The organism is Lentzea sp. NPDC058436 (assembly GCF_042721515.1).
Lineage (GTDB): Bacteria > Actinomycetota > Actinomycetes > Mycobacteriales > Pseudonocardiaceae > Lentzea.
On sequence record NZ_JBHXLF010000005.1, the window covers coordinates 1 to 453,187 of the forward strand.

Annotated in this window: 436 protein-coding genes and 2 pseudogenes (1 of these 438 cut by a window edge); 199 read left to right on the top strand and 239 right to left on the bottom strand. The window is 70.5% G+C overall.

Annotation, left to right across the window (positions count from 1 at the left end):
• Nucleotides 1-187: 187 nt before the first annotated feature.
• Nucleotides 188-889 (bottom strand): BTAD domain-containing putative transcriptional regulator, encoded by a 702-nt coding sequence (locus tag ACFWN2_RS21135; protein WP_382429676.1) that lies wholly within the window; start codon nt 887-889, stop codon nt 188-190.
• Nucleotides 890-1,030: 141 nt separating this feature from the next.
• Between ACFWN2_RS21135 and ACFWN2_RS21140 the strand changes: the two genes are divergently transcribed.
• The 3 genes from ACFWN2_RS21140 (at nt 1,031) to ACFWN2_RS21150 (ending at nt 7,028) form a co-directional block, all read left to right on the top strand.
• The gene (locus tag ACFWN2_RS21140) at nt 1,031-3,400 is read left to right on the top strand and encodes a glycoside hydrolase family 3 C-terminal domain-containing protein (protein WP_382429678.1); all 2,370 of its coding nucleotides are present in this window, start codon (nt 1,031-1,033) and stop codon (nt 3,398-3,400) included.
• A 9-nt stretch (nt 3,401-3,409) separates the two neighbouring features.
• On the top strand, nt 3,410-4,033 hold the full coding sequence (locus ACFWN2_RS21145; RefSeq protein WP_382429680.1) for a TetR/AcrR family transcriptional regulator: 624 nt from the start codon (nt 3,410-3,412) through the stop codon (nt 4,031-4,033).
• Nucleotides 4,034-4,343: 310 nt separating this feature from the next.
• Nucleotides 4,344-7,028, top strand: coding sequence for a BTAD domain-containing putative transcriptional regulator (locus ACFWN2_RS21150; RefSeq protein WP_382429682.1), 2,685 nt, complete (start codon nt 4,344-4,346; stop codon nt 7,026-7,028).
• Nucleotides 7,029-7,032: 4 nt separating this feature from the next.
• Here ACFWN2_RS21150 and ACFWN2_RS21155 read toward each other — a convergent pair whose 3' ends face one another.
• From ACFWN2_RS21155 to ACFWN2_RS21180, 6 genes are all read right to left on the bottom strand, one after another.
• The gene (locus ACFWN2_RS21155; RefSeq protein ID WP_382429684.1) at nt 7,033-8,019 is read right to left on the bottom strand and encodes an acyl-CoA dehydrogenase family protein; all 987 of its coding nucleotides are present in this window, start codon (nt 8,017-8,019) and stop codon (nt 7,033-7,035) included.
• Nucleotides 8,016-9,557, bottom strand: a complete 1,542-nt coding sequence (locus ACFWN2_RS21160; protein ID WP_382429686.1) for an aldehyde dehydrogenase family protein — start codon at nt 9,555-9,557, stop codon at nt 8,016-8,018. The genes ACFWN2_RS21155 and ACFWN2_RS21160 overlap by 4 nt, the downstream gene beginning before the upstream one ends.
• A 41-nt stretch (nt 9,558-9,598) precedes the next feature.
• A complete protein-coding gene (locus tag ACFWN2_RS21165) occupies nt 9,599-10,522 on the bottom strand; it encodes a 2Fe-2S iron-sulfur cluster-binding protein (RefSeq protein WP_382429688.1) in 924 nt (307 codons plus the stop codon).
• The gene (locus ACFWN2_RS21170) at nt 10,519-12,288 is read right to left on the bottom strand and encodes an NAD(P)H-dependent oxidoreductase subunit E (RefSeq protein ID WP_382429690.1); all 1,770 of its coding nucleotides are present in this window, start codon (nt 12,286-12,288) and stop codon (nt 10,519-10,521) included. Before ACFWN2_RS21170 ends, ACFWN2_RS21165 begins: the two co-directional genes overlap by 4 nt.
• Nucleotides 12,289-14,214 carry a molybdopterin oxidoreductase family protein gene (locus tag ACFWN2_RS21175; RefSeq protein ID WP_382429692.1) on the bottom strand — a complete coding sequence of 642 codons (1,926 nt, stop codon included), beginning with the start codon at nt 14,212-14,214 and terminating at the stop codon, nt 12,289-12,291.
• Nucleotides 14,215-14,351: 137 nt separating this feature from the next.
• Nucleotides 14,352-14,930: a TetR/AcrR family transcriptional regulator gene (locus ACFWN2_RS21180; RefSeq protein WP_382429694.1), complete on the bottom strand. Its 579-nt coding sequence runs from the start codon at nt 14,928-14,930 to the stop codon at nt 14,352-14,354.
• A 93-nt stretch (nt 14,931-15,023) separates the two neighbouring features.
• On the opposite strand from ACFWN2_RS21180, the gene ACFWN2_RS21185 reads away from it, so the two are divergent.
• Nucleotides 15,024-15,857, top strand: coding sequence for an alpha/beta fold hydrolase (locus ACFWN2_RS21185; RefSeq protein ID WP_382429696.1), 834 nt, complete (start codon nt 15,024-15,026; stop codon nt 15,855-15,857).
• Between the two features lie 3 nt (nt 15,858-15,860).
• Here ACFWN2_RS21185 and ACFWN2_RS21190 read toward each other — a convergent pair whose 3' ends face one another.
• Genes ACFWN2_RS21190 through ACFWN2_RS21200 form a run of 3 tightly spaced genes read right to left on the bottom strand, consistent with a single transcriptional unit; the run spans nt 15,861 to nt 18,097 of the window.
• A complete protein-coding gene (locus ACFWN2_RS21190; protein ID WP_382429698.1) occupies nt 15,861-16,172 on the bottom strand; it encodes a hypothetical protein in 312 nt (103 codons plus the stop codon).
• Nucleotides 16,173-16,200: 28 nt separating this feature from the next.
• Entirely contained in the window at nt 16,201-17,118 is a 918-nt protein-coding gene (locus ACFWN2_RS21195) for a LysR family transcriptional regulator (protein ID WP_382429700.1), read from the bottom strand.
• 1 nt (nt 17,119) lies between these two features.
• Nucleotides 17,120-18,097, bottom strand: a complete 978-nt coding sequence (locus ACFWN2_RS21200; RefSeq protein ID WP_382429702.1) for a 2-dehydropantoate 2-reductase — start codon at nt 18,095-18,097, stop codon at nt 17,120-17,122.
• 110 nt (nt 18,098-18,207) lie between these two features.
• Here ACFWN2_RS21200 and ACFWN2_RS21205 point away from each other — a divergent pair, with 110 nt between their 5' ends.
• Together ACFWN2_RS21205 and ACFWN2_RS21210 are read left to right on the top strand one after the other, a co-directional pair.
• Nucleotides 18,208-18,933: a GntR family transcriptional regulator gene (locus ACFWN2_RS21205; protein ID WP_382429704.1), complete on the top strand. Its 726-nt coding sequence runs from the start codon at nt 18,208-18,210 to the stop codon at nt 18,931-18,933.
• A gap of 272 nt (nt 18,934-19,205) precedes the next feature.
• Complete coding sequence (locus tag ACFWN2_RS21210) at nt 19,206-19,391, top strand: hypothetical protein (RefSeq protein ID WP_382429706.1); 186 nt, start codon at nt 19,206-19,208, stop codon at nt 19,389-19,391.
• Here ACFWN2_RS21210 and ACFWN2_RS21215 read toward each other — a convergent pair.
• From ACFWN2_RS21215 to ACFWN2_RS21240, 6 genes are all read right to left on the bottom strand, one after another.
• Complete coding sequence (locus ACFWN2_RS21215; RefSeq protein ID WP_382430573.1) at nt 19,382-20,398, bottom strand: TerC family protein; 1,017 nt, start codon at nt 20,396-20,398, stop codon at nt 19,382-19,384. The two genes, ACFWN2_RS21210 and ACFWN2_RS21215, sit on opposite strands and share 10 nt — an antisense overlap.
• 30 nt (nt 20,399-20,428) lie before the next feature.
• Nucleotides 20,429-20,866 carry a hypothetical protein gene (locus ACFWN2_RS21220; RefSeq protein ID WP_382429708.1) on the bottom strand — a complete coding sequence of 146 codons (438 nt, stop codon included), beginning with the start codon at nt 20,864-20,866 and terminating at the stop codon, nt 20,429-20,431.
• Nucleotides 20,866-22,377, bottom strand: coding sequence for an Nramp family divalent metal transporter (locus ACFWN2_RS21225; RefSeq protein ID WP_382429710.1), 1,512 nt, complete (start codon nt 22,375-22,377; stop codon nt 20,866-20,868). The genes ACFWN2_RS21220 and ACFWN2_RS21225 overlap by 1 nt, the downstream gene beginning before the upstream one ends.
• Before the next feature lie 155 nt (nt 22,378-22,532).
• A complete protein-coding gene (locus tag ACFWN2_RS21230; protein ID WP_382429712.1) occupies nt 22,533-24,680 on the bottom strand; it encodes an acetate--CoA ligase family protein in 2,148 nt (715 codons plus the stop codon).
• Between the two features lie 21 nt (nt 24,681-24,701).
• Entirely contained in the window at nt 24,702-25,931 is a 1,230-nt protein-coding gene (gene frc, locus ACFWN2_RS21235) for a formyl-CoA transferase (protein ID WP_382429714.1), read from the bottom strand.
• A 10-nt stretch (nt 25,932-25,941) separates the two neighbouring features.
• Nucleotides 25,942-27,627: a thiamine pyrophosphate-binding protein gene (locus tag ACFWN2_RS21240; RefSeq protein ID WP_382429716.1), complete on the bottom strand. Its 1,686-nt coding sequence runs from the start codon at nt 27,625-27,627 to the stop codon at nt 25,942-25,944.
• Nucleotides 27,628-27,754: 127 nt separating this feature from the next.
• Here ACFWN2_RS21240 and sucC point away from each other — a divergent pair, with 127 nt between their 5' ends.
• On the top strand, nt 27,755-28,855 hold the full coding sequence (sucC, locus tag ACFWN2_RS21245) for an ADP-forming succinate--CoA ligase subunit beta (RefSeq protein ID WP_382429718.1): 1,101 nt from the start codon (nt 27,755-27,757) through the stop codon (nt 28,853-28,855).
• Nucleotides 28,855-29,733 carry a succinate--CoA ligase subunit alpha gene (gene sucD / locus ACFWN2_RS21250; RefSeq protein ID WP_382429720.1) on the top strand — a complete coding sequence of 293 codons (879 nt, stop codon included), beginning with the start codon at nt 28,855-28,857 and terminating at the stop codon, nt 29,731-29,733. The genes sucC and sucD overlap by 1 nt, the downstream gene beginning before the upstream one ends.
• Here the strand turns inward: sucD and ACFWN2_RS21255 are convergent.
• The 7 genes from ACFWN2_RS21255 to ACFWN2_RS21285 form a co-directional block, all read right to left on the bottom strand.
• A complete protein-coding gene (locus ACFWN2_RS21255; RefSeq protein WP_382429722.1) occupies nt 29,730-30,533 on the bottom strand; it encodes a hypothetical protein in 804 nt (267 codons plus the stop codon). The two genes, sucD and ACFWN2_RS21255, sit on opposite strands and share 4 nt — an antisense overlap.
• Nucleotides 30,530-30,823: a type VII secretion target gene (locus tag ACFWN2_RS21260; RefSeq protein ID WP_382429724.1), complete on the bottom strand. Its 294-nt coding sequence runs from the start codon at nt 30,821-30,823 to the stop codon at nt 30,530-30,532. The genes ACFWN2_RS21255 and ACFWN2_RS21260 overlap by 4 nt, the downstream gene beginning before the upstream one ends.
• On the bottom strand, nt 30,820-31,164 hold the full coding sequence (locus ACFWN2_RS21265; protein WP_382429726.1) for a YbaB/EbfC family nucleoid-associated protein: 345 nt from the start codon (nt 31,162-31,164) through the stop codon (nt 30,820-30,822). Before ACFWN2_RS21265 ends, ACFWN2_RS21260 begins: the two co-directional genes overlap by 4 nt.
• Nucleotides 31,165-31,178: 14 nt before the next feature.
• Complete coding sequence (locus tag ACFWN2_RS21270; RefSeq protein ID WP_382429728.1) at nt 31,179-31,796, bottom strand: ESX secretion-associated protein EspG; 618 nt, start codon at nt 31,794-31,796, stop codon at nt 31,179-31,181.
• Nucleotides 31,793-32,095, bottom strand: coding sequence for a hypothetical protein (locus tag ACFWN2_RS21275; protein ID WP_382429730.1), 303 nt, complete (start codon nt 32,093-32,095; stop codon nt 31,793-31,795). Before ACFWN2_RS21275 ends, ACFWN2_RS21270 begins: the two co-directional genes overlap by 4 nt.
• Nucleotides 32,092-33,546 carry a hypothetical protein gene (locus ACFWN2_RS21280; protein WP_382429732.1) on the bottom strand — a complete coding sequence of 485 codons (1,455 nt, stop codon included), beginning with the start codon at nt 33,544-33,546 and terminating at the stop codon, nt 32,092-32,094. The genes ACFWN2_RS21275 and ACFWN2_RS21280 overlap by 4 nt, the downstream gene beginning before the upstream one ends.
• Nucleotides 33,547-33,642: 96 nt before the next feature.
• Nucleotides 33,643-35,748, bottom strand: a complete 2,106-nt coding sequence (locus tag ACFWN2_RS21285) for a helix-turn-helix domain-containing protein (RefSeq protein ID WP_382429734.1) — start codon at nt 35,746-35,748, stop codon at nt 33,643-33,645.
• Nucleotides 35,749-35,849: 101 nt separating this feature from the next.
• Here ACFWN2_RS21285 and ACFWN2_RS21290 point away from each other — a divergent pair, with 101 nt between their 5' ends.
• The gene (locus ACFWN2_RS21290; protein WP_382429736.1) at nt 35,850-36,449 is read left to right on the top strand and encodes a DedA family protein; all 600 of its coding nucleotides are present in this window, start codon (nt 35,850-35,852) and stop codon (nt 36,447-36,449) included.
• Here ACFWN2_RS21290 and ACFWN2_RS21295 read toward each other — a convergent pair.
• Nucleotides 36,412-37,131 (bottom strand): SDR family NAD(P)-dependent oxidoreductase, encoded by a 720-nt coding sequence (locus tag ACFWN2_RS21295; protein WP_382429738.1) that lies wholly within the window; start codon nt 37,129-37,131, stop codon nt 36,412-36,414. The two genes, ACFWN2_RS21290 and ACFWN2_RS21295, sit on opposite strands and share 38 nt — an antisense overlap.
• 109 nt (nt 37,132-37,240) lie before the next feature.
• Between ACFWN2_RS21295 and ACFWN2_RS21300 the strand changes: the two genes are divergently transcribed.
• Nucleotides 37,241-38,080 (top strand): alpha/beta fold hydrolase, encoded by an 840-nt coding sequence (locus tag ACFWN2_RS21300; RefSeq protein WP_382429740.1) that lies wholly within the window; start codon nt 37,241-37,243, stop codon nt 38,078-38,080.
• 124 nt (nt 38,081-38,204) lie between these two features.
• Here the strand turns inward: ACFWN2_RS21300 and ACFWN2_RS21305 are convergent, their stop codons facing one another.
• From ACFWN2_RS21305 to ACFWN2_RS21320, 4 genes are read right to left on the bottom strand one after another with little or no spacing between them, the layout of a single operon-like run.
• Nucleotides 38,205-39,302 carry a nucleotide disphospho-sugar-binding domain-containing protein gene (locus tag ACFWN2_RS21305; RefSeq protein WP_382429742.1) on the bottom strand — a complete coding sequence of 366 codons (1,098 nt, stop codon included), beginning with the start codon at nt 39,300-39,302 and terminating at the stop codon, nt 38,205-38,207.
• Between the two features lie 31 nt (nt 39,303-39,333).
• Complete coding sequence (locus ACFWN2_RS21310; protein ID WP_382429744.1) at nt 39,334-40,245, bottom strand: Gfo/Idh/MocA family protein; 912 nt, start codon at nt 40,243-40,245, stop codon at nt 39,334-39,336.
• 4 nt (nt 40,246-40,249) lie between these two features.
• A complete protein-coding gene (locus ACFWN2_RS21315) occupies nt 40,250-41,317 on the bottom strand; it encodes an ABC transporter permease (RefSeq protein ID WP_382429746.1) in 1,068 nt (355 codons plus the stop codon).
• Between the two features lies 1 nt (nt 41,318).
• Complete coding sequence (locus ACFWN2_RS21320) at nt 41,319-42,188, bottom strand: ABC transporter ATP-binding protein (RefSeq protein WP_382429748.1); 870 nt, start codon at nt 42,186-42,188, stop codon at nt 41,319-41,321.
• 89 nt (nt 42,189-42,277) lie between these two features.
• On the opposite strand from ACFWN2_RS21320, the gene ACFWN2_RS21325 reads away from it, so the two are divergent.
• Complete coding sequence (locus ACFWN2_RS21325; protein WP_382429750.1) at nt 42,278-42,751, top strand: NUDIX hydrolase; 474 nt, start codon at nt 42,278-42,280, stop codon at nt 42,749-42,751.
• Here ACFWN2_RS21325 and fdhD read toward each other — a convergent pair.
• The 3 genes from fdhD to ACFWN2_RS21340 are packed head-to-tail and all read right to left on the bottom strand — an operon-like array spanning nt 42,748 to nt 45,219.
• Entirely contained in the window at nt 42,748-43,548 is an 801-nt protein-coding gene (gene fdhD, locus ACFWN2_RS21330; protein ID WP_382429752.1) for a formate dehydrogenase accessory sulfurtransferase FdhD, read from the bottom strand. The genes ACFWN2_RS21325 and fdhD overlap by 4 nt on opposite strands.
• The gene (locus ACFWN2_RS21335; RefSeq protein ID WP_382429754.1) at nt 43,442-43,972 is read right to left on the bottom strand and encodes a hypothetical protein; all 531 of its coding nucleotides are present in this window, start codon (nt 43,970-43,972) and stop codon (nt 43,442-43,444) included. Before ACFWN2_RS21335 ends, fdhD begins: the two co-directional genes overlap by 107 nt.
• 5 nt (nt 43,973-43,977) lie before the next feature.
• Entirely contained in the window at nt 43,978-45,219 is a 1,242-nt protein-coding gene (locus ACFWN2_RS21340) for an MFS transporter (protein ID WP_382429756.1), read from the bottom strand.
• A 62-nt stretch (nt 45,220-45,281) separates the two neighbouring features.
• Here ACFWN2_RS21340 and ACFWN2_RS21345 point away from each other — a divergent pair, with 62 nt between their 5' ends.
• Nucleotides 45,282-46,421, top strand: a complete 1,140-nt coding sequence (locus tag ACFWN2_RS21345) for a molybdopterin molybdotransferase MoeA (protein WP_382429758.1) — start codon at nt 45,282-45,284, stop codon at nt 46,419-46,421.
• A gap of 3 nt (nt 46,422-46,424) precedes the next feature.
• Here the strand turns inward: ACFWN2_RS21345 and ACFWN2_RS21350 are convergent, their stop codons facing one another.
• The 6 genes from ACFWN2_RS21350 to ACFWN2_RS21375 form a co-directional block, all read right to left on the bottom strand.
• On the bottom strand, nt 46,425-47,594 hold the full coding sequence (locus ACFWN2_RS21350) for a 4-hydroxybenzoate 3-monooxygenase (protein ID WP_382429760.1): 1,170 nt from the start codon (nt 47,592-47,594) through the stop codon (nt 46,425-46,427).
• 26 nt (nt 47,595-47,620) lie between these two features.
• On the bottom strand, nt 47,621-47,980 hold the full coding sequence (gene pcaC / locus ACFWN2_RS21355; protein ID WP_382429762.1) for a 4-carboxymuconolactone decarboxylase: 360 nt from the start codon (nt 47,978-47,980) through the stop codon (nt 47,621-47,623).
• A gap of 9 nt (nt 47,981-47,989) precedes the next feature.
• Nucleotides 47,990-49,111, bottom strand: coding sequence for a lyase family protein (locus tag ACFWN2_RS21360; protein ID WP_382429764.1), 1,122 nt, complete (start codon nt 49,109-49,111; stop codon nt 47,990-47,992).
• Complete coding sequence (locus tag ACFWN2_RS21365) at nt 49,108-49,602, bottom strand: protocatechuate 3,4-dioxygenase subunit alpha (protein WP_382429766.1); 495 nt, start codon at nt 49,600-49,602, stop codon at nt 49,108-49,110. Before ACFWN2_RS21365 ends, ACFWN2_RS21360 begins: the two co-directional genes overlap by 4 nt.
• Nucleotides 49,595-50,332 carry a protocatechuate 3,4-dioxygenase subunit beta gene (pcaH, locus tag ACFWN2_RS21370; protein WP_382429768.1) on the bottom strand — a complete coding sequence of 246 codons (738 nt, stop codon included), beginning with the start codon at nt 50,330-50,332 and terminating at the stop codon, nt 49,595-49,597. The genes ACFWN2_RS21365 and pcaH overlap by 8 nt, the downstream gene beginning before the upstream one ends.
• Nucleotides 50,333-50,394: 62 nt before the next feature.
• Complete coding sequence (locus ACFWN2_RS21375; RefSeq protein WP_382429770.1) at nt 50,395-51,198, bottom strand: cellulose binding domain-containing protein; 804 nt, start codon at nt 51,196-51,198, stop codon at nt 50,395-50,397.
• Here ACFWN2_RS21375 and ACFWN2_RS21380 point away from each other — a divergent pair.
• Both ACFWN2_RS21380 and ACFWN2_RS21385 read left to right on the top strand, forming a co-directional pair.
• A complete protein-coding gene (locus ACFWN2_RS21380) occupies nt 51,189-51,419 on the top strand; it encodes a hypothetical protein (protein WP_382429772.1) in 231 nt (76 codons plus the stop codon). The genes ACFWN2_RS21375 and ACFWN2_RS21380 overlap by 10 nt on opposite strands.
• Nucleotide 51,420: 1 nt before the next feature.
• Entirely contained in the window at nt 51,421-51,834 is a 414-nt protein-coding gene (locus ACFWN2_RS21385) for a ribonuclease domain-containing protein (protein WP_382429774.1), read from the top strand.
• Between the two features lie 3 nt (nt 51,835-51,837).
• On the opposite strand, the gene ACFWN2_RS21390 is transcribed toward ACFWN2_RS21385, so the two are convergent.
• Complete coding sequence (locus ACFWN2_RS21390; protein WP_382429776.1) at nt 51,838-52,959, bottom strand: PucR family transcriptional regulator; 1,122 nt, start codon at nt 52,957-52,959, stop codon at nt 51,838-51,840.
• A 172-nt stretch (nt 52,960-53,131) separates the two neighbouring features.
• Between ACFWN2_RS21390 and ACFWN2_RS21395 the strand changes: the two genes are divergently transcribed.
• Complete coding sequence (locus ACFWN2_RS21395; RefSeq protein WP_382429778.1) at nt 53,132-54,913, top strand: FAD-binding dehydrogenase; 1,782 nt, start codon at nt 53,132-53,134, stop codon at nt 54,911-54,913.
• 56 nt (nt 54,914-54,969) lie between these two features.
• On the opposite strand, the gene ACFWN2_RS21400 is transcribed toward ACFWN2_RS21395, so the two are convergent.
• Nucleotides 54,970-56,904 (bottom strand): potassium transporter Kup, encoded by a 1,935-nt coding sequence (locus ACFWN2_RS21400; RefSeq protein ID WP_382429780.1) that lies wholly within the window; start codon nt 56,902-56,904, stop codon nt 54,970-54,972.
• An 808-nt stretch (nt 56,905-57,712) separates the two neighbouring features.
• Between ACFWN2_RS21400 and ACFWN2_RS21405 the strand changes: the two genes are divergently transcribed.
• The 5 genes from ACFWN2_RS21405 (at nt 57,713) to ACFWN2_RS21425 (ending at nt 62,151) form a co-directional block, all read left to right on the top strand.
• Nucleotides 57,713-57,994: a metal-sensitive transcriptional regulator gene (locus tag ACFWN2_RS21405; RefSeq protein WP_382429782.1), complete on the top strand. Its 282-nt coding sequence runs from the start codon at nt 57,713-57,715 to the stop codon at nt 57,992-57,994.
• 18 nt (nt 57,995-58,012) lie between these two features.
• Complete coding sequence (locus tag ACFWN2_RS21410; protein ID WP_382429784.1) at nt 58,013-58,222, top strand: heavy-metal-associated domain-containing protein; 210 nt, start codon at nt 58,013-58,015, stop codon at nt 58,220-58,222.
• Nucleotides 58,219-59,061 (top strand): hypothetical protein, encoded by an 843-nt coding sequence (locus ACFWN2_RS21415; protein ID WP_382429786.1) that lies wholly within the window; start codon nt 58,219-58,221, stop codon nt 59,059-59,061. Before ACFWN2_RS21410 ends, ACFWN2_RS21415 begins: the two co-directional genes overlap by 4 nt.
• On the top strand, nt 59,051-61,243 hold the full coding sequence (locus tag ACFWN2_RS21420; RefSeq protein ID WP_382429788.1) for a heavy metal translocating P-type ATPase: 2,193 nt from the start codon (nt 59,051-59,053) through the stop codon (nt 61,241-61,243). Before ACFWN2_RS21415 ends, ACFWN2_RS21420 begins: the two co-directional genes overlap by 11 nt.
• A gap of 62 nt (nt 61,244-61,305) precedes the next feature.
• Nucleotides 61,306-62,151, top strand: a complete 846-nt coding sequence (locus ACFWN2_RS21425) for a GDSL-type esterase/lipase family protein (protein ID WP_382429790.1) — start codon at nt 61,306-61,308, stop codon at nt 62,149-62,151.
• Here ACFWN2_RS21425 and ACFWN2_RS21430 read toward each other — a convergent pair.
• From ACFWN2_RS21430 to ACFWN2_RS21440, 3 genes are read right to left on the bottom strand one after another with little or no spacing between them, the layout of a single operon-like run.
• Nucleotides 62,132-63,706, bottom strand: a complete 1,575-nt coding sequence (locus ACFWN2_RS21430; protein WP_382429792.1) for a sensor histidine kinase — start codon at nt 63,704-63,706, stop codon at nt 62,132-62,134. The genes ACFWN2_RS21425 and ACFWN2_RS21430 overlap by 20 nt on opposite strands.
• Entirely contained in the window at nt 63,703-64,347 is a 645-nt protein-coding gene (locus tag ACFWN2_RS21435; protein ID WP_382429794.1) for a response regulator, read from the bottom strand. Before ACFWN2_RS21435 ends, ACFWN2_RS21430 begins: the two co-directional genes overlap by 4 nt.
• Nucleotides 64,328-64,852: a hypothetical protein gene (locus tag ACFWN2_RS21440; RefSeq protein WP_382429796.1), complete on the bottom strand. Its 525-nt coding sequence runs from the start codon at nt 64,850-64,852 to the stop codon at nt 64,328-64,330. Before ACFWN2_RS21440 ends, ACFWN2_RS21435 begins: the two co-directional genes overlap by 20 nt.
• 171 nt (nt 64,853-65,023) lie before the next feature.
• Here ACFWN2_RS21440 and ACFWN2_RS21445 point away from each other — a divergent pair, with 171 nt between their 5' ends.
• Nucleotides 65,024-65,974, top strand: a complete 951-nt coding sequence (locus ACFWN2_RS21445; protein ID WP_382429797.1) for a class I SAM-dependent methyltransferase — start codon at nt 65,024-65,026, stop codon at nt 65,972-65,974.
• Here ACFWN2_RS21445 and ACFWN2_RS21450 read toward each other — a convergent pair.
• Entirely contained in the window at nt 65,918-66,481 is a 564-nt protein-coding gene (locus tag ACFWN2_RS21450) for a DUF4386 domain-containing protein (protein ID WP_382429798.1), read from the bottom strand. The two genes, ACFWN2_RS21445 and ACFWN2_RS21450, sit on opposite strands and share 57 nt — an antisense overlap.
• A 64-nt stretch (nt 66,482-66,545) precedes the next feature.
• Between ACFWN2_RS21450 and ACFWN2_RS21455 the strand changes: the two genes are divergently transcribed.
• The gene (locus ACFWN2_RS21455; RefSeq protein WP_382429799.1) at nt 66,546-69,107 is read left to right on the top strand and encodes a BTAD domain-containing putative transcriptional regulator; all 2,562 of its coding nucleotides are present in this window, start codon (nt 66,546-66,548) and stop codon (nt 69,105-69,107) included.
• On the opposite strand, the gene ACFWN2_RS21460 is transcribed toward ACFWN2_RS21455, so the two are convergent.
• A complete protein-coding gene (locus ACFWN2_RS21460; protein ID WP_382429800.1) occupies nt 69,052-69,663 on the bottom strand; it encodes a TetR/AcrR family transcriptional regulator in 612 nt (203 codons plus the stop codon). The genes ACFWN2_RS21455 and ACFWN2_RS21460 overlap by 56 nt on opposite strands.
• 71 nt (nt 69,664-69,734) lie before the next feature.
• Here ACFWN2_RS21460 and ACFWN2_RS21465 point away from each other — a divergent pair, with 71 nt between their 5' ends.
• The 3 genes from ACFWN2_RS21465 to ACFWN2_RS21475 are packed head-to-tail and all read left to right on the top strand — an operon-like array spanning nt 69,735 to nt 73,137.
• A complete protein-coding gene (locus tag ACFWN2_RS21465) occupies nt 69,735-70,592 on the top strand; it encodes a metal-dependent hydrolase (protein ID WP_382429802.1) in 858 nt (285 codons plus the stop codon).
• On the top strand, nt 70,592-71,521 hold the full coding sequence (locus ACFWN2_RS21470) for a PDR/VanB family oxidoreductase (protein WP_382429804.1): 930 nt from the start codon (nt 70,592-70,594) through the stop codon (nt 71,519-71,521). The genes ACFWN2_RS21465 and ACFWN2_RS21470 overlap by 1 nt, the downstream gene beginning before the upstream one ends.
• Nucleotides 71,522-71,523: 2 nt before the next feature.
• Complete coding sequence (locus tag ACFWN2_RS21475) at nt 71,524-73,137, top strand: SDR family oxidoreductase (RefSeq protein ID WP_382429805.1); 1,614 nt, start codon at nt 71,524-71,526, stop codon at nt 73,135-73,137.
• 62 nt (nt 73,138-73,199) lie between these two features.
• Here the strand turns inward: ACFWN2_RS21475 and ACFWN2_RS21480 are convergent, their stop codons facing one another.
• From ACFWN2_RS21480 to ACFWN2_RS21510, 7 genes are read right to left on the bottom strand one after another with little or no spacing between them, the layout of a single operon-like run.
• Nucleotides 73,200-73,640: a tetratricopeptide repeat protein gene (locus tag ACFWN2_RS21480; protein WP_382429807.1), complete on the bottom strand. Its 441-nt coding sequence runs from the start codon at nt 73,638-73,640 to the stop codon at nt 73,200-73,202.
• Nucleotides 73,637-75,109 carry a carboxylesterase/lipase family protein gene (locus ACFWN2_RS21485; protein ID WP_382429809.1) on the bottom strand — a complete coding sequence of 491 codons (1,473 nt, stop codon included), beginning with the start codon at nt 75,107-75,109 and terminating at the stop codon, nt 73,637-73,639. Before ACFWN2_RS21485 ends, ACFWN2_RS21480 begins: the two co-directional genes overlap by 4 nt.
• Before the next feature lie 51 nt (nt 75,110-75,160).
• Entirely contained in the window at nt 75,161-75,667 is a 507-nt protein-coding gene (locus ACFWN2_RS21490) for a DUF4231 domain-containing protein (protein WP_382429811.1), read from the bottom strand.
• Between the two features lie 51 nt (nt 75,668-75,718).
• On the bottom strand, nt 75,719-76,687 hold the full coding sequence (locus ACFWN2_RS21495) for an NAD(P)-dependent alcohol dehydrogenase (protein ID WP_382429813.1): 969 nt from the start codon (nt 76,685-76,687) through the stop codon (nt 75,719-75,721).
• A 54-nt stretch (nt 76,688-76,741) separates the two neighbouring features.
• The gene (locus ACFWN2_RS21500) at nt 76,742-78,745 is read right to left on the bottom strand and encodes a hypothetical protein (protein WP_382429815.1); all 2,004 of its coding nucleotides are present in this window, start codon (nt 78,743-78,745) and stop codon (nt 76,742-76,744) included.
• Nucleotides 78,746-78,755: 10 nt separating this feature from the next.
• Entirely contained in the window at nt 78,756-79,349 is a 594-nt protein-coding gene (locus tag ACFWN2_RS21505; RefSeq protein ID WP_382429817.1) for a VOC family protein, read from the bottom strand.
• A 29-nt stretch (nt 79,350-79,378) separates the two neighbouring features.
• On the bottom strand, nt 79,379-79,825 hold the full coding sequence (locus ACFWN2_RS21510) for a VOC family protein (protein ID WP_382429819.1): 447 nt from the start codon (nt 79,823-79,825) through the stop codon (nt 79,379-79,381).
• A gap of 107 nt (nt 79,826-79,932) precedes the next feature.
• Here ACFWN2_RS21510 and ACFWN2_RS21515 point away from each other — a divergent pair, with 107 nt between their 5' ends.
• Complete coding sequence (locus ACFWN2_RS21515) at nt 79,933-82,599, top strand: AAA family ATPase (RefSeq protein WP_382429821.1); 2,667 nt, start codon at nt 79,933-79,935, stop codon at nt 82,597-82,599.
• 7 nt (nt 82,600-82,606) lie between these two features.
• On the opposite strand, the gene ACFWN2_RS21520 is transcribed toward ACFWN2_RS21515, so the two are convergent.
• The 5 genes from ACFWN2_RS21520 to ACFWN2_RS21540 all read right to left on the bottom strand — a co-directional run bounded on the left by ACFWN2_RS21520 (nt 82,607) and on the right by ACFWN2_RS21540 (nt 87,519).
• A complete protein-coding gene (locus ACFWN2_RS21520) occupies nt 82,607-83,599 on the bottom strand; it encodes a hypothetical protein (protein ID WP_382429823.1) in 993 nt (330 codons plus the stop codon).
• An 81-nt stretch (nt 83,600-83,680) separates the two neighbouring features.
• Nucleotides 83,681-84,637 carry a hypothetical protein gene (locus tag ACFWN2_RS21525; RefSeq protein ID WP_382429825.1) on the bottom strand — a complete coding sequence of 319 codons (957 nt, stop codon included), beginning with the start codon at nt 84,635-84,637 and terminating at the stop codon, nt 83,681-83,683.
• Nucleotides 84,638-84,784: 147 nt separating this feature from the next.
• Nucleotides 84,785-85,531 (bottom strand): SDR family oxidoreductase, encoded by a 747-nt coding sequence (locus ACFWN2_RS21530; RefSeq protein ID WP_382429827.1) that lies wholly within the window; start codon nt 85,529-85,531, stop codon nt 84,785-84,787.
• 76 nt (nt 85,532-85,607) lie between these two features.
• Nucleotides 85,608-86,474, bottom strand: a complete 867-nt coding sequence (locus ACFWN2_RS21535) for an RNA polymerase sigma-70 factor (RefSeq protein WP_382429829.1) — start codon at nt 86,472-86,474, stop codon at nt 85,608-85,610.
• 64 nt (nt 86,475-86,538) lie between these two features.
• The gene (locus ACFWN2_RS21540) at nt 86,539-87,519 is read right to left on the bottom strand and encodes a hypothetical protein (protein ID WP_382429831.1); all 981 of its coding nucleotides are present in this window, start codon (nt 87,517-87,519) and stop codon (nt 86,539-86,541) included.
• Nucleotides 87,520-87,623: 104 nt separating this feature from the next.
• On the opposite strand from ACFWN2_RS21540, the gene ACFWN2_RS21545 reads away from it, so the two are divergent.
• A complete protein-coding gene (locus ACFWN2_RS21545; protein WP_382429833.1) occupies nt 87,624-88,130 on the top strand; it encodes a DinB family protein in 507 nt (168 codons plus the stop codon).
• Here ACFWN2_RS21545 and ACFWN2_RS21550 read toward each other — a convergent pair.
• Together ACFWN2_RS21550 and ACFWN2_RS21555 are read right to left on the bottom strand one after the other, a co-directional pair.
• Complete coding sequence (locus ACFWN2_RS21550; RefSeq protein ID WP_382429834.1) at nt 88,117-89,430, bottom strand: NAD(P)/FAD-dependent oxidoreductase; 1,314 nt, start codon at nt 89,428-89,430, stop codon at nt 88,117-88,119. The two genes, ACFWN2_RS21545 and ACFWN2_RS21550, sit on opposite strands and share 14 nt — an antisense overlap.
• A gap of 20 nt (nt 89,431-89,450) precedes the next feature.
• Complete coding sequence (locus tag ACFWN2_RS21555; protein WP_382429836.1) at nt 89,451-90,248, bottom strand: IclR family transcriptional regulator C-terminal domain-containing protein; 798 nt, start codon at nt 90,246-90,248, stop codon at nt 89,451-89,453.
• A 110-nt stretch (nt 90,249-90,358) separates the two neighbouring features.
• Between ACFWN2_RS21555 and ACFWN2_RS21560 the strand changes: the two genes are divergently transcribed.
• Genes ACFWN2_RS21560 through ACFWN2_RS21590 form a run of 7 tightly spaced genes read left to right on the top strand, consistent with a single transcriptional unit; the run spans nt 90,359 to nt 96,082 of the window.
• Nucleotides 90,359-90,925: a flavin reductase family protein gene (locus ACFWN2_RS21560; RefSeq protein WP_382429838.1), complete on the top strand. Its 567-nt coding sequence runs from the start codon at nt 90,359-90,361 to the stop codon at nt 90,923-90,925.
• Between the two features lie 2 nt (nt 90,926-90,927).
• A complete protein-coding gene (locus ACFWN2_RS21565; RefSeq protein ID WP_382429840.1) occupies nt 90,928-92,472 on the top strand; it encodes a 4-hydroxyphenylacetate 3-hydroxylase family protein in 1,545 nt (514 codons plus the stop codon).
• 7 nt (nt 92,473-92,479) lie between these two features.
• Nucleotides 92,480-93,307, top strand: coding sequence for a catechol 1,2-dioxygenase (gene catA / locus ACFWN2_RS21570; RefSeq protein WP_382429842.1), 828 nt, complete (start codon nt 92,480-92,482; stop codon nt 93,305-93,307).
• Nucleotides 93,304-94,422: a muconate/chloromuconate family cycloisomerase gene (locus ACFWN2_RS21575; protein ID WP_382429844.1), complete on the top strand. Its 1,119-nt coding sequence runs from the start codon at nt 93,304-93,306 to the stop codon at nt 94,420-94,422. Before catA ends, ACFWN2_RS21575 begins: the two co-directional genes overlap by 4 nt.
• A gap of 2 nt (nt 94,423-94,424) precedes the next feature.
• The gene (gene catC, locus ACFWN2_RS21580; RefSeq protein ID WP_382429846.1) at nt 94,425-94,712 is read left to right on the top strand and encodes a muconolactone Delta-isomerase; all 288 of its coding nucleotides are present in this window, start codon (nt 94,425-94,427) and stop codon (nt 94,710-94,712) included.
• Between the two features lie 55 nt (nt 94,713-94,767).
• Entirely contained in the window at nt 94,768-95,181 is a 414-nt protein-coding gene (locus ACFWN2_RS21585) for a hypothetical protein (RefSeq protein WP_382429848.1), read from the top strand.
• Nucleotides 95,182-95,200: 19 nt separating this feature from the next.
• Nucleotides 95,201-96,082 carry an LLM class flavin-dependent oxidoreductase gene (locus ACFWN2_RS21590; protein ID WP_382429850.1) on the top strand — a complete coding sequence of 294 codons (882 nt, stop codon included), beginning with the start codon at nt 95,201-95,203 and terminating at the stop codon, nt 96,080-96,082.
• Between the two features lie 30 nt (nt 96,083-96,112).
• Here the strand turns inward: ACFWN2_RS21590 and ACFWN2_RS21595 are convergent, their stop codons facing one another.
• Complete coding sequence (locus ACFWN2_RS21595) at nt 96,113-97,021, bottom strand: trypsin-like serine peptidase (RefSeq protein ID WP_382429852.1); 909 nt, start codon at nt 97,019-97,021, stop codon at nt 96,113-96,115.
• A 97-nt stretch (nt 97,022-97,118) separates the two neighbouring features.
• On the opposite strand from ACFWN2_RS21595, the gene ACFWN2_RS21600 reads away from it, so the two are divergent.
• The 10 genes from ACFWN2_RS21600 to ACFWN2_RS21645 all read left to right on the top strand — a co-directional run bounded on the left by ACFWN2_RS21600 (nt 97,119) and on the right by ACFWN2_RS21645 (nt 105,573).
• Nucleotides 97,119-97,799: a response regulator transcription factor gene (locus ACFWN2_RS21600; protein ID WP_382430575.1), complete on the top strand. Its 681-nt coding sequence runs from the start codon at nt 97,119-97,121 to the stop codon at nt 97,797-97,799.
• Nucleotides 97,792-99,471, top strand: coding sequence for a sensor histidine kinase (locus ACFWN2_RS21605; protein WP_382429854.1), 1,680 nt, complete (start codon nt 97,792-97,794; stop codon nt 99,469-99,471). The genes ACFWN2_RS21600 and ACFWN2_RS21605 overlap by 8 nt, the downstream gene beginning before the upstream one ends.
• 40 nt (nt 99,472-99,511) lie before the next feature.
• A complete protein-coding gene (locus tag ACFWN2_RS21610; RefSeq protein WP_382429856.1) occupies nt 99,512-100,045 on the top strand; it encodes a hypothetical protein in 534 nt (177 codons plus the stop codon).
• Nucleotides 100,042-101,067 (top strand): peptidoglycan-binding protein, encoded by a 1,026-nt coding sequence (locus ACFWN2_RS21615; protein ID WP_382429858.1) that lies wholly within the window; start codon nt 100,042-100,044, stop codon nt 101,065-101,067. Before ACFWN2_RS21610 ends, ACFWN2_RS21615 begins: the two co-directional genes overlap by 4 nt.
• The gene (locus tag ACFWN2_RS21620; protein ID WP_382429861.1) at nt 101,064-101,738 is read left to right on the top strand and encodes an ABC transporter ATP-binding protein; all 675 of its coding nucleotides are present in this window, start codon (nt 101,064-101,066) and stop codon (nt 101,736-101,738) included. The genes ACFWN2_RS21615 and ACFWN2_RS21620 overlap by 4 nt, the downstream gene beginning before the upstream one ends.
• 44 nt (nt 101,739-101,782) lie before the next feature.
• Nucleotides 101,783-103,003 (top strand): ABC transporter permease, encoded by a 1,221-nt coding sequence (locus tag ACFWN2_RS21625; RefSeq protein ID WP_382429863.1) that lies wholly within the window; start codon nt 101,783-101,785, stop codon nt 103,001-103,003.
• Nucleotides 103,004-103,075: 72 nt separating this feature from the next.
• Entirely contained in the window at nt 103,076-103,447 is a 372-nt protein-coding gene (locus ACFWN2_RS21630; protein WP_382429865.1) for a YciI family protein, read from the top strand.
• A gap of 53 nt (nt 103,448-103,500) precedes the next feature.
• Nucleotides 103,501-104,646: an RNA polymerase sigma factor gene (locus ACFWN2_RS21635; protein ID WP_382430577.1), complete on the top strand. Its 1,146-nt coding sequence runs from the start codon at nt 103,501-103,503 to the stop codon at nt 104,644-104,646.
• Nucleotides 104,647-104,712: 66 nt separating this feature from the next.
• Entirely contained in the window at nt 104,713-105,048 is a 336-nt protein-coding gene (locus ACFWN2_RS21640) for a VOC family protein (RefSeq protein WP_382429867.1), read from the top strand.
• 111 nt (nt 105,049-105,159) lie between these two features.
• Nucleotides 105,160-105,573 carry a MarR family winged helix-turn-helix transcriptional regulator gene (locus ACFWN2_RS21645; RefSeq protein WP_382429869.1) on the top strand — a complete coding sequence of 138 codons (414 nt, stop codon included), beginning with the start codon at nt 105,160-105,162 and terminating at the stop codon, nt 105,571-105,573.
• Here the strand turns inward: ACFWN2_RS21645 and ACFWN2_RS21650 are convergent.
• Complete coding sequence (locus ACFWN2_RS21650; protein ID WP_382429871.1) at nt 105,570-106,502, bottom strand: NmrA/HSCARG family protein; 933 nt, start codon at nt 106,500-106,502, stop codon at nt 105,570-105,572. The two genes, ACFWN2_RS21645 and ACFWN2_RS21650, sit on opposite strands and share 4 nt — an antisense overlap.
• 110 nt (nt 106,503-106,612) lie before the next feature.
• Here ACFWN2_RS21650 and ACFWN2_RS21655 point away from each other — a divergent pair, with 110 nt between their 5' ends.
• Complete coding sequence (locus ACFWN2_RS21655) at nt 106,613-107,029, top strand: hypothetical protein (RefSeq protein ID WP_382429873.1); 417 nt, start codon at nt 106,613-106,615, stop codon at nt 107,027-107,029.
• On the opposite strand, the gene ACFWN2_RS21660 is transcribed toward ACFWN2_RS21655, so the two are convergent.
• Nucleotides 107,026-107,457: a hypothetical protein gene (locus tag ACFWN2_RS21660; protein ID WP_382429875.1), complete on the bottom strand. Its 432-nt coding sequence runs from the start codon at nt 107,455-107,457 to the stop codon at nt 107,026-107,028. The genes ACFWN2_RS21655 and ACFWN2_RS21660 overlap by 4 nt on opposite strands.
• Entirely contained in the window at nt 107,454-107,819 is a 366-nt protein-coding gene (locus ACFWN2_RS21665) for a hypothetical protein (RefSeq protein WP_382429877.1), read from the bottom strand. The genes ACFWN2_RS21660 and ACFWN2_RS21665 overlap by 4 nt, the downstream gene beginning before the upstream one ends.
• Before the next feature lie 160 nt (nt 107,820-107,979).
• Between ACFWN2_RS21665 and ACFWN2_RS21670 the strand changes: the two genes are divergently transcribed.
• The gene (locus ACFWN2_RS21670; RefSeq protein ID WP_382429879.1) at nt 107,980-109,011 is read left to right on the top strand and encodes an FAD-dependent oxidoreductase; all 1,032 of its coding nucleotides are present in this window, start codon (nt 107,980-107,982) and stop codon (nt 109,009-109,011) included.
• On the opposite strand, the gene ACFWN2_RS21675 is transcribed toward ACFWN2_RS21670, so the two are convergent.
• The 8 genes from ACFWN2_RS21675 to ACFWN2_RS21710 form a co-directional block, all read right to left on the bottom strand.
• A complete protein-coding gene (locus tag ACFWN2_RS21675; RefSeq protein WP_382429881.1) occupies nt 109,004-109,429 on the bottom strand; it encodes a hypothetical protein in 426 nt (141 codons plus the stop codon). The two genes, ACFWN2_RS21670 and ACFWN2_RS21675, sit on opposite strands and share 8 nt — an antisense overlap.
• Nucleotides 109,430-109,531: 102 nt before the next feature.
• Entirely contained in the window at nt 109,532-110,173 is a 642-nt protein-coding gene (locus tag ACFWN2_RS21680; RefSeq protein ID WP_382429883.1) for a DedA family protein, read from the bottom strand.
• Between the two features lie 199 nt (nt 110,174-110,372).
• On the bottom strand, nt 110,373-111,446 hold the full coding sequence (locus tag ACFWN2_RS21685; protein WP_382429885.1) for a S1 family peptidase: 1,074 nt from the start codon (nt 111,444-111,446) through the stop codon (nt 110,373-110,375).
• A gap of 8 nt (nt 111,447-111,454) precedes the next feature.
• Entirely contained in the window at nt 111,455-114,169 is a 2,715-nt protein-coding gene (locus tag ACFWN2_RS21690; RefSeq protein WP_382429887.1) for an AbfB domain-containing protein, read from the bottom strand.
• A gap of 7 nt (nt 114,170-114,176) precedes the next feature.
• A complete protein-coding gene (locus ACFWN2_RS21695) occupies nt 114,177-115,145 on the bottom strand; it encodes an ABC transporter permease (protein ID WP_382429889.1) in 969 nt (322 codons plus the stop codon).
• Entirely contained in the window at nt 115,142-116,113 is a 972-nt protein-coding gene (locus tag ACFWN2_RS21700) for an ABC transporter permease (protein ID WP_382429891.1), read from the bottom strand. The genes ACFWN2_RS21695 and ACFWN2_RS21700 overlap by 4 nt, the downstream gene beginning before the upstream one ends.
• On the bottom strand, nt 116,070-117,584 hold the full coding sequence (locus ACFWN2_RS21705) for a sugar ABC transporter ATP-binding protein (protein WP_382429893.1): 1,515 nt from the start codon (nt 117,582-117,584) through the stop codon (nt 116,070-116,072). The genes ACFWN2_RS21700 and ACFWN2_RS21705 overlap by 44 nt, the downstream gene beginning before the upstream one ends.
• Before the next feature lies 1 nt (nt 117,585).
• Entirely contained in the window at nt 117,586-118,626 is a 1,041-nt protein-coding gene (locus ACFWN2_RS21710; RefSeq protein ID WP_382429895.1) for an ABC transporter substrate-binding protein, read from the bottom strand.
• A 125-nt stretch (nt 118,627-118,751) separates the two neighbouring features.
• Between ACFWN2_RS21710 and ACFWN2_RS21715 the strand changes: the two genes are divergently transcribed.
• Nucleotides 118,752-119,741, top strand: a complete 990-nt coding sequence (locus tag ACFWN2_RS21715) for a LacI family DNA-binding transcriptional regulator (protein WP_382430579.1) — start codon at nt 118,752-118,754, stop codon at nt 119,739-119,741.
• Nucleotides 119,738-120,292 (top strand): hypothetical protein, encoded by a 555-nt coding sequence (locus tag ACFWN2_RS21720; RefSeq protein WP_382429897.1) that lies wholly within the window; start codon nt 119,738-119,740, stop codon nt 120,290-120,292. The genes ACFWN2_RS21715 and ACFWN2_RS21720 overlap by 4 nt, the downstream gene beginning before the upstream one ends.
• Here the strand turns inward: ACFWN2_RS21720 and ACFWN2_RS21725 are convergent.
• From ACFWN2_RS21725 to ACFWN2_RS21745, 5 genes are all read right to left on the bottom strand, one after another.
• Nucleotides 120,268-120,774, bottom strand: coding sequence for an O-acetyl-ADP-ribose deacetylase (locus ACFWN2_RS21725; RefSeq protein ID WP_382430581.1), 507 nt, complete (start codon nt 120,772-120,774; stop codon nt 120,268-120,270). The two genes, ACFWN2_RS21720 and ACFWN2_RS21725, sit on opposite strands and share 25 nt — an antisense overlap.
• A gap of 4 nt (nt 120,775-120,778) precedes the next feature.
• The gene (locus ACFWN2_RS21730; protein WP_382429899.1) at nt 120,779-122,044 is read right to left on the bottom strand and encodes a prolyl oligopeptidase family serine peptidase; all 1,266 of its coding nucleotides are present in this window, start codon (nt 122,042-122,044) and stop codon (nt 120,779-120,781) included.
• 11 nt (nt 122,045-122,055) lie between these two features.
• Nucleotides 122,056-122,424, bottom strand: coding sequence for an STAS domain-containing protein (locus ACFWN2_RS21735; RefSeq protein WP_382429901.1), 369 nt, complete (start codon nt 122,422-122,424; stop codon nt 122,056-122,058).
• A gap of 69 nt (nt 122,425-122,493) precedes the next feature.
• The gene (locus ACFWN2_RS21740) at nt 122,494-123,300 is read right to left on the bottom strand and encodes a helix-turn-helix transcriptional regulator (RefSeq protein ID WP_382429903.1); all 807 of its coding nucleotides are present in this window, start codon (nt 123,298-123,300) and stop codon (nt 122,494-122,496) included.
• Between the two features lie 295 nt (nt 123,301-123,595).
• Nucleotides 123,596-123,718, bottom strand: a complete 123-nt coding sequence (locus ACFWN2_RS21745; RefSeq protein WP_382429905.1) for a hypothetical protein — start codon at nt 123,716-123,718, stop codon at nt 123,596-123,598.
• Nucleotides 123,719-123,790: 72 nt separating this feature from the next.
• Here ACFWN2_RS21745 and ACFWN2_RS21750 point away from each other — a divergent pair, with 72 nt between their 5' ends.
• Together ACFWN2_RS21750 and ACFWN2_RS21755 are read left to right on the top strand one after the other, a co-directional pair.
• Complete coding sequence (locus ACFWN2_RS21750) at nt 123,791-124,273, top strand: nucleotidyltransferase domain-containing protein (protein ID WP_382429907.1); 483 nt, start codon at nt 123,791-123,793, stop codon at nt 124,271-124,273.
• A gap of 10 nt (nt 124,274-124,283) precedes the next feature.
• Nucleotides 124,284-125,006: a class I SAM-dependent DNA methyltransferase gene (locus ACFWN2_RS21755; RefSeq protein ID WP_382429909.1), complete on the top strand. Its 723-nt coding sequence runs from the start codon at nt 124,284-124,286 to the stop codon at nt 125,004-125,006.
• Here the strand turns inward: ACFWN2_RS21755 and ACFWN2_RS21760 are convergent.
• Nucleotides 124,996-125,391, bottom strand: coding sequence for a nuclear transport factor 2 family protein (locus ACFWN2_RS21760; RefSeq protein WP_382429911.1), 396 nt, complete (start codon nt 125,389-125,391; stop codon nt 124,996-124,998). The genes ACFWN2_RS21755 and ACFWN2_RS21760 overlap by 11 nt on opposite strands.
• Before the next feature lie 57 nt (nt 125,392-125,448).
• On the opposite strand from ACFWN2_RS21760, the gene ACFWN2_RS21765 reads away from it, so the two are divergent.
• On the top strand, nt 125,449-126,021 hold the full coding sequence (locus tag ACFWN2_RS21765; protein ID WP_382429913.1) for a PadR family transcriptional regulator: 573 nt from the start codon (nt 125,449-125,451) through the stop codon (nt 126,019-126,021).
• A gap of 15 nt (nt 126,022-126,036) precedes the next feature.
• Nucleotides 126,037-126,345 carry a hypothetical protein gene (locus ACFWN2_RS21770; RefSeq protein ID WP_382429915.1) on the top strand — a complete coding sequence of 103 codons (309 nt, stop codon included), beginning with the start codon at nt 126,037-126,039 and terminating at the stop codon, nt 126,343-126,345.
• Here ACFWN2_RS21770 and ACFWN2_RS21775 read toward each other — a convergent pair.
• Complete coding sequence (locus tag ACFWN2_RS21775; protein ID WP_382429917.1) at nt 126,342-126,734, bottom strand: GNAT family N-acetyltransferase; 393 nt, start codon at nt 126,732-126,734, stop codon at nt 126,342-126,344. The two genes, ACFWN2_RS21770 and ACFWN2_RS21775, sit on opposite strands and share 4 nt — an antisense overlap.
• Nucleotides 126,735-126,949: 215 nt before the next feature.
• On the opposite strand from ACFWN2_RS21775, the gene ACFWN2_RS21780 reads away from it, so the two are divergent.
• Both ACFWN2_RS21780 and ACFWN2_RS21785 read left to right on the top strand, forming a co-directional pair.
• A complete protein-coding gene (locus ACFWN2_RS21780) occupies nt 126,950-127,969 on the top strand; it encodes a YbaB/EbfC family nucleoid-associated protein (RefSeq protein WP_382429919.1) in 1,020 nt (339 codons plus the stop codon).
• A 53-nt stretch (nt 127,970-128,022) separates the two neighbouring features.
• Entirely contained in the window at nt 128,023-129,354 is a 1,332-nt protein-coding gene (locus ACFWN2_RS21785; protein WP_382429921.1) for a M28 family peptidase, read from the top strand.
• A gap of 31 nt (nt 129,355-129,385) precedes the next feature.
• Here the strand turns inward: ACFWN2_RS21785 and ACFWN2_RS21790 are convergent, their stop codons facing one another.
• On the bottom strand, nt 129,386-131,350 hold the full coding sequence (locus tag ACFWN2_RS21790) for a putative bifunctional diguanylate cyclase/phosphodiesterase (RefSeq protein WP_382429923.1): 1,965 nt from the start codon (nt 131,348-131,350) through the stop codon (nt 129,386-129,388).
• Between the two features lie 194 nt (nt 131,351-131,544).
• Here ACFWN2_RS21790 and ACFWN2_RS21795 point away from each other — a divergent pair, with 194 nt between their 5' ends.
• Entirely contained in the window at nt 131,545-132,546 is a 1,002-nt protein-coding gene (locus ACFWN2_RS21795; protein ID WP_382429925.1) for a sugar ABC transporter substrate-binding protein, read from the top strand.
• A 39-nt stretch (nt 132,547-132,585) separates the two neighbouring features.
• Entirely contained in the window at nt 132,586-134,007 is a 1,422-nt protein-coding gene (locus ACFWN2_RS21800; protein ID WP_382429927.1) for an amidohydrolase family protein, read from the top strand.
• Here ACFWN2_RS21800 and ACFWN2_RS21805 read toward each other — a convergent pair.
• From ACFWN2_RS21805 to ACFWN2_RS21815, 3 genes are all read right to left on the bottom strand, one after another.
• A complete protein-coding gene (locus ACFWN2_RS21805) occupies nt 133,991-134,974 on the bottom strand; it encodes an alpha/beta fold hydrolase (protein WP_382429929.1) in 984 nt (327 codons plus the stop codon). The two genes, ACFWN2_RS21800 and ACFWN2_RS21805, sit on opposite strands and share 17 nt — an antisense overlap.
• Before the next feature lie 153 nt (nt 134,975-135,127).
• Complete coding sequence (locus tag ACFWN2_RS21810) at nt 135,128-137,686, bottom strand: LuxR C-terminal-related transcriptional regulator (RefSeq protein WP_382429931.1); 2,559 nt, start codon at nt 137,684-137,686, stop codon at nt 135,128-135,130.
• Between the two features lie 30 nt (nt 137,687-137,716).
• Nucleotides 137,717-138,601 (bottom strand): DUF5829 family protein, encoded by an 885-nt coding sequence (locus ACFWN2_RS21815; protein WP_382429933.1) that lies wholly within the window; start codon nt 138,599-138,601, stop codon nt 137,717-137,719.
• 58 nt (nt 138,602-138,659) lie between these two features.
• Between ACFWN2_RS21815 and ACFWN2_RS21820 the strand changes: the two genes are divergently transcribed.
• Nucleotides 138,660-139,724, top strand: coding sequence for a class I SAM-dependent methyltransferase (locus ACFWN2_RS21820; RefSeq protein WP_382429935.1), 1,065 nt, complete (start codon nt 138,660-138,662; stop codon nt 139,722-139,724).
• On the opposite strand, the gene ACFWN2_RS21825 is transcribed toward ACFWN2_RS21820, so the two are convergent.
• The 4 genes from ACFWN2_RS21825 to ACFWN2_RS21840 form a co-directional block, all read right to left on the bottom strand.
• On the bottom strand, nt 139,718-140,410 hold the full coding sequence (locus tag ACFWN2_RS21825; RefSeq protein ID WP_382429937.1) for a MerR family transcriptional regulator: 693 nt from the start codon (nt 140,408-140,410) through the stop codon (nt 139,718-139,720). The genes ACFWN2_RS21820 and ACFWN2_RS21825 overlap by 7 nt on opposite strands.
• A 7-nt stretch (nt 140,411-140,417) precedes the next feature.
• Nucleotides 140,418-141,713: a serine hydrolase domain-containing protein gene (locus tag ACFWN2_RS21830; RefSeq protein ID WP_382429939.1), complete on the bottom strand. Its 1,296-nt coding sequence runs from the start codon at nt 141,711-141,713 to the stop codon at nt 140,418-140,420.
• Between the two features lie 51 nt (nt 141,714-141,764).
• On the bottom strand, nt 141,765-143,441 hold the full coding sequence (locus ACFWN2_RS21835; protein WP_382429941.1) for a glycosyl hydrolase family 8: 1,677 nt from the start codon (nt 143,439-143,441) through the stop codon (nt 141,765-141,767).
• A 164-nt stretch (nt 143,442-143,605) separates the two neighbouring features.
• Nucleotides 143,606-144,436 carry a patatin-like phospholipase family protein gene (locus ACFWN2_RS21840; protein ID WP_382429943.1) on the bottom strand — a complete coding sequence of 277 codons (831 nt, stop codon included), beginning with the start codon at nt 144,434-144,436 and terminating at the stop codon, nt 143,606-143,608.
• A gap of 159 nt (nt 144,437-144,595) precedes the next feature.
• Between ACFWN2_RS21840 and metH the strand changes: the two genes are divergently transcribed.
• The 3 genes from metH (at nt 144,596) to ACFWN2_RS21855 (ending at nt 151,251) form a co-directional block, all read left to right on the top strand.
• The gene (metH, locus tag ACFWN2_RS21845; protein WP_382429945.1) at nt 144,596-148,171 is read left to right on the top strand and encodes a methionine synthase; all 3,576 of its coding nucleotides are present in this window, start codon (nt 144,596-144,598) and stop codon (nt 148,169-148,171) included.
• A gap of 126 nt (nt 148,172-148,297) precedes the next feature.
• Nucleotides 148,298-149,332: a sugar ABC transporter substrate-binding protein gene (locus ACFWN2_RS21850; RefSeq protein WP_382429947.1), complete on the top strand. Its 1,035-nt coding sequence runs from the start codon at nt 148,298-148,300 to the stop codon at nt 149,330-149,332.
• Complete coding sequence (locus ACFWN2_RS21855; RefSeq protein WP_382429949.1) at nt 149,329-151,251, top strand: putative bifunctional diguanylate cyclase/phosphodiesterase; 1,923 nt, start codon at nt 149,329-149,331, stop codon at nt 151,249-151,251. The genes ACFWN2_RS21850 and ACFWN2_RS21855 overlap by 4 nt, the downstream gene beginning before the upstream one ends.
• Here the strand turns inward: ACFWN2_RS21855 and ACFWN2_RS21860 are convergent.
• A complete protein-coding gene (locus ACFWN2_RS21860) occupies nt 151,242-152,177 on the bottom strand; it encodes a phosphotransferase family protein (RefSeq protein WP_382429951.1) in 936 nt (311 codons plus the stop codon). The two genes, ACFWN2_RS21855 and ACFWN2_RS21860, sit on opposite strands and share 10 nt — an antisense overlap.
• Before the next feature lie 54 nt (nt 152,178-152,231).
• Between ACFWN2_RS21860 and ACFWN2_RS21865 the strand changes: the two genes are divergently transcribed.
• Nucleotides 152,232-152,693, top strand: a complete 462-nt coding sequence (locus ACFWN2_RS21865) for an NUDIX domain-containing protein (RefSeq protein ID WP_382429953.1) — start codon at nt 152,232-152,234, stop codon at nt 152,691-152,693.
• Here the strand turns inward: ACFWN2_RS21865 and ACFWN2_RS21870 are convergent.
• Nucleotides 152,647-153,228, bottom strand: a complete 582-nt coding sequence (locus tag ACFWN2_RS21870) for a TetR/AcrR family transcriptional regulator (RefSeq protein WP_382429955.1) — start codon at nt 153,226-153,228, stop codon at nt 152,647-152,649. The genes ACFWN2_RS21865 and ACFWN2_RS21870 overlap by 47 nt on opposite strands.
• Nucleotides 153,229-153,298: 70 nt before the next feature.
• Between ACFWN2_RS21870 and ACFWN2_RS21875 the strand changes: the two genes are divergently transcribed.
• From ACFWN2_RS21875 to ACFWN2_RS21895, 5 genes are all read left to right on the top strand, one after another.
• Nucleotides 153,299-154,240 (top strand): ketopantoate reductase family protein, encoded by a 942-nt coding sequence (locus ACFWN2_RS21875; protein ID WP_382429957.1) that lies wholly within the window; start codon nt 153,299-153,301, stop codon nt 154,238-154,240.
• A 20-nt stretch (nt 154,241-154,260) separates the two neighbouring features.
• Nucleotides 154,261-155,148 (top strand): AraC family transcriptional regulator, encoded by an 888-nt coding sequence (locus ACFWN2_RS21880; RefSeq protein ID WP_382429958.1) that lies wholly within the window; start codon nt 154,261-154,263, stop codon nt 155,146-155,148.
• Between the two features lie 71 nt (nt 155,149-155,219).
• Nucleotides 155,220-156,980: an FAD-dependent oxidoreductase gene (locus tag ACFWN2_RS21885; RefSeq protein WP_382429960.1), complete on the top strand. Its 1,761-nt coding sequence runs from the start codon at nt 155,220-155,222 to the stop codon at nt 156,978-156,980.
• The gene (locus ACFWN2_RS21890; protein WP_382429962.1) at nt 156,977-157,981 is read left to right on the top strand and encodes a maleylacetate reductase; all 1,005 of its coding nucleotides are present in this window, start codon (nt 156,977-156,979) and stop codon (nt 157,979-157,981) included. The genes ACFWN2_RS21885 and ACFWN2_RS21890 overlap by 4 nt, the downstream gene beginning before the upstream one ends.
• Nucleotides 157,978-158,856, top strand: coding sequence for a dioxygenase (locus ACFWN2_RS21895; protein WP_382429964.1), 879 nt, complete (start codon nt 157,978-157,980; stop codon nt 158,854-158,856). Before ACFWN2_RS21890 ends, ACFWN2_RS21895 begins: the two co-directional genes overlap by 4 nt.
• Here the strand turns inward: ACFWN2_RS21895 and ACFWN2_RS21900 are convergent.
• From ACFWN2_RS21900 to ACFWN2_RS21910, 3 genes are all read right to left on the bottom strand, one after another.
• Nucleotides 158,850-161,861 (bottom strand): amidohydrolase family protein, encoded by a 3,012-nt coding sequence (locus tag ACFWN2_RS21900; RefSeq protein ID WP_382429966.1) that lies wholly within the window; start codon nt 161,859-161,861, stop codon nt 158,850-158,852. The two genes, ACFWN2_RS21895 and ACFWN2_RS21900, sit on opposite strands and share 7 nt — an antisense overlap.
• 108 nt (nt 161,862-161,969) lie before the next feature.
• Nucleotides 161,970-163,205: a PIN-like domain-containing protein gene (locus ACFWN2_RS21905; RefSeq protein WP_382429968.1), complete on the bottom strand. Its 1,236-nt coding sequence runs from the start codon at nt 163,203-163,205 to the stop codon at nt 161,970-161,972.
• A 73-nt stretch (nt 163,206-163,278) separates the two neighbouring features.
• Entirely contained in the window at nt 163,279-163,668 is a 390-nt protein-coding gene (locus ACFWN2_RS21910) for a hypothetical protein (RefSeq protein WP_382429970.1), read from the bottom strand.
• A 191-nt stretch (nt 163,669-163,859) separates the two neighbouring features.
• On the opposite strand from ACFWN2_RS21910, the gene ACFWN2_RS21915 reads away from it, so the two are divergent.
• Nucleotides 163,860-165,014 carry a metallophosphoesterase gene (locus ACFWN2_RS21915; protein ID WP_382429972.1) on the top strand — a complete coding sequence of 385 codons (1,155 nt, stop codon included), beginning with the start codon at nt 163,860-163,862 and terminating at the stop codon, nt 165,012-165,014.
• On the opposite strand, the gene ACFWN2_RS21920 is transcribed toward ACFWN2_RS21915, so the two are convergent.
• Both ACFWN2_RS21920 and ACFWN2_RS21925 read right to left on the bottom strand, forming a co-directional pair.
• Complete coding sequence (locus tag ACFWN2_RS21920) at nt 165,001-165,528, bottom strand: histidine phosphatase family protein (RefSeq protein ID WP_382429974.1); 528 nt, start codon at nt 165,526-165,528, stop codon at nt 165,001-165,003. The genes ACFWN2_RS21915 and ACFWN2_RS21920 overlap by 14 nt on opposite strands.
• Nucleotides 165,525-166,436: a hypothetical protein gene (locus ACFWN2_RS21925; protein WP_382429976.1), complete on the bottom strand. Its 912-nt coding sequence runs from the start codon at nt 166,434-166,436 to the stop codon at nt 165,525-165,527. The genes ACFWN2_RS21920 and ACFWN2_RS21925 overlap by 4 nt, the downstream gene beginning before the upstream one ends.
• 340 nt (nt 166,437-166,776) lie before the next feature.
• Between ACFWN2_RS21925 and ACFWN2_RS21930 the strand changes: the two genes are divergently transcribed.
• On the top strand, nt 166,777-167,859 hold the full coding sequence (locus ACFWN2_RS21930) for a hypothetical protein (protein ID WP_382429978.1): 1,083 nt from the start codon (nt 166,777-166,779) through the stop codon (nt 167,857-167,859).
• Here the strand turns inward: ACFWN2_RS21930 and ACFWN2_RS21935 are convergent.
• The 7 genes from ACFWN2_RS21935 to ACFWN2_RS21965 form a co-directional block, all read right to left on the bottom strand.
• A complete protein-coding gene (locus ACFWN2_RS21935; protein WP_382429980.1) occupies nt 167,837-169,018 on the bottom strand; it encodes an MFS transporter in 1,182 nt (393 codons plus the stop codon). The two genes, ACFWN2_RS21930 and ACFWN2_RS21935, sit on opposite strands and share 23 nt — an antisense overlap.
• A gap of 64 nt (nt 169,019-169,082) precedes the next feature.
• Nucleotides 169,083-170,435, bottom strand: coding sequence for a gamma-glutamyltransferase (locus ACFWN2_RS21940; protein WP_382429982.1), 1,353 nt, complete (start codon nt 170,433-170,435; stop codon nt 169,083-169,085).
• A 214-nt stretch (nt 170,436-170,649) separates the two neighbouring features.
• A complete protein-coding gene (locus ACFWN2_RS21945) occupies nt 170,650-171,276 on the bottom strand; it encodes a response regulator (protein WP_382429984.1) in 627 nt (208 codons plus the stop codon).
• Nucleotides 171,273-172,073, bottom strand: coding sequence for a sensor histidine kinase (locus ACFWN2_RS21950; RefSeq protein ID WP_382429986.1), 801 nt, complete (start codon nt 172,071-172,073; stop codon nt 171,273-171,275). Before ACFWN2_RS21950 ends, ACFWN2_RS21945 begins: the two co-directional genes overlap by 4 nt.
• Entirely contained in the window at nt 172,007-172,318 is a 312-nt protein-coding gene (locus ACFWN2_RS21955; protein WP_382429988.1) for a hypothetical protein, read from the bottom strand. The genes ACFWN2_RS21950 and ACFWN2_RS21955 overlap by 67 nt, the downstream gene beginning before the upstream one ends.
• A complete protein-coding gene (locus ACFWN2_RS21960; protein WP_382429990.1) occupies nt 172,315-172,845 on the bottom strand; it encodes a DUF1453 domain-containing protein in 531 nt (176 codons plus the stop codon). Before ACFWN2_RS21960 ends, ACFWN2_RS21955 begins: the two co-directional genes overlap by 4 nt.
• 27 nt (nt 172,846-172,872) lie before the next feature.
• Nucleotides 172,873-173,724 (bottom strand): helix-turn-helix domain-containing protein, encoded by an 852-nt coding sequence (locus tag ACFWN2_RS21965; protein ID WP_382429992.1) that lies wholly within the window; start codon nt 173,722-173,724, stop codon nt 172,873-172,875.
• 101 nt (nt 173,725-173,825) lie between these two features.
• Between ACFWN2_RS21965 and ACFWN2_RS21970 the strand changes: the two genes are divergently transcribed.
• Nucleotides 173,826-174,440 carry an NAD(P)-dependent oxidoreductase gene (locus tag ACFWN2_RS21970; RefSeq protein ID WP_382429994.1) on the top strand — a complete coding sequence of 205 codons (615 nt, stop codon included), beginning with the start codon at nt 173,826-173,828 and terminating at the stop codon, nt 174,438-174,440.
• A 47-nt stretch (nt 174,441-174,487) separates the two neighbouring features.
• A complete protein-coding gene (locus ACFWN2_RS21975) occupies nt 174,488-175,081 on the top strand; it encodes a DedA family protein (protein ID WP_382429996.1) in 594 nt (197 codons plus the stop codon).
• On the opposite strand, the gene ACFWN2_RS21980 is transcribed toward ACFWN2_RS21975, so the two are convergent.
• The 3 genes from ACFWN2_RS21980 to ACFWN2_RS21990 form a co-directional block, all read right to left on the bottom strand.
• Nucleotides 174,988-176,214, bottom strand: a complete 1,227-nt coding sequence (locus ACFWN2_RS21980) for an MFS transporter (RefSeq protein ID WP_382429998.1) — start codon at nt 176,212-176,214, stop codon at nt 174,988-174,990. The two genes, ACFWN2_RS21975 and ACFWN2_RS21980, sit on opposite strands and share 94 nt — an antisense overlap.
• A gap of 29 nt (nt 176,215-176,243) precedes the next feature.
• Complete coding sequence (locus ACFWN2_RS21985) at nt 176,244-177,455, bottom strand: MFS transporter (protein ID WP_382430000.1); 1,212 nt, start codon at nt 177,453-177,455, stop codon at nt 176,244-176,246.
• A 160-nt stretch (nt 177,456-177,615) separates the two neighbouring features.
• A complete protein-coding gene (locus ACFWN2_RS21990) occupies nt 177,616-178,350 on the bottom strand; it encodes a carbonic anhydrase family protein (RefSeq protein ID WP_382430002.1) in 735 nt (244 codons plus the stop codon).
• 336 nt (nt 178,351-178,686) lie between these two features.
• Between ACFWN2_RS21990 and ACFWN2_RS21995 the strand changes: the two genes are divergently transcribed.
• Complete coding sequence (locus ACFWN2_RS21995) at nt 178,687-179,037, top strand: MmcQ/YjbR family DNA-binding protein (protein ID WP_382430004.1); 351 nt, start codon at nt 178,687-178,689, stop codon at nt 179,035-179,037.
• A 12-nt stretch (nt 179,038-179,049) separates the two neighbouring features.
• On the opposite strand, the gene ACFWN2_RS22000 is transcribed toward ACFWN2_RS21995, so the two are convergent.
• Nucleotides 179,050-179,928 carry an MBL fold metallo-hydrolase gene (locus ACFWN2_RS22000; RefSeq protein WP_382430006.1) on the bottom strand — a complete coding sequence of 293 codons (879 nt, stop codon included), beginning with the start codon at nt 179,926-179,928 and terminating at the stop codon, nt 179,050-179,052.
• Between the two features lie 82 nt (nt 179,929-180,010).
• Here ACFWN2_RS22000 and ACFWN2_RS22005 point away from each other — a divergent pair, with 82 nt between their 5' ends.
• Nucleotides 180,011-180,841, top strand: a complete 831-nt coding sequence (locus ACFWN2_RS22005; protein ID WP_382430008.1) for a LysR family transcriptional regulator — start codon at nt 180,011-180,013, stop codon at nt 180,839-180,841.
• Here ACFWN2_RS22005 and ACFWN2_RS22010 read toward each other — a convergent pair.
• Nucleotides 180,811-181,344 carry a class I SAM-dependent methyltransferase gene (locus ACFWN2_RS22010; protein ID WP_382430010.1) on the bottom strand — a complete coding sequence of 178 codons (534 nt, stop codon included), beginning with the start codon at nt 181,342-181,344 and terminating at the stop codon, nt 180,811-180,813. The genes ACFWN2_RS22005 and ACFWN2_RS22010 overlap by 31 nt on opposite strands.
• Nucleotides 181,345-181,411: 67 nt before the next feature.
• Here ACFWN2_RS22010 and ACFWN2_RS22015 point away from each other — a divergent pair, with 67 nt between their 5' ends.
• A complete protein-coding gene (locus ACFWN2_RS22015) occupies nt 181,412-182,587 on the top strand; it encodes an SGNH/GDSL hydrolase family protein (RefSeq protein ID WP_382430012.1) in 1,176 nt (391 codons plus the stop codon).
• 88 nt (nt 182,588-182,675) lie between these two features.
• Nucleotides 182,676-183,254: a DUF4232 domain-containing protein gene (locus ACFWN2_RS22020; protein ID WP_382430014.1), complete on the top strand. Its 579-nt coding sequence runs from the start codon at nt 182,676-182,678 to the stop codon at nt 183,252-183,254.
• Here ACFWN2_RS22020 and ACFWN2_RS22025 read toward each other — a convergent pair.
• The 11 genes from ACFWN2_RS22025 to pdxY form a co-directional block, all read right to left on the bottom strand.
• A complete protein-coding gene (locus tag ACFWN2_RS22025; protein ID WP_382430016.1) occupies nt 183,251-184,165 on the bottom strand; it encodes a LamG-like jellyroll fold domain-containing protein in 915 nt (304 codons plus the stop codon). The genes ACFWN2_RS22020 and ACFWN2_RS22025 overlap by 4 nt on opposite strands.
• Nucleotides 184,162-186,159 (bottom strand): PQQ-dependent sugar dehydrogenase, encoded by a 1,998-nt coding sequence (locus ACFWN2_RS22030; protein ID WP_382430018.1) that lies wholly within the window; start codon nt 186,157-186,159, stop codon nt 184,162-184,164. Before ACFWN2_RS22030 ends, ACFWN2_RS22025 begins: the two co-directional genes overlap by 4 nt.
• A gap of 482 nt (nt 186,160-186,641) precedes the next feature.
• A complete protein-coding gene (locus ACFWN2_RS22035) occupies nt 186,642-187,430 on the bottom strand; it encodes an ABC transporter ATP-binding protein (RefSeq protein WP_382430020.1) in 789 nt (262 codons plus the stop codon).
• Entirely contained in the window at nt 187,427-188,434 is a 1,008-nt protein-coding gene (locus ACFWN2_RS22040) for an ABC transporter substrate-binding protein (protein WP_382430022.1), read from the bottom strand. The genes ACFWN2_RS22035 and ACFWN2_RS22040 overlap by 4 nt, the downstream gene beginning before the upstream one ends.
• Nucleotides 188,435-188,437: 3 nt before the next feature.
• Nucleotides 188,438-189,253 carry an ABC transporter permease gene (locus ACFWN2_RS22045; protein ID WP_382430024.1) on the bottom strand — a complete coding sequence of 272 codons (816 nt, stop codon included), beginning with the start codon at nt 189,251-189,253 and terminating at the stop codon, nt 188,438-188,440.
• A 124-nt stretch (nt 189,254-189,377) separates the two neighbouring features.
• Complete coding sequence (locus ACFWN2_RS22050) at nt 189,378-190,067, bottom strand: phytanoyl-CoA dioxygenase family protein (RefSeq protein ID WP_382430026.1); 690 nt, start codon at nt 190,065-190,067, stop codon at nt 189,378-189,380.
• 2 nt (nt 190,068-190,069) lie between these two features.
• Nucleotides 190,070-191,053: an ABC transporter ATP-binding protein gene (locus ACFWN2_RS22055; RefSeq protein WP_382430028.1), complete on the bottom strand. Its 984-nt coding sequence runs from the start codon at nt 191,051-191,053 to the stop codon at nt 190,070-190,072.
• The gene (locus ACFWN2_RS22060) at nt 191,053-191,874 is read right to left on the bottom strand and encodes an ABC transporter permease subunit (RefSeq protein WP_382430030.1); all 822 of its coding nucleotides are present in this window, start codon (nt 191,872-191,874) and stop codon (nt 191,053-191,055) included. The genes ACFWN2_RS22055 and ACFWN2_RS22060 overlap by 1 nt, the downstream gene beginning before the upstream one ends.
• Entirely contained in the window at nt 191,871-192,737 is an 867-nt protein-coding gene (locus ACFWN2_RS22065; protein WP_382430032.1) for a carbohydrate ABC transporter permease, read from the bottom strand. Before ACFWN2_RS22065 ends, ACFWN2_RS22060 begins: the two co-directional genes overlap by 4 nt.
• On the bottom strand, nt 192,730-194,109 hold the full coding sequence (locus ACFWN2_RS22070; protein ID WP_382430034.1) for an extracellular solute-binding protein: 1,380 nt from the start codon (nt 194,107-194,109) through the stop codon (nt 192,730-192,732). The genes ACFWN2_RS22065 and ACFWN2_RS22070 overlap by 8 nt, the downstream gene beginning before the upstream one ends.
• Before the next feature lie 73 nt (nt 194,110-194,182).
• Nucleotides 194,183-195,034: a pyridoxal kinase PdxY gene (gene pdxY / locus ACFWN2_RS22075; protein ID WP_382430036.1), complete on the bottom strand. Its 852-nt coding sequence runs from the start codon at nt 195,032-195,034 to the stop codon at nt 194,183-194,185.
• Between the two features lie 25 nt (nt 195,035-195,059).
• Between pdxY and bla the strand changes: the two genes are divergently transcribed.
• Nucleotides 195,060-195,956, top strand: coding sequence for a class A beta-lactamase (bla, locus tag ACFWN2_RS22080; protein WP_382430038.1), 897 nt, complete (start codon nt 195,060-195,062; stop codon nt 195,954-195,956).
• On the opposite strand, the gene ACFWN2_RS22085 is transcribed toward bla, so the two are convergent.
• Together ACFWN2_RS22085 and ACFWN2_RS22090 are read right to left on the bottom strand one after the other, a co-directional pair.
• The gene (locus tag ACFWN2_RS22085) at nt 195,949-196,350 is read right to left on the bottom strand and encodes an ATP-binding protein (RefSeq protein ID WP_382430040.1); all 402 of its coding nucleotides are present in this window, start codon (nt 196,348-196,350) and stop codon (nt 195,949-195,951) included. The genes bla and ACFWN2_RS22085 overlap by 8 nt on opposite strands.
• 82 nt (nt 196,351-196,432) lie before the next feature.
• Entirely contained in the window at nt 196,433-196,828 is a 396-nt protein-coding gene (locus tag ACFWN2_RS22090; protein ID WP_382430042.1) for an ATP-binding protein, read from the bottom strand.
• Nucleotides 196,829-196,952: 124 nt separating this feature from the next.
• Between ACFWN2_RS22090 and ACFWN2_RS22095 the strand changes: the two genes are divergently transcribed.
• Together ACFWN2_RS22095 and ACFWN2_RS22100 are read left to right on the top strand one after the other, a co-directional pair.
• Nucleotides 196,953-198,131 (top strand): MFS transporter, encoded by a 1,179-nt coding sequence (locus ACFWN2_RS22095; RefSeq protein ID WP_382430044.1) that lies wholly within the window; start codon nt 196,953-196,955, stop codon nt 198,129-198,131.
• Between the two features lie 25 nt (nt 198,132-198,156).
• On the top strand, nt 198,157-198,714 hold the full coding sequence (locus ACFWN2_RS22100) for a copper resistance protein CopC (protein ID WP_382430046.1): 558 nt from the start codon (nt 198,157-198,159) through the stop codon (nt 198,712-198,714).
• Here ACFWN2_RS22100 and ACFWN2_RS22105 read toward each other — a convergent pair.
• From ACFWN2_RS22105 to ACFWN2_RS22125, 5 genes are all read right to left on the bottom strand, one after another.
• Nucleotides 198,613-199,851, bottom strand: coding sequence for an RNA polymerase sigma factor (locus ACFWN2_RS22105; protein WP_382430048.1), 1,239 nt, complete (start codon nt 199,849-199,851; stop codon nt 198,613-198,615). The two genes, ACFWN2_RS22100 and ACFWN2_RS22105, sit on opposite strands and share 102 nt — an antisense overlap.
• Entirely contained in the window at nt 199,851-200,198 is a 348-nt protein-coding gene (locus tag ACFWN2_RS22110; protein ID WP_382430050.1) for a YciI family protein, read from the bottom strand. The genes ACFWN2_RS22105 and ACFWN2_RS22110 overlap by 1 nt, the downstream gene beginning before the upstream one ends.
• 152 nt (nt 200,199-200,350) lie before the next feature.
• Nucleotides 200,351-200,641: an HPF/RaiA family ribosome-associated protein gene (locus ACFWN2_RS22115; protein ID WP_382430052.1), complete on the bottom strand. Its 291-nt coding sequence runs from the start codon at nt 200,639-200,641 to the stop codon at nt 200,351-200,353.
• Nucleotides 200,642-200,758: 117 nt separating this feature from the next.
• Nucleotides 200,759-201,232 (bottom strand): redoxin domain-containing protein, encoded by a 474-nt coding sequence (locus tag ACFWN2_RS22120; RefSeq protein WP_382430054.1) that lies wholly within the window; start codon nt 201,230-201,232, stop codon nt 200,759-200,761.
• A 6-nt stretch (nt 201,233-201,238) separates the two neighbouring features.
• Nucleotides 201,239-202,027, bottom strand: coding sequence for a cytochrome c biogenesis CcdA family protein (locus ACFWN2_RS22125; protein WP_382430056.1), 789 nt, complete (start codon nt 202,025-202,027; stop codon nt 201,239-201,241).
• A gap of 23 nt (nt 202,028-202,050) precedes the next feature.
• Here ACFWN2_RS22125 and ACFWN2_RS22130 point away from each other — a divergent pair, with 23 nt between their 5' ends.
• Both ACFWN2_RS22130 and ACFWN2_RS22135 read left to right on the top strand, forming a co-directional pair.
• Nucleotides 202,051-202,704, top strand: coding sequence for a DedA family protein (locus tag ACFWN2_RS22130; RefSeq protein WP_382430058.1), 654 nt, complete (start codon nt 202,051-202,053; stop codon nt 202,702-202,704).
• A 302-nt stretch (nt 202,705-203,006) separates the two neighbouring features.
• Complete coding sequence (locus ACFWN2_RS22135; protein ID WP_382430060.1) at nt 203,007-203,525, top strand: lytic polysaccharide monooxygenase auxiliary activity family 9 protein; 519 nt, start codon at nt 203,007-203,009, stop codon at nt 203,523-203,525.
• Here the strand turns inward: ACFWN2_RS22135 and ACFWN2_RS22140 are convergent, their stop codons facing one another.
• Complete coding sequence (locus tag ACFWN2_RS22140) at nt 203,526-203,933, bottom strand: DUF1992 domain-containing protein (protein ID WP_382430062.1); 408 nt, start codon at nt 203,931-203,933, stop codon at nt 203,526-203,528.
• Entirely contained in the window at nt 203,930-204,847 is a 918-nt protein-coding gene (gene pip, locus ACFWN2_RS22145; RefSeq protein ID WP_382430064.1) for a prolyl aminopeptidase, read from the bottom strand. Before pip ends, ACFWN2_RS22140 begins: the two co-directional genes overlap by 4 nt.
• 69 nt (nt 204,848-204,916) lie before the next feature.
• Between pip and ACFWN2_RS22150 the strand changes: the two genes are divergently transcribed.
• Nucleotides 204,917-205,570, top strand: a complete 654-nt coding sequence (locus tag ACFWN2_RS22150; RefSeq protein WP_382430066.1) for a TetR/AcrR family transcriptional regulator — start codon at nt 204,917-204,919, stop codon at nt 205,568-205,570.
• 19 nt (nt 205,571-205,589) lie between these two features.
• On the opposite strand, the gene ACFWN2_RS22155 is transcribed toward ACFWN2_RS22150, so the two are convergent.
• Complete coding sequence (locus ACFWN2_RS22155; protein WP_382430068.1) at nt 205,590-207,308, bottom strand: DUF885 domain-containing protein; 1,719 nt, start codon at nt 207,306-207,308, stop codon at nt 205,590-205,592.
• 20 nt (nt 207,309-207,328) lie between these two features.
• Entirely contained in the window at nt 207,329-207,775 is a 447-nt protein-coding gene (locus tag ACFWN2_RS22160) for a hypothetical protein (protein WP_382430070.1), read from the bottom strand.
• Nucleotides 207,776-207,826: 51 nt separating this feature from the next.
• Between ACFWN2_RS22160 and ACFWN2_RS22165 the strand changes: the two genes are divergently transcribed.
• Together ACFWN2_RS22165 and ACFWN2_RS22170 are read left to right on the top strand one after the other, a co-directional pair.
• The gene (locus ACFWN2_RS22165; protein ID WP_382430072.1) at nt 207,827-210,034 is read left to right on the top strand and encodes a DPP IV N-terminal domain-containing protein; all 2,208 of its coding nucleotides are present in this window, start codon (nt 207,827-207,829) and stop codon (nt 210,032-210,034) included.
• A gap of 4 nt (nt 210,035-210,038) precedes the next feature.
• The gene (locus ACFWN2_RS22170) at nt 210,039-211,427 is read left to right on the top strand and encodes an MFS transporter (protein ID WP_382430074.1); all 1,389 of its coding nucleotides are present in this window, start codon (nt 210,039-210,041) and stop codon (nt 211,425-211,427) included.
• A 37-nt stretch (nt 211,428-211,464) separates the two neighbouring features.
• Here the strand turns inward: ACFWN2_RS22170 and ACFWN2_RS22175 are convergent, their stop codons facing one another.
• A complete protein-coding gene (locus ACFWN2_RS22175; protein WP_382430076.1) occupies nt 211,465-212,463 on the bottom strand; it encodes an ABC transporter substrate-binding protein in 999 nt (332 codons plus the stop codon).
• 78 nt (nt 212,464-212,541) lie between these two features.
• Here ACFWN2_RS22175 and ACFWN2_RS22180 point away from each other — a divergent pair, with 78 nt between their 5' ends.
• The 8 genes from ACFWN2_RS22180 (at nt 212,542) to ACFWN2_RS22215 (ending at nt 218,691) form a co-directional block, all read left to right on the top strand.
• Nucleotides 212,542-212,889, top strand: coding sequence for a hypothetical protein (locus ACFWN2_RS22180; protein ID WP_382430078.1), 348 nt, complete (start codon nt 212,542-212,544; stop codon nt 212,887-212,889).
• 52 nt (nt 212,890-212,941) lie between these two features.
• Nucleotides 212,942-213,985 (top strand): PLP-dependent cysteine synthase family protein, encoded by a 1,044-nt coding sequence (locus tag ACFWN2_RS22185; protein WP_382430080.1) that lies wholly within the window; start codon nt 212,942-212,944, stop codon nt 213,983-213,985.
• Nucleotides 213,982-215,166, top strand: coding sequence for an MFS transporter (locus ACFWN2_RS22190; protein WP_382430082.1), 1,185 nt, complete (start codon nt 213,982-213,984; stop codon nt 215,164-215,166). Before ACFWN2_RS22185 ends, ACFWN2_RS22190 begins: the two co-directional genes overlap by 4 nt.
• A gap of 32 nt (nt 215,167-215,198) precedes the next feature.
• Nucleotides 215,199-215,516 (top strand): hypothetical protein, encoded by a 318-nt coding sequence (locus ACFWN2_RS22195; RefSeq protein WP_382430084.1) that lies wholly within the window; start codon nt 215,199-215,201, stop codon nt 215,514-215,516.
• A 50-nt stretch (nt 215,517-215,566) separates the two neighbouring features.
• Nucleotides 215,567-215,719 carry a hypothetical protein gene (locus ACFWN2_RS22200; protein ID WP_382430086.1) on the top strand — a complete coding sequence of 51 codons (153 nt, stop codon included), beginning with the start codon at nt 215,567-215,569 and terminating at the stop codon, nt 215,717-215,719.
• A 63-nt stretch (nt 215,720-215,782) separates the two neighbouring features.
• Complete coding sequence (locus tag ACFWN2_RS22205) at nt 215,783-216,754, top strand: C40 family peptidase (RefSeq protein WP_382430088.1); 972 nt, start codon at nt 215,783-215,785, stop codon at nt 216,752-216,754.
• A 262-nt stretch (nt 216,755-217,016) separates the two neighbouring features.
• Nucleotides 217,017-217,961: an NlpC/P60 family protein gene (locus tag ACFWN2_RS22210; RefSeq protein WP_382430090.1), complete on the top strand. Its 945-nt coding sequence runs from the start codon at nt 217,017-217,019 to the stop codon at nt 217,959-217,961.
• Between the two features lie 166 nt (nt 217,962-218,127).
• Complete coding sequence (locus ACFWN2_RS22215; RefSeq protein ID WP_382430092.1) at nt 218,128-218,691, top strand: LysM peptidoglycan-binding domain-containing protein; 564 nt, start codon at nt 218,128-218,130, stop codon at nt 218,689-218,691.
• 120 nt (nt 218,692-218,811) lie between these two features.
• Here the strand turns inward: ACFWN2_RS22215 and ACFWN2_RS22220 are convergent, their stop codons facing one another.
• Nucleotides 218,812-219,129, bottom strand: a complete 318-nt coding sequence (locus ACFWN2_RS22220; protein WP_382430094.1) for an iron-sulfur cluster biosynthesis protein — start codon at nt 219,127-219,129, stop codon at nt 218,812-218,814.
• Nucleotides 219,130-219,703: 574 nt separating this feature from the next.
• Nucleotides 219,704-220,348, bottom strand: a complete 645-nt coding sequence (locus ACFWN2_RS22225; protein ID WP_382430096.1) for a hypothetical protein — start codon at nt 220,346-220,348, stop codon at nt 219,704-219,706.
• A gap of 177 nt (nt 220,349-220,525) precedes the next feature.
• Between ACFWN2_RS22225 and ACFWN2_RS22230 the strand changes: the two genes are divergently transcribed.
• From ACFWN2_RS22230 to ACFWN2_RS22245, 4 genes are read left to right on the top strand one after another with little or no spacing between them, the layout of a single operon-like run.
• Nucleotides 220,526-221,227: a VIT family protein gene (locus tag ACFWN2_RS22230; protein ID WP_382430098.1), complete on the top strand. Its 702-nt coding sequence runs from the start codon at nt 220,526-220,528 to the stop codon at nt 221,225-221,227.
• A 25-nt stretch (nt 221,228-221,252) separates the two neighbouring features.
• Nucleotides 221,253-221,477 (top strand): hypothetical protein, encoded by a 225-nt coding sequence (locus tag ACFWN2_RS22235; RefSeq protein WP_382430100.1) that lies wholly within the window; start codon nt 221,253-221,255, stop codon nt 221,475-221,477.
• 7 nt (nt 221,478-221,484) lie between these two features.
• Nucleotides 221,485-222,162 carry an HAD family hydrolase gene (locus ACFWN2_RS22240; protein ID WP_382430102.1) on the top strand — a complete coding sequence of 226 codons (678 nt, stop codon included), beginning with the start codon at nt 221,485-221,487 and terminating at the stop codon, nt 222,160-222,162.
• Entirely contained in the window at nt 222,159-224,492 is a 2,334-nt protein-coding gene (locus ACFWN2_RS22245; RefSeq protein ID WP_382430104.1) for a glycoside hydrolase family 65 protein, read from the top strand. The genes ACFWN2_RS22240 and ACFWN2_RS22245 overlap by 4 nt, the downstream gene beginning before the upstream one ends.
• On the opposite strand, the gene ACFWN2_RS22250 is transcribed toward ACFWN2_RS22245, so the two are convergent.
• The 3 genes from ACFWN2_RS22250 to ACFWN2_RS22260 all read right to left on the bottom strand — a co-directional run bounded on the left by ACFWN2_RS22250 (nt 224,489) and on the right by ACFWN2_RS22260 (nt 226,548).
• A complete protein-coding gene (locus tag ACFWN2_RS22250) occupies nt 224,489-224,824 on the bottom strand; it encodes a YybH family protein (protein WP_382430106.1) in 336 nt (111 codons plus the stop codon). The genes ACFWN2_RS22245 and ACFWN2_RS22250 overlap by 4 nt on opposite strands.
• Nucleotide 224,825: 1 nt before the next feature.
• On the bottom strand, nt 224,826-225,524 hold the full coding sequence (locus tag ACFWN2_RS22255; protein ID WP_382430108.1) for an SDR family NAD(P)-dependent oxidoreductase: 699 nt from the start codon (nt 225,522-225,524) through the stop codon (nt 224,826-224,828).
• Nucleotides 225,525-225,639: 115 nt separating this feature from the next.
• Complete coding sequence (locus ACFWN2_RS22260; protein ID WP_382430110.1) at nt 225,640-226,548, bottom strand: LysR family transcriptional regulator; 909 nt, start codon at nt 226,546-226,548, stop codon at nt 225,640-225,642.
• A 158-nt stretch (nt 226,549-226,706) separates the two neighbouring features.
• On the opposite strand from ACFWN2_RS22260, the pseudogene ACFWN2_RS22265 reads away from it, so the two are divergent.
• Nucleotides 226,707-226,913, top strand: a pseudogene (locus ACFWN2_RS22265) (muconolactone Delta-isomerase family protein); the annotation flags it as partial.
• Nucleotides 226,910-227,974 carry a YbfB/YjiJ family MFS transporter gene (locus tag ACFWN2_RS22270; RefSeq protein WP_382430112.1) on the top strand — a complete coding sequence of 355 codons (1,065 nt, stop codon included), beginning with the start codon at nt 226,910-226,912 and terminating at the stop codon, nt 227,972-227,974. The pseudogene ACFWN2_RS22265 and the gene ACFWN2_RS22270, both read left to right, overlap by 4 nt.
• Here ACFWN2_RS22270 and ACFWN2_RS22275 read toward each other — a convergent pair.
• Nucleotides 227,892-228,863, bottom strand: a complete 972-nt coding sequence (locus ACFWN2_RS22275; protein WP_382430114.1) for an alcohol dehydrogenase catalytic domain-containing protein — start codon at nt 228,861-228,863, stop codon at nt 227,892-227,894. The genes ACFWN2_RS22270 and ACFWN2_RS22275 overlap by 83 nt on opposite strands.
• Before the next feature lie 84 nt (nt 228,864-228,947).
• On the opposite strand from ACFWN2_RS22275, the gene ACFWN2_RS22280 reads away from it, so the two are divergent.
• From ACFWN2_RS22280 to ACFWN2_RS22295, 4 genes are all read left to right on the top strand, one after another.
• Nucleotides 228,948-230,114, top strand: a complete 1,167-nt coding sequence (locus ACFWN2_RS22280) for a beta-1,3-glucanase family protein (protein ID WP_382430116.1) — start codon at nt 228,948-228,950, stop codon at nt 230,112-230,114.
• An 81-nt stretch (nt 230,115-230,195) separates the two neighbouring features.
• Nucleotides 230,196-230,867, top strand: a complete 672-nt coding sequence (locus ACFWN2_RS22285) for a response regulator (RefSeq protein ID WP_382430118.1) — start codon at nt 230,196-230,198, stop codon at nt 230,865-230,867.
• A complete protein-coding gene (locus ACFWN2_RS22290) occupies nt 230,864-232,186 on the top strand; it encodes an ATP-binding protein (RefSeq protein ID WP_382430120.1) in 1,323 nt (440 codons plus the stop codon). Before ACFWN2_RS22285 ends, ACFWN2_RS22290 begins: the two co-directional genes overlap by 4 nt.
• A gap of 46 nt (nt 232,187-232,232) precedes the next feature.
• Nucleotides 232,233-233,273, top strand: a complete 1,041-nt coding sequence (locus ACFWN2_RS22295; protein ID WP_382430122.1) for an NAD-dependent epimerase/dehydratase family protein — start codon at nt 232,233-232,235, stop codon at nt 233,271-233,273.
• Here the strand turns inward: ACFWN2_RS22295 and ACFWN2_RS22300 are convergent.
• Nucleotides 233,260-234,420, bottom strand: coding sequence for a hypothetical protein (locus ACFWN2_RS22300; RefSeq protein WP_382430583.1), 1,161 nt, complete (start codon nt 234,418-234,420; stop codon nt 233,260-233,262). The genes ACFWN2_RS22295 and ACFWN2_RS22300 overlap by 14 nt on opposite strands.
• 127 nt (nt 234,421-234,547) lie before the next feature.
• Here ACFWN2_RS22300 and ACFWN2_RS22305 point away from each other — a divergent pair, with 127 nt between their 5' ends.
• From ACFWN2_RS22305 to ACFWN2_RS22325, 5 genes are read left to right on the top strand one after another with little or no spacing between them, the layout of a single operon-like run.
• Nucleotides 234,548-235,186, top strand: coding sequence for a glycosyltransferase family 2 protein (locus ACFWN2_RS22305; protein WP_382430124.1), 639 nt, complete (start codon nt 234,548-234,550; stop codon nt 235,184-235,186).
• The gene (locus ACFWN2_RS22310) at nt 235,183-235,875 is read left to right on the top strand and encodes a DUF2064 domain-containing protein (RefSeq protein ID WP_382430126.1); all 693 of its coding nucleotides are present in this window, start codon (nt 235,183-235,185) and stop codon (nt 235,873-235,875) included. The genes ACFWN2_RS22305 and ACFWN2_RS22310 overlap by 4 nt, the downstream gene beginning before the upstream one ends.
• Nucleotides 235,872-236,471 (top strand): methyltransferase, encoded by a 600-nt coding sequence (locus ACFWN2_RS22315; RefSeq protein ID WP_382430128.1) that lies wholly within the window; start codon nt 235,872-235,874, stop codon nt 236,469-236,471. Before ACFWN2_RS22310 ends, ACFWN2_RS22315 begins: the two co-directional genes overlap by 4 nt.
• Complete coding sequence (locus ACFWN2_RS22320) at nt 236,468-237,505, top strand: molybdopterin-dependent oxidoreductase (protein ID WP_382430130.1); 1,038 nt, start codon at nt 236,468-236,470, stop codon at nt 237,503-237,505. Before ACFWN2_RS22315 ends, ACFWN2_RS22320 begins: the two co-directional genes overlap by 4 nt.
• On the top strand, nt 237,502-237,939 hold the full coding sequence (locus tag ACFWN2_RS22325; RefSeq protein ID WP_382430132.1) for a hypothetical protein: 438 nt from the start codon (nt 237,502-237,504) through the stop codon (nt 237,937-237,939). Before ACFWN2_RS22320 ends, ACFWN2_RS22325 begins: the two co-directional genes overlap by 4 nt.
• On the opposite strand, the gene ACFWN2_RS22330 is transcribed toward ACFWN2_RS22325, so the two are convergent.
• A complete protein-coding gene (locus ACFWN2_RS22330) occupies nt 237,871-238,686 on the bottom strand; it encodes an ABC transporter permease (protein ID WP_382430134.1) in 816 nt (271 codons plus the stop codon). The two genes, ACFWN2_RS22325 and ACFWN2_RS22330, sit on opposite strands and share 69 nt — an antisense overlap.
• Nucleotides 238,686-239,546: an ABC transporter ATP-binding protein gene (locus ACFWN2_RS22335; RefSeq protein WP_382430136.1), complete on the bottom strand. Its 861-nt coding sequence runs from the start codon at nt 239,544-239,546 to the stop codon at nt 238,686-238,688. Before ACFWN2_RS22335 ends, ACFWN2_RS22330 begins: the two co-directional genes overlap by 1 nt.
• A 99-nt stretch (nt 239,547-239,645) precedes the next feature.
• Here ACFWN2_RS22335 and ACFWN2_RS22340 point away from each other — a divergent pair, with 99 nt between their 5' ends.
• Complete coding sequence (locus ACFWN2_RS22340; RefSeq protein WP_382430138.1) at nt 239,646-240,695, top strand: sensor histidine kinase; 1,050 nt, start codon at nt 239,646-239,648, stop codon at nt 240,693-240,695.
• Nucleotides 240,692-241,336 carry a response regulator gene (locus ACFWN2_RS22345; protein WP_382430140.1) on the top strand — a complete coding sequence of 215 codons (645 nt, stop codon included), beginning with the start codon at nt 240,692-240,694 and terminating at the stop codon, nt 241,334-241,336. The genes ACFWN2_RS22340 and ACFWN2_RS22345 overlap by 4 nt, the downstream gene beginning before the upstream one ends.
• On the opposite strand, the gene ACFWN2_RS22350 is transcribed toward ACFWN2_RS22345, so the two are convergent.
• Together ACFWN2_RS22350 and ACFWN2_RS22355 are read right to left on the bottom strand one after the other, a co-directional pair.
• The gene (locus ACFWN2_RS22350; RefSeq protein ID WP_382430142.1) at nt 241,322-241,942 is read right to left on the bottom strand and encodes a DJ-1/PfpI family protein; all 621 of its coding nucleotides are present in this window, start codon (nt 241,940-241,942) and stop codon (nt 241,322-241,324) included. The genes ACFWN2_RS22345 and ACFWN2_RS22350 overlap by 15 nt on opposite strands.
• Complete coding sequence (locus tag ACFWN2_RS22355) at nt 241,942-242,880, bottom strand: GlxA family transcriptional regulator (RefSeq protein WP_382430144.1); 939 nt, start codon at nt 242,878-242,880, stop codon at nt 241,942-241,944. Before ACFWN2_RS22355 ends, ACFWN2_RS22350 begins: the two co-directional genes overlap by 1 nt.
• 105 nt (nt 242,881-242,985) lie before the next feature.
• Here ACFWN2_RS22355 and ACFWN2_RS22360 point away from each other — a divergent pair, with 105 nt between their 5' ends.
• Nucleotides 242,986-243,990 carry a GDSL-type esterase/lipase family protein gene (locus tag ACFWN2_RS22360; protein ID WP_382430146.1) on the top strand — a complete coding sequence of 335 codons (1,005 nt, stop codon included), beginning with the start codon at nt 242,986-242,988 and terminating at the stop codon, nt 243,988-243,990.
• Here ACFWN2_RS22360 and ACFWN2_RS22365 read toward each other — a convergent pair.
• The 4 genes from ACFWN2_RS22365 to ACFWN2_RS22380 form a co-directional block, all read right to left on the bottom strand.
• Nucleotides 243,987-244,775, bottom strand: a complete 789-nt coding sequence (locus ACFWN2_RS22365; RefSeq protein WP_382430148.1) for a carboxylesterase family protein — start codon at nt 244,773-244,775, stop codon at nt 243,987-243,989. The two genes, ACFWN2_RS22360 and ACFWN2_RS22365, sit on opposite strands and share 4 nt — an antisense overlap.
• Nucleotides 244,776-244,831: 56 nt before the next feature.
• The gene (locus ACFWN2_RS22370) at nt 244,832-247,279 is read right to left on the bottom strand and encodes a hypothetical protein (RefSeq protein WP_382430150.1); all 2,448 of its coding nucleotides are present in this window, start codon (nt 247,277-247,279) and stop codon (nt 244,832-244,834) included.
• 104 nt (nt 247,280-247,383) lie between these two features.
• Nucleotides 247,384-248,061 carry a hypothetical protein gene (locus ACFWN2_RS22375; RefSeq protein ID WP_382430152.1) on the bottom strand — a complete coding sequence of 226 codons (678 nt, stop codon included), beginning with the start codon at nt 248,059-248,061 and terminating at the stop codon, nt 247,384-247,386.
• A complete protein-coding gene (locus ACFWN2_RS22380) occupies nt 248,058-248,426 on the bottom strand; it encodes a YchJ family protein (protein WP_382430154.1) in 369 nt (122 codons plus the stop codon). The genes ACFWN2_RS22375 and ACFWN2_RS22380 overlap by 4 nt, the downstream gene beginning before the upstream one ends.
• Nucleotides 248,427-248,521: 95 nt before the next feature.
• On the opposite strand from ACFWN2_RS22380, the gene ACFWN2_RS22385 reads away from it, so the two are divergent.
• The gene (locus tag ACFWN2_RS22385; protein WP_382430156.1) at nt 248,522-249,073 is read left to right on the top strand and encodes a DivIVA domain-containing protein; all 552 of its coding nucleotides are present in this window, start codon (nt 248,522-248,524) and stop codon (nt 249,071-249,073) included.
• A gap of 54 nt (nt 249,074-249,127) precedes the next feature.
• Here ACFWN2_RS22385 and ACFWN2_RS22390 read toward each other — a convergent pair whose 3' ends face one another.
• From ACFWN2_RS22390 to ACFWN2_RS22430, 9 genes are all read right to left on the bottom strand, one after another.
• Nucleotides 249,128-250,144 carry an SDR family oxidoreductase gene (locus ACFWN2_RS22390; RefSeq protein ID WP_382430158.1) on the bottom strand — a complete coding sequence of 339 codons (1,017 nt, stop codon included), beginning with the start codon at nt 250,142-250,144 and terminating at the stop codon, nt 249,128-249,130.
• A 32-nt stretch (nt 250,145-250,176) separates the two neighbouring features.
• Nucleotides 250,177-250,572 carry a TIGR03618 family F420-dependent PPOX class oxidoreductase gene (locus tag ACFWN2_RS22395; RefSeq protein WP_382430160.1) on the bottom strand — a complete coding sequence of 132 codons (396 nt, stop codon included), beginning with the start codon at nt 250,570-250,572 and terminating at the stop codon, nt 250,177-250,179.
• Nucleotides 250,573-250,580: 8 nt separating this feature from the next.
• Nucleotides 250,581-251,210, bottom strand: coding sequence for a TetR/AcrR family transcriptional regulator (locus ACFWN2_RS22400; protein ID WP_382430162.1), 630 nt, complete (start codon nt 251,208-251,210; stop codon nt 250,581-250,583).
• A 54-nt stretch (nt 251,211-251,264) separates the two neighbouring features.
• Nucleotides 251,265-252,134: an SAM-dependent methyltransferase gene (locus ACFWN2_RS22405; protein ID WP_382430164.1), complete on the bottom strand. Its 870-nt coding sequence runs from the start codon at nt 252,132-252,134 to the stop codon at nt 251,265-251,267.
• 22 nt (nt 252,135-252,156) lie between these two features.
• On the bottom strand, nt 252,157-253,026 hold the full coding sequence (locus tag ACFWN2_RS22410; protein ID WP_382430166.1) for an alpha/beta fold hydrolase: 870 nt from the start codon (nt 253,024-253,026) through the stop codon (nt 252,157-252,159).
• A 203-nt stretch (nt 253,027-253,229) separates the two neighbouring features.
• Entirely contained in the window at nt 253,230-255,443 is a 2,214-nt protein-coding gene (locus ACFWN2_RS22415) for an alpha-N-acetylglucosaminidase TIM-barrel domain-containing protein (RefSeq protein WP_382430168.1), read from the bottom strand.
• Nucleotides 255,440-256,702, bottom strand: a complete 1,263-nt coding sequence (locus ACFWN2_RS22420) for an MFS transporter (RefSeq protein ID WP_382430170.1) — start codon at nt 256,700-256,702, stop codon at nt 255,440-255,442. The genes ACFWN2_RS22415 and ACFWN2_RS22420 overlap by 4 nt, the downstream gene beginning before the upstream one ends.
• A complete protein-coding gene (locus tag ACFWN2_RS22425; RefSeq protein WP_382430172.1) occupies nt 256,702-257,094 on the bottom strand; it encodes a PaaI family thioesterase in 393 nt (130 codons plus the stop codon). The genes ACFWN2_RS22420 and ACFWN2_RS22425 overlap by 1 nt, the downstream gene beginning before the upstream one ends.
• Nucleotides 257,095-257,212: 118 nt before the next feature.
• Complete coding sequence (locus ACFWN2_RS22430; protein WP_382430174.1) at nt 257,213-258,271, bottom strand: LacI family DNA-binding transcriptional regulator; 1,059 nt, start codon at nt 258,269-258,271, stop codon at nt 257,213-257,215.
• Between the two features lie 223 nt (nt 258,272-258,494).
• On the opposite strand from ACFWN2_RS22430, the gene ACFWN2_RS22435 reads away from it, so the two are divergent.
• The 6 genes from ACFWN2_RS22435 to ACFWN2_RS22460 all read left to right on the top strand — a co-directional run bounded on the left by ACFWN2_RS22435 (nt 258,495) and on the right by ACFWN2_RS22460 (nt 265,890).
• Nucleotides 258,495-259,475 carry a nucleoside hydrolase gene (locus tag ACFWN2_RS22435; RefSeq protein WP_382430176.1) on the top strand — a complete coding sequence of 327 codons (981 nt, stop codon included), beginning with the start codon at nt 258,495-258,497 and terminating at the stop codon, nt 259,473-259,475.
• On the top strand, nt 259,472-260,503 hold the full coding sequence (locus ACFWN2_RS22440; RefSeq protein ID WP_382430178.1) for a BMP family protein: 1,032 nt from the start codon (nt 259,472-259,474) through the stop codon (nt 260,501-260,503). The genes ACFWN2_RS22435 and ACFWN2_RS22440 overlap by 4 nt, the downstream gene beginning before the upstream one ends.
• A 65-nt stretch (nt 260,504-260,568) precedes the next feature.
• Complete coding sequence (locus ACFWN2_RS22445; RefSeq protein ID WP_382430180.1) at nt 260,569-263,343, top strand: ATP-binding cassette domain-containing protein; 2,775 nt, start codon at nt 260,569-260,571, stop codon at nt 263,341-263,343.
• Nucleotides 263,340-264,284, top strand: coding sequence for an ABC transporter permease (locus ACFWN2_RS22450; protein ID WP_382430182.1), 945 nt, complete (start codon nt 263,340-263,342; stop codon nt 264,282-264,284). The genes ACFWN2_RS22445 and ACFWN2_RS22450 overlap by 4 nt, the downstream gene beginning before the upstream one ends.
• A 44-nt stretch (nt 264,285-264,328) precedes the next feature.
• Complete coding sequence (locus tag ACFWN2_RS22455; RefSeq protein WP_382430184.1) at nt 264,329-265,255, top strand: zinc-binding alcohol dehydrogenase family protein; 927 nt, start codon at nt 264,329-264,331, stop codon at nt 265,253-265,255.
• A 23-nt stretch (nt 265,256-265,278) separates the two neighbouring features.
• Nucleotides 265,279-265,890 carry a TetR/AcrR family transcriptional regulator gene (locus ACFWN2_RS22460; protein WP_382430186.1) on the top strand — a complete coding sequence of 204 codons (612 nt, stop codon included), beginning with the start codon at nt 265,279-265,281 and terminating at the stop codon, nt 265,888-265,890.
• Here the strand turns inward: ACFWN2_RS22460 and ACFWN2_RS22465 are convergent.
• From ACFWN2_RS22465 to ACFWN2_RS22485, 5 genes are read right to left on the bottom strand one after another with little or no spacing between them, the layout of a single operon-like run.
• The gene (locus ACFWN2_RS22465; protein WP_382430188.1) at nt 265,870-266,871 is read right to left on the bottom strand and encodes an LLM class flavin-dependent oxidoreductase; all 1,002 of its coding nucleotides are present in this window, start codon (nt 266,869-266,871) and stop codon (nt 265,870-265,872) included. The genes ACFWN2_RS22460 and ACFWN2_RS22465 overlap by 21 nt on opposite strands.
• A complete protein-coding gene (locus tag ACFWN2_RS22470) occupies nt 266,868-269,219 on the bottom strand; it encodes a xanthine dehydrogenase family protein molybdopterin-binding subunit (protein WP_382430190.1) in 2,352 nt (783 codons plus the stop codon). Before ACFWN2_RS22470 ends, ACFWN2_RS22465 begins: the two co-directional genes overlap by 4 nt.
• Nucleotides 269,212-269,736: a (2Fe-2S)-binding protein gene (locus ACFWN2_RS22475; protein WP_382430192.1), complete on the bottom strand. Its 525-nt coding sequence runs from the start codon at nt 269,734-269,736 to the stop codon at nt 269,212-269,214. The genes ACFWN2_RS22470 and ACFWN2_RS22475 overlap by 8 nt, the downstream gene beginning before the upstream one ends.
• Nucleotides 269,733-270,620, bottom strand: a complete 888-nt coding sequence (locus ACFWN2_RS22480) for an FAD binding domain-containing protein (protein ID WP_382430194.1) — start codon at nt 270,618-270,620, stop codon at nt 269,733-269,735. The genes ACFWN2_RS22475 and ACFWN2_RS22480 overlap by 4 nt, the downstream gene beginning before the upstream one ends.
• 6 nt (nt 270,621-270,626) lie before the next feature.
• Entirely contained in the window at nt 270,627-272,624 is a 1,998-nt protein-coding gene (locus ACFWN2_RS22485; protein ID WP_382430196.1) for an SCP2 sterol-binding domain-containing protein, read from the bottom strand.
• Between the two features lie 276 nt (nt 272,625-272,900).
• Between ACFWN2_RS22485 and ACFWN2_RS22490 the strand changes: the two genes are divergently transcribed.
• The 5 genes from ACFWN2_RS22490 (at nt 272,901) to ACFWN2_RS22510 (ending at nt 279,175) form a co-directional block, all read left to right on the top strand.
• Nucleotides 272,901-273,575 (top strand): GntR family transcriptional regulator, encoded by a 675-nt coding sequence (locus ACFWN2_RS22490; RefSeq protein ID WP_382430198.1) that lies wholly within the window; start codon nt 272,901-272,903, stop codon nt 273,573-273,575.
• Between the two features lie 30 nt (nt 273,576-273,605).
• The gene (locus ACFWN2_RS22495) at nt 273,606-274,682 is read left to right on the top strand and encodes a LacI family DNA-binding transcriptional regulator (RefSeq protein ID WP_382430200.1); all 1,077 of its coding nucleotides are present in this window, start codon (nt 273,606-273,608) and stop codon (nt 274,680-274,682) included.
• Nucleotides 274,683-274,982: 300 nt separating this feature from the next.
• Entirely contained in the window at nt 274,983-276,491 is a 1,509-nt protein-coding gene (locus ACFWN2_RS22500) for an NCS1 family nucleobase:cation symporter-1 (RefSeq protein WP_382430202.1), read from the top strand.
• A 14-nt stretch (nt 276,492-276,505) separates the two neighbouring features.
• Nucleotides 276,506-277,885, top strand: coding sequence for a dihydropyrimidinase (gene hydA, locus ACFWN2_RS22505; RefSeq protein WP_382430204.1), 1,380 nt, complete (start codon nt 276,506-276,508; stop codon nt 277,883-277,885).
• A gap of 18 nt (nt 277,886-277,903) precedes the next feature.
• Nucleotides 277,904-279,175 (top strand): M20 family metallo-hydrolase, encoded by a 1,272-nt coding sequence (locus ACFWN2_RS22510; protein WP_382430206.1) that lies wholly within the window; start codon nt 277,904-277,906, stop codon nt 279,173-279,175.
• A 46-nt stretch (nt 279,176-279,221) separates the two neighbouring features.
• Here ACFWN2_RS22510 and ACFWN2_RS22515 read toward each other — a convergent pair whose 3' ends face one another.
• Nucleotides 279,222-281,342, bottom strand: coding sequence for a discoidin domain-containing protein (locus ACFWN2_RS22515; protein WP_382430208.1), 2,121 nt, complete (start codon nt 281,340-281,342; stop codon nt 279,222-279,224).
• A 186-nt stretch (nt 281,343-281,528) separates the two neighbouring features.
• Between ACFWN2_RS22515 and ACFWN2_RS22520 the strand changes: the two genes are divergently transcribed.
• Nucleotides 281,529-282,437 carry a DUF1996 domain-containing protein gene (locus ACFWN2_RS22520; RefSeq protein ID WP_382430210.1) on the top strand — a complete coding sequence of 303 codons (909 nt, stop codon included), beginning with the start codon at nt 281,529-281,531 and terminating at the stop codon, nt 282,435-282,437.
• Between the two features lie 58 nt (nt 282,438-282,495).
• On the opposite strand, the gene ACFWN2_RS22525 is transcribed toward ACFWN2_RS22520, so the two are convergent.
• The 6 genes from ACFWN2_RS22525 to ACFWN2_RS22550 all read right to left on the bottom strand — a co-directional run bounded on the left by ACFWN2_RS22525 (nt 282,496) and on the right by ACFWN2_RS22550 (nt 290,957).
• Nucleotides 282,496-283,047 (bottom strand): malectin domain-containing carbohydrate-binding protein, encoded by a 552-nt coding sequence (locus tag ACFWN2_RS22525; RefSeq protein WP_382430212.1) that lies wholly within the window; start codon nt 283,045-283,047, stop codon nt 282,496-282,498.
• A gap of 28 nt (nt 283,048-283,075) precedes the next feature.
• Nucleotides 283,076-283,837, bottom strand: coding sequence for a substrate-binding domain-containing protein (locus ACFWN2_RS22530; protein WP_382430214.1), 762 nt, complete (start codon nt 283,835-283,837; stop codon nt 283,076-283,078).
• On the bottom strand, nt 283,834-286,029 hold the full coding sequence (locus ACFWN2_RS22535; RefSeq protein WP_382430216.1) for a discoidin domain-containing protein: 2,196 nt from the start codon (nt 286,027-286,029) through the stop codon (nt 283,834-283,836). Before ACFWN2_RS22535 ends, ACFWN2_RS22530 begins: the two co-directional genes overlap by 4 nt.
• A gap of 109 nt (nt 286,030-286,138) precedes the next feature.
• Nucleotides 286,139-287,152, bottom strand: coding sequence for a LacI family DNA-binding transcriptional regulator (locus ACFWN2_RS22540; protein ID WP_382430218.1), 1,014 nt, complete (start codon nt 287,150-287,152; stop codon nt 286,139-286,141).
• An 8-nt stretch (nt 287,153-287,160) separates the two neighbouring features.
• Entirely contained in the window at nt 287,161-289,596 is a 2,436-nt protein-coding gene (locus ACFWN2_RS22545) for a glycoside hydrolase family 3 C-terminal domain-containing protein (protein ID WP_382430220.1), read from the bottom strand.
• Nucleotides 289,597-289,745: 149 nt separating this feature from the next.
• Nucleotides 289,746-290,957 carry an ROK family protein gene (locus ACFWN2_RS22550; RefSeq protein WP_382430222.1) on the bottom strand — a complete coding sequence of 404 codons (1,212 nt, stop codon included), beginning with the start codon at nt 290,955-290,957 and terminating at the stop codon, nt 289,746-289,748.
• A gap of 203 nt (nt 290,958-291,160) precedes the next feature.
• Here ACFWN2_RS22550 and ACFWN2_RS22555 point away from each other — a divergent pair, with 203 nt between their 5' ends.
• The 5 genes from ACFWN2_RS22555 to ACFWN2_RS22575 are packed head-to-tail and all read left to right on the top strand — an operon-like array spanning nt 291,161 to nt 296,685.
• Nucleotides 291,161-292,813 carry an ABC transporter substrate-binding protein gene (locus tag ACFWN2_RS22555; protein ID WP_382430224.1) on the top strand — a complete coding sequence of 551 codons (1,653 nt, stop codon included), beginning with the start codon at nt 291,161-291,163 and terminating at the stop codon, nt 292,811-292,813.
• Complete coding sequence (locus ACFWN2_RS22560) at nt 292,810-293,841, top strand: ABC transporter ATP-binding protein (protein ID WP_382430226.1); 1,032 nt, start codon at nt 292,810-292,812, stop codon at nt 293,839-293,841. The genes ACFWN2_RS22555 and ACFWN2_RS22560 overlap by 4 nt, the downstream gene beginning before the upstream one ends.
• Nucleotides 293,838-294,818 carry an ABC transporter permease gene (locus ACFWN2_RS22565; RefSeq protein ID WP_382430228.1) on the top strand — a complete coding sequence of 327 codons (981 nt, stop codon included), beginning with the start codon at nt 293,838-293,840 and terminating at the stop codon, nt 294,816-294,818. Before ACFWN2_RS22560 ends, ACFWN2_RS22565 begins: the two co-directional genes overlap by 4 nt.
• Nucleotides 294,818-295,699 (top strand): ABC transporter permease, encoded by an 882-nt coding sequence (locus ACFWN2_RS22570; protein ID WP_382430230.1) that lies wholly within the window; start codon nt 294,818-294,820, stop codon nt 295,697-295,699. The genes ACFWN2_RS22565 and ACFWN2_RS22570 overlap by 1 nt, the downstream gene beginning before the upstream one ends.
• Entirely contained in the window at nt 295,696-296,685 is a 990-nt protein-coding gene (locus ACFWN2_RS22575; protein ID WP_382430232.1) for an ABC transporter ATP-binding protein, read from the top strand. Before ACFWN2_RS22570 ends, ACFWN2_RS22575 begins: the two co-directional genes overlap by 4 nt.
• A gap of 2 nt (nt 296,686-296,687) precedes the next feature.
• On the opposite strand, the gene ACFWN2_RS22580 is transcribed toward ACFWN2_RS22575, so the two are convergent.
• Nucleotides 296,688-297,461, bottom strand: coding sequence for a helix-turn-helix transcriptional regulator (locus ACFWN2_RS22580; RefSeq protein ID WP_382430234.1), 774 nt, complete (start codon nt 297,459-297,461; stop codon nt 296,688-296,690).
• A gap of 67 nt (nt 297,462-297,528) precedes the next feature.
• Between ACFWN2_RS22580 and ACFWN2_RS22585 the strand changes: the two genes are divergently transcribed.
• On the top strand, nt 297,529-298,230 hold the full coding sequence (locus ACFWN2_RS22585; RefSeq protein WP_382430236.1) for an SDR family oxidoreductase: 702 nt from the start codon (nt 297,529-297,531) through the stop codon (nt 298,228-298,230).
• On the opposite strand, the gene ACFWN2_RS22590 is transcribed toward ACFWN2_RS22585, so the two are convergent.
• Complete coding sequence (locus tag ACFWN2_RS22590) at nt 298,168-298,785, bottom strand: TetR/AcrR family transcriptional regulator (protein ID WP_382430238.1); 618 nt, start codon at nt 298,783-298,785, stop codon at nt 298,168-298,170. The two genes, ACFWN2_RS22585 and ACFWN2_RS22590, sit on opposite strands and share 63 nt — an antisense overlap.
• Nucleotides 298,786-298,848: 63 nt before the next feature.
• On the opposite strand from ACFWN2_RS22590, the gene ACFWN2_RS22595 reads away from it, so the two are divergent.
• Entirely contained in the window at nt 298,849-299,721 is an 873-nt protein-coding gene (locus ACFWN2_RS22595; protein WP_382430240.1) for a DMT family transporter, read from the top strand.
• On the opposite strand, the gene ACFWN2_RS22600 is transcribed toward ACFWN2_RS22595, so the two are convergent.
• Nucleotides 299,701-300,315 (bottom strand): TetR/AcrR family transcriptional regulator, encoded by a 615-nt coding sequence (locus tag ACFWN2_RS22600; RefSeq protein WP_382430242.1) that lies wholly within the window; start codon nt 300,313-300,315, stop codon nt 299,701-299,703. The two genes, ACFWN2_RS22595 and ACFWN2_RS22600, sit on opposite strands and share 21 nt — an antisense overlap.
• A gap of 26 nt (nt 300,316-300,341) precedes the next feature.
• Nucleotides 300,342-301,106, bottom strand: a complete 765-nt coding sequence (locus ACFWN2_RS22605; protein WP_382430244.1) for an SDR family NAD(P)-dependent oxidoreductase — start codon at nt 301,104-301,106, stop codon at nt 300,342-300,344.
• A 78-nt stretch (nt 301,107-301,184) separates the two neighbouring features.
• Here ACFWN2_RS22605 and ACFWN2_RS22610 point away from each other — a divergent pair, with 78 nt between their 5' ends.
• Complete coding sequence (locus ACFWN2_RS22610; RefSeq protein ID WP_382430246.1) at nt 301,185-301,781, top strand: TetR/AcrR family transcriptional regulator; 597 nt, start codon at nt 301,185-301,187, stop codon at nt 301,779-301,781.
• 184 nt (nt 301,782-301,965) lie between these two features.
• Here ACFWN2_RS22610 and paaI read toward each other — a convergent pair whose 3' ends face one another.
• Genes paaI through paaA form a run of 9 tightly spaced genes read right to left on the bottom strand, consistent with a single transcriptional unit; the run spans nt 301,966 to nt 308,701 of the window.
• Nucleotides 301,966-302,364 carry a hydroxyphenylacetyl-CoA thioesterase PaaI gene (gene paaI, locus ACFWN2_RS22615; protein ID WP_382430248.1) on the bottom strand — a complete coding sequence of 133 codons (399 nt, stop codon included), beginning with the start codon at nt 302,362-302,364 and terminating at the stop codon, nt 301,966-301,968.
• Nucleotides 302,361-303,182 carry a 3-hydroxyacyl-CoA dehydrogenase family protein gene (locus ACFWN2_RS22620; protein ID WP_382430250.1) on the bottom strand — a complete coding sequence of 274 codons (822 nt, stop codon included), beginning with the start codon at nt 303,180-303,182 and terminating at the stop codon, nt 302,361-302,363. Before ACFWN2_RS22620 ends, paaI begins: the two co-directional genes overlap by 4 nt.
• Complete coding sequence (locus ACFWN2_RS22625) at nt 303,179-303,916, bottom strand: enoyl-CoA hydratase/isomerase family protein (RefSeq protein ID WP_382430252.1); 738 nt, start codon at nt 303,914-303,916, stop codon at nt 303,179-303,181. Before ACFWN2_RS22625 ends, ACFWN2_RS22620 begins: the two co-directional genes overlap by 4 nt.
• Nucleotides 303,913-305,079 carry a thiolase family protein gene (locus ACFWN2_RS22630; protein WP_382430254.1) on the bottom strand — a complete coding sequence of 389 codons (1,167 nt, stop codon included), beginning with the start codon at nt 305,077-305,079 and terminating at the stop codon, nt 303,913-303,915. Before ACFWN2_RS22630 ends, ACFWN2_RS22625 begins: the two co-directional genes overlap by 4 nt.
• A 16-nt stretch (nt 305,080-305,095) precedes the next feature.
• Complete coding sequence (gene paaE, locus ACFWN2_RS22635; RefSeq protein WP_382430256.1) at nt 305,096-306,145, bottom strand: 1,2-phenylacetyl-CoA epoxidase subunit PaaE; 1,050 nt, start codon at nt 306,143-306,145, stop codon at nt 305,096-305,098.
• Between the two features lies 1 nt (nt 306,146).
• Complete coding sequence (paaD, locus tag ACFWN2_RS22640; protein WP_382430258.1) at nt 306,147-306,668, bottom strand: 1,2-phenylacetyl-CoA epoxidase subunit PaaD; 522 nt, start codon at nt 306,666-306,668, stop codon at nt 306,147-306,149.
• Nucleotides 306,665-307,492 (bottom strand): 1,2-phenylacetyl-CoA epoxidase subunit PaaC, encoded by an 828-nt coding sequence (paaC, locus tag ACFWN2_RS22645; RefSeq protein ID WP_382430260.1) that lies wholly within the window; start codon nt 307,490-307,492, stop codon nt 306,665-306,667. The genes paaD and paaC overlap by 4 nt, the downstream gene beginning before the upstream one ends.
• A 7-nt stretch (nt 307,493-307,499) precedes the next feature.
• Nucleotides 307,500-307,781 carry a 1,2-phenylacetyl-CoA epoxidase subunit PaaB gene (paaB, locus tag ACFWN2_RS22650; RefSeq protein ID WP_089916069.1) on the bottom strand — a complete coding sequence of 94 codons (282 nt, stop codon included), beginning with the start codon at nt 307,779-307,781 and terminating at the stop codon, nt 307,500-307,502.
• A complete protein-coding gene (paaA, locus tag ACFWN2_RS22655) occupies nt 307,778-308,701 on the bottom strand; it encodes a 1,2-phenylacetyl-CoA epoxidase subunit PaaA (RefSeq protein WP_382430263.1) in 924 nt (307 codons plus the stop codon). The genes paaB and paaA overlap by 4 nt, the downstream gene beginning before the upstream one ends.
• A gap of 95 nt (nt 308,702-308,796) precedes the next feature.
• Between paaA and paaZ the strand changes: the two genes are divergently transcribed.
• Entirely contained in the window at nt 308,797-310,824 is a 2,028-nt protein-coding gene (gene paaZ / locus ACFWN2_RS22660) for a phenylacetic acid degradation bifunctional protein PaaZ (protein WP_382430265.1), read from the top strand.
• Here paaZ and ACFWN2_RS22665 read toward each other — a convergent pair.
• Entirely contained in the window at nt 310,807-312,306 is a 1,500-nt protein-coding gene (locus tag ACFWN2_RS22665; protein WP_382430267.1) for a GMC family oxidoreductase, read from the bottom strand. The two genes, paaZ and ACFWN2_RS22665, sit on opposite strands and share 18 nt — an antisense overlap.
• A 133-nt stretch (nt 312,307-312,439) precedes the next feature.
• Here ACFWN2_RS22665 and ACFWN2_RS22670 point away from each other — a divergent pair, with 133 nt between their 5' ends.
• Complete coding sequence (locus ACFWN2_RS22670; protein ID WP_382430269.1) at nt 312,440-313,036, top strand: TetR/AcrR family transcriptional regulator; 597 nt, start codon at nt 312,440-312,442, stop codon at nt 313,034-313,036.
• Here the strand turns inward: ACFWN2_RS22670 and ACFWN2_RS22675 are convergent.
• Genes ACFWN2_RS22675 through ACFWN2_RS22685 form a run of 3 tightly spaced genes read right to left on the bottom strand, consistent with a single transcriptional unit; the run spans nt 313,033 to nt 314,743 of the window.
• Nucleotides 313,033-313,464 (bottom strand): heme-binding protein, encoded by a 432-nt coding sequence (locus ACFWN2_RS22675; RefSeq protein WP_382430271.1) that lies wholly within the window; start codon nt 313,462-313,464, stop codon nt 313,033-313,035. The two genes, ACFWN2_RS22670 and ACFWN2_RS22675, sit on opposite strands and share 4 nt — an antisense overlap.
• Nucleotides 313,461-313,781 (bottom strand): NIPSNAP family protein, encoded by a 321-nt coding sequence (locus ACFWN2_RS22680; RefSeq protein WP_382430273.1) that lies wholly within the window; start codon nt 313,779-313,781, stop codon nt 313,461-313,463. Before ACFWN2_RS22680 ends, ACFWN2_RS22675 begins: the two co-directional genes overlap by 4 nt.
• 17 nt (nt 313,782-313,798) lie before the next feature.
• Entirely contained in the window at nt 313,799-314,743 is a 945-nt protein-coding gene (locus ACFWN2_RS22685; RefSeq protein WP_382430585.1) for an NADP-dependent oxidoreductase, read from the bottom strand.
• Nucleotides 314,744-314,898: 155 nt separating this feature from the next.
• Between ACFWN2_RS22685 and ACFWN2_RS22690 the strand changes: the two genes are divergently transcribed.
• The 3 genes from ACFWN2_RS22690 (at nt 314,899) to ACFWN2_RS22700 (ending at nt 316,460) form a co-directional block, all read left to right on the top strand.
• Nucleotides 314,899-315,291, top strand: a complete 393-nt coding sequence (locus ACFWN2_RS22690) for a winged helix-turn-helix transcriptional regulator (RefSeq protein ID WP_382430275.1) — start codon at nt 314,899-314,901, stop codon at nt 315,289-315,291.
• Nucleotides 315,292-315,528: 237 nt separating this feature from the next.
• Entirely contained in the window at nt 315,529-315,753 is a 225-nt protein-coding gene (locus ACFWN2_RS22695; protein WP_382430277.1) for a hypothetical protein, read from the top strand.
• On the top strand, nt 315,750-316,460 hold the full coding sequence (locus ACFWN2_RS22700) for a hypothetical protein (protein ID WP_382430279.1): 711 nt from the start codon (nt 315,750-315,752) through the stop codon (nt 316,458-316,460). Before ACFWN2_RS22695 ends, ACFWN2_RS22700 begins: the two co-directional genes overlap by 4 nt.
• 104 nt (nt 316,461-316,564) lie before the next feature.
• Here the strand turns inward: ACFWN2_RS22700 and ACFWN2_RS22705 are convergent, their stop codons facing one another.
• Nucleotides 316,565-316,726, bottom strand: coding sequence for a hypothetical protein (locus ACFWN2_RS22705; protein WP_382430281.1), 162 nt, complete (start codon nt 316,724-316,726; stop codon nt 316,565-316,567).
• A gap of 77 nt (nt 316,727-316,803) precedes the next feature.
• Nucleotides 316,804-318,102 carry a phenylacetate--CoA ligase PaaK gene (paaK, locus tag ACFWN2_RS22710; RefSeq protein WP_382430283.1) on the bottom strand — a complete coding sequence of 433 codons (1,299 nt, stop codon included), beginning with the start codon at nt 318,100-318,102 and terminating at the stop codon, nt 316,804-316,806.
• 101 nt (nt 318,103-318,203) lie between these two features.
• Here paaK and ACFWN2_RS22715 point away from each other — a divergent pair, with 101 nt between their 5' ends.
• A complete protein-coding gene (locus ACFWN2_RS22715) occupies nt 318,204-319,124 on the top strand; it encodes a helix-turn-helix domain-containing protein (protein ID WP_382430285.1) in 921 nt (306 codons plus the stop codon).
• On the opposite strand, the gene styD is transcribed toward ACFWN2_RS22715, so the two are convergent.
• Nucleotides 319,121-320,587 (bottom strand): phenylacetaldehyde dehydrogenase StyD, encoded by a 1,467-nt coding sequence (gene styD, locus ACFWN2_RS22720; RefSeq protein ID WP_382430287.1) that lies wholly within the window; start codon nt 320,585-320,587, stop codon nt 319,121-319,123. The genes ACFWN2_RS22715 and styD overlap by 4 nt on opposite strands.
• 86 nt (nt 320,588-320,673) lie before the next feature.
• Nucleotides 320,674-321,369: a TetR/AcrR family transcriptional regulator gene (locus tag ACFWN2_RS22725; protein ID WP_382430289.1), complete on the bottom strand. Its 696-nt coding sequence runs from the start codon at nt 321,367-321,369 to the stop codon at nt 320,674-320,676.
• Between the two features lie 87 nt (nt 321,370-321,456).
• Between ACFWN2_RS22725 and ACFWN2_RS22730 the strand changes: the two genes are divergently transcribed.
• A complete protein-coding gene (locus ACFWN2_RS22730; protein ID WP_382430291.1) occupies nt 321,457-322,377 on the top strand; it encodes an aldo/keto reductase in 921 nt (306 codons plus the stop codon).
• A gap of 60 nt (nt 322,378-322,437) precedes the next feature.
• Here the strand turns inward: ACFWN2_RS22730 and ACFWN2_RS22735 are convergent, their stop codons facing one another.
• Genes ACFWN2_RS22735 through pdhA form a run of 3 tightly spaced genes read right to left on the bottom strand, consistent with a single transcriptional unit; the run spans nt 322,438 to nt 325,744 of the window.
• Nucleotides 322,438-323,682, bottom strand: coding sequence for a dihydrolipoamide acetyltransferase family protein (locus ACFWN2_RS22735; protein WP_382430293.1), 1,245 nt, complete (start codon nt 323,680-323,682; stop codon nt 322,438-322,440).
• The gene (locus tag ACFWN2_RS22740; protein ID WP_382430295.1) at nt 323,679-324,668 is read right to left on the bottom strand and encodes an alpha-ketoacid dehydrogenase subunit beta; all 990 of its coding nucleotides are present in this window, start codon (nt 324,666-324,668) and stop codon (nt 323,679-323,681) included. The genes ACFWN2_RS22735 and ACFWN2_RS22740 overlap by 4 nt, the downstream gene beginning before the upstream one ends.
• Nucleotides 324,668-325,744 (bottom strand): pyruvate dehydrogenase (acetyl-transferring) E1 component subunit alpha, encoded by a 1,077-nt coding sequence (pdhA, locus tag ACFWN2_RS22745; protein ID WP_382430297.1) that lies wholly within the window; start codon nt 325,742-325,744, stop codon nt 324,668-324,670. Before pdhA ends, ACFWN2_RS22740 begins: the two co-directional genes overlap by 1 nt.
• 160 nt (nt 325,745-325,904) lie before the next feature.
• Here pdhA and ACFWN2_RS22750 point away from each other — a divergent pair, with 160 nt between their 5' ends.
• Nucleotides 325,905-326,342 (top strand): Lrp/AsnC family transcriptional regulator, encoded by a 438-nt coding sequence (locus tag ACFWN2_RS22750; protein WP_382430299.1) that lies wholly within the window; start codon nt 325,905-325,907, stop codon nt 326,340-326,342.
• A gap of 90 nt (nt 326,343-326,432) precedes the next feature.
• Nucleotides 326,433-327,350, top strand: a complete 918-nt coding sequence (locus tag ACFWN2_RS22755; RefSeq protein ID WP_382430301.1) for an NADP-dependent oxidoreductase — start codon at nt 326,433-326,435, stop codon at nt 327,348-327,350.
• Between the two features lie 6 nt (nt 327,351-327,356).
• On the opposite strand, the gene ACFWN2_RS22760 is transcribed toward ACFWN2_RS22755, so the two are convergent.
• Genes ACFWN2_RS22760 through ACFWN2_RS22770 form a run of 3 tightly spaced genes read right to left on the bottom strand, consistent with a single transcriptional unit; the run spans nt 327,357 to nt 329,808 of the window.
• Nucleotides 327,357-327,746, bottom strand: a complete 390-nt coding sequence (locus tag ACFWN2_RS22760) for a MerR family transcriptional regulator (RefSeq protein WP_382430303.1) — start codon at nt 327,744-327,746, stop codon at nt 327,357-327,359.
• A 54-nt stretch (nt 327,747-327,800) separates the two neighbouring features.
• Nucleotides 327,801-329,237 (bottom strand): dihydrolipoyl dehydrogenase family protein, encoded by a 1,437-nt coding sequence (locus ACFWN2_RS22765; RefSeq protein ID WP_382430305.1) that lies wholly within the window; start codon nt 329,235-329,237, stop codon nt 327,801-327,803.
• 1 nt (nt 329,238) lies between these two features.
• Nucleotides 329,239-329,808, bottom strand: a complete 570-nt coding sequence (locus tag ACFWN2_RS22770; RefSeq protein ID WP_382430307.1) for a hypothetical protein — start codon at nt 329,806-329,808, stop codon at nt 329,239-329,241.
• A 110-nt stretch (nt 329,809-329,918) separates the two neighbouring features.
• On the opposite strand from ACFWN2_RS22770, the gene ACFWN2_RS22775 reads away from it, so the two are divergent.
• Nucleotides 329,919-330,524, top strand: a complete 606-nt coding sequence (locus ACFWN2_RS22775; protein WP_382430309.1) for a TetR/AcrR family transcriptional regulator — start codon at nt 329,919-329,921, stop codon at nt 330,522-330,524.
• Nucleotides 330,525-330,573: 49 nt separating this feature from the next.
• Here ACFWN2_RS22775 and ACFWN2_RS22780 read toward each other — a convergent pair whose 3' ends face one another.
• Complete coding sequence (locus ACFWN2_RS22780) at nt 330,574-332,016, bottom strand: aldehyde dehydrogenase (RefSeq protein WP_382430311.1); 1,443 nt, start codon at nt 332,014-332,016, stop codon at nt 330,574-330,576.
• Between the two features lie 151 nt (nt 332,017-332,167).
• Entirely contained in the window at nt 332,168-333,049 is an 882-nt protein-coding gene (locus tag ACFWN2_RS22785; RefSeq protein ID WP_382430313.1) for an alpha/beta hydrolase family esterase, read from the bottom strand.
• Nucleotides 333,050-333,345: 296 nt separating this feature from the next.
• On the opposite strand from ACFWN2_RS22785, the gene ACFWN2_RS22790 reads away from it, so the two are divergent.
• On the top strand, nt 333,346-334,026 hold the full coding sequence (locus tag ACFWN2_RS22790) for an SDR family NAD(P)-dependent oxidoreductase (RefSeq protein WP_382430315.1): 681 nt from the start codon (nt 333,346-333,348) through the stop codon (nt 334,024-334,026).
• A 96-nt stretch (nt 334,027-334,122) separates the two neighbouring features.
• On the opposite strand, the gene ACFWN2_RS22795 is transcribed toward ACFWN2_RS22790, so the two are convergent.
• Entirely contained in the window at nt 334,123-335,064 is a 942-nt protein-coding gene (locus ACFWN2_RS22795; RefSeq protein WP_382430317.1) for a ketopantoate reductase family protein, read from the bottom strand.
• Between the two features lie 31 nt (nt 335,065-335,095).
• Entirely contained in the window at nt 335,096-336,277 is a 1,182-nt protein-coding gene (locus ACFWN2_RS22800; RefSeq protein ID WP_382430319.1) for a cytochrome P450, read from the bottom strand.
• A 179-nt stretch (nt 336,278-336,456) separates the two neighbouring features.
• Between ACFWN2_RS22800 and ACFWN2_RS22805 the strand changes: the two genes are divergently transcribed.
• Nucleotides 336,457-337,089, top strand: a complete 633-nt coding sequence (locus tag ACFWN2_RS22805; protein WP_382430321.1) for a TetR/AcrR family transcriptional regulator — start codon at nt 336,457-336,459, stop codon at nt 337,087-337,089.
• A gap of 6 nt (nt 337,090-337,095) precedes the next feature.
• On the opposite strand, the gene ACFWN2_RS22810 is transcribed toward ACFWN2_RS22805, so the two are convergent.
• From ACFWN2_RS22810 to ACFWN2_RS22835, 6 genes are all read right to left on the bottom strand, one after another.
• Nucleotides 337,096-339,405 carry a hydantoinase B/oxoprolinase family protein gene (locus tag ACFWN2_RS22810; RefSeq protein WP_382430323.1) on the bottom strand — a complete coding sequence of 770 codons (2,310 nt, stop codon included), beginning with the start codon at nt 339,403-339,405 and terminating at the stop codon, nt 337,096-337,098.
• Nucleotides 339,402-341,519 carry a hydantoinase/oxoprolinase family protein gene (locus ACFWN2_RS22815; protein WP_382430325.1) on the bottom strand — a complete coding sequence of 706 codons (2,118 nt, stop codon included), beginning with the start codon at nt 341,517-341,519 and terminating at the stop codon, nt 339,402-339,404. Before ACFWN2_RS22815 ends, ACFWN2_RS22810 begins: the two co-directional genes overlap by 4 nt.
• Before the next feature lie 20 nt (nt 341,520-341,539).
• Nucleotides 341,540-343,180, bottom strand: coding sequence for an FAD-dependent monooxygenase (locus ACFWN2_RS22820; RefSeq protein ID WP_382430327.1), 1,641 nt, complete (start codon nt 343,178-343,180; stop codon nt 341,540-341,542).
• Nucleotides 343,177-343,920, bottom strand: coding sequence for an alpha/beta fold hydrolase (locus ACFWN2_RS22825; protein WP_382430329.1), 744 nt, complete (start codon nt 343,918-343,920; stop codon nt 343,177-343,179). Before ACFWN2_RS22825 ends, ACFWN2_RS22820 begins: the two co-directional genes overlap by 4 nt.
• A gap of 66 nt (nt 343,921-343,986) precedes the next feature.
• Nucleotides 343,987-345,294 (bottom strand): MFS transporter, encoded by a 1,308-nt coding sequence (locus tag ACFWN2_RS22830; protein ID WP_382430331.1) that lies wholly within the window; start codon nt 345,292-345,294, stop codon nt 343,987-343,989.
• Nucleotides 345,295-345,681: 387 nt separating this feature from the next.
• Nucleotides 345,682-346,239 (bottom strand): hypothetical protein, encoded by a 558-nt coding sequence (locus tag ACFWN2_RS22835; protein WP_382430333.1) that lies wholly within the window; start codon nt 346,237-346,239, stop codon nt 345,682-345,684.
• Between the two features lie 552 nt (nt 346,240-346,791).
• On the opposite strand from ACFWN2_RS22835, the gene ACFWN2_RS22840 reads away from it, so the two are divergent.
• The gene (locus tag ACFWN2_RS22840; RefSeq protein WP_382430335.1) at nt 346,792-348,174 is read left to right on the top strand and encodes an FAD-binding oxidoreductase; all 1,383 of its coding nucleotides are present in this window, start codon (nt 346,792-346,794) and stop codon (nt 348,172-348,174) included.
• Nucleotides 348,175-348,180: 6 nt separating this feature from the next.
• Here the strand turns inward: ACFWN2_RS22840 and ACFWN2_RS22845 are convergent, their stop codons facing one another.
• The 3 genes from ACFWN2_RS22845 to ACFWN2_RS22855 form a co-directional block, all read right to left on the bottom strand.
• Complete coding sequence (locus ACFWN2_RS22845) at nt 348,181-348,930, bottom strand: 3-hydroxybutyrate dehydrogenase (RefSeq protein ID WP_382430337.1); 750 nt, start codon at nt 348,928-348,930, stop codon at nt 348,181-348,183.
• Complete coding sequence (locus tag ACFWN2_RS22850; RefSeq protein WP_382430339.1) at nt 348,927-349,793, bottom strand: VOC family protein; 867 nt, start codon at nt 349,791-349,793, stop codon at nt 348,927-348,929. Before ACFWN2_RS22850 ends, ACFWN2_RS22845 begins: the two co-directional genes overlap by 4 nt.
• 134 nt (nt 349,794-349,927) lie before the next feature.
• On the bottom strand, nt 349,928-350,356 hold the full coding sequence (locus ACFWN2_RS22855; protein WP_382430341.1) for an organic hydroperoxide resistance protein: 429 nt from the start codon (nt 350,354-350,356) through the stop codon (nt 349,928-349,930).
• A gap of 155 nt (nt 350,357-350,511) precedes the next feature.
• Between ACFWN2_RS22855 and ACFWN2_RS22860 the strand changes: the two genes are divergently transcribed.
• Both ACFWN2_RS22860 and ACFWN2_RS22865 read left to right on the top strand, forming a co-directional pair.
• On the top strand, nt 350,512-351,468 hold the full coding sequence (locus ACFWN2_RS22860) for an oxidoreductase (RefSeq protein ID WP_382430343.1): 957 nt from the start codon (nt 350,512-350,514) through the stop codon (nt 351,466-351,468).
• Nucleotides 351,465-352,091, top strand: coding sequence for a chorismate mutase (locus ACFWN2_RS22865; RefSeq protein ID WP_382430345.1), 627 nt, complete (start codon nt 351,465-351,467; stop codon nt 352,089-352,091). The genes ACFWN2_RS22860 and ACFWN2_RS22865 overlap by 4 nt, the downstream gene beginning before the upstream one ends.
• A gap of 12 nt (nt 352,092-352,103) precedes the next feature.
• On the opposite strand, the gene ACFWN2_RS22870 is transcribed toward ACFWN2_RS22865, so the two are convergent.
• Nucleotides 352,104-352,937: an SDR family NAD(P)-dependent oxidoreductase gene (locus ACFWN2_RS22870; protein ID WP_382430347.1), complete on the bottom strand. Its 834-nt coding sequence runs from the start codon at nt 352,935-352,937 to the stop codon at nt 352,104-352,106.
• 63 nt (nt 352,938-353,000) lie between these two features.
• Here ACFWN2_RS22870 and ACFWN2_RS22875 point away from each other — a divergent pair, with 63 nt between their 5' ends.
• The 4 genes from ACFWN2_RS22875 (at nt 353,001) to ACFWN2_RS22890 (ending at nt 356,033) form a co-directional block, all read left to right on the top strand.
• Nucleotides 353,001-353,423 (top strand): MarR family winged helix-turn-helix transcriptional regulator, encoded by a 423-nt coding sequence (locus ACFWN2_RS22875; RefSeq protein ID WP_382430349.1) that lies wholly within the window; start codon nt 353,001-353,003, stop codon nt 353,421-353,423.
• An 80-nt stretch (nt 353,424-353,503) separates the two neighbouring features.
• Nucleotides 353,504-354,370, top strand: coding sequence for a helix-turn-helix transcriptional regulator (locus ACFWN2_RS22880; protein WP_382430351.1), 867 nt, complete (start codon nt 353,504-353,506; stop codon nt 354,368-354,370).
• A complete protein-coding gene (locus tag ACFWN2_RS22885) occupies nt 354,367-355,239 on the top strand; it encodes an aldo/keto reductase (protein WP_382430353.1) in 873 nt (290 codons plus the stop codon). The genes ACFWN2_RS22880 and ACFWN2_RS22885 overlap by 4 nt, the downstream gene beginning before the upstream one ends.
• Nucleotides 355,240-355,244: 5 nt before the next feature.
• Nucleotides 355,245-356,033 carry an alpha/beta fold hydrolase gene (locus tag ACFWN2_RS22890; protein ID WP_382430587.1) on the top strand — a complete coding sequence of 263 codons (789 nt, stop codon included), beginning with the start codon at nt 355,245-355,247 and terminating at the stop codon, nt 356,031-356,033.
• Here ACFWN2_RS22890 and ACFWN2_RS22895 read toward each other — a convergent pair.
• Genes ACFWN2_RS22895 through ACFWN2_RS22910 form a run of 4 tightly spaced genes read right to left on the bottom strand, consistent with a single transcriptional unit; the run spans nt 356,003 to nt 360,366 of the window.
• Nucleotides 356,003-357,160 carry an LLM class flavin-dependent oxidoreductase gene (locus ACFWN2_RS22895; RefSeq protein ID WP_382430354.1) on the bottom strand — a complete coding sequence of 386 codons (1,158 nt, stop codon included), beginning with the start codon at nt 357,158-357,160 and terminating at the stop codon, nt 356,003-356,005. The two genes, ACFWN2_RS22890 and ACFWN2_RS22895, sit on opposite strands and share 31 nt — an antisense overlap.
• The gene (locus ACFWN2_RS22900) at nt 357,157-358,236 is read right to left on the bottom strand and encodes a Rieske 2Fe-2S domain-containing protein (protein WP_382430356.1); all 1,080 of its coding nucleotides are present in this window, start codon (nt 358,234-358,236) and stop codon (nt 357,157-357,159) included. Before ACFWN2_RS22900 ends, ACFWN2_RS22895 begins: the two co-directional genes overlap by 4 nt.
• Nucleotides 358,237-358,274: 38 nt before the next feature.
• Complete coding sequence (locus ACFWN2_RS22905) at nt 358,275-359,315, bottom strand: hypothetical protein (RefSeq protein ID WP_382430358.1); 1,041 nt, start codon at nt 359,313-359,315, stop codon at nt 358,275-358,277.
• Complete coding sequence (locus ACFWN2_RS22910) at nt 359,302-360,366, bottom strand: Rieske 2Fe-2S domain-containing protein (protein ID WP_382430360.1); 1,065 nt, start codon at nt 360,364-360,366, stop codon at nt 359,302-359,304. Before ACFWN2_RS22910 ends, ACFWN2_RS22905 begins: the two co-directional genes overlap by 14 nt.
• A 364-nt stretch (nt 360,367-360,730) precedes the next feature.
• Here ACFWN2_RS22910 and ACFWN2_RS22915 point away from each other — a divergent pair, with 364 nt between their 5' ends.
• Nucleotides 360,731-361,756, top strand: coding sequence for a polyprenyl synthetase family protein (locus ACFWN2_RS22915; RefSeq protein WP_382430362.1), 1,026 nt, complete (start codon nt 360,731-360,733; stop codon nt 361,754-361,756).
• A gap of 344 nt (nt 361,757-362,100) precedes the next feature.
• A complete protein-coding gene (locus tag ACFWN2_RS22920; protein ID WP_382430364.1) occupies nt 362,101-363,075 on the top strand; it encodes a LysR substrate-binding domain-containing protein in 975 nt (324 codons plus the stop codon).
• A gap of 20 nt (nt 363,076-363,095) precedes the next feature.
• Here ACFWN2_RS22920 and ACFWN2_RS22925 read toward each other — a convergent pair whose 3' ends face one another.
• A complete protein-coding gene (locus tag ACFWN2_RS22925; RefSeq protein ID WP_382430366.1) occupies nt 363,096-364,136 on the bottom strand; it encodes an aldo/keto reductase in 1,041 nt (346 codons plus the stop codon).
• Nucleotides 364,137-364,208: 72 nt separating this feature from the next.
• Here ACFWN2_RS22925 and ACFWN2_RS22930 point away from each other — a divergent pair, with 72 nt between their 5' ends.
• The gene (locus ACFWN2_RS22930; protein ID WP_382430368.1) at nt 364,209-364,745 is read left to right on the top strand and encodes a TetR/AcrR family transcriptional regulator; all 537 of its coding nucleotides are present in this window, start codon (nt 364,209-364,211) and stop codon (nt 364,743-364,745) included.
• A gap of 51 nt (nt 364,746-364,796) precedes the next feature.
• Entirely contained in the window at nt 364,797-365,417 is a 621-nt protein-coding gene (locus tag ACFWN2_RS22935) for a TIGR03086 family metal-binding protein (protein WP_382430370.1), read from the top strand.
• On the opposite strand, the gene ACFWN2_RS22940 is transcribed toward ACFWN2_RS22935, so the two are convergent.
• Nucleotides 365,378-365,998, bottom strand: a complete 621-nt coding sequence (locus ACFWN2_RS22940) for a TetR/AcrR family transcriptional regulator (RefSeq protein ID WP_382430372.1) — start codon at nt 365,996-365,998, stop codon at nt 365,378-365,380. The genes ACFWN2_RS22935 and ACFWN2_RS22940 overlap by 40 nt on opposite strands.
• A 52-nt stretch (nt 365,999-366,050) precedes the next feature.
• Nucleotides 366,051-366,908, bottom strand: a complete 858-nt coding sequence (locus ACFWN2_RS22945) for an oxidoreductase (protein ID WP_382430374.1) — start codon at nt 366,906-366,908, stop codon at nt 366,051-366,053.
• Nucleotides 366,909-367,037: 129 nt separating this feature from the next.
• Here ACFWN2_RS22945 and trpM point away from each other — a divergent pair, with 129 nt between their 5' ends.
• The 3 genes from trpM to trpA are packed head-to-tail and all read left to right on the top strand — an operon-like array spanning nt 367,038 to nt 369,285.
• On the top strand, nt 367,038-367,202 hold the full coding sequence (trpM, locus tag ACFWN2_RS22950; protein ID WP_382430376.1) for a tryptophan biosynthesis modulator TrpM: 165 nt from the start codon (nt 367,038-367,040) through the stop codon (nt 367,200-367,202).
• A 59-nt stretch (nt 367,203-367,261) separates the two neighbouring features.
• The gene (gene trpB, locus ACFWN2_RS22955) at nt 367,262-368,488 is read left to right on the top strand and encodes a tryptophan synthase subunit beta (protein WP_382430378.1); all 1,227 of its coding nucleotides are present in this window, start codon (nt 367,262-367,264) and stop codon (nt 368,486-368,488) included.
• An 8-nt stretch (nt 368,489-368,496) separates the two neighbouring features.
• The gene (gene trpA / locus ACFWN2_RS22960) at nt 368,497-369,285 is read left to right on the top strand and encodes a tryptophan synthase subunit alpha (protein WP_382430589.1); all 789 of its coding nucleotides are present in this window, start codon (nt 368,497-368,499) and stop codon (nt 369,283-369,285) included.
• 4 nt (nt 369,286-369,289) lie between these two features.
• Here trpA and ACFWN2_RS22965 read toward each other — a convergent pair whose 3' ends face one another.
• Complete coding sequence (locus tag ACFWN2_RS22965; protein WP_382430380.1) at nt 369,290-370,324, bottom strand: acyl-CoA dehydrogenase family protein; 1,035 nt, start codon at nt 370,322-370,324, stop codon at nt 369,290-369,292.
• A gap of 81 nt (nt 370,325-370,405) precedes the next feature.
• Here ACFWN2_RS22965 and ACFWN2_RS22970 point away from each other — a divergent pair, with 81 nt between their 5' ends.
• Both ACFWN2_RS22970 and ACFWN2_RS22975 read left to right on the top strand, forming a co-directional pair.
• Nucleotides 370,406-371,314: an AraC family transcriptional regulator gene (locus ACFWN2_RS22970; protein WP_382430382.1), complete on the top strand. Its 909-nt coding sequence runs from the start codon at nt 370,406-370,408 to the stop codon at nt 371,312-371,314.
• Between the two features lie 257 nt (nt 371,315-371,571).
• Complete coding sequence (locus tag ACFWN2_RS22975; protein ID WP_382430384.1) at nt 371,572-372,504, top strand: nucleoside hydrolase; 933 nt, start codon at nt 371,572-371,574, stop codon at nt 372,502-372,504.
• On the opposite strand, the gene ACFWN2_RS22980 is transcribed toward ACFWN2_RS22975, so the two are convergent.
• Nucleotides 372,497-373,507: a LacI family DNA-binding transcriptional regulator gene (locus ACFWN2_RS22980; RefSeq protein WP_382430386.1), complete on the bottom strand. Its 1,011-nt coding sequence runs from the start codon at nt 373,505-373,507 to the stop codon at nt 372,497-372,499. The genes ACFWN2_RS22975 and ACFWN2_RS22980 overlap by 8 nt on opposite strands.
• 78 nt (nt 373,508-373,585) lie before the next feature.
• Here ACFWN2_RS22980 and ACFWN2_RS22985 point away from each other — a divergent pair, with 78 nt between their 5' ends.
• From ACFWN2_RS22985 to ACFWN2_RS23000, 4 genes are read left to right on the top strand one after another with little or no spacing between them, the layout of a single operon-like run.
• Nucleotides 373,586-375,019: an MFS transporter gene (locus tag ACFWN2_RS22985; RefSeq protein WP_382430388.1), complete on the top strand. Its 1,434-nt coding sequence runs from the start codon at nt 373,586-373,588 to the stop codon at nt 375,017-375,019.
• A complete protein-coding gene (locus ACFWN2_RS22990) occupies nt 375,016-375,966 on the top strand; it encodes a ribokinase (RefSeq protein WP_382430390.1) in 951 nt (316 codons plus the stop codon). Before ACFWN2_RS22985 ends, ACFWN2_RS22990 begins: the two co-directional genes overlap by 4 nt.
• 30 nt (nt 375,967-375,996) lie before the next feature.
• Nucleotides 375,997-376,581 carry a TetR/AcrR family transcriptional regulator gene (locus ACFWN2_RS22995; protein ID WP_382430392.1) on the top strand — a complete coding sequence of 195 codons (585 nt, stop codon included), beginning with the start codon at nt 375,997-375,999 and terminating at the stop codon, nt 376,579-376,581.
• Nucleotides 376,578-377,726 (top strand): GDSL-type esterase/lipase family protein, encoded by a 1,149-nt coding sequence (locus ACFWN2_RS23000; RefSeq protein WP_382430394.1) that lies wholly within the window; start codon nt 376,578-376,580, stop codon nt 377,724-377,726. Before ACFWN2_RS22995 ends, ACFWN2_RS23000 begins: the two co-directional genes overlap by 4 nt.
• Here the strand turns inward: ACFWN2_RS23000 and ACFWN2_RS23005 are convergent.
• Both ACFWN2_RS23005 and ACFWN2_RS23010 read right to left on the bottom strand, forming a co-directional pair.
• Nucleotides 377,723-378,310, bottom strand: coding sequence for a TetR/AcrR family transcriptional regulator (locus tag ACFWN2_RS23005; protein WP_382430396.1), 588 nt, complete (start codon nt 378,308-378,310; stop codon nt 377,723-377,725). The genes ACFWN2_RS23000 and ACFWN2_RS23005 overlap by 4 nt on opposite strands.
• 129 nt (nt 378,311-378,439) lie before the next feature.
• Nucleotides 378,440-379,165, bottom strand: a complete 726-nt coding sequence (locus ACFWN2_RS23010) for an IclR family transcriptional regulator (protein ID WP_382430398.1) — start codon at nt 379,163-379,165, stop codon at nt 378,440-378,442.
• 586 nt (nt 379,166-379,751) lie between these two features.
• Here ACFWN2_RS23010 and ACFWN2_RS23015 point away from each other — a divergent pair.
• From ACFWN2_RS23015 to ACFWN2_RS23025, 3 genes are all read left to right on the top strand, one after another.
• Nucleotides 379,752-379,985 (top strand): hypothetical protein, encoded by a 234-nt coding sequence (locus tag ACFWN2_RS23015; protein WP_382430400.1) that lies wholly within the window; start codon nt 379,752-379,754, stop codon nt 379,983-379,985.
• Between the two features lie 153 nt (nt 379,986-380,138).
• Complete coding sequence (locus tag ACFWN2_RS23020; RefSeq protein WP_382430402.1) at nt 380,139-381,176, top strand: polyprenyl synthetase family protein; 1,038 nt, start codon at nt 380,139-380,141, stop codon at nt 381,174-381,176.
• Between the two features lie 26 nt (nt 381,177-381,202).
• A complete protein-coding gene (locus ACFWN2_RS23025; RefSeq protein ID WP_382430404.1) occupies nt 381,203-382,276 on the top strand; it encodes a hypothetical protein in 1,074 nt (357 codons plus the stop codon).
• Between the two features lie 290 nt (nt 382,277-382,566).
• Here ACFWN2_RS23025 and ACFWN2_RS23030 read toward each other — a convergent pair whose 3' ends face one another.
• Complete coding sequence (locus ACFWN2_RS23030) at nt 382,567-383,202, bottom strand: TetR/AcrR family transcriptional regulator (protein ID WP_382430406.1); 636 nt, start codon at nt 383,200-383,202, stop codon at nt 382,567-382,569.
• Nucleotides 383,203-383,443: 241 nt separating this feature from the next.
• Here ACFWN2_RS23030 and ACFWN2_RS23035 point away from each other — a divergent pair, with 241 nt between their 5' ends.
• The 3 genes from ACFWN2_RS23035 to ACFWN2_RS23045 all read left to right on the top strand — a co-directional run bounded on the left by ACFWN2_RS23035 (nt 383,444) and on the right by ACFWN2_RS23045 (nt 387,878).
• Entirely contained in the window at nt 383,444-384,259 is an 816-nt protein-coding gene (locus ACFWN2_RS23035; protein WP_382430408.1) for an alpha/beta fold hydrolase, read from the top strand.
• A gap of 4 nt (nt 384,260-384,263) precedes the next feature.
• Complete coding sequence (locus tag ACFWN2_RS23040; protein WP_382430410.1) at nt 384,264-385,130, top strand: VOC family protein; 867 nt, start codon at nt 384,264-384,266, stop codon at nt 385,128-385,130.
• A 90-nt stretch (nt 385,131-385,220) separates the two neighbouring features.
• Nucleotides 385,221-387,878: a LuxR C-terminal-related transcriptional regulator gene (locus tag ACFWN2_RS23045; protein WP_382430412.1), complete on the top strand. Its 2,658-nt coding sequence runs from the start codon at nt 385,221-385,223 to the stop codon at nt 387,876-387,878.
• Between the two features lie 32 nt (nt 387,879-387,910).
• On the opposite strand, the gene ACFWN2_RS23050 is transcribed toward ACFWN2_RS23045, so the two are convergent.
• On the bottom strand, nt 387,911-388,273 hold the full coding sequence (locus tag ACFWN2_RS23050) for a MerR family transcriptional regulator (RefSeq protein ID WP_382430414.1): 363 nt from the start codon (nt 388,271-388,273) through the stop codon (nt 387,911-387,913).
• A gap of 93 nt (nt 388,274-388,366) precedes the next feature.
• Here ACFWN2_RS23050 and ACFWN2_RS23055 point away from each other — a divergent pair, with 93 nt between their 5' ends.
• A complete protein-coding gene (locus ACFWN2_RS23055; protein ID WP_382430415.1) occupies nt 388,367-388,702 on the top strand; it encodes an EthD domain-containing protein in 336 nt (111 codons plus the stop codon).
• Between the two features lie 39 nt (nt 388,703-388,741).
• On the opposite strand, the gene ACFWN2_RS23060 is transcribed toward ACFWN2_RS23055, so the two are convergent.
• The gene (locus ACFWN2_RS23060; RefSeq protein WP_382430417.1) at nt 388,742-389,998 is read right to left on the bottom strand and encodes an NAD(P)/FAD-dependent oxidoreductase; all 1,257 of its coding nucleotides are present in this window, start codon (nt 389,996-389,998) and stop codon (nt 388,742-388,744) included.
• A gap of 36 nt (nt 389,999-390,034) precedes the next feature.
• On the bottom strand, nt 390,035-391,441 hold the full coding sequence (locus ACFWN2_RS23065) for an MFS transporter (RefSeq protein WP_382430419.1): 1,407 nt from the start codon (nt 391,439-391,441) through the stop codon (nt 390,035-390,037).
• Nucleotides 391,442-391,732: 291 nt separating this feature from the next.
• On the opposite strand from ACFWN2_RS23065, the gene ACFWN2_RS23070 reads away from it, so the two are divergent.
• A complete protein-coding gene (locus ACFWN2_RS23070) occupies nt 391,733-393,697 on the top strand; it encodes a prolyl oligopeptidase family serine peptidase (protein ID WP_382430421.1) in 1,965 nt (654 codons plus the stop codon).
• A gap of 3 nt (nt 393,698-393,700) precedes the next feature.
• Here the strand turns inward: ACFWN2_RS23070 and ACFWN2_RS23075 are convergent, their stop codons facing one another.
• The 3 genes from ACFWN2_RS23075 to ACFWN2_RS23085 form a co-directional block, all read right to left on the bottom strand.
• Nucleotides 393,701-394,984: an NAD(P)/FAD-dependent oxidoreductase gene (locus ACFWN2_RS23075; RefSeq protein ID WP_382430423.1), complete on the bottom strand. Its 1,284-nt coding sequence runs from the start codon at nt 394,982-394,984 to the stop codon at nt 393,701-393,703.
• A 125-nt stretch (nt 394,985-395,109) separates the two neighbouring features.
• On the bottom strand, nt 395,110-395,943 hold the full coding sequence (locus tag ACFWN2_RS23080; protein WP_382430425.1) for an alpha/beta fold hydrolase: 834 nt from the start codon (nt 395,941-395,943) through the stop codon (nt 395,110-395,112).
• 29 nt (nt 395,944-395,972) lie between these two features.
• Nucleotides 395,973-396,671 carry an SDR family oxidoreductase gene (locus tag ACFWN2_RS23085; RefSeq protein ID WP_382430427.1) on the bottom strand — a complete coding sequence of 233 codons (699 nt, stop codon included), beginning with the start codon at nt 396,669-396,671 and terminating at the stop codon, nt 395,973-395,975.
• A gap of 105 nt (nt 396,672-396,776) precedes the next feature.
• Here ACFWN2_RS23085 and ACFWN2_RS23090 point away from each other — a divergent pair, with 105 nt between their 5' ends.
• Complete coding sequence (locus tag ACFWN2_RS23090; protein ID WP_382430429.1) at nt 396,777-397,169, top strand: MerR family transcriptional regulator; 393 nt, start codon at nt 396,777-396,779, stop codon at nt 397,167-397,169.
• A gap of 15 nt (nt 397,170-397,184) precedes the next feature.
• Here ACFWN2_RS23090 and ACFWN2_RS23095 read toward each other — a convergent pair whose 3' ends face one another.
• On the bottom strand, nt 397,185-397,910 hold the full coding sequence (locus ACFWN2_RS23095; RefSeq protein WP_382430431.1) for an AraC family transcriptional regulator: 726 nt from the start codon (nt 397,908-397,910) through the stop codon (nt 397,185-397,187).
• A gap of 54 nt (nt 397,911-397,964) precedes the next feature.
• Here ACFWN2_RS23095 and ACFWN2_RS23100 point away from each other — a divergent pair, with 54 nt between their 5' ends.
• The gene (locus ACFWN2_RS23100; RefSeq protein ID WP_382430433.1) at nt 397,965-399,203 is read left to right on the top strand and encodes an MFS transporter; all 1,239 of its coding nucleotides are present in this window, start codon (nt 397,965-397,967) and stop codon (nt 399,201-399,203) included.
• Between the two features lie 4 nt (nt 399,204-399,207).
• Here the strand turns inward: ACFWN2_RS23100 and ACFWN2_RS23105 are convergent, their stop codons facing one another.
• Both ACFWN2_RS23105 and ACFWN2_RS23110 read right to left on the bottom strand, forming a co-directional pair.
• Nucleotides 399,208-399,864, bottom strand: a complete 657-nt coding sequence (locus ACFWN2_RS23105; protein ID WP_382430435.1) for a GntR family transcriptional regulator — start codon at nt 399,862-399,864, stop codon at nt 399,208-399,210.
• A 134-nt stretch (nt 399,865-399,998) separates the two neighbouring features.
• Entirely contained in the window at nt 399,999-401,330 is a 1,332-nt protein-coding gene (locus tag ACFWN2_RS23110; RefSeq protein WP_382430437.1) for an amidase, read from the bottom strand.
• 47 nt (nt 401,331-401,377) lie between these two features.
• On the opposite strand from ACFWN2_RS23110, the gene ACFWN2_RS23115 reads away from it, so the two are divergent.
• The 9 genes from ACFWN2_RS23115 (at nt 401,378) to otnC (ending at nt 408,383) form a co-directional block, all read left to right on the top strand.
• Nucleotides 401,378-401,989, top strand: coding sequence for an HD domain-containing protein (locus ACFWN2_RS23115; protein ID WP_382430439.1), 612 nt, complete (start codon nt 401,378-401,380; stop codon nt 401,987-401,989).
• 65 nt (nt 401,990-402,054) lie between these two features.
• A complete protein-coding gene (locus ACFWN2_RS23120; protein WP_382430441.1) occupies nt 402,055-402,441 on the top strand; it encodes a RidA family protein in 387 nt (128 codons plus the stop codon).
• A gap of 2 nt (nt 402,442-402,443) precedes the next feature.
• Nucleotides 402,444-403,322, top strand: coding sequence for an alpha/beta fold hydrolase (locus tag ACFWN2_RS23125; RefSeq protein ID WP_382430443.1), 879 nt, complete (start codon nt 402,444-402,446; stop codon nt 403,320-403,322).
• Nucleotides 403,323-403,343: 21 nt separating this feature from the next.
• The gene (locus ACFWN2_RS23130; RefSeq protein WP_382430445.1) at nt 403,344-404,372 is read left to right on the top strand and encodes a phosphoglycerate dehydrogenase; all 1,029 of its coding nucleotides are present in this window, start codon (nt 403,344-403,346) and stop codon (nt 404,370-404,372) included.
• A 44-nt stretch (nt 404,373-404,416) separates the two neighbouring features.
• Nucleotides 404,417-405,079 carry a substrate-binding domain-containing protein gene (locus tag ACFWN2_RS23135; protein WP_382430447.1) on the top strand — a complete coding sequence of 221 codons (663 nt, stop codon included), beginning with the start codon at nt 404,417-404,419 and terminating at the stop codon, nt 405,077-405,079.
• A gap of 10 nt (nt 405,080-405,089) precedes the next feature.
• Complete coding sequence (locus tag ACFWN2_RS23140; RefSeq protein WP_382430449.1) at nt 405,090-405,878, top strand: hydroxypyruvate isomerase family protein; 789 nt, start codon at nt 405,090-405,092, stop codon at nt 405,876-405,878.
• The gene (locus ACFWN2_RS23145; protein ID WP_382430451.1) at nt 405,875-406,549 is read left to right on the top strand and encodes a hypothetical protein; all 675 of its coding nucleotides are present in this window, start codon (nt 405,875-405,877) and stop codon (nt 406,547-406,549) included. Before ACFWN2_RS23140 ends, ACFWN2_RS23145 begins: the two co-directional genes overlap by 4 nt.
• The gene (gene otnK / locus ACFWN2_RS23150; protein WP_382430453.1) at nt 406,546-407,778 is read left to right on the top strand and encodes a 3-oxo-tetronate kinase; all 1,233 of its coding nucleotides are present in this window, start codon (nt 406,546-406,548) and stop codon (nt 407,776-407,778) included. Before ACFWN2_RS23145 ends, otnK begins: the two co-directional genes overlap by 4 nt.
• The gene (otnC, locus tag ACFWN2_RS23155) at nt 407,775-408,383 is read left to right on the top strand and encodes a 3-oxo-tetronate 4-phosphate decarboxylase (RefSeq protein ID WP_382430455.1); all 609 of its coding nucleotides are present in this window, start codon (nt 407,775-407,777) and stop codon (nt 408,381-408,383) included. The genes otnK and otnC overlap by 4 nt, the downstream gene beginning before the upstream one ends.
• 69 nt (nt 408,384-408,452) lie before the next feature.
• Here the strand turns inward: otnC and ACFWN2_RS23160 are convergent, their stop codons facing one another.
• Together ACFWN2_RS23160 and ACFWN2_RS23165 are read right to left on the bottom strand one after the other, a co-directional pair.
• Entirely contained in the window at nt 408,453-409,769 is a 1,317-nt protein-coding gene (locus ACFWN2_RS23160) for an MFS transporter (RefSeq protein ID WP_382430457.1), read from the bottom strand.
• Nucleotides 409,770-410,320: 551 nt separating this feature from the next.
• Nucleotides 410,321-411,178, bottom strand: a complete 858-nt coding sequence (locus ACFWN2_RS23165) for a helix-turn-helix transcriptional regulator (RefSeq protein WP_382430459.1) — start codon at nt 411,176-411,178, stop codon at nt 410,321-410,323.
• Nucleotides 411,179-411,651: 473 nt separating this feature from the next.
• Here ACFWN2_RS23165 and mvk point away from each other — a divergent pair, with 473 nt between their 5' ends.
• The 8 genes from mvk to ACFWN2_RS23205 all read left to right on the top strand — a co-directional run bounded on the left by mvk (nt 411,652) and on the right by ACFWN2_RS23205 (nt 426,377).
• Nucleotides 411,652-412,617 carry a mevalonate kinase gene (mvk, locus tag ACFWN2_RS23170; protein WP_382430461.1) on the top strand — a complete coding sequence of 322 codons (966 nt, stop codon included), beginning with the start codon at nt 411,652-411,654 and terminating at the stop codon, nt 412,615-412,617.
• Nucleotides 412,607-413,590 (top strand): diphosphomevalonate decarboxylase, encoded by a 984-nt coding sequence (gene mvaD / locus ACFWN2_RS23175; protein WP_382430463.1) that lies wholly within the window; start codon nt 412,607-412,609, stop codon nt 413,588-413,590. The genes mvk and mvaD overlap by 11 nt, the downstream gene beginning before the upstream one ends.
• The gene (locus ACFWN2_RS23180; protein ID WP_382430465.1) at nt 413,587-414,675 is read left to right on the top strand and encodes a phosphomevalonate kinase; all 1,089 of its coding nucleotides are present in this window, start codon (nt 413,587-413,589) and stop codon (nt 414,673-414,675) included. Before mvaD ends, ACFWN2_RS23180 begins: the two co-directional genes overlap by 4 nt.
• On the top strand, nt 414,665-415,723 hold the full coding sequence (fni, locus tag ACFWN2_RS23185) for a type 2 isopentenyl-diphosphate Delta-isomerase (protein ID WP_382430467.1): 1,059 nt from the start codon (nt 414,665-414,667) through the stop codon (nt 415,721-415,723). The genes ACFWN2_RS23180 and fni overlap by 11 nt, the downstream gene beginning before the upstream one ends.
• 19 nt (nt 415,724-415,742) lie before the next feature.
• Nucleotides 415,743-416,804 (top strand): hypothetical protein, encoded by a 1,062-nt coding sequence (locus tag ACFWN2_RS23190; RefSeq protein ID WP_382430469.1) that lies wholly within the window; start codon nt 415,743-415,745, stop codon nt 416,802-416,804.
• Nucleotides 416,801-417,964 (top strand): hydroxymethylglutaryl-CoA synthase, encoded by a 1,164-nt coding sequence (locus tag ACFWN2_RS23195; protein ID WP_382430471.1) that lies wholly within the window; start codon nt 416,801-416,803, stop codon nt 417,962-417,964. The genes ACFWN2_RS23190 and ACFWN2_RS23195 overlap by 4 nt, the downstream gene beginning before the upstream one ends.
• A gap of 26 nt (nt 417,965-417,990) precedes the next feature.
• Nucleotides 417,991-419,034 (top strand): 3-oxoacyl-ACP synthase III family protein, encoded by a 1,044-nt coding sequence (locus ACFWN2_RS23200; RefSeq protein ID WP_382430473.1) that lies wholly within the window; start codon nt 417,991-417,993, stop codon nt 419,032-419,034.
• Nucleotides 419,035-419,111: 77 nt separating this feature from the next.
• Nucleotides 419,112-426,377: an SDR family NAD(P)-dependent oxidoreductase gene (locus ACFWN2_RS23205; protein ID WP_382430475.1), complete on the top strand. Its 7,266-nt coding sequence runs from the start codon at nt 419,112-419,114 to the stop codon at nt 426,375-426,377.
• Nucleotides 426,378-426,429: 52 nt separating this feature from the next.
• Here ACFWN2_RS23205 and ACFWN2_RS23210 read toward each other — a convergent pair whose 3' ends face one another.
• The 5 genes from ACFWN2_RS23210 to ACFWN2_RS23230 form a co-directional block, all read right to left on the bottom strand.
• On the bottom strand, nt 426,430-427,437 hold the full coding sequence (locus tag ACFWN2_RS23210) for a methyltransferase (protein WP_382430479.1): 1,008 nt from the start codon (nt 427,435-427,437) through the stop codon (nt 426,430-426,432).
• Complete coding sequence (locus ACFWN2_RS23215) at nt 427,434-430,097, bottom strand: alpha/beta fold hydrolase (RefSeq protein WP_382430481.1); 2,664 nt, start codon at nt 430,095-430,097, stop codon at nt 427,434-427,436. The genes ACFWN2_RS23210 and ACFWN2_RS23215 overlap by 4 nt, the downstream gene beginning before the upstream one ends.
• Nucleotides 430,094-431,050: a zinc-binding alcohol dehydrogenase family protein gene (locus tag ACFWN2_RS23220; protein ID WP_382430483.1), complete on the bottom strand. Its 957-nt coding sequence runs from the start codon at nt 431,048-431,050 to the stop codon at nt 430,094-430,096. Before ACFWN2_RS23220 ends, ACFWN2_RS23215 begins: the two co-directional genes overlap by 4 nt.
• A 117-nt stretch (nt 431,051-431,167) precedes the next feature.
• On the bottom strand, nt 431,168-432,385 hold the full coding sequence (locus ACFWN2_RS23225) for an MFS transporter (RefSeq protein WP_382430485.1): 1,218 nt from the start codon (nt 432,383-432,385) through the stop codon (nt 431,168-431,170).
• Between the two features lie 124 nt (nt 432,386-432,509).
• Nucleotides 432,510-433,058 (bottom strand): TetR/AcrR family transcriptional regulator, encoded by a 549-nt coding sequence (locus tag ACFWN2_RS23230; RefSeq protein WP_382430487.1) that lies wholly within the window; start codon nt 433,056-433,058, stop codon nt 432,510-432,512.
• 78 nt (nt 433,059-433,136) lie between these two features.
• Here ACFWN2_RS23230 and ACFWN2_RS23235 point away from each other — a divergent pair, with 78 nt between their 5' ends.
• From ACFWN2_RS23235 to ACFWN2_RS23250, 4 genes and pseudogenes are all read left to right on the top strand, one after another.
• Entirely contained in the window at nt 433,137-433,832 is a 696-nt protein-coding gene (locus ACFWN2_RS23235) for an SDR family NAD(P)-dependent oxidoreductase (protein WP_382430489.1), read from the top strand.
• Between the two features lie 91 nt (nt 433,833-433,923).
• Entirely contained in the window at nt 433,924-434,574 is a 651-nt protein-coding gene (locus ACFWN2_RS23240) for a transcriptional regulator (protein ID WP_382430491.1), read from the top strand.
• Nucleotides 434,571-435,362: pseudogene (locus ACFWN2_RS23245) on the top strand (ornithine cyclodeaminase family protein); the annotation flags it as partial. The gene ACFWN2_RS23240 and the pseudogene ACFWN2_RS23245, both read left to right, overlap by 4 nt.
• A gap of 139 nt (nt 435,363-435,501) precedes the next feature.
• The gene (locus ACFWN2_RS23250) at nt 435,502-436,617 is read left to right on the top strand and encodes a DSD1 family PLP-dependent enzyme (protein WP_382430493.1); all 1,116 of its coding nucleotides are present in this window, start codon (nt 435,502-435,504) and stop codon (nt 436,615-436,617) included.
• A 4-nt stretch (nt 436,618-436,621) separates the two neighbouring features.
• Here ACFWN2_RS23250 and ACFWN2_RS23255 read toward each other — a convergent pair whose 3' ends face one another.
• A complete protein-coding gene (locus tag ACFWN2_RS23255) occupies nt 436,622-437,221 on the bottom strand; it encodes a TetR/AcrR family transcriptional regulator (RefSeq protein ID WP_382430495.1) in 600 nt (199 codons plus the stop codon).
• Between the two features lie 92 nt (nt 437,222-437,313).
• Between ACFWN2_RS23255 and ACFWN2_RS23260 the strand changes: the two genes are divergently transcribed.
• Nucleotides 437,314-438,063, top strand: coding sequence for an SDR family NAD(P)-dependent oxidoreductase (locus tag ACFWN2_RS23260; protein ID WP_382430497.1), 750 nt, complete (start codon nt 437,314-437,316; stop codon nt 438,061-438,063).
• Here ACFWN2_RS23260 and ACFWN2_RS23265 read toward each other — a convergent pair whose 3' ends face one another.
• On the bottom strand, nt 438,064-438,921 hold the full coding sequence (locus ACFWN2_RS23265; RefSeq protein WP_382430499.1) for a LysR family transcriptional regulator: 858 nt from the start codon (nt 438,919-438,921) through the stop codon (nt 438,064-438,066). It lies immediately after the preceding gene.
• A 98-nt stretch (nt 438,922-439,019) separates the two neighbouring features.
• Here ACFWN2_RS23265 and ACFWN2_RS23270 point away from each other — a divergent pair, with 98 nt between their 5' ends.
• The gene (locus ACFWN2_RS23270; RefSeq protein ID WP_382430501.1) at nt 439,020-439,754 is read left to right on the top strand and encodes an NADPH-dependent F420 reductase; all 735 of its coding nucleotides are present in this window, start codon (nt 439,020-439,022) and stop codon (nt 439,752-439,754) included.
• Here ACFWN2_RS23270 and ACFWN2_RS23275 read toward each other — a convergent pair.
• Both ACFWN2_RS23275 and ACFWN2_RS23280 read right to left on the bottom strand, forming a co-directional pair.
• Nucleotides 439,751-440,707 carry an amidohydrolase family protein gene (locus ACFWN2_RS23275; RefSeq protein ID WP_382430503.1) on the bottom strand — a complete coding sequence of 319 codons (957 nt, stop codon included), beginning with the start codon at nt 440,705-440,707 and terminating at the stop codon, nt 439,751-439,753. The two genes, ACFWN2_RS23270 and ACFWN2_RS23275, sit on opposite strands and share 4 nt — an antisense overlap.
• 10 nt (nt 440,708-440,717) lie before the next feature.
• Complete coding sequence (locus ACFWN2_RS23280) at nt 440,718-441,941, bottom strand: multidrug effflux MFS transporter (protein WP_382430505.1); 1,224 nt, start codon at nt 441,939-441,941, stop codon at nt 440,718-440,720.
• A 54-nt stretch (nt 441,942-441,995) separates the two neighbouring features.
• Here ACFWN2_RS23280 and ACFWN2_RS23285 point away from each other — a divergent pair, with 54 nt between their 5' ends.
• The 3 genes from ACFWN2_RS23285 to ACFWN2_RS23295 are packed head-to-tail and all read left to right on the top strand — an operon-like array spanning nt 441,996 to nt 443,894.
• The gene (locus tag ACFWN2_RS23285; RefSeq protein WP_382430507.1) at nt 441,996-442,472 is read left to right on the top strand and encodes a MarR family winged helix-turn-helix transcriptional regulator; all 477 of its coding nucleotides are present in this window, start codon (nt 441,996-441,998) and stop codon (nt 442,470-442,472) included.
• A 34-nt stretch (nt 442,473-442,506) separates the two neighbouring features.
• Nucleotides 442,507-443,496: an esterase/lipase family protein gene (locus tag ACFWN2_RS23290; RefSeq protein WP_382430509.1), complete on the top strand. Its 990-nt coding sequence runs from the start codon at nt 442,507-442,509 to the stop codon at nt 443,494-443,496.
• A 29-nt stretch (nt 443,497-443,525) separates the two neighbouring features.
• A complete protein-coding gene (locus ACFWN2_RS23295; protein ID WP_382430511.1) occupies nt 443,526-443,894 on the top strand; it encodes a MerR family transcriptional regulator in 369 nt (122 codons plus the stop codon).
• 63 nt (nt 443,895-443,957) lie between these two features.
• Here ACFWN2_RS23295 and ACFWN2_RS23300 read toward each other — a convergent pair whose 3' ends face one another.
• From ACFWN2_RS23300 to ACFWN2_RS23310, 3 genes are read right to left on the bottom strand one after another with little or no spacing between them, the layout of a single operon-like run.
• Nucleotides 443,958-444,359: an MmcQ/YjbR family DNA-binding protein gene (locus ACFWN2_RS23300; protein WP_382430513.1), complete on the bottom strand. Its 402-nt coding sequence runs from the start codon at nt 444,357-444,359 to the stop codon at nt 443,958-443,960.
• A gap of 56 nt (nt 444,360-444,415) precedes the next feature.
• Entirely contained in the window at nt 444,416-448,183 is a 3,768-nt protein-coding gene (locus ACFWN2_RS23305) for a DNA gyrase subunit A (protein ID WP_382430515.1), read from the bottom strand.
• A 31-nt stretch (nt 448,184-448,214) separates the two neighbouring features.
• On the bottom strand, nt 448,215-450,266 hold the full coding sequence (locus ACFWN2_RS23310; RefSeq protein ID WP_382430517.1) for a type IIA DNA topoisomerase subunit B: 2,052 nt from the start codon (nt 450,264-450,266) through the stop codon (nt 448,215-448,217).
• A 432-nt stretch (nt 450,267-450,698) separates the two neighbouring features.
• On the opposite strand from ACFWN2_RS23310, the gene ACFWN2_RS23315 reads away from it, so the two are divergent.
• Together ACFWN2_RS23315 and ACFWN2_RS23320 are read left to right on the top strand one after the other, a co-directional pair.
• Complete coding sequence (locus tag ACFWN2_RS23315) at nt 450,699-451,874, top strand: pyridoxal phosphate-dependent aminotransferase (RefSeq protein WP_382430519.1); 1,176 nt, start codon at nt 450,699-450,701, stop codon at nt 451,872-451,874.
• A gap of 37 nt (nt 451,875-451,911) precedes the next feature.
• A protein-coding gene (locus ACFWN2_RS23320) for a DUF4331 domain-containing protein (protein ID WP_382430521.1) crosses the window boundary here: on the top strand, nt 451,912-453,187 show its 5' portion. The gene runs 323 nt beyond the window's last position; only the first 1,276 of its 1,599 coding nucleotides appear in the window; it begins with the start codon at nt 451,912-451,914; the stop codon falls past the right edge of the window.

Here is a 453,187-nt window from a genome sequence, read left to right on the forward strand (position 1 = left end):
TTTTTCTAACCCCCGGTGTTTTTTTTCCCCCCCCCCCCCCCCCGCCGGCCGCCCCGGTGGGGGGGGGGGGGCGCCCCCCCCCCCCGGGGCCCCCCCCCGCTCCACCCCAGGCCGGTGCCCGTGAGGGGGAGCACCGGCCGCAAGCTGGAGTGCTGTGGCTCGCACCCCCGACACGAGCCACAGCACCTCAGCCGGCCAGCACGGCCGCCTCCCTGCGGCGCAACGCCGAACCGGGCTCCAGCCCGAACTCCTCGACGAGCAGCGCGCGCACGCGCCGGTACGTCCGCAGCGCGTCACCGGCTCTGCCCGCGCGGTGCTGGGCCTCCATCAGCAGGTCCCACAACGACTCCCGCAGCGGGTAGAGCGCGACGAGCCGTTCGAGCTGCGCGATCGCCTCGGCGTACCGGCCGTCCAGGCACAGCGCCGCCGCGTGGCTCTCCTCCGCGAACGCCAGGGCCTCCCGCAGCCGCACGATCTCCGCGTCCGCCCAGCCCTCGACCGGGCAGTCCGCCAGCGGATCTCCGCGGTGCAGGGCGATCGCCTCCGCGTACCGGCCGCGGCGCAGGTGCTCGTCGAACTCCTCGACGTCGACGACGACCTGCGTGACGTCGAGCAGGTAGCCCGGTTCGCGCGTCAGCACGACACCGTCGGCCCCCGCCAGCTCCAGCGCCCTGCGGACCTTGGCCACGTGCCCCTGCAACGTCTTCGTGCCCGTCGGCGGCACGTACTCGCCCCACAGGCCGTCGACCAGCGCCGATCTCGACACCAGACGGCCGGTCCGCAACGCCAGCAACGCGAACACGGCCCGCCGCCGCGCCCCGGTGAAGCGCACCGGCCCGTTCGGTCCGCGCACTTCCAGCGGCCCGAGCAGCCGCACCTCGATCTTCATCACCATTCCCCTCCCCTTGGACACAAGAAGAGGCGTGCCACGCGTGTGCCGCGTCGCGTCACATCACCGCGAGATAACTGAGCGATAACAGCAACATATACCGACCGACTACACGGTCGGTGCTTCTGGTGTGCTCGGAGCATGGACATCGAGAAGGCGATCGAGCGCCTGGACCTGGCTCGCAAGGTCCGGCTGCTGACCGGCTCCGCACTCTTCGCCCTGCACGACGAGCCGGAGATCGGGCTGGCGTCGCTGAAGCTGTCCGACGGCCCGACCGGTGTCCGAGGCGCCGAACTGCGCGGTGGCACGATCGCCTGCGTGCTGCCGAACGCCACGTTGCTCGCGCAGCACTGGGACACGGCGCTGGCCCGCGAGGTCGGCGAGGTGCTGGCCGACGAGGCGGCGGCCCAGCAGGTGCACGTCGTGCTCGGCCCGACGATCAACCTGCACCGCACGGCCCTGGGCGGCCGCCTGTTCGAGGCCTACAGCGAAGATCCCCTGCTCACGGCCGCGATCGCCGCCGCGTACGTGCGCGGCCTGCAGGACAAGGGCATCGCCGCGACGCCCAAGCACTACGTGGCGAACGAGTCCGAGACCGAGCGCCGCACGGCGAGCATGGTGCTGGACGAGAAGACCCTGCGCGAGGTCTACCTGCTGCCGTTCGAGATCGTGGTCGAGGATGCGGCACCGTGGGCGATCATGGCCGCCTACAACAACGTCAACGGCGTCCCCGCGACCGAGCACACCGAGCTCGTCGAGGGCGTGCTGAGGGGCGAGTGGGGGTTCGACGGCCTGGTCATGTCCGACTGGTTCGCCACGAAGTCCACGGCGGCGAGCGCGAACGGCGGCCTCGACCTGGCCATGCCCGGCCCCGGCGGGCCGTGGGAGGACAAGCTGGTCGCGGCCGTGGAGGCGGGCGAGGTCGCGGAGTCGACCATCAACGACCACCTGGCCCGGTTGCTGCTCCTCGCCTCGCGGACCGGCGCGTTCGGCGAGCAGCGCTCGTGGCCGCAGGACCTGCCCGCGCCCGACAGCCCGCTGCGCCGTGAGCAGCTGCGCAGGTTCGCCGCCGGTGGCATGACCGTGCTGAAGAACTCCGGCGTGCTGCCGTTGCAGGACAACAGCGTTGCGCTGATCGGCCGCCACGCGATCGACACGGTGGCGCAGGGCGGCGGCTCGGCCGGCGTGCGACCGCCGCACGTGATCAGCATCGCGGACGGCCTGACCTCGCAGCTCGGCGACGCGGTGTCCGTTGTGGACGGTGTGGAGGTCAGGCTCCGCTACGCCGCGCCCGGCGCCGGGGTGCTGAAGGACATCCGCGCCACGACGTACGACGCGGACGGCGAGGTGCTCGCGACGCGCGACATGGAGATCGCCGAACTGGCCGCGTACGGCGGCTGGGCGCAGGGCGCCGCGTCGATCGAGGTGTCCGGCGAGGTCGTGCTGGACGAGCCGACACGCCTGCTGATCGGCGTGCGCGGCTTCGGCGACTGGACGATCGACGTCGGCGGACGGCAGTACGCCACGCTCCTGGCCTGGGCGAACGGCATCGTCGAGGAGGCGCTGCTCAAGCCGCCGCACTGGACGACCGAGGTCCTGCTGTCGCCCGGCGACCGGATCACGGCCCGCGTCCGCGAGGCCAGCGCGCTGGTCGGCCTGATCACCCAGCCCGTCCCCCGCTCCCCCGCCGACGCGATCGGCGCCGCGGTGCGGTCCGCGCGCGAGGCGGACGTGGCGGTCGTGGTCGTCGGCCTCACCGAGGAGCAGGAGACCGAGGGCTTCGACAAGACCACGCTCGCGCTGCCCGGCGAGCAGGACGCGCTGGTCGCGGCGGTGGCGGCGGCCGCCCGGCGCACGGTCGTCGTGGTGAACGCCGCGACGCCGGTGCTCATGCCGTGGCTCGCGGAGGTCGACGCCGTGCTGTGGGCAGGGCTGCCCGGCCAGGAGGCCGGTGACGCCGTGGCCGCGGCGTTGCTGGGCCACATCGAACCGGCGGGGCGGCTGGTCACGACGTTCCCGCGGGCCGACGCCGACGCGTTGGACCTGGTGCCGGTCAACGGTGAGCTGGTCTATTCGGAGGGGACCGCGTTCGGCTATCGGGGTGCGACGGACCCGTTGTTCTGGTTCGGGCACGGGCTCGGGTACACGACCTGGGAGTACGGGGCCGCGGAGCTGTCCGTTGTGGAGGGAGCCGTCGGCTCGGTGTCGGTCGAGCTCACCAACACCGGCGAGCGGGCGGGCCGCGAGGTCGTGCAGGTCTACCTGCGCCCGCGAGACGAGACGGTCCGTCTCGTTGACGACACCCAACCACAACGAGACGAGACGGTCCGTCTCGTCGGCTTCGCCACCGCCGACGTCGCCCCAGGCGAGACCGTGCGCGTCGAAGTCCCCTGCGACCCGCGCGCCCAACGCGTCTGGCACGACGGCTGGCACCCGCTGACCGGCGGCGACGTGCTGATCGCCCGCGGGCTCGGCGACGTTCGCGTTACCCTGCCCGCTGATCAGGAGTGAGGTGACGCCGTGTCGGTCCCGCCCCGGTACCGGGCCAAGTCGCGGGTGGACTTCTCCGGTGAGGAGTCCAGGGCCAAGGCGGTGGCCGTCGCGACCGAGCTGTTCGCGCTGACGGGCTTCAAGGGCACGTCGGTCGCGGCGGTGGCGGCGAAGACCGGGCTCTCGCAGTCCGGTCTGCTGCACCACTTCCCCAGCAAGGCCGCGCTGCTGACGGCCGTGCTGGAGGAACGCGACCGGCAGGACGGCGACTTCCTCGCCGGGAGCGCGGGGCCGCCGCTGGGCTGGGCGGCGTTCGACGCGCTGGGTGCCCTGGTGGCGCGCAACTCGACGCGGCCGCACCTGGTCGGGTTGTTCGTGCGGCTGGCCGCCGAGGCGACCGAACCCGCCCACCCGGCGCACTCGTGGGTGCGCGAGCACTACAGCGGGTTGCGGCGGTGGCTGACCGACGCGGTGCGTTCAGGTCAGGAACAGGGCGAGATCGCGGAGGACGCGCCGGTCGGCTCGATCGTGCGCACGACGATCGCGGTGATCGACGGGTTGCAGCAGCAGTGGTTGCTCCACCCGGACGAGATGTCGATGACGGCCGAATTCGAGGGTTTCGCCGCGACCCTGCGCGCCCGCTGGGGGCGCTGACTCTCCCCAACCGCAAGGTGGTGGCCCGGTTCAGTCTGGGGGACCCGCCCGGGCCACCGGTCTTGCGGTAGGTGGCCGACGTGCGCGGTGACTTTCACACGCCGGCCGGGTTCTGGGGGAACCGGACCCGGCAACTGCGCCGACCCCCACTCCCAGGAGCTTTCGGGCCCGGCGGCGCAGGTACCGGATCTGGACACAAAGATGACAGGGGGCGTGCACAGATTTCGCCCAGGCCGCGCACAGACCGCCGCGAAGTGCGCGAGGATGGTCTTGCACCCCAATGCCTGGATCATCGAGGAGCGATCTACCTGTGGAGTTCCTGTTGCTCGGCTCGCTCGCGGTACGGCGGTCGGGCACGCTGCTGGAGCTGGGCGGACCCAGGCAGCGCGCGGTGCTCACCATGCTGTTGCTGCACTCGAACGAGGCGGTCAGCGTCGCACAGCTGACGGAGGCGGTCTGGGACTCACCGCCGGTGTCGCCCGAGTCGAACCTGCGCACGTACGTCGCAGGGTTGCGCAAGGTGCTCGGGGATCGCCTGATCACCCGGCCCGGCCACGGCTACCAGCTCGCGGTCGAACCGGGCGAGCTGGACCTCGACGCGTTCGACCAGCTGGTGCGCGACGGTGAGAACGCTCTCACGGACAGCGACGCGGAAGCTGCGGCCGAACTCTTCGGCCAGGCGCTGGCCCGCTGGCACGGCATTCCGACCGCCGAGCTGAACGCGGGGCCGTTGCTGCGCGCCGAGTTCACGCGCATCCAGGAACGCAGGCTGACGGCCGTCGAGAAGTACGCCAGGACGTCCATCGAGCTCGGCCGGTTCGACGACGTGATCGACCGGCTGCGGCGGGAGTCGGCGCTGCACCCGTTGCGCGAGGAGCTGTGGGCGCAGCTGATGCTGGCGCTGGACCGCTCCGGTCGTCGCGGCGAGGCGCTGGAGGCCTTCGCGACGGCGCGCAAGCACGTGGTCGAACAGGTCGGCGTCGAACCGGGCACGCGGTTGCGCCAGTTGCAGCAGGTGATCCTCGAAAGCCGGGTGCCCTCGCCCGCGGCTTTGAACGCGCACCGCCAGCTGCCGATGGACATCGCCGAGTTCACCGGCCGCGAGGCCGAGCTGCGGCGGCTGTGCGAGCCAGGACCGCAGACCACGGTCGTGATCTCCGCGATCGAGGGCATGGCCGGGGTCGGCAAGACGAAGCTGGCCGTCCGCGCGGCCCACCGGCTCGTTCAGCGTTTCCCGGACGTGCAACTGTGGGCCGACCTGCACGGGTTCGACGCCGACGAGCTGCCCGCGGAACCGTCCGCCGTGCTGGAGAGCTTCCTGCGTCTGCTGGGCGTGCCCGGCGCGCAGATCCCCGAGTCGCTGGAGGAACGGGCCGCGCTCTACCGCGACCGGCTGACGGGCAAGCGGGCGTTGGTGCTGCTGGACAACGCCGCCGGTGAGGACCAGGTGCGGCCGTTGCTGCCGGGCAGCTCCAGCTGCACGGTGCTGATCACCAGCCGCCGCACGCTGCTCCAGCTGGACGGCGTGAGGTCGGTCTTCCTCGACGTCTTCACGCCCGGCGAGGCCCTGGCCCTGCTGTCCAGGATCGCCGGCGAGGACCGGGTGCGGGCCGACCGCGAGGCCGCGGACCGGATCGCGGAGCTGTGCGGACACCTGCCGATCGCCGTCGCGCTGGCGGCCAAGAGGCTCGCTCGTCGTCCACAGTGGACGTTGCAGGACCTCGTGGCCCAGCTGGAACGGGGAGGCGGTCTCGGTGTGCGGGGCGTGTTCGACCTCTCGTACCAGGCGTTGCCCGACCACCAGAGGCGTCTGTTTCGCCTCCTCGGACTCCACCCAGGCGAGGACGTCACCGCCGAGTCCGCCGCCGCCCTCGCCGGGCTGACCGCGCACGAGGCGAGCGACCTGCTGGAGACGTTGCTCGACGAACACCTGCTGCAGCAGCACACTCCCGGCCGCTACGGCCTGCACGACCTGCTGCGCTCGTACGCCGTCGAGCAGGTCATGGCCGCCGAACCGCCGCCGGCCCGCGCGCTGGCCCGGCGCCGCGTGCTCGACTGGTACGTCCACACGTCGTGGCAGAGCACCCGGCAGCTGAACCCGCAGCGCAAACTGGAGATCGTGCGGCCCGACCCGGCCGTGCACCCGCGCACGTTCGCCGACAGGGACGCCGCACTGCTGTGGTGCGACACCGAACGCGCGAACCTCGTCGCGGCGGTGCGCGAGGCCGCCGAGCACGACCTGCCGGAACACTCGTGGAGCCTCGCCCAGTGTCTGTGGGACTTCTTCAACCTGCGCAAGCACTGGACGGACTGGATCGACACGCACGGCGTCGCACTGGCCGCCGCACGCTCGATCGGCGACCGCGACGCCGAGGGCCGAATGCTGATCACGCTCGGCATCGCGCTGCGCGAGGTCCGGCGCCACGACGAGGCGATCGAGTGCGCCCAGCAGGCGCTCGCGATCTTCCGCGCGCTCGGCGACAGGGCACGGCAGGAGCCCGCGCTCAACAACCTCGGCATCGTGTACATGGTGCAGGGCAGGGTCGACGAGGCCCTGGCGTGCTACGAGCAGTCCGCCGAGATCGCCCGCGAGCTGGGCAACGCGCACACCGAAGCCGTGCTGCTCAACAACATCGGCCTCCTGCACGCCGACGCGGGCCGGTTCGACGTCGCGCTGGCGCGGTACCTGCGGGCGCTGGAGATCCGGCAGGAGATCAAGGACCCGTACAGCGAGGCCATCCTGCTCAACAACATCGGTGAGGTCCACCGGGGCCTGCTCGACTTCCCCGAGGCCGTGTCCTACGTGGACAGAGCGCTGGAGACGTTCCGGGCGATCGGCGACCTCTACGGGCAGGCGGAGTCGCTCGACAACCTGGGGCTGGCGCTGGACGGGCTCGGTGACCGCCGCGGCGCGGAGAAGTGCTGGCTGGAGTCGGTGACGTTGTTCGAGGAACTGGGCGAGCCCAAGGCCGACGAGGTCCGCGCGCGCCTGTGACCGGTCAGATCTCCACCGACTCCAGCAGCACGTCCACGGTCGGCTCGATCGCCGCGGCCGCACGCGCGTCCCGGAACCGGCGCTCGATCCCCAGGTCCCGCCGGAACGCCGCGTCCCCGCACACCTTCATCGCCAGGTCCGTCACCGCGACGGCCGCCTCGGTCGCGGTGACCGCCAGCAGCCGCACGCGGTCCAGCGACCGTTCCGGATGCCACGTCACCGCGGACAGCGTGTCGTTGTAGAGGACCCTGACGGCATCGGTCCGCAACCGCATCCGCGCCAGGTCGGACCTCGTCCGCGGATCACCGCCGCCGAGGTGCCCGATCGCGGCCGCCAGCGATCCCTCCATCAGTCCCAGCGAGACGGCGGCCCCGAGCACCATGAACCACGGGAACGCGAGTTCCTCCGACCACAGCCGGTTCGACGCGGGCACCCGCACCGGATCCGCCTCCACGCACGTGGCGACCGTCCCCCGCAGGCCCATCCCTGCGTGGTCGGCCGGCACCAGCAGGCCCGGCGCCTCGGCGGGCACGAGCCACAACGACGAGCCGCACGACCAGACGTAGCTGTCCGCCTCACCCGCCGCGATCACCCAGCTCTTGCGCGCCCGCACCTGCACCACGTCGCCGTGCGTCGACATCTCGCCGGCCGAACCGAAGGCCGCCAGCGTCGACAGGTGCCGGCCCGCCGCGATCTCGGCACGCAACCAGTGCGGACCGGACCGGTCGAGCACGGCGGCCGCGGAGTAGTGCGAACGGAGCACGGAGGCCGTTGCGCCGCAGACCCCCGCGACCTGCTCGACGACGCGTCCGGCGGATCTGACGTCCTGTCCTCCGCCGCCGACCGTGCGGGAGATCGTCATGCCGAGCAGGCCCCGCGCGCCCAACGCGTTGAGGGCGGCGCGCGGGAACCGGGAGTTCTGGTCGATGTCGGCGGCGTTGGGCGCCACCACGTTCTGCACGATGCGGAGCAGGTCCGCCCGGTACGTCACGTGGGCGGGTAGAGCGAGTAGGAGGGGAAGTTGCCGTACGGCCGTTCGTCGGGCGAACCCTCCGTCACGGCGTGGACCAGCAGCGAACCGCCCACGAACGCACCGCGCCACGAGGCCCCGCGGCCGCCGAACACCTCCTCGCGGTCACCCCGCGAGCGCGGCTTGTTGATGCCGACCTTGAACGCCTGGAGGTCCGCGCTCAGCCGTCGGGCCGTGGCCTCGTCGTCGCAGGCGAGCGACGCGACCAGAGCACCGTTGGAGGCGTTCATCGCCGCCAGCAGTTCGGCCTCCGTGTCGACCAGGACGATCGTGTCGACCGGCCCGAACGGTTCGGCGTGGTGCAGCACGGACGAGCGCGGCGGGTCGAGGATCGCGACCGGCGCCAGGTAGGCGGCGGTCTGCTGGCCGGGCAGGAACCGGCCGGAGTCCGCCGTCCCCCGGTACAGCGGCACACCACCGGCCCTGATCGCCTCGTCCACGACGTCGCCGAGCTCCTTGGCCTTCGCGTCGTTGATCAACGGCCCGAAGTCCAGCTCCGGCAGGTCGTCCTCCGGCGACTCGACGGCGAGCGGGTGACCGAACCTCACCTCGCGCACCGCGGGCAGGTAGACGCTCAGGAACCTGTCGAACAACGACCTCTGCACGACGTACCTCGGATAGGCGGTGCAGCGCTGCTTGCCGTAGTCGAACGCCTTGCGGATCTGCGTGCCGAGCATCTCCCAGGAGTCGGTCTCCCAGACGCCCCAGCAGTTCAGGCCCTCCTGCTCCAGGACGTGCCTGCGGTTCGAGTCGACGAGGCGCGTCGCGATGGAACTGCCGACGTCGCGACCGCCCACAAAGGACACACACCCCAGGAACGACGACCCGACCAGCACCGGCGCGAGCTCCGACCCGCTTCCCGACACCAGCGTCAACGGCAGCCCCGACCGCACGGCCAGCGCGGTCGCGAGTGTCAGGCAGCTCACGCCGCCGTCCGTCGGTGCCTTGGCGATGACGGCGTTGCCCGCCAGCGCCTGCACCAGCATCGCGTGCATCAGTACGCTCATCGGGTAGTTCCACGAGGCGATGTTGCTGACCGGGCCGCTCAGCGGCGCACGGCCGGCCAGCATCGAGTCGATCTCCTCGACGTACCAGCGCACGCCCTCGATGCAGCGGTCGACGTCGGCCATCGCGAGCCGCCACGGCTTGCCGATCTCCCACACCAGCAGCAACGACAACAGGTCGCGGTGCTCGGTCAGCGCGTCCAGGGCCTCCGAGACGCGGGCCTTGCGTTCCGCGAGAGGCACGTTGCCCCACTCGATGTGCTGGTCGACGGCCGCGACCACCGCCCGTCCCGCGACGTCGAAGTCGAGGAAGGGCGGGCCCGCGATGGTGGTGCCGTCGACCGGCGTGGTGGCGGGCACGGGTTCGCCGGAGCGACTCCACTCGCCGCCGAAGTGGTTGAGCAGCCGATCTTCGTGGAACGCCTCGGGTGCGATCCGAACGCACCGCGAATAGACCTCGTCCCACGAGGTACCCGGCTTGAGGATCAACGACATCGGAGCGCCCTCCCTGTCGGAACGGAATTGGCCGCGCGTGGTCAGCGGTTCTGCACGTGCTGCCAGCCGAACCGGCCCTTGATGCACAGGTTTCCGTGCGTGACCGTGCTTTCGTGCGGTGAGGTGACCTTCACGATCTCGTTGTCCTGCACGTGCAGGGTGAGGTTGCACCCGACGCCGCAGAACGTGCAGATGGTCGTGGTCTGCGTCTGGGCCTCTTCGTCCCAGGTGCCGTCTTCCCGCTTGTCGTGCTCGCGCTTGAAGCTCAACGCGCCGGTCGGACAGACCTCGATGCAGTTGCCGCAGTACACGCAAGCGCTTTCGGGCAACGGCGTGGAGAACTCCGTGGAGATCCGCGAGTCGAAGCCGCGGCCGGCCACCGAGATCGCGAAGGTGTTCTGCCACTGGTCACCGCAGGCGTCGACGCATTTGTAACACAGGATGCACTTGCTCAGATCGCGGACGTACAGCGGATTGTCCACTTTGGTCGGCTGCCGCACGGTGGCGGCGGCCTGGCCGTCCGGTTCGTCGTGCTCGCCTGGGTGGCGGTCGTCCCGGTCGTCCGACGGCGGTGCCGGCGGGCCGAAGCGGGAGGGGTCGGCGCCGCACGCCGACATCCACTCGTCCACGTGCGGCGTGGTGGAGAGGTCCGTGGCGGACCCGAGAAGTTCCAGCACCAGCTTGCGGCTGTGCTTCGTGCGTTCGGAGTCGGTGTGCACGACCATGCCCGGCTCGGCCTTGCGCGAGCACGACGGCACGAGCGTGCGGGAGCCCTCGACCTCGACCATGCAGACGCGGCAAGCGTTTGCGGGCTTGAGCGTGTCGCCGTAGCACAGCGTCGGGATGGATTTCCCTTGTGCTGTACAGGCGTCCAGGATGGTGGCGCCTTCCGGAACGCGCACCGGTTCGCCGTCCAAGGTCAACTCGACCAATCGTTTCGGAAGGCCGATCTCGACGATCGTCACGATGCCGCCTCCTCCGCGTAGCCGAGCCGGTACAGGGCTGATTCGATGGCGTTCCAGGCGGTCTGGCCCAGACCGCAGATCGAGGAGTCGCGCATGACCTGCCCGACCTCCTTCAACAGCTGGAGATCGTCGGCCGAAGTGCTCAGCGGGCGTTTGCCCACCAGCCGGGCCATGGCCTCCTCCTGGCGCACGGTGCCGATCCGGCACGGCACGCACTGCCCGCACGACTCGTCACGGAAGAACGCGGCGATGCGCAACAGGAAGCTGCCCAGGTCGGCCGTGTCGTCCAGCACGAGCACCACACCGGAGCCGAGCGTGGTGTTCGCGGCGCGCGCGTCCTCCATGGTGAGCGGCAGGTCGAGCTCGTCCGGGCGGACGAACCCGCCTGCCGCCCCGCCGAGCAGTACCGCTCGCAGCTCCCGGCCTGGCGGCACGCCACCCGCCAGATCGAGGAGTTCTCCGAGCGTGGTGCCGAACGGCACCTCGTACACGCCCGGACGACTGACGTTGCCCGACAGGCAGAAAAGCTTCGGACCGGTCGAGCCGGAGGTGCCGATGCGGGTGTAGGCGTCGCATCCCTCCGTGAGGATCACCGGCACGTTGACCAGCGTCTCCACGTTGTTGACCACGGTCGGTTTGCCGAAGAGCCCCGACTCCACCGGAAACGGCGGCTTGGAGCGCGGCTCACCGCGGAAGCCCTCGATGGAGTTGAAGATCGCCGTTTCCTCGCCGCAGATGTACGCGCCCGCGCCGCGGCGGATCTCGATGTCGAACGAGAAACCCTCGTGTCCCATGATGTCGTCGCCGAGGAAGTTCCGCTCCTTGGCGCGAGCGATGGCGTTGCGCAGCAGGTGCAGCGCCCGCGGGTACTCGCCACGCAGGTAGAGGTAACCGCGTGAGCAGCCGGCCGCGAACCCGGCGATCGTCATCGACTCGATCACCGCGTACGGGTCGCCCTCCATCAGCAACCGGTCCTTGAACGTGCCGGGCTCGCTCTCGTCCGCGTTGCAGACGAGGTAGTGCGGTCGCACGGGTTGGCGGGCGGTCGCGTCCCACTTGCGTCCTGTCGGGAACGCCGCGCCGCCGCGGCCCATCAGCTTCGCGTCGGTGACCTCGCGAATCACCCCGGACGGTCCCAGGTGCAGAGCCGTCCGCAACGCCGCGTAGCCGCCCGTCGCCCGGTAGTCGTCGAGCGACTCCGGGTCGACGACGCCAACCCGTTTCAGCAGCCGCAGGCCGGCCGCACCTGCCTGCGGCACCTCCGCGCGCTCACCGTCCACATGAGAGGGACCGGCGGCCGCCACCGCGATCACCTCGCCGGCGGTGGTGGGCGCCAGGAGCTGCTCCTTCGCCACCTCCCCCGCCTCGAACGCGAGCGCGGCAGGAGCCTTCTCGCACACCCCGAGACACGGGCTGCGCAACCACCCGCTCTTCGCTCCAGCCGGTCCGAGCTCGCTGGTCAGCCTGTCGCACAACGACTTCGCGCCGTTGACCTGGCAGGCCAGGTCGACGCAGACGTGCACGACCTTCGCCGGCCTCTCGGACAACGAGAACAGCGAGTAGAAGCTCGCCACCCCGTAGGCCTCGGCCGGAGGGATGTGCAGGACGCGGCAGATGTGGTTCAGCGCGCCCTGGCTGATCCAGCCGACCCTGTCGTTGACCGCGTGCAGGGCGGGCAACAGCTGGTCCCGTCCCATGCCCGTGAACAGGTCCACGACGACGCGTTCGGCCTCGGACGGCTCGACGTCGAGCAGTTTGAGATCCACTCAGCCCACCTTCACCGGAAGCTTGTCGATGCGAATGGCAGCGGCCTTGTACTCAGCTGTGCCGGCGATGGGGCAGGTCGCCTCGATCGTGAGCACGTTGACGTCGATCTCGTCGGGGAAGTGGAACGTCATGAACACCAGGCCCGGCGTCAGTCCGTCGTCGATCCGCACCGGCGCCTGGATCTGCCCGCGCCGGCTCGTGATCGACACCTCCTCACCCGCCTGGACCCCGAGCATCAGAGCGTCCTCCGGGCACAGGTCGAGCGTCTCTCCGATCCGCAGCGGCGACTCGAAGCCGTTCGACTGCACCCCGGTGTTGTAGGAGTCGAGCCGCCGCCCGGTGGTGAGCCGGAACGGGAACTCGTCGGTCAGCTCGTCGACGGGCGGGCTGTGCGGCACCGGCGAGAACGTGGCGGGCATGCCGCGCTTGACCGGGTCCTCCTCCCAGAGCCTGCCGTGCAGGAAGCTGGGTTCGAGGGAGTCCTCGCTCGGGCACGGCCACTGGATGCCGCCGAGCGCCTCCAGCCGGTCGTAGGTCATGCCGGTGTGGATCGGCGACAGGCCGCGCAGCTCGTCCCACACGTCCTGACCGGTCTTGTGCTGCCAGTCCGCACCGAGCCGCGTCGCGATCTCCCCCATGATCTCGATGTCGTCGCGCGCGCCTTCCGGTGGCGTCAAAGCCTTCCTGACCCGCTGCACGCGGCGCTCGCTGTTCGTGAACGTCCCGTCGGTCTCGCACCACGCCGCGGCGGCGGGCAGCACGACGTGTGCGAGCTGCGCGGTCTTGGTGAGGAAGATGTCCTGCACCACCACATGGTCCAAGTTGGACAGTCGCTTGATCGTGTGCTCGCAGTCGGCCTCGGACTGCACCGGGTTCTCGCCGATGATGTACACGGTGGTCATGTCACCGCGTTCCATCGCCTCCAGCATCTGGGTGAGGTTCCAGCCCTTGGCGGCCTTGAAGTTCGAGCCCCACGCGTCGTTGAACTTCTTGGCGACGTCCGGGTCGGTGATGTCCTGGAAGCCCGGCAGCCGGTCGGGGATGGCGCCCATGTCGCCGCCGCCCTGCACGTTGTTCTGCCCGCGCAACGGGTTCAGCCCCGCCCCGTACCGCCCGACCTGCCCGGTCAGCAGCGACAGGTTGATGAGGCTCAGCACGTTGTTCGTGCCGTTGTGGTGCTCGGTGATGCCGAGCGTCCAGCTGAGCTGACCGCGATCGGCCTTGGCGTAGGCGTGCGCGAGCTCGCGGATCAGCTCGGCCGGCACCCCGGTCTCCAGTTCGGCGACCGGCAACGTCCACGGTTCGACGGCCTTCACGAACTCCTGGAAACCCTCGGTCGCGCGCTCGACGAACGACATGTTCGTGAGGTTCGACGCGATGATCTCCCGCGCGATGGCGTGCGCCAGCGGGATGTCCGTGCCGACCTTGAGCCGCAACCACTTGTGCGCCCACTTGCCGGTGCTCGTCAGCCGCGGGTCGACCACGTACAGCTTCGCACCCTTGTTGACGGCCTTCAGCACGTGCTGGAAGAAGATCGGGTGCGCCTCCCGCGCGTTCGACCCCCAGAGAACGATCAGGTCGGCGTCCTCGATCTCCTGGTAGGAGGAGGTGCCGCCGCCACTGCCGAACACCTTGGCAAGCCCCGCCACGCTCGGCGCGTGACAGGTGCGGTTGCAGCTGTCGACGTTGTTCGTCCCGATCACGGCCCTGGTGAACTTCTGGGCCATGTAGTTCATCTCGTTGGTGGCCCGCGCACAGGAGAACATGCCGAACGCGTCCGGGCCGCCGGCGGCCACGTTCCTGCGGAAGCCCTCTGCGGCCTTGTCCAGCGCCTCGTCCCAGGTGGCCGGTCGCAGGACTCCCGCGTCACGCACCAACGGCTGGGTCAGCCGCACGTAGGGCTCGGTCTTCTTCCGCCTGCTCATCGTCTGCACCTCCTACCCACATACTGTATGCAATCTTCTGTACGCGCTAGCCCCTGTTGCGGTTTCTTGACGAGGAACCGCGTTGAGAGAAAGGGACTATCGCGCCATAGATCGCATCTATGAGGGTGACGAGTGCGTCAGGCCCGCGTGATCAGGTCCTCGGCAGACCGCAGCGTGGACTGGAGAACGGCGTCGCGGTGCACCCCGGCCGGCAACGCCCGCGCGACGGACACCGCACCGATGATGGCCGCCACGAGCGCCCAGGCGCGCTGCCGCTGTTCCTCGAAGTCGCCGGGCATGGCCGGCAGGACGAGCGCGACCATCTTGGAGATCTGCAACTGGTAGACCTCCCGCACCGAGTCGCTCGCCCTGGACACGTCCGCCGTGAGCGCCGCCAGCACGCAGCCGTCGGCGACACCCTCGCAGTGCTCCTCGCTGAGGTAGCTGTAGACGAGCTCGACGAGCATGCGGCGCCGTTCAGCCTGGTCGTCCACGCTCAGCGCCTCGAACTCCGGGCTGACGTAGCCGCGGATCACCTGCTCCAGGAAGCCTTCCTTGCTGCCGAAGTGGGAGTAGATCGCGCCGGACGTGACCTCGGCCGCGGCGGCGAGGCCGTCGACACCGACGCCGTGGAAGCCCTTCTCCTTCAGCCGGCGTGACGCCGAGGCCAGAATCGCCGCCCTGGCCTGCTCCTTGTGGTCCTTCGTGTACCGCACGCCGAACTCCCGACTTGACTTCCGGTGGGGTCGTGATCATACGATAACGCTCGTTATATAGCGATCGTTATTCTATGAATCCGTGAGGGGACCATGTCCGCCAACACCGCTGTCACGCGCACCGTCGACGTCGACGGGACGCCGTTCGCCTACCGCGAGATCGGACTCGCCGAAGGGGTGCCCCTGGTGCTGTTGCAGCACTTCACGGCAGTCCTCGACGACTGGGACCCGGCCGTGGTCGACGGGCTGGCCGAACGGCATCGCGTCGTCCTGGTCGACCTGCGCGGCGTGGGCGGCTCCGGTGGCACCACACCGGACACCATGGAGGCCATGGCCACCGACCTCGCCGCGTTCGTCAGGGCACTGGGTTTCGGCCAGGTCGACCTGCTCGGCGTGTCGATGGGCGGCATGATCGCCCAGGCGCTCGCCCAGCAGGAACCCGGCCTGGTGCGCAGGATGGTCCTCGCCGGCACCTCACCCGCCGGTGACGCGGGCCCCGCCAACGCGATGGCGTTGCTGCAGGGCGCTTTGCACGAGTCGGCGGCGGTGGGCAAGCACCCGAAGCACGTGCTGTTCTTCTCCCCCACCGCCACGAGCCAGGGAGCCGCCGACGCGTTCCTCGCGCGGTTGAACGAGCGGACTCAGGACCGCGACGCCGAGGTCACGAACGAGACCATCGGCGCGCAGGCGACCGCGCTGGCCAATTGGGAGCTCAAGAGCTCACCCGACGGCCTCGCGACGGTCAGCCAGCCGGTGCTGGTCGTCAACGGGGACAACGACGTCATGACCCCGACGATCAGCTCGTTCAACCTCGCGCAGCACCTGCCCAACGCCCGGTTGAGCATCTACCCCGACTCGGGGCACGGCGCGTTGTTCCAGCACCACGAGCTGTTCGTGCGGCAGACGCTGGAGTTCCTCAGCGCGTGAGGCTCATGCCTTGACGAACGTCTCGGCGAAGATGGGCAGCACGGACGCAAGCTGAGCCGCCGAGGCCTCCTGGCCCGGATCGACGTTCGCCTCGCAGTGCACGTAGAAGTCGCCCACACCGTCCGGCTTGGCGAGCGGGAGGTCCGCCTTCCGCTGGTCCGCCGGGCGGCACTGGGCGCAGGTGACGACCTGGCCGTCCGCACCGAGGTCAGCGTCGAACGCTCCGGTCGACGGCCGCCTTAGCGCGCTGGTCCGGCTCTGCCGGTGTCGGCAACGACGGCGAGGGCGCCGACGGCGGCGGGGCGGCGGGTTCACCGGCGCATCCCGTCATGAACCAGACCTGTCACAGGTCCCTGCGGTCGAGGTGCTTGTGCAGCAGCCGGTCCAGCTCCCCGCGCACGTCCAGCCCGCGGGTGAGCCCCAGCATCGCCCGAGCCAGCATCGACGGCTGCTCCCCCACCACGAGCCCGATCTGGGGCACCCGCTGGGGATCCTCGATCCGCACCACCCGCATCCCCTCCGGAGTGCCGAACATCTGCAACCACGCGTGCGCGATGACGCTCGACCACTTCCGCGTCGCCACGTGCGCCCACAGCGTCGCCACCGTGTCGGCCTCGATCACCGGCACGGGCTGCACCCCGGCGTCGGCGAAGACGCCGTCGAGGATCCGGCGGTTGCGCATCTTGGACGTCAGCAGGCACAACGGCAGTGCGGCCACGTCCGCCCAGCGCGCCACCGGACGTGAGGCGATCTCCTCGTCTGCGGGGGTCAGCAGGACGTACCGCTCCTCGTACAACGGCATCGCGCGCACCGAACTGTCCACATAGGTCATCGCGAGATCGAGTTCGTACTCCTCCAGCCCGCGCGTGATCTCGACCGAGGACAGGGACTCCAGCGTCACGCGCACGTGCGGGTAGCGCTCGCAGAACGGCGCGGTGAGCAGGGGTGCGGTCGGGAGCGCCGTCGGGATGGCCCCGATCCGGAGGACTCCCGACAGCGACTCCCTCATGCGGGACAGGTCCTGCCGCAGCGCGTCGCGGTCGGCGAGCATGCGGTGCGCCCACAACAGGACCCGTTCCCCCTCCGGCGTCAGCGCCTCGAACCGGCGGCCGCGGGACACGATCGGCACGCCCAGTTCGCGTTCCAGTTTGCTGATCGCCGCCGACAGCGACGGCTGGGACACGTGGCAGGCCTCCGCGGCGCGCGCGAAGTGGCGTTCACGGGCCAGGGCGACCAGGTACTCCAGCTGTCGCAGCAACAACTCAGGACACCAGCGACGTGCGCGAGAGTAGGTCGATCGCCGCGTAGACGTGCCGCAGCGTCGGTGCCGGCACGCGGGTCAGTTCGGCGATCTCCACCACCGCGGCGATGATCGCGTCGATCTCCAGCCTCTTGCCCGCCTCCAGGTCCTGCAGCATCGACGTCTTGTGGTGCCCGACGCGGCGGGCGCCGTCGATGCGCTTGTCGATCGAGATCTGCGGGTCGCAGCCCGCTGCCCGCGCGATGGTCAGGGTCTCCGCCATCATCTGGGCCACCAGGTCGCGGCTGTCGTCGTGGTCGCAGATCTCCACCATCGTCGCGCGGGTCAGCGCGCTCAGCGGGTTGAACGCCACGTTGCCCATGAGCTTGATCCAGATGTCCTCGCGGACGTCCTTCTCCACCGGGCACTTCAGCCCGCCCGCGATCATCGCCTCGCTCAGCGCGACGCATCGTGACGAGATCGACCGATCCGGCTCGCCGATCGAGAACCGCGTGCCCTCCAGGTGCCGGATCACGCCGGGCGACTCGATCTCCGTCGAGCAGTAGACGACGCAGCCGATCGCCCGTTCCATCGGCAGCACCGCGGTGACGGACCCGCCGGGGTCCACGGCCTCGATCCGTTGTCCCTCAAGGGGATGTCCGGTCATGCCGTGGAAGTACCACCACGGGATCCCGTTCTGCGCCGCGATCACGGCGGTGTCCGGTCCCATCAGCGGCGCCAGCAGATCGCCCGACGACGCGTACGAGTACGCCTTCAGACCGAGGAAGACGTAGTCGACCTCCCCCACCTCGGCGGGATCGGAGGTCGCGTGCGGACGCGCGGTGAAGTCACCACGAGGGCTCAGCACCCGCACGCCGTGCTCGCGCATGGCGGCGAGATGGGCTCCGCGCGCGATCAGATGTACTTCCACGCCCGCACGATGCAACGCCGCACCGACGTAGGCACCGATCGCTCCGGCTCCGAGAACAGCGATCTTCATAGCACGCCCCGCTCTGCCAGCTCACCGGCAAGATTGCATACAGTATACGGACAACACGCCCAGTTCTCTAGAAGTGCTTTTTGCATACGAAAAGCTGTATTCTGTCGGACATGACCTCTTTGCCCAGTGGCCGCCGGGCGCCCCGCGGCTCGCTCAGCGCCGCGGCGACCCGCAGGGTCGAACGCCCCGCACCGCTGCGACAGGCCGTCTACGACGCTCTGCTCGAACTCATCGTCAACCGGACCCTCGCCCCCGGCCAGCACCTGGTCGAGGCCGAACTGGCCGAGTACCTGGGCGTGAGCAGGCAGCCGGTGCGCGAGGCCCTGCAACGGCTCCAGACCGACGGCTGGGTCGACCTGCGTCCCGCTCAGGGCGCCTTCGTGCACACCCCGACCGAGGAGGAGGCCGACCAGCTGCTCGCCGTGCGCAGCGTGCTGGAGACCTACTCCGCCAAGCTCGCGGCGGAGCACGCCACCGCGGCCGACGTGAAGCTTCTCAGGAAGCTGCAGAAGGCCGGCGAGGAGGCCCTCGTCACCGCGAACGTCGAGCGCCTGGTCAAGGCGAACGCCGACCTGCACGCGGCCGTCGCGACGATCGGCCGCAACAAGGTCCTGTCCGAGATGATCGGCCTGGTCGACCGCCGGGTGCGCTGGTACTACACCCCGATCGCCCGCCCGCGCAGCCGCGACTCGTGGAACGAGCACGCCGAACTGGTCGCGGCCATCGCCGACGGCGACGTCGAGCGGGCCGGCGAGGTCATGCACGACCACGCGGAGCAGACCCGCCAGACGTACCACGACCGCAAGACGCCCGAAAGTTCCACCGAGAGCGACTGATCCATCACGCTCAGATCACCCAATTCGGTCATTTGATACCGTACGGGTGATCCGCGACACGATGGCGGCGGATTGCATACAAAACGCAGTATGCTGAATCGCGTCAGGGACGGGGTCATCGGAGACCCGCAAGAGGACTCCCGCTGGATGCCCGGGAAACGGGTACCCGGCGGAGACGGCCCCGGCCGCAGCCCTGACCTTCCCGTGCCGCAGCGCCTGTCGGGCCGCTGCGCGCGTCGGGAGCCACCATCGAGGTCGAAAGAAGGAAAGCCATGTCCCGCTTCAAGGACTTCGCGCGCTCGCTGACCCAGCCGCGTGAGGGTTTCTCCGCAGACGGCCGCGCGCTGGGCCTCGGACTGTCCACCGCGCTGACGGAACAGCGCAAGGACGCCGAGGCCCAGGCGGCCGTGGCCAGGACGCTCCGCAAGGACGCCGAAGGCCACACGATTCACGGCTGAGAGTCCTTCACAGGAGCGCTTTCCTCGCTCCTGCGCGCACTCTCGGCATCCTCCAGCGCGGACCGTGCGGCCCGCCGGGAGGTGTGCAGGCTCCACACCGTCGTGACGGCGAGCGTCACGACGATGACCCCGAGGGACACCACGATCGGGATCTCCGGAGCCCACGAGACGCCGTGGTGGTGCATCGCTTCGAAGATGAGCTTGAACCCGATGAACGCGAGCACCACCGCGAGGCCCTTGCTCAGGTGCACCAGGCGGTCCAGGAGACCGCCCACCAGGAAGAAGAGCTGGCGCAGGCCCATCAACGCGAACGCGTTGGCGGTCAGCACCAGGTACGGCTCCTTGGTGAGCCCGAAGATCGCCGGGATGGAGTCGACGGCGAACAACAGGTCCGTGGTGCCGACCGCGACCATGACGATCAGCATCGGCGTCACGACCCGCTTGCCGTCGATCCGCGTCGTCAGCGAGGCACCGTGGTAGACCGTCGTCGCCGGCAGGAACCTCTTCACCGCGCGCAACGCGGCGTTCTCCTTGACGTCGGCCTCCTCGGACTCGTCCTGCTTCAACAGCTTCCACGCGGTGAAGATCAGGAAGGCGCCGAAGAAGTAGAACAGCCAGTCGAACCGCGCGATCGCCTGTGCTCCCAGCGCGATGAACACGGCTCGCAGCAACAGGGCCAGGATGATGCCGACGACGAGCACCTTCTGCCGGTACTCGCGCGGCACCGCGAACCTGGCCATGATGATCACGAACACGAACAGGTTGTCGACGCTCAGCGAGTACTCGGTGATCCAGCCGGCGAAGAACTCACCGCCGTGGCCGGGCCCGGCGAGCACCGTGACGCCGAGTCCGAACAGGACGGCCAGGCCGACGTAGAAGAGCACCCAGTAAAGGGATTCGCGGAACGACGGCTCGTGCGGCCTGCGGACGACCAGGTAGAGGTCGAACGCGATGATGGCGGCGATCCCGCCCATCGTCGCGACCCACACCCAGACAGGTAGATCCAGCATCCTTGGCTCCTTCGGCGGAAGGGGAGGTCAGCGGGAGGCGGTGGCCCGGACGCGCAGTCGCAGTGCGATGCGTTCGTGCAGCCACAGGAAACCGATGGCCCAGCCGAGGCTCACGATCCCTTGGTAGGCGAGGAAACCCGCCAGATCCGCGGGCATGCGGAACTGACCTGCGAGCACGAGGCTCACGGTGATCTCGTGGATCAGCCTGGCCAGCGGGAACGCCGCGAGCCAGAACAGGGCCACCGGGGCGAACCGGCCGGCGGGAAGCCGTCCCGCCGCCACCAGCAGGCTGAAGAGGCCACCGAACGCGCCCAGCGGCAGGCCGAGCGCCACGGTCGTGACCAGCGCCCACCCGAGCGGCTGGCCGACGAGCGCGGCCAGCCCTCCCGCGACGAGCCCCGCGGCCAGCCCGACGAACGCGCCGGGCACGGCCTCCCTGAGAAAGCCTTCGCGGATCGGCGTCATCAGCCCACCACCACGCCGAACTTGAAGAGGCTGAAGAACAGCATGCCCAGGTAGAACACCGCGCCGAAGCCGATGATCAGGTTGGTGACCAGCTTGGGCCGGATGGGTTTGGGCAGCATCCGGTTGTTCACCAGCAGGAGCACCACGCAGTAGGCGCCCATGGCGAACGTCGACAGGAACGCGAGCACGTCGAGGATCGCGCCCGGTCCGTCGGCCGGTCCGAACAGCAGGATCAGGATGCCGAACGTGATGACACCCCAGAGGAATCCCGCGTAGAGGTGCGACATGCGGAACTTCTTCGCGCCGGGCACGAAGTGGTACGTCATGTCCGCCTGGCCGCGGGAGAACGAGTCGAACAGACCCAGCGTGGCGTTGAGGCCGATCAGCGCGATGAAGCCGAGGAACACCCCGCCGAGCAGCGGTCCGCCCGCCGACGCGAACGCGTCCGACATGGCGTTCAGAGCGGCCTCGCGTTCACCGGACTCGATGAGCGCCTTGACGTCCGGGCTGGTGCGGCTGGCCGACTGCGCGAGGACCGTGAAAGAGACCGTGACGAGCATCGTGATGCCCCAGAAGAGGAGCAGCGCGTCGAACGTGACCCAGCGCCGCCAGCCCTTCCACTTGGCGAGCTCCGCCTTGTCGTCGGTGTCGAACATGAAGCCCCGGCTGGGCATCTTCTCCTCTTCGCCCGCGTGCCGCAGCCCGCGGACCTTCGGGATGTGCGCGCCCATGCCGGCGCCGCTGTCGCGCAGGTGCAGCGTGTACCACATCTGCTGCATGCCGGACGGGCCGGCGAACGCGATCGAGCCGACGATGATCGGGAACCACTCCGGCGACATGGCCTGGGCCGGGAAGTACCCGAACTGGAACATGCCGGTCACCGTGCTGGTCAGGTCACCCCACGTGCCGACCATCGCCGCCACCACCGCGGTGCTGACGACGAGCAGTCCGATGAGGATGGACAGCAGGTTCTCGAGCAGGTTGTAGATGACCTTGGCGAGACTGAACAGCACCCCGACGAGGATCAGGCCCACGCAGGCCGACACCGTCCAGGGTATGCCGGTGATCTTCTCCAGCGCCGCCGCGCCGGCCGACAGGTGACCCGGCCAGATGTAGACGAGCACCGCCACCACGAAGAAGAACCACATGATCGGTTTGAACACGCGTGCGGCGCCGAAGAAGATGCTCTCCCCCGTCGCCATCGCGTACCGCGCCATCTCCAGCATGACGACGGCCTGCAGCGTCACGCCGATGAGGAAGAGCCACCTGATGTCCGGTCCGAAGACCAGCACCAGCCGGGGCCACATGTACGACTCGCCCATGCCCACGCCAAGAGCCACCAGGAACACCGTGGGACCGAGCAGGTGGATCGACGGTGGTGCGTCGGGGAGTTTCCTGATGGGCATCGCTTCCAGCTTGCCCGCGGGCCAGACGCGTTCCTCGCCGGACGCCTTGGCACCGTCGGGGGGCGAACTGGTCTCCGTGCGAGCTGCCAGATTTGGATCATCCACGGTTAACAACCTCCAGAGGACCGGCTGTCTTCGTTGACCTCTCTGGCGGGTTCGCGACCATGGGCGTGTCAGGGTCGCGGACGGGCCATCTCTCCTTGCAACGCCGCAAAATGGTCGTTGGTCTCCCGCGAGACCAACGACCACTCACGACTCAACTACAGCAAGCCGGCAGCACGGGCCCACCGGTACTTGGCACCCAGTACTGCGACAGGCTTCTCCGTCGTGTACGGATACGCAACCACTCCGTTGCGGTACAGGTACTCGCTGGCCTCCTCGACCTGGACGTCACCCGCGAGGGAGGCGACGACGGGCTTGTGGATCCCGTTCGCCCGGTACTCCTCCACGACGTCGACGACGAGCTTCGCGAACACCATCGGCGGTGTGACGATGGTGTGCCAGTAGCCGAGGATCAGCGAGTGGATCCGCTCGTCCGCGAGGCCGAGCGCGATCGTGTTCCGGTACGTCGAGGGCGGTTCCCCGCCGGTGATGTCGACCGGGTTGCCCGCCGCGCCGAACGGCGGGATGAACTTCCGGAACGCCGCGTCCAGGTCGTCCGGGATGCTCATGAGCGACAACCCGTTGTCCACGCAGGCGTCCGAGAGCAGCACGCCCGAACCACCCGCGCCGGTGATGATGACGACGTTCTCGCCCTTCGGCGTGGCCAGCAACGGGATTCCGCGCGCGTACTCCAGCAGGTCGTTCAGGCCGGGTGCGCGGATCACGCCGCTCTGCTTCAGGATGTCGTCGTAGACCCGGTCGTTGCCCGCGAGTGCGCCGGTGTGCGAGCTCGCGGCCTTGGCTCCCTGGTCGGTCCGTCCGGCCTTGAGCACCACGACCGGTTTCTTCTCCGAGACCCGTTTCGCGGTTTCCGCGAAGGAACGACCGTCCTTGAGGTCCTCCAGGTGCATCGCGACGAGCTGCGTGTTCGGGTCGGACTCGAAGAACGTCAGCAGGTCGTCCTCGTCGATGTCGGCCTTGTTGCCCACACCGACGATGGACGAGACGCCCATGCCCGCGGAACGGCTGAACCCGAGGATCGCCATGCCGATTCCGCCGCTCTGCGACGTGAGGGCGACGCCGCCCTTGACGTCGTACGGCGTGCAGAACGTCGCGCTCAGGTTCTCGGGCGTGTAGTAGTAGCCGTAGATGTTCGGGCCGAGTATGCGGACTCCGTGCTTGCGCGCGATCGCCACGATCTCGTTCTGCAGCTCGATGTTGCCCGTCTCGCCGAAGCCGGACGGGATCATGATCGCGCCGCCGACGCCCTTCTTGCCGACCTCCTCCAACGCCGCCGGCACGAACTTGGCCGGGATGGCGAACACAGCCACGTCGATGTCTCCTGGGACATCGGCGATGCTCGCGAACGCCTTGCGGTCGAGGATCTCGTCCGCCTTGGGGTTGATGGGGTGGATCTCGCCCTGGAAGCCGCCGTTGACGAGGTTCTTCATCACCGAGTTGCCGATCTTGCCCTCTTCGTTCGAGGCACCGATCACGGCGACGGCGTTCGGCCGCATGATCCGGTTCATCGAGGCGAGAATCTCGTCCTGCGTGAACCGGACCGGTTCCTTGGCGGCGTCCTCGTCCACCAGGATGCGGACGTCGACCGCGGTGGCCCCCTGTGGTGTCGCCAGCACGGGGTTGAGGTCGACCTCGGCGAACTGCGGGAAGTCCGTGACGAGGTCCGACACGCGGTGGATCAGGTCGGCGAGCTTCCCCGCGTCGACGCCCTCGGCGCCGCGGACGCCTTTCAGGATCTCGGCGGCCGCGATGCCGTTGACCATCGACAGCGCTTCCTCGGCGCTGGTGGGCGCCAGCCGGAACGTGACGTCCTTGAGCACCTCGACCAGGATGCCGCCGAGGCCGAACGCGACGATCTTGCCGAACGTCTCGTCGGTGGTGGCGCCCACGATGACCTCGTGGACCGCTTTCCCGGTCGGCAGCTGCTGCTGGACCTGGACCCCGGTCACGTCCGCGTCCGCCTTGTAGTTCTTGGCGTTGTGGATGATCGTGCGGTAGCCCTCGGCGACCTCGGAGGCGTTGCGCAGCCCCACGAGCACGCCGCCGGCCTCGGTCTTGTGCAGGATGTCCGGCGAGACGATCTTGAGCACGACCGGGTAGCCGATCTCCTCGGCGAACGCGACCGCGCCCTCCGACGACTTCGCCAGCGCCTCGGCGGGGGTCGCGATCCCGTAGGCGTCGCACACCCTCTTGCCCTCCGGTGCGGTGAGCGACGACCGCCCCTCGGCCCGCACCTTCGCGAGTACGTTCTCGACCGCGGCGCGGTCGTAGCCGTTGTCCGGCATGGGTTTCTTCTCCCTAAAGGATTAGATGACGCCGGCGGCACGCAGTCCCGCGAGGCGGTCCGCGCTGTAGCCGAGTGCTCCGAGAACCTCGTCGTTGTGCTCACCGAGCAGCGGCGGCCGCTGCACCTCGACCTGCGAGTCGGAGAGCTTGAGGGGGTTGCCGACCGTCTTGAACGTGCCGCGCTCGGGGTGCTCGACCTCGACCACGGTGCCGAGCGCGGCCAGCGTCTCGTCCTCGATGATCTCCTTGGTGGACAGGATGGGTCCGCACGGGATGTTGTGGGCGTTGAGCTTGTCCATCACCTCCCACTTGGTGTGCTTCTCCGTCCACTCCTCGATCAGCGCGAACGCCTTGTCCAGCTTGGAGAGCCGCACCTCTGGCGTGGCCCAGGCCGGGTCCTCGGCCAGTTCGGGCCTGCCGATCAGCTCGGTCAGCGGCGCCCAGCCGACGGGCTGGATGATCACGTAGATGTAGTCGTTGGGGCCGCCGGGGGCACAGCGCACCGCCCAGCCGGGCTGGCCACCACCGGATGCGTTGCCGGAACGGGGCACCTCGTCCCCGAACTGCTCGTTCGGGTACTCCCCCAGCGGCCCGTGGGTGAGGCGTTGCTGATCGCGCAGCTTCACCCGGCACAGGTTCAGGACGGCGTCCTGCATCGCGACCTGGACGCGCTGCCCGCGCCCGGTGTTGGTCCGTTGGTACAGCGCGGCCAGGATCGCGGCCACCAGGTGGATTCCGGTACCGGAGTCGCCGATCTGCGCGCCGGTGGCGAGCGGCGGACCCTCCTCGAACCCGGTGGTGCTCATCGAGCCGCCCATCGCCTGCGCGATCACCTCGTACGCCTTGAAGTCGGCGTAGCGGCCGGGCCCGAAGCCCTTGATCGACGCGTAGACGAGCCTGCTGTTGAGCTCCTGCAGCTTCTCCCACGGGTAGCCGAAGCGTTCGACGACACCGGGGCCGAAGTTCTCGACGAGGACGTCGACGTCTCCGATCAGTTTCTCGAAGACCTCCTTGCCCTCGGGAGACTTCATGTTGAGGGTGATGCTCCGCTTGTTGCAGTTGAGCATCGTGAAGTAGAGACTGTCCACTTTGGGCAGATCACGCAGCTGACCGCGCGTGATGTCGCCCTTGCCGGGGGTCTCCAGCTTGATGACGTCCGCACCCAGCCAGGCGAGCAGCTGGGTCGACGACGGTCCGGACTGCACGTGCGTCATGTCGAGGACTTTGACGCCCTCCAGGGCCTTGGCCATCTCAGCTCACCTACTTGTACATCGTCTGGTTCATGGTTCCGGGCGCGTACACGTCGGGGTCGATCCACACGTTGATCAGCGAGGGCTTGCCGGACTCGCGGGCGCGTTGCAACGCAGGCCCGATGTCCTTGGGATCGCGCACTTCCTCGCCGTAGCCGCCGAGCATCTTGGCGAACTGGTCGTAGCGGACGTCGCCGAGCGTGTTGCCGACGCGTTCGCGCTCCAGCCCGTACTTGGCCGCCTGGCCGTAGCGGATCTGGTTCATCGAGGAGTTGTTGCCGACGATGCCGACGAACGGCAGGTTGTAGCGGACCAGCGTCTCGAAGTCCCAGCCGGTGAGGGAGAACGCGCCGTCGCCGAACAGGGCCACGACCTCCTTGTCCGGCCTGGCCAGTTTCGCGGCCAGCACGAACGGGACGCCGACGCCGAGCGTCCCGAGTGGACCGGGGTCCATCCAGTGGCCCGGTGACTTCGGCTGCACGACCTGGCCGGAGAACGTGACCACGTCGCCACCGTCGCCGATGTAGATCGAGTCCTCGGTGAGGAAGTCGTTGATCTCGCTCACCAGGCGGTACGGGTGGATCGGCATGTCCTCGGAACGCAGGTGCTCCAGGCGCTTCTGCCGGGCCTTCTCCTCGACCGCCTGCAGCTCCTCCAGCCACACCTTGCGGCCCATTGCGCCGTTGTCCTCGCGGCCGGAGGCGGCCTGCGTGACGGCGGACAGGACCAGGTCGGCGTCACCGACGATGCCGAGGTCGACGTCGCGGTTCTTGCCGACCGTGCGGTAGTCGAGGTCGATCTGGACGACCGTCGCGTTCGCGGAGAGCCTGCGCCCGTAGCCCATCCGGAAGTCGAACGGGGTGCCGACGATCACGATCACGTCGGCGTTGTCGAAGGCGTAGCGGCGCGACAGCTGGAAGTGGTGCGAGTCGCCGGGCGGGAGGGTGCCGCGCCCCGCGCCGTTCATGTAGGCCGGGATGTTGAGGGTGCGGACGAGGTCGATCGCGGAGTCCGTGGCCCGCGTCGTCCACACCTGGCTACCGAGCAGGATCGCGGGCTTGCGGGCGTTGACGAGCAGGTCCGCGAGCTTCTCGATGTCCGCCGGGTCACCGAGGGCGCGAGTGGAGGCGCGGTAGTGGCCCGCCTCCGGTACTCGCGCGGTGCTCACCGGCACCTTGGCGTCGAGCACGTCGCGCGGGATTTCGAGGAACGACGGGCCCGGCGCGCCGGCGTTCGCCTCGCGGAACGCCATCGACACCATGTCCGCGATGCGGGCGGTGTGCGGGACGTTCGCCGCGAACTTCGTGATCGGCGTCATCATGTCGACGTGCGGGAGGTCCTGCAGTGAGCCCATCTTGTGCTGGCTCAGCGCACCCTGGCCGCCGATCAGCAGCATCGGGCTCTCCGCGCGGAACGCGTTGGCGACACCGGTGACGGCGTCGGTGGTGCCGGGGCCCGCCGTGACGACGGCGCAGCCGGGCTTGCCGGTGATGCGGGCGTAACCGTCGGCCGCGTGCGCCGCGACCTGCTCGTGCCGGACGTCGATGACGGCGATGCCCTCGTCCACGCAGCCGTCGTAGATGTCGATGATGTGCCCGCCGCACAGCGTGAAGATGGTGTCGACGCCCTCGGCTTTGAGCGCCTTGGCCACCAGGTGGCCTCCAGAAATCGACTCCGGCTCCGCGGAACTCGTCATCGGCGATCAGCTCCCCTTTGGCGCTTCGACTGTAGATTGCATACCGTATGAGGTAGGCATATCGTTACTCCGCTACCAACCGGATGTCCATAGATGGCCGCAAGTTTTCGGCGAGAGGACGTAGACGGTGGATCTTTTCGAACACGAGGCGCGGGACCTCTTCGAGCGGTACGGGGTGCCCGTTCCGCGTGGTTTCGTGGCGGACACTCCTGAGTCCGCGCGCGAGGCAGCCACGAAGCTCGGCGGCACGGTCGTCGTGAAGGCTCAGGTGAAGACAGGCGGGCGCGGCAAGGCCGGCGGCATCAAACTCGCTTCGTCGCCCGACGAAGCTCTCACCGCGGCCACCGCCATCCTGGGGATGGACATCAAGGGCCACACCGTGCACAGGGTGCTGGTCACCGAGGCGAGCGAGATCGCGGAGGAGTACTACCTGTCGTTCCTGCTCGACCGTGCCAACAGGACGTTCATCGGCATGGCGTCAGCCACCGGCGGCATGGAGATCGAGGAGATGGCGGACTCCATCACCCGGATGCCGGCTTCGTCCTTCGACGCATCAGCGGTGTTCCCGCCGGAGATCGCCGCCGAGGTCAACGAGGTCGCTTCCGCCCTGTGGAAGGTCTTCGTCTCCGAGGACGCGACGCTGGTCGAGGTGAACCCGTTGGCACGCACCAAAGACGGTCGGATCGTCGCGTTGGACGGCAAGGTGACGCTGGACGACAACGCGTCGTTCCGGCACTCTCGACCAACGGACGACGCTTCGGGCGACCCGCTGGAGGTGCGGGCCGCCGAGAAGGGGCTGAACTACGTCAAGCTCGACGGCACCGTCGGTGTCATCGGCAACGGCGCCGGCCTCGTCATGTCCACATTGGACGTCGTGGCGCTGGCCGGTGCCGCGCCCGCGAACTTCCTCGACATCGGCGGTGGCGCCTCGGCCCAGGTCATGGCCGACGGCCTCGACGTCATCCTGTCGGACCCGTCGGTCCGCAGCGTGTTCGTGAACGTGTTCGGCGGCATCACCGCGTGCGACGCGGTGGCCAACGGAATCGTGCAGGCCCTGGGGATCCTGGGCGACCGCGCCGACAAGCCGCTGGTCGTCCGGCTCGACGGCAACAGCGCCGACGCGGGCCACCGGATCCTCGACGAGGCACGACACCCGCTGATCACCGTGGCGCACACGATGGACGACGCGGCGGGCCGTGCCGCCGCTCTCGCTGGCAAGGAGTCCTGATGGCGATCTTCCTCGACGAGCACAGCCGCGTGATCGTGCAGGGCATGACGGGCTCGGAGGGTGTCAAGCACACCCGCCGGATGCTCGCGGCCGGCACGCAGGTCGTCGGCGGTGTGAACGCGCGCAAGGCCGGCACGTCCGTCGCCTTCGACGACATGACGCTGCCGGTGTTCGGCACGGTCGCCCAGGCGATGGCGGAGACCGGAGCGAACGTGTCGGTGCTCTTCGTCCCGCCCGCCTTCACCGGTGACGCGGTGATCGAGGCGATCGACGCGGAGATCGGCCTGGCCGTGGTGATCACCGAGGGCGTCCCGGTCCACGACACGGCGCGGTTCTGGGCCCACGCGCAGGGCCGTTCCACCCGGATCATCGGGCCGAACTGCCCCGGCATCATCAGTCCCGGCAAGTCCAACGCGGGCATCATCCCCGCGGACATCACCAAACCGGGCTCGATCGGACTGGTGTCGAAGTCGGGAACGCTGACCTACCAGCTGATGCACGAGCTGAAGGACTTCGGCTTCACCACGTGCGTCGGCATCGGCGGCGACCCGATCGTCGGCACCACGCACATCGACGCCATCGCGGCGTTCGAGGCCGACCCGGAGACCGAGCTGATCGTGATGATCGGTGAGATCGGTGGTGACGCGGAGGAACGGGCGGCGGAGTTCGTGCGGGACAACGTGTCCAAGCCGTTGGTCGGCTACGTCGCCGGCTTCACCGCGCCCGAGGGCAAGACGATGGGCCACGCGGGCGCCATCGTCTCGGGGTCCTCGGGCACGGCGGAGGCCAAGAAGCTGGCCATGGAGGCCGTCGGGATCAAGGTCGGCAAGACGCCGTCCGAGACCGCGGCACTGGCCAGGGCGATCCTGACCAGCTAGGCGGTCGTCAGCTGCCCGTCTCGGCTCGTGTCCGCGCGAGCCGAGGCGGTCGGCAGTTCCGCGGCCCCTCCCTCCGCCTTGTCGCCGATCACCGACATCGTCTGCTTCACGATCTTCAGCACGGCGGACGCGCCCTCGACGAGCTTGATCAGGTCCTCGCCGCTGGCCAGCAGTTCGCCGAGCTTCGCGGCGATCTGACCCCCGCACTCGACGGCGATCTGCACGCACTGCGGGATCGCCGCGGCGATGCTCTGCCCGAAAGTCGCGGCCGCCGCGGCGATCGCCTGGGTCATGATCGGCACGATCCTGCCCACGGCCTCGGTGATCAGCCGCGTGACCTCGGCGACGACCTGCGCGACCACCTCACCCGCCTTGATCAGCGCGCTGGCGTTGGTCAGCGCGGTCTCGGCGACGGACAGCACACCGTCGACGAGTTCCTTGCCGGTCTTGGCGTACTCGGCCGCGCTGTCGCCGGTCCAGCCGCTGGTCTCGCTGCCGGCCTTGGCGCCGTACTCGCCGGCCATCGCGGTCGCGGCCCTGCCCGCGTCCTCGAACTCGCCCGCGCCCTTCTGGACGCCGTCCGGATCGCCCTTGAGCTGCCCCAGCGGCTCTTCCAGGAACGAGATCATCGGCGTGAGGAAGCCGACGCCCGCGCTGTCCAGTGCCTGCAACGGTTTCCCGTTCGAGCCGAGCTCGCTCAGCGGTGCCTTCGGGGTCTGCGCCAGGTCCTGCGACAGCCACTCGCCGTTGGTGATGGCGTTCGTGGTGGCGCGCAGTTCGTCGAGCAGCGCGGCGGTCATCGGCCTGCTCCCGTGATGTCCTCTGCGTTGCGCTCGTCGGTGCGCTGGTAGTTCTCGGCGGTCCTGCGCATGCCCTCGCCAACCTTGTCCATTGTGGACGACAGCTGCGCGAACGCACCCGTCGTCTCCGCCATCGGCCCGCTCAGCCCCGTGGTGAGGAACTCGGCGAACGAGCCGAGCGACTCCTGGCCGAGCCGATCGGGCGGCCGGATGCCGGCCAGCCGGTCGGCGTACCCGGTCAGGCTCTTGGCGTGACCGCGCAACTGCTCGTGATCGGCGGTGAAGCTCATCGAACGGCCTCCGGCAGGTGCCTCGTGATCTGGTGCAGCGCGTCGCTCTCGCCGAGGTAGTCGGCCATCACCTCGGTCATCCGCGCGCTCGCCAGCCGTTGCGCCTCCCGCGCCGTGCTGACGATCAGCACCGCCAAGGTGTCGACGTCGAGCTTGCGCGCCGCCGGCGTCAGCGCGACGTCGCCGAGCACGCCACCCGCGTTGACCGTCACGGTCACCTCGCCACGCGGCGATGTCGCCGTGGCGCCCACCTCCGCGAGACTCGCGCTCGCCGACCGCGCGCTGTACGCGACGCGCTCCAGTCGTTCCTGGTAGTCCGCCAGCCACTGTGCTGGATCCACTTCTCCCCCTCTGCCTAGGCTCGCGCGACGGCGGCGAGCTCACCGATGACGCGGACCAGGTCGTGGTGCCGCATCGGGTTGACGCTCACCCAGCCGTCCGCGCCGACGTCGACCCTGACCCGTCCCGCCGCACTGTCCAACCAGGACACTTCTGTTCGTTGCCCGCCCCTGACCACACCCGCCTGGCCCTGCCCGGTGACCTCCAGGTCGAGTCCGGCGCCGGGCGGCAGCGTGATCGGCATGTGCTGCGCGGGTTTGAGCCTGGGCACGAGTTCCACGAGCTCGTCGCCCACTGTCTCGGCCTCGACGTGCGCCACCCGGACCGTGCTCCCGGTCTGCGTGCACACGAGCGCGTCGCCGCCGTGAACCAGCGCCACCGCCCCCGTGCCCGGCACGACGAGGTCGACGACGGCGGTGTGCTCGTGCAGCGCGGTAACGAGTGCGGCGGCCATGCCGATCGGCCCGTGCGACGCCGCCAGCCCACGCGCCGCCAGCCCGTGCCCCGCCTCGGCGAGGAGGCCCGCGCGTTCGTCCGCCAGCCTGCCGAACGACGGCACCCGCAACGGGAACGGCCAGCGCACCCCGGCGTGCGTGGCGAGCAGGTCCATCTCGACCAGGTCGAAGGCGATCACAGCGCCGCCCTCCGCGCCTGCTCGACGTCGGTCTCGGTGTAGGTGGCCTTGATCTCCGCGAGCACCTGCCGGAACTCCCGCACCTCGCGTTCGGCCGCCCCCACCTCGTTCCCGAGCCCAGATGCCGCCTGCCTGAGCGTGCGTGAGAGGTCCTGGGCGGGCGGCGCCGTCCCGAGCAACGGCTGCCGCTCGGCCAGCCTGCCCGCCGTCGCCACCAGATCAGCGGTCAGCTCGGCCAGCCTCGTCAACGTCCGCACCCTGTCGCCGAGTTGGTCGGGCGCGACCTCGTAGCCGTTCACTGCTCCTCCCCGATCACGGCCGGAGACACCCGCTCGGTCACCGCGAACAGGTCGTGGTCGAGCGTCGGCATCTGGTTCTCGTGCTGCTGGTCCTCGTCCTTGCGCGCCCCAGCCGCCGGGGGTGCGCCCATCGCGTTGTTCTGGGCGGATGGGCGGGCATCGGCGGTGAGGACGCCGGTGGCGGCGATCCCGCCGGGTTGGATCGGGATCACGCTGGCGCGCATGCCTGGGGTGAGCTGCTGGGCGACCGGGGTCGCGGGGCTTGCGGACCTGGGTGCGGTCGTGGAACCGCCGACGAGCTGTTGCCACGGGACGCCGCCCGAGCTGGGTGTGTGCACGGGTGTCGCGGCGGGGCGGGGTGTGGCGGCGGCCTGCGGAACGGTGCCGCGGGCGTCGTCGACGAGGCGGCCGCTGCCGTTGAGGCTGGACTCGTAGGTCTGCATGGCCCGGACCGCCTGGGCCTTCTGGTCGTCGGCGGTGGCGGCACCGAAGTAGAAGTAGAACCCGGTGGTGCCCGCGGGCATGGTCGGCGCGCTGGGCAGCGCGAACGACGCCGGGGCGGACGGCAGCGTGAACGGCGCGGGCGCGGTAGGCAACGCGAACGGCGCCGGCGCAGTGGGCAGGCTGAACGTCGCAGGCGCGGTAGGCAACGCGAACGGCGCAGGCCCGGCAGGCAGGCTGAACGTCGCAGGCGCGGTGGGCAGGCTGAACGTCGCAGGCGCGGTGGGCAGGCTGAACGTCGCAGGCGCGGTGGGCAAGGCAAATGGCGACGGCGTGCTCGGCAACGCCACCGGCGCAGGCGCGTTCGGCAAGCCGAGCGGGCGAGGCGTCGCCGGCTCCCCCACCAACGCAGCCATCGTCGCCGTCGGGTCCCCTGCCAACGCCGCCCGGTCTCCCGGCACCACCGCTCTCGTCGCGGCCGGCACTCCTGCCAACGCCGCCGCCGGGTCCCCCGATACCCCCGCCATCGTCGCCGCCGACACGCCAGCCAACGCCGCCGCCGGGTCCCCCGATACCCCCGCCATCGTCGCCGCCGGCACCCCCGCCAACGCTCCCGTCGGTACCCCAGCCCCCGTCGGCACCCCCGCGAACGCCGCCGTCGTAGTCCTCGCCGCCACCCCCGGTGGCGGCGGCATCGCCGCACGGGCCGCGGCCAGCGCGTCCGCCGACTCCTGCGCCGCCTGCCGCCCCGCCTCCGCGAACCCGCTGATCCTCTCGACCCGCTCCGCCAGCGCCCCCAGTCGCGCCGCCGCCTCCTCCGCCGCGGCCCCGCTCCACCCGTCCAGCAACGCCGCCCGCTGCTCCCGCAGCACCTCGGCGTGCGCGGCCAGTGCGGCGCGGTGGCGCGTCCACTCGTCGGCGACCGTGCTCACGTCCGCTACGTCGGCGTCCTGCCACAGCATGCGGTGGAGCTCTTCATGGCTGTACGCCTCCCAGTTGATGCCTGACACCCCTGGAATCCCCTCCCTCGTCCCCGCCGAACGATCACAGCGGGGCCGGGTGAGGGACAGGCCAGACGACCGGCCACTTGTGGCCGGTCGGTCTGATCAGCGCGAACGGGCCAGGTGCTCCTGCAGGCGGGCGTGCCGGAACTGGTAGACCGCGCCCGCCCGCCGCAGCACGCCGCGCCGGTACGCGTCGTCGAGGAACGCCGGCAGGGCCCACGGCAGCCGTCCGGTCAGCGGCAGCCAGACGCGCGCGAACACCACCCACTGTCCCCACGCGGTCAGGCTCAGCACGTACGCCACGCCTCCCCCGATGCCGCCGACGAGACCGAGCGCCAGTGCCGTCGTCGGGCTCCACAGCACCTCGAACCGCAGCGCGGTCAGGCCGCTCGCGACGACGCCGGTGGCTCCCATGACGAACACCGCGAACACCGGCACCATCACCCCGACGAGGCCGAGCACCGCGCGCCGGTTCGTCTCCAGCAGGCCGTCGGGGCTGCCCGCCGACCGCACGTCCAGCGGTGCCTCCAGCGCGGCGACCACGGCGAACACGAGGCCGGCGCCGAGCCCGAACACCAGGCCGAACACGCCGACGTCGACCGCCACGCCCGCCGTCATCACGGCGCCGGGTGTGGCCCACCAGAACGCCAGCGCGCGCACCAGGCCGTACGCAGCCCCGACCGCACCGCCGAACGCCAGCCCGATCAGTCCCCGCGACCACACCCGCCGATCGGCACGGCCTCGCAGCCGCAGCCGGGTCCGCACCGGTTCGAGCGGTGTCCTGTGCACCACGAATCGGTGCGCCAGCCCGAACAGCAGCCCGGTGACCAGGCCGATCATCACCGCGAACAGCAGTCCCCTGGCGGTCAGCGCACCGACCAGCGCGGTCTCCAGCACGAAGTCGGCGAACCCGACCGCAACGCCCACGGCCGCCCCCGTCACGACGGACGACGTGCCGAACCGCCACCACGCCACGTCGTGCGTCCCGAGCCTGGTCAGATGGTCCGCGAGATGCTCCAACCACGGCTGTACGCGTTCGGTGTCCGACCTGTATACAGCTGGTATGAAGCTGCTGAGCAGGTGTCGCTCGATCTCGTCGGGCCCCAGCGACAGCAGCGCGACCGGATCGTGGTCGGGGGTGTCGCTGTAGATCCGCCGGGCGAGCGCCACCATCAGCGGCGTCTTCAGCACGTCGGCGAGCGGGCCGCCCAGGCGCACCTCGTCCAGCACGGGCTTCCAGACGTTGCCGCCCGGCCCGGTCTTGCGGGTGGTGCGCGGCAGGTAGTCCGCCAGGTCGTCGCACGTCAGGTCGGCGAGCACGACCGCGGCGGCCGACGTCAGCACGTCCGTGCCCTCGACCGCGTCGCGGTACTCGTCCACACGGCTCGTGAGCAGCAACGGCAGAGTGGTGGTGTTCAACGCGTTGAGCGCCGGCCGGTGCAGCCCGGCCGCGATCTCGTCGAAGCCGTCCAGCACGGGCAGCACCCGCTGCGAGTCGACCAGCGCCGCCGCCAGCGTCCCGCCGCTGGGCCCCGGCGCCGCGAGGAACGGGTGGTCGCGCACCAGCTGTTCAGCGAGCCAGTCGCGCAGTCCGACGCGCCCCGGATGCCACGCTCCCAGGCCGAAGATCACCGGCACGGGATCGGCCGGGTCGTGCGCGCCGAGCAGGTCCAGCACGAACCGCGTGGTCAGGACCGTCTTGCCGGCCCCTGCGCGCCCGAGCACGACCAGCCGCCGCGACCCGACCCTGCGGTACACCTCCACGACCTGGTCCAGCCGCCCGTCGAGCGCGGCCTCGCCCCCGATGTTGAGCGTGCTGTCGGTCAGCTCCGCGGGCGCCGCCTCCCACCGCACGGGCAACGGCACCGGGTCGTGGACCTGCCGCTGCTCCTCCTCGCGCCGCCACCGGGCCTCGATCGCGACCTTCAGGGTCTCGACGGCCTCGTGCAACGGGTCGAAACGGACGGTCTCGGCGACAACGGGTTCATCGCGCCCCGCGGCGGAGAACAACGACGAGCGCTCGGCCCCGGTGAGTTCCAGAGCGTCGGCCAACGCGCGCACGGTGCCCATGCGCGGATCGGTCCGTTCGCCGGTCTCCAGCCCACGCACCGTGCGAATGCCCACGGCAGCGCGATGAGCGAGCGCTTCCTGGCTCAAGCCGGCCCGTTGCCGCCACTGACGCAGCAGTGAGCCGAACTGGCTCGCCACAACCGCCCCCTCGCCCGGATGACCAGCCCGATGATCGATCACACTACCGAGACGACCGTGTCTCGTGGCCGATCCCATCCACTTGGAGGAAGATCGCCACTGTGCTGACCGAGTGGCTCCACGCCGTTCCACCACTCCTGGTCTACGTCGTCGTAGGCCTGGTGGTCGGCGTCGAGAGCATGGGGATCCCGCTGCCGGGCGAGGTCGTGCTCGTCGCGGCGGCGCTCATGGCCTCGCACCACGACGGCGTCTCACCGCTGTGGGTCGGCATCGCGGCGTCCGCGGGAGCGATCATCGGCGACAGCGCCGGCTACGCGCTGGGCAAGCGGTTCGGGCCGCGGATCTTCGGCTGGGCTGGTGAGAAGTTCCCCCGCCACTTCAGCCAGGACAAGGTGGGCCGCGCCCAGGCGCTGTTCGAGAAGTACGGCGCCTGGGCGGTCTTCTTCGGCCGGTTCGTGGCGCTGCTGCGGATCCTGTCCGGGCCGCTCGCCGCCACGATGGGCATGCACTACGGGAAGTTCCTGCTGGCCAACGCGGCTGGCGGCATCGCGTGGGCCGGCGGCACGACGGCGGCCGTCTACTTCGTCGGAGAGGCCGCCGAGCACTACCTCGCGGAGTTCTCGTGGGTAGCGCTCGTCGTCGTGCTGGTGGCGGTGATCGGGTTCAGCGTCCGAGCCCGGCTCCGCCGTTCACACCGATGACCTGCGCGGTGATGTGCCCCGCCTCGGGCGAGGCCAGGAACGCGATGGTCGCGGCGACGTCCGCCGGGGTGCCGGAACGCCCGTTCGCCGTGGTGCCGACGAGCACCTTGCGCCTCTCCTCGCTCAGGGTGCCGCCGAAGAACTCCGTGTCGTCGGTGACGCCCGGCGACACCACGTTGACCGTGATCCCCCTGCCTCCCAACGTGAACGCGAGGTCCGCCGTCCACGCCTCGACCGCCGCCTTGGCAGCGCCGTAGGAACCGGACCCCCGCCGTCCCGCGATCGACCCGAGCGTCACCACGCGGGCGTTGTCGGCCAGGCGCGGCTCCAGCGCGGTCGTGACGAGCACCGCGCTCACCACGTTCGTCTCGTAGCTCGCGACCCAGAGATCCCGCACGTCCGCCAGGTTCTCCGGCGCCGGACGACGCCGGGCCACGTTGCCACCCGCGTTGTTCACCAGAACGTCCACTTGGGACGGCAGATCGTTCAGCGCCTCCTGCACCGCCTCCGGATCGGTCGCGTCGAACGCCACCGCCCGCGCGCCGATCTCCTCGGCCGCCGCCTTCAGGACGTCCTCCCGGCGCCCCGTGATCACCACGTCCAGACCCTGTCCCACGAGCCGGGCCGCCACCGCCCTGCCGATGCCCGTGCCGCCGCCGGTCACCACTGCTGTTCGCGTCATGCAGGCCTTGATATCAGCAGGAAACACGCAGGTCGATCGGTTTGTCGGGCCGCCGTGGTTCACGTTTGTGACTAGGCTGCTCAGACCCGACTCCACTGGGGAGAAACCCATGAATTCCCACGTTCTGGACACCGGCGACGCCGCCATCGCGTACGACGTGAGCGGCGAGGGCCGCCCGTTGATGATGATCGGCCAGCCCATGGACGCCAGCGGCTTCACGGCCCTGCGCGCGCAGTTCCCCGACCGCAAGGTGATCACCTACGACCCGCGCGGCATAGGCAGAAGCACGCGGTCGGACGGCCGCACCGACAACACGCCCGAGATCCAGGCCGCCGACGTGCACGCGGTGATCCAGGCCGTGGGCGGCCCGGTCGACCTGTTCGCGTCGAGCGGCGGCGCGGTCACGGCCCTCGAACTCGTGGCCGCCTACCCCGGCGACGTGCTCACGCTCGTGGCGCACGAACCGCCGATCATCGACGTGCTGCCCGACGCGGCCGCGGCCCGCAAGGCCCGTGACGCGTTCATGGACACCTACCAGACCAAGGGCTGGGGTGCGGGCATGGCGGCGTTCATGCACATGAGCTCGCACCAGGGCGAGTACACCGACGAGTACTTCGAGCAGCCGGTGCCGGACCCGGCGCAGTTCGGGATGCCGTCCGAGGACGACGGCAAGCGCGACGACCCGCTGCTCGGCACCGCGTCGCTCGCGATCACCGACTACTACCCGCGGGTGCAGGACCTCGTGGCCGCGCCCGCCCGCATCGTGATCGCCGTGGGCGAGGAGACGGGCGACGCGTTCACCGCGCGCACGGCCGTCCACACGGCACGCCTGCTCGGGCAGGAGGCTGTGGTGTTCCCCAGTCACCACGGTGGGTTCATCGGTGGGGAGTTCGGGTACGCGGGCAAGCCGGAGGAGTTCGCGGTCCGGCTTCGTGAGGTGCTCGGCTGAGGGTGGTGTCGGCAGGTTTCGCGGTCAGGCTCCGCGAGGTGCTCGGCCGCGGGAGATGCCTGCGGCCCTAGCGGTCGCTCGCCGCGAGATGCCCGCCGAGCACGACGCCGGCGGCCTTCCGCAGTCAGACGATCCGCCTGAGAATCACCTCGGCGGCCTCCGCAGCGCCTCCACCACCGCTGATGGCGGCACGCATCCGGTCCAGGTTGCGCCGGATCGTGCCGCAGGCCACCACGCGGTCGACGGCCGCACGCAGGTCCGCGTGGTCGTCGACCCGTTCCCCCAGGCCGAGTTCGGCCACCCGGTCGGCGTTCGCCGCCTGCTCTGGCGTCTGCGACACGACCACCAGCGGCACGCCCTGGTGCAGCGCCTCCATCGTGGAGTTCATGCCGCCGTGGCTGATGAACGCCTTGGCGTGCCTCAACACCGCGGGCTGCGGGACGTCCAGGGCACGCACGTCGACGACATCCGTGCCCTGGACGTCCCGCGCGGTCATCGTCACCTGCCAGGCACCGTCGGCGAACTGGTCCAGGCACGCCTCGTAGAAGCCGGCGTCGCTCATCACCGACCCCAGCGACATGAAGAGCAACGGCAGGTCGGTCCGGCGTGGTGACCACTGCTCGTCGAGACGGTCGCCCAGCACCGGGCCGACGAAGTGGAACGTCTCGTCGAAGGTCTCGGCACGCGGCTGGAACTCACGCGGCACGAACACGATGCTGCACGCCTCCGGCGCCTCGATCGTGCCGGGGATGTCGAGGTCAACGTCGTACCGAGCGCGGAACTCCGCTAGGTCGTCGGCGATGAACCGCGCCACGTGAGCGTCCATGAGGTTGTAATGCGCGTTGCACGCAGTGTGCGGCACTGTGCGTACAGCCGGTATACCGAGTGTGTGCGCAACGATCCGCGCAGGCCAGTTCGTCGAGTCGTAGCAGATCAGGTCGGGACGGGCGGCACGGCAGCGGTCGAGCAGGACCGGGTAGGTCGCGGCCATCGACCTGAAGTAGTGCGGGAACCACTCGTCGATCGGGTTGCCGGTGACGGGCCGGAAGTCGGGCAACGCGGGGAGCTTCACCCACCGCGCGCCCGCTCCGGTCACCGCCTCGGCGTGCTCGGCGCCGGTCGCGTAGTCGACGGCGGCACCTCGTCCGGCCAGTTCCGCGACGACCGCGAGGGTCGGCGTGACGTGGCCGTGGCCTGCGAGCGTGACGAACAGGATCCCCATGGCCTGATCCTGTCGAACGCGCGCAAGCGGATTACCGCAGGAAGGCCTCGACCACCTCGGCCACCCGCAGTCCGCTGGCGAAGTCCGCGAGGTCACGCGGGTGCTCGCCGCGCACGGCCTGCGCGAACAGCGTCAGACGCGAGTAGTCGGACCCGGTCTGCTCCAGGGGCACGCGTTCCCAGGGGCCGCCGTCCGAAGTGGACAGCAACGCCCACTGGTCGAGGCGCAGCGACCGCTCGGTGCCCCAGGCGGTCCACTCGTAGACCTCGGGGCCGACCACTCCGGAGAACGCCGACACGTGCACCGGCACGCCATTGCCCCGTAGCACACCCCGGGCCGCGACCTCGGCGGCGCCGGGCGAGGGGAAGTCCGACGAGACCGACTCGACGGTGAGCGGCCCGAGCATCCTGTCGGTGAGGTAGACGAAGTGCGACAACACCTCGCGGACAAAACCGCCCTGCTCGGACCGCGCCAGCCAGGTCGCCTCCGCCTGGAACGCCCTGGGCCAGCGGGGGAACTGCAGCCGGATCTCCACGCCCCGCAGCTCGCCCAGCGAGGCCAGCCGCCGTTCGACCTCCAGAGTCGCGACCATGTCCGACAACGCGAAGTTGACCGCGTTCGGGCGTCCGTCAGCGGCTTCGGCCATCTCACGGGCCTCGTCGAGGTCGACGGCCAGCGGCTTCTCGCAGAACACCGCCTTGCCCGCCGCGAACGCCTTCAGCACGAGCCCGGCGTGCGACGCGGGTGGCGTCGAGACGTACACGGCGTCCACATCGGACAGCACGTCGTCGAGCGAGGTGACGACCGGGACGTCGAGCGTGCGGGGTACGACGTCGACACCCGCGACCACGGTGAAGCCGGGATGTGACCGCGCCGCCGTCAGCATCCGGGTGCCCATGGCTCCCAGGCCGACGACGGCGAGGCGAATCGGATCAGCGATCATGCGCCTATTCTGCAGGTGCCCAGGCCTTCGACAGCTTCACCCGTGCGCCGGTCTGCAGCAACGAGCCGGTGTAGAGCCGCGACGCGACCAGCAGGATCACCACGACGGTCGCCGCGAGGATGGCCATCGAGAGCAGTGCCTCCCACGCCTGAGCCTGCTCGGCGAACAACCGCACGGGCATCGCGACGCCGGCCGTGAACGGCACGAACGACATCCACTTGAGCACCACGGGGTTCTCGTAGAAGAACTGCACGCCGAAGTACGGGCCCATCACCGCGAGCATGACCAGGCCCATCGTCGAGCCGAGGTCCTCCTGGCGGCTGACCAGCGCGCCGGCGACCGCCCACAGCGACGAGATCAGCACGAACCCGAGCATCAGGAACGGGATGAACCAGCCCAGCGCGGGCGCGACCACCCCCAGCAGCTCGCCGAGTCCCGCCACCCGCAACGCGATCGGTGCCACGAGCGCCAGCACGACCACCTGGCCGAGCGTCAGGATCGTGTGCCCGAGGATCTTGCCCGCGAGCAATGCCCGCACCGGCACCGTCGACACGAGGATCTCCACGATCCGCGTCTGCTTCTCGGTCACGGTGCTCTGCGCGATGGCCGCGCCGCCCATGCCGAACATGAGGAACACCAACCCGAACACGATCACCGTGACGGACCGCTGGCCGGACGTCACCACCGAGCCCTCCAGCAGCTCCACCGGTGGCGACTCGACGAGCTGGCGGATCACGCTGTTGGGCGGGCTGTTGAGCGCGAGGACCTTGATCCCGGCGCCCTCCGGCACGATCGCCGCCTCGACGTCGTCGGCCCTGACCAGGTCGGCGGCCTCCTGCACGCTGCCGACCTCGCGCACGTCGAGCGCCTTGCCCTGCACCACCTGCGAGGCCGAACCGACCACGGCGACCTTCGGGTCGTCGCCGCCGAACACCGTCGGCAGCACGGTGAGCGCGAACAACCCGACGATCGTGAAGAGGAAGCCGATCCAGAAACCCTTGGTGCCGACGAGGGTCTTCATCTCGCGTTCGGCGACGAGCCACGTCGCCTGGCTGAAGGACGCGCGGGCCATGTCAGATCACTTCCTTGAAGATCTCGTCCAGCGTGGGCACGACGGGCGTGAACGAGCGGACCTCACCGCGGTCCAGCGCCGCCCTGAGCACCTCCTGGGGTGCCGCCTCGAACACGGCCCGCGGCCCGTCGAGCTCCAGGATCGTCACGCCCGACACGTCGCGGACCCAGCCCGCGTCCTGTCCGACGACGATCTCGTACCGCTCCCCCGCGTGCTTGGCGCGCAGCTCCTCGCGCGACCCGTTCGCCGCGATCCGTCCCTTTGAGATGATCACGACGTCGTCGCAGAGCCGTTCGACGATCGCCAGCTGGTGGCTGGAGAACAGCACGGGAACCCCGGCGGCGGCGCGCTTGCGCAGCACGTCCAGCACGGTCTCGACGGCGATCGGGTCGAGGCCGGAGAACGGCTCGTCGAGGATCAGCACGTCCGGGTCGTGCACCAGCGCGGCCGCGATCTGCACGCGCTGCTGGTTGCCGAGCGACAGCTCCTCCAGCCGGTCACCGGCCCGCCCGGTCAGCTCCAGGTCCTCCAGCAGCTCGTCGGTGTTGCGCTGCGCGGTCTCCCGGTCGACGCCGTGCAGCCGCGCGAGCCACGTGATCTGGTCGCGCACCTTCATCTTCGGGTAGAGGCCGCGTTCCTCCGGCATGTAACCGAAGTCCGGCCGGTTGTCCGACCGGACCTCGGTTCCCTTCCAGCTCACCGTGCCCCCGTGCGCGGCGAGCACCCCCAGAACGATGCGCATCGTGGTCGTCTTGCCCGACCCGTTGGCGCCCAGGAAGCCCGTCATGCGGCCGGGCCGGACGTCGAAGCTCACCTCGTCGAGCACCTTGTGATCGCCGAAGCTCCGGCTGATCCCCCTGACAGTCAACATGGGAGGAACACTAGGACGGCGCGTTCAAGATCGCGTCCGCCGCGCGGCATCATCCTCGCGGAGGACCCCTTACGGGCTAACGTGCCCGCATGACGACCTTCCGGCTGGGCGCCTACGCCGTGGCCATCGAGAACGACCGGGTGCTGCTCGTGCGTGCTTCCTCACCGTTCGGTGAAGGCCACTGGTTGCTGCCCGGTGGCGCGGTCGAGCACGGTGAGGACCCGTTCGACGCGGTGGTGCGGGAGGTCGCCGAGGAGACCGGCTGTTCCGGTGTCGTCGAACGACTGCTGGGCGTGGACTCGCGCTTCGTCCCGGCGGCCGAACGCCACATGCCGGAGAAGGGGCCGCACCAGAACATCGGAATCTTCTACCAGGTCCGGGTCACCGGTGAGCCGCGACCGGAGCCGAACGGGGCGACCGCCGATCCTGTGTGGACACCGCTCGCCGACGTACCGGGCCTGCGCCGGGCGGCACTGGTCGACGTCGGGCTCGCGCTGGCGGCGGGAAGGCCGCCGACCGGGCATGTCGCTGCGGTCCCGGTCGGCGGCCTGGTCATCCACTAGCGGGCGGCGGCGGTGAGCCCCAGCCGGTGCGCGCCGGTGTAGACGTTCATCGTGGAGCCGCGCAGGAACCCGACCAGCGTCACGCCCATCTCCTCGGCGAGGTCGGCGGCCAGCGACGACGGCGCGGACACCGCGGTCAGCACGGGAATCCCGGCCATGACCGCCTTCTGCACCAGTTCGAACGACGCCCTGCCGCTCACCATCAGCACGGTGCTCGTGAGCGGCAGCCGTCCGCCCCTGGTGGCCCAGCCGACGACCTTGTCGACCGCGTTGTGCCTGCCGACGTCCTCGCGCAGGCACAGCAGGTTGCCGTGAGCGTCGAACAACCCGGCCGCGTGCAGGCCGCCGGTGCGGTCGAAGACCCGTTGCGCGGCACGGAGTTTCGTCGGGAAGTCGGTGATCGTCCTCGGGTCGAGGCGGATCGGGTCGTTCGCCACCTGCCAGGACGCCGTGGTGCGCACGGCGTCGAGACTCGCCTTGCCGCACAGGCCGCACGACGAGGTGGTGTAGAAGTTGCGCTCGATCGACGGGTCCGGCGGCGCGACACCGTCGGCGAGCCCGACGTCGAGCACGTTGTAGGTGTTGCCACCGTCGGCCGTGGCGCCCGCGCAGTAGCGGATCGACGCGATGTCGGACGGCGCGCGCACGACACCTTCGCTGACCAGGAATCCCGCGGCGAGGTCGAAGTCGTCACCCGGCGTGCGCATGGTCACGGCGAGGGACTTGCCGCGCACGCGGATCTCCAGCGGTTCCTCGACCGCCAGCGTGTCCGGCCGCGCGGTGACCGCGTCGTCCACCAGCCGCACCACGCGCCGCCTGCTCGTCACCCGTCCCATGACCACCCTCCCCGCAGATCGCGACGCACTCGTCGAGCAGCCGCCGCAACACCTCGTCCCCGGACATCGCCCTGACCGCCTTCGCCACGACCCAGTTGCGCGGCCACCACCTCGGCGCGTTGATCCCCGCCCTGCGCGTGCAGAGCTCGACCAGGCGCTCGGCGTGTGCCTTCCGCGTGCCGATCACCCTGGTGGCGAACGGCAGCAGCCGCCGCCGTCCCTCCTCTGTGGACTGGTCGTTGACGCACCGCGCCACGCAGGCCAGCACCGGGTGCACGCACGCCGGCCGGTCCGACCACACCTCGCCCGCGAGCAGGGACGTCAGCTCCATCAGGCAGCAGCCGTCCGCCGGCGTCTGGTGCCAGCCCCTCGTGAGGCGCGGCACGCGGCTCACAGACGTGGCCTTCCCGGCTGTGACAGGTGCGCCGTGAGCACCGCGCCCGCCAGCCCGAGCACGCCCGCCGCGACGAAGGCGAACGCGGGCCCTTGCGAGGCAAGGACAACAGCGGCCAGCAACGCGCCCGCGGCCTTGGCCGTGTAGAGGACGCCGAAGTTCTGCGCGCCGTTCGTCTCGCCGAAGTACTCCCGCGTGACCCCGACCAGCAGCGAGTAGCAGCAGCCGGTGCCGAGACCCGCGAGCGTGGCGCCGACGAGCAGCCCCGCGACGTTCTGGGAGTACAGCAGCACGAACTGCGCCAGCCCGCCGGTCGCCAACGTCCAGACCAGCGCCTTCCGCCGACCGACGCGGTCGGAGATCCACCCGACCAGCACCCGCCCGGTCCCGGTCGCTGCCGCCAGCGTGGCGAGCGCGACGACCCCGAGCACCTTGTCACCGACGAACAACGGCAGGTACGCCAGGTCGTAGAGCGACACCGCCGCCGCGAACGCCACACCGCCGTACAGCCACCAGAAAGTGCCGCACCGCATGGCCTCCTGCGTCCGGAACTCCTTGAGCGCCGACCGGTTCGGCACCCGCGCCCGGTCGAGCGCCCACTCGCGCGGCGGGATGTGCGGCGGCCACCAGTGCTCGGGCGGGTCCTTCAGCAACGACCCCGCCACCGCGACCACCCCGGCGATCGCGATCCCCGCGTACGCCAGGAAACCGCCGCCGAAGAAGAACCCGGCCGCCAGCACGAACGGCACCGACCCGTACGCGAACGCGCCGCTGACGAACGCGACCTTCCGCGTGACGCGTTCCGGATACCAGCGCACGACCACACCGAGACACGTCGCGTAGACCAGGCCCGCGCCGATGCCACCGAGGACCGCATACCCGACGAGCTGGTCCTGCCCCAGCGTGATGAGCCCGGCGCCGCAGAGCGCCGCGCCGATCCACATCGCGCCGGCGGACGTGAGGCGCTTCCGTTCTCTCAGCCAGGCCGCCGGAAACGCCGTGCCCGCCTGGCAGACGGTCCACAACGCCAGTGCCCAGAACAACTCCGGCACACTCCACCGGTCCTGCAACTGCGGGATCAGCGCCCCGAACCCGTACTGCCCGATGCCGGCCGCGAGCATCGCCGCCCATGCGGCCCACAGCACCGTGCGACGCGAACGCCCCGACGCCTCGACGTCGGTCTCCCCCACCCGGTAGAGCCTGCCGACGTGATCACGTACGTAAGTCGCGACTGGCATGCCCTTCACCCCGTCCCGAGGATTGCATACAGTATTCGGTAGGCTATACCACGGGAGCGCCGATGAACATGCCCTGGAAGCTGGCCCGCCAGACAGCGCGGGAGGCGACCAAGCCGCTGGACGCGGTCGAACTGCCCCTGCCCGCCGCGCTGGGCCTCGCCCTCGCGTCCGGGGTGCGGGCGCTGGCGAGCCAGCCGACCTGCGACACCTCGGCGATGGACGGGTACGCGGTGGCCGGGCCCGGGCCGTGGACGGTGGTGGGCCGGGTGGCGGCCGGAGACCCGGTGCCCGGAGTGGTTCTGCGAGCCGGGGAGGCGTTCGGGGTGGCGACGGGGGCGCCGGTACCGATCGGGTCGGAGGCGGTCGTTCCGGTGGAGGTCTGTTCGGTGGCCGGAGAACGGCTGATGCCCGGCGGTGCCCACCGGGGGAACCCCGGCAAGCACATCCGCCGCCGCGGCGAGGACTGGTCCGCCGGCGACGAACTGGTGCCCGCCGGCACCCGCGTCTCCCCCGCCGTCCTGGGTCTCGCCGCCGCGGCCGGCCACGACACCCTCCTGGCCCACCGCCGCCCGAGAGTCGCCGTGATCGTCACCGGCGACGAACTCCTGCACACCGGTCCACCGCGCCCCGGCCGGGTCCGCGACGCCATCGGCCCGATGCTGCCCGGCCTGCTGACCGGCGCGGACCTGCTCGGCACCACCCACCTGCGCGACGACCCGTCCGCTCTCACCGACGCGCTGACGTTCGACGCGGCCGACGTCCTCGTCACGTGCGGCGCCACGTCCGTGGGCCGCGCCGACCACCTGCGCCGCGTGCTCGCGGACCTGCAGGCCGAGGTGCTGGTGAGCGGCGTCGCGTGCCGTCCCGGTCACCCGATGCTGCTCGCCGTGCTGCCCGACGGGCGGTGCGTCGTGGGCCTGCCGGGCAACCCGTTCGCCGCGTACGCCGCCGTGCTGACGCTCCTCCAGCCGCTGCTCGACACCCTCGGCGGCCACACCGCCCGTCCGCCGGTCACCGCCTGGCTGCCCGACGTCGGCGCTCACCGCACGGACACGCGGCTCGTGCCGGTCACGCGGTCGGGCGGCCTGGCCGCGCCCGTGGGGCACGACCGTCCGGGGTCGCTGTGGGGTGCGGCGCTGGCCGACGTGCTCGCGGTCGTGCCGCCCGGTCACCGCGGCGGCGAGGTGGAGTTGCTCGGGTGAGCCTCAGGCCGGCCAGCAGCCGGTGTAGCCCTCCGCCAGGAACCGCGACCCCGCCTCCGACCCCACGACCGACCGCAGCTCACCGAGCTGCCGCCGCACGTCGAAGTCCGTCGCGGCGGGCAGCGCGTGCAGCATCGTGGTCATCCAGTACGAGAAGTGCTGCGCCTTCCACACCCGGTCCAGCGCGCGGGGGCCGTACTCGTCCAACGCGTCGTCGTCGTTCTTGACCAGCGCGCGTTCGATGACCTCGGCGAGCACCCGGACGTCCTGCAACGCGAGGTTCAGGCCCTTCGCGCCGGTCGGCGGAACGGTGTGGGCCGCGTCGCCCGCCAGCAGCAACTTGCCGTGGCGCATGGGTTCCGCGACGAACGAGCGGAAGCGCAGCACGGTCTTCTCGGTGATCGGGCCCTCGTTCAGGGTGAAGCCGTCCGGGCCCGCGACCCTGGACTGCAGCTCCTCCCAGATCCGGTCGTCCGTCCACTGGGCGGCGTTCGTCTCCGGCGCGCACTGGAAGTACATGCGCTGATGGGTTTCAGTCCGCTGGCTGATCAGGGCGAACCCGCGCGGCGAGTGCGCGTAGACCAGTTCCGGGGCGCTGCGCGGGGCCTCGGTGATGATGCCGAACCAGGCGAACGGGTACTCGCGATAGCTGTGCGTGCGCAAGGCTTCCGGCACCTCGGCGCGACAGATCGAACGGGAGCCGTCCGCGCCGACGAGCAGGTCGCAGCGCACCTCCTGCCGCACGCCCTCGCTGTCCACGAACCGGATCGCGGGAGCGCTCACGTCGACGGACGTGTCGCTGACGCCGAACCGGACGTCACCGCCGTCGCGGTCGCGCGCGTTCGCCAGGTCCGTGAAGACGTCGGTCTGCGGGTAGAGCCAGACGGACTCGCCCACCAGGGCGCGGAAGTCGACGCGGTGGCTCTCGCCGCCGAACCTCAGGTCGATGCCCTCGTGCGGGTGCCCGTCGCGCAGCACCCGGTCCGACACCCCGGTGTCGACCAGCAACCGGGCGCTGTCGGCCTCCAGGATGCCGGCGCGGACCGTGTTCTCGATCTCCAGCCGCGTCCTGTTGTCGATCACGACGCTGTCGATCCCGTTGAGGGACAACAGGTGCGAGAGCATCAGCCCGGCCGGGCCCGCGCCGACGATGCCGACCTGGGTGCGCGTCATGGCAGCTCCTCCAGTCGTGTGAGCGCTCACACGTCCTCCTTCAAGACTTGCCGCGCGACCGCGAACGCGTGGTTGGCCGCCGGGACGCCGCAGTAGATCGCGCTCTGCATGATCACCTCGGCGATCTCGTCCTGGCTCAGCCCGTTGCGCAGCGCCGCCGCGACGTGCATCTTCAGCTCGTCCCAGTGCCCCATCGCGATCAACGCCGTGAGCGTCATCGCGCTGCGCGTCCGCCGGTCGAGCCCCGGCCGCGTCCAGATCTCGCCCCACGCGTACTTCGTGATGAACTCCTGGAAGTCTCGCGTGAACTCGTCCGGTGCCGCCCGGTCCACGTGCGCGTCCCCGAGCACCTCGCGCCGAACCTTCATGCCGTCGTCGTACGACACAGCACCTCCTCAACGGTCATCGCGCCACTTCCACCTCTTCAGCGCCTCGTCCACGAACAGCTCGGCCGCCCCGAGGTACGAGGCCGGGTCGTCACCGCCGCCGCGCTCCGCCAGCAGGTCCGATGCGGCCTCACGGGCCCGGCGCGCCATCACGTCCGCGTGCACCTCAAGCCCTTCCACCAGTTCCGCGGCCTGCGAAGCCGCCACCACGGCTAGTTCCAGCAACGCCCGCAACGCCGGCCACTCCGCGTGCCAGGCGCCGTCCGGCCGTTCGTCCACCGCCCGCGCCGCGCACAGGTGCAGCTGCGCCCCGAGTCCTGGAGCCCGCAGGGCCGCGCTGTTGACGAGCACCGACAGCACCGGGTTCCGCTTGTGCGGCATGGTCGACGACCCGCCCCGCCCGGCCACGAACCCCTCGCTGACCTCACCGATCTCCGGCCGCCCCAGCGTCAGCACGTCACCGGCCAGCACACCCAGCACGTCGCAGGCGCGCACCACCGCGTCGCCGATCCGGGTGACCGGCGCCCGGTGCGTGTGCCAGGGCAACCCCGGCCACACCAGCCCCAGGTACCCGGCCAGCGCCGACGCCGACGCGACCGGGTCCTCGACGCGCGACAGCGTTCCCGCCGCTCCCCCGCACTGCACCGGCAGGTTCCGCACGACGAACTCCAGCTCGTCCACCGCGTCCAGCACGCCCACCAGCCACCGGGCGGCCTTGAGCCCGAACGTGATCGGCACGGCGTGCTGCGTCAGCGTCCGGCCGGCCATCACGCTGGACCGGTGCTCGTCGGCGAGCCGGACCAGCGCGCCGGCGACCCGTCCGAGATCCGCCGAGACGCGTTCCAGCGCGCCGCGTGCCAGCAGCACCAGGGCGGTGTCGAGCACGTCCTGACTGGTCAGTCCGGTGTGGACGGCGACGGAGACCTTGGCGCGCAACGCGGACACCAGCGGCAGCACGGGATTGCCCGCCGCCTCGACCTCGACGGGGTCCAGCGACGGCACCCAGTCGCCCAGGTCCACCGAGGACCCGAGCACCCGCGCCCAGGCGACCTCGACCTCCAGCATCGCGCGCACCAGCGCGGCGTCGTCGACGAGGCCGGCGGCGCGATGGGAACCAGGAAGCACGATCACGTCCGCGGGAACTTGAAGAACGCCGTCTCCGACGGCCCCTGCAGGTGGATGTCGAACCGCAGCCGGCCGTCGTCCTCGCGCGAGGAGACCAGTCCGTCCACGGCCTCCGCGGCACCGGGCAGGTAGATGCGCGTGAACAACCGGTCGAGCAGTCCGCGCGCGAACACCGTCACGGCGAAGAACGGCAGCCCCGGCTCGACGGTGCTGAACCAGTAGTGCCCGGCGCCGTCGGTGCATGAACGGCCCCAGCCGGTGAACCCGGCACCGCGCCGCCGCAGCGACCCGCCCGCCCGCGGCACCACCCCGTAGGCGTCGGCCTGGCGGATCTCGATCATCGCGTCCGGCACCGGCTCACCGGCGCCGTCGTAGACGTACCCGTGCAGCACCACGGATCCGGCCGAGCCGAACGGCACCAGCTCGGAGTCGCCGGGGAACGCCAGCGCGTGGTGGAAGAACGGCCCGACGGTCTGGCCGGGCGTCGCTTCAGTCATCGGACGGCTCCAGGTAGGTGGCGTGGCTGCCGGTCAACACGATGTCCCACCGGTAGCCGAGCAGCCACTCGTGCTCGGACCTCGCGTGGTCGTAGGAGGCGATGAGCCGGTCCAGCGCGGCCGGGTCGGTGATCGACTGGGCGATCGGGTCCAGCGCCAGCAGCTGGTCGCCGGGGAAGTACATCTGCGTGATCAGCCGCTGGGTGAAGTCCGTGCCGAACAACGAGAAGTGGATGTGAGCGGGCCGCCAGGCGTTGTGGTGGTTGCGCCACGGGTACGGGCCGGGCTTGATCGAGGTGAACGAGTACCGGCCGTCGTCGTCGGTCAGGCAGCGGCCGACGCCGGTGAAGTGCGGGTCGAGCGGCGCCGGGTGCTGGTCGCCCTGGTGCGAGTAGCGACCGGCGGCGTTGGCCTGCCAGATCTCGACCAGCTGCCGGCGCACCGGGCGGCCGTCACCGTCGAGCACCCTGCCGTGCACGCGGATGCGTTCACCGATCGGCTCGCCCCCGCGCTGCAGGGTGAGGTCCGACTCGACGGCGTCGACGTCGGAGTGGCCGAAGACGGGCGCGAGCAGCTCCGCGCCCTCGGGGTCGACGTGCAGCGGCTCCTTGGTCGGGTGGCGCAACGTCGTGCTGCGGTACGGCGCGAAGTCCAGCAGCGGCGCACCTCCCGGTGAGTCTGCCTGGATCTTCGCGATCTCGTCGCTGATCTCGTGCTGGCTGGTCGTCACGTGATCAGACGCTAGGCAACGCGCCGTCCGGAGTCGACCGCTGCTTTCCACTGGGTGGAAGCCTAACCCGTGGTGCAGGCGTTCCCGTTCAGGCTGAACGAGGCCGGCGGCGAGCTGGGTGCCGTGGCGGAGCCGTTGAAGCCGAACGACACCGAGCCGTCGGCGACGATCAGCGCGTTGTAGTCGGCGTTGGTCACGCTCACGTTCACGCCGGACTGCGACGCCGTGCCGTTCCACAGCTGCGTCACGCTCTCGCCCTCGGCGAACCGCCACCGCACGGTCCAGCCCTCGACCAGCGCGCCGCTGACGTTGCGCACGGTCACCTCGGCCTGGAACGCGCCGGACCACTGGCCGGTGATCCGGTAGACGACGACGCAGGACGGTGGTGGCGGCGGGGTGGACGAGGTCGGCGCGGAACAGTCGCCCTGGCCCCAAAGGCCGAGTTTCGCCTGCGACGCCTTGCTTTCCGCCTCGACCAGCGGTCCGCCGTCGACACCGGCGACGCGCAGGGCGCCGCTGCTCACGGCGAGCAGCGCGTAGTCGGTACCGTCCGGCAGCTCCAGCGACACCTCGCCGGGCGTGATGCTGCGCACGCGAACTTCCTTGTCCAGCAACGTCTTCGTGGCGAACTCGACGGCAGCCGCCGCAGCGCACGACGTCGGTTCGGCCAGCAGAGCGACGCGGGCCCTCGTGCCGTCGGCGAGCTCGACCGTGCGGGCGTCCACCACGCCGCGCACCTTTGTGGACGGCTCTTTCTCCGCTGTGGACGAGGATTGTGTTGCGGGGAGCGGCCTGCCGTCCTGCGAGGCCGTGCACCCGGCCACCAACAAGGTCAACAGCACCACAAGATGCTTCCGTGCTGCCATTGGACAAATCTATCGCCGGAGGCAGCGTCCGCAATCCGCTGTTCGGCGTTGATCAACTCGGGCTTTCGGAGTCGTCAGGCGATCAAGCCGCGCGCGACGCCACCGGGTGTGCGAGCGTGGGAAGGCCACAGTTGCGCGGATGGTTCCCTGCCGTTCATCAGCTCGTGGTGATCAACAGAAAAGATCACGACGTACCTCGTTCCCTGCCGATGGAGGTCTGAAGTGCACACCCTGCAACCGCACCGGACACGTCGCCTGTTCGCCGCTCTCGCCGTCGTCGCGTCGGTGCTCGGCGTGACCACGGCCGTCGCACCCGCCGCCGACGCGGCCGTCTACCAGTCCTGCACGCAGTCGCGGTGTTCCGCGGCCCGTTCCGCCAACTCCACCTGGTCGTCCAAGGGCTACCCGAGCACGCGCGGCTGGGTGAGCGGGTGGCCGAACGGCCAGTGCAACTACGCCGGTGGCGTGCACCAGAACCGCGAGGGCCAGCTGCCCGCCGGTCACCGCTACCTGGAGTTCGACGTCTACCCGCGTGCCTGCAACGCTTCCCGGGACGCGTACCGGATCATCGTCGACCGCACCGACGGCACGGTCTACTTCTCGCCTGACCACTACGCGAACTTCTACAAGCTCTAAGCGCTACCTGGTGCTGCGGTCGGTCCACGACCGCAGCGCCCACCAGGTGTGCAGCGTCGTCAGCACGTGCGACCGTCCCGCGGCCGGGTTGTCGCCCAGGTCGGCGCCGGTCAGCTCCACCAGCCGGTCGAGCCGGTACCGCACGGTGTTCGCGTGGATGTGCAACGCCGCGGCCGTGGCACTGAGCCGGCCGCCGTTGTCCAGGTAGCACAACGCCGTCACCACCATCTCGTGGTGGAACGAGCTCTTCGGGTCGAGCTGGCCGAGCAGTGCGTCGGCGAGCGTCTCCGCCAGCATCGGGAACGCCGTGAGAGCGGTCTCACCGGCGAGGTCGACGAGGAGCCGCACACCGCAGGTCGCCCCAGCGGCCACCAGGGCCAGCGTGCACATCGAGTACGTGCCCCGCAACGACTTCAGCGCGGTCGCGGGCGACACCACGAGCAGGTCGTCCGACCACGACGGCGGCACGTGCGTGAGCCCCGCGAGCCGTCCCTCGACCAGCCCGTACACACCGCCGGACGTGTGCAGCCGCTGCTCCAGCGTCCGCGCGTGGCTCGGGTCGGTCACCCCGGACACCACGCAGTGGTAGCGGCCGTCGGGGCGCAGGCCTGCGCGGGCCAGTTCGGAGGCGTCCGGGAAGTCGCCCGAGACCAGCAGCCTCCGCAGCACCTGCGCGTTCAGGTCGCGTGCCGTGCGGGACAGCTGGAGCTCTGCGGTGTGGTAGCCGCTGATGATGTGCCGTTCGACCGCGCCGACGTAGTGGTCGAGGTTGATCATGAAGTCCAGGATCGTGCCGTCGTCGACACCCAGTGACCGCGCGAGCTCCACGGCCGCCCTGATCAGCTCGGTGCGCCCGGCGTGCACACCGCGCAGCAGGCCCGCCATCGACACGCCCTGCGCGGCGCGGTCCGCGCCCAGCGCGAGCGCGGCGGAGAAGTCGCCGTCGTCGGGCGTGCCACCGCGTTCGAGGTGCGCGATCCCCTCGGACAGCAGGAACGCGATGTGCCGGCGGTTCTCCTCCGCGGGCAACCGGGCGACCTCCGGCGAGTTGCCGCGGGCGGCGTCGACGACCCGTTCGACCACCTTGTCGTCCGCGGCGACGGCTTCGAGCACCTGGCGGATCATCGCGGACATCCCCGGCACAGCGCCTCCGCAAACCTCACGTTGTGTGACGGCCACAACACAGCCGTCGCCGTTTGGTGACGGGACCCTATGCCCCGCTCTCCGGTTGCTGGTTAGTTGCTTTACGCGAGAGTAATTCGCGTTGGCACCACCCTTCAACGAGGAAGGCCCTGGGATGTCAGACCGGAACATCAGCCGTCGCAACCTGCTGGCCGCGAGCGGCGCGATCGGTGCGATCGCCGCGAGCGGGACCCTGGGGCAGGCGGTCGCCGGAGCGGCGCCGCGCGTCGACGCGGACGTGATCGTCATCGGGCACGGGCTCGCCGGTCTCGTGGCCACCTCCGAACTGGCAGCGGCGGGCCGCAAGGTCCTGCTGCTGGACCAGGAACCCGAGGCCAGCCTGGGTGGGCAGGCGTTCTGGTCGCTCGGCGGCCTGTTCTTCGTCAACTCGCAGGAGCAGCGCACCGCAGGCATCAAGGACTCGCTCGAACTGGCGCGCGCGGACTGGTTCAACACCGCCGGGTTCGACCGCGGCGTGAACGATCCCCTGGGCGAGGACTACTGGGCCGCCAAATGGGCCGAGGCGTACCTGAACTTCGCCGCCGGCGAGAAGCGCGAGTGGCTCTACGGCCTCGGCGTGCGCTGGGTGCCGATCGTCGGCTGGGCCGAGCGCGGCGGGCAGCTCGCCGACGGCCCCGGCAACTCCGTGCCGCGTTTCCACATGACGCTCGGCACCGGCCCCGGCGTGATGGAGCCGTTCGAGAAGAAGGTGCGCGACGCCGTCCGCGACAACAAGGTCACGTTCAAGTTCCGGCACCAGGTCGACGGCCTGATCACGTCGAACGGCGCCGTCACCGGCGTGCGCGGCACCGTCCTGGAGCCGAGCAGCGCCGCGCGGGGCACCCCCAGCTCCCGCACGAAGGTCGGCGACTTCGAGCTGTACGCGCCGATGGTGGTCGTCACCTCGGGCGGCATCGGCGCCAACAAGGACCTGGTGCGCCGCAACTGGCCCGCCCGCCTCGGCCCGGCGCCGCAACGGCTCGTCACCGGCGTGCCCGCGCACGTCGACGGCCGGATGTTGGCGATCACAGAGTTGGCCGGTGGACGCCTGGTCAACCGCGACCGCATGTGGCACTACACCGAGGGCATGATCAACCACACGCCGATCTGGCCGGACCACGGCATCCGCGTGCTGGCCGCCCCGTCGTCGCTGTGGCTCGACGCGCGCGGCAAGCGGTTCCCGAACCCCGGCATCCCGTCGCTGGACACGCTCGGCACGCTGGAGCTGATCGGCAAGTCGGGCTACGACTACTCGTGGTTCGTGCTCAACAAGAAGATCATCGACAAGGAGTTCGTGCTCTCCGGTTCCGAGCAGAACCCGGAGATCACCGCCAAGAACCTCATCGCCTACCTCGCGATGCGGCTGCTGAACAGCACGCCGCCGCCGGTGAAGGCGTTCATGGACAAGGGCGTGGACTTCGTCATCAAGAACAACCTGCCGGACCTCGTGGCCGGGATGAACGCGCTGACCGGCCAGAACCTGATCAACCTCGACGACCTGCGCCGGCAGATCACCATCCGCGACCAGCAGGTCGACAACCCGTTCTCCAAGGACGTGCAGGTCATGGGGATCCGCAACTCCCTGGCCTACAGCGGCGACAGCCTCGCCCGCACCGCCGGACTGCACAAGCTGCTCGACTCCGGCTCCGGCCCGTTGATCGCGATCAGGATGAACATCCTGACCCGCAAGACGCTGGGCGGCCTGCAGACCGACCTCACCGGCCGCGTCCTCGGCTCGAACGGCCAGCCGATACGCGGCCTGTACGCGGCGGGCGAGGTGGCCGGGTTCGGCGGTGGCGGCGTGCACGGCTACCGCGCGCTGGAGGGCACGTTCCTCGGCGGCTGCCTGTTCTCCGGACGCGCGGCCGGCCGAGGCGCCGCGGCGGAAAGCGCCTAGCGGCCCATGATCCCGGGGTCTGCGGTCTCCCCTGTTGACCGCAGGCCCCGCACCACCTAGACGTCGATGTGCGCGCCCATGATCACCGTTCGCTCCCGGGGCAGTCCGAAGTGCTCGGCCGCGTCCGCCGTGATGTAGGACGTGGCCACGAACAACCGCTTCCGCCAGCCCGCCATCGTCCGGCTCCGCCCGCGCTGCAGCTCGATCTTCGACAGGAAGTACCGCGCCTCAGCCAGGTTCAGCCCGCCCTCGGTCTTCCCGGGATCCAGCAACGCGAGCGCGGCGGGCACGTCCGGCGTCTCCATGTACCCGAACCGCGCGCTCACGTGGATGATGCCGTCGTCGCCGTACCCGAGCTCGTCGACCTCGATCCGCCGCTCGTCCGGCACCCGCGGCACCGGCTCGGTCTCGATCGACACGATCACCACCCGCTCGTGCAGCACGTGGTTGTGCTCGACGTTGGCGCGCATCGCCAGCGGCGCGGTCTCCTTGCCGCGGTTGAGGAACACCGCACACCCGGGAACCCGCGTCAGCCGCTGCTCGTGCAGTTCCTCGATGAACGCCCGCAACGACCCCTCAGCCTCCCGCCGAGCCTTCGTGACGATCGCCCGCCCCCGTTGCCACGTGGTCATCACCGTGAACGCGGTCAGCCCGATCAACAACGGCAACCAGGCCCCGTGCAACAACTTCGTCAGGTTCGCGGCGAGGAACAGCAGGTCAACACCCAGCAACACCACGCACCCGAGCCCGATGGCCCAGGCGGGCGCCCCGAACTTCCACCGCGCGATGAACAGGAACAACGTCGTGGTGATCGTGATCGTCCCGGTGACCGCCATCCCGAACGCGAACGCGAGGGCGGCAGACGTCCGGAACGCGAACACCAGCGTCAACACGGACACCATCAACACCCAGTTGATCCACGGCACGTAGATCTGCCCGATGGCGGACTCGGACGTGTGCGCGATCCGCAACCGCGGCAGATACCCGAGCTGCGCGGCCTGGGAGGCCACCGAGTAGGCCCCGGTGATCACCGCCTGCGACGCGATCACGGTGGCCGCCGTGGCGATCACCACCAGGGGCCACCGCCCCCACTCGGGCACCAGCAGGAAGAACGGCCCGCTGACGTTCGCCGGATCGTCCAGAACCAGCGCCCCCTGCCCCATGTAACTGAGCACGCAGGCGGGAAACACCAGGAACAACCACCCCCGAGCGATCGCGGGCCGCCCGAAGTGCCCCATGTCCGCGTACAGGGCCTCAGCACCGGTGACCGACAACACCACAGCGGCCAACGCGAAGAACGCGATGTCGAAGTGCCCGAACAAGAACCCGACCGCATAGGTGGGCGACAACGCCCGCAGGATCTCCGGATGGCCGACGATCCCACCGATCCCGGCCACCCCGATGACCACGAACCACAGGATCATCACGGGCCCGAAGAACCGCCCGACAACCCCACTCCCCCGCCGCTGCACCAGGAACAACCCAACGATGATCACGGCCGTGATAGGCACGACGAACCGCTCCAACTCCGGCTCGACGACCTTCAACCCCTCCACGGCCGACAGAACCGAGATCGCAGGCGTGATCATGCTGTCGCCGAAGAACAAAGCCGCCCCGAACACCCCCAGCGCAGCCAACGTGGCCGCAGCCTTACGCCCCTGCTTGGCCTTCCACCGCCGCAGCAACGTGATGAGGGCCATGATCCCGCCCTCACCGTCGTTGTTGACCCGCATCGCCAACAACACGTACGTCACCGTCACCACAAGCATCACCGACCAGAAGATCAGCGACACAACGCCATAGACGTTGTCCACGCTCACCGGCACCGGATGCGGATCAGCGGGGTTGAACACCGTCTGAATCGTATAAATGGGACTGGTACCGATATCCCCGAACACGACACCAAGGGCGCCGACGATCACGGCCAGCCGAACGGTGTCGCGCGCGAGCTTCTGCCGAGACGGCGCCTCGGAAACCTGCTGATCAGCCACAAGCACTCCCTAGGCCACCGATGCCCGCAAGATAACCGCGCCCCCGCCCCTTCGCAGAGCACTACCGGGTGATCTTTACGGTTTCCTGACGCAGGTCGCAGGCAGCTCATGACAGGTGCGACGCCGAAGGCGAGCCGCACAATCGGTGCGATGCCGCAGGCGAGCCGTCTTTAGCAAGATGGCCGGGCGGTGGGGTCCCATCACGAGTCGCGCCACAGCTCTTGCTGCACCTGAGGGGGTATGTCAAACGGCCACGCTCTTCGGCCGTTTGACATACCCCCTCAGGTGTGGCCAGCTCCTGGTGCGGCTCGTGATGGGACCCCACCGCCACCGCAACCTCATAAGCAACAGGCAGCCGCTCTACGCAACAGGCGTGCCATCAGCCTGCTCACGGCGCTACCCCCTGATCAGATTGCCGGGGTCTGGGGCAGAGCCCCAGGGGAAGCACGCAAGGCAACCAGGCCGCACGCAAACCAGCCACCCGCAGAAGCCGCGACTCGCAGGGCGACAGGCCGCACGCAAAACGACCACCCGTAGAAGTGGCGACTCGCAGGGCGACAGGCCGCAAGCAAGCCGACCGCCCACAAGAGCGGCGACTCGCAAAACAATCTGGCCGCAACCAAGGCGCCCACCCAGGGTCGCGACAGACCACGCGACAGACGACCCGACAGACCACACGACAGCCGACACAACCCCTCACCTTTGACATACCCATACCCCCCTAGGGTATAAAAGACCGCAGAAGCCCACCGCACCCCCGAGACGAACCACCCGGCCGCGCGGCCCAGGGCAGGAGAAGGAGCGAGACATGCACGGCTACGCCCCCACGAAGGACGCCCACCTGCGCCGCCTCCGCAGAATCGAAGGCCAGGTCCGCGGCTTGCAGCGGATGATCACCGAGGACGAGTACTGCATCGACGTGCTCACCCAGATCTCCGCTGCCACCAAGGCGTTGCAGGCGGTCTCACTGGGGTTGCTCGACGAGCACCTCAAGCACTGCGTGAGCCAGGCCATCACCGAGGGCGGCGCCACGGCCGACGCGAAGATCGCGGAGGCCAGTGACGCCATCGCCCGCCTGGTCCGCTCCTAACCCGCGAGGAGAAGACCCATGAGCGAGTCCGTCCACACCGTCATCGGCATGACCTGCGGCCATTGCGCCGGCAGCGTGACCGAGGAGCTCTCCAGGCTCAGCGGCGTGACCGGCACGACCGTGGACCTGCCCACCGGCACGGTCACGATCACCAGCACGACCCCGATCCCCCTGGACGACGTCCGCGCCGCGATCACCGAGGCCGGCTACGAACTGGCCGGCCGATGAGGACCGGCTACAAGGTCGCGCTCTACGCCACCGCCCTCGCCGTGATCTTCGGCGGCACGTGGGCAGCAGGCGCCGCAACAGGACCGGCCCCCGAACCACCAGCCCACACCGGCGAAACCCACGGAGGCCACGACTCCACCGAGTCCGCGCAGTCCAAGCTCCCACCAGGACTGTCCGTTTCGGACAACGGCTACACCCTGCGCATCACCAAGTCCGAGCCACTCACCTTCACCATCGAGGGCCAGGACGGCGCCCCGATCACAAAGTTCGCCGTGGAGCACGAAAAACGCCTGCACCTCATCGCGGTCCGCCGCGACGGCTCACACTTCCAGCACGTCCACCCGCAGATGGCGACCGACGGCACCTGGTCGACACCCCTGGCACTCCCGAACGCCGGCGCCTACCGGATCTTCGCCGACTTCAGGCCGGAGAACGGCCCCAAGACCGTCCTGGGCGCGGACGTCCACACGCCGGGCGACTACCGGCCGCAGAACCACATCGACAGCCGCACGTTCACGGTCGACGGCTACGAGGTATCCCTGCACGGTGAGCTGAACGTGAACAAGGCGTCGACCGTGACCATCAGCATCAGCAAGGACGGCAGGCCGGTCACGGACCTGCAGGACTACCTGGGCGCCAAGGGACACCTGGTCGCGCTGCGGTCGGACGACCTGGCGTACCTGCACGTGCATCCCGAGGAGAGCGCGCAGGTGAAGTTCGCGGTGGAGGTGCCGACAGCCGGGAAGTACCGGCTGTTCCTGGACTTCCAGCACGCCGACGTGGTGCGCACCGCGGAGTTCACGCTCACGACGCACGAGGAGGGCGGTCATGGCCACTGACACCATCGAACTCTCGATCGGCGGCATGACCTGCGCCTCGTGCGCGGCGCGGATCGAGCGCAAGCTCAACAAGCTGGACGGCGTGGAGGCCTCGGTCAACTACGCCACCGAGAAGGCCAGGGTCAGCTACGCGGGCGACCTCACCCCCGCCGACCTGGTGAAGGTCGTCGAGGACACCGGCTACACGGCCGCACTCCCCGCCGCCGCACCGGCAGAAGAGACCCCGGACCCGACGGCGGCGCTCCGGCAGCGGCTGATCACCTCGACGGTCCTCTCGGTCCCGGTGGTCGCGCTCGCGATGGTTCCGGCGCTGCAGTTCACCTACTGGCAGTGGCTGTCGCTCGCGCTCGCCGGGCCGGTCGTCACGTATGCCGCGTGGCCGTTCCACAAGGCGGCGTGGACGAACCTGAGGCACGGCGCCGCCACGATGGACACGCTGATCTCGCTCGGCGTCGGGTCGGCGTTCCTGTGGTCGCTCTACGCGCTGTTCCTGGGGACGGCGGGCACTCCCGGCATGACGCACGGGTTCACGTTCACCGTCGAGCGGATGGCCGGCACCGGCAACATCTACCTCGAGGTCGCGGCCGGCGTCACGACGTTCATCCTGGCCGGGCGGTACTTCGAGGCGCGGTCCAAGCGCCGTGCGGGAGCCGCGCTCCAGGCGTTGCTCGAACTCGGCGCCAAGGACGTGGCGGTCCTCCGCGACGGCCGTGAGGTCCGCGTCCCGACCGGCGAGCTGGAGGTCGGCGACAGGTTCGTCGTGCGGCCCGGCGAGAAGGTCGCCACGGACGGCGTCGTCGAGGAGGGCGGCTCCGCGATCGACGCGAGCATGCTCACCGGCGAGTCCGTGCCGGTCGAGGTGCGGCCCGGTGACGCGGTGGCCGGCGCGACGGTCAACGCCGGTGGGCGGCTCGTCGTCAGGGCGACCCGGATCGGGTCGGACACGCAGCTCGCGCGGATGGCGACGCTGGTCGAGGAGGCGCAGAACGGCAAGGCCGAGGCGCAGCGCCTGGCGGACCGGATCTCCGCCGTGTTCGTGCCGATCGTGATCGCGCTCGCCGTGGGCACGCTGGGCTTCTGGCTCGGCACGGGCGGTGGCGCGGGAGCGGCGTTCACGGCCGCGGTGGCGGTGCTGATCATCGCCTGCCCGTGCGCGCTGGGCCTGGCGACGCCGACCGCGTTGCTCGTCGGCACGGGCCGGGGCGCCCAGCTCGGCATCCTGATCAAGGGGCCGGAGGTGCTGGAGTCCACCCGCCGCGTCGACACCGTGGTGCTCGACAAGACCGGTACCGTGACGACCGGTCGGATGAGTCTGGTGAGCGTTCACATCGCCGACGGCGAGGTCGAGGAGCAGGTCCTGCAGCTCGCCGGGGCGCTGGAGAACGCGTCGGAGCACCCGATCGCCAGGGCCATCGCCAAGGCGGCGGGTGACGTGCCCCCGGTCGAGGACTTCCGGAACGTCGAGGGCCTCGGCGTGCAGGGCGTGGTGAACGCTCACGCCGTGCTCGTCGGCCGGGAACGCCTGCTCAGCGACTGGAGCGTCCAGCTCGACGCGAAGCTGGCCGAGGCCAAGGAGGCGGCGGAACGGCAGGGCCGCACGGCGGTGCTGGTCGCGTGGGACGGCAAGGCGCGGGGCGTGCTGGTCGTCGCCGACGCGGTGAAGCCCACGTCGAAGGAGGCGGTCGACGGTCTCCGCGGGCTCGGGCTGCGTCCCGTGCTGCTGACCGGCGACAACAGGGCGGCGGCCGAGGCGGTGGCGGCCGAGGTCGGCATCAGCGAGGTCATCGCCGAGGTGCTGCCCGCCGACAAGGTCGACGTCGTGAAACGCCTGCAGGACGAGGGACGCGTCGTGGCGATGGTCGGCGACGGCGTGAACGACGCCGCCGCGCTCGCCCAGGCCGACCTGGGCCTGGCCATGGGCACCGGCACGGACGCCGCGATCGAGGCGAGCGACCTCACGCTGGTGCGCGGTGACCTACGGGCCGCCGTGGACGCGATCAGGCTGGCCAGGCGCACGCTCACCACGATCAAGGGCAACCTGTTCTGGGCGTTCGCGTACAACGTCGCCGCACTGCCGCTGGCCGCGCTCGGCCTGCTCAACCCGATGATCGCGGGCGCGGCGATGGCGTTCTCGTCGGTGTTCGTCGTGAGCAACAGCCTGCGGTTGCGCGCCTTCCGCTGACACGACCCTCACGGCCGGTTTCGTAGCCTCGGCACATCAGCACCCGGAGAAGTGGAGTGGATGTGCCGAGGTTCGCCCTGGTCATGGCCGCGGCGGTCACGCTGCTGACCGCGTGCACCTCGACGCCGCCCGCACAGGTCCCGGCGCCCGCGCAGAGCAGCAGCACCCCGCCGCCGGCCGAGCAGGTCTACGTGTCGATCGGCGACTCCTACGCGACGGGCTACGGCCCGAGCGGCTCCACGGAGAGCTTCGCGCAGATCGTGGCGAAGGAGTCCGGGCTCAAGCTGATCAACCTGGCCTGCAACGGCGCCACGTCCGCCGACCTGGCCACCAAGCCCGCGTGCGGTCCCGACGCGGGCGGCAAGACCCAGCTCGACGCCGCCTTGGAGGCGTTGCGCGGCAAGAAGGCGGCCCTGGTCACGGTGGTGATCGGTGGCAACGACCTGACGCCGTGCGCGCTGGTGCCGGACCCCCTGGACTGCGCGACCAGGACCGTCGCCGGCATCCAGACCAACGTCGCGGGCACGCTCACCGAGCTGCGGGAGGTCGCGCCGGACGTGAAGATCGTCGGCCTGACCTACCCGGACGTGTTCCTCGGCGCGTGGGTCAACCCGTCGTTCCCCAACGGCAAGAACCTCGCCCAGGTGTCGGTCACGATGTTCCAGGACTTCAACACGAAGATCGCGGCCCAGTACGGCAGGTTCGGCGCGAAGTTCGCCGACGTCACGGACTCGACCGGCGGCTACGGCGCGTTGAGCGAGCTGACCCAGGACCCGAAGTACGGCCAGATCCCGGCCTCGGTGGCCAAGGTGTGCGCGCTCACCTACTTCTGCGACCGCACCGACGTGCACCCGACGCCCGCCGGTCACCAGGCGATCGCCGAAGCCGTCACGGCCGCGAGTCGCTGAATTCCGCCCGCACCGTCGTCCCCTCCCCCTCCACCGACCGCACGGTCAGCCGCCCGCCGACCGCCGCCACGCGGTCGTCCAGCCCGCGCAGGCCGGAACCGGCGACGTCTGCGCCACCGACGCCGTTATCGCTCACATCGACCGTGACCAGCCCGTCCACGCACCCGACCTCGACCAGGACCTCACCGGCCCGTGCGTGCTTGGCGGCGTTCGTCAGCGCCTCCGCGACCACGAAGTAGCAGGTGCGTTCCGCGACCGGAGACAACCGCTCGTCGGGCACACCACCCAGCACGACCGGCACCGCGGACCGTTCGGCCAGCGACAGCAGCGCGGGCCCCAGTCCGGCATCGGTGAGCAGCACCGGGTAGATGCCTCGGGCCAGCTCGCGCAGCTCGTCCAACGCCCTGGCCAGCTCTTCACGTGCCGCGGTGAGCAGCTCGGGCGAGTTCTCGGCCAGCCGCAACGTGAGCAGCACCGACACCAGCCGCTGCTGCGCGCCGTCGTGCAGGTCGCGTTCCACCTGGCGGCGGGCCTCGTCGGCGGCCTCGACGATGCGCCGCGCCCGCAGTTCGTTCTGCACCGCCAGAGCCGCGCTCGCCGCGACGGCCCGCACGAACGACGGGTCCAGCGCCGGGTCGTGCACGAGTGCGCACAGCCGCGTGCCGCCCGCTTCCAGGTAGGTGACGCCGGGCGCGGCCGGCACGTCGCCGTGGACGAGCTGCAGCGACGGATCGTGCAGCGTGCGCGCCAGCACCGACCGCAGGTCACCGGGCAGCCCGGCGCCGAGCGAGACCGCCAGCTCCCCCACCGCCGACTGGTCGAGACGTGCCCGCACCAGCCCGTACAGCAGCGCCAGCGGCCACCCGACCAGCACGACCTCGGTCGACCACTGCAACGGCACCTGCACCGCGGCCGGCAACCCGAGCAACGCCGCCGCGTACGTGACGACGAGCGTGAGCACGATCGCCGCGCCGCCCCACACCACCGGCGCGAGGTCGCGCCGGGCCACGCTCCCCGACCGCAGCCAGCGCGTGATCATGCGCGCCAGCAACGCCACGAGCAGCGCGATGCCCGCGACCAGCACGACCACGGCGACCACCGGAACGCGGGACGCGGGGACCTCGCGGATCACCACGATGTTCTGCGGCCCGTCGAACGGCGTGAGCAGCAGGTAGCCGACGTTCACCGGCACCGTCAGCAGGTAGGCGACACCCACGACCACGCGCTGCCACCGACTGGCGATCCGCCCGGTCGGATACGTGACCAGCAGGTGCCCGAGCATCGCCAGGTAGAGGGTCTTCGTCGCGACCCCCACCGCGTAGGCCCAGTCCGCCTCGACGGCGCCGGTGAGCCGCACGAACCACGCCAGCCCGACCGCGATCATCAGCTGCCCGGAGGAGCTGTCCGGGCGCCGGTCAGCCGCCTCGATCCCGGCGCCGATGAACGCGAGCCCCACCGCGAGGTTCAGCACCACGGCCGGCACGGAGACCTCGTAGCCGCCCCACACCAGCGCGGCCAGGGCGAGGAACCCGGTGCCCAGCCAGAGGATCCTCATCGGCGCAGGTAGGTGAGCACGGCCAGCACCCGCCGGTTGTCGTCGGGTCCCTGGTGCAGCCCGAGCTTCGTGAACACCGACCGCACGTACGCCTCGACCGTCTTGGGGCTCAGGAACAACCGTTCGCAGATCCCCTGGTTCGACCGCCCCTCGGCCATCACGGCGAGCACTTCGCGTTCCCGTTCCGACAACGACTCCAGCGGATCGCCGACCCGCCGGCGCCCGACCAGCGTCGCCACCACGCCGGGATCGATCACCAGTCCGCCCGCCGCCACGCGCCGCACCGCGTCGGCCAGTTCCGCGAGGTCGGCGACGCGGTCCTTGAGCAGGTAGCCGGCACCGCGGGCGTCGGAGTCGAGCAGCCGCAACGCGTAGTGCGGCTCGACGTGCGCGGACAGGACCAGGACGCCGATCTCCGGGTGCGCCGCGCGGATCTCCTGAGCGGCGTCGAGGCCCTCGGTGGTGAAGCCGGGCGGCATCCGGATGTCCACGACCACGACGTCCGGCGGGTCGGCGTGCACCCGAGCCAGCAGCTCGGCGGCGTCGCCGACCTTCGCCACCACCTCGAACCCCGCGTCCGTGAGCAACCGTGCCACGCCCTCGCGGAACAACGCTGCGTCGTCAGCTACTACTACGCGCATGCGCTGATGCAACCACGTGCCTGCGGCGCCACACGACCACCAGAACCGCGTTCACCACGGTCAACCCGGCCACGGCGGGCCAAAGGTGCTGCATCGCGCCCGTCGTGTCGCTCACGACGAACGTCCACGCGATCTTGAACAGCCCGCCGCCGTTGATCGCGACCAGCGCCCACGGCAGCGAACGCAGCCACAGCGCCGCGGCCAGGCCACCGAACGTCAGCGGCACGAGCAGCCCGGCCGCGAGCTTCGCGGGCGTCCACTCCCCCAGCAGGTACTCGCGTTCGGCGGCGAGCATCTCGATCGCCCCTGCCGTCGGGTGTTCGGGCGCGGGGAACCACGCCATGCTCGTCGCGAGCGCCACCAGCGTCGCCGCCAGACCCCACCCGCTGCGCCGGTAGCTGAAGTAGGCGAACGGCAGCAGGAACAGCGGCCGGACGTACCAGCTCAGCTCGTTGTGGTGCCGCGCCCACGCCCACGCGGCGAGCTCGTTGAGCCACTCGGTCATCGTCGATCTCCTTCCGGTGGCTAACAGGGTTCGCGCTCGGATCGATCATCACCACGAGGCTGACCCGCGAACCGGAGCAGGGTTTTCCCCGTATTACCCGAAAGACCCTGTTGATCAGCTCGCGCCTCTGACAGGCTCTGGATCCGTTGCCGCGACGAGGAAGAGTGCTTGATGACCGTGCTCCCCCACACGACCGACGCCCTGCACCGGATCAGCGACGCCGTGGACGGCCTGTTACGCGCCGACAGGGAGCTCAACCTCGCTGACCCGGCCGCGCACATGCAGGTCGGTGGCCGGCTGCACGCGCTCGGCGTGCAGATCCACGGCGGCGTGCTCGCGGGCATCCCGGAGGAGGACATCGCCGCGATCGTCCAGCCGGCGCGGTCGGCGTGTGCGCGTTCACCCTTCATGCGCGACGAGAACGAGTGGGCGCGCGGCTACCCCAGCGACTTCCGGCTGGTCGAGCACGTCCTCTCGAAGGCGAACAAGGCGACGCCGAACACCCTCGGCTGGCACGTCGAGACGCACCTGCAGGGGGTCGCGATCACCCACCAGCTGCGCAACCGGGTGATGCACCAGACCCGGTTGATCGGCGACACCCTGACGGCCCAGCGCAACGGCCCGCGCTCGGTGCTGGTGATCGCCGCCGGCACCGCACCGGACCTGCGGCAGATCCCGCCCGGCATCGTGCGGCCCGGCGACAGGTTCGTGCTCACCGACGTCGACCCGGACGCGCTGGAACTCGCGCAGCAGCGCCTCGGGCCGCTCAACGAGTTCACGACGGCGGTCAGCGGCAACGTGTTCCGCGCCATCCCGAAGCTCGCCGAGCTCGGGCCGTACGACCTCGTGCTCGTCAACGGCCTCTACGAGTACCTCAACGACCGCGCGGCCGCACGGCTGACCGAGGCCGTGCTGACGAGGCTCTGCCGTCCCGGCGGCCTGTTCCACTTCTCCACCCTGACCGGCGGGAACCCGTTCCGGTGGACGCTGGAGTACCTGATGGAGTGGCAGGTGATCGAACGCGACGAGGCCGCCGTGCGCGCGTTGCTGCCGGGCTGCGACGTGTCAGTGGGCTTCGACCAGACCGGGCTGGCCCTGCTCGCGCACGTCCGCACCAGGTGACGCCGTCCCGCGCGTGATCAGCCAGACGGCCAGCACCATCTCGTTGATCGCCAACGGCACGAAGAGCGCCCCTGCCTGCGTCGGTGCGAGCACGTCCAGCAGCACGAGCACCGCACCGGCCAGGTAGGGCACCACGGCGACGAGCGCCCACACCGAGATCCACCTCGGAACGAGCCTCGACCGGAACAGCAGGGTGTTGAGGAGCACGACGCTCACGCAGAAGTAGATCGCACTGGCGTGACCCCAGACGTCGTCGACCTGAACGTGCGCGATCGGTGCGATGGCGGACATCAGGAACACGACCTCCAGCGTTCTGGCGACGACGTACCCCGTCGCCATGCCTTCGCCGTGCTGTCTGAGGACCGGGTGCAGGGTCGGCGCGATGAACGCGATGGCCAGGGCCATGACGAACACCATCACGCCCCTGGTGGTGCCTTGGGTGGCCGCGCTGACCACTCCGGCGACCGTCGCGGTGATGAAGAGGGAACCAACCACACGTGCTGTCATGGCGCCGAGGCTGGCCGGTCGCGGTGTGCGGCCGGTGTGCGCGTGGTGTGTGAGAATTCGCCGCGTGCGGATCGGGGTGCTCGGTGGTGTTCGCGCCATCACCGGCGACGGCGAGCCGGTCGACGTCGGTTCGCCCAGGTCGCAGATCGTGCTGGCGGCTCTGGCGCTCTCGCCGGGCGTGCCGCTGCCGGTGCCGCGGCTGATCGACCTCGTGTGGGGTGACGAGCCGCCGGCCACCGCTCCCAAGGCTCTGCAGTGGCACGTCGCGCAGCTGCGCAAGGTCCTCGGCGCTGACGCGATCGCACGCGTTGGCGCGGCTTATCGGCTCGACGTGCCCACTGACGTGTCGGAGTTCTTGGGATTTGTGCGGTCCGGGGATCCTTCCGCGGCCGTTGCGGCGTGGGGTGGCGTGCCGCTGGCCGGGCTGGACGCGCCGGGGTTGGCCGCGGCGGTCGCCGGGCTGGTCGAGGAGTGGCTGGGTGCGGTCGAGAAGGACTTCTCACGGCGTGTGTCGGCCGAGCCTGCGGCTGTCGTGGGTGAGCTGTCGTCGTTCGTGGCTTCTCATCCCACTCGTGAGGGGCTCGCGGCGCTGTTGATGACGGCGCTCTACCGGACCGGCCGGCAGGCCGACGCTCTCGCTGTGTACCAACGGGTTCGGCAGGTGTTGATCTCCGAGCTCGGCGTGGAGCCGGGGCCGGAACTGCGTGCCGCCGAGCAGCAGGTGCTGGCGCACGCACCGGTTCCGACGCCCGTGCTGATCGGCAGGGAGGCCGAACTCGCCGCCGTCGCGGAGGCTTTGCGGCTCGCGCCGGTCGTGACGCTGGTAGGGCCGGGCGGGATCGGCAAGACGCGGCTGGCCTCGACGGTGGGCGGGACGTTCGTGTCGCTGGCGGAGATCACGTCCTCCGCTGACGTGCCGCGGGCCGTTGCGGACGCGCTGGGGATCGTGGAACGGCCCGGTGTGTCCGTGGTGCGGGCGGTGATCGCGGCGCGCCCGTCGTTGCTGGTCCTGGACAACTGCGAGCACGTGCTGGAGGGAGCCGCGGCGTTCGCTTCTGCTGTGTGTTCGTCGGTGCAGGTGCTCGCGACTTCTCGTGAACGTCTTACGGTGGCAGATGAACGTGTCGTCGTCGTCGAGCCGTTGGACGCGGCGGCGAGCGTTGAGCTGTTCGACGTCCGCGCGCGTGCTGCTGACCCCTCGTACTCGGGCGATGCCGCTGTTGTCGAGCTGTGCCAACGGCTTGACGGGATTCCACTGGCGATCGAACTGGCGGCGGCGCGCGTGCGGAGCCATCGGCCCGCCGAGTTGCTGACCCGGCTGGACATCGGCGTCCGGCGCACCGGGGCGGAGCGGCACCGGACCGTGCGCGCGGCGATCCAGTGGTCCTACGACCTGTTGTCGGCGGCGGAGCAGGAGTTGTTCTGCCGGCTGTCGGTGTTCGCGGCGCCGTTCGACCTCAGTGCGGTGTCGGAGGACGACCTGCTCGGCGACCTGGTCGAGCGGTCGGTGCTCACCGTCCACGACGGACGGTTCGGGCGGCGGTTCCGGATGCTGGAGCCGTTGCGGCAGTTCGCTTTGTCGTTGTTGAGCGATCGCACCGCCGCGATGTCCGCGCACGCGTCGTGGTGTCTGCGGCAGGTCTCCCGGATCGGCGAGCTGGTGGGCGGGCACGACGAAGCGGAGGGCGTGGGGCGGCTCGCGGAGCTGTGGCCGAACCTGCGGGTGGCGGTGACGTGGGCACTGGAGTCCGGGGACGTGCGGCTGGCCGAGACGCTGGTGCGGCCGGTGGTCACCGAACTGCCGTTGCGGGGGCGGCGGGAGATCGGCGACTGGGCCGAACAGCTCGCCCACAACGGTTTCTGGCTCATCTGGGTCGCGGAACGCGACATCCAGAGCTCGAACCCGGCTGGGCTGCCCGCCGTTCCCGACGATCCGCTGAGCCGGTACGCGCGGGCCTACGCGTCCGGGGACGGTCCGGGGCTGGCGGCCCGCCTGCCCGAGGCGGTGGCGTCAGTCGAGGAGCCGCACCTGCGGGCGTTCCTGGAGATGATGCCGTCGGGCACGTTGCTCGGGGCCGGGCGGTTCGGGCTCGTCGACAGGACGGTCACGGGGCTGGCCGCGCGGTACCGCGCGTGCGGGCCGCCCACGTTGCTGCACTGGGCGTTGCAGACGCTCGGCTACAGCGCAATGTTCCAGGGCCGTGAGCCGGACGTGTTCTTCGACGAGGCGGCGGACGTCGAGGTGCCGCCGGGAACGTTGTCCGCCAACAAGACCACCGAGGCGCGGCGGGCGTTCCGCCGGGGCGACCTGGACGCGGCGTTCGAGTCGCTCCGGGCGCACGTCGAGGAGCTGCTGGAGACCGGCAACGTGGTGGCGGCGAGCGTGGTGGCGGTGGAGTTCATCGCGATCACCAGGGGCAGCCTGCCGGACGAGGCGGCGCGGGTGCTCGGGTATCTGAAGCACGCCAACGACTTCGGGGCGATGGCCGCGGAGAGACTGGTCAAGGGGCTCACCTCGGACGCACCAGGCATGGACGACCGGGAGGCGTTGCTGCACATGCGGTCCGTGCTCAGCGCAGGCCGTGCGCGATCCGGGTCACGAAGGCCGCCAACCGATCCGGCGTGAACCTCTCCGGGTCGGTGAGCACGAGCCGGCCGGACATCTCCGCCAGCGCGAGCATCGCGTGGCCGAGCAGGGCGGAGTCGAGGTCGTCGAGGCGGCCGAGTTCCTTCAGGCCGAGCGCGGCCAGCTCCTCGATCTGCGCCAGGACTCCGGCGCGGACGAGTTCGACCTGGGCGCGGAACTCGGCGGGCGTGCCCTCGGGTGGCAGCAGCACGAGGCGCCAGCGATCGGGGGCCGTCACCACGGCGTTCACGAAGACGCGGACGGCGTCGGCGAAGGCGTCGTCCGGTGACCGGGTCGCGAAGTCGGTGGGCAGGGCGGCGACGACCTGTTCGGTGGCCCGGCCGGCCTCGCGTTCGAGCAGGGCGCTGATGAGCTCGCCCCGGTTCGCGAACAGGTCGTAGAGCACGGGCTTGGTGACCTGGGCCTCCTTGGCGACGGACTCCATCGTCACGGTGTCGAAGCCGGCCGGGATGAGGCTCAGGGCGGCGTCCAGCAACTGCTCGCGGCGCTGCTCCGGCGGCAGGCGGCGGGCGTACTTGCGACGCGTTGTGTTCACGGGACCATATTGCTACGGTGGCGTAGCTTTCACAAAGCTACGGGCGCGTAGTAATTGGCGGAGGTACTGCGATGGAGCCGGACAACCTCGTTCTGCAGCCGCGTGACGTGCAGTTCGACTGGTCGACCCTGCCGATGCACTGGGTCCCGGACGAACCGGTGGCCACGCACGTCATGAACGTCCTGCACCTGCTGCTGCCCGAGGGCGAGCGGTGGTTCGTGCGCACGTTCCAGCAGGCCGTGCCGCTGATCTCCGACGACACGCTGCGCGAGGACGTGCTCGGGTTCATCGGGCAGGAGGCGATGCACGCCGAGGCGCACAGCGAGGTGCTCGACCACCTGCTCGCCAACGGGCTGGACCCGCGGCCGTTCACGCGGCAGATGGAGCACGTGTTCCAGCGGATCCTCGGGCCGGGGACGGGGCTGAGCCCCGAGCAGGCGCGCGAGCGGCTGATCGAACGGGTCGCGATCGTCGCCGCGGTCGAGCACTTCACGGCGTACCTCGGCGACTGGATGCTGAACGCGGACGCCCTGGACCGGGCCGGCATCCACCCGGTGATGCTGGACCTGTTGCGCTGGCACGCGGCCGAGGAGGTCGAGCACCGCAGCGTCGCGTACGACCTGATGTGCCACCTCGACCGCCGGTACGTGCGGCGTGCACGCACGATGCTGCTGGTCGCGCCGGTGCTGTTCTGGCTGTGGGTGCGCGGCGCGCGGTTCATGGTGCACGCAGACAAGACGACGAAGACGCGGCTGACGTGGCGCGAGGCGATGCGGGCGGGCCGGCGCGGGCTGCTGCCGAGGCTGTCGGAGATCTTCCGTGCGTTCCTGCGGTACTTCCACCCCGCGTACCACCCGAAGCAGGAGGGGTCGACGTCGCAGGCGATCGCGTACCTGGCGTCCTCGCCGGCGGCCCGGGAGGCGCACTGATGCGCGGCGGCGCTGCCCGGAGAGGCGGTTCGACGCTGAGCGGCCTCACCCGGTTCGGCACCCTCTACGACGCCGCGGTCGCCCGCTTCGGCGGCCGGGCTCGACCCGGTGTCGCGCGGGATGCCTTGTGGCTCACCGTTGTCGAACGCTCACACGTCGCGGACGGCGTGGTGAGCCTCCGGTTCGGCGGCACGGCACTGCCCGCCTGGCAGCCGGGCTGTCACGTCGACCTGCACCTGCCGTCCGGGCTGCACCGCCAGTACTCGCTGTGCGGCGACCCGTCCGAGGACACCTACCGGATCGCGGTCCGCGAGGTCGGGGCCGGCTCACGCGAGGTGCAGGCGTTGCGGGTCGGCGACCGGATCCAGGTGCGCGGGCCGCGCAACGCCTTCCCGTTCGCCGGCATCGGGCCGATCGTGTTCGTGGCGGGCGGCATCGGGATCACCGCGATCCTGCCGATGGTGCACGCGGCCGCGCGGCGAGGTCTCGACTGGCGGCTCGTGTACCGCGGGCGGTCGACGACCACCATGCCGTTTCTGGACGAGCTGCCCGCCGGCCGCGTGGACGTGCGGATCGGCAGGGGCCCGGAGCTGCTCGCGGACGCCTCGCCCGGCGGCGCGGTGTACTGCTGCGGGCCGACGACGATGCTCGACCAGGTGCGGGCCGAGTTCGCCTCGCGCTGGCTGCACTTCGAGCGCTTCAGCCCGCCGCCGATCGTGGACGGACGCCCGTTCGCGGTCGAACTGCGTCGCAGCGGGGTAACCCTCGACGTACCCGCCGACCGGTCGGCGCTGGACGTGATCAGGGACTTCCGGCCGTCGGTCGCCTACTCGTGCCGGCAGGGGTTCTGCGGCACGTGCGACGTCGGCGGCGTGCGGATCTGCGTGGACAGGCCCACCGGTGATCGACTGGTCTTGGAGGAGCTGTGAAGGTGCGTTCCGGCGAAGTCGAACTGGCCGTGCGGGTGCGCGGCACGTCCGGGCCGACGGTGGTGCTGGTGCACGGGTATCCGGACACGCACGAGGTCTGGGACCGCGTGGCCGCGTTGCTGGAGAAGGACTTCCGCGTCGTCACCTACGACGTGCGCGGGGCGGGCGAGTCGACCGCGCCGTCCACTGAGGACGGCTATCGGCTGGAACACCTGGCAGCCGACCTGTTCGCGGTGATCGACGCGGTCAGCCCTGACGAGCCGGTGCACCTGGTCGGGCACGACTGGGGCTCGATCCAGTCGTGGGAGGCCGTGACCACGCCCGGCGCGCGGATCGCCACGTTCACGTCGATCTCCGGGCCGTGCCTCGACCACATGGGCCACTGGTCGCGCAAGGGCCTGTCGCTCGCGCACCTCAGGCAGTTCCTCCGCTCCTGGTACATCGCCGCGTTCCACCTGCCGGTGCTGGCGCCGTTGTTCTGGCGGCTCTACCTCGGACCCCGCTGGGCAGGCGTGCTGCAGCGCCTGGAGGGCGTGAAGGTCAAGCCCGCGCGCACGCTCACGTCGGACGCGGTGCGCGGGATCTCGTTGTACCGGGCCAACATCCGGCAGGTCATGCGCTCACCGCGGCAACGGCTCGCGCCCATGCCCGTGCAGGTGATCCAGCCGACGCGCGACCGCTACATCCGCACCGAACCGCTCGACCTCGAACGCTGGGTGCCCTCCCTCACCCGGCGCCGGATCGCGGCGGGCCACTGGGCACCGCTGAGCCACCCGGAACCGCTCGCCAGGATGATCAGCGAGTTCGTCACGGACTCCAGGCCCGAACGCGAGCTCGTCGTGATCACGGGCGGTGGCAGCGGCATCGGCCGGGCGACCGCGCTGGCGTTCGCCAAGGCGGGCTCACGGGTCGTGGTGTCCGATGTGGACTTCGCGGCGGCAAAGGAGACAGCGGACCTGACGGGCGGCCACGCCTACGAGGTCGACGTGCGCTCCGAGGAGGCGGTGCGATCCTGGGCGCGGCAGGTCGCGGACGAGCACGGCGTACCCGACGTGGTCGTGAACAACGCCGGCATCGGCCACTCCGGCTCGTTCCTGTCGACGACCACCGAGCAGTGGCAGAAGGTGCTGGACGTCAACCTGTGGGGCGTCGTGCACGGCTGCCGGGCGTTCGGCGAGCTGATGGTCGACCGCGGCGAGGGCGGCCACATCGTGAACCTGTCCTCGGCGGCGGCCTACCTGCCGTCGAAGATCCTCTCCGCGTACGCCACCAGCAAGGCGGCGGTGTTCATGCTGTCCGACTGCCTGCGGGCCGAGCTGGCACCGCACGCCATCGGCGTCAGCGCGATCTGCCCGGGGATCGTGAACACGAACATCACGGCGACCACGACGTTCTCCGGTGTCAGCTCCGAGGAGCAGCGGCGCAAGCAGGACCGCGCGTCCCGGCTCTACGCGCGGCGCGGCTTCGGGCCGGAGGGCGTGGCTCGGGAGATCGTGCGGGCGGTGCGGGCCAACCGGGCGGTCGTGCCGGTGACGGTGGAGGCCAAGGCGGCCCGGCTCGCCGGGCGGGTGGCGCCAGGGCTGTTGCGCACGTTCGCCAAGTTCGACGTGGGCTAGGACGCTCCCGAACACGCAGGTGCCGGCCGACCCGAACTCAGGGTCGGCCGGCACTCACACGACTAGACGTCCGCCAGCTCCCCGCCGAACGCGGCCGCCAGCCGCAGCCACGGCGCGGCCTCCCCGGCCCGCCCCTGCCGCTCCAGCGTCCGCCCGAGCAGCAGGTGGGCGTAGTGCTCGACCGGGTCGCGGTCCACGATCTCGCGGAGCTGCGTCTCGGCCCTGCCCAGCTGCGCCGAGTGGTAGTAGGCGCGGGCCAGCAGCAGGCGGAGGTCCGTCTGGAACGGCACCTCGCCGGCGACGTCGGCCAGCAGCTCGGCGGCCCTGATGTAGTCGCCGGACTCGAACACCAGCTGCGCGCGCTCCCACTTCTCGGCGGGAGTCTCGACGTGGTCCTCGTCGAACAGGTGCCTGACGGTCACCCATCGATCTGCCGCCACCTCACCGTTGGGCCGGTAGGCGTGGAAACCGGTGCTGTCGTGCACCGCGAATTCGTTGTTCATCGAACCTCCCTTCCGGCCCGTACAACGCTGTCCAGGGACAGGTATTCCCACGTGTGGTTCTGCCAGATCCGCCGCGACCGCTCCTCCGGGTACGCGGTCACGGTGTCCTCGACGTCGAAGACGCGCGTCAGGCGGTCGGCGGAGTAGGCGGGCCAGCCCGGATCCCCGGACACCGCGAACGCCGTCCAGGCCGCCCGCATCCGGGCGGACACCTGTTCCGCGTCGGGCGTGAGCTCGCCGAGCACGGTGGACGACTGGCCTCGGTCGATGTTGCCGAACACCAGCGGGACGTCGATGCCGTGACACGCGCGGAAGATCTCCGTCGGCGACCAGGCCACCACGTAGACGTGCGCGCGGCCGCCGCCGGCCACCTGCGCTTCGGCGAGGTGCAGCGACGGCATGCGGAACAGCCAGTCCGAGCAGACCAGTTCGAACAGCTCCTCCGGTTCCAGGTCCGGATAGGAGAGGCCGGGCGCGAACACCTCCAGCGCCGCCGAGGCCTGTTCCGACGTGACGTTGCCGACCAGGCCCTCCAGCACGGACAGCAGGCGTTGCTCGTCAAGCGTGTGCCCGCAGACCAGATCGACGTCACGCGCCGCGCCCGATCTCAGCGCTTCCCAAGGCATCACAGGCAGAACGTCGCCGTCGACCACCGCTGCGAACGGGATCCGCTTGTGCGCGGCCTGACCCCACCGCGACACCTCGGTCATCCTGGCCATGACCTCGTCCCCCGCCGCCGGCAGGAGCTCGGGTTCCACAGTGGACAGATCCTCGACGGTGGGCAGCAGGCCGAGTTCGGCTGCGCAGGCGGCGGTGATGTCCTCGGCCAGTTCCGGCGCGAAGAACACGCCCGGCACGCTGCTCGCGATCGCCCGGTGGAACAGGCCCTTGGCGCGCGGCATCGCGAGCAACGCCGCGACCGACCCCCCGCCCGCCGACTGCCCGAAGATCGTCACGCGGCCCGGATCCCCGCCGAACGCGCGGATGTTCGCGCGCACCCACTCCAGCGCCGCGACCTGGTCCAGCAGGCCCCGGTTCGCCGGAGCGCCGGCGATCTGCCCGAAGCCCTCGATGCCGACGCGGTAGTTGAACGTCACCACCACGACCCCGCCGGACGTGAGCCGCGTGCCGTCGTACTCGGGCAGTCCGGACATGCCGACCGTGTAGGCACCGCCCTGGATCCACACCATCACCGGAAGATCGCCGGCCAGGTCGGGCGACCAGACGTTCAGCGTCAGCCAGTCGTGGCCGGCGGCACCGAGGGCGTCCATGCCGAACACACCGGCCTGTGGTGGTGGCGGCCCGAACTCCAGCGCGTCCCGCACGCCGTCCCACGCCTCCACCGGTTGCGGTGCCGCGAAACGACGAGGCCCGACCGGTGGCGCGGCGAACGGGACGCCGCGGAACACCGCCGTCCCCGACTCGGTGGTGCCGCGAACAGTTCCCCCGGTGACCCGAACCTCGACCATGCGCGGATCGTGGCCCGATCGCCCGCGGAAAGCGAGGGAATTACCGCGGGGTCAGGTCTTGGCGCCGTTCAGGTCCGGAAACGCGACGTCCTTGAAGTACGTCGTCGCCTCCTGCTTCCTCAGCTCACCGAGCTTGTCGATGAACGCGCACGCGGCCTTCTCCTGCACCAGCCGCTGTTCCGCGTCCTCGCTGACGGGGAAGTTGCCCGGCGCCGTCTTCCACTCCAGGTAGGCGGCGGTGACGGCCATCTCGCTGTTGCGCAGCAGGATCCACGACTGGTCCCACCGGTAGAACGCGCGCAGCCCGGTGAGCCCGGCGACGACGACGCCGGCAAGCGAGATCACCAGCTCCTTGCCCGTGTAGTCGAGGCTCGTCAGCACCGGCAGCGAGGCGCCGACGAGGATGACCAGCATCCCGCTGATCCGGTAGAACCGCCGGTGCCAGCGCGCCCGGACGTCGTAGAACGTCCGCAGCCACATGGCGTACGCGTCCGCCGTGGCGACCACGCCGTCGTTCATCTCCGCGATGCGCCTGGGAAAGATCGGGATGGTCCTCATCTGGCCCCCTCGCCCGGAACTGACTCCCCGGTGCAAAGGCTAGGGCAAGAGTCAGGCCGTGACGACGACTTTCGCGCGGGCGTGCTCCGATTCCACGTGACGGATCGCGTCCGGGACGTCGGTCAGCGGGTAGGTCCGCTCGATCACCGGCACCAGCCGCCCCGACTCGGCCAGTTCCCGCAGCGCGGCGAGGTTCTCCTTGCAGGGCTTGGCCTCCAGCACGACGAGCCGCTGCCGGGTGAACGACGACAGCACCCTGCCCAGCAGGATCAGCCGGTACGGACCCAGCACCACGCCGCCGGTGAAGCTGCCACCACCCGACAGCACCAGCGTGCCGTCCGGCGTGAGCAACGACCGCAGCGCGCTCATCGACCTGTTCCCCACCAGGTCGAAGACGACGTCGTAGACCTGCCCGGTGCGGGTGAAGTCCGTTGTCCGGTAGTCGACAACGTGGTCGGCACCGACCGCACGGACCTGCTCGACGTTGCGCGTGCTGCACACCCCGGTCACGACCGCCTTGCGCGCCTTGGCGATCTGCACCGCCATCAGCCCGACCCCGCCGGACGCGCCGTTGATCAGCACCTTCTGCCCCGCCTGCAGGTCCCGCAGACCCATCCACGCGGTGTTGCCCGCCAGCGGAAGCGTCGCCGTCTGCTCGAACGTGAGGTTGGACGGCTTGTGCGCCACCAGGTGCGCGGGCACCCGGACGTACTCGGCGAAGGACCCCTCGACCTCGCCGAACACCTCGTCCCCGACCTGCACCATGCCCCCGACGCCGGGCCCGAGCTCCTCGACCACCCCCGCGAAGTCCATCCCCCTGATCCGCGCCTTCGGCCCCTTGAGCCCCAGGAACAGCCGGGCGAAGTACGGGTCACCACGCATGATGTGCCAGTCGGCCGCGTTCACCGACGACGCCCGCACCCGCACCAGCACCTCGCCGGCCGCGGGCACCGGGCGGTCGACCTCCCGGAGTTCCAGCACGTCCGCGGAGCCGTATCTGTCCTGGACGATGGCCTTCATCGTGTCCCTCCCTCTCTTGCGAAGGAAGGTAAGGCGCGGCAACGCCCTGACACATCAGGGACGTTCCCTAGGGTGGTCACCCGTTCTCATCCGGTCGGCGAACTCGCGCGCGTCGGCGAGGTCTTTCGCGTACTCGGCCAGGCGCTCGGCGCGGAAGTCCTCCGTCGGCGGGTCCGGGTCGTCGTCCTCGTCCTCGAAGGGCCTGACGTGGGTCAGGAACGCGACGAGCTCGGGCCGTCCGGAGCCGATCAGCTCCTCGTGCAGGCCGGGAGGGAACCCGCAGGACGGGCGCGAGCCGTGGTAGCCGTCGATCACGCCGAGGAACATCGAGTCCAGGTTCGGGAACGACTCCCGGTCCACCACCTCGGCCGGGAGCGGAACGCTGTCGCGGCGGTGGTGCGCGGTCCACACGTCCTGTTCGAGGTCCAGCTCCAAAACCCGTTGTGCCGCACGGGATCGGGCCAGGTCGACCAGGCCGTCGTCACCGATCACGTTGTCGTGCAGGTTCAGTTCCCACAGCCGCGGCAGCACCGGCCACGCGGCGAGCGTTCGCGCGCCGTCGGAGTCGATGTTGTTGTGCGCCAGCGAGATGCTGTCGAGGTTCGGCGCCTCCGGTGGCAACGTCGTCAGGTCGCGCAGCGCGCAGTCGTCCAGGTTCAGCACGCGCAACGTGCGCCAAGCCGATCCGTCGGGCAGGCCGCCCAGCGGGTTGCCCGACACGTCGAGGGATTCCAGCGGAAGCTCCAGCACCGCGCTCAGGCCGGCGGAGGTGAGACCCGTGGCCGAGAGGTTCACCGACTTCAGACCCTGGACCTGTGCGACGGCACAAGCACCCGCGTCACCGATCGGTTGCACGGCAGCTCGGCCGTAGTGCGGCGACCCACCCGCTTCCCCGCTGAGGTCGAGGTGCCCGAGTGCGGGCATGCGTGCGGTGAGCAGTGTGCGCACACCGTCCGGGCCGAGGTGGTTCTTGTGCAGGTCGAGGTGCCGCAGCCGCGGGTACTCCGCGGCGAACGCGGCCGCCGTCCGGTCGGTGGCGACGAGGTCGGTCAGCACGATCTTCTCGACGATCGCGGAGTCCACGGCTCCCAGCACACGGGCGATCGTGTCGTCGCCGACGGGCAGCGACGCGAGGGTCAGGCCGGTGAGCTGCCCGAGCACACCGCTGTCCGCGATCGCTTCCACCCCTCTCGCGCCGAGCCCTTCACGGCCCATGCCCATGGTTGAACCCTGCACGACGAGGTCACGCAGGTTCGTGAGTTTCGCGCGGGAGAAGAACTCCTCACACGCGATGTCGTCCGCCTCGATGACGTTGCCGAAGAACTGTTCCCACAGCGGTTGCCTGCCGTCCTTGCCGCAGCGGAACCCGATCGCGAGCCGGTCCAGTGTGGAGAGTTCCTCGCACGCGGCCAGGTCGCGTGCCTCGTTGGCATCGCGCACGAGCACCTGGGCGGACCTCAGCTCCGGCGCGAAACCGTTGCGCAGCAGGTGGACCAGGTCGGGCGCGAGCATTCCGGCGTGCCGCAGCCGGGTCGGCCGGTCGAACCGGATCGGTGGTGGCTGGAAGTTCCACAGGTCCTCGGTCACGTGCGCGAGCACCAGCGACTCGAGCCGGGTGGCGGTGCCGGTCGCCGCGAACCGGGCGATCGCCTTCGCGTCGAACTTCGACAGCCGGGTGAAGTCGACGGACTTCAACGACTCCCACTGGTCGGCGCTCTCCGCGAGCGCCGCGACCTGCCGGCTGTTGAGGTACGCGAGCTTCAGGTGGGTGACGGCCCGGTGTTCACGAGGATCCGGCAACGCGAGGTCCCGCATCCCGGCACGGGCACTGGACAGGTCGAGCGAACGGACGAGCGGCCAGGCCCGTCTGACGAAGCCCGATTCCAGTGCGGCGAGCCAGGAGTACGGCGCCTGACGGGTCTCGTCCGGCCAGGAGTGCAGCTGTTCTTCGCACCACGCAAGAAGATCCTCTTCGGTTCTCTCCACCTCGGCACAGAGCGCGCGGAACGTCACCGTGCCCGGCGTTCCGCGCAGCGCTCTCGCGATTTCCTCGTTCACCCGCCCGAACCTACTGCGGCAGCGGCTCGCCCGTCTGCTCCTTGACCAAGTACTCGGCGTACCAGTCGGGCCAGTTCTCGTCGTACTCGCCGCCGTTGCGCTTCTCGTGCTCGCCGTGGGCGATCGCGGCCCTGCGCAACGCGGCGGACAGGTCGGTGATCGAGGCGTAGGACGTGGAGCCGGACTCCACGCGACCGGGCAGGCGGGTCGTGACCTCCTGAAGGATCCACGTGTTGCCGTCCGGGTCGGCGAAGTCGGCGCGGGTGACGTAGCTGCGTCGCTCGGGATCGGCGCCCTCGACGACGCCGTCGGGGGTCGGGTGGTAGAGCGGCCCGACCTCAATTCCCGCCGCCAGCAGGGCCACGTGCGTCTCGACGACGTCCGCGACGATCAGGAAGTGCCTGCCGGAACCGGGTTCCGCGGTCGTGACGCCCTCACCGAAGTGGATGGACGCGTGGGAACCGCGCGGGGTGTACTGGACGACCCACGGCGGTGTGACGTCCTGGCGCCAGCCGAGCCTGGAGTAGAACTCCTTGGCGCGCTCCACGTCCGTCACCGGGATGACGGTGACTTCGAGCTTCATGTCGATCTGGTCGAGCTTCACTTCGCTGCTTCCTTCGTGGTCGTCGGTCATCACACACGTCCGGGGAGGCGCGTCGTGACCTCCTGGAGCACCCAGCCGTTGCCGTCCGGGTCGCTGAACGAGGCGAACGAGCCGTAGCTGGTGCGGGCGGGGTCGGGGCCCGTGACCCGGCCGGCGGTGCCGGCGTGGTGGAAGACGCCCGTCTTGTCGTGGAAGATCTCGCTGACCTGCACGCCGCGGCCGATCAGGTCCTCGCGGGCCGCCTCGACGTCGGCGACGATCAGGTGCATGCCCTCGGCGCTGCCCGGCTCGGCGTTCGAGACGCCGGTGCCGAAGATGATCGAGGCGGGCGAGCCGGGCGGCGTGAACTGGACCAGGCGGTAGCCCTCGTCGTCGGCGAACTCGGCGTCGAAGCGCCAGCCGAGCGCCCGGTAGAAGTGCACGGCCCTGTCGATGTCGCTGACCGGGATGACGGTCACCTCGAACCTGTAGTCCATCGGGGTTCATCTCCTTCGTTCGTCGATGACACGAGACTGCTCCCGCACGGGCCCCCTTCGAACCCGTCGAACACCCTGGTGAGTCCCTGGCCCGTAGGCTCGGACCCGTGTCGGAGGAAGGTCTGCTCGGCAGACGCGCAGAGGGCGAGACGCTCGACCGGTTGCTCGTGCAGGCGCGCTCCGGCACTGGTCAGGTGCTCGTGCTGCGCGGCGAGGCAGGGATCGGCAAGACGGCGCTGCTCGACCGGGTGTCGACGCGGGCCTCCGGCTTCCGGGTCGCGCGGGCCGCGGGCGTCGAGGCCGAGAGCGCGTTCCCGTACGCGGGGCTGCACCAGCTGTGCGCGCCGTTCCTCGACCGGCTGGACCGGCTGCCCGAGCCCCAGCGCGAGGCGCTCGGCACCGCGTTCGGGATGGCCTCCGGGCCCCGGCCGACGCGGTTCCTGGTCGGGCTGGCGGTGCTGACGCTGCTCGCCGAGGTCGCCGACGAGCAGCCGCTGGTGTGCCTGGTGGACGACGCGCAGTGGCTCGACTCGATGTCGTCGGCGGTGCTCGGGTTCGTCGCCCGCAGGCTGCTCGCCGAACGGATCGCGCTGGTCTTCGTGCTGCGCGAGACCAACGACCACCTCGACGGACTGCCGGAGCTGTTCGTGCGCGGCCTGGACGACGCCGACGCCCGCGCGTTGCTCGGGTCCGTGATCAAGGGGCCGGTGGACGGCAGGGTGCGCGACCGGATCGTCGCCGAGGCACGCGGCAACCCGCTGGCGTTGCTGGAGCTGCCCCGCGCGTGGACGGCCGCCGAACTCGCTGACGGACTGGACGCCGAACCGCTGACCAGCCGCATCGAGGCCGGGTTCGCCCGGCAGCTCGCGCCGCTCCCCGCCGGCACCCGGCTGCTGATGCTGACCGCGGCCGCCGAACCCCTGGGCGACGCGCCCCTGCTGTGGCAGGCCGCCGGACTGCTCGGGCTGGGCGCCGACCCCGCCGCGGCCGCGCTGGGCACCGGGTTGATCGAGTTCGGTGCCCGTGTCCGGTTCCGGCACCCACTGGTCAGGTCAGCCGTGTACCGGTCAGCGTCCGTTGTGGACCGTCTGCGCGTGCACCAGGCGCTCGCCGACGTGACGGATCCGGCGATCGACCCGGACCGGCGCGCGTGGCACCGGGCGCAGGGCACCGCCGCGCCGGACGAGGAGGTCGCGGCCGCACTGGAGAACACCGCGGGTCGTGCGCAGGCGCGTGGCGGGCTGCTGGCCGCGGCCGCGTTCCTCGAACAGGCCGCCGTGCTCACCCCGGAACCCGGCCGCAGGGCCGCCCGTGAGCTCGCCGCCGCGCGGGCCAAGCGCGACGCGGGCGCGTTGGACGCGTCGCTGCGGCTGCTGTCCGCTGTGGAGGCAGGCCCGCCGGACGAGCTGCGCGGTGCCCAGGTCGAGCACCTGCGCGGGCACATCGCGTTCGACCAGCGACGGGTCGCCGACGCCGCTCCCCTGCTGTTCAGCGCGGCCCGCAGGCTCACGCCGTTCGACCAGGACCTGGCCCGCGAGACGCACCTGGAGGCGCTGTCCGCCGCGATCTGGGCCGGTGCGCCACTGGCCGACGCCGCCCGCACCGCTCCCCCGGCGCGCACTCCCGCGTGTGCGCTGGACCTGGTGCTCGACGCGTTGACGACCCGCATCACCGAGGGCTACGCGGAGGCCGTGCCGTTGATGACGCGCGCGCTGGACGAGCTGCGCGCGTTGAAGGTCGGCACGGACGACGTGAGCCGCGCGCCGTGGCTGTTCGGCAACCGCGCGGGCGGGATCGTCGCGACGGAGCTGTGGGACTTCGACACGCGCCGCGCGTTCGCCCGGCAGCAGGTCGGCCTGTCCCGTGACGCGGGCGCGCTCGTGCAGCTGCAGTTCGCGCTGAACTTCCTGGCGGACAACGAACTCCTCGCCGGCGAACCCGCGGCGGCACAGGCGTTGATCGAGGAGGACCGGCGCGTCTCTGAGGTGACCGGCACCCCGCCGGTCGGCTACGCGGTGCTGCTGCAGGCCGCCTACCGGGGCGAGGACCTGGCCACCGCGGCCAGGGAGGAAGCGCTGTCCGCGGGCCAGGGCCGGCTGGCCGTGATCGCCGACTGGACCGCCGCGATCCTCCACAACGGACTGGGCCGCCACGACCTCGCCCGCGACGCCGCGCTGCGCGTGCCCGACACTCTCGTCTACAGCTGCATGGTCACGTCCGAACTGGCCGAGGCCGCCTCCCGCACCGGCGACACGGCGCTGGTTTCCGAGGCCCTGCACCGCTCTTCGGACTGGGTGGACACGCACTGGTCGTCGGGGATCAGGGCCAGGCTGCGCGCCTTGAACGGCGACGCGGAGGCGTTCGCCGAGTCGATCGTCCACTTCGAACAGACGGCTCTGCGCGGCGAACTGGGCCGCTCCCACCTGCTCTACGGCGAGTGGCTGCGGCGCGAAGGCCGGCGCGTCGAGGCCCGCGAACACCTCCGCAAGGCACACGAGACCCTTGTCGCGTCAGGGATGCCGACGTTCGCCGACCGCGCGTCCCGCGAGCTGCAGGCGACCGGGGAGACGGCCCGCAAGCGCACCGCCGAACCCACCGACGAGCTGACGGCGCAGGAGTACCAGATCGCGCGCCTGGCCAGGGAGGGGTACTCGAACCCGGAGATCGGCACGCGGTTGTTCCTCAGCCCGCGCACCGTGGAATGGCACCTGCGCAAGGTGTTCGGGAAGGTGGGGGTGACCTCGCGCCGGCAGTTGCGCGACGCGAGGTTCTGAGCTCAGCTCAGCTGACGACCCACTTGCAGGCGTGCAGGCCGCCTCCGACGATCACGCCGTCGTTGTTGATGTCCTGCACGTTCGCCATCACGGTGCCGGCGGGGAAGCCCAGGTCGAGTTCCTCGCCGTCATTGCTCCAGCGGTACGGGATCTGCTGGCTGGGGGTCGAGCCCGTCCCAACTGCCACACCGTGGTCGTTGATCGCCGTCGGATAGAGGTTCGGGCCGTACTTCGTCATCGACCCGTCCGCGTTCCAGCGCACGCCGAACGAGCCCTCGTTCCAGAACTCGGCGGTTCCGACCACGTCACCGTTCCGGTTGACCGCCTTGGCCTCGGATTCGGCGCCGTCCTCCAGCCTTTGCAGCGAGGTGACGGTGCCGTCGGGATTCCACCGCACCGCCAGGCGGTTCAGCCACGGCCCGGAGCCGGGCCCGGAGATCGGCCCGGAGACCATGCCGGTCACGTACCCGTTCGACGACGCGTTCGTCACCCGGCCCCAGGTGGCCCCCTCCGGCATCTTCAAGGTGGTCACAATGCCGTTCGACCTCCACCGCACGGGGATCTGAAGATCGTTGTTGCGGCCTGCCGCAACCCCGTAGACGTTGCCGAAGTCGTCGATCGCCTCCGCGGCCGTGGACCAGTATCCGAACGGCACGGCCAGCACCGAGTACGTCCCGTCCGCGGCGAAGCGGAGGGCCCTGCCGGGGAGGTCCGGGTTCGAAGCGGTGGCGGTGCCCACGGAGACACCTCGGTTGTTGATCGCTTGCAGCTGGGTGTGCCTGTCGGGCGGTCCCACGAGCTCGGTCACGCCTGCGCTGTCGTACTTCACCGGCCTGTTGAGACTGCCGCCCCCGCCGGACGTTCCCACCGCGACGCCCGAGTCGTTGATCGCGTAGGCCGAGCTGCTGGTGTGGCCGGGCAGGCGGCCGAGCTCCGTGATCGTCGTGGCCGCGTGAGCCTGCGGCGTGACGACGACCGCGGCCAGAATTGCTGTGGACACAGCAAAGGAGAGTCTTCGACTCATTTCAGTCCCCCATGGTTCGTGAGCCGTGCGGTCGCCACGATATACGCCTGCCCCAAGTCAGTTGACGGTCCACTTGTACGCGGCGTTCCCCGCCGATCCCACGATCACACCGTCGTTGTTGATGGCCAGCCGGTAGACGGTGTCGGTGCCTTCGGGCAGACCGAGCTCGGTCTTCTCGCCGTCGTCGTTCCAGCGGAATGGCAGCTGCCTGCCCTCGTGGTGGGCCCAGCCGACGGTCACGCCGTGGTCGTTGATGTCCTTCGGTTCCACCCCGGCCGCGAGCTTGGTGATCGAACCATCGGTGTGCCACCGCACGCCGAACGACCGCTCGCCGTCGAAGGCGGTGCCGACCACGTCACCGTTGCGGTTCACGGCCTGAGCGGTGGTCGTGCCGTTCGCCACGAGCCTGGGAAGCGTGGTGACGCTGCCGTCGGGGTTCCAGCGGACCGCGGTGAAGTCGGCACCGGAGCCGTTGACGTAGCCCGCCACGTACCCGTTCGGCGAGGCGGTCGTCACGTACGCCCAGGTGGCGCCCGCGGGCATCTTCATCGAGGTGATCACACCGTTCGGCCGCCAGCGCACCGGGATTTGCCCACCGGTCACGTGGTCACCGACGAGCCCGAAGACCGTTCCGGAGTCGTCGATCGCCCGCGCGACGGCGTTGACGTAGCCGAACGGCACGCTCAGCACCTGGTAGGTCCCGTCCGCGGCGAACCGGATCGCCTTGTTGCCGTCGACGGTCGTGATGCCGGCGGCGACACCGTTGTTGTTGACCGCTACGAGGTCGGTGCTCGCCCCGGCCGGGCCGACCAGTTCGGAGGCGCCCCCGCCGTCGAACCGCACCGCGCGGTTGATGCGACCGCCGCTGTTGGAGCCCCCGACCGCGACACCGGAGTCGTTGATCGCGTCCACCCAGTTCATCGTGGAGCCCGGCAGGCCACCGAGATCGGTGATCACCGGTTCCGCGTGGGCAGGGGCCGCTGCCACCACGGTCGCCAGAAGTGCGCAGGACAAAGCAAAAGAGAGTCTTCGACTCATGTGTTCCCCCGGAGTTCGTGAGCCAAGCGGCGCCCACGCTACCCAGAGGCCGAGCGAACCTGCCACTCCTTCGCGCAGGTGCCGTGAGGATGCGGCCGTTCAGCCGCATCCCCGAGATCCGGGTCAGTTCCCGGCGTCGAGCCACGCCTGGAGGCTGGTCGGCTGCAGCTGCGCGCCGGCGTTCGGCACGAGTTGCTTGCCCGTCAGGAACGTGCCGAAGTACTTGGCCTCCGGGTCGCCCACGACCTCGCGCTCGTCCTTGCGGTGCGCCAGAACCGTGCGGATCCAACCGTCCATTGTGAACTCCTCCGGCCCGCCGATCTCCAGCACGCCGCCGACCGGTGCGGTGGCGGCGGTCCTGCCGACCACGGCCGCGACGTCGGAGGCCGCGATCGGCTGGACGCCGCCGTGCGGGAGGTGCACGGCGCCGTCGTGCTCCGCGGAGTTCGCGATGGCACCCGCGAACTCGAAGAACTGGGTGGCGCGGATGATCGAGTACGTGAGTCCGGACGCCTCGATCAGCTTCTCCTGCGCCACCTTCGCGCGCAGGTAACCGGACTCGGGCAGCTCGTCCGTGCCGACGATCGACAGCGCGACGTAGTGGCCCACGCCCGCCGCGGCGGCGGCCTTGGTCAGGTTCGTGGTGGCCGTCGTGAAGAAGTTCATGACGTCGTCGTCGGCGAACGACGGCGAGTTCGACACGTCGACGAGCACGTCGGCGCCCTGCAGCACCTCCTCGACGCCCTCTCCGGTCAGCGTGTTCACGCCGCTGTTCGGGGACGCGGGCACGGCGTCGTGGCCGTGCTCACCGAGCCGCTGCACGACCTGGCTGCCGATCAACCCGGTGCCACCGATGACAACGATCCTCATGGGTCCATCCCTCTCGTGTTCCCTGTGCGGGGTGTTCACGAGCTAAGACAGGACAGGCCGCGAAGTTGTGACAGCCCTACTGGAACGCTCCCAGCTTCGCCGGGTTGACCAGCCACAACACCTGGTCGATGCCTTCGGAGGAGGCGGAGATGGTGATCACCGCGTAGGTGCCGTCCTCCTTGCGCAGCCGCACGGCGCTGAGCCCGTTCGCCTCGACGAACGTCGCCTCCGCGCCGGCCCAGAACGACGGCGCCCAGCCCGAGAAGATCCTCGCCAGGGTGGCCGCGCCGAACAGCGGGCGACCGGCCGCCCGGATCGCGCCGTTGCTGTCGGACCAGCTCACGACGTCCTGCGCGAACAGCTTCTCCAGCGCCGCCAGGTCACCGGCCTGCGCCGCCGCGACGAACGCCTCCAGCAGCCTGCGCTGGTCCGCGCGTTCGACGGGCACGCGTCGTTCGTCGGCGAGGTGCTTGCGGGCCCGGCTGACGAGCTGCCGCGTCGCGACCTCGCTGGTCCGCACGATCTCGGCGATCTCGCGGTACGGGTAGTCGAACGCCTCCCGCAGCACGTACGCGGCCCGTTCGGTCGGGGTGAGCTTCTCCAGCAGCATCAGCACCGCGAGCTCCAGCACCGCGCCCTGCTCGGCCCCGACCTGCGGGTCGGCGGACGTGTCGACCGGTTCGGGCAGCCACGGCCCGACGTAGGTCTCGCGGCGGGCCCGCGCGGTCTGCGACTCGTTGATCGCGAGCCGGGTGACGGCGGTGGCCAGGTACGCCTCGGGGTTGCGCACGGCCGCGCGGTCCGCGGCCTGCCAGCGCAGCCACACCTCCTGCACCAGGTCCTCGGCGTCGGCCACGCTGCCGGTCATGCGGTAGGCGATGCCGAACAGCCTCGGCCGGGCCGCCGCGAACGCCGACTCGGCCTCTTCGAGCTGTTGCGTCATCAGCCACCTCTCTCCTCACGGCCACCGTAGCGCCGAGAGGAGAGAAGCGTGCTGTGACAAGGGACTAGTCGCAGCTCCAGCGCAGCGGACCGGAGCCCGACTTGCTGAAGAGGCTGTCGTCGTCGCCCACCACGAACAACTCCGACACGCCGGAAACACCGTTCGGCAGCGGCAGCTCGGTCTTGAACCTCGTGTCGCGCCAGATCGCCGCCTTGCCCGTCAGCGAACCGCGCTGACCGGTGACCAGGCCGCCGCCGTTGATCGCGTAGGCGGACGCGGCACCCGCGATGCGATTGATCGCGCCGTTGCCGTCCCACAGCAGGCCTTGCGGGCCGGAGAACTCGTGCTCGAACTGGAAGCCGACGACCTTGCCGCCCCGGATCGCCTGGACGTACTGGCGCTTGCCCTCGTGCGCGAGCTCCGTCACGACACCGTCGCGCCACAGGCGTCCGCCGTTGCCGCTCGGGTGGCGCAGCAGCACCGTGCCGTCGTCGTCCAGGTCCTGGGGCAGGCCCGCAGCCCGCTCGATCACCTGCGGCACGCCACCGGTCGCCCGCCACAGGAGCCCCACGGAGTCGCCGTCGGACGCCCGCGTCGCGTTGCCGAGCACGTCACCGCGTTCGTTGATCGCCGTGGCCGGGTTGATCTGGTAGCCCTCCAGCCCGGGAAGCTCGACGACCCTGCCGGACGCCTCGTGCGCGTCCTTGTAGACCAACGTCGCCGTGCGGTCCGGGAAACGGCCGTACAGCAGCACGGTTCCCGACCGGTTCTCGCCGAACACCTGCAGCTCGGTCAGGTCGCTGCCCGGCACCTGGAGCACTCGCGGCTGCCCACCGGTCCAGATCACCGCGTCGAACGTGAAGCCCGTGCCTTCCCGCCGCGCGCTACCCGAGTAGTTGCCGTTGCTGTCGGTTCCTCTGACGGTCGTGAACTTCGGGTCGTGCCCGGACGGCACCGGCACGTCCGACACGACCCAGTCGCAGGCGGACGCCTCGGCCGCCGCCGTCGTAAAAGTGGTGCACACCAAGCAGATGGCAGCAGCCATCGCGAATCCACGCATCGTTGATTCCCCCAGAACCACGTAGACGACGCACTACACCTACACCAAATCCGCGTGCGGAAGACCCGTTTCGTGAGCAAACTGACGCGATGATCACCGAACGTCCCAGCCCGCCGTTGCGGGCGGGCGAACGCGAGACCCTGCGCGCGTTCCTCGACTTCCACCGCGCCACCCTCGCGATGAAGTGCGACGGCCTGAGCGACGAGGACCTGCGCCGCCGCTCGATGCCGCCGTCCACGCTGACGCTGCTCGGCCTCGTCCGGCACATGGCCGAGGTGGAGCGCACGTGGTTCCGCAAGGTCATCAACGGCGAGGACCTGCCGCTGGTGTGGTCCGACGCCAACGACTACCAGGTCGCCTACGACGCCTCGGAGTCCACGCGGTCCGAGGCGTTCGAGGCGTGGCAGGCGGAGGTGGAGCACTCGCGCCGGATCGAACGCGAGGCCGAATCCCTTGACGTCACGGGCTTTCAGCCGCGCTGGGGTGAGGAGGTGTCGTTGCGGCTGGTCCTGAACCACCTCTGCCACGAGTACGCGCGGCACAACGGCCACGCGGACTTCCTGCGCGAGGGCGTCGACGGCGTCACGGGGGCGTGACGCCGGCCGCCGCGGGTGGCAGGTCGGCCTGCGCCAGCGTGATCCCGCGGTCCGGCACCACGCCGAAGTGCGTGATCTGCCGGCCCGCGCCGAGTTCGGTGATCCAGTTCGCCGCCGTCCGCACCCGCCCGTACGGCAGGTCCATCAGGTGGTAGCCGCGGGTCACGGCCTTGGCGGGCAGGCTCGTCAGCGGCACGCCCAGCGGGTTCGCGACGGCCTGCCAGCCGCCGAGGTCGACCACGAACCCCAGGTCCCTGTGCCGGTACTCGCGGGCGGTGCCGTGCCCGAGCGACGCCGCGATGTTGGCCGCCGCGGTCCTGCCCTGGCGTTCGGCGTGCTGGGCGGTCATAGCCGTGATCTCGCCCGGCCGCACCAGGTCCGGCACGGCGGCCGCGTCCCCTGCGGCCCACACGTCCTCGCAGACCTTCAGGTGCGTGTCCGTGTTGAGGCGGCCGTTGGTCGCGGGCATGTTCAACGTGCTGACGAGCGGATCGGGCCGCACGCCGACACACCACACCACGGTCCGTGTCGGGATCTCGGTGCCGTCGGAGAGCCGCGCGCACGTGGCGGTCATCTCCTTGAGACTGGTCTCCAGCTTGACCTCGGCACCGCGTTTGAGCAGCACTTTCTTCGTCGGACCGGACAGCCTGGGGTCAAGACCGGGCAGCACGCGCGGCGCGATGTCGACGAGGATCCAGCGCGGCCGGACGTCCTTCAACCCCGGCAGGTGGCGCCACGCGTCCTGGGTCAGCAGCTGCGTCTGCGCGAGCACCTCCGTGCCCGTGTAGCCGGCACCCACCACCACGAACGTGCACCGCGCACGCCGTTCCTCGGGGTCGTCGGACTGGTCGGCCAGCTCCAGCTGCCGCAGCACGTGGTCGCGCAGGTGGATGGCCTCGGCGATCGTCCGGAAGCCCTTCGCGTGCTCGGCCACACCGGGGATCGAGAGCAACCGCGTGACGCTGCCGGACGTGATCAGCAGCCTGTCGTACGGCATCGAGGACGACCGGCCCTCGACGTCCGTGACGTGGACGCACTTCTCGGCCAGCGAGATGCCGGTCGCGGCGCCCAGCACCAGTTTCGTGCGCTTGAGCTTGTTGCGCAGCGGCACGGCGACGCGGCGCGGGTCGAGCACCCCGCCGGCGACCTCGGGCAGCAGCGGGATGTAGAGCATGTAGTCGACGGGGTTGATCGCGACCAGGTCGGCCGCGTCCTCGGGCAGCGCGCGCTCCAGCCTGCGCAGACAGTGGAATCCGGCGAACCCGGTACCGATCACCAGGACCCGCGGCCGAGCGGACATGCGTCCTCCTCGTACAACCGTCAGTAGAAGCCCTCACGCCTCGTGGAGCTCTTGTGCCCCAGGTCGGCGCTGATGCGTTCCGCGGCGTCGAGCAGCAACGGCACCACCTCGCCGCGGATCTCCTCCGCAGATGATCGCCCCACGGAGGTGGAGGACGCGAGCGCGGCGACCACCTCACCGGTGCGGTCGCGGACGGGCGCGGACACCGAGAGCAGGCCGATCTCCAGTTCCTCCGCGACGATCGACCACCCGTCCGAGCGAACCTGGCGCAGCGTGGCCCGGAACGCGTCGCCTCCGGTGATCGTGTGCCTGGTCAGCGCGGGCAGTCCGGCCGCGACGACGTCGTCGACCACGGGGTCCGGCGCCCACGCCAGCAGCACGCGACCCATCGACGTCGCGAACGCCGGGATCCGGGTACCGACCGAGACGTTGATGCTCATGATCCGCCGCACCGGCACGCGGGCGACGTAGACGACGTCCCGTCCGTCGAGAGCGGCGAGCGACGCCGACTCGCCGGTCTTCGCGGACAGCTCCAGCAGGTGCGGCTGCGCGATCTCGATCATGGCGTGCGACGCCGAGTAGTGCTGGCCGATGCTCAGCACGCGTGGCGTCAGCGTCCAGCGCGTGCCCTCGTTGCGCACGTACCCGAGGCGTTGCAGCGTAAGGAGAATCCGGCGGACGGCCGGCCTGGACAACCCGGTGGCCGCGGCGAGCTCGGCCAGGGTCGGGGCGGCCCGTTCCTCGTCGAACGCGAGCAGCACGGCGAACCCGCGCTCGATGCTCTGGATGAAGTCGCGCTCGTCCGGCCCGCTGGTCATCGCCCCATCCTCCCGCACCACCGGCCGTTGACAGAGCCGCAACGTCGGTGCACCCTCATGTAACCGCAAAGCGTACAAGTTGTACGCATAGCGTACAGGAGGAGCGGGAGATGACCTTGGATCACCGCACAATCCGCACCGGGTTCGGCAGGTTCGCCACCGGAGTCACGGTCGTGACCTGCCGCAACGACGACGGTGAGCCGCACGGCGCGACCGTCAACGCCTTCACGGCCGTCTCGCTCGAACCGGCGCTGTGCCAGGTCACGCTCACCCGCGAGTCCAAGGCCTGCCGGTTCCTCGACGGCAGGCCGTTCGCCGTCAACGTCCTCGCCGCCGACCAGATCGACGCGGCCTGGACGTTCGCGGGCCGTCCCCAGGGACGCCCCGCACCCCGCTGGGCCGACGGGCCGACCGCCCCCGTCCTGCTCGGCACCGCCGCGACGATCTCGTGCCTGCCCTGGCGCACGTACGACGGCGGCGACCACCTGATCGTCATCGGGGAGGTCGCGGACCTGCACACCAGCGACGCCGATCCGTTGCTGTTCTTCGGTGGTGCGTTCCGCGAGATCGCGGCGCGCACCGCGGACCACTGGATGAGCTCGGTCGACTGCCCCGACCTCGGGTGGTTCGGTTCCGGCTTCGCCCCACTGCGAACCACTTCAACGCTGAAGGGTTAGGCATGACCACGCAGCAGCAGCAACGCACGACCCGGCCGATGACCGGCGAGGAGTACGTCGAGTCCATTCGCGACGGTCGCGAGATCTTCCTCGGTGGCGAGAAGATCACCGACGTCACCACGCACCCGGCGTTCCGCAACTCCGTCCGGATGACGGCGCGGTTGTACGACGCGTTGCACGACCCGGACAGGCAGGCCGTGCTGACCGCGCCGACCGACACCGGCAGCAGCGGCTTCACGCACCCGTTCTTCCGCACGCCCCGCAGCACCGCCGACCTCTACGCCGACCGCGCCGCCATCGCGGAGTGGGCGCGCATGACCTACGGCTGGATGGGCCGCAGCCCCGACTACAAGGCCGCGTTCCTCGGCACCCTCGGCGCCAACGCGAACTTCTACGAGCCGTTCGCGGACAACGCCCGCCGCTGGTACCGGGAGTCGCAGGAGAAGGTCCTGTACTGGAACCACGCGATCATCAACCCGCCGGTCGACCGCGACCGCAACCCCGACGAGGTCAGCGACGTGTTCATGCAAGTCGAGGAGGAGCGCGACGACGGCCTGATCGTGTCCGGCGCCAAGGTCGTCGCCACCGGTTCGGCGATCACGAACTACAACTTCATCGCCCACTACGGCCTGCCGATCAAGAAGCGCGAGTTCGCGCTGGTGTGCACGGTGCCGATGGGCGCGCCGGGCATGAAGCTGATCTGCCGCAACTCCTACGCCTACAACGTCGACCGCACCACCGGGCCGTTCGACTACCCGCTGTCGTCGCGGTTCGACGAGAACGACACGATCTTCGTGCTGGACCGCGTGAAGATCCCGTGGGAGAACGTCTTCATCTACGGCGACGCGGAGAAGGCCAGCACGTTCTTCCCCGGATCCGGCTTCCTGCACCGCTTCACGTTCCACGGCGTCACGCGGTTGTCGGTCAAGCTCGACTTCATCGCCGGGCTGCTGCTGAAGGGCGTGGAAGCGACCGGCGTCAAGGACTTCCGCGGCATCCAGACCCGCGTCGGCGAGGTCATCGGGTGGCGCAACCTGTTCCACGCGCTCTCCGAGGCGATGTGCGCGCGGGCCGACGAGTGGATCGACGGCGCCGTGTTGCCGCACCTGGACTTCGGCCTGGCCTACCGGTGGTTCATGACGGTCGGCTACCCGCGGATCCGCGAGATCATCATGCAGGACATGGGTTCCGCGCTGATCTACCTGCCGTCGTCCGCGAAGGACTTCATGTCCGACGAGACGCGGCCGTACCTCGACAAGTACGTGCGCGGCTCGAACGGCATGGACGCCGTCGAGCGCGTGAAGCTCATGAAGCTGATCTGGGACTCGATCGGCAGCGAGTTCGGCGGCCGGCACGAGCTGTACGAGCGCAACTACTCCGGCAACCACGAGGGCGTGCGCGCCGAGATGTTGTTCGCCGCGCAGCAGTCCGGCACGGCTGATTCCATGAAGGGGTTCGCCGAGCAGTGCATGGCCGAGTACGACCTGAACGGCTGGACCGTTCCCGACCTGTTCAACCCCGGCGCGACCTCGCTGAGCGGAAGGTGACCTCCCGATGACTGCCGTGCACTCCCCCACCGCAGCGGACTCCGGCGCGTCCGCGAGTGCGAACTTCCGTTCCACCGCACGCTCTTCTGTCGACGTCTCGCCCGAGCGGGTGTCCACTGTGGCCACCGCCGTGCTCCAGTCCGTGCACGCGGTGATCCGCTCGCACGACGTCACGTATCCCGAGTTCCAGGCCGCGAAGCAGTGGCTGATGGACCTCGGTGAGGGCGGCGAGTGGCCGTTGTTCCTGGACGTGTTCGTGGAGCACGTCGTCGAGGAGGTCGCCGCGCGCACCCAGGACGGCACCAAGGGCAGCATCCTCGGGCCGTACTACCTGCCCGGCCAGGTCGTGCTGCCGTCCGTGACGACGCTGCCGATGCGGGACGACGAGCAGGGCGACCCGCTGACGTTCGCGGGCCGTGTCACCGACCTCGCCGGTCAGCCGGTGGCGGGGGCCGAACTGGACATCTGGCACGCCGACTCCGAGGGCTACTACTCGGGGTTCGCGCCGGGCATCCCCGACGGGAACCTGCGCGGCGTGGTCGTGACGGACGGCCAGGGCCGGTTCGAGATCACGACCGTGCAGCCCGCGCCGTACCAGATCCCGACCGACGGCCCGACCGGACGGCTGATCGACGCGGCGGGCTGGCACCCGTGGCGACCAGCGCACCTGCACCTCGTCGTGCGCGCTCCCGGGCACCGGCCGATCACGACGCAGCTCTACTTCGCGGGCGGCGAGTACGTCGACAGCGACGTCGCCGAGGCCGTGAAGCCCGAGCTCGTGCTGACGCCCGCCGACCAGCGCGTCTCGTACGACTTCGTGCTCGAGCCGGCATGAGGGACCTGATCGTCGACGGCGTGGACACCGTTCTGCTCGACGTCCCGCTCGTCCGGCCGCACCGCTTCGCCCGCACCGGGATGGACGCGCAGCCCGTGCTGCTCGTCCACGTCCGGACCGCGGGCGGGGTGGTGGGCGTCGGCGAGGGCGTCGTGCCGGGCGGGCCGTGGTGGGGCGGTGAGTCCGTCGAGACCATGAAGGTGGTCGTCGACCGGTACATCGCTCCGCTGCTGCTGGGCCGCCGGGTCGACGACATCGCGGGCATCTTCCAGGCCGTGAACGACGTGGTGAACGCCAACCTGTACGCCAAAGCCGCGGTCGAGGTCGCGCTGCACGACGCGTGGGCCCGCTCTCTGGGCGTTCCGGTGCACACGTTGCTCGGCGGGCTCGCGCGCACGTCGATCCCGGTGACGTGGGCGCTGGGCACCGAGCCGGCGGACGTCGTGATCGAGGAGGCGATGGCCAAGCTCGACGCCGGGCACCGGAGCTTCAAGCTCAAGATGGGCGCGCAGGAACCGGCCGACGACGTGCGGCGCGTGTGCGCGATCGCGGAGAAGCTGCAGGGCGTGGCGGGCGTGCGGGTCGACCTGAACGCGCGCTGGGACCGCCTGACGTCGTTGCGGTACCTGCCCGCGCTGGCCGACGCGGGCGTGGAACTGGTCGAGCAGCCGGTGCCGGGCGCCGAGGTCGAGTGGCTCGCGGAGATCAACCGCGCGCTGCCGATCCCGGTGATGGCGGACGAGTCGCTGCGCACGCCGTCCGATGCGTTGCGGCTGGCGGGTTTGCGGGCCGCGGACGTGTTCTCGCTGAAGACGACGAAGTCCGGCGGACTGCGCGCGACCGCCGCGATGGCATCGATCGCCGCCGCGGCGGGTATTCCCTGTCACGGTGGCACCTCGATCGAGAGTCCGGTCGGCACGGCGGCGTCGCTGCACCTCGCCTGCGCCTCTCCGGCGGTGACGTGGGGCAGCGAGCTGTTCGGGCCGCTGCTCATGCGCGAGGAGCTGCTGGCCACGCCGCTGCGCTACGACGGCGGTGACCTGCACCTGCCGGTCGGCCCGGGGCTAGGCGTTGAGCTGGACCCCGCGGCCGTCGCGGCCTTCACCAGGAGGTGACCGTGCTCTTCCACGTGCGGATGGACGTTTCCCTGCCCCACGACATGGACCCGCAGCGACGTGCCGAGTTGGTGCGCGCGGAGAAGGAGCGGGCGTTGGAGCTGCAGAAGATGGGCGTCTGGCCGCACCTGTGGCGGGTCGTCGGGCAGTACAGCAACATCAGCGTCTTCGACGTGCCGACCCACGACGAGCTGCACGCGTTCCTGTCGTCGCTGCCGCTGTGGGAGTTCATGCGGGTCGAGGTGACGCCGCTGGCGACCCATCCGTCCGACCTGGCCGCTCAACCGTGACGGCCCTGGTGAGCCGGTTTACCGCCGACTAACCGGCCCGCGTCACCGTGGGGACATGCGCAAAGTCATGTTGGTCCTGCCCGCAGTGGCGCTGGCCGCCCTGGCCGGTGTCGGCACGGCCAAGGCCGAGTCCGCGCCGGGATGCGCCGGCACCGTGCAGATCGGCTCCACCGGGTACGTGAAGAAGAACGGCACGATCATCGCCTCGGTGAAGCAGTTCAAGGGCTGCGGCAAGAACTGGGCCTACACCTACGTCTGGGACTCGCACGCCGCGCAGCCCGGCGGTTTCAGCTCCAGCGCCGCGATGGTCGTCAACGGCTCCCGCGACTACAGCAGCAACGTCAACGGCCGCAACAAGCAGGACGTCTGGTCCAAGGGCACCAACACGCTCTCCCAGTGCACCCGCGCGTACGGCGAGGTGTGGGGCGACGGCAACGTCTACTGGGGACAGACCGACGAACGCTGCTAGGCGGTCGTAGCCTCCCTTCATGAGGTTGTCGGTGCTCGACACGTCGCCGATCGTGCAGGGGTCGACGCCGCGCGAGGCGTTGCGCGACACGGCGGATCTCGCGGAGCTGGCGGAAGAGCTGGGGTTTCACCGGTACTGGGTACCGGAGCACCACGGCATGCGAGGGGTCGCCAGCTCCGCACCGGCCGTGCTCGTCGCACACCTCGCGTCCATCACGTCCCGTCTGCGCGTCGGCTCCGGCGGCGTCCTGCTCCCCAACCACCCGCCACTCGTGGTGGCCGAGCAGTTCGGCACGCTCGCGGCCCTGCACCCCGGCCGGATCGACCTCGGCGTCGGCCGCGCTCCGGGCGGCGCACCGTCCGTGGTGTCCGCGCTGCGCCGCTCCGACCAGCCCTATCGCGCGCAACTCCTGGAGCTCCAGTCGCTGCTGACCCCGGCCTCCACCGTCGCCGTGCCGGTGATGGACGTGCCGGACCTGTGGTTGCTCGGCTCGTCCCCCGGCACATCGGCGCTGGCCTCCGAACTGGGCGTGCCGTTAGCGTTCGCCCGGCACCTCAACCCCGGGGTGAGCTGTGCGGCCGACCTGGTCAGCGTCGCGGTGATCTGCGCGGAGGACGACGAGCGCGCCGAGTGGCTCGCCGGACCGATCAGGACGAAGGTGCGCAGCCGCCGGGAGGGCACCCGGATCCTGTTGCCGCCACCGAACGGGCTGGAACCGTTGCCCGACGACGGCCGTGTGCTGGTCGGCGGCCCTGCTGCGATCACGCAGAAGCTGCAGGCGGTGCTGGAAGAGACCGGCACGTCCGAGTTGATGATCACCTCGCCGATCTACCACCACGCGGACCGGCGGCGCAGCTACGAGCTGGTGGCCGGGATCGCGGGCGAGCTCAGGGCCGGTTGAGGGGCCGCGAAGACATCGCGGCCCTGCCGCCTAACTCCGCTGTGCCCGCTCGTACAGCGGCCCCGTCACCTTCCCCGAGAACTGCGCCCCTCCCAGGTGCCGCACGCACTCACCGATCGGGCACCACCGTCCGTCGGCGTCCACGTTGAAGCTCTGGATGTTCACGCCCACAACGGCGCCACCGCTGATCCGAGGCCCGCCACTGGATCCGCCACCCATGTCGCACGGCACGCCCCACACGTTCTCCGGCCCCAGCTCGGGATGGCCGGGGTTGAGCACCGGCTTCCCCCAGCACTGCGCGAGCCGCTGCCCCGTGAACTCCGGCCGGCCCTGGTGACCGGGCTGCCCGGCCGCGCGGGGATAGCCGTACTCCCGCGCGAACCGGTCCGCGGGCCTGTCGAACGCGATGTTCTCGCCATCGGGAGACGGCCTGTCGAGCACCACGAAGGCCTGGTCGAACTCGGTCCGCTGGTCGTCGGCGATCCAGGTCTTGTGCACCACCGCCCTGCGCACCACGAACTCGCCGAACGGCCGGGCGCCGTCGCGGAACCCCGGCACGAAGAGCATCTTGGTGTGCCAACGAGGGTCCTGGCCGATCAGGTTCGCCGTGTGGACGCAATGGCCACCGGTCACCGCCGTGCTCCTGTTGGCGCTCACCACGACGGTCGCCGTGCAGCTCGAGTCCTCGCCGTCGCGGTCGACGAAGAACAGGCGGCCGATCGTGCGACTCGCGGGTCCGGGGGCGCCGGTCGCGTCGTCCACGGGTGGCGTACCGGGTGGTGGGGTCGGGCCGGTCGGCATCGCGGCGATGCGCTCGGGCGTCCAGTAGGCCGCCACGCCGTTCGTGTCGAGGTCGTGGACGACCACGTCCTGGGGAGAGGCCGCCGCCACGCCCGGCACGCCGAGCAGCAGCAACGCGGCCACGCTGTTCATTCGCATGCGGTCGACCGTGGCAGCGAGTTGTGCGGATCCTGTGCGGATGGAGTCCTCATCCCGTGCGGCGGCCGCGCCAGTGACTATGTTGCGACGCATGGGCATGTGCGTGCTGGTGGCCGAGGACAACGTGATGCAGGCCGACATGCTCGGCAGGTACCTGCGTCAGGAGGGCTACCGGGTGCGGATCGTCCACGACGGATCCGCCGCGCTCGACGAGATCCGCCGCGAGCCGCCCGATCTGCTGGTCCTCGACGTGATGATGCCGGAGGTCGACGGGCTGGAAGTCGTGCGCACGTTGCGCAACGAGTCCGACATCCCCGTCCTGATGCTCACCGCGAAGTCCACAGAGGACGATCTGCTGCACGGCCTCGACCTCGGCGCCGACGACTACGTCACGAAGCCCTACAGCCCGCGCGAACTGGTGGCGCGCGTGCGCACGTTGCTCAGGCGGGTGCAGCGGTCTGCCACCAACGAGATCGTGCTCGGCGACCTCGCCGTGGACCCCGACCGTCACGAGGTGCGGGTGCGCGGCGACGTGGCCGAGTGCACCGCGTCGGAGTTCCGGATCCTGCACACGATGGCGGCGAGCCCCGGCCGGGTGTTCAGCCGCGCGCAGCTGCTCAGCGCGGTGCACGGGCTGGACGGGTACATCACCGCCCGCACCATCGACGCGCACGTCATGAACCTGCGCAAGAAGATCGAGTCGCAGCCCCGCAGGCCCTCCTACCTGCTGACCGTGCACGGCGTCGGCTACAAGCTGGTGGACGGGTCCGGTGCATAGCGTCCTGGCGCGGCTGCTGGCCGCGTCCGTGCTCGTCGCCTTGTGCTCGATCACCGCGACCGCGTGGCTCGCCGCGCAGAGCACCTCGACGTCGATCAGGCAGGAGCTCGGCGCCGCGCTCGCCGGTGACGCCGCCACGTACCGGGACCTGGTCGCGTTCGCCGTCGAGCACCGCGACTGGAACGGCGTCGCGCTGCCGCGGGGCCGCAGCCGCCTGATCCTCACCACGACGGACCGCAAGGTCATCGCGGACACCGGCACGAACCTCGACACCGCGCAGCTGCCCGCCGTCCCGTCCGCGGTGGTCAACCCGCTGGAGCTCGACCTCTCCCAGGCCCAGGACGCGCCAGCCGACCGGATCGACGCGCGGATCACCGGCCCGTTCCGGCTGACCGACCGCGAGAAGGCGAGCCTGACGCAGGACGCGGAGCTCTACGTCCAGCGCTGTCAGCGCCCCGCGGAGGCCGCCCAGCTGCAGCAGACGGCGTGGGGCCGCCCGATCGTGACGATCGACAGGACCAGACCGGAGCCGAGCACGCCCGCCTGCGCGGACGCGGAACAGCGGTTGAGCACGCTCACACTGGGCGAGTCCGCCGCGTTCAACGAGCTCGGACTCCTCGTCGACGACTGCCTGCGGCAGCGCGGCCTGCCCGCCGAGAAGATCACGATGAACGCGCTCTGGCAGCCCGTCGCGTCCAACGCCGAGTGCCTCGCGACCGCGCGCCGCGCCCAGCTCCAGCCCTACGTGGCGCCGCCCGCGTACCTGTTCGTCACCGACGCCGCCGGCAGGACCACGCAGGCGACCGTCGTGCGGTTCGACGTGGGCCGGGTCGCACTGGTCGCCGCGATCGTGCTGGTCCTGACCGTCGGGGTGAGCGTGGTCGTGGCGCTGCGGATGACCAGGCCGTTGCGCACGCTCACAGCCGCCGCCGAGCGGTTGCGGCACGGCGACGACGCGCAGGTCGACATCCGGTCGCGCAGCGAGATCGGCCAGCTCGCGCGGGCGTTCAACGACATGGCGGCGCACCGTGCCCGCACCGACGCCCAGCGCAAGGCCATGACCAGCGACATCTCGCACGAGCTGCGCAACCCGCTCGGCACGATCCGCAGCTGGCTGGAGGGCGCGCGCGACAGCGTGGTCGAGCTGGACCGCCCGACGCTCACGTCGTTGCTCGACGAGGCGATGGTGCTGCAACACCTGATCGACGACCTCCAGGACCTCGCCCAGGCCGATGCCGGTGAGCTGCGCCTGCACCCCGAGCCCGTCGACCTGCGGGACCTGTTCGACCAGCTCGCGACCGCCCATCCCGGCCTGGTCGTGGAGGGCGGCGGCGTGGTGGTCGCCGACCCGGTGCGGCTGCGGCAGGTCCTGACGAACCTCGTCACGAACGCCTTCCGCTACACCCCCTCCAACGAGACGGTCCGTCTCGTCTCGTTGGGCAACGGCCGGATCCAGGTGATCGACACGGGCTCCGGCATCGCCGCCGACGACCTGCCGCACGTGTTCGACCGCTTCTGGCGCGCGGACCGCTCCCGCACCCGCGACACGGGCGGCAGCGGGCTCGGCCTCGCGATCGTCCACGCGATTGTGAGCGCTCACAGCGGCACGGTCACCGTGGAGAGCGAGGTAGGGCGAGGAACGACGTTCACGATCACGCTCCCGGCACGCTGAGCGCACATCTTCCGCACATCCGCCCGGCAGCATCGCCGCCATGAACCTCAGGCTGGTGATCGGCGCCTCCGTGCTGCTGCTTTCGGCGTGCAGCCAGGCCGCGCCCCCGCCCTCGAACGTCGCGTCCCTGCAGTCCTCCGAGGTTGCCGCGCCCTCCACCGCGGTGTCCCCTTCGGACGGTGACCAGCCGCGGCTGCGCATGGACATGACCGACGAGGAGAAACAACGCTTGTACAACGCTCACACCGCGTGCCTCGCCGAGAACGACCCGAACGCCACGGGCACCGGCCCCGGTCCCGGCGGCACCCTCCGGCCCGCCCAGTACAGCGACGAGGCGTGGAAGGCGTGCGCGAAGAAGTGGCCGCTGCCGCCGTGGGAGATGGACTCGCGCAACCCGACGTTCAAGGACAACTGGCACAAGAACGTCCAGTGCCTCAACAGCCGCGGCATGAAGGTCATCGAGACCGAGCCCGGCAGCTGGACCTACGACGGCGAGCAGACCCTGCCGCACGAGCAGCGCGCGCAGATCGAGAAGGACTGCGAGCAGGAGGTCTTCGGCGGAGGACGCAGGTGAGGCGGTGGATCCTCGTCGGCGTGGTGGCTGCTGTGCTGGCAGGCGGGGTGTTAGCGCTCACTCTCACGCGCCGCGCCCCCGCCCAGCCGCCACAACCACCGGCACCGAAGACGGTCGCGGTGGTGAAGACCGACCTGACCGACGTCCGGGAGTTCAAGGCCACCCTCGGTTTCGGCGCCTCGCAGGAGGTGACGGGCCGCCGGCCGGGCACGCTCACCTGGCTCCCGGCACCCGGCACGGCCGTCGGCCGCGGTGCCGCCGTGTACAAAGTGGACAACCGTCCGGTGTGGTTGTTCTTCGGCGACACCCCGTTGTGGCGCAAGCTCGACAAGGCCGGCACCAGGGGCCCGGACGTGAAGATCGTGAAGGACAACCTCGGCGCGCTGGGCTACAAGCTCGGTGGCCCGGCGGACGAGCTGACGCAGGCGACGATCGACGCCGTCAAGCGGTGGCAGAAGGCCGAGAAGGTCGAGGAGAGCGGCGCCGTCGAACCCGGTGACGTCGTCGTGCTGCCCGGCGAGGTGCGCGTCGAGTCGGTGACCGCGAAGCTGTCGGCGTCCGGGGAGGGCCCGCTGATGAGCGTGACCGCGACCGGAAAGGCCGTCGACGCGTCGATCGACGCACGGCAGGCGGAGGTGTTCACCAAGGACCTGAAGGTCACCGTCGTGCTGCCCAACGGCGCCGAGACCTCCGGCACGGTGCGGTCGGTCAGCACCGAGGCCAAGTCCGAGAAGGGCGGCAACGGCGAGGAGACCCCGGTGATCGCCGTGGACATCGGCCTAGACACCGAGGTCGGCGGGTTCGACTCGGGCCCGGTGCGGATCCGCCTGACGAGCACCGCACGCGCGGGCGTCCTGGCCGTGCCGGTGACCGCGCTGCTGGCGTTGCGCGAAGGCGGTTACGCGGTGCAGACCGCGCAGGGCGGCCTCGTCGCGGTGAAGACCGGCCTGTTCGCCGGCGGACTCGTCGAGATCAGCGGTGGCGGCGTCACCGAGGGCCTGCAGGTGGTGACGACGTCATGACACCGGTGCTGCAGATCGTGGACGCCGTGAAGGAGTACGCGGGCGGCGTGCGCGCCCTGGACGACGTCTCCCTGACGTTGCGCGCGGGCGAGGCGGTCGCGATCGTGGGTCCGTCGGGCTCGGGCAAGTCGACGCTGCTCAACCTGCTCGGCACGCTCGACCGCCCGTCGAGCGGCACGGTGCTGCTCGACGGGCACGACATCTCCGCGCTGTCCGACCGCCGCCTGTCGGCGTTGCGGGGGCGGCGGATCGGGTTCGTGTTCCAGCAGTTCCACCTCGCCGACGGCCTCTCCGCCATCGACAACGTGGCGACGGGCCTGCTCTACGCGGGCACCGCGCGCAAGTGGCGCACCGCCATGGCGACCGAGGCGTTGACCCGCGTGGGCCTGGGCCACCGGTTGAGGCACCGCCCGCACGAACTGTCCGGCGGCGAACGCCAGCGCGTGGCCATTGCGCGTGCCGTGGTGAACCGCCCCGCCCTGGTGCTGGCCGACGAACCGACCGGCGCCCTCGACACGACGACGGGCCGCGCGGTGCTGGACCTGCTGCTCGACCTGAACCGCGAGGGCACGACGCTCGCGGTGATCACGCACGACCGGGAGGTGGCGGCGCGGCTGCCGCGGCAGGTGGAGATCAGGGATGGCCGGATCCAGGCGGAGGTGACGGCATGAGCGCAACGGCTGACCGCGCCGCGCCCCCACGTCGAGGTGACGGCGTGACCACCGCTCCCCGGATCAAGCCCGCCGATCCCCGCGACGTCAAACCCACCCGCCTCACCCCCACCGACCTCCTCCTGCTGGGTCTCTCCCCACTGCGCACCAGGCCGATGCGCGCCGTCCTGTCCGCACTCGGCATCTCCATCGGCATCGCCACGCTGGTCGTCGTCACCGGCATCCCGGCGTCCAGCCGGGCCGCGCTGATGGAGGAGTTCGCCGCCCTGGGCACCAACCTGCTGCGCGCGGAGGCCGCCACCGGCGCCAACGGCGAGGCCGCCTCGCTGCCACCGGACTCCGTCGCCATGGTCGGGCGCATCGGACCGGCCGGTGACGTCAGCGCGGTCGCGAACACGCACGCCGTGATCCGCCGTTCCGACCGGATCCCGGACTCCGAGACCTCCGGGCTGACCGTGCTGGCGACCAAGCTGAACCTCCTGGACACGATCAACGGGCGCGTGCGGTCCGGTGTGTTCCTCAACGAGGCCACCGAGCGGTTCCCGGCCGTCGTGCTGGGGGACGTGGCCGCGGCCAGGCTCGGCATCACCGCGCCGGACGCGCAGGTCAGGATCAACGACACGTGGTTCACGGTGATCGGGATCCTCGCTCCCCTGCCGCTCGCGCCGGAGGTCGAACGGGCGGCGCTGGTCGGCTGGGAGTCGGCGAAGGAACTCGGGTTCGACGCGCGGCCCACCGTGCTCTACCTCAGGGCGGACGAGCCGGCGATCGACGACGTGCGGGCCGTGCTGCCGCAGACGGTGTACCCGGAGCAGCCCTCGCAGGTGCGGGTCAGCCGGCCGTCGGACGCGCTGACCGCCAAGCGGCTGACCGAGAACACCTTCTCGGCGCTGATGCTGGGGCTGGCGGGGGTGGCGTTGCTGGTCGGCGGCATCGGGGTCGCGAACACGATGGTGATCTCCGTGCTCGAACGCAAGCGCGAGATCGGGCTGCGCCGGGCGCTCGGTGCCCATCGCGGTCAGATCAGGACGCAGTTCCTCACCGAGTCGGTCGTGTTGTGCCTGCTCGGGGGCGTCGCCGGGGTGTTGCTGGGGCTGTTGGGGACCGCCGGGTACGCCTACGCGCACAACTGGCCGGCGGTGATCCCGGTGGAGATGGTGCTGGCGGGGCTCGGCGCGGCCGTCGTGACCGGGGTGGTCGCGGGGGTCTACCCGGCTGTGCGGGCGTCGCGGCTCACGCCGACGGAGGCGCTCGCCGCGCCGTGAGAAACGCCGCGTGCTCGAATGTCGACTTCCCGGGATCTCGTTCGTCCTCGGAACGACGACTGGAGGGCACGCATGCACTACATGTTCCTGATCTACAACTGCGAGAACCGGCCGCACCCCGGCGATCCCGCCTTCGAGGAGATCCTCACGAGGGTCAACGCGTTCGCCGACGAGTGCCGGCGCCGGGGTGTGTACGTGGCCGGTGACCCGCTGAAACCCGTCACCACCGCGACCACGGTGCGGGTGCGCGACGGCAAGGCGCTGCTCACCGACGGGCCGTTCGCCGAGACGCACGAACACCTCGGCGGCTACTACCTGCTGAACTGCCGCGACCTCGACGAGGCGCTGGAACTGGCGGAGATGATCCCGCAGGCGCACTTCGGCGCGACGATCGAGGTGCGTCCGGTCGACCACATCCCCGGCCTGAACCACGGGGTCGAGTGAGCGACCTCGCGTCCGCCGCCGTCGAACGCGTGTACCGCGAGCACCGGACCAGGATGCTCGCGGCGCTGGTGCGGGCGCTGGGCGACTTCGAGCTGGCCGAGGACGCGTTGCAGGAGGCGTGCTCGCGGGCGTTGCGGACCTGGCCGCGCGCACAGGTGCCGGACGACCCGTTCGCGTGGCTGCTCAGCGTCGCCCGCAACCACGCCCTGGACCGGCTCCGGCACGCGCGCATGGCCCGCACGAAGCTCCCGGCCCCTCCTCCCGAGGAGACGACGATGAGCGAGAAGCAGCTCGTCGACCTCGGTGACGAACGCCTGAGCCTGATCTTCACCTGCTGCCACCCTGCGCTCGCGGAGGACGCGCGAACAGCGCTCACGCTCCAGGCGGTGGCGGGCTTGACGGCGGCGCAGATCGCCAGGACGTTCCTGGTCGCCGAGTCCGCGCTGGCCCAGCGGCTGGTCAGGGCCAAGCGCAAGATCCGCGACGCCGGGATCACGTTCGAGGTGCCCGCCGACCACCTGCTGCCCGAACGGTTGCAGGGCGTGCTCGGGGTGCTCTACCTGATCTTCACGCGCGGCTACACCACGGCGGACGCCTCGCTGCGACTCGAAGCGCTGCGGCTGGGCAAGCTCGTGGCCGCGCTGATGCCCGACGAACCCGAGGCGCACGGCCTGGTCGCGTTGATGCTGCTGCACGACTCCCGCAGCGCCGCGCGTCTCACGGCGGAAGGCGACGTCGTGCTGTTCGAGGACCAGGACCGCACGCTCTGGAACGCCGACGAGATCTCCGAGGGCATGGCGCTGCTCGACCGCGCGCTGCGGTTCGGCTCGCCGGGCCCGTACGTGCTGCACGCCGTGATCGCCGCCCTGCACGTGCAGCACCCGGTCGACTGGACCCGCATCACCTCGGTCTACGCCGAACTCCTCGTCGTGGCACCGACTCCGGTGGTCCAGCTGAACCACGCCGTCGCCGTGGCGATGGCCGACGGACCCGCGTCCGGGCTGGCGCTGATCGACAGGATCAGTGGACTCGACTCCTACCACCTGCTGCACTCCGCCCGCGCCGACCTGCTGCTCAGGCTCGACCGGCGCACCGAAGCCGTTGCGGCGTACCGGCTCGCGCACGAGCTGGCCGTCACGCCCGCCGACCGCCGTTTCCTCGCCGGACGCCTGCGTTCCCTGGAACTTTCCGGCGAGTGATGTCGAATTCCGCACCGCCCGCTCGTCCTTCGCTCGTCAAGCACGGCAACCGAAGGAGCGATCGAGATGTCCGGACAGGTCAACTGGTTCGAGCTGCCCGCCGACGACACGGCGAAGGCACGAGCGTTCTACGCGGGGGTGTTCGGCTGGGAGACCAGCCCGATGGGCGAGGATTACCACTTCGTCACGAACGGCGCGGCCGGCGCCATCGCACTGAGGGACGCCCAGCTCACCCAGCCGCGGATCTACTTCCACACCACGGACATCGACGCGTCCGTGCGCAAGGTCGCCGAGCTCGGCGGCAAGAGCGACGACGTGCAGACCGTGCCGGACGTCGGCCGCATCGCCCACTGCTCGGACGACCAGGGCACGCCGTTCAGCCTGTACGAACCGCAGGCCTGATCGCGGGAGGCCCGTCTCCCCGGCGGGCCTCCCGAAGATGCCGTGCACAGCCCGAATCTCGCCACCTCTGTCCTCTTCGGACCGGCCGGTCGCCGGGTTAGCATCTTCCCCATGCCCGACGTCGGCGTCCTTTCCGCACACCTGCTCTCGGGGTTCCAGAAGGAGCTCTTCTCCCGGCTGGCCGAGGCGGGCCACGACCAGCTGCGCCCGCGCCACGGCGCCGTCATGGCCCACATCGCCACCGGCGGCACGCGCGCGAGCGAGCTGTCCGAACGCTCCGGCCAGCACAAGCAGGTCGTCGGCACGCTGATCGACGAGCTCGAACACCTCGGCTACGTGACGCGCCGGCCCGACCCGGCGGACCGGCGGGCGAAGCTGGTCGTGCCCACCGACCTGGGCCGCGACCAGATGGCGCAGGCCAAGCGGATCGTCGCCGACATCGAGCACCGGCTGGCCGAGCTCGTCGGCCGCGAGCGGTTCGCGGAGTTCAAGGCCGTGTTCGAGGAAGTCGCGCGCTCCTACTAACCGATCACGATCTCCTCGCGGTGCGCGGCGAGGAACTCCCCGAGCGTCAGCCACCCCGGCACGAGCTCGCGGGTCCGCACGGTGTCACGACGCGGCAGGATGTGCGACGCGAACTCCGTGTAGTACTGGAACATGTTGCCGAGATCCTCCGCCGACGGGAAGCCGAGCGCGCGGAAGTCGTTGTGGGACATCGGTTCGTACGCCACCGGCTCGCCGAGCACGTCGCTGAACGCCTTGGCCACCTCCTCGCCGGTGAGGTGCTCGGCGCCGAGCCCGATCGTCTGACCGATGGTCGACGGGTCCTTGAGAACGCTCACCACCGCCTTGCCGATGTCCTCGGCGGCGATACCGGAGATCTTGCTCTCCCCCATGGCCAGCGACAGGACCAGCGACCCGTCCGCACGCCGGTTCGGGCCCGAGCTCAGCAGGTTGTTCCAGTAGAACGAGTTCCGGATGTACGTCGTCGGCAGTCCCGCCTCGGCGAACAACGGGTCCGCCTCGCCGCCCTTCACGTCGAAGTGCGGCACCTTGTACTTGCCTTCGAGGGTCGGCATCCGGTCGTCGTCGAGGGAGATCGCCTCGCGGGTGTCCTCCAGCGTCGACCACACGACGTGCTCAAGGCCTTCCGCGGCGGCCACGAGGTTGCGGACCTCCTCGACCTCCTTGGCCGGCGACATGTGGGTGAAGTACGGCGTGACCAGGTACGCCCCGTACGCGCCGCCGAACGCCTTCCGCAGGCTGTCCACGTCGTACAGGTCGGCCGCGACGACCTCCGCACCGAGCTCGGCGAGCTTGCGCGCCGCACCCGACTCGGGGTTGCGGGCGAGCGCGCGCACCGCGAACTCCCCGTCGGCCAGCAGCGCCCTCGCGACCGACCCGCCCTGCTCACCGGTCGCGCCCACCACGGCAATGATCTTCTTCTCGCTCATACTCTCACCATATAGTCACTTATTCTGACTATCAAGTCGAGTGACTACCGGATTTACCGGGGGCTAACCGGCGCGGCGCAGGCTCCAGGCGAACCGAGGAGGAACAGCGAATGCGCAAGATCCTTGCCGCGGGAGCCGTGGCGGCGGCCGTCCTGAGCACGACCACCGGCACCGCACAGGCCGAGTCCAACCCGTCGTGCGGCAGCGTCACCCAGATCGGCTCGACGGCGTACGTGAAGAACGGCGGCACGACCGTCGCGTCGGTGAAGCAGTTCAAGGGGTGTGGGAAGAACTACTCCTACATCTACGTGTGGGACCAGTGGATCTCCAGCCAAGGCAGGGACTTCACGCTGCGCACGCACATCCAGACGCCGCCGAACCTGACGCACGGCTACAAGACGGGTGCGCGGGGGCAGCGGGAGCTGTGGTCGGGCGGGGCGGACACGCTCGACAAGTGCACGCGTGCGCACGGTGAGGTCGACGGGAGCAGCTACTTCCTGTTCGCCAAGACCAGCGAGCGCTGCTAGACCGAGCGGAACTCCGCCAGACCGTCGACGACAGCGACGGTGACGGTGGTGCGCCCGGCCGGACTGTGCCGGTCGGGCCCGTGCTCCGGCAGCCGCGTCTTGTCCACGCGAACACTCGTGTCGTAGGCCCGCACGTGCTGGGGGCACTCGCACTCGCCCGCAAGCCTCAGCTCACACGCGAAACCCGTGCGCAGCAGGTCGACGTCGGAGGCGCAGAGGATCGAGGACCAGACCATGACCTCGTCCTCCTCGCCGAACACCACGAAGCCGTCGTAGCTGAACGACCGCAGCTCACCGATCCCGCACGTCCGACAGAACAGCACGCGCGTGTAGTCGTGGCTGCGCTCGTACGGGCCTGCCTCGTGAACGTTCACCACGAACTCCTGCTGCCCCGCGCAGATCAGGCAGAGGTCCGACCAGGTGTTCATCGCCGCATGCTGATCAGGAGCGCCAGCCCTGCCGACAGGGCGATGAGAGCGCCCACAACTAGCTGGTTGAGCCACACGAGGGCGGTGCCGCCGTCCGCACGCAGCAGGGCCACCACGATCAGCCACAGCGCCAGCCCGATCGTCACGTGCCGGATGAACGGCACGTCGAGCGGGGCCATCGCCCGCACCATGCCGAGCAGCATGATCACGACGGCCAGGCCCATGGACACCCAGTAGGGCCGGAAGGCGTGCGACGACGCGGCGAAGTGCAGGACCGGCGGTGCGGCGATCAGCCACACGCCCGCCAGGAAGGCGGTGACACCGGCCCTGCTCTCGACAGTTCGTCCGTGTACATCCCCCACACGGGTAATTCTGGCCTCCGGACGCCCGTCTGGGAACACCCTCGGCCAGTTCCGGAACGCGATCGGGCAATCCGGCGCATGTGGAGATGTCGTGCAGATCCGGTGAAGGTGTTTCCGGGAAACGGAAAACGCCCGGGTATCGGCCCTAGCGTCGGACGGCATGGACACCGTGGACGTGCTCGTCGTCGGCGCGGGGCTGGCCGGCCTCACCACCGCCCGCCTGCTCGCGGAGGCGGGCCTCGACGTGGCCGTGTGCGAACGCAGGACCAGCCTCGGGACGGGCATCCGCACGACGGGCATCTTCGTCCGCCGCACCCTCGACGACTACGAACTGCCCCACCTGGGTCCGGCGGTGCGGCGCGTGCTGCTCTACCCGCCGTCGCACCGCGACCCGGTGGAGCTCACCAGCACGCGCGACGAGTTCCGCGTCGGCGACATGGAGGGCATCTACGCCGCGGCGGTCGAGGGCGCCGAACGGGCGGGCGCGCGGGTCAGCCTCAACGCCACTTACCCGGCGAAGTCCACGAGGGCCAGGTTCACCATCGGCGCGGACGGCGCGAGGTCGACCGTCGCGAAGAACCTCGGCCTCGACGTCAACCGGCGGCTGATCACCGGGATCGAGGAGGTCTACCCGGTCAGGACCGGCTCGACGCCGACGTTCCACTGCGTGGTCGACCCGCGGCTCGCACCCGGTTACATCGCGTGGGTCATCGACGACGGCGAGCACGCGCACGTCGGACTGGCGGGACGCCCGGACCGGTTCACCGCACCGCTCCCCCAGCTGCTGCAACGCTTCCGCGACAGCTTCCCCACACCGGAGCCGGCAGGACCGGTCAAGAGGCGCGGTGGACCAATCCCGGTCGGCGGCTTGCTGCGCAGGATCGTGTCGCCACAAGGGCTTCTGGTCGGCGACGCGGCGGGCGCGGTCTCGCCGCTCACGGCGGGTGGGCTCGACCCGTGCATGCGGATGTCCGAACTCGCGGCCGAGGTCACGTTCGACTACCTGCGCAGCGGCAACAGGTACGTGCTGGAGCACTACGACGGCGCGGCGATGCGACGGCGGTACCTGCTGCGGTCGCAGTTGCGGCGCGGCCTGTCGCTCGTCCGCGGACCGGGCCTCGCCGAGATGGCGTTCGCGTTGCTGCGCACGCCACCCGGCAAGGCCGCGGCCGAGCGGATCCTGTTCAACTGACCGTCAGGGTTCCCCTTCGCCCGGCGGCGACGAACGCGTGCCCGAAAGCCAGCACGGCCACCGCGAACAGGACGATCGGCGGAGACGGCAGGAACACCACCGCCACCGCGAGCAGCACCAGCGACGCGGCGAACCCGAGCCCGGCGAGCGCACGCGGCACCGGCACCTCCTTCGCCACGACCAGACAGGCCAGACCACCGAAGACGAGGGCGATCGACATCACGAGGTTGATCCCCAGGTTGACCTCGTGGAGCGTGCGCTGGATTCCCCCCAGCGCGAACGCGACCCCCTTCGCCGCCTCGGCCGCGCGGTCACCGGCCGGGTCCGCGTCGCCGAGCGCCATGACCCCCATGATCGTCAGATGGCCGATACCGGTCGCGATCCAAGCCCACGAGCCGATCCGAAACGAACGTGGCATCGCCACTCCCCCTTCCACGAACGGAACATACGCAACCGTATGTTCCGCACGCGGCGCGAGCCCGTCAACTTCCGCTGACGGGAGAGCGCTTTCCCCTCAGGCTCAGGCGACTTCCTCCAGCTCGGCCGTCTTCACCGCGGCCTGCCTGCGGCGACGCAGCACCACGACCACACCGACCGTCAACGCGATGCCCAGCAGGACCCACATCGCTCCGCTGAAGACCGACTCGATGTACTTGGCCGAGGCCCCGGCGGTGGCGCCGATGCCGATGTGCAGCGCCGACCAGCACGTCGCGCCGGCGATCGAGGCGGGCAGGAACCGCCGGTACTCCAGCTTCGACGCACCCGCCGACGCCGGGACCAGGGTCCGCACGACGGGCATGAACCGGGCGGCGAACACAGCCCACGCGCCGCGGCGTCGCAACAACTCGCCCGCCTTGTCCCAGTGCTGCCGCCCCACCTTGCGGACGATCCTGCTGTCGCGCAACCGATCGCCGTACCGACGGCCGAGGTAGTAGCCGATGCTGTCACCGGCAATCGCGCACACCGTGACCACGAGCCACATGACCAGGAACCGGGGCAGGGTCGTCACCGTCGTCGAGGCCAGCAGCAGGGCGCTCTCGCCCGGCGCCAGGAAGCCGACACCGAGCGTGCACTCCGCCAGCGTCAAAGCACCCGTCACCGCCAGCACGGCGGGCTGCGGAAGACCCGCGAGCCCTTCGAGGGCATCGGTCAGGAAGGACATGAACTCTCCCCGGAGGAACGTCAGAACGTCCGGGACAGTTCACAAGGACGGGCTCTACGCACGCATCGGCCCGTGGTCTGACCTGACAGCAGACCTCAGACGTAGGGGAAGACCCCCACACGTAGGTGACTTCCCCGTCAGGTGGCCGGAGGTTCCGCCGCGACGCGGAGACACACCCGCGTCGCGGCGGAAACCCGGATCAGGCGGTGAGGAGCGTCAACCCGTACGTGCGAAGGATCTCGTTGACGGGCTGGAACCAGGTGCGGCCACCGCTGGAGCAGTTGCCGTAGCCGCCGGACGTCACGCCCTGCGCCTGGTCACCGGTGATGAACGAACCGCCGGAGTCGCCGCCCTCGGCGCACACCGACGTGCCGACCATCTCGTAGACCGCGCCCTGCTGGTAGTTCACGGTCTCGTTGCGGCCCTGGATCACGCCGCAGTGCCAGTGCGTGGTCGAGCCCGAACGGCACACCGAGGTGCCGGGCGGGGCCTCCCACGAACCGCGCACCAGGGAGTCGCTCGTCTGGCCCCAGCCGAGCACGACCGGCACGTTCCACCAGCCGCCGCCGGTGCGCACCCAGCCGTAGTCGTTGGTGGGGAACGAGGATCCGACGAACTCGCCCTGCCACGACCGGTCCCAGCCGTACACGTTCCAGGCACCGACGTTGCAGTGGCCGGCGGTCACGTAACCGCCGTGCACCGAGAAACCGATCGAGCAGCGGACGTTGCCCGTGTAGAACGGGTCGCCGCCCACGGTGCCGGCCGCGAACGTCTGCGGCCGCTGCACGCCCGCGGTGTTCACGACGACGTCCTTCGGCAGAGCCGACAGGTCGGCTCCCGGCAGGGCGTCGACCACGACGGCGCCGCGCTCGACGTCGACCCGCCACCCGGCGACGTCCTTCGACACCGAACCGGCCTTCGACAGTCCGTCCAAACCGGACTTCACCGCGTTCAGCGACGCGAGTGTCTTCGTGCGGAGCACCGGCTGGGCGCCCGCGGCCTTGACCGCGTCGACCTTCGCCGGGTCGGTCACCGCCACCTTCAGCTGACCGTCGGCGTACCAGCTGCCGCCGAACGCGTCGGCGGCGGCCTGCTCGGCGGCCGGCGCGATCTTCAGGGCGACCTTCTCGGAGCGGATGCGGTTCAGCGCTTCGGACTTCGTGATGCCGAAGTCGCGGCTCATCGCGTCGACGACCTCGGCAGAGGCCGTCGCGGCAGGGATGGTGATCGTGCTCAGCACGATCGCGGACACGGAAACCATTCGTAGCAGCATGTTCTCTCCTACGGGGTCCAGGGTGAGCTCACGGCCCAGCTCACGTCCTGGTTGTACGAGGCAGGGTTGTCGTACGTGTGCGCGCCGCCGTTCGAGGCGACCCAGACCTCCTCCGAGTAGTGCCGGATGTTGGTGCCGAGCTCGTTGATCGACTCCAGCCGCACACCACCGGTGCCCTGCTGGGCGCAGAAGGTCGCGTCCCGGCGGAACAGGTCGGTGTTGTCGTTGGTGCCGAGCCGGACCCGGAAGTCCGAGTGCCGCAGGAACTGCCCGGCGATGTTGCGGGACTCCAGCGAGTAGCAGGTCGGGTCGGCGAGACCCCTGCGCACCACGAAGGTCGCGTCGGCCTTCGTGAGGGCGTCACTCGTGCTCGTCACGACGTCCGTGCGCGCCAACGACTCCCGGTGCCGCAGGTAGCGGTCCGTGAAGCCGGGTGAGGTGACGCGGAACGACCGGGCCTGGTCGAGCGGCAGGTCCGCGCCGCTGCGCCACAGGCCGGTGCCGACCGCCCAGGTGGTGTCCGCCGCGAAGGAGTTCGCGGTGTCCCAGGGGTTCGTGCCACCGGAGCGTGCCAGGTACACGCCCTCGTTGTAGTGCCGGATGAACGAACCGCGCACGTTGAACGACTCCAGCGCGGTGCCGCCCGATCCCTCCCGCGCGCAGAACGTCGCATCGCCCGCGATCGTGCCGTTGTTCGTGTCGATGCGGACGACTCCGTTGCTGTGCCTGAGGAACTGGCCGGGGAAGTTCCGCGACTCGAACGACAGGCAGGCAGCGTCGGCGAGTCCGGGACGCAGGTTGAACGTGGCGTCCAGCTTGGCCAGGTCCGTGCTGATCACGTCCGTGCGGGCCACCGACGACTGGTGGCGCAGGTACCGGTTGGTGTAGCCGGTCGTGGTGACGCGCAACGACACCACGTCGTCAGGGCTGACGGACGTGCCGCGAGCCACCGCGAGCACCCCGAGGTTGACGGCCCGCACGCGCGACTCCGTCATCTTCAGCACCTGCCGGTCGTAGGTGTAGAAGCCGTTGACCTCGTTCTCGACGTCGTACGGTTCGGTGTACACCATCGCGGACAGACCACGGGTGTGGATCAGCCGCTGGACCTGCTTGATGACCTCCTCGTAGCGCTTGGTCAGCGACGCCTCGTCCGGGTACAGCGCGCCGTAGGCGAATCCGGCGCCGGGCTGGTACTCGTGGCCGACGACCCTGCGGCCCAGACCGCCGAACTCACCGAGCATCGCGACCCTGTTGGCGTCGGGCTGCCTGGTGTTGGCGGAGATCTGGTAGTGGTGGTCGTCGATCACGTCGCCGTTGCCGGGATCGGGGTCCGAGACGCAGCAGTTGGACCCCGAGTTGTGGTTGATCAGGCGGGTGTTGTCGATCGAGCGGATCAGGTTCACGATGCGGCCGGCGTCGTACTCGCCCCAGCCCTCGTTGAACGGCACCCACTGCACGATCGACGTGATGCCCTTGAGCTGGTCGATGATCCGGCGCAGCTCCGACTCGTAGTTGGCGTGCGAGTTCGGCGCCTCGTCGATCGAGTCGACGGACGGCATGTCCTGCCAGACCATCAGACCCAGCCGGTCCGCGTGGTAGAACCAGCGCGCCGGTTCGACCTTGATGTGCTTGCGGACCATGTTGAACCCCAGCGCCTTCTGGCGTTCGAGGTCGAAGCGCAGGGCCTCGTCGGTCGGCGCGGTGTAGATGCCGTCCGGCCAGTAGCCCTGGTCCAGGGTGCCGCTCTGGAAGACGAACTTCCCGTTCAGCATCGGCCGCATGACGCCGCCGATCATCGCCTTGCCGAGCGAGCGCATGCCGAAGTAGCCGACGACGGAGTCACCGCCGCCCAGCGTCACGCGCAGGTCGTAGAGGAACGGGTCGTCCGGCGACCACAGCCGGGCGTTCGGCACGGGCACCCGCAGCGAGGTGCCGGTGGTGCCGGTCTGCCGGCCGACCACCTGCCCGCCGCTGAGCACCTCGGCCGTGACCGACTGGCCCGCGGTGCCCTGCACGACGAGGTCGAGCGCGCCGGCACCCAGGTTCGGCGTGGTGTCGAGGCGCGTGATGTTCGCCGCCCGCACGGGTTCCAGCCACACCGTCTGCCAGATGCCGGACGCGGCGGTGTAGAAGATCCCGCTCGGGTTCCTGCGCTGCTTGCCGATCGGGTAGCGGCTGCCGTCGATCGTCGAGGTGACGCCGACGACGATCTCGTTGGCGCCGGAGATCAGCGCCGAGGTGATGTCGAACGAGAACGCGTCGAAGCCGCCGGTGTGCGTGCCGACCTGCCTGCCGTTGACCCAGACCCTCGTCTCCCAGGTCACCGCGCCGAAGTTCAGCTTGACCTGGCGACCGTTCCAGGAGGACGGAACGGTGAAGGTGCGGCGGTAGAACATGTTGTCCTCGTGCCGCTTGATCCCCGACAGAGCGGACTCGATCGGGTACGGCACGAGGACGCCTTCGGCCAGTGGCCTGCCGATCGGCGGGTTGTTCAGGTTGGCCGCTCCCGCGAACTCCCAGACGCCGTTGAGGTTCTGCCATTCAGGGCGCTGGAGCTGCGGACGCGGGTACTCGGGCAACGCGTTGGACGGCGACACCTGGGAGGTCCAGGGTGTCGCGAGCGGAGGGGTCTTGGGGACCCACTCCGCCGCGTGCGCTGTCGGTGTCAGGAAGGTTGCTGTGATGAGGATCGAGACCAATACGCCCAGGACGCGTCTGGTCATGGCTCTCCTATCTTCGCAATATCCGTTGTAGGACAACGACGATGAGAAGGAACACGCCGCTGACCACTGACTGGTAGTTGCTGTCGAGCGTGCCGATCTGGTTGATGACGTTCTGGATGACCTTGATCAGGCCAACACCGATCACGGTGCCGAGGACGGTTCCCATGCCACCGGTCAGCAGGGTTCCGCCGATGACGACGACCGCGATGGCGTCCAGTTCGAGACCGACGCCGATGACCGTGACGCCCGACTGCAGATAAGCGGCGGTCAGGGCGCCGGCGAGACCCGCCAGCGTGCCGCTCATCGTGTAGACGAGAACCTTGGTCCTGGCGACGGGAACCCCCAGGAGGACCGCCGACTGCTCGGCGCCTCCGGTGGCGAACACGTTCTGGCCGAAGTTGGTGCGGTTGAGGAGCATTCCGCCCACGAGGGCCAGCACGGCGGCGATGAAGATCGGGTAACCGAAGCCGAACACCGTGCCGCGGCCCAGTTCGACGAACGCGCTGTCCGCCGGGATCTTGTAGGTGGTCGCGCCCTCGTCGGTGATCACCAGCAGCAGGCCGCGGGCGAACAGCAACGAGGCCAGGGTGACGATGAACGGCGCCATGTTCGTGCGGGCGATCAGCAGGCCGTTGATCAGCCCGATGAGCCCGCAGACCACGAGCGGCAGCGCCAGCGCCACCAGGAACCCGTACTGCGAGCCCCAGGCCGCGAGCACGCCTCCCAGCGCGTAGACCGAACCGACCGACAGGTCGATGCCGCCCGTGATGATCACGAACGTCATGCCGATCGCGATCACCGCGAGGAACGAGCCCTGCAGGGCGAGGTCGCGCAGGTTGTCGAGGCTGCCGAAGCGCGGGAACACCAGCCACGACACCGCGACCATCAGCACGAGCGCGACGGCGGCACCCTGGCGTTGCAGGACCTTCGTCCTGGCGGCCATGGTCGGCGTCGTCTTGGTCAGGGTGGCGGTCATCGGCGCTCCCGGGCCACGTACACGGCGGCGACGATGATCGCGGCCTGGATCATCTGCGCGATCGAGTCCGGCAGGTTGTGCTTGATCAGCGTGGCCCTGACGAGCTGCATGAGGATCACGCCGAACACCGTGCCGAGCACCCGGACCTTGCCGCCGGTCAACGGGGTTCCGCCGACGACCACCGCGGTGATCGCGGACAGTTCCATCAGCAGGCCCATGTCGGCCGGGTCGCTCGCGGCGAGCCGCGAGGTGGCGAGGACGCCGGCGATCGCCGCGAGCACACCGGTGATCGCGTAGACGCCGATCAGCACCCGGTTCACCGGAAGTCCCGCGAGCGTGGCCGCCTTGCGGTTGCCACCGATCGCGACGAGCTGACGGCCGAACGTGGTGCGGTTCGTGATGCCCGCGATGACGAGCGCCAGCACACCGGCGATCAGCACGCTGATCGGGATGCCGAGCACGTCGTCGGTGCCGAGCGACAGGAACGTCGGGTCCTGCAGCTGGACGAGCTGGCCGTTCGCGATGACCAGCGCCAGGCCACGTCCACCCACCAGCAACGCGAGGGTGGCGACGATCGGCTGGATGCCGACCTTGGCGACGAGGAAACCGTTGAACGCTCCCGCGAGCACTCCGACGACCAGCGCCATCGTGATCGCGGTGAGCCAGCCGGCGCCCAGGTAGAGCGGGATGATCGCGGCGGCCAGCGCCATCACCGCGCCGACGCTCAGGTCGACGCCTTCCGTGCCGATCACCAGTGCCATGCCGAGCGCGACGATGAGCACCGGCGCGGCCTGGATCAGCTGGGTGGTGAAGTTGCCCAGCGTCAGGAAGTTGGCCGTGAACACGGCGTTGAACAGCAGCAGCACGGCAACGGCGACGTAGACACCGTTGTCCTGAAGCCACCGCCTCCTCGCCGCCGCGGTGCTAGCGGCTGTTCTGGTGGGCGTCTGCGTGGTCGCCTGAGTCATCCGTCACCTCCGCCGCGATCGCCTTGAGCACGTGCTCACGGGTGAGCTGGTCTCCTTCCAACTCGCCGGCGACGGACCCGTCGCGCAGCACGACGAGCCGATCGGCGCCGTCGAGCAGTTCGTCCAGTTCGGAGCTGATCAGCAGCACCGCCAGGCCTTCCCGCGCGAGTTCGTCGATCAGCGCCTGCACCTCGGCCTTCGCGCCGACGTCGATACCGCGCGTCGGCTCGTCGAGGAGCAGGATCTTCGGTTCGGTGCAGAGCCACCTGGCCAGCAACACCTTCTGCTGGTTGCCGCCGGACAGCTCCGCGACCTTCTGCTCCGGGCTGGACACCTTGATGCGCAGCCGTTTGACGAACGTGTCCACGATGCGGTCCTGTTTGGACCTGCTGGTCACGCCGAACCTGCTCAGCCTCGGCAGCGCGGCCAGCACGATGTTCTCGCGCACGGACAGGTTCGGGATGATGCCCTCGGTCTTGCGGTCCTCGGCGAGCATGCTGATGCCCGCCCTGGTCGCCGCCTTCACGTTGCGCGGCACCGGAGTGCCGGCGACGAGCACCGTGCCGCCGTCGATCGGGAGCGCGCCGATGATCGCTTTCGCGGTCTCGGTGCGGCCCGACCCGAGCAGGCCGGCGAGGCCGACGACCTCGCCGGGCCGGATCTTGACGCTGACGTCGCTGATGCGCGGCTTGCTCGTGAGACCGGTCGCTTCGAGCACCGGTTCGGCGTCGGTGTGGTGTTCCTCGCCGAACGCCGTGGTGCCGTGGTTCTCGATCTCCTTGACCGACCTGCCGAGCATCAGCGAGACGAGCTCGATGCGCGGAAGTTCCTTCAGGGGACCGCTGTGCACGTTCACACCGTCCCGCAGCACCGTGACGGTGTCGCAGATCCGGTAGAGCTCGTCCATCCGGTGACTGACGTAGATGATCGCGATGCCCTGTTCGTGCAGCTTCTGCACGACACCGAGCAGCGTCTCGACCTCGCGCGGCTCCAGCGACGACGTGGGCTCGTCCATGATCACGACGTCCGCGTTCGCGTCGACTGCCCGCGCGAGCGCGACCATCTGCTGCTCACCGACCGCGAGAGTCCCGAGTGGACTGCTCACGTCCGCCGTGATGCCGTAGCCGCGCAACAGCTCCGCGGCGCCGGCGTCCCGGCGGGCCCTGTCGATGAGCCCGAACCTGTTGCGCGGCTCGCGGCCGAGGAACAGGTTCGCGGACACGCTCATCAGCGGAACGAGGTTCACCTCCTGGTAGATCGTGGAGATGTTCCCGTTGCGGGTGACCTGACCGGCATCCGTGGAGTGGATGCCGGTCAGCACCTTGATCAGCGTCGACTTGCCGGCGCCGTTCTCCCCCACCAGCGCGTGGATCTCCCCGCGCTGGAGGGTGAAGTCGACGTCGCTGAGGGCGCGGACGCCGGCGAACGTCTTGGTGACGCCGGCGACCTCGATCACCGGACCAGCAGGCATGTCAGTAGGCATTGGCGAGCTTCTGCGCGGCGTTCGTCGAGTCGTACTCGTCGTCGGAGATCACGATGGTGTTCGGGATCTCGTCGCCCTTGCCGAACTTCTCCAGCGTGTCGAACGCGAGCGGGCCGAAGCGCGGGTTGGACTCGACGACGGCGGTGTAGCTGCCGTCCGCGACGAGCTGCACGGCGTTGCGGGTGCCGTCGACGGACACGATCTTGATGTCCTTGCCCGGCTGCTTGTTCGCGGCCTTGAGGGCGGTGACGGCGCCGAGACCCATCTCGTCGTTCTCGGCGTAGACGGCGGTGATGTCGGGGTTGCTCTGGATGAGCTGCTCCATCACGGCCTGGCCCTTGGACCTGTCGAACTCGCCGGTCTGCTCCGCGACGACGGTGAGGCCGGGCGTGCCGGCGATCCCGTCCTTGAAGCCCTTGGTGCGGTCGACCGTGACGTTGTTGCCCGACGCGCCGAGCAGGATCGCAACCTTCCCGTTACCTCCGGTGGCCTTGATCATCTGCTGGGCGGCCCGCTTGCCCTGCTCCACGAAGTCGGAGCCGATGAACGTCAGGTAGTCCGTGCACGGCTGCGACGTCACCTTGCGGTCGATCGTCACCACCGGCACCTGCTTGGCCTTGGCCGCGTCGAACGCGGGCTGCAGGCCGTCCGAGTTCAGCGGGGCCACGACCAGCAGCTTCGCGCCGCGGTCGAGCAGCGACTTGATGTCGCTGATCTGCTTGTTCAGATCGCTCTGCGCGTTCGTGACCAGCAGCTCGGCGCCTCGCTTGGCCGCCTCGTCCTTGATCGACTGGGTCTCCGCGATGCGGAACGGGTTCGCCTCCTTCTCCGACTGGGAGAAGCCGACGACCGCTCCCTTCAGGTCGACCTGGGGGTACCCGGTCTTGCTCCGAGCACAGCCGGGACCAGCACTTTGGCTCTGCGCGGCAGACGCGGCAGGACCTTCGCTGGACGCGGTGGTCGGGGTTTCTCTGCTGGTGCATCCCGTCACGAGCAAGGCTGCGACGGCGATGAGCAGGATGCGAGACATCGTTGGCTCCTACACACGGGGCTGTACGTGGACGCGCTCTCTGGCGTTAGATTTGCATCGTTGTTCCAACGATGTAAAGACCCGAGACCGTCCCGGTATGTTTCCCGGTACTTTTTCTGGAGGCTCTGTTGGCCACGCTCAAGGACGTCGCCCGGCTCGCGGGCGTGTCGGTCAAGACCGTGTCGAACGTGGTCAACGGCTACTCGTTCGTGAAACCGGACAACCGCCGCCGCGTCGAGGAGGCCCTCGAAGCGACCGGTTACCGGCCGAACCTGGGAGCCCGAAACCTGCGGCGCGGGCGGACCGGCTTCATCGCCCTGGTCCTGCCCGAGCTGTCCATCCCCTACTTCGCGGAGCTCGCGAGCCTCGTCATCGCCGCCGCCCAGGAGCACGAGTGGAACGTGCTCATCGAGCAGACGTTCGGCACCCTGGCCGGCGAGCGTTCGGCGCTGGCCTCACTGGGCCCGCACTTGGTCGACGCGGCGATCCTCAGCCCTGAAGCGCTCCAGGTGGACGACTTCCAGCTGTCCGTCCCCTCCGTCCTGCTCGGCGAGCACGCCGTCGACGTCCCGATCTCCCGAGTCGGCATCGACAACGTGGCCGCCGCCCAGGCCGCCGTCCGGCACCTGATCTCGTTGGGCCACAAACGCATCGCCGCCATCGGCGCCCACCCCCACCGAGGCACGGCCGCGCTCCGCCTGGAGGGCTACCGCCGCGCGCTGACCGAGGCCTCACTCCCGTTCGTGGACGACCTCGTCGTGCCGGCCCTGAACTACCACCGCGCGGACGGCGCCGCCGCCATGAGGTCGCTGCTCGACCTGCCCACCCCACCGGACGCCGTGTTCTGCTTCAACGACCTCCTCGCCATCGGCGCCATGCGAGCCGCGGCCGAACGCCTCGTGCGCGTGCCGGCCGACCTCGCCGTCGTGGGCTTCGACAACAACGAGGAAAGCGTTTACAGCTCACCGTCCCTGACCTCCATCGCCCCCGACAAGGCCGCCATCGCCCACGCCGCCGTCGACCTGCTGCACCACCGCGTCGAGTCCGGCGACCTCCTCGACGACGTCGAGACCCCCTTCTCCTTGCAGGTCAGGGAAAGCACCGTGGCTCGGTGACGGTGACGTTCGGCCCCGACCACATCGTCTTCACGACCTACGAGTTCCCGTGGGCCGGCGTGCACCCGCACGGCCTGCTGCCCGCGTCCGCCGTGCGCGACGTTTCCGTCTCCGGTCAGCCTGAGATCCGCACCTTGTCCGGCGAGACTTTGTTCCTGTCGCGGGACGATGCTGTTGGCCTCACTTCGTTCTGTTCGCGGCACCGGATCGCCGACGTCGTTCGGTTCGACGTGTGGGGCAACCTGTTGGAACCGTTCCTGGACACGTCTTTCAGCGTTGAGGCGGCTGCCGCCACTTGTGCTCGCCTGCACTCCGTTGGGCTGTCGCAGGATTCGATCGACTCGATCCGTGCGCGGGTGGCGCCGTTGATGCGTGCCTACAACTTCGACAGCATGTTGTGGGAGTGGGCCGATCTCGGGTTGTACGACCTGTTGAACGCTTTGAACGGCAGGCTGGTGCCGGCCTCGTTGCCCGCTTCTCTCGGGGATCTTGGTGAGGTGTACCAGTGGGCGATGGAGATCGCTGACTACGGGCGGGCGAAGGCCTCGTAGGTCCGCTGGTCGAACAGGACGAACCTGACCAGGTCGACCGGGGCGTTCTTCGTTGCCTCGCGGGCGATCCTGGCGGCGTCCTCCACCGGCCAGCGGTAGATGCCGGTGGAGATCGCGGGGAACGCGATGGAGCCGGCGCCCAGTTCGGCCGCCAGTCGCAGCGCGTTGTGGTGGCAGTCGGCCAGGAGGGCGGAGCGGTCCTCGGTGGCCGACCAGACGGGGCCGACCGTGTGCACCACCCAACGCGCACGGAGCCTGCCCGCTGTCGTCGCCACGGCCTGGCCGGTCTTGAGGCCGCCGCCGTAGTGGCCCGCCCGCAGTGCGCGGCATTCGGCCAGGATGTCGGGCCCGCCCTTGCGGTGGATCGCACCGTCCACCCCTCCCCCGCCCAGGAGGGAGGAGTTGGCGGCGTTCACGATCACGTCGACTTCCTGCTCGGTGATGTCGCCGACGACGTACTCGATGGTTGCCACACCCTCGATTGGATCACGCCAGCGGGCAGGTCGACACGTCGGCAGGCCGTCCCAAAGTGGCCGACCGGGGCGGCTCGACCCCGTCCAACCACCGCTCCAAAGCCACGAACGCCGCCCGGTGGCAGGGCGCGAGGGGCCGCAACCGATCCGGATGCGCGTCCACCAGCCCGTCCACGTGCGTCCCCTGCTCCACCCGGTAGTACCGGTGCAACCGATCGGGCGTCATCGCCGCGTACACGTCCGAGTCCTGGCTGATCGGCAGCAACACGTCGTACGTCCCGTGCACGGTCAGCAGCGGCCGCTTCACCTTGCCGGTCAACGAAACCCGCGACACCGCAGGTCCGGCGACGCGGCGGCGGGCGGCGTAGGAGTAGTCCGCATCGCACGAGGGTGTGCCGGAGGCGCAGAACGGGATGCCGGCGTCGAGCGGGCCGTCGAACGACGGGTCGAACTCCTCGCGGTAGATGCGCTGGGTGAGGTCCCAGTAGTAGCGGTAGTGGTAGTCCCACAGGAACTCCGTGCCGGCCGGGAAGCCCGCCGCGACCATCTCCTCGTGCGCGCCCGGCTCGCCCGCCAGGTACCGCGGGTAGGCGCGGAGGACCGGCGGGAGGAACGTCAGCGGGTTCGGGCCCGCCACGGTCCAGAGGGTGCCTTCCCAGTCGACGCCGCCGTCGTAGAGGTGCGGGCGGTTCTCCAGCTGCCAGCGGACGAGGTAGCCGCCGTTGGAGATGCCGGTGGCGATGGTGCGGCGTGGAGCGCGGCCGTAGCGTTGGGAGACAACGGACTTCGCCGCGAAGGTCAGTTGTGTGAAGCGGCGGTTCCACTCCTCCATCGCGCGGCCGTCGCGGTAGAACTGCGCTCCGGTGTTGCCCTTGTCGGTCGCGGCGAAGGCGTAGCCGCGGGACAGGACCCAGTCGGAGATGGCTCTGTCGTTGGCGTACTGCTCGCGCACTCCTGGGGAGCCGGTGACGACGAGGCCGCCGTTCCAGCGGTCAGGAAGTCTGACGACGAACTGGGAGTCGTGCCAGCCGTGGTTGGTGTTGGTGCGCGAGGTGTCCGGGAAGTAGCCGTCGATCTGGATTCCCGGGACGGCGGCGGGGACGGGCAGCGCGGCGCTCGTGAGGCCCGCCCAGTCGGCCGGGTCGGTGTGACCGGTGGCGACGAGGCCTGTCGTGGTGAGGTCGGCCAATCGGGCGACCTCGTGGTGTTCCGCGCCGGGGACCGTCGTGGCGGACGTCGGCGGGGTCAGCGCGAGCACCAGCACCAGCGGTAGCAACATAGCTGGTCAAGCTAGTTGCGGTGGCCCTCCGGCGACATGGTTGCCTCCCACACAAGGCTCGCCTTGAACGTGGTGAAGCCGAACAGGTCGAGCACCCTGCGGACCTGCGGCTGGGTGTCGTGCACGGAGAACGACTTCCCGTTGTGGTGGGCGGCGCAGAGCAGGACCAGCAGGCTGCGCAGGCCGCCCGCGGACAGGAAGCTCACCTCGGCCATGTCGATCGAGACGCGGTCGGTGCCGGTGTCGGTGATGCCGGACAGCGCGGCCGCGAAGAACTGGTCGCAGGTCGTCATGTCCATCTCGCCGCTGCACACGACGACGAAGCGGGTGCCGTGGCGTTGCGTCCGCACGGCGAACGGGCTGGTCTCACAGGCGGTCATGAACCACCTCACCGCACGCCGGACACGACCGATAGCAGCGGAAGCGAAGGGGCGACCGGGAAAACGAAGTCAGCGCGACCGCAGGGTCCTGGACGGGGTGACGCCGTAGGCGGCGCGGTACTGGGCGGCGAAGACGCTCGGGCGAGCATAACCCCATCGGGCCGCGATCGAGGTGACGGAACCCTTGCCCGCCTTCAGGTCTTCGTGGGCGCACGAGAGCCGCTCGGCCCGCAGGTGGGCCATGGGTGTCGTGCCGAGGTGGCGGCGGAAGGCGAGTTGCAACGCGCGGATGGACACGCGGGCCGCGCGGGCGATGTCTGCGGCGGAGACGTCCGTCGCGGCGTTGGCCTCGATGAACGCGATCGCGCGGCGCAGGCTTCCCGGATGCGCGTCACGCCGGTCGGCCGACGACGGCGGGGCGAGCGTGGTGTTGGGGAAGGTGGCGAGCGTGGTGGACACCAGCAGGTGGGTCGCGTTCGCCACCACCAGCGGGTTGTCGCCGAACTGGGGCAGCACCTCGTCGCGCAGGTGCACGCACGTCGACCACCACACCGCCCCCGCTTCCGGTGACACGGGCCGGAAACCGGCGAAACCCGCGTCGCCGGCCACCTCCTCGATCACCGACCGGGTCAGCGTGACCGTCGACAGTCTCGGGTCGCGGATAGCGCCGACGAAGGGACTGTCGGGAGGAGCGCTCAGGAAAGCCTCACCGGGCAACCAGAAGCGGTCCTCCCCGCCGGAGCCGTAGTAGACCATTCCGGCGCCCGCGTGGCCGAACACGTAGTTGCGCATGGGATCGACGGCGACCTCCAGGCCGATGCGCCCGCTCAGCTCGTCGAACCGGACCTGGCCGTGGACCTGTGACGACATCCTCATGCATGGGTGTTTTATGCCTCCGTTGAGGCGCATCGGGCCATAAGCCGCGTTCAACACCTCGCTGGCGGCGTCCAAGTCCTTCACCTCGACGACCTGCTCCACGTGCTGCACGATCCACGCCCGTCCGGCCGATGTCCACCACCCAAACGACTGGTTCCGCCGGTCAGACGACTCGCTGGATCTCCTCCGGCAACGACGGCGCCACCGCCAGGTACTCGCCTTCGAGCGTGGTGCCGAAGAACGACGTTCGACGTGGGACACACCTCCAGTGGAATCCCCTTCAGCGCCAGATGTTTCACCAGTGCGGGACGCTGTACAGGCCCGCTTCCCTTGCGGCGTCGAAGAAAGGCGCGAGCTGGGCGAGGCCGACGCCTGCCTCGGTGTCGAGGCCGGCCGAGCCGACGACGTGGACGTGCAACTCGACCTTGGGCAGCTAGCAGCGCGCGAAACGCGGTGGCGGCTTTTCCGGTTCCCCTGCAGGCTGTGCGGTGTGACCGGTGAGGACGTGCTGGAGATCTTGGCTGCACTTGAACGCTTCGACGTCTGCATCGGCGGCGGCTGGGGTGTGGACGCCTTGGTGGGCACGCAGACCCGTCCGCACGGCGATCTCGACCTCATGCACCGCGAGGAGCAGGAAACGCAGGTCCTCGCGGCGCTCGCCGCGCTCGGGTTCGCCGAGACGCTCTCGTGGCGCCCGGTCCGGTTCGTGGTCACCGATCCCGGCGGACGCGAGATCGACCTGCACCCGTTGCGCCACAACGAGGACGGCAGCGCCGAGCAGGCCTCGCTGACGCCCGGCGAGCCGTTCCGCTACCCCGCCTCGTGCTTCGTCACCGGCACGATCCTGGGCACGGAGGTGCGGTGCCTGTCGGTCGAGCAGCAGCTCTACTTCCACCAGGGCTACGAGCCTCGTGAGCAGGATCTTCACGACCTGGCGCTGCTGCGCGAAAAACTCGCTGGCCACGAGGTCTAGCGTCGGAGTCGTGAAGGGATTCAACCCGAGTTTCAGTCCCGAAACGGCCAAGACCTACGACAACCACCCCCGCGGCGACGAGGACGAGACAGTCCGCTTCCTCGCGTCGTTCGGCGACAAGGCACTGGAGTTCGCGATCGGCACGGGCCGGATCGCGTTGCCACTGCGGGAAAGCGGCGTCGCGGTCGACGGCATCGAGCTGTCACCGCACATGGTCGCCCGCCTGCGCGAGAAACCCGGTGGCGCGGACGTCGACGTGACCATCGGCGACATGTCGCAGACCGGCACCGGCCGCACGTACGACCTCGTGTACCTGGTCTACAACACGATCTCGAACCTGCTCACCCAGGACGACCAGGTCCGCTGCTTCGAGAACGCGGCACGCCACCTCACCCCGGACGGCGCGTTCGTGGTCGAGTGCGGCCTGCCGAGCTGGGCGGCCCGGCAGCGGTACGACTTCGTCGACGTGGAGGCCGTCGAGGTCGACCACGTCCGGCTCGACGTCAACCGCTACGACCCGGTGACGCAGATGCTCGACGAGAACCACGTCTACATCGGCGCGGACGGCATCCGGTTCGGCCCGATCCGGCAGCGGCTGAGCTACCCGTCCGAGTTCGACCTGATGGCGCGGATCGCGGGGCTGCGGCTGCGCGCCCGGTACGGCGGGTGGGAGGGCGAGCCGTTCACTGCGGACAGCAGACGGCACGTGAGCGTGTACGAGCTCAGGAGCTGAGCTCCTCCAGCGCCTCGGCCTTGATCTGCTCGAACTGGGCGGCCATCGCCTCGGACAGGGCCTGGGCGCCGGACAGCGGCCGCACCATGACCGTGAACTCGTCGATCAGCCCGTTCTCGTCGAGGTGCAGGAAGTCGCAGCCCTGGATCTCCTTGCCGTTGACCTCGGTGCGGAACACCAGCGCGTGGTTCGGGCCGTCGATGATCTCGCGCTCGTAGCGGAAGTTCTCGAACACCCGCATGACGCCGCGCAGGATCGCCGCGGTGAGCGGCTTGCCGGGGTACGGGGCGAAGGCGACGGGGCTGGTGAACACGACGTCGTCAGCCAGGCACGCCGCCATCGCCTCGGTGTCCCGCGCCTCGACTGCCTTGCGGAATGCGTTCACGGCACGCCCTCACATACTCAACTTGTTGACTAGGTGATGGCACCGTAACCTGCTGCTATGTCGCTGCGCAACGCCGTGATGGCCGCTCTGCTCGACGGGGAGTCCTCCGGCTACGACCTGACCAAGGTGTTCGACGCGTCCGTGGCGAACTTCTGGATCTGCACGCCGCAGCAGCTCTACCGGGAGCTCGACCGCATGGAGTCGGACGGCCTGATCACCGCGCGGACGGTCGAGCAGGAGCGCCGGCCGACCAAGCGGCTGTTCTCCCTGACCGAGGAAGGCCTGGAGGAGCTGACGAGGTTCACGGCCGCGCAGCACAAGCCCACCGCGATCCGGGACGAGCTGCTGGTCGCGGTGCTGGCGGTGGACTCCGGCGACGCCGAGGCGGTGAAGGCGTCGATCCGGGAGCGCAAGCGGTGGGCGGAGGCGAAGGTCGAGCGCTACGAACGCCTGCGGGCCAGGTTCCTCGACGGCAGGACGGAAGAGGAGTTCCTCGCCACCGCCGAACGGGTCGGGCCGTACCTGACGTTGTTGCGCGGCCTGTCGTTCGAGCGGGACAACGTCCGGTGGTGTGCGCGGAGCCTCACCGTGCTGGAGCGGCGTGGTGCGCGACTCGACGCGGCCGAGTGAGGTTGAATCGGGTCCATGAACGGCATCTCGGTCTTGCAGGAGGCACTGAGCGCGCCCGCGGCGGAAGCGCGCAACCGGTTCGCCGGGCGGCTCAACGGGTACATCGACGGGTCCGACGTCGTGCACGCCGTGCGGATGCAGGGCTGGCTCGGGCTGGAGGTGCCCGGCCCCGGCTGCCACGTCGGCACGGGCAGCTGGGACTTCACCCGGTTCAAGGCGACGACCTCACCGGTGACGTGCGGGCGGTGCCGTTCCGCCGGGCTGCTCACGAGCTCGTTCACGGGCGGCCCGCACCAGCAGACGCTGGACCTCGAAGGGATCTAGATCGCGTCGCGGTTGCGCAGTCCCATCCCGGTCAGCGCGGACATGCCGAGACGTTCGTAGTACGGCCGCAGCGCGTCGTCACACGTGAGGTCGACCGAGTACAGATGCGCCGCCTCGGCCACGATCCGGCGCATCAGCTCGGTGCCGATGCCCTGCCCCTGGAACGACGGCCGCACCTCCAGCCACGGGACGAACGCCGTCAGCACGCCGTCGCTGATCATGTTCACGAAGCCCGCGACCTCGTCCCGCGAGCGCGCGATCACCACGCGGTAGCTCCCGCGCAGCACGGCGAGGTGCTGGGCGGGTGACGGCGGCCTGGGCCAGTCCACGAAGAACCCGGCGAGATCGGCCTCGGTCAGGCCGCTGAGATCGGTGCTGTACGAGATCACCCGCGCATTGAACCAATTTTCCGGAACGCGCGCGAAAGCATTTCGGCACAACGGATCGGCGTTCCCCCGAGACTCGCACCAGCACCGTCCACAGTGGACAAGGCTTGCTTGATCTGGACATTTACGGCATATTTACGGGCAGGTGAGCCGGGAAGTCTGGTCGGCCCGTCGTCACAACCAGGTGATGGCGGAGAGCTGACGAGGGGTGCCCGAAAATGACGCTCATCCCCCACGCCGTCCCCCTGACCAACGACCCCCAGGTCGTGCTGGCACTCGCCGCCCGTTGGCGCCGCACGAGGACGTTGCTGTTGCTCTCCGCCGGCGTGCTGCCCGTCGCGATCGGCATCGTCTGCGTCGTGCTCGCCGGGATGACCTCGGCAGGGCAGGCCGTCATGCCGTGGTGGTCGGCGATTCCGGCCGTCGCCGCGGCCGCGTGCGCGTGGGCGTTGCTGACCTGGTTGCGCCGCAACGGGTTGAGCGACCCGCACTCGTGGTTGCCCGCCACCACCCTGATGACCGGCGCCCAGCTCGTGCTCGGCGTGCTGCCGGGTTCGGGCATCGCGTTGCGGCTCAGTCCCGGCGCGGCGATCGCGGTGAAGGCGTTGTGCGCGGCCGGAGTGCTGGGCGCGGGGTCCGCGAGCGCGCTCGCCCGGCTGGCCCACCGCTCGCTGCTCTCCTCGCCCGTCCTCGAACTCGGCTCGACGGCGTTCCCGCTGGTGCTGGCGGACAACGGCACACGTCTGGTGATCGGCACCGACCGCGTCGACTGGACCACGCGGCAGGGATCCCGGGTCGACGCCGGGGTCTCGTTCGCGCGCATCCTTCGGGTCACGGCCCACGCGCACGCGATAGCGCTGCACACGGCGTCCGGTTCGTGGACGGTTCCCGTGTCCGACCCCGCGGCCACGCAGGCGTTGCTGCGCCGCCGGATCGCGTGGTGGGAGGAGCGCAGGGACGCGGCCGCCGAACGCGAGCAGCGCCGTTACCTCGACCTGGTCTCGCTCCTCGCGGCGGTCAGCGGTGAGGCCACGCGCGGCGGCATCAGCGTCACGGTCGACTCGAACGGCCTCACGACCGGCATCACCCTGAGCCCCGAGGTCCGCGAGCTCGAACCGGAAGTGCTCGCGGCCCAACTGATGGCGTGCGTGCAGAAGGCGCGGTCGCACGCGCGCAAACAGGTGCAGGACCTCGTCATCGAGCACTCCGACGACCACATGGTGAAAGCCAGCCACTAGTCGGTTGTCGCGCGCCCGCCGCCCTGCCTACGTTCGCCTCAGGACTTCGGGAGATGGGGGACGACTTGCGCAGACGTGACTTCTTCGCGGCGGCGGCCGGAGTGGCCGCCGTGGTGGCCAACCCGGCGAGCGCGCTCGCGGCCGGCGAGCAACGGCCAGGCGCCTCGCACCTGCCGGACCTCGACCTCGGCGACTTCCCCGTCGTGGCAAGGGTTCGGGCCCGCAAGGCGCTCGAACACCTCAGGGTTCTGAGCGACCAGATCGGGCCGCGCATCGGCGGCACCGCGTCCGAGCACCGGGCGCGCGACTTCCTCGTCCGCGAGCTCAGGGCGCTGCGGTACCAGGTGACGACGCAGCCGTTCACCGTGCCGGACAAGTACCTCGCCGACGTCAACGGGAAGTGGCAGGCCGGCGCGTCCCGGTTCGGCAAGCTCGGCATCACCGTCAAGGCCCCGTTCGTCGAGGTCGTCGACGGCCAGCTGCCGGACCTGACCGGCAAGATCGCGTTCTACGTCAACGCCCCTGCCGGTTCCGCGCCCACCCACGCGGCGATCGAACGCGGTGCGGTGGCCGTCGTCCTGGGCCGGATCTCCGCCACCGCGAGCAAGTCGAGCGCGTTCTCCCCCACGCTCGACCGCGACGTCGCCGTGCCGGTGATCGGCCTGGCCCAGGTGCACACCGAGAAGCTGCGCACCCAGGGCACGGGCGAGCTGACGATCAGCACCGTCCACCACCCGAACCTGACGTCCTACAACGTGATCGCGGACCGGCCGGCGACGTTCCCGTGGCGGGACAACGGGGTCGTGATGGTCACCGCGCACTACGACACCGTGCCGGGCTCGCCGGGCGCCAACGACGACGGCAGCGGCACGGTGCTGGCGCTGGAACTGGCCCGCGTCCTGCGGTACCTGCCCACCCACAAGGCGTTGCGGTTCGCGCTGTGGGGTTCCGAGGAGCAGGGCTTGCTCGGGTCGCGGCACTACGTCTCGCAGCTCCCGCCGGAGGAGATCGCGCGGATCAAGGGCGTGTTCCAGAACGACATGGTCGCCACCAGCCACGACCCGGCGACGGCCTACTGGCTGCTGTCCGTGGACGGCGCCGACAACGCGACGACGGCCGGCGTCCGTGCCGCCGCGCAACGGCTCGGCTACGACCCGAGGGTGCACGGCCCGGTGGCGCGCGGGTCGAGCGACCACGTGCCGTTCCACGAGAAGGGCATGGCGTCGGCGAACTTCAGCTGGCGCGGTGAGGGCGGCCCTGCCCAGTTGGAGCCGATCTACCACACGCCGGAGGACACGATCCGCGACAACATCAGCCTGGAGCGCTTGCAGGTGTCGCTGGAGCTGATCGGAGCGGCGGCGTACCGGCTCGCCAGTCAGCGGTAGACGACGGCGGGGGCCCTTCCCGAGCCGCCGCTCAGGGAGCCGCCGCCCCCAGCTCGTTCAGCATGCGGTCCCGCAGCCACGTGGCGAACTCGTCCGCCGGCAACGGCCTGCTCAGGCAGTACCCCTGCACGATGTCGCAGCCCAGGGCGGCGAGGACGCCCCACGTCTCCTCGTCCTCGACGCCCTCGGCCACGACCTCCAGCTCCAGGTTGTGCGCGAGCCCCAGCAACGAGCGGGTGATCGCGCCGCTGGACGAGTCCGTCCGCATGTTCGTGGTGAAAGAACGGTCGATCTTCATCTCGTGCACCGGCATCGAGCGCAGGTAGGCGATGGACGAGTAGCCGGTGCCGAAGTCGTCGATCGACAGCCGCACGCCCAGGTCCCGCAGCCGCGTCAGGACGTCGCACGCGCGGTGCGGGTCGGCGATGATGGCGCTCTCGGTGATCTCCAGCGTCAGCACGTCCGGCGGGCGCCCGTGGTGCTTCAGCAGCGCGGCGACCTGGTCGGGGAACGACCTGTCGTGCAGGCACTGGGCGCCGACGTTGACCGAGACCGGCACGTCCCAGCCGGTGAGGTGCCAGGCGTGGCACTGGGCGAGCGCGCGGTCGAGCACGTACTGCGTGAGCGGCTCGATCAGGCCGGTCTCCTCCGCGGCCGGGATGAACCGGTCGGGTCCCAGCAGGCCGTGGCGCGGGTGCTGCCAGCGGCACAGGACCTCGGCGCCGCAGACCGAGCCGGTGCGCAGGTCGGCTTTCGGCTGGTAGTGCAGGACGAGCTCGGACTGGTCGAGGGCGCGGCGCAGGTCGCTGATCACGGTGAGCTGGGCGGCGCTGTGCTGGTCGAGGACCGCCTCGTAGACGGACGTGCCCAGGCGTGCGCGCTTGGCCGCGTACATGGCGAGGTCGGCGTGTTTGAGCAGTTCGTGCGCGTCGGCCGAGTCGGTCGGGTACAGCGCGACGCCGATGCTGCAGCCGACGTCGACCGAGAGCCCGTCCAGGTCGACGGCTTCGGCCAGCGCGTGGTGCACTCGTTCGGCGACGACCAGGGCGTTCGCGGACGTGCTCACCGAGGGCAGCAGGACCGCGAACTCGTCGCCGCCGAGCCGCGCCACCGTGTCGATCTCGCGGACGGCGCCCGTCAGGCGGTTGGCGACGAGTTGCAGCAGCCTGTCGCCGAACGCGTGGCCGAGGGTGTCGTTGATCGGCTTGAAGCGGTTGAGGTCGATCAGGAACAGGCCGAGCGGGTCGCCCGTCTGGTTGCTGCGGCGGATGGCCTGCTCGGTGTGCTGGGTGAGCAGCGTGCGGTTGGCGAGGCCGGTCAGCGCGTCGTGCATCGCCTCGTGCTCGCTCTTGGCGGCCTGGCGGAGGATCTTGCGGCGGTGGCCGAGCAGGACGACGCCGCACACCCCGACCAGTCCCAGGTCGACGGCGAACGCGACGAGGGCGGCGAGGCGGAGGTTGCCGTTGCGCACCTCCGCGGCACGCAGGTAGTCGGTCGTCTCCAGGCGTTTGAGCTGCACGACCATCGACAGCTGTTTGCGCAACGACACCAGCGTGAGCTCGGCCTGGTACGCCTTCTGCAACGCCGCCGCGGGGTCGGCCCGCTCGTCGGCCGCGACCGTCTCGCGCAGCAGACCGCTGTAGTCGCGGTAGAGGTCGCTCACGATGGTGGCGGCGCGGACGTCGGCGGGACCTCCGTTGTCGCGCAACCAGCGCAGGCTCTCGTCGGCGGCACCGGTGGCGTTCGCGACGGGCTCGCGCATCACCTTCGTCCCGGACCTGACGTAGTCGGTGAGGGCGTGGTCGGCCACGTCGACGTTCTGAACGACGAGACCCCAGCGGTCGCTCATCTCGTTGAGCTCGTGCAGGTGCGTCGCGGCTTGCTGCATGCTGAGGCTCGTCCACAGCGCGAGGCCGGCCAGCGCGGCGAGGCCGACCGTCAGGCTGATGACGGTCGTCTGCACGGTGGTCCGAGCTTCGACCCAGTTGGACAGCATCTATCGGCGCCTCACGTGGACATCGCTTTCCGACGAAGGTGCTATTGGTACGCAGCCAAAGGATTTCGCGCAAGCCGACACCACGGTCCGATGTGCACTAGCCTTGGCCGCTTTCCACGACCAACTGATGGGGCTCGTTCATGGTCCGCGTCGTCCGTGCTGTCCTTCCTGCGGTTTTGCTCGCGGTGACGGGGGTGACCGGATGCGGGACCGCGCAGACGTCCGATGACCCGCCCACAATCGGGTTCCTCGCGCAGAACAACAGCCGCGACTTCTCCAAGGAGATGAGCGAGGGCTTCCGCGTGGGCGCGGCGATCGCGGGCGGTGTCCGGACGGAGGTCACCGGGCCGGACACGCACGACGGCCTCAAGCAGGTCGAGATGCTGAACGACCTCGCCACGCGGGCCAAGGGCGGCATCGGGGTGTCCGCGGTCGCGCCGGAGATCGTGGCCGAGCCGATGGCGCAGGTGATCGGGCAGGGCATCCCGGTGATGGCGGTCGCGGGCGGTCTGGTCGCGCCGGGCAGCGGCGTCAAGCTCATGATCGAGAACGACGGATTCGAGCTGGGCACGATGCTCGCCGACGCGACGGCCGACCGGTTGCCGCCGGACGCCACGGGCAAGATCGTGATCGGCAGCAACTCCCCCGCCATGCCCGCGCTCGACCAGCGGGTGCTGGGGATGCGGGCCCGTCTCGCCGAACGGCTGCCGAAGCTGCAGGTGATCGGCCCGCTCGACACCGGGCGCGACCAGACGACGAACCTCGCGACGTGGCAGCGGCTGGCCGACGCGAACCCGGACGCGCTCGCGCTGCTGGGCGCCGGTGACGTCGACGCGATCAACCTCGCGGCCGTGCACGCGGAGAAGAACGCGAAGTGGCTGGCCGCGGCGTTCAGCATCGACGCGAAGGCGTTGCAGGGCGTCAAGGACGGGCACCTGGTCGCGACGATCTCCGCCGAGCACTTCCTCAAGGGCGCGGTGGCGGGGTGGATGCTCGCGCAGCACGCCAAGAGCGGCAGGAGCCTGCCGGAGGGCTGGTTCGTCGCGCCGGGACTGCTGGTGCAGGCGTCCAACGTGGACGAGATCATCCGGCGCCAGGCGACCGAGGCCTCCCGGCTGGAGGCGGCACGCCCGCAGATGGAGGCGCTCACCGCGAACACGATGAAGTACCTGCGGCCACTGGACCAGGCGCGCTGAGGCGGGTGAGCATGGCGGCACCCCTGTCTAGGAGGCCGCATGATCAACCGACGGACTCTCACCAAATCCCTTGGCGTGGCACTGGCCGCGACCGCTGGTGTCGCGAGTGCGGACACCGGCTCCGACGTGCGCCGCAACCGGTACCTGATCCGCAACGGCGCCGTGGTCACCGTGGACCCGGCACTCGGGGTCTTACCGCGCGCGGACGTCCTGATCGACAACGGTTCCATCGTTGCTGTCGGGCGCGACCTGAACGCACGGGGCGCTCAGGTCGTCGACGCGTCGGACATGATCGTCATGCCCGGTTTCGTCAACACCCACTTCCACATGTGGAGCGCGCTGGGCCGCAACTTCGTGGCCGACGGGTTCCCCTACTTCGCCGCGAAACGCGCTACTTCCACGCTGTACGAAGCTTCCGACGTCTACCGCTCCGTGTTGCTGGGGCTCGCGGAACTGGCGAACGCGGGCGTCACGACCGTGCACAACTGGTCGAACAACACCCGTTCCCCCGCGCACGCCGACGCCGAACTGCGTGCGCACCGCGACGGTCTGCTGCGCGCACGGTTCTCCTACGGCCACGTCGACCAGATGCCGCGGGACGCGCCGATGGACTTCACGGACGTGGATCGCGTGCGGCAGCGGTACTTCGCGGGCGGCACGGCGTTCGGCGGGCTGGTGCACCTGGGTGTGTGCGTGCGCGGGTTGTCGCAGAGCGACGAGCCGGCGTTCTTCGCGGACATGGACGCCGTGTTGGCCCGCGGCCTGCCGGTCGCGATCCACGCGGGCCAGTCGCCACCGCGGATCGTGGACGCGGCCGACTACGAGCGCCGCGGCTGGCTAGGGCCCAGAACCCTGCTGTGCCACTACGTCACGGCGTTGGACTCCGACATGGAGATCATGGCCAGGACCGGAACCGCCTTCTCGTGGTCGCCGCACTCGGAGTTCCGGCTGGGCAACGCGGGTGATCCGCGGGACGCGTTGCTGCGGTTCCGCAGGGCGGGCGTGCCGGTGTCGCTGTCGTCGGACGCCACCTCGATCGCGCCGTCCGACATGTTCGAGGCGATGAGGCTCGTCTGGAACACCGGAATCCCCTGGGCGGGAACACCTTCCGCCGGTCTGCCCGAGGTCGGGTTCGCCGACGTGCTGAAGATGGCGACGCTGAACGGCGCCCGCGCACTCGGCCTGGGCGACGTCACGGGGTCGATCACCGTCGGCAAGCGCGCGGACGTCCTCCTGGTGCGCGCCAACGACATCAACCTCGCGCCGGGCGGCCTGTTCGAGACGACGCTGGTGCAGGCGGCGACCGCGGCCAACGTCGACACGGTGTTCGCGGACGGCCGGATCCTGAAGCGCGGCGGCCGTCTCGTGGCCTACGACGTGGACCGGATCGTGCGGGACGCGCGGACTTCCTCGCTGCGCATCCGCACGGCCGCCGGCGGAATCCTCACGCCCCCTTCGTGACGTCGAGGACGGCCTCGGTGAACGCCGCCGGGGCCTCCTGCGGCACGTTGTGCCCGATGCCGTCGAGGATCCGGTGCTCGTAACGGCCGCTGAACCGCCCCCGGTACGCCGCACCGTCCTTGGTCGGCCCGTCGAAGTCGCTGGCGACGGTGATCGTCGGCACGCCGATCACAGGCCTGGCCTGCAGCCTGCGCTCGAGCCCGTCGTAGCGGTGCTCGCCCTGCGCGAGCTGCAGGCGCCAGCGGTAGTTGTGGACGACGATCGCGACGTGGTCGGGGTTCTTCCAGGCCGTGGCGCTGCGGGCGTACGTGGCCTCGTCGAAGTTCCACTGCGGCGAGGCGAGCTTCCAGATGAGCTTGTTGAACTCGTAGGAGTTCTGCTCGTAGCCCTTCACTCCTCGCTCCGTCGCGAAGTAGTACTGGTACCACCAGCCGAGTTCGGCCTGCGGGGACAGCGGTTCCTGGTTCTGCTGGAGGTTGACGACCAGGTAGCCGCTGACCGACACGAGCGCCGTGACCCGTTCCGGCCACAGCGCCGCCATGATGCACGCCGTCCGCGCGCCCCAGTCGAACCCGGCCACGGTCGCCTTGCGGATCTTCAGGGCGTCCATGAAGGCGATGACGTCGGACGCGATGGCGGACTGCTGGCCGTTGCGCTTGGTGTGGGCGTGCAGGAACCGGGTCGGGCCGTAGCCCCTGAGGTACGGGATGAGGACGCGGTGGCCTTGGGCGGCCAGGGCCGGTGCCACGTCGGCGAAGCTGTGGATGTCGTACGGCCAGCCGTGCAGGAGGATCGTCGCGGGGCCGTTCGCCGGGCCCATCTCCGCGTAGGCGATGTCGAGCAGGCCTGCCCGGATCTGCTTCGTCGGGCCCCAGGACGGTTCGGCGGCGTGGGCGGTCGCGGTGGTTGCCGCGGTTGCGAGGCCTGCCACGGCCAGTGCCTGGGAGAACTGTCGCCTGCTGATCATGTCGGCGACGGTAGGGGTGGGGTGGTGGGGGTCGCGAGCGTCAGGTGACGGTGGCTCGGTACGTCACGGTGGGGCGGGAGGGTTCCGGGGATGGCCGCAGCTCCACCCTCGCCCACAGCCCCGCCAGCGCCTCCCGCAGCTCCGCGCGAGCCTTCAGCCCCGCGTCCCGCCTTCCTCCAGCGCCTGCCGCAGCTCCGCCCGAGCCGTCACCCCCAGCTTCGGGAAGATCCGGTGCAGGTGCGTGCTCACCGTCCGGTGCGACAGGTGCAGCCGCTCCCCGATCTCCTTGTTCGTCAGCCCGTCCGCCGCCATCCGCGCGATGGTCAGCTCGTGCTCGGTCAGCTCGCCGTTGCCGCCCCGCGACTCGCCCGACGCCCGCAGCTCCTCGCGCGCCCGCTCCGCCCAGTCCCTCGTGCCGAACGCCTCGAACGCCTCCGCGGCCGCCTTCAGGTGCGGCCTCGCCCGCGTCGCCCGGCGCTGCCTGCGCAGCCACGCCCCGAACGCCAGCTGCACGCGCGCCCGGTCCCACGGCGAGTCGGGGGCGTCGAGGGCCGCCTCGAACAGGGCCTCGGCCTCATCGTCGGCCGCGAGCAGTGCCCGCGCGTACCGCAGGCCGGACGCCAGGGCGGGTGAGCTGGTGGCGGTGTCCAGCTCCTCGACGAGCTTGCGGGCCTCGTCGGCGTTGCCGCTGCGGGTGGCGGCCTCGACCAGTTCGGGCAGCACGTACCGGCGCAGCGCCAGCTGGTAGGCGGGGTCCACGGGGTCGTGGACGCGGCGGACGGCGGCGAACGCGTCGGCGTAGCGGCCCTCGCCCAGGGCTGCCAGGCTCCTGGCCAGCTGCACGGTGGCGAGGACGGGGCGGGCGCCTGCCGCGAGGCCGATCCGTTCGGCGAGGGCTGCTTTCTCGGCGGACTGCTCGTGGTCGCCTTGCAGGGCGGCGATCTCGGCCTGGACGGCCACCGCCAGGCCGTGCATGTACGGCTGGCCGGTCTCCTCGGCCAGGAGGGCGGCCTCGGCGGCGACGGGTTCGGCAGCGGTGATGTCGCCGAGGCGGGTGCGGCTCCAGGCCTCGACGGCGAGGGCTCTGGCGAGGAGTCCGAACTGGCCCTGGGCTCGGAAGCCGTGCTGGGCGGCGTGGGAGAACCTGACGGAGTCGGCGAACGCGCCTACCTGCAGGGCCGCGCTGCCGAGCAGGCGGAGGGTCGCGGGATCGTCGGGCGACGGAGAGGGGCGAAGCGCAGCCGGGTCGGCCGGGCCCGGAGCCGCAGGCGGGCAAACCCTGGCCGAGCCACCACCCGCCGCGCGCAGGCCCGCCACCACCGCGTCCCCCTGCTGCACCGGGCACACGTACGCCATCATCGCCAGCATCCGCGGGTCACCGGCCTCGATCGGCAACCGCCGCGCCACCGCCGCGATCCGCTCCCGCACGGCCGCCCCCGGCTCCACCCAGAAGCACCGCATCGCGACGCTCCAGAAGATCCGCAGCCCGAGCTCGACGTCGCCGCCCGCCACCACGGACTCGGCGAGCCCGACCAGTTCGCCCGCCCCTGCCACGCCCACGCCGTCGTCGAACGCCGTGGGCAGCCACGTCACGAGCGCGCGCTCCCGCGCCGTCAGGTCGAGGCCGCGCACGGACAGCAGGATCCGCTCCACGTCGTCGCGGCGGCCCGCCTCGCAGGCCAGTTCGGCCGCCCGCAGCAGGCGCCGGGCGCGTTCGCCGGCGTCGCCGAGGGCCGCCGACCGTTCCAGCGCGCTCACCGCCGCCGAGGCGCCACCGCGTCGCAGGGCGCGGTCGGCCGTGTTCTCCAGCAGGCGGGCGACGTTCTCGTCGGGGCCGGTCGCGGCCTCGGCCAGGTGCCACGCGCGGCGGTCGGGGTGGTCCGTCACGAAGGCGAGGCGGCGGTGGGTCTCCTGGCGTTGCACTGCACTCGCCGCGCCCGCGATCGCCGACCTGATCAACGGGTGCCGGAACGCGCCGTCCCGGTCGACCAGCCCGGCCTCGACGGCAGGCGCGAGAGCTTCAGAAGGCACACCGCCGAGAGCCAGCACGAGCAGCGCCGACCGCGCGGACGCGGGCAGCGCCGAGGCTCGCGCGGCGAAGGTCTCCTCCAGGGTGTTGCCGCCGAACGGGAGCTCCACCAGCGCCAACGGGTTCCCGGCTGCCTGGGCCAGCACCCACGAGCGGCGTTCGGGATCCAGGCCCGGTGCGGCCGAGTCGAGCACCTCGACAGCCTCACCGACCGCCAAAGGCTCCAGCGACAACGTCGGCACGCCGGAGAACACAGGCGTCCGGGCCGTCACCACCAGAGCGCCGTCACGCAGCCGTCGTGCCACGAACCCCAGGACGTCCTGGCTCTCGCGGTCCAGCCAGTGCGCGTCGTCGACCAGCACGACGGCCCGCGCCTCGGTCAGCACCTCCAGCGCGGCGAGCCCCACCAGGTGCATCGGGGGCACGGGGCCGTCGGCGAGGCCGAAGGCGACGTCCAGAACCGGTCGCGCACGGGACAGGTACGGGTGCAGCACATGGTGCAGTCCGGCGTGGGGCAGGTGCTGCTCGGCCTCGACGCCGACGACCCGGTGGCCGTCGAGGCAGGACAGCAGCGCCGACTTGCCGACGCCCGGCTCGCCGACGACCTGCAGCGCCCCGCCCGACTCCGCGAGCGCGGTCAGCCGTGCGCGTTCCCGATCCCGCCCGACCAGCGACACCGACACCCCGTTCGTTGATCCGTTCGGACCAGGGTGTCAGAAAGTCCAGACCGCGTGCTTGCCCGGGCCCACGACCAGCGTGGACGTGCCCAGCCGTTCGACGTGGAGCGCGGCGGGGCGGTTCAGCGCGAACTCCGCGCGCTTGAGCCCGATGTCCTCGACCGGTGCCTCGTCGATCCTCATCGTGGTGCCGCCGCACGTCGCCACGACCGTGCGGCCCTCGGTCCGCACCGCGAACCCTCCTGCCCGCAGCAGCGGCACGGTGTGCGTCATGTCGGCCGCGGTGATCGCGAGGTGCAGGTAGGTGACGTCGCGCATCAGCTTGTCCTTGTACGCGTCCGGCATGTACCGCTCGCGCGTGACGTCGCCGGGGAACTTCGCGGGTCCCACCTTGCCGCGCGGGTCGTTGAGGTACTCGTCGCGGTACTCCATCGCCCAGGCGCCGAACCGCTGGTACTTCTCGGCCAGGTACACCGAGTCGAACCACGGCACGGGCTTGCCGTCGCCGAAGTCGCGGGTCTGCGTGAAGTCGATCGGGTTCGAGCCCGCGCCGCGCAACCGGGTCTTGAGCTTCTCGATGTCGCCGTCGTGCTCGGTCGAGAGCCCGAGACCGGCGGAACCGGGTTCGCCGTCCGAGCCCGGCACGTCCCCGAGCCCGAAGATCTCCAGGTACGTCTCGCGGCCGCGCAGGTAGCGCCCCGTCCAGACCTTGCCGTCCGCACCCGTGGTGGTGCGCACCTCCAGATCGGCGAAGTCCTTGACGTAACGGGAGTGCTCGACGGCGTCCGCCGTGGCTCTGTCGAGCGTGCCCCAGGCGTGGTTGTAGTACAACAACTGCCGCCCTCCCGCCCGTGCCGCGGTCGCACCCGACAAAACCAGGACCAACGCCGAGATCATGCACGCCACCGGTCGGATCCGCATGACCCCGACCCTACGACGGACCGCTCAAGCGAGACTCAAGTCAGACGAAGGGGACCTAGTGTTCGACACCGCCCGGTGGACGGTTCCAGCTCCGCTCCTGCAGGCCGCCACCGCCGGCCGCGACCTCCTCGACGACACGATCCGCAGGCTCACCCCGGCCGCCGTCACCGCCGAGGTCCTGCGTGAAATCGGTGACCACGACGTCCGTCTCGACCTGCGGTTCGACGGTCACGTCACCGGCCACCTGCGCACCGACGCCGACGTCGTGGTCACCCTCGACCTGGCCGACGCCGTCCGCGGCCTCTACGGCGACGACGAACGCCCGTGGCCGAGCCTCGCCGTCACCACGCCGAACCCCGACCTGGACGAACGCGGTGTCGCCGGGTGGTTCCACAGCCGCAAGGGCCTCGCGCAGTCCGTCCAGGAGCTGCTGACCGCGCTGCGACCGGCCCGGCGGGACCTCGGCGAGCTGGCCGTGGAGTTCGGCACGGACAAGTGGGGCGACCTGCACTGGTACGCGCAGCACTACGAACGCCACTTCGCGCGCCTGCGCACCGCCCCGGTGAAGGTGCTGGAGATCGGCATCGGCGGCTACGGCGACCCGAACAGCGGCGGCGGCTCGTTGCGCATGTGGCAGCGCTACTTCCGGCGCGGCCTGATCCACGGCCTCGACATCGCCCGCAAGACGGTCACCGGCCCGCGGATCATGGCGATCCAGGGCGACCAGTCCGACCCCGTCTTCCTCGACCGGCTGGGCCGCGAGCTCGGCCCGTTCGACGTGGTCGTCGACGACGGCAGCCACCTCAACGACCACGTGCGGATCTCGTTCGACGCCCTGTTCCCGCACGTCCGCAACGGCGGCCTCTACGTCGTGGAGGACCTGCAGACCGCCTACTGGCCGAGCTGGGGCGGGCATCCCGAGACTCCCCCGCACACCTCGATGGGCATGCTCAAGTCCTTTGTGGACGGGTTGAACCGGGCCGAGGTGGGCGATCCGCGCGGAGAACGTTCGTACCTGGAGCGCAACATCAGCGGAATCTCGTTCCACCACAACATCGCGTTCGTGGAGAAGGGACTGAACGCCGAGGAGGGCGGACCGGCGTTCCTGCGCACGTTCTACTGACGCAGCGCGTCCCAGGCCGGCGAGGACGCGCCGGCCGCCTCCAGGGCCAGCGCGCTGATCTCCGGATCCGCCGCCGGCACCGCCGGACGTCCCGCGAGCCACGTGGCCGCCCGCTCCGCCAGAGTGGGCAGCCGCGGGTCGTCCGGCGCGAAGCCGAACGCCTCGTCGTGGTCGAGGTAGAGCCGCCGGAACTCGGGGTCGGCGAGCGAGTCGACCTTGTCCGCGAGCCACACCGCGGCCTCGTCGGGGGCGACGGTCTGCATGAGGACCCAGACCTCGCGTTCCATCCGCACCCCTCGCTCGCTGACCCCCACGTCCCGCAACAGGTCCAGCATGGACGCGACCTCGGACGTCACGAACAGCGCGTTCCCCGCCCTCAGCCGCACCACCCGTTCCCGGGCGAGCCGGATCTCCTCCTCGCGGCGGCGCAACGCCTCGTCGATCTCGGTGATGGCCGCGGCGAACTCCTCCTCGCCCGCGCCGAGCAGTTCCTTCACGCGGGCGAGCGGCACCCCGGCCTCCGCGAGCGTGCGGATCTTGACCAGGTCGACCGCGTCCTGGGCGCGGTAGCGGCGATAGCCGGAGTGGTCGCGTTCGGGCTCCGCGAGCAGCCCCACCTTGTGGTAGTGCCGCACCGCTTTGATCGTCACCCCTGCGTACCGGGCGAGCTGACCGATCGTGATCACAGCGGCATCATCGCACCCGGCCGAACATCCGTCCGGCGAGATCAACACTGACGACCGCGCCGGACGCGTCCCGCGTGAAGAACCCGCGCTGCCCGCTGAAGGCGCCGGAGGTGATCACGTACTCGTCGCGCGGCAGCAGCCCCATCGGGAACGGCGCGTGGTCGGCCGGCAGGTCCACCTCCGCGGACTCGCGGATCTCCGGCCGGATCAGCACCTCCAGCACCAGCCCGGACCCGGTGTCGTCGACGGTCATCACCATGGCGTCGTTGTCGTACCCGCCCGCGACCTCCGCGGCGGCGGAAGCGTTGTACGGCAACGGCTCCGGATCGCGGTCCACCACACCGAGGAAGCTCTTCAACGCCTGCCGCACCACCGCCTGGTTGAACGGGATCCCGTCCGGCCCCTGGTTCGCGACGGACACCACCGCGAAGTTCCGCGACGGCACGATCAGCAGCTCCGCGAACTGGCCGTTGGACGAGCCGCCGTGCCCGATGGCCTGCACGCCGTCGATCTCGCGCAGGAACCAGCCCACCCCGATCGCGTCGCCGAGGTTGCTGCCGCGCAACACCGCCGTGGGCCGCCGCATCTCCTCAAGACCGTTGTCGCCCAGGTGGAACCGCGCCCACCGCAGCAGATCCGCGACCGACGCCGCAAGGCCACCGCCCGGGTTGTTGGCGCGCCAGTGCCGCCACGGCCGCGCGACCTCGCCCTTCTCGTGCCCGACGGCGAACCGGCGCGTCATCACGGCGTCCCGGTCGAAGTGCGTGTCGCGCAGGCCGAGCGGCTCCAGCAGCAACGTCGTCATCGCCTGCTCGTAGGTCTGCCCGGTGACGTTCTCGATGACCCGGCCCGCCAGGTTGAAGCCCGACTGGCTGTACGACGGGCGTTCGCCGACCCCGCCGACCAGCGTGAGGGTCGCGAGCTCGGCGACGTGCCTGCGCAGGGCGTCGTCGCCCTCACCGGTGTCGACGAGCGTGCCCCAGTCGAGACCGGACGTGTGGTTGAGCAACTGGCGGACGGTGAACTCGCGGCCGTCAGCCAGCCGCAGCTCCGGCACGTACTCGCGCACGGGGGCGTCCAGCGACACCCGTCCGTCGGCGACCAGGCGCATGATCGCCGTGGCGGTGTAGGTCTTGGTGACCGAGCCGATCAGGAACAGCGTGTGCTCGTCGACCGGCAACGGGTTCTCGAGACTGGTGACGCCGTGGGAGAAAAAGTGTTCCTCGCCTTCGTGGAAGACGCCGACGGCGGCACCGGGGACGGCGAAGCGGGCTGTGGTCGTGGCGACGAAGTCGTTGTCCATGACCACAGCCTCGAACCTTGCCCTTAGGTCAAGGTCAACCCCGAGCTTCGGCTACGGCACCCAGTGGTTGCCGGTCACCGTGATCATCACCTGGAGCTGGATGCTCGCGGAGAAGTAGCTGCTGCCGTCGACCGGCGTCTGCAGCATCTTGTTCCACAACGCGTCCAGCCACGCCTGACTGCCCGGATCGGTCGCGGCCACGACCGCGAACGGCGCGAAGAACGCGGCGGCGTTGCCACCGGAGAGCTGCGTGCCGTTGAGCTGATAACCGATCGCGATGTTGTTCGGGTTGCCGCCGGTCTTCGACTTCACCCACGTGTTGAGCTTGCGGGCGGCGTTCAGCGACGACGAGTCACTGCTGGTCACCGCGTCGGCGCCGATGCGCCACGGCACGCGGCAGGCGTTCCAGTAGTACTTGCCGTCGTTCACGCTCTCCAGCACCTGCCCGGCGGGCGGGCGCGGTGAGGAGTTCGTGTTCTCCACGAAGTCCGGCAGCAGACCGGTGCTCGGCGCGAAGTTCTGCTGCAGCGTGGAGATCAGGTTCTGGTGCGCGGTGCGGATCGTGTCCCACGCGCCGTCGCCCGTCGCCTTCCGGAACGCCCGGAAGTGGTCGACCATCCAGTCCGACGACCGCGAGAGGTAGTAGTACTGGTCGCCCGCGCTGGACCAGTCGCCCAGCTTGAGCAGGTTGGTCTGCGGGTTGACCTCGCTGGCCTTGATCGCGTTGATGTGCCGGACCGCGAGCTGCTTGTAGTTGTACGTGCCGGTGCTGCCCCACTGGCGGTCGGCGAGCAGCAGCCCGTAGGCCACGTCCATGTCGCCGTCGGTAGCGCCGTCACCGCCGTTGACGCTGCGGCAGTTCACGTCCTGCTCGGCCGCGAGCAGGTCCGGGTTGATCGAAGACGGGTGGTCGATCTTCCACTTCACCAGGCCGTCGAAGATCCGTTTCGCGTCCGCGTCGGCACCCGCCATCGTGGCCACGACGACCATGCCGTACCCCTGCGCCTCGGCGACGTACGGGTGGTCGGCGTCCGGCGAGATCACCTGCGACCAGCCGTTGCCGCAGTTCTGGCGCACGAACGCGGACTTCCAGCGCTGGTAGTAGTCCACCACCTGCGCGTCCAAAGTGGACGTGCTCCCGGACGGGCGCAGAACACCCGACGCGTACGGCGTCTTGCGGCTGCCGAACGCGTACCCGAGCCCGTTCGACGGCGGCGTGGTCGTCGTCGTGGTCGGCGGGGTGCCGCCTGCGACGCCGTAGACCTCCAGCTCCCACAGGGAGTAGCCCCACGCGGTGCCGCGGGCCGTGCCGAGCACGCGCACGTACCGGCCGGAGCCCGAGACCGTGAGGTCGTCGACGCCACCGTCACCGGTGCTCGTCGAGAACACGTCAGTCCACGCCGAGTCGTCGGCCGAGGTCTGCACGCGGTAGGCCTTGCCGTACGCGGCCTCCCAGTTGAGGCGCACCCTGCTGACGGAGTGCGCCGCGCCGAGGTCGACGCGGATCCACTCCTGGTCACGTCCCTCCAGCGACGCCCACCGGGTCGTCGTGCTGCCGTCGACGGCCTTCGCCGCCTCCAGCCCGGCACCCTCGACGGAGGACGCCGTCACCGCTTTGCCCTGCGAGACCAGGGGGTCCGCGGCCGTCGCGCTGGTCGTCCCCGCCACCAGGAGACCCGCCACGAGTCCGGCCGCGCTCACCGCGGCCCACACCGATCGTCTGTCCACAACCACCTCCACCCAATTGGTTAACAAACCTGCCTAAAAGGCTGGATGGCGGCGACCCTAGGCGTGCGGTCACGTTGGGACAAGAGGTGTGGACCGGTCATCTCGGCCGGAACCGGTTACGGCATCGGTGACCGGCAACGGACCTGGCCGGGCGGGTCACGAACCTACGACCACACCTCCCGCACGGCCTCCACCACCGAAGCCGCCTGCACCCGCCCAGCCTCCGCGGCGGGCTTGCGCCGCGCCGGGTCCAGCAGGTTCGTGCCGATGGCGGCCAGCGCGGTGCTGTCCGGGCTGATCACGATCGACGGCACCCCGAGCTTCGCCGCCTGCGCGCCGGGAGTCGCCGCGGGGCTCGCCGAGCGGGTCAGCGGCGCGACCACCACCACCCGCGAGTACCCGGCCGCGAGGTCGACGTTCGCCACGGACCGCATCCCACCGTCCATGTACCTGTTGCCGTTGATGCTCACCGGCGGCCACACCAGCGGCACCGCGCAGCTCGACGCCACCGCGCTCACCAGCGGCACGCCGCTGTCCCGGTCGAACGCCACGAACTTCCCGTCCACCACGTCCACGGCCGTGACCTTGAGCGGGCGCTCCGGCCAGTCCTTGGTGGACAGCCGGCTGTCGAAGACGGCCAGCCGCGACTCCTCGGACGGGGTGCGGGCCTTCAGCGCCGCGCGGCCGAGTCGCGCTCGCTTCGCCGCCGGAGTTCCCGGCATCACGTAGGAAAGCGCGTACCTGACGAGCATCCACGGGGTGAGGCGGGCCGGGATCTCCCCGTCCGGTGGCAGCAGCTGTCCCGCGTAGAGGTCGGCGAGCCGCGCTCCTCCGGCCAGTTCCGTCGCCACGACCGATCCGGCGGACGTGCCGACGAACAGGTCGGCGTCCGAGAGATCGACGCCCTGTTCGGCCAGTCCGTGCAGAATTCCGGTCTCCCAGGCGATTCCGGTGACACCACCGCCACCCAGCACCAACGCGCGTTGTCCGGTCACGGGGACCATCCTATGGAGTGGGACGGGTTCCTGGTCCATGGTCGTAGTTGGTAGCCTTGTGGTCGAAACCGAGAAGCGCTGCAACGGGCTCGCACGCCTGCCACGCTCGGATTCGTTCCACCACGAACAAAGGGCGCTTCCGACTATTCGGGAGCGCGCGTGAGTGGACTCAAGTCCCTGCTGGACCAGCGGATCGTCGTGCTGGACGGTGCATGGGGCACGATGTTCCAGCAGGCCAAGCTCTCCCCAGCCGACTACTACGGCGACGAGTACGAGGGTCACGAGCCCGATGTGGCGGGTGACCCGGACCTGCTCAACCTCACCCGTCCCGACCTGGTGCTGGACGTGCACCGGCAGTACCTCGCGGCGGGCGCGGACATCACGACCACCAACACGTTCACCGCCACGTCGATCGGCCAGGCCGACTACGGGCTGGAGAGCCGCGTCCGCGAGATGAACATCGCGGGCGCCCGCCTCGCCCGGCAGGCGGCCGACGAGTTCGGCGGCCGGTTCGTCGCCGGTTCGGTCGGCCCGCTCAACGTCACGCTCTCCCTGTCGCCCAAGGTCGAGGACCCTGCGTTCCGCGCTGTCACGTTCGAGCAGGTCAAGGCCTCCTACGCGGAGCAGATCTCCGCGCTGCACGAGGGTGGCGTCGACCTGCTGCTGATCGAGACGATCTTCGACACGCTGAACTGCAAGGCCGCCATCGCCGCGGCCCGCGAGGTCGCTCCCGACCTGCCGCTGTGGATCTCGGTGACGATCGTCGACCTGTCCGGCCGCACGCTGTCGGGCCAGACCGTCGAGGCGTTCTGGGACTCGATCGCGCACGCCGAGCCGCTGGTCGTCGGCGTGAACTGCTCGCTGGGCGCCGAGGAGATGCGCCCGCACGTCACGGACCTGGCGCGGCTGGCGGACACCTACGTCGCCTGCCACCCCAACGCCGGCCTTCCCAACGCGTTCGGCGGCTACGACCAGACCCCCGACGAGACCGCCGCCCTGCTGAAGGACTTCGCGGACAAGGGCATCGTCAACGTCGTCGGCGGCTGCTGCGGCACGTCCCCCGCGCACGTCAAGGCCATCGCCGACGCGGTGAAGGGCGAGACCACGCGGAACGTGGTCAGGCCGCGCCACACCACCCGCTACAGCGGCCTGGAGACGTTCGAGATCGGCCCCGACACCGGGTTCGTGATGATCGGCGAGCGCACCAACGTCACGGGCTCCGCGAAGTTCCGCAGGCTGATCGAGGGCGACGACCACAACGCCGCGCTCACCGTGGCACTCGACCAGGTGCGCGGCGGCGCGAACCTGCTCGACGTCAACATGGACGCCGACCTGCTCGACGGCGAGCAGGCCATGACGACGTTCCTGAACCTCATCGCCACGGAACCCGAGATCGCCCGCATCCCGGTGATGATCGACAGCTCCCGCTGGACCGTGCTGGAGGCCGGTCTGCGGTGCGTGCAGGGCAAGGGCGTGGTCAACTCGATCAGCCTGAAGGAGGGCGAGGAGCCCTTCCTGCGGCAGGCCCGCACGATCCGCGACTACGGCGCCGGTGTCGTCGTGATGGCGTTCGACGAGACGGGCCAGGCCGACACGGCCGACCGCAAGGTCGACATCTGCGCCCGCGCCTACGACCTGCTCACGCAGCAGGCCGGGTTCCCCGCAGAGGACATCATCTTCGACCCGAACGTGCTCGCGGTCGCCACCGGCATCGAGGAGCACAACGGCTATGCCAAGGCGTTCATCGACGCCCTGCCGCGGATCAAGGAGCGATGTCCGGGTGTCCGCATCAGCGGCGGCATCTCGAACCTCTCGTTCTCCTTCCGCGGCAACGACGTCGTCCGCGAGGCCATGCACTCGGCGTTCCTGTTCCACGCCGTCAAGGCCGGGCTGGACATGGGCATCGTCAACGCCGGCCAGCTCGTCGTCTACCAGGACATCAAGGCCGACCTGCTCGAACTGGTCGAGGACGTCATCTTCGACCGGCGCGAGGACGCGACGGACCGGCTCGTCGCGCACGCGGAGACCGTCAAGGGCCCCGGCCAGAAGCGCGTGGTCGACCTGTCGTGGCGCGAGGCCACGGTCGCCAAGCGGCTGGAGCACGCGATCCTGCACGGCGTCGTCGACTTCATCGAGGACGACACCGAGGAGGCCCGGCAGAGCGCGGCACGCCCGCTGGACGTCATCGAGGGCCCGCTGATGGACGGCATGAAGGTCGTCGGCGACCTGTTCGGCGCGGGCAAGATGTTCCTGCCCCAGGTCGTGAAGAGCGCGCGCGTGATGAAGCGCGCGGTCGCGTACCTGGAGCCGTTCATGGACGCCGAGCCGAAGGCAACGGCGGGCGGCAACGGCAAGGTCGTGCTGGCCACGGTCAAGGGCGACGTCCACGACATCGGCAAGAACATCGTCGGCGTCGTGCTGGGCTGCAACAACTACGAGGTGATCGACCTCGGTGTGATGGTGCCGGCCGCGAAGATCCTCGACACCGCGATCAAGGAGCACGCCGACGTCATCGGCCTGTCCGGGCTGATCACGCCGTCCCTGGACGAGATGGTCTCGGTCGCCGAGGAGATGCAGCGGCGCGGCATGAAGCTGCCGCTTCTGATCGGCGGGGCGACGACGTCGCGGCAGCACACGGCGGTGAAGATCGCCCCGGTCTTCGACGAGCCGGTCCTGCACGTCCTCGACGCGTCCCGGGTCGTCGGCGTGGTGTCCGACCTGCTCGACAACCGCCGCGGCCACGAGCTGGACCGCACGAACCGCGTCGAGCAGGCCCGGTTGCGCGAACAGCACGAAAACCGCAAGTCGGTGCCGTTGCTCAAGCTCGACGACGCCCGCGCGAATTCCGAGAAGGTCGATTTCTCCGAACTGCCGACTCCCGCATTCACCGGCATTCGCGTGCTCACGCCTTCCCTGAGCGAACTGCGCGAGTTCATCGACTGGACTTTCCTGTTCCTCGCGTGGGAACTGAAAGGCAAGTTCCCGGCGATCCTGGACCAGCCGGTGGCGCGCGAACTCTACGACGACGCGACGACGTTGCTCGACGAAATCATCGCGGGTGACCTGTTCGAGGCGAAGGGCGTGCACGGCTACTGGCCCGCGCATTCCGACGGCGACGACATCCTGCTCGACAACGGCGTGCGGATTCCGATGCTGCGCCAGCAGACGCAGAAGCCGCTGTCGCGCCCGAACCGCTGCCTCTCCGACTACGTGGCCCCCGAGGGCGACCACATCGGCGGGTTCGCGGTGACGATCCTCGGCGCCGAGAAGCTGGCCGCGAAGTACGAGGCCCTCAACGACGACTACCGCGCCATCATGGTGAAGGCGCTGGCCGACAGGCTCGCCGAGGCGTTCGCCGAGTGGATCCACCTGCGGGCGCGGCGCGACTGGTTCGAGCCGGACGCCCAGCCGGAGCTGGCCGACCTGCACGCCGAGAAGTTCCGCGGCATCCGGCCGGCGCTCGGTTACCCGGCCTGCCCGGACCACACCGTGAAGCGCGAACTGTTCGACCTGCTGAACGCGGAAGAGGAAATCGGGATCGGGCTCACTGAATCGTTCGCGATGAACCCGGCCGCGAGCGTCAGCGGCCTGATCTTCCAGCACCCCTCGGCGAAGTACTTCACCGTGGGGCGACTGGGTCGCGACCAGGTGGAGGACTACGCGAACCGGTACGGCAAGCCGCTCGCGGAAGTCGAGCAGTGGCTGCGCCCGAACCTCGGTTACGAACCCGCCTGACACCTCCCGCTTCGTGAAAGCGCTTGCCGCAACGGTGGCCCTCATCCCCGTTTGGCACCGCGCGATGTAGCATCGGCCGCTCTGGAGATCAATCACCCGCAGGTCGAAACGAGCCCGAGGTCATCGATGCGAGCCGCGGCACTGGTGCTGGGTCTGGTGCTGCTGGCAGGCTGTGGTGGTGCGGCTCGATCCGTTGCACTGCCGCACGTCGGTTTCGTGGTCAAGCGCACTGGTGGTTCCTTCGCACAGGAGATGACCAGTGGCTTCCACGAGGGCGTCGGCCGCATCGGCGGGGTCAGCGCGACGGTGACGGGCCCGCCGGGCCAGGACGGGCACAAGGAAGTCGAGTTGTTCCGGGATTTGACGCTGGCCGCGAAGGGCGGAATCGCCGTGGCGACCTCCGAGCCTGCTCTGATGGCGCCGTCCATCGGTGAGGCGCTCTCGCAGCACGTCGCCGTCATCGGGGTGGACATGCGGCTCACCGCGAGTTCCGGGGTGAAACTGCACATCGGTAACGACAACTACGAACTCGGCGAAAAGCTGGCTGACGAGTTGATGCGCCGATTGCCCCCGGACGCGACCGGAACGGTGGTGTTGGGAAACACAGTTCCGGGACTCGCCGGGTTCGACGACCGGGCCGACGGAATCCGGGGTCGATTCGCCGAAAAGCTACCGGGGGTAGTGGTGCTGGGGCCGTTCGACACGCAACGTGACGACGCCGCGAATCGTGCCGCGTGGAAACGACTCGTGGCGGCGAATCCGAACGCCCTCGCGTTCGTTGGTACGGGCGACTGCGACGGGGTCAACCTCGCCGCGCTGAAGACCGAGAAGTCGGCGAGGTGGCTGGTGGGCGGGTTCGGGGTCGACCCGAGAACGTTGCAGGCGGTGCGGGACGGCGCGATGGTCGCGACGATCTCGCCGGAGCACTACCTCAAGGGCGCCGTGGCGGGCTGGCTGCTCGCACGGCACGCGAGGGGCGGCGCGGCGCTGCCGGAGGGCTGGGTCGAGACGCCGGGGCTCACGGTGACCACCGGGAACCTGGACGCGATCCTGCACCGGCAGGAGTCGGAGAAGGCCCGCAGGGACTTCTTCCAGCCTCAGATCGACAGCTTCGTCGAAGATCCGGCGAGCTGGGTGCGACCGTTGGAGCAGGCACGGTGAAGTTCGGGGAGGGCCGCGCCACCGCACGGGTGGCGACGGCAGGTCTGACGGCCGGGCTGCTGGTCCTGGCGGGGCTGGCGCTGTGGAACAGCGTCAACGCCGCGGCCACGACCGCGCACGTGCGTCAGGTGAACGACACCAGCGAGCGGTGGTCCCGCGTGCTGGAGCACATCAACGTCTCCGACAACGCCCTGCGCGACCTCCAGGTCGCGCGGACGGAGCAGACCGTCGAGCCGCTGGAGAACTCCCTCGGCTCCGCGCGCGACGAGCTCGAGTGGCTCCGCACGAGGGCGACGCCGGCCGACGCCGCGGTGGCCTCGCGGCTGCTGCCGCTCTACGACCAGACCACGGACATCCTGCGCCAGGTGGTCGCCGGCACCGACCCGCTGCAGGCGGACCAGGCGGGGCTCGCGCACTCGTCGCTGCGCCGTCAGATCACCTCGGCGATCGGGGCGAAGCGCCTCGACAACAACGAGTACCTGCGCGCGGCCGACGAGAGCAACGCACGGCTGCGGATCGCGCAGATCGTGGTGTTCGTGCTGGACGCGGCCCTCGTGGTGCTGTTCGGCATGGTGCTGCTCGGCCAGCGCCGCATGATCCTGCGCCAGGCCGCCAAGAACGAGCACGAGGCGCACCACGACGCCCTGACCGGCCTCGCGAACCGGACGCTGCTCGCGCGGCGGATGGAGATCGCCGTCGACAAGGCGCGCAAGAAGGACGAGCCGCTGGCGTTGCTGATCGTGGACCTCGACAGGTTCAAGGAGGTCAACGACTCCCTCGGCCACCACACCGGCGACCTGCTGCTGCGCCAGGTGGCGAACCGCCTGTCGTGGGCCGTGCGCGACACGGACCTGGTGGCGCGCCTCGGCGGCGACGAGTTCGCCGTGCTGCTGCCCGGCGTCGGCTCGGCGGAGAACGCGACCATGGTCGCGGAGAAGATCCTCCAGGCCCTGGCGATGCCGGTGACGCTGGAGGGCCTGGAGCTGGAGATAGCGGGCAGCGTCGGCGTGGCGCTGTGCCCGTCGGACTCGGGTGACGGCCACGAGCTGCTGCGGCACGCGGACATCGCGATGTACGCGGCCAAGCGCGAGAAGTCCGGCGTGGCCGTGTACGACGCGCGCCTGCACGAACGGGGCGCCGCGCACCTGACGGCCGTGACCGAGCTGCGGCACGCGATCGACCGCGGCGAGCTGTTCCTGCAGTACCAGCCCAAGGCGCTGGCCGACACGGGCGCGGTGTGCGGCGTGGAGGCACTGGCCCGCTGGCAGCACCCGACGCGCGGTCTCGTCCGTCCCGACGAGTTCATCCCGATCGCCGAGGAGAACGGGCTCATCGAGCCGCTGACCCGGTACGTGATCGACGCGGCGCTGCGGCAGTGCCGCACGTGGTCGGACGCGGGCTGGGAGGTGCCGGTGTCGGTGAACGTGGGCGCGGCCTGCCTGCACCACACCGAGTTCCCCGGCGACGTGGCCGACCTGATCAAGCGGCACGGCCTGCCTGCGCGGCTGCTGACGCTGGAGATCACCGAGTCCGCGATCATCTCGGACCCGGAACGCGCCGTGGAGGTGCTGCGCGGCCTGACCGACCTGGGCGTGCGGCTGTCGATCGACGACTTCGGCACCGGCTACTCGTCGATCTCGTACCTGCGCAGCATGCGGGTGCACGAGATGAAGCTCGACCGGTCGTTCGTCACGCACATGTGCACGGACGCGGGCGATTCGGCGATCGTGCACGCGTTGGTCGCGCTGGCCCGCAACTTCGGGCTGCAGGCCGTCGCGGAGGGCGTGGAGGACCAGGACACCTGGACGGCGCTGGCCGAGGCCGGGTGCGACGTGGTGCAGGGGTACTTCCTCAGCGAGCCGTTGCCCGCCGAGGAAGTCGTGTCCTGGCTCGGGGATCGAGCGGCCGCTCACGCGTAGGAATCGGTGTCCCGCCATTGGTTGATGAACGGCTTCATGAACTCGACCATGGCGGGCAACTGGTCCGCGCAGGACAGGTAGGCGATCACCCGGATCGCGCCGACCGCGTTGACGAACCGGAGCACCTCCTTGTCGAGCTCGCGCAGGCCGTTGGCCCGCGCACCCCGGTTGTAGGTGGCTTCGTACTCCAGGCCGAGGCCGCCGAGGTCCCACTCGACCGGACCGTAGGTGATCAGCTCGAAGTCGGAGAACAGCGGGCCGTCGGTGCTCGCGAAGATGTTCGCGGGCGGTGAGTCGCCGTGGATGGGCTGCAGGTCCACGCCGGGGAACTGCGCGCGGAACGCGGCCTCGGAGCTGACGAGCGGCTCCAGGACCTCCCACTCGGCCCGCGCCCGCCGCAGGTCCTCTGGCGTCACGAGGTCGAGGCCCTCCAGTCTGTCCAGGCCCTCCCGCACGAACAGCGGTTCCGCCGACGACAGGAAGTCCAGCTCGCCGGGGTAGTCGCGCAGCGCCTTGTGCAGGTCGGCCGAGAGCTCGGAGTTCTTGACGTAGTCGGGTTCCTTCGACTTGTCCTCGTCGGTGAACGGCCAGAACGTGATCGAGAAACCGTCCCGCTGCACGGGTTCGCGCGGCACGAGGGAGCTGGGCGGGATCACCGGGGTGCCCTGGTCGTGCAGCCACTGCGCGACGTCGAGCTCCTGCTGCTGGCGCCGGGCCAGGGATTCGAGGGTCGTGGTGTGCGGCAGGACGGTCGGGACGCGGGCCACGACCGGTGACGGCGCGAGATGCACGACGACGGAGAACAGTTCGTAGAGGACCTTGCCCTCGGTGATCTCCAGGCCGAGTTCGCGACCCGCTGCCACGGCGGCCCGGGCGGCCGCTTCGGTGCGGTGGGCGATGTCTTCAGGGGTCGCGAAGGCTGTCATGGCAAGATCGTGTCACGACGGCTGGCGCGCTCGCAGATCATTTACGGTGGGGTCATGGCCGACCGCCACCTGATCGACGTCCACGTGCTGCTCGTCCGCGACGGCGAGGTGTTGCTGAGCCGGCGCAGGGACTCCGATCCCCGGTTCGACGGCCGGTGGCACCTGCCGTCCGGCAAGCTCGACGCCGGTGAGTCGGTGCTGGACGCCGCCGCGCGCGAGGCCCTCGAAGAGATCGGCGTGGTGATCGAGCACGGCGACCTGCGGCACGTGCACACGGTGCACGCCAACGGGTCCGGCGTGGAACCGCGGCTCGGGCTGTACTTCGAGGTCACGCGCTGGAGCGGTGAGCCGGAGAACCGCGAGCCGGAGAAGTGTTCCGAGCTCGGGTGGTTCGGGCTGCGGGCGCTGCCCGAGGACATGATCTCCTACTCGGCAGCCGGGATCACCGGACACGTGGCCGGCTCGTCGTTCAGTGTGCTCGGCTGGGAACCGAGAGCCCGTCCAGCACGAGGGTGATGACACCGTCGGCCTCGGCCCTCCAGTCCGGACGGCCGTGGGCCGCGCCGATGCCGTGCAGCGCCATCATGACGGCGCCGACGCCCACGTCGGCCCGCACTGCACCATCGCGCACAGCGGCGGCCACGAGGTCGGTGACGGCCTGCTCCAACGCGATGCTGCCCTCGGCCTGCGCGTCCGACCCCGCGGCCATGAGCGTGGCCAGCGTCCGGGCTCTCCCCTGGTGGTCGTGCAGGTAGTCGACGAAGCCGCGGAGGAACGTCGCCAGGGCCTCCAGCGCGGGCACGGCGGTCTGCAGCTCGCGCGCCCGGTCGCACAGTGCGGCGACCTCCTCGCGGTAGAGCGCCTCGGCCAGCGCCTCCCTGGTCGGGAAGTGCCGGTACAGCGTGCCCACCCCCACCCCGGCGAGCCGCGCGAAGTCGTCGAAGCGCAGGTCGAAGAACTCCCCCGCGTCCAGGACCTCCCTGGCCTTGACCAGCAGGGCCTGGCGGTTGCGCAGGGCGTCCGCGCGCAGCGGCTTGGGACTCGTTGACAAACGGAATCCACCTCCATATTTTCGTAAGTGGAGATTGCCTCCACTTGCATCCTAACCCACGAGGTGGACCGTGAAGATCCTCATGTTCGGCCGTGGCGTGATCGCCACCGCGTACGGCTGGGCGCTGGAACGGGCAGGGCACGACGTCGAGTTCTACGTCCGGCCCGGCCGCGCGGCGGAGTACGGCGGCACGACGAGCCTCGACATGGTCGATGCGCGGAGACGTCCGTGGGGCCGGCGCGTCGTCGAGCAGTGGCCGGTGCGCCTGCGCGAGGAGCTGCCGCCGGACCACGACTTCGACCTGATCGTGCTGAGCGTGTCGCACCACCGCCTGACGGAGGCGGTGTCCTTCCTGGCGTCGCGCGTCGGCAACGCGACGGTGCTGGTGTTCGGCAACATCTGGTCCGAGCCGCTGGACGCGATCGGCGCACTTCCCGTGGACCGGGTCGCGTGGGGCTTTCCCCAGACGGGAGGCGGTTTCGGCGACGACGGCGTGCTGCGCGCGACGATGATGGGGTCGGTCCTCTTCGGCACCGTCGGGCCTCAGTCCGACCGGGAGCGTGCCGTGCGCCGGGTGTTCGGTGAGGCGGGGTTCCGGATCAGGGAGGAGCCGGACTTCCGGGGCTGGCTGCTGACCCACTTCGTGTCGGACGCCGGCCTGCACTCGCAGGGCCTGAAGCTGGGTTCGCTGGCCGATCTGGCCGGGCGGAGAGGCGACTGGCGCGAGGCGTTGCTGACCGGACGGGAGCTCCTGCCGCTGCTCGAAGCCCGCGGCGTCGACCTGCGGCGCCGTGCGCTGCTGTTCCGCGCGCCGATCTGGCTGACAGCTGCCGTGATGGCCTGGGTGACCGCTCATTTCCCGCCCGCGCGCAAGAACTTCGCGGCGCACTCCGATCCGACGGCCGAGGAACCGCGGGCGATCTGCCGGGACACCCTGGCGGAAGCACGCCGGCTGGGCGTTCCGGTACCGCGGCTGGAGGCGGCCGAACCGAGCTTCGCGACGCACGGCTGACCCCGAGTTATCTTGGACGGATGGCGCTCGTGCACCCGCCCGGCCTGACCAGGTTCCGGACGCACGACCTGCCCGGCGCCCGCAGGCTGGCCGGGTGGGAGGAGCACAACGCCCGCGCCCTGGTGGGGCTGCGGGTCGAGACCGACAGGCCGTTCGAGGGCACCGAGGTGAACCTGGCGCTCCCCCGCCTGCGGGTGGCGCGCGTGAGCGGCTCTCCGCACGTCGTCGAAAGGGACGTCCGGCAGATCGCCGAGCACCCGGCGGACGGCGTGGTCGTCTACTTCTCGCTGGCCGGCGAGAGCAGGTTGGAGCACCGGGGCGGCAGTGAGCTGGTCCTGCCCGGCCAGGCCCTCGTGCTGGACGGCGACCGGTCGTTCCGCCGCGAGTTCTCGGACGGCCTGACCGAGCTGGTGCTGAAGGCGCCGCGCCGTGGTCCCGTGCGGCCGCAGGTGTTCAGCTTCGAGGACAACGTGCACGCACGAACGTTGGTGAGCGCGCTGTCCGGTGCGTTGCGCGGGCCCGCCGACTGGGACGGGCTCGAACGCATCGCCACCGACCTGCTCGACGCGTTGCTGGGCACCCGCTCCCCCACTGCGGACCTGGCCGCCGCGCATGCGTTCATCGCCGCGCACCTGCACGAACAGGAGCTGTGCGCGCAACGGATCGCCGCCGCCATCGGGTACTCGGAACGCCATCTCTCGCGGCTGTTCGCGAAGTCGGGCCAGAGCGTGCCGCAAGCGATCCTGAACGCCCGGCTCGACGCGGCACGGCGCCTGCTGGGCGAGCCGATTCCGCTGGCCGAGGTCGGCGTGCGCACGGGGTTCGTGTCGCAGGCGCACTTCTCCCGCACGTACCGGGCGCGGTTCGGCACGACACCCCGGCAGGACCGCGCGGCGCTGCGGTCCTGAGTTTTTGCCTGTTTCCGCCACGTGCGGGCAGCGCGGCCTCGCGCAGGGCGGCCGGCTGTCAGCGTTGCACCATGGTGACGATCGTCGAGACCGATGTGGTGATCATCGGGTCGGGCCCGGCCGGGGCCTCCGCAGCGCTGTTCCTGTCCACCCTGGGCGTTCCGAACATCATGATCACCAAGTACCGGTGGACCGCGAACACCCCTCGCGCGCACATCACCAACCAGCGCACGATGGAGATCCTCCGCGACGTCGGTGTCGAGGACCAGGTGCTCGCCGAGGCCACGCCCCACCACCTGATCGGCGACACGGTGTTCTGCACGTCGATCACCGGCGAGGAGATCGGCCGGATCCTCACCTGGGGCAACCACCCCGCCCGGCACGCGGACCACGTGCTCGCCTCGCCGTCGCTCAACTGCGACATCCCGCAGACCTACCTGGAGCCGATCCTCGTCCGCAACGCCACCGAGCGCGGCACGCGGACCCAGTTCAGCACCGAGTACCTGGGCCACGAGCAGGACTCCGACGGCGTGACCGTGCGGGTGGCCGACCGGGTCACCGGGTCCGAGTACGAGATCCGGGCGAGGTACCTGATCGGCGCGGACGGCGCGCGGTCCGCGGTGGCCGCCGACGTCGGGCTGCCGTACGAGGGGCGGATGGACGTCGCCGGGTCCATGAACATCACCTTCAAGGCCGACCTCTCCGAGCTCACCCGGCACCGCCCTTCGGTGCTGTACTGGGTGATCCAGCCCGGTGCGAACGTCGGCGGGATCGGCGCCGGTCTCGTGCGGATGGTCCGGCCGTGGAACGAGTGGCTGATCGTGTGGGGCTTCGACCTCTCCCAGGGCGTGCCCGAGGTGAGCGAGGACGACGCGCTGGAGATCGTCCGCAACCTCGTCGGCGACCCGGCTCTCGACGCCGAGATCACCGGGATCTCGTTGTGGGGCAACAACGAGATGTACGCGACTCGGCTGCACCGCGGGCGCGTGTTCTGCGCAGGGGACGCCGTGCACAGGCACCCGCCGAGCAACGGGCTCGGCTCCAACACGTCGATCCAGGACTCCTACAACCTGGCGTGGAAGCTCGCTCTGGTCCTCAACGGACAGGCCGGGCCGGAGCTGTTGGAGACCTACTCCGACGAACGTGCTCCGGTGGCGCGGCAGATCGTGACGCGGGCCAACAGGTCCGCTCGGGAGTTCGGCGCGCTGTTCGAGGCGCTCGGGCTCGACGCGTCCCAGTCCGCCGCCGAGATGGACGCGCGGATCGAGGAGCGCAAGGACAGCAGCCTCGCGGGCGCGGCGAAGCGCGCGGCCGTGCGGGAGGCCATGGAGCTGAAGAACTACGAGTTCAACGCGCACGGCGTGGAGATGGGCCAGTCGTACGCGTCCAGCGCCGTGGTGCCGGACGGGAGCGCGCGCCCCGACCCGTCGCGGGATCCCGAGCTGTACTACGAGCCGTCGACCTGGCCGGGGGCACGGCTGCCGCACGCGTGGGTCGGGGACAGCAGGAGCAAGGTGTCGACGCACGACCTGGTGCGGTACGGGCAGTTCACGCTGCTGACGGGGATCACCGGCGAGGCGTGGGCGGACGCGGCGCAGAAGGCGGCCGACCGGCTCGGCGTGCCGCTGCGGACGGTCGTCATCGGGCCCGGACGCGAGGTGACCGACCTCTACTTCGACTGGTCGCGACTGTCCGGTGTGGACGAGGATGGCGCGGTGCTGGTGCGGCCGGACAAGCACGTCGCGTGGCGAAGCGCCAGCCTGGCAGACGATCCGGAGGCAGAGCTGATGTCCGTCCTGACCACCGTTCTGAGCCGGGAGGAGAGCGCGTGACCTGGCAGTTCGAGCACGTCACGCTCGGCCAGCGGGTGCGGTTCGGCACCGGCACGGCGGCCGGCGACCTGGCCGCGGAGGTCGAACGCCTCGGCTCGCGACGAGTGCTGCTGATCTCCGGCAAACCCACCGAGGTGACGGCGAAGATCACCGTGGCCGCGCACTGCACCGACGTCGCCCCGCACGTGCCGGTCGAGAACGCCGAACGGGCCCGCGCGCTGGCCGTCGAGTCCGGCGCGGACCTGCTCGTGAGCGTCGGAGGCGGCTCCACGACCGGGCTCGCGAAGGCGGTCGCGCTGATCACCGGCCTGCCGATCGTCGCCGTGCCCACCACGTACGCGGGCTCGGAGGCGACCAACGTGTGGGGCCTGACCGAGGCGTCCCGCAAGACCACCGGGGTCGACGACCGGGTGCTGCCGGTGACCGTCGTCTACGACACCGCGCTCATGGCGTCGATGCCACCGGACCTGGCGATCGCCTCCGGCTGCAACGCGCTGGCGCACTGCGTGGACTCGCTGTGGGCACCGCGCGCCGACCCGATCAACCAGGCGCTGGCGCTGGAAGGCGTTCGCGCGCTGAGCCGCGGCCTTCGGCGGATCAACGACGTCGAGGGCCGGGAGTCGATGCTTTGTGGCGCCTACCTGGCCGCCGTGGCGTTCGCGTCGGCGGGTTCCGGGCTGCACCACAAGATCTGCCACGTACTGGGCGGCGCCTACAACCTCCCGCACGCGCAGACGCACACCGCGATCCTGCCGCACGTGCTGGCGTTCAACGCCCCCGCGGTGCCCGAGGCGGCCTTGAGGATCACGGAGGCTTTGGGCGGCGGACTCATCGACCTGTACGACGAGATCGGTGCCTCGCACCAACTTCGTGGCGTGCCGGACGTTCGCGAGGCCGCCCGCCTCGTGCTGCCTTCAGTGCCCCCGTCGAACCCCCGCCCCGTCACCGAGGACGACCTGATCGCCCTGCTCACCGCTGCCCAGAAGGGTCTCGACGCATGACCGCCCAGCACCGCATCGAGGAACAGCTCACCGACGAGGTCGTCGCGTCGTTCGCGCGCACCCCGGACCCGCGGCTCAGGGAGCTGATGGAGGCGCTCACCCGGCACGTGCACGCGTTCATCCGCGAGACCCGCCTGACCGAGGCCGAGTGGACGCGCGCGATCGAGTTCCTGACGGCCGTCGGCCACATCACCGACGACCGCCGGCAGGAGTTCATCCTGCTGTCCGACGTGCTGGGCGCGTCGATGCAGACCATCGCGGTCAACAACGAGGCCTACGAGAACGCCACGGAGGCAACGGTCTTCGGCCCGTTCTTCGTCGAGGAGTCACCGCTGGTGGGCATCGGCGGCGACATCGCGGGCGGCGCGTCCGGAACCCCTTGCTGGGTCGAGGGAACCGTCCGCGACACGGCGGGAAACCCCGTGCCGGGCGCGCGGATCGAGGTGTGGGAGGCCGACGAGGACGGCTTCTACGACGTGCAGTACGCCGACGCGCGGGTGGCGGGCCGCGGCCACCTGTTCTCCGGCGAGAACGGTGAGTTCTCCTTCTGGTGCACGACCCCGACGCCGTACCCGATCCCGCACGACGGCCCGGTCGGCGCGTTGCTGGACGCCGTGGACCGCTCCCCCGTGCGCGCCGCCCATCTGCACTTCATGGTGTCCGCGCAGGACTTCCGCACGCTCGTGACGCACATCTTCGTGGAGGGTGATCCTCAGCTGGAGATCGGCGACTCGGTGTTCGGGGTGAAGGAGTCGCTCGTCAAGCGGTTCGAGGAGCAGCCTGGTGGTGCGGCCACGCCGGACGGGAGGGCCCTCGGTGACAAGCCGTGGGCGCGCTCCCGTTTCGACATCGTGCTGGCGCCGGGGCGTCAGTGATCGCAGCAGACGCGCTCGGCCCACTCCGGCTCGTGCCACCAGTGCTGGTTCTCCGCTGACGCCGCAGCCGGAAGCTGCGCGGTGTGGGCGGAGAGCGTCTGCTGGTTCCGGTACGGCGCGAGGAGGTCCGGGATCGAGTGGACCTGTCCGCCGACCGCGACCAGTTCGACGTTCGCCGCCGCCTTGATGTCGGCTAGCGGGTTGCCGCGCACGAACGCGATGTCGGCCGGTGCGCCCGGCTTGATCGCGCCGAGCGGCAGGCCGAGCCACTTCGCCGGGTTGCGGGTCGCGGTGATGAGTGCTTCCCGTGGGGTGAAGCCGAACTCGACCAGCGCGCGGAGGTTGGTGTGGGTGGCGGTGGCCGGGCTGTCGAGCGGTGCGTCGGTGCCGGTGATGACGAACCCGCCGCCCCGGTGGACCTTCAGCGCGAACTCGACCCAGTTGCGCAGGACCTCCAGCGACGAGGTGCCGGCCGGGGTGCCCTGGTTGTTGGCATCGGTGACGAAGCGCTCGTACTCCCACGGCGGGTAGAGCACGCGGGTGCGTTCGTCGGTGACGATCGACTTGTCCTTGGCGTACAGGGCGCGTGACTGGAAGAGCGTGGGCGTGATGGACATCCCGGACGCGGTGAAGAGCGCGATCACGTCCTGGTAGGCGCGGCCGACGCGGGTGACGGTGTGGGAGTAGCCGAGGCGGTTGGTGGCGCCGACGTGCTCCATGCCGTCCATGCCGAGGTTCGCCGCCGGGTACAGGTAGTGCGACGACAGCGGCACCTGGGACCGTTGCACGGCGGCGCGTTGCAGCTCGACGGGCAGGCGCACGTAGGTCTTGATCAGGTCGTAGTCCAGCTCGTGTGCCCGGCGCAGTTCGAGGTCGAGCTGGGCCTTGCTGAGCGTGGGGCGCATGAAGTTGTAGTAGACGCGCGAGCCGTCCACCGCCTCGCCGGTGGCGTAGAAACGCGGCCCCACCAGGGTTCCGGCCGCGAGCGCCTCGCGGGTCTCGACCATCTGGTAGACCGGGTCGCCGGGCGAGCGGACGGTCGTGATCCCGTACGCGAGCCACGCGAGGCCCTGCCGCGCGCCCCACTGACGGCCGCGCAGGTGCCAGTGGTTGTGCGCGTCGATCAGACCGGGGATGGCGGTCAACGCGCCGGCGTCGACGTCGGCTTTCCCTCGCTGCGGGCGGATCTCCTTGACCTTGCCGTCTTCCAGCACGAGGTCGACGTCGCGCTTGAGCTCGTGCGCCTCGCCGTCCCAGTAGGCGCCGACTCGGATCACCTTGCGGTCCGGCGCCTTCGGCCTGCGCCAGGTCAGGTCGTGCCGGATCGTCGTGACGCGTCCGTCCAGTGTGGACTTCCGGATGCGGCCGTTGTTCAGGTACACCAACGAGTCGTTGCTGCTCCACGCCAACGAGTCGGTGACCTCGCGGGTGATCTGGCGCGGTTCGGCGAGGAACTTGCCCTTCGCGTCGACCGGAACGACGAAGGCGACGCTCTCCACCACGAACGCGATGTTCTTGCCGTCCGGCGACCACACCGGGCCGTCGTCGCCGCGCGTCGCGATCGACCGGAACGGCAGCGGTTCGGTGTAGGTGAGCGTGCCGCCGACGAGGTCGACGAACAGCAGCTGGCTCGTGCCTTCGCGGAACCGGCGCGAGAACGGCTTCACCGCGGCCAGTGCGACGGTGTTGCCGTCCTTCGACCAGGTCGGCCTGCCCGGCTGGAACAACGTCGGCGTGACCTGGCGCAGGCCGGCGGGTTCGGCGATCCAGACCTGTCCGTCGTGGTCGAGGTAGGCGACCTTCGTGCCGTCAGGGGAGAACCTCGGCGTGGTCTGCGCGTGCGGTGCGGGCGCGAAGGGCTTCTCGGTGCCGGTGGTCAGGTCGCGGACCCACAGCTGCGCGATGCCGCTGCGGTCGCTGGTGTAGAGGAGTTTCGTGCCGTCCGGCGAGAAGTCCGGGTCGGAGTCGAAGTAGGCGTTGTCCGTCAGCTTCACCGCTTTCCCGCCGCTCAGCACGTAGACGGCGTTGAGCGCGCGGAACGCGATCTTCGTACCGTCCGGTGACACGACGGGGCTCGCGATGCCCTTCACGGCGCCGCCGGTGAGGTTCTTCGTGCGGTGCGGCCGCCGGTTCGAGCGGACCGGGACCGTGGCCTCGAACGGGATGTCCTTGACAGCACTGCCCGTGCGCGACCGGAGCTTGCCGTCCGCCGTGTAGAGGACGGTGTCACCGCTCCAGAGCGGCGCGAACCCGAACACGTCCTCGTTGGCCGTGATGGCGGTCGTGCCGAGGACCAGTTCGGCCTGGCCGGGCTTGATCCGCGTGTAGCTGGGCTGGTCACCGGGCCCGAACGAGGCGCCGAAGAACTGCGTGCCCGCAGGCGCCGTGACGAGCCGTTCGCGCTTGCCGTCCAACGAGACCACGTCCACCGCGGCGTTGCCGACGGTGAAGATGATCCGCTTGCCGTCACTCGACCACTGCGGCGCCGCGGCCTCGTCCGGCACGCCGGTCAGTTGCGTGATCTTGCCGGTGACCAGTTCCAGCACGTGCACGCCGTAACTGCCGGCCCGGTCGCTGACGAACGCGATGTGCTTGCCGTCCGGCGAGAACGCGGGCTCCCGGTGGTCGTACCTGCCCGACGTCAGCTGCCTCAGCCCGCGCCCGTCGAGCCCGATCACGTAGAGGTGGTAGTTGCCGTCCCGATAGGACTGGAACGCGATCCGGTCGCCAGGCCCGAACGACGGCAGCGTGGCGTCCTGCAGTTCGTCGGTGAGCTTGCGCGCTTCCCCACCGCTCGACGGTAACACCCAGATCGCGGTGACGAGGTCGATGGCCAGCCACCTGCCGTCCCGCGACCGGGACACCGAGATGTTGGTGCCCTGCGTCAGCTTCACGCGCTCGCCGGACCCCGCCTCGGCGGTGCCGATCGTGAGCCTGGACGCGGCGGTGGCGACGGCGGCGGCCTGGCCGGTGCGGGTCAGCAGTTCGCGGCGCGACAGTTCCATGTGGCGGCACACTCCCCAGTGTCGATCCCCTAGGAGATCCACCCTGGCACCAGGAAATCCGCGCACATCCGCCATTCGGCCCACCACCCACCTGGTGGGACGGCTGTCTCAGGATCGTGCGAGCGCGTCCAGCAGCGGCGGCACTTCGTCGGGCACGCTGAAGTAGGAGCCCTCGGGTCCGCGGCGGAGGGCGAAAATGGCCGGAGAAAATGGCGCGATGAGCCCCTCGTTCTCCAACACCACCGTCAGGTGGCGGTACGCGCGATTGAAGCGGAAGATCCCTTCCTCGTCATCCGAGTAGTCGCCCAGCACGCGCACCTCGTCGAAACTGACCCGGCCACCCCGATCGGAGGTGGCGAGCCGGAGCACTTCAGCGTGGGTCGGTGCCTGCCTGTCGAGCAGTTCGAGGAGCCGGGCCACCGCGGCAAGCGTCCACTTGGCTGGCGGCTCGTCTTCGACGACGCGGTCCGCATCAGCAGGCGATGCCTCGTCGACGTCCACCTCCAGCACGGAGGCACGCGCCAGCAGGTCGGTCGGCCGCATGAGGAACAACCGCCGCCCGGTCAGACCGCCGTACTCCAGCGCCAGTTCGGGCCGAGGGCCGATGAACTCCGCGCCCTGGCGCCACCACCAGTCCTCCTTCTCGTCACGGGTGACGATCAGCAGGTCGCGTCCCTGCTCCTGCGCGTACCGGGTGGCCTGGTACCAGACGAGGTAGTCGCCGGCGCCGCCGTCGGCCGAGTCGTCCTCCTGCTTGCCCGCGTCCTTGTAGCCCGGCGGGATCTCGGCGGTGATGCGCCGGTTGGCCTCGGCGACGCAGTCCGCGTGCTCCTCGGCGGGCAGCGGCGAGGTGACGCGGCCACGCAGGAGTTCCTCCAGCTGGTCGAGGATCGGGTCCCCGGTGCGGTCCGCGTCGGCGGTCGCGAGCACCTGCTGGAGCTTCTGCTGGAGTCCGTTGACGAGGTCGTCGACCTGGGTCGTGAGCGTCGACAGCTCACTGGTGCTGACGCCGACGGCCTTGGCCCAGGTGGTCAGGTTGTCGGTCATCGAACGGCCCGACTTGGCCAGGGCGTCGGTGGCGGTCTTCGTGGCGCCGCGCGGGCTTCCCTGCGCGCGCTGCCGGTGCCGCCAGAACTCGCGCAACGCCTGGTGCGGCACGACGAGCCGGTCGCCGAGGCCGGTGAAGGTCTTGATCAGGTCGTTCGACGTCTGCGGGCTGAACCTGTACAGGTCGAGCAGGACGTTCGCGTCGACGGCGACGACCGCCTCCCGCAACGCGCTGTCGACCTCCTCCGGCGAGGCGATCTTGTAACCGGCGAACTCACCGTCGTACAAGCCGTTCATGCCGGAATGATCGTGCCCGCCGCAGAAGCGCGTTAGCGGTACGTGGGCCGTTCATTCGAACGGCCCACTCTGACTACAGCGCGAGCGCGCCCTCGATGCGGGCGACCATGGCGTCCTCGGCGTCGACCACGACACCGTCGGCCTCGGCCACCTCGCGGCAGATCGCCAGCACGGCGCGCGGGAAGTCCTTGGCGTCCTCCGGCGACTTCGCCGTGAGGGCCTTCATCGAGGAGCGCAGCGCCTCCAGGACGACGGGCTCGATCTCCTCGTCGGTGCCGGCGGGCACGGACGGGCGGGCGGCGCCCAGGACACCGCGCAGGTCGGGCGACAGGTGCGTGAGCGCGCGCAGGCCGGCGAAGCGTTCCTCCAGCACGGGGCCGGGGTCTGCGTGGGAGACCAGCAGCATCGCGCCGTACACGGCGGTGCGCAGCGTGCGGCTCTCCTCGTCGGTGTAGAAGATCATGTGGCCCACTCTAGGTCGTCGGGTCAGGCGGCTGTTCCGGTGTTGATTAGAGGACTCCCCAGCGCTCGCGCGGTTGCCTCTCAACTGGGAAAACGCCTGTGACGGAGGTCTAATGCCGCGGAAGCGAACAAACTGGATGGTTTGTGCGTTGAGATGGATTGAGACTTCTCGGCCCACAGGAGGATGCAGGCATGACGACCACCGCTACCCGGCCCCGCGTCACGGTTCGGCGGGTGGTGTTCACGCTCGTCCTCTTCACCGTGACGACGCTGCTGTTCTGGGTGCCGTTCGAAGGGCTCTTCGCGGCCAGCGCGGAGTGGCCCGACCCGGTGCGCCCGGTCGCCGCGATCGTGTTCGTGGCCGCGGCCATCACGATGATCGTGCTGTTCACCCAGCGCGGCAGTGACCGCGCCGCGCGGATCTCCCAGTTCCTGCTCGGCTTCGTGTGGATCGCGTTCGTGTGGACGCTGATCTCCGACGTCGTGCGGCTCGGCATGGCGCTCGCGGGCGTCGAGAACCCGTTCCGCTCCCGTTTCATCGCCGTGCTGCTCGCGGTCCTCATCGTCACCGTGACGGTCTACGGCGTGTACGAGGCCATGCGCGTGCCGCGGATCAAGCGCCAGGACGTCACCATCCCGAGGCTCGACCCCGCGTTCGACGGCCTGACGGTCGCGGTCATCACCGACACGCACTACGGCGCCATCAACCGCGCCAAGTGGTCGCGCGGCATGGTCGACGCCGTCAACGGGCTCAACGCCGACGTCGCCGTGCACGTCGGTGACATCGCGGACGGCACCGCCGAGCAGCGCCTGGAGCAGGCCACCCCGCTCGGCGACGTCAACACCCCGCACCGCTTCTACATCACCGGCAACCACGAGTACTACTCGAACGGCCAGGGCTGGGTCGACCTCATGACCCGCCTCGGCTGGAAGGCGCTGCGCAACGAGCACGAGACGCTCGAACGCGGTGGCGCCAAGCTCGTGTTCGCCGGCACCGACGACGTCACCGCGAGCCACTCGGGCGAAACGGGCCACGCCGCCGACCTCGGTCTCGCCCTGCGCGGCGCCGACTCCACCGCGCCGGTCGTGCTGCTCGCGCACCAGCCGTCGGAGATCAAGAAGGCGGTCGAGGCGGGCGTGGACCTGCAGCTGTCCGGGCACACGCACGGCGGGCAGATCTGGCCGTTCCACTACCTGGTGCGGCTGCAGCAGCCGGTGGTCGCGGGCCTGTCGAGGCACAGCGACCGCACGCAGCTCTACACGAGCCGCGGTTCCGGCTTCTGGGGCCCGCCGATGCGCGTCTTCGCGCCGAGCGAGATCAGTCTGCTGACGCTCAAAGCGAGCTGAGGTGCCCTGAGTCGTTGAACCTGACCAGTCGGGGTGACTTGCCGGTCGTGTAGCGGATGACCGTCAGCGCCGCGTTGTCGTGGTTCAGCGTCAGCCAGCTCTCGGGCGGGGCGTCCAGCGCGTCCCGCACGAGCCAGCTGATCAGGAACGCGTGCGTCACGACCAGCACCGGGCCGTCGCCGGGCCGGGCGAACCGGGTCTCGGCCTCGTGCGCGAGTGCGGGGCCGCGCGTGCGTTCCGACTCGGGGAACCGGTCGAAGAACTCGTCGTGGTCGGGGACGAAGTGCGGCACGAAGTCGTCCGCCGCCGCCTCGACCCGGCAGGGCACGCGCAGCACGCCGGCGATGATCGACGCGGTTTCGGCGGCGCGGGGCGCGGGCCCGTGGTGCACGGCCGCGAAACCCTTGTCCCGCAACCGTTCCGCGAGCGCTTCGCTCTGCTTGCGGCCGAGCGCCGTCAGCCGGGACTCGTCCTTCGTCGCTTCGCCGTGCCGGACCAGATGCAGATCTCTCACGCCGTGCAGTCTGCCTTGACGGCCGAAGCGGCGTGATGGGCGTAGGTAGGTCCGGAGCTGTTCCAGTCCTGACCTCGGCTGAGCAGCTGCACGGTGAGGTTTCCGCTGGCCTTGAACTTCCCCGCGCTGACCCACTGGCCGCGCTTGTCGACCTGCTTGATCGCGAACGACGCCATCGGGGTGCCGCCGACGCCGTTGCGGTCGAACACGTAGTACACGGTCGGGTTACCCCCGACCTCCTCCAGGCTGCCGTTCGGGATGTGCACGGAGACCTCGCACGTGCCGGTGACCGCGAACGTCCACATGCCGTAGGCGGAGGAGTCGTCACGGCGGGAGTCGCCGGACATCGGGATCGACACGAACGACGAGCCGCACCTGCCGTCACCCCGGTCGACCCAGCCCTTGCGGCCGTCGCGGTAGGAGCCGACGCTGGTGTAGCCGCCGCAGCCGGGGCCCGTCGTGAACGACTTGGCGCCGCCGGGGGCCCTGCCCGTGTCACCGGCTGGCGGGGGCACGGCGTTCTGCGTGCTCGTGGGCATCAGGCCCAGCGCGGACGAGGCCAGCGACGGGTTCTGGCTGGTCGACGACTCCTCCGGCAGTTCCTCCGGCGGGGTGATCAGGCCGGGGATGTAGCTGTGCGAGGGCTGCGCGACGTCCGTGGTGCCGGTGCCGGAACCGCCGTTGAACGTCACGACCGCGATCGTCGCCAGCACCATCAACGCGCCGATCGCGGCGATGGCGGCGGTGCGCGGCCGGAACGGACCGCCCGGCGGCTTCTCCTCCGGCGCACGCTGCTCGCCGGCCGCGGCCCAGCGGGCGGCTCCCCTGGCGCGGGCAGCCTCCATCAACGCCGGGTCAGGCGCCAGGTGGCGCTCGGTCGGTGGCTCGTCGGGGAACTGGGTCGACACGGAGCGCAGTGTGCCAGGGGCACAGGGCCACCCGAACGTGTGGTTCTTTCACGATCGGGTTGTTTGCGTTCAATGGACCGCACGCCGTGATCGTCGTTAGGCCATTTCGTCGACGCATCGTCACATCGACTGGGCCGGACGGACTCCGATAACTGACTCGTGAGTCAGGCTAAGCACCGTCCCGCACCTGCGGGCACCTCTCGTGAGAGCGCGAACAACCGGATCTTGTTCCGGTCCGGCGTGTCACGAGGAGGAAACGCCTGCAGAACGCCTTGATCTCGCTGCCTTTTCGAGCGGACGGTGGTGGCCAAGCCACCCTCCCGCACCTAGGGTGCCCGCCATGCCCTCCGCCAGACAGGCCGTCGTGCTGCTCGCCGCCCTCGTGGCGGGCTGCGGCACGGCGATCCCCGGTTCTCCCGTCGCCGCACCGCGATTACCGGTGACCTCGACGTCCCAGACCGTCACCGTCGTGACGAGTCCGCCGCCGAGCAGCAGCGTCGCTCCCCCGCCGGTCGCGAAGTTCGGCAACCCGGCCGGCACCGCCGCGGTCCCGGCAGAGGCCGCCGCCGAGGACACCTCGAAGCCCACCCGCGTGGTCGGCACCGGCACGCCCGCGAGCTGCACGTCGCAGGCCGTGGTCGACGCGGTCGCCGCGGGCGGGGTCGTCACCTTCGACTGCGGGCCGCGGCCGCACACGATCCCGTTGGCCGCGACCGCGAAGGTCCGCACCAGGACGGTCCTCGACGGCGGTGGCCGGATCACGTTGAGCGGTCAGGGAAAGCGCCGCGTGCTCGACCAGGGCGGGCCGCGCCTGGTGGTCCAGAACATCACCCTCGCCGACGGTGACTCGACCGGCGACAAGGCCGACGGAGGCGGTGGCGGCGCGATCATCGTGCGGCGCGGCCAGCTCAAGGTCGTGAACTCCCGCTTCACCGGCAACACCTGCGACGCGGACGGTCCCGACCTCGGCGGTGCCGCGATCCGCGTGGCACCGGCGGCCGACGACGGGCCCGTCTTCGTCACCGGCAGCACGTTCGAGGGCGGCGTGTGCTCCAACGGCGGGGCGCTGAGCAGCATCGGCGCGTCCTGGGTCGTGCTCAACAGCCTGATGAGGAACAACAAGGCCGTCGGCCGCGGCGCCAACCCGGCTCGCGGTGGGACGCCGGGCGGCGGCAGCGGTGGCGCGATCTACAACGACGGCAACAGGTTCACGTTGCGGCTCGCCGGCACGCTCGTCGAGGACAACCAGGCCAACGAGGGCGGCGGCGCGGTGTTCTTCGTCAGCAACGACAGGTCGGGCTCGATGTCGGTCGAGGGCTCCACGTTGCGCCGCAACCCCAGCCTCGGCTTCGAGACCGTCAAGGGGATCTTCTACCTCGGCACCGGCGAGAAGCCGAAGATCACCGCCTCGACGGTGCAGTGAGCCTGCCCGCGACCAGGAGCAGCACCAGCCCGCACACGCACATGGCGAGGCTGAAGCCGTAGACCCAGCGGAAACCCAGCCCCTGGGAGACACCGAGCAACGCGCCCGCGACCATGCTGCCGACGATCTGGGTGTTGCTGAACATCGTCGTGGCGTGGCCGGGCCGGGCGGGGTCGAGGCTCTGGAAGTACGTGATGCCGACGCCCATGATCAACGAGATCACCGTGGCGTGCAGGACCTGCGCGGCCATCACGTGCCACACGGAGTCGGTGAACAGCATCAACCCGTGGTAGCTCAACGAGATCGCCGCGCCGATGACCACCAGCCGGTGCTGCGACATCCGGTTCGCGAGCGACCCGAACCACAGCATCATCGGGATCTCCAGCGCCGCGCACAGCCCCATCGCGAGCCCGGCGTCACCGGCCGTGCCCCGCAGTTCGGTCGTGATGAACAGCGGCAGGCCGCTCACCGCGAGCGCCACGGCCCCTTGCAGGAACAGGAAAGCCGCGGAGACGACCACCATGTTGCCGCGCGCGGGCCCTGCGGCTTCTTCCTCCTCGGCCTGCTCTTCGGTCTGGGCGGGCGGCACCGGGAGCGCGAGGGCGAGTGCCGCGACGCCGAGCTGGAGGATCGCGGTGGAGGCGAAGAGGCCGACCCAGCCGGTCTTCGCGACGAGCAGCGCGGCCACCGGCGGTCCGGCGACCCACGCGACCGACAGCAGCGTGCGCAGGACGCTGACGACCATCGACGGCCCTTGTGAGACCTGACGGCCGTACGCGAAGAGCTGCGGCAGAAGCGCGCCCGTGAGCGCGATGAACACCACGGACGTGCCGAGCAGGAACCAGTAGTCGCGCAGCACGGCGAACAGGCCGTACCCGACCGCGCCGGCGACACCGCCCGCGGCGAGCAGGTACCGGCGCTGCACCCGGCCGTCCGACAGCCTGCCCATGACCGTGCTCGCCACGACCTGCGCGACCGGGCTCACGATCAGGAAGAAGCCGAGCTGGAACGGCGAGACCTTGATCTCTTCGGTGAGGAACAGCGAGCCGAACGGCAGCGCGAACGCCATCGACACGCCCGACACGACGCTGATGACGGAGAGTTGGAGGAAAGTACGGGACAGGAGCGGCGAGGATCTTCTCTCGCTGAGTGCCGTCACCCGTTCATCGTGCTCGTTGATCCGCGAATCAGGAAACTCGATATCCCATTATGCGGGCAACATCTCACACGACGACGACAGCGCCGTCGCGACGGTGATCTGCACCACCCCTGAGCAGCCCCGATCCGGTCATTTCGACCACCTGGCAGCCACCGAAGAACATGTTCGGCGCGCGGAACCGCGTGACCGGCAATTCACTTTCCGGTCGAATTCCCGGCTCGACGTGGAGGTGGTCCCCGCTCAGGTGCATGCGGGGCGCGTCGACGGCGTCCTGCGCGGGCATGCCGCGGTCGAGGACGTTCACGAGCACCTGCAGGATCGCGCCGCAGATCCGGCTCGACCCGGCGCTGCCGAGCACGAGCGCCGCCTGGCCGTCGTTCGTCACGACGGTCGGCGCCATCATCGACGGCAACCGGTCACCGGGCGCGTGGCTGAAGAACCCGTCGGGCGACAGGTCCTCCTCCCCCATCATGTTGTTGAGGTGCACCCCGGCGATCGAGATCCCGGAGCCGGCGCCGTTCGTGGTCGTGACGCTGCACGCCGTGCCGTCCGCGTCGAGCACGGAGATGTGTGTGGTGGAGCCGAGCCGGTTGAGGTGCGTCTTCGGCGTGGCCAGCGCCCGGATCAGGTCCTGCTGCGAGGGGTCGTCCGGCAACGCCTCCAGCATCTGCGTCAGCAACGCCCCGCCCGCCGCGGGTGGCGGGTTCGTGTGGACGTCCCGGTTCCGGTGCCGGACGTGCAGGGGTTCCCTGGCCGCGGCTTCGTAGGCTTCGAGGTCGTGCCGCGTGAGGTCGCCGCCCCTGCTTCCGATCCAGTCGGTGACCGCCGTCGCGATGTCGCCCCGGTAGAACGGCTCCGCGCCGTCTTCGCCGAGCCGTTCGAGGGCTTCGGCGACCTCGGGCTGGACGAGGAGTTCGCCTTCTTCGAGGGCGTTGAGACCTGCGCTCTGGGCGAGCGGCAGCAGCAACGACGTCACGTATGCCTGATACCGGTTCACCCGATGGCCTTCACGCGCGTGCTTCACCGCCGTGGCCACGAGTTCGTGCAACGGCGCCCGCCCGTAGGCGGCGGCTTTCGCGGCGCCGGCGGGCATCCCGTACGCGGCGACGGAGGACGGTCCCACGTGGAACTCCTGCTCCGCGTCACCGAAGTGGACGGTGATGGGGTCGAGCGGAGCCCGGTCGCCGCTGCGGCCACGCCCCGGCGCCACGGCCGAGAAGTCCAGCAGCACAGGGGTTTCGCCCGCCGGCGCGATCATCATGTACCCGGCGGACCCGAGCCCGGTCAGCAACGGCTCGGTGACGCACGACGTGAGCATCGCCGCGACGGCCGCGTCCACGGCGTTGCCCCCGGCGCGCAGCATCGCCGCGCCCGCCTGTGCGGTGAGCGGGTGGCCCGCCGCGATCGCGCCTCGCACCGTCGACCTCCATGAAGGGAAGGCGAACAACGGTAGACCCGTGCGGGAGGGGGCGGCCACCCGGCCCGCGCACCACGCCGGTGAGGGCGAGGCGGGCGGCGGCGAACCCAGGCGGCGGGTGCGAGGCAAGTTGCGGCCGCGCAGCGGTTGCAAGCGCACCTGCCGGCCACCGGCCCTGCCCGCAAGCCTCGCGGCACCGGCCCCCAGCTCCCGCTCACCCCCTCAAAGCCAGCGCCAGCCTCACCGCGTCCGCTCGCGTGTGCAGCCCCGCCTTCGCGAACAGGTTGTTGATGTGCGTCTTCACCGTCGCCTCGCTGATGAACAGCCGCCGCGCGATCTCCCCGTTGCGCAGCCCCTCCCCGATCAGGTCGAGCACCTCGCGCTCGCGCGACGTGAGGTCCACTCCTGGCGGCGAGACGGGCCGCCGGCTCGCGAGGTCCAGCAGGCGTGACTGCACAGCGGGGTCGAGGATCGCGTTGCCCGCGTGGGCCCCGCGCACCGCCTGGATGATCGTGGCCCGGTCGGCGTCCTTGGTCAGGTAGCCGCGGGCGCCGGCGCGCAGGGCGGCGAGGATCGACTCGTCGTCGTCGAACGTCGTCAGCACCACCACGGGCAGGTCCGGGTGCGAGGCGCGCAGGACGCCGGTGGCCTCGGCGCCGCCCATGACGGGCATGTTGAGGTCCATCAGCACTACCTCGGGGGTCAGGTCTTCCACCGCCGCAACAGCTTCCTGGCCGTTGGAGGCGGTGCCGACGACCGTGATGTCCGGGTCGAGGTCCAGCATCACGGCGAGCCCGTCGCGCACGGCGGCCTGGTCGTCCACGATCAGCAGTCTGATCATCGGGGCAACTCCATCCTGACCGTCCACCCTGGACCGTCCGGTCCGGCGAACAGCGTTCCTCCCAGTAGAGCAGCCCGCTCGCGCATGCCGGCGAGCCCCATCCCGTCGCCCTCCGCATGCCGCGTCCCGTTGTCGGTCACGGTCAGCCTGACCACCGAAGCCTCGTGCTCCAGCAGCACGTCCACGTCGGCGCCCGGTGCGTGCTTGTGGGCGTTGGTCAGGGCCTCCTGCGCGGCGCGGATGACGGTCTGCGCGATCTCGACGCTCACCGGTCCCCCGCCCGACACCCGGTAGCGGGCGCCGTGCGACTCCGCTAGCCGTGCGACCGATTCCGACAACGGCAAGGTGCTCTCTCGCAACGCGTGCACGGCGCGTCGGGTCTCCTTCAGGCCGGAGACGGCCAACGCTCGTGCGCGCAGCACGGCTTCGTTGGCCTCAGGAGCCTTGCCCGCCGCGTGCAGGGCGTCGGCCATGTCCAGTTGCACGGCGATGCCGGACAGCGAGTGCCCGACCACGTCGTGGATCTCGCGCGCGATCCGGCCGCGTTCCTCCAGGACCGCGGTGTACTCGGCGGCGGCCTGGGCTGCGGCGCGTTCGCGGCGGACCAGGCCGAAGTACACCGGCAGACCGGTGGTGAGGCCCAGCCACCACGGCGGGATCTCGGCGGCGCCCAGGGCTTCGGCCGCCCACGTCGAGATCGTCGCGAGCGCCGAACCCGCGATCGCCAGCGCTACAGAGACGTGCCGCGACTCCAGCTGACGCCCGGCCGTGCTGGTCGCGAGGAAGACGAACGCCACCCCGGCGGTGGACGGGGCCAACGCGAACAGAGGGCGCTGGACAGCACGAACGTTCCGGCCACCGCGATCTGGCCGCGCTCCGGCAGCCGGTCGAGCACGAACACCGACGCGACCGCCGAGGCGATCACCACGGCGGTCAGGGCCCACGTCAGCGCGGCCGACGGCCGGGTGGCCAGCTGGAACACCGTCACCGCGGACAGCACCAGCGTCGCCAGCGGCCTGAGCATCTCGTCGGTGAGCTTCATCGGGACGAATCATGCCGCGTTCCGCGCACCTTCTCCTGCCAGGAGTCGAGGAACGCCGACGTGCGGTGCGGTTCGCCGTTGCGGCCCTTCGACCACACGACCTGCCCGCGCACCCGCACGGCCTTCGACATCACGACGAGCCCCTCGGCGAGCAGGCCGGCGCCGACCACGAGCATCAGCCCGTTGCCCGCAGCGGCCGGGGCCAGCACGAACCCGAGGGCGAACCGCGCGGCGATGCTCGCCACCCACAGCACGACGGTCATGGCCGTGTAGCGCAGCATGACGAGGCCGTCGCGCTCGTAGGTGCGGATCGTGAGCCCGCGCAGCACGCCGAACGCCACGCTCAGCACCACGCTGACCAGCAGGAACACCAGCGAGTCCGGTACGACCTGGGTCAGGCCGATCACCCCGAGGATCGCCGGGAGCAGCAGCAGGCGTTTGCCGACGGCGGGTTCACCGATGAGCCTGCGGGCCATCACGAAGACGATGGCGGCGGCGATGAGGACGATCTCGACGGTTGCGTTCATGCCGTCAACGCTAGGAATTCGCGCAGGTCAGCGCGTGGACCCCGCGCTGTAGCCAGGGTGGAGATCCGTCTCCACCCGCGGGTCGAGCAGGGCCGCGAGACGGTCGGCGGAGCCCTCGGAGGCGGTGAAGACGATCGCGCGCAGGTCGTTCTCCCGCAGGCCCACCACATCGCTGTCGATCTCGATCGGCCCGAGCGCCGGGTCGTCCAGCACGACGCGGCCGGTGGCGGGACCAGGTGCGGAGGCCGTCGCCCACATCGCGTCGAACACCTCGCTCGCCGAACGCAGGTCCGCGACGAGCGCGGCCAGGCCGTCGTCGCGCGGGTACCGCAGGGAGGCCCCGCGCAGGTCGTCGACGAGCAGCCGGCGGAACTCCGTCTCCTCCTCTGCCGTGCGCAGGAGGCGGCCCTGCGTGCCGGTGAAGATCTGCCGGGCGACGTTGCGGCCCGCCGGGTCGGTCTCCGAAGCGTTGTGGCACATGGCCCGCCACGCGGGTGTCCACGCGACGATCGTCCACGTCGCGTCGACCAGGCACAGCGCGGTGCCGCCCATCCGCCGCAGGAAGCGTTCGCCGCTCGGGCCCACCTCTCGGGGCACGGTGCCCGCCGTCGGCGCGAACCCGGCGAGCGCGCACAGGCGTTCGTAGTCCGCCGCCGGCAACCGCAGCGCGCGGGCCAGGGCGTTCACGACGTCCGCTGACGGGTGGCGGCGGCCCTGCTCGACGCGCTTGAGGTAGTCCTCCGACACGCCGGCCAGCTCGGCGAGCTCCTCCCGCCGCAACCCCGGCGCACGCCTGACGCCGTGATCGCGCAGGCCGACGTCACCGGGCGCGGTCCTCTCCCGGAACTCGCGGACCGCGGCGCCGAGGAGGAGGTCCATTCTCCCAGTATGCCGCGACCTCCACGGGGGACAGCCTGGCCCAGGCACGCGTCCACGACGGCAGGAAGCATCGGTGGTGACCACCGAACCGGGAGAACCAGATGCACCTGACCGTCCTCGCCGCCTCCGGCCCGACGGGCCTCGCCCTGACCAGGCAGGCCCTCGACCGCGGGCACACCGTCAGGGCCGTCGCCCGCGATCCCGGCCGCATCACCGTGCCGGACTCGCCGTTGCTGACCAGGGTCGCCGCGGACGTGTTCGACGACGAACGGATCGCGGCGGCGCTCAAGGGCAGTGAGACCGTCCTTTCCGGACTGGGCGTGCCGAAGGGGCACAAGCCGGGCGTGCTCGTCGCCGGGGCACGGGCCGCCGTGGCGACGGGTGCCAGGGTCATCTGGCTGGGCGCCTACGGAACGGGCCCGTCGGCGCCGGTCGCCAGTTCCCTCAACCGCCTGGTGCTGAAGGGGCTCGGCGAGGAGATCGCCGACAAGGTGGCGTCCGACGCGACCGTGCTGGAAGTGGGAGGCACGGTCTTCCACGCCGGCCCGCTGGCCAGGAAACCGCTCAGCCCGGACAGGCGCACGGTCGGGCTGGACGCGTCCCCGAAGAGCCTCCTGCGACTGCTCGTGAGCCGGGAGACCGTGGCCGCCGCGATGCTCGACGAGGCGGAGCACCCGCGGTTCGCCGGTGCGGTCGCCGTTCCCCTCACCCGCTGAGACGGCCAGATGAGTGCGTGACGGGCAAAACGGGTAATTCGACAACCATGGAATGGATCACGAAGCTCATGGAGGCGCTGGGATCACCCGGCGCCGGACTGGCGGTCGCACTGGAGAACGTGTTCCCGCCGGTCCCGAGCGAGGTGATCCTCCCCCTGGCCGGGTTCACGGCCGGCCAGGGCAAGATCTCGCTGATCGCCGCGATCCTCTGGACCACGGCCGGGTCCGTCGTCGGCGCCCTCGTGCTGTACGGACTGGGCGCGTGGCTCGGGCTGGAGCGGCTGCGCAAGGTCGCGGACAGGATCCCGTTCGTCACCGCGTCCGATGTGGACAAGTCCGACGCGTGGTTCGACAAGCACGGCAACAAGGCCGTGTTCATCGGCCGGATGGTGCCGGTCGTGCGGAGCCTGATCTCCATCCCGGCCGGGGTGTCCGGGATGCCGATCGTGAAGTTCACGCTCTACACGGCGGCGGGCAGCCTGGTGTGGAACACCGCGCTGATCCTCGCCGGGTACGCGCTCGGCGACAACTACGAGCTCGTCGACCGCTACCTGGGCTGGGTCTCGACGGTGGTGCTGGCCGCGCTGGCCATCGCCATCGTCTGGTTCGTGGTCTCCCGCGTCAAAGCACGCCGTTCGTAGAGCACCGACGCCACCGCGATCGCCAGACCGGCCAGCGACAGCGCCACGCCGACCCACGCCGTCGAGGTGTAACCCCAGCCCGCCGCGATCGCGAGACCGCCGAGCCACGCGCCCGCGCCGTTCGCGACGTTGAGCGACGAGTGGTTGGACGAGGCCGCGAGCGACGGCGCGTCAGGCGAGGCGTCCATCAGCCTGATCTGCAGCGCGGCCGCGAGGATCTGGATGGTGAAGCCCAGCAGGAACAGGAAGACGAAGAGGAACACCGGGATGCTCGCGGTCAGCCCGAAGAGCACCAGGATCACGCAGACCGCGATCAGGCCGCCGAACACCGAGCCTGTCACCGACCGGTCCACGAACCGGCCGCCGAACGTCGCGCCGAGCGTCATGCCGAGCCCGAACACCGCGAGGATCCACGGCACCGCGCTCTGCGACAGCCCGGCGACCTCGGTCGTCAGCGGGGCGACGTAGGAGTAGACGGCGAACATGCCGCCGAAGCCGATCATGCCGGTGAAGATCGCGAACCAGACCGTCGGACGCCCGAACGCGCGGACCTCGCCCTTCATCGACGCGCCCTCCACCTTCGGCACCCTCGGCACCCAGGCTGCGATGGCCAGCGCGGTGATCACGGCGATCACCGCGACCGCCAGGTACGCCGTGCGCCAGCCGATCTGCTGCCCCGCCGCCGTCGCGAGAGGCACGCCCACGAGGTTCGCCACGGTCAGACCGACCATCACGCGCGCAACGGCCGTGCCGCGCCGTTCAGGAGCAACGAGCGTGGCGGCGACCACGGCCGCGATGCCGAAGAACGCGCCGTGCGGCAGTCCGGCGACGAACCGTGCGAGGAGCAGCAACGTCTTGTCCTGGGCCGCGGCCGACAGGCCGTTGCCCAGGGCCACCGCGAGCATCAGGCCGATCAGCATGCCCTTGCGCGGCAGCTTGGCGCCGAGCACGGCGATCAGCGGCGCGCCGACGACGACACCGGCCGCGTAGAGGCTGATCGCGTGTCCGGCCTCGTAGTCGGGGATGCCGAAGGTCTCGGCGATCTGGGGCAGCAGGCCCATCGTCGCGAACTCGGTCGTACCGATGCCGAACCCGCCGAGCGCGAGAGCGGTCATGGCGCGGGTGGTGTTCAAGGCTTCCCCATGGCTGTAGTAGCGGCGGACTAGTTAGCTACTGGAACCACTTTACGGTCTTTCTGACGCGCTTCAGAAGACCCGCGACCGGTGCCGATGCTCACACGCCGGTCGAGGAATACCGACACGCCCGCCACCACCAGACCGCCGACCGCGAGCAGCGCTCCGATCCAGTTCGGCGAGGTGTAGCCGAGACCGCGCTCGATCGCGAGACCGCCGAGCCACGCGCCGGCGGCGTTGCCGAGGTTGAACGCCGCGATGTTCGCCGCGCTCGCCAGCGCGGGCGCGCCCTCCGCGGTCTGCATGACCCGCATCTGCAACGGCGGCACGGTCGCGAACCCGGCCGCGCCGAACAGCACGATCGTGATGGCGGCGAGCACCGGCGAGTGCGCGGTGAACACGAACGCCGTCAGCACGGCGGCCAGCGAGATCAGGATGACGACGATGCTCTTCATCACCGACCGGTCCGCCGCCCGGCCGCCGAGCAGGTTGCCCGCGAACAGGCCGACGCCGAACAGCACCAGCAGCCACGTCACGGCACCGGAAGAGAAGCCCGCGACCTCGGTCATCATCGGCGCGATGTAGGTGAACGACGCGAAGACGCCCGCGAAGCCGAACGCGGTCATCAGCAGTGCGAGCCGCACCTGCGGGTTGCGGAACACGGCGAGTTCGCTGCGCAAGTTGCTCTGCTGCGCTTCCTGCTTCGGCACCAGGAAGACGATGCCGAGCAGGCCGATCACGCCGAGCGCGGTCACCGCCCAGAACGTCGAGCGCCAGCCCAGCGCCTGGCCGAGCGCCGTGCCCATCGGCACGCCCAGAACGTTCGCCACGGTCAGACCGGTGAACATCAACGCGATGGCGCTCGCCCTGCGTTGCGGCGCAACGAGGTCAGCGGCGACGACCGAGCCGATGCCGAAGAACGCGCCGTGCGCGAGCGCCGCGATCACGCGCCCGCTCATGAGCACGCCGTAGGTGTCCGCGAGCGCCGAGACGAGGTTGCCCGCGATGAACAGCACCATCAGTCCGAGCAGCATCTTCTTGCGCGGCAGGCGTCCCCCGAGCACGGTCAGCAACGGCGCGCCGATCACCACGCCGAGCGCGTAGCCGGAGATCAGCAGACCCGCGCTCGGGATCGAGACGCCGAGGTCGGTCGCCACCTCGGGCAGCAGCCCCATGATCACGAACTCGGTCGTGCCGATGGCGAAGGCGCTGATCGCGAGGGCGAGCAGAGCGACAGGCATGTCACACAGTCCTTGAAGTCGTAGGTTGTCGGCGTGGGCAATAGTTGCACACGCGGGCAATTGCATGCGACTCGTGAATCGGTGAAGCGCGTCACGCGGCCCTCGGACGCGAAGAAGGCCGGTCCCAGCGCCGGGACCGGCCTTCGCTTCGGTGACGACCTCAGATGCGCGGGACGTCCACCAGCGTGCGCCCGTTGAGCGGCTGCGTCGCACGGGCGTTGCCCGCCGTGAACAGGCCCTTGAAGCGCGCGATGGTCGCGGCCGTCACGTGCTGCTCACCGGTGAGGTACCACTCGACGCCCTCGGTGAACGGCGCCGTCGTGAGCGAGCCGGTGTAGTGCAGCGTGTGGTGACCCGACGGCAGCAGCCGGTTGAGGTCGATCGGCGAGATGTCGACCGGCGCCCCGCACTCCGGCGAGAGCCTGGCCAGCACGTCGTCCACGACCGAGTGCGAGCCGACGACCAGCGGAACGCCGACGACGAGTAACTTGCCGGCGGCGCTGCGGTGCACGAGGTGCATCTCGAGCGGCGTGGTGCGGCCGCCGAACTGGTGCTCGGACGGCGTGTGGAAGTGGAACTGGACCAGGTCGTATCTCGTGCCGGCGACCGTGACGTGACCCGCGCCCGGTTCGACCTCGGCTTCCTCGGTCTCCTCGTGGTTGCGGATCGTGCAGCCGTTGTCGTCGGCCGTGTCCTTGCGGATGTACTTCAGCTCCAGCGCGGAGTGCCCGTAGGAGACGTCGAGCTTCGGCGCGTGCGGGTCGAACCGGATCGCGTTCGGCGTGACGTTGACGGGGCTTTGCTTCGGCGTCGCCGACTCGGCAGGACCACCCGCGAAGAAGGCCGCGGTGAGCACGAGCGGAAGAACAGCCGGAAGTGACCGCTTGATGTTCATGAAGTTACTTTTCACCCGATCGGGTGAAATGGGGAAGTGGAGTGTGGCCGCGCTCTCATCGGCCAGAAATATTCCCGCCGAACCATTCGGGACGCCACCGGGCCGACTCCGCGCCCGGAAGGGCGTACACGCAGGTCAAGCAGCTGCCAACTACTGGCGAAAAGCGGTCTTCAGGCCCCTTTCGTTGACCACGCAAATTCGAATTGAGACGCAACCGCCGTGACGAAATGATTGAAGAACGAAAGCGTTCTTGATCACTATTGTCCGATTCACGGCGGTTTGCCGAATTTGCCTGAAGTAACTCCTTTCACCGGTCGCGTGCGGCAGGATGGTCCGATGGTGACCGTCGCCGACATCCGCGCCGTGGCCCAGACGCTGCCGCGCACCACCGAGCACCTCATCCGGGACCGCGTGAAGTTCCGCGTGGGCCAGATCGTCTACGCGGCCCTGTCCCGCGACGAGACGGTGCTGGGCCTCGGCTACCCGCGCGAGGAACGGGAGGCGCTCGTCGCGAGCGACCCGGTCAAGTTCGCGTTCCCGAGCCAGTCCGACATGCGCTTCCAGTGGGTGCACGCCTCGATGGCCGAGCTCGACGTCGAGGAGATGACCGAGCTCGTCATCGGGGCGTGGGTCATGTGCGTGCCCAAGAAGGTCATCCGCGAGCGCCTCGGTGACGACTATCTTTAGTCAACACTGAAGTTATCGAGCGGGTTGCTCTGCGCAGAGGCAGCTCACGCCGGGCTCGATCCACTCCTGCCCGGTCCACTCCGGATGCCGCCCGACCAGCACCGCCCGCACCTCGGCGACGATCTCGTCCAGGCCCGTCGCGGAGTCGCGCCGCCGCCACGTCTCGTCCCGCAGCTCCCCCAGGTAGTCCCGAACTCCTTGCAACACCCCCACGCCGCCCACCGACCCGTGCCCCGGCACCACGATCCGGGGTCCGGACGCGATCAACCCGTCCAGCACCGCGATCCACGCGAGGCCGGAGACGTCGGTGTCGTGCGGCGGGAACCACGGGAAGATCGCGAACTGCCCGGTCTCGGCCAGGTCGCCGGTGAACAGCACGCCCGCGTCCGGCACCTCGACGACCTGGTCGCCCAGCGTGTGCCCGCGCCCGGTAGGCCGCAGCAGCACCGTCCGGCCGCCCAGGTCGAGCACGTGGACGCCGTCGACCACCTCGTCCGGCACCGGCACCTCGACGTCGGCCAGCCGTTGCGCGACCGCCCCTCCGAAGCCGCGGAACATCTCCAGGTAGCCGGATCCCTTGCGGCGCAGGTCTTCCGCCTGCGCGCGGTTCACCACGTAGTTCTCGAACGCGGACGCGCCGAACGCGTGCTCGGGGTGGAAGTGCGTCGTCGTCAGGTGGATCCGCCGGCCGCGCGCCACCTCCTCGGCGAACGCGCGCACGTCCGACGCGTTGGTGCGGCCGAGTCCCGTGTCCACCACGAGGACGGCCTCGGTGCCGCCGATGATCCCGATGTTGGGCACCAGGCCGACGTGCTCGTTGGGGATGACCAGGACGTCCGGGGCGACTTCGACGGCGCCTGAGGTGTGGACCACGGGGTCGGGGAGGTTCATGTCCCCACTCCACCGCCGAGGCGTGCCGTGCGTCCAAGACCAAGTGCGCACACCCGATACCGCGCGAGTATCGTGCCTGATCATGGAGCTGCGGACCCTGCGCTACTTCGTCGCGGTCGCCGAGGAGCTGCACTTCGGCCGCGCCGCACGCCGGTTGCACCTGAGCCAGCCGCCGCTCAGCCGGGCGATCAAGCACCTTGAAAACGACCTCGGCACCACGCTGCTGCACCGCTCCCCCGCCGGCGTCGCGCTGACCGACGCGGGCCACGTCCTGCTGGCCGAGGCGAAGGCGCTGCTGGAGCACGCCGACCGCATCCGCGCCAAGCTCGCGCGCACCACGATCACCGTCGGCATGCTCGGCGACCACGCCGCCGGACTCGCCGCAGCGTTCCGGCTCAGGCACCCGGACGTCGAGATCCGCGTGCGGGAGACCGACCTGACCGACCCCACGTGCGGCCTGCGCACCGGCCAGGTCGACGTCGCGCTGACGCGCGGACCGTTCGACGACAGCGGCCTGAAAACCCTTGTCCTGCACCGGGATCCGGTCGGCGCGGTGCTGCGGCCGGACGACCCGCTCGCCGCCCGCGGGCAGATCACCACCGACGACCTGGACGGCCGCGACTGGTTCCAGTTCCCGGACGGCACCGACGAGGTGTGGCGGAACTACTGGAACGGCGGCAAACCCCGCAGCGGCCCGACCGTCCGCGCGGTGCAGGAGTGCGTGCAGTCCGTGCTGTGGAACGGTTCCGTGGGCCTGGCCCCGCTCGGCCACGACCTGGACGGGCTCGTGGTGGTGCCGCTGACCGACATGGCGCCCAGCCCCGTCGTGATCGCGTGGACGCGCGACGACCCGCTCACCCGCGACTTCGTCGAGGCGGCGGCTCAGGCGTACCGGCTCACCGTGACCGCGTAGTCGCCGCCCTCGAACGGTTTGCGGTCCCAGGTCGCGAACCGCTCGACCAGCGTGAGCCCGGCCTGGGCGCAGTGCTCGTCGTAGTCCTCGACGGTGTAGCCGCGATCGAGGCTGAACCCGGCGATCAGGACGTTCCCGACGTGCCTCGCGACGCCCGCGACGAGCGCGGCCTGCGTGCCGGGCGGGGTGAACAGCGGCACGTTGCCCGCCATCACGACGACGTCGAACGTGCGCCCCAGATCCAGTTCGGCCAGATCGGACCGCACCCACGTGATGTCCGGCGCCTGCTTGCGCGCGTAGGCGAGCATCGACTCGTCGAGGTCTGCCCCGACCACCTCGATGCCGTGCCTCGCGAGCTCGATCCCGACCCTGCCCGTGCCACACCCGGCGTCCAGCACGGACGAGGGCGCGAACGCGCGCACGAACGTCGCCTCCCCGTGCACGTCCATCCCGGACTCGGCGAGAGAGTCGAACCTGCGCTGGTACTCGGCCCCGTTCCACACGCACGCCAGCATAGAACCGAAGATCGGCGGATACCGGACGTGTGGGAGCGCTGCCAAGGTCGAGGACATGACGCGCTTTCTGCTGGCAGTGGCGTTGCTCGTGGCCGCGGCCTCCCCCGCACAGGCCGCACCTCCCAGATGGGTCGGCACGTGGGCGGCCGCACCGTCCTCGGCCGTGCCCGGCACCGACAACGGTTATGTGAACTTCACGATCCGCAACATCGTGCACGTCAGCGCGGGCGGCAAGGAGATCCGCGTCCGGCTCTCCAACGCGTTCGGCCGCACTCCCGTGCTGTTCAGCCAGGTCACGGTCGCCCGCGCGGCCGGCCCGGACACACCCCTGGCGCTACCCGGCACCGTGCGCACCCTGACGTTCGGCGGCTCGCAGGCCATCACCGCCCCGCCCGGCGCCGACGTGGTCAGCGACGGCGTGGCCCTCACCGTCCCGGCCGACTCGGACCTGCTGGTGAGCGTCTACACGCCCGAGCCCGGCGGCCCGGTCACCTATCACAACCTGACCATGCAGAACTCGTACTTCACCCGCGACGGCAACCACACGACCGACGAGTCCGCCCTCGCGTTCCGCGAACGCACCACGAACTGGCACTACGTCTCGGGCGTCGACGTTCGGTCGTCGACGTTGCAGGGCAGCGTGGTGGCGCTCGGTGACTCGATCACCGACGGCGCGAACTCCACGTTCGGCGCGAACCTGCGCTGGCCCGACCAGCTCGCCGACCGCGTCAACAAGCGCCTGGGCGTGCTGAACGCCGGTATCAGCGGCAACCGGCTCCTGCTCGACGGCGGCGGTGCCGGCGTCAACGCCCTGGCCAGGCTGAACCGAGACGTGCTCACCCAGTCCGGCGTCCGCACGGTGATCGTGTTCGAGGGCATCAACGACATCCAGCAGACCCCGCACCAGACCGACCCGGCCAAGATCATCGCGGCGCTCAAGCAGATCGCCTCTCGGTCCCACGACCGCGGCCTGCGGGTCGTCGGCGCGACGATCACGCCGTTCAAGGGCTGGAACAGCTACACCGAGGAGCTGGAGCAGGTCCGCCAGACCGTCAACGCGTTCATCCGGACCAGCCGCGACTTCGACGCCGTGGTCGACTTCGACCAGGTCATCCGCGACCCGGCGGACCCGCAGCGGATCAGGCCGGACTACGACGAGGGCGACCACCTGCACCCCGGTGACAAGGGGTTCGAGGCGATGGCCAAGGCGGTGAGGCTCGCCACTCTCTGACACACGATCGAGCGGTGCTGGTTTGCGGGACCCCTGCACCTGGCTATTCGATGGAGATCAACACGATCCACCGGTAAGGGGTCCACGCATGCGTCTCACGATCCTCGCCGCCGTTCTCGCGGTCGGCGCCACGGCCTGCGGAACGTCGAGCTCCGCGCCCCAGGGTCAGGCTGCGTCCACAACCGGCTCGGCCACACCCACGTCCGCCGCCTCCGCTTCCTCTGCTTCTTCAGGCGACAAGCAGCAGGCCGCGGTGAAGGCCGAGCTGACCATGCAGGGCAAGCCCGGCCTGGGCCTGCTCACCGCGACGAACCAGAGCGGCGCGCCGATCACGTTCCAGGGCTGGCCGAAGCTCGCCTTCACCAACCCCGCGAACGAGCCCGCCGCCATCCCGGTCGAGCAGAAGCTCGTGCCGGGAGAGGGCCCGTCGATCACGCTGCAGCCGGGCCAGACGGCGTTCGCCGGCGTGCTGCTCGACGTGGAGAACGACGCGAACTCGTTCGCCATCAACGAGATGACGGCCGAACTGCCGGGGATGACGCCGGTGAAGGTGACGTTCATCGGGACGGACGGCCAGCCGATCGCCGACCTGACCAAGCTCAAGGTGAGCGAGGCCAAGGTCGGGACGATGCAGCCGGCCGCCCAGGGCGTGACGGTGTTCGACTAGCTCGACCAGCGGTACTGGAGGTTCACCTCCCGCGGATGGACAGCCCGGTCCAGGAACATCAGGCTGTCCATCCGGCAGTTGCAGGGGTTGTTCTCGCGGGTGTTCTGCGGGTAGCTGCCGCCGATCTTGTAGCCGCGCGGGTCCGTGGCCGACGCGAGGTCGGGTTCCGGTTCACCTTCGAGCTTCCACGGGTCACCGGCGGTGACGTAGCTGCCGTCGAGCGGCCTTCCGTTGCGGTACAACGCCATCGCGCCGGTGTCGAAGTCGAACGTCGCCGCGAGGTGCACCCATTCGTTCTGCGGCAACAGCTCCTGCCACGGTTCGGTGGCGGCGAACGTCTGCGAGTCACCGCCGTCGATCCTTCGCGCGAGTGCCACCAGCTTCAGTTCGCCACCGACCTGGATCAGCTCCAGCAGCGCACGGACCGCGTGGCCGTTGGAGTCGCCGGTCAGGACGCCGGCCAGGCCGATCGCGTTGTAGAGGTCCGCCGGGTCGGCGGTGTTCGAGTTCGGGGCCGGGTTCTGGCCCGTCATCTTCACCCAGCCCAGGATCGACGCCTGGCGCGTGCCGTTGAACGCTCTCAGCGAGGGCACGCCGGTTTCGCTGTACAGACCGGCCTTCCAGTCGTCGTTGCCTGCTGTGGCGGGGTTGATCTGGCCCAGCTGCACCGAAGTCCGGCTGGACACCCCGTCGCGCACGCGCATGTCCGCGCCGCCGTTGATCAGTCGCAGCGGCGTACCCGAGCGGCCCCTGTCCTGTTCCAGGGCCTTGTCGCCGCGCACCGGGTGTTCGAAGTCGTAGTACGACACCAGGTTGCGGGACAGCGATGGCAGCACCGGGCCGAACGCCTGAGCAGGCGCGGCCAGTCCCAGGAGAAGAGCCGCGGTGACTCCGAGAACGGCCGCCCTCATCGGATGCCCTTGCCCTGCACGCGCAGGTCGCGGAGCCTGCCGACGTTGTCGAACGAGCCGAAGCCGACACGACCCGAGGCGAACGTCTTGTCCGCGGCGGTCATCTGCGGGTACGGCGAGCCGTCCACGTAGACGGCGATCTCCCCGCTGTCCGCACAATGCTTGACCCGCACGCGATGCCACGCCGTGTCGGTGACGGCAGGAGGTGCCCCGACCGAGCGCACGGCGTCCCACTGGTGGTCGAGGCGCAGGCGGTCGGCGTTGTTGACGACGAAGATGCCGTTGTGCGGGTAGATCTTGTTGTCCGACGAGAGGTGCGCGTAGTAGAACTCGGTGTCGGAGCGGTGGCCGAACACGATGATCACGTCCCGGTTGGACTCCGCGACGGGCGTGTCCAGCCGCACCGAGGCGTCGACCTGGACCGAGCCGAACGCCGGTCCCTTCGACAGCACCGCGTACTCGAACGGGCGGCGCGGGCCGGGACGCGCGACACCGGGTTCGGCCAGCACGACCTCACGTCCGGGGAACTGCCACAGCGCCGGCGTCACCGGCTGCCACGAACTCGCCTGAGTCGCTCCCAGGACGAAGTCGTGACCGGCGCGGCAGGAGGCGAAGGCGCGGGCGCCCGTCACCTTCCAGATCTTGCCGTTCGCCTTGGCCAGCACGTAGAGCTCACCGGCGGCGTCCTGACCGAAGCGCAGGTCGACGCGGTTCGGGTCACCGACCAACGCCTTCATCGTCGTGAGCTGCCCGTTCGCGTAGACCATCAGCTCGCGCGAGACGGCCATCGGCCGACCGGCGCGCATCTCGCGTTCGTCGGCGACGTAGAGCAGCCCCTTGACGCCCTCGCCGTAGATGTACTTGCCGCGCAACGAAGGGATCTTCGAACCGCGGTAGACGAAGCCGCCCATCAACGCGTTCCCGCTGTCCGCGCACGGCCGTTGGGCGGAGGTGCGGTTGTGGTCGAACGCCGTCACCGGGTAGGTGAAGCCGTACTTCGCGTCGTCCGCGGGCAGCGGGAACACCCCGCACGACGGGTCGCCGCGCCGGTACTCCCAGATGCCCTCGCGTTCGCTCCAGCCCAGGTTGGCACCCTTGCGGACCTCGTACACCGAGTCCACGGCCTTCTCGCCGATGTGCCCCATGAACATCCGGCGCGTCACCGGGTCCCAGCTGAAGCGGTACGGGTCGCGCATGCCGTACGCGTAGATCTCCCCCAGCGCGTCGTCGTTGACGAACGGGTTCGAGCGCGGCACGCCGTACTGGCCATTGACGCCGTTCGTGCCGGCGGGGTCGATGCGCAGGATCTTGCCCTGCGGCAGCTTCAGGTCCTGCGGCAAGGTCGTCGAATAGCCGATGCCACCGTCACCGGACGCGATGTAGAGCAGGTGGTGGTCCTCGTCCCACGGCCGCGCCGTCGGGTTGAAGCCGATCTCCTGGAACCCGTGGATGAACGACGCGAACCCGACCCGCAGTAGTTCGCGCCGCGTGCCGGCAAACACGTCCGCGCGCGGGTCCGAGGCCGTCCACTCGGTGATCACGCCGTGCACCTCGTCGGCGCTGGGCGAGGGCAGGTCCGGCTTCTTGGTGGTCAGCGCGGACCCGGTCTCGGTGTGCACGGTGTAGAACTTGCCGTTGCGCCGGAAGTCCGGGTGGAACGCGGCGAACCCGAACCCGCTGCCCAGACCCCTGTGGGTGTGGAAGTCCGGGCCGACCGCCGCCCCGAGGTCGAGGAACGCGTGCTGGACCCCGTTGTCCAGCAGGTAGAGCTTGCCGTTCATGTCGGGCACGAACAGCCGGCCCGACCCGTCCGGCACCTCGCCGAGGTAGTTGATCCTGTTGTACCGCACCAGCCTGGTGTCGGTCGGTGGCGGCACGGGCTGCGACTTCGGCAGCTGCGCGACCTCGGTCAGCTCCAGGCCGATGCCGGACGGGCCCGGTGTCGGCAGCGGGTCGGCGATCGGCACGTCCTGCTGCGCTGCCGCTGTGGGCACGAACAGCGTGGAGAGCACTAATGTTGTTATGGCCAAACGGGACAAGCGTCGGTACATCCCCACCACCCTGTGGGCCAGGCCGTGCCCCGGCACGGCGACGGAAAGCGCTTTCCAACGCGGCGGAACTCGGACGCTACCCAGCTAATAGAGGTGTTACAACCCCCGTTGGGGGTGGCGCGGGCAATGGTGTGGGGTGCTGCGGGCAGGGGCATGCGGCACTTGGGCAGCGGCGTGAGGTGCTGGGGGCAACGGCGGGGGCCGCTTCGGGCAACGGCGTGAGCGTTGCGGGCAAACGGCGCGGGGCGTTGCGGGCAACCCCGTTGGGGGCGGGGCGGGCACCGGCGTGGCGTGCTGCGTACACCCCCTGCTGGTGGCGCTGGGTGCACCAGCAGGGGTGCTGCGGGCAGCGGCGTGGTGGCGCTGCGGGCAGGGCCGCCAGGCCTGTCCCGAACCCGACAGCCGCACCACCCCTGCCGCGCCCCTCACTCCCGCCCTGTCGCCGCCCCCAACAGGTCCCGAATCCGAGCCGTCGCCGAAGCGAACTCCGGCCGAGCCATCGTCGCCGTGTACTCCCGACTCCCAGGCAGGTCCACCTCGATCACCTCGTGCACCACCGCAGGCCGCTGCGTCAGCACGATCACCCGGTTGGCGAGGTACACCGACTCGGCGATCGAGTGCGTCACCAGCAGCACGGTCGTGCCGGTCTCTCGCCACACCCGGTGCAGCTCGACGTTCATCTGCTCGCGCGTCAACGCGTCCAGCGCGCCGAACGGTTCGTCCATCAGCAGCACGCGCGGCTGGTGCAGCAGCGCACGGCACAACGCCACGCGCTGCTGCATGCCGCCGGACAGTTCGTGCGGCAGGGCGTTCTCGAAGCCGGACAGGCCCGTCATCTCGATGAGCTCGTCGGCGCGTCTGCCCGCCTCGGCCGCGTTCATGCCGCGCATCTCGGCCTGCAGCAGGATGTTGCGGCGTGCCGAACGCCATTCCAGCAAGGCGGCTCGCTGGAACACGAAGCCGATGTCGTGGCGCGGGCCGTTCACCTGGGAGCCCAGCAGCGTCACGGTGCCCGACGACGGCTTCAGCAGGCCGGACACCAATTTGAGCAGCGTCGACTTGCCGCAGCCTGAGGGGCCGACGATGGACACGAACTCGCCCGGTGCGACGTCCAGTGAGACCTGCTGGATCGCGGTCACCTCCGCGCGCTTCGACTGGAAGCGCACGGATACGTCGTCGATCGAGACGGCGGGAGTCGTCAAGGTGCCGGTCATCCCTTGGGTGCCACGCTTTCTTCCCAGTACGCGGACGGTTCGGACGCTTCCTTGATGATGCCGGTCTTCTGGAAGGTGTCGATGGTCTTCTTCCAGTCGTCCACCGAGTTGACGCCCGGCGCCTTGCCCTTGGTGGCGTCGGTGTGCAGAAGAGTCAGCGTCGTCTTGAACTGCTCCAGCACGACGGTCGGTGACGGCAGCTGCTCGGCGGCGCCCTTCATCGACTCGGCTGCGGCCTCCGGTGACTTCTCGGCCTCCGCCCAGGCTTCTTGCGTGGCCGCGACCATCTTGCGAACGAGCTCGGGGTCCTTCTGCAGCATCGACTTCGACGTCAGCAGGCCGTTGCTGAAGTAGTTGAGGCCGAACTCGGAGAACCGCAGGTAGCCGACGTCCTTGCCCGCCTTCTCCTTGATGGTCGGGCCCTGGTCGGACGCGAACCCGAGCAGCACGTCGGTGCGGTTCGAGATGACCGCGGCCATCTTGCCCGCCGGGTCGATGTTCTGGATCGAGACGTCGGACTCCTGCATGCCGTTCTGCTTCAGGAACGCCGGGAACGTCTTCGTCAGCGCGTCGCCCGCGGTGGTGGCGACAGACTTGCCCTTCAGGTCCGAGGGCGACTTGATGTTCTTGTCGGTGAAGAACTGCACGGAGGCCGGGGTGGTCTGCAGGAACACGCCGATGCTCTTGGCCGGCACGCCCTGTTCGACGGCCGTGGCGAGCGCGGACGTGTCGGCCCAGCCGAAGTCGGTCTGGCCGGCGCCGGTGGCTGTCACGGTCTTGCCGGAGCCCTGGCCCGCCTGGATCTTCAGCTTGATGCCGTGCTTGTCGTAGATGCCCTGCTTGACCCCGTAGTAGAACGGCGCGTGCTCGCCGTACGGGTACCAGTTGAGGGTCAGCGTGACCTCACGGGCCTCACCGCCGGACCCGGACGTCGTGCCGCCGCCCCCACCGCAGGCGGTGATCGCCAGTAGTGCGGGGAGCAGACCTGCGAGCAGCTTCCTCATCGATCAGCCTTTCGCGAGAAGGGTGGTGACGGCGGCGCCGCGCCGGCTGGCGTGCCACGGCAGCAGCAGCTTTTCGGCGAGGTCGAGCAGCAGGAAGAGCAGGACGCCCACGACGGAGATGACGATCAGGCCCGCGAACAGCATCGGGGTGTCCATGTTGCCGTTGGCCTGCAGGATCACGTAGCCGAGGCCCTCGTTGGAGCCGACGAACTCGCCGACCACGGCACCGGTGACGGCGAGCGTGACCGCGACCTTCAGGCCCGCGAACAGGTGCGGCAGCGCGGCCGGGAAGCGGATCTTCACGAAAGTCTTGACGGGGCCGCCGCCCATCGTCGCCGCGAGGTCGAGCATCTCGGTGTCGACGGACTTCAGGCCGGTGACCGTGGAGATCACGACCGGGAAGAACGCCATCAGCACGGCCACGATCACCTTCGGCTCGAAGCCGAAACCCAGCCACACCACGAACAGCGGCGCGATGGCGATCTTCGGGATGACCTGCGCGAACAGCAGGATCGGGTAGGCCGTGCTCTCGATCGTCCGCGAGTAGACCATCGCGACGGCCATCAGCACGCCGAGGACGCCCGCGACGAGGAACCCGAGGACCGTCTCGTAGGTGGTCACCCAGGTGTGGCCCCAGAGGTACGACCACCTGTCCACGAGCAGGCCGAAGGTCTTCGCCGGTGACGGCACGAGGTAGGCCTCGACCAGGCCGGTGACGGTGATGAGGTGCCAGATCGCGAGGCACGCGGCGAGCAGTGCGGCAGGGCGCCACGTCCGCTCCACGACGCCCCGCCACCGGTCGGCCTGAACCTTGTCCATCGGGCTCCCTGAGGTCGGAAAGCGCTTTCCAGTACGCTATGTCCGGTCCTCACAGCGGTCAAGGTGAAGGATCGCAAGAGACGACTGAATCGATTTTTCGATTAGCGGCCATTAGTTTCGGCGGTCAGGTCCCGATGGGGCTGTAGGTGTTGCCCGCGTGGTCACGGCCGCGCGCGAGGTAGATCCTGTGGTCGCCGGCCTTCAGGAACCGGACCGTCGTCGGCATGTACCGCATGGTGTAGCCGCAGCGACGCAGTCCACTGCGGTTCGGCGGCGAGCCGTGCACGAGCATGGCGGAGTGCACGCTGCACGCCCCGCGCTCCAGTTCCACGTCGACGGCACGCGACTCGTCGACCGCCGTCTCCTGGTTGAAGAACGAGTCCTCGGTGCCGGTGTGCTCGACGGCCGCGAGGTGGCTGCCGGGGATCACCCGCAGGCAGCCGTTCTCGACGGTCGACGGGTCGATGGCGAGCCACACGGTGATCGCGTCCGAGGCGGGCGAGATGCTGTCGCGCCAGAAGTGCGCGTCCTGGTGCCACGGCACGGGTTTGCCGTCGCCGGCGGGCTTGCAGATGAAGTGCGACGAGAACAGCGCGATGTCCGGGCCGATCAGCGACTCGACCAGGTCCAGCACGCCGGGGTCCAGCAGCCACTCGAACAGCGCCGGGTCGGTCAGGTGCGGCACGTCCATGTGCTCTGGCCGCTGCCCCTCCGGCAGGGCCGCCAGCTTCGCTTCGAAGTGCGCGGCCAGCGCCTCGAACTTCGCCGGGGCCAGCACACCGGAGTGCGTCTCGTAGCCGTCGGTCTGGAACATCGTCACCTCACGAGTAGGCCGGTCTCCTTGTCGTAACGCAGAACCCGCGCGGGCGGGGCGTCCACGGTCACTGTCGTGCCGACAGCGGGCTCGTCGTCCTCGGGCACGACGTACCCGATCTGGTCGTCACCGCAGTCGAGCGTCACCAGCGACGTCACCCCGAGGTTCTCCACAATGGACACCGAACCCGTGAACAACCCTTCGGCGGCAGGCGAAAGGTACTCAGGCCGCACGCCGACGATCTCCGAGCCGCGCGGCACCAGGTTCATGGGCGTCGACCCGATGAAGTTCGCGACGAACGTGTCGGCGGGCCGCTGGAACACCTCGCGCGGCGTGCCGATCTGCCGGATCCGGCCCGCGTCCATCACCGCGATCCGGTCGGCCAGCGCCAGTGCCTCGGCCTGGTCGTGCGTGACGAACACCGTCGTCAACGCCAGTTCCCGTTGCAGCTTCTTCAGGAATGTCCGCGCTTCCAACCTCAATCGCGCGTCCAGGTTGGACAGTGGCTCGTCCAACAGCAGCACCTCGGCCGACGCCGCGACCGCACGGGCGAGCGCCGCCCGTTGCTGCTGGCCGCCCGACAGCTGACCGGGGCGCCGCTCCAGCAACTCCCCCAGGCTCAGCCCGGCGGCGGTCCGCGCGGCCGTCTCCTGCTGCACGGACTTCGCGGCGCCCCGCACCCGCAGCGGGTAGGCGATGTTCTCCGCGACCGTCATGTGCGGGAACAACGCGTAGTCCTGGAACACCATCGCCACCCGCCGCTCACCGGGCTGCAGCCGCGTCACCTCGCGCGAGCCGATGTACACCGCGCCGTCAGAAGCACCTTCCAGGCCTGCGATCGTGCGCAGCAACGTGGTCTTGCCGCACCCGGACGGGCCGAGCAGGGCGAACAGCTCGCCGTCGGCGATCTCCAGGTCCAGCTCGTCCACCGCCCGCACCCCGTTGGGGTACACGGTGGACAGACCCTCGACAGTGATGCCCGCCATCAGCTCTTGATGCCTCCGTGGAATCGGAACCCGTACCGCTTGTTCACGAACAGGTACAGCACGACCACCGGGATCGAGTACAGCAGCGAGAACACCGGGATCACCGTCAGGTTGGCGCTGCCGCCCTCGTCGTAGAGGGTGCGCAGGAGCACCGCGGCCGGCTGCTGGCCGACATCGCGCAGCAGCAGGAACGGCAGCAGGAAGTTGCCCCACGCGTTGACGAACGCCCACACGAAGATCGTCGCGACACCGGGCCGCGCGACCGGCAGCACGACATGCGACAGCACCTGCCGGGGCGAGGCTCCGAACACCCGCGCCGACTCCTCGTACGAGCGCGGCACGGCGTCCATGAAGTCCTTCAGGATGAAGATGGCCGCGGGCAGCATGCCGCCCGCGATCACCAGCGCCGTGCCGAACTGCGAGTTGATCAGCCCGAGCTGCAGCATCATCACGAAGATCGGCACCATCGCGGCCGTGCCGGTGACCACCGACGACAGCAGCAACAGCAGGTACAGCAACAGATCCCGGCCGGGAATCCGCACCCGTGACAACGCGTACGCCGCCAGAGCTGCCAGCACCGTCGTCACCACGGTCGCGATCACGCACAGCACCAGCGAGTTCACCAACGACGTCAGCGCGTACGGGTGCTCGAAGGTCGCCACGACGTTCCGCAACGTCCAGTCCGGCCAGCGCAGCCCCAGTCCTGGCTTCGAGTCGAACGGCGCCGACGCGAGCCACAGCATCGGCACCGCGAAGAACGCCAACACCAGCGTGACCAGCACGTAGAACCCGATCCGCCGGACGATCCACAGAGGACTCATGCCCGCCTCCGCAGGAGCCTCAGGTACACCAGGGCGATGGCGAGGTTGCCCACCAGCAACAGCATCGACATCGCGGACGCGTACCCGAGCTGACCACCCTCCAGTGCCTGCCGGTAGATCAGCACCGGCAGCACCTCGGACTGGTGGTTCGGGCCGCCGGCGGTCAGCAGGAACGGCGTGAAGTCGTTGGCCGTCCACAGGCTGATCAGCAGCGTGTTCGTGAGCACGTGGCCGCGGATGTGCGGGAACACCACGTCCCGCACGGTCTGCCACCCGGAGGCGCCCATCAGCCGCGCGGTCTCCAACTGCGACGGCGGCACGGCGGCCAGCGCCGAGGTGTAGAGCAGCATCGAGAACGCCGTGCCGCGCCAGACGTTGAAGATGATCAGGCTCGTCATCGGGTACTGCACGAGCCACGCCGTCTGCGGGGAGCCGAGCAGCATGCCCAGCGTGCCGGTGTCGCGGCTCAGCACCGCGAACCACAGGTACGCCACCACCGTGCCCGGCAGGATCCACGAGAGCAGCACGAGCCCCTCGACGGTCCGCCGCAGGCCTGGCCGCACCGTCCGCAGCAGCCACGCCAGCGCGAACCCGAGCAGGTTCTGCCCGATCACCGCCGACCCGAGCACGAACAACGCCGTGAGCCACAACGAGTTCGTGAACAACGGGTCGCGCACGGCCTCCACGACGTTGTCCAGCCCGACGACCTGCGGGTTGGCCGCCGCGGGCCCGGTGAGCTGGTAGTTCGTGATGCCGATGTAGAGCGTCCAGAGCGCGGGGAAGACGAGGAACACCCCGATGAGCACGAGCGCGGGCGCGACGAACCCGACCGCGCGCCGCACGCCCAGCCCGGAGCTATCCAACGTTGCCCTCGCCGACGGCCTTCACCAGCGCCGTGCGATAAGCCGTGGCCACCTCGTCCGGACTCTTGCCCGCCACCACGTCCGCCGTCGCCTGCTGCAGCGCCGCCGAGACCTTCGGGTAGTCGGCGAGCCCCGGCCGGTACCGGGTGATCGGCAGGACCTTCTCGGCGATGAACGTCAGCATCGGGTCGCCCTTGAGGACCTCGTCGTTGACGTCCTGCCGTTGTGTGAGCTGCGCCGTGCCCGCCAGCGACTCCTTGACGGCCTCGGCGGAGTTGAGGAACTGCAGGAACTCCCAGGCCTGCCTGGGGTACTGCGTGTTCGGGTTGATCACCCGCACGCCACCGCCGGACATGCTGACGAAGTCCTGCCCGCCCACACCGGATCCGGACTGCTTCGCCGGGACCAGCGCCCACCCGACGGCGGTGTCGCGGTCGGCCATCTTCGCCACGCCGTTCTTGGGCTCCACCACGGAACGCCAGAAGTAGTCGCTCTCCAGCAGGATGCCGATCCTGTTCTCGCTGAACAGCTGGAACGACCGGTCGCGGCCCTTGGCCTCCTGCTGCAGCACCGGATCGCCGAGCCCGCCGCCGTAGACCTTCTGGTACAGCCCCAGAACGTCCTTCAGCTGGGCGGAATCCCCTTGCCACTTCCCGTTGTCGTAGATGGGTTTGCCCGTGCCGACCAACGCGGGCAGCACGCCCTGCATGGTCGTGGCCTCGCCCATCGCGGCGCCGGCGTTGAGCTGGATCGGTGTGACACCGGGCAGCGCCTTGAGCTTCGCGCCCGCGTCGAGCACGTCCTGCCAGCTCCGGGGCTGCCAGTCCGCGGGCAACCCGGCCTGCGCGAACAGCTTCCTGTTGAAGAACAGCACACGCCCGTCCGTGCCCATCGGCACGCCGTACCGCTTGCCGTCGAACTCGCCAAGTCCCTGCACGGCCTTGGGGATCTGGTCCCAGCCGTCCCAGTCGGTGTTCCCGACGACGTCCGCGAGCGGCTTGATCTGCCCCGCCTGCGCGAACTCGCCGAGCCAGATGCCGTCGATCTCGATGACGTCGCCGCCACCGCCGGTCTTCAGGTCGAGCGCGACCTTGGTCTTGAAGTCCTCGTCACCGGCGCCGTTCTGCTCGAACTTGACGGTCGCGGTGACGCCCTTGGCCTTCTGCAGCTCGGTGAACCTCGGGATCACCCAGCTCTGGATCCAGTTCGCGCCGCGCGCGTTCTTCCCGCCGACCGCCGAGTTGGCGACGATCGTCAGGGTGATCTCCTTGGCGTCGGCGTTGCGCGCCTGATCACCGCTCTGCGTCTGCCCCAGACATCCCGCCAGCAGACCGCACGCCGCCAGCAGACCGAACACCGTTGTTCGCCGCATCCACCCAACCTGGCACTGGATCACGGCGGCCACAAGGTCTGGCCGATCGACACGGCCAGACCCGGCGGCGGCGTCAGCGCACCTGTTCGGCCTTGAACTGCATCCGCGGCGCGGCGTAGAACTCCTGGGCCTGCACGAGCCGCAGCTCGCGCTCACCGGAGCGGTAGGTCAGGTCGATCAGGTCGAAGACGCTCGACGCCGTGCGCTCCAACGCCAGCGCCGCGTCCTTCGTCTGCACGTAGTGGGCGGTGAACAGCGCCGCCGTGACGTCGCCGGACCCGTTCGCCTTGAACGGCAGGTGCGGGGTGCTCACCAGCCACGCCCCGGCGTCGGCCACGACGAGCATCTCGATCGTGCCCTCCTCGCGGTCCGGCCGTTCGACGCTCGTGACCAGCACGGTCGACGGGCCCATCGCGCGGGCGAGGTCGGCGGAGGCGAGCGTGGACTCGACGCTCGCGGGCTCGGTGCCGGTGAGGAACCCGAGCTCGAACTGGTTCGGCGTGATGATGTCGGCGACCGGCACGACCTTGTCGCGCAGCAGCACCGGGATCTCGGGAGCGACGAAGCAGCCGGACTTGGCGTTGCCCATGACCGGGTCGCAGGCGTAGACCGCCGCCGGGTTCGCGTCCTTCACCCGGCGCACGGCGTCGATGATCACGTCGGCGATGCCCGCTCCGCCCTGGTAGCCGGACAGCACGGCGTCGACCTGCGGGAAGACCCCGCGCTCCTCCACCCCGAGCAGGATCTCGGCCACGTCCGACGGCGGCAGCAGCGGGCCCCGCCAGGCGCCGTAGCCGGTGTGGTTGGAGAACGCCACGGTGGGGATCGGGACGACCTCGACCCCGATGCGCTGCAGCGGGAAAACGGCCGCGGAGTTCCCGACGTGACCGTGGGCGACGACGGACTGGATGGACAGAACCTTCATCCCGCCAGCCTAATAGGCTGAACGGGTGGCCGACCGACGTGCTGTCCTGAAGACCCTCGCCCTGCTCCCGCTCGCCGGCTGCGCCACACCTCCGGTGACCGAACCGGTCCGCACCAGCGCGCCGACGACGACCAGTGCCGCGCCCACCAGGCACGACGCGTTGTTCGAGCTGGAGAGGAAGTTCGACGCACGCCTGGGCGTCTACGCGCTGAGCGACAACGGCACGACCATCGAGCACCGGGCCGACGAGCGGTTCGCGTTCTGCTCGACGTTCAAGGGCCTGGCCGCGGCCGCCGTCCTGCAGCGCAACCCGATGGCGCACCTGGACACCGTCGTCACCTACACCGAGGCCGAGCTGATGAAGAGCTCGGCGATCACCCGGCAGAACGTCCGCACGGGCATGAAGCTGCGCGACCTGTGCGACGCCGCCGTCCGGTACAGCGACGGCACGGCGGGCAACCTGCTGCTCAAGAGCGTCGGCGGCCCCGCGGAACTGACGAAGTACCTGCGCGAGCTCGGCGACACCGAGACCAGGATGGACCGGATCGAGCCGGACATCACCTCGGCCACGCCCGGCGACCCGAGGGACACCGCGACCCCGCGCTCGCTCGGCACGGACTACCGGCGGCTCGTGCTCGGTGACGCGCTCGAACCGGCGAAGCGCGACTTCCTGAACGACCTGCTGGAGCGCTCGGTGACCGGGGCGAAGCGCGTCCGGGCGGGGGTGCCGGAGGGCAGCAGGGTCGCGAGCAAGACCGGCACCGGCTCGTACGGCACGGTCAACGACATCGCGGTGGTGTGGCCGCCGAACCGGCAGCCGCTCCTCGTCGCGGTCATGTCGAGCAAAGCGTCCGCGGACGCCGAATACGACGAGGCTCTCGTCGCCGAAGCCGCCGCCTACGTCGTCAAGACCCTCACCTGACGGACGACACGTCCGCCCACACGGTCTTGGAGTCGGGGAACCGGTTGTGCCCCCACACCTGCGCCAAACCGTTGACCAGCAACAGACCGCGCTGCCGGCGCCCTAGGAACCCGATCCGCCCGAGCTGGGGGAAACGGCCGGGCGTCCCGTCGTCGACCTCGACCCGCACGACCTCCCGTTCAGGCAGGCGGAAGATGCGGGCGGCACGCTGCGGGGCGGCGTGGTGGTACGCGTTGCTCACCAGTTCCGTCGCCACGACCATCACGTCGACCACGACGTTCTCGTGCAGTCCTCTCAGCAGGCGGCGCACCTCCGCCCGCACGTCGGCGAGCGGCAGCACACCTTCCGGTAGGACGAGGTCCACTCGTTCGCTGGACCGTCCTGCAATTCCCATCAGCATCTCCCGGCGCCCTGTTCGTTCAAGGCAGGGGGATCCATACCCCAGGGCGCGCACGTCGAAACCCTACGAACTTCCCTCACGGCGTCCTCGGCAGATCTGCCCAGACCACGGTCCCTCCGTGAGCCCTGTCCACTCCCCAGCGATCGGACAGCCGGGCCACCAGGACCAGGCCGTACCCACGCTGCGGACGGGACACCTTGCGCAACGGCGGATGGGCGCGGGCGTCGTGCGCGATCTCGACGCGGATCTTCTTGAGCTCCACGACGACGCGCAGGAACGACGGTTCCGACGTGTACCGGTACGCGTTGCTGACCAGTTCGTTGACCACCAGCAACACGTCGGCCACCGCGTCGGCGTTCTCGCCCGCCAGTTCCAGGCGCACCCACCGCCGGACGGATGCGAGTGACGGCCTGTGCCTGCCCAGTGGCAGGTCCGCCGCCTCGCCCGTCCTCGCTGCCTGGTCGCGAGCCAAACCGCTCCTCGGTCAGTTGATCAGTTCGGGCGGCGGATACCCGGGTGCATCGAGATCCAAACCAACCCGTTCGTTCATCAACCTCATCTACCCTCACGGCTCCGCCGCAACTCCAGGGGGACGCGTGCCCAGATCCTTGCCGCCGCTGCTGGCCGCCGTGCTGGTCGTCTACTCGGTGCACCAGGTCCTGACCTCGGTCATCGCGCCCGTCGTCGGCGTGCTGTCCCTCACCCCGACCCAGCTGGGGCTGGTGTTCTCGATCGCGTCCGTGACGATCACGCTGGCGAGCCCGGTCTGGGGGTTGCTGATCGACGCCGTCGGGCTGCGCCCCGTGCTGCTCGTCGGTCTCGGCCTGTGCGTCGTGGGCACGGCCGGGTACGCGGCCTCGGTGACGTTCGGCCTCGACGAGACGCTGACGGGCGACGTGGCGTTCGCGTTCGTGCTGGTCTTCCGCAGCGTGCTGTTCTCCGCCGGGCTCGCCTCGGTGCTCGTCTCCGCGCTCGCCGTGGCGGGCCTGTCGACCCGCGGCGAGACGGCGCGCACCCGTGCCGTCGGCTTCGTCGGCGCGGCCCAGGGACTCGCCGTGCTGGTCGGACCGGTCCTCGGTGGCGCGCTCGCGGTCGCGTCGCTGTCGCTGCCGCTGTACGTGGCGCCGGTGCTCGTGCTGCTGGTCGCGTTCCTGGTCTTCACCACGCTGACGCCTCCCGCCGAGCAGCACGAACCGGTGCGCGTCCAGCCGTTGCTGCTGTTGCCCGCGTTCGGCGCCGGGTTCTTCCTGTACCTGTCGCTCGCGCTGGTGCAGACGTCCGTCGTGTACCTGGCCGCCGACCGGCTGGACACGCGCGTGGGCTCCGGCTCGATCGAGGGCCTGCTGTTCGCGTCCGGCATCGGGCTCCTCGTCGCGCAGGGTCTGCTCGTGCCGTTGCTGAGGTGGTCTCCCGCCCGGCTGCTGGTGATCGGCGCGCCGGTCGCACTGGCCGGCTACGCGATCGTGGCGGTCGCGCCGTCGTCCGCGTTGATGGCGCTGGGGTTCCTGGTGTCGTCGCTGGGTGTCGGCCTCGCGATCACCGGGTTCGGCGCGACGGCCTCGCTCGGCGTGGGAGCGCGGCACCAGGGCGTGATGGCGGGCCTGGTCACGGCCGTGAGCGGGCTGACGTTCCTCGGCGGTCCGATGCTGAGCACGCTGCTCTACGAGGTGGCCCCGCTCGCGCCGGTGCTCGCCGCCGGGGTGGCCGCGCTGGTCGCGGCCGGGCTGGCGTTCGTCCCCGCCCTGAACCGGTCCGAACCGAGTCTGCCGAACTGATCGACAGAGCCATTACGCTGCGCACGTGACGCGTTACTTCAGCGCGCTCGTGCTGGCCCTGCTGACCGCGACGGCCTTCGTCGTCCCCGCGCAGGCCCACGCCGAGCTCAAGAGCAGCAACCCCGCCTCCGGCGCGACCCTGGAGGCCCCGCCCAAGACGATCGAGCTCGTGTTCAGCGAGTCGATCAGCCTGCCGGACGGTGACGCGATCACCATCACCGGAGCGGACGGCGCCAAGGTGCCCGTCACCCAGGCGAACGCCGTCGACTCCACCATCACGGCGACGCTCGACACCTCCGCGGCGAAGTCCGGCGTGCACACGGTCGACTGGTCGGCCAAGTCCGCGGACGGCGACACCGTGACGGGCAAGTTCACGTTCACGATGACCGTCCCGGCACCGACCAGTTCGGCCGCCGCTCCGACGACGACCACGACCAGCGCGCCGGCGTCGACCACTCCCCCGTCGGCCGCGCCGGACGAGTCAGGTGGCGTGCCGATCTGGGTGTGGCTGCTGATCGCGCTCGTGGTGGTCGTCGGCGTGATCCTGCTGGTCCGCCGCCGCAAGCCCGCCGAGACCCCGTAGCCGTTTGCGCAGGAGGTCGCGTTCCGCCGGGTGTTCGGCCCGGTCGAGCGCGGCCTCCAGCGCTGTCCTCGGGTCTTCTCCCAGCCGTTGCAGCAGGTCCGCCCGGACGGCGTGGAACAGGTGGTAGCGGTCGAGGTCGAGCGCGTCGACCTCGCGCAGGGCCGCTCGTGGTCCCTCGGTCTCGGCGATCGCGACGGCGCGGTGCAGTGCCACGACCGGGCTCGGCGTGAGCGCCATCAGCTGGTCGTAGAGGGCGACGACCTGGTGCCAGTCGGTCGGCGGGTCGCTGTGCACGGCGTTGATCGCGGCCTGGACCTGGTACGGACCCGGCCGGTTCCAGCGCAGGCAGCGGCGGACGAGGTCCTGGCCCTCCCGGACGAGCTCGGCGTTCCACAACTCCCTGTCCTGGTCCCGCAGCAGCACGATCTCGCCGTCGCGCAGCCGTGCCTCCCGCCGTGACGCGACGAGCAGCATCAACGCGAGCAGGCCCCACACCTCGGGCTCGTCCGGCATGAGCTCCGCCAGCACGCGGCCCAGGCGGATCGCCTCGTCCGCGAGATCGGTCCTGTCGAGCCAGCCCTCGTTGAAGATCAGGTAGACGACGGCGAGCACGGCCTTCAGCCGGTCAGGCAGGTCGGCGTCGCGCGGCACCCGGTACGGGATGCGGGCCGCGCGGATCTTGCCCTTCGCGCGCACGATCCGTTGCGCCATCGTGGGTTCCGGCACCAGGAACGCCCTGGCGATCTCCGCCGTGCTCAGGCCGCCGAGCAGTTTCAGCGTCAGCGCGACCCTGGCCTGCGGCGCGAGTGACGGGTGGCAGCAGGTGAAGATCAGCCGCAGCTGGTCGTCGGCCACGTCCCCCACCTCCCGCACTTCCGGTTCGTGGCGCAGCAGTTCGGCCTGCGCGTGCTTCTCGTGGCCCTTGGCCTCGCGGCGCAGCCTGTCGATGGCGCGGTTGCGGGCGGTGGTGATGATCCAGCCCGCGGGCGCAGGCGGAACGCCTTCGACGGGCCAGCGCTGTGCGGCCGTGGTGAAGGCGTCCTGCACCGCCTCCTCGGCGAGGTCGATGTCCCCGAGGACGCGGGTCAGGACGGACACCGCACGGCCGTACTCGGCCCGGAAGACCTCCTCGATCATCAGTACGCGATCGGCCTGACCTCGATCGACAGCGGACTGAGCACGCCCGCGAGCCGTCGGCCCCATTCGAGCGCCTCGTCGAGGTCCTCCGCCTGGACGACCGTGAAGCCGCCGATGTGCTCCTTGCCCTCGGCGAACGGCCCGTCGGTCATCAGCACGTCGTCGTCCTTCGCACTGAGGACGGTCGCGGTCGACGGCGGGTGCAGGCCGACGGCGAACACCCACGCGCCCTTCGCCTGCATCTCCTCGTTCAGCGCGGCGAGGTTCGTCATGATCGGGTCGAGCACCTCGGGCGGCGGGGCCTCGCCGTCGGGCTGGTAGATGCTGAGCAGGTACTTCTGGGTCATCGTGGTCTCCTCTCGCCCCTTGTACGAACGCGGTCGGCGCGTTTCGACAACCACGACGACATGATCCCGTTGATCCTCCCGCGGGACCGTGACGAGGGTGCGGTGAACCCACCACCCGTCCGCCGCCGAGTGGTGGGTCCGGTTCTCCGCGGTCAGTTGGGCACGAGGGCGTTCTGCATCGACACGAGCTGACGCCGCATGCGTTCCCGCACCAGGTCGATCACCTCGGTGACCGTCTGGCCCTCCGCGTACGCCTGCACCTCGACCCATTTGAGGTCGAGCCGTGCGTGGGCGTGGATCACGGACTTGTCCGAGGTCAGGTTGACCCACGCGAAGTCGACGCGGTCCGGCGCGTACCGGTCCAGCGACCCGATCCGCGCGGACGCGTAGTCCCTGGCCTGCTCGGGAATGGCCTCCGCGAGCGTGACCTGGATGTAGTCCATCGGGGTTTGCCTCCTCAAGGCCACGCGGCAGCGCCACGCGGCCTCTCGAAGGTACGGTTCCGGCCACATCGCCGAACCAGGCGTTGGTCCCGACAGTTCAGGGACTTTGTCCCGGCGTCAGTTCTTGGGCACCAGCGCGGAAACCCGTTCGTCGAGCTGCTCCTCGGTCGGTGCGCCGATCAGCAGTTCCACGGAGCCGTCGGTGCGCACGAACGCGAACGTCGGCTGCGCGGTCACACCGAACCGCTTCCACACCGAGCCGTCGAGGTCCGCGAGGTGCGGGAACCCGGTCATCCGGTGGTCGCTCACGAACTTCTTCATCGCGTCGAGCTGGTCCTCCGCCGCGACGCCGACGAACTGCACCTTCTCGTGCTTCCCCGCGACCTCAGCGACCGTCTTGGCCTCCGCGTTGCAGGACGGGCACCACGGCGTCCAGAACCAGAGCACGGCGGGCTGCCCGACGAGCTTGTCGCCGCGGAACTCCGCGCCGTCCAGCGTCTTGGCCGTGAACTGAAACTTCTCCGGCGTCGGCGCCTGCTCCGCGCAGCCGGCGAGCAGCAGGATCCCCAGCAGCAGTCCGAGGACGCGCATCGGCCCTCACCTCCTGCCAGGACGTACGGCCTTGCGCCGCCTCCGGTTCAGCCACCAGCCAGCGAGTACGAGCACCACGACGAACGGCCACGGTCCTGTCGCCGCGACGATCTGCACGAGCGCGTTCTGGAACCGCCCGGCCGCCTGCACGACCGGGTCGGCCGCGCTGCCGTCCGCCAGGAACAACCGCAGCTCGTAGACGCCGTAGTACGTCACGTACGCGCCCACGGCGATGAGGACGGCGCCACCGATACGGCCGACGTGCGGAAGCACTTTCCTGAGGCGCGGCGCGAGAGAGGCGCCTGCGACCGCCAGCACGGTGACCACGAGTCCCATGCCGAGTGCGTACGCGAGGAACGCCATGACTCCCGTCTGCAGCGATGCACCCACCACGGCGAGGAACGGGCCGACCGCGCACGAGAGAGAGGCGATGGCGAACGCCACGCCGTAGCCGTACATGGACCAGAGGCTCTTCGGTGCCGCACTCAGCTTCGGCAGCCGGACGTAGAGGTCTTTGCCCAGCACGAGGAGCACGCCGACGACGACCATCACGAGCCCGATCACGACCGTCACAAAGGGCAGATAGCGCTTGAGAGTGGCGGCCACGGGCGCGACGAGAATGCCGAAGGCGCCGAAGAAGGTGACGAATCCGGCCGTCATGACTAAACCGGACATAAAGGCTCTTGCTGGGCTGTCACGTGCCACGAGTGCCAAATAGGCGGGCAGCATCGCGAATCCGCACGGGTTGACCGTGGCCACCATTCCCGCGACGACCGCGAGCGCGAGCTCGTTCACGACGCTGAGGCTAGAGTTGCGACGTGCCGGTCGAACAGTGGCTCGAAGCCATTCCACCTCTGCTCGTGTACGTGATCGTCGGACTGGTGATCGGCTTCGAGTCGCTCGGCATCCCGTTGCCGGGCGAGATCGTGCTGGTCACGGCATCCCTGCTGGCGTCACAGCACGACGAGCTGAGCCCGTTGTGGATCGGCGTGTGGGCGACCGCGGGCGCCATCATCGGCGACAACTTCGGCTACCTCATCGGCAGGCGCGGCGGACCGCGGCTGTTCGCGTGGATGGGCAGGAAATTCCCCAAGCACTTCGGCGAAACGCAGCTCGACCACGCACGCCGCGTGTTCCAGAAACGCGGTGCGTGGGCCGTGTTCTTCGGCCGTTTCGTGGCACTGCTGCGCATTCTCGCCGGGCCGCTCGCGGGGTCGTTGCACATGAACTACGGCAAGTTCCTGGTGGCGAACGCATTGGGCGGCGTCGTGTGGGCGGGCGGCACGACGGCGGCCGTCTACTACCTCGGCGTGGTGGCCGAGAAGTGGTTGAAGGGCTTCTCGTACGCGGGGCTGGCGATCGCCGTGGTGTTCGGAATCGCCGGAGTGTTCGTCGTGAAGCGGCGGCTCGCGAAGGCGGCGGAGAAGGCCGAGGAGCCGACCGAGGACGAGGCCGCGCCCGTCCAGTCCTGACGGCCGCCGCTCACCCTCCGCTCACGGACCACCGGGATTCCGGTCGACATCCCGGTCCACGCCCAACCCCCACGACCGAACGCGCCGTCACCGCGGATCGACCGCCGAAGTCCACACAACCCAACGACTTCGAGCACCGAGGACCCCCACTTCGGTGTTGTACAAAGCTGTCCGCGCGTCGCTTACCTGCCCGATCTATCAACACGTCTTGTGGCGTTGTGATTACGCGCGGTATGGTCTAGACCTTCAATCGCCGCCGCGATGTAACGGGAGTACGCACACATCAAGGCAAAGGAACTCACATGAAGATTGGACGCAGGGTTGCGGCCGCCATGGCCGGCGTTCTCGCTGCACCGGTGATCGTCGTGGCTCTCCCGACCGGCACGGCGTTCGCACACGGGTACATCTCCTCACCTCCCAGCCGCCAGGCGCAGTGCGCCAACGGCACGGTGAAGGACTGCGGCGCGATCCAGTGGGAGCCGCAGTCGGTCGAGGGCCCGAAGGGCCTGCAGAGCTGTCACGCCAACCTGTCGCACTTCTCCGTGCTGAGCAACGACAGCAAGGGCTGGCGGGTCACCGGCACCGGCAGGACGGTGACGTTCAACTGGGTGTTCACCGCACGGCACCGCACGGCTGACTACGTCTACTACGTGGACGGCCGCAAGGTCGCGACGTTCAGCGGCAACAACCAGCAGCCGCCGGCCACCGTGCAGCACAGCGTCAACGTCGGCTCCGCAGGCAAGCACAAGGTCCTGGCCGTGTGGAACATCGGCGACACCGCCAACGCGTTCTACTCCTGCATCGACATCAACGCGAGCTGATCACTGACCGCGTGAGGTCCCCTTCCTCTCACGCAGCAGTTGCTCGACGTCGAACGGCATCAGGTTCACCGGCGGGCCGGACAACGGTTTCCGCAGCGCGTCGAGGATCTTCGCGTTCATCGCACCGATGATCGCGCGCGCCTCCTCGTCGGTCGTGGCCGCCAGGGCAGCCGCTCTGGCGGTCTCGGCCTGCTTGCGCAGCACCAGGGAAGGGGGCAACCCTGCCGTGCCCTCTTCCTCCCTGACCTTCCGCTTGATCCACCAGTCCTCTTCGAGCGGCTCGCCCGCGCCGGGCAGCGGTTTGCCGGCGCTCGGCAGGCCGTCGAACTCACCTCGTTCCTGGGCCTCGCGGATCTGCCTGTCGATCCACGACTCGAACCCCATTCCCGCCGGTTTCCGTTGTGTCACGGGGAAAACCTCCTGACCGCGGTCCTGATCGCCTCCGTGAAGGCGGGGCTGCCCTTGTGGCCACTGTCGTCCACGAGGGTCAGTTCGGCGTCCGGCCAGTCCCGCGCGAGGGCGTAGGCCGTGTCCGCCGGGCAGCTCAGATCGCGACGGCCGTGGACGAGCGCCGCCGGGATGCCGGCGAGTTTGCCCACGCCGCCCAGCAGGTCGTCCACGAAACCGTGGTTCGCGTAGTAGTGCGCGATGATCCGCACGAGCGCGATCACGTCGGCGGACGCCCGGTCCGAGAACACGGCGGTGCCGCCGAAGTTCTCCAGCGACAGCACCGTGTCCTCCCAGCGGCACCATTCGAGCGCCGCCTGCTCGCGCACGGCCGGGTCCGGGCTCTCCATCAGTTCCGCGTACGCCCGCACGACGTCCGGCGCGTCGCCCGCGTGCGCGCTGAACCGGGCCCAGGCCTCCGGGAAGAACCGGGACACGCCGCGGTAGAGCCAGTCCACCTCGCGCGGCGAGGAGAGCGTGACCGCGATCAGGATCATCTCCGAGACGCGCTCCGGATGCCGTTGCGCGTAGGCGACCGCGAGCGTCGTGCCCCAGGAACCGCCGTACAGCAACCACTTCTCGACGCCGAGGTGCTCGCGGAGCTTCTCCATGTCGGCGATCAGGTGCTCGGTCGTGTTGACGGACATGTCCGCGGCCGGGTCGCTCGCGTGCGGTGTGCTCAGCCCGCAGCCGCGCTGGTGGAAGATCACGATGCGGAACCTCTCCGCGTCGAGCGACTTCCGCGCGCCCTTGGACGGGCTGCCGGGACCGCCGTGCAGGAACACCGCCGGTTTGCCCTCGGGGTTGCCGACGACCTCCCAGTAGACCTGGTTGCCGTCCCCGACGTCGAGCATGCCGTGTTCCAAGGGCTCCATGGGATCGAGCCTACCCAGCCCTGTTCGAACGGCTGTGTATCATACAGTCATGCCTGAAATGGGTCGCGAATGACACCGGAGCGGATCTCGACCCGGCGGCAGAAGCGCGATCTGGTCATCCCGAAGCCGCCCCGCAACGGCAACATCAAGGTGACCCGGGAAGGCTGGGTCAACAGCGCGCGCGTCGCCCTGATCGAGGACGGCATCGACGGCGTGAAGGTCGACCGCCTCGCCCGGCGGGCGAACGTCACGCGAGGCGGTTTCTACCACCACTTCAAGAGCCACCAGGAAGTGCTCGACGCGCTGCTCGACAACTGGCGCACGACGAACCGGTTCACCCCGGCGGAGGTCGATGTCTCGAACGCCGTGGCCGCGAACGCCGCGCTGGACCACATCGTCGACGACCTCCTCCACGAGACCTCGTTCGACCCGCAGTTCGACATGGCGGTCCGCGAGTGGGCACGCATCTCACAGCCGGTCGCCGACGTCGTCCACGAGGTCGACGAGCAGCGGATCACGGTGCTGTCCCGCATCTTCAAGGGCATGGGGCACCCGCCCAAGGAGGCGCTGATCCGCGCCCGCGTCTTCTACTGGCACCAGATCGGCTACTACGCCGTCGGGGTGCAGGAGACGCTCGCCGAACGCGAGGGCAACGTCTCGGCCTACGTGAAGGTCCTGGCCGGCGAGCGGTACAGCGGGAAGTTCTCGAAGCGCCGGACGTGACGGCGGCCGGCACCGCGGTTCACGACGAACCATCCCCGGTGAACACCCTCTCCAGATGCCATTCGAGTGCCGGCAGCGGCAGCGCGCCGACGTCGAGGATCGCGGCGTGGAAGTCGCGTTCGTCGAACCGGCTGCCCATCCGTTCGCGAACCCCGTCCCGCATGCGCAGGACGGCCTCGTCGCCGAGCTTGTAGGCCAGCGACTGCGCGGGAATTCCGCAGGAGTAGCGCAAGGTGTCGGACTCGATCTCCGCCTTGGCGCACAACGTGTGCTCGCGCAGGTAGTCCTTCGCCTCGGCCCAGGTCCAGCCCAGCGCGTTCATGCCGGTGTCGACGACCAGCCGCGAGGTGAGGAAGGCGTCCATGCACAGGCGGCCGTAACGGTCGTAGGGGTCGTCGTAGAGCCCCATCTCACCGGCCAGTGTTGCGGCGTACTCGGCCCACGCCTCGTTGAACGCGTTGACGGACGCGTTGCGCCGCAACGGAGGAAGGGTCTTGCTGTCGGTCTGCAGCGTCAGGTGCAGGTGATGCCCCGGCAGCAACTCGTGGAACACCAGGGACGCGGCGGCGATGACGGAGAGGCTGTCCATCTTGCCGCCGTTGTAGTGGTAGATCCCGCGCTTCTCCGCACGGGTGGGCGGCTCGTAGTAGCCCCAGGTCATGCTGTCCTCAAGAGCCGGCGCGAGTCGCGCGACGTCGTAACCCGCGCTGGGACGCCGGTGGAAGAACTCGTCGAACCGGCTCTCCACGCGATCCCGGTGCCGGCGCATGCGCTCACCGATGTCGTCGGCCGACGCGGCCCTCGCGCGGGGATGCTGTCCCAGGTGCAGGGCGAACTCCACGGGTGAGCCGTTGAAGCCGAGTTCGCGGCGCACGTCCGCCATCTCCGCCTCGATCCGCGCCATCCGCGCACGACCGGCGGTGTGCACCTCCTCGGCCGTCAGGTCGCGCGTCGTGTGCAGCTTCAGCAACCAGGCGTAGGTCTTCTCGCCGCCGGGCAGCTCGTTCATCCCCACGCCGTCGGGCGCCTGCGACTCGTAGTCCGCGTCCAGCTGGTCGATCAGCGGCACGAACCCGTCGGCCACCAACCGCACCACGCGGCGCCGGATCTCGGCGGACACCGCGTCCGCCTCGCTGATCCCCGTCAGACGGGAGACCGCGACGGGGTAGGTGCTCAGCGCCGTGGCTTTCAGCTGCCCGAGCATGGCGCGGGCCGCGGGCAGTTGCGGCTTGTGCATGCGAATCCCGCGCTGCGCCTGGCCGTTGGTGCGCTCGCGGATCTGACGCAGCATCCGCGTGATGTCGGTCAGCAGCACCAGGTACCGGTCGACGTCGCCGTCGTCGTTGAACTCGTAGGCGGAGAGGAGCGAGTTGACCGAGCCCATCAGGTAACCGAGCGCGTACGGGGTCTGGGCGAACGGCGCGTAGAACATCGAACCCGTGGGATCGATCGCCAGCCAGTAGTGCTCCTCCTCCAGGCTCCAGCTCTCCGCGTAGTGGCGCAACAGCTTGCTCGTCAGGGCCCAGTCGTGCGGCAGTCGCTCGTCATCGACGGTGTCCAGCAGTTCCAGGACGCGCTTGCCCATCAGAGTGCGACCCCGTGCGCCTTCGAGGCTCAGGTCCGGGATGAGGCGGTCCAGCGAGTCGTCCGTCCTGCGGAGGTGGTTCGCCGCCAGGTCCGCGGCCCGGCTCACGGCGCTCAACGCGTGCTCGATGTCCGTCAGTCGATAGCGCGACACGGTGTTCTCCGTCCCGTGGTTCAGAAATCCGGAAACTCGCTGGGAATCGTCGCCGCCCGGCGCGCGGCCGCGAAGGCGGGCGCGATCGTCGTCAGGACTTCGGGGTCACCGTGCGTGGTGACGGGCGGCGCGTCTCCACCGCCTTCCCGCTTGCCCTGCCGTGTCGCCTCCACGACGGCCCGGTGGTCACCGCGGTACAGCAGAGCGGGCGCGTCGGCCGGCGGCGGTCGCAGTCCGAACCGGACGCCGCGGCCGGGATCGAACTCGACGGTCCACCAGACGACTCGATCCCCGTCCTCCAGCTCGTAGACCATCCAGTGGGCGCGGTCCAGCTTCGCGCACTCCGCCCTGCTCTCCTCGTCCGCGGCGAGGATCTCGTTCATCAGGTCCACGTGCTGCTGCGACATGAACACGGGCTTCGCCACGTTCTCCCCTTTCCCGTCACGGCCGACTGCGTCGTGGGTCACATGATGTAACATACAGAACTGTATTGTTCGCGCCAACCCTGGGAGCCCTGGATGAGCGCCACCGTGCACGCGGCGTACAGCGACCTGCCGAAGCTGGTTCGTGATGCCGGCCTGCTGCCTGCATGGAGCCTCGACGGCAAGACGCTGGGGTTCGTCTCGGGCTCTCCTGACGACCGTCAGGCGTGGAGCGTCGACCTCGCCACCGGCAACACGAGTCCCCTCCTGGACGTGGAACGCCTCCGCGCCGCACTCAAGGCCGCGACCGGTGTGACGCCCGCCGGAACAGGGGTGCCGTTCGAGGCCTTCGGCTTCGCCGGGCCGCACCTGATCGCGTTCATGATCGGCGCCGACTCGTTCGTCGTGGACCTGGAGACCTACTCCGTGATCCGTCCACCGCAGCCGAGCCCGATCGACACCATGTTCGGGCTCTCGGCCGAGTCCCGCAGCACTCCTCGCCAGTACAAGCGCTCACTTCCCATGGTGGGACAGGTCGACGCGTATGAGGTGATGTCACCCGACGGCCGCCATCTTCTGTCCACTCAGGACTACAACGTGTCGGTGCGCTCCACCTACGACGGACGTTCCCGCCTGCTCACCACCGACGGCACGCGCGAGGTCGAGTGGACCGTCGACTGGTCCTTCCCCGGCACGCCACCGGTGACGAACTGGTCACCGCGCGGCGATCGCGTCGCGGCGTACCGGGTCGACCACCGCTCGGTGCCGGAGGTGACCACCGTCCACCAGCTGTCGGGCTTCGAGGACACGACCCGGCACCACTTCCCGAGGCCGGGCGGTGTCCTTGAGCAGTACCGGCTCTTCCTGCTGGACCTCGAAGGAAGGCCCCCGGTCGAGATCCAGCTCGGCGACACCCGCGACACCTACCCCGTCTTCGCCGGCTGGCTCCCGGACGGCTCGGAGGTCGTCGTGCTGCGGATGAGCAGGGACTGCCGGCACGTCACCGTCTTCGCGGCCGACGCGACGACCGGCGCGGTGCGCGAGCTGTTCAGCGAGACCGGCGAGACCTTCGTCCGCATCCACCACGACATCTACTTCAACCGCAAGCTCGGCTGCGGACTGACCCCGGACGGCGGCCACGTCCTGTGGCTGTCCGAACGCGACGGATGGGCGCACCTGTACCAGTACGACCTCCAGGGCGAGCTCGTCGCACGACTGACGTCCGGCGAGTGGCCGGTGGACGCGGTGGAGCGGGTCGACGGCGAGCACGTCTACTTCACCGCGCACCACGACCAGGCGCGTCCGTACGACGTCCACCTCTGCCGGGTCCCGCTCGGCGGCGGCGCGGTCGAGCGCCTGACCGAGGGTGAAGGGGTCCACCGCGTCACCTTCGCGCCGAACGGCGAGACGTTCCTCGACACGTACTCGTCGGTGCGCACCCCGCCCGTGACCGCGTTGCGCCGCAACGACGGCGCCGTCCTGAACGCCGAGCTGCTCGCCGCCGACATCACGCCGTTGCAGGTGGTCGGCTACACCGACGCCGAGGAGTTCCGCGTCAAGGCCGCGGACGGCGAGACCGACCTGTGGGGCGTGATGTACAAGCCGCACGACTTCGACCCCGGCAAGAAGTACCCCGTCATCGAGTGGATCTACGGCGGCCCGCAGATGGCCGTCGCCGACCACGCGTTCCCGGCGCTGCCCGGCCGTGCCGGCATCGCCCTGCGGCTCGCCCAGCTCGGCTGCATCGCGATCGTGCTCGACGCCCGCGGCACACCCGGCCGCAGCAAGGCGTTCCACGACACCGCCGCCCAGGACTTCTTCGGCGTGGTGGCGGAGGACCACGCCGCGGCGATCCGCGAACTCGCCGTGCGGCACCCGTTCATCGACGTGGACCGCGTCGGAGTGACGGGCGGGAGCTGGGGCGCCTACTTCGGCTTCCGCTGCCTCGTCGACGAGCCGGACATCTACAAGGCGGCGGCCGTCTTCGCACCGGCCTTCGACCCCACGTCCTGCATCCTCTACGAGCCCTACCTCGGAACGCCCCAGGCCAACCCCGACGGCTACCGCAGGGCCGACATCCTCGTGAAGGCGCCGGCGCTGACGGGTGCGCTGCTGATCGCCGGCGGCACCTCGGACCACGCCACCTGGCCGGACGCCATCAAGATGACCGAGGCGCTGATCCGGGCCGGCAAGGACCACGAGTTCGTCCCGCTGCCGGAGCAGAGCCACGGCTTCGGATCGGTGCACGACGAGTACCTCGTCCGCAAGCAGGCGGACTTCTTCCGCCGCCACCTGGGTTTCTGAGATCGTGGCGACCGCGACGACGCGATCGGACCCCCGCCTGAAGCGGAGCCTGCTGACGGCGTTCACGTTGCCGACACTCGTGCTCTTCGTCATGCACGGACCCGAAGGCCAGATCCAGTCGATCTACGCCAAGCACGCGGGTCTGTCGTTGACGTCGCTCGCCGCCGCCGTGCTGGTGATCAAGATCTTCGACGCCGTGACCTATCCGCTCATCGGCCACCTCTCCGACCGCACCCACGCGCGCAGGGGCTCGCGCAAGGCCTGGATCGTCGCCGGCACGGTCGTCTCCGTGCTGGGCGTCTGGATGCTGTTACGACCGCCGGAGGGCGTCGGCGTCGTCTACTTCAGCATCTGGATGGCCACGACGTACGTGGGCTGGAAGCTGATGGAGATCCCGCTCCAGGCCTGGAGCTACGGCCTGTCCGCCGACTACGCGCAACGCAGCCGCGTCCAGGCCTGGCGCGCGTCGGCCCAGGTCGGCGGGCAGTTCCTGTTCTTCGCCATTCCGCTGCTGGCCGTCGGGCTGGGAATCTCGGACAGCACCGAACTGGACTTCCGCTCGCTGGGGCTGGCCGCGATCATCTGCGCCGTCGCACTCCCCCTCGCCACCACGTGCGCGGTCGTCTTCGTGCACGGCGGTACCGCGCCCCCTGCCTCGGCCGAACGCCAGAAGCTGTCCGAGCTGTTCACCGCGGTCAGGAGCAACCCGCCCCTGCTGCGCCTGCTCGCGGCGTTCCTGCCGGCGAACCTGCTCTCCGGGATGTCCGCGGGCGTGGCCTACCTGTACATCGACACCTATCTGGGGCTGAGCAGGCAGTTCCCCGCCATCATGGCGACGGCGCTGCTGGCGAGCATCGCCGGGATCCCGGTGTGGAGCGCGTTGGCGGCGCGCTTCGAACGCCACCGCGTCTTCGCGGTGTCGATGATCGCCGGTGGCATCGCCTGCGCCGGCATGGCCCTGATCCCGCCAGGACCGTTGGCGCTGCCGCTGGTCTTCGTGCTGTACCCGGTGCTGACCTTCACGCTCATCGGCCTGGTCGTCGTCTACGCCATGTCGGCGGACATCGTCGACTACGGCCGCCTGGTCACCGGGCACGACCACGCCGGTCTGTACGGCTCGTTGTTCACGTTCCTGCAGAAGTCGCTGGCGGGCGTGTCCGCCGCGGCGGGGCTCGCCATCACCGGCTGGCTCGGTTTCGACGCCACCGCCGCCTCGCAGACGGCCGGCGGGATCCTCGGCGTCAAGCTCACCGCCGCCGTGCTGCCCGCGGTGGGCATGTTCTGCGCCGCGGCCGTGATCTGGACGTACCCGCTGAACCGCGCACGCGTCGAGGAGATCCAGACGGAGCTCGACCGGCGACGGCTTGTGGTCGAACGACCCGTGCGAGGCTGAGCGCACGGGTCGTTCTCACGAAGTCAGCAGCTGGAGGCTACTTCGCCAACGCCTGGTCCAGGTCGTCGGCCAGCTTGTTCATGATCTTGGAGTAGGAGGCGTAGCTCAGCGGGGCGACCGCGTTCCACGCCACGAACCTGTTGGCCTGCACCGCGGGCAGTCCCTGGAAGACCGGGTGGCCCTCCTTCATCTTCTCCGGGTCGAGCCACGCCGCGCGGGCGTCCCACATGATCACGTGTTCCTTGTACGTGCCGGCGTTCTCCCACGACAACGACTGGAAGTAGCCGCCGCCCTCGGTGTCGGGCTTGTCCGGCGTGAGCATCGGCAGGCCGAGCTCCTTGGTGTACCAGTCGAGGTCCGGGTTGCGACCCGGCACGGCCACGTAGAAGAGCTTCGGGTCTCCGGCGACGACCTGGATCTTCTGGTTCGCGGCGGTCATCTTCTTGCCGATGGCCTTGAGGCGGTCCGCAGCCTTGGTGAACGCGTCCTCCTCGGCCTTCACCGCGGCCGAGTCGACGTCGGCGCCGAGGGACTTCGCGAGCTCCTTGTAGCGCTTGATGCCGTCGGGGAGCTGGATCTTCGACTGGCCGATGCCGACCGTCGGAGCGATCTTGGCGACCTTCTCCTCGAACTCGGCCGTGAGGTGCCAGAGGCCGGTGACCTCCGGGTAGTAGCCGGCGACGACCAGGTCGGCGTCCAGTGCGGCGAACTTCTCGAAGTCGATCTCGCCGTAGCCGGGTCCGGTGATGTCCGTGACCTTGCTCGGGTCGATGCTGCCGGCCTCGGGGTCGGTCGAGCCGTCGGCGCGCTTGAGCGGGCCGAACGTGCCGACGACGTTGATGCCGTAGTCCTTCAGGGCACCCGCGGCGGACACCTGCGCGACGACGCGCTCGGGTCGCTTCTCCGCAGTGACCTCCTTACCGCGATCGTCCTTGAAGGACCACTGGCCACTTCCCTGTCCCTGCTCCGTGGGAGCGTTTCCACCGCACCCGGCCACAAGGCCGAGCAGCAGAACCGCGGCGACTGTCCTGCGCACCTGTCCACCTCCTGATTTAGGCTTGCCTAACCTACCAAGTGGCACCCGGAACCGCGCATTTGCGGTACGGTGATCACCGTGCGGAACCGAGTGACGACAGGGCGTCGCCATGCTGTCGTTCTCGCACTCCTGTTGCTCGCGGTCTTCGTGCTGCACCCGGCCTGCCCGCCGGAGCCCGCCCACCACGGCGCGTTCACGCCCGGCATCTCCGGGGAGCTGTGCCACCACGGCGACACCCACCACGCCACGGCCGCCGCGCCCGCTCAGGCGGCGGTGCAGGTCAGCGCGTTCGCCTTCACCGCGCCGGACGTGGACGGCGAGCCCGTCGCGCGTCCTGCCACTAGAGCGCGCTCCTGTCCGTGGCGCTCCGAGCACGTCAGCTCGGGGCGCACCTTGCTGCTCGACCTCGGGATCTCTCGGACCTAGACCGGCCCCCGCCCCCTTCACCGGTCTGTCACCACACTTTTCGAGGAATCCCATGTCTGTTCCCGTGCTGCACGGAAGCACGCCCGTGCTCTGGATCGACGAGCTGTCGCGCACGTCCCCCGCCGGCTTCTGGGCGAAGCTGGAGAGCGCCAACCCCGGCGGCGGCATGAAGGACCGCGCCGCCCTGCACATGGTCGGACGCGCGCTGGAACGCGGTGATCTCCTGCCCGGCGGTCACATCGTCGAGTCGACCAGCGGCACGCTCGGGCTCGGTCTCGCGCTCGCCGGGATCGTGCACGGCATCCCGGTCACCCTGGTCACCGACCCCGGACTGGAGCCGATCATCCAGCGGATGCTGCGCGCGTACGGCGCGACGGTGGACGCCGTCGACCGTCCACATCCGACCGGCGGCTGGCAGGAGGCCCGGCGCGAGCGCGTGGCGGCGCTGCTGGAGTCGTTGCCCGGCGCGTACTGCCCCGACCAGTACAACAACCCGGACAACGTGGCGGGGTACGCCCCACTCGCCCACGAGCTGGCCGACCAGCTGGGGCACGTGGACGTGCTCGTGTGCGCCGTGGGCACGGGCGGGCACAGCGCGGGCGTGTCCTCCGTGCTGCGCACGCACTTCCCGTCGTTGCGCCTGGTCGGGGTCGACACGATCGGGTCGACGATCTTCGGCCAGCCCGCCAGGCCGAGGCTGATGCGCGGGCTCGGGTCGAGCATCTACCCGCGCAACGTCGACTACCCGGCGTTCGACCAGGTGCACTGGGTGAACCCGGCGGAGGCCGTGTGGGCGTGCCGGACGCTCGCCGCGCGGCACTACGCGAGCGGCGGCTGGAGCGTCGGCGCGGTGGCGCTGGTGGCGTCCTGGGTGGCGCGGACCTCCCCGCCCGGCACCCGGATCGCCGCCGTGTTCCCGGACGGGCCGCAGCGGTACTTCGACACGGTGTTCAACGACGAGTACTGCGCCGCCAACGGGTTGCTGGGCGCGGTGCCCGCGGCGGACCCGCTGGAGGTGACGTCGCCGGACGAACGCGAGATCACGTCGTGGACGAGGTGCGAGTCCGTTGTGGACCCTCTGGCGGTGACGGCGTGATCACCCGGTTCCGCTCGTTCGACCGAAGCGTGCAGTTGTTGCTGCTCAACCAGTTCAGCATCAACGTGGGCTTCTACATGCTGATGCCGTACCTCGCCTCGCACCTGTCGGTGACGCTCGCGCTGGCCGGGTGGGCCGTCGGACTCGTCCTGGGGGTGCGGAACTTCGCGCAGCAGGGCATGTTCCTGATCGGCGGCACGCTCGCGGATCGCCTGGGGTACAAGCCGTTGATCGTGGCGGGCTGCGCGTTGCGGACCGGCGGGTTCGCGTTGCTGGGGCTCGTGGACGGCGTGCCGGCGCTCGTGATCGCGTCGGCGGCCACGGGCTTCGCCGGAGCGTTGTTCAACCCCGCCGTGCGCGCGTACGTGGCCGCTGATGCCGGGCCGCGGCGTGTGGAGGCGTTCGCGCTGTTCAACGTCTTCTACCAGACCGGGATCCTGGTGGGGCCGTTGATCGGCCTGGCGCTGACGGCCGTGGACTTCCGGCTGACGTGCCTGGTGGCGGCGTTCGTGTTCCTGGTGCTGACGGTGCTGCAGTGGCGGTCGCTGCCCGCGCGGGCCGGTGCGCCGTCGGGGAACTCGGTGCTGGCGGACTGGCGGCTGATCTTCTCCAACCGGCGGTTCGTGCTGTTCGCGCTCGCGATGACCGGGTCGTACGTGTTGTCGTTCCAGGTCTACCTGGCGCTGCCGCTCGCCTCGGGCTCGACGGTGCTGACGGCCGTGCTGTTCGCCGTGTCGGGCGTGCTGGCGATCGTAGGCCAGCTGCGGGTGACGGCGTGGGCGCGCTCCCGCCTCGGGCCGGACCGGTCGCTGGTGGCCGGGATGGCGGTGCTGGGCCTGGCGTTCCTGCCGGCCGTCCACGGTGGACCGGCCGGGCTGGTGCTGTGCGCGGCGTTGCTCGCGCTGGGGACGATGGTGGTGTTCCCGTTCGAGATGGACAAGATCGTCTCGCTGTCGGGCGACCGGCTCGTGGCGACGCACTACGGCCTCTACAACACGGTCGTGGGCGTCGGGATCCTGCTCGGCAACCTGCTGACCGGTGTCGGTTTCGACGCCGCCGCGCGGGCCGGCGTGCCCTGGGTGCCGTGGCTGGTGCTGACGGCCTTGGGGCTCGGGTGCGCATGGGCGTTGAAGAAGCTGGCGTCGCGTGTCGATTCGGCGGTCGCCGGTTCGACGTCCTAGCAGGAGGCAGTTTCGGAGACCGGAGGGTCGCCATGATCGCCACGCTCATCGCCACACTGGTCGAGGAGGACCACGCGGAGGACGACGGCGTCCTGGCGCCCGACGACCGCCTGACCTGCCACGTGCACGGCCGGTGGATCCACCAGTGCGTCTCGTCGCCCGTGCACGTCAACCCGGTCACGCGCCACCGCTGGTGCCGCGGCTGCGACTCCGCGCTGGGCGTCGTGGTCGACGAGCTCGGCGGTGACGTGGCGATGCGCTGCCCCCGCTGTGGGCGCGGGGACAGCGCCGCCACCACCCGCCTGATCGCCGCGTGCCGTGCCTCGATCGAGGCACACCGGGCCGCCTGATCGGGTGAGTTGGCCCGGTTCGCCGTTTCTGTCCGGATAAGTTGCTCTGCGTGTCCCTTTCTTCACGCATCGCAACCGTTCTGGCCACCACCGCGGGAATCGCGCTGGTCTCCGCGTCGCCCGCGCTCGCCGGCGAGCTGGTGGAGGTCGAGTTCGACGAGCCCGTCGTCGTGGTGGAGGGACCGCTCGTCGACCTCGACTGAACCCCTGCGGCCGATCGGCCGTACGCCTCCTCAGAAGCCGATTCCGACTCCTGAGGAGGCCGCGTGCCCGGCCGACGTGCTGCCAGAACGACCGCGTTCGCCGCTGTGATCGCCGCGACGGTGGTGTCGATGCCCACGGCGCATGCACAGCCCGCCGACGACGCGCTGAAGGTCTACACCGACCTCACGCGGGAGGCCGAGAAGCTCAGCCAGGACCACCTCAAGGCGCAGGACGAGCTGGCGAAGGCGAACCAGACCGCGGTCACCGCCACCGAGGCGGAGAAGAAGGCGCTGGCCGAGTCGGAGCAGTTCCGCGGCCAGGTCGACGTGCTGACCGAGGCGACCTTCGAGGGCGCGCGGTTCAACAACATCTCGGCGCTGCTGACCTCGACGTCGCAGCAGGACTTCCTGGAGCGGATGCAGGCGATGAACATCATCGCCACCGACCAGAACGAGGCGGTGGCACGCCTGGACGCCACGCTGAGCGCCGCGACCAAGGCGCGGTCCGACGCCGCCGCGGCCGCGTCCGAGGCGGAGAAGTTCGCCGCCGACGTCTCCACCCGCAAGGGAGCCATGGACCAGCAGGTGTCCACGGCGCGGGCGAAGTACCAGTCGTTGTCCGCCCCGCAGAAGCAGACTCTCGCGGCTCCCACGCCCAAGATCACCGTGAACGCGCCGGCGGGCGCGGCCGGCACCGCGCTCAACTTCGCGCTGAGCCAGCAGGGCAAGCCGTACGTCTTCGGCTCGAACGGTCCCAACTCCTGGGACTGCTCGTCGCTGATGCAGGCCTCCTACCGCGCCGCCGGGGTGACCATCCCACGCGTCACCTACGACCAGGCGAAGGTCGGCCGGGGCGTGAGTCGCGGCGAGGTCGCGGCAGGCGACCTCATCATCTACTACGCAGGTCAGTCGCACGTGGCGATGGCCGTGGACGGCACCCGCGCGGTGCACGCGTCCACCGAGGGCGTGCCGGTGAAGATCGCGAACATCGACTCCATCGGACCCATTTCGGTGATTCGCCGGGTTGTCGGGTGACGCGCGTCTCGACCCCGCGATAAAGCGACGTAGACGACTGTGAGAGCGTGCTGACCGGTGAACCGCTGGCATTCGGTGCTGGACGAGGACAAGGTCATTCCGTAACCTGTCCGAGACCTTCGGCCCAGCAGTTAACCCACTCGGGGCACATGCCAAGGTTGTCGCCTCACGCGGAGTAGTTCTCGCGGAGCGACTGCCAGGAAAAAGGAGGACCCGCGACGTGGTGTCGCAACCCTCACGCCGCATCGTGCGTGGAGCACTCGTGGCGACGGCTGCCGTCGTCGCGGCAGCACTCCCCACGGCTCCGGCCACCGCACAGCCCAACGCCGCGGACGCGCTCAAGAAGTACAACGAGCTGCAGGAACAGGCGTCCAAGCTCAACCAGGACCACCTCAAGGCCCAGGACGACCTGAAGGCCAAGCAGGGTGAGCTGGACAAGGCCAAGGGCGACCTGGCCACCGCGCAGAAGGCGGAAGAAGAGCTCCGCGGGCAGGTCGACCTCCTCACCGAGGCCACCAACTCCGGCGCGAACTTCAGCCAGATCTCCGCGCTGCTGGTGAGCGACTCGCAGCAGGACTTCCTCAACCGCATGTCGGCCATCAACATCCTCGCGGCCGACAACGCGGACGCGCTGCAGAAGCTGACCGACGCCGTCAACGCCGCCGACAACGCCACGAAGTCGGCGAACGAGGCGACCGAGACGTCGAAGAAGCTCCTGGCCGAGATGGACCAGAAGAAGGCCGACCTCGACAAGCAGCTCGCGGACGCCAAGAAGGTCTACGACGGCCTGAGCAACACGGTCAAGAACCAGATGTTGCAGAACGGCGACATGTCGAACATCTCGGTGCCGGCCGGCGCCGCGGGTGCGGCACTGTCGTTCGCGCTCGCGCAGCGCGGCAAGCCGTACGTGTACGGCTCGAACGGCCCGAACTCCTGGGACTGCTCCTCGCTGATCCAGGCCGCGTACCGCTCGGCCGGCGTCTCCATCGGCCGCACCAGCTACGCGCAGGCCGCGGCGGGTCGTTCCGTCTCCCGCAGCCAGGTCCAGGCCGGCGACATCATCGTCTACTACTCCAGCCAGTCCCACGTGGCGATGGCGGTGGACGGCATCCGTGCCGTGCACGCCTCGACCGAGGGCGTGCCGGTGAAGATCGCCGACATCGACTCGATCGGTCCGATCTCCGTGATCCGTCGCATCGAGGGCTGACAGCTCTTCGCTTTGACGAGCGCCTCCTGCCTCCGGGCAGGGGGCGCTTTTCACTCCCTCGGGTGCACGTGCCTCTTTGACCCGGCGGGACCCGCGCGCCGTGACTAGTTTGCGCTTCGGGCGCCGCCGTTTCGGGCGGTCGTCATCGTCCGAAGTGGAGTTTTGAGTGGACACCTTGCAAGCCGGCCAGGAGCTCACCCGCGGTCAGCAGCTGACCAGCGCCAACGGCTACATGCTGACGCTGCAGTCCGACGGGAACCTGGTGCTCTCGGAGAACACCGGCACCGTCTGGGCCAGCGGCACCGACGGCAAGGGCGCGGTGCGCGCCACGCTGCAGGCCGACGGCAACTTCGTGCTCTACACGAGCGACGAGAACGCCGTGTGGTCCACCGGCACCCAGGGCAACGAGGGTTCGCGCCTCGTCCTGCAGGACGACAGGAACCTGGTCGTGTTCGCCGTCGACGGCAGCGCCAAGTGGGCGTCGAACACCAACACGGACTCGCCGCAGGCCGCCCCGGCCGCCGCCGCTCCGGAACCCGCTCCCGTTGAGGAGGCCCCGGCCCCGGCCGCGCCCGAGGTGCGGACCCACTCCGTCGAGAGCGGCGAGTCGCTCTGGGTGATCGCCGAGCGCTACTACGGCGACGGCAACCGGTACGGCGAGATCGCGTCCGCCAACGGAATCTCGAACCCGGACCTCATCCACCCCGGTCAGGTGCTGACCATTCCCTGATCTCGGGGTCTCACGAGACGGGCCGGACCCCCACTGTCCTGGGGTCCGGCCCGTCTCGCATGTCAGGTCTCACACGTCAGGTGGAGTCGCCGTTGATCCCAGCCGACTCGTGTTCCGGGATCAGCCCGGCAGGTTCTGCCCCGGCACGTCCTGGCGCGCGATCGCGAACGCCGGGTTGCCCTCGTCGTCCTGGCGCACGTCGAGGACCTTGTCGTCCAGGTACTGCGCGGCCGCCGGCTCCATGATGACCTTGGCGCCCGCGGGGGCCGCCACCACCTCGTCGCCGTCGACGGCCTCGGCGAGCGACAGCTCCAGCGCGGCCTGGCTGTTCTGCTCGGTGGCCAGGGCGAAACGCAGGCCGATGTCGTCGGTGGTGCCCTCTGACTGCGTGGTCAACTCGTTGATGACCTCGGCAGCCATCGGCGTCACTTCCAGCATGTCGGCCCCTTACATCGGAAACAAGAAACTCGTCCGGTGTTCCCGGCTTGGGCCGCGTTCAACCAGGATTCGCCGAAGTCGCAGGTAGAAGGGCCGTGCCGGACCGGTTCGCGTCTCCGGGCCGGGCACGGGCGGTGTTCGGAGGCGGGCACGTCACCGCGCTGCAGCCTGGCGGCCGGTAGGCGGCGAGGCGGGCCTGCCACGGCACCTCACGCCCCAGCCGCACGCAGCCAGACCGCGCCCAGCGCACCCGGTCAGGGGGCGAAGCGCGCCTGCCACGGCACCGCAGCACCGGCCCACGCGACGCGGTATCCCTCGCGGCGCCCGGCGTCAGCCAACTCGCCACCCGCTCAGGCGACTGGGCCCGCCCTTACGGCGCCAGCCTCGTCTCCGGCCGGCTCGCCACCCCGGCGGGCGACCTGCTCGCCGCTCACGCCACCCGGTGTGCCGGCCGCGCCGCTGCCCGCTCACGCGACGTGGCGCGCCTGCCGTGGCACTGCTCAGGCCACGCGGTGCGCCGGGCATGCCGCTGCCCATTCAAGCCACGCGGTGCGCCCGCCGCGCCACTGCCTGCTCACGCCACCCGGTGCGCCGGCCGCGCCACCTCGTTCCGCACGTGCCCGCAAGCCGAGCACACCCGAGGCACCGGCACCAGCTCCGCGACCAGCTTCCACGAGTCGGCGAACGACGGCACCTCCTGTCCCGGCACGAGCAGGCCGTCGAGCACCTCCTGGCGGCGGCGGCCCTTCTCGCGGCTGCGCGCCACCGGGTCGCGGCGGTGGGCGAGGGCTCGGGTCTCCGCCCGTGCCTGCTGGCCCTCCGCGGTCAGGCCGGTGCGGCGGCGTGGGGCGTGCAGGGCGGCGTTGCGGCGGTTCACGCGGTACCACTCGCCCAGGGTGACGCCCTTGAGCGGTGGGCTGGCTAGGCCCGCGCCGTCCGCCGTCCAGGTGCGCAGGCGGGCGCGCAGGAACTCGTGGGCCACCTGCGCGCGGGAACGGGGGCGGCCCTGGCGGGTGCCGTCCGGCCTGGTGTCGATGGCGACGAGCAGGGCGTCGACGCTCCAGCCCGCCTTGAACCACGGTTCGAGCAGGCGCCGGACCCAGCGGCGGTCGGCGTCCGGCCACGAGGCGCGTTCGCACAGGGACTCGACGGCGACGGTGACGTCGGCATCGGTGGACGGCACCACGCGGCCTGGCCAGCGACTGGGTTCGATCTGCATCGGGAACTGACCTCCTCTAGCTCGCACACGAACACCTGTTCGACATGCTGCCACGGGGGTCTGACAAAAAATGAACCTCCAACGTCTGACCAGGCAAAACTCACCCGTTCAGCAGAACGTCGCGCAGTCACCCGTACGTCGCGCGCACAGCCCGCACCACCCCGCTAACCTGCGGAAATGACGCACCACGAGCCTCACGACGAGGTCACCGGCGATCGGATGAACTGGCTCCGCGCGGGCGTCCTCGGCGCGAACGACGGCATCGTGTCGACCGCCAGCCTCGTGGTGGGTGTCGCGGGGGCCACGACGGACAGGGCCCAGATCCTCGTCGCGGGGCTGGCGGGGCTCTTCGCGGGCGCGATGTCGATGGCGAGCGGCGAGTACGTGTCCGTCAGCAGCCAGCGCGACGCCGAACGCGCCCTCCTCGCCCAAGAACGCCGCGAGCTGCGGGACACGCCCGAGGAGGAGCTCGAAGAGCTCAAGGAGATCTACGAGGACAAGGGCCTCGACGCCGAGACGGCGGAGGAGGTCGCCAAGCAGCTCACGAAGCACGACGCGCTCGCGGCCCACGCCGACGCCGAGCTCCACATCGACCCGGACGAGCTGACGAACCCGTGGGGCGCCGCGATCGCGAGCTTCGTGTCGTTCACGATCGGCGCGCTCCTCCCCCTCGCCGCGATCGCCCTCACGCCCGTCAGCCTGCGCGTGCCGGTCACGGTCGCCGCCGCCGTCCTCACCCTCGCCCTCACCGGCTTCGTCAGCGCGCGGCTCAGCGGCGCCGGCAAGCGCAGGGCGGTCGTCCGCAACGTCGCGGGCGGCCTGATCGCGATGGGTGTCACCTACGCGATCGGTTCGCTGGTGGGTCAAAGCATCGGATAGCGCCGAAGTGGGTATTGCCGTGGACATGAGTGAAGAACGCGGCGCCTACGTCTCCCAGGACACCGACGGCTTCGAGGGCCTGGACGAGGACAACCTCCAGAAGGACCCGCTGGAGGAGGCCATGGACCCGCCGGAGGACTGGGCGGAGTCCACGAAGTACGGGATGACCGAGTACGAGCAGGCCCACCCGCGGCCGCTTGACGAACGTCTCGCGGAGGAACGAAGCGACAACAACGAGACGGGTGCATGATCGACCTATGAGCCTCGGCATCCCGGAGAAGATCACCGCGTTGCTGTTCGACCTCGACGGCGTGCTCACGAGCACCGCCGTGCTGCACCGGCAGGCGTGGCGGCAGACGTTCGAAGCCATGGGCCAGCCGTTCAGCGAGCAGGACTACCTCGCGTACGTGGACGGAAAGCCGCGCTACGACGGTGTTCGCAGCTTCCTCACGTCACGCGGCCTCACGCCGTCGGAGGACGAGGTCCGCAGCATCGGCGACCAGAAGAACGACCTCGTCAACACGATCATCGACGAGCAGGGCATCACGCCGTACGCCGGTTCGGTGCGCTACCTGCAGGCCGCGCGCGAGGCGGGACTGCCGATCGGTGTCGTCACGTCGTCGGCCAACGCCATGCGCGTGCTGCGCTCGGGCAACCTCCTCGACTACGTCGACGCGCTGGTGGACGGCAACGTCATCGTCGCGTCGGACCTGCGGGGCAAACCCGCGCCCGACTCGTTCGTCGAGGGCGCGAGAAGACTCAAGACCGCGCCGGAGCACGCGGCGGTCTACGAGGACGCGCTCGCGGGCGTGCAGGCCGGCCACGACGGCGGGTTCGGGTTCGTCGTCGGCGTCGACCGCGGCCACCAGCGGGACGCGCTCAAGGCGGGCGGCGCCGACGTGGTCGTCGACGAGCTCGACGAGCTCCTGTCATGAGCTACGCCGTCGAACCCTGGCAGCTGCGCTGGCAGGGCCTCTCCGTGGACCACCTGCACCAGACCGAGTCGACGTTCGCGCTGTCCAACGGCCACATCGGCATGCGCGGCACGCTGGACGAGGGCGAGCCGCGCGGCCTGCCCGGCACGTACCTCAACGGCTTCTACGAGGAGCACCAGCTGCCGTACGGCGAGGGCGGCTACGGCTACCCCGAGGCCGGGCAGACCGTCGTCAACGTCACCGACGGCAAGATCATCCGGCTGCTGGTCGAGGACGAGCCGCTGGACATGCGCTACGGCGAGGCGATCGAGCACGAACGCACGCTCGACTTCCGCACCGGCACGTTGCGCCGCCGCACGGTCTGGGAGTCGCCGACGGGGCGCCGTGTGACCGTGCGCAGCGAACGGCTCGTGTCGTTCTCGCAGCGCGCCGTCGCGGCGATCCGCTACGAGGTGGAGCCCGAGGACGACCTGCAGCTCGTCGTCCAGTCGGACCTGCTCGCGAACGAGCCGACCAAGAGCCGCAGCAACGACCCCCGCGTCGCCGCCGCGCTGGACTCCCCTCTGGTCAACGACTTCACGATGGCCGAGAAGTCGCGGGCCGTGCTGTGCCACCACACCAAGGTGTCCGGGCTGCGCATGGCCGCCGCGATGGACCACGAGGTCTCGGTCACGCCCTCGTCGAACGAACTGCACGACGAGCCGCGCACGGAGATCCGCGCGGAGGACGACCTCGCCCGGTTCACCGCCGCGGTCGACGTGCCGGCGGGCGGATGCCTGCGGCTGACCAAGTACATCGCGTACGGCTGGTCGGGCCAGCGTTCGACACCGGCGCTGCGGGCCCAGGTCGAGGCCGCGCTCGCGGGTGCCTGCCAGACCGGCTGGGACGGGCTCGTGAAGGAGCAGAAGGCGTTCCTGGACGACTTCTGGGAGGTCGCCGACATCGAGATCGAGGGCGACGACGAGCTGCAGCAGGCGATCCGGTTCGCGTTGTTCCACGTCCTGCAGGCCGGGGCACGCGGGGAGACCCGCGCGATCCCGGGCAAGGGCCTCACCGGACCCGGCTACGACGGCCACGCGTTCTGGGACACCGAGATGTTCGTGCTGCCGGTGCTCACCTACACGGTGCCCGACGCGGCCCGCGACGCGCTGCGGTGGCGTCACTCCACTTTGGACAAGGCTCGCGAACGCGCGAAGGTGCTGGGGCTCAAGGGAGCCGCGTTCCCGTGGCGTTCGATCAACGGCGCCGAGTGCAGCGCGTACTGGCCCGCGGGCACGGCGGCGTTCCACGTCTCCGGCGACGTGGCGTACGCCGTCCAGCAGTACCTCAACGCCACGAACGACGAGGACTTCGAGCGAGACGAGGCCACCGAGATCCTGGTGGAGACCGCACGGTTGTGGGCCTCACTGGGCCACCACGACCCGCACGACGGGTTCCGCATCGACGGCGTGACGGGCCCGGACGAGTACTCGGCGATCGTCGACAACAACGTCTACACCAACCTGATCGCCCAGCAGAACCTGTGGGCCGCCGCGGACGCCGCGGAACGAAACCCCTGTGACGTCAGCGAAGAGGAGATCGCGCGGTGGCGCAGGGCTGCCGACGCGATGTCGATCCCGTACGACGAGATGCTGCAGGTGCACCCGCAGGCGGACAACTTCACCAAGCACGCGGAGTGGGACTTCGAGAACACACCGGAGGAGAAGTACCCGCTGCTGCTGCACTTCCCGTACTTCGACCTCTACCGCAAGCAGGTCATCAAGCAGGCGGACCTGGTGCTCGCGATGCACGTGCGCGGTGACGCGTTCACCGACGAGGAGAAGGCCCGCAACTTCGCCTACTACGAGGCCCGCACCGTGCGCGACTCGTCGTTGTCGGCGGGCACGCAGGCGGTGCTGGCGGCCGAGGTCGGGCACCTCGGGCTGGCGTTCGACTACCTCGTCGAGGCGGCGTTCACCGATCTGCACGACCTGCACGACAACGTCACGAACGGCCTGCACATGGCGTCGCTGGCCGGCGCGTGGACGGCGCTGGTGGCCGGGTTCGGGGGCATGCGCGACCACGGCGGCGAGCTCACGTTCGCGCCGCGGCTGCCGGAGCAGCTGACCCGGTTCTCGTTCCGGATGTCGTTCCGGGGCACGAGGATCGCGGTGGACGTGTGCGAGGGCGAGGCCACCTACCGGATCGTGGACGGCACGGAGCTCGCCACGCGCCACCACGGTGAGCCGATCACGATCACCTCGGAGAACCCGGTGACCATGGCCATCCCGAAGGCTCCCGACCTCGAACGACCGAAGTCGCCGTTCGGCCGGGAGCCGCGCAGGCACTAGTCGAGTGCGGAGACCTGGTAGTGCGCGATCAGGTCTCCCCTCACCAGCACGCTCAGGTAGACGTTGCGAGTCGGCCGGTCGGTGAACGAGAAATCGACGTTCAGGTAACCGAGAACCAGGTTTTCGGCCAGCCGACGCGTTTCCAGCACCTCGTACTCGGCTCTCAGGCCGACGGGCTGGGAATCGTAGTACTCGGCCACCGCCGCTTTTCCGACTCCGTATTGCTTGAGCCCCTGAAAAATGGCGTCCTCGGTGAAGTTCGCGGCCACGCCCTCGGGGTCGTGGGCGTCCACGGCGGCCTTCCACCGGTCCATGACGTCTTCGAGCACCATGTCAGTGCCCCGCGCTCTGGCCGCCGTCGACGTGCAGGACCTCGCCCGTGACGAACCCGGCCTGTTCGAGGAACGTGATCGCGTCGACCACCTCGGAGATCTCGCCGATGCGGCCGACGGGGTGCAGCCCGGCGAGCGCCTCGTGGGTCTCCGGGGCGTGCATCGGCGTCTTGATGATGCCGAGCGCGACCGTGTTGAAGCGGATGCCCCTGGCCGCGTACTCGACCGCGAGCGACTTCGTGACGGCGTTCAGACCGCCCTTGGTCAGCGACGCGAGGGCCGACGGCACGGCTGACAGCGCGTGCTCGACCAGGGTCGTGGACACGTTCACGACGTGGCCGGCCTCGCCCATGGCGGTGACGGCGCCGCGGGTGATGTCGAAGAACCCGACTAGGTTGGTGCCCACGACGTTCGCGAAGTCCTCGTCGGTGTACTCGGTGAACGGCTTGGCGACGAAGACGCCGGCGTTGTTCACGAGCGAGTCGACCCGGCCGAACCGCGCCAGCGTCTCCTCGACGACCCGCGCGCCCTCCCCCGGCCTGCTGAGGTCGGCGCGGATCGCGAGGACCTCCGGGTCGTCGGAGGGCTCGACGGAACGCGAGACCGCGACAACCGAATAGCCGAGCTTGCGATAGGCGGGAACGAGTGCCGCACCGATTCCCTGCGACGCTCCCGTGACGATTGCCACCTTGCTGGTCATTGTCCTGCTCGCTTTCGAAGTGAGGAAGTGGAACTGACCCTCACAACGGCGGGCGCCCGCGCTTTCATTTCGCGGAATTGCGACCCGTTTCCTCCTGGGTGGGAGGCTCAGCCTCTCAGCGGTGCGGGTCGTCCGCGGGCAGCCAGCCGTCACCGAGTCCGCCGACGTCCCGCGCGATGGCCTCGGCGGCGGCGATGACGTCCGCGCGCTCCTCGTCCTGACGGCGCACCAGCGACCACGTCCACAGCACCTCGGGGTCGATCACCGGCCGTGCCACCAGGTCCGGCGGCAACGGCGTGGTCTGGCCCTTGGGCGAGTTGAGCACCGGCGTCGTGCACACCCGCACGTGGTCGAAGAACGCCGGCCCGGTGATCGCGCCGTTGTGGATGCGCCGGACGACGCAGCCGGTGTCTCGCGCAAACTCCTCGGCGAAGTCGTTCCAGGACTGCCACGACGTGACGTCGTCGTCCACCAGCACCGCGATGTCCTCGGCCCGCACGGGACTCGTGTCGGTGCCCACCGCCACCGCGTAGAGCCGGTCGGCGCCGAGCAGGTCCGCCCGGAGCCCGAGCTGCGCCGCGTCGGCCTTGCGGATCCAGCACACGGCGAGGTCGAGGCTGCCGTCCGCCACCCGCGCCGCCTGCTGGTGCGACGGCACGACCCACGCGTCCACGTAGAGCTGCGCGACCCCGGCCGTGCGGGCGGTGAGGTCCGGCGGCAGCCAGTTGACGTACCCGATCCGCACCGGCCGTGACCCGGACAGCTGCCGCGCGTGCCGTTGCAGCTCATCGGCCCGTTCGAGCAACGCCCGCACCTCAGGAACCAGCGCGGCACCGGCCGACGTGAGCGCGACGGTGCGGCGGTCGCGCGCGAACAGCGGCACGCCGAGGTCCCGTTCGAGCGCCTTGATCTGCTGCGACAACGACGGCCCCGCGATCAGCAGACGCGCCGCCGCCCGACCGAAGTGCAGCTCTTCGGCGACGGCGAGGAAGTACCGGAGTTGACGCAGTTCCACGTCCCGCATCCTAGGAGGCCCAGCCTCCCACGCAGGAGAAAGCCGGTCGTGGCGTTCGGTGCGCGCCGCTCGCACGATGGGGTCATGAGAGAGTTCATCGTCGAGATCACCACCACGATCCCGGACGGCACACCCCGTCCGAAGTGGACTAGCGCCGCGCGGCCGAAGCGGTGCGGGCCAAGGAACTGGTGGCGAGCGGCCACCTCGTCCGGCTGTGGCGACCCATCGGCGAGATGCGCAGCATCGGCCTGTGGCGCGCTTCCGACGAGGCCGATCTGCGCGCAGAAGTCCTCGGCACACTCCCGCTGGCGCCGTGGATGACGTTCGCCGTCACGGCCGTGCAGCCTCACCCGAACGATCCCGGCCGCTCGTGAGCGTGCGTGCCGCGGCGGCACTCGCGGCGGCGATGGGGATCGGCCGGTTCGTCTACACGCCGATCCTGCCGCTGATGACCGTGCAGGCGGGTCTGTCGTCCGCTGCCGCCGCGTCGCTGGCCACCGCGAACTACCTCGGCTACTTCGTCGGTGCGCTGGTCACGGTCGTGCGGGCGCCGTCCCGGGTGGTGAACCGCATGGCGCTCGTACTGCTCGTGGTGACGCTGGCCGGGATGCCGCTGGCGCACGGGATGGTGGCGTGGTTCGTGTTGCGGCTGGTGGCCGGGGTGGCGAGCGCGGTGGTGTTCGTGGCGGCCGTGAACGCGCGTCCTGGGTGGGGGATGAGCGGGATCGGGGCGGGGATCGCGCTGTCCGGACTGGTGGTGCTCGGGTTCGGGCAGTGGCAGACGGCCTGGTGGGTGGCCGCGGGGGTGGCGGCGGTGCTGACGGCGGCGGCCTGGGGCCTTCGTCCTGAACCACCGAAGCCGCAGGTCGTCGCCACGGGACAACGCGGGTCCGCCAAGCGAACCTTCGCTGCCCTCTTCGCCTCCTACACCCTCGAAGGCGTCGGCTACGTCATCGCCGCCACCTTCCTCGTGGCCGCGATCAGCGGCCCGCTCGGCAGCAGCGCCTGGATCCTCGTCGGCCTCTCCGCGGCCCTCTCCCCCGTCCTGGTCACGCCGCGCCGCCACGCCCTCCGCATCGCGCTGGCCGTCCAGGCGGTGGGCATCGCCCTGCCGGCCCTGGTCGACGGGTCGGCGCTCCTGGCCACGATCCTGTTCGGCGGCACGTTCATCGGCGTCGCGGCGACCGCGCTGAAGCAGGGCACCGACCTCGGCTTCCCCAAGGCGGCCGCCACTCTCACGGCCGGCTACTCGGCGGGCCAGATCATCGGCCCGCTCGTCGCCACCCCGTTGCTGCACAACGGCTACGACCACGCCCTGCTGCTGGCCGCGGGCGTCGTCGCGCTGGCCGCCCTCACAGCTCCAGCACCACCTTCACGTCGTCGGGCCGGGTCTCGAACGCCTCCGCGTACGACTCCAGCGGCACGCGCCGGGTGATCAGGGCCGACAGCCACGCGTCGTCCGCGCGGTCGAGCACGGCGGAGGCCTCCCGGTAGTGCCGCACGTTGGAGTTGACCGTCCCGAACACGATCCCGTTGCGCAGCACCAGGTCCCGGTTGATCTGCCCGACGTCGGCCGGGAGCACCTCGGTGGACGGCACGCCGGTCAGGCACACCAGGTCCCTGCCGAGCAGTCGCGCGACCAGGGACGGGGCGCCGGTCGCCTCGATCACGACCGGGCAGTCGGGCAGCGTCCGGTGGTAGGTGGCGCCGAGCGACTCGACCAGGTCCGGCTTGGGACCGGACGAGGCCAGGTCGAACACGTGCACGTCCAGGCCGCGCTGCACCCCGATCAGCGCCGCCAGCAGGCCGATCGGGCCCGCGCCGGTCACCAGCACGCTCTCGAACGGGTACAGGGCCATCCGGTCGAGGCGCTCCCACGCCTTCACGACCACGGACGTGGGCTCGACCAGGACGCCCGTCTCCGAGCTGACCCCGACGGCGTAGGAGGCGGGCACCGTCCACCGCGTCGCGCCGTAGCCGTCGAGGCCGGTGATCCCGCGCTCGGTGTACTGGCCGTTGCGGCAGTTGTCGAACTCGCCGGCCGCGCACGCCACGCACGGCACCGGGTCCGGTCTGCGGACGACGCCGGCCACCAGCGAGCCGGGTTCGAAGCCCGGACCGCTGATCACCCGTCCGAGCGACTCGTGGCCGATCACCAGGACGCCGCCGACGCCGAACTCCCCGCGCACGATCTCGCGGTCCGTCCCGCAGATGCCGATCGCCACCCCCTCGACCAGCAGATCGCCTGGTCCGGGCACCGGATCGGGAAGATCGGCCAACGACAGGGACCCGGCACGGGCGAGATCAACGGTCAGTGCGCGCATGAAGACCATTCTTGACACATCAACACGTCCACGCTGACTATGAGAGCGCTCTCACGACTCCCTGTCTCAGTGAGGAGATAGTCGATGCGCAAGCTCCTGCTGCTCGCGACATCGGCCCTGCTAGGGCTGACAACGATGTCCGCACCGGTGCAAGCGGCTCCCCCGAGCCAGCTCCCGCTCACCGTCACCAACAACTCGGGGCGCGGCGACGCGGTCCACCTCTACATCACCGGGATCTACAACGGCCGGCTCGGGTACGTGAACGGCAACGGCCAGTTCACGGCGTGGTCCGGTGGAGCGATCCCGCCCGTCCCGGCGCCCGACTTCTCGATCCCCGGCCCTGCCAACGGGGCGAGCAAGACCGTGCAGATCCCGCTCAACCTGGCCGGTGGCCGGATCTACATGGCGTTCCGGGACAAGCTGAAGTTCAGCCTCGTGCCCGGTGGCCTCGTGCAGCCGGCGCCGTGGGCGGGCGGCGACCCGAACCGCGACATCCTGTTCGACTGGAGCGAGTTCAGCTACGACGGCGGCGGTCTGTGGCTCAACAGCTCCCAGGTCGACATGTTCGCGGTCCCGCACGCGGTCGAGGCGACGTCCCAGGGCGGCGCCACGAAGAAGGCCGGTCAGCTCGTCGCGAACGGGCGCAACCGGATCTTCGACCAGCACCAGCAGCTCGGCGGTGACTGGGCGAGGCTCGCGTACAGCCGTCCCGACGGCACCCGGCTGCGCGTGCTGAACCCGAGCAAGGGCCTCGACGCGGGCCTGTTCTCCAGCTCGTACTTCCAGAGCTACGTCAACACCGTCTGGTCGACCTACCAGAGCACCCCTCTCACCGTCGTGCCCTACCAGGCGGAGCCGAACCGCAAGTTCACCGGTCGCGTCAGCGGTGGGGTCATGCGGTTCACGAACACCTCCGGCCAGCAGGTCGCGGAGTTCCAGCAGCCGTCCACCCGCGACGTGCTGAACTGCGACGGGCGGCTCGCGGCGCCGAACAACGAGCTCGGCGCGATCTCGCGGTCGCTGTGCGCGGCGCTCAACCGGTCGACGCTCGGCTTCATCCACACCCAGCCGACGTACAACGCGAGCCAGTTCTACACCCGCGCGACCACGAACCACTTCTCCAAGATCGTGCACGCCAACATGACCGACGGGCGCGCCTACGGGTTCGCCTTCGACGACGTCGGCGGCTTCGAGTCACTTGTCCACGAACCGAACCCGCGTTCCGCAAAAATCACGCTGACCGGATTCTAGACCGAAACAATCTTGCTTTTGATCGACTTTCACTCCACTGTGTGAGGGCCGTCGCCGCGGCTCTCACACAGTGGAGTCTTTGTGTGCGTACGGGTCCTGCTGGTCGACGACGACGAGCGAATCCGGCAGGCGTTGTGCCTCGCCCTGTCCGACGAGGGTTTCACCGTTGACGGGGCGGGTTCGGGTGAAGAGGCGTTGCCACGTCTGGAAGCGGAACCGTTCGACGTGGTTCTGGTCGATCTCACGTTGCCGGGAATGGACGGACTGGACGTCGTGCGGACCCTGCGAGGACGCGGTGACCTGCCGATAATCGTGGTGACGGCACGCACGGAGGCCCGCGACGTGATCGCCGGACTGGAGGCGGGAGCCGACGACTACGTCACGAAACCGTTCATGGCAAGCGTTCTCGCGGCCCGTGTCCGCGCGTTGTTGCGCCGGCGTGGACCGGGTGACGAAGCCGTTCGGGTGGGAACGCTGGAAATCCGTCCGCAGGAAGGCCTCGTGCACCGTGCGGGCGAACGCGTTCACCTCACCAGAACGGAATTCCGGCTGTTGCTGGAACTCGCTGGTGCGGCCGGGCGAATCGTCACCAGGGAACAGTTGCTGCAGAAGGTTTGGGGATATGACTACTTTGGTGACACCCGCCTGCTGGACGTGCACATAAGAAGGCTGCGCCGCAAGATCGAGGCGAACCCGGACGATCCGGAACTGCTGCTCACCGTGCGCGGCACCGGCTATCGGATCCGCTCGTGAAACTCACCCTGCGCTGCCGGGTCGCGCTGTCGTTCGGCCTGGGCCTGCTGGTCGTCACGAGCGTGCTGGCGGTCGCGACCTGGAACCTCGCCTCCGGCTCCATGCTGCGGCAGCGGGAGGCGAGCGCCACGCGGCAGGCCGAGGTGAACGTGCGGCTGGTGGAGAGGTCGCTGGGCTCACCGGGTCTCGGCGACCTGCTGAACGGCCTCACCGCCGGGCCCGACTCGTCGATCCTCGTGCTGGGCCCTGCGGGTCCGGTGACGGCGGGCCGCGCGGTCGACCCGTCGCGGCTGCCCGGCGGGCTCGTGGGGCACCCGCCCGGCACCGAGCGGATCACCGTAGACGGGCTGCCGGTGCTCGCCGTCGCGCGGCCCCTGGCGGGCGGCTCCGTCTACGTCGAGCTGTCCGGGACGCGGCAGCTCGAAGGGACGCTGGCGTTGCTGGGCGCGGTGCTGGTCGCCGGGACGATCGGGGCCGCGCTGCTCGGGGCGGCGCTGGGGTCGTGGGCGTCGAGACGGGCGCTGAAACCGCTGGCGGAGCTGAGTTCCGCGGCGGGCAGGATCGCCGGTGGTGACCTCCACGCCCGGTTGCCCGTCCAGGACGACCCGGATCTCGCCGCGCTGGCGGCGAAGTTCAACTCGACGGCGCAGGCACTGGAGCGCAGAGCGTTGCGGGACGCCCGGTTCGCGTCGGACGTGTCGCACGAGCTGCGGTCGCCGCTGACGACGATGGTGAACGCGGGGGCGGTGCTGCGCCGGCGTGGTGAGCACCTGCCCGGCACGGCGGGAACGGCGTTGGAGCTGCTGACCACGGAGGTGGACAGGTTCGCGCGGATGGTCACCGACCTGCTGGAGATCTCCCGCGCCGACCAGACCGACGACCCGCGACCGGAGGAGATCGCGCTGGACGCGTTGGTGCGCAACGTGATCGCGACCCGCGCGCCGGTACCGCTGGCGCTGGAGCCCGCCGTCGTGCTGGGCGACCGCAGGCGGCTCGACCGGGTGGTGACGAACCTGCTGGACAACGCCGAGCGGCACGCGGGCGGCGCGGTGCTGGTGTCGGTGCGGGTCCTCGGTCCCCGCGTGCGGCTGGAGGTGGAGGACGCCGGTCCAGGGGTGCCGGAACGGCTGCGGGAGGAGATCTTCGAACGGTTCGCGCGCGGAACGGCGGACCGGGGTGACGACACGGGCAGCGGGCTGGGGCTCGCGCTGGTCCGCGAGCACGTGCACCGGCTGGGCGGCGCGGTGTGGGTGGAGGACCGCTCACCCCGTGGCGCGCGGTTCGTGGTGGAAATGGTCTTACGGAGTTCTGACGGCTAGTCGTCCTGCCGCGCCCGGCACCGCGCACGGCCCTACGGTCGGGTTCATGCGAGTACTGATCACCGGCGGAGCCGGGTTCATCGGGTCGCACGTCGCGGACGAGCTGACCTCCCAGGGCCACGAGTGCGTGGTGCTCGACGCCCTTCTTCCCGAGGCGCACGGCGCCATCCCCCAGCTGGACCACGAGCTCGTCGTCGGCGACGTGACAGATCCCGCGGTGTTGCGCCCCTTGTTGTCCACAGTGGACGCCGTGTGTCATCAGGCGGCGATGGTCGGGCACGGCGTGGATCCGTTCGACGCGCCTTCCTACGCGCGCCACAACGACCTGGGCACGGCGGTGCTGCTGGCCGAGATGCACCGGGCGGGGGTGTCGCGGCTGGTGCTCGCGTCGTCGATGGTCGTCTACGGCGAGGGCCGGTACCGGTGCCTCTCGCACGGGATCGTGCGGGCCGAGCGGGCGGCCGTCGACGTCGAGTGCGGCCTGTACGAACCGCGTTGCTTCTGCGGTGACTTCGTGGTGTCCGAGCTCGTGCCCGAGGACGCGCCGCTGGAGCCGCGCAGCACCTACGCGGCCACGAAGCTCGCCCAGGAGCACCTGGCGGTGGCGTGGGCGCGGCAGACCGGCGGAAGCGTGTGGGCGTTGCGGTACCACAACGTCTACGGCCCGAGGATGCCGCGCGACACCCCGTACGCCGGTGTGGCGTCGATCTTCCGGTCGGCGCTGCAGAACGGTGTCGCGCCCCGCGTGATGGAGGACGGGCGGCAGCGGCGCGACTTCGTGCACGTCGCGGACGTCGCGCGGGCGAACGTGCTGGCGCTCGCCTCACCTCGTCCCGGCTTCGAGGCGGTGAACGTCTGCTCCGGCACGCCGCACACGATCGGCGACCTGGCTTTCGCGCTCGCCGACGCCTGTGACGGGCCCACGCCGGAGATCGTCGGCGGTGCCCGGCCAGGCGACGTCCGGCACGTCGTGGCCTCGCCCGCGAAGGCGTTGGAGGTACTGGGTTTCGAGGCCAGGGTCGGCTTCGAGGACGGTGTGCGGGAGTTCGCCTCCGCCGAGCAGCGGGAACCCGTCACCAGTTCGTGAGCACGAGGTGGTTCACCGCCAGGGCCGTGAGCGCCTGGGCGGTGAGCCACCTCTTGTGGTGGTCCAGTTTCGCGGCGCCGACGACGAGCCAGATCGCGAACGGCAGCCAGATCCGCTCGGTCTCGGCCTTGCTCAGGCCGGACAGGTCGGCCGCCAGGATCGCGATGCCGGCCGCGAGCACCCACTTGTTCCGATGTAGCCCCTGAACGCCGGCAGGGCCGATGACGAGCACGAGCGCGGCCAGGTTCGCCCACACCCAGTACCAGTACGGCCTGGTGTCGCCGATGCCCTGGTAGTAGCGGAGTTTCACGAGCTCGTAGCCGTCGAGCCACCAGAACCCGCTGATCGCGAACGCCGCGACGACCGCGAGCGCGCCCGCGACGGCCCAGCCGATCCGCCTGCCGACGGCCACGAGCGCGAGCGGGGCGAGCAGCACCAGGCCGTAGGACAGGAACAGGCACCAGCCCAGCACGATGCCGCCCAGCAGCGGTTTCCTGGTGAGCAGGTAGATCCCGACGGCGGCGACGCCCATGAACATGCCGTCCGCCGACGCCCCGACCCACACCGCGCCCGGAAACAGCACCAGGAACGGCAGCAGCGCGTTGTTCTTGACGGCCAGGGGAATCGCGACGACGGCGAGCGAGCCGACCAGGACGCAGAAGATCGACGCCGCCGCTCCCCCGCCCAGGCCGACGCGGTCGAGGGCGACGGACGTGAGCAGCGCGCCCGGCGGGTGGCCGGAGACGTGCGTGGTCCACGAGTCGGGCTGGAAGTCGGGGATGCGCGCGGCGAAGCCCCGGAGCATCGCGGGGATGTCGGTGACGCCGGGAACCTCGTGCAGGTACTCGTCGTCGGTGGTGAGCCTGGTGACGAACCGGTTCCAGCCGTCGACCATCGCGAGCGAGAAGGTGAAGGCCACCGATGTCGCGTAGGCGATCGGCAGCGCGAACCTGTGCCGCGCCAGCTCCGGTCCCTTGGCGACGACGAGGAACGCGATCAGGACCGCGGCCGGCGTGCCAGGACCCAGATGTGGTTGCCAGTCACCGAAGAGCGGTGCGGCGGCGGCGAAGAGGACGCCGGGATCGTTGTGGTTGACGATGATCCCGGTGATGATGGCGGCAGTGACGAGCAGACCCGCGATGACCAGACGCACCGCGCCCAACCTAGGGGGTCCGCCGGACGTCCGCAGGTCGCGCAAGACAATCGTAAGAACTCTTTCGTGCGTCACAATTCCGTAAGCACCACAACACTTTCCGATGGTCCAGGGTGGATCCATGGATGTCGTGTTGCCCTGCCTGGACGAGGCCGCCGCGCTGCCCGCGGTGCTCGCCTCCCTGCCTCCCGGTCACCGCGCGATCGTCGTGGACAACGGGTCCGCGGACGGATCGCCCGAAGTGGCGGCTTCTTGTGGTGCCCTTGTCGTGCACGAACCCCGGCGCGGCTACGGCGCCGCCGTGCACACCGGGCTGCTCGCGGCCACGTCGGACCTCGTGGCGTTCGCCGACGCCGACGGCTCGCTCGATCTGGCGGAACTTCCTGCCATGGCGGAGCTTCTCGCCGACGCCGATCTCGTGGTGGGACGGCGACGGCCCGTTCACGCGGGTGTCTGGCCGTGGCACGCGCGGGCCGGCAACGCCGTGATCGCGGGTCTGTTGCGGCGCAGGGGTCTGGACGTGCACGACATCGCGCCGCTGCGGGTGTGCCGGCGGGAGGCGTTGCTGGCGCTGGACGTGCGGGACCGGGCGTTCGGCTATCCGCTGGAACTGCTGGTGCGCGCGGCTTCGGCCGGCTGGCGGGTGCGGGAGGTCGACGTGTCCTACGGGCCACGTGCGGCCGGCACCCGTTCCAAGGTGTCGGGTTCGGTGCGCGGCACGCTGCGGGCGGCGCGGGACATGGCGGGGGTGCTGCGATGAGGTTCTGCCTTCTGGTCATGGCCAAGTCGCCGGTACCGGGTCACGTGAAGACGCGCCTGTGCCCGCCGTTGAGCCCGGAGGAAGCCGCGGACGTCGCGGCAGCCGCGTTGCTCGACACCCTGGCGGCCGCCCTGGAGACCCCCGGCGCGGTGCCCGTGGTGGCGCTGGCCGGGGTGGTGCGGCGCGAGGACGTGCGGGACGCGCTGGCGGAGTGCGTGGTGATCCCGCAGCGAGGCGTTTCCTTCGGCGACCGCCTGGCGAACGCGCACGCCGACGTGGCGCGGTTTCGGATGCCGGTGCTGCAGATCGGGATGGACACGCCCCAGGTGACGCCGGAGCTGCTGGAGTCGTGCGCCGAGTTCGAGGAGACGGCGCTCGGGCTGGCGCTGGACGGCGGGTGGTGGGCGCTCGGGTTGCGCGACCCGCTGCGAGCCGCAGTGCTGCGGGACGTGCCGATGTCACGCGCGGACACGGGAGCGTTGACGCTGGAGGCGTTGCGGGGCGGGCGATCGAGGGCGGACTCCGGAACGCGGGTGCCCCCTGCCCGAGCCGGAGTCGTTCCCGCGGTGCGCATGCTGCCGACGCTGTCCGATGTGGACACCATCGCGGACGCCCACGCCGTGGCCGCCCAGATCCCTCACAGCCGGTTCGCGGCAGCCCTGGCTTCGGTCGCGGCGGTGACGCGATGATGTTCGACCAGGCCCTGCGGGGCCGCCCCAGCTGGCTCGACCTGCCGGGAACCACCCCGCGCGAACTCTCCGTCGCCCGCTGGCACGCCGACGCCGCCGGCGGCGACTCCGTCCTCCTGGACGCCTGCACCGGCCCGACCCTCGACGTCGGCTGCGGCCCCGGCCGTCTCGTGGCCGCGCTCCTGGCCCGCGAGGTCGAGGCGCTCGGCGTCGACGTGTCACCGGAGGCCGTCCGGCGCACCACCGAACGCGGCGGCATCGCGATCCGCCGCGACGTCTTCGACCTGCTGCCCGGCGAAGGCCTGTGGCAGCACGTCCTGCTCGCCGACGGCAACATCGGCATCGGCGGCGACCCGGCGGCGTTGCTGCGGCGCGTGCGTCAGCTGCTCAGGCCCAGCGGAACCGTCGTCGTCGAGGTCGAGCCGCCGGGGTCCGGACTCGCGGTCGGCCAGGCGCGCGTGCGGACCGACGGCTCAGCGGGTCAGTGGTTCCCGTGGGCCTGGAGCGACGCGGACTCGCTGGTGGCCGACGGGATGTTCCTGCTGTGGCAGCGCGAACGTGCCGGCCGCTGGTTCGCGTGCTGGGAGAAGCTGTGAAGTTCAAGGCACCCGCGCACCACGTGGGCGTGACGAGCCGGATCGGCACGTGGCTCGGCATCACGTTCGGGCTGTGCTTCGTCACCGGACTGCTGAGCCACGGCGTGCAGCACGACTGGCCGTGGCCGACGCGTCCGGTCGACCTCTACCGCGTCACGCAGGGCGTGCACGTGATCTCCGGCGTGGCGTCGATCCCGTTGCTGCTGGCCAAGTTGTGGACCGTCTACCCGAAGCTCTTCGAGCGGCCGCTGGTGAAGTCCGTGCCGCACGCCCTGGAGCGCGGCTCGATCCTCGTGCTGGTCGCGGCGTCGTTCTTCGAGCTGGTCACCGGTCTCTTCAACGCGGCGCAGAACTACCCGTGGTCGTTCTACTTCCCGACCGCCCACTACGCGGTGGCGTGGATCGTGACCGGCGCGCTGCTCGTGCACATCGCGGTGAAGATCCCGCTGATCCGCCGCTCCCTCGAACCCGCGTCCACCGAGAAGACGGTCTTGTCCCGCAGGGCTTTCCTGCGCACCACCGCGCTGACCACGGGTGTCGCCGTCGTCGCGACGGCCGGCGTCACGGTGCCGTGGCTGCGCAAGGTCTCGGTGCTGGCGTGGCGTTCGGGCGGCGCCCTCCCGGTCAACCGGACCGCCCGGGCCGCACAGGTCGTGGTGCCGCCGGACTGGCGCCTGCGCGTGGGCTCCGCGAGCTACTCCCTGGCCGAGCTCCAGGCCATGCCGCAGACCACCGTCGAGCTGCCGATCGCGTGCGTCGAGGGGTGGAGCCAGAACGCGACGTGGACCGGGGTGCGGGTGTCGGAGCTGGTGGGGCGCGGGGACGTGCGGGTCGAGTCACTGGAGAAGTCCGGGCTGTACCGGGCGTCGACGCTGCCCGAGGCGTTCGCGCAGGACCCGCTGACGCTGCTGGCGTTGCGGCTCGACGGGGAGGAGCTCAGTCCGGACCACGGGTACCCGTGCCGGCTGATCGCACCGAACCGGCCTGGGGTGCTGCAGACGAAGTGGGTCACGTCGCTGGAGGTGCGGGGATGAGGGGCCGTGATGGGAACGTGAGCGCGGGCCTCGTGGCCAGGTTCGCCCTCGGCGCCGCCGGTGTGGCCGTCGGCGCCTGGGGCGCCTGGCTCCTCCTCCCCCAGGTCACCCTCGAACTCCTGGTCTGGCTCGGCGGCGGAGTCGTCCTGCACGACTTCCTGATCGCCCCACTCGTGGGCATCACCGGCCTGGTCGTCCGGCGCCCGTCCATCGGCATCGGTCTGACCGTCTCAGGCGTCATCACCCTGATCGCGATCCCGCTGCTCTGGCGCGAGCACAGCGGCCTGGTCAACCCAGGCCTGCACGACCGCGACTACCCCACCGGAGTCGCGGTCGCACTGGCCCTGACGTGGGCCGCGGTGGCCCTATACGAGGTCGCGGCGCACCTTCAGAAGCGTCGCCGCGCCGACGAAGACCACCACGTAGCCGGCTAGGAACAGGGCCGCCGTGGTGCCGCTCAGGTCCGTGAGCACGCCCGGCGCGCCCGCCCCACCGACGGCTCCGGCGAGGTTGCCGGCGGAGCCGCCCGGCAGGACCTTCGTCAGCGACTCGACCGGGCCGAGCAGGGAACCCACGCCGCGCAGCAGGTTCTCCGTCACGATCGCCCACATCAGGCCCAGACCGACGGCCAGGGCCGGGCCCCTGGTGACGACGCCGAGGAACACGCCGAAACCCGTCCACATCAAGGCGATCAGCAGGGCCGCGACCAGGGCCTTCAGCGCCTCGAAGCCCGGCAGGCTCCAGTCCCAGCCTTCCAGGGAGGCGACCGTGATGGCCGCGCTGAGGTCCACCACGAACGTCAGGGCGACCAGGACCAGCACGATGATCGCCAACGCGCCCAGGGTGCCCGCCATCGCGGAGATGCGGCGCGGGCCCGCGGTCAGGGTCGTCTTCCAGGTGCCCCAGCCGTAGCCGCTGCCGACGGCCAGCGCCGCGAGCACGAGGATGATCGCCCCGCCGAACATCGGCAGGCCGCGCACCACGGCCGCGCCCACGTTCTCCGGCTGCATCGAGCTGATGAGTTGCTGCTGCGAGAGGTCCGCCCTGTTGGTGCCGCCGTTGAGCGCCAGGTAGTTGAACACATAGCCGAACGTCAGCGTCATCACCAGCCACACGCCGATCAGCACCCAGGTCGCCGGCCACTTCCACAGCCTCAGCAGCTCCGCCTTCACGCTGCCCATCACGCCGCTCCCGTCATCTCGAAGAAGACCTCTTCCAGCGTCCGGCGCAGCGGCCGGACCTCCTGCACGTCCACGTCCGCGGCCACCAGGGTCCGCACCAGGGCGCCCGCGTCCGTTTCGCGCACGTGCAGCACGTCGCCGTGCAGCGTGCTGCCCTCGATCAGCACGTGCGCCTTCTCCAGCGGGTCGGCGCGGATCAGCAGCACGGTGTCGCCCCGCAGCTGCTCGACCGTGCTCTCGGCGACCAGCCGGCCCTGCGAGATCACGCCCACCCGGTCGCAGATCTCCTCGACCTCGCCGAGCAGGTGGCTCGACAACAGCACCGTCTGGCCCTGGGCGGCGAGGGCGCGCACCAGGTCGCGCATGTCGGCCATGCCCGCCGGGTCGAGGCCGTTGGTCGGTTCGTCGAGGATCAGGAGCTCCGGGCGGCCGAGCAACGCCGCGGCGACGCCAAGCCGTTGCTTCATGCCGAGCGAGTACCGGCGGAACTTCTCCCCTGCGGCGCCCACGAGGTCGACCTGTTCCAGCGCGGCCTCGACCTGCGTCCTGCCGACGCCACGGCGGTGCGCGTGCACGCGCAGGTTGTCGCGGCCGGACAGGTACGGGTAGAAACCGGGTCCCTCGATCAGCGAACCGACCCTGAGCAACGCCTTGGGGCTGCCGGGGGCCTCACCGAGCACCTCGGCAGATCCGCTGGTCGGCTTCACGAGCCCGAGCAGCATGCGGATCGTGGTCGTCTTGCCCGCGCCGTTCGGACCGAGGAACCCGTAGACCTCGCCCCGCCGCACGGACAGACTGACCTCGTCCACCACGGCGCGGTCGCCGTAGCGCTTCGTCAGCTTCTCCGTCGTCACGATCATGCGACCAATCGTGTTCCCACCAGAACGCGCGGGCGTCCGCTCCGGAGCGTCATGAAGATACGCACATCTGCGTACGCCCGCGGTCGTATGGTCGGCACCATGCGGATCAAATGGCAGGACGTCGCCCTCACGGCGGCCCTGCTCGTCTTCGGTCTCGGCGGAACGAGGTTCGCCGCACGCCTGCAGGGCGCGGAGAACCTCGACGTGCTCGCGTACGTGCTCATCACGCTGGCGGCCGCCGGTCTGCTGCTCCGCTCTGTCCGTCCGCTGTGGACGGTCGGGATCACGGTCGTCGCCATCAGCACCTACCTGGCACAGGGTTATCCGTTCGGGCCGATCCTGATCAGCGGTGTCGCGGCGGTGTACGCGGTGGCCGTCTACGCGCGCATCGAGATCGCGGCCGCGAGCGCCGTCGTCTACGCCCTGGCGATCCTGCCGTGGTGGAACGACTCGGTCACCTCGTGGATCACCTGGTCCGCGGGCTGGATCCTGCTGCCGGCCGCGGCGGGCGTGCTGATGAGACTGCGCAGGAAGTCCGCTGTGGACGTTCGCGAACGGGCCGTGATCTCCGAACGGCTCAGGCTCGCCCAGGAGGTCCACGACGTCGTCGGCCACGGCCTGAGCGTGATCGCCATGCAGGCCGGGGTCGCGTTGTACGTGCTGGACAAGGATCCCGCGAAGGCCAGGGCGTCGCTCGAAGCCATCCGCGACACGTCGAAGGAGGCGCTGGACGGCCTGCGGTCCGAACTGGACACCCTGCGCGGCACGGCTCCCCTGACCCCGACGATCACGCTCGCGGACCTCCCGGCGCTGGCGTCGCGGATGCGCGAGGCGGGGCTGGAGGTGTCGGTCGAGGTGGAGGAGGTCGACCTGCCCGGCGGCCACGAGCTGGCCGTCTACCGGATCGTGCAGGAGTCGCTGACCAACGTCCTGCGCCACTCCTCCCCCGGCGTCACGGCGGCCGTCAAGGTCTACACCGTGCGCGGCGAACTCGTCGTGCACGTCAGCGACACCGGCACGCCCGGCCCGTTCACCGAGGGCCACGGCATCACCGGCATGCGGTCACGGGCGGAGGCGCTCGGCGGCACCCTCGAAGCCGACGGATCGCACGGCTTCTCGGTGATCGCCCGGATACCGTTGCCGTCATGATTCGCGTGGTGGTGGCGGACGACCAGCCGCTGGTCCGGATGGGACTGCGGACGCTGATCGAGACCGAGGACGGCGTGCAGCTCGCCGGAGAGGCCGCCGACGGCCGCGAGGCCCTGTCGCTGATCCAGGCCACGAAACCGGACGTCGTGTTCCTCGACATCCGCATGCCGCTGATGGACGGCCTGGAGGTCCTCCGCCGGGTCAGCGCGGACCCCGCGTGCGCCGAAGTCAGGATCGTCATGCTCACGACGTTCGACCTCGACGAGTACGTGTTCGAGGCGCTGCGCACCGGCGCGTCAGGGTTCCTGGTCAAGGACTCCGACCCGACCGACCTGCTGCGCGCCGTGCACGTGGTGGCCGACGGCGGTTCGCTGCTCTCGCCGTCCGTCACGCGCCGGGTGATCGACCGGTTCGCGTCCGGCGCGTCGGCGAGGCCGGTGCCGCACCTCGACAAGCTGACCGAGCGTGAACGGGAGATCATGCGGCACGTGGCGTCCGGCGCGTCCAACGACGAGATCGCGGCGGTGCTGGTGATCTCGCCCGCGACGGTGCGCACGCACGTGTCGCGGGCGATGGTGAAGCTGGGCGCACGGGACCGCGCCCAGCTCGTCGTGTTCGCCGTGCAGTCAGGCCTGACTTGATTCGAAGGCGGCCTTGAGACCGGCCGCCACCTCGGGCGGGATCGAGTCGTAGGCGCGCGGCGGCTGCGGGTCGTACTCGATGCCGACCTGCACGGCCTGCGCGACCAGTTCGCCGAACTCGGCCTCGACGAGCCGCAACGCCATGTCGATGCCCGCCGACACGCCCGCGCCGCTCACGACCTTGCCGTCGAACACGACCCTGTCGGTCGAGACCTCGACGCCCCGCACGTCCAGGTCCTCCCGCGCGGCCCAGTGCGTCGTCGCCTTCGAGACCAGCCCGGCCTCGGCGAGCAGCGTCGACCCCGTGCAGACCGACGTCGTCCACTTCGTCGTCGGGTGCACCTCGCGCAGCCACTCGACGACGCCACCGGAGTCCTTGAGCAGCTCCTTCCAGTGCCCGGACCCCGGCACCACGACGATGTCCGTCGACTTCAGCGACGCGAACGTGTCGGTCGGCACGACGGTGAGCCCGTTGTCCGACTTCACCGGGTCGAGCGTCGCGGCGACGAACCGCGTCGAGACGATCGGCACGGCGCCGAGCACCTCGTACGGGCCGACGAAGTCGAGCGCGGTCATGTTCGGGTAGAGCACGAACGTGGCTTCCATCAGGCAACCCCAGTGGTCCGGAAACGGGCGCGGTAGCTGCCCGGCGACACGCCGAGCACGCGCAGGAAGGCCCTCCGCAGGGTCTCGGCCGAGCCGAACCCCGACTGGCGGGCGACGAGGTCGAGCGAGTCACCCGTGCTCGCCAGCCGGTCGGCGGCGGCCTCGACACGGGCTCGTTCGACGTACTGAGCGGGCGAGATGCCCATGCTGCGCGAGAAGACGCGGGCGAAGTGCCGCACGCTCATCATCGCCTTGCGCGCCATGACCGGCACCGTCCACTCGCGCGTCGGGTCGGCGTGGATGTCGTCCAGCAACGCGCGCAACGAGCCGTCCGACACCGGTTTCGCGCGGGTGTGGACGCTGAACTGCGACTGGCCGCCCGACCGCTGCAGGAAGACGACCAGGTACTGCGCGATCTTGCGGGCGAGCGCCGGGCCGTGGTCCTGCTCCACCATGGCCAGCGCCAGGTCGATGCCCGCCGTGACCCCTGCCGACGTGGACACCTCGCCGTCGCAGACGAAGATGGCGTCCGGTTCGACGTCGACACCGCGGTTCTCCAGCTCGCCGGTGAACGCCCAGTGCGTCGTCGCCTTCTTGCCCCGCAACAACCCCGCGCTCGCCAGCACCACGGACCCGGTGCAGACACCGGCGACACGGCGGGATCTGAGCGCGAGTCTGCGCAGGTTCGTCATCAGCACCGCGTCGGACGCGGCCTCGTCGTAACCCCAGCCGCCGACGACGAGCAGCGTGTCGATCGGACGGTCGAGCGTGCGCAGGTCGGCCCCTGCCTCGATGCGCACCCCCGCCGTCGCGGTGAACGGGCCTCCCCCGAGCGTGGCGACCGTGACCTCGTACCGCGGCTCGCTGTAGTTGGCCGCCTGGAACACCTCGATAGGTCCCGCCAGGTCCAGCAACGCGGTGCGGTCGTAGCCGACCACGACTATCTCCCTCGTATTCCCCACACCTCCACTTTCCTCACGCCCGCCGGGGGCGGCAACGCCATATCCCCCTCGGATTCGGCCACCCCGGTAAACTGGGACGCGATGCGCAAAGTGCTCTTCCTCGCGGCGATCGGCCTGCTCACGATCCTGCTGGTCGTGAGCGACCACGTGTTCCCGCCTCCCTCGGCTCCGGACAGGGAGACCAGAACGGCGTTCGTCGCGCTCGGCGACAGCACGATGTCCGGTGAGGGCGCCGGCAGCTACGAGCCGGGCACCGACGGCGAGGACGGCGGCAACTGGTGCCACCGCTCGCGCGAGGCCGAGATCATGAAGACCTCGTTCGAGGCCGACCTGAAGATCAACCTGGCGTGCTCGGGCGCGAACTCCGACAAGCTGCGCAACGAGCAGCTGCCCCGGCTGCGCGAGATCGCCGGGCAGAACCAGGTCACCGCGATCGTCGTGGCCATCGGCGCGAACGACGACCCGCGCTTCTCCGAGATCCTCAACAAGTGCTTCGAGGCGTGGGGCAAGCGCAGCGACTGCACGTCGTCGGTGGCGCCGGAGTGGTCCAAGCGCGTGCGGCGGATGGTGCCGAAGGTCGAGAACACGCTGAACGCCATCCGCCAGACCATGCGCGACTCCGGCTACCTCGACTCGTCGTACCAGCTCGTCGTGCAGTCGTACGCGGCGCCGGTCTCGCCGAAGATGCCGCAGTCGCTGCAGAACCTGTCCGGCTGCCCGCTGCGCAGCGGCGACCTGGAGTGGGTCGTCGAGGAGGCCGTGCCGGAGCTGTCGAACGGCCTGCGCTCCGCCGCCGGGAAGGTCAACGCCCGGTTCCTCGACCTCGCGCGGGCCGGTGAGGGCCACGAGGCGTGCGTGGGAGGCGACGACCCGTCCACGGAGTGGTTCACGCGGCTCTCGGTCGACTGGGACGGCCTGAGCGACCAGAGGCGCGCCTCGCACGCGTTGCAGGAGTCGTTCCACCCCAACGAGCGCGGGCACGAGCAGATCGGCCGGTGCCTGGCGGAGTTCCTGGCATCGTCGAAGCGGGACGGGGCGTGCGTGCCGCGGCTCGACGGCACGCTCGGGCTGACGACGGAGAGCTAGACCCAGCGCCGGAGTTCGTGCCGCGGCCAGCCCGGGTCACCGGTGCGCGCGAACTCGGCCCACGCCTGCGCGATGTCACCGCGGAACATGTCCGGCACGTCCGCGCCGTGATGTGCCGGCTGCCGGGCGTAGATCGACCGGAACGCGCGCCCGTGCTCGTCCGCCAGCCTCATCGTCGGCTCCTGGAACAGCTCCGCGTCCTCGTCTACCGTGTGGCAGACCAGCAGGTCGACGTCGTACGGGCCTTCCAGGGGACTGCGCGGCAGCGACTCGCCGTCCACGATCGGTTGGTACAGCACGACTTCCGGGTCCGCGACCCGCTGGACCTCGACCGCCTCCTCCGGCGTGAAGAACCGCCCGGCGAGGCTGTGGACGATCGCCCGGTGGAACAGTCCCCGCGCGGCGGGCATGACCATCAGGCTCGCGACGGTCTGCGCGCCGGACGACTGCCCGGCGACCGTCACGTTCGACGGGTCCCCGCCGTAGCGGGCGATGTTGCGCCGGATCCAGCGCAACGCCGACACGACGTCCAAGATCCCGCGGTTGTGCGGCAAGCCTTCCAGCGCACCGTATCCGTCGAGCGCGAGCCGGTAGTTGCAGCTGACGAAGACGACGCCGAGCGAGGCCAGGTGATCACCCGCGTACTCCGGTTGTGCCGAGGAGCCGACGGTGTTCGCGCCGCCGTGCACCCACAGGACCACCGGCGCGGGACCGTCCGTTGTGGACCAGACGTTCAGCGTGTGGGCGTCACCGAAAACGCCCGCCGGCTCGCCGTCGCGGTCCACCGGAGGGTGGAGCCGCAACGGGCCGACGGGCGGTTCCGCGTAACGGATGCCGAGGTTCAGGCCGTCACCTGGTGCGAGACCGGCAGCACCCGGAGGTTCGCCGCCGCCCGTTCCAGCTGGGACAGCACGCTCGGCCGCAGGCCCGCGATCTCCTGGTCCGACGCGGGTCCGGCGATCTCCTGCAGCAGCACCTGCTGCGGGTGGTCACCCTCGGCGTCGGCGACGGCCAGCACGCGGAACGGCGTGCCGGGCGCGAAGAGCACGCGTTCCTCGGTGGCCACGGCGACCCGGTCCGCCACCTCGACCCTGCGGCCGGTGACCGACCAGATCAGGTACTCGGTGACGCCCTCGATGCGCTGCGACGGGTTCGCGACGGCGTCGAGCAGGCCGTGGTCGACCAGGACGTCCCCGCTGCGGTAGCGGCGCGGGCCGGTCGGGCCGTTGACGCCCCACACGGCCGTCACGCCGCTGTGCACGGGCAGGCGGTTCAGGCCCGAGACGATGCACGCGACGTACGGGCGCAACCGGCCCAGACGTCCCTGGCGGAGCGTCTCCACGACCATGTCCTCGTCCTGCGACACGCACGCCAGCAACGCCGTGAGGTCGGTGACCATGGCCTCGAACGCGGCCGGGTCCTCCTCCGCGTCCGGGCGCTGCGAGAGCAGACGGACAACCGTCGCCGCGTGTGCGCCGTAGCGCTCACCGAGCGCCCGGCGGACCGTGTCACGTTCCGCGTCCGAACTGCTGTGGTCCCGGGAGACCGTCTCACGCTCGCCGTTGTCCTCCGGCGGGACCTCCCACATCGCCAGCGGCTGCAACGGCAGCGGGCCGTCGACGCGGAACCTGATCGGGGTGGAGTCCGGGTCGTCCGACGGGAACGCGGCCTCGTCCGGGTCGTCCAGCGCGTGCGACGTCACGGCCGCCATCGCCGGACCGGCGCTCATGCTCGCGTACGCGGGCCGTTCCGCTTCGGGCTCAACGGGCGTGGCGGGGGTGAAGAAACCCGTGCCGTTGTCCGCCGTGTCGCGCCGCGCGTGCGCGGCCCCGCCCAGAGCCGCGGCGATCTGCGCCGAGGGGACCGGCGCGGGTTCGGCCACGGGAGCGGGCGGAGGCGGCGGCGGTGCCGTGACCTTGGAGTCGCAGAACACCAGCCGCAGCAGCTTGCGCACCTCGGGCTCAAGGCGTTCCACGAGAGCAGCGCCGTGCACCGCGACCGCGCCGGGCGTCGTGCGCCCAGGCGTGCCCACGGTCAGACGTGCCCACTCCGGGTCCAACGGCTGTGTGCGCACCTCGGCCGCGTTGTACGGCTCGTCCTGCTCGCGCACCCACAGGCCGGAGGGCACGACTTCGAGCACGACGCCGTCGCCGAGCGCGAACACACCGGGCGAGACCTCGGTCAGACCCTGGACCGGCGTGCGGTAGCCCGACACGAGCGGCACGGACTCGTTCGGCAGGCACATGACCTCGGTGACGAACGGGCGCCACGTCTGCTGCCCGCGCGGGTCGACCGCGATGACCGCGGGACCGCCGCCGCGCACGTTGCCCACCGGCAGGCCGGTGAACATCGCGATCGGCTCGCCGATCTGGTCGGCGACGCGGCTGACGATGCCGGCGTCCACGCCGTACGGCACGAGCCGCACGCGTGACCGGGCCGCCTGGGGCAGCGCCGTGAGCAGGCGGCACACCTCGTCGATCGGGATCGACGACTGGCCGGGTCCGCCGACGACGACCGTCAGCACGTTGTCGCGGCACGGCAGCGCCACGATCGGCCGCGAGTCCTGGGCCGCCGGGTCGAACGGCGGGTTCTGCGCGCGCAGCCAGAGCCCGCTCGGGATCGGCTCGGAGATGCCGATCTCGCCGGTGGGCCACGGGGAGTTCGGGTCCATCGCCTCCCACTGCGGCACCGGGAAGCGGCGGCCGAACGGCATCGGGGACGCGTTCGGCTGGAACTTCACCCAGCTGCCATAGCCCTGCGTGCCGACGACGAACGCGGCACCGGGCACCGTGGTCAGCACGCCGTCCGGCGCGACGACCTCGGCCTGCAGCTGCTCGGCGAGCCACTGCGCGGGAGCGGTCGGCCGCATCGACCCGGCGTGCGAGACCGCGAGCCGGACGGGCCCGCGGCCGTGCAGCGCTGTGACGACGTGCGGCCAGAAGGTGCTCTGGTCCCCGGCGGGGAAGTCGACCACGACCACTGTCCTGCCGACGTCGGCGGGCAGCGCGCGGGCGAGTCCCTGGGCGCCCTGGCTGGGGCCCTCGGGTGCGGAGACGACGAGCGTGGCCCCCACGAGGTTCGCCGCGAACGGCGTCCTCTGGGGCACGGGCTCCGGCTGCGGAACCGCGGCCGGGGGCTGCTCGACGGCGTACGGATCGCTGTACGGATCCAGGTCCTGGTCGGTGCTCGTGATGGTCTGAACTCCGAAACTGCTCTGGCCAGAACTCTGGATCTGTTGTTGTTGGTCGCCTTGGGCGGCGGCACGTCGGCCCAGCAAGCGCCTGATCACCTCCGTGCCATCCCGGTCACTCGCCCTTTCGGCTTAATCGGGCAACGGTGGTGCACGCTATCAAGACGCACCGCACACCTGTCACCCAGTCGGGTTATTTGATCTCATCCGATCGAGACCCACACCGCCCGCGCCCGTCCGCACACTCCGTGAGGCCCGATGATCGCGGACGCGGAGTAGGCCTTGCGTCCCTCCTTGCCAAGCTCCCACGCCAGGAGCACGTGGTCCACGCCCAGTTCCACGGGTTGCTCCACCTGAGCGACAAACGTGCCGAGCACGAACGCCGGGCCGCCGTCCGGCGCGACCGGTTGCGCGGACGGGCAGTCGAGCGCGGCCCAGACGACCTCCGGCAGGACGTTCACGCCGTCGTGGGGCAGGACGTCACCCGGACGCCACACCCCCGCCCACTCGTCGCGGCCGTCGAGCGGCCCGAGCAGCGCCGCGATGCCGTCGTCGCGGCCGGGCCCGCAGCCGAAGCACGTCGGGAACGGGTGCCTGTCGCGCCACGGCATCTTCGCCGAGGCCTTCAGCGCCTCCTCCAGCGTCGGAGCGGCGGGAACGTCGAGGTCGAGCGTCGCCGGCTCGGCCGAGGCGATCACCGTCTCACCGTCGAGCAGCTGCCCGTCGACAACCTGCAGCTCCCGGTCCAGCGGCACCGGCTTGCGCAGCCGCACGCTCACGGTCCGCGCGTCGACCTGCGCAGAGAGCAGGCCAGCCGAATATCCGCCGTTGCCCGTGCCCGGAGGCCCGTTGAACCTGCTCGCGACCGTCACGGTGCTCATTCCAGGCCCTCCGCGTACACCCACTGGCCGTTCTCCCTGACGAACTTGCTCCGCTCGTGCACCACGCCCCCGACGTAGTGCGCGCGGAACTCCACGACGCCCTCGTTCTGGAACATCCCGCCGTTCTCGGTCGCCAGGACCTCCAGCTTCAGCCACCGGTCGGTCGAGTCGATTCCCGCGCTCGACGGGCGGTGCCGCGAGGCCCACGTGCGCAGCAGGTAGTCCTCATCGGACACCGCGAAAGCGCTGTAACGGGACCGCATCAGCTGCTCGGCCGTCGCCGCCTTGCGGGCTCCGGAGTGCAGCGCACCACAACAGTCCACATAGGACTGGCCGGTGCCGCAGGGGCACAGTTTGTTGTTCACGTCCACATTGTGCCTGGTGAACCCGTTAGAACCGATGCCCCGCCCCGTACGTACACCTTGACAAGACTGACTCGCGGGAGGCAGAGGAGACGGCAGTGAGTGTCGACAGCAGGACCGAGCTCGTACCGCTACGCACCTGGTTCGGGCTCCGATGGCGCGGCTACGACCGCGACGAGGTGGACGACTACGTGGCCGAACTGGAGGCCGAGCTGCGCCTGGTCACGGCCGACCGCAACGCCTCCGAGGCCCGCGCGGACGCCCTGGCCAGCAGAATGACGTCGGTCCAGGAGGAGAACGCCGCCCTGCAGGACGGCCTGCACCGCATCTGCCTCACCCCGATCGACCCGAAGGGCCTGCCGGAACGCCTGGCCCGCATGGTCGCCCTGGCGGAGGAGGAACGCCGCGACGTCGTCAGGGACGCCCAGCTCAAGGCGCTGATGATCGTGGGCGAGGCCGAGCAGCGCGCCCGTCAGCTCGACGAGGAGGCGGCCGCGAAGCGCGAGGGGATCCGCGAGGACTTCCGCCTGGCGATGTCGGCTCGCCGCGCCGAGGCGATGCGGGCGCTGGCCGAGCTGCGCAACGTCGCCCGTGACGAGGCGGAACGCATCGTGGCGGAGGCGAAGATCCAGAACCTGCACATCGAGTAGACGCTGCGCGTGCAGGGGCGGGCGGGGAGGCTCCCCGCCCGCCCCTGCACGCGGTCACGCCCGTCCCGCGGGGACCCGTGGCGTGAGGAAGCCCTCCTCGATCAGGCTGTCCGCCGTGTCCACGATCGTCTGCCGCGGCGGCCGCGTCTCCCACCCCAGCTCGGCCCGCGCCTTGGCCGAGGTGACGAGCTCCCGGCGGTCCAGCAGGCCCAGCACCACCCGCTGCGACGGCGCGAAGCGCACCAGGAACCGCACCACCCAGCTGGGGATCGTGGTCGTGGACACGCGGAAGCCCCTGCCGTTGTACTCGTCGGCGAGGACGCGGGCGAGGTCCGGCATCCAGGTCTCCTCGCCGGCGAGGATGTAGCGCTGCCCGGCGGCGCGGGGTGACTCCAGGGCGAGGAGGTGGCCCGCGGCGAGGTCGCGGACGTCGACGAACGCCTGGGCCACGTGCAGCGGCGCGGGGATGGCGCGGCTCATCAGGCGGCGGACGATCTCCACCGTCGTGCCGGGCGAGGCGCCTTCCAGCGGGCCGATCACCGAGCCCGGGTTGACCACGACCAGCTCGAACCGTTGTGCCGGCGGCAACTCCTCCACGAACTTCCACGCGGCACGCTCCGCGAGGGTCTTGCTCTTGGCGTAGGCCCCGCAGTGGTCCACGTCGGACCAGTCCGCCTCCGTGTGCACCCTCGGGTCGTGCCGGTCCGCGCGCATGCGGATAGCCGAGATCGACGACGTCAGCACCACGCGTTTCACCGTGCCCGCCGCGGCGGCGGCGCGCAGCACCCTTAGCGTGCCGTCGACGGCGGGGCGGATCAGGTCGTTCTCGTCAGCGGGTTCAGTGGAGGGGAACGGCGACGCCACGTGCATCACGTGGTCGCAGCCGGCGACCGCCTCCGCCCAGCCGTCGTCCGACTCGAGGTCGGCCCTGACCACCTCGACGCCCTCGGCGAGTGCCGCGGCGGAGGAACGGACGGTCGCCCGCACCGAGTAGCCGCGGGCCAGCAGTTCCCTGGTGACGTGGCGGGCGATGAAGCCGGTGCCACCCGTGACGAGGACGCGTTGGGACATTCTGGTGCTCCAGCGTTAGGGCACCCGCCGGGTCAGGGCGTGTGCAGTTTGTCGACCTTCACGGTGAGCAGCACGCGCTGCTGCACCTCGCTGCCGCCGAACCCGGGATAGGGGCGGCCGATGTACTTCTGGGACAGCTCGTCGATGTGCTCGCGCGCGCCGACGGTCGTCATGGCCACGACGGTGCCGCGCAGCCCCCAGTACCGCGACGGTGCGGCGGGGTCGGCGATGCCGAGCGCGATGCGCGGGTCGCGCCGGAGGTTGCGGGCCTTCTGGTGCGTGTCCACGGTGTTGATGAGGACGTGTTCGCCGTCCGTGCCCGCCCAGGTCTGGGAGATCTGCGGCGATCCGTCGGGCATGAGCGTGGTCACGAAGCACAACGCCTTGGCGTTGAGGACGGTGATCAGGTCTTCTGGCAGAGCAGTCATGGAGGTCTTCATCTCGTCTGGTCGTTGTAGAGGTGGTCGATGACCGTCTCGTCGGGCGGGTCGCCGGACAGGTCCGCGTGACGCAGGCCCGCCAGGGCCACCCTCAGGGCGCGGCGCCACAGCCCCGGTGCGTAGGCGCGGGAGGCGTCCAGGACGCCGCCCACCATCACGTGCGCCGCGGCGAAGTCGGCGGGTGTCGCCCCCGCCGGGAGCTGACCCGCTTCGACGGACCTGCTGATGAGGCCGGCCACCAGCGGGGTCATCCGCTCGTGCGCCCGCGTCACCAGAGCCGTGGCCTGGTGGCGGCCGCGCAGCAGCTCCCCCAGCCCCCGGCTCTGCGCCTCGACCTCGAGTTGCCGTTCCAGGAACCAGGCGAGCCCGGCCCAGGCGTCCTCGTGGCGCGAGGCCTCCTCCGCGAACCCGATCACCTTGTCGACGTGCTCGCTGAACAGGGCGTCCAGCAGGTCCTGCCGATCGGGGAAGCGGCGGTAGACCGTGCCCATCCCGGTGCCGGCGGCCCGCGCGATGTCCTCGTACGGGACGTCCAGGCCTCGCACCGCCATCAGCTCGTACGCGGTGCGCAGCAGCAGTTGGCGGTTGCGTTCGGCGTCGCGACGCAGTGGAGCGGAGTCGGTCACCAGCCGAAGACTAGACAAGTGGAATACTTATTCCAAGTTGAAGACCTCTTCCGTTTATCGGGTCTTGCGGCCCAGCGCCCAGCGGGACATCCGGATCGGATCGTCGACGGAGGGGTCGGGGCCACGGCCGTAGCGCGCGGTGTGGTCGGCGACCGGTCGTTCGTCGATCTCCCATCCCAACGTCCTCAGCGCGCCCGCCGAGTCGGGGCGGGCACTGTCGTCGAGCAGGCTCGGCAGGTGCGAGCCGATGGCCTCGCCGGTGCCCGAGTACAGCTCGTGGTCGCGGAACTCGGACGTCTCCTGCCCGAGCACGACCTCGTAGCCGATGTGGCTGCCGGGCGCGGACAACTTGTCGACCTGGCCGAGCACCCGCTCCTCCACCGCGCGGGGCAGGTACGGCAGCACCCCCTCCGCGATCCAGGTCGTCGGCAGGTCCACCGAGAAACCGGCGTCGAGCAGCGCGACGTCCCACGCATCGGCGAGGTCGACGACCAACCGGTCCACCCGCACGTCCGCCTTCGCGCCGACGGACACGAGGACCTCGGCCTTGAACGCCAGCACGTCCGCGCGGTCGATCTCGAAGACCCGCACCGACTCCGGCAGGCCGAGCCGCAGGGCGCGGGTGTCCATCCCTGCCCCGAGCAGCACGACCTGCGGGGTCGCGGACGCCAGCACGGCGTCGTCGAAAACCCTTGTGCGCAAGGAGCAGTAGGCACCCAGACGACCCCACACCGGGTGCGCGTCGCCGCCCTCGACGTTCTCGATGCGGGTGGGCATCGCGACCCCGGAACGCGCGTGGCGGACGAAGTGCTCGGCGTAGGGGTCCCGGACGAGGCCGTCCGGGCGGTGGGTCTCGATCGCCCTCATGGCGGTGATCATGAGGGCGGTGGTGCTCACGCCCTCGGACAGCACGGTGTCGTTCACAACGGTTCCTCCAGCAGGAAGTTCAGGCCCTGGCGGCGTTCGCCACGACGGCGTCGACGATCCGTTCCCACGCGAACTCGGGCAGGTCGTGTCCCATGCCGGGGATCACCGTCAGCTCCGCACCGGGGACAGCGGCCGCCACGGCACGCCCTCCGCTCACGTTCACCAGGGGGTCGTCCTCGCCGTGGATGACGGCCGTGGGGACCCGCACCGTGCGCAACGCCTCGGTGCGGTCGGGCGCGGTCGCGTTGGCGGCGAGCTGGCGGAACATGCCCGCCGGGTGGTGGGCGCGGTCGTGGGCGACGGTGGCGCGGCGGGTCAGTTCCTCGTCGCTCGTCTCACCGCCGGGCGACCCGATGACGCGGTGCAGGCGTGCCTCCGCGGCGATCGCCGTGGCGCGGTCGGCACCGGGCGGGACGGCGAGGGCGGCGGGGTCTTCGAGGGTGGACTGGCCGACCGAGCGGTCGCTCGTCGTCGACATGATCGACGCGAGGCTGCGGACGAGTTCCGGGCTGTCGACGGCGAGCTGCTGGGAGATGCCGGCGCCCATCGACGCCCCGACGAGGTGCACCGGTGCCAGCCCGAGGGCGCCGATCAGGCCGGCGAGGTCGTCGACCATGTCGGAGAGCCGGTAGCGGACGGTGGAGAGGTCGCCGCTCATGAGGCCGGGCAGGTCGACGTCGCCGAGGTCGTCGAGCCACTGCGACAGGCCGACGTCGCGGTTGTCGAAGCGGATGACGTGGAAGCCGCGTCCGGCGAGGAGCTCGCAGAACTCCTCCGGCCACCCGAGGAGCTGCGCCCCCAGCCCCATGACCATCACCATCGGCGGAGCGTCGGGGTCGCCGAACGAGTCGTGGTAGAGCCTGATCCCGTTGGACTGGACGAAGGGCACACCGGCCCCTTTCTGTTGAAGATGACGGGGTTCGGTGCTCTAGGGCCTGTGTCGAAGTCCGGTCCGCGACAGCCGGGCCCGAGGCGGCCCCTGGCGGCACGGCCGGAACGACCACGTACAACACCGGTACGCGGCCGTCCCGGCCGCACCACCAGGAACCACCTCAAGCGCGACTCTCATCGAACCGGACTTCGACACAGGCCCTAGATCTTCTGCACGGTGCGCACCGCGAGGTCGAGCACGACGGCCGCCGCGTGCCTGGAGTCACCGCCCGGCCGGTCGGGGTAGGTGGTGCCCGCCCGGTTCCACCGGTCGGCGTGGGCGTACCAGTCGACGGGGGTCGTCGTGCCCCCGGTCAGCGTCAGCCGCACCTCACCGAGCCAGAGCACCCAGCGGGAGCGGTAGTAGTCGCCCACCAGGCCGGCCCACGAGCGGGTCGCGTACTCGGTCAGGACGGTCGTGTCCTCGTAGCCCCACGACGTCAGCAGGCGCTTGGCCTCCTCGGCTAGGTAGTCGCGCTCGTCGTCGTCCCCGCCCCACGCGCGGGCGTCGGCGAGCCACCGGCCGAGCAGGAAGTGCTCGTTCGTGGCGAGGACGGCGTCCTGCGCGTCGATCAGGTCGAGCAGCTGCTGCGCGGCGGCGTCGTAGGCCTCGACGTCACGAGCCCGCGCGGCGGCGGCGATCTTGCGCAGCGCGGTGCGGGCCGCGTCGTCCGCGACCTGACGGGCGAGGTCGACGAGGTCGTGGGACAGGCCGGGCGAGTCCAGCCGTCCGGCGGCGTCGAGCAACGCCCGCAGCGCCGGGATCAGGGCACCACCGGGGTAGCCGAGCGCACGCGGGCCCATCAGGCTCGCCTGGTTCGCGTCGAGGCTCGGCACGGACGCGATCACCGAGTCGGTGACGGCGTAGGGCGACGAGTTCTCGGACATCGCGGTCTCCAGCGCGCCGAGCGACGCCGCGAGCTCCGGCACGCCCCGCACCTCCGCCGCGTCGACCGGGAGTCCGGCGAGCGCCTGCACGGTCTCGGCGGGCAGACCGCCCTTCCCGTCGTGCCGCCACGGCCCGTAGGCCGTGCGCAGGAGGATCCGCCACGCCTCGTGGGCCCGGTCGTCCGCGGCGCCGTACCGCGACACCGTCCACTCCCGGAGCCACGCGCCGAGGTCGACAGGCGCGCCGGCCCAGGTGAGGTCGTGGAAGAGGTCCCACAGCACGGGGTTGTTCGCGACGCCCTCGGCCATGTCGGTGATGCGGGAGAGTCCGGGCAGCCGGTGCTCGCCCTGCCAGCGGCGCGGCAGCGAGGCCACGTGCGCGAGATCGCCGTAGAGGGCGGTCCGGCCGCCGTAGTTGGGCAGGATCCCGAGCACCCACTCGGGACCGCCGAACCCGTCCTCGCGGTGGTCCTCGCCGGTGAGGTCGAGGACGACGACGCGGCCGGTGTCGACCGCCCCGACCAGTTCGCGGCGGGGGTTCCCGGCCCAGGCCTGCATGACCCAGGTGGAGTCGGGGTCCGCCGCCGTCATGGCCTTCTGGACACCCCTGGCCGCCTCGCCGAGGTCGGTGCCCCCGGTGTCGCCACCCTCGTGGACCAGGTCCACGGCCCACAGCCCGGTCATGCCGAACGCGGCCCGTTGCTCGGCGTAGAACATCTCCGCCACGGCCGCGTAGGCGTCGGTGGTGGTGTCGAGCCAGTCCGGCCGCACGGGACCGACGACGTCCTTGAACCAGCGCCCCTGCGGGACCGTGCGGGCGTCGGGCCGGTGGCCGGTGAAACCGGGCGGGACCGTGCCGCTGAACCCCGGCAGGATCGGGACGACGTCCAGCTCCCGCATCCGTTCAATGACCCTGCGGGCCAGCGCCGCGCGGTCGTCGACGAGGTTCCTGCTGGTGCCGCGACCGAAGTTCTGGATGTTGTTGAGCCACAGCCACGGCTGGTGCGACGGCGGCCCCAGCCACCGCAGGAGCTCCTCCTCGCCGTACCCGCAGCGCAGGAAGGTGGTGAGGTGGACGAGTTCCTGGCCGAGGGTGAGGTGCGCGGCGGTCACCCCGCTCGCCGCCAGCAGGTCGATCTCGTGCTCCCACCGCGCCCAGTCGTAGAACGGGGTCGTGTACCCGGCGACGGTGAGGTTGTAGGCGACCCGGCGGCCGATGGTCGCGTCGCCGGAGACCTCCGCGCCCTCCGGCAGGGCGCGGTCGACCGGCCGGGTGCCGATGCGCGAGACGTGGCCGACGCCCGTCCTGCGGGCGAACGCGGCGTACCCGGCGACGGCCGCGCCGGCACCGGACGCCGTGACGGTCAGGACTCCCCCGGCGGACCGCGCCCGGAAGCCGTCCTCGACGTCCGCCGTGAGATCGACCCGGACGGCGCCGCCCGGCAACCCGCTGAGCCGGCGGATCGCGGCCTCGGCGTGCTCGTTCACTCGCTCTCCCAACGGGTCTGGTGCTCGGACACGGCCTGCGGGCGCACGCGCAGCACCGCGAAGGAACCGATCAGCGCGATGGCGCCGCCGACGAGGAACAGCGCCGGATACCCGCCGAGCGTCGTCACCGCGAGCGACGCGACGAACGGGGCGATGACCTGGGGTGCGGTCAGCGCGATGTGGAACACGCCGAGGTCGCGTCCGGCGTCACCGGCCTTCGGCAGCACGAGCGTCGCCAGGGCCAGGTCCACCCCGAGGTAGAGGCCGAGCGCGAACCCGCCGAGCGCGGTGCTGACCAGGAACGCGGACCACGTCGGCCACAGCAGCGGCACGAACAGCGCGGCGGAGAGCAGGACCGACGACACGAACACGAACCCGCGATGCCGTCCGAGGCGGTCGACCAGAGGCCCGGCGACCGCGGTGCCCACCGTCACGAACACCAGGCTGAGCGTCAGCGAGGTGGCGACACCGTCCGCGGCCGTCGTGCCGGCAGGGGGTTCGATGAAGTCCTGCAACAGGTACAGCGTGAACCCGTTGATCATGTTGTAGCCGAGGTAGAGCACGGCACGGGAGACGAAGACCCAGCGGTAGTCGCGGAAGCGCAGGCTGCCGAACATCCGCCGCAGCTCCCCCGCGACGTCGCGCTCGCCCGGAGCGTGTTGTCGTGCCTCCCGCACGAGCCACGCCGAGAGCGCGGAGGCGAGCGCGAAGGCCGCGGCCAGCACCGCGTACCCGAGCAGCGCGGAGTCCACGAAGAGCGCGCCGAGCTGCACACCGACGACGCTGCCGACGGGCAGCCCCAGGCCCTGCACGGTGCTGGCGAGGCCGTGCCGGTGCGGCGGGATCCGGTCGGGGATCGTCGCCAGCACCACGTTGAGCCCGACGTTCACGGTGCCCTGGACCAGGAACCAGCCGGCGAGCAGCCCGGCGACCGACCCGGACGCGCCGAGCACCAGCAGCGAGGCGGCCGTGGCGAGCCCGCCGAACAGGATCCACGGCGTCCGCCGCCCCCACCTGCTCCGGGTGCGGTCGGACAGCAGCCCCACCACGGGCGGCACGGCGAGGGAGGCGATCGCGCTGACGCCCGTCACCAGGGCCAGCGCCGAAGGTGCGGCATCCCCGGCGGCGAGCCGGACCTGCGTCGGCAGCAAAACGGACAGCACACCACCGATGGCCGCGTAGCCGGCGACGTTGATCAGGAACATCGACGCCAGCACCGGCCAGACGCGGCGCGTCCCCGCGTGGACCAGGCCGCGCATCAGCGCGACTCGACCACGGCCTGCGTCTGCACGACGTGCAGGCAAAGCGCGCCGTCCGCGTCGGTCACGTCGACCACGACGACGACCAACCGCCGCCCGACCCGCAACGGACGTGCGGTGGCACGGGCCGTGCCGGTGAGCGGGCGGAGGAAGTGCGAGGTCGCGTCCGCCGTCGTGGTCACCGAGCCGGCGTTCAGGACCGAGCAGACCGTCGCGGTCATGTCCGCGAGCGCCATCAGCGCGCCGCCGTGCATCCCGCCGCCGATGGTCGAGACGGCGTGACCGCCCTCCAGCTCCGCGACCGTCTCGTGCGGTTCCAGTCGCACGAACTTCACGCCCAGCGTTTTCACGTAGGGCGCCATGCCCTCGACCATCTCTTGGGTGACGTCCATGTGCCACAACCCATCCAGCGTCAAGACCGAACGTTCTATCGCTCGACGATAGCAGGTGTTGTAGCGAACGCTACAGAGGGATCGTCAGGGGCCGGCCGCCACCGCCGAACCCCCAGCCTCACGACACCGCAGCCGCCTCCCCGGCAGCCGCCTCCCCGGCAGCCGCCCTCTCCCCCGCCCGCCGCGAAGACGTCCCCAACTCCAGCGTGGGCGCGAGCCGGTTCCGCCGCACGGCCCCACCGCCCCCGTCGATCCGCCCGAGCAGGAACCCCACCGCCTCCGCCGCGATCGACGACACCGGCTGCACCACGGTCGTGATGCTCGGCCAGAACACCCGAGCCAGCTCGCTCCCGTCGAACCCGGTCACCAGAACGTCCCGAGGCACGTCATGACCGAGCTCGCGCAGCTTCGAGATGACCCCGACCGCGATCTGGTCCGAGCCGCAGACGATCGCGTCGGGCAGCGGCCCGGAACGGACGATGTGCTCGGCGGACGCCGCGCCGCACGGGATGCTGAACTCGCCGCGATAAGTCGCGCGCACGTCCATGCCGTGCCTGCGGGCCAGGCCGTGGAAGCCCTCCCACCGCTCGACGCCGTCGCTCGTGGTGTCGTCCGAGCCGGCGAACGCCACGCTGCTGACACCTTGGGCGGCGAGGTGCTCGAAGACGAGTTCCATGCCCACCGCGTTGTCGACGCCGACGAAGTCCGCCACCGGGCGGTCGGTGGCCCGGTCGATCTCGACGATCGGGAGTCCTTCCGGGACGTTCGCGAACGACTGGGCGGTGGCCGCGCGGTCGGAGGCGATGATGAAGATGCCGTCGACCCTGCGTTCGCTGAACACCCTGAGGCGGCGGACTTCCTCCTCCACGAAACCGTGCGAGTCGGCGAGCAGCAGTTCGAACCCGGCGCGGTTGAGCTCCTCCTCGACGGCGTCGACCAGCTGGGCGAAGAACGGGATGCCGATCACCGGCACGATCATCCCGACGAGCCTGGACGAGCCCTGGCGCAGCGCGCGGGCCACCGGGTCGACGCGGTAGCCCATCTCCTCGGCGACCACGCGGACGCGTTCCATCGCCTCCCGCGAGACGCGCGGCTTGCCCGCCAGTGCCCGTGAGGCGGTCGCGATCGACACGCCGGCCCGCGCCGCGACGTCGGCCAGCGTGACCGTGGCCTTCATAGGTGGCCCCTTTCGTCCCGGCTCACGTTAGTTGCACCGGCGCGGCCGCCGCACCAGCACCGGCAGGCCGCATAACGACTCGGCAACACCCTTGACAGCGCCTTCACCTGCGGGTTCTATGTTCCAAAATCTGTGGAATCGATTCCACTTCTCTTCCACAGCTTCCACGGACAGCTGGGCACCACCCAGCTCGACACCGACGTCGCGCCGAAGGGCAGACACCGTGAAGAAGATCATTTTGGATTGCGACCCCGGGCACGACGACGCGATCGCGATCCTGCTGGCGGCCGGCAGTCCGGACGTCGAACTGCTCGGCATCACGACGGTCGCGGGCAACCACACGATCGACAACGTCACCCGCAACGCCCTGTCGGTGTGCGCGGCGTACGGCATCGAGGTGCCCGTCGCACGGGGCGCCGCGTGGCCCCTCGTCGGCCCCCAGGTGCTGGCCAAGGAGGTCCACGGCGAGACGGGGCTGGACGGCCCGCCGCTGCCGGAGGCCGCGTTCGACCTCGACGAACGGCACGCCGTCGACTTCATCATCGACACCGTCATGGCCCACGAGCCCGGCACCGTGACGCTCGTGCCGGTCGGCCCGTTCACCAACATCGCGCTGGCGCTGCGCAAGGAACCGCGCATCGCCGAGCGGGTGGAGTCCGTGGTCGTGATGGGCGGGAGCTTCACGCGCGGCAACGTGACCCCGACCTCCGAGTTCAACGTCTACGCCGATCCCGAGGCCGCCGAGGTCGTGTTCCGGGCTCCCTGGAACGTCACGATGGTCGGCCTCGACCTCACGCACCAGGCGCTGGCCACCCGCGAACTGCAGGACCGGGTGCGCGCGGTCGGCGGTCCCATCAGCGAGTTCGTGCTCGGTGTGTGGGAGTGGGTGGCGACGCGGTTCGAGAGCCTCCAGCAGATCGAGGCACCGGTCGTGCACGACGCCTGCTGCGTCGCCGCCGTCATCGACCCCACCGTCTTCACCGTCGAGAAGGCCGACGTGCGGGTCGAGCTCACCGGGACGTGGACCAGGGGCATGACCGTCGCCAACTTCGAGTCCGCGCCCGGCAAGAACCACTTCGGCTCCGCGACCGAGCAGGGCGACTACCGCACGGACGTCGCGATGACGCTCGACTGGCCCCGGTTCGCGGACCTGATCACCGACGCGCTCCAGCACCTCACCAGAGTCCGGAAAGGACAGTCATGAACAGCAAGCGATGCCGCCACATCGCCCTGACCGCCGTTCTCGCCGTCGGCCTCGCCGCGTGCGGCGGCGGTACCGGCGCCCAGAGCGGTGGCACGGACGGGAAGTCGATCGCGAACGTCGTCCCCGGCGCTCTCGGCGACCAGAGCTTCTACGACGACGCGGAAAGCGGCGTCACGACCCTCAAGTCGTCCGGCTACAAGACGAGCACGCTGCAGGCCGACGCGAGCAATCCCGCGCAGTGGAAGGCGAACCTGCAGTCCGTCTCGACAGGACAGTTCGGACTCGTCGTGATGGGCAGCTCGACCGCCGCCGACACGATGACCGAGACGGCGCCGAAGTTCCCCGACCAGAAGTACGTCTTCTACGACGGTGAGATCAAGGCGCCGAACGTCGCGTCCCTCACCTACAAGCAGAACGAGGGATCGTTCCTCGCCGGTGTCCTGGCCGCTCTGGTCACCACGGAGAACAAGGACTTCCCGCTCGCGTCCGGCAGCAAGACCATCGGGCTCGTGGGCGGCATGGACATCCCGGTGATCCACGACTTCGCCGAGGGCTTCAAGGCCGGCGCCAAGGCCGTGTCCCCGGACGTCAAGGTGCTCACCAGCTTCGTCGGGTCCTTCTCGGACTCCGCCAAGGGCTACGACCAGGCCAAGGCGATGTTCGACCAGAAGGCGGACGTCGTCTACCAGGTCGCCGGCGGCGCCGGGGTCGGCGTGCTGCAGGCCGCGAAGGACGCCGGCAAGTACGCGATCGGCGTCGACAGCAACCAGAACGAGGTGCAGGCGGGGCACGTCCTCGCGTCGATGCTGAAGCACGTCGGCGCCTCGATCGTCCAGGTGGCCAAGGAGAACGAGAAGGGCGCGCTACCCGTCGGGAAGACCACGTCGTTCGGCCTCGCCAACGACGGTGTGGGCCTCACCTACGACGACAACGGCGGCATCGTGCCGCAGGCCGTGATCGCCAAGGTCGACGAGTACAAGCAGAAGGTCGTCAGCGGCGAGATCAAGGTCCCGACCGTGCTGGGCTGATCCGGGGCGTGGCGGTGGAGGTGACCCCTCCACCGCCTGCTCCGCCGTTCGTGAGGAAGAGGCCAATGGATCACCCACTGCTCGAGTTCCGCGGCATCACCAAGACGTTCGGGCCGAAGGTCGCCAACGACGACATCTCGCTCTCCATCGGGCGGGGCACGATCCACGCGATCGTCGGGGAGAACGGCGCCGGCAAGTCCACCCTGATGAACATGCTCTCCGGGAACCTCCAGCCCGACTCCGGGGAGATCCTCGTCGAGGGCGCGCCCGTGGTGGTCGGCAGTCCGAAGAAGGCGGACTCGCTGGGCATCGGCATGGTGCACCAGCACTTCAAGCTCGTGCCGTCGCTGACCGTCGCGGCGAACATCTTCCTGGGCAGGGAGACGACGACCGGCTTCGGCGCGCTCGACCGGCGCGCGATGGAGGACAGGGTCCGCGCGCTGTCCGCGGAGTTCGGCCTCCCGGTCGACCCGCGGGACAGGGTCGGGGACCTGTCCGTCGGCGAACGGCAGCGGGTCGAGATCGTCAAGGCGCTCTCCCACGACACGCGCCTGCTGATCCTCGACGAGCCGACCGCCGTGCTCACATCGGCCGAGACAGACGAGCTGTTCGTCGTGCTGCGCCGGCTCGCCGCGCAGGGCTGTTCGGTCGTCTTCATCTCCCACAAGCTCGGCGAGGTGCTCGCGGTCGCCGACGAGATCACCGTCATCCGCGACGGCAGGGTGATCGACAGCCGGCCGGCGCAGGGGCTCACGCAGACCGACATCGCGTCGATGATGGTCGGGCGCGACGTGCTGCTCCGGATCCAGCACACGCCGGCGCGGCCGACGGAAGAGGTGTTGCGCGTCGACGGGCTCTACGCCGTCGACCAGCGCGGGGCGATCGCCGTCAACGACCTGAGCCTGCGCGTCCGCCGGGGTGAGATCGTCGGCGTCGCCGGGGTCGAGGGCAACGGCCAGGCCGAGCTCGCGGCCGCCATCGCCGGCATGAGCCTGCCGCCGCGCGGAACCGTGACGATCGCCGGTCACGACGTGACCAGGGCACCGGTCGCGGACCGCCGCGCACGCGGGCTCGCCTACATCCCCGAGGACCGGCACGAGGAGGGCGCCGCGCCCTCGCTCAGCATCGCCGAGAACATCGCCGCCGGGCACCTGACGCCACCGATCGCACGCCGTGGCTGGCTCTCGGCCACGGCGATCCACCGCTACGCCCGCGAGCTGATCGCGAAGTTCGACATCCGCGGCGCCGCACCGGACACCACGATCGGCTCGCTGTCCGGCGGCAACATGCAGAAGGTCGTCATCGCGCGGGAGTTCGAGTCGGGGCCCGACCTGCTGATGGTGTCGCAGCCGACCCGCGGCGTGGACGTGGGCGCGATGGAGTTCGTCCACAACTCCCTCGTCCGCATCAGGGACGAGGGCGCGGGCGTCCTGCTCTTCTCCGCCGATCTCAACGAGGTGATGAGCCTCTCCGACCGCCTGCTGGTGCTCTACCGCGGCACGGTCGTCGCCGAGTTCACCCAGGCGACCATGTCCGAGCTCGCGGTCGGTCTCGCGATGGCCGGTGTCACGCCGACCGCGGAGGCGCTCGCCGAGGCGGAGGCCGAGCACGCGCGCGTCGCCGCCGAACTGGAGGCGAGCGGCACGCGCGTGGAGGACGGGTCCGCCCAGGTCGAAGTGGTCGACACGGCACCGGAACCGCTCCCCCGCGCGGAGGTCACCGAGCCCGCGGGCCGGGAGTGGCGGGCGGGACTGGCGGAGTTCGCCGGCCGGGCGCTGACGAGTGCCGTGCAGCCTCTCGTCGCCGTGCTCATCGCGCTGGTGGTCGGCGCCGTGATCATCCTCGCGATCGGCCAGAACCCGGTCACCGCGTACGTCGAGCTCTTCGCGTCGCCGTGGCGCACGCCGTTCGGCATCGCCAGCGTCATCGCGATGTTCGTCCCGCTGACGATCATGGCCGGGGGAACGATCATCTCCTTCCGGGCCGGGTTCTTCAACGTCGGCGGCGAGGGTCAGCTCTACCTGGGCGCGTTCTTCGGCGCCTTCGCCGGGTTCACGTTCCACGGCCTGCCGCCGCTGGTCCACATAGGACTGGTCCTGCTGGCCGGGACGCTCGCCGGCGGGCTGTGGGGGCTCGTCCCCGGCGCCCTCACCGCGTTCCTGCGCGTCGACATCGTCGTGGTGACGCTGCTGATGTCCCAGGTGGCACTGCTGATCACGAACTTCTTCGTCACCGGTCCGTTCCGCGATCCCCGCGCGACCGTGGCCGGCTCGCCCAGGATCGACGCGTCCGCGGTGCTGCCCGTGTTCGACCCCGCCCACGGTCTCGGTCCCGACCTCGTCATCGCGCTGGTGATCGCGATCGCGCTGGGGCTCGTGCTCACCAGAACGTCGTGGGGCCTGCGGGTCAGGGAGATGGGCGAGCTCAACCGGTTCGCCGACTACGTCGGCACGTCCACGAAGAGCATGGCGATGCAGGTGATGGCGCTCAGCGGCGCGGTCGCCGGGTTCGCAGGGGCGCTGTTCGTGATCGGCCCGAACGGCGGCCGGTTCCTGCAGCAGTTCTCCCCCGGCCTCGGTTTCCTCGCGATCACCGTCGCGCTGCTCGCGCGGCTCAACCCGTGGGCGTCGCTGGTGGCGGCCCTCTTCTACGCGACGATGATGGCCGGTGGCACCGGGATCCAGGCCGTCGGCGTGCCGTTCCCGATGATCAGCGTCCTGCAGGGGCTCATCGTCATCGCGATCACCGCCACGTTCTTCCTCAACCGGCGCAGGAGGAAGAGGAAGTCCACAGTGGACGCCAATCCCGATTCGGCCCTCCCCAAGGCGGTGTCAGCGTGAACGCGATCCTCCAGCAGATCCTGACGGCCGGGACGCTCGCCGTCGTCCTCGCCAAGAGCACTCCCATCCTGCTCGCCGCGATCGGCGGTGGCTTCACGCAGGTCGGCGGCATCCTCAACATCGGCCTCGAAGGCATGATGCTGATGAGCGCGTTCACCGGGATCGCCGTCGGCGCCGTCACGAACCCGTTCCTCGGCGTGATCGCCGCGGTCGGCGGCGCGGTGCTCCTCGCGCTCGTGTACGCGGTCGCGAACCTGGTGTTCAAGGCGGACAACATCGTCGTCGGCATCGGGATCAACCTGCTCGCCGCCGGGATCACGGTCCTGTTCCTCACCGTGCTGTACGGCAACGCGGGCGCGACGCCCGGCGATGTGAAGTCGATCCTGCCGCCGATCGACCTCGGTCTCGTCGGTGACCTGCCGGTCGTCGGCGCGCTGCTGAACCGCCAGACCGCGTTGGTGTGGCTCGCGTTGCTGCTCGTGCCGGTGTACTGGTTCGTGCTGTACCGCACCCGCTACGGCGTCCACCTGCGCGCGGTCGGCGAGGACGAACCAGCGGCGCTCGCGGCCGGTGTCCCCGTGCTCAGGGTCAAGTTCGTCTCGATCATCGCCTCCGGCGCGCTGTGCGGCTTGGCCGGCGCGCAGCTCGCGATGGCGTCGGTCGGCTCGTTCACCGCGAACATGACGTCGGGGCGCGGTTTCATCGCCGTCGCGGCGATCATCTTCGCCCGCGGCCGTCCGGTGCCCACCCTGATCGCCTGTCTCGTCTTCGGCGCCGCGGACGCGATCGCCGACCGGCTGGCGCTCGGGGGCGTGAACTCTTCGCTGTCGTTGCTGACGCCGTACGTCATCACGATCGTCGCGCTGACCATCGCGGCGTACCGGGTGCTGGCGGCGGCGAGGACGCGCACGAGGAAGGGGTTGCAGCAGGCAGGAGCCTGAGTATAACGTTCCGTTCCGTATCGGAACGTTATTGGGAGGTTGTCGTGCTCGCTGCGGTCGTGCGGGAGTCGGGGAAGCTGGAGACCGTCGAGGTGCCGGATCCCGTGCCGGGACCTGGTCAGGTGCTCGTGGACGTCGAGGCGATCGGCGCTGGCTACGTCGACGTGATGATCAGCCGGGGCCAGTACCCGGGAGCCACCGGCGGCGCGGGCACGGTGCCGGGGGTGGAGGTCGTCGGCAGGGTCCGGGACGGCGACCTCGCGGGCCGGCGCGTGCTGGCGTTCGCCGGCGACGGCGGGTACGCGGAGCAGTTCGTCACCGGCGCGAGCGCGGTCCTGCCGGTGCCGGAGGACGCCGACGCCACCGAGGTGGCCGCGCTGGGGATGAACGCCCTGGTCGCGCACCTGGCGTTGCGCCGGGCCTCGGCGGCGGCAGGCGACAGCGTGCTCATCCGCGGCGCCGGCGGTGGGATCGGTGTGCTGACGACACAACTCGCGCGTGCCATCGGAGCGGACGTCACCGCGGTCACCTCCTCGCAGGCCCGCGGTGAGCGTCTGCGGGAGCTGGGTGCCTCGCGCATCTTCGACCGCACGACCGCGGAGGTCCCCGCCGAGTCGTACGACGTGGTGATCGACACCGTCGCCGGGCCGGGCACCGCGAGCTACCTGGGGCTTCTGGGCGGCAACGGGCGGTACGTGCTCGCCGGCGCGGCCGGTGGCATGCCGTCCGACGACGTCGTCGCGACCCTGCTGCGCGACTTCCACCGGTCGCCGTCGCTGTTCGCGTTCAGCCTGAACTCGGTGGCCGCGCCGGACCTGCTGCGGGCGTGGGAGGAGGTCACCGCGCTGTGGCAGCGGGGTGAGCTGACACCGGTGATCCACGACCGGCTGAAGCTCGGCGAGGCCGCGCACGCCATCGAGCTGGTGGAACGCGGTACGCCGTTCGGCAAGGTGGTTCTGCTGCCTCGTTAAGCTGGGCGGGACCAGGAGGTGCAATGGCACGCCGACGCGACGAGCGCATCGACCACGCCGTGCTGGACGCGGTCTCCGCGCTCGTGCGCGAGGTGGGCTACCCGGCGCTGACGATGGAGGCCATCGCCGCCAGGGCGGGCACCACCAAGCCCGCCATCCGCCGCCGCTGGCAGAGCCGTCAGCAACTGGTCGTCGCGGCCATGGCGCGCGACCGCGTCGGCCTGACGGAGATCGACACCGGCTGCCTGCACTGCGACATCACCGGACATCTGGAGGCCCTGCGCGCCGGCATGGAGGACGCCGCGCTCGGTCCCGTGATCCCGGCGCTGCTGGCCGATCTCGCCGGCGATCCCGGACTGCACGAGGAGTTCCTCGACGTGCTTTGGGAACCCCGGCGGCAGGCGTGCGTGGCCACCCTCCGCAAGGCGCAGGAGCGGGGAGAGCTGGAGCAGACCGCCGACGTCGACCTCGTGCTGGACCTGTTCGCCGCTCCGATCGTCTTCCGCGCGTTGTTCCGGCACGCGGCGATGGGACCCGACTTCGCGGAACTGGTCACCTGTGCGGTGCTCGCCGGTGTGGGCGGTGCCGCGGGACGCGAGTGCGCCCGTGCGGCGTCAGCGTCCGGCCGCCGCTGACGCCGGCATCGCGTTCCTGACGCGCGGCACCACTTCCCGGGCGAACAGGGCCATCGCCCGGTCCGCCTCCGCCGCGGGGAGACCGGGCACCTGGAACGACACGTCGAGCGCGTCGAGCCGGCAGTCCTCCGCGTAGGCGGCGAGCGTGCGGGCGACCGCGTCGGGGCCGCCCACGACCCAGCCGAGCTGCGCGCAGATGTCCTCCACGCGCCATTCCCCCTGTCTGGCACGCACTTTCTCGCGCCAACCAGGAGACGGCGGGGTGAAGTGGGCCCAGAAGTACCGCGCGACGGCCTCCATCCGTTGATGCGCGGTCCTGTCGTCGTCGGCGACGAACACGAGACGGGCGGCGCGAACGGGACCGCGACCACCGTGCTCGCGGAAGTCCTGTGTCAGCAGGGGATGTCGTTGCCCGCCGAACATGCCGACGAAGTACCCGAGCCCCTCCCGCGCGGCGAACGCCCTCGACTGATCGTCGGCGGACGCCACGAGAACGCGCGCCGACAGGTCGCGGACGCTCAGACCGGACTCGTGACCGCCCGCACCGCGCAGGATCCCGAGCAGGTCGCGCGCCCGTTCCCGGAACGCGGCCCGGCGACGCGCGCGCCCGGTCTGCCCGAGCGCCGGATCACCCTGTCCCGCACCGATTCCGTACCAGGCGCGGCCGGCGGTCAGCAGGTCCAGCGTCGTCAGTTCCTCGGCGAGCTGCCGCGGGTCCGCCTCGGTGATCAACCGGACCGCCGTGCCGAGCCCGATGCGGTCCGTCTCCCCCGCCAGTCGCGCGACGAGCAGCTGGGGAGCCGCGATCCTGCCCGAGATCCCACCGAACATCGGGGCGTGCTGCTCGGTGAACCACGCGACGTCGAACCCGAGCCGGTCCGCGAGCACCGCGGACCGGCAGGCGTCGCGCAGCACCGCCGCGTCGTCCCGTTCCGCGGTCGCCCAGCCGTGGAACAGCACGCCGAACCGCGGCGGCGTCACAACTTCCCGAGCGCTCGGAGGACCCTCTCCGGGGTGAGCGGCAGGTCGAGGATGTGCACGCCGATCGCGTTGGCGACCGCGTTCACGACCGCGCTGGCGCCGTCGTTGTTCGCGGACTCGCCGATGCCCTTCGCCCCGAACGGGCCGGTGTCCTCGAACGTGTCCGCGAAGAACACGTCGAAGTCGCGGCAGGCGTCCCGCGAGGTGAAGATCTTGTAGTTCAGGTAGTCGGGGTTGAGCGTCCGCCCGGTCTCCCGGTCGACCTGGATCTCCTCCAGCAGCGCGTACCCGAACGCCTGCGCGGCGCCGCCGTGGATCTGGCCCTCGACCAGCACCGGGTTGATCACCTGGCCCACGTCGGACCCGGCGACGACCCTGTCGATCGTCACGTGCCCGGTCTCGGTGTCCACGGACACCTCGACGAACTTGCACGTGAAGTGGGACGCCGTCGTCACCGCGCGCTTGCTCTCCTCGGCCATGATCGTGCCCCACTGGCGCATCTGGGCGGTCCGCGCGACCTCCTCGATCGTCACGGAGGCACCGGAGCCGTCCAGGACGCTGGCGCGGCCACCGCCGAGGACGACGTTCTCCGGTTCCGTCTCCAGGACCCTGGCCGCCATCCCGATCAGGATGTCGCGCACCTTCTCCGCCGCGAGCTTGGCGACCATGCCGGACACGTAGGTGCTGCGGCTCGCGTGGGTGACCACGTCGTAGGGCGAGGAGTCGGTGTCGGTGTTGGTGACGACCACGTCCTCGGCGCGCAGGCCGAGGACCTCGGCCACGATCTGGGCGTGTCCCATCAGGTTGCCGGTGCCCATGTCGATGAGCGCGGTCGTGAGGCTCGCGGTGCCGTCCTCGTTGATCTTCACGATGCTGCCCGCGTACTCGAGGATGTCCGAGACCTCGTTCGCCTGGCCGCAGCCCGACGTGTGGAACGCGCGGCCGAGCCCGATGCCCTTGCGGATCTTCTTGTCGCCCTGCCGCGCGAACTCCGCCCTGCGCTCCCAGCCGATCCGCTTCGCGCCGGAGGTGAGGATCTCCTCGACGCCGCAGCTCTTGACGTGGTCGATCACGTTGGGGCCCTGGGCGTAGTAGACGTCGCCCTCGCGGATGTAGTTGCGCAGCCGCAGGTCCACCGCGTCCATACCCAGCTTCTCGGCGAGGATGTCCATGTGGCTCTCCACCGGCACGTTCGCCTGGGGGTTGCCGAAACCGCGGAAACCCGCGGCGGGCGGGGTGTTGGTGTAGATCACGTGACCGGTGAACTTCTGGTTCGGCACGCGGTACATGGACATGAACCAGCCGCCCATGCACTTGGTGACCCACTCGCCGGAGCAGGCGTAGGCGCCGGTGTCGACGTGCGCCTCCATCTGGTGCGCCACCAGGGTTCCGTCCCGCTTCACCCCCGTCTTGAGCCGCACCGTCGCCGGGTGCCTGCTCGTCGACATCATGTCCTCCTCGCGGGTGAGCTGGAGCCTCACCGGCTGACGCGCCTTCATCGCCAGCAGCGCCGCGATCGGTTCGTCGACGTTCATGTCGAGACGGGCGCCGAAGGCACCGCCGAGGAAGGTCTGGTGGACGTTGATGCGGTTGTAGGGGATGCCCAGCGCGCGGGCGAGGTTGTGGCGCAGTCCGTGGATCGACTGCGTCGTGCACCAGACCTCCAGCCGGCCGTCCGGCAGCGGGTCCACGACGATGCAACGCCGTTCCATGGGGCTCTGCTGCTGTTTCGGGACGGTGAAGGTGTTCTCGATGACGATGTCGGCCTCGGCGAAGCCCTTTCCGACGTCGCCCACCTCCATCTCGATGGTGCGCAGGACGTTGCCGGTGAGGTGGTCCGCCTCCTCGCCCCACAGCACGGTGTCGTGGATCTGAGCGGCGTTCGGCTTGATGGCGGAGAACGGGTCGAGTGACGCCGGGAGCTTCTCGTACTCCACCTCGATCGCGGCGACGGCCTGTGCCGCGACGTCCGCCGAGGTGGCCGCCACCGCCGCCACCACGTCACCCACGTACCGCGCCTTGTCCGGGATGACGAAGTTGTCGCGGGGCATGTACTCGGGCGGCAGCGCGAACTCCCGGCCGTAGGGGTGCGACGGCGCGTCCTCGTGCGTGATGATCGCCTTGACGCCGGGGATCGCCAGCGCCTTCGAGGTGTCGATCCTGGTGATCCTCGCGTGCGGGTGCGGGCTGCGGAGGATCTTGATCTCCAGCATCCGCGGCAGCTTCCGGTCCCCCACGAACTCGAGGTGCCCGGTCACCTTGTGGACCGCGTCGAACTTGGGGACCCTCCTGCCGATGTTGCGGTACTCGTCGGACACACCGGGCGACTCCCGCAGCGCCTCAGACATCGCGTTCTCCCCGGATCTCGGTGCGGGCGGAGGCCACAGCCTCGATCAGCTTGACGTAACCGGTGCAGCGGCAGAGGTTCCCGGCGAGCTCCTCCGCCAGGTCGTCGGCCGTCGCGTCGGGGTTCTCCGCGTAGATCGCGAGGGTCGCCATCACGACACCGGGCGTGCAGTATCCACATTGGACACCGCCGCCGTCGACGAGCGCCTTCTGCACGGGGTGGAGCTCACCGCCGCGCGACACGCCCTCGATGGTGGACACGGTCCTGCCCTCCGCGCGCAACGCGGGGTACATGCAGGAGTAGACCGCCTGCCCGTCGACCTGGACCGTGCAGGTGCCGCACCCGCCCGTGTCGCAGCCGCGCTTCGTGCCGGTCAGGCCGAGCCGCTCGCGCAGCACCGCGTTGAGGCTCTCGTAGGCGCCGACCGCGACGGTCGTCGGATCTCCGTTCACCTCCAGGTTCAGGATCCTGCTGCTGGTGGCCGGCGATCCGGCTGCGGGGTTGGTACCGCGGGTCATGGGGCGGCCCTCCTGGTCGCCTGCGTGAGGCATCGGGTGAGGTAGACCTTGAGAAGGTGGTTGCGGAAGTCCGCGGAGCCGCGGAAGTCGCTGAAGGCGCGGACGTCCTCGGTGACGTGCCGGGCGGCCCGCTCGATCTCGTCGGTGGTGGCCGGCCGTCCGAGCAGGGCCTGCTCCGCGGTGACCGCGCGGGTGACCTTGCGGCCGATGCCACCGCCGAGCGCGATCCGGACGCCGGTGAACCGGTCGCCCCTCACCTCGACCTGGACGCCGATGCTGATCAGCGCCCAGTCGACCGAGTTCGACTCGAACTTCTGGAACGAGCCGCCCGTGCCGGGTCCCGGCACCGGGAACTCGACCTCGGTGAGCACCTCGCCGAACTTCAGGTCGGGCAGGAAGAAGTCCCAGAAGAAGTCCTCGATCGGCCGTGTCCTGGCCGCCGTGCCCACGCCGCGGGTCGTCACCGACGCGCCCAGCGCCACGAACGCGGCGGGCAGGTCGAAGAAGGGCAGACTGGAGCAGATGCTGCCGCCGACGGTGCCCATGTTGCGGATCTGCATGGGGCGGATGCCCGCGATCGCGTCCGTGATCACCGCCAGCCGGCGTGGCGCGGTGTTGCGGGCGTACGCGGCCAGTTCCGTGAACGTCACGGTGGCTCCGACGCGGAGGTCCCCGTCGTGCTGGGAGATCCGTCCCCAGGGGAGTCTGGTCACGTCCACCAGGGTGCGCACGTCGCCCATCCCCTTGCGGTAGGCGAGCTCGTGGATCGTCGTGCCGCCGGCGATGATCTGGGCCGTGTCACCGTGCCGGTCGAGGATTTCGAGGAGTTCGTCGACTGTGGACGGGAACAGGTAGTCCTTGGGGCGGAACAGGAGTACGGGCACTCGACCTCACCTCGCCAGAACGATCTTCGCGGACTTCTTCAGGACGCCGAAGAAACGGGGGTGGTGGTCCTGCACCCGTTCGCCCAGCACCCGGAACCTGGTCGCGTCCGGCGGCGGTCCGTGCACCTCGTACTTCTTGTTCACGTACGCCTGGTCGGCGAGCGCCGGGTCGAGCATCATCCGCAGGAACAGCGCAGCGGGTGCCTCGAAGACGACGTCCGGGTTCCTCGCCGGCTCACCGGCGACGCGGGCCCTGCCGTTCTCGAACACCAGGTGGAACGGCCGTTCGCCCTCCAGGCGGAACTCGAACGTCCGGTCCCAGCGGTCGAGCATGTCCCGCAGCTGCGGGGTCCTGTTCAGGAAGTGGGCGAAGACCCTGATCGCGAGCTGGCATTTCACAGTGGTTCTTCCTCGGGTCGAACGGATCGCTTCGTGGCGGGCGGCGGCGAGGAACGAGGGGCTGGCGGCGGCGCACTCGCAGCAGATCGGGTGGTGCCCGGTGGACGGGTCGCGGTCCATCTCCTGGGCCACGTAGGACAGTCCGCAGGTGTGGCAGCGGATGCGCGACTCCCACGCGTCGGCCACCTCGCCCCGCGGGTCGTGGGGGCGGGACAGCACGTGCCCGCTGCGTGCCACGAGAAGAGCGCCCAGGTAGACGAAGAACGAGATCAGGAACGTGGCCGGGGCGTTCCAGGTGGACCCGAAGGAGTTGCCGAGGTTGAGCAGCACGACCCCGGCGACCGTTCCGGTGGTCCAGGCGACGACGCCGGGCCAGTTCACCGGCGGCACCCTGCCGGGGCGGTACTCGACGTGCTCGGGGCTGATCCCCATCACCTTGGCCCACAGCATGTAGGCCAGCACGACCCCGACCCACGCCACCGTGATGATGGCGCTGTACTCCAGGGCGATCTGCAGCTTGCTGATCACGTTCTGCAGCATCAGCACGTACACGATCACGCCGACCGCGACGACCCAGAACCAGCGCGGGATGCTCCGGCGCACCAGCCGTCCCGCGAGGTTCGCGAAGTTGCTGGAGGCGACGTAGTAGTTGGCCGTGTTGATCCGCGTCTGCGTGACCCAGATGAACACCACGGCCCAGCCGCCCATCAACGCGATCATGCCGTCCACGGCGGAGAGTTCGGTGAGCTGACCCTGGACGAGGTGCTCGGCCAGGAAGATGCCGACCAGCGCGTTCACGAACAGGGTGAGGCCGTGGAACACCGGGCCGAACGTGAACCACCGGTGGAAGCGCATGTCCTCGACCCTGGCGTGGCGCGCCATGTCCCCGGTGAACATCATCAGGACCCACACGCCCATGTAGAGCGTGAAGGAGTAGAGCCAGCCGGGGCCGGCGACGTCCGCCGTCCCGCCGCCCGCGCGGAGCCAGTCGGCCTGGTAGCCCTTGTCGGCGACCGTCCACACGACGGCGACGGCCATGCCGATGATGTAGACGGGCAGCAGGAAGCCGTTGAACTTGTCGAGGAAGGCGCGGACACCGCCGATGGCCAGCGGCACGCTGTAGGCCACGACGACCAGGTACCAGAACCAGAGCGGCGGGCCGTCGGTGGTGAGGTCGAAGGCGTGGGCGACGACCGAGCCCTCGAAGGTGGCGTAGAAGGTCGCGATGAGGAACAGCACGAGCGTCGCGATGGAGCCGCCGCGCAGGCCGAACAGCATGCGGGAGAACAGGTTGATGCTCGTTCCGGTGCGTGCCGCGTAGTTCGCCATCGCGGCGCAGAACACGCTGTAGGCGATCACCGACAGCCCCGCGCCGACGAGCGCGTTCAGCGGTCCGACCGCGACCGCGGCCACTCCGGCCGTGATCAGCCAGGCCATCGCGCTGGCCAGCGCGTACCAGGCCATGGCCATCGACCACCGGCTGCTGCGCGCGGACTTGGGCACCACGTGGGCGGCGTAGTCCTCGGTCGCCGCACGCCGGACGACCCGCGGATCGTCCTGTGTGGACTCTTCGAGCGGCGGTAACGCCATCGCTGTGTTCGTCATTCGAAACCCCTTCGCTGCAAGGGAATTCAGGGGAGAACGCACCCGGAGGCGCTGGTGTCCCGACTGCGTGACGGCTTACGCGAACGATTGCGCAACATCGTGCGACCGGACGCGGCCCGATGTCAACGGTTTGGGCGCCCAAACTTGGTTGGTTGGTGACACATCTTCGCGAATACGGGTTTCTGGCCGCGTTGGAATCGCAGATGCGGATGGCTTCGGTTCGCTTGCGGGTGAGTTGACCGGCTTGTAACAATCGATCGAGGTCGTGGTTGATCGATGAGGATGGGTCTGGTGGGAAGTGTCACCGGGATGCCGGCGGAGCCGAAGGCCTTCGCCGCCGTCCGCGACGATGCCGTCGACGGCATCCGCGAGATGATCATCGACGGCCGGTTGCGCCCCGGTGACCGGATCGTCGAACGGGATCTCGCCGACCGGCTGGAGGTGTCCAGGTACTCGGTGCGCGAGGCGGTCAGGGCCCTGAAGTACGAGGGCTTCCTGGTGGCCGAGTCGCCCCGGCGGATCGTCGTCCGCCGTCTGTCCAAACGCGACGTCGAGGAGCTGTTCGACGTCCGCGAGGGACTGGAGATGCTGGCGACGGGACTGGCAGCGCGCCAGGCGAGCCCCGCCGACGTCGCCCGCCTGGAGAAGCTGCTCGCGGACACCGAGGCCGCGACCGACGACGCGACGCTGCACACCCTCAACGCCGACTTCCACCTGATCATGACGGAGATCGCCGGGAACAGCCTGCTGCGCGCGATGGCGTTCCCGCTGGAAGGCCGCCTGCGCTGGCTCTACCAGCACAACAGCGACTGGGACCGGCTCCTGCACGACCACCGCGCCCTCCTGCGGGCGGTCATCGCCGGCGACGAGGACCGCGCCCGCGCCCTGGCCGTCGACCACGCCCGCACCAGCCGGGAACACACCCTCGCGAGCCTGTTCCCCGAAGAGTGAGATCCGCGCGCGATCAGGCAAACTGCCTCCATGGCGGCACGACGCAGCGGTGAAGGCAAGTCCCGGGTGACCCTCGAACAGCTCGCGCGCGAGGCCGGCGTGCACGTGTCCACGGCGTCGCGCGCGCTCAACCCCGACCCGGTGGGCGTCGGACCCGAGATGGTCACCCGCATCCGCGAGCTCGCCGCCCAGCTCGGCTACCGCCGCGACTCCGCGGCACACGCGCTGCGCACCGGTCACAGCAGGACCATCGGCGTCCTGGTCCCCCGGCTCACCGACGTCGCGATGGCGACGATCTTCGACGGCATCGACGAGACCGCCAGGAGCAGGGGCTACGAGACCGTCGTCGCCAACACCCACGACGACCCCCAGGAGCGGCGCAGCAGGATCGAGTCGATGCTGTCGATGCGCGTGGCCGGCCTGATCCTCGCGGACTCGCGCTCCGGCACCGACGTCCTGACGCAGCTCCGCCACGCCTCCGTCCCGTACGTGCTGGTGATGCGCAGGCTGCCCAAGCAGGTCTCGGTGACCACGGACGACGGCCTCGGCGGCCGCCTGGCAGCCGAACACCTGCTGGAACGAGGACACCGGCGGGTAGCCGTCGTAGCGGGCGACCAGGCCACCAGCACGGGCGCCGAACGCACCCGCGGCTTCTGCGACGCCTTCGCCCAGGCCGGCCACCCCGTACCTGCGGACCACGTGGTGGCGTCGGGCTTCGGCGTCGCCGACGGCCGCCGCGCCGCGGAACAGATCCTCGACCTGCCACACCGCCCGACGGCGATCTTCGCGGCCAACGACTTCACCGCCCTGGGCGCGATGGGGGCGATCCGCGACGCGGGCCTGCGCGTCGGCCAGGACGTCTCGCTGGTCGGGTACAACGACCTGGACCTGGCGGCCGAACTGCCGGTCCCGCTGACGTCGGTCCGCTCACCGCTGGCCGAGATGGGGCGGGTCAGCGCCCAGAAGCTGCTCGACCTGCTGGAGGGGCGGCGGATCGTGTCGAAGCGGTTCGTTCCGACGTTGAGCGTCCGGGAGTCGAGCCTGGGGGACGTGGGTTCCGGGGTGGGTTCTGGTTCTGCAGCGGGCAGGGCGTCGCGCCGGAAATGATGCCGCTCCGGGGCCGGTTGGCAGGCGAGCCACACGCCAGGCTGACGGCACCTCCGTGCACGTGCCTGCGTCCGAAGACGGCGGCGTGACGGTTCTGTTCCAGCGCCGAAACGCGCGCTCCTGCGGCCTGGCCCGGCCGGAAACCGTTGTCTTGACTTTGCGCAAACGTTAGTTCAGGCTCCAACGCAAACGTTTGAGCAACCTCGGGTCCGCCCCGAGGGACACGCTCGCCGCGTCAGAGCCGACGTCGAGGTGACTCCGCTCGTGCCCTCGCCGAACCCTCACCCCGGGAGGCGCCCCATGTCCACATCGGACCCGCTCGCCACCGCAACTCTCCCGCCCGCCGGGTCCTCGCCCACCCCCGGCACAGCACCGGACCCGCTGACCACCGCACACCTCAGCCCCCGCCTCTACAACGAGGACCTGGCCCCACGCCGCCCCTCCACCATCTGGCGCACCTGGGACCTGTTCTGCGTCTGGATGTCGGCCGTCCACAGCCTGGGCGGGTACACCTTCGCCGTAGGCCTGCTGGTCCTGGGCCTGAACGGCTGGCAGATGGTGCTCGCCATGGTCGGCGGCGTAGCGATCGTCCACCTGGGCTGCAACCTGATGGGCGTCGCCGGTCAGCGGCTCGGGGTGCCGTTCCCCGTGTTCGCCCGCGTGAGCTTCGGCGTGTTCGGGGCCAACGTGCCCGCTCTGCTGCGGGCTGTGGTCGCGATCTTCTGGTACGCGATCCAGACCTACCTCGCGTCGGCCGCCGTGATGATCCTGGTGCTGAAGCTGGTTCCCGCCGCCGCGGACTGGACGCGCTCGTCGTTCCTCGGGCTGTCCGGTCTGGGGTGGCTGTGCTTCCTCGGGCTGTGGCTGGTCCAGCTCGTCGTGCTGCACCGCGGCATGGAGACCGTGCGCAGGCTGTCCGACCTGGCGGGGCCGGTGATCTGGGTCGCGATGCTGGCGCTCGCGGTCTGGGTGCTGGCGCGGGCCGGCTGGCACCTCGACTGGGGTTACCACGAGGGCACCGGTATGACGACGGGGAACGTCGTGGTGGCGGTGCTGAGCGGGATCTTCCTGACCGTCTCCTACTTCGCGGGGCCGATGCTCAACTACGCCGACTTCGCGAGGTTCGCGCCCGACGAGCGCACGGTGTTGCGGGGCAACCGGTTGGGCCTCCCGCTCAACGCGTCGGCGTTCTGCCTGGTGTCGGTGATCATCGCGCTCGGGACGGTCCAGTTGTACGGCAAGGCGATCAGCGATCCCGTGCAGCTCGTCGCCGAGGTGGACAGCACCGCGGTGCTGTTGCTGGGCACCGTCGCGTTCGCGCTGGCGACCGTGGGTGTGAACATCGTCCTGAACTTCGTCTCGCCCGCCTACGACCTGGCGAACACGTTCCCGAAGCGGATCAGCTTCAAGACCGGCGGGTTGATCACCGCGTTGCTGGCGCTCGTGGTGCTGCCGTGGCAGATCTACTCGAACCCCGTCGCCGTCAACTACTTCCTCGGCGGGGTCGGCGCGTTGATGGGGCCGCTCTTCGGCATCCTGCTGGCCGACTACTACCTGGTCCGCAGGGCGAAGGTCGACGTCGCGCAGCTCTACACCGACGCCGCGTCTGGGGCCTACCACTACCGCCGGGGCACGAACCTGCGCGCGGTGGCGGCGCTCGCCGCGTCGGGCTCGGTCACGCTGGTCGTCGCGCTCGTCCCCGCACTAACGCACCTCGCGCCGTACGCGTGGCCCATCGGGGTCGCGCTGGGCGTGGTGTCCTGCCTGGCCTTCCACAGTGGACGGACCGCGTCCGTCGTGAACAGCTGACCTGAGGAGTTCGCATGTCCTACCTGCTGCTGACCGGTGGCCGGGTCGTCAACAGCTCCGGCACCGTCGACGCCGACGTCCTCGTGAAGGACGGCCGCGTCGAGGCGATCGGCCGGCTCGGCGACCTCCCGATCGCGGAGGCCGAGCGCGTGGACGTGTCCGGCAGGCTGCTCCTGCCGGGCGGCGTCGACGTCCACACCCACATCGACTCGCCGATGATGGGCACCACGACGTCCGACGACTTCGAGACCGGCACCCGTGCCGCGGCGTGCGGCGGGACGACGACGCTGGTCGACTTCGCCATGCAGCCGCCGGGGCAGTCGCTGACGAAGGCGCTGGCGGACCACCACGCCAAGGCCGACGGCAAGGCCGTCATCGACTACGGCTTCCACATGTGCGTCACCGACCTGTACCAGGGCGCGACCGGCGAGTTCGCCGAGATCGTCCAGTCCGGTGTCAGCAGCTTCAAGGTCTTCATGGCCTACCGCGGCAGCATCATGCTGCACGACGGCGACCTCTTCGAGGTGTTGCGCACGGCGGGCGGGCTCGGCGGGCAGGTGTGCGTGCACGCGGAGAACGGCGACGTGATCGACCGGCTCAGCGCGGACCTGGTCGCGGCGGGCAGGACGGGGCCCGGTTCGCACGAGATCTCCCGGCCGCCCTCCACTGAGGTCGAGGCGGTGCAGCGGGCCATCAAGATCGCCCGCATGGCCGACTCACCGCTGTACTTCGTGCACCTGTCCACCGAGGGTGCCGTCGAGGCCGTGGCCGAGGCGCGGTCGAAGGAGTGGGCCGTCGCCGGCGAGACCTGCACCCACTACCTGACCCTGGACCGCGCGCTCTACGACGCGCCCGGCTTCGAGGCGGCGAAGGTCGTGCTGACACCGCCGTTGCGCACGCAGGAGCACCGCGACGCGCTGTGGCGCGGGTTGCGCGCGGGCACGCTCGGCGTGGTGAGCTCGGACCACTGCCCGTTCTGCCTGGAGGAGAAGCGGCGCCTGGGCGAGGCGGACTTCCGGGCGATCCCCAACGGCGGTCCGGGCGTGGAGCACCGGTTCATCGTGATGTACGCCGAGGGCGTGCGGCAGGGGCGGCTCTCGCTGGAGAAGTTCGTCGACCTCGTCGCCACGGCTCCCGCGCGCCAGTTCGGCCTGCCGTCCAAGGGCGTGATCGCGACCGGTGCGGACGCCGACATCGTCGTGCTCGATCCCGGCGGCACCACGACGATCACCGCCGCCACGCAGAACCAGCGGATGGACTACACGCCCTACGAGGGGTGGGTGCTGCCCGGTGCGATCGAGTCGGTCTACTCCCGCGGCGAACTCGTCGCGAGCGGCGGCCGGTACGTCGGTGCCGCCGGTCGCGGCCGCTTCCTGCCCCGCGCCACGCAGTAGCTTCGGGACGGAGAGCAGATGACCGACATCAAGACGCTGGACCCGGTGGCCGAACGCGTCCAGCAGGACCTGGACTCGCTGGCAGAGATCCGTGATCCGGGCGCCGCGGGCTGGACCCGCACGGTGTTCTCGGAGCCCTACCGGGCTTCCCGGGACTGGGTGCGGCGGCGGATGACCGAGGCCGGCCTGACCGTGCACGCCGACGGCGCGGGAAACCTGGTCGGCGTGCTGCCGGGGCGCAACCCGTCGGCACCGGCGCTGGTCACCGGTTCGCACACCGACACCGTCGAGGGCGGCGGCCGGTTCGACGGCATCGTGGGCGTTCTCGGCTCGCTGGAGGTCGTCCGTCAGCTGCGCGAACACGACCTCGGCCTCAACCGGGACCTCCTCGTCGTGGACTTCCTCGGCGAGGAGTCCAACGACTACGGCCTCAGCTGTCTCGGCAGCCGTTCCCTGGCAGGCGAACTGACCACTGAGGACCTCGACCGGCGTGACCTGCGCGGGGTGAGCCTGGCCGAGCGCTACCTCGGTTTCGGGCTCGACCCCTCGGAGGTGCTCGCCTCCGCCGCCCGCTTCGCGCGACGCGACCTGCACCGGTACGTGGAGCTGCACGTCGAGCAGGGACCGGTGCTGGAGGAACGCGGCGCCGCCATCGGCGTGGTCACGGCGATCGCGGCGATCCGCAGGCTGGTGGCGACCTTCACCGGACGACCGGACCACGCGGGCACCAGGCCGATGGGAGACCGGCACGACGCACTGGTCGCCGCGGCCGAGGCGGTGCTCGCCGTCCGCCAGGAAGGTTGCGGCGCGCCGGTGCACGGCGTCGCCACGACGTCGCGGATCGACTCCGATCCCGGCTCCCCCAACGTGGTGCCCGGCCTGGTGCGGATGTACGCGGAGATGCGCAGCGTCGACACCGGCTGGCTCACCGACGCGCAGCGGCGGCTCGCCACCGAGATCGAACGCAAGGCGGCCGGCCACGGCGTGGACGTGGACCTGACGTGGTCGCTGGACAACGAGAGGGTCGGCACGAGCCAGAGCGTGCACGAGGTCGTCGGGCACGCCGCCGACGCGATCGGCGCCACGTGGGAACCGGTGCCCAGCGGCGCCACCCACGACGCGGTGCACATCGCCCGGCTGTGCCCGATGGGGATGATCTTCGTGCCGTCCAGGGACGGGCGGAGCCACTGCCCGGAGGAGTGGACCGACATCGCCGACGTCGTGACGGGGATCCAGGTCCACGCCGCGACGCTGATCGCGCTGGACCGCCTGCCGGACGACGCCGCCTGACCCGGTGACGAGGAACGGCCGGACGTCCCGGCCGTTCCTCCTGGTGTCACCGGCGGTAGACGCCGAGCTCGTAGAGCGAGTACCCCCAGCCGGTTCCGCGCTGGGTGGCGTGCAACCGCACGTAGCGGCCGGTCGCGGTCACGTCGATCGAGTCCACCCCGCCGTTGCCGGTCGTGGTGCCGTAGACGGAACGCCAGTTGTTGCCGTCGTCGGACACCTGGATCTCGTACGCGCGGCCGTAAGCGCCCTCCCACACCAGTTGCACGTGCTGGAAGGTCGTCACCGCGCCGAGGTCGACCCGGAGCCACTGCGGGTCCGCCCAGTCGGTGGCCCAGCGGGAGCCGGCGTTGCCGTCCACCGCGTTGGACGGCGGGTACGGCGCGCCGTCACCGACCTGCTGGTACGACGACGCCGTGGTGGGCTTGTTCAGCGCCACGTTCGTACCGGCCGGCTGCGGAGCCACGACCCGCACCGACTTCGTCTCGATGCCGATGTTGCCGCGGCCGTCCTCGGCCATCACGTACACCTTCCACACACCGAGCCGGTCGGGTGCGGTGACGGTGAGCCGGTTCCCGTTGACCTGCACGGGAGCGTTGGCGAGCCCGCCGCTGTTGTCGATGTACTTGCTGTTGAACGCCGCCGACCACGCGATGGCGTCACCGTTCGGATCGGACGCGGCCACGTCGATGTTCAACTGGGCGCCCGCCGCGATCGTCTGCGGCAGGTTCATCGCGGTGATCACCGGCGGCGTGTTGGCCGGGGTGGCGCCGCCGAACGCCCGCTGCACCGAGTAGAACGACAGCCGCTTCTTGCCCGCGGGCGTCAGGTTGAACCAGACAGCGCCGAAGTCGTACTCGGTGCCGTAGTGGAACAACGTGCCGCCGAAGGACACCCCGCGGTGGCCGACGATGCAGTTCCAGGCCTGGGTGTAGCCGTCGCGCTTCTGCACGTCCGTGGGCTCGTTCGGCACACCGTTGGCGTCGTTGGGAACCTCCCACTCACCGGCGGGTCCGGCCTCGGTCAGGATGTACGGCTTGGTGTAGCCGCCGTCGATCCAGTCCTGGCGCACCTTGCAGACGTTGCCGTACGAGTTGACCGAGTACAGGTCGAGGTCGGGCGTGTGGGCCTTGAGGTACACCCACGCACCGGTCCACGCGTCGGTGTTGGTCACCGGGTGGTTCGTGTCGATCGCGTGGATCGCCTGCGCCGCCTCGTTGATGTACTTCGCGTACGCCACGCGCTGGTTCTCCAGCTCCGTGCCGGAGTAGCAGTTCTGCAGGCCGAGGATGGACTCGTTGCCGACGTTCCACATCAGCACGCCGGGGTGGTCCTTGTAGGTCGTGACCCACTGGCGGATCTGCCCGAGCATGTCGGCCTTGTAGGCGCCGTCCGTCACGTAGTTCACGCAACCGCCGGAACCGGGACCACCGCCGGGCTGCAACCAGAACCCGTTGATCACCCGCAGTCCGTTCGCCGCGGCGGCGTCGAGCAGCGGCCGCGTGGAGGCGTCCGTGCCCCAGGTGCGCAACGTGTTGACGCCCATGGACTTCAGCTCGGGCATGTACCGCGCCGCGTCGGCGGCGGGCGGACCCCAGGTGAGGCCCTTGACGGTCCACGGCTGGCCGTCGACGGTGAGCTGCCAGTTGCCCTGGGAGCCCGTGACGCGCACGCCGGTGCCGGGCTGCGGGTTCGAGCCGCCCTGCTCGCCGTAGACGCGGAACTCCCACAGCGAGATGCCGTAGCCGTTGGCGCGCTGGGTCGAGTGGACGCGGACGTACCGGCCGGTGCCGGTGACGTCGAAGCCCTGCCGGCCGCCGGTGCCCCCGGTGATGGAGCGGATCGACGTCCAGCTGTCGCCGTTGCCCGAGACCTGGATCTCGAACGCCGTGGCGTAGGCGGACTCCCAGTCGAGTTCGACGCGGGTCACGGTCGAGGTGGCGCCGAGGTCGACCCGCAGCCACTGCGGGTCGCTCCACGTGCTGGACCACCGGGTGCCGGCGTCGCCGTCGACCGCGGCCGAGGCGGGGGTGCCCGCGCCCTCGGTGGACGACGCTGTAGCGGGTTTGCCTTGGGAGAGCAGCGAGGGCGCGGCGCTGACCGTGCCCGGTACCACTGCTAGTCCCACGAGCACGGCGAGCACCGTGCCGACGGAGCGGAGGCGGAACATTGCGTCTCCTGCAGGGTCGAGTGAGGGGTGAAATGCGGGAGAGCGCTCTCACAACCCTGGCGGCGAATGTTACGAACACACCACGCTCATGTCAACGAACCCCTTGACATCGTCCCGACACGAGCGGGACATTACTTGGGAGAGCGCTCTCCCAGCCGGTTTCCCCACGTCGGCAGGAGGACACAGTTGTCCCGAAAACTCAGCGCGCTGGCCCTGGCGGCCGGCCTGGTCGCGGCGGTGCTCGCGGTGGTCACGAGCTCGGCGCAGGCCGATGACTACGTGAGCCACCACGAGTTCCAGGCGAACTGCGCGTTCACCGCGGACCGCCCGGACGACCCGATCGTCTTCCCCGGCCTGCCCGGCGCGTCGCACCTGCACACGTTCATCGGCAACCACTCGACCAACGCGAACAGCACCAACGACTCCCTCAAGCAGGCCACCACGAACTGCGTCACGCCGGACGACAAGTCGGCGTACTGGTTCCCGTCCGTGCTGAACGGCGACCAGGTCGTGCGGCCGGACGGCAACCAGGTCGTCTACTACAAGTCCGGCATCCTGAGGTACCAGGACGTCGTGCCGTTCCCGGCCGGCATGCGGTTCGTGGTGGGCAGCCCGACCGCGACGCAGGACGAGTTCCGCAACTCCCCCGGCGCCATCGAGGGCTGGGAGTGCGGCGACAGCTACAAGAACTGGGACATCCCGTCCTGGTGCATGCCCGGCAGCCAGCTCACCGTCCGCTTCCAGGCGCCGAGCTGCTGGAACGGCCGCGATCTCGACTCGGCGGACCACAAGGCGCACATGGCCTACCCGGACCGCGCGACGCTGGTCTGCCCGCCGTCGCACCCGGTCGCGGTGCCGATGATCGAGTTCAAGATGGCGTTCCCGGTGTCCGGGGACATGTCCCGCGTCAGGCTTTCCAGTGGTCGCGGGTACACGTGGCACTACGACTTCATGAACGCCTGGGACGCACCGACCCAGGCCGCGCTCGTGAAGCACTGCGTCAACGGCGGGCTGCAGTGCGACCCGCGCGGGTACGACCAGTACAAGCCGCATCGAGGCGCCGCGCTCGGACCGGACTACCGGTTGCCGCGCTAGAGACACGACATCCCAGGGCGCGTGTGTGCGCCCTGGGATGTCGTGCGTTCCGGACCGGTTACGCGGCAGGCACCAGCACGATGGCATTGATCTGCGGCTGGTCCGCCGCACCGCGCACCAGGTCGACGCGCACCTCACCGTTCGCGTCGGCGGTGACGGCGAGGTCCTTCTCCACGCCGAACGCGGTGAGAGGGGCGTCCGCGCCCGCGGCGACGGCGGTCCCGATGATGTCGAAGTCGCTCAGCACGCGCTGACCGTTCACGTCGACGTCGAAGATCCGCTGGCCGGGGCGGGTGAAGTACCAGTCGAGGAAGTACAGCCGCAGCTCGTACGACGCTCCCGCGGTCAGGCCGGTGAGCGCGTAGGACGACTCCAGGTACCGCGAGGTGTTCCAGAGCGCGCTGTCGATCCGGTTCGTGACGGTGCGGCTGAAGACCACGTTCGACCGCTTGTCCGCGGGCTTGGTGTCCGTCAGCCCGCCGACGCCGATGTCACCGGCACCTCCCGCGTCCACCACGACCGGGTCGGCCGCCAGCGAGACCTGCGCCGTGCCGAGCAGGAGGGCGGCCGCCGCCGCGGTCGCCGTGATCACTCGAATGAATTTGCGCATGCGTGTAGAACACCACCTTGTTCATTGTTCAACGGGAATGCGAACTCGACGCGGGTGCCGCCAAGGTCGTGCCTTCCACGAACTCGCACGCCAGCAGCACCTGGGAACGCTTCTGCGGCAGCCGCGCCAGCAGGTGCACGGCACGCCGGCCGGTCTCCCACCGCGGCACGCGCAGGCCGGTGAGACCCAGCAGGTCCTGCTCGGACAGGTCGAGCGCCAGCACGGAGAGATCTCCCGGCACGGACAGGTTCCGGCGGCGTGCCGCGCGGACGAGCGCCGCCGCGTCGTCGGAGTGTTCCGCGATCACCGCCGTCACGCCGATGCGCAGCAACTGGTCGAGCCACACCGCCGGCGCGTGCGTCCCCTTGATGCCGAAAGCGCTTGCGGCGGCGCGGAACTCCTGCCGGCGTTCGACCGAGGTGGCGCCGCTCGGCAGTCCGATGTAGACGACGTGACGATGGCCGAGAGCCGCGGTGCGCGCGACCAGGTCGCGCACGCCCGCGGCGTGGTCCACGTCGACGTAGGGGATCTCTCCGACAGCGCTGTCCCGTCTGCCTATCGAGACGAACGGGATCGCGTGGTCGGCCAGGCGGGACAGGTCTCGGTCGTCGGCCGTGCGGTCGAGCAGGACGCAGCCGCTGAGGGCCACGTCCCTGGTGTCGACGAAGTCGAGATCGGCGCACAGGAGCAGGCCGCAGCCCGTCCTGTGCGCCGCGTGCCCGATGCCCGCCAGAGCGGGCGTGCTCTCACCGGGAAGGGTGTCCCGGGAGAGCACGCCGATCAGACTCACGGATAGTTCACCAGGTAACGGACCTGGTTGGCGGTGTTCGCGACACCGCCGATGCCGTTGATCACGTTGGCAATTGTGCCCACCCCGCCGAGCGACACGGTGACCAGGTGCCGGAAACGCACACCGGACCTGTTGGGCGCCTCGAAGCCGTTGTCGGTGACGATGCTCGGGTCGGCCTGGTTGAAGGCGTAGACACCGACACCGAACGCGTCGTGCGTGGTGACGTTGTCGGCGACCTTGTAGCCGGCCCAGCCCCGCTTGGACCCGTTCATCCAGGCTGCCTGGTTGGGCGGGTCGTACGGCAGCTCGTTCTGGTACAGGTACACCTTGCCGCCGTTGCCGTTCCACACCAGGTTGTGCTGCTGGTAGTGCTCGACGAACAACCCGTACGCGATCACGTTGTCGCCGTTGACGACCACGCCGTTCTGACCGGGGTTCGCGGTCCAGCTCACGCCCTCGCCGTGGTCGGCGCGCCACACCCAGGTGTGGTCGATGATCGTGTTGCGGCTGTTCACCCGCATGCTGACCGTCGCCTTGCCGGCCTGGGAGCCACCGACGCGCAGGTACACGTCGTGCAGCGAGGTCGGGTTCGCCGAGTGGTCAGCGGTGCTGGAGTTGCCGATCTCCAGCAGCACCGGGGAGTTCTGCACACCCGCGTCGACCAGGAACCCGGCCAGCTTCACACCGTCCACATCGGACGTCGTGAGCGCGGCCTTGCCCGTGGTCGGCGTCAACGTCGCCAGACCGAGGCCCAGCACCACCGTGTTCGGACGGGTGATCCGGATCGTGTCGTCGAGCTGGTGGATGCCCGGCGTGAGCAGCAGGTGCTTGCCCTGCGTCAGCGCCGCGTTGATCGTCGCGGCCGGCGTGCCCGGCTTGACGATGAAGAAGTCCGCCAGCGACACCGACGAACCGGGGTTGCCGTTCTCCCAGCTCGTGCCGCGCGAGTTCTGCCGCAGCGCGGGCAGGAAGACGCGGTACTCACCGGAGTTGTCGAAGTACAGGTACGGCTTCTCCCGCGTCACGGGCGAGGTGTCGACGGTCGTGTGCGACGGGTTCGGGAAGTTGTCCACGGGTGCGCCCTGCGTGCCGGCGAACACCATGTTCCACACCGAGCCGGACCAGCCGCCCGCCAGGTTGCTGTTGCGGGTGAGGAACTGCTGCTGCGACCCGGAGATGACCGTTCCGTCGATCTTGCTGTCGACGATCAGACCACCGCTGGCCCAGCCGTCGTACCCGTTCCACAGGTGCGCCTGCCCGCGCAGGTGCATCCGCCGGTACGCGGTGGCCTGGGAGACGGCCCAGCGCTCGATCTGGTTGGCGGGAAGGGTGACCGACAGGTTCTCCGCGCCACGCCAGAAGTTCTGCGTCGCGTTGCCCAGGTTGTTCGGGTCGTTGCCCTGCTGCAACCAGTCCGCCTCGACCCGGATGTGCCCGTTGATGTTCACGTCGTCCGGGTGCAGGCCCAGGCCCGCCACCTGCGTGTAGAACCGCAGGTTCACGTCCGCGTTGTAGGTGCCCGGCTTGAACAGCACGGCATGCCGCTGCGGGCCGAACTGGTTCGTCTTCATCTGCGCCGAGATCGAGTCGAGCCTCGACTGCATCTCCGACTGAGACGAACCCGGACCGTAGACGTACACGTTCGGCCCGAAGTCCGGGTTCCGCGGATCCGTCGGGGTCACACCCGGCGTGTCCGGCGTGGTCGCGTAAACACCCAGCTCCCACAACGAATAGCCGTAGCCGGTACCGCGCTGGGTGCCGTACACCCGCAGGTAGCGGCCGGATCCGGAGACGGTGAGCGACTGGTTGCCGCCCGTGCTCGTGGTGGTCGAGTAGACGTCACGCCAGGAGTTCGCGGCCGCGGTGTCGGACACCTGGACCTGGAACGCCTTGCCGTACGCGCCCTCCCAGTTGAGGGAGACGCGGCAGACCTCCTGCGTGGAGCCGAGGTCGACCTGCAGCCACTGCGGGTCGGAGAACTGCGACGACCACCGCGTACCGGCGTTGCCGTCCACGGCGGCGGAAGCAGGGGTCCCACCGTTCTCCGTCGACGACGCGGTCGCAGGGCGGTTGAGAGCGACGTTGGAGGTACCGCACGCGGCGGCACCGGCTTGGGAGGTAACGCTGACGGTTGTCACGAGGCACAGGACGGAGGCCGCGAAGGCAGCCGCCCTGGTCAGGGGAGAGCTCATGATCCTGCCTGACACCTTGGGGCGCGTGAGCCCAGACGATGACGTCCGTGGCACCGGACATCGGGAGAGCGCTCTCCCGTAGATTAACCCGTGGTGACGGACAGGTCAATCAAGCAGACGCCCGAATGACGAGTTCCGGTTCGAAGATGACGGACGTGGGGCGCTGTTCCGGGTCTTCGAGGCTCGTGATCAGCACTTCCGCCATCTTCGCGGCCATCGCCTCGACCGGCTGGCGCACGGTGGTGAGCTGCGGGCGGCACGCCAGTGCGGGCGCGCTGTCGTCGAACCCGACCACCGCGACGTCCCGCGGAACGCGCAGTCCGTGCTCCAGCAACACGTCCACGGCCCCCTGCGCCATCAGGTCGTTCGCCGCGAACACCCCGTCGACCTCCGGGTGCTCGACGAGCAGGCGTCCCATCGCGGCGTGCCCGCTGGCCGCGGTGAAGCCGCCCTCGACGACCGGGACGTACGGGAAACCGTTGCGCGCCATGGCTTCGCGGAACCCCGTGAGCCGGTCCTGGCTGGCGAGCACGTCCAGCGGCCCCGAGATCGCGCCGACGGTCGTGCAGCCGAGCTCCATGAGCCTCGCCGCCGCGAGCCTGCCGCCGGCCTGGTGGTCGAGGTCGACGTAGCTGACCGGCAACGGGCGGCCCGGCCGCGCGTACAGCACGGTGGGCACACCGGCCGCCAGCAGCCTCTCCGGCAACGACTCCGCGGCGTGCGTGGTCACCAGCAACGCGCCGTCCGCGCTCCCCTGCCGCAGGAACTCGACGACGTCGGCCCTGGTGCGGTCCGTGTCCGCGAGCATCAGCACCGGATGCACGCCGCGGGTGCGCAGGAAGTCGACGACACCGGCGGTCACCCGGCCGAAGAAGGGGTCCACGAAGACGTCGGACCCGCCGCCCGCGCCGGAGATGACCAGCGCGACGGTCCCGGTGCGGCGGGTGACGAGCGAGCGAGCGGCGTGGTTGGGCGTGTACCCGGTCTGCTCGATCGCGTTGCGCACCGTCTCCTGGAGGTTCGGGTCGACGTTGCGCGTGCCGTTCACGACGCGGGAGACGGTCGCGCGGGACACGCCCGCGAGCTTCGCGACGTCCTCGAGCGTCGGGCCGACCTTGGTCATGATCCGTTTTACCACGGCAGGAGAGCGTTCTCCCGCTCAAGGCGCAGTGGTGTGTGCCCGGCGTTCGGGCCGGTCAGGACGGTGAACGCACCGGGTTCGACCACCCACTCCCCAGCCCAGTGACTGATGGCCCGCCGCGAGATCCCGACCACCGCCTCCACGCTCTCCCCCGGCCCGGCGGTGACGGCCGCGAAGCCCGCCAGCCACCGCCGCGGTCTGGCGACGGCGCTGTCCGGGCGGGACAGGTAGACCTGCACGACCTCACGCCCGGCCCGTTCGCCGGTGTTGCGCACCCGCACCCTCACCACGTCGCGCTCGACCCGTGCTTCCTCGTAGTGCCAAGTGGTGTAGCCGAGTCCGTGCCCGAACCAGTACGCGGGCGCCACGTCGTTCTTGGCCCACGCCCGGTAGCCGATGTCGAGATCTTCGTCGTACGGCAGCGTTCCCGCGACCGGCAGGTAGTCCTTCACCGGCACGTCGGTCTCCTCGCCGGGCCAGGTCGTCGGCAGCCGCCCGCCGGGTTCGCGGTCGCCGAACAGGACGTCCGCGAGCCCGTTCCCGCACTCCTGCCCGGGAAACCAGGTCAGCAGCACGGCGGCGGCCTGCCCGCGCCACGGCAACAGCACCGGCCCGCCGGAGTTGACCACGACGACGGTGTTCGGGTTCACCGCGCACACGGCGCGGACCAGCGCGTCCTGCTCCCCCGGCAACGCCAGGGTGTGCCGGTCGCGCCCCTCGCTCTCGATGGCGTCGGTGGTGCTGACCACGACCACCGCGACGTCACAGCTCCTCGCCGCCTCGACCGCTTCCGCTTCCCCGTGAACGGCCGGCGGCGGATCGGCGGCCAGCATCGACGCCATGCCGCTGTCCTCCCCCAGCTCCCGCCGCGCGACCACCTCGACCTCGGCCCCTTCCGCGAGCGACACCTCCACGTCGTGGTGCGGCGGCCGAAGGTGCTTCACGGCGGGGTCGTCTGTGTCGAGCGGCTGCACGACGTCCAGCACCCGCACGCCGTCGACGTCGAGGGTCAGCCGCCCGTACCCCGCCACCGCGAGCCGCCACGGCCCGGACTTCGTGACGTGCAGGGCGGTGCTGATCTCCAGAACCTCGGCTCCCGGCACCTCCCGCGTCTCCAGGATGCGGCCGGTCAGCCGGTGCTCGCGGAACAGCACCTCGTCGTCCGCGCCGAGCACGCGCACCAGCACCGGCGCGTTGACCGGGGTCGGCCTGTCGTCGATGCGGGGGCCGGGGGCGTGCACCGTCTCGGTGCGTTGGGTCAGGGCGTCGAGCAGGTTGTTCTCGGCGGACGGGTAGAGGCCTGAGCTGCCGCCGCCCTGCACGCGTGCGGCGGTGGCGCCGGGGCCGATCACCGCGATGCGGAGGCCGGGTGCGAGGGGCAGGATGCCGTTGTTGCGCAACAGGACCGTGCTAGCGGACACCGCCTCGCGCAGCAGGCGCGCATCGCAGTTGGGGTCCGCGTCGGAGCTGGAGTCCGCGTCGGTGTCTGGCCACGCGACGGAACTGGTCCCCTCCACGGCGTCAGGCAACTCCGCGGAGCTTGCCTCCCCCGCCAGGCTCGCCCCCTCCAGCGCCCCCACCCGCGCGGCCAGGCGCAGCAGCCGCAGCACCTTGTCGTCGACCGCGGCCTCCGGCACCTCCCCCGCCTCGACCGCCGCGACCAGCCGCTCACCCCACGGCCCCCACGGTCCCGGCATCGACAGGTCCTGCCCGGACACCGCCGACGCCACGGTCGTCCGCACCGCGCCCCAGTCCGACACGACCGGACCGTCGAAGCCCCACTCGTCCTTCAACGGGCTGGTGAGCAGCGGACTCTCCGACATCGAGTGGCCGTTCACCTGGTTGTAGGCCGACATCACGGCCCACGCGCCCGCCTCAACCACCGCCGTCTCGAACGGCGCCAGGTACAGCTCGCGCAGGGCTCGCTCGCCGACCCGCACGTCGTGGGTGAGGCGGTCGGTCTCGGTCTCGTTGGCGACGAAGTGCTTCGGGGTGGCCGCCACGCCGCCGGCCTGCACACCGCGCACGTACGCGACGCCGAGGCGTGCCGTGAGCAGCGGGTCTTCGGAGAAGCACTCGAAGTGGCGTCCGCCGTAGGGCGTGCGGTGCAGGTTCAGCACCGGTGCGAGCAGCACGTCCACGTCCTTGCGCCGGGCCTCGGCCGCCAGCAGTCCGCCGAGTCGCGCCACGAGATCCTCGTCCCAGGTGGCGCCTAGGGCCGACGGTGACGGGAGGGCCAGTGACGTGCGGCGTTCGTCCCAGCCCGGGCCGCGCACGCCTGCCGGGCCGTCGGAGAACGTCATCGCGCGCAGTCCGATCAGCGGCTCGGCGCAGCTGTGCCAGACCGATCCGCCCGCCAGCAGCCGCACCTTGGCGGGCAGGTCGAGCTTGCCGACCAGGCGGACCAGCTCGTGGTCGTCGTGCACCGGGAAACCTCCTTGGAGAGCGCTCTCCAAAGCGTCGGGGTGCGGGACGCCGCTGTCAATGCGTCGGAAGGCGTCTTCTGGGCGACGGGACGCCGGGCCGCACCCGGTCGAGCGGGGTCCCCTCGCACGAAACACGAGGTCACGCGACGTCAGACCCCGAGGCCCCGCACGGAACGCGGGTCGACCCCCGTCTCCAGCAACGACGCGACCGGCAGCGTCGCCGCACCGACCGCCACCGCGTCCGGACCGGTCCGCCCGAGCTCGATCCGCACCTGCCCGTACGGGTGGCGCAACGCGTGGTCGGCCGTGGCGGCGACGATCTCGTCCAGCTTCCGCGCTCCGAGCGCCAGGCCCGCCCACCCGCCGAGCACGACGCGCTCCGGGTTGAACAGGTTCACGAGGTTGGCGATGCCGGCACCCAGATAGCCCACCGACTCGTCCACCACCCGGCGGGCCACCACCGACCGGGACGAGAGCAGGTCCTCCAGCGCGGCCTGCTGGTCGACGGCGGAGTCCTTGCGGCGCAACGCCTCCCGGTACCGGCCGAGCATGGCCTCCGCCCCCGCGTACGCCTCCAGGCAGCCGCGCACGCCGCACCGGCAGCGCCGCCCGCCGTAGACGATCGTGGTGTGGCCCCACTCCCCCGCGTTGCTGGTCGCGCCCCTGTGCACCACCCCGTCGGTCACCACCGCCACCCCGACACCGGACCCGACCAGCACGATCACCGCGTGCCCCGCCCCGCGGCCGGCGCCGAACCACATCTCCGCCTGACCCTGGGTCTTCGCGCCGTTCTCGACGAACAGGGGCGGCTCGACGCCCGCCTCGCGGATCATCTTCTCCAGCGGGACGGCGTCCCAGCCGATGGTCTGCGCGTGCACGACCGCCGAGGTCCCGCGCTCGACCGTGCCGGGCACGCCGACACCGACGCCGAGCACCGAACCCGGAGTCACGCCCGTCGCGGCCAGGACCTCGCTGACGCCCGAAGCGATCAACTCGCTGACGGCGAACGGCTCCACGAGACCCAGCGGTTGGTCCACTGTGGACAGGCGGGTCATGGCGAGGTCGAACAGCTCCACCTTGATCCCCGTCTCGCCGACGTCGACCCCGATGACGTGCCCGAACGCCGGGTTGACGCGCAGCAGGACGCGCGGCCTGCCGCCGTCCGACTCGACCGAGCCCGCCTCGACCAGCAGGCCCTCGTCCAGCAGTTCTCCGGTGATCGTGCTGGCGGTCGCCGCGCTCAGTCCGGTGCTCGCGCTGAGCTGCTGGCGGCTCAGCGGGCCGTCGAGGAAGAGTGCCGTGAGGAGCACCGAGCGGTTCTGCCTGCGGAGGTCCCGGACGGTCGCCCGTGTACGCACCATGAGCGCCGAGGTTACTTCGAGCCTAAAAATAAGCCTCGGTTCGTGACCTCTTCGTTATTGACTTGCCCTCGATGACAGGCGTCTACTCTACGGCGACCAGAGGGCCTCAACGGCCTCACCCGCGATGGCACGCGCGGTCAACCTCTCCCAGCGCTCACTTGATTCTTCTCGCTTTCGTTGGAGAACAAGGAGTTTCCATGAGAATGAGGCGTGTTTGCGCTGCCGTCGCCGCGACCGCCCTGGCGTTCACCGGCGCCTGTTCGGCGACCAACCCGGGCTCGGGCGGCAACTCCGCCGGGGTGCTCAACGTGGGTATGCCGAACGGTCCGCAAACGGAGAACAACAACCCCTTCCTCAACTCGTCGGCGTCCTCGTCGCTCGGCTACCGCCGGTTGCTCTTCGAACCGCTGGCGATGGTCAACGAGGTCAAGGTGACCGATCAGCCGAAGCCTTGGCTGGCAACGAAGTTCACCTGGTCGGACAACTTCCACAAGCTGTCGCTCACGATTCGTGACGGCGTGACGTGGTCCGACGGCAAGCCGCTGACGGCCGAGGACGTGGCGTACACCTTCGAGCTGCTCAAGAACAACCCAGGGCTGAACATCGAAGGCGTGCCGTACCAGGACATCTCGTTCTCCGGCAGCGAGGTCACCGTCGGCTTCCCGAAGTCGCAGTTCGTCAACCAGAAGAAGATCCTCGAACAGTTCGTGGTGCCCAAGCACCAGTGGTCGACGTTCGCCAACCCGTCGACCGAGACGCTGAAGAGCCCGATCGGCAGCGGCCCGTACACGCTGAAGTCGTTCACGCCGCAGACGGTGACGCTGTCGATCCGGGACAAGTACTGGCAGGAGCTCCCGAAGGTCAAGGAGCTGCGCTACACCTCCTACAGCGACAACAACGCGCAGACCAACGCGCTCGCCACCGGTGCCGCCGAGTGGAGCTTCACGTTCATCCCCAACTACCAGGCCGCGTACACCAGCAAGGACCCGCAGAACCACAAGCTGTGGTTCCCGCCGGTGCTCGGCGTGCACGGTTTGTGGTTCAACACCAAGGCGAAGCCGTGGGACGACCCCGCCCTGCGCCGCGCCGCGAACATGGTGGTGAACCGCGACGACATCTTCATGCAGGGCGAGGCGGGCTACTTCTACCCGAAGGTCGACAACATCACCGGCATCCCGACGCCGGCCGGTGAGTCGTTCATCGCCCCGCAGTTCAAGGACAAGAAGGTGACCGTCGACGTCGAGGGCGCGAAGAAGGCGCTGACCGAGGCCGGCTACACCTTCGACGGGAACACCTTGAAGGGCAAGGACGGCGCGCCCGTCACGATCGTCCTCACCGTGCCGTCCGGCTGGTCGGACTACGTCACCGACCTGGAGATCATCAAGGACAACTTCTCCAAGATCGGCATCGCCGCGACGGTGAACCTGCAGAACGCCGACGCGTGGACCAAGGCACTCGACACCGGTGACTTCGGTGCCGCCATGCACTGGACCAACAACGGCCTGACGCTGTACGACATCTACCAGTCCATCATGGACGGTGCGCTGTACAAGCCGATCGGCCAGGCCGGCGTCAACGGCAACTACGGTCGCTTCGAGAGCCCGGCCGCGACCAAGGCGCTGGACGACTTCGCGAACGCGCCCGACGAGTCGGTGCGCAACGCGGCCCTGCAGGAGCTGCAGAAGATCTTCGTGCAGGAGATGCCGGTCATCATCACCTCCGCCGCGAACGGCGGCGGTCAGTACAGCACGAAGAACTGGACGGGCTGGCCGAGTGAGCAGGACCAGTACGCGCCCGTGCAGCCCACCCTCGAAAACGCCCTCGACATCGTCATGAAGCTGAGGCCTGCCTCGTGACGGCCGAGGTAGTGCCGGCGGTCTCCGGGGCGGTCTCGACAGAGATCGTCCTGGAGGCCGACGGCCTCACCAAGCACTTCCCGATCAGCAGGCCGTTCGCGCGCGACAGGAAGGCCGTGCGCGCGGTCGAGGGCGTGTCACTCCAGCTGCGCAGGGGCAGCGTCACCGCGCTCGTCGGCGAGTCGGGCTCCGGCAAGTCGACGGTCGCGCGGCTGCTCGCGCAGCTGTACCCGCTGACGTCCGGCGAGATCCGGTTGCACGGCGAGAACGTCGCCGTGCAACGAGGTTGGGCACGCGGGCGCAAGTTCCGCGCGTACTGCCGCAAGGTCCAGATGATCTTCCAGGACCCGTTCGCGTCGCTCAACCCCGTGCACACCATCCGCTACCACCTCACCAGGGCGCTCACCATCCACGGCAACCGCGGCGACGACCTGGAGACGTCGCTCGCGGAGCTGCTGACCCGCGTGCACCTGACGCCCGCGGAGCGGTACCTCGACAGGTACCCGCACGAGCTCTCCGGCGGGCAACGGCAGCGCGTGGCGATCGCACGGGCGCTGGCGGCGAGCCCGGAGGTGCTGCTGGCAGACGAACCGGTGTCCATGCTGGACGTGTCCATCCGACTCGGCGTGCTGAACCTGTTGCGAGACCTGAAAGAGCGCCTTCGCCTGTCCATTCTGTACATCACGCACGACATCGCGTCCGCACGCTACTTCGCGGACGAGACGGTCGTGATGTACGCGGGGCAGGTGGTCGAGGGCGGCGACAGCGAGACCGTCACGCAGAAGCCCGCGCACCCGTACACGCAGCTGCTGATCGAGTCCGCACCAGACCCCGACCGCCCGGCTGTGGAGGAGAAGGACGGTGGGGCCGGCGAACCCCCCTCCCTGATCGAACCACCGCCGGGCTGTCGGTTCCACCCGCGCTGCCCGTTCGCGATGGACGTCTGCCGCACGGACGTCCCCGCGCGCTTCGAGCTCGGCGACGGGCACTTCGCGGCGTGCTGGCTGTACCGGGAGGAGGCGTCGTGAGCTACCTCCTCAAGCGCCTCGGCTTCTACCTGCTCACGGTCTGGGCCGCGGTCACGATCAACTTCTTCGTGCCGCGGATGATCCCCGGCGACCCGGTGCAGGCGCTGATCACCAAGCAGCGCGGGCAGATGACGAGCGAGGCAGTCCGGTCGCTGTACGTCCTCTTCGGACTGGACAAGGACGAGAGCCTGGCGAGCCAGTACTTCTCCTACCTGGGCCAGCTCCTGCGCGGTGACCTCGGGATGTCGTTCACGTTCTTCCCGAGCCCCGTCGCGGACGTGATCGGCGACGGCCTGCCGTGGACCGTCGGGCTGGTCGGCATCACGACGGTGATCGGGTTCTTCCTCGGCACCGCCGCGGGCGCCGTCGTGGGCTGGCGGCGCGGCACGTGGGCGGACTCGCTGATCCCGGTCACCACGTTCGTCTCGTCGATCCCGTACTTCTGGCTGGGACTGGTGGCGATCGCGCTGCTCACCGGCCCTGGCAGCTTCTTCCCCGCGTCCGGCGCCTACGAGATCGGCCTGGTGCCGAACTGGGACTGGCAGTTCATCGGCAGCACCGTGCAGCACGGCCTGCTGCCGGGCTTCACGATCCTGGTGTCCTCGGTCAGCGGCTGGATCCTCAGCATGCGCAACATGATGGTGACGGTGTCCTCGGACGACTACGTCACCGTCGCGCACGCCAAGGGCCTGCCCGAACGCCGGGTGATGCTCGCCTACGCCGCCCGCAACGCGTTGCTGCCGAACGTGTCCGGCTTCGCGCTGGCACTCGGGTTCATCGTCGGCGGCACCCTGCTGGTGGAGATCGTGTTCTCCTACCCCGGCCTCGGCCTGCAGCTGTTCCAGGCGGTCGGCGCCAAGGACTACCCGCTGCTGCAGGGCATCTTCCTCATCATCACGCTGTCCGTGCTGCTGGCGAACCTCCTCGCGGACGTCGCCTACCTCGCGCTGGACCCCCGCACCCGCAGGGAGGGCTGATGCGCAACAACCCCAAGGCGCTCACCGGTCTCTTCGCGCTCGGCTTCTTCGCCCTGATGGCCGTCGTCGGTCCGTGGCTCGCGCCGTACGAACCGTCCTCGCGCAGCAACGACCTGTTGCAGCCGCCGTCGTCCGCGCACTGGTTCGGCACCACCCACCTCGGCCAGGACATCTTCAGCCAGGTGCTCGCCGGCACCCGCAGCGTCGTGTTCGTCGGCGCGGTGGCGGGGATCGTGGCGACCGTGCTGTCGGTGCTGGTCGGTGTCACGGCCGGCTACCTCAGCGGATCCGCGGGTGAAGGGCTTTCCGCGCTGTCCAACGTGTTCCTGGTGATCCCGGCGCTGCCGTTGATCGTCATCATCACGTCCTCGCTGCCCGAGACGAGCAACCTCACGATCGCGCTGGTGATCGGCCTGACGTCGTGGGCGTGGAACGCGCGGGTGCTGCGCGCGCAGACGTTGTCGTTGCGCCGCAGGGACTACGTGGAGGCGGCGCGTGCGAACGGCGAGTCGACCTGGCGGATCATCCTGTTCGAGATCATGCCGAACCTGACCGCGGTCATCGCGTCCGGTTTCGTCGGCACCGTGCTGTTCGCGGTGATCTCGGAGATCACGCTGGCGTTCATCGGCGTGTCCGACGCGGGCGGCTGGAACTGGGGCACGGTCCTGTACTGGGCCCAGTCGCAGCAGGCCCTCACCCAGGGCGCGTGGTGGTGGTTCGTCCCCGCCGGTCTCGCGATCGCGTTGCTCGGCACGGCGCTGTCGCTGGTCAACTTCGGCATCGACGAGTACGTCAACCCGCGCCTGCGCACCCGTTCCTCGGCGCGGGGCGTGCGGATGCGCGTCGGCTTCACCCCCGTGCTCGCCAAGGAGTCGTCATGAAGGAACGCATTCTCGAGGTGCGCGGGCTGAACGTCGACTACGGGCTCGGTCCCGAGTCCGTCCGCGCCGTCCGCGACGTCGACCTGACCCTGCACCGCGGCGAGGTCCTAGGCCTGGCAGGGGAATCGGGCAGCGGGAAGTCCACTTTGGCCTACGGCATGACCAGGCTGCTGCCCCCGCCCGGGGTCGTGGCGGGCGGTGAGGTGATCTACCACCTCGACGACGGCTCGACCGTCGACCTGCTGCGGATCCGCGACGCGGACCTGCGGCGGCTGCGCTGGTCCGAGATCGCCATCGTGTTCCAGGGCGCGATCAACTCGCTCAACCCGGTGCAGCGGATCTCGACGCAACTGGCGGACGTGCTCAAGGCGCACTCGGCCCGGTCGACGCCGAAGGCCCGCCAGGACCGCGCCCGCGAGCTGCTGGGTCTGGTCGGCATCGCCGCGGACCGGCTGAACAGCTACCCGCACCAGCTCTCCGGCGGCATGCGGCAGCGCGTGATGATCGCGATGGCGCTCGCGCTGGAACCCCGCGTGGTGATCATGGACGAACCGACCACCGCGCTGGACGTGGTGGTGCAGCGCCAGATCCTGCGCACGCTCGTCGACCTGCGCGAACGCCTCGGGTTCTCGGTCGTGTTCATCACGCACGACCTGTCGCTGCTGGTCGAGTTCTCGGACCGGATCGCGATCATGTACGCGGGCCAGGTCGTCGAGGAGGCGACGTCGGCCGACCTGTACCGCACTCCCCTGCACCCCTACAGCGACGGGTTGCTGCACTCGTTCCCGGCGTTGAAGGGCCCGCGGCGCGAGCTGTCGGGCATCGCCGGGTCGCCGCCGGACCTGCGGTCGATGCCGGACGGGTGCCCGTTCCACCCGCGGTGCGGCCGCGCCATGGACGTCTGCGGGACCCAGGTCCCCGTGCTGGGGCAGAGCAAGGCCGGTCGTTCGGTGGCCTGCTGGCTGCACCCGGTGTCGGTGGGCTGAGCTCAGGCCAGCCGGCTCAGTGCCCGCGCGGACGCCGATCCGGGGTCGGCGGTGATCAGGACCACCTCCTGGTCGTCCTCCGGCACGAGCAGGACGTCGCAGTTCAGGTGCAGGGTGCCGGCCTCCGGGTGCCGCACGGTCTTGGTGCGGTGGCCCGGAGCGTGCACCGGCCGCGTCCGCCAGATCCGCCGGAACTCCTCGCTACCGGCGTGCAGGTCGGCGATCAGGGACGTCAGCCGCGCGTCGTGCGGGTAGCGGTCGGCGGCGCGGCGCAGCCGGGCGACCACGACGTGCCCGAACTCCTCGGCGCTGGTGCTCTCGTACCGGTGCCCCTCGCCGAGGAACCGCCGCCGGGCGAGGTTCGTCCCGACGCCGAGCAACGCCTCGGCCAGCGGGTTCCAGGCGACGACGTCGTACGCGGCGTCCGTGACGATCGCGCCGGTCTGCGGCAGGCGCTCCAGCATCGCGGCCACGTGCGGGCGGACGTTCCGCGTCACGCTGCTGCCGGGCGGCGCGAGCGCTCCGGCCAGGCGGAACAGGTGGCTGCGCTCGGCCGGCGCGAGCCCGAACGCCTGGGACAGGCCCTCCAGGATCGTGGGCGACGGTCGCGGACCCCGCGCCTGCTCCAGCCGCGTGTAGTAGTCGACCGACATGTGCGCCAGCTCCGCCACTTCCTCGCGGCGCAGTCCCGGCGTGCGGCGATCGGCACCCTTCTCCGGCGGGCGCAGCGCGGTGCGGCGGTCCCGCAGGAAACGGGCCAGTTCGTGCCTCGGCATGCCACCTCCCCTGACTGGTACAGGTTATCCCTGGCAGCACCGCGGGACAGCGCGCGACGGTGGTGTCATGAACGAACGCACCGCCCTGGTCACCGGCGCCAACAAGGGCATCGGCAAGCACATCGCCCGGCTCCTCGTCGCCGAGGGCTTCACCGTCCACGTGGGATCCCGCGACCCGGAACGCGGGCGGCTGGCCGCCGAGGAGATCGGCGGCCTCCCGCTCGTCCTCGACGTCACGGACCACGCCGGCATCACCCGTGCCGCGGCGCGGATCGACCGCCTCGACGTGCTGGTCAACAACGCCGGGATCGCGCAGTCGCTCGCGCCGCCCGAGGACACCGACGCCGATGAGCTCCGGCGCACGTTCGAGACCAACGTGTTCGGGGTGGTGGCCGTGACGAACGCCTTCCTGCCGGCCCTGCGCCGCTCGCCGCACCCGCGCGTCGTCAACGTCTCCAGCGGCACGTCGTCGCTGGTCTGGAGCACGAACCCCAACCCGCAGTTCGCGCACGGCCACGGCAGCGGAGCCGCCTACCGGTCGTCGAAGGCGGCGCTCAACGCGCTGACCGTCTTCTACGCCCAGACGCTGCCCGGCTTCAGGGTCAACGCGCTGGCCCCCGGCCTGCGCGCGACCGACCTCACCGCGCGCGCCGCGGCCGGTGGTGACCCGGCGGAGGCCGCGGAGGGCGCCGTCCGCCTCGCCCTGCTACCGGACGACGGCCCCACCGGAGGGTTCTTCTCCTGGGACGGCACGACCGTGCCGTGGTGAGGCCGCGAGGAGGGCCTCCGCCTGGTCGCGAGCGTGCCCGATGGGGTCGGGGAAGGTGCCGAAACCGTTGGCCACCAAGGCACCCTCGTGCAGCAGCAGGAGCGTCCGCCCCAACTGGACGGCGTTCGGCACGACGTCCCGGACCAGGTCGGTGAACAGGGCGAGCATCCACTCCTTCTGCCCGATGATGATCGGGTGCGCGGGGTGGGAGGCGTCGCTGATCTCCGCGTGGGCGTTGACCATGCTGCACCCCTTGGGGCTGAACTCGCCCGCCCACGCTCGGGACGCGTCGAAGACGGCCAGCACACGGGGTTCGGGAGCGGCGTCCAGGTAGTCGGCCAGGAACGCCCGCCAGCGTTCGTCGCGGTCGGCCAGGTACTCCACGACGATCTGCTCCTTGGAGCCGAACCGGTCGTAGAGCGTCTTCTTCGTCACCCCGGCCTCGGCGGCGATCAGGTCGACGCCCACGGCGTGGATGCCGTGCTCGTAGAACAACCGTCCGGCGGCCTCCAGGGCGCGCGAGGCGGCCGGGGTCATCGTGATCCGTCGCAGCACCTCCCCAGTATACCGATCTGTATAGTCGTTGGGTATACAGATCGGTATAGGGAGGTGTGGTGGGTGAACTTCCTGCTCTCGGCCGCGTTCGTGCTCTGCTGGAGCTCCGGGTTCATCGGGGCCAAGCTCGGGGCGGGGAGCGCGTCCGCCGTCACGGTCCTGATGTGGCGCTTTCTGCCGCTCGCACTCGTGCTCGTGGCCTTCGCCGCGCTCCGGAAGTCGTGGCGGGGGCTGGCCGCGCGGGACGTGGGCCGGCAGGCGTTGATCGGAGTGCTGTCGCAGAGCGGCTACCTGCTGACCGTCTACTACGCGATCCAGCTCGGCGTCTCCAGCGGCACCACGGCGCTGATCGACGGGGTCCAGCCGCTCGTAGCCGGGGCGTTGGCCGGGCCGCTGCTGCACCAGTACGTGTCGCGCCGGCAGTGGCTCGGTCTGTGCCTGGGCGTGGGCGGCGTCGTCATCGTCACCGGGGCCGATGCCGCGGCGAGTTCCGGAGTGGAGTGGTGGGCCTACCTCATCCCGTTCCTGGGCATGTTGTCGTTGGTGGCGGCCACTTTTCTCGAAGGCCGGTCACGGACTCAGGTGGCGCCCTCGGTCGCGATGACCACGCACTGCCTCACGAGTGCCGTCGTGTTCACCGCGCTCGCCGTGGGCACCGGCAACGCCGTTCCGCCCGCCGAACCCGCGTTCTGGGGCACGATCGCCTGGCTCGTCGTCCTGTCGACGTTCGGCGGGTACGGGCTCTACTGGATCATCCTGAGGCGCTCCGGGGTCACCCACGTGAACACGCTTATGTTCCTCATGGCGCCGGTCACGGCCGTGTGGGGAGCGTGGATGTTCGGCGAGCACTTCGGGATTCAGACCGCTTTCGGTCTTGCTCTCGGCCTGGCGGCCGTGGTGGTCGTCCAGCGCCGGTCAGTCCCCGCGCACGCGTAGACCGTCGAACGCCACGGTGGCCACCATGTCCGCGAGGTCGGCGGCGCTGAGCCCGCCCTGCGGCCGGTACCACTCGATCACCGAGTTGACCATGCCGAACAGCAGCCTGGTCGTCATCGCGGGGTTGATGTCCTGACGGAGGTCGCCCTCGGCCGCCGCGTCGGCCACCAGCGCCGTGACGATCTGGTCGAACTCGCGCCGGCGGGCCAGCGCCTCGCGTTCGGTCTCGCTGTTGCCGCGCACGCGCAGCAGGAGCGTCACGAACGGCAGTTGCTCGACCAGGACCGTGACGCTGCCGCGGACCAGGTGCGCGAGCCGGTCGACCGCGCGGCCCTCGACCGCGCCGAGCTTGGTCACCTCCGCGAACAGGCCGTCCAGCGCGCGGTCGACGGCCAGCCGCAGCAGGGCCTCCTTGCCGGGAACGTGGTGGTAGATGGCGGACTTCGTGACACCCAGGCGGTTGGCCAGGTCCTGGATGCTGGTGCCGTCGTAGCCGCGTTCGTAGAACAGCTCCGCGGCGGCCGTCAGCAGCGTCTCCAGGTCGTAGCCCGGGCGGCCGCGGCGCCTCGTCCCGCCGTTCTCCGTCGTGGTCATGCCGTGCAGTCTCCCAAACGACGCCACTACGCGACCGGTTCGGCTTCCATCAGCCGCAACGCCGTCCTCGTCGGCAACGCCTTCAGCACGCGCTTGACCCAGCGGTTCTGCGCGCCGGAGATGACGCTGACGGGCGGGTTCTTCTTGTCCAGCGCGGCGAAGGCCGTGTCGACGACCTGGGCGGCGGTCTGGAACCGCACGCCGTTCTCGTGCGTGCCCGACGTGGCGTAGAACTCCGTGCGGGTCGGCCCCGGCGACAGCGCCAGCACGGTGAGCCCCGACCCGCGCAGCTCGTGCGCGAGCGCCTCGGTGAAGTGGACGACGAACGCCTTCGCCGCCGAGTACGCGGCCAGTCCGGGGACGGGCAGGTGCGCGGTCAGGCTGGCGACGTTGACCAGAGCGCCCTGCCCGGACGCCTTCAGCCTCGGTAGGAACGCGTGCGAGATGTCGACCACCGCGTCCACGTTCACCCTGAGCTGCAACCGGATCTCGTCCTCGGTGCTGTCCTCGAAGGACCCGGTCTTCGCCACGCCCGCGCAGTTGACCACGGTGTCGACGCGCCCGACCCGTTCGGCCAGCCTCCGCCCGCTCCTGTCCTCGGTGAGGTCGAACGGCACGACCTGGACGGTCCTGCCGGTCTCGCGGATCTCCGCCGCGAGCGCGTCGAGCACGTCGGCCCGCCGCGCGACGAGGACGAGATCCGCTCCCCTAGCGGCGAACCGGCGGGCGAACTCGGCGCCGATGCCCGAGCTCGCTCCGGTGATGAGCGCTGTGGTGCCCGCGTACCTCATGGTCGACTCCTCGATGTGAGAGCTTCTTACATCAAGCTACGCCGTCAATGTGAGAGACTGCAACATCGGGAGGCGGACATGGCTTATCACCACGGGGACCTGCGCAACGCCCTGCTGGACGCGACCATGGAACTGGTGCGCGAGCACGGCGCGCGGGGCGTCAGCGTGTCCGAAGCGGCACGGCGGGCCGGCGTCTCGAAGGGCGCGCCGTACCGCCACTTCGCCGACCGCGACGCGATGCTCGCGGCCGCAGCGCTGATCGGCTTCCAGGCGCTGGAGGCGCGTTTCGCGGACTTCCCGTCGGGCCAGGCGTTCGACGCCCAGGCGGCGTGGGTCGCCACCGCGTACCTCCGCTTCGCTCAGGAGGACCCGGCGCGGTTCGAGACGATGTTCGCGAGCGGCATCGACAAGTCGCGGCACGAGGACCTGCTGCGGCAGACCGCCGTCGTACAGGACAGGTTCGAGGCGGCACTGCGCCCGTTCCTCGGCGGCGCGGACGTGGCCAGGAGGTCGGCCGAGCTGTGGTCGATCGCGCACGGTGTCGCGACCCTCGCGGTGCAGGGGAACCTCCAGCACGTGGTGGACGCCGACGCGCTGGAGGGGGTGGCGGGGGACGCCGCTCGGGCGTGGGCCGCGGGGTGCGGGGCTGAGGGGTCGGCTGAGGGGCTGGGCTGAGGGGCTGGCCTGTCGGGCGTGCAGGGCCGGGCTGCAGGGGCTGGGCTGTCAGGCGTGCAGGGCCGGGCTGCAGGAGCTGGGCTGTCAGGCACGCAGGGCCGGGCTGTCGGGCTGGGCTGTCAGGCACGCAGGGCCGGGCTTCAAAGCCGCAAGCCCGCGGCACCGGGCTCGCTCTCGCCCAGCCCTACCGCTCCTTCAGCGTGCGGCTGCGGCCGCGGAACTCCGCGATCACCGTGTCGCCGCGCCGGACCGTGACGTCGTAGATGCCGGAACGGCCGCGCAGCACCACTTCCCGCGCCTCGGCGACCAGCACGTCGTCGAGGCGGGCGGGTTCCAGGAAGTCGATCTGGAAGCCCGACGCCACGGTCACGCCGCCGTAGCTGTTGCACGCCACCGCGAACGTGCTGTCGGCCAGCGTGGCGATCAGGCCGCCGTGGCAGATGTCCCAGCCGTTGACCATGTCCTCGCGCACACGCATCGACAGGCGTGCGGTGCCGGGGCCGACGTCGTCGATCGTCATGCCGAGCGCCTTGCTGGCGGTGTCGGTCGACCACATGGCGTCGGCGTGCTGACGTGCGCTCACCACCGGTAGAACCCCTCTCCCGTCTTGCGGCCGAGCTGTCCGGCCGCGACCTTGTCCCGCAGCAACCGGGGTGGCGCGAAGCGCGGGCCGAGTTCGCGTTCGAGGTGCTCGGCGATCGCCAGGCGGACGTCGAGGCCCACGATGTCGGTGGTGCGCAACGGTCCCACCGGGTGGCGGTAGCCGAGGACCATGGCGCTGTCGATGTCCTCGGCGGAGGCGACGCCCTCCTCCACCATCCTCATGGCCTCCAGCGCGATGGCGACGCCCAGGCGGCTGCTCGCGAAACCCGGTGTGTTCCGCACGGTGATCGCGTGCTTGCCGAGACCCCGCACCCACTCCTGCGCCCGCACGACCAGTTCGGCAGAGGTCTTCTCCCCCACCACGACCTCGACGAGGTCGCTTGCAGGCACTGGGTTGAAGAAGTGCAGTCCGATGAGGACGGACGGGTCGGGCAGCGCCCCGGCCAGCACGTCGATCGACAACGAGCTGGTGTTCGTGCCGATCACCGCGTCCGGTGCGGACCGCGCGATGGTCGCGAGCACGGAGTGCTTCAGGTCGACCAGTTCCGGGACGGCCTCGACGACCAGCGGCACCCCGTTGAGCAGTGCCGGATCGGTGACCACGGTGACCACACCAGGAATCTCGACGCCCCTCTCGGCGGCCTTGGCGAGGCTCTTCTCGACGCGGCCACGGGCGGCGTCCGCGGCGGCCTCGGTCTCGACGACCGTCACCGCGCTCCCCGCCACGGCGAACGCGTGGGCGATGCCGGCGCCCATGCGTCCGCCGCCGTACACACCGACAGCTGTGGGAACGGTCATCGGGACTCCTTGCGGCGGTCGAGGAACGCGGTCATGCGATCGGTCTTGTCCTGGGTCTCGAACAGGACTGCCTGGGCGAGGTCGTCGACGAACGGGTGCGCCTCGCGCGGCGCGTGGAAGACGGACTTCGTCAGCCGCACCGCGAGCGGGGCCTGCTTCAGGATCCGGTCCGCCAGGCGGTGACCCGCGGCCTCCAGGTCCTCCGCCACCTCGTTGAGCAGCCGGACTTCCAGGGCCTCCTGGGCGTTCAGGACGCGCCCGGCGAGCAGGATCTCCTTGGCCAGCGGCTCGCCCACCAGTTCCCGCAGCCGCCAGCAGCCCCCTGCGGCGGCGAGGATACCGAGACCCGGTTCCGGGTTGCCGATCTTCGCGGTGGGCGTGCCGATGCGGAAGTCGCAGGCGTAGGCGAGTTCGGCTCCGCCGCCGAGCGCGTAACCGTTCACCAGCGCGATGACCGGCATCGGCAACCGGTGCACGCGGTCGAAGACGCTGGAGTTGATGCCCTGCAACGCGTCGTCGCGGCGCCTCTCGCGCAGCTGCGCGATGTCCGCCCCCGCGGCGAACGTCCCGCCCTCGCCGACGATCAACGCGAGCCGGGGGCGGCGTTCCAGCTCGGCGCAGGCCTCGTGCAGCGCCTGGACCACCGGGAGGTCGATGGCGTTGCGGACGTCCGGGCGGTTGAGCCGGAGCACGACCCGGTCGTCGTGCTCCTCCACCAGCAACGGCGCCGTCACACGCGCTCCAGCAGCAGCGCGGAACCCTGGCCGACGCCGACGCACATGGTCGCGAGGCCGCGGCGGGCACCGGCGCGTTCGAGGCGGCCCAGCAACGTGACGGCGAGGCGCGTGCCCGAGCAGCCCAGCGGGTGCCCCAGTGCGATGGCGCCTCCGTCAGAGTTGACGATCTCCTCGTCGAGCCCGAGGTCCCGCACGCACGCAAGCGATTGCGACGCGAACGCCTCGTTCAGCTCGACCGCGCCGAGGTCCGCGACGGACCAGCCGGCGCGCTCCAAAGCCTTGCGCGTAGCCGGAACCGGCCCGATGCCCATGATCGCCGGAGCGACGCCCGCGTTCGCACCGGCCACGAGCCGTGCCCTCGGTTGGAGGCCGTGGGAGGCCGCATACTGTTCGCTCACCACCACGACGGCCGCGGCGCCGTCGTTCAGCGAGCTGGAGTTGCCCGCGGTGATCACGCCGCCCGGCCCGTGGATCGGCCGCAGCCCGGCGAGCTGCTCCAGGCTGGTGTCCGGGCGCGGCCCCTCGTCCTCGGTGACCTCGCCGACCGCCACGATCTCGGCGGCGAACCGGCCGTTCTTGCGCGCGTCCACGGCCCGCTGGTGCGAGCGGTACGCGAAGGCGTCGAGCTCCTCGCGGGTCAGGTTCCACTGCTGCGCCACGCGTTCGGCGGTCTGCGGCATGGACAGCGTCGTGTCGGCGTCGAACGCCGGGTTGGTGAACCGCCAGCCGATCGACGTGTCGAACGAGGCACCGGGCCGCGACCAGGCCTTGCCGGGCTTCTCCGTCACCCACGGCGCGCGGGTCATCGACTCGACACCGCCGGCGATCACCACGTCCGCGTCACCGGCGGCGATCATCTGGCGTGCCGTGGTGATGGCGGTGAGTCCCGAGGCGCACAGGCGGTTGACGGTGAAGCCGGGCACGGAGTCCGGCAGGCCCGCGAGCAGACCGGCCATGCGGGCGACGTTCCGGTTGTCCTCACCGGCCTGGTTGGCCGCGCCGAACACGATCTCGTCCACATCGGACGGATCGATGCCGGTGCGCTCGACCACGGAGCGCACCACCAGCGCGGCGAGGTCGTCCGGGCGGGTCCTGGCGAGCGCGCCGCCGAACCGGCCGATCGGCGTGCGGACGCCGTCGAGGAGGAAGGCCTCGGTCACGAACTGCTCCTGGTTGTCAGGCGTCGAAGTCGACGGTCACGGTGTCGCTGACGGGGAACGTCTGGCACGTCAGCACGAAGTCCTGGGCGACCTCGGCGGGGTCGAGTGCGTAGTTGCGGACCATCTCTGCCTTGCCGTCGCAGATCCGGGCCCGGCACGTCCCGCACACACCGCCCTTGCAGGCGAACGGCAGGTCGCCGCGCACCTGCTGCGCGGAGTCGAGGATGGTGCTGTCGCGGCGCATCGGCGTGGTGGTCTTGCGGCCGTCGAGCACGACGGTGACCTCGCTCGTGTCGCCCTCGACGACGTTCTCCGCGTGGCGAAGCTGCGGCGGCGGTTCGTCCACGTAGAACAGTTCGAAGTGGACTCGTTCGGCGGGAACGCCCAGCTCGACGAGCACCGCGCGGGCGTCGGTCAGCATCTCGAACGGCCCGCAGAGCCACACGTGGTCCATCGCGGAGACCGGCACCAGCACCGTGAGCAGCTGCCGCAACCGGTCCGCGTCCAACCGGCCGGAGAACAGCTCGACGTCGCGCGGTTCCCGGGACAGCACGTGCACCAGGTCGAACCGGCTGGTGTGCGCGTTCTTCAGGTCCGACAGCTCCTCGGCGAACATCACCGTGTTGGTGGACCTGTTGCCGTACAACAGGGTCACGCGCGCATCCGGGTTGCTCAGCACCGACGACGCGATGGACAGCATCGGCGTGATGCCGGACCCTGCGGCGATGCACAGATGGCGGCCACCGGCGGCGGGGTCGGCGCGGAAGCTGCCGGAGGGCACCTGCACCTCGACGGAGTCGCCCGGCCGCACGTCCCGCACGAGCCACTGGGAGAACAGTCCGCCGGGGATCTCCCGCACGCCGATGCGCGGCGCCTGCCCGACCGGCGCGCAGATCGAGTAGGTGCGGCGGTGCTCCACGCCGTCCACGACCTTGCGCAGGGTCAACGACTGCCCCGCCGCGAACGCGAAGGCATCACGCAGGTCGTCCGGCACGTCGAACGTGATGGCCGCGGCGTCGTCGGTGACCCGGTCGACCGCGGACACGGCCAGCGAGTGGAACGCCATGTCAGATCTCCTTCACGTGGTCGAACGGCTCCAGGCACGCGCGGCAGCGGTACAGCGCCTTGCACGCGGTCGAACCGAACTCCGAGGTCAGCTCCACGTCGCCGGATTCGCAACGAGGACAACGGATCGCGCGGCGGGCGGGCTTGAGCGCGAGCAGCACCGGGCCCTCGCGGCGGGCGGGTCCTGGCGGGGAGATCCCGGCTTCGGCGAGCGCCGACCGGCCGCGTTCGCTGATCCAGTCCGAGGTCCAGGCCGGGCTCAGGGCGACGCGCACCTGGACGTCGGCGAACCCCTCGCGGTGCAGGGCGCGCACGAGGTCGTCGCGCATGGTCGCCATCGCCGGGCAGCCGGAGTAGGTCGGGGTGATGTCGACGACGACGGTGCCGTCGGCGATCGCGACGTCGCGCAGGACGCCGAGGTCGGCCAGCGTGAGCATGGGCAGCTCGGGATCGACGACGGTTTCGGCGACCTCGCGCGCCCGTGTCAGTGCCGGATCAGCGGTCTCCCTCGTGAGCGTGCTCACCAAAGCCCCCTGGGGTGTGCCCGCGCGACGCTCTGCATGTCCGCCAACAGTTCCGTCAACGCCTCGGTGTGCCCACCCTCACGGCCACCATCCTCCGCCGCCGACACCGCAGGCCGCTCGACCCGAGCCGCCGCGAACACCTGCTCCAGCACCACGTCGACCTCGGCAGGCACGTCCAGCGCGGCCCACCACGGCCACAACGCGTCCACCGCCGTCAGCACCCGGCGCCGCGACTCCTCCGTCCCCCTCGCCAGCGTGACGAACCAGCGCGCGGAGAAGTCCCGGTGGTACGAGAGTTCCTTGCGCCCCTTGGCCGCCACGGCCGCCAGCACCGCGTCGGGGTGCGCGACCAGCTGCTCGAACACCTCCAGTCGCCAGGTGCTGAACAACAGCAGTCGCGTGACCGTCTCGGCGAAGTCGCCGTTCGGCAGCTCGGCCAGCACCACGTTGCGGAACTGCCCTGCGTCGCGGAAGAACGCGAGCGCGTCCTCCACGGGCACCGGCGAACCCTCCGGCAGCACCGGCACGAGCGACGGGTCGGCGGCCGCGGCACGGGCGAGCAGGAGCCTGGCCTGACCGAGCAGGTCGAGCGCGATGTTGGACAGCGCGATGTCCTCCTCCAGGTCCGGAGCGCGGCTGCACCACTCCGAAAGCCGTTGGGAGAGCACGAGAGCGTCGTCGCCGAGCATCAGGCAGTAGCGCGCGAGCCCGGCAGCGTCGACGCCTTCCGGCACGGTGGTGTCCACGCCGGCCAGCGGGTCCTCGAAACCGGTGCCGAACGCCCAGTGGGCGTCGTTCACCAGCAGTTCGGCATCGTTGATCATCAAGGCCTCACATGTGCGGGACGTGCTCGGGGATGTCGTAGAACGTGGGGTGCCGGTAGACCTTGTCGCCGCTCGGCGCGAACAGCGGGTCCTTCTCGTCCGGTGACGACGCGGTGATCGCGTCGGCGCGCACGACCCAGATCGACACGCCCTCGTTGCGGCGGGTGTAGACGTCCCGCGCGTGCATCAGGGCGAGCTTGTCGTCCGGCGCGTGCAGCGAACCGACGTGCACGTGGTTGAGTCCGCGCTTGCTGCGCACGAACACCTCGTAGAGCGGCCACTCACTCACAGTTCTTCCTCCAGTCGAGCGAACGCCACCGCTGCCTCGCGCACCCAGGCGCCGTCGTCGTGCGCCTTGCGCCGGTGTTCAAGCCGTTCGGCGTTGCACGGCCCGTCTCCCTTGACCACGGCCCAGAACTCGTCCCAGTCGGGCTGGCCGAAGTCGTACGCCTGGCGTTCGGGGTTCCACTTCAGGTCGGGGTCGGGCAGCGTCACGCCCAGCGCCTCCGCCTGCGGCACGGACATGTCGACGAACTTCTGGCGCAGGTCGTCGTTGGTGTCGCGCTTGATGCCCCACGCCATGGACTGCGCGGTGTTGGGCGAGGCGTCGTCGGGCGGGCCGAACATCATCAGCGCGGGCCACCAGAAGCGGTTCACCGACTCCTGCACCATCTCGCGCTGCTCGTCGGTGCCGCGCATCATCGTCATCAGCAGCTCGTAGCCCTGCCGCTGGTGGAACGACTCCTCCTTGCAGATGCGGATCATCGCGCGGCCGTACGGGCCGAAGGAGGTGCGGCACAACGGCACCTGGTTGCAGATCGCGGCGCCGTCGACGAGCCAGCCGATCGTGCCGACGTCGGCGTAGGACGGCGTGGGGTAGTTGAAGATCGACGAGTACTTCTGCTTGCCGGCCAGCAGCTTGTCCGTCAGCTCACGGCGTGACGTGCCGAGGGTCTCGGCGGCCGAGTACAGGTACAGCCCGTGGCCCGCCTCGTCCTGGACCTTGGCCAGCAGGATCGCCTTGCGCCGCAACGAGGGCGCGCGTGAGATCCAGGCGCCCTCCGGCTGCATCCCGATGATCTCGGAGTGCGCGTGCTGCGCGATCTGCCTGACCAGCGTGCTGCGGTAGGCGTCGGGCATCCAGTCGCGGGGCTCGACCCGGTCACCGCGCTGGATCGTCGCCTCGAAGTACTCCGCGAGCTCCGTCATCAAGCAGCTCCTCAACGATTTACTGACCGAACGGTCTGTTATACAGTGGCACACGAGAGCCGCGAAGTGCAACAGTCTGCGAAGGGACCCGCACAGTGACCGCACTGTTGGAGAGCTACGCCGCCGGCCGGTGGTTCCGCGCCCAGGCCGAGGGAGAACCGCTGCTCGACGCGGTCACCGGCGAGGAGGTCGCGCGGTTGTCGAGCGAGGGCCTCGATCTGCGCCAGATGGCCGACCACGCCCGGCGCGTCGGCGGCCCGGCGATCCGCGAGCTGACGTTCCACCAGCGCGCCCTGCTCATCAAGGAGCTCGCCAAGCACCTCAGCGCCGACAAGGACTCGCTGTACGAGCTGTCGTTCCGCACGGGTGCGACGAAGCGCGACTCGATGGTCGACATCGACGGCGGGTTCGGCACGCTGTTCAGCTTCGCGAGCAAGGGTGTGCGCGAACTCCCGAACGACATCGTCGTGCTGGACGGCGCCCTCGAACGCCTCGGCCGCGAGGGCACGTTCCTCGGCCAGCACATCTACACCTCACGCCCCGGTGTGGCGGTGCAGATCAACGCCTTCAACTTCCCCGTGTGGGGCATGCTGGAGAAGCTCGCGCCCGCGTTCCTGGCCGGCCTGCCGAGCATCGTGAAGCCAGCGTCGCAGACGTCGTACCTCACCGAGGCAGTCGTCCGGCGGATCATCGAGTCCGGCATCCTCCCCGAGGGCTCGCTGCAGCTGCTCTCCGGCAGCCCGCGCGGTCTGCTCGACGTGCTCGACGAGCAGGACTCGGTGGCGTTCACCGGTTCCGCGCACACCGCCGGGATCCTGCGCAACCACCCGAACGTCCAGCACGGCGGCGTGCGCCTGCAGGTCGAGGCGGACTCGCTGAACTGCTCGATCCTCGGCCTCGACGTGCAACCGGACGACCCCGAGTTCGACCTGTTCGTCAAGGGCGTCGTCGCCGAGATGACCGTCAAGGCGGGCCAGAAGTGCACGGCGATCCGGCGCGCGATCGTGCCGGAGCAGATCGCCGGCGAGGTGACCGAGGCGATCGCCGCGCGGCTGGCGAAGATCACCGTCGGCAACCCGGCCGACGAGAGCGTGCGGATGGGCGCGCTGGCGTCGCTCGGGCAGCGCGACGAGGTGCGCAAGGCCGTCGAGTCGCTGCGCAACTCCGCCGAGATCGTGTTCGGCGACCCGAACGACGTGAAGCTCGTCGACGCGGACGGCGAGCGCGGCGCGTTCCTCTCCCCCGTGCTGCTGCGGGCCCGCGCGGACGCTTCGGAACCGCACGACGTCGAGCCGTTCGGCCCGGTCAGCACCGTGATCACCTACCGCACCACCGCCGAGGCCGTGGAGCTCGCGGCCCGCGGCAAGGGCAGCCTGGTCGGCTCGGTCGTCACGCACGACCCCGCCGTGGCCCGTCAGGTCGTGCTCGGTGTCGCGCCGTGGCACGGCCGGATCCTGGTGCTGGACCGCGACGACGCCAAGGAGTCGACCGGCCACGGGTCACCGCTTCCGATGCTGGTGCACGGTGGTCCCGGACGTGCGGGCGGCGGCGAGGAGCTGGGTGGCGTGCGCGGCGTGCTGCACCACATGCAGCGCACCGCGATCCAGGCGTCACCGGACATGCTGACGGCGATCACCGGCCGCTGGACGACCGGCTCGCAGCGCGTGGCGGACGAGGTGCACCCGTTCCGCAAGTCGCTGGCGGAGCTGAGGATCGGTGACTTCGTCGAGTCCGGCACGCGGCAGGTGACGCTCGCCGACATCGACCACTTCGCCGAGTTCACCGGCGACACGTTCTACGCCCACACCGATCCCGAGGCGGCGGCCGCGAACCCGTTGTTCGGCGGGATCGTGGCGCACGGCTACCTGGTGGTGTCGCTGGCGGCGGGGCTGTTCGTGGAGCCGAACCCCGGTCCGGTGCTCGCGAACTTCGGCGTGGACGGACTGCGGTTCCTGACCCCGGTGAAGGCCGGGGACACGATCGCGGTGACGTTGACGGTCAAGCAGATCACTCCGCGTTCGAACGCGGAGTACGGCGAGGTGCGGTGGGACGCCGTGGTGACGAACCAGGACGGGGACCCGGTCGCCACCTACGACGTCCTCACGCTAGTCGCCAAGAACTAGGTCCGCGGCCTTCTCGCCCACCATGATGGCGGGTGCGTTGGTGTTGCAGGACGGGACGACCGGCATGATCGACGCGTCGGCGACCCGGAGTCCTTCCACACCGCGCACCCGCAGTCGTTCGTCCACAACGGACAGTTCGTCGATGCCCATCCGGCACGTGCCGACCTGGTGGTGGTACGTGCCGACGGACCGGCGTGCGAACGCGCGGATGTCGTCACGAGTCTTCGCGTCGGGGCCGGGCGCCACCTCGCGCCTGCGCCACTCGTCGAACGCGCGCTGCCCGCCGACCTCGCGGCTCATCTCGATGGCGTCGCACAACGCTTCCAGGTCGTACGGGTCGGCGAGGATGTTCGGGTCCACCAGCGCGGGCACCGCCGGATCGGCCGAGGCGAGCCTCAACGACCCGCGCGACCTCGGCGCGACGATGCCGGCCGCGATGGTGTAGCCGTGCTCGGGCATCTCGTAACCCTCGGCCGGGTAGACGAGGTGCAGGAACAGCGGCTGCAGGTCCGGCGCGGCCCCCGTCCAGCCGGTGCTGTCGGCGTAGAACTGGGCCTCCAGCAGGTTCGCGCGCCCGGCGGGCAACGGTTTCGTCGACTCGTAGACCACGCTGATCAACGGGTGGTCGTGCAGGTTCTCCCCCACACCGGGCAGATCGGCGACGACGGTGATGCCGAGAGCGCGGAGGTGCGCGGCGTTGCCGATGCCGCTGCGCTGCAGGATCGCGGGAGAGCCGATCGTGCCACCGGAGAGAATCACCTCGGCGTCGGCACGGGCCGTGCGCCGCTCACCGTCCACAAAGTACTCAACCCCGACCGCGCGGCCGTTCTCCACCAGCACTCGGTCGATCAACGCGTTCGTGGTGACGGTCAGGTTCGGGTCGTCCAGCACCGGGCCGACGAAGCTCTGCCAGGCGCTCATCCGGCGGCCGTCGCGCACGGTCATCTCGTTGAACCCGACACCGCGCATGTCGTCGCCGTTGAAGTCCTCGTTGCGCTTGTGCCCGGCGGCGACCGCGGCGTCCACGAAGGCCTGCGCCGCCGGGTGCGGGTGCTCGATCCGGCTCACCGGCAACGGACCGCCCGTGGCGTGGTGTTCACCGGCCCCGGCGAGGTGGTCCTCGGAGCGCAGGAACAGCGGGCGCACGTCGTCCCAGCCCCAGCCGGGAACGCCCCAGCCGTCGTAGTCGCTCGCGTGCCCGCGCATGTAGATCATGCCGTTGAGGGAGCTGCTGCCGCCGAGGACCTTGCCGCGCGGCCAGAACAGCGAGCGGTCGTTCGCGTGCTTCTGCGGCACGGTCATGACGGCCCAGTCCTGCGGCCCCGCCAGCAGCAGCGGCCACCCCTGCGGGCTGTGGATCTCCTCGGCCACGTCAGCCGGTCCCGCCTCCAGCACGTGCACGGTCCTGCCCGCGTCCAGCAGCCGGCGAGCGAGCGCGCTCCCCGCCGATCCGGCGCCGACGATGACGTAGTCGCTGCTCATGGCAACCCTCTCCACTCGGTGACGAGAGCCACTGTGCGACGCGGATGGGCGCGCGAGTTGACGTGCGGCGCACCGGAGTTGCCGTCTCGCGCACCCGCCGCAGAACCCGATCACCGCGTGGGACGATGAAGAGGTGAGTGAGACACCCAGGCGCGGGCGGTGGCAGACCCCCTACACCCCCGAGCGGTTGCTGGAGGTCGCCGTGCGGGTGTTCACCGAACGCGGCTACGACGGCACCAGCTTCCAGCACCTGACTCAGGCGTCCGGGCTGTCCAGGTCCTCGATCTACCACCACGTCGACAGCAAGGAACAGCTGCTGCGCCTGGGCCTCGAACGCGCACTGGAACCGCTGATGGCCAGCACGTGCGAGGAGGGCGCGACCACCGGCCGCGCCCTCGACAGGCTGTCCTACCTGATCAAGCGCAACGTCGAGATCCTCGCCGCCGAGCTGCCGTACGTGAAGCTGCTGCTGAGCGTGCACGGCAACACGGAGACCGAGCGGTGGGCGCTGGAGCAGCGGCGCACGTTCGACAAGGTGATCGCCGGAGTGGTGCAGGAGGCGATCGACGAGGGTGACGTGCGCGCCGACCTCGACGCGCGCACCACCGCCCGGCTGTTGTTCGGCACGATCAACTCGCTGGCCGAGTGGTACAAGCCCGAACGCGGGCGCAAGCCCGGTGAGCTCGCCGACCAGATCTGCGCGATGATCCTGCGCGGCATCCAGACCTAACGGGACACCGCGAACCCCTGCGCCTTCAGGGCCGCGTGCGCCGCGTCCTCGTCCTGCTGCGCGGTGCCGCCGGAGATCCCGAGTCCTCCCACGCACACCCCGCCGTCGAACAGCGGGAACCCGCCGCCCACGGCCATCAGCCGCGGGTGGTGGGCCAGCGGCGCCACCCGCGGGTCGGTGACGAGGGTGTTCCAGGTGTCCGTCGTGAGCCGGAACGCCGCCGCGGTCCACGCCTTGTCGACCGCGACCTCCGCCGCGAGGAACGGGGTTCCGTCCGCGCGTTCGAACGCCACGAGGTGACCGCCGGCGTCGGTGACGGCCGTGGCGACGTCGAAGCCGGCCACAGCGGCTTCCTGGCGCACGGCCTCGATCAGCGCGACCGCCGCGGCACGGCTGATCGAGGGCGCGTCGTGCGTCCGTCCGGTCACCGCAGCCCCGAGATCGCGGTCGGGACGGCCCTGGTGACCTTGATCTGGTCCACCAGCAGGAGCCTGTGCACCTCGGGACCGATCTCCTGTTTCCACCGCTCGTTCTCGTAGACGTTGGCGTACAGGGCGATCCGGTCCTCCTCGTCCTCGAACCGGCGGATCCAGACGTACCCGTCGGGGTCCTCCTCGTCGACGAACGAGGCCGTGACCGACATCCCCTGCGCCACCTGGAAGGGGATGACGACGTCCTCCATGTACCGGACCCAGTCGTCGCGCCGCCCCGGCTGGGTCTGGTAACGGCGGATCTCGTAGAACATCAGGCGCTCCAATGCTTTCAGGAAGTGACGCGGAGGACGAGCTTGCCGCGGGTCCGGTTGGACTCGCCGCGGGTGTGGGCCTGGGCGACCTCGTCGAGCGGGAACGTCTCCTCGACCTCCACCACGACCTCGCCCGCGTCGACGAGCTCGGCGATGCGGGCGAGCGCCGGGCCGTCCGGCTCGACCAGGAACGGCGAGACCCGCACGCCCTTCGCCTCAGCCGCGGCGGCGAGTTCGGGTGACACGCCCGCGGGGACGGCGACGAGCAGCCCGCCGGGCCGCAGCACCTCCAGCGACCGGGTGCTCGTGTCGCCGCCGACGAGGTCGATCACGACGTCCACATCGGACACCGCGTCCTCGAACCGCACGGCGGTGTAGTCGACGACCTCGTCCGCGCCGAGCTTGGTGAGCCAGTCGTGGTTCCGCGCACTGGCGGTGCCGATCACGTGCGCGCCCAGGTGCTTCGCGAACTGGACCGCCAGGTGGCCGACGCCACCCGCGGCGGCGTGGACCAGCACGCGCTGACCGGACGTGACCTGAGCGGTGTCCACCAGTGCCTGCCACGCCGTCAGCGCGGCGAGCGGGACCGCGGCGGCCTGCTCGTGGCTCACGGTGGAGGGCTTGCGGGTGAACTGCCGGGCCGGCGCGGTCACGTACTCGGCGTAGGCACCGGCCGCACGCGGGAACCACGGCATGCCGTAGACCTCGTCGCCCTCCTTCAGCGTCGTGACGCCGAAGCCGACCTTCTCCACGACCCCGGACACGTCCCAGCCGAGGACGAACGGCGGCTCCCCGAGCACGCCGGCCATGCCACCACCCGCGCGGGTCTTCCAGTCGACCGGGTTGATCCCGGCGGCGTGCACCCGCACCCTGACCTCGGTCGGCAACGGCTCCGGTCGCGGCACATCCCGCACCGACAGCACCTCGGGGCCGCCGAGGGCGTCCTGGACGACGGCGCGCATCGATGATTCAGACACTGGGTTCACTCCCTGGATCACACGCTCGGGAGAGGCTTCTGCTGCTCTCTCCCCTGGCTCCAGCAAGGTATCCCCGGGGATATAGTTACCCGCAAGGGCTAGTACTTCCGATTGGGAAGCATGCAGGTGAGAGGCTCGCGATGACCACAGTATGCCTGACGGGGCAGCACTCCGACCACGACGTCTACGCCGCGCAGTGCCCATGCCGGGCGATGCTCGACCTGCTGGCGAACAAGTGGTCCGCACTGGCGATCGGCGCGCTCGAAGAGGGGCCGCAGCGGTTCGGTCAGCTCCAGCGGAGCCTGCAGGGGGTCAGCCCGAAGGTGCTCACGCAGAGCCTGCGCCGCCTGGAGGAGTTCGGCCTCGTCGACCGCACGGTCTACCCGGCGGTGCCGTTGCACGTCGAGTACGCGCTCACCGCGCTCGGGCACAGCGCGGCCGTCCCGCTGCGGATGCTGCGCGTGTGGGTCGAGGACAACATCGACAACGCGGCGAACGCCGGTGTGCCGGAAGCGTCCTGCGCGGCCGACTAGACCCGAGGCGGCACCTGCCGACGGATCGCGCACGGGCGGGGGCAGGTGATCAACTCGATCTCCGCGAACGCGATTTCCCTTGCGGGACAAGCCAAAACAGCCCTGCACGCGCCTCCGTTCGGTCCATGGCCCGCGGATCCCCGCGGAGGGATACTCCGAACCATGGAAGAAACACCTGCATCCAAACGAAGTTCAGAGATCACCGAGACCGGCGAGGCGACCTCGCGGAAATCGGCGGTGGCAGACGGCAAGGCGGCCACGGAGGTCCAGCTGCCGCTCGCGAGCGAGATGGCGGAGCGGATCGCCGCCGACCTCGCCGCCGGCCTCGCGGAGGCCGCGAAGGCCGATCCCGGGCAATGGGCGCAGGTCAGCGAGCAGGACCTGCTGACCTGGATCGCCGAGGACACCAAGGCGGCGCTCGCCGAGCTCGCCGCGGGCGGTTTGACGGAGGAGGGCCGATGACCTCGATGGCGTGGGCACTGCGCCCGCAGCTCCGGTACGTGGTGCGCCAGTCGGTGCGGCAGTCCTTCGCGGCCGCCGCACCCCTCGTTCCCCGCGGACCGGCCTGGGTCCACTGGGCGCAGCACGCGCGCTGGGCGGACTTCCTGACCCGCGCCGTGGTCACGCGGCTGCTGGTCGAGCTCACCAAGCCGACATGGCTTCCCTTGTGGCTCCCCCGGTCCTCCCAGACCGGCGGTGGCGCACCGGCCGGCGCGCCACCGGGTGGCGCGAACAAGCCCGCCGCCGACAGATCAAGACAGCTGTCGGTCGCGGACCTGCTGAGGATGATGATCAACGAGCCCGGGCAGTACCTGGTGCACCGCACCTTCAACCAGGCCGTCGGCGAGCTGTGGGAGGGCACCGTGATCGATGCCCGTTACCCCGCGGGCACGCGCGACCTCAACGCCCCGGCCGGCATCTACGCCGTCCCCGGCCTCGTCGGCGTCCCGTACGGCGACTGGTGCGTGATCTTCAAGAAGAACGGGACGGGCCACCACTTCGGTTCGGTCGCGGCGACCGCGAACGCCCCGAACGCGAACAAGGAGGAAATGGTCTGCCTCCAGAGCATCCCGGTCTCCGCCGCGTTCGGCTGGAGCACGTCCGCGGACGCGGAGGAGGCGAAGAGGCGGTACGACGAGCACAAGAAGACAGCGGGCACGTCGAAGTAGGAGTGACCCGCTCCGGGGTGCTCTCCTGAACCACGAACGTGTCGCGACTCCGGTGTGGTCACCACGGCGATCACACCAGAGCCCTCCGAGCGGGTCCCAGGAGCTCAGCTCGGCCAGACGGGGGCGTCAACGCTCGCCGCGAACTGCGGCACGACCTGCTCCTGCCACACCTCCCGCGGCACGGTGACGTCCGGGTACGTGACCGTCGCGGGCGCGCCGATCACGTACTTGGCGTAGAGCTCGTCGAAGATCGGTGTTCCGCTCATGCAGAGCATGGTGAGCAGACCAGATAACGGATTCCGCAACAACGCCCCTAAACCGCTTGATCAGGTGACAAACGGGCTCACCGGGGCGGCCTGCGGTCCACGATCCGCTTCATCTTGCCGACCGAGCGCTCGATCCCGCCCGGCGCGACGACCTCCACGGCGACCGTGACACCGATGGAGTTCTTCACGAGCTTCTTCAGCTGTGCCCCCGCGTCCGCCGCGACGGCGTCCTCCCGGTGCTCGACCAGAACGGTCAGGTCGTCGAGGTTGCCCGTGCGGCTCAGCACGCACTGGAAGTGCGGCGACAGCGCGGGAACGCGCAGGATCAGCTCCTCGATCTGCGTCGGGAACAGGTTCACGCCGCGCAGGATGATCATGTCGTCGGTGCGGCCGGTGATCTTCTCGATCCGGCGCATCGACCGCGCGGTGCCCGGCAGCAGGCGGGTCAGGTCGCGGGTGCGGTAGCGGATGATCGGCATGGCCTGCTTCGTCAGCGACGTGAAGACGAGTTCGCCCTCCTCGCCGTCGGGCAGCACCTCACCGGTGACCGGGTCGATGACCTCCGGGTAGAAGTGGTCCTCCCACACGTGCAGGCCGTCCTTGGTCTCCACGCACTCGCTCGCCACGCCCGGCCCGATCACCTCGGACAGGCCGTAGATGTCCACGGCGTGCATGTCGAGGCGCCGCTCCATCTCTGCGCGCATGTCGTTGGTCCACGGCTCCGCGCCGAAGATGCCGACCTTCAACGACGTCGAGCGCGGGTCGACGCCCTGGCGCTCCATCTCGTCGATGATCGAGAGCATGTAGGACGGCGTGACCATGATGATGTCGGGCTCGAAGTCGCGGATCAGCTGGACCTGGCGTTCGGTCATGCCGCCGGACACCGGGACGACCGTGCAGCCGAGCTTCTCCGCACCCGCGTGCGCACCCAGTCCGCCGGTGAAGAGCCCGTAGCCGTAGGCGTTGTGCAGGACGTGCCCTGCCCGGCCGCCCGCCGCGCGGATGCTGCGCGCCACCACGGTCGCCCACGTCTCCAGGTCGTCACGCGTGTAGCCGACGACGGTCGGCCGGCCCGTGGTGCCGGACGAGGCGTGCACGCGGACGACTTCCTGCCGCGGCACCGCGAACATGCCGAACGGGTAGTTGTCGCGCAGGTCGGCCTTCGTCGTGAACGGCAGCTTCGCGAGGTCGTCCAGCGTCTTCACGTCGTCGGGGTGCGTGCCCGCCGCGTCGAACGAAGCCCGGTAGTGCGGCACGTTCTCGTACGCGTGCCGGACCGACCACCGCAGCCGTTCGAGCTGCAACGCGCGCAGTTCGTCCACCGACGCGGTCTCGATCGGCTCCAGGTCACCCGGCTGCGGGCTCAGGTCCAGCATCGCGTCCTCCTCGGTCGCCCGTTGGCGGGCAGGGTAGTTGACCGAACGACCATTCGGTAAGTATTGTCCGCCGTGACCGGCGTCTCAGCGAGGAGACCGCAGTGACCGCAGCGACGTTCGAAGCCTGGGAACACAGCATCTGCAACACCTTCGTGCCGCTGCGGGCGCGCTGCGAGTCGGACGTGGCGAGCTTCAGCGGAGACGTCGGTTCCGCGCCGCTGGGCTCGGTCCTGCTGGCCGAGGTGGCCGCCTCGCACGCCGTCGTCGAACGCACCCGGCGGCTGATCCGCCAGGACGACCCGGAGCTGTACAAGTTCGGCCTGCAGGTGAGCGGCACGAGCGTGATCGAGCAGGACGACCGGCGCGCCCGGCTGCTGCCCGGTGACCTCGCCATCTACGACACCTCCCGGCCGTACCGCATCTCGTTCGGCGACGACTTCCGCATGACCATCGCCATGTTCCCCCGCAAGCTCGTCCGGTTGCCAGAGCACCACATGGCCGGGCTGACCGCCGTGCGCCTCGCGGGCGACACCGGGCTGGGCTCGCTCATCGCGCCGTTGATGAAGGGCCTGAGCGCCGAACTGAGCTCCACCAGGCCGGTCATCGCGACGCACCTCGGTGACGCCGTGGTCGACCTGGTGACCGCCGCGTTCGCCCAGCAGATGCAGCAACCGGCCGACGAACCCGCCGCGCACCGCGCCCTGCTGGCCGGCGCCGGCAAGTTCATCAACGACAACCTGCACGACCCCGGTCTGTCGTCCAGGTCCGTCGCCGACGCGCACTTCGTCTCCGTCCGCCACCTGCAGAAGGTCTTCGAGGCGGAGGGCACCTCGGTGTCGGCGATGATCCGCGGCCGCCGCCTGGAGCGCTGCCGCCGCGACCTCGCCGACCCGCGGTGCGCCGACGTCCCGATCGCGAACGTCGGCCACCGCTGGGGTTTCACCGATCCGGCGCACTTCTCGCGGCTGTTCCGCGGCGCGTTCGGGCAGTCGCCGCGCGAGTACCGCAAGAACCGTCCTTAGAGGACGATCGTCACGACCTTCTCCTCGGTGTTGGCGAGGATGCCGGACCAGCCGAGCTCGCGGCCGATGCCGCTGGACTTCATGCCGCCCCACGGCAGAGCGGGGTCGATGGCCGCCCATCCGTTGACCCACACCGCACCCGCGCGCACCTTCGCCGCCATCGTGTGCGCGAGCGAGACGTCCCGCGTCCAGATCGTCGCGGCCAGGCCGTAGTCGGTGTCGTTGGCGATCGCGAGGGCCTCCTCGACCGTGTCGAACGGGATCACCGCGCCGACCGGGCCGAAGATCTCCTCACGGGCGATCGTGGAGGTGTTGTCGACGTCCGCGAAGATCGTGGGGCGCACGAAGAAACCGGGCTCGTCGACCTTGCCGCCGCCGGCGACGAGGCGTGCGCCCTCGGCCTTGCCCTTCTCGATGTAGTCGGTGACGCGCTGCTGCTGGCTCGCGTTGACCAACGCGCCCATCGTGGTCCGCGCGTCGAACGGGTCACCGAGCACCTGCGCCTCGGCGGCCTGGGCGAGCGCGTTCACCACGGTCTCGTAGTGGGCGCGGTGCACCAGGATCCGGGTGCCGGCCGCGCACACCTCGCCCTGGTTGAAGAACAGGCCCATCGCGATGCCCTGGACCGCCGCCTGGACGTCGGCGTCCTCGCACACGATCTGCGGGCTCTTGCCGCCGAGCTCCAGGGTGACGCGCTTGAACGTGTCCGCCGCGGACTTCTGGATCTGCCTGCCGACCTCGGGCGACCCGGTGAAGCTGATCTTGTCGACGTCCGGGTGGGCTACGAGCGCGGCACCCGTCGTCGCGCCGAGCCCTGGCACCACGTTCACCACGCCTGCCGGGAAACCGGCCTCCTCCACCAGCTTCGCGAGGTGCAGAACGGACAGCGGCGCGTCCTCGGCGGGCTTGACCACCACGGTGTTGCCCGCGGCGAGCGCCGGTCCGAGCTTCCAGGCCGCGATCATCAGCGGCGTGTTCCACGGGATGATCGCGCCGATGACGCCGACCGGTTCGCGCACGGTGTAGGAGTGCGTCTTCGCCATGCCGAGGTACCCGGCGGTCGGGATCGTGGCGCCCTGGACCTTGTCGGCCCACCCGGCGAAGTGCCGGAACGTGGCGGCGGCGTTCGGCACGTCGAGCATGCCGGGCTGGGCGAACGGCTTGCCGATGTCCAGCGCCTCCAGCCGTTGCAGGATCTCGCCGTCCCGTTCGACGAGGTCCGCGAGCCTGTTCAGCAGCACACCGCGGGCGACGCCCGGCGTGTCACCCCAGACGCCGTTCAGCGCGGCGCGAGCGGCGCGCACCGCCCGGTCCACGTCCTCGGCGCTGCCGTGCGCGACCGCGGTCAGCACCTCGCCGGTCGCGGGGTTGAGGTCCTCGAACGTCTCCGCCGCGTCCGACCAGGTGCCGTTGATGAACAGGCCGGTGGTGAACCCGGTCCGCGGCTCGGCGGTGAGTGTCATGGCGTCCTCCTGCGTCTCGGTGCTTGCCGCAACGCTCGCAGGACAGGGCTTTGGCGACTTGTGCGTGGACGCACGCGCCTTGACCGTCAGCGCGCGAGCCGGTCGAGCCAGTCGCGCAGCAGGGCCGTCTCGGCAGGGCGCAACGGCAGGTCCGCCTCGTCGGCGATGGCGGCGTCGAGGGCGAGGGCGCTGGACGCGAGGCCGGGTTCGGCGGCGGGCGCGACATCGGTGACGAGAGAGTCGATGAGGACGTCGCGCATCCGCGCGGAGAGCTCCGGATCGCGCTCCTCGGCCGGGGTGCCGATCAGCAGCATGGCCACGCCGGTGGCCGCGGCCGTGGAGAGTTCGGCGGCACGGGCGGGCGGGACCCGCAGGCGTCCGGCGGCGGCGACGCGGTCGATGAAGGCCAGCAGCAGGGCGTGCGCCCGCGCGACGGCGGGCGGGCGGCGTTCGGGGCGGTCGGTGCCGAACATCAGCAGGTAGAGCGCCGGGTGGTTCAGGCCGAAGTCGACGTGCGCGTCCCAGCCGCGCCGCATGTCCTCGACGGGGTCGTCGGTCCGCACCAGCGCGTGCTTCTCGTTCAGATAGAGGTCGAAGGCGTGGTTGGCCAGAGCGGTCAGCAGGCCGTCCTTGTCCCCGAACAGCTGGTACAGCGAGGCGGCGCGGATGCCGGCCGCCGCACCGACCGAGCGCGTGGACACGGCCTGGACGCCGTCCCGTTCCAGGATCTCGGCCGCCACCTCGAGGATCTGCTGCCGGGTCTGTGCCTTCGCGTCGTCCACGGTTGCAATGCTACGGCATTCCGCGTATCACTGAAACAGACACCGATACGCAATCAGCCGTATCGGTGATACAACCAGGGAGAGCAAGTGAATCGCATCGGATACGGCGCCATGCAGCTCGCAGGCCCGAACGTGTGGGGCCTGCCGGACGACCCGGAGTCGGCGCGGCCGGTGCTGCGCCTGGCGGTCGAGCTGGGCGTGACGTTCTTCGACACCGCCAACGCCTACGGGCCGCGCACCGTCAACCGGCTGATCGGCGAGGCGCTGCGGCCGTTCCCGCAGGACGTGATCATCGGCAACAAGGTCGGCGCGGGCCGCGGCGCCGACGGGTCGTGGATCATCACCGACCACCCGGACACGGTCAGGAGCCAGGTCCACGAGTCGTTGACCGACCTGGGCGTCGAGACCAGCGAGCTGACCTACCTGCGGCTCGACGGCGACGGGCCGGGCGTGCACAGCCAGGCGCCGATGGAGGACTCGCTCGGAGTGCTCGCCGAACTGCGCGAGAAGGGCCTGATCCGCCGCATCGGGTTGTCCGGCGCGTCACCGGAGGCGCTGGCCCGCGCGCAGCGGATCACGCCGATCTTCGCCGTGCAGAACCGCTTCAACCTGCTCGACCGCAGCGGCGTGCGGGTACTCGCCGACTGCGAGGCCCAGGGAATCCTGTTCGTGCCGTACTTCCCGCTGGCCGCCGGTCAGCTCGCCGGGTACGACGAGCTGACCGGTCCAGCGGAACGTCTCGGCGTGACGCCGGCCCAGGTGGCGCTGGCCTGGCTGCTGCGCCGCTCCCCCGCCGTGGTGGCCATCCCCGGCACGAAGAACCCCGACCACCTGCGCGCCAACGTCGCGGCGGCCGAGGTCGCGGCGGAGCTGACCGACGCCGAGGTGGCTCGCCTGACCGGTCTCGCCGACGAGTCGGCGGCCGTGCTCGACCAGCCGCACCAGTCCACTGTGGACGCGCACCTGAAGGCCGCGGCCCTCCACCGCGAGCGGCTGTCCCTCGGCTAGTGGCGCGTCACAGAACGTTGGCGAGGTGATCCACGCCCAGCAACGTTCTGCGCCACACCACTAGAGGTCCGCCATCGCCGACTTCGGGTTCTCCACGCAGTCGGCGACGAACCTGATGAACCCGCCCGCCGTGCCCCCGTCGCACACCCGGTGGTCGAACACGAGCGACAGCTGCACGATGTGCCGCACCGCGATCTCGCCGTCGACCACCCACGGCCGGGGCAGGATCCGCCCCATCCCGAGGATCGCGACCTCGGGGTGGTTGATGATCGCGGCGCTGCCGTCGACCCCGAGCACGCCGTAGTTGTTGAGGGTGAACGACCCCGAGCCGAGCTCGGCCGCCGTGGCGTTGCCCTCGCGGGCGGCCGCGGTGAGCCTGCGGATCTCGGTGTCGAGGCCGCGCATGCTCAGCCGGTGCGCGTCCCTGATCGACGGGACGACCAGGCCGCGGTCGGTCTGCGCGGCGAGGCCGAGGTTGACGCCGTCGAGGTGGGTGATCTCGCCGCGTTCGGTGTCGACGCGGGAGTTCAGCTCGGGGAAGCGGGCGAGCCCCGCCACGACGAACCGGGCGACCATCGCCAGGAGTCCCGGTGCCGCACCGGTCTCCTTCAGCTCGGCGCGGAGTTCCAGCAACGCGGTCGCGTCGACGTCCACCCACGTCGTCGCCTCGGGGATCTCGGTGCGGCTGCGGGTCAGCGTGGTGGTGACGGCCTTGCGCATGCCGGTCAACGGCACGCGGGTGCTGATCCGGAGACCGGTGCGCTGGTCCACATCGGACACCACCGCCACCGGTTCCGGCACGACGACCGCGGCTTCGACGTCGCGGCGGGTGATCAGGCCGGCGGGCCCGGTGCCGGTCACCGCGCTGAGGTCGACGCCGTTGTCCTTGGCGAGGCGGCGCACGATCGGCGACTGCACGGCGGGGCGTTCGCCGTTGCGCGCAGGCGTTGGCGCGGAACGGGAAACGGCCTTCCTCCGGCGGCGGGAGGTGGTCGTCTCCGACGTTCCGTAGCCGATCAGGACGTTGCCGGAACCGGCGCGCTCCTCCTCGACGTAGGTGTCGGCGGTGGGCCCGACGGAGATCAGCGGCGAGCCGACCAGGAGGGTCTCGCCCTCCTCGCCGTGCAGCCGCGCGATCACACCGCCGAACGGTGACGGCACCTCGACCATCGCCTTGGCCGTCTCGACCTCGGCCACGGGCTCGTCCACGCCGACGGGGTCCCCGGTCTTGACGAGCCACCGGACCAGCACGGCCTCGGTCAGCCCCTCACCGAGGTCGGGCAGGTCGAACACCTGGGTGCTCATGCGGCGTCCTCCCACTGCAGCGTGTCGACGGCGTCGAGGATCCGGTCCACACCGGGCAGGAAGTGGTGTTCCAGCTTCGGCGGCGGGTAGGGCACGTCGAAACCGGTGACGCGGCGGACCGGCGCCTCCAGGTGGTGGAAGCAGCGCTCCCCCACCCGTGCCGCGATCTCCGAGGCCACCGAGGCGAAGCCGGGCGCCTCCGCGACGACGACCGCACGGCCCGTCTTGCGGACTTCGGCGCACACGGTCTCGTCGTCGAACGGGACGATGGAGCGCAGGTCGACCACGCCCAGGTCCCTGCCCTCGGTCGCGGCCTGCTCGGCGGCGGCCAGCGCCACCGGCACGGAGGGGCCGTACGCGATCAGCGTGGCGTCCTTGCCGGGACGCCGGACCACCGCGCGGCCGATCGGCGGCACCGCCACCGACGTGTCGACCTCTTCCCGTGCGAAGTAGTGCTTCTTGGGCTCCAGGAACACCACCGGGTCGGAACCGGCGATCGCCGCGCGCAGCAGGCCGTAGGCGTCGGCGTTGGTGGCCGGCGCGACGACGGTGAGACCGGGGGTGTGCGCGTAGTAGGCCTCGGACGAGTCGCAGTGGTGCTCCACGCCGCCGATGCCGCCCGCGTAGGGAATGCGGATGACGATCGGCAGCCGCACCTTGCCGCGCGTGCGGTTGCCCAGCTTCGCGACGTGGCTGACGATCTGCTCGAACGCGGGGTACGCGAAGGCGTCGAACTGCATCTCGACGACAGGGCGCATGCCGTTCATGGCCATGCCGACCGCCATGCCGACGATGCCGGACTCGGCCAGCGGGGTGTCGAAGACCCGGTTCTCGCCGAACTCGCCGTGCAGGCCGTCGGTCACGCGGAAGACGCCGCCCAGCTGGGCCACGTCCTCGCCGAACACCACGACGGAGTCGTCCTCCGCGATGGCGTCGCGCAGCGCGGCGTTGATCGCCTGCGCCATCGTCATCTTCTCGGCGCTCATCAGGCCTCCTCGGAGTCGAGCTCGGCCCGCAGCGAGGCGCGCTGCTCCGTCAGCTGGGGCGTGCGGGTGGAGTAGACGTGGGCGAAGAGGTCCTCCGGGTCCACTGCGGACTCGGCACCGACCCCGGCGCGGACCGCGGCCGCCATCTCCTCCGCGGCGGCGGCGATCTCCTGCTCGCGTGCGTCGTCGAGCGCGCCGACCGTCGTGAGGTAGGTCTTCACACGCAGCAAGGGATCGCGCGGGATCCACTCGGTGACCTCGTCGTCGGCGCGGTACCGGCTGGCGTCGTCGGCGTTGGTGTGCGACTCGATGCGGTAGGTGTCGGCCTCGACCAGCGTCGGGCCCTCCCCCGCACGGGCACGGGCGACGGCCTCGCCGAGCACCTTCTCCAGCACCGGCAGGTCGTTGCCGTCGACGCGCACGCCGGGCATGCCGTACCCGATCGCCTTGGCCGCAAGGGAAGGCGCGACCGACTGGCGCGCGAGCGGCACGGAGATCGCGTACTTGTTGTTCTGCACGAAGAAGACCACCGGCGCCTTGAACACGGCGGCGAAGTTGCACGCCTCGTGGAAGTCGCCCTCGCTCGTCGCGCCGTCACCGCACAGCGCCATGACGACCGTGTCCTCGCCCTTGAGACGGGCCGCGTGCGCGACACCGACCGCGTGCAGCAGCTGGGTGGCGAGCGGGGTGGCCTGGGGTGCGACCTTGTGCTCGTTCGGGTCGTAGCCGCAGTGCCAGTCGCCGCGCAGCAACGTGAGCACCTCGACCGGGTCCACGCCGCGGGCCGCGATCGCGGCGGTGTCGCGGTAAGTCGGGAACAGCCAGTCGCCGTCCGAGAGCACCGACGCGCACGCGACCTGGCAGGCCTCCTGCCCCCGCGAGGACGGGTACACGGCCAGCCGTCCCTGCCGGACCAGCGCGCCGCACTGCTCGTTCAGCCGGCGGGCGAACACGAGCTTGCGGTATCCCTCGACCAGGGCCTCGGCGTCGGGTTTCGACGCTCCCCTGACCAGGCGGCCGGTCTCGTCCAGCAACCGGGCCGGGGTGATGGCCGCCTTGAGCTGTCCGGTACTCATCCGCACCTCCACGAGCAGTTACACCAGGCCCGAATGTTGCCTATATTGGTGGCCAATCGGCTAGATCTGAGCGAAAGAGCGAGACGATTGACTTCTCGTTTCGATTCAGCGGGTCCAGTCGGACCGGTACGCCGCCCTTTTGCCCCTGGGAGTGAGACGCGTGGACGCGGAACTGGACGAGATCGACCGGCGGATCCTCGGCGAACTGGAGGCGGACGGCCGGTTGTCGGGGCGCGCGCTGGCCGAACGCGTGACGATCTCGCGCGCGAACGCCTACGCCCGGTTCGAACGTCTCGTGGCGGACGGGGTGATCACCGGCTTCACCGCGCGGGTGGACCCGGTGAAGGTCGGGCTGACGACGTCCGCGTACGTGGCGATGACGGTGCGGCAGAACAACTGGCGGGATCTGCAGGCGCAGTTGCGGGCCATCCGCGAGGTGCGGCACATGGCGCTCATGGGCGGCGAGTTCGACGTGATGCTGCTCGTCAGGGCGGCCGACAACAACGCGCTGCGGCGCGTCGTGCTGGAACAGCTGCAGAACATCCCCGGAGTGCTGTCCACCAAGACGTTCCTGATCTTCGAGGACGTCGAGAACTGAGCTTCGCGTCACATCCGGTAGAAGCTGACACCGGTGTCAACGAATAGCGTCGAACCGTCCACAGGATGACGGTTCGAGGAGTGATCAGCGATGAGCAAGGCGTTGGGGTACAAGGCTTTCGGCGATGCCGGCGAGCAGGTCTTCTTCGACCGGCCCGACCCGGTGCCCGGTCCGGCCGAGGTCCTCGTCCGCGTCTCCGCCACCGGCGTCAACCCGCTCGACCACAAGCTGCGGTCCGGGCACGCCCCGTTCATCAACGGCGACCTGCCGTTCCCCCAGGTGCTGGGCATGGAAGCGGCCGGAACCGTCCTCGCGGTCGGCGCTGACGTGACGGGCCTGTCCGTCGGCGACCGGGTCACCGGGTTCGCGCTGACCGGCGCGGGCACGTACGCGGAGACGACGCTGCTGCTCGGCACGTCCACCGCCCGCATCCCCGACGCGCTGCCGGACACCTGGGCGGCGACCATCCCCGTCGCCGGCACCACCGCCTTGGACGTGCTCGACCAGCTCGACCTGCCCGCCGGATCCTCGTTGCTGGTCAACGGAATCGGGGGCGGCGTCGGCATCGCGCTGGCCCAGCTCGCGCACGACCGCGGACTCGTGGTGACGGGCACCGCCAGCACGGCGAAGCAGGACCTCGTGACGTCGACCGGCGCGACCTTCGTCGACTACACCGGAGGCGACGTCGTGGAACGGCTCCGCGCCCTGGCCCCGGACGGCTTCGACGCCGTGGTCGACAACGTCGGCGGCGACTCGCTGCGCGCGGTGGCCCCGCTGGGCGCGAAGGTCGTCTCCGTCGGGGACCCGTCCGTGACGGAGGTCGGCGGCGCGACGGTCGAGCGGCGGGTGGACCGGGCGGGCCTCGAACGCGTCGCCGAGCTGATGGTCGCGGGAAAGCTCGACCCGCACATCACCGCGACCTACCCGCTCGCGCAGGCGGACGAGGCGCTGGCTCTCGTGGAGTCCCTGCACGCCAAGGGGAAGCTCGTCGTCGACCTGAGCCTCTGACCCGGCTCAGCGCGCCTCGAACCCGCTGCGGAACCGGGTGTTGCCCTCGATCAGCTCGTCGAGCGCGGCCCTCGCCTCGACGAGCCGGGTGATGTCGGCGGTCAGCCGTTCGCGCTCCCCCACCATGGCGGTGAACGCGTCCTCTGCGATCTCCACGTCGGCGGTCTCCACGCACGGCAGCAGGCGGGCGATCACCTTGCTGCCCAGGCCGGCGTCGAACAGCCGCCGGATGACCTCGACGCGCGAGACGTCCGTCGCCGCGTAGTGCCGCTGACCGCCGACGGAGCGCGTGCTGTGCATCAGGCCCTGCTGCTCGTAGTACCGCAGCGAGCGGGCGCTGACCCCGGTCAGGCGGGCGAGCTCACCGATCTTCATCGTCGTGGCGGAGGTGGTCACGCGATCCAGCGTAACCCGGTGTCCCGCACCAGGACGGGACACCGGTTCGACGCCTCAGCGTCCGTAGGCCTCCAGCAGCCGCAGCCACACCTCGCTGACGGTCGGGAACGACGGGACGGCGTGCCACAACCGGTCCAGCGGGACCTCCGCGACGATCGCGATGGTCGCGGCGTGCAGCAGCTCGGCGACGTCCGGGCCGACGAGGGTGAAGCCGACGATCACCTTGCGGTCCTCGTCGACGACCATGCGGGCGTGGCCGCTGTAGCCCTCGGCGTGCAGCGAGGAACCGGCGGTGGCGGCGAGGTCGTAGTCGACGACCCGGACGCGCAGCCCGGCGGCCTCGGCGGCGGCCGCGGTCAGGCCCACCGCGGCGATCTCCGGCTCGGTGAAGACGACCTGCGGCACCGCGCGCTCGTCCGCCGTCGCAGCGTGCCTGCCCCACGGACCGACGTCGACCGTCTCGCCCTTGACGCGCGCCACGAGGCCGTCGCCGAGCGCACGGGCCTGGTACTTGCCCTGGTGCGTCAGCAGAACCCTGCGGTTGACGTCGCCGATCGCGTACAGCCAGCCCTCGCCGAGCGGCGTGCCGTCCTCGCCCAGGACGCGCATCGCGTCGTCGACCGCGAGCCAGGAACCCGGCTTCAGGCCGACGGAGTCGAGGCCGACGTCCTCGGTGTTCGGCGTGCGTCCGATCGCGACGAGCAGTTCGTCCGCCACGACCTCCTCGCCGGTCTTGAGGGTGATGTGGACCGAACCGTCGTCGTCGCGGCGCACCGAGGCGGCCTCGGCACCGACGCGCACCGTCACACCGGCCTCCTGCAAGGCGGCCGTGACGCGCTCGCCGACGAACGGCTCCTGCATGTGCAGCACACCGTCGCGGGCCAGCATCTCGACCGTCGCACCCAGGCTCGAGAACGCGGTCGCCATCTCGGAGGCCACGACACCGCCGCCGATGATGGCCAGCCTGCCGGGAACCTCCTTCGCCGCAACGGTTTCCCGGCTCGTCCACGGCTTCGAGGCACGCAGGCCCTCGATGTCGGGGACCAGGGCGCCGGTGCCGGTCGCGACGACGACGGCGTGCCGCGCGGTCAGCGTCGTGACACCGTTCTCGCCGGTCACCTCGACGACGCGCTCGGCGGTGAGTCGCCCGTGGCCTCGGTACAGCGGAATGCCCGCCGACTCGAGCCAGGCGACCTGGCCGTCGTCCTTCCAGTCCGAGGCGAACGCGTCACGGCGGCGGAGCACCGCGGCCACGTCCAACTCGCCCGTCACGGCCTCCCGTGCGCCAGGAAGCTTCCGCACGGCGCGCAGTGCGGCCGCGCTGCGCAGCAACGCCTTGGTCGGCATGCACGCCCAGTAGGAGCACTCACCGCCGACCAGTTCCCGCTCGACGACGGCGACGCTCAGGCCGCCCTGGACCGCGCGGTCGGCGACGTTCTCGCCCACCGGACCCGCGCCGATGACGACGACGTCGTAAGTTTCCGCAACCATGTCAACGCTCCTGGGAAGTGCGGCGCAAGCGCAGCGCCGAGATGAGGAAGAAGATCCCGCCGAGAACCGCGTAACCGGCCACGTTGGTCAGTGAGGCGTCCGGCGCGCCCGACCCCAGGGCGAATCCCGAACCGGCGAACACCGAGATGCCACCGCTGAGGATCATCGACCACTGGCCGCCCATCTTCAGGCGGGAGATGCCGACCGCCAGCTGGACGAGCCCGGCGATGACGGCCCAGGCACCCCACACGAGCAGGACCGCGGGCACCCCGGAGGGGCCGGCGAAGGCCATGCCGATCGCGGCCGCGAGGCTGATCGCGATGTTGAGGTAGAGGCCGTACGGGAGCTGGGTGGCGCGGGAGGCGCGCACGTCGACCACCGCCGCGGCCACGTCGAACAGCGGGTACAGCACGATCAGGGCGATGCCGAGCGGCCCGAGCTGCCCGCCCGTGGCGAACAACGCGCCCGCCCAGACGAGGGCGAAGGCGAACCGCACGAAGTACAGGCGGCGCAGCGCCTGCGCGGTGTCGCCGACAGCGGGTGAGCCGACGGGCGAGTCGACGGTGGTCATGGCGTTCCTTCCGGGGGTCTTAACGAGACCGAACGTTCTATCGAGATTCAGCATGCTCAGTTCGCCGCGAAGTGTCAAGACCGAACGTTCTATCTGATAGCTTGGACACCATGGAGCGCAGTGAATCCCCGGGGCGACCGTCCGAAGCGCGGTCCCGCCTGCTCGCGACGGCGGCCAGGCTCTTCTACGCGGAGGGGATCCACGCGGTCGGCATCGATCGCGTCGTCGCCGAGGCGCAGGTGACCAGGGCCACCCTGTACCGGCACTTCCCCGGCAAGGAGGACCTCGTCCTCGCCTACCTCACCGATGCCGGCCGGTCCGTGCGGGAACTGGTCGAGGAGGCCGTCGCCGACGGCTCCCCCGCGGCGGACACGGTCCGCGCCATCAGCAGGTCCATCGCCCACGGCATCCAGACCGCCGACTTCCGCGGCTGCGCGTTCCTCAACGCCGTCGCGGAGTACCCAGATCCCCGGCATCCCGTGCACCAGGCCGTGATTGAGCACCGGCAGTGGTTCCTGGAGGTCATGACAGGCCTGCTCGCGCGCATCAGGGACGAGCCGGCCCTGCCCGCCGCCCGGCACTTCGTGATGCTGCGCGACGGCGCCATGACCGCCGGCTGCCTCTACGACCCCGAACTGGTCTGCGAGACGTTCCTGCGCGGGGTCAACGGACTCCTGCAGGCCCACGCGCAGGAGCAGACCGGCAAGTCGGCCTGACCTCCCGCGGCTCGGGTGGAGCACCTCCCCACCCGAGCCCGCACGGGCGTCAGAGGTAGATCGACTTCAGCTGCTGGTAGTTGAGCAGCGCCTCCGGGCCGAACTCGCGGCCCATCCCGCTGGCCTTGACGCCGCCGAACGGCGACGCCGGGTCGACCGTGTAGTGGTTGATCCCGATCGTCCCGGTGCGGATCCGGCGCGCCACCTGAAGTCCGCGCTCCTCGTCGTCCGTCCACACGGAACCGCCGAGGCCGTACTCGGAGTCGTTCGCGATCCGGACCGCGTCGTCCACGTCGTCGTAGGCGACGACGGACAGCACCGGCCCGAAGATCTCCTCGCGGGCGATCAGGTCGGCGTTGTCGACGTCGGCGAACACGGTCGGCTCGACGTAGAAACCCTTGTCCAGCCCCGCGGGACGGGATCCCCCGACGACCAGCCGCGCGCCGTCGGCCCTGCCCTTGGCGATGTAGCCCTCGACCCTCGAACGCTGCCGCGCGCTCGCCATCGGACCGACCTGGGTGTTCGGGTCCAGCGGATCCCCGACCGCCAGCCCACCGACCACAGTGGACACCGCCTCCACGACCTCGTCGTAACGGCTGCGCGGGGCCAGCACGCGCGTGCTGGCGAAGCACGCCTGGCCGTTCGCCAGCAGCGTCGCGTTGACGAACGGCTCACCGATGGCCTTGTCCAGGTCGGCGTCGTCGAGGACGATCGCGGCCGACTTGCCGCCGAGCTCCAGCGTGACGGGCCGCAGCAACGTGCCGCAGGCGGCGGCGATCTGCCTGCCCGCCGCGGTGGAACCGGTGAAGGCGACCTTGTCGACGCCGGGGTGCGACACGAGGTAGGCACCGGCCTCGCGGCCGGCAGGCACGACGTTGACGACGCCAGGAGGCAGGTCCGCCTCCTCGACGGCCTCGGCGAACAGGACCGCGTCGAGCACGGTCTCCGGCGAGGGCTTGAGGACGAACGTGCACCCGGCGGCGAGGCCCGGGGCGTACTTGGTCGCGGACAACAACTGCGGGGCGTTCCAGGGCACGATCGCCGCCACCACGCCGACGGGTTCCTTGCGGATGCGGGTGAAGCCACCGGTCATGGCCTGGCGCAGCTCCTCCCCGGAGTCCTGGCGGACCAGATCGGCGTAGTAGCGCAGCAGCACACCGGGCAGGGCGCCCTCGATCCCCTGGGCGAGCGAGATCGTCATGCCGTTCTGCGCGCTGACCGTGCGGGTGATCTCCGCCGCGCGCTTCTCCAGCGCCTCGGCCAGGCGGTAGAGCGCGTCGGCACGCCGTCCGGGTTCCCAGGTCGCCCACCCGGTGGGGTCGTCGAACGCGGCGCGGGCGGCGTCCACGGCGGCGTCCATGTCCCGTTCGTCGCCGTCAGGAACGCTGCCGAGGACCTCCTCGGTGCTCGACCCGATGACGGTGATCCTCGCGGTGGACCGGGGCGCCACCCATTCGCCGCCGATGAACAGCGCGTCGTGGTGCGGATTCACTTGTCTCCTCAGGATGCCGGGGCGTCGACGCCGGCGCCCGACGGGCAGCAGAGGCGTCGTATGTAACGCTCACTATACTGATCCCGGCTCAGGCTCGCGATCGCGCGATCCCCTGTCCCGCAAGCTCTTCCGCTCGCCTGGTCACCTCGATTCAGTCGCGCAGACCGAAGAAGTCGCCGATCAGCTCCGCGGTGTTGACGTGATGGCTGGTCTTGCCGAGGACGCCGGGCACGGAGGCCGGGCCGGGAATGGTGTGCCCGCCCCGGTGGACGGTGTAGAGCGCGACGGGCGGCCGTCCGTCCTCGCGGTACTCGACGACCTCGACCTCCGTGGGATCACCGGCGGCGGTTCCGGGCAGCCGGGTGGTCGTGGGGGTCGCGGTGATGCCGTTGCGCTCGGCGAAGTACCCGGCGGTGAGCGGCGCGGACAGGCTGAGTCCGCCGACCTTGAAGAACTTCCGCTGCCACCAGGGGAAACCTCCGCCCTCGTAGGAGACGATCGGATCCTTCGTGCCGTGGATGACCACGACCGGCAGCGGCGTGGGATTCGGGTCCGTCGCGATGAAGTTGTCCGGAACGGGCATGGTCGCGGCGATCACGGCCGCGCCGGCGAGCAGGTCCGGCGCCTCGTGGACCAGCCGGATGACCATCTGGCCGCCGTTGGAGTAGCCGGCCGCGAACACCCTGCTCCTGTCGATCCGCCGCTGACCGCTCAGGGCGTCGACGACCGCGCGGGCGAACCCCACGTCGTCGATCCCGTCCTTGCGGGCGGGGAAGTAGCTCTCCTTCCTGGCGTCGTTCCAGTTGCCGCGATGACCGTCCAAATAGGCCACCACGGCCTGCCCCGACTCCGCGAGGGCGTCGAACATCGAGCCGGTGAACGAGCGGTGGACGGCACCGGTCTGGCGCGATCCGTGGAAGACCAGCAGGAGCGGTGGCGCGGCGCCGGGACCGGCGGCCTCGACGACGGTGAAGGTCCGGGTCTTCCCTGCGACGTCCACGCTCTCGCGCGTCATGGTTGCGGCGGAGGACATGAGGCTCACGATCCTTTGCGGACACCAAAGCGGATGTGCTATCCGTTTCAACGTAGCACATCCGGATAGCCCATCCGCTTGCGGTGTGAGCGCGGGCACCCGGACCGGTCACCCACGGGACGAGCCCACCCTCTGGTCCGCCGCGAACACGATCAGAACGGGTACGATCGCCATGCGCGCCGCGATTCGTAATACGCAGGCGCCGGACGCGTTTCGTCATGAACGACGCGCCACCTCCCCCTTTCCGCACCCAGGCGACGTGAATCGCCCGGCACGCTTTCCGGAGCAATGCGACGATGGCAATCATCCTGATCACCGGAGCATCCCGCGGCATCGGTTTCGAAACCGCGCGGGCACTCGTCACCGAAGGCCACACCGTCTGGATGGGCTGCCGCGACGAAAGCCGCGGCCGGCAGGCCGCCACGACGGCCGGCGGCCGGTTCGTCCACCTCGACGTCACCGCCGACGAGTCCGTCCGAGCAGCGGCGACCGCCGTGGGAGCCCTGGACGTGCTGATCAACAACGCCGGTGTCCTGGAGCCGGACGTTCCGCTTCCGGACGTGACGACCTCGCACCTGACGGCCATCTTCGACACCAACGTGTTCGGCGCCGTCCGCACGACCAACGCATTCCTGCCCGCGCTGCTCCAATCCTCTTCCGCAGCGGTGCTGAACGTCACCAGCAGCATTGGTTCGCTGACGAAGTCGGCGGATTTCACCGACGAGTTCACGGCCTATCCGCAGGACGTGTACCGGGCGTCCAAAGCGGCGCTGAACATGTTCACGGTGCAATACGCGAAGGCGTACCCGGCCCTGCGGGTCAACTGCGTGGATCCCGGCCTGACCGGGACGGACATGATGAACGGCTTCGGACAGCCGCCGGCCGTGGCCGCGGCGACGATCGTCCGGATCGCCACCGCCGGACCCGACGGCCCGACCGGGCGGTTCCTCGGCGCGGACGGGGTGGTCCCCTGGTAGTTCCGCCTCAACCACGCGAGGACAGGACGTCGCTGACGGCGGGAGCGGCGCGGGAGTCGTCCGGGCACCGCGCCGCTCAGTCCACAGTGGACGTCGTCACCCCAGTGCGAACACCGGCTCCAGCGCCGTCAGCCGGGGCAGCGGAACACCGAGCCGCCGCGCGTCGGCCAGCACGTCCCTGGCGTAGATCCCTGCCGCCTCACGGGTCATGTGCCCCGTGCGTTCCGTCTGTTCCATGATGAAGCTGAAGAGGTTGTCGCCGCCGAGGAGCTTCCTCAGCACGAAGCCGAGCAGTCCCGCCGGGACGCGCGAGACGACGGCGGCGCCCAGACGCGGTGTCCCGCCCTTGGCCTTCAGCAGCGGGATCATCTCCCGCATGAGCAGGACAGCGTCCCGTGCCGCACGGCTCGACCGGACCAGGCCCGGCTGCCCGCCCACCGCCAGGCCCTGGGCGAGCAGACCGGCGTCCATGATGAAGTGGAGCCACAGCCAGCCGCGGAAGTCCTCGCTCTGCGACACCGAGAAGCCCGCGCGTTCGAACAGGCCGTGCACCGCCCGGTACCGCTCGCCGCGGTTCGAGTCGTCGCAGAACCCGAGGAACACGTTCTTCACCATGCCGCCGTGCAGCGCGGATCCGACGAACCCTCCGCCGCCGCCGGGGAATCCCCAGACGATCTGGTCGGCGGGTAGCGCGGAGACGACCGCCGCGGGGTCCTCCCACACGTTGCCGAACATCAGCACGGTGGCGTCGCCGACGTGGCCGCGCAACACCTCGACCGCGCCGTCCAGCTGGTCGTGGTTGACGCTCAGGACGATCAGGTCGTACGTGCCGTCCAGGTCCTCGCGCATCGTCACCGGCCACCGCTCGGCGACCTCGGCACCGCGGGCGCGGCCGTCCCTGATCCGCAGGTCGATCTCGGGCGGGAGCTGCGCCGCCCGTCCCGGGCGGACGTAGAACTCCACCTGGTGACCCGCCCTCTCGAACGCCCACCCGTACAGCGTCGCGATCGTGCCGCGGCCGAACATCAGAATTCTCATCGGCTTTTCTCCCGGTTCCGGAAAAAAGGAATCACCAGGTCACCGGAAGCGCGACGAGGCCGTACACGGCGCTCAGGGCGCGGAACTGGACCTGGTCTTCCGGAACCGCCAGGGCGAGGGCGGGGAAACGGCGCAGGAGCGCGGGAAAGGCGACGCGCATTTCGAGCCGCGCGAGTGGTGCGCCGAGGCAGTGGTGCACGCCGTGGCCGAAGCCGAGGTGGCCGACCTCGCCGCGGGAGATGTCGAGCGTGCCGGGGTCGGAGATGAAGCCGGGGTCGTGGTTCGCGGTGTGCAGGCCCACGAGCACGAGGTCGCCGGCGCGGATCGTCTCGCCGGCGAGGTCCACGTCGGTGGTGGCGACGCGCGGCACGCCGTTGTGCACGATCGACAGCCACCGCATCAGTTCCTCGACCGCGGGTTCCACGGCCTCGGGGTCGTCGCGGACCGCGGCGAGCTGCTCGGGGTGGCCGAGCAGGGCCAGTGTTCCCATCGCCAGCATGTTCGCGGTGGTCTCGTGCCCGGCGACGAGGAGCAGCACCCCGAGCCCTGCGGCCTCCGCGGTCGACAGCTCGTCACCGTGGTCGCGCACGAGCATGCCGAACAGGTCGTCGCCCGGCGCCTCGCGGATCCTGGTCACGAGGCCGGCCAGGTAGGCGTGGATCTCGCGCTGGGCCAGGGCGCGTTCACCGTCGGACAGCCTGAGGTCCAGCATCCTGGCGCTGCGCTCCTTGAACTCGCCGCGGTCCTCCCACGGCACGCCGAGGAGCTCGCAGATCACCAGGGAGGGCACGGGCAGCGCGAAGTCGGCGACGAGGTCGGCCACCGGCCCCGACCGCTCCATCGCGTCGAGGTGCTCCTCGACGATGCGCTCCACGAGCGGGGCGAGGTGCCGCATCCGCCGCTGGGTGAACTGACCGGTGAGCATCCGGCGCAGGCGGTGGTGGTCCGGCGGGTCCAGGAGCAGCAGGTTGCCCGCGTTCTCCTCGCCCTCGGCGAAGCCGTGCTCCAGCGGGACGTTGCTGAACCGGGCCGTGTCGGACAGGACCGCCTTGACGTCGGCCTGGCGCGTCACCAGCCACGCCGATCCACCGGCGGGCCACGGGACCCGCCTGACGCGGTCGTCCGTCAGCAGTTCGGCGGGCGGAGCGAATCCCTCCCTCCGCATGAACAGCGGAACGTCCGCCGGAGCCGGAACGGTGCTGGTCTCTGCCACGAGAGTTCTCTCCTCCACATTTCAGCGACCATTCCAGCCGCCTCCGAATTCGACTGTAGGGCCGCAAGTGGAAACCCAGGTCCACTTGCCCGCAAGTGATATCAACGCCCTCGGGAGCGACTCACTTCCGCTTCTCCCATCAACTGGAAATGCATTTCCGGTTGGGGTTCACTGAGCGGGTGACCACATCACCGAGCAGCCTGCGCGCGGACGCGGCCCGCAACCGGGGCCTGATCGTCGAGGCGGCCCGCGACCTCTTCCGCACCCGCGGCATCAACGTCCCGCTGAGCGCGGTCGCCCGGCGCGCCGGGGTGGGCGTGGCAACGCTGTTCCGCCGCTTCCCCACCCGCGAGTCGCTCGTGAGCGAGGTGTTCGCGGAGCAGATCGAGCGCTGCGAGGCCGTGCTGGAGGAGGCCGTCTCCGATCCGGACCCGTGGCGCGGGTTCCGGCGGCTGGTCGAGTTCGCCTGCGCCGAGCAACGGGAGGACCGCGGCTTCACCGAGGCGTTCCTCGCGACGTTCACCAACGACCACGACGAGCGGCGCGAACAGGCCGAGACGGCGTTCGACACGCTCGTGCTCCGGGCGCAGGAGTGCGGCCGGCTGCGGCCCGACTTCGCCGCGAGCGACCTCGTCATGCTGCTGATGGCCAACAACGGCCTGCGTGCCGCGCCCGCCGAGCACGCTGACGTCCTGTCGCGCAGGCTCGTCGCCTATCTCCTGCAGGCCTTCGAGACCACGACGGGGCCGGGGGAAGGGGCACTTCCCCCGGCCAGTCCGCTCAGGCTGCACCACGCCCAGGGACAGCCGTGACGCGTCTCAGTTCCAGGCGCGGTAGTCGTCGTGCGGCAGCGGGTGGTCCACCGGGACGACCCTGGAGTTGACCGCGGTCAGGCAGCCGGGGCAGAGCAGCTGGCGGAACACGATCTCCGCGTCGACGTACTCCGACGGGTCGTGCCAGATGTGCGGTCCCGCCTCGGTCGGCGCCGTCTCGCGGCGGGCGAGGGAGTCGACGAACGCGCCTCCCGCCACGGGCCCGATCCGCGTGCCGCAGTGCACGCACACGACCGTGGAGTCCACGACGGCGAGGTTGTCGTCGAGCCGGCGGGCCTCGGTCAGGTCCGCGGCGCTGATCTCCTCGGTGCGCAGGCCCTTCACGCCAGCGTCGGTCGCACGCCTCTGGCGGAGCTTCAGGCGGGCCGCCGCCGTGGCGTCCGCGTTCACCTCGCCGTCCTCCAGGAGCACGACGCCGTAGACGTCCCGTGCGGCTTCGGCCGACACGCGGGCCTGCCGCACGTCCTCGCCGACGCTGTTCTCCTCGCGCAGCAACGGGTCGCCGTAGCCGCCTCCCGCCTGCCAGTGCAGGTAGAGCGCGTCGCCGGGACCGAGGTCCGACTCACCCTCCGCGGGCAGCACCTCGACCTGTCCGCCGAGCTCGTCGAGGTCCGCGGGGATCGACGCCACGCCGGCGAGCTGCGGCCCGTCGATGCCGCGCACCACGAGGTCGAGCTGCGAGTTGCCGGGGTAGCCGCCCGCCAGGCCGACGTTCTGGTTCGCCACCTTGCCGTTGCCGGAGACGACCAGCGACATCCGTCCACTTTGGTCCGGGTGCTGGACGTAGCAGACCGACCCGCTCATGCCGCCGCGCTGCCTGCCGGGACCGCCCGAGTCCGTCTGCTCCCGCCGCCACAGCGCGACGAGGGGGTAGAGGTACTCGGTCATCTCGACGTCGGGTGCCCGTGCGGAGGGGATGATGAGGCGGCCGCCGGTGTCGACGCCGTCGTGGCTCACCTGGGCGCCGTAGCCGCCGGCCATGACGTCGAAGATGGGCGACACGAAGCGCTTGCTCGCCCCGCCGCGAACATCCACACCGGACACGACGCAGAGGTCCGTGGTGCCGTTGCAGATCGACTGCACGTCGCCGCGGTGCTCGGGTTCCGCGTCGAGCATCCTCGCGATCACCTCGGCGACCAGGTTGCCCGCACCCCACGCCGGGCCGAACGGGCCCTTGCCGACGGCGGCGGGGAACGACGCGTTGGTGATGGTGTCCTCGTCGGTGATGATCTCGAAGCAGCGCATCAGACCGCCTGCGGCCCAGGGGATGTCGCCCGCCAGCAGCGGCAGCATCGTGAACACGATCCCCGCCCGCAGGCCGGGGTACGGGCAGTTGATGATGCCGGTCTGGCCCGTGGTGCCGCGGAAGTCGAAGACGAGCCTGTCGGCCTCCTTGGTCATGGAGACCTTGATGGCGTGCAGGTTGCGGTCGCCGGTGCCCGACTGCTCCTGGTAACCGACGGCGGTCCAGGTGCCGTCCGGCAGGTTCGCGAGCTTGGCCCTCAGCCGGTGCTCGGCGTCGTTCATCATGCGGCGCATCACCGCCTTGACGGTGTCGGCGCCGTACTTGGTGATGAGCCGCAGGATCTGCTCGCCGGCGTTCTTGTTGGCGGCGATCTTGGCGCGCAGGTCGAGTCCGACGAGGTGCGGCAGCCGCGACCGGCGCACCCAGGCGTCGGCGATGTCGCGTTGCAGCACGCCTTCGCGCACGACCTTCATCGGCGGTGTGGGAACGGCCTCGCCGAAGACGTCCTGCGCCGACGGGCTGAACGAGCCGGGGCGCGGCCCGCCGAGGTCGACCTGGTGGGCGATCGCGGTGGTCCAGCCGAACAGCCTGCCTTCGTGGAAGATCGGCGCGAGGATCGCGGCGTCGTTCTGGTGCAGGCCACCGCCGATCCACGGGTCGTTGCACAGGAACATGTCGCCCTCGGCGATGCCGGGGTTGTCGCTGCGGTTGCGCAACGTCCAGGTGATCGCCAGGTCCATCGAGCCGATGAGGCCGATGTTGTAGGTGCCGACCTGGACCTGCTCGCCGAGCTCGTCGCAGATGGAGAAGTTGAAGTCGTTGGACTCGGTGACGACGTGCGAGCCCGACATCCGCCGCAGCGTCTCGCCCATCTCCTGGGTGATCGCCCACAGGCGGTGCCGCACGACCTCGTAGGTCAGCGCGTCGACCTGGTCGTGGTCGTCGCCGATCTGGTGCAGCGCCAGGGAAGGGGAGATCTGCCGGAGCAGCTCCTCCCTCGGCATCGGGCGGCTGGTGAACTCGTCGGCGCCGGGGATCCTGGATGTCATGAAGGCTGTCCTCCCTGGTAGCGCAGCACGAGGTTGCCGAGGTGGTCGACGGTGCCGGTGACGCCGTCAGGGACGACGACGACCGTGGTGGGGACCTCGACGATCGCCGGGCCCTGCAGGACGTGGCCCGCGCGCAGCCCGGAGTAGTCGTAGACGGGGGTGGTCACGAAGCCGAGCCGCGAGTCGAGGCAGACGCTCCGCTCGCCGAGCAGCGCCTGCGAGGGGTCCTCGCCGTCGCCCTGCGCAACACGCGGCAGCTCGACGGGGAAACCGAGGCCCGCCTTGGCGCGCATGCGGTAGGTGATGGCCTGCACGCCGGCCTCGCGGAATCCGGAGCCGCTGCCGTTGATGCGCTCGTACTGCTCCTCGAAGCGTTCGAGGATCTCGTCACCGGTGCTCTCGGTGAAGGTCTCGTCCGGCACGGCCGTCGACAGCTCGGTGACCTGCATCGAGTACCGCAGGTCGACCTCGCGCTCCAGCACGACGTCGTGGAACTTGACCTTCTGCCGGTCCAGCGCTCGCTGCAGATCGGCTTCGAGCCGCGCGTAGTGGGACTCCAGCACGGTGTGCTCGACCGGGAACGCGGAGGGGTCGGACAGCTCCGCGCTCAGCGAGACGTCGGAGGCGGCGAGCCCGTAGGCCGAGAACGCGGACGCCACGGGGCCGAGCGGGACGACGACCTCGCGCACGCCGAGGTCCTGGCAGTAGCCGGCGCAGTGGGCGGGTCCCGCCCCGCCGAACGCGTAGGCGACGAAGTCACGCGGGTCGTACCCCGCCTGCACGACCGAGCGGCGCAGGAGGTCGCCCGCCTGGGCGTTCTGCACCTCGTGGATCGCGATGGCCGCCTGCTCGACGGTGAGGCCGAGCGGCTCCGCCACGTGCACCCGGATCGCCTCGCGCGCCAGGTCCAGCCGCAACGGCTTGCGGCCGCCGAGCAGACCGCGTTCGCTGAGGATTCCCAGCACCAGGTTGGCGTCGGTGTTGGTGGGGCGCGTGCCGCCGTTGCCGTAGCAGGCCGGTCCCGGCACGGCCTCGGCGCTCTGCGGGCCGAGGCGGAGGTTGCCGCCCGCGTCCACCGACGCGAGGGCGCCGCCGCCGGAACCGATCGTGTGCACGCGGATCGTGGCCGCGTTGATCGGGAACTGGTTCACGATCGAACCGGGCGCCATGACGGGTTCGCCGTCGACGATCAGCCCGGCGAGGAACGTCGTGCCGCCGACGTCCGTGGTGATGACGTTGCGGTGCCCCAGTTGTTCGGCCAGTCGCTTGCCGCCGATCACTCCGCCGGACAGCACGGAGCCGATCGTGGTGATGGCGTGCTCGGGGGCGCGGTCGGCGGTGATCGTGCCGCCCTCGCTCTGCATGACCAGCAGCGGTCCCCTGAGGCCGCCTTCTTCGAGCTGCTTCTGCAACGGCAGCAGGTAGGTGCGCAGCTTCGGGCCCACCTGGGCGTTCATGATCGTCGTGGAGGTGCGCGAGAACTCGCGGATGCGCGGGCTCACCTCCGACGACAGCGTCACGTACAGGTCCGGTGCGATCTCGTGGATCAGCTGCCGGACGCGCTGTTCGTGCGCGGGGTTCTTGAACGACCACAGCAGGCAGACGGCGATGGCCTCCACACCTTGGTCCACAAGGGACTGTGCGACGCGGCGGACCTCGTCCTCGTCCAGCGGCACCAGGACGTTGCCCGTGTAGTCCATCCGCTCGGTGACTTCGAGCGCACGGTACTTCGGGATCAGCGGCGCGGGCTTGCGCTGCCGCAGGGTGTCCTGGATCTCGTGCGCCGACCGGCCGAGCGTGCGGCCCTCGGCGTTCATGATGTAGATCGCGTCCCGGTGCCCCTTGGTGGCGATGAGACCGACGTCGGCCACCTCGCCCTGCACGAGGGCGTTGATCGACGCCGTCGTGCCGTGGGCGATGTAGTCGGTCTGCGCGAGGAGCTCGCCGACACCGATGCCGAGCTCGGCGGCGAGGTCCTCGATCGCCTTCATGACACCGACCTCGCGGTTCGGCGGTGTCGTCGGGGTCTTGGCCGAGACGATCCGCCCGGCCCCGTCGGACGCGACGGCATCGGTGAACGTGCCGCCCACGTCGATGCCCAGTGCGTAAGGCATGTGCGTTCTCCTGGTGGTTCTCAGTGCTGGTGGGCGGTGACGCGTCCGGTCGCGGTGTGCAGGAGCTCGTCGGGAAGGGCGTCCGCGCCGCCCATCCAGGCGACGTGCTGGTCAGGGCGCACGAGCAGGAGTGCCGCGGGATACCGGTCCGCGTGCTCCGCGAGCAGGTCGTCGGGCAGGTCGGCGACGACCAGCGGCACGCCGGTCTCCCCCGCCGCCCAGACCCACGGTGTCGTGTCGGCCCTCTTGTCGGTGCGCAGCAGGGTGAAACCGGGCCCGAGCAGGTCGAGCACCGACCTGCCGTCGTCGAGCCAGGTGTGCGGCAACCGGAACCCCGGCTGGGCGCGGTCGGAGTAGCCGCCCATGCTGATGGCGTCCTGCTGCTCGCCACCGATCACGAGCGGGGAGTCCGCGTAGTGGTAGCCGAAGCTGAAGCCGTCCGGCGAGTAGCGCGACGGTTCGGTGACGGCGAGTCGTTCGGCGAACTCGGCGCGGGCGCGCACGCCGTCGTCGCCGGGGAGGTGGATGTCGGGTGAGAAGCCGGCGAGCGACTTGCGGGCCTTCGCGCCCACGGCCGCGGCGAACTGCTCCCCCACGGGCTTGCGCTCCAGCTCGTAGGCCGCGAGCAGGTCCGGCGGCGCCCACCCCTGGTGCACGGCCGCGAGCATCCAGGCCAGTGCCGCCGCGTCCTGGATGCCCGCGTTCATGCCGAAACCGCCGACGGGAATCCAGATGTGGGCGGCGTCCCCTGCCAGGAACACCCGGCCGTCCCGGTAGCGCTGGGCCACGAGCTGGCGCCCGGTCCAGCGGACGACCCCGAGCACCTCGTGCTCGACGTCGGCGCCGACGGCCTCGCGCAGGAGCTGCTCGGGGTCCTCGGTGTCGGTGTCGGAGTCCGGGGTGAACGCGACGTGGTTGAGCCACAGCTCGTCCCCGTCGATGGCGATGATCGAGGCCTGCCGACGGCCGTGCGTCCAGTAGGTCCAGGCACGGTCGCGTGCGGCGATCGCGCCCAGCTCCGGTGAGCGGACGAACGTCGACACGAACTTCTGGATCGCCTCGACGCCCTCGTAGCGGATGCCCAGCTGGCGGCGGACGGCGCTGTGCGCACCATCGCAGCCCACCACGTACGCGGCGCGGAGAACCCGTTGCGCGCCTTCGGTTTCCACGACGGCCTCGACGTGGTCGTCGTGCTGCCGCAGCTCGACCAGCCGGGTGCCGCGCTCGACGGTCACCTCGGGCAGGCCGCTCGCGTGCCGTTCGAGAAGAGGTTCGAGGTACAGCTGCGAGACGCGGTGCTGCGGTTCCGGTGTCGGCCAGTCCATCATGCCGGCGCCGGAGAGCACCTCCTGCGCCGACGGCAGGTCGATGCGGAAGATCTCCTCGCCGACGAGCGTCGTGCGGTACTGGATCGACGTCGGGTAGGAGGACGGCAGTCCCGCGCGCCGGATGTCGTCGGCGATCCCGAGCCGGCGGAAGATCTCCATCGACCGGGCGGAGGTCGTGTTGCAGCGCGGGTTCTCCGCGCGTTGTTCCGACGCTTCGACGACGTGGCACCGCACGCCGCGCCCGGCGAGGTCGATCGCGAGCGTCAGCCCTGTGGGGCCGGCTCCGACGACGAGGACGTCGAGCAGTTCGTCGCTGCTGTTGTGCTGTGTCATGAGCTGATGAACTCCTCTACCAGGCGGCAGAACTCGTCCGGCCGGTCGACGTGGATCCAGTGTCCCGCTCCCGCCACCACTTCGAGGCGGCCGTGCGGCAGTGCGGCGACGAGGCGTTCGGACACCCCGGGCGGTGAGACCCGGTCGCGCTCCCCGTGCAGGGCGAGCACCGGGGTGGTGATCGTCGTGAGGTCGACCGGGGGCTCGTCCACGGCGGTGAACATCGACCGGAAGGCCTCCTCGGCACCGGGACGCAGTGCCTGCCGCAGCCGGAGGTCCGCGAGGTCGTCGAGCAGTGCGCCGTGGACGGTCTCGTCGGCGACCAGGCGGCCGAGGACGGCGCGCATGCTCTCCTTCGTCGGCTCGTCGTAGAACGGCACCCTCGCGGGCAGCGGTCCGGTGCCCGCACCGCCCATGACGACCACGCGGCCGACCCTGTTCGGTGCGACGGCCAGGAGGGCCAGCGCCGCGGCACCACCGGCGGCGGAGTTGCCGACGAGGTCCACCCTCTCCAGCCCTTCGCGGTCGAGCAGGTCGAGGACCTGCCGTGCGCGGGCCTCCGCCCACGCCCGCGGACCGCGCAGGCCCGGACCGGCGGCGGTCCGCGTGCCGAACCCGAGGAGGTCGGGCGCGAGACAGCGGAACCCGGCCTGGAGGCGGGCCGTGACCGCCGTCCAGTTGCTGACGGCGTCAACGCCCGGTCCACCACCGTGGAGCAGCACAAGTGGACGGTCGGACACCTGAAGCCTCCTCGACTGTGAGAACTGCACCATCACCCGCGAACCCGCCGCCCGCACGTCAAGCCGTCACGCCACCGCGTTCTCGACGACCCCGGACTTGACCGGCGCGCTGCCAGAACGACCGAACCGCGTGAGGAGCAGGACCGCCGCGCCACCGATCAGCGCGGGGATCGTGAACACCTGGTACATCGAACTCGGCTGCCAGCCCGCCTGCACCAGGTAGCCGGCGAACAGCGGTGCCAGCACGGCGCCGAGCCTGCTCACGGCGACCGCCATGCCCAGTGCCGTCGCGCGGGACTCCGCCGGGTAGATCTGCGGGACGATGACGTTGATGCCCGAGATCGTCCCGTTCAGGAAGAGCCCCAGGACGACGGCGAAGACCAGTGCGATCGCCAGGGTCCCGAGGGACAGCGAGAAGAGCACGAGCATCAGCGCGGCGAGGCCGAAGTACGCGGCGGTGAGCCTGCGTGCCTCCACTTTGGACACCAGCAGGCCGAGCAGCGCCGCACCCGTGATGCCGCCGAGGCTGAACAGGATGCCGCCGCTGATGCCCTGCTGGTTGGACATGCCCGCCTTCAGCAGCAGGGTGGGCGTCCAGGAGCTCGCGAAGTAGAACGCCGTCTGCGCCGCGGTGAACGCGAGCCAGACCAGCACGGTGCGCACGGCGTTGCCGCCCTGGAACAGCGACTCCAGCGCGACCTTGCGCGACCCCGTGTCGTGCGGGGGCAGCTCGTCGACCGGCTGGCGGCCGATCGAGACGAGGATCTTGTTGAACCTCTGCAGCGCGTTGGGCGGGCGCTTCGCGACGAGGTAGTCCATCGACTCCGGCAGGAACCGCAGGCCCACCAGGAAGAGCAGGGCGGTCGCCACGGCGCCGAAGACGAACACGGAGCGCCAGCCCATGGAGCCGACCAGCACGCTCGTCGAGAGTCCCGCGATGACCGCGCCGATGCCGTAGCCCGTCGTGATCAGCGCCACGGCCAGACCCTTGCGCTTGTTGTTCGCGTACTCGGAGGTGAGCACCGGCAGGCTCGCGGCCATGGTGCCCACCGCCACGCCCGTGACGACCCTGGCGGCGAGGAGCTGCCCGAGGTCCTGGGTGAAGGCGGCCGCCAGCATGCCGAGCGATGCCAGCGCCAGGCTGCCGAGCGTGATCCTGCGGCGGCCGATGCGGTCGGCGAACGGCGCCAGGAAGAGCGCGCCGATCGCCATGCCGGCCAGGCCACCGCTGAGCAGCACGCCCACCGACGACGGGGACAGCCCCCACTCGCGGGTGATCGCGGGACCGACGAAGGACGTGACCAGTAGATCGAAACCGTCGACCACGTTCATGACCAGGCAGAGGGCGACTGCCTGGACCTGAGCGCGGCTCATCGGTGAGTTTCTTACCTGCTCGAGAACGTTCACGGGAAACCTCGCTTCGTTGCGACGGTCGTTCAGGCCCCCGAAAAGCCCGGCCCGGCACTGTGGTGCCGTCCCGGAGCCCACCCTCTGTATGTAACGCTCACTCTACAACTTCGGGCAGGCGTTGGCCAGCACTCACTTCGCGACTGCGGCCGTGCGACAACCCTCGGTCGGTGAGCCCCACCTGGACGATCTTCGGTGGACAGAAGGGCCACACCGGCCGTGGCGCCCGAAAAACCTTGTCACGTCTGAACAAACGCCGAACGAACAGCGACCACCGCCTGCGGGGCGCCGGGCGGGGGCTCGATCGAGCCCCACCACCCGCGCGTCACCGCATCGAGGTCAGGACGAACCGCCTCAAGCGGCGACGGGGGCCTTCTTCGCGGCGGAACCGAGGCGGATCGCCGACACCAGGAAGAAGATGCCACCGAGCGCGGCGTAGCCGGCCACCGAGGTGAGCGCGGCGTTCGGCTGCGAGGCCATCAGAATGAACGAGGTACCGGCACCCACGGACAGGCCACCGCTGAGGATCATGGGCCACTGACCGCCCATCTTGCGACGGCCGACGCCGACGACGAGCTGGACGAGACCGGAGACGATGGCCCACGCACCCCACACCTGGAGGATGCCCGGGATGCCGGTCGTGCCGCTGGCGACGGCGATGCCGACGGCCGCGAGCGTGCTGACGGCGACGTTGACGTAGAGACCCAGCACGTTCTGGGACTGCTTCGACGCGCGGGCGTCGACGATGGCGGCGGCCACGTCGAACAGCGGGTAGAGGATGACGAGGGTGATGACGATCGGCCCGAGCGTCGATCCGGTCACGCCCACCAGGACGGCCCAGACGAGCGCGAACGCGGCACGGATGAAGTACAACCGCCGCAAGGACGACGCGGCAGGACTGGTGGCAGTCACAGAATTTCCTTCGGTTCGATGTGGACGGCCTGGCTCATCGTGTGCGCCACGGCCGGGGTTCCGGCCCCCGCGCCCGGAGAGATGGACGGCGAGGCGGTGTATAGAACGATCACTACATCGGTACTGTAGCGACGGCACGTGATGGCGTCAAGACCGAACGTTCTATCTCATTCAACAGAGTGACGACGACCGGATGACGGGGAGCCCGGTCGGGCTCCCGTCCCCGCAGCGGGGCCGCCCGGCCGCCGCCGTCTTCCGTTGCCGCAGCAGAGCCAGCCGGCCGACGCCGTCTCTCCACCGCTGCGATGGAGTCGACCGAAGAGCCGACCTGCCGGTGGCCGCCCAGGATGCGGGAGCCCGCTTTCCCCTGCGCGGCAACGATGTTCACCTTCCGCATCGTCCACCCCTCCCCCGTCGGGCGCAGCGGGCCGTTCCGCCGCCCGGAACGATTCACCGAACCAGGCACCGAACGACGGAACCTCCGCACTGAAGCTATCGTTACATACAAGCATACAGAACGTTCGGTCTCACCCATCCCCCAGGAGGACTCCCGTGCCCGTTCACGCCGACGACCGGAGGCGGTCAGCGGAAGCAGCCCAGCGCGCACTGCGGAACCACCTGCCCGACGAGCAGGTCCACGTGTCCGGCGCGCGGTACGCCGACGCCATCGCGCTGTGGAACGGCGCCGTGAAGCACCGCCCCGCCATCGTGCTGAGCTGCGCCTCCGTCGACGACGTCGTGCTGGGTGTCCGTACGGCGCGCGAGTTCGGCCTGCCGCTGTCGGTCCGCGGCGGTGGTCACGACTTCGCCGGGCGCGCACTGTCCGACGGAGGCCTGACCCTGGATCTGAGGTCCCTGCGCGGTGTCCGGGTCCTCGCCGGCGCACGGATCGCCGAGGTCGGTGGTGGCGCGGTGACGAACGACCTGCTGGCGGCCGCCGGCGAGCACGGCCTGGTGGCCGCCACCGGCACCGTCGGCTCGGTCGGGGTCGCCGGACTCACCCTCGGCGGCGGCTACGGCCCGCTGGCCGGGCGGGTGGGCCTGGCCGCGGACAACCTCCTCGCGGCCGAGGTCGTCCTGGCCGACGGGTCGGTCGTGCGCACGGACTCCGGCAGTGATCCGGACCTGCTCTGGGCGCTGCGCGGCGGTGGTGGCAACTTCGGGGTCGTCACGTCGATGACGGTGCGGCTGCACGCGGTGCCCGCGGTCGTGACCGGCATGGTGCTCTACCCGTGGCACCAGGCGGAGCAGGTGCTCGAACGGGTGCGCGAGGCTCAGGAGGAAGCTCCCGACGAGCTGACGATCCAGGTCGGTGCGATCGGGGCACCGGACGGCTCCCCGGCGTTGCTGGTGCTCCCGACCTGGTCCGGCGACGTCCGGGCAGGAGGGGACCCCTCAGGTCCGGTGATGGCGCTCGGCCGGCTCGGTGATCCGCTCCTGGTGCAACTGGGGCCCGAGACCGTCGCGGCCGCGACGGCCGGCAGGGACGCGCTGTTCCCCGCCGGCCGGCACGTCACGATCCGGACCCGCTCGGTCCCTGGGCTCGGGGAGGGCGTCGCGGGTGTCGTCGAACGGTTCGGCGGCGCGCTGCCGACGCCGTTCTCCGGCATCTCGCTGCACCACTTCCACGGCGCCGCGGCCAGGGTCTCCCCCGGCGACACCGCGTTCGCGCTGCGCCGCCCCCACCTCATGACCGAGGTCATCGGCATCTGGCAGCCGTCGGACTCGGGAGAGCACGTCCACGGCTGGGCCGACGCGGCCTCCGAGGCGCTGGCCGGGCACGCGTTCCCCGGCGGGTACGCGAACCTCCTCGGCCCGGACGCGGCCGACCAGATCCCCCACGTCCACGGCGGCAACCTGCCGCGGCTGCAACGGATCAAGGCGGCCGTGGACCCGGAGGGTGTCTTCTCGGCAACCGCGTTGCCGATGCCCTGACCGCCGTCAGGAGGCGCTCCAGCCCCCGTCGAGGATCATCTCGGTGCCGGTGACGGACCTCGTCTCAGGTGAGCAGAGGTACGCCACCGCACCGGCCACCTCGCCGGGTTCGATCAGGCGCTTCACGGCGGACTTCGCCAGCAGCACCTTCGAGAGCACCTCGTCCGTGCTCAGGTCGTGCGCCTTCGCCTGGTCCGCCAGCTGGTTCTCCACCAGCGGGGTGCGCACGTAACCGGGGCACACACAGTTGCTCGTGACCCCCTTGGCGGCGCCTTCGAGCGCGATCACCTTCGACAGCCCCAGCAGGCCGTGCTTCGCGCTGACGTAGGCGGACTTGTACGCGCTGGCCCTCAGCCCGTGGACGCTCGCGATGTGCACGATCCGTCCCCAGCCGCGTTCGTACATCCCCGGCAGGACGGCACGGCTCAGCAGGAACGGCGCCTCCAGCATCAGCCGCAGCATGAACGAGAACCGCTCCGGCGCGAACTCGTCGACCGGCGACACGTGCTGGATGCCGGCGTTGTTCACGAGGATGTCAGCGTCGAACCGCTTCTCCCGCAAGCCTTTGGTGTCACTCAGGTCGAGCGGCAGCGCCTCGCCACCGATCTGCTCCGCCACCCGCGCCGCGCCGTCGGCGTCGATGTCGCACACCACGACGTGGGCGCCGAGTCCGGCGAGCCGCGTGGCGACGGCGGCACCGATCCCGCTCGCCGCACCCGTGACGAGGGCGCGGCGGCCGGCGAGGTCGCCCGTCACGACGTGGTCCCGGCGAAGGGGTTGGTGTCGGTGTGGTGGTGTCCCCAGACGCTGGCGCGGCCGAAGTCGTGGGGGATCCAGTCGTGGGGAACGGTGATGCCGCCGCAGCCGATTTCGAGGTGGAAGCCGCTGGGGTTCTTGACGTAGAAGGAGAGGGCTTTGTCGTTCATGTGGCGGCCGAGGCTGATGGAGATGGGGACCTTGTTGGCCTGGGCGCGATCGTGCGCGCGGCCGACGTCGTCGATACCGGCGTGCTCGAACTCCAGGTGGTGGATCGACGCCGTCTCCGCCGTGCCCAGCGCGATGCTGTGGTGGGTGGAGTTGCAGCGCAGGAAGAACAAGCCCGGTGCCCGGTAATCGGTCAGCTCGAACCCCAGCACCACCTCGTACAACTCACGCAACTCGGCGAGTCTCGGGCTGGCCAGCACCAGATGCCCCAACCCCGTCACCCCAGACCCGCCCACGGGGCGTTCCGCGGCGACACGGGCCTTGAACTCCCCGACGGCGAGCTCCACGCGGAACCCGACGGGATCGGTGAACCAGCGCAGGTGTGTGGCGCCGCGCAGATCACGTTCCTCGTCGGTACCTTCCGCCACGACGTAGCCGGCGGCGGTCAGACGCTGTGTGAGCCGGTCCAACTCAGCGAGGGTGTCGACCAGCCAGCCGATCTCACGCGGCGAGTCCACCGCGGAGGGGTAGAGCGCGAGGCGGTACTTGAACTCGTCCATCTCCGCCAACGCGATCGTGTCCATACCCGACTTCGCATCCGTCACACCGACACCCAGCGTGCGCCACAGCAGATCGGTCCATGCGTCCACATCGGTCACGTTCAACCCGACATAGCCCAACTTCCTGATGCCCACGATGTGCCATCCCTCTGGCGCGCGTCTTGTATGTAACGACCACTACAATACAGACGAAGGCCGGGCTGACAACATACGTCAGCCCGGCCGTGGAGAGACGAAACCGGCGTTCCCCCGTCGGCTCGCCGCAAGAATCAGGCGACGGTCGCGTCCACGGCGACCGGGATGTTGCCGCGCGTGGCGTTGGAGTACGGGCAGATCTGGTGGGCGGCCTCGACGAGCTCGTCCGCCAGGGCCTGGTCCACACCGGACAGTTCGACGTGCAGCGCGGCACTCAGGCTGAACCCGCCCTCGGGCGTCGGGAGCACCTGCACCTCGGCGACGACGGCGGAGTCGGTGACCTTGACGGTCCGCTGCGCCGCGACGGCCTTGAGCGCCGAGTGGAAGCACGAGGCCCAGCCGGCCGCGAACAGCTGCTCCGGGTTCGTGGCGCCGCCGGGGCCACCCATCTCCTTGGGGATCGCCAGGGAGATGTCGAGCAGGCCGTCGTCGGACCTGGCCTGGCCTCCGGCCCTGCCGTCACCGGTCGAGGTGGCGATGCCGGTGTACAGAGGAGTGCTCATGGCGGATCCCTTTCACGATCGCGGACCGATCCGCGATACCGAACGTTCTATCGCTCTCGATCCTGCAGGCCGCTGAACGAGTTGTCAAGACCGAACGTTCTATCCAATCTTGTGTAGAGTGATCACTACACCCGAGCCGCAGGAAAGGCCGACCCGTGACACGGCACCGCTGGTCCTTCGACGACATCCCCGAGCAGCACGGCCGCACCGCCGTCGTGACCGGTGCCAGCACCGGACTCGGGTTCGCGATCGCCGACGCGCTCGCGCGGCGCGGTGCCGACGTGGTGCTGGCCTGCCGCGACGCCGGGCGGGCCGCCGCGGCCGCCGACCGGATCTGGGCCGGCTCCCCCGGCGCCGTCGTGCGCACGGTGCCGCTGGACCTCGCCTCGCTCGCGTCGGTCCACACGGCGTCCCAGCGGCTGCACGACGAGTACGGCCACATAGACCTGCTGGTCAACAACGCCGGCGGCCTGCGCAGGTACTACTCGCTCACCGAGGACGGGTTCGAGTCGACCATCGGCGTCAACCACCTCGGTCCGTTCGCGTTCACCGGTCTGGTCCTCGACCTGCTGACCGGCACGCCGGGCGCGCGGGTGGTGACGGTCGGCAGCAACGGCCACCGCAACGGCACGATCGACCCCTCCGACCTCGACCCCGAACCGGGCCGCGAGTACCGGTTCGCGAAGGCCTACAACCGCGCGAAGCTCGCCAACCTGCTCTTCGCCCACGAACTCGACCGGCGGCTGCGGGCGACCGGCACACCGGCCGTCTCCGTGGCGGGCCATCCCGGGCTCGCGCGGACCGAGGGCGGCCGCGAGATGAGCCGGCTGGTCCGGACCGTGCTCGACCCCAGGGTGAACCCGCTGATGTGGACGCTCACCCAGAGCGCGGAGATGGGAGCGCTCGGCCCGCTGCGCGCCGCCACCGACCCGCTCGCGCGCGGCGGCGACTACTACGGCCCGCCCGGCCGCACGGGCCATCCCGAACGGGCGACCTCCTCCGATCTTTCCCACGACGCGGACTTGCGGCGCCGGCTGTGGGAGGAGTCCGAAAGACTGACGAGCGTCACCTACCTGCCAGACCGATCACCCAAGAGTGAGGCGAACAGTTGAGCAAGAGGACCCGTCGCATCGCGGTCACCGCCCTGACGGTGGCCGGCGCGATGTCGCTGACCGTCCCCCAGGCCACGGCCGCGGCCCCGACGACCGAGACCACGAGCAGCGCGGTCACGACAGCCGGGTCGTTCGGCAGGCTCGGCCCGCTGACCGACCTCGTCGTCGAGCGCCTCCTCGTGAGCGACGACGTGGCGGCGTCCAAGTTCGGCACCACGTCGCCGATCGAGGACCCCGTCCGCGAGGCGCAGGTGCTCGAGCAGGTGCGCAAGCAGGCCGTCGGCGCCGGGGTGGACCCGGAGGCCGCCGCGGTGTTCTTCCGCGACCAGATCACGGCGAGCAAGGTCGTGCAGAAGGGCCTGTTCGACCGCTGGACGGCGCACCCGGACGAGGCCCCCACCACGCGGCCGGACCTGGCGGAGATCCGCGTCCGGCTCGACCGGCTGACCACGGCGCTGCTCGGGCAGCTCAAGGCCACCGAGGGCGTGCGCGCCCGGCACGTCCCGTGCACCGTCCAGCTCGCGCTGGCCACCACGTCGGCGACCGTGCTGCGGGACCTCGACGGCCTGCACCGCGAGGCCCTCGGCTCGGCGGTGCGGTCCACCTGCGCCCCGCGCCAGTGACGCACCACCCGGTCAGCGCGCGGGTTCGACGTCGGACACGTGGTCGAACCCCAGCTTCCGGTTGAGCACGGCCCCCAGCGCGGCGGCGCGACGGCGTGGCAGCACCCGGCCGGCCCACGTCTGCACCCGGTAGAACCACGAGCCGGGGTAGGAGGCGTGCCGGCCCCTGGCGAAGTCGTCGAGCGTCCGCGCGGCGATCGTCGCGGGCGAGTCGGCCGCGTGGCTGATCTTCGCGGTCGTGCCGTCGAGGAAGCCGGTCGCGACGGCACCGGGGTGAGCGGCCATCACCCTCACCCCGGTGCCGGCCAGCTCCTCGGCCAGCGCCTCGCTGAACGACAGGACGAACGCCTTCGTCGCCGCGTAGACGGCCTGGTAGGCCAGGGGCTGGAAGGCGGCCGTCGACGAGAGGTTGATGATCCCGCCGCCGCCCCGCTCCCGCATCCGGGCGCCGAGGCGGTGGGTGAGCGTCACCAGGCCGGTGATGTTGAGGTCCACGTTCGCCAGCTGCGCGTCGAACGGCCGCTCGAAGAACGGGCCGATCGAGCCGGCGCCCGCGTTGTTGACCAGCAGGTCGACCTCGATCCCGCGGCGCCGCAGCTCGTCGTCGACCTGGCACGGCCCGTCGCGGTCCGAGAGGTCCGCGGCGATCACCTCCACCCGCACGCCGTGGGCGCTCCGGAGCTCTTCCGCCAGCCGTTCCAACGTGTCGGCCGACCGGGCGACGAGAACCACGTCGGCTCCCCTGCTCGCCAGCTCACGGGCATAGGCCGCGCCGATCCCCTTCGACGCGCCGGTGACCAGCGCGGTACTTCCCGCGAACGACATGACGCCTCCGTTTTGCTTCAAGTCTTGAAGTATCTCCCGAGCGTAGCAACTTCAAGACTTGAAGCAAATGGGTAGACTGCCGCGATGGACGACGCGGAGCTGGAGCGGGCTGTTCGCCTCAACCACGAGATCTTCATGCTCACCAGTGACCGGATCGCGGACGTCCTCGCCGGGCACGGACTCACCCACGCGACCGCGCAGGTGCTCTGGGCGATCGACCCGGCGCGGCCCCCGGCGTCGATGAAGGAACTGGCCGCGCAGCTGTTCTGCAACGCGTCGAACCTGACCTTCATGGCGGGGCAGCTCGCCGACCGAGGCCTGGTCGAACGCACCGCCGACCGGGCAGACCGGCGGTCCCGCGTGCTCGTGCTCACCGAGGAGGGCGTCCGTGTCCGAGCCGCGGTGATGCGCGCGACCCTCGCTCTCAGTCCGCTGGCCGGACTCGACACCGGTCAGCTCACGACGATCCTGACGCTGTTCGAGGCCGCGCTCACCGACCGCGAGTAGTCCCTCCACAGTGGACCATCCCCGCTGAGGGGGTGCGGCACACCCTTCCGCCGCGCCGCCGACGGCCTACCGTTGGTTTCATGAAGCGCGAGAACGAGTTGGGCGACTTCCTGCGGGCTCGCCGCGACGCCGTCACGCCCGCCGCGGCAGGGCTGCCGGACGACGGCGAGCGCCGGGTGCCCGGCCTGCGCCGCGACGAGGTGGCGCTGCTCGCCGGGGTCAGCACCGACTACTACACGCGGCTGGAGCAGGGCAGGGAACGCCGTCCGTCCGAACAGGCCCTGCGCGCGATCGCCAGGGCGCTGCGCCTGAACGAGGCCGCCGCCGGTCACCTGTTCCGCCTCGCCATGCCGAAGCTCGCGACGGAGACCGAGGCGGTGACGGAGGTCGGCAGGGACCTGCGGCTGCTGATGGAGAACGTGCGGGACCTGCCCGCGTTCGTGGTCGGGCCCGCGCAGGACGTGCTCGCGGCCAACCCGGTGGCCGAGGCGCTGTACTCCGGGTTCGCACGCTTCGACAACCTGCTGCGGATGATCTTCCTGGACCCGTTCGCGCGCGAGTTCTACGTCGACTGGGACAGGGCGGCCGAGGTCGCGGTGGGCAACCTGCGCGCGTCGTCGGCCCGATTCCCCGGCGACCTGCGCGTCGAGGCGGTGCTGGGGTCCCTCAGCGCGCGCAGCCCGGCGTTCGCGTCGCTGTGGGCGCGCTACGAGGTCCGTCCGCGCACCCACGAGGACAAGCGGTTCCGGCACCCCGGGGTGGGTCTGCTGCACCTGCACTTCGAGGCGCTGGCCGCGACCAGCGCACCGGGACAGCACCTGTCCGTCTACACCGCGGCGCCCGGCAGCCCCACCGAGGACGCGCTGGTGCTCCTGCGCCGGCTGGCCGCGACTTCGGTCAACACTGAAATCATCGACTCGACTGGAAACGAGAGCACGCACCGATGACCGCGACGTTCGAGATCGCCGGAAAACCCGTCGCCCGCCTGGGTTTCGGCGCGATGCGGCTGACCGGCGCCGGGATCTGGGGCGAGCCGGACGACCGGCAGGAGTGCGTCCGCGTGGTCCGCCGCGCGATCGAACTGGGCGTCCAGTTCATCGACACCGCCGACTCCTACGGCCCGCACGTCAGCGAGGAGATCATCCGCGAGGCCGCGCACCCGTACCCGTCCGACGTCCTGATCGCCACGAAGGCGGGCCTGACCCGCACCGGCCCCGACGTGGTCGACACCCCGCAGGGCAGGGTCCGGCTGGGACCGAAGGCGTGGCCGCCCGTGGGCAGGCCGGAGTACCTGCGCGCCCAGGTGCTGCTGAGCCTGCGCCGGCTGGGACTGGACCAGATCGACCTGCTCCAGCTGCACAGGGTCGACCCGCAGGTCCCGCTGGAGGACCAGGTCGGCGAGCTGAAGGCGTTGCGGGACGAGGGGAAGATAGTCGCGATCGGACTGTCCCAGGTGGACGTCGAGCAGATCGAACGCGCCAGGGCCGTCGTCGAGATCAGCACCGTGCAGAACCGCTTCAACCTCACCGACCGCCACTCGGAGGCGGTGCTGGACCACTGCGCCCGCGAGGGGATCGGCTTCATCCCCTGGGCTCCCGTCGCCCAGGGCGGGCTGGTGACGAACGGCGCCGTCGACCGGATCGCGCGGGCCCACGACGCGACGCCCGCGCAGATCGCGCTCGCGTGGCTGCTGGCACGGTCCCCGGTGGTCCTGCCGATCCCCGGCACGTCGAAGGTGGCGCACCTGGAGGAGAACCTGGCAGCGGCCCGGATTCGCCTGACCGCCGCCGAGGTCGACGAACTGTCCGGGGCGTGAGGGGAATGCTGCTCCCCCACGACGAACTCGGCAGCGGACGCCCGGTGGTCCTGCTGCACGCCCGGCCCGCCGACCGGACGATGTGGCGCGGGCACCTGCCGCTGCTCGCCGCGGCCGGGTTCCGCGCGATCGCCCTGGACCTGCCGGGCCACGGCGCCGCGGTGCCGCCCGCGCACCACAGCGCCCCACCGGCCGAGGACGTGCTGGAGACCCTCGGGCACCTCGGGATCGACCGGTTCGACGTGGTGGGGAACTCGCTGGGAGCGCTGGTGGCGCTCCAGATCGCGGTCGCGGCGCCGGACAGGGTGCGGTCGCTCGTGGCGATCGGCTACCGCCGGCACGACCAGCCCCGGACCGACGCGTTCGCCGCGGCGTTGCGCCGCGAACGGGACAGGCTCGGCGCGGGCGACCTCGACGGCGCCGTCCAGGCCGGTGTGGAGGCGTGGGTGTCGCCTGACGCGCCGGCCTCGGTGAAGGACCACGCCGCCGCGATGCTGCGCGGAAACCTGGAACTGCGCCGGGTGCACGGCGAGCCGCCCAGGGCCGCCGACCCGGACCCGCTGGAGCTGCGGCCGCTGGCCGCGCGGATGCTGGTCGTGGTGGGAGAGCAGGACTTCCCGGACTTCGTCACCGGTGGAGAGGCGTTGCTGGAGGGCGCCGGCGGACTCGTGGTCGCGCCGGGCGCCGCCCACCTGGTGCCGCTCGACCAGCCGGAGTGGACGTGCGGCCTGCTGCAGGGCTTCCTGCGCGATCGACCGGCCGGTCACAGAGTCCGGGCCGACCGCACGGCCTGAACGAACGACTTCATCGCCAGGGCGGACTGCCGGACACCACGGCCGAAACTCCCCAGGTTCAGCAGCAACGCGTGCCGCAGACCGTGGTCGCGCCAGTCCGCGAGCCGGTCGCGGATCTCACCGGGGGTGCCCGCCAGGCAGTACTCCCTGACCAGCGACGGCGGGACCTGGTCGACGTAGGACATCGCCGTGTCGTGGTCGATCAGGTGCGGCAGGAGGTCCTGCAGGCCCGAGAAGTCCGGGCCGAGCGGGTGTTCGACGCCGTGCCGCGCCCACATGGCCGCCGGTACGCACAGGCCGAACGCCCGCACCCCCACCGAGTTCGTGATCTCGTCGATCATCCCCTGGCTGGGCGCGGCGAGCACGAGCAGCACGGCGGCCGGGGTCACCGCGTCCGGGTCGCGGCCCGCGTTGACGGCCGCGGTGCGGACGACGTCCAGCCCCCTGAGGTAGTCCTTCGGCTGCTGGCCGAACGACATCGGGCACCAGGCGTCGCCGTGCTGTCCGGTGATGCGGAGCATGCGCGGGCCCTGGCCGCCGATCCACATCTCCGGCCGCGTGCCCCGGTACGGCGGCACGGTGAAGATCGCGTCGCGGAGCGGGAAGAACTCGGAGTCGCGGTTCACCAGTTCGCCACCGGAGTTCCACAACGCGCGGATCGTCGCGACCGCCTCCTCGAACCGCGCGACGGGACGGTCCCATGCCACGCCGAACGGTTCGTTGTTCTCCCGTTCCCCCGGTCCCAGGCCGAGGATCGCCCTGCCTCGGGTGAGCACGTGGAGGGTGGCGGCGGCCTGCGCGGTGACGGCCGGGTTGCGGCGCCCCGCGTCGGTGACCGCCACCCCGAACCGCATCCGCGTGCGCGGGTACCTCCCCGCCAGGTAGCCGAGCAGGTTCCAGCACTCCATGTGCGCGTTGACGTCCGGGATCACGCGGGACGCCGCGATGTACTTCGGCTGCCACAGCGACGGCGGCAGCGCGCCGATGAGGTGGTCCGCCACGAAGAACGTGTCGATCCCCGCCGCCGCGGCCGTCCAGCGGCTCGCGCGCAACGCCAGGTCGGGCCGGCCGGCCGAGGGCAGTCCGAAGTCGACGACGCCGGTGCGGAACCTCGCCTTCCTCCTCACGCGCGCCGCTCCTTCGCCGCCACGGCCAGGGACAGGTCCGTCACGTCCCCGGTGTAGAACTGGCCCGCCCACCGCCGGTACCTGCCGATCGGTCCGTCGCCCTGCACGAGCACGGGGTGCGGGAGGTAGGTCTTGTTCTGCCAGATCGGGAAGTCGCGGGCGATGTCCGTGCCGAACGCCGTCAGGGCGAGCACGCCGACGGCCCTCATCAGCCAGCGCGGGACGCGTTCTCCCCTTCTTCCCATCCGCTCGATCGCGAGCGGCACCCGGAAGTCGAGGTGCAGCGGGTCGACGGGCGTGGGGAGGGCCCAGGTCTGGAAGACCGCGCCGAGCTTCGGAACCGAGATCCGGCTGTGCACGAAGCCCAGGCCGTGCACCTCGCTGTCGAAGTGCACGTGCAGCGAGCTCATCAACCCGAACAGGTTCCTGCTGTTCGGAACCAGGTCGACCGAGAGGGAGACCGACGTGCCGTTGAACGAGCAGTCGTACTTCTCGATGTTCGTGTGGTGGACGTGCTCGAAGTGCCCTACGTCGAAGGCGTTCTCCACGACGTCCTGCGGAATGTCCACGAGGGTGTAGGTGCGGCTGAACCGCGGCCGCAACTCCCGCGGCACGCTGTCCGGGACCTCCCAGCCGGGCGGTTCGCCGAGGGAGTGGTGCCACACCAGGACGATCCCGTCCACCTCGCGGACCTCGTGCGTGGCCAGCTTCAGCTTGGACGACGGCGGTGTGCCGTACCCGCTGCGGACGCACTGCCCGGAACCGTCGAAGGCGAACTTGTGGAACGGGCACACGACGCACTCGCCGTCCACCACACCGCCGTAGCCCAGATGCGCACCCAGATGCGGGCAATACGCCCCGACCACGCGCGCGACACCGGAAGCCGTCCGGTAGACCACTATCTCCTCACCCATGAAACGGCGGCGGAGAACAGCACCGGGCCGCAGCTCCGCCGAAACGCACACCGCGAACCAGCCGTTCGGATACGGCCTCTTCACCGGTTCCGCCGGAAAATCGCGCAAACCCGTGTGCAGCCCGGCTTTCGACCACGAACCAATGGATTTGAACTTCTGCATGTCGATCCCGATTCGGCCGTTGCGAAAACTGATGAGGTTCACCGACCGTGAATGGCGACCGTGCGATCGAGGGTCATCATCCACCGGGCCGACAGCTTTCCGTCCCAGATCCAGCCGGGCCCGTGGTAGCGCGTGGCGGACATGCCCCAGCGCATGTTCCCGCCGATCAGGTGCTCCAGGCTCCGGACCCACCGCCGCACCTCGGGCAGTTCCCCTGCAGCGCCCGCGAGCACGGCGTCGCGGCGCGCGAACCACTCCGACTCGAGCTCGTGGAGGCGGTCGATCTGGACCGCGACGGCGGAGCCCAGGTTCTCCGCCCGTCCCCTGGCCAGCACCCACACCGAGTTGTGGCCTTCCTTGACCAGCACCTCCTGGCGCAGCGAGTGGATGTCGTTGGCGAGGGTGACGTGCCAGACGGTGGTCTCCTCCAGCTCCGCCAGCGCGGGGTGGGCGCGCAGCAGCGGCGCCATGTCGAGCCCCAGGCCGTACTCGCCGAGCGCGATCGCCCACGCGATGCCGCCCGCCCAGTAGCGCACGGGGAGGAACTCCTCCAGCTCGGGCAGTCCGTCCCGGTCGCCCGCCACCCACTCGGCCTCGCGGCGCCAGTTGACCATCATCCGGTCGAAGTAGTCGGTGGCCCGGTCCCGCAGACCGGGAGGCATGTCGCCGGTGATCTCCCGCCAGGTGTCCAGGGTGACCCGCCACAGCGGCGACAGGCCGTCGCCGTCGGAGCCACCGGTGAGCGCCCCGCGGAAGAGGTCGTAGTCGTTCATGGCGTCCGCGGCGGTGCGGGCCGTGATGAGCGCGTGCACGTTGTCCGCGAGGAAGATCCAGTTGAAGATCCGCGCCGAGAGCACGCACCTCCGCACGTCCCCGTCCGGCTGGGTGAACGAGGTCCACCGGGAGTGGTCCTGCTCGATGAAACCCTCCAGGGGCACCGGATCGAAGATGCCGGTCGCCACGCGCCGCATCCACGAGTCGACGCCCTCCCGGACCTGCTCCCCGAGCGGGTGGCAGCGGAACTCGAACGGCTCCCCCACCGCCGGCAGGTCGATCACCACTCCGTCAAGACCGCTCAACGCCGCCACCCCGGCTTCCCGCTCCCAGAGCCTCCGCGGAACCGTTGCGCGAACCCGGTTCCTCCCGTTCACCGCGCGCGGAGGAACCCAGCGTGTCCTCGGTGTAGAACTGGTCCGCCCACCTGCGGAACTTGTAGATCGGCCCGTCGCCCTTGGCCAGGTGCGGGCGTTCGACGTAGGTCTTGTTCTGCCACACCGGGAAGTCGCGGGTCAGGTCGGTGCCGAACGCGACCAGGGCGACGCGCCCGATGAGCCCGATCAGCCAGTTGGGCACCTTCTTCCTGCCGTTGATCCGGTCGATCGACAGCGGTACCCGGAACTCGGAGTGGTGGGGGTCGATCGGCGTCGGCAGCGCCCAGGTCTGGAAGACCGTGTCGAACCGGGGCACCGAGATCTGGCTGTGCACGAAGCCGAGCCCGTACATCTCGCTGTCGAAGTGCAGGTGCAGCGAGCTCATCAGCCCGAACAGCCGGATGTCGACCGGGACGAAGTCCACGGCGAACGACACCTTGTTGCCGTCCATCGAGTAGTCGTAGTCGGCGATCTTCGTGTGGTGCACGGGTTCGAAGTGGCCGAGGTCGAAGGCGTTCTCGTAGATGTCCTGCGGGGTGTCCACCAGCGTGTAGGTGTGGTTGAACCGCGGCCACAGCTCCTCCGGCACGCTCTGCGGCAGCTCCCAGTCCGGCGGCGTGCCGAGCGTGTGGTGCCAGACGACCACGATCCCGTCCACCTCGCGGACCTCACGCGTGGCCAGCTTCAGCTTCGGGGACGGCGGCGTGCCGTACCCGGTCCGGACGCACTGCCCGGAACCGTCGTAGGCGAACTTGTGGAACGGGCACACGATGCAGTCGCCCTCCACCGCACCCCCGTAGCCCAGGTGCGCGCCGAGGTGCGGGCAGTAGGCACCGACCGCCCGGACGACACCGGACGCGGTCCGGTAGACCACGACCTCCTCACCCATGAGCCGGCGGCGCAGAACCGTGCCCGGCCGCAGTTCCGCCGAAAGGCACACCGCGAACCAGCCGTTCGGATAGGGCCTTTTCGGCGGCACCGACGGAAATTCGGGCACTCGGGTGTGCAGACCTGCTTTCGACCACGATCCGATGGATTAGAACCTCTGCATGCCAACTCCAGCCGACTGTTGCGAGATCAATGACGAGCATCCCAACGGAATAGCCCGCTACCCACCTGCCTTTCCTGCCGACTCAGTGAAGTGGACCTGTTCTCCGGTTGTCAACAGCCTCCACGGAGACGCACGACATAATTCAACGAAGAAGGCGCATTGATTGTCCTCAGTGATATATCGATTCATCGATTGCCGCGATGTACCGGTCTGCGTAGCCTCGAAACCGTCGACCACGAACCGACTTCTGACCTTCCGAGGTCCGGTGCGCGGCAAGGAAAGGCGGGCCTGAATGGCGACCACCCGGAGTTCCGCGATTTCGGGCACCGAGGTCCTGCGTCGCGGCGCCGAGGAGGTGGACGGCCCGTTGCGCGCGGCCGTGGCCCGGCTGCCCGGCTCACTGCGCGCGGGAGCGGGCTTCCACTTCGGCTGGCTGGACGCGGCGGGCACCGAGATCTCCGCCGCGCCGGGCAAGAGGGTCCGTCCCGCGTTCGTGCTGGCCGCGGCCCGCGCCGTCGGCGGCGGGAGCGACTCGGCGGTGCGAGCGGGCGTCGCCGTCGAACTGGTGCACAACTTCTCCCTGGTGCACGACGACGTGATGGACGCCGACCGGACGCGCCGCGGCCGCCCGACGGTGTGGGCGCAGTACGGCGTGCCGTACGCGATCCTCCTCGGTGACGCGATGCTCGCACTGGCGAACCGCGTGCTGACGCAGGACGGACTCCCCGGCGCCGCGGCCCTGTGCGCCGAACTGAACTCCGCCGTCGTCGCGTTGTGCCTCGGCCAGCGCCTGGACATGGACTTCGAGGAACACCTGCTCATCTCTCCGGACGACTACCTGGAGATGGCGTCGGGCAAGACCGCCGCCCTGCTGTCGGGCTCGTGCGTGCTCGGCGCGATGGCCAGCGGCGCCGGGTCTGGCCGGCTGGCGGCGTTGCGCCGGTTCGGGCACCACGTGGGGCTGGCGTTCCAGCTCGTCGACGACGTGCTGGGGATCTTCGGCGACCCCAAGGTGACGGGCAAGCCGGCCGGCGCGGACCTGTTGCGCTACAAGAAGAGCATGCCCGTGCTGGCCGCGACGGGATCCGGTTCGGCCGCGGGCGAACAGGTGGCGGAGCTGTACCGCACCAGGACGATCACGCACGACCGGCTGGGCCACGCGGCGGACCTGGTCGCGCGGGCGGGTGGGCGCGAGTGGACCGAGGCCGAGGCGAGGCGTCAGCTCCGGTCGGCCCTGCGGTGCCTGGACGAGGCGGGCGTGGACCCGGACGGCGAACTGGGCGCGCTGGCGGACCTGGTGGCGAACCGGAACAGGTGACGGGAGCGGCGCGAGGACGGTCCGGCGGGGTCCGCTCCACCGCCTGATCGCGCGGGTTTCCGGCCGCTGCCCAGCAGTTGTCTCGCCGGCTGCATTGCAGCCATCCCGCAGGTGACTTGCCCACTGCCCGGCGAGCGTCCCGCGGCACCCGGCGCTGTTCGCGCCCCTCCGTTTGACGGTCAAGGTCTTCACCTGAACGGCGAACCCGGCTCCACCCGGGCTCCCCTGTCGTCAATTTTGTATGGAACGTTACATCCACGACTGGCATGATCGAACTGACACCGCCGTCTCGCGACCGCGCCCTCTCACCGCGCCCTTCCACCACGCCCCCAGGAGGAACCCCCGTGAAGACCAAGGTCGAACTGAGGCACCTGAGGTACTTCGCCGCCGTCGCCGAGACCTGCCACTTCGGCGAGGCGGCCAAGCGGCTGAAGATCGCCCAGTCGGCGCTGTCCCAGGCGGTGCGGCAGCTGGAGGACGACCTCGGGGTGTGCCTGCTCGCCAGGACGACCCGCCGGGTCGAGCTCACCGCCGCGGGCAGGTTCTTCCTCGACAAGACCCAGCACGCGCTGAACCGGATCGACTCCACCATCCGCGAGACCCGATTACTGGGCACCGGGCAGCCCGGGCTGGTGCACATCGGTCTCGTCGACGCGGCGACGTTCTCGCACATGTCCCCGCTGGTCCGTTCGATCACGAAGAAGATGCCGGGACTGGAGTTCAAGGTGCACACCGGTCTGTCCACTCAGGACCAGTGCGAGAGGCTGAAGGACGAGACCCTCGACATCGGGGTGGTGTACGCGCCGCTCGAACACGACGACGACGTGAGCGTGAGGATCATCAGCAGCGAGCCCCTCGTTCTCGTGACGGCCTCGAACCACCCGCTCGCCCGCAAGGGCTCGATCACCGTTCCCGACCTGCGCGGCGAGCCCTTCATCACCTGCACGGAACCCGTCATCGCCCACTCGCTGACGCGGCTCTGCCTGGAAGCCGGGTTCACCCCGCGGGCGACCCACGAGGCGACCAGCCCGCCCTCGCTCCTCGCGCTGGTGGCGGCGGGACTGGGGATCGGAGTGGTCCCGGCGTCGGCGCGGACCGTGTCGGTGCCCGGCACGAGGTTCCACAGCCTGCCCAGGGCCGCGCACGTGCGGGTGGCTCTCGCGTGGAACAAGGCGCATCGTTCGCCACTCGTGTCGAGCCTGCTGGACGTGCTCGAAGAGGATCTGTCCGAGGACGTGCGCACGCGGGGCGTCACGTACGAAGGACCGGATCCCGCGCCGGACCAGCTCCTCGCGGTGCCGCGGTCGCGCCGGTCCTGAGCGCCACACTCCCGGCGGGTTCAGGCCACGGGGACGGGCGGGAGGTCGAGGAGGCTCCGTTCGCCATCGGCTCCGTGTGCCAGCGCGGCCGCCACGTCCTCGTGGGGCGTGCCCAGCCGGATCGCGCTGACCTCGTCCAACAGCCGGTAGTGCCCGTCGCTGAGCTCGACCTCCAGGGCGCCCAGGTAGTCCCGCAGCTGATCCAGAGTGCGGGGGCCGACGATGGGGATCATCGAGGTCCGCGCGCGGGCGGCGCGGTGGCGCAACCAGGCCAGCGCCACCCCGACCGCGCCCGTTCCCGTCTCGTCGGCGACGGTGAGGACGGCGTCGAGCACGGCGGCCCGTTGCGCGGTGTCCCCGGCTCCCCTGGTGGTGAGCCGTCCCTGCTCGCCGCGCCGGTACTTGCCCGTCAGCAGGCCCGCCGCCAGTGGCGCGTACGTGACGACGCCGAGACCGTGGGCCTCCGCCATCGGGATCAGCTCCCGCTCGGCGGAGCGCTCGGCGAGGCTGTACTCGGTCTGGATGCCCACGATCGGCGGTCTCCCGCCCAGTTCGGAGCGGACGGCGGCGCCCGCGACGCGCCACGCCGGGAAGTTCGACAGGCCGCCGTAGCGGATCTTGCCCGCGCGGATCAGGTCCTCGAAGCCGGCCAGGATCTCGGCCGTCGGGGTCACGCCGTCGGGGAAGTGGGGCATGAGGACGTCGACGTGGTCGGTCTTCAACCGCCGCAGGCTCTCCTCCAGCGAACGGACCATGGTCCTGCGGCTGTTGCCGGTGGTGCCGGGCTTCACGCCGGCCTGCCGGGTGCCGCTGTACTTGGTGATCACCACGAAGTCGTCGCGGTCGCGGCCCAGGAGATCGCCGAGCACCGTCTCGGCCTCGCCGTTTTGATAGATGTTCGAGGTGTCGACGGTGGTGCCGCCGGCCGCGGCGAACGCCTCGAAGATCGCTCTGGCACCCGCCACGCCCGCGGCGCCGGGAGCGGAGCCGAAGTTGGCCGTGCCCAGCACGTACTCCGAGACCCGCAGTCCGCTGCGCCGCCCGAAGATCTGATAACGCACGAAGTTCTCCCTAGGACCGGCTGATGGGGTACCTTCACGACGTTACTACAGAAAAACGAATGGTCGTTCTTTATGCCGAAGGTCACCCAGGCCCACCTCGACGCACGCCGTCAGCAGATCATCGACGCGGCCCGCGCGCGCTTCGCGAGCCACGGGTTCGCGCGCACGTCGATGCCCGACCTCGTCGAGGCCTCCGGCCTCTCCACCGGAGCGATCTACCGGTACTTCAGGAGCAAGGACGAGATCGTCGCCGCGATCTGCGAGCAGACGAGCCACACGCTGCCCGACGAGCTGACCGCCGCCTCCGCCCGCGACTTCCTCGGGCACGTCCGCACGGCGGCGCTGGAGCACGACCACGCGCGGCTGGTCGCCCAGATCTACGCCGAGGCCGCTGTCTCCCCCGCGCTCGCCACCGTCGTCCGGCAGCAGCTCGACGACCTGCGCGCGGCCGTCGCCGCACTGCTGCCCGACCGCACCCCGGCCGACGCGGAACGGATCGCCGAGGCGTTCGTGGCCCTGTGCCACGGCTACACGCAGCAGCTCGCCGTGCGCGGCGACGTCGACCCGGGCCCGTTCGCCGCGGCGCTCACGGCCATCGTCGAGAGCTGAACCCGTGTAGAGTGATCGTTACACACACCGGCCACGAAGAGGACTCTTCCCTTGCCCGACAACGGAAACCCGCTGAACCTCTACGAGGAGTCGCTCCGGACGTTCGACCGGCTGGTGCGCCAGGTCCGCGACGACCAGTGGGACGCCCCCACGCCGTGCACCGAGTGGACCGTGCGGGACGTGGTCAACCACCTCGTCGCCGAGCAGCTGTGGGTGCCGCACGTCCTCGCCGGCCAGACCATGGCCGTGGTCGGTGACCGCTACGACGGCGACGTGCTCGGCGACGACCCGGTCGGCGCGTGGGAGCAGGCGTCCGGGGAGGCGCTCGCGGCCTGGACCGTTCCCGGTGCGACGAACTGGACGGTGCACCTCTCCTTCGGGGAGACGCCCGCGGTCCACTACTGCTGGCAGATGGCGTGCGACCTGGCGGTGCACGCGTGGGACCTCGCCAGCGGAATCGGTGCGGCCCAACCGATCCCCGAGACCACCGCGGAGGTCATGGTCTCCCTGCTGGCACCGCGGCTGCGTTCCGTGCAGGGCAGCGCCATCATCGGCGCCGGGGTGCCGATGCCGGACGACGCGCCGGCCGTCGACCGGCTGCTCGGGCTCACCGGCCGTGATCCGCGGGGCGGTCAGGCGTCGATCCCCGCGATGCGCAACCACACCACCTGACAGGTCTCGCACGCCTCGTCGAGCGCCTCGGGAGACACCGCCGAGGCGTGGTGGAAGCTCCGCTCGACCATCCAGCACAGGGCACGCGCGAGGGCCCGCGCGCCGTCCGGCCCGTCGTGCGCGGCGACACCGGCGCGCACCAGGATCTTCGTGATGGCGTTGATGAAGATGTCCGCGGTCTCCGTCCACAGAGCACTCAGCTCGGGGATGGACGAGGACTGGTCGATCGCGACGCGCATGATGAGGCCGTGCTCGTGCCAGCGGTCGCGGGTGCGCCGCATGGCCGTCGCGATCGCCTCCCGCGGCTCGGCGGGATCGTCCGCGGCCGCGCGGGACTTCTCCCGCAGTGCCTCGACGGTCCGCGCGAAGAGCGCGACCAGCGCCTCCTGCTTGGAGTTGAAGTAGAAGTACATCGAGCCGCGGGAGAGCCCGGCGCGTTCGGCTATGTCGGCGGTCGTGAGCGCGTCGAAACCCTTGACCGCCAGCAGGTCCCCGAGCACCGCGAGGATCTTGAGCTCGCGCAGGTCCCCTTTGGACGGCGCGGCGGAACGGCGGCGGCCCGCCCTGACCGGTTCGGGCATCGCCCGTCCACCTCCGGAATCGCTCGGCATCGCCGTTCAGGATGTCACGCGGTCAGTTCGACGCGATCTGGTGGCCGTCCGGGAAGTCCGTCGACCGCGAGAGCTCCGCCCACGCCTCGATGTCCGCCGTCACGGCGGCGCGGCCGCTCGCCAGGAGCCGCAACGCGTCCGAGCCGAGCACGAGGTGCACCGGCGGGTTCTCCGCGTCGAGCACCTTCAGGACGGCCTCGGCGGCCTTGGCGGGATCACCCAGCTGGTTGCCGCTGGCGGCCTGACGGGCCTCGCGGATCGGCGCGAAGATCTCGTCGTAGTCGGTGATCGTCCGTTCGCTGCGGACCATCGAGCGCCCGGCCCACGCCGTGCGGAACGAGCCGGGTTCGATGACGGTCACGCGCACGCCGAGACCCGCGACCTCCTTGGCCAGCGACTCGAGCATGCCCACCACCGCGTACTTGCTGCCGCAGTAGTAGGACAGGCCGGGAAAGGCCATGAGCCCGCCCATGGAGCTGACGGCGAAGATGTGCCCCGACCGCCGCTCGCGCATGCCGGGGAGCACCGCGTGGACGGTGGCGGCGACACCGAACACGTTGGCCTCGAACTGCGCGCGCAGCTCGGCCATCGGCGACTCCTCGAACACGCCCTCGTGGCCGTAGCCGGCGTTCGCGATCAGCACGTCGATCGGGCCGACGGTCCGCTCGACCTCTCCCACCACGGCGAAGACGGCCTCGTCGTCGGTCACGTCGAGCTGCCGCGCGTGGGCGCGTCCGGGAGCGAGGGCCTCGAACGCGCCGAGGTCCTCGGCCCTGCGCACGGTGCCGACGACGGTGTGCCCGGCGTCGAGCGTGCCCTGCGCGAAGGCCCTGCCGAGGCCGCTGCTCACTCCGGTGATCAGAAACGTTCGTGTGGTCATGGCACCGAATCTACACTGTGCAGATAAAAATCTGCACAGTGTCGACTATCACGGGTCGCCGCCCCGCGAGCGTCTCACCGCTCACAACGCGCTTGCCGAAACCGAGTGCCGGCGGGTAAACCTGGCACCGTGCCCCTCACCGTCCGTCTCGCCCGTGGCCGTCGGCCGCGTGGCTGTCGCGCGCCCGCACGGCGCGTGCTCGGACGCAGGGTTCGGTACGTGATCGGCTCCGAGGCGGGCCAGGTCAACGGGATGCGATGGCGTCGTGCGCCGCGCGTCGCGCGGGATCGCTGACTCCCAGACCACTCACGACACCACCCGGGACGGACGTTCCGGGTCAGGAGCACATCGCCATGGAGCACGACTTCTTCTTCCCCGCCGCGCCGGAAGGCCTCCCGAATCCCGACGGGTACTTCGGCGCGTTCGGCGGCCGGTTCGTCCCGCAGGCCCTCGTCGCGGCCATCGACCAGGTCGCCGCCGAGTACGAACGGGCGAAGGCGGATCCCGCGTTCGTCGCCCGGTTCGAGGACCTGCTCGCCCACTACGTCGGCAGGCCGAGCGCGCTCACCGAGGTGCCTCGGTTCGCCGAACACGCCGGCGGCGCGCGGGTCTTCCTCAAACGCGAGGACCTCAACCACACCGGCTCGCACAAGGTGAACAACGCACTCGGCCAAGCCCTTCTGGCACAACGGATGGGCAAGACCCGCGTGATCGCGGAGACCGGCGCCGGCTCGCACGGCGTCGCGACCGCCACGGCGTGCGCACTGACCGGACTCTCCTGCACCGTCTACATGGGAGAGACGGACATGCGGCGCCAGGCCGTCAACGTGGCGCGGATGGAGCTGCTCGGCGCCGAGGTCGTCCCGGTGACGTCAGGGTCCCGCACCCTCAAGGACGCCATCAACGAGACGTTCCGCGACTGGGTCGCCCGCACCGAGGACACGCACTACCTCTTCGGCACGGTCGCCGGGCCGCACCCGTTTCCCGCCATGATCCGCGACTTCCAGCGCGTCATCGGCGTCGAGGCCCGGCGCCAGCTCCTCGAACGGACCGGGCGGCTGCCCGACGCGGCGATCGCGTGCGTCGGAGGCGGTTCTAACGCGATCGGCCTGTTCCACGCGTTCCTCGACGACCCGGTGCGGCTGATCGGCTGCGAGGCCGCCGGGCGCGGGGTGGACAGCGGCGAGCACGCGGCGTCGTTGACCGCGGGCGAACCCGGAGTCCTGCACGGCTCCCGTTCCTACGTCCTGCAGGACGACGAGGGGCAGATCATCGAGGCCTGGTCGATCTCGGCCGGGCTCGACTACCCCGGCGTCGGGCCCGAACACGCGCACCTGCACTCGTCCGGCCGCGCGGAGTACCGCCCGGTCACCGACGACGAGGCGATGCGGGCGTTCCGGCTGCTCGCCACGACCGAGGGCATCGTCCCCGCGATCGAGAGCGCGCACGCGCTGGCCGGCGCGCTCCAGGTCGGCGCCGAGCTCGGCCCGAACGCCCTCCTGCTCGTGAACCTCTCCGGCCGCGGCGACAAGGACATGGACACGGCGTCCGTCCACTTCGGACTGGAGGCGGCCCGATGAGCGGGAACCTGAAGCTCCTCACCGACACGCTCGCCCAGGCCCGGCAGGACGGCCGCGCGGCGCTCGTCACCTACCACCCTGCCGGGTTTCCCACGGTGGACGGGGGAATCGCCGCGATCCTGGCGACCCTCGACGCCGGCGCGGACGTCGTCGAGGTCGGCCTGCCGCACAGCGACCCGGTGCTGGACGGCCCGGTGATCCAGACGGCGGACGACATCGCGTTGCGCGGCGGGGTGCGGATCGCCGACGTGCTGCGCACGGTGCGCGAGGTGCACGCCGCCACGGGCAAACCGGTGCTCGTCATGTCGTACTGGAACCCCGTGTCCCGCTACGGCGTCGAGCGGTTCGCACGGGAACTGGCCGAGGCGGGCGGCGCGGGCTGCGTGCTGCCGGACCTGCCGGTGGCCGAGTCGGCCGAATGGCGCCGGCAGGCCGCGGAGCACGACCTGGCCACCGTCTTCGTGGTCGCGCCGAGCAGCACGGACGCCCGCCTCGCGGACACCGTCGCGGCCGGAACCGGCTTCGTCTACGCGTCCGCGCTGATGGGCGTCACCGGGGCGCGCGAGTCCGTCGACGAGGCCGCCGCCGTCCTGACCTCGCGGCTGCGCGCGATCACCGACCTTCCGGTGTGCGTCGGCATGGGCGTCGCGAACGCCCGGCAGGCGGCCGACGTGGCCGGGTTCGCCGACGGCGTGATCGTCGGATCCGCTTTGGTGTCAACACTTCTGGACACCGGGGACCTGGGCGCCCTCGCCCGGCTCACCGGGCAGCTGGCCGCCGGGGTGCGTTCGGGCTGAGGCGCTACCCCGCCAGTGCCGTGCCGAGGTTCTCGACCGCGAGGTAGGGGTTGAGGTGCGGGTGCCGGCTGCCCACGGCGACGTCGCGCCAGAAGCGCTGGAGCGGGTTCGACACGTCGAACCCGCTCGCGCCGTGCAGGTCGAGCATCAGGTCGACCGCGGCACGGCAGTCCCGCCCGGCGTCCGCGAGCGCCCTGCGCAGCCGTGGACCGTCCACAGGGGACAGTTCACCCGCGCTCGCCTCGCGGGCGACGGCGAGCATCGTCGTCTCGGCGCGCTGTACGAGGTACGAGGCGTCCGCCAGCCAGTGCCGGGCGCCCGGAGACTCTCCCATGCGCGAATAGGAGGTCATGAACGGCTTGCGGTCCGAAGCGAACATCGCGGTCACGACGTCGAGCGCGCCCTGGGCCGCGCCCACCACCGGGCCGAGCACCGTCATCGCGAACAGCATCATGTCGTTCAGCGCGAACGGCGCCGCCGCGACGATCCGGCCGGCCGGCACCAGGACGCCGTCGGCGACCAGGGTGTGGCTGCCGGTCCCGCGCATGCCCGCCATCGTCCAGGTCCGCTCGACGGCGAGGTCCGCGGTCGGCACCAGCGCGAAGGAGAACGCGCCGTCGGCCATCACCGCGACCAACGCCCAGTCCGCGTCCTCGCAGCCGGAGACGTTCGCCCAGCGACCCGTGACGCGCACGCCTTCCGCCACCCGCTCACCACGGCCGCCGGGCACCCCCGAACCGCAGAAGAGCGCGTCCGGGTCGGCGAAGAACTCGGGCTTCTCCTCGGCGACGAAGGCGCGGCCGGCGAGGTTCTTGCTCGTGACGCACGTCCCCGCCACCCATGCGGTGGACGGACAGGCACGCCCCAAGCCGGTCAGCTCGCGCGCAATCGTTTCCGCATCAGCCCAGGCACCGCCGTACGCCTCCGGCGTGCGCAACGCGAACACGCCGTTCTCACGCAACGCGGCCAAGCCCTCGGGGGCGGGCCGCTCGTTCTGTTCCACTGCCGCGGCATGAGCGCGCAGGACTTCGTTGATCACTCCACCGAGCCAAGCAGCGCGCGGGGTCCGGGTGCCATGCGCGAACGCCACCGGTTCATACGCGTCACTACGATCGACGGCATGGACCTGATCAGCGAGGTGATCCGCACGGTGCGGGTCGGCGCCGCGCACGCCCGCCTGATCAGGCCGGACGGTCCGGGCGTCCGCTTCCCCGAGTTCGACGGCAGCGGGTTCCACATCCTCCTGCACGGCGTCTGCTGGCTCGTCGGCGACGGCGACCCGGTCTTCCTGCGCCCCGGCGACATCGTGCTGACGACCTCCGGCGGCGCGCACGGCCTCAGCGAGACCCCCTGCGGGTTGCAGGACCTGCCGATGGTGGAGATGAGCGACCGCCCACCGCCGCCCGGCCCCACGCCGTTCGAGTTCCTGTGCGGCTCCTACCGCCTCGAACACAGCCGCACGCCCCAGTACCTCCGCACCCTGCCCGGCCTCATCACCGTGTCGCCGGACCAGGAGCGCCACCCGGAGACGCGGTCGCTGATCTCCCTGCTGGCAGCACACGTCACCGCGCCCCGACCGGGCTCCAACGCGACGTTGCGGGCACTTCTGGACCTCGTGCTCGTGCAGGTGCTGCGCCAATGGCACGAGCAGAACGCCACCCCGGCGTGGCCGGAGGTCTCCCACCCCGGCCTCGCCGCCGCACTGCGCGAGATCCACGAGAACCCGCACCGCCCGTGGACGGTCGGCCGTCTGAGCGAGGTGGCGCGGATGCCCCGCGCGGCGTTCTCCCGGCACTTCACCAGCGCGGTCGGCCAGCCCCCGATGACCTACCTCACCGGCTGGCGGCTCAGCCGCACCGCCCAGCTGCTGCGCGAGACCGACGCCTCGCTGGCGCGGATCGCGCCGCAGGTCGGGTATTCGACGGAGTTCGCGCTGTCGGCGGCGTTCCGGCGGGAGTACGGGGTGTCGCCGGGGCGGTTCCGCGGTGGCGCATCAGGTGGGAGCGCGAACGGGTCGACCGACGCCTGAGAAGCCGTGGCGAGCCCGCATCGCGCGGTGTCGTCCCGCGCGGGGACGCGATCCGGTCAGCAACGCCTCCGCTGGGGCGCGTGCCACAGGCTGCTGACGTGCCCGCAAGCTTTGCTGTCGCGTCGCGCTTTCCGTGACCATCCGTCACCCTCGGTGGCCAAGCCGGCCCTGTTGACACACCCACCCGGCGAGTGGAATCGTTTCCGCAATCCAGTGGAAACGATTCCACTCCTCCACGAGGAGCACCAAGGAGCACCATGCCGACTCCCGTCATCATCGACTGCGACCCCGGACACGACGACGTCTTCGCCCTCTGGCTGGCCGCGGGGAACCCGGCGATCACCCTGCTCGGCGTCACGACGGTCGGGGGCAACGGCCGCCTGGAGCACACGACGTTCAACGCGCGGGTCGCCCTGACCGTGGCCGGCGTCGAGGGCGTGCCCGTCGCCGCGGGCGCCGACAAGCCGTTGCGGCGTGAGCTCACGCCGGCGACCTGGATCCACGGGAACAACGCGCTCGGTGGCCCCGAGCTGCCCGAACCGACGGTGCCGCTGGACGGGCGGGGTGCGATCGAGCTGATCTCGGACCTGCTGGAGGCCTCGCAGGAGCCCGTCACGCTGATCCCGACTGGACCGCTCACCAACATCGCGATGCTGCTGGAGCAGCGGCCGGATCTCCGCGACAAGATCAAGGAGATCATCTGGATGGGCGGCTCTACGGGCCGCGGCAACGTCGGCGCCTACCCCGAGTTCAACGCCTGGGTCGACCCCGAGGCCGTCGACCTGGTCTTCAAGGCCGGTCTGCCGCTCACGATGGTCGGGCTCAACATCTCGCACCAGGCCCTGATCACCGAGCAGGTGATCGAGTCGATCGGCGCGATCGGCAACGAGACCAGCGCGTTCGGCGTCGAGCTGCTCCGCTTCTTCTGCAGCACCTACGACGCGGTCGAGAGCATGCCCGAGGGGCCGTTGCACGACCCCATCACGGTGGCGATCGCCATCGACCGGGCGGTGGCGACGGTGCAACGCAGCCACGTCGACGTCGAGACGAAGGGCGAGTTCACGTCCGGCGCCACGGCGGTCGACCTGCACGACATGCTCGGCAAGGAGCCGAACGCGGACATCGCGATCACGCTGGACGTGCCGAGGTTCTGGCAGCTGGTCCGCGAGGCCGTCGCCAACCTCAAGTGAGCGGGGTGCGCTCCGTCGAACCGCCGGGGCGCAGCGTCGTGTGCAGCCGGACGTGGGAACCGGTGTCCTCGGCGTCCTCGATCTGGCGGGTGAGCTGGGCGATCGCGACCTCCGCGATCTTCGCCATCGGCTGCCGCACGGTCGTGAGGGTCGGGTTGCAGATGTCGGAGAGGATCGTGCCGTCGAAGCCGGTGACCATCACGTCGCCCGGCACGGAGCGCCCGTGGCGGGCGAACCCGGCGAGCAGGCCGGTCGCGATCAGGTCGTCGCCCGCGATCACCGCGTCCGGCAGCGCGGACCGGCGCAGCAGCTGGGCCGCGGCGGAGAGGCCGAACTCGAAGAGGTACCGGTCGATGATCGGGCGCTGCGCCACGAGACCGAGCCGCTCCACGCCCGCCGCGAACGCGCGTTCCCGTTCCCTGCCGACCGACGTCCTGTCGTCGGCGCCGACGAACACGACCGTCGTGGCGCCCCGGTCGCGGACGTGGCGCAGGGCCTGGTCGACGCCGTCCGCGTTGTCGACGCCGACGTAGCTCAACGCCGAATCGTCCTCGACCCGGCGGTCGACCTGCACGAGCGGGAGCCGGCGCGCGATTTTCGTGATGACGGGACTCGACCGGTCGAAATAGGCCGGAACGGCGAAAATTCCGCGCACGCGGCGGCTGGCCAACGCTTCTAGACGTTCGGTCTCACGATCGAGCTCACCGTGCGAGTCGGCGATGAGCAATTTCAGACCGAGGTTCGACAACTGGTCCTCGAACTCGTGGACCAGTGATGCGTAGAAGGGATTGCTGACCATGGGAACGACGATTCCGACGACCCCGTCCGAACCTTCACGAAGAGCCTTGCCCAGCGCGTTGACCTGGTAACCGAGGCGGTCCGCTGCTTCACGGACGGCCCGGATCGCCTCTGCCGAGGCCGGTCCCTTTCCGCCCAGCGCGCGCGAGGCGGTCGCAATCGAGACCCCTGCGGCCTCTGCAACGTCCCGTAGCGAAACCGCCATTGCCCCACCGTCGACCGAAAACCAACAGGATTCGCGAGTCTACCACCGCCCTGATCCCACCAGAAAGCACCCGCGACAATGTCAGTGAACCGCACCCGGCCTGATTCTTCGGTCACCGTCCTGATGGTGGCGTTCCTTTCCGCGTGTCTCGCCTTCCAGCTCAACGCGAGCATGCTCAGTCCCGCGCTCGTGTCGATCGAACAACAGCTCGGCGTGAGCGCGGGCGCCGTGGCCACCACGCAGACCGCGTTCTTCACGTCGGCCGCGTTGTTCGCGCTCTTCCTCCCGAGACTGGCCGACATCGCGGGACGGCGACGGGTCCTGTGCGTCGCCCTGGTGCTGATGACGGCCGGCTGCGTGATCGCGGCCCTCGCGACGAACGTCGAGATGCTCTTCGCCGGCCGGGTCGTCCAGGGCGCGTCCGGGCCCGTGATCCCGATCGTGCTGGTGATGCTGCGCGACGAGGTCCCCGAGCCGAGGAAGTACGGGACGCTCATGGGGGTGGTGACCGCGGTCAACGGTGGCATCGCCGGGGTGGACGCCCTGCTCGGCGGCTACCTCGTGACGAACCACGGTTTCCAGTCCATCTTCTGGACGATGGCGGCGGTGGCCGTCGGCGCCGCCGTCCTGGTGCGCCTGCTGACGCGCGAGTCGTTCGCGCAGGACCGCAGGCGGCTGGACGTGAGCGGAACGGTGCTCCTCGTCGTCGCGGTGGGCGCGGCCCTGGTGTCCATCAACGAGATGGGCGAGTTCGGCGACGCGAACTGGGCGCTCGCCGCCGGAACCGCCGCGCTCGCCGTCGTCGCCTTCGTGGCGTTCTGGGTCGTCGAGGGACGAGTGCCCGCGCCACTGGTCCCGAACAGCCAGCTGCGCGAACGGTCCACGTGGGCCCTGATCACCACGACCGCGCTGGTGCTGTGCGGCGTCTTCGCCGTGATGAACGGACTTCTCCCGGCACTCGCCCAGGACGCGGCGCTCGGCTACGGCCTCGACGCCGAAGCCGTGTCGGCGCTGGTCCTCACGCCGTACGCCGTCGCCGGACTGCTGGTCGGGCCGCTGTCGGGACGGCTCGCCGCCGGGTTCGGCTACCTGAACGTGCTGCGGCTGGGGCTCGTCGGCGCGATGCTCGGCATGATCGCCCTGGCCTTCGGCGTGCACGGCAGTTCCACGGCGTTCCTGTTCGTCACGGCCGTGTGGGTCGGCGTCACGTACGCGGGCATGGCCAACATCATGCTCAACGGACTCGGCGTCGTGCTGAGCCCGCGGGACCGGCCGGGCTCCCTTCCCGGACTGTCCGCGGGGGCGTTCAACATCGGCGCCGGCGTCAGCTTCCTCGTCCTGTACGCGATCCAGGCCGCGGCCACGTCCTCCCCCGATGAGCCCGCCTCCGGGTACGTCGCCGCCGTCCTCGGCAGCGTCGTCCTGCTGGCCGCCGCCCTCGCCCTGTCGTTCGCGATCCCCCGTCCCGTGTCCGCGGAGACGGCGGGCCTGAAGCTCGGAGGTGTCCATTGAGGACCGGTCGAATCGTCAGCGCGGGGTCGGTGAACCTCGACCACTCCGCTCGCGTTCCGTCCATCGCCAAGCCCGGCGAGACCCTCCTCGCGGAGTCGGTGCTCACCAGCGCGGGCGGCAAGTCGTTCAACCAGGCCGTCGCCGCCCGCCTGCTCGGCGGTGAGGTCGAGCTCGTCGCGATGGTGGGCGACGACAGCGCGGGGCGTGCCGTGCTCGACGACCTCCGCGAGCTCGGGATCGGGGCGGACCGGGTCCTCGTGAGCCGCGAGGTCCCGACAGGATCGGCGTTCATCAGCGTGGACGCCGCCGGGGAGAACGCGATCGTCGTCGCCCAGGGCGCCAACGCCCGGCTGACCGCGACGGACGAGGTGGTCGCCGCGGTCTCGGAGGCGGACGTCGTCCTGCTGGCACTGGAGGTTCCGCTCGGCACGGTCGCCGCCTGCGCTCGTGCCGGAGCGGCGAACGGCGCGAAGGTCGTGCTCAACCTGTCGCCTTATCAGCGGGTGCCGGCGGAGCTGCTGCACGACTGCTTCGTGGTGATCGTCAACGACCACGAGCTGACGAACCTGTTGTCGGACAACGGTTCCATCAACGTCGCCGGCAACTGGGCGGAGACAGCGGCCACCCTCCAGTACATGGGCGTCGACCGCGCGATCGTGACGCTCGGAGCGCGCGGGTCCGTGCTCTTCGAACGCGGCGAGTACACCCGCGTTCCCGCCGTGCCGATCACGCCCGTCGACACGACCGGCAGCGGTGACGCGTTCGCGGGAGCCGTCGGCTACGCCCTCTCCCGCGGTCTCGACCTGGTCGACGCGGTCAGGCTGGGGTCGGAGGTGGGAGCGCTGGCGGCGACCCGGCCGGGAGCCCGGTCGTCGTACCCGACCCTGCGGGAGTTGGAGGTCTGGCGTTGCGTGCCGAACGCGTGGACCGTCCCCTATAGACAGTAGGCTTGAACCTACATGCTGTAGTCTGGGTTCATGCGCTCTCCACTCAGTGCCGCCGTCGTGATCGCCGACGCCGCGGCGCTCGCGGACGAGGCGGGGTTCGAGAAGGTGACCCTGTCGGCGGTCGCGAGGCGTCTCGGTGTGCAGGCGCCCAGCCTGTACTCGCACGTCCGCGACCTGGAGGCGTTGCGGGACGGGATGACCGCGCTCGCGCTCGGCGAGCTGGCCGACCTGGTCGCGACGGCGATCGCCGGGCGTTCCGGCCTGTCCGCGCTGCGGGCGTACGCGGCGGCCTACCGGACCTACGCGCTGGAGTCGCCGGGGCGATGGCAGTCGATGCAACGCCGTGCGGGCGAGGCCGTCGTGCGCTCGGACGCCGCGCGGAACATGTCCACGCAGGCGGGCGCGGTGCTCAGGGGCTACCCGGTGCCGCCGGACGAGCACGTCCACGCGGTGCGGCTGCTGGGCAGCACGATCAACGGCTTCCTGGCTCTCGAACGCACCGGCAACTTCGACCACAGCTCCCCCGCGCCCGAGGTGACGTGGGACAGGACAGTGGTCGCTCTCGACGCGCTGCTGCGGGCGTGGCCCGTGCACTCCGGAACGGACAGCTCATGATCACCACGCCCCTGACCGACGCGCTGGTGCGCGGTGCCGCCGAACTGGAGGACACCGGCCGCGGGCTGCGCGCGCACCGCCTGCCCGCCTGGGTGCGCACCCGATTCCCCGACCCCCAGCTGCTGGCCGCGCAGAGCCAGCCCTCCGGCGTGCGCGTGGTGATGGCGACCGGCGCGCGCACCGTCGAGCTGGACCTCCACCCGACCCGCGTCTCGTACCGCGGCACCTCACGCCCGCGCGGCAGCGTCGACCTGGTCGTCGACGGCGACCTGTTCGGCAGCACCCAGGTCGACGGCGGCGACCACGTCGAGATCGACCTCGCCACCGGCACGCCGGAGTTCCACGCGGGAACGGCGGGCACGATCCGGTTCGACGGCCTTCCGGCGGGCGACAAGGTCGTCGAGATCTGGTTGCCCCACAACGAGGGTCTGGAGATCGTCGCGCTGCGCACGGACGCGCCGGTCCGGCCCGTCGCGGCGGACAAGCGGATCTGGCTGCACCACGGCAGCTCGATCAGCCACGGCTCGAACGCGACCTCGCCGACCAGGACCTGGCCCGCCGTCGCGGCGCGTCTCGGCGACGTCGAGCTGCACAACCTCGGGTTCGGCGGCAGCGCGCTCGCCGACCAGTTCGTCGCGCGGGTCATCCGCGACCGGCCGGCCGACCTGATCAGCGTGAAGCTCGGCATCAACGTGGTGAACCTGGACGTGATGCGGCTGCGCGCCTTCGTGCCCGCCGTGCACGGGTTCCTGGACACGATCCGCGACGGTCACCCGACCACGCCGCTCGTGCTGATGTCGCCGATCTTCTGCGGCACCCACGAGGACACGCCGGGCCCCGGCGCGATGCACACCGACGCCCAGGGCACCGTCACGTTCTCCGCCACCGGCCCGCACGGACCGGCACCGCAGCTGACCCTGCGGATCATCCGCGACGCGCTGAAGTCGCTGGCCGAACGCCGGGCGGACGACCCGAACCTGCACCACCTCGACGGCACCCGGCTCTACGGCGAACAGGACGCGCTCACGCACCCGCTGCCCGACGCCCTGCACCCGGACACGGCGACGCACGGGCTGATCGGTGAGCGGTTCGCGCGGTACGCCTTCGAGGCGGGCGGACCGTTCGCAGCGGGCAGCGCGCCCTAAGCGGTGCCGGACCGGTAGGTCAGCAGCCCGTTGACCCCGGCGAGGAACGTGGCGCCGACCGCCTCCGGGTCCGTCAGGCATCCCGCCGCCATGGCGCCGTCGCGGAGCATGACGAAGTGCCGGGCCGCCGCGGGAGCCGACTTCTCGTCGATCTGCGCGAACAGGTCGGTGATGGTCTGCAGGAACCACGCGCGGTGGTCGAGCACGGCGTTCAGCACGGGGTGCGAGCGGTCGGGGAACTCGGCCGCGGCGTTGAGGAAGGCACAGCCCCGGAAGCCGGTGGACTCGATGCCGGCGGCGATGCCCTGGGCGACGGCGCGCAGCGCCTGGTCCGCGGGGAGGCCGCTGCCGAGGGCCTGCTCGACCTGGTCGCGGTCCATCTGGGCGACGGTCTGGAGGTAGGCGACGACCAGCTCGTCCTTGCTGGCGAAGTGCCGGTACAACGTCGCGCGGGTCACCTTCGCCTCCGCGACGATCCGGTCGATTCCGACGGAGTGGAGGCCCTCGGAGTAGAAGATCCGCGTCGCCGTGGCGAGCAGGCGCGACCGCGCTTCGGAGACCTGACCTCGAACGTTCTGCACCATTGACGCAAGGTTACCAGATAGAACGGTCAGTCTTCGGGTTCGGGCGAGCGGCGCCACCTGCGCGAACGCTTCGTGACGGAGGTGTCCTGCCGGCTGGTCTCTCAACCGCCAGGACGGGCCGTCATCGGCTCATGCCGCGGGTACCGCGCCGAGCCTGCGGTGAGACGAGACGATGACGCCGCACGTGTGGGCCGCCGAACGCAGACGCGTCGTCAGCGACTCCAGGCGTGCCGGGGACGCCGGCACCAGCGCGGACAACGCGGCCACGACGCGGCGGTCGGAGTCGAGGACCGGCACGACGACGGCGCTGAAGCCGAGGGTGCCCGTCAGGGGCTCGACGGCCACGCCCTCCCTCTTCACGCGGTCCAGCGGAAGGCGGGCGAACTCGCCGGTCCCCGCCTCGGCGGCCGCGCAGCCCGGTGCGCCGAAGGCCAGCATCACGCTGCCGACCACGCTGCGGTGCGCGGGCACGTCGTCGGGAAACGCCTGCGCCAGAACACCTTGCCGCATGCCGTGCACCTTCTCGACGCACCGCACGAGTCCTCCCTCCACCACCGACAGCGACACCGGGGCACCGGTCGCCTGGTGGAAGTCGATCAGGCAGGGCAGCAGCAGGGTCCGCAGCGCGGTCACCGACCGCGTCACGGCGGAACCACCCAGCCTCGCGGCCTGGTCGCTCAACTGGTAGCCGGACGGCAGCTGGTGCACGAATCCCGAGTCGACCAGAACCCGGAGAACGCGGTGAACCGTCGACTTCGGGAACGACAGTCTTCGCGCCAACTGCGAAACACCGATCACTTCCGTCCTGCACTCGAAAGCCCCGAGCACCAGCAGCGCCTTTGCCGCCGCGCCCACCTGGGGCAGATCCTCATGATCCTTCGAAACACGTGTGAGCTCGTGCACGGTATTACCTCCGCTCGCGGAAAACGTGAGGAATTGCGCTGAGCGTAGGAGCGTTTCCAGGTGGACCTCCTAGGGCAATCCCCTAATCCTCACCGCGAACCGGGACCGGCGACCGGGCCCAATTAGTCCAGGCGGGGGACATCGAGAGCGCTTCGTCGACCGTCCAACCCGCGGGTGCTAGCGTGGCCAGCTGACCTGACCAGGGATGACACCGGACAGACCCGTCGCGGCGCGGGCATTGGAGCGACCACGTGCGAGGTCCATCACCATCGCCTGGCGCGTCAACGCACCTGGCTCCGGCATGACGAGTCACGAGTCTCTTCTGCAGCAGGTGCTCGACAACGTGAAGGCGTCGGCGGTCCTCATGATCTCCAATCCTTCCGGCGAGGATTTGGGCCGGTGCGCCGACGATCTCGAACACAGCGTCAAACTGCTGGAATCACTGGAAGCGCCTTCCGCCGCGTCCCCACAGGCAACGCGCGGAACGTTCGGAACCGTTCAACACCGGCTTCGTGACACCGCCTCCGCGGAGTTCGCCGTGTTTCGGGAACTGCAATGTGCGCTGGGGCTGTCCGCTGATCGCAGCGGCGCGTTGTTCGACGCGATCAACGTGCTGGTGGCGGACCGCGGGGCCTCGCTCGGTGACGTTCTCGCGGGCAGGGTCGAGTGCGAACCCGTCCAGCGCGTCGCGGCGGCCGCGCTGAACCTGGCCGAGGTGGCGTGGCGGTGTCACACCGACCAGCTGCGCGCTCCGCCGCCGAACTGGATCTGACGACCACGAACACGTCCTTTTAGGACTTCGGCGCCACCGTTCTCCGCCCGCAAGCCGTTCTGCGAGCCGGAACGACGCGTCGCGTCGTCGTGCGCCACTCCCCTAGCGTCCTGCCTGATCTTGCCGGCAAGCGCACTCAGAGGAGTGGGTTCCGTGACTCTCACCGACTCAGCGACGACCCCCGCCGCCGACGCGTTGCGCCTCACCGCGCAACAGGTCGGCCGGCGGCTCAGGTCGGCGCTCTCGGAGCTTCCCCAGCCACTGCGCGCGGGCGCGGGTTTCCACTTCGGGTTCTCCGACGCCCAGGGCACGCCGATCATGGCCTCGCCGGGGAAGATGGTGCGTTCCGCGTTCGTGTTCGCCGCCTCTCGGGCTGTCAACGGCGGCGCGATCACCCCCTCGACGCCGCACGCCGGGGCCGCGGTCGAACTCGCCCACAACTTCTCGCTCGTCCACGACGACGTGATGGACCAGGACCGCGTGCGCCGCGGCCGGCCGACCGTGTGGGCCCAGTTCGGCGTCCCCTACGCGATCCTGCTGGGCGACGCGATGGTGTCGCTGGCCAACCGGATCTTGTTGCGGTCCGGCGGCGAGAACGCGGCGACGATGAGCGCCGAGCTCAGCTCCGTCGTGATCGACCTCTGCGTGGGCCAGCTCCAGGACATGACCTTCGAGCAGGCACCGGAGGTCACTCCGGAGGAGTACCTGGAGATGGCGGCCGGCAAGACCGCCGCCCTGCTGGCCGGTTCCTGCGCTCTCGGCGCACTGGCGGGAGGTGCCGGCGCGCGTCAGGTGTCGGCGCTGCGCAAGTTCGGTCACCACGTCGGTCTCGCGTTCCAGCTGGTCGACGACCTGCTCGGGATCTTCGGCGACCCGGAGGTCACCGGGAAGCCGGTCGGCGCGGATCTGTTGCGGTACAAGAAGAGCATGCCCGTGCTGGCCGCCGTGCGGTCCGGCACGGCGGCCGGGGACGAGCTCGGCGAGCTCTACCGCACCCGGTCGATCACCGCCGGGAACCTCGGCCACGCGGTGGCTCTGGTGGACCGGGCCGGCGGCCGGGAGCGGACCCGCGTCGAAGCACGACGCCAGCACGACCTGGCCGTCGCGACCCTCGGCGAGGTCGGCGGCGAGCCAGGAGCCGTGGCGGAGCTCGGGGCGCTCGCCCTCTACATGGTCAGCAGGAGCAAGTGAGCAGAAGGGGAAACACCTTGCCGTCCTTGAACATCGACGACGTCGACCTGCCGTTGATCTACTGCCCGGTCGAGGGTGAGCTCAACCCGGCGACCGCGCGTGTGGAGGCCCGATCGGTCGAGTGGATCGACGAACACCGCCTGTACGAGACCGAGCAGGAACGCGCCTGGCTGCTGGCGACGAAGAGCGCCGACTTCTGCGGCCGGTACTACCCCGAGGCCGACGAGGAACGCCTGCTGGCCACCGCGCTCTGGACGTACTGGGCGTTCGCCTTCGACGACAACTACTGCGACAACGGCGAAACGTGCGACCAGCCAGCGAAGTTCGCGGAGGTCGCGGGATACGTCCAGCGGGCGTGGGAGGTGCCGACCCTGCTGAAGTCGGGTGACCCGCGGCTCGACCACTACCTCGCGGCGATGCAGGACGTCTCCGCGCGCTTCCACCGGCTCGGCACTCCCACGCAGTTGCAGCGCATGGACGCCGCGCACTGCTCGTACCTGTTCGGAGTGCAGTGGCAGGTGAGCAACCGCAGCAGGAACGTCTTCCCAGGGCTGGACGGGTATCTCCTGATGCGGCGCGGCGCCGTCGGTGTCGGGCCGCTGATCGCGGCTCTGGAGTTCGCGCACCGCAACGAGGTCCCCGCGCACGAGTGGGACTCCGCCGCCGTGCGGGCGCTCACCGAGATGGTGATCGTGATCGTGGCCCTCGACAACGACCGGCAGTCGATCGTCAAGGAGCTGCGCCTGGGGCAGACCGAGCAGAACGTCTTCACCGCGCTCATGGGCGAGGGTCTGTCGCTGCCGGAGGCCATCGCGGAGGCGACGGCGTTGCGTGATCGCGTGTTCTGCCGCTTCGTGGAGGTGGAGGAGCGGACGAGGCGGGGCGGCAGTGCGGCGTTGCTGCGGTACCTGCAGGGCCTGCGGTGGGCGATCCGCGGCAACGCGGAGTGGGGGCTGACGATCCCCCGCTACCTGAGTGACGGTCCCCTCCCGGAGACCGCGGGTTCCCCCGTCGACGTCGACTGGGCGAAGCAGCCCGCCGGTCACGACGGCCGGCCGGTACCGCCGAGCATCGCGTGGTGGTGGGAGGACTTCTCCTGATCTGAGAACCCGGTCAGGCAACAGTTCACTTCCGGTGACCAGACTCGTCGAACCACTCATTGTGCAATGGGACGCTGCACGGGTGGGGGAATTCCTCGTTCGTCGCGTCGCACCTGTTCCTGGACGTTCACGATGACGTCCTGGATCTCTGCTCGAAACATCTCACGACACCGACCTGTCCGCACTTTCCCGGTTCCGGGAAAGTGAACACCGGAACACCCGAGCGGCCCGCCCCCGGCACGAAGCCGGAGCGGGCCGCTCGGTCGTGTCTCCGGTTCGCCGGCCGGCGATCACGCCCCCGCGACGCCGCGGGACTTCGCCAGGCCGCGGATCAGCGAGAGGAACGCGCCGACCTCCGCTCCGTAGGCGAGCCGGTCGAAGCTGTTCGACACCGCGAGGCCGTCCGTGAGCGCTCGCCCGAGCACCGCCAGCTCCGCCACCAGCGCTTTGTCCGCCTTGGCACCGTCAGGCGCGAAGATCGGGGTGAGCGCGTTCACCCAGGACCCGTGGGCGTTGTCCCGGATGCGGCGCACGGTCGGCTGGACCGCCTCGGCGTCCTTCTGCGGGCCGACGGCGACGGCGACCAGGAGCCTGAGGTAGTCCGGCCGCTCGTCCAGCGACGTGCACGCGGCGGAGAACCAGGCCTCCAGGCGCTCGATCGGCGCCAGGTGGTCGAACGCGGACGGGCTGGGGAACAGGGCGTGCAGTTCCTCGAACGTGCGCTCCAGAAGAGCGGCGAGCACGCCGAGCTTGTTTCCGAAGTGGTAGTAGATCGAGCTCGCCGGAAGGCCCGACTTCGCGCACAGATCCGAGATGGCCATGCCGTCATAGCCCTTTTCGCCGATGAGAGCACGAGCCGCGTTCAGAATGTCGTCGCGACTGCTCAGACCCGCGGCAGTCGGCGCGGAGCCGGATTCCCTCACCATGAGTTCATATTAAGTGGACCTTGCCGACCGTCTGTCAACGGGCGACCGGAGTGTCGGCCCTGATCCCCACATCCTAGAGTGATCACTACATACAAGAGAACGGGCATCCGGCCGGAACCATCCACAACGGACCCCGGCCGCAGCCAGCCTCCTCCCTGAGCCATGACCTCCCATCAGCTCTGGATACGATCTTCCCACCGATGTAGAGTGAGCGTTACATACACACGATGGGAACCGCACCATGACGAGCACAGTGGATGTCGGAGACGCGGAACTGGCCTACACCGACATCGGTACCGGCCATCCGGTCGTGTGGCTGCACGGCTCCGGGCCGGGCGCCACCGGGATGAGCAACTTCGGCGGGAACCTGCCCGCGTTCGCGGACTTCCGCAGCATCGTGGTCGACCTGCCCGGCTGGGGCAGCTCCAAGCGGCCGGAGAGCGACGAACCGCTGATCTTCCACGCGGCGGACCGCGTCGTGCGCGCACTGAAGACCCTCGGGATCGAGCGGACCCACCTGGTCGGCAACTCCTACGGCGGCGCCGTCGCGATGCGGATCGCCATGAAGTACCCCGAGCTCGTGGACCGGGTCGTCCTCATGGCGCCGGGCGGTGTGCTGCCGACGGACGCGCCGCCGTGGCCCGTCGGACTTGAGCACCTCTTCGGCTACATGGCCGCGAAGGACCCGTCCCGTGACGAGATGGCCAAGTTCGTGCGCCTCATGGTCTTCGACGAGACGCTGGCGACCGAGGAGCTCATCGACGAGCGGTACGAGTCGAGCCTGCGCGCGCACCCCGAACTGCCGATCCCGCCGAACTTCGGCGACCTGACGCCCGACCTCCGGCTCATCAGCGCGCCGGTGCTGCTGGTGTGGGGACGTGACGACCAGACCGTCCCGCTGTCCTGGGCGCCCAGGATCCTGCACGGCATCCCGAACGCGGAGCTCCGCGTCCTGCCCGACTGCCGCCACTGGGTCCAGTACGAGCGCGCGCCCGAGTTCAACCACATCGTTCGCGAGTTCCTCGAAGGCGGCGTGACCGCAGCGGCGAAGGGGTGACGTCGTGGGTATCAGGAAGCTGGGCTATGTCGGGTTGAACGTGACCGACGTGGACGCGTGGACCGATCTGCTGTGGCGCACGCTGGGTGTGGGTGTCACTGATGCGAAGTCGGGTACGGACACGATCGCGTTGGCGGAGATGGACGAGTTCAAGTACCGCCTCGCGCTCTACCCGTCCGCGGTGGACTCGCCGCGTGAGATCGGCTGGCTCGTGGACACTCCCGCGGAGTTGGACCGGCTCACCGGCCGCCTGACCGGCGCCGGTTACGTCGTCGCGGAGGGCACCGACGAGGAGCGTGATCTGCGGGGTGCGACGCATCTGCGGTGGTTCACCGATCCGGTCGGGTTCCGCGTGGAGTTGGCGGTCGGGGAGTTCAAGGCCCGCGTCGCCGCCGAACGCCCCGCGGGTGGTCCGGGGGTGACGGGGTTGGGGCATCTGGTGCTGGCCAGCCCGAAACTCGCCGAGTTGCGTGAGTTGTACGAGGTGGTGCTGGGGTTCGAGCTCACCGACTACCGGTCACCGGGCTTGTTCTTCCTGCGCTGCAACTCCACCCACCACAGCATCGCCCTGGGCACGGCGGAGACGGCGTCGATCCACCACCTGGAGTTCGAACACGCCGGCATCGACGACGTCGGCCGCGCCCACGACCGCGCCCAGGCCAACAAGGTCCCCATCTCCATCAGCCTCGGCCGCCACATGAACGACAAAGCCCTCTCGTTCTACGTCAAGAACCCCAGCGGCTTCCACCTCGAAATCGGCTGCGGCGGCATCACCGTCCCCCACGACTGGACCCCCCACGACTTCGGCCGCGCCAGCGTCTGGGGACACCACCACACCGACACCAACCCCTTCGCCGTCACGGACCAGTAGCGACACCCCAACCCCCAGACCCCGCCGCCGTCACGCCGCACCCGAGCGGTGTGACGAGCGGCGGCACCAACGAGGCGTGGTGACTGGATCATGAACCGCGGAAGCTCCCCGCTGAAGCTCAAACGGAACGCGGCACTCCTGCGGCTGAACGAGATCATGCGGTCGGGAACGTCCCGGCTGGTGCTGGTCGTGGACCAGCCCGGCCCCGGACGGTCCACCGTGGTCGACGACTGGCTCGACGCCAGCTCGCCGCTTCCCCTGGTGTTCAACGCCCGCTGTCCCGTCCCCACCGCGGGCAGGACGTTCGCCGCGCTCAGCCTGCTGCTGAGCGGCATGCCCCGCCTGTACCTCGACGGCCTGCCGCTGCTGCGCGACCTGTCACCGGGCGCGGATCCCGTCGGTGTGGCGGAACAGCTGACCGTGCTCGCGGGGAGGCTGAGGTCGGCGGGCCCGGCAGTGCTCGTCGTCGACGACGCCCAGTGGGTGGACGTGGCCTCGATGCGCGCCCTGGGTCTCCTGGTGCGCGAACTGGGCATCGCCCCCGTGATGACCGCGCTGGTCCTGCGCTCGGACGACACCAGCCCCGCGGTGGCGGCCGAACTGTCCGGGTTGCTGGCGGAGGTCGACGGCACGAGGCTTGAGCTGACCTCAGGCCACGACCGGCCGATGCCCGTCCGGCGGAGCCCGGCGGTACCGGCGTCCGCGTGCGGCTCGGAGTCCGTGCTCGACGGCGTTCCCGGTTCGCTGGAACTCATGGTGTACCAGCAGTTGCTGCGTCTTCCCGCCGACGCGAGGAGCCTCGTCGAGGCCGTGGCCGTCGTGGACCGCCGCGGTCCGCTCGACGTCGTCGCGGCGATCGGCAGGGTCGAGGACCCGGTCCGCGCGCTGGCGGACCTCGTGCGGGCCGGGCTCGTGGAGTGGTGGCCCTCCGACAGGACGACGCCCGTCGCCGTGCGGCACTCCTCCCAGCGCGACGCGGTGCTCGCGATGATCACGCCGAAGCGACTGCGGCAGCTGCACGAGGCGGCGGCCGAGGCGACCTGCGGCGACACGTCGTGGCGCCACCGGATCGCCGTGCGCTCCACCGGACCGTCCGAACGGCTGGCGGACGAGGTCGAGCAGGCCGCGCACGTCCACCGGCGCGCTGGGCGCCTGAACCGGGCGAGCACCCTGCTGTTGTGGGCGTCCAAGCTGTCCGAGAGCCAGTGGACCAGGGAGTGCCGTCTGCTGACGGCGGCCGCCTACAGCATGTGGATCGACGACTGCTCCAAGGTCACCGCGCTGCTGCCCCAGGTCCGCGACTGCGCGCCGAGCCCGTTGAAGGATCTGGTGCTGGGCGCGCACGGCGTGATGAACGGGACCGCCGGTGACGTGGAAGGCCTGCTGTTCCGCGCGATGGCGACCACCGAGGGCGTCGAGGGCATGGAGTGGGTGTTCATGATGGCCGGCACGTGGCTCGGCCTGGAGCTCCTGAACTCCGACTGCGAGCGCTCGTTCCCGGTGCTGGACCGTGTGCTGTCCGGTCCGGTCTCCGACCTCTGGCTCACGGCCCGCGCGCGGGCGCTGGCCGGCATGGGGGTGGCGTTCTGCGAGGGACCCCGCGCGGGCATCAACGCGATGGCGGGGACGAGCCGCCAGGACGCCGGGCCGAGCCCGTTCGGCGCCTACCTCCTGACGGCCTCCGGCATGTTGCACGTGTGGGACGGGGACCTGACGGCCGGCAGACGCGAGCTCGACGCGGTGCCGGGAGGTCTCGCTCTCGCGTGCTCCTCGGCCGCCTCGTACCTGCTGGGAGACTGGGACACCGCCCTCGACAGCGCGACCAGGGCCGTCTCGGCCGTGACGGCGGACGACAGGTCGTGGGCGGTCTCCTTCGTCTTCGCGATCGCCTCCTGGGTCCCGGCGGGCAGGGGCGACCACGAACAGGCGGAGGCGATGCTGCAGACCGCCGAACGCGCTCTCACCGGTCTCTCCGCGGGCTTCCTGAGGTTCTCGCTCCCGGTCGTCGCGCTGAGCCGGGCGCTGCTCGCCCAGGCCAAGGGCGACAGCGAAAGGATGCTGAGGGCGTTGTCCTCGGTGACGATGCTGCCCGATCGGGGCATGAAACGGGCGTCGGCCGCCTGGTGGTTGCCGGTGTACGTCGAGGCCCTGATCGACACCGGTGACCTCGACAGGGCCGAGGAGGCGCTCGCCGACCTCGGAGACCTCGCCGGGAGGATCGACTACCTCCGGCTCGTCCACGCGTGGCTCGAAGGACGTCTGCTGGAGGCGGCCGGGGACCCGTCCAAAGCCGTCCTGGCCTACCGGTCGGGCCTGGAGCAGGCACCGGGGGTCGACGAGGTGCCGCTGCACCGGGCCCGTCTCGAACACTCCCTGGCCGTCGCGCGGAACCCGGCGGGCGAGGACTCCTGGGCGTTGCTGCGGTCCGCCGCGCAACGCCTGGACGCTCTGGGCGCGACCGCGCTGGCCCACCAGTTCCTCCCGTCCCCCGTGCAGGCGCCGCCCGGTCCCGTGCCGCCCGCCCCGGTGCCGCCCGCGCCGGAGACCGGCACGCTCGCGCTGCGCGGCCGTGAGCACACCATCGCGCTGCTGGTCGGCCGCGGGCTGACGAACCGGGAGATCGCGGGCGAGCTGTTCGTCAGCACCAAGACCGTCGAGTACCACCTGAGCAACATCTACGCGCGCCTGAACCTGCCGAACCGGCGCCACCTCCGCGACCACGTTCAGCAGCACACGCGGAGCGAGTAGAGCTGGCTCGGCGGTCTTCAGCCGGCGGACGGTCACGCCCGGCGCGCGTACCGGGCCGTGGACGCGATCAGCTCTTCGAGGGCGTCGATCGCGCTCGTCATCTCGCTGACCACGCCGCGCAGACGGTCCCGTTCGCGCACCATGACGGCCTCGGCGTCCCGCGCGACCTGTGCGGACGGGGCGGTGGCGAGGCAGGGCAGCAGTTCGGCCACGGTCGCGCTGGTCAGTCCCGCGGCGAAGAAGGTCTGGATCAGGCGCACGAGCCGCACGTGCTCGTCCTCGTAGAACCGCTGCCCGCTGGGCGATCTGGTCGACACGAACAGGCCCTGCTGCTCGTAGTACCGCAACGACCGGCGGCTCACCCCGGTACGAGCAGCAAGCTCACCGATGCGCACGTGGCCCTCATCTCACCGCTTGACCCTGACATTGATGTCACTGTTTAGCGTAGCGAGCGCACGACTCAGAACCCTTGCCGCGAAAGGCTTTCCGTGATCAAGCTCGCCTTCCTGGTCAACCGCGTCCCCGGCATGAGCGCCGAGGACTTCCAGCGCCACCACCGCGAGGTCCACGCACCGCTGTTCACCTCCATCCCGGAGGCCGACCGGTACGTGCGCCGGTACACCGTCTCGCACCCGGTCGCCGCGGAGAACTACCCGGAGCCCGCGCACGACGGGCTTACCGAGATCTGGTTCGACACCTGGGCCGACCACGACGCGTTCTTCGCGTCGGAGAACTACCTGAGCAAGGTGCGGCCCGACGAGCCGAACTTCATCGACTTCTCGACCGTCGGTGTCATGGTCACCCACGAGACCGTCGTCAAGTGACGGGTGTGAGGCCCCGTCCAGGGCCTCACACCCGTCACCTCACACGGCTCCGCTCCAGGGCGAGCGGAGCGGGTCGAAGGGGCGGAGCTCGGGCAGCGCGGACCCCGTCATCACCTGCTGTGCCAGCAGTTTGCCGGTGACGGGCCCGAGGGTCAGGCCCCACATGCCGTGGCCGCCGGCGACGTGCACACCGTCCATTGCGGACTGACCGATCAACGGCAGCCCGTCCGGCGTCAGCGGCCGTGCGCCCACCCACGGGTCCCGGACGTCGCTCCAGTCGGCGCCGTCGACCAGGGGGTGGATCGAGCGCAGGATCGCGTCGAGCCGGCCGCGGTGGAACGGCGCGTCGCGGTCGGCGATCTCCATCGTGCCCGCCACGCGGACGCGGTCCCCGTACGGCGTCAGGGCGACGCGGACACCGGGCAGGTAGACCGGAGCGGCGAGCGGTTCCGCGAGCGCGATGCTGCACGAGTAACCGCGTCCCGCCTGGACCGGGACCCGCACCCCGAGCCGGCGGCCGAGTTCCGGCAGCCACGCGCCGGTGGCCAGGACGACGGCGTCGGCGTGGTGGGCCGGTCCGGTCCACGTCTCGACCTGCAGGCCGCGCGGCCCGTACCCGGTGGACCGCACGTGGGCGCCTTCGACGATCTCGCCGCCCCGCTTGCGCACGGAGTCGGCGAGCGCCTCGGCGAACGGACCGGGTGCCACGAAGCGCTGGCCTTCGAGGTGCAGGACCCGTTCCACCCTGGAGGAGAACGGCCGCTCGTGTCCGTGGGTGTACCGGTAGTCCACGGTCTGCCCTGCCGCGCGGGACGCGGCCAGCTCGTGTTCCAGGCCGGAGGGGTCCTCGCCGGCCTGGAACCCGATGCGGATGTCTCCCTCGTGGACGTCGGCCGCGACGCCTCCGTCGACGAGTTCGCCGAACGCGCCGAGGCTGCCGACGCACAACGGTCCCAGCGCGATCATCCCCCGCCGCCACCGCGACGCCGTCGAGTTCCGGGTGAAGCCCGCCATGAACGCCAGGGTCGAGGCGGACAGCCGCCTCGACACCGCGACCGGCGAGCCGGGGCTGAGCAGACCGCGCACTCCCTCGCGCAGCAACGCGGGTTCCGGCAGCGGTGCCGTCATCGCCGGCGTGAGGTAGCCGGCGTTGCCCCACGAGGCGCCCGCCGCGACGCCGGAGCGGTCGAGGACGGTGACGTCGGCGCCGTGCTCCTGCAGGTACCAGGCGCACGAGAGCCCCACGGCCCCGGCGCCGACCACCACTACTCGCTGCGGCGGGGAGTGCTTCTTCATGGTGTGTCTCCTAAAGATGGTTCAGCTCGCGCTGGTTCAGTTCGCGCTGCGACCGCGCGGCAGGGCCGCCGCGCTGACCAAGGCGACGACCGCGATCACGGCCGTGATGGCGAGGGCGGTGACGAAGCCGCTCCAGGCGGAGACCCCGAGCTCGGGCAGGACCGCGATGGTGAGGAGGCTTCCCGTCACCTGCGCGCCCAGCGTGCCGCCGACGCCCCGCATCACGTAGGCCGTGCCGCTCGCGCTGCCGATGCGTTCGGCCGGCACGTTCGCCATGACGACGTTCATCGCCTGCGCAAAACCGAGCCCGGTGCCGATGCCGATCAACGCGGACGCGGTGGCGAGCTGACCGAAACCGGGCTGCCCCGCCAGGAGGACGGCCGGCGCCGCGACCAGCGGCACGCACGACACCACGAGCAGGTTCCGCGCGCCCACCAGTCGTTCCAGCGGAGCCGCGAGCGGTGCGGAGAGCCCGCCGAACAACCCGAGCACGGTCAGCAGGAGACCGGTCATCAACGGACTTTCGCCGAGACCGTAACCGGAGGCCAGCGGGGCGGCGACGATCAGCGGCAGCACCACGAACGTCGCGGAGTTCACCCAGCCGGACGTGAAGCCGACGACGTAGGTGATGATCACCGGCCGCCCACCGGCCCTGAGGTCGACCAGCGGCTGCGCGATCCGCCGTTCGAGGACGAAGAACGCGGTCAGCAGCACCACGGCGGCCGCGAGCAGGAGCAGCACCAGCGGGGAACCCCACCCGGCGCTGGGCACGAAGGTGACGCCCAGCAGCAGCGCGATCAGTCCTCCTGCCAGCAGCGCCGCGCCCGCCCAGTCGATCCGTTGCCCGGTGTCCGGCCTCGTGTCCGGCAGGAAGAGCACCATGGCCAGTCCGGTGAGGACCAGCACGCCGAGCGGGATCCAGTAGATGAAGTGGTAGGACAACGCGGCGAGCAGCGGACCGGCCAGCAGGCCGCCCGCGATGGTGCCGAGTCCGGCCATGGCGATGACGAGACCGACGCCGCCCTTGCCCGACGACCCCTCCCGCAGCCTGCTCAGCGCGGTGATGGACAGGGGCACGAACCCCACCCCGACGCCCTGCAACGCCTGGCCGAGCGCGAGCAGCACGATCGAGTCCGCCAGCGCGGCGCACACGACACCGAGGCTGGTGATGGTCAGCACGCCGAGCAGGACCCGCTTCGGCCCGTACACGTCGGACAGCCGCCCGACCAGCGGCACCGAGACCGTGCCGGTCAGGAGAAGACCGGTGAACACCCAGGCGATGGCGGCGGTGGACGCGCCCACGGCCTGCTGCAGGATCGGCAGCGCGGGCGCGACCATGCCCTCCAGGGTGGCGTAGGTCAGCGCGGCCACGCACAGAACCACGACGGACGCGGTGGGGTGCTTCGTCGTTCGTGTTCTGTCGATTGCCACTTCGGTCGACATCGGCTACCTCCTGGCGGAAGAGGGCGCGCCGTCACCGGCGGTGAGGTGAACGGTGCTGGGGTGGGCTGGGGTTCCGAGCCGTGACTCCTGCGCGAAGCCCTGGACCGTCCTCTGTGGACATGTCGCCGAACCGGGCCCCGTGCCTTGACCGAGAAGCATCGGCGGTGCGACGCCGTCGCGCCCCTGACAGTTGTCAAGCGTCGGGTCACCACAACGCGACATCTGTCACTCGCCGGCCCGCCGCCGCGCGCCTACGTTTCGCAGGAGGACAGCACCGCGGTCGGGAGAGCCATGGAAGACGACGTCCGGTACAGCGCGACCTGGCGTGGGGTCACCGAGTTCTTCACGCTCGCGCACTCCCCCGGCCGGGTCAGGGCGTCCGACTTCACCGAGGTGTCTGGCCGTTCCTCCCGGCAGGACGTGGTCGCCACGGCCACCGTGTGCGACTCGTTCGACGAGCCGTTGCGCCGGGTCGTCGTCCGCATCCGCGACGGTGAGATCTCATTGCTGAGCGACGGCAAGGCCGACGCCCACTCGGCCACCTGGTCCGCGGACGGCGCGTGGATCGCCTACCTGGCGGCGAAGGACCCCGGCCGCTGCCACCACGTGTTGCACGTCGAGGGCCTGCACGGCTACCAGCAGATCCTGCTGCCGGGTGTGGCCGAGCAGTACGCGTGGTCGCCGTCGGGGCACTCGATCCTGGCCGGGGTCGCCGATCCCGGTGCCGAGGTCGCGGGAGCGGAGGGCTCGGGCCAGCGCCCCGGTACCGCCGGCTCGGTCCACTGGCTGCCGTCCGTCGACACCGCCACCAGCAGGGCGCCGGGACGGACGCTCTGGCTCGTGGACGCCAGGAAGGGCACCAGCCGCCGCGTTCCGACCGGCAGCACGGTGTGGGAGGCCGGCTGGGCCGGACCGAACCGGGCGGTCGTCGTCGAGTCCGACGGCGCCACCGAGAGCGACTGGTACGTCGCCCGTCTCGCCGTCGTCGACCTCGCCACCGGCGTCACCACCGAACTCCATCGCGGAGACCGCCAGCTCGGTCGTCCCGCGGGGTCCCCGAACGGCCGCTGGGTCGCCGTCGTCGAGGCGGACTGCTCGGATCGCGACGTCATCGCGGGCGACCTCCTGCTGTTCGACCGCGACGGTCGCGCGCGGACGGTCGACACCCTGCGGGTCGACGTCACCTCCGTCCGCTGGCTCGACGACCGCCGGCTGAGCTTCACCGGCGTGCGCGGGCTGCACAGCGTCGTCGGCGTCCACAACGTCATGAGCGGCCAGTCCAAGGAGCTCTGGGCGACCGAGGCAGGTCTCGGCGGTCTGCACAGGGCGGACGCCTACGTGCGGCCCGACGAGACGGTCGTCGCCGCCGTGCAGGAGTACCGGCGACCGCCGTCGATCGTGCGGCGGTCCGCGACCGGCAGCGAGGTGCTGGCCACCGCCGCCGACGCCAGGACCGAGGTGCTCAGGAACCAGATCGGGAACTGCACCGCGATCTCGTGGGAGGCACCGGACGGCGAGACGGTCGAGGGGCTCCTCGTGACCCCGGACCGCGACGGGCCGCATCCGCTGGTCGTCTTGCTGCACGGCGGGCCCGTCTTCGGGTTCCGCCCGCGGTGGCTCGGCCACACCCCGCTCGTCGCCCTGCTCGCGAGCCGCGGGTACGCCGTGCTCTGTCCCAACCCGCGCGGATCCTCCGGCCGCGGCAGGGAGTTCACGGCGGCCGTCTTCGAGGACGTCGGCGGTGGCGACGGCGCCGACGTGCTGGCGGGCATCGACCACCTCACCGGCCTGGGCCTCGTGGACCCGGACCGGATCGGGGTGACGGGCGACTGCTACGGCGGTTACCTGACCTCGTGGCTCGTGACGCAGGACGACCGCTTCAAGGCGGCGGTCCCCGTCGCCCCGGCGACGCACTGGCGGACGATCTACTCCTCCAGCAACATCCCGCGGTTCGTCACCAACGTCCTGCGCGCCAAGCCGGGACCGTCGGGCGACCTGTACGACAGCCGCAGTCCGCTCACCCACGTCGCGAACGTGCGCACACCGTGCCTGAACGTCGCCGGCGCGCTGGACCTGTGCACCCCCGCCGCCGAGGCCAGGCAGTTCCACCGCGCCCTGCTCGACCACGGCGTCGAGTCGGCGCTCGTCGTCTACCCGGCCGAGGGGCACGGCATCCGCACGTTCCCGGCCGTGGTCGACCACTGCACGCGCGTGCTCGACTGGTTCGGCCGGTTCATGCCCGCAGGCGACCGCTGAACCTCAGCCCATCACCGTTCCCGAGTTGGCGGTGTTCACGCCGCGCCGCCGGGAGAACGCGCCGAGGTCGATCTCCAGCCCGGTGCGCGGCGCGAGGAACCGCACGGGTCGCGCGTCGTGGTCGGCGCCGTTCTCGACCTCGCCGACCAGCTTGGCCATCAGCTGCCCGACGACGGGCGCGTTCTTGAACTGGTTGCCGCTGGTGCCGATGGCGACGTAGAAGCCGTCGAGCTCGGTGCGGTCGTAGATCGGCGTCCAGTCGTCGGCCACGTCGTAGACACCCACGACGCCGCGCGGCCGGTTCGGCACGGCGAGGTTCGGCAGCCGCCGGGCGGCCCGCGTCACCTGGGCCTCGAACACGGCGGCCGTCGGGTGGACGTCGACGCCGTCCGGGTCGTCCGTCCACTGCAGAGGGTCGCACTCCGGTTCGGTTCCGCCGACGAGCAGGCCGCCGCCCACCTCACCGCGGAAGTAGGTGCCCAGGTCCATGTCGGCCACCGCCGGGCCCTCGTAGCCCTGCGCGACCGGCACGTGCGCGACCTCCTGCCGCATCGGGCGCACGCCGACGGTGAAGTCGGACCCCACGCCCGCCAGCCGGTTCAGGGCGCCCGACCACGGCCCGGCCGCGTTCACGACCACCGCGCAGGGCACGAGGGTTCCGTCCGCCAACCGCACCCCGGTCACCCGTCCACCGGACTTGTCGACGGCGACCACGGTGCTGCGGAACCGGAACTCCGCGCCGTGCGCGACCGCCGCGGCCGCGAGGTTGACCGCGGCGAGGCCGGGGTCGGAGACGTATCCCGCGTCCGGTGTGTACACGCCGCCGAGCGAGCGCTCGGAGTCCTCCCAGAACGCCTCGTCGTCGAGCCGCTTCGGCGGCCAGTAGCGACCGGTGTCGACACCGGGGAGGCGTTCGGCCAGCGTCGCGCTGTCCCACTCCTCGTAGGGCACGCCGATCTGGTCGAACAACGACAACCAGGCCCCGCGGGGAGCGGCGTCGACGTCCAGCATCACCAGCCCGGTCCTGCGGAACGCCGCCAGGTCACCGACGTCGTGCCCGAGGTGCCCCGCCCAGTCGAGCCAGCACCGGTACGACTCCCAGGCCGTCGCGACCCCGGAGTGGGTCGAGAAGTTGAACCGCACGATCGCGCTCGACGCCGACGTCGAACCCTGCCCCGCCCCCGGCGCCCGGTCCAGCACGACCACCCTGCGTCCCGCGCGTGCCAGTTCGAGCGCGATCGACGAGCCGATCACGCCGGCCCCGATCACGACCACGTCGGTCCCCATGCGCGTCTCCGTCCGTCAGGCAGCCGAAACCCGCTGCTCAGTCTCGTGGTGGAGCCTGCCGGGCACAGCCGACCGATGTCGTGCGTTCCGGCTGGTGGGAACGACATCTGTCGGCGCCCGCCGGCTCAACCCCGAGCCCGGCGGGCGATACCGTCGATCGCGTCCGCGAACAGCGCGAGGAGCTGCGGCGGCAGGTCGTGGCCCATCCCGGGCACGAGCAGCAGTTCCGCACCGGGAATGGCGGCGGCCGTGTCCCGCCCGCACTCCGGTGGGACGAGCGGGTCCTCCTCGCCGTGGATGACGAGCGCGGGCACCGCGACGCCCTTCAGCTTCGGGCGGCGATCCGCGGCGGCCACGATCGCCTCGTGGTGGCGGACGAGCCCGGCCGGGTGGTGGGCGCGCCGGTAGTCGCCGGCGAACTGCTCTCGCAACGACCGCTCGTCGGCCGGGTAGGCAGGGGACTGCGTCCGCCGGGCGTTCGCCACCGAGTGGTCGAGGAAGACCTCCAGGTCCTCGCCGGGGTCCGGAGGTGCGGTCAGGAACGCGGCCACCAGTTCCGGTGGCGTACCGGGAAGCTCCGGGTTCGCCGTCGTCGACATGATCGACGTGAGCGACAGGACCCGGTCCGGGTGGTCGGTGGCGAGGAGCTGGGCGACCATGCCTCCCATGGACACGCCGACTACGTGCGCCGCGGGTACCTCCACCGCGTCCAGCAGTCCGGCCGCGTCGGCTGCCATGTCTCCCAGCCCGTACGCGGAGTCCACCCTCTCCGACAGCCCCACGTCGCGGGCGTCGTACGTGACGACGCGGAAACCCTTGTCCACCAACAGGTCCAGGAGCCCCTGCGGCCACAGGGTCAGCTGTCCTCCCGCCCCCATGACGAGCAGCACCACCTCACCGCCGGCGGGGCCCTGGATCTCGTACTCGAACGTCATTCCACTGACATCAGCGCGCGGCATCGAAGTCCTTGAGTCGTAACGGAAGTAGATCAGCCGTAGAGCTGCGCCGGGTCGCCGGCGAGCGCGGCCTTGACGAAGCGGCTGGGGTCGTCGGCGAGCACCTCGATCAGGTCGTCCCGCACGCCGTCGAGGCTCGCCCGCGCGACGTCCGCCGGGGCGATCTTGGGCGCGTCGCTGCCGGCCATCATGTCGGTGTCGGCCGCGCCCAGGTGCACGCCCTGGACGAGGACCTTCCTGCCGGCGAGCTCGACGCGCACGCCGTTGGTCATGTTCCACTCGGCGGCCTTGGCCACCGAGTACGACCCCGAACCCTGGGGCGTGGCGGCCCAGGACAGCACCGACAGCAGGTTCACGATCGCTCCCCCGCCCGCGGTCAGCGCCGGGACGAAGGCGCGGATGACGCGCAACGTGCCGAAGAGGTGCGTCTCCAGGTCCCGCCTGACCTCGGCCAGGTCACCGGTCAGCAGGCCCGCGCCGGTCGCGATGCCTGCGTTGTTCACCAGCAGCGTGACGTCCGGTGCCGCGGCGGCGGCCGCCTCGATCGACCTCTCGTCCAGCAGGTCGAGGTGCAGCGGCGTGACCCTCGGGTCGGTGACCTCGACCAGCTCCGGGCGCCGGGCCGCGGCGTAGACCCGGGAGGCACCGCGGGCCAGCAGCTCGTCGACGAAAGCGCGCCCGATGCCGCGGTTGGCCCCGGTGACCAGCGCGGTGGAACCAGCGACGTCCATTCTCATTCCCTTCCTCGGACGGGAGGGCGTTCCCTCCCGCTCTGCGTCGCCTACGCTAAAACTTGACGTTGACGTCAAGGGCAAGCCGCGGAGACGAGGAGCACAGTGCGGATCGGAGAACTGGCCGAGCAGGTCAACGTGAGCACGCGCGCCCTGCGGTACTACGAGGAACAGGGCCTGCTGCAGTCCGAACGGACCGCCAGCGGCCAGCGCGTCTACCCGCAGTCGGCGGTGGACCGCGTGCGGCTCATCCAGGAGCTGTACACCGCCGGGCTCAGCAGCCGCCTCATCGTCACGCTGCTGCCGGCCATCGACGCCCGCCGCATCGGCCCCGACCTGCTCGACCGCCTGACCACCGAGCGCGCCAACCTCGACGCGAAGCTCGCCGAACTCCAGGCCGCGGGCCGCAGGCTCGACCTGCTGATCGAGCTCGCCACCCACCCGGACGCGGCGTCGTGCCCGTCCTCGCTGGAGCAGGCGGTCACCACGTCCGTCTGATGTGGACGGTGTGGCTCAGCCCGCCTCGGCTGCCCGGTAGGCGCCGGGGGTCTGGCCCGTCGTGCGGGCGAACGTGTCCACGAACGCGCTCGTCGTCGCCCAGCCGCAGCGGTGCGCCGTCTCGGTGACGGTGGCGCCGCCGCTGAGCTCGATCATCGCCTGGAACACCCGGACCCCGGTGCGCCACTGCGGATACGTGGTACCGAACTCGGAGCGGAACAGCCGGGCCAGGTGGCGGTCGCTGGTGCCGGTGCGCGCGGCGAGCCACGTGATCGTGCGCGGCCGGCTCAGGTCGTCGGTGACCAACCGGCAGGCGTCCACGAGTCGCGGGTCGCGGGCGGCCGGCAGCGTCAGCGGTGCCAGGTCGGCGCGGCGGACCCGGTCGCGGATCACCGCGCGCAGGCGGCGGGCCTCCGGTTCGGGCAGGCCGGGTTCGGTGCAGGCCATCAGCAGTTCGCGCAGCAGGCCCGGCACCGCGATCATCGTGGGCCGGTCGCCGGGGAACAGGGCCTCGCCAGGCGGGAAGCGGAACAGGTGCACCAGGGCGTGGCCGTAGACGCGGTGCTCGTGCCACGTCTGGGCCGGGGTCCAGATCGCCCTCTGCGCGCTGGCGACCCACGTGCCGTGCTCGGTGGTCGTCGCGAAGATGCCGTTGCTGACGTAGAGCAGCTGGTGCTCACCGTCATGCCGGTGCGCCTCGATGACGGAGCCAGCGCCTACCTCATGGCGGTATTGCGACACGAGAGGGCAGTTTATCGGAAGTCTTCCGGCCTCGGATCGATCATCGTGGACGGCATGGCAAGGTTCTTCGCCGACACCCGGCCGCTGTCGATCCCCGCGTACCGGCGGGTCTTCCTCGGACAGGGCACCGCGGTCGTCGGCATGATGATCACCGCGGTGACGGTGCCGGTGCAGCTCTACGAACTGACGCGGTCGTCACTGGCCGTGGGACTCAGCGGCGTCGTGGGACTGATACCGGTCGTGGTGTTCGGCCTCTACGGCGGCGCGGTCGCGGACGCGGTCGACCGGCGCAAGCTCGTCCTGGTCTCGTCCGCGGTCTCGTGGGTCGTGACGCTCGCGCTGCTCACGCAGAGCATCGCGGACGTGCGCTCGCCGGTGCTGATCCTCGGGCTGGTCGCCGTGCAGTCCGGCAGCTTCGCGGTGTCGGCGTCGGGACGGGGTGCGATCCTGCCGTTGCTGGTGCCGGCCGAACTGGTGCCGGCCGCGAACGCGTTGAGCTACACGGTGTCCACGCTGAGCCAGGTGCTCGGCCCGCTGCTGGCGGGTGTCCTGGTGCAGCTGCCAGGAGGGTTCGCCTACGCCTACGCCACCGACGCCGTGCTGTTCACCGCCTCGCTCTATGCCACAGCAAGACTACCCTCGTTCGCCGTGGCGGACCGCATCGGACGCCCCGGCCTGAAGTCCATTGTGGAGGGTCTGAGGTTCCTGGGCGGCAACCCGGTGCTGATGATGTCGTTCGCCGTCGACATCGCCGCGATGGTGCTGGCGACGCCGGAGGCGTTGTTCCCGCAGGCCGCCGCGACCCGGTTCGACGGCGGTGTGGGCCCGCTCTACTCGGCGATCGCGGCCGGGTCGATCCTGGCGGGGCTGCTGAGCGGCTGGATCGGCGGCGTGCGCAGGCAGGGCGTCGCGCTGACGCTCGCCGTGGTGGTGTGGTCGGCCGCCGTCGCCGTCGCCGGGTTCGCCCACAGCCTCTGGGTGGCCGTGGGCCTGCTGGTCGTCGCGGGCGCGGCGGACTTCGTCAGCGCGGTCTACCGCCAGGCGATCCTGCAGACCTTCGTGCCGGACCGGCTGCGAGGGCGCCTGCAGGGCGTGTTCACCGTCGTGGTCAACGGAGGCCCGCGCCTGGGCGACCTGCGCGCCGGTTTCATGGCGGCGGCCACGACCTTCACGCTGGCGTGGTCCGGCGCCGCGCTGCTCTGCATCGCGGTCGTCCTCGTCGCCGCGGTGTGCGTGCGGCCGTTCTGGCGCTACGACACCCGCGAGCACCAACTCGCGGAGTCGAGCGCCTGACCGGTCAGCCGTGCTCCGCCAGCGCGCGCTCGGACGCGGCCTTCACGTGCGAGAGCATTTCCCGTGCCGCGACAACGGGATCACCCGCGGCCAGCGCGTCCAGGATGCGCTGGTGCTCGTCCGCGGCCTGACCGGCGTGCGCGTGCCCGGCCTTCATGAACAACCGGAACCGCTGCACGTGCCCGCTGAGCGCGTGGAAGGCGCTTTCGAGGAACGGGTTGTCGGCCTGCGCCGCGATCAGGCTGTGGAACCGGGCGTCCGAGCTCCAGTACAGGCGGAACGCGTCGGAGTCGGTGTCGGCGCTCGCCCCGGACCCGGCCAGCTCGTCGATGGTGACGGCGAGCTCGGCCAGGAACTCCGGCGTGCGCCGCAGCGCGCTCTCGGCCGCGATGGCCGGCTCGATCAGCTCGCGGGCGGCGGCGAGCTTCGTCATCTCGCGCTTGGTGAACACGGGCGCCACGAAGTAGCCGCGCAGGGCCTCTCGCTGCACGAGTCCGGAGTGCTCCAGGCGCGCGAGCGCTTCCCGCAGGGGTGTCTGGCTGACCTCGAGCTCACGGCTGATCGCGCCGATGTTGAGCGGTTCGCCCGGCTTGCGCGTCCCGTCCATCAACTGCGTCAGCAGCACCTCGTACATCCGGTCTGCCAACGGGACCTTGGCCAAGGATCCACCCCCATCGCCTCGTCGACGGCTCGTGGCGTGCCGTCCCGCACGACACCGACAGGTTACATCGGTGTCACATATTTACTATACTATCTGCCGCAATCGTACGTTCTACGGGCCCGTACCACGCGAAATCAGGCCTCCAGATCGGCGGCGACGGCAGCGGCGGTGGCCAGCAACGCCGTGTCCGTCCCGCGCGACGAGAACAGCTGCACTCCCCACGGATTCGGTCCGCCGTGCGCACCCGGCAGCGAGATCGCCGGTGCGCCGATCAGGTTCTGCAGTCGTGTGTTGCGCATGAGCATGCGCCTCACGTCCGGCCGCACCGCGGCTTCGACGCTCGGCGCGGCCACGGGAATGGTCGCGTTCACCAGGGCGTCGTAGGGCGCGGCGAGCGCCGACACCTCCTCCCGCACCCGGTCCACCTCCTGCAGGGCGGCTTCGTACTGCGCACGTGTGACGCGGGAACCGTCGTCGAGCCGTTCGCGCACATCGGCTCCGATGAGCTCCGGCGTCTTCTCGAACCGCTCCTTGTTCACGCGGTAGGCCTCGTAGGCCATGATCGTCGTGGACACGTCCATGACGTCGAACCCGGCCGGCGCCGTCACGGACTCGACCTCCCAGCCGCGGTCCGACAGCGCGTCCAGGGTGGCGCGCAGGGCTTTCGCGATCGCGGGGTCCACCTCCAGGCCGGGATCCTCGAACGCGGCGAGCCTGCGTCCGGCGGCCCGCCCGTCGAGGAAACCGTTGCCCGCGAACACGCTCATCACGATCCGCAGGTCCTCCACCGAGGCGCCGAGGAAGCCGAGGTGGTCGAGCGTCGGGGCGGTCGGGTGGACACCGCCGGTCGGCAGCAGGCCGTAACTCGGCTTGAAGCCGTGGATCCCGCACAGTGACGCGGGTGCCCGGATCGACCCTCCCGTGTCGGAACCGAAGGCGATGGGCGAGAGGCCCGCCGCCACGGCCGCCGCGGAACCACTGCTGGAACCGCCGGGGATGATCCCCGGATAGCGCGGGTTGCGCGCGCCCCCGTCGAAGTCGTTCAGGCCGGAGGGGCCGTACGCCAGCTCGTGCATCCTGGTCGTGCCCAGGACGATCCCGCCGGCCGCGAGCAGCCGCGCGATGATCGGCGAGTCCTCCTCCGGGACGATGTCGACGGCCCGGGAGCCGGCCGACATCCTCCGCCCGCGGATGCCGATGATGTCCTTGACGGCGAACGGGATGCCGTCGACGGCCGAGAGAGGACCGCCCGCGCGGCGCCGCCCGTCGCTCTCCTCCGCCTGCCTGCGCGCGTCGGCGGCGAAGACCTCCACGAACGCGCTGACCGACTCGGCCGTCGCGTCGATCTCACGCAGGTAGTGGTCCACCAGGCCGACCGCCGTGCACCGGCCGTCCGCGAGTCCGTCGCGCAGTTCCCGCACGGTGTGCGCCGCCGCTCCGCCCCGCGAGTGAGTAAAAGTAGTCACAACAGGAAAGTACTACAGCGTTTGACTGAATGCTATAGTATTGCCTCATGGCAGACATCGAGCACATCCGCGCCGGAGTCAGGGCGAGCCTGCCCGAGCTGGCGGACTTCGCCGACCAGGACCTCGCGGCCAGAGTCGTGGAGGCGTGGGCGCTTTCCCTGAGCCAGACCGAGTTCGAGTCCATTGAGGACATGCCGGGGTCGGCCAACCCGGACTCCCCCGCGCTGCGCGACGGAACGCAGGCCACGCACGTCCGGGGAGTCGGGCTGCTGACCGTCGCCCTGGGCGAGGAACTGCAGCGGGTGCTCGGTCCGCTCGGCCTCGACCGCGACACGCTCTACGCCGCGGGAGTCCTGCACGACCTCGGCAAGCCGTTCGAGAACAGCCCTGCCAACCAGGCGCGGTGGAAGAAGGATCCCGGCAGGGCGGGCTTCCCCGCGATCCGCCACTCCGTCTACGGAGTCCACATCGCACTGACGGTGGGACTGCCCGAAGAGCTCGCGCACGTCTGCGGCACACATTCGGGGGAAGGCGAACTCGTTTACCGCAGCACCCTGAACAGCATCGTGCACCATGCCGACCACGCCTTCTGGGCGGCGGCCGAGAAGGGCGGGCTCCTCGACATGGACCCCGCCGACCGGTGGGCGAAGAAGGGCTGAGCCCCTTTCGCTCCCCGGCCCACGACCACCTCGCACAGGAACAGTCACAGAGGAGAAGAACCGGCATGATCAAGGAAATCCCCAACTCCGGCATCGCCCCGCTCGAGGTCCCGCTCACCCACGTGGTGCGCGCCGGCGACTACGTCTACCTGTCCGGCCAGATCGCGGTCAGGGCGGACGGCTCGCTGGTCACCAACGACTTCCCGGCCGAGACGCGGGCGGTGCTGGACAACATCAAGGCGGGCGTCGAGTCGGCGGGCGGCACGCTCGCGGACGTGTGCAAGACGACCGTGTTCCTGTTGAACGCCACGCTGTTCGACCCGATGAACGTCGTCTACCGCGAGTACTTCTCGAAGCCGTTCCCGGCGCGTTCGACGATCGTCGCGCCACTGTCCAACCCGGACCTGCGGATCGAGATCGAGGCTGTCGCGTACATCCCCGAGAACCGCTGATCGTGGCGCACGAGGAAAACAGCACCACGCCGCGGCACCGCACGGTCCACGCGAGCGGCCTGCGCTGGCACGTCGTCGAGGCGGGCAGCGGGCCGGTCGTCGTGCTCGTCGCCGGCTTCCCGCAGAACCTCCACGCCTGGCGGCACGTGATCCCGCTGCTGGCGCGGGACTGGCACGTCGTCGCCGTCGACCTGCCCGGTCTCGGCGACTCGGAGGTGCCGCAGGACGGGTTCGACACGTGGACGACGGCCGAGCGCCTGCACGACCTGCTCGCGGAGCTCGGTCACGAGCGCTATCTGCTCGTGGGGCACGACATCGGGTCGTGGGTGAGCTACCCGTTCGCCCACCGGTACCCCGAGTCGCTGACCGGCGTCGTGTTCGTCGACGGCAACATCGCCGGGCTCTCGCTGCCCGAGGTGGTGCCGGTCGGCCCGGACGGCTGGCGCAGCTGGCACTTCCTGTTCAACGCGATCCCGGACCTCCCGGAGGCCCTGGTCGCGGGCCGCGAACGGATCCTCATCGAGTGGTTCTTCGCCAGGAAGACCGCGAGCTGGCGCGAGACGTTCACGGCGGAGGACATCTCGGAGTACGAACGCACGCTGGCCGCTCCCGGTGGTCTGCGCGGAAGTCTCGGGTACTACCGCGCGGTCAAGGAGAACACCGAGCGCAACAAGGAGTTGCGCGAGGCGCTGATCCAGGTGCCGGTGCTGGCCATCGGCGGTGAGCTCGGTTCCGCGCCGGCGCTGTTCGACGACATGCGCCCGCTCGGCACCGACGTCAGCGGCACGACCATTCGCGGCACCGGTCACTACGTACCGGAGGAGAAACCCCGCGAGCTGGTCGACGAGATCACGTCGTTCGCGGAGCGGCTGTCCCGCTGACACGGAGGAACGGAGCGCGAGATGGGCCGGAACCGAGTGCTGGTCACGACGTCGTGGCTGGCTGAGGAAGATCATGTGCACCGCATGCTCACCGGCGCCGGACACGACGTCGTGTTCGGGCGGCCGGCCGATCTCGCGCACCGGGGGTGGTCGCTCGCGGACGTCGTGAAGGACGCCGACGCGATCATCGCCGGTGTCGAACCGTGCGACGCGCGTGTCCTGAACACCGCGTCACGGCTGAAGGTCGTGGCCCGCACCGGCGTCGGCCACGACAACGTCGACGTGGCGACGGCGACCGCGCTCGGCGTCGCGGTCTGCGCGACGCCGGGCGTGAACCGCCTGTCGGTGGCCGAGTTCACCATCGCCGCACTCCTCAACCTGGTGCGCCACGTCCCGGAACTGGGCGCCGCGGTGCAGCGCGGGGAGTGGCCGCAGGCGGGCGGGCGGGAGCTGCACGGCAAGACGCTCGGGGTGATCGGCCTGGGAACGATCGGCCGCAGCGTCGCGGAACTCGCGCGGGCGTTCGGCATGACGGTGCTCGCGCACGACCCCCACGTCGGCTCGGCGCTCGCCGGGGTGCCGCTCGTCGAGCTGCCGGAACTGCTCGCACGCGCCGATGCCGTGACGGTGCACGTCTTCCTCGACGACAGCACACGCCATCTGATCAACGCCCGCGCCTTGTCCCTGATGAAGCCGGGAGCCGTGCTCGTCAACGCCGCCCGCGGCGGTGTCGTCGACGAGTCCGCCCTGGTCGGCGCCCTGCATTCCGGCGCGCTCGCCGGCGCCGCGCTCGACACCTTCGAACACGAACCGCTGCCCGCGGACAGCCCGTTGCGCGGTGTCGCGAACCTCCTTCTCACCCCGCACGTCGCCGGAGCCACGGTGGAGGGCCGTCTCCGTTCGGGGACGTCGGCGGCGGAGTCCGTCCTCGCGGCGCTCTCCGGCGAGATCCCCCCGGCCGCCGTCAACGGCCGCGCGATCGCGCACCACGCTCGTCTGAAGGCGCGAAACGCCGCGCCACCAACAGAAACAGCCCGACCGTCGAGATAGGACAAACGACTGTGTCAGACCGATCCATTGTCATGATGAGCGGGTTGGCGACGCGCAAAGCGTTCGACGACCACCTGTTCGCCGCGTTCACCGAGCGCACCGGGGTCGGGGTCGTCCCCGTCTACGACCCCACCGTCCAGCTGCTGCGGCGCCTCGACGCCGGTGAGCACTTCGACGTGATGATCGCGGCCACCCCGTCGTTCGACGCCCTGATCGCGAGCGGTGTCGTCGCCGCAGGACCCCGGCCGATCGTGCGCACCGGGATCGGGCTCGCCGTCGCGCGCGGCGCGGACCACCCGGCGATCGACACGACGGACGACCTCGTGAAGACGCTGAGCACCGCCCGTTCGGTCGCGTACTCGCGGACGGGTCAGAGCGGCATCTACTTCGTGGACCTGGTGAAGCGCCTCGGTCTCGGGGAGGTCGTGCTGCCGAGGGCCACCGTGTTGGAGAAGGGTTTCACGGCGACCGCGCTGGAGAGCGGCGAGGCCGATCTCGCCGTGCAGCAGCTCAGCGAGCTCCTCTACGTGGACGGCGCCGACATCGTCGGCCCCCTGCCGGAGGACGTGCAGAAGTGGACCGAGTTCTCGGCGGGCACCGCCGCGTTCTCGGCGGGCAACCCCGACGTGGCGGCGTTCGTCGAGTTCATCAGCGGTCCCGAGGCGGCACGGGCGTACCGCCTCACCGCTCTCGAGCCCGTGTCCTGAGGGCACCGCGATGACGAACCTGCGGTTCGCCGCGAACCTCAAGTGGCTCTTCACCGAACTGCCGTTCGTGGAGCGGTTCGACGCCGCCGCCCGAGCCGGTTTCGCCGCCGTCGAGTACGCGTCCCCCTACGAGTACGAGGCACGGCGGCTGCGGGCGCTGCTCGACGACGCCGGGCTCGAGCAGATCCTCATCAACACCCCGATGGGTCCGGCGGGATCCCCGACCAGGTCCGGGTACGCGTGCTTTCCCGACCTGGCCGGGGAGTACCGCGACGGCGTGCTCCACGGGCTGGAGTACGCCACCGTCCTGGGCGCGAGGTTCCTGCACGTGGTCGGCGGCATCGTGCCGGAGGGGGTGAGCGCCGAACGCGCCTTCGCGCGGTACGTGGCCAACATCGCCTGGGCCGCGGAACAGGCCAGGGGCACCGGCGTCTGGCTGCTGCTCGAAGCGCAGAACAAGCGCGACGCGCCCGGCTTCGTGCTGCGGTCGCAGGCGCACGCCGCCGCGGTCGTCGAGGCCGTCGGCGACGACGTCGTCGGGCAGTTGATGGACTTCTACCACGTCCAGATCGACGAAGGTGACCTCGTGCGCACCTTCGAGACGCACTACGACACGACCCTGCACCTGCAGATCGCCGACGTGCCGGGGCGTCACGAGCCCGGCACCGGGGAGATCGCCTACGCCACCCTGTTCCGCGCCGTCGAGGCCTCCGGGTACGACGGGTGGATCGGGTGCGAGTACCAGCCCGCCACCGGCACCACGGACGGGCTCACCTGGATGAAGGAGCTCGCGGGATGAGCACCACCCCGAAGATCGCACTGATCAGTGCCGTGGCGGCGGCCGTCGCGCCCGCGGAGGCGGCACTGCGCGACGCGCTGCCCGGCGCCGTCGTGTGGAACGTCCTCGACGACCGGCTCCTCGCCGACGCGGACGATCGCGGCGGCCTGGACGACGCCCTGCGCCGCCGCATGGAGCGGCTCATCGAGCACGCCCTGGCGGAGGAGGCGAACGGCGTGCTGCTCACCTGCTCGCTGTACGGCCCCGTCGCACAGGCGACCCGTGCCGGTGTACCGGTGCTGGCGCCCGACGAGGCCGCCTTCGCCGACATCGCCGCGGCGGGCTGGGCGTCGGTGCTCGTGCTCGCCTCGTTCGACGCGGCGCGGGACGACTCCGTGCGGCGCCTGGAAACGGCGCTGCGGGAGGCGGGGGTGAGCACCCGCGTCGCCGGTCTCTCCGCGCCCGCCGCGATGGACGCGGTCAAGGCCGGTGACCACGCCGCCCTGGTGACGGCGCTCGCGGACGCGTGCGCGGTGCGGCCCGCCGGCGTCGAGGCCGTCCTCCTCGCCCAGTACTCCCTCGCTCCCGCGGGCGACGCGCTGCAGGAGGCCGTGGGGCTTCCGGTCGTCTCCGGTCCGAAGAGCGCGGCGGCCGCCCTGCGCCGGCTCGTGCCCGGCGGGGCCGAGCGATGATCGGTGTCATCGCCGACGACGTCACGGGCGCCACGGACGTCGCCGTGGCGTTCCGCCGCGGCGGGATGCGGTGCGGCGTCTACTTCGGCACCCCCGATCCGTCCACTGTGGAGTCCGGCCTGGACGTCGTCGTGATCGCACTCAAGTCCCGGACCGTTCCCGCGCGCGACGCGGTGGCGTGGTCGCTCGGCGCCGCCACCGCGTTGCGGACCATCGGCGCACGGCAGCTCTACTTCAAGTACTGCTCGACTTTCGACTCCACCGAGCACGGGAACATCGGGCCGGTCCTCGACGCCCTCGCCGGCCTGGTCCAGGCCGGCACGGTGGTGACGACACCGGCGACTCCCGAGCACGGGCGCACGACGTTCAACGGCCATCTGTTCGTGAACGGCGATCTGCTGTCCGAGTCGTCCATGCGCCACCACCCGCTCACGCCGATGCGCGACTCGGCGCTGACCCGGCTCATGGACGCGCAGTCCGGACGCCGCAGCGCCGTTGTGAGCCACGAGGTCGTGAGCCGCGGCCCGGAGGCGATCCGGAAGCACCTGCACGGCACCAGGTACCTGTTCCCCGACGCCGCAACCGAAAGCGATCTGCTGTCGATCGCGCAGGCCGTTCTGGACGAGCCTCTCGTCGCCGGCGCCGCCGGGCTCGCGGGAGCGATCGCACGCGCGCGAACCCCGGACCACGCGGCACGCCCTGCCGCGAACGAGAGCGCACCGAGCGGCCGTGCCGTCGTCCTGGCGGGAAGCTGTTCCCGGCGCACGCTGGAACAGGTCGGCCGGATGCTGGAGGCGGACCGCCCCGCGCACCGCCTGGACGCGCTCGCGTCGGACGACCCGGAGGTGCTCGCGCGGCGCGCACTCGGTTGGTACGACGCGCTTCCGCCCGGCCCGGCACCGTTGATCTACTCGTCGTTGCCTCCCGCCGAGCTCCGCGAGGTGCAGGACGCGCTCGGCGTCGAGCGTTCGGCGGAGATCCTCGAAGCGGCCGTCGGCAGGGTGGCGGGAGGACTGCGCGAACGCGGGGTCACCCGATTCGTCGCCGCCGGCGGTGAGACGTCGGGTTCGGTCGTCGCCGCCCTCGGTGTCCGCGGAGGAATCGTCGGATCGGAGGCAGCCAGGGGTGTGCCGTGGATCCACACGGACCAGAAGCTCGACGTGCTGCTCAAGTCGGGCAACTTCGGCGAGCCCGACCTCCTGCTCACCGCCTCGGACGACAGCCCGTGACGGCCGCCGAGGACATCGTCGGCACGGCTCGCTCGCTCTTCGGCCGAGGCCTGACCCACGGCCGCACGGGGAACATCTCCGTGCGGACCGCGGACGGCATCCTCGTCACCCCCACCGGGTCGAGCCTCGGCACCGTGCAAGCGGCCGACCTGTCGCTCGTCGACGAACGCGGTGCGCACCTGTCCGGCCCGACACCGTCGAAGGAGGCGTTCCTGCACGCCGCCGTCCTGCGCGCCCGCCCGAGCGCGCAGGCCGTCGTGCACACGCATTCCTCTTACAGCGCGGCGATCTCCTGCCTGCGCGGCCTCGACCCCGACAACGTCCTGCCCCCGCTCACCGCGTACTACGCGATGCGCGTGGGTCGCCTTCCCCTTCTCCCGTACCACGCTCCCGGTGACGCGAGCCTGGAGTCCCTCGCCGAGGCGACGGCGGCCACCCGGCACGCGATGCTCCTGAGCAACCACGGCCCGGTCGTCGCCGGAGCGGACCTCACCGCCGCCGTGGACGCCCTCGAAGAACTGGAGGAGACGGCGAAGCTCTTCCTCCTGCTGCGCGGACTGCCGACCGCTCCCCTGACCGAGGAGCAGGCCGCCGCGCTCGCCTGACCGCCTGCACATGCCACCATCCGGCGGTCCTCATCGAGGACCGCCGGATCGTCGCATGTGGACGGCAAGTCAGACGAAGTTCGTCAGCGACCTGCCCGCCGTCTCCTTGTTGAGGTAGGCGGCGATCGCGGTCCCGAGCGCCGACAGCGCGACGAAGAACGCCGGCAGGAGCAGGTTGCCCGACGAGATGTACAGGGCGCTCAGGATGAGCGGGGCCGCGCCGCCGAGCAACGCCGTCGTGACGTTGTAGCCCAATGAGTACGCGGTCGTGCGCATGTGCGAGGGGAACAGCTCCAGCATCATCGGGTGGATGACCGAGTAGTTGCCGGCGAAGGCGAGGCCGAGCACACCGCCGGCGACGACGGCGAGCGTCATGCCACCCGCACCGAGCAGCAGGTAACACGGCACGGACAACACCATGATGGCGACGCACGACGTGAGCATCACCGGCCGGCGCCCGATGCGGTCGGAAACGCGCGCGAAGAACGGGATCGCGACGGTCGCGCACGCCAGCGCCACCGCGCTCACGATGAGCCCGTCCGGCCGGCTGTACCCCAGCTGACTCGTCAGGTAGGTCGGCATGAAGACGAAGAGCACGAAGAACCCCGCGCTGTTCAGCATCGGCAGCACGAACGCCAGACCCAGCTGCCTGCGGTTGTCCTTGCTGAACACGTCGCGCAGCGGGTTGCGGGCGATCATCCCTTCTTCCTGCAACGCCATGAAGGCGGGCGTGTCCTCCAGCCTGCGCCGGATGTAGAAGCCGATGAGCCCCATCGGTGCCGCGACGAGGAACGGGATGCGCCAGCCCCAACTCTCCATCGCCGCGGGCGGAAGTGCCCACGTCAGAAGGAAAGCCGACGCGTTGCCCGCGAGGTTCGCGAGAGTGCTGCCCGCCTGCGGGAACGACATGAGGAAGGCCCTGCGCTTCGGCGGCGCGTGCTCGCCGACGAACGACATGGCCGCCGACACCTCACCACCCACGGACACGCCCTGGACGATGCGCATGAGCAGCAACAACAACACGGAGGCGACGCCCCAGGACGAGTACCCCGGCAGCAGACCGATCACGGTCGTGGCCCCGGCCATCATCGTCAGCGCGAGCACCATGGCGGGACGCCGGCCGACCCGGTCCGACATGATCCCGAGCAGCACACCTCCCACCGGCCGGAAGACGAACGACGCCGCGAAGATGCCGAACGTGAAGAGCAACGCGGCCGCCTCGGCCCCCGCGGGGAAGAAGGCGATGGCGATGATGCCGGCGAGGAAGCCGTAGACGGAGTTGTCGTAGTTCTCGACGAAGAACCCGATCGCCCCGGCCACGGTGACCTTCCGGGTCTCGGCCGAGGTCGGGGCGCTCGGCAGCGCCGGGGATTCAGCAGATGTCACCAGGGATCCTTTCGACGGACGTTCATCGGGCGGCAACCCTGCGCGAAGGATCCGCGCTGGAGCGATACTATAGTATCTAAGCGTTGGATATAACAGAGTCGCGTTTGCTCGATTATTGGTGACGCTCAGGCACGGCCTCGCACAGGGCGTGACGCGACGGGCTTGGGGCGGATGGGGCGAGTGCCGGGCCGATCAGTGTCCTTTGTGGAGGGGGTGGCTCGGCGCTACGCGCTGGCTCGGACGCCGCGCGTCTCCCACGCATGTGACGCCGCCGTCACGACGACACCGCACGCACCGCGCGTTCCCCACACACGCCACGCCACCCCGACACAGCGCGCCACACACACGGCACACCCCACACACACGGCACGTCGCCGGCATCGCACCGTACGCGCCACGCGTGTCCCCCACACGCCACGCCACCCCGCCACCACAACACCTCACGCGCCGCGCGTCCCCACACACGCCACGCCACCGCAACACCGCACGCACCGCGCGTCCCCACAGACCAACAGCACTCCCCCGCCGCCCCCACCGGCGAGCGCCAGCCCCTACCGGCGCCGCCGACCCTCGTGCAGCACACCAAGAAGGCGCAGCTTCTCGGCCTCCGCGGTACCCGGCTCGGCGGTGTACACCATCACCACGGGCCCCGGACTGCCCGGCAACGGGTAAGTGGCCCAGTCGAGCGTGATCTCGCCGATCTCCCGGTGCCGGAACACCTTCGTGCCCTGCACGGGCGCGCGCACGTCGTACCGGTCCCACAGCCGCCGGAACTCCGTGCTGCGGATGCTCAGCTCACCGACGATGGCCGTGCCGCGCGGGTGGGACGGGTTCGCGGCCACCGTCGCCCGCAGCATGCCGATGTACTCCGCGGCGGTGCTTTCCCAGTCGGCGCAACGGAAGCGCACCTCGGGGTTCAGGAACAGCTCCATCAGCAGGTTGCGTTGTGCGGGACGGGTGTCGCCGGGGTCGCCGAGCAGCGCCTCCGCCATCGTGTTCCAGGCCAGCACGTCGAGGTGCCTGCCCACGACGTACGCGGGTGTGGTCATGGTGTGCAGCAGGTGCCGGGTGGCGGCCGGGACGTCCTCCTCGTCGCCGTGGGACTCCGGCGTGCCTCGCCGCACCGCGTCGGCGAGAGCGAAGAGGTGGCGGCGTTCCTCCTCGTCCAGCTTCAGCGCCGTGGCGAGGGCGTCGAGCAGGTCGTCCGAGGGCCGCACCTCCCTGCCCTGCTCCATGCGCTGGTAGTAGTCGGTGCTGAGGCCCGCGAGCAGCGCGAGTTCCTCGCGGCGCAGACCGGCGACCTTGCGCCTGCCGCCGGGCTCCAGGCCGACGTCCTGCGGGCGCAGCCTGTTGCGGCGCGCTCGCAGGAAGATGCCGAGTTCGCGGGCGTGCAGGCGGTGGTCGGGCATGGGCGCAGTCTGCCAGCGCTCAACGCCGCGAAGGTAGGACTGGGATTCCCAGGGAACGGCAGGACCGAAGTGTTCCTGGATTCGTGGTCGAATGCGGCCAGGAGCACTGGCCGAGCTCCCGCCCAGAACGGCGCATCAACGCCGTGACCAGCGCGAACTCCGGCACGAGACACGAGTCGAGCTCGGCCCGCGAGCCACCGCGGAAATCAGGGAATCGGCACCACAAGCCGAACTCGAAGAGCGCCGGCTTGATCTGACATCACTCGATTCGGTGAAAGAAATCGCGGGGCGCGCGGCCCGTCCCCAGGAGACCAGGCGGCGCCGAGACCACGCGCTTCCCCTCCCGAGCACCGTTCCTCCACGTGGAACGCCTTGTGGCAGCCCAAGATCCCCGCCCGGTACGACTGGTCACGCACACCAGACGACAGGTCGCGGATGGACGGTCCGGGCCCCGGCGAACCGTGGAGTGACGAGTGCACAGGTCATTGTTGCGTGAACGCGCCGAACCGGACGGTGTCGCGTTCGGTTCGGGGCGTGCCCACGCCAAAGCCATCCTGTTCGGCGAGCACGCGGTCCTGCACGGCTCCCCCGCGCTCGCCATCCCGGTGCCGGCGCTGGAGGTGACGGCGCACGCCACGCGGTTCGCGGAGGCGGGCGGGATCTCGTTCCTGCTGGCGACTCCTCCGGGACCGGTGCCCCATCCCTGCGAGGGGCTGCGGCACCTCGGCGAGGCGCTGGCCGGGGACGACCGGCGCGTCGAAGTGCTGCTGCGGTGCGACATCCCGGCCGGCAGGGGCCTCGGTTCCAGTGCCGCGTGCGCCAGAGCCGCCGCGGTCGCGCTCGCCGACCTGTTCGGACTGCGGCTCGACGAGCGCGAGGTCTACGAGCTGGTGCAGATCGCCGAGACCGTCAACCACGGGCGCGCGAGCGGCGTGGACGCGATGACCACCGGCGCCTCGGTCCCGTTGCTCTTCCGCGACGGCGTCGCGGAGGAGGTGCGGCTCGGGTTCGACGGCTGTTTCGTGATCGCGGACAGCGGTGTGCCGGGGCGGACCAGGGACGCCGTCCGGCTGGTGGCCGAGGCCTTCGAGGAACGGCCGGGCTATCGGGAACGGTTCGTGGGCGCGGTGACGGAGCTGATCCGATCGTCCACTTCGGACCTGAAGGACGCGGTGGGCTTCGGACGCTCGATGACCGAGTGCCACGGGGAGTTGCGCGAGCTCGGGTTGAGCAGTCCCCTGCTCGACGCGATGGCTGACGCGGCCACGTCGGCGGGTGCGGCCGGGGCGAAGCTCAGCGGCGGCGGGCTTGGCGGCTGCGTCGTCGCGCTGGCCGGCACGCCGGAGCTCGCCCTGGCCGTGAGCCGGGCGCTGTGCGACGCCGGTGCCGTGCAGACCTGGACGGTGCCCGTGGGGAGGTTCTCGAACCATGACCGGTGAAACCACGGCGACCGCGGTCGCCCACGTGAACGTCGCCCTGGTCAAGTACTGGGGCAAGCGGGACGCGGAGCTGGTGATCCCGTGGACCTCCAGCCTGTCGATGACCCTCGACGCCTTCCGCACCACCACGACGGTCCGCTTCCTCTCTGCGGAGGGCGAGGACGAGGTCGTGCTCGACGGCGAACCGGTGACCGGCGTGGCCCGTCAGCGCGTCAACGCGTTCCTCGACCTGGTCCGCGCACGAGCGGGTCGTGTTGGAAAGGCGTTGGTGGACAGCGAGAACGCGGTGCCGACCGGCGCCGGGCTGGCGTCGTCGTCCAGCGGTTTCGCCGCGCTGGCGCTCGCCGCCTCGTCGGCCTGCGGGCTCGAACTGGACGCCACGGCGCTGTCGCGGCTCGCCCGGCGGGGCTCCGGGTCTGCCTCGCGCAGCGTCTTCGGCGGGTTCGCGCTGTGGCACGCGGGTCACGACGACAAGAGCTCCTACGCGGAACCGTTGGAGTCCAAGGGTTTCGACCCGGTGATGGTGGTCGCGCTGGTCGACACCGCCCACAAGTCGGTCAACAGCAGGGACGCCATGCGGCGCACGGTCGAGACCTCGCCCCTCTTCCAGCCGTGGGCAGGCTCCGCCGCGGCCGACCTGAAGGAGATGCGGGCCGCGGTGGAACGCGCCGACCTCGACGCCGTCGGTGAGGTCGCCGAACGCAACGCGCTGGGGATGCACGCCACGATGCTGGCGGCACGTCCGGCCGTGCGGTACTTCGCCCCCGCCACGGTCGCCGCGCTCGACGCCGTGCTCGCGCTGAGGCGGGCGGGGATCTCCGCGTACGCCACGATGGACGCCGGGCCGAACGTCAAGATCCTGTGCCACCGCGCCGACGCGGACGCGGTCGCCGAGGCCGTGCGCGCGGCGGCGGGCTGCCCCACGGCGGTGGCCGGCACAGGGCCCGCGGCCAGGCTGGTGACGCCGTCATGAGCAGGACGACGGTCCGCGCCGCCCCGGGAAAGCTGTTCGTGGCGGGCGAATACGCCGTGCTGGAGCCGGGTTCTCCCGCTGTGCTGGCCTCGGTCGAACGGGAGGTCGTCGTCAGCGTCAGCCCGGCGGACGACGACCTGGTGATCGTCTCGGACCTGTCGGACCGGGTGACGCGCCTGTCCCGCGCGGCAGGCGGGTTCTCCACGGAGGCCGGGCCTGCTCCCGTGGTCGCCGCGGTGAACGCGGTGGACGCGCTGCTGACCGAGTGGGGTCTTGCCCTCCCGCGGGTCGAGCTGTCCATCCGAAGTGGACTGCACAGCGACGGCACCAAGTTCGGCCTGGGTTCGAGCGGAGCGGTCGCGGTGGCGACGATCGACGCACTGCTCGCGCACTGCGCGGTGTCGCTCGGCACCGAGGAGCGCTTCCGCCTGGCACTGCTGGCCGCCGCCGGGATCGACCCGCGCGCGTCCGGGGGTGATCTCGCGGCGAGCACCTGGGGCGGCTGGATCCTGTACCGCGCGCCGGACCGCGCGGCCGTGCTCGACCTCGCCCGCCGCAGGGGTGTCCGGCACGCGCTGGAGGCACCCTGGCCCGGTTTCGAGGTGAGGAGGCTGCCACCACCGCGCGAGCTCGTGGTGTCGGTCGGCTGGACCGGTCGTCCCGCGTCCACGTCGGACCGGGTGGCGAGCGGTTCGGTGCGGACCTGGCGCGGCGGTGACGCCCACCGCGAGTTCGTGCGCTGCAGCGACGCCTGCGTCACCGCGCTGGCGGACGCGCTGGAACGAGGCGACGACGCGCTGGTGCTCAAGGAGATCCGCTTCGCGCGGCGGCTCCTCGCCCACGTCGACGAACGGCACGGGCTGGGCATCTTCACCGGCGGCCTGACGGCCCTGTGCGACGCGGCCGAGGAGGCGGGCGGAGCCGGCAAACCGTCGGGTGCGGGCGGCGGCGACTGCGGAATCGCGCTGCTCGAACCCGGTGAGAACGCTCTCGGCCGCATGCGGGCCCACTGGCTCGCTGCGGGTGTCGTCCCGCTGCCGATCCACACCGCCCTACCGGAGAGGACCCGCGCAGGTGATCGCTGACCGCAAGAACGACCACGTCCGGCTGGCCGCCGAACAGCACCGGCCCTGTGACGCCAACGAGTTCGACGACGTGACGTTCCTCCACCACGCCCTCGCCGGGATCGACAGGGCGGACGTGTCGCTCGCGACCGGGTTCGCGGGCATCGGCTGGAGCGTCCCGCTCTACGTCAACGCGATGACCGGCGGCAGCGCCAGGACCGGTGACATCAACCGGGACCTGGCGATCGTCGCGCGGGAGACCGGGGTTCCCATCGCGAGCGGGTCGATGAGCGCCTTCCTCAGGGACCCGTCGACGGCGAGCACGTTCCGCGTGCTGCGCGACGAGAACCCGCACGGGTTCGTCATGGCGAACGTCAACGCGAACGCGACCGCCGCGCAGGCCCGGCAGGCCGTCGACCTGCTGGAGGCCGACGCGCTGCAGATCCACCTCAACACCGTCCAGGAGATCGTGATGCCGGAGGGCGACCGGTCGTTCGGGGCGTGGGGACCGCGGATCGAGGAGATCGTCGCGGACGCCGGCGTGCCCGTCTTCGTCAAGGAGGTCGGGTTCGGGCTCAGCAGGGAGACCGTGCTGTGCCTGCGCAAGACGGGCGTCACCGTCGCGGACGTCGGTGGCCGCGGCGGCACGAACTTCGCCCGGATCGAGAACGGCAGGCGCGCCGGCGGTGACTACGCCTTCCTCGACGGCTGGGGCCAGTCCGCGCCGGCCTGCCTGCTCGACGCCTCCGACACCGGCATGCCGCTGTTCGCCTCCGGAGGTGTGCGGCACCCGCTCGACGTCGTGCGGGGACTGGCTCTCGGCGCGAGCGCGGTCGGCGTCGCCGGCACCTTCCTCAGGACCGTGCTCGACGGTGGGCCGGACGCGCTGATCGGGCAGATCACCACGTGGCTCGACCAGATCACGTCGCTCATGACCGTGCTCGGCGCCCGCACGCCCGCCGACCTCTCCCGCTGCGAGGTGCGCATCCGCGGTGAGCTGCGCGAGTTCTGCGCCGACCGCGGCATCGACGTGCACCGCTTCGCCCGCCCCTTCCCCACTGTGCCGTAGGAACGAGGAGAACCAGCTGATGACCGAAGAGCACGCGATCGCCGGCGTTCCGATGAGATGGGTGGGGCCGCTGCGCGTCACCGGCAACGTCGCCGACGTCGAGACCCAAGTCCCCCTGGCCACCTACGAGTCGCCGCTGTGGCCCTCCGTGCGGCGCGGCGCCCGTCTGTCCACAATGGTCCCGGACGGGATCGTGGCGACCCTGGTCGACGAACGGATGACGCGGTCCGTCCTCGTGGAGGCGACGGACGCGCAGACCGCGTACTCCACGGCGCGGCAGATCGACGCGAGGTTCGCCGAGCTGCGCGACGTCGTGCGCACGTGCAGCCGTTTCGCCGAACTGGTGGCCGTACGCCACGAGATCACCGCCAACCTGCTGTTCCTGCGGTTCGAGTTCACCACCGGCGACGCCTCCGGGCACAACATGGCGACGCTGGCGGCCGACAGGCTCCTCACCCACCTGCTGGGGACGCTGCCCGGCATCAGCTACGGGTCGATCTCGGCCAACTACTGCACCGACAAGAAGGCGACCGCGATCAACGGGATCCTCGGCAGGGGCAAGAACGTCGTCACCGAACTGACGCTGCCGCGCGACGTCGTCCGCGACCGGCTGCACACCACCGCCAGGAAGATCGCGGAGCTGAACGTCCGCAAGAACCTGATCGGAACGCTGCTCGCGGGCGGCATCCGGTCCGCGAACGCCCACTACGCCAACATGCTGCTGGCGTTCTACCTCGCGACCGGGCAGGACGCGGCCAACATCATCGAGGGCTCGCAGGGCGTCACCGTCGCGGAGGACCTCGACGGCGACCTCTACTTCTCCTGCACGCTCCCGAACCTCATCGTCGGCACGGTCGGCAACGGCAAGGACCTCCCGTTCGTGGAGACGAACCTGACCCGCCTGGGCTGCCGCGCCGACCGCGAACCCGGTGAGAACGCGCGCCGGCTCGCCGTGCTGGCCGCGGCGACGGTGCTGTGCGGCGAGCTCTCCCTGCTGGCGGCGCAGACGAACCTGGGCGAGCTGATGCGCGCGCACGTCCACCTGGAACGCTCGACCGAGACGATCGGGAGCCACTCGTGAACATCGGGATCCACGACCTGTCCTTCGCCAGCACCGAGTTCGTGCTGCCGCACACCGAACTCGCCGCGCACACCGGCACCGACATCGGGAAGTACCACCTGGGCATCGGTCAGCGGGCGATGAGCATCCCCGCGGCGGACGAGGACGTCGTCACCATGGCCGCGGCCGCCGCCGCACCCGTGGTCGAACGCTGGGGCGCGGACCGGATCAGGACCGTCGTCCTCGCCACCGAGACGTCGGTCGACCAGTCCAAGGCGGCGGGCATCTACGTCCACTCGCTGCTGAACCTGCCGCCGTCGACGAGGGTCGTCGAGCTGAAGCAGGCCTGCTACTCGGGCACCGCGGCACTGCAGTTCGCCGCCGGGCTCGTCCACCGCGACCCGTCGCAGCAGGTCCTCGTGATCGCCACCGACATCTCGCGCTACGACCTCGACAGCCCCGGCGAGGCCACCCAGGGCGCCGCCGCGGTCGCGATGCTGGTCGGCGCGGACCCCGCGCTGATCCGCATGGAGGACCCCTCCGGACTGCACACCGCGGACGTCATGGACTTCTGGCGCCCCAACTACCGCAGCACCGCGCTCGTCGCGGGCCAGGAGTCCGTCGCCGCCTACCTCCAGGCGCTGGAGGGCACCTGGAAGGACTACACCGAGCAGGGCGGCAGGGACCTGCGGGAGTTCGCCGCGTTCTGCTACCACCAGCCGTTCACGAAGATGGCGTTCAAGGCGCACCGGCACCTGTTCAGCACCACGGGCCACGACGTCGACGAGAACCTGATGACGTCGATGCTGAGGCAGACCACCGCGTACAACGAGGTGCTGGGCAACTCCTACACGGCCTCGATGTACGTGGCGCTCGCGTCCCTGCTCGACCACGCCGGCGACCTCACCGACCAGCCGGTCGCGTTCGCCAGCTACGGCTCGGGCTGCGTCGCGGAGTTCTTCTGCGGCACCGTCGTCCCCGGCTACCTCGAACACGTGCGCACCGACGGCCACCGCGCGGTCGTCGGACGGCGCCGGCCGATCGACCTCGCCACCTACCGCGAACTGCACGAGCGGTCGCTGCCGCAGGACGGCGGGCACCACCTGACGCCGCGGCAGACCACCGGCCCGTTCCGCTTCGCGGGCCTGTCCGGGCACAAGCGCCTCTACGAGCACAGCTGACCCGCTGCTCCGGGAAAGGGGTTTCCATGAGCCACCAGATCGGCGTCATCGGGACCGGCAGCTACCTGCCGTCCGGTTCGGTCGGCAACGCCGAGGTCGCCGCGCGGACCGGTGTCACCGACGAGTGGATCGTGCGCAAGACGGGGATCCGGTCGCGGCGGCGAGCGGCGCCGCACGAAGCGACGTCCGACCTCGCCGCCGCGGCCGCGAAAGCCGCGTTGGCACAGGCGGGGGTCGCACCGGAGCGGGTGTCGTACATCGTCGTGGCGACGTCGACACCGGACCACCCCCAGCCCGCCACCGCCACGATCGTCCAGCACCTGATCGGCGCCACGAACGCGGCGGCGTTCGACGTGAACTCGGTCTGCAGCGGCTTCGTCTTCGCCCTGTCGGTCGCGAACGGCCTGCTGCGCGACCGTCCCGGTGGCCTCGCGCTCGTCATCGGCGCGGACGTCTACTCGCGCATCCTCGACCACTCCCACCGCGGCACGGCGATCCTCTTCGGCGACGGGGCCGGCGCCGTGCTGCTCGGCCCGGTACCGGCCGGTCAGGGGTTGCTCGGCGCGCGGCTCACCACACGGGGAGACCGGCACGAGCTGATCAGCGTTCCGGCGGGCGGCAGCAGGAACCCGGCGTCCACGGCCACCCTGGCGAACGGGCAGCACTTCTTCACGATGAACGGCCGCGGGGTGCGGGACTTCGTCGCGGACAGCCTCGGCGGGGAGGTCACCGCGGTGCTGCGGGACGCCTCGGTGGCGCCGGGGGACGTCCGGCACTTCGTGCCGCACCAGGCGAACGGCACCATGCTCGGCGACGTGTGGCCGACGCTCGGCCTGTCCGCCGCCACGTGCCACCTCGCGCTGGAGCACTACGGCAACACCGGCGCCGCCTCCATCCCGATCACGCTGGACGTCGTGCACCGCAAGCGGTTGCTCGCCGAGGACGACCTCGTGCTGCTGTGCGGGTTCGGCGGGGGCATGTCGGTCGGGTCCTCGCTGCTGGCGTGGTCGGGCACCAGGTACGCGCGGCCCCACCGCGAGAGGATGCCCGCGCTGGCGTTGCACGGATGAGGAAAAGTTCCGCGGTCACGGTGATATCGTCGTTCGTAACGAACGTTCTGTATACCTGACCAGTGAGAACGGATCTCATGGACGAGCCTCGCCCCACGGCGCCGGTGACCCTTCGCCCGATCTCCGCGCTGATCGAGGAGAACGCCCGCCTGCGTGGCGACCGGGCCGCCTACAGCGACGAGAACCGGACGATCACCTGGGCGGAGCTCGCGACCGGCACCGCACGGCTCGCGGCGGGGCTGGGGGTCGGGCGGGGCGCGCGGGTGGCGGTGCTGCTCGACGACGGGGTGGACCTGGTGGAGGCGGTGCTCGCCACCACCAGGGCGGCGGCCGTCGGCGTGCTGCTGAGCCCGCACGCCACCGAGGCCGAGTTGCGGCAGGTGCTCGCCGACTGCCGGCCGGAGCTGCTGATCACCGACGAGCGGCGACGAGCGGAGTTGCTCATCACCGACGAACGACCGCAGCCCGAGCCACCCATCACCGACGAGCGGCGGGAGGAGCTGAGCGGACCGCTGCCCCGCGTGGCGACGCTCGACGAGCTCCGGTCCGACGGCCCGCCACGCGACGACCTCGGGCTGGACGAGCCCGCCTGGATGCTCTACACCTCCGGCACCACGGGAGCGCCGAAGGCCGCGGTGAGCACGCAACGCGCGGCCCTGTGGGCACCGGTGGCCTGCTACGAGGGCCTGCTCGGACTGTCCGAACAGGACAGGGTGCTGTGGCCGCTGCCCATGTCGCACAGCTTCGCGCACTCGTTCTGCCTGCTCGGGGTGCTGGTGGCGGGAGCACACGCGCACATCTGCGGCCGGACCGGTCCGGTGGAGCTGAAGCGGTTGCTGGGCGAGTTCGAGCCGACCGTGCTCACCGGGGTGCCGACGACGTACCGCCTGCTGCTGGAGACGGATCCGCCGCCGGTCCCGTCGCTGCGCTTCTCCCTCACCGCGGGGGCGCCGAGCGATGTCAGGCTGCGATCGGACGTGGGCGCGGCGCTCGGCGCACCGCTGCGAGACCTGTACGGCGCGACCGAGACGTGCGGCGCGATCACCATCGACCTGGGTGACGGCACGAACGGGCCGCCGAGTCCCGGTGTGTCCCTGCGGATCGTCGACGCGATCACCGGCGAGGAGGCGGCCGAGGGCGAGGTCTGGGTCGGCGGGCCCGGCCTGTTCTCGGGCTACTTCGAGAAACCCGGCGCGACGGCGGAGGTCCTGCTGGACGGCTGGTACCGCACCGGCGACCTGGGCCGGATCGACGGCAACGGCAGTCTCACCGTCACCGGCCGGGTCGGCGACCTGATCATCTGCGGCGGCCACAACGTCGACCCCGTCGAGGTGGAGACGGTGCTGCTCGGGCTTCCCGGCGTGCGCGACGCCGCCGTGGTCGCACGACAGGACGCCGTGCTGGGCGAGGTTCCGGTGGCGTTCGTCGTGCCCGCCGACGACACCGTGGACGGGATCTCGCTCCTGCGCGGTTGCGCGGAGTCGTTGTCGCCGTACAAGGTTCCCGAGGAGGTGCGGTTCATCCCGTCCGTTCCGCGCACCGCTTCCGGCAAGGCACGGCGGAACGTGCTCCGGGAGCGCCTCCACGACCGGCCGCGCGTCGGCCTCGCGGACCGTTTCGCCGGGCTGTCCGCGTGGGAGCGCCTCGCCGCGCTCGAAGACCTCGTCCTCGCCGAGGTCACGGCCGTGCGGGGCGAGCGGGTCAGCGTCACGACCTCGTTCGCCGACAACGGGATGACCTCGCTGGACGCCACGGCGTTGCGGCACCGGCTCGACGTGCTGACCGGCCTGAGCCTGCCCGCCACCCTGGCGTGGGACCACCCGACACCGGCGGCCGTCGCGCGCTACCTCGACGCCCGGCTGCACGGCGGCACCGCGCTTCCGGCCGAGGTGCCCGGAACCGGGAGCGAGCCCATCGCCGTCGTCGCCGTGGGCTGCCGGTTCCCCGGTGGCATTGGCTCGCCGGACGACCTGTGGGACCTGGTGTCGAACGGCGTGGACGCCACCGGCGACTTCCCGGCGGACCGCGACTGGGACACCGCAGGGCTGTACGACCCGGAACCGGACCAGGCGGGCAGGACGTACGTGCGGCGCGGCGGTTTCCTGCAGGACGCGGCCGACTTCGACGCTGCCTTCTTCGGCATCTCGCCGCGCGAGGCGATCACCATGGACCCGCAGCAGCGACTGCTGCTGGAGGTCGCGTGGGAGACCGTCGAACGCGCCGGGATCGCCCCGACCTCGTTGCACGGCAGCGACACCGCGGTGTTCACCGGCCTGATGCACAACGACCACGCGGCCCGCGTCGACCCGCACGGCATCGAGTCGCACCTGGCCCTCGGCTCGACGGGCAGCGTCGCGTCCGGCCGGATCTCGTACGTGCTGGGCCTGCGCGGCCCGTCCATGACGATCGACACGGCCTGCTCCTCGTCCCTGGTCGCGATGCACCTCGCCGCGAAGTCGCTGCGCGACGGCGAGTGCTCGCTCGCGCTGGCGGGCGGGGTGACCGTGATGGCGACCCCGATGCCGTTCGTCGCGTTCAGCCAGCAACACGCGCTCTCCCCGGACGGGCGCTGCCGGTCGTTCTCCGCCGGCGCCGACGGGACGGTGTGGGCGGAGGGTGTGGGCCTGGTGCTGCTCGAACGGCTCTCCGACGCCCAGCGCAACGGTCACCCGGTCCTCGCGGTGCTGCGCGGTTCCGCCGTGAACTCCGACGGCGCGTCGAACGGCCTGAGCGCCCCGAACGGGCTGGCCCAGCAGGAGGTGATCCGGCGGGCGCTGGCCGACGCGGGCGTGCGTCCGTCCGATGTGGACGTCGTGGAGGGCCACGGGACCGGCACCGCGCTCGGCGACCCGATCGAGGCCTCCGCCCTGGTCGCCACCTACGGCACCGCCAGGGAACGGCCTCTGCTGCTCGGGTCCGTCAAGTCGAACCTCGGCCACACGCAGGCGGCCTCCGGGATCGCGTCGCTGATCAAGGTGATCTGGGCGATGCGGCACGGGACGGTGCCGAAGTCGTTGTACGCGGAGCAGCCCTCACCGCACGTCGACTGGACGGGCGTCGAGCTGGTCGCGGAGCCGGCGGCCTGGCCGGAGGGAGACGTGAAGCGGGCGGGGATCTCGTCCTTCGGCATCAGCGGCACCAACGCCCACGTCATCGTGGAGGAACCGCCGCAGCCGGAGCTTCCGGGCCCCAGCCGGCCGATCGCCGCGCCGTGGCTGGTGAGCGGTGACGACGAGGAGGGTCTGCGCGCTCATGCCGCCGTGCTCGCCGGCGCACTCACCGAAGAGTCCTCTGTGGACTTCGCCTGGTCGCTCGCCACGACCAGGGCGCACCTCGGCCGCCGGGCGGCCGTGCTCAGCGGTGGCGACATGATCGGCGCCCTGCGGGACCTGGCGCGGGGCGAGGACAACCCCGCTGTCCGGCGGGCGACCCCGGCGCGCGACCCGCGACCGGCGTTCCTGTTCACCGGCCAGGGTTCCCAGCGCGCCGGGATGGGCAGTGACCTGGCCGAGGAGTTCCCGGTCTTCCGCGAGACGTTCCAGGCGGTGTGCGACGAGTTCACGCTCGACGTCCCGCTGGGCGAGGCCGTCGCCGGCCCGCTGGTGCACCGCACCGACTACGCCCAGCCCGCGCTGTTCGCCTTTGAGGTGGCGCTGTGCGCGTTGCTGGCTTCACAAGGCGTGAGACCGGGTCACGTCGTCGGCCATTCGATCGGGGAACTCGCCGCCGCACACGTCGCGGGGGTGCTGTCGCTGCCGGACGCGGCACGTCTGGTCCAGGCCCGCGGCAGGCTCATGGCGACGACGCCGGAAGGCGCGATGATCGCGGTCCGCACCTCGCTGCCTCGCGCGCGCCAGATCGCCGCGGAGTTCGGCGTCTCGATCGCCGCGGTCAACGGACCGGACTCCGTGGTGTTCTCCGGACTCGAAAGCGCGGTGAGCGAGGCCGCTGCCGCCGTCGGTGGCGGCCACACCCGGCTGCCCGGCCGGTACGGCTTCCACTCCGCACTGCTCGACGACGTCCTCGGCGAGTTCCGCGAGGTCGCGGAGTCCCTTTCCTACCACCGCCCCGGCGTCCCGTTCGTCTCCACGCTGACCGGGCGCCGGGAGTCCGAGGCGCTCACCCGGCCCGAGTACTGGGTGCGCCAGGCCAGGGACACCGTGCTCTTCGCCGACGCGCTGCAGGACCTCGACACCGGCCTGTTCGTCGAGGTGGGCCCGGCGGCCACGCTCACCGCGCTGGGCCAGGAGTCCAGGGACGCGGCTTTCGTACCGATGTCGCGCGGTGTGCTCAACGGGCTGGCGACGCTGCACGTCCACGGCGTCGAAGTCGACTGGCACGCCGCGTACTCGGGCACCGGCGCCCGCCGCCGCGACCTCCCGGTCTACCCCTTCCAGCGCGAGCGCTACTGGCTGAAGCCCAAGGCCACGACCGCGGACCGCCCGTTCCTCGGCGAGCCCGTGCCGGCCGCCGACCGGCAGGAGGTCCGCCACACCAGCGTTCTCTCGATCGGACGCCTGCCCTGGCTGGCCGACCACCGCGTCGGTGAGAACGTCGTCGTCCCCGCGACGGCGTTCGTCGAGATGGCGTGGCAGGCGACCGGTCGTCACCTCGACGAGCTCGTGGTCCACGAACCGCTGGTGCTCGACGGCGAGGCGCACGTCCAAGTCGTCGTCGAGGCGGACGCCGTCACGATCTGGGCGCGTCCGAGCGACGCCGACGCGTGGACGCGACACGTCACCGCCTCCACAACGGCGAGCACGGAACCTGAAGTGGCACAGGAGTCCTGGCCTCCCGCGGGAGCCGAACCGGTGTCGGTGGACTACCCCGGACTCGCGGCGCTCGGACACCACTACGGACCCGCTTTCCAGGCCGTGACGGCGTTGTGGCGCCGCGGCGACGACCTGTTCGCCGATCTGCGGCTACCGGTCGCCGACGCCTCCTACGGCCTGCACCCGTGCCTGCTCGACGCGGCCCTGCACGCGGCGCTGCTCGCCGAACCGCCCGGTGACGTCATCAGGGTTCCGTTCGCGTTCAACGGGATCGAGCTGCACCGGCGCGGCGCCGAGACGGCCAGGGCGCACCTGACCCGCCAGGGCGACGGGCTGCGGGTCCTGCTGACCGACCAGGCAGGACGCCCGGTGGTCCGCGTCGGGTCGGTGGTGACCCGTCCGCTGCGGATCGCCTCCACCGCGCTCGCCTCCCGTGCGCTGCACCGGATCGACTGGGTCCCGGTGCCGGAGCGGACCGGCGATCCGTTCGAGATCTTCGACACCGCGACGGTCCCGGCCGCCGGCGAGGCGCCGCAACGCACCAGGGAGCTGACCTCCGCCGCTCTCCGCGCGATTCAGGAATGGCTTGCCGCGCCACGACACGAGCGACTCGTCGTGGTCACGCACGACGCCACCGGTGACGACCCGGACCTCGCCGCGGCCGCGGTGTGGGGCCTGGTGAGCAGCGCCCAGGCGGAACACCCCGGCATCGCGCTGGTCGACCTGCGCGGCGACGCCACCCTGAGGACGTCCGCCGAGCCGCGGACCGCCGTGCGGGACGACGTCCTGCTCGCACCGGTGCTCGTGCCCGCCGGGGAACCGGACGGCGAACGACCGGTGCTCGACGGCACCGTGCTGATCACGGGCGGCACGAGCGCGCTCGCCGAAGCGCTGGCCCGCACTCTCGCACCGGACGCCCACCACCTCGTGCTGGCGAGCCGCCGGGGCACGAGGCCGGACTGGGCGGACGACCTGCCGTGCGCGGTCACCGCCGTGGCGTGCGACGTGAGCGACCGGACGGCGGTGGACCACCTGGTGAAGTCGTGCGATCCCGCGCTGCGAGCGGTGTTCCACCTCGCCGGTGTGCTCGACGACGGCGTGGTCGCCGCGATGACACCGCAGCGGTTCGACGCGGTGCTGGCGCCGAAGGCCGATGGCGCCTGGCACCTGCACGAGGCGACCGCGCACCTCGACCTGTCCGCGTTCGTGCTGTACTCCTCCGCTACCGGTGTGCTGGGCAGGCCGGGGCAGTCGAACTACACCGCCGCGAACGCGTTCCTCGACGCCCTCGCCCGCCACCGGGTGGCCAGGGGCCTGCGCGCCCAGTCGCTCGCGTGGGGTCTCTGGGCGGACGGCATGGGCGCGGACCTCCCCGCCGACGGCGTGATCGCGATGAGCGCGGAGACGGGCACCGCGGCCCTGGAACGGGCGTTGCGGACCAGCAACCCCGTCCTGGTACCGGTTCTGCTCAAGCCTCCCCCGCCGAAGACCACGTGGAACGACATCGGTGAGAGCCTCCGTGCCGAGCTCGCCGCCGTGCTCGGGTACCAGGATCCGGCGTCCCTGCCGGAGGACAGGGAGTTCGGCGAGCTCGGCTTCGACTCGCTCACCGCCCTGCAGCTGCGCAACCGCGTCAACGCGGCCACCGGCCTCAAACTGGGCGTGAGCGCCATCTTCGACCACCCGACGCTGCCCGCGCTCACGGCTCACGTCGAGGCGGCACTGGCCACGACGGCGCCGGCACCGTCGCGTCCCCAGCGGTTCGCCACGCTCTACCACCGGGTGCTCAGGGAGAAGGGCGCGCTGGAGGCGATGGCGATGCGCTTCCTGGCCTCGTACGCGTTGCCTTCCACCACGACCCCGGTCGCGATCCCGCCGGCACGACTCGCCTCCGGCCACGGCACCGCGTTCGTGTTCGTCCCCAGCTACCTCACCCCTGGCGACCCGGCACCCCGGTCACTGGCCCGGCGGCTCGACGGCGAGCACGACCTGTTCCTGCTGCGCCACCCCGGTTTCGGCACCGACCCGGCGATCCCCGCCGACGTCGAGGCGCTCGTCCAGTCGCACGTGGACGCGATCCGCCCGTTCACCGACGGCAGGCAAACCGTCCTCATAGGACACTGCCTGGGAGGCCTGGTGGCCCACGCCGTCGGGGCGCGGCTGGGTGCCGCCGGGGTCGTCATGGTCGAGACGGACGCCGACGCCTCGGACAGGAACGACCCGCGCGCGTTCGCACTGGTGGAAGGCGAGGCGAGACTGCCGGAGGAGGACTACGAACACGTGGTCAGCGACGCCGCGCTACTCGCGGGCGGCGGGTACGTCCGGATCTTCGACGGCTGGCGGCCACCGCCGTCCCCGGTGCCCGCGCTGCTGCTCCAGGCGGGCCCCACACCGGAGATGCTCGCCGCCGATCCCGGCAGGGACTGGCGCCCGCGCTGGCCGCTGCCCCACGACGTCGCGACGGTCCCCGGCGACCACGACACGGTGCTCACCGACCACGCCGACGCGGTCGTCGCGGCGATCACCGACTGGATGGAGGGACTCGCACGACGAACCCCGGCGCGGCCGTGAGCCAGTTCGCCGAACGGTTCGCGGCGGTGTCGAGCCCTCCGGACCGTCCACTCTAGACGGCCGCGGCCTCGATGACGCTCGTGCTCGACGACCCCATCGGCAGCACGCGCCGGACGCGGAACCCCGCCGCGTCCAGCAGCGCGTCGAACTGCTCGCGCGTGCGCTCCTGGCCTCCGTTGAGCACGAGCATGACCATGTCGAGGATCTTGCTGGGCGCCGGGTCGTCGCCCGGCTCGATCACCGACTCGACGACGAGCAGCGTGCCGCCCGCGGGCATCGCCGCGCGCACGCTCTTCAGGATCTCGACGGACTTCTCGTCGCTCCAGTCGTGCAGCACCCACTTGAGCACGTACACGTCGCCGCCTTCCGGCACCGACTCGAAGAAGTCGCCGCCGACGACCTCCGCGCGGTCGGTGAGGCCGGCCGAGCGCAGGACGGCGTCGGTGACCACGTGCGGCTGGTCGAAGACGACTCCGCGCAGGCCGGGGTTGCCAGCGAGCACGCCCGCGACGAGCGCGCCCTCCCCGCCGCCGATGTCGACCAGGGTGCGGAACGGGCTGAAGTCGTAGGAGGCGACCAGGTCGCCGGTCATGTTCTCGGACTCCCGCGACATCACCTGGTTGATCAGGTCGTTCGCGTCGGGCCGGGTGGCGTGGTACTGCCAGACCGGTTCGCCGAACGCCTTGGTGAACGCCTCCTCGCCGGTGCGGATCGAGTGCGCCATCTCGCCCCACGCCGGGTAGAGGACGCCGAGCGTGTGCAGCACGAAGGGCCGCAGCGAGCCGGGGATGTCCGAGCGCAGCGCGTTCGACTTCGGTGTGGTGGCGAACGTGCGCGGCGCGGTCTCGGTGAACAGGCCGACGCTCGCGAGCAGCCGCAGCAACCGGTGCAGCGACGGTTCGTGCGTACCGGTGGCCTCGGCCAGGCCGGCGGTGGAGACGGGTCCGGCGGCGAGGTGGTCGGGGATCTTCAGCTCCACGGCCACGTGCAGGGCTCTGGAGGTGAGCAGTTCCAGTGCCATGTCGAACATTCCGGCGCGGTCGATGGGAAGGTCACTCACGGAGAGGCTCCTGGGTCGCGGGGGGTGAACGCGCGTGCCAGCTCGGCACGCAGGGCGGTGGCGAACGCGTGGACGTGCCGCGGGCCGATCATGGTGTAGTGCTCGCCCGGCACGTCGACGTAGCGGACGGGCTCCGCGGTGTGCTCGTCCCAGCGCCGCAGCTCCTTCCCGACCCAGTCGGAACGGTTGCCGCGCAACGGGTCGGCGCAGAACACGGTCATCGTCCGCACCTCGCCCACCGGGTGGTAGCCGCGCCCCAGAGAGGTCAGCCCGTGCGCGAGGTCCGCCCACGCGGTGAGCTTCGGCAGGTCGAGGTCCAGCTCGTCGAGCCTGCCGGGCGGAGCGAGGTCCAGCAACGCCGCGATCTGCCCGGCTTTCGGCAGCGGTGCCAGCCGTGACGGCAGCCGTTCGGCCTCGGCGGGATCCACGAGTTCCAGGAACATCGCGAGGTTCACGGCGGTCTCGATGAAACCGAGCTCGTCCATGCGGTACTTGATGTGCGGTGGGAGGTTGAAGCTGCCGAGGAACGCCACGGTCTCGCCGTCCGCCTCCAGCACCTTGGCGATCTCGAACGCGACCGCCGCGCCGAAGGAGTACCCGGCGAGCGCGTACGGTCCATGCGGCTGGACGCGGCGGATGGCCTCGACGTAGGTGCCGGTCACGTCGGCGAAGCTGCCGAACGGCGTCTCGCCGGGGCCGAAGCCGCGGGCGCGCAGTGCGTGGAACGGCCGTTCGCCCGCGAAGTGCTTGGCGAGGTTGACGAACACGAGCACCTCACCGACACCGGGGTGCACGCAGAACAACGGAACACCGTCGCCACCGGCCTGCAGCGTCACCACGGGGTCGTAACCCTGCCGCGGCGGTGCTCCCACGATTCGGGCCAGCTCCCGCACGGTCGGCGCGCGCAGCACGTCGAGCACCGGCAGGTCGGCGCCGAGCCGTTCCCGCACACCTCTCGTCAGCCGCAGCACGTCGAGCGAGGTCCCGCCCAGGTCGAAGAAACCGGCCGTGGCGCTGACCTGGGGAACGCCGAAGAGTTCGGCGTAGAGGTCGGCGAGCGCGGTCTCGACCGGGCCCTCGGGCTCAACATGGCGTGCGGCCGGCGCGGCGCTCGACTTCTCGTGCTCCGCGTAGACACCGGCTTCCAGCCGAGTGCGCAGCACACCGCGCCGCACCTTGCCCAGACTGGTCTTCGGGAACTCCTCGCGCGGCAGGGCGAGCACGACCGCGGGCCGGAACCCCCAGTGCAGCACCACCCGGTCCCGGACTCGGGCGACCACGCGGTGCGGGTCGTCCGGGACCGCGGCGGCGAACAGGACCGCGAGTTGCTCGGTGTCACTGCCGGGCGGCCGGACCGGAAAGGCGGCGACGAACGACGGCGCCACGCCGTCCACCTCCGCCAGAACGGCTTCGAGGTCGTGGCTGTAGTGGTTGACACCGTTGACGATGACGCTGTCCTTGCTCCGCCCGACGAGCGTCAGCCTGCCGTCGTCGAGCGCACCCAGGTCGCCGGTGCGCAGCCAGCCGTCCGGCGTGACCGCGGCGGTGGTGTCGCGGTGGTAGCCGCTCGTCACCATCGGACCGCGCAACCACACCTCCTGGTCGACGATCCGCACCTCCAGGCCCGTCACCGGGCGGCCGACGGACGCGAACTCGGCGCCCGTGTCGGCATCGGGGAACTCGCGGTTGTACAGCGAGCCCGCGCAGGTCTCGGTCATGCCGAACGCGGGCCACAACGCGGTGCGGGCGAGCCCGTGCGGTGCGAGCAGGTCGAGGAACCGCACGCCGGTCGCGACAGGATTCGCCTCGCCGCCGGAGATGATCCGATCCACTGTGGACAGGTCGAGGTCTCCGAGAGGCCTCGCCCCGAGCTCGGCGTTGACCAGCCCCAGCAGGAAGTTCGGCGTGAACGTGGCGGTGACCCGGTGGGCGGCCAGCACGCGGAGGAACACCAGCGGGTCGGCCAGCACCGGTTCCGGGGACACGTGCAGCTGCGTCGCACCACTGGCGACCGGCAGCAGGTGGCCCTCCAGCAGTGCCGCGACGTGGTCGTAGGACACCCAGTTGAACGTCACGTCGTCCGGGGTGGCGCGATGGGCCTCGATCTTCGCCCGCATCGAGGCGACCAGGTTGGCGTGGGTGAGCCGCACGGCCTTCGCCGTTCCGGTCGATCCGGACGTCAGGACCAGCAGCGCCAGGTCCTCCGGCCGCACCGCAACGTCCACAGAGGACTTATCATCGCTGCCGAGTTCGGCGATGTCCACGACGTCGAGCCCGGCGACTTCCGGCAGGCGGGCGCGCAACTCCGTCGTGGTCAGCACGAGCGGGTCGTCGAGCAGGTCGGCGACGTGCCGCAGCTGCGCGGCCCACCGCCGCGGATCCTCGCGCAGCGGCTTCACCGGGCAGGCCACGAGTCCGCCGAGCAGGCATGCCCACAGCGCGGGCAGGAAGTCGCGCGGCTCTTCGAGCAGCAGTGCCACCGCCCTACCGGGACGCACTCCCCTGTGCCGCAACGCGTTCAGCAGTCCGTTGGCCTCGGCCCGCAGGTCCGGATAGGACAGAAGTGACGGCGCGGCTTCGGGATCATCGCCGAGACAGCCGATCCCGTGTCCGGGGTGCTCCTCGGCTGCGCGGCGCAGCAGGTCCGCGGCGGTGCTCACGCTCCCAGCCCCGGCACGAACACGATGCGGCGCGCGGACTCCGGGGCGTCCCGCCACGCTAGCGTCACGTCGGACAGCGCGCGCACCTCGGCCTCCACGGCCAGTTCTCCTGCCGCGACCGGAACCGCGAGCTCCGCGAGCCCGGCGACGATCTCTCCCGCGCCCAGCGATCCCTTGCCACTGCCGACGATCTCGATCCGGCACGAGCGCAGCGCGGCCGAGGGCAGCACGGCATCAGGACCGGCGACCGAGCCGATCTCGACCCAGGTGAGCGTGCGACGCGGATCGGTGCGACGGGCGGCGATTCCCGCCATGACAGCGGCGGTCGGCGGTCCCCACACGTAGTCGAGCACGACGTCGACGTCCGCCGCCGTGCCGGCGAGCAGGTCGACGTCGTCCAGCGGCACCACGTCCGTCGCGCCGAGCGCGGGCAGCGCCGCGAGCCTGCCGGGATCACGCCCCGCGGCGACCACCCGCCGTGCGCCGAGCAGCGCCGCGATCCGCACGGCCATGCGTCCCGAACTACCGGTGGCACCGAGAACGAGCACGTCCCGGCCCCGTTCCACCCTCGTCCGCACCCGCAACGCGAGCCACGCGGACATGGCGGGGTTCATGGTGGCGGCCACAGTGACCAGGTCGGCGCCGGAGGGCAGCGGCACGGTGTGCCGGGCGTCCACGACGACCTGCTCGGCCATCGCCCCGCCGCCCGCACCGAGCAGCACGAAGTAGCGGAGCCCTCCCGCGGCATCCTTGCCGACGCCGTCGATTCCCGGCACGAACGGCAGAGCGCGGGTGCTGGTGTAGTGCGTCCCGTCCGCCTGCGCGCGCACGACCGGATGCAGGCCCGCGGCGAGCACGTCGAGCAGCAGGTCGTGCTCGTTCACGACGGACGGCGCGGGCAGGTCGACGAGCTCGGGAGGCGAGCCGGGCGAGGTGACTGCGGCAGCCTTCATCACATCTCTTGCCTTCGGATCCACTTCGTGTATGTAACGATCATTCTACGCTGCTCAAGTAGCGGCGATCGAGGAAGTCGGCATGGTCACAAAGCCCGTCCATCCACTTGAGACGGTTCAGGCGCGGACGACCTCGGCGGCCAGCGCCCCTGCCGCCGCCAGGACCGCGACGACGACCCCGAACACAGCGGTGGCGGCGGTCAGGCCGACCGCGTCGCTCAGGTACCCGGCGACCACCGGGAGTCCTCCCGCCAGGAGGTATCCCCCGGCCGTGAACGCGGAGTCCGCCTCCGCCAGGCGCGCGGACGGCACCTCGGCGGCCAGCGTCGCGAGCCCGCCGAGCTGCGCGGACCCCTGGCCGCACCCGGCCAGCACCGCCGCGACCAGCAGGAGGGGAACCGAGTCGGCCGCCACCGCGGCGACCAGCGCCACCATTCCCACGACCGTCAGCCCCGCCCCCAGCCGGAACTGCACCGGCACCCGGAGCCCCCGCACCCCGAACTGCACCGCCGTGGCCGCGGCGAACAGCAGGGAGATCAGGCCGCCGGACAGCAGCGGGTCGTCACCGCCGAGGAGCCTGCCGAGCAGCGACGGACCCAGGCTCAGCACGAACCCGCTGGCGGTGAACGCCGGCGCGAAGACCGCGAGGCTCACCAGCAGCGCGCGGCGGTTCGCCGCCGGCACGGAGGGAATCCGCAGCAGCCGGCCGTTCACAGCGGAGTCCTCCCTGCCGCGCAACGGCATCCGCACCACCACGGCGAGCGCCACCAGCAGCAGGACGACCTGCACCACGAACACCGTGACCGTGGGATGGGGCAGAGCCCGGGAGAGCACGCCGGTGAGCAATGGCCCGACGGCGGCGCCGGTGACCATTGACGTCGACGCGACCAGTCCGCCCAGCTTCTTCCTGCCATCGGGCGCGAGGTCCGACACGGCCGCCATGCCCGCCGACAGGGCCGCGCCCACCGCGATGCCGCTGAGCAGGCGGGCCAGCCCCAGGAGCGCCACCGAGTCGGCGACGGTGAACAGCACCGACGCCACCAGCCCGATCGCGAGACCGGGGAGCAGCACCGGCCGGCGCCCGTACCGGTCGGACAGCGTGCCGGAGAAGGACAACGACACCAGCAACCCGGCGAAGTACCCGGCGTAGATCAACGTGAGCGTGGCGTCGGGGAAGCCGAGCCGGTCCTGCCACAGCACGTACAGCGGCGCCGGCTCGTTCGACAGGGCCATGGCCGCGATGACCGGCCACGCCGCGAGCAGCATCCAGCGTCGCGTGTGCGGCGAGGTGGGCTCCCGCGCGTCGTTCGTCTTCGGGGTCGTCACGAACTCCATGCCCCGCCACTCCTCACACCTTGATCGGGTTGTATGGAGTGTTCATTCTATTCTTGGAAGACCCAGGCGCCTTCCGATCGTGAGACACGAGACATGTCGCCGAGGACGCGCAAGGGATAGCGGCTCACGGCCGCACCGAACGCAGGAAGGCCTCGACGAGCTCACGGGCGTCGAGGTCGGCGGGATCGCGGCCGCTCGCCGCCCAGAAGAAGACAGGCCCGATGAACGACGCGAGGACCCTGTCGCCGACAGCACCCGGCAGGGCGCGTTCCAGCACCGGCCGCGAGGTGTCGCCGAGGACGTCCCTGGAACTGAACAGCTCCGCGACGGCGGCGTCGCCCCGAGCCTCGGTGAGCAGCACGCGATAGGCGATCCCGGCCGGCGAACGCGACAGGAACACCGCCAGCGCGTCCAGGTACGCGACGAGATCGGCCCGCGGGTCACCGGAGGCCTCGATCGTCAACTCCTTCACGGAGTCGAGCGCGCTGGCCTCGAAGAGGACCTCGGCCTTCGTCGACCACCACCGGTACACGGTCGCGCGGGACACCTTCGCCCGGTCCGCGATGCTCTTCATCGTCATGGCCGAGTAGCCGACTTCGAGCAGCAGGTCGTCCACGGCGTGTAGCACCGCGAGCCGAGCCTCTTCACTGCGTGGACGCCCACCCGTGTTCATTCACCCATCATAACTGGACACGGTGTTTCGTAACCTGCTACCGTTTCGATACACACTGACTCGAAACAGGAGCTTTCCGTGTCCCAGAACCACAGGACCGCCCTCGTCGTCGGCGCCTCGCGCTCCCTCGGCCTCGCGCTGGCCGCCGAACTGCTGCGCCGCGACTGGCACGTCATCGGCACCGTGCGCGGCGAGCAGCGCACCGGCCTGCACGACCTGGCCGACTCCTCGGAGGGCCGCCTCACCGTCGAACGCCTCGACATCACCGCGCCGGAGCAGACCTCCGCGCTGCGCGACCGCCTCGCCGGACACGATCTCGACCTGCTGTTCGTCAACGCGGGCGTCGCCCACGCGAACATCCCGGTCAGCGAGGTCACCACCGAGTCGTTCACCGAGGTCATGGTCACCAACGCCCTCAGCCCGCTGCGCGTCGTCGAGACGCTGGGCCCGCTGGTCACCGAGACCGGCACGATCGCCGTCATGTCGTCCAGGCAGGGCAGCATCTCGATGAACACCAACGGCGGCAACGAGGTCTACCGCGCCAGCAAGTCCGCGCTCAACCAGCTCATGCGCGGTTACGCGGCCCGGCGCGCCGACGACAAGCGAACGCTGCTCCTGCTCAACCCGGGCTGGGTGCGGACGGGACTCGGCGGGCCCGGCGCGTTGCTGGAGATCGAGGAGAGCATTCCCGGCGTGGTGGACACCGTGGAGGCCCGCGCGGGCGAGGGCGGGCTGCACTTCGTGGACTACCAGAACCAGCCACTCCCCTGGTGAGACCCCCGTGGCGAGCGCCACACCCGCGGAAGACCTCTCCTGTGTGACACTTTGTCCACGAAATGACATTTCGTCCAGGAGGGAGTAGGTCGTGTCAGACACCACCGCGGACGCGGTGTTCGCCGCGCTGGTCCCGGTCGTCGAGGGCATCGCGGCCACCTTCGGCCGCAGCTGCGAGGTCGTGCTGCACGACTACCGCGACCAGGAACGGTCGGTCGTCGCGGTCGCCGGGCACGTCACGGGCCGGGCCGTCGGGGATGCGATGAGCGAGATCGGCCTGCGCGTCCTCGCCGCCGGGGACGACGCCCGCAACGAGGTCGGCTACGTCACCCGCGCGCAGGACGGCAAGGTGCTCAAGTGCACGACGCTGCCGTTGCGCGACGTGGACGGGACGTTGATCGGCGCGCTGTGCGTCAACATCGACGTCTCGGCCATCACCCGCGCGACCGGTGTGCTGTCGGACCTGCTCGGGCTGTCCGCGCTGGAGGAGCCCGCCGCGACGACGAACTTCTCCGGTGACCTGGACCAGGTGGTCGAGTCGCTGGTCGAACGCGCCGAGCGGACGCACGCGGTGCCCGTGGCGGCGTTGGGCAGGGACGAGCGTCTGGTCCTCGTCCGGTCGCTGAACGAGGCCGGCGTGTTCGCGTTGCGCGGCGCGCCGGGCCGCGTCGCTCAACGGCTGGGCATCTCCAGGACCGGTCTGTACAACGACCTCGCCGAGCTGAAGAAGGACACCCCATGAGCGACAGCCCCGCCTTCGTCAGCGAGTCCGAGTCGGCGGCGCTGGTCGACGACGACCTCGCGCTGGCCGCCGCGCGGGAGGCGTTCCTCGCCACCGCGGACGGAGCGACGTTCCCCGTCGTGATCGGGAGTTCGTCCACGCCGGGCACCAGGTTCACGCTCAAGTCGGGGTCCGCCGGCGACCTCGTGGGCGTGAAGATCGGCAGTTTCTGGCCGGACAACACCGAACTGCCCCGGCACAGCTCCACGATCGTGCTGCTCGACCCCGCCACGGGCAGGTTGAGGGCCGTGGTCGAGGCGGCCGCCGCCAACGCCTACCGCACGGCCGCCGCCGACGCGCTCGCCGTGGACACGTTGGCCCGCAAGGACTCCCGCACGCTGACCGTGATCGGCACCGGCCACCAGGCACTGCACGAGGCCCGCGCGGTCAGCCGGGTGCGGCCGATCGAACGGATCCTCGTCGTCGGCAGACGTGCTGACGCGGCAAGGCGGTTCGCGGCCGAGGTGAGCGCCGTGACAGGCCTCGGAGCCGAACCGGTCGACGTCCGGGCCGGGGTCGAAGCGGCGGACGTGCTCGTCACGGCCACAACCGCCCGCGAACCGCTGTTCGACGCGAGCTGGGTCCGGCCGGGCACGCACGTCTCCGCCATGGGCACCGACGGGCCGGGCAAGCAGGAGCTCCCACCGGGGCTCTACGCCGGGGCGAGGCTCTTCTGCGACCTGCCGGAGCAGTCCACCACCATCGGCGAGTTCCAGCACGCGCCGTCCGCCGTGCCCGTCGCACTCGGAGCCGTGCTGTCCGGCGCCGCTCAGGGCCGCACCTCACCGGAGGACGTGACGGTGTCGACAGCTCCGGGTTCGCCCTGCAGGACCTCACCCTCGCCGCCGCGTTGCTGCGCCGCCGCACCACCGTCGCAGGAGGCGTCGAATGACCACTGTGGACACTCCAGACACGCCGTTCGCCGTGATCGACGCCGACCGGCTGGACCGCAACGCCGCACGGTTGCGCGCGCACCTGGACGGGCTCGGCGTCCCGCTGCGCCTGCACGTCAAGACGTGCAAGTCCGTCGAGGTGGCCGAACGCGTCCACGCGGGTGGGCCCATCACGGTGTCCACGCTCGCCGAGGCGGAGCACTTCGCCGACGCCGGCCACACCGACGTCCTCTACGCCGTCGGCATCGACCCGCACAAGCTGCCGCGCGTCGCCGCTCTGCTGCGCCGGGGCGTGACCCTCACCGTCCTGCTCGACTCGATCGCGCAGGCGCAGGCGGTGGCCCGGTTCGCGCAGGAGGAGGACCTCCGGATCCCGGCCCTGGTCGAGATCGACTGCGACGGGCACCGAGGCGGTGTCACCCCCGCCGACCCGGCACTCGTCCACATCGGACAGTCGCTCGGCGACAACCTCGCGGGCGTGCTCACCCACGCGGGCGAGTCGTACTTCGCTTACACGCCAGAGGCTTTGCACGAGTCCGCGCAGAACGAAAGGAACGTCGCCGTCACGGCCGCCGAGGTCCTGCGCGCCGCCGGTCTGCCCTGCCCGGTCGTCAGCGTCGGCTCGACCCCGACCGCACACGCGGCGACGGACCTGAGCGGCGTCACCGAGGTCCGCGCGGGCAACTACGTCTTCTTCGACCTCGTCATGGCGGGCATCGGCGTCTGCTCCACCGACGACCTCGCGCTGTCCGTCGTCGTCACCGTGATCGGTCATCAGACAGAGAAGAACTGGGTGCTCACCGACGGCGGCTGGATGGCCACCTCACGGGACAGGGGCACGCAGGCGCAGGCCGTCGACCAGGGTTACGGACTCGTCGCGGACCTGACAGGAGCCCTGATCCCGGGCCTGCTCATGACCGGAGCGAGCCAGGAGCACGGCGTCCTGAGCACCCGTGACGGCGAGCCCGTCCCCGATCTGCCCATCGGCACGCGTCTGCGGATCCTGCCCAACCACGCGTGCGCCACCGCCGCGCAGCACGACCGCTACCACGTGGTCAGCGGCGCGAACCCGGCCGTCGAGGCGACCTGGTCCCGCCTGCGCGGCTGGTGAAAAGTCAGGCGGGTGGCCAGTTCCGCAGCGCGGTGCCGGCCACCTGCTGGAGCTCCTCGCGCGTCGCGCCGCCCGCCGCCTGCACGGACAGGCCGTTCGAGATCGTCATCAGGTATCGGGCGATGAGGTCCGGATCGGCGGCGGCGGGCAGGTCGCCCTCGTCCACCGCGCGCTGGAACCGGTCGCGCAGGAGCCCCTGCCCCATCGCCCGCCACGCCACCAGCGTGTCGCGCGCGACGACGCCGGTCGCCCCGACCGCCAGCGCACCCTGCACCCCCAGGCAGCCCGCGGGACATCCCGGTCGCGTGTTGGCGACGACCGAGCCGTTGAGGAACGTCGTCGCCACCTCGATCGCGGTCGCCGCCCGCAACGCCTCGAAGACGTAGGCGGCCTGCATCTCGGTGTAGCGCTCCAGCGCCTTGCGGAAGAGCTGCTCCTTGTTGCCGAAGGCCGCGTACATGCTCTTGCGCGAGATGCCCATGCGTTCGGTCAGGTCGGTGAGGCTCGCGCCGTCGTAGCCCTGCTGCCAGAAGACCACCATCGCCTTCTGCAGCGCCTCGTCGGCGTCGAACTCCCTCGGCCGGCCCACCTGCACCTTCTCCACGACCCCATCCTACGCCTTGTGCACCGATCGGTGCACAAGTGCTACGGTCGAAATATGCACCGATCGGTGCACAAAAATGTGGAGGTTGTGGGATGCGCAGGCTGGAAGGCAAGACGGCGGTCATCACCGGTGGCGGCACGCGGGGCATCGGCAGGGCGACCGCCGCGCGCCTGGTGGCGGAGGGCGCGCACGTGTTCATCACCGGCCGCCGCAAGACGGAGCTGGACGAGGCGGTCGAGGCGATCGGCCAGAACGTCACGGCGGTGCCGGGTGACATCACGAACCCGGACGACCTGGACAACCTCTACGAGGTCGTCGCCGCCCGCGGTCAGGGCCTGGACGTGCTGTTCGCCAACTCGGCCACGGCGTCGTTCGCGACCATCGAGACGATCACCGCCGAGGACTTCGACGCCGTCTTCGGCGTCAACGTCAAGGGCACGATGTTCACCGTGCAGAAGGCGATCCCGCTGCTCAACAAGGGCGCCTCGGTGATCATCAACGCGTCCACGGCCGCCGACCGCGGCACGGCGGGGTTCGGCGCCTACGCCGCGTCCAAGGCGGCGCTGCGGACGTTCACGCGCTCCTGGGCGAACGAGCTCAAGGACCGCGGCATCCGCGTGAACGCCATCTCCCCCGGCCCCACGGACACCTCCGGCATCACGGAGCTCGTCGGCGAGGACAACGCGGCGGCGTTCAAGGCGGGCGAGGCGGGCAGGATCGCCATCGGCCGGATGGGGCACGTGGACGAGGTCGCCGCCGCGGTGGCGTTCCTGGCGTCCCCGGACAGCAGCTTCATGCTGGGCGCCAACGTGTACGTCGACGGCGGCGAGAACCAGATCTGATCAGTCGGCGAACGCGTCCACATAGGACCGGACGCACACGGCGGGGGTCGCGCGGGCCGTGACGAGGTGCCCGTCGACGGCCAGGGGCGGGTCGAGCGGCACCGACACGTGCCGCTCGGCCCGGTGGCCGGAGACGAGCTCGGCGGGCATCAGCGTCCACGCGACCGGGTCACGCCCGACCTCGAACAGCAGGTTGAGCAGGTCCCCCGCAGGCGGCGCCACCGGCGGCACCGGCACCGCGGCCAGGATCGCGTCGTACATCGGCGGGTCGACCTCGCGGGCCAGCAGCCGCAGGCCGCGTGGGTCGAGGTCGAGCAGGCTGATCACGGACTTCCCCGCGGCGGCGTGGTCGGCCGGCAGCACCGCGAGCAACGGCTCCGACCAGGCACGTTCGACGGTCAGCGTCTCGTCGGCGACAGCGCCGCGGACCAGCGCGAGGTCCAACTCACCGTCGCGGACGGCGGCCAGCCGGTCGGTCACGGGCAGGTCCACCAGCTCCGGCAGCGCGGGCCGGGCACCCTCCCGCAGGCGCACCAGCGCGCGGTCCAGGCGGGGCGTCACGCACGACGCCACCCCGATCCGCAGCGCGGCGGCGTGCTCCCCCGCCACCACCCTGACCCGTGCCGCGGCGGCCAGCGTCTCCCGCGCCGCGGTCAGCACGCGCTCGCCCGCGGACGTGAGCCGCACCGTGCGCGAGGTGCGTTCCAGCAACCGCACGCCCAGCTCCCGTTCGAGACGGGCGACCTGCTGGCTCACCGCGGGCTGCACGATCCGCAGCCGTTCGGCGGCCCGTCCGAAATGAAGCTCCTCGGCGACCGCGACGAAGTACTGCAACGCCCTGAGTTCCACTCCCCACATCTATCACGAACTGTGATCGGTGCACGGCGGAGTCGGTCGTTGATGGTCTTGCGGAACCGGGATGGGATGGCGGTGACCTCAGGAAACGGAGACTTCCAGTGACCACACCCGTTCTCGGCATCATCGGCACCGGCATGGTCGGCGCCGGGGCGGCCAGGCTCGCCACCGACGCCGGACTCGACGTCGTGCTCAGCAACTCACGCGGCCCGCAGACGCTGACCGGCCTCGTCGCGGCACTCGGCCGTCGTGCCCGCGCGGCCACCACCGCCGAGGCCGCACAGGCCGCGGACATCGTCCTCGTGGCCGTTCCCCTGTCCGCGCACGAACGGCTGCCGCGCGCCGAGCTCACCGGCAAGATCGTGATCGACCCGACCAACTACGTGCCCACGCCGCAGTGGCGCTCACCGGAGCTGGACTCCGACGAGCTGACCTCCAGCGAGCTGGTGCAGCGCCACCTCGCCGGTTCCCAGGTCGTGAAGGCGTTGCACAACATCGGGCCCCGGCACCTGCTGGACCTGCACCGCCCGGCGGGCGCCGACCGCACGGCGTTGCCGGTGCACGGGGACGACGAGGCCGCCAAGAAGGCGGTGGCCGACCTGTTCGACGTCCTCGGTTTCGACACCGTCGACCTCGGCCCGCTCTCCGGGAGCTGGCGCAGCGAGCCCAACACGCCGCTCTACGCGTTCCCGTACGTCGGCGAACCGCCGGCCGGTCTCTCCGTGCCCGAACTGGTCGGGTGGGTGCAGGGAGCGCCGGGCGTTCCAGTACCCGCCGCCCGTGTCACCGAGCTCGCGGCGGCCGCCGTGCGCGGTCCCGCCGGGTTCCAGTTCTAGATGCCGAACAGCGCCGATGCGTTGCCCGACATGAACTTCTCGCGGTCGGCGTCCGCCGCGAACTCGTCCAGGAACGCGGTGATCTGCTCGCGCGTGGGGTGCTGGAACGGGTAGTCGGTGGAGAAGATCAACCGGTCCGCGGTGGTCACCGACAGGGCGTGCCGCAGCAGTGCGGGGTTGAGCATGCCGGAGGTCGTGATGTGGAAGTTCGACCTCAGGTAGTCCGACACCGACCGCTCCAGGCCGGCGACACGGGCGAGGCTGTCCGCGCGGTCGACCCAGAAGAGCAGCACCTCGCCCCAGTGACCCAACACGACCTGGAGATCCGGGTGCCGGTCGAAGGTGCCGCGCAGGATCAGCCGCAGCGCGGCGAGCCCTGCGTCGACGTGCCAGCCCCAGCCGAACGTCGCGAGGGCCAGGTCGGTCATGGGGTCGAAGCCGCGGTAGGAGGCGTCGCGCAGGGCGTTCGACGGCAGCTGCGGGTGCAGGAAGACCGGCTGCCGCAACGCTTCCGCGGCGGTGAGGAAGTCGTCGTAGACGGGGTCGTCGAGCAGGAGATCACCCGACCTGCCGTAGACCATGGTGCCCACGTGGCCGAGGTCGGCGGCGCGCTTGAGCTCGTCGGCGACCTCGTGCGGCGCCGACATCGGCAACGTCGACAGCGCGCGGAACCGGGTGGGGTGGCGGGACACGGCCCGCGCCGCGACGTCGTTCGCGACGCGGCTGAGCCGGACCGCCTCCCCCGCGGGCAGCGCCTGGGTTCCTGGTGGTGTCTGCGCGAGCACGGCGATGTCGATGCCCTGCTCGTCCATCGTGGCGATCCGGCCCTCACCGAGGTCCTGCAGGCGTTCCTGGTGGTCGCCCAGGTCGTTGAACGCGAGGCTGTCGTCTCGCCCCGCCAGCGCCGCGGTGAGCTCCGGCAGGACCCAGTGCTCTTCGATTCCGATCAGCATCGTGGTCTCCTCAGTTCGATCCCGCGAGCGAACCGGCGGGCTCGGGAGCGACGACATCGTTGTCCCGCACCGTGATCAGCCGGGACATGCCGACCGCGATGCTCGCGAGCACGGCGATGATGATCGCCATCGGCAGTGCCGAATGGCCGCTGCCCACGCTCACGAGCGGCGAGACCGCCGCGCCGAGCCCGAACTGCGAGGCGCCCAGCACGGCCGATCCGGTGCCGGCGGCTCCGGGAACCGCGTCGAGGGCCAGCGCGGTGGCCGGGCCGAGGACGAAGCCGAGCGACGCGATCGCGAAGAAGATCGGCACGATCAGCCAGGCGGCGCTGATCGGCAGGAGCGCGAGGACCAGCAGCACCACGGCCGCCGTGAACAACCAGGTGGTGCCGATGGCGAGAACCCTGCGCGGTTCGCTGCGGCGCAGCAGCCGCGACGCGAGCGCGTTGCTCGTGACCAGCCCGAGCGCGTTGAGCGCGAACAGCAGGCCGTACGCGACCGGGCCCATCCCGATGACCACCTGGTACAGGAACGGCGACGCCGAGATGTAGGCCATCAGCACGGCGAACGAGAAGACGAACGTGGCTACGGAGGTGAGGTAGGCACGCCGGCCGAGCAGGCGGAAGCCGCCCACCTTCCCGGTGCCACGGCGTTGCCGCGGCAGGGTCTCCGGAACGACGGTGGCCGACCCGGCGAGCATCGCGACCGCCAGTCCTGCCAGGACCAGCAGCACGCCGCGCCACCCGATCCCGTCGACCACCAGGCTGCCGAGCAGCGGCGCGACCACCGGCGCGACACCGCCCACGATCATCATGAGGCTGAACGCCCGTGCGGCGGCGCGTCCGGTGGCGAGGTCGGCGATGACCGCGCGCCCGATGACCATGCCTGCCGCCGCGGTCAGCCCCTGCACGAGACGCGCGGCCAGCAGGACCTCGATCGTGGGCGCGACGGCGGCGAGCACGCTGACGGCCACGAACACGGCCGAGCCGGCCAGCAACGGCCCGCGCCTGCCCCACCGGTCCGAGATCGGTCCGAAGACCAGCTGCCCGGCGGCCAGGCCGAGCAGGAACATCGTGAGCGTGAGCTGGATGGCCGTGTCGCTCGTCTCCAGTTCGACGGCCATGCGCGGGAACGCGGGCAGGTAGAGGTCGATGCCGAACGGAGCCACGCTCGCCAGCAGGGCGAGCACGAGCAGCAGCGGCACGGGGATGGTGCTGCGGGACGGCGTGTCCACCGCATCTCCTATCGGGTGATAGCTATCAACTGACAGGAAAAGTACCATGGTCGCGTGGACGAGGCCCAGAAAGCGCGGTTGTTCGAGCTCGCCGACCTCATCGGGGCGGTCGGCCGCCAGATCCACGCCTCCAAGGAAGGCATGACCACGGAGTCGTGGACCGCCCTGGAGATCGCCGTGATGCGGTACATCGACCGCAACCCCGGCACGTCCGCCCGCGCCGCCGCCGACGCCACGCAACAGATCTCCAGCAACTTCAGCCGCGCGCTGAGAGGCTTGGAGCGCAGGGGTTTCGTGCACCGCGAGACCGACCAGGAGGACGCCCGCCGCGTCCGCCTCTACCCCACCACCCGCGCCCAGGAGAACCTGCGTCGGCTGCACGACCTGTGGAGCGACCTGCTGGACGGCGTCGTGTCCGACGACGACGAAGTCGACGCGATGATCGGGACGCTGCGGCGCATGGAGACCGGCCTGGCCGCGAAAGCGCGGAAGTGGCGCGACTCACCCGAATCCGCGCCGCGAAAGGCTTGAATCTGACGTCGGCGTCAAATTCTAACTTGGACGAATGAAGCATCTACTCGTCCTCGCAACCGCTCTCCTGGCCCTCTCGACGTCGGTGGCCTCCGCCTCGGCAGGGCCCTACGCCCCCGTGAACCGCCCAGGCCCACGCCTCTCGGTACCGGTCGCCCAGCTCCAGTCCGCCGTGAAGTGCACGCCGTCGGCGTACGGCTCACACCGCGAGGTCGCCCTCTTCGTCCCCGGAACCGGCGTCGGACCCGCCGAGGCGTTCTCCTGGAACTGGTTCCGCGCCCTCGACGCCATCGGCCACCCGTACTGCTCGGTCACGCTGCCCGGCAGCTCCGTCGGCGACGTGCAGATCTCCGCCGAGTACGTGGTGCACGCCATCAGGCACACCCGCGCGATCAGCCGGGCCAAGATCGCCGTGATCGGCCACAGCCAGGGCGGCGTCAGCTCCCGCTTCGCGCTGCGCTTCTGGCCCGACACCCGAGCCATGGTCGCCGACCACGTCGGCCTCGCCGCGGTCAACCACGGCAGCGACCAGAACGACGCCCTCTACCCACAGGGCAACGGCCCCGCCTTCGCCCTGCAGCTGAAGAGGTCGGCTGCGTTCGTCGAGGCGGTGAACTCCAGGCAGGAGACCTTCGCCGGCATCGCCTACACGTCCCTGTCCACCGCCCACGACCAGTTCGTCACCCCCGCCGGCACGACCGACGTGCGCGGCCCCTCCGACCGCGTCGCCAACATCTCGTTGCAGGACGTCTGCCCCGCCAACAAGGCCGACCACATCACCATCGGCACCAGCGACGCCCTCGCCTACGCGCTCACCCTGAACGCCATCACCCGCCGCGGACCGGCGAACCCGGCAGACCTCCCCACCTCGATCTGCGCGCAGGAGACCATGCCCGGCGCCGACCCGACCACCGTCGCCGACGACCTGGCGGCGTTCCTCAAGATCGCCACCGACCGCATCGCCGCCGCCCCGCTCTCGGCCGTCGAACCCGCGCCGAAGCCGTACGTGTTCGCCCGCCGCTAGGCTCGAAGTTCGACGATTCGGGGGCGAGCATGCGCATCGGTGACCTGTCGGCACGCACCGGGGCCAGCACCCGCGCCCTGCGGTACTACGAGGACCAGAGCCTGCTGACCAGCACCCGCAGCGCGGGCGGCCACCGCCGCTACACCGAGTCGGACGTCGACCGCGTGCGCTACCTGCAGCGGCTCTACCTGGCGGGCCTGAGCAGCCAGACGATCCTCACGCTGCTCCCCTGGTGCCTGAACACGCCCACCCCCGACAACACCGATGCCGCGTACACCCGCATGAGCGAGGAACGGGAGAAGCTCGACGCCCACATCGCCGAGCTCTCCCGCACCCGCGACTCGCTCGACGAGCTGATCGCGAGCAACCGCGCGTTCCGCGAGTCACACGCCTGGTGAGCCGGTCTCGTTAGCGGCGGTCTCGTTAGCGGCGGTCTCGACGCGCCGGTCTCGTGGTGGCGTTCAGCCGACGAGCTTCGCCAGCTTCGCCGGGGCCAGCTTGCGGTAGCTCTCGGCCAGCAGCTCCCCCACCTCCGCCCAGTCGGCGTCGGCCAGCACCTTCATGCCGACGACGTCATGCCCCCACGCAGCGCGGAAGAACGGCTCACCGCCGCCGACCAGGGCGTCCAGCTCCTCCGGCTGGGCGCGGAAGGTCATGATCACCGTCGGCTCGGTGAGCTCTGCGGCGCGGCTGTAGGTGCCGTCCTGGCCGGGGTGGGCCGTGAAGACGTGCACGAAGGTGCGGTTGCGGATGCGCCAGCGCGTGCCGACCCACGCCGCTTCCTCGCGGCTCTCCGGCAGACCAGCGCAGATCTCCCTCAGCTCGGCCAGCACCTCGTCGGGCACGTCCGCGCGGTCGGTCATGACACTCCCCCCGTTCAGGCTGTGCCGACGAGGACAGTTCCTCGCCGGCACTGCGGCTAGTCGCGTTCGACCAGGTGCCCGATCACGTCCGGACCGGGGTGCGCGTGGCCCGAACCGTCGCGCCGCGGGTCGACGGCGGGCAACTCCACCGGGCTGCCCTTGTCGTCGGCACCCGCCGGGCGCGAGCCGATCCACGCGAGCACCAGGTGCGTCTCGCCCTTGAGGAAGCGCTGCGACCGCACACCACCCGTGGCGCGGCCCTTGGCCGGGTACTCGCTGAACGGCGTGACCTTGACGCTCTGACCGGACGAGGTGACGACCATCGGCTCACCGTGTTCGTCGTCGTCGGTGCGGATCGCGCCGAAGAAGACCACGTACGCGTCACCGCTCACGTTGATGCCAGCCATACCGCCGCCCTTGAGGCCCTGGGGCCGCACGAGCTTCGCGTCGTAGCGCAGCAGCGACGAGTCGGAGCTGATGAACGCGAGCGTCTCGCTGCCGTCGGTGAGCCAGGTGCAGCCGACGATCTCGTCTCCGTCCTTGAGCGTGATGACCTCGAACTCGTCCGAGCGGACCGGCCACTCCGGCACGCACACCTTGACGGTGCCGAGCTTCGTGCCGAGCGCCATGCCGGGCGAGTCCTTCGGGTCGATGGGCGCGATGCCGACGACCTTCTCGCCCTTGTTCAGCGGCACCAGCTCGCTCGCCGCCATGCCTCCGCGGAGGCTCACCGTGCCGCTCTGCTCCGGCAGCACGGGCAACGGCAGCACGTCCGTCTTGAACGCGCGGCCCAGGTTCGTGATCAGGACGACCTGCCCGCGCGCCGTGGAGTGCGCGGTGGCCAGCACTGCGTCGTGCTTCACCCGGCCCGCACGCCGTTTGCCCTCGCTCACCTCCTCCGACTCCGCCGCGGTGCGCGCGACGAGACCCGTGGCACTGAGGATCACCTGGCACGGATCGTCCGCCACCTCCAGCGGCCCGGCGGGCTTCGACGCCGCCAGCACCTCCTTGAGGTCGCCGTCGATGAGGCTCGTCCTGCGCTCGCCGCCGAGCTCCTTGGCCACCGCGCCCAGCTCGGTCGACACGAGCTTCTTCAGCACGCTCTCGTCGTCCAGGATCGCGCTGAGCTCGGCGATCTCCTTGCGCAGCTTGTCCTGCTCGTTCTCCAGTTCGAGCTTGTCGAACTTGGTGAGGCGGCGCAGCGGCGTGTCGAGGATGTAGGAGGCCTGGATCTCCGACAGCTTGAACGACTTCATCAGGCCGTCCTTGGCGGCCTGCGCGTTCTCGCTGCCCCGGATCAGCTTGATGACCTTGTCGATGTCCAGCAGCGCCAGCAGCAGACCCTCGACGAGGTGCAACCGCTCCTCGCGCTTGCGGCGCCGGAACTTCGTGCGCCGCGTGACGACCTCGTACCGGTGCTGGAGGAAGACCTCCAGCAGCTCCTTGAGGCCGAGCGTCTGCGGCTGCCCGTTCACCAGCACCAGGTTGTTGATGCCGAACGACTGCTCCATGGGCGTCAGCCGGTAGAGGTCCGCGAGCAGCGCCTGCGGGTTCACGCCGACCTTGCACTCGATGACGAGCCGGATGCCGTTCTCGCGGTCCGTGAGGTCCTTGACGTCCGCGATGCCCGTGAGGCGCTTGGACTTGTTGACCTCGTCGGTGATCTTCTCGACGATCCGCTCCGAGCCCACGCCGTACGGGAGCTCCGTGACGGTGATGGCCTGGCGTCCCCTGCTGCCTTCCAGCGGGCCGATCTCGACTTTGGCGCGCATGCGCACGACACCGCGGCCGGTCTCGTACGCCTTCCGGACCTCGTCGAGGCCGAGCAGGATGCCGCCGGTCGGCAGGTCCGGCCCCGGCACGAACTCCATGAGCTTGTCGAGGGTCGCGGTGGGGTGGTTGATCAGCCAGCGCGCCGCGCCCACGACCTCGCGCAGGTTGTGCGGGATCATGTTCGTGGCCATGCCGACCGCGATGCCGGAGGTGCCGTTGACCAGCAGGTTCGGGAACGCCGCCGGGAGCACCGTCGGCTCTTCGAGCGAGCCGTCGTAGTTCGGCCTGAAGTCGACTGTGTCCTCGTTCAACTCACCGACGAGATGCATCGCCGCGTGCGACATGCGCGCTTCGGTGTTGTGGTTGACGAACCCACCGGCGAGGAACGAGTGGTCTTCCGAGACGACCCTGACGGAGTAGACCTCGGCCGGTTCGGCAGCCACGACCGTGGTCACGTGTTCGAAGCGGTAGCCGGAGTCCATGATCGGCAGGATCGTCGCGAGGACCTCCTGATCCTTGATCCGATCGATGATCCTCAGACGTTCGGTCTCCCAGCGCTCGATGCGGTCGAAGTTGTGCTGGGTCAGCCACTTCCGGCCGCTGCCTCGACGGTCGAAGTCAAGCGCGTTCCGCACGTAGTCCGCGACGAACGGCACAGAGTCCTGGCTCAGCCGGTGCGGCCGCAGCGGCGAGTGCCGAAGCAGGTCCTTGAGCTTCGCCTGCTTCGTCTTGAGGAAGCCGACACGCTCAGCGAACGCCGTCACGTTGCGCAGGCCTGAAACCACCAGTCGGTGCTCCACCGAACCGCTCGGGCGCGTGTACTGGCGATGCGCGGCGACGACACCGAACTCCGCGAGCAGTTCCTGCATCTCGGTGGTCAGCCGCTCGCTGTACGAGGTGTACTGAATCGTGAAGCCGTCCTTCGCGGCCCGGCAGCCGCCATCGCCTTCGAAGGCCGCCATCAGGAACGCGCGCTTGACGCCCCAGCCGCCACGCCAGACGCACTCCGGTACGAACTTGTCCCGTGCCTGGTGGCCGATGAGCTCCGCCAGGGGACCCGCTCGAAACGCGTCCATGCCGCCCGAGCTCTCCTGGACGTCGAGCTCCCAGATCTTCTTCCGGTCCCGGCGTGTCTCCCGTTCAGCGACATAACGCTGACCGCCGATCACCTGGTCGTAGGCGTGCAGTACCTCGCGGAAGAAGTGCTCGTCGGTGTTGTTGAACCCGGCCCTGCTCTCGGAGGCCCAGCCTTCCGACACCCACGCACCGGCAAGAACGCCGAGCACGTACTCCTGCGCGGTGGGAACGATCTGAGACCACGCGTTCCGGGCTACCGCCACAACCGCACCCGGCTTGAGCTCGTCGAGGCGGCGCCACTGGAACAGCGGCACACCCATCGGCGCCTCAAGGCACAGCACCAGGTGGTTCTCGCTGCCGCGGATCGAGAAGCCCGACTTGGTGGTCATCCGGAGAGTCGGATGCACACCGGAGTTGAAGACCTTGTCGACCTGAACCGTCTTGCCGTCCTTGTCGAGCACCTCGAAGTCGGCGTCAGCCTCGGAATCCGCAGGCAGGTTGACGAGGTCGTCCATGCGCACGCTGGATCCGTCGGCAAGACGGATGCGGGTGTCTCCAACCACGCAGTACCGGCTCGCGGCCGGTCCATCATCTGGTGACCCGAAGTTGCCGTGCCCGTCGATCAGCGGCTCGTTGAGGCTGAAGTCCTGCGCGAGCCGGACCAGCGCGTCATAGATCGCTGTGTCACCGTGTGGGTGATAGCGACCCATCGTGTCGCCGACCACGCGTGACGACTTCACGTAGGGCGACGTAGGTCGCTGACCGTTGTCGTGCATCGAGTACAGGATGCGGCGGTGCACCGGCTTGAGGCCGTCCCGTGCGTCCGGCAGCGCCCGCGAGTGGATGACCGAGTACGCGTACTCGAGGTACGAGTCCTCGATCTCCGTCTTCAGCGAGTTGTCGAGCACCTTGGCGCCGGCCCGGTCGAAGGCGGCGGGGTCGACCTTGGTCGTGGGTCCCTTGCGGCGTGCCATGACTGTGTTCCAGCTCTTTCTGTCTGAAGGCTCAGAGGTCGATGGCCGACTGGTCGACCCGTGCGGCGGACTCGACGAGCCAGTTGCGTCGCGGCTCGACCTTCTCGCCCATCAGCAGTTCGAGGGCTTCTTCCGCGGCTTCGACGTCGGTCATCGTGATGCGCCGGACGGAGCGGGTGGACGGGTTCATCGTGGTGTCCCACAACTCGTCCGCGTCCATCTCGCCCAGGCCCTTGAACCGCGGTACGGGCGTGACGACCTGCTTGCCGGCCTTCTCCAGCGACGCGACCTTCTGCTCCATCTGGCGCTGGGTGAAGGTGAAGTGCGTCTCGGCGTTGCGGCCGCGGGTCATGACCTTGTGCAACGGGGGCATGGCGGCGTAGAGGCGGCCGTCCTCGATCACGGGGCGCATGTACTTGGCGAACAACGTGATCAGCAACGTGCGGATGTGGCTGCCGTCGACGTCCGCGTCGGCCATCAGGATGACGCGGCCGTACCGCATCTGGGAGAGCTCGAAGGTGCGGCCGGTGCCGGCGCCCAGGACCTGGACGATGGAGGCGATCTCGGCGTTGCGCAGGGTGTCGGCCAGTGAGGCCTTCTGGACGTTGAGGATCTTGCCGCGCAAGGGAAGCAGCGCCTGGTACTCGGAGACGCGGGCCATTCTGGCCGAGCCGAGGGCGCTGTCGCCTTCCACGAGAAAAAGTTCGCTACGCGAAACACCTGTGGTGCGGCAGTCGACCAGCTTGGCCGGCATCGCCGCGCCCTCCAGGGCCGTCTTGCGCCGCGCCGCGTCCTTCTGCTGCTTCTGCGTGAGCCGGACGCGGGAGGCGTCGACGACCTTCTGCAGGACGGTCTTGGCCTCCATCTTGGTCTTGCGGTCCTCGGTCCACGCGCGGACCTGCGCGTCGACGATGCCCTGCAGCACCTTGGTGATGCCGGCGGTGGAGAGCTCGTCCTTGGTCTGCGAGGTGAACTGCGGTTCGGGGATGCGGACGTGGATGACGGCCGTCATGCCTTCGAGCACGTCGTCGAGGGTCGGCATCTCCTCCTTGGGCTTCAGGAGCCCTCGGGTCTTGGAGATGGCGTCCTGCACGGACTTCACGACGGCGCGGTCGAAGCCGCGGCGGTGGGTGCCGCCGTGCATGTTGCGGATCGTGTTGGTGAAGCACTCGACGGTGCGTTCGTAGCCGGTGCCCCAGCGGAGTGCGACCTCGATCTCGGCCTGACGCTCCACTTTGGACCGCATCACGCCGTTCTCGTCGGCGGCGTTCTCGAAGTAGGTGCCGGAGCCGGTGATGACCAGGGTGCCGGAGACGGCCCGGTCGCCGGACGGGGCCAGGAAGTCGACCATGTCGGTGAGGCCGTGCGGGTACTGGAAGACCTCTTCGGAGATCGAGTCTTCGAGCGCGGTCCGCAGCACGTAGGTGACGCCGGGGACGAGGAACGCCGTGTTGCGCAGCTTCTGGCGCACGACCTCGACGTCGAGCGTGGCGCCGTTCTCGAAGTAGCGGGCGTCGTACCAGTAGCGGGTGGAGGTGCCGGTCGACTCGTTGCGCTTCATCTTGCCGACGACCTGCAGGCCGGCCTGGCGGGTGAACTTCGCCTTGGGGCCCGGGCCTTCGAAGACACCGGGGACGCCGTGGGCGAACGACATCGAGTGGACCTTGCCGCCGCGGCGGACGGTGACGTCGTAGCGGTGCGACAGGGCGTTGACGGCGGAGGCGCCGACGCCGTGCAGGCCGCCGGAGGTCTTGTAGCCGGAGCCGCCGAACTTGCCGCCCGCGTGCAGCTTGGTGAGCACGAGTTCCACACCGGACAGACCGGACTTCGCGTGCACGTCGGTCGGGATGCCGCGGCCGTCGTCGTCGACCTGGACGCTGCCGTCGGCGTGCAGCGTGACGACGATCCTGGTCGCGTGGCCGGCGACGCCCTCGTCGGTCGAGTTGTCGACGATCTCGCTGAAGAGGTGGTTGATGCCCCTGCTGTCGGTCGACCCGATGTACATGCCCGGCCGTTTGCGAACGGCCTCGAGACCTTCCAGGTGGGTGAGGTCGTCGGCCCCGTACAGGGTCTCTGCGGTCACGGGTACTGCTCCCTGATTGTGTGCGGACTGCCAGCAGGGTATCTGCACCGACTGACAATTCTTCGCAGGACGCCCGTCATGGAAGTGGAAATCGCCCTGAACGGTGCGTCACATCCGGTTCCGCAGCCCTGCTGACCTGCAGAAACGGCCATCTCTGCCCCAAACGAGACCACTTGCGCCACATCGCGCGCGCGAGCGGGGCTCAAGGCCGGATACCCGAGCACGTGCGCGGCCAACCCGCGGGCTCGGATCAGCGCGGTTCAACAGTCCTTTGTGGACTCAAGCGGGCCAGGCGGGCAGGTCGGCGGCGCGGACGGCGGAGGTTGCGCGCGAGACCGTTCCGAGACCTTCCCGAAACGGACCCGTGAACCGTGGTGAACAACGGCACGTATGCCCCGGTGTCGGAAACGGACCGAGGGACGGAGTGATCGCGTGCGGCATGGTGTGGACTCGGGTCTCTTCCAGCAGACCGCGCACAGCCCGTCCTACTTCGAGCTGTCGCGGACGGGTGCGGGTGAGCTCGTGGACTTCTGCATCCCGTGCAACCCGTACTTCCCGACGCCGCAGATGTTCGAGGAGCTGTCGAAGAACCTCGAAGCGGTCCTGAAGTTCTACCCCAGCGACTCGACGAAGATCGCGGCGCAGCTGAGCAGCGTGCTGGGGCTCAACCCGGCGACGATCGCGATGTCGAACGGCAGCACCGAGCTCATCACGTGGATGGACCACATGTGGATCCACGAGAGCGTCGCGATCCCGATCCCGACCTTCGGCCGCTGGACCGACCAGCCGATGGAGAGCAACAAGCGCGTCGACATGTTCCTGCTCCAGGAGAGCAACAACTTCGAGCTGGACGTCGACGAGTACATCAAGTTCATCCGCGCCCGCGGCTCCAAGGTGGCCGTGATCTGCAACCCGAACAATCCCGACGGCGGGTACCTGCCGCGCAGGGAGATCATCCGCTTCATGGACGAGCTGTCCGACCTGGACCTGATCGTCATCGACGAGTCGTTCATCGACTTCGTCGAGGTCGAGCGGGTTCCGTCGGTCGCGGCCGAGGCGTCCATCCGGCCCAACGTGGTCGTGCTGAAGAGCCTCGGCAAGAACTTCGGCCTGCACGGCATCCGGTTCGGCTACCTGGTCGCGAATCCCGGTCTGGCCGGGAAGATGCGCCAGATCCTGCCGAAGTGGAACCTCAACTCCCTGGCGGAGACCGTCGTGTTCATGCTGGCCGAGCACGAGGGCGAGTACGCCGAAAGCCTGCGTCTGCTGTCACGGGACCGGTACCGGATGGGCATGGAGCTCTCGCGCGTCCCCGACCTCACCGTCTACTCCTCGCAGGCCAACTTCCTGCTGGTCAAGCTCGGCGGCGGCATCGACGGCCGCGAGCTGCGGGACCACCTGCTGTCCCGCCACCAGGTCTTCATCCGCGAGTGCGGCAACAAGCTCGGCATGACCAGCAAGTTCGCGCGCCTGGTGGTGCGGCCGGAACACGACGTGGACCGGCTCGTCGAGGGCATCCGCGACTTCACCCAGGCGAGGTGGACCAACGATCACCCGTCCCATTCGAGCCACTCCAGCGAACCGTCGCTGCTGATGCACAGCGCCTGACAGCGACCGAACCACTTCTCCGAAAGGTTGCCCAGAGATGTCATCACCGCACGCCCTCAGCGGTCGGCGCGGCCAGGTGGCTGCGGCCGCGCTGGTGGCCGCCACACTGCTGAACGCGGCCATGTTCGGCGGCAACGGCGCCACGGCGTCTTCGCACCGCGAGGCTCCGCTCATCGCGGGTGACCCGGCCGTGGACAACACGGACCTGTACGCGTTCGTGAGTCCCGACCACAAGGACACCGTCACGCTGGTCGGCAACTGGTCCGGTTTCCAGGAGCCCAACGGCGGCCCCAACTTCTTCCCGTGGGCCGAGGACGCGCAGTACGACTTCAACGTCGACAGCGACGGTGACGCGAAGCCGGACATCACGCTGCGGTTCACGTTCGAGACCGACGACCGGCGCAAGAACGACACGTTCCTGTACGCCAACGGTGTCGTGGACTCGCTCGACGACGAGAACCTGCTGTTCCGGCAGCGCTACAACCTCGAAGCGATCTACCAGAACGGCCAGAAGGTCAAGCTGGTGAACAACGCCCCGGTCGCGCCGTCGCCGAACGGCCCGGCGTCGATGCCGGACTTCAAGAAGCTGCGCGACCAGGCGATCACGCAGATCGCCGGTGGCGGCAAGGTCTACGTGGGCCCGTCGGAGGACTCGTTCTTCGCCGACCTGCGGGTGTTCGACCTGCTCTACGGCGGCAACCTGAGCGAGGTCGGCCAGGACACGCTGCGCGGCTACAACGTCAACACCATCGCGATCCAGCTCCCCAAGAACGCGCTGGCGCTGCGCAACGACAACCACCGCAACCCGAACATCGGCATCTGGAGCACGACGCAGAAGCGCAGCCTGAAGCTCTCGCCTGGCAAGGCGGAGCCGACCGGTGACTTCGTGCAGGTCTCGCGTCTGGGCAACCCGCTGGTGAACGAGGTCGTGGCGCCCGCGGGTCTCAAGGACGCGTTCAACGGCCTGCGTCCCGAGCAGGACGCGAACGTGAAGGAGCTCGTGGACCGGGTCGTGAACCCGGAGCTGCCGAAGCTCGTCGAGGCGATCTACAAGATCCCGGCGCCGAAGGGTCAGCGCGACGACCTGGCCGAGATCTTCCTGACCGGCGTCACGAAGAAGCTGGGCGCGCAGATCAACGCGGACCTGAACTCGCAGGTCGACAACAAGGACGCGGACGCGCGGAAGTTCCGGCCGGCGGAGATGCTGCGGCTGAACATGATGATCGACGTGAACCCCAACCCGAACCGGCTGGGCCTGCTCGCGGGTGACACGCAGGGCTTCCCGAACGGCCGCCGGCTGACCGACGACGTGG

Excerpts from the sequence above, each read along its gene's own strand:
- ACFWN2_RS22040 (WP_382430022.1), bottom strand. The coding sequence starts at position 188,434 with ATGAGGAAGCTGCTCGCAGGTCTGCTCCCCGCACTACTGGCGATCACC.
- frc (WP_382429714.1), bottom strand. The coding sequence starts at position 25,931 with ATGGCCAAGGCCCTGGAGGGCGTCAAAGTCCTCGACATGACGCACGTG.
- ACFWN2_RS22585 (WP_382430236.1), top strand. The coding sequence starts at position 297,529 with ATGAACGAACGCACCGCCCTGGTCACCGGCGCCAACAAGGGCATCGGC.
- ACFWN2_RS22115 (WP_382430052.1), bottom strand. The coding sequence starts at position 200,641 with ATGGACTACATCCAGGTCACGCTCGCGGAGGCCATTCCCGAGCAGGCC.
- ACFWN2_RS23070 (WP_382430421.1), top strand. The coding sequence starts at position 391,733 with ATGGAAGACGACGTCCGGTACAGCGCGACCTGGCGTGGGGTCACCGAG.
- ACFWN2_RS21805 (WP_382429929.1), bottom strand. The coding sequence starts at position 134,974 with ATGATCAGCAGGCGACAGTTCTCCCAGGCACTGGCCGTGGCAGGCCTC.
- ACFWN2_RS21970 (WP_382429994.1), top strand. The coding sequence starts at position 173,826 with ATGCACCTGACCGTCCTCGCCGCCTCCGGCCCGACGGGCCTCGCCCTG.
- ACFWN2_RS22275 (WP_382430114.1), bottom strand. The coding sequence starts at position 228,863 with ATGCGCGCACTGACCGTTGATCTCGCCCGTGCCGGGTCCCTGTCGTTG.
- ACFWN2_RS21630 (WP_382429865.1), top strand. The coding sequence starts at position 103,076 with ATGCACTACATGTTCCTGATCTACAACTGCGAGAACCGGCCGCACCCC.
- ACFWN2_RS22875 (WP_382430349.1), top strand. The coding sequence starts at position 353,001 with ATGGACGACGCGGAGCTGGAGCGGGCTGTTCGCCTCAACCACGAGATC.
- ACFWN2_RS21550 (WP_382429834.1), bottom strand. The coding sequence starts at position 89,430 with ATGTCCGCTCGGCCGCGGGTCCTGGTGATCGGTACCGGGTTCGCCGGA.
- ACFWN2_RS22315 (WP_382430128.1), top strand. The coding sequence starts at position 235,872 with ATGATGTTCGACCAGGCCCTGCGGGGCCGCCCCAGCTGGCTCGACCTG.
- pdxY (WP_382430036.1), bottom strand. The coding sequence starts at position 195,034 with ATGAAGGTTCTGTCCATCCAGTCCGTCGTCGCCCACGGTCACGTCGGG.
- ACFWN2_RS22470 (WP_382430190.1), bottom strand. The coding sequence starts at position 269,219 with ATGTCTGAGGCGCTGCGGGAGTCGCCCGGTGTGTCCGACGAGTACCGC.
- ACFWN2_RS21660 (WP_382429875.1), bottom strand. The coding sequence starts at position 107,457 with ATGAACACCTGGTCGGACCTCTGCCTGATCTGCGCGGGGCAGCAGGAG.
- ACFWN2_RS22775 (WP_382430309.1), top strand. The coding sequence starts at position 329,919 with ATGGAGCGCAGTGAATCCCCGGGGCGACCGTCCGAAGCGCGGTCCCGC.
- ACFWN2_RS21405 (WP_382429782.1), top strand. The coding sequence starts at position 57,713 with ATGCACGGCTACGCCCCCACGAAGGACGCCCACCTGCGCCGCCTCCGC.
- ACFWN2_RS21560 (WP_382429838.1), top strand. The coding sequence starts at position 90,359 with ATGACCTTGGATCACCGCACAATCCGCACCGGGTTCGGCAGGTTCGCC.
- ACFWN2_RS21135 (WP_382429676.1), bottom strand. The coding sequence starts at position 889 with ATGAAGATCGAGGTGCGGCTGCTCGGGCCGCTGGAAGTGCGCGGACCG.
- ACFWN2_RS21695 (WP_382429889.1), bottom strand. The coding sequence starts at position 115,145 with ATGACCGCCACCCTGACCAAGACGACGCCGACCATGGCCGCCAGGACG.
- paaE (WP_382430256.1), bottom strand. The coding sequence starts at position 306,145 with ATGGCGTTCCACTCGCTGGCCGTGTCCGCGGTCGACCGGGTCACCGAC.
- ACFWN2_RS23230 (WP_382430487.1), bottom strand. The coding sequence starts at position 433,058 with ATGAACACGGGTGGGCGTCCACGCAGTGAAGAGGCTCGGCTCGCGGTG.
- ACFWN2_RS22335 (WP_382430136.1), bottom strand. The coding sequence starts at position 239,546 with ATGATCGTGACGACGGAGAAGCTGACGAAGCGCTACGGCGACCGCGCC.
- ACFWN2_RS21465 (WP_382429802.1), top strand. The coding sequence starts at position 69,735 with ATGGAGCCGGACAACCTCGTTCTGCAGCCGCGTGACGTGCAGTTCGAC.
- ACFWN2_RS21815 (WP_382429933.1), bottom strand. The coding sequence starts at position 138,601 with ATGCGGATCCGACCGGTGGCGTGCATGATCTCGGCGTTGGTCCTGGTT.
- ACFWN2_RS22035 (WP_382430020.1), bottom strand. The coding sequence starts at position 187,430 with ATGACCGGCACCTTGACGACTCCCGCCGTCTCGATCGACGACGTATCC.
- ACFWN2_RS23080 (WP_382430425.1), bottom strand. The coding sequence starts at position 395,943 with ATGCCGCGCGCTGATGTCAGTGGAATGACGTTCGAGTACGAGATCCAG.
- ACFWN2_RS22120 (WP_382430054.1), bottom strand. The coding sequence starts at position 201,232 with ATGCGCGTCCTCGGACTGCTGCTGGGGATCCTGCTGCTCGCCGGCTGC.
- ACFWN2_RS22495 (WP_382430200.1), top strand. The coding sequence starts at position 273,606 with ATGGCGGCACGACGCAGCGGTGAAGGCAAGTCCCGGGTGACCCTCGAA.
- ACFWN2_RS22665 (WP_382430267.1), bottom strand. The coding sequence starts at position 312,306 with ATGAGCAGCGACTACGTCATCGTCGGCGCCGGATCGGCGGGGAGCGCG.
- ACFWN2_RS22425 (WP_382430172.1), bottom strand. The coding sequence starts at position 257,094 with ATGGACGTCACCCAAGAGATGGTCGAGGGCATGGCGCCCTACGTGAAA.
- ACFWN2_RS22600 (WP_382430242.1), bottom strand. The coding sequence starts at position 300,315 with ATGACCACGACGGAGAACGGCGGGACGAGGCGCCGCGGCCGCCCGGGC.
- ACFWN2_RS22135 (WP_382430060.1), top strand. The coding sequence starts at position 203,007 with ATGAAGATTGGACGCAGGGTTGCGGCCGCCATGGCCGGCGTTCTCGCT.
- ACFWN2_RS22110 (WP_382430050.1), bottom strand. The coding sequence starts at position 200,198 with ATGACCCAGAAGTACCTGCTCAGCATCTACCAGCCCGACGGCGAGGCC.
- ACFWN2_RS21350 (WP_382429760.1), bottom strand. The coding sequence starts at position 47,594 with ATGACGCGCACCCAGGTCGGCATCGTCGGCGCGGGCCCGGCCGGGCTG.
- ACFWN2_RS21735 (WP_382429901.1), bottom strand. The coding sequence starts at position 122,424 with ATGACCGCCTGTGAGACCAGCCCGTTCGCCGTGCGGACGCAACGCCAC.
- ACFWN2_RS21705 (WP_382429893.1), bottom strand. The coding sequence starts at position 117,584 with ATGCCTGCTGGTCCGGTGATCGAGGTCGCCGGCGTCACCAAGACGTTC.
- ACFWN2_RS21765 (WP_382429913.1), top strand. The coding sequence starts at position 125,449 with ATGTCGCTGCGCAACGCCGTGATGGCCGCTCTGCTCGACGGGGAGTCC.
- ACFWN2_RS22350 (WP_382430142.1), bottom strand. The coding sequence starts at position 241,942 with ATGGAAGCCACGTTCGTGCTCTACCCGAACATGACCGCGCTCGACTTC.
- ACFWN2_RS22440 (WP_382430178.1), top strand. The coding sequence starts at position 259,472 with ATGAACAGCAAGCGATGCCGCCACATCGCCCTGACCGCCGTTCTCGCC.
- ACFWN2_RS21965 (WP_382429992.1), bottom strand. The coding sequence starts at position 173,724 with ATGGACCTCCTCCTCGGCGCCGCGGTCCGCGAGTTCCGGGAGAGGACC.
- ACFWN2_RS22445 (WP_382430180.1), top strand. The coding sequence starts at position 260,569 with ATGGATCACCCACTGCTCGAGTTCCGCGGCATCACCAAGACGTTCGGG.
- ACFWN2_RS22795 (WP_382430317.1), bottom strand. The coding sequence starts at position 335,064 with ATGAGAATTCTGATGTTCGGCCGCGGCACGATCGCGACGCTGTACGGG.
- ACFWN2_RS21675 (WP_382429881.1), bottom strand. The coding sequence starts at position 109,429 with ATGCCACGTTCGTTTCGGATCGGCTCGTGGGCTTGGATCGCGACCGGT.
- ACFWN2_RS23275 (WP_382430503.1), bottom strand. The coding sequence starts at position 440,707 with ATGCTGATCGGAATCGAAGAGCACTGGGTCCTGCCGGAGCTCACCGCG.
- ACFWN2_RS22515 (WP_382430208.1), bottom strand. The coding sequence starts at position 281,342 with ATGTTCCGCCTCCGCTCCGTCGGCACGGTGCTCGCCGTGCTCGTGGGA.
- ACFWN2_RS22620 (WP_382430250.1), bottom strand. The coding sequence starts at position 303,182 with ATGACCGTTCCCACAGCTGTCGGTGTGTACGGCGGCGGACGCATGGGC.
- ACFWN2_RS21990 (WP_382430002.1), bottom strand. The coding sequence starts at position 178,350 with ATGAACATCAAGCGGTCACTTCCGGCTGTTCTTCCGCTCGTGCTCACC.
- ACFWN2_RS21885 (WP_382429960.1), top strand. The coding sequence starts at position 155,220 with ATGGTGACGATCGTCGAGACCGATGTGGTGATCATCGGGTCGGGCCCG.
- ACFWN2_RS22195 (WP_382430084.1), top strand. The coding sequence starts at position 215,199 with ATGATCGCCACGCTCATCGCCACACTGGTCGAGGAGGACCACGCGGAG.
- ACFWN2_RS22475 (WP_382430192.1), bottom strand. The coding sequence starts at position 269,736 with ATGACCCGCGGTACCAACCCCGCAGCCGGATCGCCGGCCACCAGCAGC.
- ACFWN2_RS22490 (WP_382430198.1), top strand. The coding sequence starts at position 272,901 with ATGAGGATGGGTCTGGTGGGAAGTGTCACCGGGATGCCGGCGGAGCCG.
- ACFWN2_RS22570 (WP_382430230.1), top strand. The coding sequence starts at position 294,818 with ATGCGCAACAACCCCAAGGCGCTCACCGGTCTCTTCGCGCTCGGCTTC.
- ACFWN2_RS21495 (WP_382429813.1), bottom strand. The coding sequence starts at position 76,687 with ATGAAGGCCATCGTCCAGGACAGATACGGCTCCGCGGACGTGCTGGAA.
- ACFWN2_RS21785 (WP_382429921.1), top strand. The coding sequence starts at position 128,023 with ATGGGGGACGACTTGCGCAGACGTGACTTCTTCGCGGCGGCGGCCGGA.
- ACFWN2_RS21210 (WP_382429706.1), top strand. The coding sequence starts at position 19,206 with ATGTCCCGCTTCAAGGACTTCGCGCGCTCGCTGACCCAGCCGCGTGAG.
- ACFWN2_RS21645 (WP_382429869.1), top strand. The coding sequence starts at position 105,160 with ATGCCCGACGTCGGCGTCCTTTCCGCACACCTGCTCTCGGGGTTCCAG.
- ACFWN2_RS22500 (WP_382430202.1), top strand. The coding sequence starts at position 274,983 with ATGTCCACATCGGACCCGCTCGCCACCGCAACTCTCCCGCCCGCCGGG.
- ACFWN2_RS22575 (WP_382430232.1), top strand. The coding sequence starts at position 295,696 with ATGAAGGAACGCATTCTCGAGGTGCGCGGGCTGAACGTCGACTACGGG.
- ACFWN2_RS21865 (WP_382429953.1), top strand. The coding sequence starts at position 152,232 with ATGGCCGACCGCCACCTGATCGACGTCCACGTGCTGCTCGTCCGCGAC.
- ACFWN2_RS21620 (WP_382429861.1), top strand. The coding sequence starts at position 101,064 with ATGACACCGGTGCTGCAGATCGTGGACGCCGTGAAGGAGTACGCGGGC.
- ACFWN2_RS21880 (WP_382429958.1), top strand. The coding sequence starts at position 154,261 with ATGGCGCTCGTGCACCCGCCCGGCCTGACCAGGTTCCGGACGCACGAC.
- ACFWN2_RS23035 (WP_382430408.1), top strand. The coding sequence starts at position 383,444 with ATGACGAGCACAGTGGATGTCGGAGACGCGGAACTGGCCTACACCGAC.
- ACFWN2_RS22360 (WP_382430146.1), top strand. The coding sequence starts at position 242,986 with ATGCGCAAAGTGCTCTTCCTCGCGGCGATCGGCCTGCTCACGATCCTG.
- ACFWN2_RS22420 (WP_382430170.1), bottom strand. The coding sequence starts at position 256,702 with ATGCGCGGCCTGGTCCACGCGGGGACGCGCCGCGTCTGGCCGGTGCTG.
- ACFWN2_RS22555 (WP_382430224.1), top strand. The coding sequence starts at position 291,161 with ATGAGGCGTGTTTGCGCTGCCGTCGCCGCGACCGCCCTGGCGTTCACC.
- ACFWN2_RS21650 (WP_382429871.1), bottom strand. The coding sequence starts at position 106,502 with ATGAGCGAGAAGAAGATCATTGCCGTGGTGGGCGCGACCGGTGAGCAG.
- ACFWN2_RS23085 (WP_382430427.1), bottom strand. The coding sequence starts at position 396,671 with ATGGACGTCGCTGGTTCCACCGCGCTGGTCACCGGGGCCAACCGCGGC.
- ACFWN2_RS22510 (WP_382430206.1), top strand. The coding sequence starts at position 277,904 with ATGACCGACATCAAGACGCTGGACCCGGTGGCCGAACGCGTCCAGCAG.
- ACFWN2_RS21770 (WP_382429915.1), top strand. The coding sequence starts at position 126,037 with ATGAACGGCATCTCGGTCTTGCAGGAGGCACTGAGCGCGCCCGCGGCG.
- ACFWN2_RS21590 (WP_382429850.1), top strand. The coding sequence starts at position 95,201 with ATGAGGTTGTCGGTGCTCGACACGTCGCCGATCGTGCAGGGGTCGACG.
- ACFWN2_RS22930 (WP_382430368.1), top strand. The coding sequence starts at position 364,209 with ATGCCGAAGGTCACCCAGGCCCACCTCGACGCACGCCGTCAGCAGATC.
- ACFWN2_RS21930 (WP_382429978.1), top strand. The coding sequence starts at position 166,777 with ATGCCCTCCGCCAGACAGGCCGTCGTGCTGCTCGCCGCCCTCGTGGCG.
- ACFWN2_RS21410 (WP_382429784.1), top strand. The coding sequence starts at position 58,013 with ATGAGCGAGTCCGTCCACACCGTCATCGGCATGACCTGCGGCCATTGC.
- ACFWN2_RS22105 (WP_382430048.1), bottom strand. The coding sequence starts at position 199,851 with ATGATCGAGGAGGTCTTCCGGGCCGAGTACGGCCGTGCGGTGTCCGTC.
- ACFWN2_RS21565 (WP_382429840.1), top strand. The coding sequence starts at position 90,928 with ATGACCACGCAGCAGCAGCAACGCACGACCCGGCCGATGACCGGCGAG.
- ACFWN2_RS21685 (WP_382429885.1), bottom strand. The coding sequence starts at position 111,446 with ATGCTGCTACGAATGGTTTCCGTGTCCGCGATCGTGCTGAGCACGATC.
- ACFWN2_RS21530 (WP_382429827.1), bottom strand. The coding sequence starts at position 85,531 with ATGAGGATCGTTGTCATCGGTGGCACCGGGTTGATCGGCAGCCAGGTC.
- ACFWN2_RS21545 (WP_382429833.1), top strand. The coding sequence starts at position 87,624 with ATGATCACCGAACGTCCCAGCCCGCCGTTGCGGGCGGGCGAACGCGAG.
- otnK (WP_382430453.1), top strand. The coding sequence starts at position 406,546 with ATGATCGGTGTCATCGCCGACGACGTCACGGGCGCCACGGACGTCGCC.
- ACFWN2_RS22690 (WP_382430275.1), top strand. The coding sequence starts at position 314,899 with ATGACCACAGTATGCCTGACGGGGCAGCACTCCGACCACGACGTCTAC.
- ACFWN2_RS22310 (WP_382430126.1), top strand. The coding sequence starts at position 235,183 with ATGAGGTTCTGCCTTCTGGTCATGGCCAAGTCGCCGGTACCGGGTCAC.
- catA (WP_382429842.1), top strand. The coding sequence starts at position 92,480 with ATGACTGCCGTGCACTCCCCCACCGCAGCGGACTCCGGCGCGTCCGCG.
- ACFWN2_RS22240 (WP_382430102.1), top strand. The coding sequence starts at position 221,485 with ATGAGCCTCGGCATCCCGGAGAAGATCACCGCGTTGCTGTTCGACCTC.
- ACFWN2_RS22165 (WP_382430072.1), top strand. The coding sequence starts at position 207,827 with ATGAGCGCCACCGTGCACGCGGCGTACAGCGACCTGCCGAAGCTGGTT.
- ACFWN2_RS22045 (WP_382430024.1), bottom strand. The coding sequence starts at position 189,253 with ATGGACAAGGTTCAGGCCGACCGGTGGCGGGGCGTCGTGGAGCGGACG.
- ACFWN2_RS21390 (WP_382429776.1), bottom strand. The coding sequence starts at position 52,959 with ATGATCCGCCAGGTGCTCGAAGCCGTCGCCGCGGACGACAAGGTGGTC.
- ACFWN2_RS21945 (WP_382429984.1), bottom strand. The coding sequence starts at position 171,276 with ATGATCAGACTGCTGATCGTGGACGACCAGGCCGCCGTGCGCGACGGG.
- ACFWN2_RS21700 (WP_382429891.1), bottom strand. The coding sequence starts at position 116,113 with ATGACTCAGGCGACCACGCAGACGCCCACCAGAACAGCCGCTAGCACC.
- ACFWN2_RS21995 (WP_382430004.1), top strand. The coding sequence starts at position 178,687 with ATGGTGACCGTCGCCGACATCCGCGCCGTGGCCCAGACGCTGCCGCGC.
- ACFWN2_RS23075 (WP_382430423.1), bottom strand. The coding sequence starts at position 394,984 with ATGGGGACCGACGTGGTCGTGATCGGGGCCGGCGTGATCGGCTCGTCG.
- ACFWN2_RS22280 (WP_382430116.1), top strand. The coding sequence starts at position 228,948 with ATGCGCAAGCTCCTGCTGCTCGCGACATCGGCCCTGCTAGGGCTGACA.
- ACFWN2_RS21185 (WP_382429696.1), top strand. The coding sequence starts at position 15,024 with ATGTCCGCCAACACCGCTGTCACGCGCACCGTCGACGTCGACGGGACG.
- ACFWN2_RS23290 (WP_382430509.1), top strand. The coding sequence starts at position 442,507 with ATGAAGCATCTACTCGTCCTCGCAACCGCTCTCCTGGCCCTCTCGACG.
- ACFWN2_RS21600 (WP_382430575.1), top strand. The coding sequence starts at position 97,119 with ATGTGCGTGCTGGTGGCCGAGGACAACGTGATGCAGGCCGACATGCTC.
- ACFWN2_RS21300 (WP_382429740.1), top strand. The coding sequence starts at position 37,241 with ATGAATTCCCACGTTCTGGACACCGGCGACGCCGCCATCGCGTACGAC.
- ACFWN2_RS21585 (WP_382429848.1), top strand. The coding sequence starts at position 94,768 with ATGCGCAAAGTCATGTTGGTCCTGCCCGCAGTGGCGCTGGCCGCCCTG.
- ACFWN2_RS23030 (WP_382430406.1), bottom strand. The coding sequence starts at position 383,202 with ATGGTGAGGGAATCCGGCTCCGCGCCGACTGCCGCGGGTCTGAGCAGT.
- trpB (WP_382430378.1), top strand. The coding sequence starts at position 367,262 with ATGGAGCACGACTTCTTCTTCCCCGCCGCGCCGGAAGGCCTCCCGAAT.
- ACFWN2_RS21610 (WP_382429856.1), top strand. The coding sequence starts at position 99,512 with ATGAACCTCAGGCTGGTGATCGGCGCCTCCGTGCTGCTGCTTTCGGCG.
- ACFWN2_RS21160 (WP_382429686.1), bottom strand. The coding sequence starts at position 9,557 with ATGTCGTTGATCCTCAAGCCGGGTACCTCGTGGGACGAGGTCTATTCG.
- ACFWN2_RS22985 (WP_382430388.1), top strand. The coding sequence starts at position 373,586 with ATGTCAGTGAACCGCACCCGGCCTGATTCTTCGGTCACCGTCCTGATG.
- ACFWN2_RS22395 (WP_382430160.1), bottom strand. The coding sequence starts at position 250,572 with ATGACTGCTCTGCCAGAAGACCTGATCACCGTCCTCAACGCCAAGGCG.
- ACFWN2_RS22185 (WP_382430080.1), top strand. The coding sequence starts at position 212,942 with ATGTCTGTTCCCGTGCTGCACGGAAGCACGCCCGTGCTCTGGATCGAC.
- ACFWN2_RS22250 (WP_382430106.1), bottom strand. The coding sequence starts at position 224,824 with ATGGTGCTCGAAGACGTCATGGACCGGTGGAAGGCCGCCGTGGACGCC.
- ACFWN2_RS21480 (WP_382429807.1), bottom strand. The coding sequence starts at position 73,640 with ATGAACAACGAATTCGCGGTGCACGACAGCACCGGTTTCCACGCCTAC.
- ACFWN2_RS21680 (WP_382429883.1), bottom strand. The coding sequence starts at position 110,173 with ATGTCCTTCCTGACCGATGCCCTCGAAGGGCTCGCGGGTCTTCCGCAG.
- ACFWN2_RS22610 (WP_382430246.1), top strand. The coding sequence starts at position 301,185 with ATGGCTTATCACCACGGGGACCTGCGCAACGCCCTGCTGGACGCGACC.
- ACFWN2_RS21740 (WP_382429903.1), bottom strand. The coding sequence starts at position 123,300 with ATGAGGATGTCGTCACAGGTCCACGGCCAGGTCCGGTTCGACGAGCTG.
- ACFWN2_RS21690 (WP_382429887.1), bottom strand. The coding sequence starts at position 114,169 with ATGACCAGACGCGTCCTGGGCGTATTGGTCTCGATCCTCATCACAGCA.
- ACFWN2_RS23115 (WP_382430439.1), top strand. The coding sequence starts at position 401,378 with ATGGCAGACATCGAGCACATCCGCGCCGGAGTCAGGGCGAGCCTGCCC.
- ACFWN2_RS22700 (WP_382430279.1), top strand. The coding sequence starts at position 315,750 with ATGACCTCGATGGCGTGGGCACTGCGCCCGCAGCTCCGGTACGTGGTG.
- ACFWN2_RS21435 (WP_382429794.1), bottom strand. The coding sequence starts at position 64,347 with ATGCGCGTAGTAGTAGCTGACGACGCAGCGTTGTTCCGCGAGGGCGTG.
- ACFWN2_RS21850 (WP_382429947.1), top strand. The coding sequence starts at position 148,298 with ATGCGAGCCGCGGCACTGGTGCTGGGTCTGGTGCTGCTGGCAGGCTGT.
- ACFWN2_RS21470 (WP_382429804.1), top strand. The coding sequence starts at position 70,592 with ATGCGCGGCGGCGCTGCCCGGAGAGGCGGTTCGACGCTGAGCGGCCTC.
- paaA (WP_382430263.1), bottom strand. The coding sequence starts at position 308,701 with ATGACGGAGCTCGCGGAGTACTTCGAGGCGACGATCCAGCGCGGTGAC.
- ACFWN2_RS22995 (WP_382430392.1), top strand. The coding sequence starts at position 375,997 with ATGCGCTCTCCACTCAGTGCCGCCGTCGTGATCGCCGACGCCGCGGCG.
- ACFWN2_RS22430 (WP_382430174.1), bottom strand. The coding sequence starts at position 258,271 with ATGAAGGCCACGGTCACGCTGGCCGACGTCGCGGCGCGGGCCGGCGTG.
- ACFWN2_RS21790 (WP_382429923.1), bottom strand. The coding sequence starts at position 131,350 with ATGCTGTCCAACTGGGTCGAAGCTCGGACCACCGTGCAGACGACCGTC.
- paaK (WP_382430283.1), bottom strand. The coding sequence starts at position 318,102 with ATGCTGGACCTGAGCCCGCAGCCGGGTGACCTGGAGCCGATCGAGACC.
- ACFWN2_RS21955 (WP_382429988.1), bottom strand. The coding sequence starts at position 172,318 with ATGAAGCTCACCGACGAGATGCTCAGGCCGCTGGCGACGCTGGTGCTG.
- ACFWN2_RS22830 (WP_382430331.1), bottom strand. The coding sequence starts at position 345,294 with ATGAGCCGCGCTCAGGTCCAGGCAGTCGCCCTCTGCCTGGTCATGAAC.
- ACFWN2_RS21140 (WP_382429678.1), top strand. The coding sequence starts at position 1,031 with ATGGACATCGAGAAGGCGATCGAGCGCCTGGACCTGGCTCGCAAGGTC.
- ACFWN2_RS22605 (WP_382430244.1), bottom strand. The coding sequence starts at position 301,106 with ATGAGGTACGCGGGCACCACAGCGCTCATCACCGGAGCGAGCTCGGGC.
- ACFWN2_RS23140 (WP_382430449.1), top strand. The coding sequence starts at position 405,090 with ATGACGAACCTGCGGTTCGCCGCGAACCTCAAGTGGCTCTTCACCGAA.
- ACFWN2_RS22025 (WP_382430016.1), bottom strand. The coding sequence starts at position 184,165 with ATGAGGGCGGCCGTTCTCGGAGTCACCGCGGCTCTTCTCCTGGGACTG.
- ACFWN2_RS21575 (WP_382429844.1), top strand. The coding sequence starts at position 93,304 with ATGAGGGACCTGATCGTCGACGGCGTGGACACCGTTCTGCTCGACGTC.
- ACFWN2_RS22325 (WP_382430132.1), top strand. The coding sequence starts at position 237,502 with ATGAGGGGCCGTGATGGGAACGTGAGCGCGGGCCTCGTGGCCAGGTTC.
- ACFWN2_RS21315 (WP_382429746.1), bottom strand. The coding sequence starts at position 41,317 with ATGGCCCGCGCGTCCTTCAGCCAGGCGACGTGGCTCGTCGCCGAACGC.
- ACFWN2_RS22005 (WP_382430008.1), top strand. The coding sequence starts at position 180,011 with ATGGAGCTGCGGACCCTGCGCTACTTCGTCGCGGTCGCCGAGGAGCTG.
- ACFWN2_RS21780 (WP_382429919.1), top strand. The coding sequence starts at position 126,950 with ATGACGCTCATCCCCCACGCCGTCCCCCTGACCAACGACCCCCAGGTC.
- ACFWN2_RS22000 (WP_382430006.1), bottom strand. The coding sequence starts at position 179,928 with ATGAACCTCCCCGACCCCGTGGTCCACACCTCAGGCGCCGTCGAAGTC.
- ACFWN2_RS21310 (WP_382429744.1), bottom strand. The coding sequence starts at position 40,245 with ATGATCGCTGATCCGATTCGCCTCGCCGTCGTCGGCCTGGGAGCCATG.
- ACFWN2_RS22305 (WP_382430124.1), top strand. The coding sequence starts at position 234,548 with ATGGATGTCGTGTTGCCCTGCCTGGACGAGGCCGCCGCGCTGCCCGCG.
- ACFWN2_RS23130 (WP_382430445.1), top strand. The coding sequence starts at position 403,344 with ATGGGCCGGAACCGAGTGCTGGTCACGACGTCGTGGCTGGCTGAGGAA.
- ACFWN2_RS21710 (WP_382429895.1), bottom strand. The coding sequence starts at position 118,626 with ATGTCTCGCATCCTGCTCATCGCCGTCGCAGCCTTGCTCGTGACGGGA.
- ACFWN2_RS21730 (WP_382429899.1), bottom strand. The coding sequence starts at position 122,044 with ATGTTGCTACCGCTGGTGCTGGTGCTCGCGCTGACCCCGCCGACGTCC.
- ACFWN2_RS22225 (WP_382430096.1), bottom strand. The coding sequence starts at position 220,348 with ATGCAGATCGAACCCAGTCGCTGGCCAGGCCGCGTGGTGCCGTCCACC.
- ACFWN2_RS22050 (WP_382430026.1), bottom strand. The coding sequence starts at position 190,067 with ATGTTCCAGACCGACGGCTACGAGACGCACTCCGGTGTGCTGGCCCCG.
- ACFWN2_RS22770 (WP_382430307.1), bottom strand. The coding sequence starts at position 329,808 with ATGACCACCGTCGACTCGCCCGTCGGCTCACCCGCTGTCGGCGACACC.
- ACFWN2_RS23190 (WP_382430469.1), top strand. The coding sequence starts at position 415,743 with ATGACCGAAGAGCACGCGATCGCCGGCGTTCCGATGAGATGGGTGGGG.
- pdhA (WP_382430297.1), bottom strand. The coding sequence starts at position 325,744 with ATGAGTACCGGACAGCTCAAGGCGGCCATCACCCCGGCCCGGTTGCTG.
- ACFWN2_RS21430 (WP_382429792.1), bottom strand. The coding sequence starts at position 63,706 with ATGAGGATCCTCTGGCTGGGCACCGGGTTCCTCGCCCTGGCCGCGCTG.
- ACFWN2_RS21240 (WP_382429716.1), bottom strand. The coding sequence starts at position 27,627 with ATGACGAGTTCCGCGGAGCCGGAGTCGATTTCTGGAGGCCACCTGGTG.
- ACFWN2_RS22855 (WP_382430341.1), bottom strand. The coding sequence starts at position 350,356 with ATGAGCACTCCTCTGTACACCGGCATCGCCACCTCGACCGGTGACGGC.
- ACFWN2_RS22900 (WP_382430356.1), bottom strand. The coding sequence starts at position 358,236 with ATGCAGAAGTTCAAATCCATTGGTTCGTGGTCGAAAGCCGGGCTGCAC.
- ACFWN2_RS22740 (WP_382430295.1), bottom strand. The coding sequence starts at position 324,668 with ATGAGCGCCGAGAAGATGACGATGGCGCAGGCGATCAACGCCGCGCTG.
- ACFWN2_RS22890 (WP_382430587.1), top strand. The coding sequence starts at position 355,245 with ATGCTGCTCCCCCACGACGAACTCGGCAGCGGACGCCCGGTGGTCCTG.
- ACFWN2_RS21900 (WP_382429966.1), bottom strand. The coding sequence starts at position 161,861 with ATGGAACTGTCGCGCCGCGAACTGCTGACCCGCACCGGCCAGGCCGCC.
- ACFWN2_RS22015 (WP_382430012.1), top strand. The coding sequence starts at position 181,412 with ATGACGCGCTTTCTGCTGGCAGTGGCGTTGCTCGTGGCCGCGGCCTCC.
- ACFWN2_RS22980 (WP_382430386.1), bottom strand. The coding sequence starts at position 373,507 with ATGGCGGTTTCGCTACGGGACGTTGCAGAGGCCGCAGGGGTCTCGATT.
- ACFWN2_RS22150 (WP_382430066.1), top strand. The coding sequence starts at position 204,917 with ATGACACCGGAGCGGATCTCGACCCGGCGGCAGAAGCGCGATCTGGTC.
- ACFWN2_RS21445 (WP_382429797.1), top strand. The coding sequence starts at position 65,024 with ATGACCGTGCTCCCCCACACGACCGACGCCCTGCACCGGATCAGCGAC.
- ACFWN2_RS23100 (WP_382430433.1), top strand. The coding sequence starts at position 397,965 with ATGGCAAGGTTCTTCGCCGACACCCGGCCGCTGTCGATCCCCGCGTAC.
- ACFWN2_RS22085 (WP_382430040.1), bottom strand. The coding sequence starts at position 196,350 with ATGGGAATTGCAGGACGGTCCAGCGAACGAGTGGACCTCGTCCTACCG.
- ACFWN2_RS22550 (WP_382430222.1), bottom strand. The coding sequence starts at position 290,957 with ATGGTGCGTACACGGGCGACCGTCCGGGACCTCCGCAGGCAGAACCGC.
- ACFWN2_RS22055 (WP_382430028.1), bottom strand. The coding sequence starts at position 191,053 with ATGGCGGGCATCACTGTCGAGGGTCTGTCCACCGTGTACCCCAACGGG.
- ACFWN2_RS21960 (WP_382429990.1), bottom strand. The coding sequence starts at position 172,845 with ATGAACGCAACCGTCGAGATCGTCCTCATCGCCGCCGCCATCGTCTTC.
- ACFWN2_RS23305 (WP_382430515.1), bottom strand. The coding sequence starts at position 448,183 with ATGGCACGCCGCAAGGGACCCACGACCAAGGTCGACCCCGCCGCCTTC.
- ACFWN2_RS23065 (WP_382430419.1), bottom strand. The coding sequence starts at position 391,441 with ATGTCGACCGAAGTGGCAATCGACAGAACACGAACGACGAAGCACCCC.
- ACFWN2_RS21205 (WP_382429704.1), top strand. The coding sequence starts at position 18,208 with ATGACCTCTTTGCCCAGTGGCCGCCGGGCGCCCCGCGGCTCGCTCAGC.
- ACFWN2_RS22060 (WP_382430030.1), bottom strand. The coding sequence starts at position 191,874 with ATGAGTCCTCTGTGGATCGTCCGGCGGATCGGGTTCTACGTGCTGGTC.
- ACFWN2_RS21655 (WP_382429873.1), top strand. The coding sequence starts at position 106,613 with ATGCGCAAGATCCTTGCCGCGGGAGCCGTGGCGGCGGCCGTCCTGAGC.
- ACFWN2_RS22880 (WP_382430351.1), top strand. The coding sequence starts at position 353,504 with ATGAAGCGCGAGAACGAGTTGGGCGACTTCCTGCGGGCTCGCCGCGAC.
- ACFWN2_RS23250 (WP_382430493.1), top strand. The coding sequence starts at position 435,502 with ATGACCACTGTGGACACTCCAGACACGCCGTTCGCCGTGATCGACGCC.
- ACFWN2_RS21450 (WP_382429798.1), bottom strand. The coding sequence starts at position 66,481 with ATGACAGCACGTGTGGTTGGTTCCCTCTTCATCACCGCGACGGTCGCC.
- ACFWN2_RS22245 (WP_382430104.1), top strand. The coding sequence starts at position 222,159 with ATGAGCTACGCCGTCGAACCCTGGCAGCTGCGCTGGCAGGGCCTCTCC.
- ACFWN2_RS23220 (WP_382430483.1), bottom strand. The coding sequence starts at position 431,050 with ATGAAGGCTGCCGCAGTCACCTCGCCCGGCTCGCCTCCCGAGCTCGTC.
- ACFWN2_RS22705 (WP_382430281.1), bottom strand. The coding sequence starts at position 316,726 with ATGAGCGGAACACCGATCTTCGACGAGCTCTACGCCAAGTACGTGATC.
- ACFWN2_RS21830 (WP_382429939.1), bottom strand. The coding sequence starts at position 141,713 with ATGGACAACGACTTCGTCGCCACGACCACAGCCCGCTTCGCCGTCCCC.
- paaC (WP_382430260.1), bottom strand. The coding sequence starts at position 307,492 with ATGATCAACGATGCCGAACTGCTGGTGAACGACGCCCACTGGGCGTTC.
- ACFWN2_RS22020 (WP_382430014.1), top strand. The coding sequence starts at position 182,676 with ATGCGTCTCACGATCCTCGCCGCCGTTCTCGCGGTCGGCGCCACGGCC.
- ACFWN2_RS22685 (WP_382430585.1), bottom strand. The coding sequence starts at position 314,743 with ATGCGCGCCGTCGTCCAGGACGCCCTCGGCGGCCCCGAGGTGCTGTCG.
- ACFWN2_RS22810 (WP_382430323.1), bottom strand. The coding sequence starts at position 339,405 with ATGACATCCAGGATCCCCGGCGCCGACGAGTTCACCAGCCGCCCGATG.
- ACFWN2_RS22945 (WP_382430374.1), bottom strand. The coding sequence starts at position 366,908 with ATGACCACACGAACGTTTCTGATCACCGGAGTGAGCAGCGGCCTCGGC.
- hydA (WP_382430204.1), top strand. The coding sequence starts at position 276,506 with ATGTCCTACCTGCTGCTGACCGGTGGCCGGGTCGTCAACAGCTCCGGC.
- ACFWN2_RS22390 (WP_382430158.1), bottom strand. The coding sequence starts at position 250,144 with ATGTCCCAACGCGTCCTCGTCACGGGTGGCACCGGCTTCATCGCCCGC.
- mvaD (WP_382430463.1), top strand. The coding sequence starts at position 412,607 with ATGACCGGTGAAACCACGGCGACCGCGGTCGCCCACGTGAACGTCGCC.
- ACFWN2_RS21640 (WP_382429867.1), top strand. The coding sequence starts at position 104,713 with ATGTCCGGACAGGTCAACTGGTTCGAGCTGCCCGCCGACGACACGGCG.
- sucD (WP_382429720.1), top strand. The coding sequence starts at position 28,855 with ATGGCGATCTTCCTCGACGAGCACAGCCGCGTGATCGTGCAGGGCATG.
- ACFWN2_RS21255 (WP_382429722.1), bottom strand. The coding sequence starts at position 30,533 with ATGACCGCCGCGCTGCTCGACGAACTGCGCGCCACCACGAACGCCATC.
- ACFWN2_RS23145 (WP_382430451.1), top strand. The coding sequence starts at position 405,875 with ATGAGCACCACCCCGAAGATCGCACTGATCAGTGCCGTGGCGGCGGCC.
- ACFWN2_RS23265 (WP_382430499.1), bottom strand. The coding sequence starts at position 438,921 with ATGTGGGGAGTGGAACTCAGGGCGTTGCAGTACTTCGTCGCGGTCGCC.
- ACFWN2_RS22295 (WP_382430122.1), top strand. The coding sequence starts at position 232,233 with ATGCGAGTACTGATCACCGGCGGAGCCGGGTTCATCGGGTCGCACGTC.
- ACFWN2_RS23180 (WP_382430465.1), top strand. The coding sequence starts at position 413,587 with ATGAGCAGGACGACGGTCCGCGCCGCCCCGGGAAAGCTGTTCGTGGCG.
- ACFWN2_RS21510 (WP_382429819.1), bottom strand. The coding sequence starts at position 79,825 with ATGGACTACAGGTTCGAGGTGACCGTCATCCCGGTCAGCGACATCGAC.
- ACFWN2_RS21440 (WP_382429796.1), bottom strand. The coding sequence starts at position 64,852 with ATGACCGAGTGGCTCAACGAGCTCGCCGCGTGGGCGTGGGCGCGGCAC.
- ACFWN2_RS21485 (WP_382429809.1), bottom strand. The coding sequence starts at position 75,109 with ATGGTCGAGGTTCGGGTCACCGGGGGAACTGTTCGCGGCACCACCGAG.
- ACFWN2_RS21320 (WP_382429748.1), bottom strand. The coding sequence starts at position 42,188 with ATGTTGACTGTCAGGGGGATCAGCCGGAGCTTCGGCGATCACAAGGTG.
- ACFWN2_RS21895 (WP_382429964.1), top strand. The coding sequence starts at position 157,978 with ATGACCGCCCAGCACCGCATCGAGGAACAGCTCACCGACGAGGTCGTC.
- ACFWN2_RS22885 (WP_382430353.1), top strand. The coding sequence starts at position 354,367 with ATGACCGCGACGTTCGAGATCGCCGGAAAACCCGTCGCCCGCCTGGGT.
- ACFWN2_RS22340 (WP_382430138.1), top strand. The coding sequence starts at position 239,646 with ATGCGGATCAAATGGCAGGACGTCGCCCTCACGGCGGCCCTGCTCGTC.
- ACFWN2_RS21975 (WP_382429996.1), top strand. The coding sequence starts at position 174,488 with ATGGAATGGATCACGAAGCTCATGGAGGCGCTGGGATCACCCGGCGCC.
- ACFWN2_RS22765 (WP_382430305.1), bottom strand. The coding sequence starts at position 329,237 with ATGGTTGCGGAAACTTACGACGTCGTCGTCATCGGCGCGGGTCCGGTG.
- ACFWN2_RS21910 (WP_382429970.1), bottom strand. The coding sequence starts at position 163,668 with ATGATCTTCTACACCGACGAGGAGAGCCGCACGCTGCGCACCGCCGTG.
- ACFWN2_RS21345 (WP_382429758.1), top strand. The coding sequence starts at position 45,282 with ATGAACATGCCCTGGAAGCTGGCCCGCCAGACAGCGCGGGAGGCGACC.
- ACFWN2_RS21305 (WP_382429742.1), bottom strand. The coding sequence starts at position 39,302 with ATGGGGATCCTGTTCGTCACGCTCGCAGGCCACGGCCACGTCACGCCG.
- ACFWN2_RS23120 (WP_382430441.1), top strand. The coding sequence starts at position 402,055 with ATGATCAAGGAAATCCCCAACTCCGGCATCGCCCCGCTCGAGGTCCCG.
- ACFWN2_RS21860 (WP_382429951.1), bottom strand. The coding sequence starts at position 152,177 with ATGACAGCCTTCGCGACCCCTGAAGACATCGCCCACCGCACCGAAGCG.
- ACFWN2_RS22345 (WP_382430140.1), top strand. The coding sequence starts at position 240,692 with ATGATTCGCGTGGTGGTGGCGGACGACCAGCCGCTGGTCCGGATGGGA.
- ACFWN2_RS21490 (WP_382429811.1), bottom strand. The coding sequence starts at position 75,667 with ATGAGGACCATCCCGATCTTTCCCAGGCGCATCGCGGAGATGAACGAC.
- ACFWN2_RS23225 (WP_382430485.1), bottom strand. The coding sequence starts at position 432,385 with ATGGAGTTCGTGACGACCCCGAAGACGAACGACGCGCGGGAGCCCACC.
- ACFWN2_RS21395 (WP_382429778.1), top strand. The coding sequence starts at position 53,132 with ATGTCAGACCGGAACATCAGCCGTCGCAACCTGCTGGCCGCGAGCGGC.
- ACFWN2_RS22915 (WP_382430362.1), top strand. The coding sequence starts at position 360,731 with ATGGCGACCACCCGGAGTTCCGCGATTTCGGGCACCGAGGTCCTGCGT.
- ACFWN2_RS23300 (WP_382430513.1), bottom strand. The coding sequence starts at position 444,359 with ATGACCGACCGCGCGGACGTGCCCGACGAGGTGCTGGCCGAGCTGAGG.
- ACFWN2_RS22540 (WP_382430218.1), bottom strand. The coding sequence starts at position 287,152 with ATGACCAAGGTCGGCCCGACGCTCGAGGACGTCGCGAAGCTCGCGGGC.
- ACFWN2_RS23165 (WP_382430459.1), bottom strand. The coding sequence starts at position 411,178 with ATGCCCGACCACCGCCTGCACGCCCGCGAACTCGGCATCTTCCTGCGA.
- ACFWN2_RS21800 (WP_382429927.1), top strand. The coding sequence starts at position 132,586 with ATGATCAACCGACGGACTCTCACCAAATCCCTTGGCGTGGCACTGGCC.
- ACFWN2_RS21340 (WP_382429756.1), bottom strand. The coding sequence starts at position 45,219 with ATGCCAGTCGCGACTTACGTACGTGATCACGTCGGCAGGCTCTACCGG.
- ACFWN2_RS21905 (WP_382429968.1), bottom strand. The coding sequence starts at position 163,205 with ATGAACGGCTTGTACGACGGTGAGTTCGCCGGTTACAAGATCGCCTCG.
- ACFWN2_RS22330 (WP_382430134.1), bottom strand. The coding sequence starts at position 238,686 with ATGGGCAGCGTGAAGGCGGAGCTGCTGAGGCTGTGGAAGTGGCCGGCG.
- ACFWN2_RS22070 (WP_382430034.1), bottom strand. The coding sequence starts at position 194,109 with ATGCGGCGAACAACGGTGTTCGGTCTGCTGGCGGCGTGCGGTCTGCTG.
- ACFWN2_RS22460 (WP_382430186.1), top strand. The coding sequence starts at position 265,279 with ATGGCACGCCGACGCGACGAGCGCATCGACCACGCCGTGCTGGACGCG.
- pip (WP_382430064.1), bottom strand. The coding sequence starts at position 204,847 with ATGGAGCCCTTGGAACACGGCATGCTCGACGTCGGGGACGGCAACCAG.
- styD (WP_382430287.1), bottom strand. The coding sequence starts at position 320,587 with ATGACACTCACCGCCGAGCCGCGGACCGGGTTCACCACCGGCCTGTTC.
- ACFWN2_RS23260 (WP_382430497.1), top strand. The coding sequence starts at position 437,314 with ATGCGCAGGCTGGAAGGCAAGACGGCGGTCATCACCGGTGGCGGCACG.
- ACFWN2_RS22535 (WP_382430216.1), bottom strand. The coding sequence starts at position 286,029 with ATGAGCTCTCCCCTGACCAGGGCGGCTGCCTTCGCGGCCTCCGTCCTG.
- ACFWN2_RS21325 (WP_382429750.1), top strand. The coding sequence starts at position 42,278 with ATGACGACCTTCCGGCTGGGCGCCTACGCCGTGGCCATCGAGAACGAC.
- ACFWN2_RS22785 (WP_382430313.1), bottom strand. The coding sequence starts at position 333,049 with ATGTCCTCCGCCGCAACCATGACGCGCGAGAGCGTGGACGTCGCAGGG.
- ACFWN2_RS22940 (WP_382430372.1), bottom strand. The coding sequence starts at position 365,998 with ATGCCCGAACCGGTCAGGGCGGGCCGCCGCCGTTCCGCCGCGCCGTCC.
- ACFWN2_RS21985 (WP_382430000.1), bottom strand. The coding sequence starts at position 177,455 with ATGCCTGTCGCTCTGCTCGCCCTCGCGATCAGCGCCTTCGCCATCGGC.
- ACFWN2_RS22735 (WP_382430293.1), bottom strand. The coding sequence starts at position 323,682 with ATGAGCACCCAGGTGTTCGACCTGCCCGACCTCGGTGAGGGGCTGACC.
- ACFWN2_RS21375 (WP_382429770.1), bottom strand. The coding sequence starts at position 51,198 with ATGGCAGCACGGAAGCATCTTGTGGTGCTGTTGACCTTGTTGGTGGCC.
- ACFWN2_RS21200 (WP_382429702.1), bottom strand. The coding sequence starts at position 18,097 with ATGAAGATCGCTGTTCTCGGAGCCGGAGCGATCGGTGCCTACGTCGGT.
- ACFWN2_RS22375 (WP_382430152.1), bottom strand. The coding sequence starts at position 248,061 with ATGAGCACCGTGACGGTCGCGAGCAGGTTCAACGGGCCTCCGGGCACG.
- ACFWN2_RS22820 (WP_382430327.1), bottom strand. The coding sequence starts at position 343,180 with ATGACACAGCACAACAGCAGCGACGAACTGCTCGACGTCCTCGTCGTC.
- ACFWN2_RS22525 (WP_382430212.1), bottom strand. The coding sequence starts at position 283,047 with ATGCGCAAATTCATTCGAGTGATCACGGCGACCGCGGCGGCGGCCGCC.
- ACFWN2_RS21230 (WP_382429712.1), bottom strand. The coding sequence starts at position 24,680 with ATGCCGGACAACGGCTACGACCGCGCCGCGGTCGAGAACGTACTCGCG.
- ACFWN2_RS21595 (WP_382429852.1), bottom strand. The coding sequence starts at position 97,021 with ATGCGAATGAACAGCGTGGCCGCGTTGCTGCTGCTCGGCGTGCCGGGC.
- ACFWN2_RS22220 (WP_382430094.1), bottom strand. The coding sequence starts at position 219,129 with ATGCTGGAAGTGACGCCGATGGCTGCCGAGGTCATCAACGAGTTGACC.
- ACFWN2_RS22260 (WP_382430110.1), bottom strand. The coding sequence starts at position 226,548 with ATGCGGGACGTGGAACTGCGTCAACTCCGGTACTTCCTCGCCGTCGCC.
- ACFWN2_RS21540 (WP_382429831.1), bottom strand. The coding sequence starts at position 87,519 with ATGGCTGCTGCCATCTGCTTGGTGTGCACCACTTTTACGACGGCGGCG.
- ACFWN2_RS21555 (WP_382429836.1), bottom strand. The coding sequence starts at position 90,248 with ATGACCAGCGGGCCGGACGAGCGCGACTTCATCCAGAGCATCGAGCGC.
- ACFWN2_RS23205 (WP_382430475.1), top strand. The coding sequence starts at position 419,112 with ATGGACGAGCCTCGCCCCACGGCGCCGGTGACCCTTCGCCCGATCTCC.
- ACFWN2_RS21260 (WP_382429724.1), bottom strand. The coding sequence starts at position 30,823 with ATGAGCTTCACCGCCGATCACGAGCAGTTGCGCGGTCACGCCAAGAGC.
- ACFWN2_RS21635 (WP_382430577.1), top strand. The coding sequence starts at position 103,501 with ATGCTCGCGGCGCTGGTGCGGGCGCTGGGCGACTTCGAGCTGGCCGAG.
- ACFWN2_RS23200 (WP_382430473.1), top strand. The coding sequence starts at position 417,991 with ATGAGCCACCAGATCGGCGTCATCGGGACCGGCAGCTACCTGCCGTCC.
- ACFWN2_RS22975 (WP_382430384.1), top strand. The coding sequence starts at position 371,572 with ATGCCGACTCCCGTCATCATCGACTGCGACCCCGGACACGACGACGTC.
- ACFWN2_RS22815 (WP_382430325.1), bottom strand. The coding sequence starts at position 341,519 with ATGCCTTACGCACTGGGCATCGACGTGGGCGGCACGTTCACCGATGCC.
- ACFWN2_RS22485 (WP_382430196.1), bottom strand. The coding sequence starts at position 272,624 with ATGACGAACACAGCGATGGCGTTACCGCCGCTCGAAGAGTCCACACAG.
- ACFWN2_RS23295 (WP_382430511.1), top strand. The coding sequence starts at position 443,526 with ATGCGCATCGGTGACCTGTCGGCACGCACCGGGGCCAGCACCCGCGCC.
- ACFWN2_RS21415 (WP_382429786.1), top strand. The coding sequence starts at position 58,219 with ATGAGGACCGGCTACAAGGTCGCGCTCTACGCCACCGCCCTCGCCGTG.
- ACFWN2_RS23060 (WP_382430417.1), bottom strand. The coding sequence starts at position 389,998 with ATGAAGAAGCACTCCCCGCCGCAGCGAGTAGTGGTGGTCGGCGCCGGG.
- ACFWN2_RS21420 (WP_382429788.1), top strand. The coding sequence starts at position 59,051 with ATGGCCACTGACACCATCGAACTCTCGATCGGCGGCATGACCTGCGCC.
- ACFWN2_RS22255 (WP_382430108.1), bottom strand. The coding sequence starts at position 225,524 with ATGACCAGCAAGGTGGCAATCGTCACGGGAGCGTCGCAGGGAATCGGT.
- ACFWN2_RS21915 (WP_382429972.1), top strand. The coding sequence starts at position 163,860 with ATGACGACCACCGCTACCCGGCCCCGCGTCACGGTTCGGCGGGTGGTG.
- ACFWN2_RS21535 (WP_382429829.1), bottom strand. The coding sequence starts at position 86,474 with ATGACGCAACAGCTCGAAGAGGCCGAGTCGGCGTTCGCGGCGGCCCGG.
- ACFWN2_RS22790 (WP_382430315.1), top strand. The coding sequence starts at position 333,346 with ATGGCAATCATCCTGATCACCGGAGCATCCCGCGGCATCGGTTTCGAA.
- ACFWN2_RS22580 (WP_382430234.1), bottom strand. The coding sequence starts at position 297,461 with ATGCCGAGGCACGAACTGGCCCGTTTCCTGCGGGACCGCCGCACCGCG.
- ACFWN2_RS23000 (WP_382430394.1), top strand. The coding sequence starts at position 376,578 with ATGATCACCACGCCCCTGACCGACGCGCTGGTGCGCGGTGCCGCCGAA.
- ACFWN2_RS23045 (WP_382430412.1), top strand. The coding sequence starts at position 385,221 with ATGAACCGCGGAAGCTCCCCGCTGAAGCTCAAACGGAACGCGGCACTC.
- ACFWN2_RS21670 (WP_382429879.1), top strand. The coding sequence starts at position 107,980 with ATGGACACCGTGGACGTGCTCGTCGTCGGCGCGGGGCTGGCCGGCCTC.
- ACFWN2_RS21365 (WP_382429766.1), bottom strand. The coding sequence starts at position 49,602 with ATGACTGAAGCGACGCCCGGCCAGACCGTCGGGCCGTTCTTCCACCAC.
- ACFWN2_RS22970 (WP_382430382.1), top strand. The coding sequence starts at position 370,406 with ATGGACCTGATCAGCGAGGTGATCCGCACGGTGCGGGTCGGCGCCGCG.
- ACFWN2_RS23005 (WP_382430396.1), bottom strand. The coding sequence starts at position 378,310 with ATGGTGCAGAACGTTCGAGGTCAGGTCTCCGAAGCGCGGTCGCGCCTG.
- ACFWN2_RS21295 (WP_382429738.1), bottom strand. The coding sequence starts at position 37,131 with ATGACGCGAACAGCAGTGGTGACCGGCGGCGGCACGGGCATCGGCAGG.
- ACFWN2_RS22755 (WP_382430301.1), top strand. The coding sequence starts at position 326,433 with ATGAGCAAGGCGTTGGGGTACAAGGCTTTCGGCGATGCCGGCGAGCAG.
- ACFWN2_RS22235 (WP_382430100.1), top strand. The coding sequence starts at position 221,253 with ATGAGTGAAGAACGCGGCGCCTACGTCTCCCAGGACACCGACGGCTTC.
- ACFWN2_RS21220 (WP_382429708.1), bottom strand. The coding sequence starts at position 20,866 with ATGACGCCGATCCGCGAAGGCTTTCTCAGGGAGGCCGTGCCCGGCGCG.
- ACFWN2_RS22680 (WP_382430273.1), bottom strand. The coding sequence starts at position 313,781 with ATGTTCTACGAGATCCGCCGTTACCAGACCCAGCCGGGGCGGCGCGAC.
- ACFWN2_RS21175 (WP_382429692.1), bottom strand. The coding sequence starts at position 14,214 with ATGAGCAGGCGGAAGAAGACCGAGCCCTACGTGCGGCTGACCCAGCCG.
- ACFWN2_RS22230 (WP_382430098.1), top strand. The coding sequence starts at position 220,526 with ATGACGCACCACGAGCCTCACGACGAGGTCACCGGCGATCGGATGAAC.